The organism is Bacillus sp. PAMC28748, from assembly GCF_014250415.1.
Classification (GTDB): Bacteria; Bacillota; Bacilli; order Bacillales; family Bacillaceae; genus Bacillus; species Bacillus licheniformis.
This window is the reverse complement of sequence record NZ_CP060192.1, coordinates 2,282,358-2,736,733: the sequence shown is the minus strand read 5'-3', so window position 1 is coordinate 2,736,733 and position 454,376 is coordinate 2,282,358. Positions and strand designations below refer to the sequence as shown.

At 46.4% G+C, this 454,376-nt stretch carries 486 protein-coding genes, 1 tRNA gene, 13 pseudogenes, 6 riboswitches and 2 other annotated features (2 of these 508 cut by a window edge); of the genes and pseudogenes, 151 read left to right on the top strand and 349 right to left on the bottom strand.

Annotated elements, in window-relative coordinates:
• From H7F26_RS14105 to htpX, 3 genes are all read right to left on the bottom strand, one after another.
• Positions 1-284, bottom strand: partial view of a penicillin-binding transpeptidase domain-containing protein gene (locus tag H7F26_RS14105; protein ID WP_003181052.1) — the 5' portion only. The gene continues 1,717 nt to the left of window position 1, outside the view; only the first 284 of its 2,001 coding nucleotides appear in the window; the start codon lies at positions 282-284; its stop codon lies beyond the left edge, outside the window.
• 112 nt (positions 285-396) lie between these two features.
• Positions 397-1,746 (bottom strand): TrkH family potassium uptake protein, encoded by a 1,350-nt coding sequence (locus H7F26_RS14100; RefSeq protein WP_003181050.1) that lies wholly within the window; start codon positions 1,744-1,746, stop codon positions 397-399.
• Between the two features lie 146 nt (positions 1,747-1,892).
• Entirely contained in the window at positions 1,893-2,786 is an 894-nt protein-coding gene (gene htpX / locus H7F26_RS14095; protein WP_003181048.1) for a protease HtpX, read from the bottom strand.
• A gap of 141 nt (positions 2,787-2,927) precedes the next feature.
• On the opposite strand from htpX, the gene H7F26_RS14090 reads away from it, so the two are divergent.
• Together H7F26_RS14090 and H7F26_RS14085 are read left to right on the top strand one after the other, a co-directional pair.
• A complete protein-coding gene (locus tag H7F26_RS14090) occupies positions 2,928-3,647 on the top strand; it encodes a DUF1836 domain-containing protein (protein ID WP_017474386.1) in 720 nt (239 codons plus the stop codon).
• 130 nt (positions 3,648-3,777) lie between these two features.
• Complete coding sequence (locus tag H7F26_RS14085; protein WP_003181044.1) at positions 3,778-3,975, top strand: alpha/beta-type small acid-soluble spore protein; 198 nt, start codon at positions 3,778-3,780, stop codon at positions 3,973-3,975.
• Positions 3,976-3,987: 12 nt separating this feature from the next.
• Here the strand turns inward: H7F26_RS14085 and H7F26_RS14080 are convergent, their stop codons facing one another.
• The 4 genes and pseudogenes from H7F26_RS14080 to H7F26_RS14065 all read right to left on the bottom strand — a co-directional run bounded on the left by H7F26_RS14080 (position 3,988) and on the right by H7F26_RS14065 (position 7,804).
• Entirely contained in the window at positions 3,988-5,079 is a 1,092-nt protein-coding gene (locus H7F26_RS14080; RefSeq protein ID WP_003181042.1) for an anti-sigma factor domain-containing protein, read from the bottom strand.
• Positions 5,076-5,831, bottom strand: coding sequence for an RNA polymerase sigma factor SigI (sigI, locus tag H7F26_RS14075; RefSeq protein ID WP_009328616.1), 756 nt, complete (start codon positions 5,829-5,831; stop codon positions 5,076-5,078). Before sigI ends, H7F26_RS14080 begins: the two co-directional genes overlap by 4 nt.
• Before the next feature lie 292 nt (positions 5,832-6,123).
• Positions 6,124-7,127, bottom strand: a pseudogene (locus H7F26_RS14070) (TerC family protein).
• A gap of 35 nt (positions 7,128-7,162) precedes the next feature.
• A complete protein-coding gene (locus tag H7F26_RS14065; RefSeq protein ID WP_003181037.1) occupies positions 7,163-7,804 on the bottom strand; it encodes a DedA family protein in 642 nt (213 codons plus the stop codon).
• Between the two features lie 289 nt (positions 7,805-8,093).
• On the opposite strand from H7F26_RS14065, the gene H7F26_RS14060 reads away from it, so the two are divergent.
• The 3 genes from H7F26_RS14060 to H7F26_RS14050 all read left to right on the top strand — a co-directional run bounded on the left by H7F26_RS14060 (position 8,094) and on the right by H7F26_RS14050 (position 12,626).
• Positions 8,094-9,746, top strand: a complete 1,653-nt coding sequence (locus tag H7F26_RS14060; RefSeq protein ID WP_003181035.1) for a diguanylate cyclase domain-containing protein — start codon at positions 8,094-8,096, stop codon at positions 9,744-9,746.
• A gap of 153 nt (positions 9,747-9,899) precedes the next feature.
• Positions 9,900-10,772: a non-homologous end joining protein Ku gene (locus H7F26_RS14055; RefSeq protein WP_003181033.1), complete on the top strand. Its 873-nt coding sequence runs from the start codon at positions 9,900-9,902 to the stop codon at positions 10,770-10,772.
• A 3-nt stretch (positions 10,773-10,775) separates the two neighbouring features.
• Positions 10,776-12,626, top strand: coding sequence for a DNA ligase D (locus H7F26_RS14050; RefSeq protein ID WP_003181029.1), 1,851 nt, complete (start codon positions 10,776-10,778; stop codon positions 12,624-12,626).
• Positions 12,627-12,631: 5 nt separating this feature from the next.
• Here H7F26_RS14050 and H7F26_RS14045 read toward each other — a convergent pair whose 3' ends face one another.
• From H7F26_RS14045 to H7F26_RS14035, 3 genes are all read right to left on the bottom strand, one after another.
• Positions 12,632-13,093, bottom strand: a complete 462-nt coding sequence (locus tag H7F26_RS14045; RefSeq protein ID WP_003181027.1) for a MarR family winged helix-turn-helix transcriptional regulator — start codon at positions 13,091-13,093, stop codon at positions 12,632-12,634.
• Between the two features lie 173 nt (positions 13,094-13,266).
• Positions 13,267-13,446 (bottom strand): hypothetical protein, encoded by a 180-nt coding sequence (locus H7F26_RS14040; protein ID WP_003181025.1) that lies wholly within the window; start codon positions 13,444-13,446, stop codon positions 13,267-13,269.
• Between the two features lie 106 nt (positions 13,447-13,552).
• The gene (locus H7F26_RS14035; protein ID WP_003181024.1) at positions 13,553-13,708 is read right to left on the bottom strand and encodes a hypothetical protein; all 156 of its coding nucleotides are present in this window, start codon (positions 13,706-13,708) and stop codon (positions 13,553-13,555) included.
• 192 nt (positions 13,709-13,900) lie between these two features.
• On the opposite strand from H7F26_RS14035, the gene H7F26_RS14030 reads away from it, so the two are divergent.
• Entirely contained in the window at positions 13,901-14,233 is a 333-nt protein-coding gene (locus H7F26_RS14030) for a MerR family transcriptional regulator (protein WP_003181020.1), read from the top strand.
• Positions 14,234-14,660: 427 nt separating this feature from the next.
• Here the strand turns inward: H7F26_RS14030 and H7F26_RS14025 are convergent, their stop codons facing one another.
• Entirely contained in the window at positions 14,661-15,629 is a 969-nt protein-coding gene (locus H7F26_RS14025) for an NYN domain-containing protein (protein WP_016885807.1), read from the bottom strand.
• A gap of 88 nt (positions 15,630-15,717) precedes the next feature.
• Positions 15,718-15,963: a helix-turn-helix domain-containing protein gene (locus H7F26_RS14020; protein WP_016885808.1), complete on the bottom strand. Its 246-nt coding sequence runs from the start codon at positions 15,961-15,963 to the stop codon at positions 15,718-15,720.
• A gap of 557 nt (positions 15,964-16,520) precedes the next feature.
• Here H7F26_RS14020 and H7F26_RS14015 point away from each other — a divergent pair.
• Both H7F26_RS14015 and H7F26_RS14010 read left to right on the top strand, forming a co-directional pair.
• Positions 16,521-18,035 carry a T7SS effector LXG polymorphic toxin gene (locus H7F26_RS14015; protein WP_016885810.1) on the top strand — a complete coding sequence of 505 codons (1,515 nt, stop codon included), beginning with the start codon at positions 16,521-16,523 and terminating at the stop codon, positions 18,033-18,035.
• A gap of 25 nt (positions 18,036-18,060) precedes the next feature.
• Positions 18,061-18,396 (top strand): hypothetical protein, encoded by a 336-nt coding sequence (locus H7F26_RS14010; protein WP_009328623.1) that lies wholly within the window; start codon positions 18,061-18,063, stop codon positions 18,394-18,396.
• Positions 18,397-18,429: 33 nt separating this feature from the next.
• Here H7F26_RS14010 and H7F26_RS14005 read toward each other — a convergent pair whose 3' ends face one another.
• The 62 genes from H7F26_RS14005 to H7F26_RS13695 all read right to left on the bottom strand — a co-directional run bounded on the left by H7F26_RS14005 (position 18,430) and on the right by H7F26_RS13695 (position 55,151).
• The gene (locus H7F26_RS14005; RefSeq protein WP_029327025.1) at positions 18,430-19,314 is read right to left on the bottom strand and encodes an N-acetylmuramoyl-L-alanine amidase; all 885 of its coding nucleotides are present in this window, start codon (positions 19,312-19,314) and stop codon (positions 18,430-18,432) included.
• A 57-nt stretch (positions 19,315-19,371) separates the two neighbouring features.
• Positions 19,372-19,635, bottom strand: a complete 264-nt coding sequence (locus H7F26_RS14000; RefSeq protein ID WP_009328625.1) for a phage holin — start codon at positions 19,633-19,635, stop codon at positions 19,372-19,374.
• A 15-nt stretch (positions 19,636-19,650) separates the two neighbouring features.
• Positions 19,651-19,920: a hemolysin XhlA family protein gene (locus H7F26_RS13995; RefSeq protein WP_009328626.1), complete on the bottom strand. Its 270-nt coding sequence runs from the start codon at positions 19,918-19,920 to the stop codon at positions 19,651-19,653.
• 62 nt (positions 19,921-19,982) lie between these two features.
• Positions 19,983-20,279, bottom strand: a complete 297-nt coding sequence (locus H7F26_RS13990) for a hypothetical protein (RefSeq protein WP_016885811.1) — start codon at positions 20,277-20,279, stop codon at positions 19,983-19,985.
• A gap of 13 nt (positions 20,280-20,292) precedes the next feature.
• Positions 20,293-20,463 (bottom strand): hypothetical protein, encoded by a 171-nt coding sequence (locus H7F26_RS13985; protein WP_016885812.1) that lies wholly within the window; start codon positions 20,461-20,463, stop codon positions 20,293-20,295.
• Between the two features lie 14 nt (positions 20,464-20,477).
• A complete protein-coding gene (locus H7F26_RS13980) occupies positions 20,478-20,627 on the bottom strand; it encodes a hypothetical protein (protein WP_016885813.1) in 150 nt (49 codons plus the stop codon).
• The gene (locus H7F26_RS13975) at positions 20,614-21,009 is read right to left on the bottom strand and encodes a hypothetical protein (protein WP_016885814.1); all 396 of its coding nucleotides are present in this window, start codon (positions 21,007-21,009) and stop codon (positions 20,614-20,616) included. The genes H7F26_RS13980 and H7F26_RS13975 overlap by 14 nt, the downstream gene beginning before the upstream one ends.
• A gap of 17 nt (positions 21,010-21,026) precedes the next feature.
• Entirely contained in the window at positions 21,027-24,353 is a 3,327-nt protein-coding gene (locus H7F26_RS13970; protein WP_016885815.1) for a phage tail protein, read from the bottom strand.
• Positions 24,354-24,365: 12 nt separating this feature from the next.
• Complete coding sequence (locus tag H7F26_RS13965; protein ID WP_011197881.1) at positions 24,366-25,169, bottom strand: distal tail protein Dit; 804 nt, start codon at positions 25,167-25,169, stop codon at positions 24,366-24,368.
• Positions 25,166-28,228, bottom strand: a complete 3,063-nt coding sequence (locus tag H7F26_RS13960; protein ID WP_185855188.1) for a phage tail protein — start codon at positions 28,226-28,228, stop codon at positions 25,166-25,168. The genes H7F26_RS13965 and H7F26_RS13960 overlap by 4 nt, the downstream gene beginning before the upstream one ends.
• A 4-nt stretch (positions 28,229-28,232) precedes the next feature.
• Positions 28,233-28,574: a hypothetical protein gene (locus H7F26_RS13955; protein ID WP_011201631.1), complete on the bottom strand. Its 342-nt coding sequence runs from the start codon at positions 28,572-28,574 to the stop codon at positions 28,233-28,235.
• A 17-nt stretch (positions 28,575-28,591) separates the two neighbouring features.
• Entirely contained in the window at positions 28,592-29,089 is a 498-nt protein-coding gene (locus H7F26_RS13950; RefSeq protein ID WP_011197878.1) for a tail assembly chaperone, read from the bottom strand.
• 68 nt (positions 29,090-29,157) lie between these two features.
• A complete protein-coding gene (locus tag H7F26_RS13945; RefSeq protein ID WP_016885816.1) occupies positions 29,158-29,496 on the bottom strand; it encodes a fibronectin type III domain-containing protein in 339 nt (112 codons plus the stop codon).
• Complete coding sequence (locus H7F26_RS13940; RefSeq protein WP_011197876.1) at positions 29,420-29,965, bottom strand: phage major tail protein, TP901-1 family; 546 nt, start codon at positions 29,963-29,965, stop codon at positions 29,420-29,422. The genes H7F26_RS13945 and H7F26_RS13940 overlap by 77 nt, the downstream gene beginning before the upstream one ends.
• A gap of 12 nt (positions 29,966-29,977) precedes the next feature.
• Positions 29,978-30,391 carry a DUF3168 domain-containing protein gene (locus H7F26_RS13935; RefSeq protein WP_009328634.1) on the bottom strand — a complete coding sequence of 138 codons (414 nt, stop codon included), beginning with the start codon at positions 30,389-30,391 and terminating at the stop codon, positions 29,978-29,980.
• Entirely contained in the window at positions 30,388-30,792 is a 405-nt protein-coding gene (locus tag H7F26_RS13930; protein ID WP_016885817.1) for an HK97-gp10 family putative phage morphogenesis protein, read from the bottom strand. Before H7F26_RS13930 ends, H7F26_RS13935 begins: the two co-directional genes overlap by 4 nt.
• A complete protein-coding gene (locus H7F26_RS13925) occupies positions 30,792-31,133 on the bottom strand; it encodes a phage head closure protein (RefSeq protein ID WP_016885818.1) in 342 nt (113 codons plus the stop codon). Before H7F26_RS13925 ends, H7F26_RS13930 begins: the two co-directional genes overlap by 1 nt.
• Positions 31,133-31,441 carry a phage head-tail connector protein gene (locus H7F26_RS13920; RefSeq protein ID WP_025807718.1) on the bottom strand — a complete coding sequence of 103 codons (309 nt, stop codon included), beginning with the start codon at positions 31,439-31,441 and terminating at the stop codon, positions 31,133-31,135. The genes H7F26_RS13925 and H7F26_RS13920 overlap by 1 nt, the downstream gene beginning before the upstream one ends.
• A gap of 62 nt (positions 31,442-31,503) precedes the next feature.
• Positions 31,504-31,671 (bottom strand): hypothetical protein, encoded by a 168-nt coding sequence (locus tag H7F26_RS13915; RefSeq protein WP_016885820.1) that lies wholly within the window; start codon positions 31,669-31,671, stop codon positions 31,504-31,506.
• 11 nt (positions 31,672-31,682) lie between these two features.
• Complete coding sequence (locus tag H7F26_RS13910) at positions 31,683-31,946, bottom strand: fibronectin type III domain-containing protein (RefSeq protein WP_073411487.1); 264 nt, start codon at positions 31,944-31,946, stop codon at positions 31,683-31,685.
• Positions 31,936-32,904, bottom strand: a complete 969-nt coding sequence (locus H7F26_RS13905) for a hypothetical protein (RefSeq protein WP_054287409.1) — start codon at positions 32,902-32,904, stop codon at positions 31,936-31,938. Before H7F26_RS13905 ends, H7F26_RS13910 begins: the two co-directional genes overlap by 11 nt.
• 15 nt (positions 32,905-32,919) lie before the next feature.
• Positions 32,920-33,576 (bottom strand): phage scaffolding protein, encoded by a 657-nt coding sequence (locus H7F26_RS13900; protein ID WP_016885823.1) that lies wholly within the window; start codon positions 33,574-33,576, stop codon positions 32,920-32,922.
• 453 nt (positions 33,577-34,029) lie between these two features.
• Entirely contained in the window at positions 34,030-34,353 is a 324-nt protein-coding gene (locus H7F26_RS13895) for a hypothetical protein (protein ID WP_016885825.1), read from the bottom strand.
• Between the two features lies 1 nt (position 34,354).
• Positions 34,355-35,269 (bottom strand): phage minor head protein, encoded by a 915-nt coding sequence (locus H7F26_RS13890; protein WP_016885826.1) that lies wholly within the window; start codon positions 35,267-35,269, stop codon positions 34,355-34,357.
• Positions 35,256-36,734: a phage portal protein gene (locus H7F26_RS13885; RefSeq protein ID WP_016885827.1), complete on the bottom strand. Its 1,479-nt coding sequence runs from the start codon at positions 36,732-36,734 to the stop codon at positions 35,256-35,258. The genes H7F26_RS13890 and H7F26_RS13885 overlap by 14 nt, the downstream gene beginning before the upstream one ends.
• Positions 36,735-36,758: 24 nt before the next feature.
• Positions 36,759-38,024, bottom strand: coding sequence for a PBSX family phage terminase large subunit (locus H7F26_RS13880; RefSeq protein WP_044790075.1), 1,266 nt, complete (start codon positions 38,022-38,024; stop codon positions 36,759-36,761).
• Complete coding sequence (locus H7F26_RS13875; RefSeq protein WP_016885829.1) at positions 38,011-38,829, bottom strand: terminase small subunit; 819 nt, start codon at positions 38,827-38,829, stop codon at positions 38,011-38,013. Before H7F26_RS13875 ends, H7F26_RS13880 begins: the two co-directional genes overlap by 14 nt.
• 557 nt (positions 38,830-39,386) lie before the next feature.
• Positions 39,387-39,929: a DUF6944 family repetitive protein gene (locus H7F26_RS13870; protein ID WP_029327027.1), complete on the bottom strand. Its 543-nt coding sequence runs from the start codon at positions 39,927-39,929 to the stop codon at positions 39,387-39,389.
• Positions 39,930-40,244: 315 nt separating this feature from the next.
• On the bottom strand, positions 40,245-40,469 hold the full coding sequence (locus H7F26_RS13865; protein WP_016885832.1) for a CotD family spore coat protein: 225 nt from the start codon (positions 40,467-40,469) through the stop codon (positions 40,245-40,247).
• Between the two features lie 1,076 nt (positions 40,470-41,545).
• Positions 41,546-41,992, bottom strand: coding sequence for a hypothetical protein (locus tag H7F26_RS13855; protein WP_016885833.1), 447 nt, complete (start codon positions 41,990-41,992; stop codon positions 41,546-41,548).
• Positions 41,985-42,518, bottom strand: a complete 534-nt coding sequence (locus H7F26_RS13850; RefSeq protein WP_016885834.1) for an HNH endonuclease — start codon at positions 42,516-42,518, stop codon at positions 41,985-41,987. Before H7F26_RS13850 ends, H7F26_RS13855 begins: the two co-directional genes overlap by 8 nt.
• A 218-nt stretch (positions 42,519-42,736) precedes the next feature.
• Positions 42,737-43,153, bottom strand: coding sequence for a hypothetical protein (locus H7F26_RS13845; protein WP_016885836.1), 417 nt, complete (start codon positions 43,151-43,153; stop codon positions 42,737-42,739).
• Positions 43,154-43,188: 35 nt separating this feature from the next.
• Positions 43,189-43,626: a hypothetical protein gene (locus H7F26_RS13840; RefSeq protein ID WP_011197860.1), complete on the bottom strand. Its 438-nt coding sequence runs from the start codon at positions 43,624-43,626 to the stop codon at positions 43,189-43,191.
• A gap of 32 nt (positions 43,627-43,658) precedes the next feature.
• Positions 43,659-43,976: a hypothetical protein gene (locus H7F26_RS13835; protein ID WP_016885837.1), complete on the bottom strand. Its 318-nt coding sequence runs from the start codon at positions 43,974-43,976 to the stop codon at positions 43,659-43,661.
• A 329-nt stretch (positions 43,977-44,305) separates the two neighbouring features.
• A complete protein-coding gene (locus tag H7F26_RS13830; RefSeq protein WP_021837344.1) occupies positions 44,306-44,824 on the bottom strand; it encodes a MerR family transcriptional regulator in 519 nt (172 codons plus the stop codon).
• 2 nt (positions 44,825-44,826) lie between these two features.
• Positions 44,827-45,192 carry a hypothetical protein gene (locus H7F26_RS13825; protein WP_016885840.1) on the bottom strand — a complete coding sequence of 122 codons (366 nt, stop codon included), beginning with the start codon at positions 45,190-45,192 and terminating at the stop codon, positions 44,827-44,829.
• On the bottom strand, positions 45,189-45,350 hold the full coding sequence (locus H7F26_RS13820; protein WP_016885841.1) for a hypothetical protein: 162 nt from the start codon (positions 45,348-45,350) through the stop codon (positions 45,189-45,191). Before H7F26_RS13820 ends, H7F26_RS13825 begins: the two co-directional genes overlap by 4 nt.
• A complete protein-coding gene (locus H7F26_RS13815; RefSeq protein ID WP_016885842.1) occupies positions 45,337-45,513 on the bottom strand; it encodes a hypothetical protein in 177 nt (58 codons plus the stop codon). The genes H7F26_RS13820 and H7F26_RS13815 overlap by 14 nt, the downstream gene beginning before the upstream one ends.
• A 12-nt stretch (positions 45,514-45,525) precedes the next feature.
• The gene (gene ssb, locus H7F26_RS13810) at positions 45,526-45,987 is read right to left on the bottom strand and encodes a single-stranded DNA-binding protein (RefSeq protein ID WP_016885843.1); all 462 of its coding nucleotides are present in this window, start codon (positions 45,985-45,987) and stop codon (positions 45,526-45,528) included.
• On the bottom strand, positions 45,977-46,192 hold the full coding sequence (locus tag H7F26_RS13805; RefSeq protein WP_016885845.1) for a hypothetical protein: 216 nt from the start codon (positions 46,190-46,192) through the stop codon (positions 45,977-45,979). Before H7F26_RS13805 ends, ssb begins: the two co-directional genes overlap by 11 nt.
• Positions 46,193-46,249: 57 nt before the next feature.
• Positions 46,250-46,402: a hypothetical protein gene (locus tag H7F26_RS13800; RefSeq protein ID WP_016885846.1), complete on the bottom strand. Its 153-nt coding sequence runs from the start codon at positions 46,400-46,402 to the stop codon at positions 46,250-46,252.
• 56 nt (positions 46,403-46,458) lie between these two features.
• Positions 46,459-46,947, bottom strand: coding sequence for a Holliday junction resolvase RecU (locus tag H7F26_RS13795; protein ID WP_016885847.1), 489 nt, complete (start codon positions 46,945-46,947; stop codon positions 46,459-46,461).
• Positions 46,944-47,159 carry a hypothetical protein gene (locus tag H7F26_RS13790; RefSeq protein ID WP_016885848.1) on the bottom strand — a complete coding sequence of 72 codons (216 nt, stop codon included), beginning with the start codon at positions 47,157-47,159 and terminating at the stop codon, positions 46,944-46,946. Before H7F26_RS13790 ends, H7F26_RS13795 begins: the two co-directional genes overlap by 4 nt.
• Positions 47,156-47,641 (bottom strand): YopX family protein, encoded by a 486-nt coding sequence (locus H7F26_RS13785; protein ID WP_016885849.1) that lies wholly within the window; start codon positions 47,639-47,641, stop codon positions 47,156-47,158. Before H7F26_RS13785 ends, H7F26_RS13790 begins: the two co-directional genes overlap by 4 nt.
• Before the next feature lie 174 nt (positions 47,642-47,815).
• Positions 47,816-48,028: a hypothetical protein gene (locus H7F26_RS13780; protein ID WP_016885851.1), complete on the bottom strand. Its 213-nt coding sequence runs from the start codon at positions 48,026-48,028 to the stop codon at positions 47,816-47,818.
• Positions 48,025-48,315 carry an IDEAL domain-containing protein gene (locus tag H7F26_RS13775; protein WP_080576846.1) on the bottom strand — a complete coding sequence of 97 codons (291 nt, stop codon included), beginning with the start codon at positions 48,313-48,315 and terminating at the stop codon, positions 48,025-48,027. Before H7F26_RS13775 ends, H7F26_RS13780 begins: the two co-directional genes overlap by 4 nt.
• Positions 48,308-48,526 carry a hypothetical protein gene (locus H7F26_RS13770; RefSeq protein WP_016885853.1) on the bottom strand — a complete coding sequence of 73 codons (219 nt, stop codon included), beginning with the start codon at positions 48,524-48,526 and terminating at the stop codon, positions 48,308-48,310. The genes H7F26_RS13775 and H7F26_RS13770 overlap by 8 nt, the downstream gene beginning before the upstream one ends.
• Positions 48,526-48,690, bottom strand: coding sequence for a hypothetical protein (locus tag H7F26_RS13765; RefSeq protein ID WP_162840066.1), 165 nt, complete (start codon positions 48,688-48,690; stop codon positions 48,526-48,528). The genes H7F26_RS13770 and H7F26_RS13765 overlap by 1 nt, the downstream gene beginning before the upstream one ends.
• Positions 48,691-48,704: 14 nt before the next feature.
• A complete protein-coding gene (locus H7F26_RS13760) occupies positions 48,705-48,908 on the bottom strand; it encodes an XtrA/YqaO family protein (RefSeq protein ID WP_009328666.1) in 204 nt (67 codons plus the stop codon).
• 83 nt (positions 48,909-48,991) lie between these two features.
• Positions 48,992-49,816 (bottom strand): ATP-binding protein, encoded by an 825-nt coding sequence (locus tag H7F26_RS13755; RefSeq protein WP_054287410.1) that lies wholly within the window; start codon positions 49,814-49,816, stop codon positions 48,992-48,994.
• Complete coding sequence (locus H7F26_RS13750; RefSeq protein WP_016885856.1) at positions 49,707-50,543, bottom strand: hypothetical protein; 837 nt, start codon at positions 50,541-50,543, stop codon at positions 49,707-49,709. The genes H7F26_RS13755 and H7F26_RS13750 overlap by 110 nt, the downstream gene beginning before the upstream one ends.
• A gap of 42 nt (positions 50,544-50,585) precedes the next feature.
• The gene (locus H7F26_RS13745) at positions 50,586-50,798 is read right to left on the bottom strand and encodes a DUF7667 family protein (protein WP_254116647.1); all 213 of its coding nucleotides are present in this window, start codon (positions 50,796-50,798) and stop codon (positions 50,586-50,588) included.
• A 52-nt stretch (positions 50,799-50,850) separates the two neighbouring features.
• Positions 50,851-50,991: a hypothetical protein gene (locus H7F26_RS13740; protein WP_016885858.1), complete on the bottom strand. Its 141-nt coding sequence runs from the start codon at positions 50,989-50,991 to the stop codon at positions 50,851-50,853.
• Between the two features lie 15 nt (positions 50,992-51,006).
• Entirely contained in the window at positions 51,007-51,144 is a 138-nt protein-coding gene (locus tag H7F26_RS13735; RefSeq protein ID WP_016885859.1) for a hypothetical protein, read from the bottom strand.
• 24 nt (positions 51,145-51,168) lie between these two features.
• Positions 51,169-51,804 (bottom strand): ERF family protein, encoded by a 636-nt coding sequence (locus H7F26_RS13730; RefSeq protein WP_200906552.1) that lies wholly within the window; start codon positions 51,802-51,804, stop codon positions 51,169-51,171.
• Positions 51,801-52,385 (bottom strand): host-nuclease inhibitor Gam family protein, encoded by a 585-nt coding sequence (locus H7F26_RS13725; RefSeq protein WP_021837333.1) that lies wholly within the window; start codon positions 52,383-52,385, stop codon positions 51,801-51,803. Before H7F26_RS13725 ends, H7F26_RS13730 begins: the two co-directional genes overlap by 4 nt.
• A 232-nt stretch (positions 52,386-52,617) precedes the next feature.
• Positions 52,618-52,806: a hypothetical protein gene (locus H7F26_RS13720; RefSeq protein WP_016885863.1), complete on the bottom strand. Its 189-nt coding sequence runs from the start codon at positions 52,804-52,806 to the stop codon at positions 52,618-52,620.
• Between the two features lie 121 nt (positions 52,807-52,927).
• Positions 52,928-53,206 (bottom strand): YqaH family protein, encoded by a 279-nt coding sequence (locus H7F26_RS13715; protein ID WP_016885865.1) that lies wholly within the window; start codon positions 53,204-53,206, stop codon positions 52,928-52,930.
• A complete protein-coding gene (locus H7F26_RS13710; protein WP_016885866.1) occupies positions 53,203-53,721 on the bottom strand; it encodes a transcriptional regulator in 519 nt (172 codons plus the stop codon). Before H7F26_RS13710 ends, H7F26_RS13715 begins: the two co-directional genes overlap by 4 nt.
• A gap of 74 nt (positions 53,722-53,795) precedes the next feature.
• Positions 53,796-54,569 (bottom strand): phage antirepressor, encoded by a 774-nt coding sequence (locus H7F26_RS13705; protein ID WP_016885868.1) that lies wholly within the window; start codon positions 54,567-54,569, stop codon positions 53,796-53,798.
• A complete protein-coding gene (locus tag H7F26_RS13700) occupies positions 54,570-54,896 on the bottom strand; it encodes a hypothetical protein (protein WP_011197842.1) in 327 nt (108 codons plus the stop codon). It lies immediately after the preceding gene.
• A gap of 12 nt (positions 54,897-54,908) precedes the next feature.
• Positions 54,909-55,151: a helix-turn-helix domain-containing protein gene (locus H7F26_RS13695; protein ID WP_016885869.1), complete on the bottom strand. Its 243-nt coding sequence runs from the start codon at positions 55,149-55,151 to the stop codon at positions 54,909-54,911.
• A gap of 163 nt (positions 55,152-55,314) precedes the next feature.
• Here H7F26_RS13695 and H7F26_RS13690 point away from each other — a divergent pair, with 163 nt between their 5' ends.
• The 5 genes from H7F26_RS13690 (at position 55,315) to H7F26_RS13670 (ending at position 58,495) form a co-directional block, all read left to right on the top strand.
• Positions 55,315-55,680 (top strand): helix-turn-helix domain-containing protein, encoded by a 366-nt coding sequence (locus H7F26_RS13690; RefSeq protein WP_025805711.1) that lies wholly within the window; start codon positions 55,315-55,317, stop codon positions 55,678-55,680.
• Positions 55,681-55,736: 56 nt separating this feature from the next.
• On the top strand, positions 55,737-56,003 hold the full coding sequence (locus H7F26_RS13685; protein WP_016885871.1) for a hypothetical protein: 267 nt from the start codon (positions 55,737-55,739) through the stop codon (positions 56,001-56,003).
• Positions 56,004-56,097: 94 nt separating this feature from the next.
• Positions 56,098-56,733, top strand: a complete 636-nt coding sequence (locus H7F26_RS13680; protein WP_016885872.1) for a DUF4352 domain-containing protein — start codon at positions 56,098-56,100, stop codon at positions 56,731-56,733.
• A gap of 112 nt (positions 56,734-56,845) precedes the next feature.
• Positions 56,846-57,325 (top strand): ImmA/IrrE family metallo-endopeptidase, encoded by a 480-nt coding sequence (locus H7F26_RS13675; protein ID WP_016885873.1) that lies wholly within the window; start codon positions 56,846-56,848, stop codon positions 57,323-57,325.
• A 30-nt stretch (positions 57,326-57,355) separates the two neighbouring features.
• On the top strand, positions 57,356-58,495 hold the full coding sequence (locus H7F26_RS13670; RefSeq protein WP_016885874.1) for a site-specific integrase: 1,140 nt from the start codon (positions 57,356-57,358) through the stop codon (positions 58,493-58,495).
• A 170-nt stretch (positions 58,496-58,665) separates the two neighbouring features.
• On the opposite strand, the gene H7F26_RS13665 is transcribed toward H7F26_RS13670, so the two are convergent.
• The 3 genes from H7F26_RS13665 to H7F26_RS13655 form a co-directional block, all read right to left on the bottom strand.
• Positions 58,666-59,073 (bottom strand): hypothetical protein, encoded by a 408-nt coding sequence (locus tag H7F26_RS13665; protein WP_003181017.1) that lies wholly within the window; start codon positions 59,071-59,073, stop codon positions 58,666-58,668.
• A gap of 92 nt (positions 59,074-59,165) precedes the next feature.
• Positions 59,166-60,521, bottom strand: coding sequence for a magnesium transporter (mgtE, locus tag H7F26_RS13660; RefSeq protein ID WP_003181016.1), 1,356 nt, complete (start codon positions 60,519-60,521; stop codon positions 59,166-59,168).
• 247 nt (positions 60,522-60,768) lie between these two features.
• Positions 60,769-60,933, bottom strand: a riboswitch (M-box (ykoK) riboswitch).
• Between the two features lie 140 nt (positions 60,934-61,073).
• Entirely contained in the window at positions 61,074-61,229 is a 156-nt protein-coding gene (locus H7F26_RS13655) for a transcriptional regulator SplA domain-containing protein (protein WP_003181012.1), read from the bottom strand.
• A gap of 292 nt (positions 61,230-61,521) precedes the next feature.
• On the opposite strand from H7F26_RS13655, the gene H7F26_RS13650 reads away from it, so the two are divergent.
• The 4 genes from H7F26_RS13650 (at position 61,522) to H7F26_RS13635 (ending at position 66,466) form a co-directional block, all read left to right on the top strand.
• Positions 61,522-62,475, top strand: a complete 954-nt coding sequence (locus H7F26_RS13650; protein WP_003181011.1) for a S8 family peptidase — start codon at positions 61,522-61,524, stop codon at positions 62,473-62,475.
• Positions 62,476-62,608: 133 nt separating this feature from the next.
• Positions 62,609-62,796, top strand: a riboswitch (cobalamin riboswitch).
• Positions 62,797-62,945: 149 nt separating this feature from the next.
• Positions 62,946-65,234 carry a 5-methyltetrahydropteroyltriglutamate--homocysteine S-methyltransferase gene (metE, locus tag H7F26_RS13645; protein ID WP_016886665.1) on the top strand — a complete coding sequence of 763 codons (2,289 nt, stop codon included), beginning with the start codon at positions 62,946-62,948 and terminating at the stop codon, positions 65,232-65,234.
• Between the two features lie 207 nt (positions 65,235-65,441).
• Positions 65,442-65,756, top strand: coding sequence for a WXG100 family type VII secretion target (locus tag H7F26_RS13640; protein WP_003181007.1), 315 nt, complete (start codon positions 65,442-65,444; stop codon positions 65,754-65,756).
• The gene (locus H7F26_RS13635) at positions 65,753-66,466 is read left to right on the top strand and encodes a hypothetical protein (RefSeq protein ID WP_003181005.1); all 714 of its coding nucleotides are present in this window, start codon (positions 65,753-65,755) and stop codon (positions 66,464-66,466) included. Before H7F26_RS13640 ends, H7F26_RS13635 begins: the two co-directional genes overlap by 4 nt.
• Positions 66,467-66,508: 42 nt before the next feature.
• Here the strand turns inward: H7F26_RS13635 and H7F26_RS13630 are convergent, their stop codons facing one another.
• Positions 66,509-67,141 carry a histidine phosphatase family protein gene (locus tag H7F26_RS13630; protein WP_003181002.1) on the bottom strand — a complete coding sequence of 211 codons (633 nt, stop codon included), beginning with the start codon at positions 67,139-67,141 and terminating at the stop codon, positions 66,509-66,511.
• Between the two features lie 146 nt (positions 67,142-67,287).
• Between H7F26_RS13630 and H7F26_RS13625 the strand changes: the two genes are divergently transcribed.
• Positions 67,288-67,758, top strand: coding sequence for a guanine deaminase (locus H7F26_RS13625; RefSeq protein WP_003181000.1), 471 nt, complete (start codon positions 67,288-67,290; stop codon positions 67,756-67,758).
• A 29-nt stretch (positions 67,759-67,787) separates the two neighbouring features.
• On the opposite strand, the gene H7F26_RS13620 is transcribed toward H7F26_RS13625, so the two are convergent.
• Both H7F26_RS13620 and H7F26_RS13615 read right to left on the bottom strand, forming a co-directional pair.
• Positions 67,788-68,453, bottom strand: coding sequence for a hypothetical protein (locus tag H7F26_RS13620; protein ID WP_003180997.1), 666 nt, complete (start codon positions 68,451-68,453; stop codon positions 67,788-67,790).
• A gap of 71 nt (positions 68,454-68,524) precedes the next feature.
• Positions 68,525-68,938 carry an organic hydroperoxide resistance protein OhrB gene (locus H7F26_RS13615; RefSeq protein ID WP_003180995.1) on the bottom strand — a complete coding sequence of 138 codons (414 nt, stop codon included), beginning with the start codon at positions 68,936-68,938 and terminating at the stop codon, positions 68,525-68,527.
• A gap of 159 nt (positions 68,939-69,097) precedes the next feature.
• On the opposite strand from H7F26_RS13615, the gene H7F26_RS13610 reads away from it, so the two are divergent.
• Positions 69,098-69,550 (top strand): MarR family winged helix-turn-helix transcriptional regulator, encoded by a 453-nt coding sequence (locus H7F26_RS13610; protein ID WP_003180993.1) that lies wholly within the window; start codon positions 69,098-69,100, stop codon positions 69,548-69,550.
• 41 nt (positions 69,551-69,591) lie between these two features.
• On the opposite strand, the gene H7F26_RS13605 is transcribed toward H7F26_RS13610, so the two are convergent.
• From H7F26_RS13605 to H7F26_RS13545, 13 genes and pseudogenes are all read right to left on the bottom strand, one after another.
• Positions 69,592-70,014, bottom strand: coding sequence for an organic hydroperoxide resistance protein (locus H7F26_RS13605; RefSeq protein WP_003180992.1), 423 nt, complete (start codon positions 70,012-70,014; stop codon positions 69,592-69,594).
• A 110-nt stretch (positions 70,015-70,124) separates the two neighbouring features.
• A complete protein-coding gene (locus H7F26_RS13600; protein ID WP_003180990.1) occupies positions 70,125-71,372 on the bottom strand; it encodes a glutamate-5-semialdehyde dehydrogenase in 1,248 nt (415 codons plus the stop codon).
• A gap of 12 nt (positions 71,373-71,384) precedes the next feature.
• Complete coding sequence (gene proB, locus H7F26_RS13595) at positions 71,385-72,482, bottom strand: glutamate 5-kinase (RefSeq protein WP_003180987.1); 1,098 nt, start codon at positions 72,480-72,482, stop codon at positions 71,385-71,387.
• 62 nt (positions 72,483-72,544) lie between these two features.
• Positions 72,545-72,765: a binding site (T-box leader), on the bottom strand.
• Between the two features lie 55 nt (positions 72,766-72,820).
• Positions 72,821-73,723: a formyltetrahydrofolate deformylase gene (purU, locus tag H7F26_RS13590; RefSeq protein ID WP_003180984.1), complete on the bottom strand. Its 903-nt coding sequence runs from the start codon at positions 73,721-73,723 to the stop codon at positions 72,821-72,823.
• A 104-nt stretch (positions 73,724-73,827) separates the two neighbouring features.
• Complete coding sequence (locus H7F26_RS13585) at positions 73,828-74,142, bottom strand: DMT family transporter (RefSeq protein WP_003180981.1); 315 nt, start codon at positions 74,140-74,142, stop codon at positions 73,828-73,830.
• A complete protein-coding gene (locus H7F26_RS13580; protein ID WP_003180979.1) occupies positions 74,142-74,471 on the bottom strand; it encodes a DMT family transporter in 330 nt (109 codons plus the stop codon). Before H7F26_RS13580 ends, H7F26_RS13585 begins: the two co-directional genes overlap by 1 nt.
• Before the next feature lie 60 nt (positions 74,472-74,531).
• Positions 74,532-74,634: riboswitch (guanidine-I (ykkC/yxkD leader) on the bottom strand.
• Between the two features lie 46 nt (positions 74,635-74,680).
• Positions 74,681-75,202, bottom strand: coding sequence for a DinB family protein (locus tag H7F26_RS13575; RefSeq protein WP_003180977.1), 522 nt, complete (start codon positions 75,200-75,202; stop codon positions 74,681-74,683).
• 4 nt (positions 75,203-75,206) lie between these two features.
• On the bottom strand, positions 75,207-75,707 hold the full coding sequence (locus tag H7F26_RS13570; RefSeq protein ID WP_009328688.1) for a small multi-drug export protein: 501 nt from the start codon (positions 75,705-75,707) through the stop codon (positions 75,207-75,209).
• A gap of 92 nt (positions 75,708-75,799) precedes the next feature.
• A complete protein-coding gene (locus H7F26_RS13565; protein ID WP_009328689.1) occupies positions 75,800-76,549 on the bottom strand; it encodes a DUF1129 domain-containing protein in 750 nt (249 codons plus the stop codon).
• A 4-nt stretch (positions 76,550-76,553) separates the two neighbouring features.
• Positions 76,554-76,886: a PadR family transcriptional regulator gene (locus H7F26_RS13560; RefSeq protein WP_003180971.1), complete on the bottom strand. Its 333-nt coding sequence runs from the start codon at positions 76,884-76,886 to the stop codon at positions 76,554-76,556.
• Positions 76,887-77,005: 119 nt separating this feature from the next.
• Complete coding sequence (locus H7F26_RS13555; RefSeq protein ID WP_009328690.1) at positions 77,006-78,313, bottom strand: pectate lyase family protein; 1,308 nt, start codon at positions 78,311-78,313, stop codon at positions 77,006-77,008.
• Between the two features lie 209 nt (positions 78,314-78,522).
• A pseudogene (locus tag H7F26_RS13550) lies at positions 78,523-79,257 on the bottom strand (DUF421 domain-containing protein).
• A 119-nt stretch (positions 79,258-79,376) separates the two neighbouring features.
• Positions 79,377-79,895, bottom strand: a complete 519-nt coding sequence (locus H7F26_RS13545) for an acyl-CoA thioesterase (protein WP_011197830.1) — start codon at positions 79,893-79,895, stop codon at positions 79,377-79,379.
• Positions 79,896-80,085: 190 nt separating this feature from the next.
• On the opposite strand from H7F26_RS13545, the gene H7F26_RS13540 reads away from it, so the two are divergent.
• Positions 80,086-80,973, top strand: a complete 888-nt coding sequence (locus H7F26_RS13540; RefSeq protein ID WP_009328693.1) for a dimethylarginine dimethylaminohydrolase family protein — start codon at positions 80,086-80,088, stop codon at positions 80,971-80,973.
• 93 nt (positions 80,974-81,066) lie between these two features.
• Here the strand turns inward: H7F26_RS13540 and H7F26_RS13535 are convergent, their stop codons facing one another.
• From H7F26_RS13535 to proG, 10 genes are all read right to left on the bottom strand, one after another.
• Positions 81,067-82,080 carry an ABC transporter ATP-binding protein gene (locus H7F26_RS13535; RefSeq protein WP_009328694.1) on the bottom strand — a complete coding sequence of 338 codons (1,014 nt, stop codon included), beginning with the start codon at positions 82,078-82,080 and terminating at the stop codon, positions 81,067-81,069.
• Positions 82,081-82,099: 19 nt separating this feature from the next.
• Positions 82,100-82,987 (bottom strand): C40 family peptidase, encoded by an 888-nt coding sequence (locus H7F26_RS13530; protein ID WP_009328695.1) that lies wholly within the window; start codon positions 82,985-82,987, stop codon positions 82,100-82,102.
• Complete coding sequence (locus H7F26_RS13525; protein ID WP_009328696.1) at positions 82,984-84,081, bottom strand: mandelate racemase/muconate lactonizing enzyme family protein; 1,098 nt, start codon at positions 84,079-84,081, stop codon at positions 82,984-82,986. Before H7F26_RS13525 ends, H7F26_RS13530 begins: the two co-directional genes overlap by 4 nt.
• A 17-nt stretch (positions 84,082-84,098) precedes the next feature.
• The gene (locus H7F26_RS13520; RefSeq protein ID WP_009328697.1) at positions 84,099-85,031 is read right to left on the bottom strand and encodes a S66 peptidase family protein; all 933 of its coding nucleotides are present in this window, start codon (positions 85,029-85,031) and stop codon (positions 84,099-84,101) included.
• 73 nt (positions 85,032-85,104) lie between these two features.
• Positions 85,105-86,730 carry a peptide ABC transporter substrate-binding protein gene (locus H7F26_RS13515; protein WP_185855187.1) on the bottom strand — a complete coding sequence of 542 codons (1,626 nt, stop codon included), beginning with the start codon at positions 86,728-86,730 and terminating at the stop codon, positions 85,105-85,107.
• 33 nt (positions 86,731-86,763) lie between these two features.
• Positions 86,764-87,762 carry an ABC transporter ATP-binding protein gene (locus H7F26_RS13510; RefSeq protein WP_075223547.1) on the bottom strand — a complete coding sequence of 333 codons (999 nt, stop codon included), beginning with the start codon at positions 87,760-87,762 and terminating at the stop codon, positions 86,764-86,766.
• A 7-nt stretch (positions 87,763-87,769) separates the two neighbouring features.
• Entirely contained in the window at positions 87,770-88,729 is a 960-nt protein-coding gene (locus H7F26_RS13505) for an ABC transporter permease (RefSeq protein WP_009328700.1), read from the bottom strand.
• Positions 88,730-88,733: 4 nt separating this feature from the next.
• Positions 88,734-89,660 (bottom strand): ABC transporter permease, encoded by a 927-nt coding sequence (locus H7F26_RS13500; RefSeq protein ID WP_009328701.1) that lies wholly within the window; start codon positions 89,658-89,660, stop codon positions 88,734-88,736.
• A 15-nt stretch (positions 89,661-89,675) separates the two neighbouring features.
• Positions 89,676-90,500 (bottom strand): M55 family metallopeptidase, encoded by an 825-nt coding sequence (locus tag H7F26_RS13495; protein ID WP_009328702.1) that lies wholly within the window; start codon positions 90,498-90,500, stop codon positions 89,676-89,678.
• A gap of 215 nt (positions 90,501-90,715) precedes the next feature.
• Complete coding sequence (gene proG / locus H7F26_RS13490; RefSeq protein WP_011197828.1) at positions 90,716-91,528, bottom strand: pyrroline-5-carboxylate reductase ProG; 813 nt, start codon at positions 91,526-91,528, stop codon at positions 90,716-90,718.
• A gap of 158 nt (positions 91,529-91,686) precedes the next feature.
• Between proG and H7F26_RS13485 the strand changes: the two genes are divergently transcribed.
• On the top strand, positions 91,687-92,985 hold the full coding sequence (locus H7F26_RS13485; RefSeq protein WP_011197827.1) for a S1C family serine protease: 1,299 nt from the start codon (positions 91,687-91,689) through the stop codon (positions 92,983-92,985).
• Positions 92,986-93,158: 173 nt separating this feature from the next.
• Here H7F26_RS13485 and H7F26_RS13480 read toward each other — a convergent pair whose 3' ends face one another.
• The gene (locus H7F26_RS13480; RefSeq protein WP_003180937.1) at positions 93,159-93,521 is read right to left on the bottom strand and encodes a hypothetical protein; all 363 of its coding nucleotides are present in this window, start codon (positions 93,519-93,521) and stop codon (positions 93,159-93,161) included.
• Positions 93,522-93,913: 392 nt separating this feature from the next.
• Positions 93,914-94,867: a ring-cleaving dioxygenase gene (locus tag H7F26_RS13475; protein ID WP_011197826.1), complete on the bottom strand. Its 954-nt coding sequence runs from the start codon at positions 94,865-94,867 to the stop codon at positions 93,914-93,916.
• 319 nt (positions 94,868-95,186) lie between these two features.
• Here H7F26_RS13475 and H7F26_RS13470 point away from each other — a divergent pair, with 319 nt between their 5' ends.
• Positions 95,187-96,515, top strand: a complete 1,329-nt coding sequence (locus H7F26_RS13470; RefSeq protein ID WP_009328706.1) for an APC family permease — start codon at positions 95,187-95,189, stop codon at positions 96,513-96,515.
• A 37-nt stretch (positions 96,516-96,552) separates the two neighbouring features.
• On the opposite strand, the gene H7F26_RS13465 is transcribed toward H7F26_RS13470, so the two are convergent.
• From H7F26_RS13465 to ggt, 23 genes and pseudogenes are all read right to left on the bottom strand, one after another.
• Positions 96,553-97,437: a carbohydrate ABC transporter permease gene (locus H7F26_RS13465; RefSeq protein ID WP_003180929.1), complete on the bottom strand. Its 885-nt coding sequence runs from the start codon at positions 97,435-97,437 to the stop codon at positions 96,553-96,555.
• Between the two features lie 18 nt (positions 97,438-97,455).
• The gene (locus H7F26_RS13460) at positions 97,456-98,409 is read right to left on the bottom strand and encodes an ABC transporter permease (protein ID WP_003180927.1); all 954 of its coding nucleotides are present in this window, start codon (positions 98,407-98,409) and stop codon (positions 97,456-97,458) included.
• Positions 98,410-98,450: 41 nt separating this feature from the next.
• The gene (locus H7F26_RS13455; RefSeq protein WP_003180925.1) at positions 98,451-99,974 is read right to left on the bottom strand and encodes an extracellular solute-binding protein; all 1,524 of its coding nucleotides are present in this window, start codon (positions 99,972-99,974) and stop codon (positions 98,451-98,453) included.
• 85 nt (positions 99,975-100,059) lie between these two features.
• A complete protein-coding gene (locus H7F26_RS13450) occupies positions 100,060-102,651 on the bottom strand; it encodes an exo-rhamnogalacturonan lyase family protein (RefSeq protein WP_003180923.1) in 2,592 nt (863 codons plus the stop codon).
• A 174-nt stretch (positions 102,652-102,825) separates the two neighbouring features.
• Positions 102,826-104,823 carry a beta-galactosidase gene (locus H7F26_RS13445; RefSeq protein WP_003180921.1) on the bottom strand — a complete coding sequence of 666 codons (1,998 nt, stop codon included), beginning with the start codon at positions 104,821-104,823 and terminating at the stop codon, positions 102,826-102,828.
• Positions 104,820-105,464, bottom strand: coding sequence for a rhamnogalacturonan acetylesterase (locus tag H7F26_RS13440; protein ID WP_011197824.1), 645 nt, complete (start codon positions 105,462-105,464; stop codon positions 104,820-104,822). Before H7F26_RS13440 ends, H7F26_RS13445 begins: the two co-directional genes overlap by 4 nt.
• Positions 105,465-105,480: 16 nt before the next feature.
• A complete protein-coding gene (gene mgrA, locus H7F26_RS13435) occupies positions 105,481-106,473 on the bottom strand; it encodes an L-glyceraldehyde 3-phosphate reductase (protein ID WP_003180918.1) in 993 nt (330 codons plus the stop codon).
• 144 nt (positions 106,474-106,617) lie between these two features.
• On the bottom strand, positions 106,618-108,504 hold the full coding sequence (locus H7F26_RS13430; protein ID WP_003180917.1) for a rhamnogalacturonan lyase: 1,887 nt from the start codon (positions 108,502-108,504) through the stop codon (positions 106,618-106,620).
• 68 nt (positions 108,505-108,572) lie between these two features.
• Positions 108,573-109,691 (bottom strand): rhamnogalacturonan acetylesterase, encoded by a 1,119-nt coding sequence (locus H7F26_RS13425; protein WP_003180915.1) that lies wholly within the window; start codon positions 109,689-109,691, stop codon positions 108,573-108,575.
• Positions 109,692-109,731: 40 nt separating this feature from the next.
• Complete coding sequence (locus H7F26_RS13420; protein WP_003180913.1) at positions 109,732-110,202, bottom strand: hypothetical protein; 471 nt, start codon at positions 110,200-110,202, stop codon at positions 109,732-109,734.
• A 20-nt stretch (positions 110,203-110,222) separates the two neighbouring features.
• A pseudogene (locus tag H7F26_RS13415) lies at positions 110,223-111,965 on the bottom strand (rhamnogalacturonan lyase).
• A gap of 308 nt (positions 111,966-112,273) precedes the next feature.
• Positions 112,274-112,885, bottom strand: coding sequence for a YesL family protein (locus H7F26_RS13410; RefSeq protein WP_003180908.1), 612 nt, complete (start codon positions 112,883-112,885; stop codon positions 112,274-112,276).
• A gap of 14 nt (positions 112,886-112,899) precedes the next feature.
• Entirely contained in the window at positions 112,900-113,592 is a 693-nt protein-coding gene (locus tag H7F26_RS13405) for a YesU family protein (RefSeq protein ID WP_003180906.1), read from the bottom strand.
• A complete protein-coding gene (locus H7F26_RS13400; RefSeq protein ID WP_003180904.1) occupies positions 113,579-114,295 on the bottom strand; it encodes a rhamnogalacturonan acetylesterase in 717 nt (238 codons plus the stop codon). Before H7F26_RS13400 ends, H7F26_RS13405 begins: the two co-directional genes overlap by 14 nt.
• Before the next feature lie 13 nt (positions 114,296-114,308).
• A complete protein-coding gene (locus H7F26_RS22270; protein ID WP_223307109.1) occupies positions 114,309-114,587 on the bottom strand; it encodes a helix-turn-helix transcriptional regulator in 279 nt (92 codons plus the stop codon).
• A 2,051-nt stretch (positions 114,588-116,638) separates the two neighbouring features.
• Entirely contained in the window at positions 116,639-117,673 is a 1,035-nt protein-coding gene (locus tag H7F26_RS13390; RefSeq protein WP_021837308.1) for a glycoside hydrolase family 88/105 protein, read from the bottom strand.
• A gap of 17 nt (positions 117,674-117,690) precedes the next feature.
• Complete coding sequence (locus tag H7F26_RS13385) at positions 117,691-118,500, bottom strand: carbohydrate ABC transporter permease (RefSeq protein WP_369878920.1); 810 nt, start codon at positions 118,498-118,500, stop codon at positions 117,691-117,693.
• Positions 118,501-118,587: 87 nt separating this feature from the next.
• Complete coding sequence (locus H7F26_RS13380; RefSeq protein ID WP_171003031.1) at positions 118,588-119,505, bottom strand: carbohydrate ABC transporter permease; 918 nt, start codon at positions 119,503-119,505, stop codon at positions 118,588-118,590.
• Between the two features lie 34 nt (positions 119,506-119,539).
• Positions 119,540-120,835, bottom strand: coding sequence for an ABC transporter substrate-binding protein (locus H7F26_RS13375; RefSeq protein WP_025808357.1), 1,296 nt, complete (start codon positions 120,833-120,835; stop codon positions 119,540-119,542).
• Between the two features lie 146 nt (positions 120,836-120,981).
• Positions 120,982-122,148 (bottom strand): response regulator, encoded by a 1,167-nt coding sequence (locus H7F26_RS13370; protein WP_025808355.1) that lies wholly within the window; start codon positions 122,146-122,148, stop codon positions 120,982-120,984.
• A 2-nt stretch (positions 122,149-122,150) separates the two neighbouring features.
• Entirely contained in the window at positions 122,151-123,887 is a 1,737-nt protein-coding gene (locus tag H7F26_RS13365) for a sensor histidine kinase (RefSeq protein ID WP_061565953.1), read from the bottom strand.
• A 13-nt stretch (positions 123,888-123,900) separates the two neighbouring features.
• The gene (locus H7F26_RS13360) at positions 123,901-124,545 is read right to left on the bottom strand and encodes a YesL family protein (protein WP_009328721.1); all 645 of its coding nucleotides are present in this window, start codon (positions 124,543-124,545) and stop codon (positions 123,901-123,903) included.
• Positions 124,546-124,673: 128 nt separating this feature from the next.
• Complete coding sequence (ggt, locus tag H7F26_RS13355; protein ID WP_003180886.1) at positions 124,674-126,431, bottom strand: gamma-glutamyltransferase; 1,758 nt, start codon at positions 126,429-126,431, stop codon at positions 124,674-124,676.
• A gap of 331 nt (positions 126,432-126,762) precedes the next feature.
• On the opposite strand from ggt, the gene H7F26_RS13350 reads away from it, so the two are divergent.
• From H7F26_RS13350 to H7F26_RS22005, 5 genes are all read left to right on the top strand, one after another.
• Complete coding sequence (locus H7F26_RS13350; protein ID WP_003180884.1) at positions 126,763-127,380, top strand: DUF47 domain-containing protein; 618 nt, start codon at positions 126,763-126,765, stop codon at positions 127,378-127,380.
• 12 nt (positions 127,381-127,392) lie between these two features.
• Complete coding sequence (locus H7F26_RS13345) at positions 127,393-128,391, top strand: inorganic phosphate transporter (RefSeq protein ID WP_009328723.1); 999 nt, start codon at positions 127,393-127,395, stop codon at positions 128,389-128,391.
• Positions 128,392-128,501: 110 nt separating this feature from the next.
• Positions 128,502-129,248: a type II toxin-antitoxin system SpoIISA family toxin gene (locus H7F26_RS13340; RefSeq protein WP_003180879.1), complete on the top strand. Its 747-nt coding sequence runs from the start codon at positions 128,502-128,504 to the stop codon at positions 129,246-129,248.
• Entirely contained in the window at positions 129,248-129,421 is a 174-nt protein-coding gene (locus H7F26_RS13335) for a type II toxin-antitoxin system SpoIISB family antitoxin (protein WP_003180877.1), read from the top strand. Before H7F26_RS13340 ends, H7F26_RS13335 begins: the two co-directional genes overlap by 1 nt.
• Positions 129,422-129,516: 95 nt before the next feature.
• Positions 129,517-129,648 (top strand): hypothetical protein, encoded by a 132-nt coding sequence (locus H7F26_RS22005; RefSeq protein ID WP_003180875.1) that lies wholly within the window; start codon positions 129,517-129,519, stop codon positions 129,646-129,648.
• A 62-nt stretch (positions 129,649-129,710) separates the two neighbouring features.
• On the opposite strand, the gene H7F26_RS13330 is transcribed toward H7F26_RS22005, so the two are convergent.
• From H7F26_RS13330 to H7F26_RS13130, 42 genes and pseudogenes are all read right to left on the bottom strand, one after another.
• Positions 129,711-130,982: an MFS transporter gene (locus tag H7F26_RS13330; RefSeq protein WP_011197811.1), complete on the bottom strand. Its 1,272-nt coding sequence runs from the start codon at positions 130,980-130,982 to the stop codon at positions 129,711-129,713.
• A 52-nt stretch (positions 130,983-131,034) separates the two neighbouring features.
• The gene (locus H7F26_RS13325) at positions 131,035-132,048 is read right to left on the bottom strand and encodes a zinc-binding alcohol dehydrogenase family protein (RefSeq protein ID WP_003180872.1); all 1,014 of its coding nucleotides are present in this window, start codon (positions 132,046-132,048) and stop codon (positions 131,035-131,037) included.
• Between the two features lie 26 nt (positions 132,049-132,074).
• Positions 132,075-132,923, bottom strand: coding sequence for an SDR family oxidoreductase (locus tag H7F26_RS13320; protein WP_009328728.1), 849 nt, complete (start codon positions 132,921-132,923; stop codon positions 132,075-132,077).
• Entirely contained in the window at positions 132,899-133,996 is a 1,098-nt protein-coding gene (gene uxuA, locus H7F26_RS13315) for a mannonate dehydratase (RefSeq protein WP_003180867.1), read from the bottom strand. The genes H7F26_RS13320 and uxuA overlap by 25 nt, the downstream gene beginning before the upstream one ends.
• Positions 133,997-134,016: 20 nt before the next feature.
• Positions 134,017-135,033, bottom strand: coding sequence for a zinc-binding alcohol dehydrogenase family protein (locus tag H7F26_RS13310; protein WP_003180865.1), 1,017 nt, complete (start codon positions 135,031-135,033; stop codon positions 134,017-134,019).
• A gap of 22 nt (positions 135,034-135,055) precedes the next feature.
• Positions 135,056-135,733 (bottom strand): GntR family transcriptional regulator, encoded by a 678-nt coding sequence (locus tag H7F26_RS13305; protein WP_003180863.1) that lies wholly within the window; start codon positions 135,731-135,733, stop codon positions 135,056-135,058.
• A 101-nt stretch (positions 135,734-135,834) separates the two neighbouring features.
• Positions 135,835-136,050 (bottom strand): annotated as a pseudogene (locus H7F26_RS22265) (peptidoglycan-binding protein); the annotation flags it as partial.
• A 135-nt stretch (positions 136,051-136,185) separates the two neighbouring features.
• Positions 136,186-136,815: pseudogene (locus tag H7F26_RS22260) on the bottom strand (N-acetylmuramoyl-L-alanine amidase family protein); the annotation flags it as partial.
• 134 nt (positions 136,816-136,949) lie between these two features.
• Positions 136,950-137,213 (bottom strand): phage holin, encoded by a 264-nt coding sequence (locus tag H7F26_RS13295; RefSeq protein ID WP_003180859.1) that lies wholly within the window; start codon positions 137,211-137,213, stop codon positions 136,950-136,952.
• A 14-nt stretch (positions 137,214-137,227) separates the two neighbouring features.
• Positions 137,228-137,497 (bottom strand): hemolysin XhlA family protein, encoded by a 270-nt coding sequence (locus H7F26_RS13290; protein ID WP_003180856.1) that lies wholly within the window; start codon positions 137,495-137,497, stop codon positions 137,228-137,230.
• Between the two features lie 102 nt (positions 137,498-137,599).
• Positions 137,600-138,631, bottom strand: coding sequence for a hypothetical protein (locus tag H7F26_RS13285; RefSeq protein ID WP_003180853.1), 1,032 nt, complete (start codon positions 138,629-138,631; stop codon positions 137,600-137,602).
• A 37-nt stretch (positions 138,632-138,668) separates the two neighbouring features.
• Positions 138,669-139,874 (bottom strand): pyocin knob domain-containing protein, encoded by a 1,206-nt coding sequence (locus H7F26_RS13280; protein WP_061565951.1) that lies wholly within the window; start codon positions 139,872-139,874, stop codon positions 138,669-138,671.
• A 15-nt stretch (positions 139,875-139,889) separates the two neighbouring features.
• Entirely contained in the window at positions 139,890-140,276 is a 387-nt protein-coding gene (locus H7F26_RS13275; RefSeq protein WP_003180850.1) for a phage tail-collar fiber domain-containing protein, read from the bottom strand.
• A 13-nt stretch (positions 140,277-140,289) separates the two neighbouring features.
• Positions 140,290-141,210, bottom strand: coding sequence for a YmfQ family protein (locus H7F26_RS22255; protein WP_009328731.1), 921 nt, complete (start codon positions 141,208-141,210; stop codon positions 140,290-140,292).
• Positions 141,197-142,240 (bottom strand): baseplate J/gp47 family protein, encoded by a 1,044-nt coding sequence (locus tag H7F26_RS13265; RefSeq protein ID WP_009328732.1) that lies wholly within the window; start codon positions 142,238-142,240, stop codon positions 141,197-141,199. Before H7F26_RS13265 ends, H7F26_RS22255 begins: the two co-directional genes overlap by 14 nt.
• Positions 142,233-142,658: a DUF2634 domain-containing protein gene (locus tag H7F26_RS13260; RefSeq protein ID WP_003180844.1), complete on the bottom strand. Its 426-nt coding sequence runs from the start codon at positions 142,656-142,658 to the stop codon at positions 142,233-142,235. The genes H7F26_RS13265 and H7F26_RS13260 overlap by 8 nt, the downstream gene beginning before the upstream one ends.
• Positions 142,659-142,676: 18 nt before the next feature.
• A complete protein-coding gene (locus H7F26_RS13255; protein WP_003180843.1) occupies positions 142,677-142,985 on the bottom strand; it encodes a DUF2577 domain-containing protein in 309 nt (102 codons plus the stop codon).
• Positions 142,982-143,962: an XkdQ/YqbQ family protein gene (locus tag H7F26_RS13250; RefSeq protein WP_009328734.1), complete on the bottom strand. Its 981-nt coding sequence runs from the start codon at positions 143,960-143,962 to the stop codon at positions 142,982-142,984. The genes H7F26_RS13255 and H7F26_RS13250 overlap by 4 nt, the downstream gene beginning before the upstream one ends.
• Positions 143,963-144,018: 56 nt before the next feature.
• Entirely contained in the window at positions 144,019-144,675 is a 657-nt protein-coding gene (locus H7F26_RS13245; RefSeq protein ID WP_003180838.1) for a LysM peptidoglycan-binding domain-containing protein, read from the bottom strand.
• Complete coding sequence (locus H7F26_RS13240) at positions 144,668-148,450, bottom strand: transglycosylase SLT domain-containing protein (RefSeq protein ID WP_061565950.1); 3,783 nt, start codon at positions 148,448-148,450, stop codon at positions 144,668-144,670. The genes H7F26_RS13245 and H7F26_RS13240 overlap by 8 nt, the downstream gene beginning before the upstream one ends.
• Positions 148,451-148,453: 3 nt before the next feature.
• On the bottom strand, positions 148,454-148,591 hold the full coding sequence (locus H7F26_RS13235; RefSeq protein WP_003180833.1) for a hypothetical protein: 138 nt from the start codon (positions 148,589-148,591) through the stop codon (positions 148,454-148,456).
• 41 nt (positions 148,592-148,632) lie between these two features.
• Positions 148,633-149,082 carry a phage tail assembly chaperone gene (locus H7F26_RS13230; protein WP_003180832.1) on the bottom strand — a complete coding sequence of 150 codons (450 nt, stop codon included), beginning with the start codon at positions 149,080-149,082 and terminating at the stop codon, positions 148,633-148,635.
• Positions 149,083-149,264: 182 nt separating this feature from the next.
• Positions 149,265-149,708 (bottom strand): phage tail tube protein, encoded by a 444-nt coding sequence (locus tag H7F26_RS13225; protein ID WP_003180830.1) that lies wholly within the window; start codon positions 149,706-149,708, stop codon positions 149,265-149,267.
• 1 nt (position 149,709) lies between these two features.
• The gene (locus tag H7F26_RS13220; RefSeq protein WP_011197804.1) at positions 149,710-151,056 is read right to left on the bottom strand and encodes a phage tail sheath family protein; all 1,347 of its coding nucleotides are present in this window, start codon (positions 151,054-151,056) and stop codon (positions 149,710-149,712) included.
• Positions 151,056-151,280: a YqzN/YkzM domain-containing protein gene (locus H7F26_RS13215; RefSeq protein ID WP_003180826.1), complete on the bottom strand. Its 225-nt coding sequence runs from the start codon at positions 151,278-151,280 to the stop codon at positions 151,056-151,058. Before H7F26_RS13215 ends, H7F26_RS13220 begins: the two co-directional genes overlap by 1 nt.
• Complete coding sequence (locus tag H7F26_RS13210) at positions 151,281-151,721, bottom strand: hypothetical protein (RefSeq protein ID WP_017474400.1); 441 nt, start codon at positions 151,719-151,721, stop codon at positions 151,281-151,283.
• Between the two features lie 12 nt (positions 151,722-151,733).
• On the bottom strand, positions 151,734-152,222 hold the full coding sequence (locus H7F26_RS13205; RefSeq protein WP_003180822.1) for an HK97 gp10 family phage protein: 489 nt from the start codon (positions 152,220-152,222) through the stop codon (positions 151,734-151,736).
• Positions 152,219-152,575 (bottom strand): YqbH/XkdH family protein, encoded by a 357-nt coding sequence (locus H7F26_RS13200; RefSeq protein ID WP_009328738.1) that lies wholly within the window; start codon positions 152,573-152,575, stop codon positions 152,219-152,221. Before H7F26_RS13200 ends, H7F26_RS13205 begins: the two co-directional genes overlap by 4 nt.
• A complete protein-coding gene (locus tag H7F26_RS13195; RefSeq protein ID WP_003180816.1) occupies positions 152,572-152,946 on the bottom strand; it encodes a protein YqbG in 375 nt (124 codons plus the stop codon). The genes H7F26_RS13200 and H7F26_RS13195 overlap by 4 nt, the downstream gene beginning before the upstream one ends.
• Before the next feature lie 93 nt (positions 152,947-153,039).
• The gene (locus H7F26_RS13190; protein ID WP_009328739.1) at positions 153,040-153,975 is read right to left on the bottom strand and encodes a phage major capsid protein; all 936 of its coding nucleotides are present in this window, start codon (positions 153,973-153,975) and stop codon (positions 153,040-153,042) included.
• 17 nt (positions 153,976-153,992) lie between these two features.
• Positions 153,993-154,841: an XkdF-like putative serine protease domain-containing protein gene (locus tag H7F26_RS13185; RefSeq protein ID WP_009328740.1), complete on the bottom strand. Its 849-nt coding sequence runs from the start codon at positions 154,839-154,841 to the stop codon at positions 153,993-153,995.
• Between the two features lie 7 nt (positions 154,842-154,848).
• Positions 154,849-156,363 carry a phage portal protein gene (locus H7F26_RS13180; protein ID WP_003180808.1) on the bottom strand — a complete coding sequence of 505 codons (1,515 nt, stop codon included), beginning with the start codon at positions 156,361-156,363 and terminating at the stop codon, positions 154,849-154,851.
• A 3-nt stretch (positions 156,364-156,366) separates the two neighbouring features.
• Entirely contained in the window at positions 156,367-157,665 is a 1,299-nt protein-coding gene (locus tag H7F26_RS13175) for a PBSX family phage terminase large subunit (protein WP_009328741.1), read from the bottom strand.
• Complete coding sequence (locus H7F26_RS13170; RefSeq protein ID WP_003180804.1) at positions 157,662-158,462, bottom strand: terminase small subunit; 801 nt, start codon at positions 158,460-158,462, stop codon at positions 157,662-157,664. Before H7F26_RS13170 ends, H7F26_RS13175 begins: the two co-directional genes overlap by 4 nt.
• A 142-nt stretch (positions 158,463-158,604) precedes the next feature.
• Complete coding sequence (locus H7F26_RS13165) at positions 158,605-159,108, bottom strand: sigma-70 family RNA polymerase sigma factor (RefSeq protein WP_003180803.1); 504 nt, start codon at positions 159,106-159,108, stop codon at positions 158,605-158,607.
• A gap of 120 nt (positions 159,109-159,228) precedes the next feature.
• A complete protein-coding gene (locus tag H7F26_RS13160; RefSeq protein ID WP_003180800.1) occupies positions 159,229-159,432 on the bottom strand; it encodes an XtrA/YqaO family protein in 204 nt (67 codons plus the stop codon).
• Positions 159,429-159,770, bottom strand: coding sequence for a hypothetical protein (locus H7F26_RS13155; protein WP_003180798.1), 342 nt, complete (start codon positions 159,768-159,770; stop codon positions 159,429-159,431). Before H7F26_RS13155 ends, H7F26_RS13160 begins: the two co-directional genes overlap by 4 nt.
• Before the next feature lie 100 nt (positions 159,771-159,870).
• Positions 159,871-160,041 (bottom strand): hypothetical protein, encoded by a 171-nt coding sequence (locus H7F26_RS13150; protein ID WP_003180796.1) that lies wholly within the window; start codon positions 160,039-160,041, stop codon positions 159,871-159,873.
• Positions 160,041-160,841, bottom strand: a complete 801-nt coding sequence (locus H7F26_RS13145; RefSeq protein ID WP_011197802.1) for an ATP-binding protein — start codon at positions 160,839-160,841, stop codon at positions 160,041-160,043. Before H7F26_RS13145 ends, H7F26_RS13150 begins: the two co-directional genes overlap by 1 nt.
• Positions 160,741-161,571, bottom strand: a complete 831-nt coding sequence (locus tag H7F26_RS13140; protein WP_003180792.1) for a helix-turn-helix domain-containing protein — start codon at positions 161,569-161,571, stop codon at positions 160,741-160,743. The genes H7F26_RS13145 and H7F26_RS13140 overlap by 101 nt, the downstream gene beginning before the upstream one ends.
• On the bottom strand, positions 161,572-161,868 hold the full coding sequence (locus tag H7F26_RS13135; protein WP_003180790.1) for a hypothetical protein: 297 nt from the start codon (positions 161,866-161,868) through the stop codon (positions 161,572-161,574). It lies immediately after the preceding gene.
• Positions 161,858-162,118, bottom strand: a complete 261-nt coding sequence (locus H7F26_RS13130; RefSeq protein ID WP_003180788.1) for a helix-turn-helix transcriptional regulator — start codon at positions 162,116-162,118, stop codon at positions 161,858-161,860. The genes H7F26_RS13135 and H7F26_RS13130 overlap by 11 nt, the downstream gene beginning before the upstream one ends.
• A gap of 172 nt (positions 162,119-162,290) precedes the next feature.
• On the opposite strand from H7F26_RS13130, the gene xre reads away from it, so the two are divergent.
• Together xre and H7F26_RS13120 are read left to right on the top strand one after the other, a co-directional pair.
• The gene (gene xre / locus H7F26_RS13125; RefSeq protein ID WP_003180787.1) at positions 162,291-162,644 is read left to right on the top strand and encodes an HTH-type transcriptional regulator Xre; all 354 of its coding nucleotides are present in this window, start codon (positions 162,291-162,293) and stop codon (positions 162,642-162,644) included.
• 230 nt (positions 162,645-162,874) lie between these two features.
• Positions 162,875-163,489, top strand: a complete 615-nt coding sequence (locus H7F26_RS13120) for an ImmA/IrrE family metallo-endopeptidase (RefSeq protein WP_009328748.1) — start codon at positions 162,875-162,877, stop codon at positions 163,487-163,489.
• Positions 163,490-163,502: 13 nt separating this feature from the next.
• Here H7F26_RS13120 and H7F26_RS13115 read toward each other — a convergent pair whose 3' ends face one another.
• Positions 163,503-164,150: a poly-gamma-glutamate hydrolase family protein gene (locus tag H7F26_RS13115; RefSeq protein WP_003180784.1), complete on the bottom strand. Its 648-nt coding sequence runs from the start codon at positions 164,148-164,150 to the stop codon at positions 163,503-163,505.
• A gap of 220 nt (positions 164,151-164,370) precedes the next feature.
• Between H7F26_RS13115 and H7F26_RS13110 the strand changes: the two genes are divergently transcribed.
• From H7F26_RS13110 to H7F26_RS13085, 6 genes are all read left to right on the top strand, one after another.
• The gene (locus H7F26_RS13110; RefSeq protein ID WP_009328750.1) at positions 164,371-166,419 is read left to right on the top strand and encodes a T7SS effector LXG polymorphic toxin; all 2,049 of its coding nucleotides are present in this window, start codon (positions 164,371-164,373) and stop codon (positions 166,417-166,419) included.
• Between the two features lie 3 nt (positions 166,420-166,422).
• Positions 166,423-166,905 (top strand): immunity protein YezG family protein, encoded by a 483-nt coding sequence (locus tag H7F26_RS13105; protein ID WP_003180781.1) that lies wholly within the window; start codon positions 166,423-166,425, stop codon positions 166,903-166,905.
• Positions 166,906-167,279: 374 nt separating this feature from the next.
• Positions 167,280-167,693 (top strand): regulatory YrvL family protein, encoded by a 414-nt coding sequence (locus H7F26_RS13100; RefSeq protein WP_003180779.1) that lies wholly within the window; start codon positions 167,280-167,282, stop codon positions 167,691-167,693.
• 28 nt (positions 167,694-167,721) lie between these two features.
• Positions 167,722-168,057 (top strand): hypothetical protein, encoded by a 336-nt coding sequence (locus H7F26_RS13095; RefSeq protein ID WP_003180778.1) that lies wholly within the window; start codon positions 167,722-167,724, stop codon positions 168,055-168,057.
• 12 nt (positions 168,058-168,069) lie between these two features.
• Positions 168,070-168,648: a TetR/AcrR family transcriptional regulator gene (locus H7F26_RS13090; protein ID WP_185855186.1), complete on the top strand. Its 579-nt coding sequence runs from the start codon at positions 168,070-168,072 to the stop codon at positions 168,646-168,648.
• 15 nt (positions 168,649-168,663) lie between these two features.
• Positions 168,664-170,088 (top strand): DHA2 family efflux MFS transporter permease subunit, encoded by a 1,425-nt coding sequence (locus tag H7F26_RS13085; RefSeq protein ID WP_011197798.1) that lies wholly within the window; start codon positions 168,664-168,666, stop codon positions 170,086-170,088.
• A gap of 55 nt (positions 170,089-170,143) precedes the next feature.
• Here the strand turns inward: H7F26_RS13085 and H7F26_RS13080 are convergent, their stop codons facing one another.
• A complete protein-coding gene (locus H7F26_RS13080) occupies positions 170,144-170,878 on the bottom strand; it encodes a LysM peptidoglycan-binding and 3D domain-containing protein (RefSeq protein WP_003180772.1) in 735 nt (244 codons plus the stop codon).
• A gap of 452 nt (positions 170,879-171,330) precedes the next feature.
• On the opposite strand from H7F26_RS13080, the gene H7F26_RS13075 reads away from it, so the two are divergent.
• Positions 171,331-171,879: an IseA DL-endopeptidase inhibitor family protein gene (locus H7F26_RS13075; RefSeq protein WP_009328757.1), complete on the top strand. Its 549-nt coding sequence runs from the start codon at positions 171,331-171,333 to the stop codon at positions 171,877-171,879.
• Between the two features lie 43 nt (positions 171,880-171,922).
• Here H7F26_RS13075 and H7F26_RS13070 read toward each other — a convergent pair whose 3' ends face one another.
• Both H7F26_RS13070 and H7F26_RS13065 read right to left on the bottom strand, forming a co-directional pair.
• On the bottom strand, positions 171,923-172,300 hold the full coding sequence (locus H7F26_RS13070) for a VOC family protein (protein ID WP_003180768.1): 378 nt from the start codon (positions 172,298-172,300) through the stop codon (positions 171,923-171,925).
• Positions 172,301-172,347: 47 nt separating this feature from the next.
• A complete protein-coding gene (locus H7F26_RS13065; RefSeq protein ID WP_003180767.1) occupies positions 172,348-173,220 on the bottom strand; it encodes a DMT family transporter in 873 nt (290 codons plus the stop codon).
• A gap of 91 nt (positions 173,221-173,311) precedes the next feature.
• On the opposite strand from H7F26_RS13065, the gene H7F26_RS13060 reads away from it, so the two are divergent.
• Entirely contained in the window at positions 173,312-174,199 is an 888-nt protein-coding gene (locus H7F26_RS13060; RefSeq protein ID WP_003180765.1) for a LysR family transcriptional regulator, read from the top strand.
• Between the two features lie 111 nt (positions 174,200-174,310).
• Positions 174,311-175,473 (top strand): IS3 family transposase gene (locus H7F26_RS13055; protein ID WP_085959889.1). Its coding sequence is split into 2 segments (ribosomal slippage): positions 174,311-174,587 and positions 174,587-175,473, totalling 1,164 coding nucleotides; the frame shifts between segments, so codons are not numbered across the junction.
• Between the two features lie 72 nt (positions 175,474-175,545).
• On the opposite strand, the gene cysI is transcribed toward H7F26_RS13055, so the two are convergent.
• Together cysI and H7F26_RS13045 are read right to left on the bottom strand one after the other, a co-directional pair.
• Entirely contained in the window at positions 175,546-177,264 is a 1,719-nt protein-coding gene (gene cysI, locus H7F26_RS13050) for an assimilatory sulfite reductase (NADPH) hemoprotein subunit (protein ID WP_003180762.1), read from the bottom strand.
• A gap of 27 nt (positions 177,265-177,291) precedes the next feature.
• A complete protein-coding gene (locus tag H7F26_RS13045; protein ID WP_011197796.1) occupies positions 177,292-179,121 on the bottom strand; it encodes an assimilatory sulfite reductase (NADPH) flavoprotein subunit in 1,830 nt (609 codons plus the stop codon).
• A gap of 320 nt (positions 179,122-179,441) precedes the next feature.
• Between H7F26_RS13045 and H7F26_RS13040 the strand changes: the two genes are divergently transcribed.
• Entirely contained in the window at positions 179,442-180,332 is an 891-nt protein-coding gene (locus tag H7F26_RS13040) for a LysR family transcriptional regulator (RefSeq protein ID WP_017474212.1), read from the top strand.
• 135 nt (positions 180,333-180,467) lie between these two features.
• On the top strand, positions 180,468-180,827 hold the full coding sequence (locus tag H7F26_RS13035; protein ID WP_225852966.1) for a hypothetical protein: 360 nt from the start codon (positions 180,468-180,470) through the stop codon (positions 180,825-180,827).
• A gap of 86 nt (positions 180,828-180,913) precedes the next feature.
• Here the strand turns inward: H7F26_RS13035 and H7F26_RS13030 are convergent, their stop codons facing one another.
• Positions 180,914-181,492: a maltose acetyltransferase domain-containing protein gene (locus H7F26_RS13030; RefSeq protein WP_017474214.1), complete on the bottom strand. Its 579-nt coding sequence runs from the start codon at positions 181,490-181,492 to the stop codon at positions 180,914-180,916.
• Between the two features lie 33 nt (positions 181,493-181,525).
• A complete protein-coding gene (locus H7F26_RS13025; RefSeq protein ID WP_061565996.1) occupies positions 181,526-181,705 on the bottom strand; it encodes a hypothetical protein in 180 nt (59 codons plus the stop codon).
• Positions 181,706-181,878: 173 nt separating this feature from the next.
• Here H7F26_RS13025 and H7F26_RS13020 point away from each other — a divergent pair.
• The 3 genes from H7F26_RS13020 to H7F26_RS13015 all read left to right on the top strand — a co-directional run bounded on the left by H7F26_RS13020 (position 181,879) and on the right by H7F26_RS13015 (position 183,815).
• A tRNA-Val gene (locus H7F26_RS13020) sits at positions 181,879-181,951 on the top strand.
• Between the two features lie 192 nt (positions 181,952-182,143).
• Positions 182,144-182,227 carry a putative holin-like toxin gene (locus H7F26_RS22160; RefSeq protein WP_016885898.1) on the top strand — a complete coding sequence of 28 codons (84 nt, stop codon included), beginning with the start codon at positions 182,144-182,146 and terminating at the stop codon, positions 182,225-182,227.
• 601 nt (positions 182,228-182,828) lie between these two features.
• The gene (locus H7F26_RS13015; RefSeq protein WP_009328769.1) at positions 182,829-183,815 is read left to right on the top strand and encodes an arabinan endo-1,5-alpha-L-arabinosidase AbnA; all 987 of its coding nucleotides are present in this window, start codon (positions 182,829-182,831) and stop codon (positions 183,813-183,815) included.
• Positions 183,816-184,119: 304 nt separating this feature from the next.
• Here the strand turns inward: H7F26_RS13015 and H7F26_RS13010 are convergent, their stop codons facing one another.
• The 3 genes from H7F26_RS13010 to H7F26_RS13000 form a co-directional block, all read right to left on the bottom strand.
• Positions 184,120-185,493, bottom strand: coding sequence for a serine hydrolase (locus tag H7F26_RS13010; protein WP_017474216.1), 1,374 nt, complete (start codon positions 185,491-185,493; stop codon positions 184,120-184,122).
• 175 nt (positions 185,494-185,668) lie between these two features.
• Entirely contained in the window at positions 185,669-185,953 is a 285-nt protein-coding gene (locus tag H7F26_RS13005; RefSeq protein WP_009328774.1) for a hypothetical protein, read from the bottom strand.
• Complete coding sequence (locus H7F26_RS13000; RefSeq protein ID WP_011197790.1) at positions 185,943-186,512, bottom strand: MarR family winged helix-turn-helix transcriptional regulator; 570 nt, start codon at positions 186,510-186,512, stop codon at positions 185,943-185,945. The genes H7F26_RS13005 and H7F26_RS13000 overlap by 11 nt, the downstream gene beginning before the upstream one ends.
• Before the next feature lie 173 nt (positions 186,513-186,685).
• Between H7F26_RS13000 and H7F26_RS12995 the strand changes: the two genes are divergently transcribed.
• Positions 186,686-187,876 carry a DUF819 family protein gene (locus H7F26_RS12995; protein ID WP_011197789.1) on the top strand — a complete coding sequence of 397 codons (1,191 nt, stop codon included), beginning with the start codon at positions 186,686-186,688 and terminating at the stop codon, positions 187,874-187,876.
• A gap of 45 nt (positions 187,877-187,921) precedes the next feature.
• Here the strand turns inward: H7F26_RS12995 and metC are convergent, their stop codons facing one another.
• Positions 187,922-189,097, bottom strand: coding sequence for a cystathionine beta-lyase (metC, locus tag H7F26_RS12990; RefSeq protein WP_009328782.1), 1,176 nt, complete (start codon positions 189,095-189,097; stop codon positions 187,922-187,924).
• Positions 189,087-190,211, bottom strand: coding sequence for a methionine biosynthesis PLP-dependent protein (locus H7F26_RS12985; RefSeq protein WP_009328785.1), 1,125 nt, complete (start codon positions 190,209-190,211; stop codon positions 189,087-189,089). The genes metC and H7F26_RS12985 overlap by 11 nt, the downstream gene beginning before the upstream one ends.
• Positions 190,212-190,275: 64 nt before the next feature.
• Positions 190,276-190,392, bottom strand: a riboswitch (SAM riboswitch).
• A gap of 127 nt (positions 190,393-190,519) precedes the next feature.
• Here H7F26_RS12985 and H7F26_RS12980 point away from each other — a divergent pair.
• The 9 genes from H7F26_RS12980 (at position 190,520) to H7F26_RS12940 (ending at position 197,417) form a co-directional block, all read left to right on the top strand.
• Positions 190,520-191,467 (top strand): helix-turn-helix transcriptional regulator, encoded by a 948-nt coding sequence (locus H7F26_RS12980; RefSeq protein WP_009328787.1) that lies wholly within the window; start codon positions 190,520-190,522, stop codon positions 191,465-191,467.
• Positions 191,468-191,547: 80 nt separating this feature from the next.
• Entirely contained in the window at positions 191,548-192,036 is a 489-nt protein-coding gene (locus H7F26_RS12975; protein ID WP_011197787.1) for a DinB family protein, read from the top strand.
• Between the two features lie 516 nt (positions 192,037-192,552).
• Positions 192,553-193,275 carry an esterase family protein gene (locus tag H7F26_RS12970; RefSeq protein ID WP_009328793.1) on the top strand — a complete coding sequence of 241 codons (723 nt, stop codon included), beginning with the start codon at positions 192,553-192,555 and terminating at the stop codon, positions 193,273-193,275.
• A 64-nt stretch (positions 193,276-193,339) separates the two neighbouring features.
• Positions 193,340-193,849: a YjcG family protein gene (locus tag H7F26_RS12965; RefSeq protein WP_009328796.1), complete on the top strand. Its 510-nt coding sequence runs from the start codon at positions 193,340-193,342 to the stop codon at positions 193,847-193,849.
• Positions 193,850-193,858: 9 nt separating this feature from the next.
• Entirely contained in the window at positions 193,859-194,278 is a 420-nt protein-coding gene (locus H7F26_RS12960) for a GNAT family N-acetyltransferase (RefSeq protein ID WP_009328797.1), read from the top strand.
• 164 nt (positions 194,279-194,442) lie between these two features.
• Positions 194,443-194,838, top strand: a complete 396-nt coding sequence (locus H7F26_RS12955; protein ID WP_011197785.1) for a GtrA family protein — start codon at positions 194,443-194,445, stop codon at positions 194,836-194,838.
• A gap of 16 nt (positions 194,839-194,854) precedes the next feature.
• On the top strand, positions 194,855-195,751 hold the full coding sequence (gene galU / locus H7F26_RS12950) for a UTP--glucose-1-phosphate uridylyltransferase GalU (protein ID WP_161620988.1): 897 nt from the start codon (positions 194,855-194,857) through the stop codon (positions 195,749-195,751).
• Positions 195,748-196,734 carry a UDP-glucose 4-epimerase GalE gene (gene galE, locus H7F26_RS12945; RefSeq protein ID WP_011197784.1) on the top strand — a complete coding sequence of 329 codons (987 nt, stop codon included), beginning with the start codon at positions 195,748-195,750 and terminating at the stop codon, positions 196,732-196,734. Before galU ends, galE begins: the two co-directional genes overlap by 4 nt.
• Positions 196,735-196,829: 95 nt before the next feature.
• Complete coding sequence (locus tag H7F26_RS12940; protein WP_009328801.1) at positions 196,830-197,417, top strand: undecaprenyl phosphate transporter UptA; 588 nt, start codon at positions 196,830-196,832, stop codon at positions 197,415-197,417.
• A 39-nt stretch (positions 197,418-197,456) separates the two neighbouring features.
• Here H7F26_RS12940 and H7F26_RS12935 read toward each other — a convergent pair whose 3' ends face one another.
• Positions 197,457-197,714, bottom strand: coding sequence for a hypothetical protein (locus H7F26_RS12935; protein WP_016885900.1), 258 nt, complete (start codon positions 197,712-197,714; stop codon positions 197,457-197,459).
• Between the two features lie 121 nt (positions 197,715-197,835).
• On the opposite strand from H7F26_RS12935, the gene H7F26_RS12930 reads away from it, so the two are divergent.
• Complete coding sequence (locus H7F26_RS12930; protein ID WP_011197782.1) at positions 197,836-200,118, top strand: ATP-dependent helicase; 2,283 nt, start codon at positions 197,836-197,838, stop codon at positions 200,116-200,118.
• Between the two features lie 38 nt (positions 200,119-200,156).
• Here H7F26_RS12930 and H7F26_RS12925 read toward each other — a convergent pair whose 3' ends face one another.
• The 5 genes from H7F26_RS12925 to H7F26_RS12910 all read right to left on the bottom strand — a co-directional run bounded on the left by H7F26_RS12925 (position 200,157) and on the right by H7F26_RS12910 (position 201,607).
• A complete protein-coding gene (locus tag H7F26_RS12925) occupies positions 200,157-200,414 on the bottom strand; it encodes a sporulation-specific transcription regulator SpoVIF (protein WP_009328805.1) in 258 nt (85 codons plus the stop codon).
• A gap of 129 nt (positions 200,415-200,543) precedes the next feature.
• The gene (locus H7F26_RS12920; RefSeq protein WP_011197781.1) at positions 200,544-200,675 is read right to left on the bottom strand and encodes a YjcZ family sporulation protein; all 132 of its coding nucleotides are present in this window, start codon (positions 200,673-200,675) and stop codon (positions 200,544-200,546) included.
• 79 nt (positions 200,676-200,754) lie between these two features.
• Entirely contained in the window at positions 200,755-200,964 is a 210-nt protein-coding gene (locus tag H7F26_RS12915; RefSeq protein WP_009328806.1) for a hypothetical protein, read from the bottom strand.
• Positions 200,965-201,047: 83 nt separating this feature from the next.
• Positions 201,048-201,173 (bottom strand): hypothetical protein, encoded by a 126-nt coding sequence (locus H7F26_RS21995; RefSeq protein ID WP_254926386.1) that lies wholly within the window; start codon positions 201,171-201,173, stop codon positions 201,048-201,050.
• Positions 201,174-201,250: 77 nt separating this feature from the next.
• Positions 201,251-201,607 carry a DUF1360 domain-containing protein gene (locus H7F26_RS12910; RefSeq protein ID WP_011197779.1) on the bottom strand — a complete coding sequence of 119 codons (357 nt, stop codon included), beginning with the start codon at positions 201,605-201,607 and terminating at the stop codon, positions 201,251-201,253.
• 146 nt (positions 201,608-201,753) lie between these two features.
• Between H7F26_RS12910 and H7F26_RS12905 the strand changes: the two genes are divergently transcribed.
• The 5 genes from H7F26_RS12905 (at position 201,754) to H7F26_RS12885 (ending at position 204,390) form a co-directional block, all read left to right on the top strand.
• Positions 201,754-202,140, top strand: a complete 387-nt coding sequence (locus H7F26_RS12905) for a spore coat protein (RefSeq protein ID WP_009328807.1) — start codon at positions 201,754-201,756, stop codon at positions 202,138-202,140.
• A 48-nt stretch (positions 202,141-202,188) separates the two neighbouring features.
• Entirely contained in the window at positions 202,189-202,587 is a 399-nt protein-coding gene (locus H7F26_RS12900; protein ID WP_009328808.1) for a hypothetical protein, read from the top strand.
• A gap of 70 nt (positions 202,588-202,657) precedes the next feature.
• Positions 202,658-203,170, top strand: a complete 513-nt coding sequence (locus tag H7F26_RS12895; RefSeq protein WP_009328809.1) for a spore coat protein — start codon at positions 202,658-202,660, stop codon at positions 203,168-203,170.
• 131 nt (positions 203,171-203,301) lie between these two features.
• Entirely contained in the window at positions 203,302-203,790 is a 489-nt protein-coding gene (locus tag H7F26_RS12890) for a CotY/CotZ family spore coat protein (protein ID WP_011197778.1), read from the top strand.
• 150 nt (positions 203,791-203,940) lie between these two features.
• The gene (locus tag H7F26_RS12885) at positions 203,941-204,390 is read left to right on the top strand and encodes a CotY/CotZ family spore coat protein (protein ID WP_009328811.1); all 450 of its coding nucleotides are present in this window, start codon (positions 203,941-203,943) and stop codon (positions 204,388-204,390) included.
• A gap of 37 nt (positions 204,391-204,427) precedes the next feature.
• Here H7F26_RS12885 and H7F26_RS12880 read toward each other — a convergent pair whose 3' ends face one another.
• From H7F26_RS12880 to H7F26_RS12835, 10 genes are all read right to left on the bottom strand, one after another.
• Positions 204,428-204,907, bottom strand: a complete 480-nt coding sequence (locus H7F26_RS12880; protein ID WP_009328812.1) for a CotO family spore coat protein — start codon at positions 204,905-204,907, stop codon at positions 204,428-204,430.
• A gap of 103 nt (positions 204,908-205,010) precedes the next feature.
• Positions 205,011-205,787, bottom strand: coding sequence for an enoyl-ACP reductase FabI (gene fabI, locus H7F26_RS12875; RefSeq protein WP_003180687.1), 777 nt, complete (start codon positions 205,785-205,787; stop codon positions 205,011-205,013).
• A 156-nt stretch (positions 205,788-205,943) separates the two neighbouring features.
• A complete protein-coding gene (gene thiD, locus H7F26_RS12870; RefSeq protein ID WP_003180685.1) occupies positions 205,944-206,762 on the bottom strand; it encodes a bifunctional hydroxymethylpyrimidine kinase/phosphomethylpyrimidine kinase in 819 nt (272 codons plus the stop codon).
• Between the two features lie 24 nt (positions 206,763-206,786).
• Positions 206,787-207,797: a thiazole biosynthesis adenylyltransferase ThiF gene (locus H7F26_RS12865; RefSeq protein ID WP_003180683.1), complete on the bottom strand. Its 1,011-nt coding sequence runs from the start codon at positions 207,795-207,797 to the stop codon at positions 206,787-206,789.
• Positions 207,794-208,561, bottom strand: coding sequence for a thiazole synthase (locus H7F26_RS12860; protein ID WP_009328814.1), 768 nt, complete (start codon positions 208,559-208,561; stop codon positions 207,794-207,796). The genes H7F26_RS12865 and H7F26_RS12860 overlap by 4 nt, the downstream gene beginning before the upstream one ends.
• A gap of 6 nt (positions 208,562-208,567) precedes the next feature.
• Positions 208,568-208,771, bottom strand: coding sequence for a sulfur carrier protein ThiS (gene thiS / locus H7F26_RS12855; RefSeq protein ID WP_003180678.1), 204 nt, complete (start codon positions 208,769-208,771; stop codon positions 208,568-208,570).
• On the bottom strand, positions 208,768-209,877 hold the full coding sequence (gene thiO / locus H7F26_RS12850; RefSeq protein ID WP_003180677.1) for a glycine oxidase ThiO: 1,110 nt from the start codon (positions 209,875-209,877) through the stop codon (positions 208,768-208,770). Before thiO ends, thiS begins: the two co-directional genes overlap by 4 nt.
• Entirely contained in the window at positions 209,861-210,472 is a 612-nt protein-coding gene (gene tenI / locus H7F26_RS12845) for a thiazole tautomerase TenI (RefSeq protein WP_003180673.1), read from the bottom strand. The genes thiO and tenI overlap by 17 nt, the downstream gene beginning before the upstream one ends.
• Entirely contained in the window at positions 210,447-211,148 is a 702-nt protein-coding gene (gene tenA, locus H7F26_RS12840; protein WP_003180672.1) for a thiaminase II, read from the bottom strand. Before tenA ends, tenI begins: the two co-directional genes overlap by 26 nt.
• Before the next feature lie 83 nt (positions 211,149-211,231).
• Positions 211,232-211,340, bottom strand: a riboswitch (TPP riboswitch).
• Positions 211,341-211,399: 59 nt separating this feature from the next.
• Positions 211,400-213,244: a monovalent cation:proton antiporter family protein gene (locus tag H7F26_RS12835; protein WP_003180670.1), complete on the bottom strand. Its 1,845-nt coding sequence runs from the start codon at positions 213,242-213,244 to the stop codon at positions 211,400-211,402.
• A 272-nt stretch (positions 213,245-213,516) separates the two neighbouring features.
• Between H7F26_RS12835 and prpE the strand changes: the two genes are divergently transcribed.
• Positions 213,517-214,257 (top strand): bis(5'-nucleosyl)-tetraphosphatase PrpE, encoded by a 741-nt coding sequence (prpE, locus tag H7F26_RS12830; protein ID WP_003180667.1) that lies wholly within the window; start codon positions 213,517-213,519, stop codon positions 214,255-214,257.
• A 15-nt stretch (positions 214,258-214,272) separates the two neighbouring features.
• Here the strand turns inward: prpE and H7F26_RS12825 are convergent, their stop codons facing one another.
• Genes H7F26_RS12825 through H7F26_RS12810 form a run of 4 tightly spaced genes read right to left on the bottom strand, consistent with a single transcriptional unit; the run spans position 214,273 to position 217,025 of the window.
• Positions 214,273-215,148, bottom strand: a complete 876-nt coding sequence (locus tag H7F26_RS12825; protein WP_011197775.1) for an RluA family pseudouridine synthase — start codon at positions 215,146-215,148, stop codon at positions 214,273-214,275.
• Positions 215,149-215,174: 26 nt separating this feature from the next.
• Positions 215,175-215,975 carry an NAD kinase gene (locus H7F26_RS12820; protein ID WP_025805638.1) on the bottom strand — a complete coding sequence of 267 codons (801 nt, stop codon included), beginning with the start codon at positions 215,973-215,975 and terminating at the stop codon, positions 215,175-215,177.
• 17 nt (positions 215,976-215,992) lie between these two features.
• Positions 215,993-216,628 (bottom strand): GTP diphosphokinase, encoded by a 636-nt coding sequence (locus H7F26_RS12815; protein ID WP_009328818.1) that lies wholly within the window; start codon positions 216,626-216,628, stop codon positions 215,993-215,995.
• A gap of 31 nt (positions 216,629-216,659) precedes the next feature.
• Positions 216,660-217,025: a UPF0738 family protein gene (locus tag H7F26_RS12810; protein WP_009328819.1), complete on the bottom strand. Its 366-nt coding sequence runs from the start codon at positions 217,023-217,025 to the stop codon at positions 216,660-216,662.
• Positions 217,026-217,155: 130 nt separating this feature from the next.
• On the opposite strand from H7F26_RS12810, the gene H7F26_RS12805 reads away from it, so the two are divergent.
• The 5 genes from H7F26_RS12805 (at position 217,156) to H7F26_RS21990 (ending at position 220,552) form a co-directional block, all read left to right on the top strand.
• Positions 217,156-217,728, top strand: a complete 573-nt coding sequence (locus H7F26_RS12805; RefSeq protein WP_009328820.1) for a CYTH domain-containing protein — start codon at positions 217,156-217,158, stop codon at positions 217,726-217,728.
• A 12-nt stretch (positions 217,729-217,740) separates the two neighbouring features.
• On the top strand, positions 217,741-218,394 hold the full coding sequence (locus H7F26_RS12800; protein ID WP_009328821.1) for a lytic transglycosylase domain-containing protein: 654 nt from the start codon (positions 217,741-217,743) through the stop codon (positions 218,392-218,394).
• A gap of 281 nt (positions 218,395-218,675) precedes the next feature.
• A complete protein-coding gene (locus H7F26_RS12795; protein ID WP_003180652.1) occupies positions 218,676-219,074 on the top strand; it encodes a globin domain-containing protein in 399 nt (132 codons plus the stop codon).
• Entirely contained in the window at positions 219,071-219,973 is a 903-nt protein-coding gene (gene spxH / locus H7F26_RS12790; RefSeq protein ID WP_009328822.1) for a protease adaptor protein SpxH, read from the top strand. Before H7F26_RS12795 ends, spxH begins: the two co-directional genes overlap by 4 nt.
• Positions 219,974-220,384: 411 nt before the next feature.
• On the top strand, positions 220,385-220,552 hold the full coding sequence (locus H7F26_RS21990) for a hypothetical protein (RefSeq protein WP_009328823.1): 168 nt from the start codon (positions 220,385-220,387) through the stop codon (positions 220,550-220,552).
• A gap of 56 nt (positions 220,553-220,608) precedes the next feature.
• Here H7F26_RS21990 and pepF read toward each other — a convergent pair whose 3' ends face one another.
• Positions 220,609-222,438, bottom strand: coding sequence for an oligoendopeptidase F (pepF, locus tag H7F26_RS12785; RefSeq protein WP_282334326.1), 1,830 nt, complete (start codon positions 222,436-222,438; stop codon positions 220,609-220,611).
• A 212-nt stretch (positions 222,439-222,650) separates the two neighbouring features.
• Positions 222,651-223,799, bottom strand: a complete 1,149-nt coding sequence (locus H7F26_RS12780; RefSeq protein ID WP_017474218.1) for a competence protein CoiA family protein — start codon at positions 223,797-223,799, stop codon at positions 222,651-222,653.
• A gap of 117 nt (positions 223,800-223,916) precedes the next feature.
• Between H7F26_RS12780 and H7F26_RS12775 the strand changes: the two genes are divergently transcribed.
• Both H7F26_RS12775 and H7F26_RS12770 read left to right on the top strand, forming a co-directional pair.
• Positions 223,917-225,512 carry an ATP-binding protein gene (locus H7F26_RS12775; protein ID WP_017474219.1) on the top strand — a complete coding sequence of 532 codons (1,596 nt, stop codon included), beginning with the start codon at positions 223,917-223,919 and terminating at the stop codon, positions 225,510-225,512.
• Between the two features lie 22 nt (positions 225,513-225,534).
• Positions 225,535-226,251, top strand: a complete 717-nt coding sequence (locus tag H7F26_RS12770) for a response regulator (RefSeq protein WP_009328827.1) — start codon at positions 225,535-225,537, stop codon at positions 226,249-226,251.
• Between the two features lie 19 nt (positions 226,252-226,270).
• Here H7F26_RS12770 and H7F26_RS12765 read toward each other — a convergent pair whose 3' ends face one another.
• From H7F26_RS12765 to H7F26_RS12745, 5 genes and pseudogenes are all read right to left on the bottom strand, one after another.
• A complete protein-coding gene (locus H7F26_RS12765; protein WP_017474220.1) occupies positions 226,271-227,773 on the bottom strand; it encodes a tripartite tricarboxylate transporter permease in 1,503 nt (500 codons plus the stop codon).
• Between the two features lie 22 nt (positions 227,774-227,795).
• Positions 227,796-228,251, bottom strand: coding sequence for a tripartite tricarboxylate transporter TctB family protein (locus H7F26_RS12760; protein WP_009328829.1), 456 nt, complete (start codon positions 228,249-228,251; stop codon positions 227,796-227,798).
• Between the two features lie 102 nt (positions 228,252-228,353).
• A complete protein-coding gene (locus H7F26_RS12755; RefSeq protein WP_011197770.1) occupies positions 228,354-229,370 on the bottom strand; it encodes a tripartite tricarboxylate transporter substrate binding protein in 1,017 nt (338 codons plus the stop codon).
• A gap of 158 nt (positions 229,371-229,528) precedes the next feature.
• Entirely contained in the window at positions 229,529-230,167 is a 639-nt protein-coding gene (gene mecA / locus H7F26_RS12750) for an adaptor protein MecA (protein ID WP_009328831.1), read from the bottom strand.
• Positions 230,149-230,277, bottom strand: a pseudogene (locus H7F26_RS12745) (hypothetical protein). The gene mecA and the pseudogene H7F26_RS12745 overlap by 19 nt, the downstream one beginning before the upstream one ends.
• 175 nt (positions 230,278-230,452) lie before the next feature.
• Here H7F26_RS12745 and H7F26_RS12740 point away from each other — a divergent pair.
• Positions 230,453-231,115: a TerC family protein gene (locus tag H7F26_RS12740; protein ID WP_009328832.1), complete on the top strand. Its 663-nt coding sequence runs from the start codon at positions 230,453-230,455 to the stop codon at positions 231,113-231,115.
• A 222-nt stretch (positions 231,116-231,337) separates the two neighbouring features.
• On the opposite strand, the gene spxA is transcribed toward H7F26_RS12740, so the two are convergent.
• The 7 genes and pseudogenes from spxA to H7F26_RS12705 all read right to left on the bottom strand — a co-directional run bounded on the left by spxA (position 231,338) and on the right by H7F26_RS12705 (position 238,305).
• A complete protein-coding gene (gene spxA / locus H7F26_RS12735; RefSeq protein WP_009328833.1) occupies positions 231,338-231,733 on the bottom strand; it encodes a transcriptional regulator SpxA in 396 nt (131 codons plus the stop codon).
• A gap of 177 nt (positions 231,734-231,910) precedes the next feature.
• Positions 231,911-232,489, bottom strand: coding sequence for a GNAT family N-acetyltransferase (locus tag H7F26_RS12730; protein ID WP_003180619.1), 579 nt, complete (start codon positions 232,487-232,489; stop codon positions 231,911-231,913).
• Positions 232,490-232,719: 230 nt separating this feature from the next.
• On the bottom strand, positions 232,720-233,643 hold the full coding sequence (locus tag H7F26_RS12725; RefSeq protein WP_011197769.1) for an ABC transporter ATP-binding protein: 924 nt from the start codon (positions 233,641-233,643) through the stop codon (positions 232,720-232,722).
• A gap of 1 nt (position 233,644) precedes the next feature.
• Entirely contained in the window at positions 233,645-234,712 is a 1,068-nt protein-coding gene (locus H7F26_RS12720; protein WP_003180615.1) for an ABC transporter ATP-binding protein, read from the bottom strand.
• 13 nt (positions 234,713-234,725) lie between these two features.
• Positions 234,726-235,643 carry an ABC transporter permease gene (locus H7F26_RS12715; RefSeq protein ID WP_003180613.1) on the bottom strand — a complete coding sequence of 306 codons (918 nt, stop codon included), beginning with the start codon at positions 235,641-235,643 and terminating at the stop codon, positions 234,726-234,728.
• Between the two features lie 4 nt (positions 235,644-235,647).
• The gene (locus H7F26_RS12710) at positions 235,648-236,583 is read right to left on the bottom strand and encodes an ABC transporter permease (protein ID WP_003180611.1); all 936 of its coding nucleotides are present in this window, start codon (positions 236,581-236,583) and stop codon (positions 235,648-235,650) included.
• A gap of 95 nt (positions 236,584-236,678) precedes the next feature.
• A pseudogene (locus tag H7F26_RS12705) lies at positions 236,679-238,305 on the bottom strand (peptide ABC transporter substrate-binding protein).
• Positions 238,306-238,766: 461 nt separating this feature from the next.
• Positions 238,767-238,988: a binding site (T-box leader), on the top strand.
• A gap of 54 nt (positions 238,989-239,042) precedes the next feature.
• Between H7F26_RS12705 and trpS the strand changes: the two are divergent.
• Positions 239,043-240,035 carry a tryptophan--tRNA ligase gene (gene trpS, locus H7F26_RS12700; RefSeq protein ID WP_185855185.1) on the top strand — a complete coding sequence of 331 codons (993 nt, stop codon included), beginning with the start codon at positions 239,043-239,045 and terminating at the stop codon, positions 240,033-240,035.
• 242 nt (positions 240,036-240,277) lie between these two features.
• Here trpS and H7F26_RS12695 read toward each other — a convergent pair whose 3' ends face one another.
• The 12 genes from H7F26_RS12695 to H7F26_RS12640 form a co-directional block, all read right to left on the bottom strand.
• The gene (locus H7F26_RS12695) at positions 240,278-241,030 is read right to left on the bottom strand and encodes a YjbA family protein (RefSeq protein WP_017474221.1); all 753 of its coding nucleotides are present in this window, start codon (positions 241,028-241,030) and stop codon (positions 240,278-240,280) included.
• Between the two features lie 212 nt (positions 241,031-241,242).
• On the bottom strand, positions 241,243-242,508 hold the full coding sequence (locus H7F26_RS12690; protein ID WP_009328836.1) for an MFS transporter: 1,266 nt from the start codon (positions 242,506-242,508) through the stop codon (positions 241,243-241,245).
• 32 nt (positions 242,509-242,540) lie between these two features.
• Positions 242,541-243,098 carry a flavoprotein gene (locus tag H7F26_RS12685; protein WP_009328837.1) on the bottom strand — a complete coding sequence of 186 codons (558 nt, stop codon included), beginning with the start codon at positions 243,096-243,098 and terminating at the stop codon, positions 242,541-242,543.
• Complete coding sequence (locus H7F26_RS12680) at positions 243,091-244,443, bottom strand: radical SAM/SPASM domain-containing protein (protein WP_009328838.1); 1,353 nt, start codon at positions 244,441-244,443, stop codon at positions 243,091-243,093. The genes H7F26_RS12685 and H7F26_RS12680 overlap by 8 nt, the downstream gene beginning before the upstream one ends.
• Positions 244,444-244,962: 519 nt before the next feature.
• On the bottom strand, positions 244,963-245,877 hold the full coding sequence (gene opp4C, locus H7F26_RS12675) for an oligopeptide ABC transporter permease (RefSeq protein ID WP_009328839.1): 915 nt from the start codon (positions 245,875-245,877) through the stop codon (positions 244,963-244,965).
• 18 nt (positions 245,878-245,895) lie between these two features.
• Complete coding sequence (locus H7F26_RS12670) at positions 245,896-246,846, bottom strand: ABC transporter permease (protein ID WP_009328840.1); 951 nt, start codon at positions 246,844-246,846, stop codon at positions 245,896-245,898.
• A gap of 75 nt (positions 246,847-246,921) precedes the next feature.
• Positions 246,922-248,553: a peptide-binding protein gene (locus H7F26_RS12665; protein ID WP_017474222.1), complete on the bottom strand. Its 1,632-nt coding sequence runs from the start codon at positions 248,551-248,553 to the stop codon at positions 246,922-246,924.
• A gap of 112 nt (positions 248,554-248,665) precedes the next feature.
• Positions 248,666-249,649 carry an ABC transporter ATP-binding protein gene (locus tag H7F26_RS12660; protein WP_026080794.1) on the bottom strand — a complete coding sequence of 328 codons (984 nt, stop codon included), beginning with the start codon at positions 249,647-249,649 and terminating at the stop codon, positions 248,666-248,668.
• A gap of 42 nt (positions 249,650-249,691) precedes the next feature.
• On the bottom strand, positions 249,692-250,666 hold the full coding sequence (locus tag H7F26_RS12655; RefSeq protein WP_009328843.1) for an ABC transporter ATP-binding protein: 975 nt from the start codon (positions 250,664-250,666) through the stop codon (positions 249,692-249,694).
• 191 nt (positions 250,667-250,857) lie between these two features.
• On the bottom strand, positions 250,858-251,646 hold the full coding sequence (locus H7F26_RS12650; protein WP_009328844.1) for a DUF2268 domain-containing putative Zn-dependent protease: 789 nt from the start codon (positions 251,644-251,646) through the stop codon (positions 250,858-250,860).
• An 87-nt stretch (positions 251,647-251,733) separates the two neighbouring features.
• Positions 251,734-252,972, bottom strand: a complete 1,239-nt coding sequence (fabF, locus tag H7F26_RS12645) for a beta-ketoacyl-ACP synthase II (RefSeq protein WP_009328845.1) — start codon at positions 252,970-252,972, stop codon at positions 251,734-251,736.
• Between the two features lie 21 nt (positions 252,973-252,993).
• Positions 252,994-253,932 (bottom strand): beta-ketoacyl-ACP synthase III, encoded by a 939-nt coding sequence (locus H7F26_RS12640; RefSeq protein ID WP_011197763.1) that lies wholly within the window; start codon positions 253,930-253,932, stop codon positions 252,994-252,996.
• Between the two features lie 169 nt (positions 253,933-254,101).
• Between H7F26_RS12640 and H7F26_RS12635 the strand changes: the two genes are divergently transcribed.
• On the top strand, positions 254,102-254,341 hold the full coding sequence (locus H7F26_RS12635) for a hypothetical protein (protein WP_009328847.1): 240 nt from the start codon (positions 254,102-254,104) through the stop codon (positions 254,339-254,341).
• A 51-nt stretch (positions 254,342-254,392) separates the two neighbouring features.
• Here H7F26_RS12635 and H7F26_RS12630 read toward each other — a convergent pair whose 3' ends face one another.
• From H7F26_RS12630 to H7F26_RS12615, 4 genes are all read right to left on the bottom strand, one after another.
• Positions 254,393-254,563, bottom strand: coding sequence for a ComZ family protein (locus H7F26_RS12630; RefSeq protein ID WP_031314537.1), 171 nt, complete (start codon positions 254,561-254,563; stop codon positions 254,393-254,395).
• Between the two features lie 25 nt (positions 254,564-254,588).
• A complete protein-coding gene (locus H7F26_RS12625; protein ID WP_009328848.1) occupies positions 254,589-255,542 on the bottom strand; it encodes a BMP family ABC transporter substrate-binding protein in 954 nt (317 codons plus the stop codon).
• 86 nt (positions 255,543-255,628) lie between these two features.
• Entirely contained in the window at positions 255,629-256,204 is a 576-nt protein-coding gene (locus H7F26_RS12620) for a hypothetical protein (RefSeq protein ID WP_016885912.1), read from the bottom strand.
• A gap of 86 nt (positions 256,205-256,290) precedes the next feature.
• Positions 256,291-257,025, bottom strand: coding sequence for a hypothetical protein (locus H7F26_RS12615; protein ID WP_009328850.1), 735 nt, complete (start codon positions 257,023-257,025; stop codon positions 256,291-256,293).
• A gap of 231 nt (positions 257,026-257,256) precedes the next feature.
• Between H7F26_RS12615 and H7F26_RS12610 the strand changes: the two genes are divergently transcribed.
• Positions 257,257-257,451: a YjzD family protein gene (locus tag H7F26_RS12610; protein WP_009328851.1), complete on the top strand. Its 195-nt coding sequence runs from the start codon at positions 257,257-257,259 to the stop codon at positions 257,449-257,451.
• Between the two features lie 70 nt (positions 257,452-257,521).
• Here H7F26_RS12610 and H7F26_RS12605 read toward each other — a convergent pair whose 3' ends face one another.
• Complete coding sequence (locus H7F26_RS12605) at positions 257,522-257,701, bottom strand: YjzC family protein (protein ID WP_003180573.1); 180 nt, start codon at positions 257,699-257,701, stop codon at positions 257,522-257,524.
• Between the two features lie 181 nt (positions 257,702-257,882).
• Between H7F26_RS12605 and H7F26_RS12600 the strand changes: the two genes are divergently transcribed.
• On the top strand, positions 257,883-258,695 hold the full coding sequence (locus tag H7F26_RS12600; protein ID WP_003180571.1) for an undecaprenyl-diphosphate phosphatase: 813 nt from the start codon (positions 257,883-257,885) through the stop codon (positions 258,693-258,695).
• A 33-nt stretch (positions 258,696-258,728) separates the two neighbouring features.
• Here H7F26_RS12600 and argF read toward each other — a convergent pair whose 3' ends face one another.
• The 9 genes from argF to H7F26_RS12555 all read right to left on the bottom strand — a co-directional run bounded on the left by argF (position 258,729) and on the right by H7F26_RS12555 (position 269,582).
• Positions 258,729-259,679: an ornithine carbamoyltransferase gene (gene argF / locus H7F26_RS12595; RefSeq protein WP_003180569.1), complete on the bottom strand. Its 951-nt coding sequence runs from the start codon at positions 259,677-259,679 to the stop codon at positions 258,729-258,731.
• Positions 259,667-262,756: a carbamoyl-phosphate synthase (glutamine-hydrolyzing) large subunit gene (locus tag H7F26_RS12590; RefSeq protein WP_003180566.1), complete on the bottom strand. Its 3,090-nt coding sequence runs from the start codon at positions 262,754-262,756 to the stop codon at positions 259,667-259,669. Before H7F26_RS12590 ends, argF begins: the two co-directional genes overlap by 13 nt.
• The gene (locus tag H7F26_RS12585; protein ID WP_003180564.1) at positions 262,749-263,813 is read right to left on the bottom strand and encodes a carbamoyl phosphate synthase small subunit; all 1,065 of its coding nucleotides are present in this window, start codon (positions 263,811-263,813) and stop codon (positions 262,749-262,751) included. Before H7F26_RS12585 ends, H7F26_RS12590 begins: the two co-directional genes overlap by 8 nt.
• A gap of 67 nt (positions 263,814-263,880) precedes the next feature.
• Positions 263,881-265,038 (bottom strand): acetylornithine transaminase, encoded by a 1,158-nt coding sequence (locus tag H7F26_RS12580; RefSeq protein WP_003180562.1) that lies wholly within the window; start codon positions 265,036-265,038, stop codon positions 263,881-263,883.
• Positions 265,035-265,811 carry an acetylglutamate kinase gene (gene argB / locus H7F26_RS12575; RefSeq protein WP_003180560.1) on the bottom strand — a complete coding sequence of 259 codons (777 nt, stop codon included), beginning with the start codon at positions 265,809-265,811 and terminating at the stop codon, positions 265,035-265,037. Before argB ends, H7F26_RS12580 begins: the two co-directional genes overlap by 4 nt.
• Before the next feature lie 14 nt (positions 265,812-265,825).
• Positions 265,826-267,046 (bottom strand): bifunctional ornithine acetyltransferase/N-acetylglutamate synthase, encoded by a 1,221-nt coding sequence (gene argJ, locus H7F26_RS12570; RefSeq protein ID WP_011197757.1) that lies wholly within the window; start codon positions 267,044-267,046, stop codon positions 265,826-265,828.
• Between the two features lie 19 nt (positions 267,047-267,065).
• A complete protein-coding gene (argC, locus tag H7F26_RS12565; protein ID WP_009328857.1) occupies positions 267,066-268,103 on the bottom strand; it encodes an N-acetyl-gamma-glutamyl-phosphate reductase in 1,038 nt (345 codons plus the stop codon).
• Positions 268,104-268,443: 340 nt separating this feature from the next.
• Positions 268,444-268,752 (bottom strand): metal-sulfur cluster assembly factor, encoded by a 309-nt coding sequence (locus H7F26_RS12560; protein ID WP_003180552.1) that lies wholly within the window; start codon positions 268,750-268,752, stop codon positions 268,444-268,446.
• A gap of 62 nt (positions 268,753-268,814) precedes the next feature.
• A complete protein-coding gene (locus tag H7F26_RS12555; RefSeq protein ID WP_017474225.1) occupies positions 268,815-269,582 on the bottom strand; it encodes a prolyl oligopeptidase family serine peptidase in 768 nt (255 codons plus the stop codon).
• A 122-nt stretch (positions 269,583-269,704) separates the two neighbouring features.
• Between H7F26_RS12555 and H7F26_RS12550 the strand changes: the two genes are divergently transcribed.
• From H7F26_RS12550 to guaC, 4 genes are all read left to right on the top strand, one after another.
• A complete protein-coding gene (locus H7F26_RS12550) occupies positions 269,705-270,517 on the top strand; it encodes a Cof-type HAD-IIB family hydrolase (protein WP_003180550.1) in 813 nt (270 codons plus the stop codon).
• 97 nt (positions 270,518-270,614) lie between these two features.
• Complete coding sequence (locus tag H7F26_RS12545; protein WP_003180548.1) at positions 270,615-270,755, top strand: hypothetical protein; 141 nt, start codon at positions 270,615-270,617, stop codon at positions 270,753-270,755.
• Complete coding sequence (locus tag H7F26_RS12540; protein WP_003180546.1) at positions 270,756-270,944, top strand: DUF3813 domain-containing protein; 189 nt, start codon at positions 270,756-270,758, stop codon at positions 270,942-270,944.
• Positions 270,945-271,121: 177 nt separating this feature from the next.
• Positions 271,122-272,102 (top strand): GMP reductase, encoded by a 981-nt coding sequence (gene guaC, locus H7F26_RS12535; RefSeq protein WP_003180544.1) that lies wholly within the window; start codon positions 271,122-271,124, stop codon positions 272,100-272,102.
• A 99-nt stretch (positions 272,103-272,201) separates the two neighbouring features.
• On the opposite strand, the gene H7F26_RS12530 is transcribed toward guaC, so the two are convergent.
• Both H7F26_RS12530 and H7F26_RS12525 read right to left on the bottom strand, forming a co-directional pair.
• Positions 272,202-272,654: a BsuPI-related putative proteinase inhibitor gene (locus tag H7F26_RS12530; RefSeq protein ID WP_003180542.1), complete on the bottom strand. Its 453-nt coding sequence runs from the start codon at positions 272,652-272,654 to the stop codon at positions 272,202-272,204.
• Positions 272,655-272,669: 15 nt separating this feature from the next.
• Positions 272,670-273,512, bottom strand: a complete 843-nt coding sequence (locus H7F26_RS12525) for a YitT family protein (RefSeq protein WP_003180539.1) — start codon at positions 273,510-273,512, stop codon at positions 272,670-272,672.
• Between the two features lie 163 nt (positions 273,513-273,675).
• Here H7F26_RS12525 and H7F26_RS12520 point away from each other — a divergent pair, with 163 nt between their 5' ends.
• The gene (locus H7F26_RS12520) at positions 273,676-274,536 is read left to right on the top strand and encodes a DegV family protein (protein WP_003180537.1); all 861 of its coding nucleotides are present in this window, start codon (positions 273,676-273,678) and stop codon (positions 274,534-274,536) included.
• 40 nt (positions 274,537-274,576) lie between these two features.
• On the opposite strand, the gene H7F26_RS12515 is transcribed toward H7F26_RS12520, so the two are convergent.
• A complete protein-coding gene (locus H7F26_RS12515) occupies positions 274,577-274,783 on the bottom strand; it encodes a spore germination protein (protein WP_003180535.1) in 207 nt (68 codons plus the stop codon).
• A gap of 154 nt (positions 274,784-274,937) precedes the next feature.
• On the opposite strand from H7F26_RS12515, the gene H7F26_RS12510 reads away from it, so the two are divergent.
• Entirely contained in the window at positions 274,938-275,060 is a 123-nt protein-coding gene (locus tag H7F26_RS12510; RefSeq protein WP_003180532.1) for a hypothetical protein, read from the top strand.
• A 38-nt stretch (positions 275,061-275,098) separates the two neighbouring features.
• Here H7F26_RS12510 and H7F26_RS12505 read toward each other — a convergent pair.
• Positions 275,099-275,967: pseudogene (locus H7F26_RS12505) on the bottom strand (S1 RNA-binding domain-containing protein).
• Between the two features lie 143 nt (positions 275,968-276,110).
• Here H7F26_RS12505 and H7F26_RS12500 point away from each other — a divergent pair.
• The 3 genes from H7F26_RS12500 to metH all read left to right on the top strand — a co-directional run bounded on the left by H7F26_RS12500 (position 276,111) and on the right by metH (position 282,110).
• Positions 276,111-276,602 (top strand): YajQ family cyclic di-GMP-binding protein, encoded by a 492-nt coding sequence (locus tag H7F26_RS12500; RefSeq protein WP_003180528.1) that lies wholly within the window; start codon positions 276,111-276,113, stop codon positions 276,600-276,602.
• Positions 276,603-276,679: 77 nt separating this feature from the next.
• A riboswitch (SAM riboswitch) is annotated at positions 276,680-276,791 on the top strand.
• 80 nt (positions 276,792-276,871) lie between these two features.
• Positions 276,872-278,701 (top strand): bifunctional homocysteine S-methyltransferase/methylenetetrahydrofolate reductase, encoded by a 1,830-nt coding sequence (locus H7F26_RS12495; protein WP_185855184.1) that lies wholly within the window; start codon positions 276,872-276,874, stop codon positions 278,699-278,701.
• Positions 278,694-282,110: a methionine synthase gene (gene metH, locus H7F26_RS12490; protein WP_016885916.1), complete on the top strand. Its 3,417-nt coding sequence runs from the start codon at positions 278,694-278,696 to the stop codon at positions 282,108-282,110. Before H7F26_RS12495 ends, metH begins: the two co-directional genes overlap by 8 nt.
• A 74-nt stretch (positions 282,111-282,184) precedes the next feature.
• On the opposite strand, the gene H7F26_RS12485 is transcribed toward metH, so the two are convergent.
• Positions 282,185-283,147 (bottom strand): helix-turn-helix transcriptional regulator, encoded by a 963-nt coding sequence (locus H7F26_RS12485; RefSeq protein ID WP_003180521.1) that lies wholly within the window; start codon positions 283,145-283,147, stop codon positions 282,185-282,187.
• A gap of 111 nt (positions 283,148-283,258) precedes the next feature.
• Between H7F26_RS12485 and H7F26_RS12480 the strand changes: the two genes are divergently transcribed.
• Entirely contained in the window at positions 283,259-284,092 is an 834-nt protein-coding gene (locus H7F26_RS12480) for a dehydrogenase/reductase SDR family member 1 (RefSeq protein ID WP_003180519.1), read from the top strand.
• Between the two features lie 164 nt (positions 284,093-284,256).
• Positions 284,257-284,697: a GNAT family N-acetyltransferase gene (locus H7F26_RS12475; protein WP_003180517.1), complete on the top strand. Its 441-nt coding sequence runs from the start codon at positions 284,257-284,259 to the stop codon at positions 284,695-284,697.
• A gap of 42 nt (positions 284,698-284,739) precedes the next feature.
• Here the strand turns inward: H7F26_RS12475 and H7F26_RS12470 are convergent, their stop codons facing one another.
• The 11 genes and pseudogenes from H7F26_RS12470 to H7F26_RS12420 form a co-directional block, all read right to left on the bottom strand.
• Complete coding sequence (locus H7F26_RS12470; protein ID WP_003180496.1) at positions 284,740-286,554, bottom strand: IucA/IucC family protein; 1,815 nt, start codon at positions 286,552-286,554, stop codon at positions 284,740-284,742.
• Positions 286,555-286,570: 16 nt separating this feature from the next.
• A complete protein-coding gene (locus tag H7F26_RS12465) occupies positions 286,571-287,914 on the bottom strand; it encodes a lysine N(6)-hydroxylase/L-ornithine N(5)-oxygenase family protein (protein ID WP_003180495.1) in 1,344 nt (447 codons plus the stop codon).
• Positions 287,889-288,443, bottom strand: a complete 555-nt coding sequence (locus tag H7F26_RS12460; RefSeq protein WP_003180492.1) for a GNAT family N-acetyltransferase — start codon at positions 288,441-288,443, stop codon at positions 287,889-287,891. The genes H7F26_RS12465 and H7F26_RS12460 overlap by 26 nt, the downstream gene beginning before the upstream one ends.
• The gene (locus tag H7F26_RS12455; RefSeq protein WP_003180490.1) at positions 288,440-290,206 is read right to left on the bottom strand and encodes an IucA/IucC family protein; all 1,767 of its coding nucleotides are present in this window, start codon (positions 290,204-290,206) and stop codon (positions 288,440-288,442) included. The genes H7F26_RS12460 and H7F26_RS12455 overlap by 4 nt, the downstream gene beginning before the upstream one ends.
• Positions 290,203-291,714, bottom strand: a complete 1,512-nt coding sequence (locus H7F26_RS12450) for a pyridoxal phosphate-dependent decarboxylase family protein (protein WP_003180488.1) — start codon at positions 291,712-291,714, stop codon at positions 290,203-290,205. Before H7F26_RS12450 ends, H7F26_RS12455 begins: the two co-directional genes overlap by 4 nt.
• Positions 291,698-293,044, bottom strand: a complete 1,347-nt coding sequence (locus H7F26_RS12445; protein WP_003180486.1) for an aspartate aminotransferase family protein — start codon at positions 293,042-293,044, stop codon at positions 291,698-291,700. The genes H7F26_RS12450 and H7F26_RS12445 overlap by 17 nt, the downstream gene beginning before the upstream one ends.
• 286 nt (positions 293,045-293,330) lie before the next feature.
• Positions 293,331-294,083 (bottom strand): annotated as a pseudogene (locus H7F26_RS12440) (PLP-dependent aminotransferase family protein); the annotation flags it as partial.
• Between the two features lie 124 nt (positions 294,084-294,207).
• Positions 294,208-295,236 (bottom strand): scyllo-inositol 2-dehydrogenase, encoded by a 1,029-nt coding sequence (locus tag H7F26_RS12435; protein WP_003180474.1) that lies wholly within the window; start codon positions 295,234-295,236, stop codon positions 294,208-294,210.
• Positions 295,237-295,403: 167 nt separating this feature from the next.
• The gene (locus H7F26_RS12430) at positions 295,404-296,447 is read right to left on the bottom strand and encodes a LacI family DNA-binding transcriptional regulator (protein ID WP_003180471.1); all 1,044 of its coding nucleotides are present in this window, start codon (positions 296,445-296,447) and stop codon (positions 295,404-295,406) included.
• A gap of 56 nt (positions 296,448-296,503) precedes the next feature.
• On the bottom strand, positions 296,504-297,061 hold the full coding sequence (locus H7F26_RS12425) for a GNAT family N-acetyltransferase (protein WP_003180469.1): 558 nt from the start codon (positions 297,059-297,061) through the stop codon (positions 296,504-296,506).
• A gap of 28 nt (positions 297,062-297,089) precedes the next feature.
• The gene (locus H7F26_RS12420; protein ID WP_003180467.1) at positions 297,090-297,953 is read right to left on the bottom strand and encodes an AraC family transcriptional regulator; all 864 of its coding nucleotides are present in this window, start codon (positions 297,951-297,953) and stop codon (positions 297,090-297,092) included.
• A 121-nt stretch (positions 297,954-298,074) separates the two neighbouring features.
• Here H7F26_RS12420 and H7F26_RS12415 point away from each other — a divergent pair, with 121 nt between their 5' ends.
• The 3 genes and pseudogenes from H7F26_RS12415 to H7F26_RS12405 form a co-directional block, all read left to right on the top strand.
• Positions 298,075-299,415, top strand: a complete 1,341-nt coding sequence (locus H7F26_RS12415; RefSeq protein ID WP_003180465.1) for an MATE family efflux transporter — start codon at positions 298,075-298,077, stop codon at positions 299,413-299,415.
• 202 nt (positions 299,416-299,617) lie between these two features.
• Positions 299,618-299,955, top strand: a pseudogene (locus H7F26_RS12410) (P-II family nitrogen regulator).
• Between the two features lie 57 nt (positions 299,956-300,012).
• Positions 300,013-300,696 (top strand): annotated as a pseudogene (locus H7F26_RS12405) (ammonium transporter); the annotation flags it as partial.
• A gap of 132 nt (positions 300,697-300,828) precedes the next feature.
• On the opposite strand, the gene asnB reads toward H7F26_RS12405, so the two are convergent.
• Positions 300,829-302,670, bottom strand: coding sequence for an asparagine synthase (glutamine-hydrolyzing) (gene asnB, locus H7F26_RS12400; protein ID WP_016886395.1), 1,842 nt, complete (start codon positions 302,668-302,670; stop codon positions 300,829-300,831).
• Between the two features lie 164 nt (positions 302,671-302,834).
• On the opposite strand from asnB, the gene H7F26_RS12395 reads away from it, so the two are divergent.
• Positions 302,835-303,401, top strand: coding sequence for a DUF2777 domain-containing protein (locus H7F26_RS12395; RefSeq protein WP_003180458.1), 567 nt, complete (start codon positions 302,835-302,837; stop codon positions 303,399-303,401).
• Between the two features lie 39 nt (positions 303,402-303,440).
• Here the strand turns inward: H7F26_RS12395 and H7F26_RS12390 are convergent, their stop codons facing one another.
• The 4 genes from H7F26_RS12390 to cotG all read right to left on the bottom strand — a co-directional run bounded on the left by H7F26_RS12390 (position 303,441) and on the right by cotG (position 306,782).
• Positions 303,441-303,797 carry a YisL family protein gene (locus H7F26_RS12390; RefSeq protein ID WP_011197750.1) on the bottom strand — a complete coding sequence of 119 codons (357 nt, stop codon included), beginning with the start codon at positions 303,795-303,797 and terminating at the stop codon, positions 303,441-303,443.
• Between the two features lie 134 nt (positions 303,798-303,931).
• Positions 303,932-304,984 carry a ribosome small subunit-dependent GTPase A gene (rsgA, locus tag H7F26_RS12385; protein ID WP_003180453.1) on the bottom strand — a complete coding sequence of 351 codons (1,053 nt, stop codon included), beginning with the start codon at positions 304,982-304,984 and terminating at the stop codon, positions 303,932-303,934.
• Between the two features lie 269 nt (positions 304,985-305,253).
• Complete coding sequence (locus H7F26_RS12380; protein WP_003180452.1) at positions 305,254-306,159, bottom strand: fumarylacetoacetate hydrolase family protein; 906 nt, start codon at positions 306,157-306,159, stop codon at positions 305,254-305,256.
• Between the two features lie 152 nt (positions 306,160-306,311).
• Positions 306,312-306,782, bottom strand: a complete 471-nt coding sequence (cotG, locus tag H7F26_RS12375) for a CotG/ExsB N-terminal domain-containing protein (RefSeq protein WP_003180451.1) — start codon at positions 306,780-306,782, stop codon at positions 306,312-306,314.
• Between the two features lie 165 nt (positions 306,783-306,947).
• Here cotG and H7F26_RS12370 point away from each other — a divergent pair, with 165 nt between their 5' ends.
• Both H7F26_RS12370 and H7F26_RS12365 read left to right on the top strand, forming a co-directional pair.
• Positions 306,948-308,021, top strand: coding sequence for a CotH kinase family protein (locus H7F26_RS12370; protein ID WP_016886397.1), 1,074 nt, complete (start codon positions 306,948-306,950; stop codon positions 308,019-308,021).
• A 166-nt stretch (positions 308,022-308,187) separates the two neighbouring features.
• Positions 308,188-308,367: an aspartyl-phosphate phosphatase Spo0E family protein gene (locus H7F26_RS12365; RefSeq protein WP_011197747.1), complete on the top strand. Its 180-nt coding sequence runs from the start codon at positions 308,188-308,190 to the stop codon at positions 308,365-308,367.
• 81 nt (positions 308,368-308,448) lie between these two features.
• Here H7F26_RS12365 and H7F26_RS12360 read toward each other — a convergent pair whose 3' ends face one another.
• Positions 308,449-308,742, bottom strand: coding sequence for a DUF3784 domain-containing protein (locus tag H7F26_RS12360; RefSeq protein ID WP_009328891.1), 294 nt, complete (start codon positions 308,740-308,742; stop codon positions 308,449-308,451).
• 181 nt (positions 308,743-308,923) lie between these two features.
• Between H7F26_RS12360 and H7F26_RS12355 the strand changes: the two genes are divergently transcribed.
• Genes H7F26_RS12355 through H7F26_RS12330 form a run of 6 tightly spaced genes read left to right on the top strand, consistent with a single transcriptional unit; the run spans position 308,924 to position 310,858 of the window.
• A complete protein-coding gene (locus H7F26_RS12355) occupies positions 308,924-309,145 on the top strand; it encodes a spore germination protein (protein WP_003180445.1) in 222 nt (73 codons plus the stop codon).
• 11 nt (positions 309,146-309,156) lie between these two features.
• Positions 309,157-309,399, top strand: a complete 243-nt coding sequence (locus tag H7F26_RS12350; RefSeq protein ID WP_003180443.1) for a spore germination protein GerPB — start codon at positions 309,157-309,159, stop codon at positions 309,397-309,399.
• A gap of 20 nt (positions 309,400-309,419) precedes the next feature.
• Positions 309,420-310,025, top strand: coding sequence for a spore germination protein GerPC (locus H7F26_RS12345; RefSeq protein ID WP_003180441.1), 606 nt, complete (start codon positions 309,420-309,422; stop codon positions 310,023-310,025).
• The gene (locus tag H7F26_RS12340; RefSeq protein ID WP_003180439.1) at positions 310,022-310,204 is read left to right on the top strand and encodes a hypothetical protein; all 183 of its coding nucleotides are present in this window, start codon (positions 310,022-310,024) and stop codon (positions 310,202-310,204) included. The genes H7F26_RS12345 and H7F26_RS12340 overlap by 4 nt, the downstream gene beginning before the upstream one ends.
• The gene (locus H7F26_RS12335) at positions 310,201-310,584 is read left to right on the top strand and encodes a spore germination protein GerPE (RefSeq protein ID WP_145722070.1); all 384 of its coding nucleotides are present in this window, start codon (positions 310,201-310,203) and stop codon (positions 310,582-310,584) included. The genes H7F26_RS12340 and H7F26_RS12335 overlap by 4 nt, the downstream gene beginning before the upstream one ends.
• Before the next feature lie 55 nt (positions 310,585-310,639).
• Positions 310,640-310,858: a spore germination protein gene (locus H7F26_RS12330; protein ID WP_016885923.1), complete on the top strand. Its 219-nt coding sequence runs from the start codon at positions 310,640-310,642 to the stop codon at positions 310,856-310,858.
• Between the two features lie 44 nt (positions 310,859-310,902).
• Here H7F26_RS12330 and sbcC read toward each other — a convergent pair whose 3' ends face one another.
• The 6 genes from sbcC to modA form a co-directional block, all read right to left on the bottom strand.
• A complete protein-coding gene (sbcC, locus tag H7F26_RS12325) occupies positions 310,903-314,295 on the bottom strand; it encodes an exonuclease subunit SbcC (RefSeq protein WP_003180433.1) in 3,393 nt (1,130 codons plus the stop codon).
• Positions 314,292-315,473: an exonuclease subunit SbcD gene (gene sbcD / locus H7F26_RS12320; RefSeq protein WP_003180431.1), complete on the bottom strand. Its 1,182-nt coding sequence runs from the start codon at positions 315,471-315,473 to the stop codon at positions 314,292-314,294. Before sbcD ends, sbcC begins: the two co-directional genes overlap by 4 nt.
• Before the next feature lie 65 nt (positions 315,474-315,538).
• A complete protein-coding gene (addA, locus tag H7F26_RS12315) occupies positions 315,539-319,231 on the bottom strand; it encodes a helicase-exonuclease AddAB subunit AddA (RefSeq protein ID WP_003180429.1) in 3,693 nt (1,230 codons plus the stop codon).
• On the bottom strand, positions 319,218-322,718 hold the full coding sequence (gene addB, locus H7F26_RS12310) for a helicase-exonuclease AddAB subunit AddB (protein WP_185855183.1): 3,501 nt from the start codon (positions 322,716-322,718) through the stop codon (positions 319,218-319,220). The genes addA and addB overlap by 14 nt, the downstream gene beginning before the upstream one ends.
• Before the next feature lie 109 nt (positions 322,719-322,827).
• Entirely contained in the window at positions 322,828-323,484 is a 657-nt protein-coding gene (gene modB / locus H7F26_RS12305) for a molybdate ABC transporter permease subunit (RefSeq protein WP_003180426.1), read from the bottom strand.
• An 8-nt stretch (positions 323,485-323,492) separates the two neighbouring features.
• Positions 323,493-324,287 carry a molybdate ABC transporter substrate-binding protein gene (modA, locus tag H7F26_RS12300; RefSeq protein ID WP_003180424.1) on the bottom strand — a complete coding sequence of 265 codons (795 nt, stop codon included), beginning with the start codon at positions 324,285-324,287 and terminating at the stop codon, positions 323,493-323,495.
• Positions 324,288-324,490: 203 nt separating this feature from the next.
• On the opposite strand from modA, the gene H7F26_RS12295 reads away from it, so the two are divergent.
• The 6 genes from H7F26_RS12295 to H7F26_RS12270 all read left to right on the top strand — a co-directional run bounded on the left by H7F26_RS12295 (position 324,491) and on the right by H7F26_RS12270 (position 330,843).
• Complete coding sequence (locus tag H7F26_RS12295) at positions 324,491-324,931, top strand: ferritin-like domain-containing protein (protein ID WP_009328902.1); 441 nt, start codon at positions 324,491-324,493, stop codon at positions 324,929-324,931.
• Between the two features lie 122 nt (positions 324,932-325,053).
• The gene (locus tag H7F26_RS12290; protein WP_044051832.1) at positions 325,054-325,695 is read left to right on the top strand and encodes a response regulator transcription factor; all 642 of its coding nucleotides are present in this window, start codon (positions 325,054-325,056) and stop codon (positions 325,693-325,695) included.
• Positions 325,692-327,059, top strand: a complete 1,368-nt coding sequence (locus tag H7F26_RS12285; protein ID WP_017474228.1) for a sensor histidine kinase — start codon at positions 325,692-325,694, stop codon at positions 327,057-327,059. The genes H7F26_RS12290 and H7F26_RS12285 overlap by 4 nt, the downstream gene beginning before the upstream one ends.
• An 82-nt stretch (positions 327,060-327,141) precedes the next feature.
• Positions 327,142-328,383 (top strand): cell wall-binding repeat 2 family protein, encoded by a 1,242-nt coding sequence (locus H7F26_RS12280; protein WP_017474229.1) that lies wholly within the window; start codon positions 327,142-327,144, stop codon positions 328,381-328,383.
• Between the two features lie 330 nt (positions 328,384-328,713).
• The gene (locus H7F26_RS12275; RefSeq protein ID WP_323054475.1) at positions 328,714-329,172 is read left to right on the top strand and encodes an MFS transporter; all 459 of its coding nucleotides are present in this window, start codon (positions 328,714-328,716) and stop codon (positions 329,170-329,172) included.
• 51 nt (positions 329,173-329,223) lie between these two features.
• The gene (locus tag H7F26_RS12270; RefSeq protein WP_003180415.1) at positions 329,224-330,843 is read left to right on the top strand and encodes an AMP-binding protein; all 1,620 of its coding nucleotides are present in this window, start codon (positions 329,224-329,226) and stop codon (positions 330,841-330,843) included.
• Between the two features lie 43 nt (positions 330,844-330,886).
• Here H7F26_RS12270 and H7F26_RS12265 read toward each other — a convergent pair whose 3' ends face one another.
• From H7F26_RS12265 to H7F26_RS12255, 3 genes are read right to left on the bottom strand one after another with little or no spacing between them, the layout of a single operon-like run.
• Positions 330,887-331,456, bottom strand: coding sequence for a manganese catalase family protein (locus H7F26_RS12265; protein WP_003180413.1), 570 nt, complete (start codon positions 331,454-331,456; stop codon positions 330,887-330,889).
• A gap of 21 nt (positions 331,457-331,477) precedes the next feature.
• Positions 331,478-331,741: a spore coat protein CotJB gene (locus H7F26_RS12260; protein ID WP_003180412.1), complete on the bottom strand. Its 264-nt coding sequence runs from the start codon at positions 331,739-331,741 to the stop codon at positions 331,478-331,480.
• 5 nt (positions 331,742-331,746) lie between these two features.
• The gene (locus tag H7F26_RS12255) at positions 331,747-331,980 is read right to left on the bottom strand and encodes a spore coat associated protein CotJA (RefSeq protein WP_003180410.1); all 234 of its coding nucleotides are present in this window, start codon (positions 331,978-331,980) and stop codon (positions 331,747-331,749) included.
• 210 nt (positions 331,981-332,190) lie between these two features.
• Between H7F26_RS12255 and H7F26_RS12250 the strand changes: the two genes are divergently transcribed.
• On the top strand, positions 332,191-333,345 hold the full coding sequence (locus tag H7F26_RS12250) for an AbrB family transcriptional regulator (RefSeq protein WP_061565999.1): 1,155 nt from the start codon (positions 332,191-332,193) through the stop codon (positions 333,343-333,345).
• A 24-nt stretch (positions 333,346-333,369) separates the two neighbouring features.
• Here the strand turns inward: H7F26_RS12250 and melA are convergent, their stop codons facing one another.
• The 6 genes from melA to H7F26_RS12220 all read right to left on the bottom strand — a co-directional run bounded on the left by melA (position 333,370) and on the right by H7F26_RS12220 (position 339,643).
• Complete coding sequence (melA, locus tag H7F26_RS12245) at positions 333,370-334,668, bottom strand: alpha-galactosidase MelA (RefSeq protein ID WP_003180406.1); 1,299 nt, start codon at positions 334,666-334,668, stop codon at positions 333,370-333,372.
• A 30-nt stretch (positions 334,669-334,698) separates the two neighbouring features.
• Entirely contained in the window at positions 334,699-335,529 is an 831-nt protein-coding gene (locus tag H7F26_RS12240) for a carbohydrate ABC transporter permease (RefSeq protein WP_003180403.1), read from the bottom strand.
• Positions 335,530-336,447, bottom strand: coding sequence for a carbohydrate ABC transporter permease (locus H7F26_RS12235; protein WP_025808274.1), 918 nt, complete (start codon positions 336,445-336,447; stop codon positions 335,530-335,532).
• Between the two features lie 42 nt (positions 336,448-336,489).
• Positions 336,490-337,743, bottom strand: a complete 1,254-nt coding sequence (locus tag H7F26_RS12230; RefSeq protein WP_009328911.1) for an ABC transporter substrate-binding protein — start codon at positions 337,741-337,743, stop codon at positions 336,490-336,492.
• Positions 337,744-337,856: 113 nt separating this feature from the next.
• A complete protein-coding gene (locus H7F26_RS12225) occupies positions 337,857-338,894 on the bottom strand; it encodes a LacI family DNA-binding transcriptional regulator (protein ID WP_061566000.1) in 1,038 nt (345 codons plus the stop codon).
• 257 nt (positions 338,895-339,151) lie between these two features.
• Positions 339,152-339,643, bottom strand: coding sequence for a hypothetical protein (locus H7F26_RS12220; RefSeq protein WP_021837268.1), 492 nt, complete (start codon positions 339,641-339,643; stop codon positions 339,152-339,154).
• Positions 339,644-339,748: 105 nt separating this feature from the next.
• Here H7F26_RS12220 and H7F26_RS12215 point away from each other — a divergent pair, with 105 nt between their 5' ends.
• Positions 339,749-340,276: a hypothetical protein gene (locus H7F26_RS12215; RefSeq protein ID WP_021837267.1), complete on the top strand. Its 528-nt coding sequence runs from the start codon at positions 339,749-339,751 to the stop codon at positions 340,274-340,276.
• Between the two features lie 854 nt (positions 340,277-341,130).
• Here H7F26_RS12215 and H7F26_RS12210 read toward each other — a convergent pair.
• From H7F26_RS12210 to H7F26_RS12145, 13 genes and pseudogenes are all read right to left on the bottom strand, one after another.
• Complete coding sequence (locus H7F26_RS12210) at positions 341,131-341,247, bottom strand: hypothetical protein (protein ID WP_003180390.1); 117 nt, start codon at positions 341,245-341,247, stop codon at positions 341,131-341,133.
• Positions 341,247-342,347, bottom strand: a complete 1,101-nt coding sequence (locus H7F26_RS12205; RefSeq protein WP_009328914.1) for a Rap family tetratricopeptide repeat protein — start codon at positions 342,345-342,347, stop codon at positions 341,247-341,249. Before H7F26_RS12205 ends, H7F26_RS12210 begins: the two co-directional genes overlap by 1 nt.
• Positions 342,348-342,998: 651 nt before the next feature.
• The gene (locus H7F26_RS12195) at positions 342,999-344,252 is read right to left on the bottom strand and encodes an MFS transporter (protein ID WP_003180385.1); all 1,254 of its coding nucleotides are present in this window, start codon (positions 344,250-344,252) and stop codon (positions 342,999-343,001) included.
• Positions 344,253-344,467: 215 nt separating this feature from the next.
• Positions 344,468-345,400, bottom strand: a pseudogene (gene arcC, locus H7F26_RS12190) (carbamate kinase).
• A 5-nt stretch (positions 345,401-345,405) separates the two neighbouring features.
• Entirely contained in the window at positions 345,406-346,176 is a 771-nt protein-coding gene (locus tag H7F26_RS12185; protein WP_009328917.1) for an oxamate carbamoyltransferase subunit AllH family protein, read from the bottom strand.
• Entirely contained in the window at positions 346,173-347,438 is a 1,266-nt protein-coding gene (locus H7F26_RS12180; protein ID WP_003180383.1) for a YlbE family protein, read from the bottom strand. The genes H7F26_RS12185 and H7F26_RS12180 overlap by 4 nt, the downstream gene beginning before the upstream one ends.
• A complete protein-coding gene (locus H7F26_RS12175) occupies positions 347,438-349,195 on the bottom strand; it encodes an acyl-CoA synthetase FdrA (RefSeq protein WP_016886427.1) in 1,758 nt (585 codons plus the stop codon). The genes H7F26_RS12180 and H7F26_RS12175 overlap by 1 nt, the downstream gene beginning before the upstream one ends.
• A 17-nt stretch (positions 349,196-349,212) precedes the next feature.
• Positions 349,213-350,262: an ureidoglycolate dehydrogenase gene (gene allD / locus H7F26_RS12170; RefSeq protein WP_003180376.1), complete on the bottom strand. Its 1,050-nt coding sequence runs from the start codon at positions 350,260-350,262 to the stop codon at positions 349,213-349,215.
• A 23-nt stretch (positions 350,263-350,285) separates the two neighbouring features.
• Entirely contained in the window at positions 350,286-351,314 is a 1,029-nt protein-coding gene (gene allD, locus H7F26_RS12165; protein WP_003180374.1) for an ureidoglycolate dehydrogenase, read from the bottom strand.
• A gap of 15 nt (positions 351,315-351,329) precedes the next feature.
• Complete coding sequence (gene allE / locus H7F26_RS12160) at positions 351,330-352,118, bottom strand: (S)-ureidoglycine aminohydrolase (RefSeq protein WP_003180370.1); 789 nt, start codon at positions 352,116-352,118, stop codon at positions 351,330-351,332.
• 23 nt (positions 352,119-352,141) lie between these two features.
• A complete protein-coding gene (gene allC / locus H7F26_RS12155; RefSeq protein ID WP_026080795.1) occupies positions 352,142-353,371 on the bottom strand; it encodes an allantoate deiminase in 1,230 nt (409 codons plus the stop codon).
• Positions 353,372-353,964: 593 nt separating this feature from the next.
• Positions 353,965-355,329 (bottom strand): allantoinase AllB, encoded by a 1,365-nt coding sequence (gene allB, locus H7F26_RS12150; protein WP_075218350.1) that lies wholly within the window; start codon positions 355,327-355,329, stop codon positions 353,965-353,967.
• Between the two features lie 440 nt (positions 355,330-355,769).
• A complete protein-coding gene (locus tag H7F26_RS12145) occupies positions 355,770-356,000 on the bottom strand; it encodes a hypothetical protein (RefSeq protein ID WP_026699477.1) in 231 nt (76 codons plus the stop codon).
• A gap of 157 nt (positions 356,001-356,157) precedes the next feature.
• Between H7F26_RS12145 and H7F26_RS12140 the strand changes: the two genes are divergently transcribed.
• The gene (locus H7F26_RS12140; RefSeq protein WP_185855182.1) at positions 356,158-357,771 is read left to right on the top strand and encodes a PucR family transcriptional regulator; all 1,614 of its coding nucleotides are present in this window, start codon (positions 356,158-356,160) and stop codon (positions 357,769-357,771) included.
• A 28-nt stretch (positions 357,772-357,799) separates the two neighbouring features.
• Here H7F26_RS12140 and H7F26_RS12135 read toward each other — a convergent pair whose 3' ends face one another.
• Complete coding sequence (locus tag H7F26_RS12135) at positions 357,800-359,041, bottom strand: MFS transporter (RefSeq protein WP_003180363.1); 1,242 nt, start codon at positions 359,039-359,041, stop codon at positions 357,800-357,802.
• 374 nt (positions 359,042-359,415) lie between these two features.
• Between H7F26_RS12135 and H7F26_RS12130 the strand changes: the two genes are divergently transcribed.
• The gene (locus H7F26_RS12130; RefSeq protein WP_003180361.1) at positions 359,416-361,191 is read left to right on the top strand and encodes a S8 family peptidase; all 1,776 of its coding nucleotides are present in this window, start codon (positions 359,416-359,418) and stop codon (positions 361,189-361,191) included.
• A gap of 154 nt (positions 361,192-361,345) precedes the next feature.
• Here H7F26_RS12130 and lepB read toward each other — a convergent pair whose 3' ends face one another.
• Both lepB and H7F26_RS12120 read right to left on the bottom strand, forming a co-directional pair.
• Positions 361,346-361,864, bottom strand: coding sequence for a signal peptidase I (gene lepB / locus H7F26_RS12125; protein WP_003180360.1), 519 nt, complete (start codon positions 361,862-361,864; stop codon positions 361,346-361,348).
• A gap of 12 nt (positions 361,865-361,876) precedes the next feature.
• Positions 361,877-362,488 (bottom strand): TVP38/TMEM64 family protein, encoded by a 612-nt coding sequence (locus H7F26_RS12120; protein ID WP_003180359.1) that lies wholly within the window; start codon positions 362,486-362,488, stop codon positions 361,877-361,879.
• 208 nt (positions 362,489-362,696) lie between these two features.
• Here H7F26_RS12120 and H7F26_RS12115 point away from each other — a divergent pair, with 208 nt between their 5' ends.
• The gene (locus H7F26_RS12115; RefSeq protein ID WP_003180357.1) at positions 362,697-363,062 is read left to right on the top strand and encodes a YhjD family protein; all 366 of its coding nucleotides are present in this window, start codon (positions 362,697-362,699) and stop codon (positions 363,060-363,062) included.
• Here the strand turns inward: H7F26_RS12115 and H7F26_RS12110 are convergent.
• On the bottom strand, positions 363,056-363,634 hold the full coding sequence (locus H7F26_RS12110) for a competence protein ComK (RefSeq protein ID WP_003180354.1): 579 nt from the start codon (positions 363,632-363,634) through the stop codon (positions 363,056-363,058). The two genes, H7F26_RS12115 and H7F26_RS12110, sit on opposite strands and share 7 nt — an antisense overlap.
• Before the next feature lie 272 nt (positions 363,635-363,906).
• On the opposite strand from H7F26_RS12110, the gene H7F26_RS12105 reads away from it, so the two are divergent.
• The gene (locus tag H7F26_RS12105) at positions 363,907-364,140 is read left to right on the top strand and encodes an IDEAL domain-containing protein (protein ID WP_003180353.1); all 234 of its coding nucleotides are present in this window, start codon (positions 363,907-363,909) and stop codon (positions 364,138-364,140) included.
• Positions 364,141-364,205: 65 nt separating this feature from the next.
• Here the strand turns inward: H7F26_RS12105 and H7F26_RS12100 are convergent, their stop codons facing one another.
• Positions 364,206-365,063 carry an SDR family oxidoreductase gene (locus H7F26_RS12100; protein WP_003180352.1) on the bottom strand — a complete coding sequence of 286 codons (858 nt, stop codon included), beginning with the start codon at positions 365,061-365,063 and terminating at the stop codon, positions 364,206-364,208.
• 119 nt (positions 365,064-365,182) lie between these two features.
• Between H7F26_RS12100 and H7F26_RS12095 the strand changes: the two genes are divergently transcribed.
• The 4 genes and pseudogenes from H7F26_RS12095 (at position 365,183) to H7F26_RS12085 (ending at position 368,989) form a co-directional block, all read left to right on the top strand.
• Complete coding sequence (locus tag H7F26_RS12095) at positions 365,183-366,733, top strand: FAD-dependent oxidoreductase (protein WP_044051823.1); 1,551 nt, start codon at positions 365,183-365,185, stop codon at positions 366,731-366,733.
• A 220-nt stretch (positions 366,734-366,953) separates the two neighbouring features.
• A pseudogene (locus tag H7F26_RS22250) lies at positions 366,954-367,325 on the top strand (protoglobin family protein); the annotation flags it as partial.
• A gap of 300 nt (positions 367,326-367,625) precedes the next feature.
• Positions 367,626-368,132, top strand: a complete 507-nt coding sequence (locus H7F26_RS22245) for a methyl-accepting chemotaxis protein (RefSeq protein ID WP_370539003.1) — start codon at positions 367,626-367,628, stop codon at positions 368,130-368,132.
• A 284-nt stretch (positions 368,133-368,416) separates the two neighbouring features.
• Positions 368,417-368,989 carry a histidine phosphatase family protein gene (locus H7F26_RS12085; protein WP_003180347.1) on the top strand — a complete coding sequence of 191 codons (573 nt, stop codon included), beginning with the start codon at positions 368,417-368,419 and terminating at the stop codon, positions 368,987-368,989.
• A 12-nt stretch (positions 368,990-369,001) separates the two neighbouring features.
• On the opposite strand, the gene H7F26_RS12080 is transcribed toward H7F26_RS12085, so the two are convergent.
• From H7F26_RS12080 to H7F26_RS12065, 4 genes are all read right to left on the bottom strand, one after another.
• Positions 369,002-370,030, bottom strand: coding sequence for a FecCD family ABC transporter permease (locus H7F26_RS12080; RefSeq protein WP_003180345.1), 1,029 nt, complete (start codon positions 370,028-370,030; stop codon positions 369,002-369,004).
• Entirely contained in the window at positions 370,030-371,028 is a 999-nt protein-coding gene (locus H7F26_RS12075; RefSeq protein ID WP_003180342.1) for a FecCD family ABC transporter permease, read from the bottom strand. Before H7F26_RS12075 ends, H7F26_RS12080 begins: the two co-directional genes overlap by 1 nt.
• 82 nt (positions 371,029-371,110) lie before the next feature.
• The gene (locus H7F26_RS12070) at positions 371,111-372,088 is read right to left on the bottom strand and encodes an ABC transporter substrate-binding protein (protein ID WP_003180341.1); all 978 of its coding nucleotides are present in this window, start codon (positions 372,086-372,088) and stop codon (positions 371,111-371,113) included.
• Between the two features lie 107 nt (positions 372,089-372,195).
• Positions 372,196-373,125 carry a DMT family transporter gene (locus H7F26_RS12065; protein WP_011197729.1) on the bottom strand — a complete coding sequence of 310 codons (930 nt, stop codon included), beginning with the start codon at positions 373,123-373,125 and terminating at the stop codon, positions 372,196-372,198.
• Between the two features lie 383 nt (positions 373,126-373,508).
• Between H7F26_RS12065 and H7F26_RS12060 the strand changes: the two genes are divergently transcribed.
• Positions 373,509-374,645: a S8 family peptidase gene (locus tag H7F26_RS12060; RefSeq protein WP_026080796.1), complete on the top strand. Its 1,137-nt coding sequence runs from the start codon at positions 373,509-373,511 to the stop codon at positions 374,643-374,645.
• 57 nt (positions 374,646-374,702) lie between these two features.
• On the opposite strand, the gene H7F26_RS12055 is transcribed toward H7F26_RS12060, so the two are convergent.
• The 4 genes from H7F26_RS12055 to H7F26_RS12040 all read right to left on the bottom strand — a co-directional run bounded on the left by H7F26_RS12055 (position 374,703) and on the right by H7F26_RS12040 (position 377,615).
• Positions 374,703-375,959 carry a M48 family metallopeptidase gene (locus tag H7F26_RS12055; RefSeq protein ID WP_017474236.1) on the bottom strand — a complete coding sequence of 419 codons (1,257 nt, stop codon included), beginning with the start codon at positions 375,957-375,959 and terminating at the stop codon, positions 374,703-374,705.
• A 71-nt stretch (positions 375,960-376,030) separates the two neighbouring features.
• Positions 376,031-376,342, bottom strand: a complete 312-nt coding sequence (locus H7F26_RS12050) for an AzlD domain-containing protein (RefSeq protein ID WP_003180315.1) — start codon at positions 376,340-376,342, stop codon at positions 376,031-376,033.
• A complete protein-coding gene (locus H7F26_RS12045; protein WP_011197726.1) occupies positions 376,335-377,051 on the bottom strand; it encodes an AzlC family ABC transporter permease in 717 nt (238 codons plus the stop codon). The genes H7F26_RS12050 and H7F26_RS12045 overlap by 8 nt, the downstream gene beginning before the upstream one ends.
• A gap of 12 nt (positions 377,052-377,063) precedes the next feature.
• Positions 377,064-377,615 carry a helix-turn-helix domain-containing protein gene (locus H7F26_RS12040; RefSeq protein ID WP_017474237.1) on the bottom strand — a complete coding sequence of 184 codons (552 nt, stop codon included), beginning with the start codon at positions 377,613-377,615 and terminating at the stop codon, positions 377,064-377,066.
• Positions 377,616-377,721: 106 nt separating this feature from the next.
• Here H7F26_RS12040 and H7F26_RS12035 point away from each other — a divergent pair, with 106 nt between their 5' ends.
• Entirely contained in the window at positions 377,722-378,189 is a 468-nt protein-coding gene (locus H7F26_RS12035; RefSeq protein ID WP_016886150.1) for a YhfM domain-containing protein, read from the top strand.
• On the opposite strand, the gene H7F26_RS12030 is transcribed toward H7F26_RS12035, so the two are convergent.
• The 3 genes from H7F26_RS12030 to H7F26_RS12020 all read right to left on the bottom strand — a co-directional run bounded on the left by H7F26_RS12030 (position 378,160) and on the right by H7F26_RS12020 (position 381,606).
• A complete protein-coding gene (locus tag H7F26_RS12030; protein WP_011197723.1) occupies positions 378,160-379,701 on the bottom strand; it encodes a fatty acid--CoA ligase family protein in 1,542 nt (513 codons plus the stop codon). The genes H7F26_RS12035 and H7F26_RS12030 overlap by 30 nt on opposite strands.
• A gap of 162 nt (positions 379,702-379,863) precedes the next feature.
• Positions 379,864-380,853, bottom strand: a complete 990-nt coding sequence (lplJ, locus tag H7F26_RS12025) for a lipoate--protein ligase (RefSeq protein WP_003180306.1) — start codon at positions 380,851-380,853, stop codon at positions 379,864-379,866.
• Between the two features lie 18 nt (positions 380,854-380,871).
• On the bottom strand, positions 380,872-381,606 hold the full coding sequence (locus H7F26_RS12020) for an MBL fold metallo-hydrolase (protein ID WP_003180305.1): 735 nt from the start codon (positions 381,604-381,606) through the stop codon (positions 380,872-380,874).
• 156 nt (positions 381,607-381,762) lie between these two features.
• On the opposite strand from H7F26_RS12020, the gene yhfH reads away from it, so the two are divergent.
• The 3 genes from yhfH to H7F26_RS12005 all read left to right on the top strand — a co-directional run bounded on the left by yhfH (position 381,763) and on the right by H7F26_RS12005 (position 383,849).
• Positions 381,763-381,897 carry a protein YhfH gene (gene yhfH / locus H7F26_RS12015; RefSeq protein ID WP_009328932.1) on the top strand — a complete coding sequence of 45 codons (135 nt, stop codon included), beginning with the start codon at positions 381,763-381,765 and terminating at the stop codon, positions 381,895-381,897.
• Between the two features lie 306 nt (positions 381,898-382,203).
• Complete coding sequence (locus tag H7F26_RS12010; protein ID WP_011197722.1) at positions 382,204-383,490, top strand: glutamate/proton symporter GltT; 1,287 nt, start codon at positions 382,204-382,206, stop codon at positions 383,488-383,490.
• Between the two features lie 161 nt (positions 383,491-383,651).
• Entirely contained in the window at positions 383,652-383,849 is a 198-nt protein-coding gene (locus tag H7F26_RS12005) for a hypothetical protein (RefSeq protein WP_009328934.1), read from the top strand.
• 78 nt (positions 383,850-383,927) lie between these two features.
• On the opposite strand, the gene H7F26_RS12000 is transcribed toward H7F26_RS12005, so the two are convergent.
• Positions 383,928-384,965, bottom strand: coding sequence for a M42 family metallopeptidase (locus tag H7F26_RS12000; RefSeq protein ID WP_009328935.1), 1,038 nt, complete (start codon positions 384,963-384,965; stop codon positions 383,928-383,930).
• A 106-nt stretch (positions 384,966-385,071) separates the two neighbouring features.
• Here H7F26_RS12000 and H7F26_RS11995 point away from each other — a divergent pair, with 106 nt between their 5' ends.
• Positions 385,072-386,067: a ketoacyl-ACP synthase III gene (locus H7F26_RS11995; protein ID WP_011197721.1), complete on the top strand. Its 996-nt coding sequence runs from the start codon at positions 385,072-385,074 to the stop codon at positions 386,065-386,067.
• Positions 386,068-386,122: 55 nt separating this feature from the next.
• Here the strand turns inward: H7F26_RS11995 and H7F26_RS11990 are convergent, their stop codons facing one another.
• From H7F26_RS11990 to H7F26_RS11965, 6 genes are all read right to left on the bottom strand, one after another.
• The gene (locus H7F26_RS11990; RefSeq protein WP_017474238.1) at positions 386,123-388,285 is read right to left on the bottom strand and encodes a YhgE/Pip domain-containing protein; all 2,163 of its coding nucleotides are present in this window, start codon (positions 388,283-388,285) and stop codon (positions 386,123-386,125) included.
• Positions 388,286-388,356: 71 nt separating this feature from the next.
• On the bottom strand, positions 388,357-388,929 hold the full coding sequence (locus H7F26_RS11985; protein ID WP_003180287.1) for a TetR/AcrR family transcriptional regulator: 573 nt from the start codon (positions 388,927-388,929) through the stop codon (positions 388,357-388,359).
• A gap of 196 nt (positions 388,930-389,125) precedes the next feature.
• Entirely contained in the window at positions 389,126-390,538 is a 1,413-nt protein-coding gene (gene hemY, locus H7F26_RS11980; protein ID WP_009328939.1) for a protoporphyrinogen oxidase, read from the bottom strand.
• A 15-nt stretch (positions 390,539-390,553) separates the two neighbouring features.
• Positions 390,554-391,492, bottom strand: a complete 939-nt coding sequence (gene hemH, locus H7F26_RS11975; protein WP_009328940.1) for a ferrochelatase — start codon at positions 391,490-391,492, stop codon at positions 390,554-390,556.
• 73 nt (positions 391,493-391,565) lie between these two features.
• On the bottom strand, positions 391,566-392,627 hold the full coding sequence (gene hemE, locus H7F26_RS11970) for a uroporphyrinogen decarboxylase (protein WP_011197719.1): 1,062 nt from the start codon (positions 392,625-392,627) through the stop codon (positions 391,566-391,568).
• 125 nt (positions 392,628-392,752) lie between these two features.
• The gene (locus H7F26_RS11965) at positions 392,753-394,891 is read right to left on the bottom strand and encodes a transglycosylase domain-containing protein (RefSeq protein ID WP_011197718.1); all 2,139 of its coding nucleotides are present in this window, start codon (positions 394,889-394,891) and stop codon (positions 392,753-392,755) included.
• A 132-nt stretch (positions 394,892-395,023) separates the two neighbouring features.
• Between H7F26_RS11965 and H7F26_RS11960 the strand changes: the two genes are divergently transcribed.
• From H7F26_RS11960 to H7F26_RS11950, 3 genes are all read left to right on the top strand, one after another.
• Positions 395,024-395,527, top strand: a complete 504-nt coding sequence (locus tag H7F26_RS11960; protein WP_011197717.1) for an antibiotic biosynthesis monooxygenase family protein — start codon at positions 395,024-395,026, stop codon at positions 395,525-395,527.
• A 108-nt stretch (positions 395,528-395,635) separates the two neighbouring features.
• Positions 395,636-397,009, top strand: coding sequence for a hypothetical protein (locus tag H7F26_RS11955; protein ID WP_011197716.1), 1,374 nt, complete (start codon positions 395,636-395,638; stop codon positions 397,007-397,009).
• Between the two features lie 141 nt (positions 397,010-397,150).
• Positions 397,151-398,323, top strand: coding sequence for a M20 family metallopeptidase (locus H7F26_RS11950; protein ID WP_162840067.1), 1,173 nt, complete (start codon positions 397,151-397,153; stop codon positions 398,321-398,323).
• A gap of 20 nt (positions 398,324-398,343) precedes the next feature.
• Here H7F26_RS11950 and H7F26_RS11945 read toward each other — a convergent pair whose 3' ends face one another.
• The 3 genes from H7F26_RS11945 to H7F26_RS11935 are packed head-to-tail and all read right to left on the bottom strand — an operon-like array spanning position 398,344 to position 401,063.
• Complete coding sequence (locus tag H7F26_RS11945; protein ID WP_011197714.1) at positions 398,344-399,054, bottom strand: EcsC family protein; 711 nt, start codon at positions 399,052-399,054, stop codon at positions 398,344-398,346.
• 52 nt (positions 399,055-399,106) lie between these two features.
• Positions 399,107-400,330, bottom strand: coding sequence for an ABC transporter permease (locus H7F26_RS11940; RefSeq protein WP_017474239.1), 1,224 nt, complete (start codon positions 400,328-400,330; stop codon positions 399,107-399,109).
• A complete protein-coding gene (locus H7F26_RS11935) occupies positions 400,323-401,063 on the bottom strand; it encodes an ABC transporter ATP-binding protein (RefSeq protein ID WP_020450802.1) in 741 nt (246 codons plus the stop codon). Before H7F26_RS11935 ends, H7F26_RS11940 begins: the two co-directional genes overlap by 8 nt.
• Before the next feature lie 524 nt (positions 401,064-401,587).
• Here H7F26_RS11935 and H7F26_RS11930 point away from each other — a divergent pair.
• From H7F26_RS11930 to H7F26_RS11920, 3 genes are all read left to right on the top strand, one after another.
• Positions 401,588-402,007, top strand: coding sequence for an HIT family protein (locus H7F26_RS11930; protein ID WP_003180263.1), 420 nt, complete (start codon positions 401,588-401,590; stop codon positions 402,005-402,007).
• A gap of 198 nt (positions 402,008-402,205) precedes the next feature.
• The gene (gene serC / locus H7F26_RS11925) at positions 402,206-403,279 is read left to right on the top strand and encodes a 3-phosphoserine/phosphohydroxythreonine transaminase (protein ID WP_003180262.1); all 1,074 of its coding nucleotides are present in this window, start codon (positions 402,206-402,208) and stop codon (positions 403,277-403,279) included.
• Between the two features lie 142 nt (positions 403,280-403,421).
• Positions 403,422-403,949 (top strand): tryptophan transporter, encoded by a 528-nt coding sequence (locus tag H7F26_RS11920; protein WP_003180260.1) that lies wholly within the window; start codon positions 403,422-403,424, stop codon positions 403,947-403,949.
• A 90-nt stretch (positions 403,950-404,039) separates the two neighbouring features.
• On the opposite strand, the gene H7F26_RS21980 is transcribed toward H7F26_RS11920, so the two are convergent.
• The gene (locus H7F26_RS21980; RefSeq protein ID WP_003180258.1) at positions 404,040-404,231 is read right to left on the bottom strand and encodes a membrane protein YhzF; all 192 of its coding nucleotides are present in this window, start codon (positions 404,229-404,231) and stop codon (positions 404,040-404,042) included.
• Between the two features lie 161 nt (positions 404,232-404,392).
• On the opposite strand from H7F26_RS21980, the gene H7F26_RS11915 reads away from it, so the two are divergent.
• Together H7F26_RS11915 and H7F26_RS11910 are read left to right on the top strand one after the other, a co-directional pair.
• A complete protein-coding gene (locus H7F26_RS11915) occupies positions 404,393-404,749 on the top strand; it encodes a YtxH domain-containing protein (protein WP_003180256.1) in 357 nt (118 codons plus the stop codon).
• A gap of 193 nt (positions 404,750-404,942) precedes the next feature.
• Positions 404,943-405,563 carry an HTH-type transcriptional regulator Hpr gene (locus H7F26_RS11910; RefSeq protein ID WP_003180254.1) on the top strand — a complete coding sequence of 207 codons (621 nt, stop codon included), beginning with the start codon at positions 404,943-404,945 and terminating at the stop codon, positions 405,561-405,563.
• Here H7F26_RS11910 and H7F26_RS11905 read toward each other — a convergent pair.
• The gene (locus tag H7F26_RS11905) at positions 405,560-405,907 is read right to left on the bottom strand and encodes a YhaI family protein (protein WP_003180252.1); all 348 of its coding nucleotides are present in this window, start codon (positions 405,905-405,907) and stop codon (positions 405,560-405,562) included. The two genes, H7F26_RS11910 and H7F26_RS11905, sit on opposite strands and share 4 nt — an antisense overlap.
• A gap of 213 nt (positions 405,908-406,120) precedes the next feature.
• On the opposite strand from H7F26_RS11905, the gene H7F26_RS11900 reads away from it, so the two are divergent.
• Together H7F26_RS11900 and H7F26_RS11895 are read left to right on the top strand one after the other, a co-directional pair.
• Positions 406,121-406,636 carry a DUF3267 domain-containing protein gene (locus H7F26_RS11900; RefSeq protein ID WP_003180250.1) on the top strand — a complete coding sequence of 172 codons (516 nt, stop codon included), beginning with the start codon at positions 406,121-406,123 and terminating at the stop codon, positions 406,634-406,636.
• A 78-nt stretch (positions 406,637-406,714) separates the two neighbouring features.
• Entirely contained in the window at positions 406,715-406,930 is a 216-nt protein-coding gene (locus tag H7F26_RS11895) for a hypothetical protein (RefSeq protein ID WP_003180249.1), read from the top strand.
• Between the two features lie 52 nt (positions 406,931-406,982).
• Here the strand turns inward: H7F26_RS11895 and H7F26_RS11890 are convergent, their stop codons facing one another.
• Positions 406,983-407,081, bottom strand: a complete 99-nt coding sequence (locus H7F26_RS11890) for a YjcZ family sporulation protein (protein WP_003180247.1) — start codon at positions 407,079-407,081, stop codon at positions 406,983-406,985.
• A 127-nt stretch (positions 407,082-407,208) separates the two neighbouring features.
• Entirely contained in the window at positions 407,209-407,295 is an 87-nt protein-coding gene (locus H7F26_RS11885) for a YjcZ family sporulation protein (protein WP_003180245.1), read from the bottom strand.
• A 163-nt stretch (positions 407,296-407,458) separates the two neighbouring features.
• Here H7F26_RS11885 and H7F26_RS11880 point away from each other — a divergent pair, with 163 nt between their 5' ends.
• Entirely contained in the window at positions 407,459-408,319 is an 861-nt protein-coding gene (locus H7F26_RS11880; RefSeq protein WP_003180243.1) for a peptidylprolyl isomerase, read from the top strand.
• A gap of 45 nt (positions 408,320-408,364) precedes the next feature.
• Here the strand turns inward: H7F26_RS11880 and H7F26_RS11875 are convergent, their stop codons facing one another.
• The 6 genes from H7F26_RS11875 to H7F26_RS11850 all read right to left on the bottom strand — a co-directional run bounded on the left by H7F26_RS11875 (position 408,365) and on the right by H7F26_RS11850 (position 416,144).
• The gene (locus H7F26_RS11875) at positions 408,365-408,598 is read right to left on the bottom strand and encodes a sporulation YhaL family protein (RefSeq protein WP_003180242.1); all 234 of its coding nucleotides are present in this window, start codon (positions 408,596-408,598) and stop codon (positions 408,365-408,367) included.
• Between the two features lie 68 nt (positions 408,599-408,666).
• Positions 408,667-409,611, bottom strand: coding sequence for a 3'-5' exoribonuclease YhaM (gene yhaM / locus H7F26_RS11870; RefSeq protein ID WP_016886154.1), 945 nt, complete (start codon positions 409,609-409,611; stop codon positions 408,667-408,669).
• Between the two features lie 49 nt (positions 409,612-409,660).
• The gene (locus H7F26_RS11865; protein ID WP_011197711.1) at positions 409,661-412,627 is read right to left on the bottom strand and encodes an ATP-binding protein; all 2,967 of its coding nucleotides are present in this window, start codon (positions 412,625-412,627) and stop codon (positions 409,661-409,663) included.
• A gap of 13 nt (positions 412,628-412,640) precedes the next feature.
• Positions 412,641-413,867, bottom strand: coding sequence for a metallophosphoesterase family protein (locus H7F26_RS11860; protein ID WP_009328954.1), 1,227 nt, complete (start codon positions 413,865-413,867; stop codon positions 412,641-412,643).
• A 119-nt stretch (positions 413,868-413,986) separates the two neighbouring features.
• Positions 413,987-415,255 (bottom strand): ABC transporter permease, encoded by a 1,269-nt coding sequence (locus tag H7F26_RS11855; RefSeq protein ID WP_003180232.1) that lies wholly within the window; start codon positions 415,253-415,255, stop codon positions 413,987-413,989.
• Positions 415,248-416,144, bottom strand: coding sequence for an ABC transporter ATP-binding protein (locus H7F26_RS11850; protein ID WP_003180230.1), 897 nt, complete (start codon positions 416,142-416,144; stop codon positions 415,248-415,250). Before H7F26_RS11850 ends, H7F26_RS11855 begins: the two co-directional genes overlap by 8 nt.
• 117 nt (positions 416,145-416,261) lie before the next feature.
• Between H7F26_RS11850 and H7F26_RS11845 the strand changes: the two genes are divergently transcribed.
• Positions 416,262-416,447: a YhzD family protein gene (locus H7F26_RS11845; RefSeq protein ID WP_003180228.1), complete on the top strand. Its 186-nt coding sequence runs from the start codon at positions 416,262-416,264 to the stop codon at positions 416,445-416,447.
• Positions 416,448-416,521: 74 nt separating this feature from the next.
• Here H7F26_RS11845 and H7F26_RS11840 read toward each other — a convergent pair whose 3' ends face one another.
• From H7F26_RS11840 to H7F26_RS11825, 4 genes are all read right to left on the bottom strand, one after another.
• Complete coding sequence (locus H7F26_RS11840) at positions 416,522-416,800, bottom strand: hypothetical protein (protein ID WP_003180226.1); 279 nt, start codon at positions 416,798-416,800, stop codon at positions 416,522-416,524.
• A 4-nt stretch (positions 416,801-416,804) separates the two neighbouring features.
• Positions 416,805-416,942, bottom strand: a complete 138-nt coding sequence (locus H7F26_RS11835; RefSeq protein WP_016886158.1) for a hypothetical protein — start codon at positions 416,940-416,942, stop codon at positions 416,805-416,807.
• The gene (locus H7F26_RS11830) at positions 416,932-418,050 is read right to left on the bottom strand and encodes a Rap family tetratricopeptide repeat protein (RefSeq protein WP_145722066.1); all 1,119 of its coding nucleotides are present in this window, start codon (positions 418,048-418,050) and stop codon (positions 416,932-416,934) included. The genes H7F26_RS11835 and H7F26_RS11830 overlap by 11 nt, the downstream gene beginning before the upstream one ends.
• 126 nt (positions 418,051-418,176) lie before the next feature.
• Positions 418,177-418,953: an enoyl-CoA hydratase gene (locus H7F26_RS11825; protein WP_011197707.1), complete on the bottom strand. Its 777-nt coding sequence runs from the start codon at positions 418,951-418,953 to the stop codon at positions 418,177-418,179.
• Positions 418,954-419,153: 200 nt separating this feature from the next.
• On the opposite strand from H7F26_RS11825, the gene H7F26_RS11820 reads away from it, so the two are divergent.
• The 3 genes from H7F26_RS11820 to H7F26_RS11810 all read left to right on the top strand — a co-directional run bounded on the left by H7F26_RS11820 (position 419,154) and on the right by H7F26_RS11810 (position 421,263).
• Positions 419,154-419,483 (top strand): hypothetical protein, encoded by a 330-nt coding sequence (locus tag H7F26_RS11820; RefSeq protein WP_016886161.1) that lies wholly within the window; start codon positions 419,154-419,156, stop codon positions 419,481-419,483.
• Between the two features lie 64 nt (positions 419,484-419,547).
• Positions 419,548-420,045, top strand: coding sequence for a cation:proton antiporter regulatory subunit (locus tag H7F26_RS11815; protein ID WP_003180220.1), 498 nt, complete (start codon positions 419,548-419,550; stop codon positions 420,043-420,045).
• A 6-nt stretch (positions 420,046-420,051) separates the two neighbouring features.
• Entirely contained in the window at positions 420,052-421,263 is a 1,212-nt protein-coding gene (locus H7F26_RS11810) for a cation:proton antiporter (RefSeq protein WP_003180218.1), read from the top strand.
• A gap of 81 nt (positions 421,264-421,344) precedes the next feature.
• Here the strand turns inward: H7F26_RS11810 and H7F26_RS11805 are convergent, their stop codons facing one another.
• From H7F26_RS11805 to H7F26_RS11790, 4 genes are all read right to left on the bottom strand, one after another.
• The gene (locus H7F26_RS11805; RefSeq protein ID WP_185855181.1) at positions 421,345-422,850 is read right to left on the bottom strand and encodes a coproporphyrinogen III oxidase; all 1,506 of its coding nucleotides are present in this window, start codon (positions 422,848-422,850) and stop codon (positions 421,345-421,347) included.
• Between the two features lie 143 nt (positions 422,851-422,993).
• The gene (locus H7F26_RS11800; protein WP_003180214.1) at positions 422,994-423,857 is read right to left on the bottom strand and encodes a Cof-type HAD-IIB family hydrolase; all 864 of its coding nucleotides are present in this window, start codon (positions 423,855-423,857) and stop codon (positions 422,994-422,996) included.
• Between the two features lie 446 nt (positions 423,858-424,303).
• The gene (locus tag H7F26_RS11795; RefSeq protein ID WP_003180211.1) at positions 424,304-424,657 is read right to left on the bottom strand and encodes a YlbF/YmcA family competence regulator; all 354 of its coding nucleotides are present in this window, start codon (positions 424,655-424,657) and stop codon (positions 424,304-424,306) included.
• Between the two features lie 122 nt (positions 424,658-424,779).
• Positions 424,780-425,910: a DUF445 domain-containing protein gene (locus tag H7F26_RS11790; protein ID WP_017474241.1), complete on the bottom strand. Its 1,131-nt coding sequence runs from the start codon at positions 425,908-425,910 to the stop codon at positions 424,780-424,782.
• Positions 425,911-426,239: 329 nt separating this feature from the next.
• Here H7F26_RS11790 and H7F26_RS11785 point away from each other — a divergent pair, with 329 nt between their 5' ends.
• From H7F26_RS11785 to H7F26_RS11765, 5 genes are all read left to right on the top strand, one after another.
• On the top strand, positions 426,240-427,325 hold the full coding sequence (locus tag H7F26_RS11785) for a YheC/YheD family endospore coat-associated protein (RefSeq protein ID WP_003180207.1): 1,086 nt from the start codon (positions 426,240-426,242) through the stop codon (positions 427,323-427,325).
• Positions 427,322-428,680, top strand: coding sequence for a YheC/YheD family endospore coat-associated protein (locus H7F26_RS11780; RefSeq protein WP_003180205.1), 1,359 nt, complete (start codon positions 427,322-427,324; stop codon positions 428,678-428,680). The genes H7F26_RS11785 and H7F26_RS11780 overlap by 4 nt, the downstream gene beginning before the upstream one ends.
• A gap of 143 nt (positions 428,681-428,823) precedes the next feature.
• Complete coding sequence (locus tag H7F26_RS11775) at positions 428,824-429,042, top strand: YheE family protein (RefSeq protein ID WP_170865385.1); 219 nt, start codon at positions 428,824-428,826, stop codon at positions 429,040-429,042.
• Between the two features lie 18 nt (positions 429,043-429,060).
• On the top strand, positions 429,061-429,942 hold the full coding sequence (locus tag H7F26_RS11770; protein WP_003180200.1) for a helix-turn-helix domain-containing protein: 882 nt from the start codon (positions 429,061-429,063) through the stop codon (positions 429,940-429,942).
• Positions 429,943-430,057: 115 nt separating this feature from the next.
• Positions 430,058-431,164 carry an ABC transporter ATP-binding protein gene (locus H7F26_RS11765; protein WP_003180198.1) on the top strand — a complete coding sequence of 369 codons (1,107 nt, stop codon included), beginning with the start codon at positions 430,058-430,060 and terminating at the stop codon, positions 431,162-431,164.
• Between the two features lie 45 nt (positions 431,165-431,209).
• Here the strand turns inward: H7F26_RS11765 and H7F26_RS11760 are convergent, their stop codons facing one another.
• Positions 431,210-431,434 carry a hypothetical protein gene (locus H7F26_RS11760; protein ID WP_003180197.1) on the bottom strand — a complete coding sequence of 75 codons (225 nt, stop codon included), beginning with the start codon at positions 431,432-431,434 and terminating at the stop codon, positions 431,210-431,212.
• 235 nt (positions 431,435-431,669) lie between these two features.
• On the opposite strand from H7F26_RS11760, the gene H7F26_RS11755 reads away from it, so the two are divergent.
• The 3 genes from H7F26_RS11755 (at position 431,670) to H7F26_RS11745 (ending at position 432,830) form a co-directional block, all read left to right on the top strand.
• Entirely contained in the window at positions 431,670-431,873 is a 204-nt protein-coding gene (locus tag H7F26_RS11755; RefSeq protein ID WP_003180196.1) for an alpha/beta-type small acid-soluble spore protein, read from the top strand.
• 169 nt (positions 431,874-432,042) lie between these two features.
• Positions 432,043-432,186, top strand: coding sequence for a hypothetical protein (locus H7F26_RS11750; protein WP_003180193.1), 144 nt, complete (start codon positions 432,043-432,045; stop codon positions 432,184-432,186).
• 20 nt (positions 432,187-432,206) lie between these two features.
• Positions 432,207-432,830, top strand: a complete 624-nt coding sequence (locus H7F26_RS11745; RefSeq protein WP_011201600.1) for an NAD(P)-dependent oxidoreductase — start codon at positions 432,207-432,209, stop codon at positions 432,828-432,830.
• 19 nt (positions 432,831-432,849) lie between these two features.
• On the opposite strand, the gene H7F26_RS11740 is transcribed toward H7F26_RS11745, so the two are convergent.
• Entirely contained in the window at positions 432,850-434,868 is a 2,019-nt protein-coding gene (locus H7F26_RS11740; protein ID WP_003180189.1) for a multidrug resistance ABC transporter ATP-binding protein/permease BmrD, read from the bottom strand.
• The gene (locus tag H7F26_RS11735) at positions 434,865-436,619 is read right to left on the bottom strand and encodes a multidrug ABC transporter ATP-binding protein BmrC (protein ID WP_003180187.1); all 1,755 of its coding nucleotides are present in this window, start codon (positions 436,617-436,619) and stop codon (positions 434,865-434,867) included. The genes H7F26_RS11740 and H7F26_RS11735 overlap by 4 nt, the downstream gene beginning before the upstream one ends.
• Positions 436,620-437,139: 520 nt before the next feature.
• On the opposite strand from H7F26_RS11735, the gene H7F26_RS11730 reads away from it, so the two are divergent.
• From H7F26_RS11730 to H7F26_RS11710, 5 genes are all read left to right on the top strand, one after another.
• Complete coding sequence (locus tag H7F26_RS11730) at positions 437,140-437,640, top strand: universal stress protein (protein WP_011197701.1); 501 nt, start codon at positions 437,140-437,142, stop codon at positions 437,638-437,640.
• A gap of 729 nt (positions 437,641-438,369) precedes the next feature.
• On the top strand, positions 438,370-438,723 hold the full coding sequence (locus H7F26_RS22240) for a heterocycloanthracin/sonorensin family bacteriocin (protein ID WP_080576847.1): 354 nt from the start codon (positions 438,370-438,372) through the stop codon (positions 438,721-438,723).
• Positions 438,724-438,847: 124 nt separating this feature from the next.
• A complete protein-coding gene (locus H7F26_RS11720; protein ID WP_003180179.1) occupies positions 438,848-440,701 on the top strand; it encodes a putative thiazole-containing bacteriocin maturation protein in 1,854 nt (617 codons plus the stop codon).
• Positions 440,701-442,635 carry a TOMM precursor leader peptide-binding protein gene (locus tag H7F26_RS11715; RefSeq protein WP_003180177.1) on the top strand — a complete coding sequence of 645 codons (1,935 nt, stop codon included), beginning with the start codon at positions 440,701-440,703 and terminating at the stop codon, positions 442,633-442,635. Before H7F26_RS11720 ends, H7F26_RS11715 begins: the two co-directional genes overlap by 1 nt.
• A gap of 73 nt (positions 442,636-442,708) precedes the next feature.
• Entirely contained in the window at positions 442,709-443,185 is a 477-nt protein-coding gene (locus H7F26_RS11710) for a YdhH/YoaO family protein (protein WP_003180175.1), read from the top strand.
• A 15-nt stretch (positions 443,186-443,200) separates the two neighbouring features.
• Here H7F26_RS11710 and H7F26_RS11705 read toward each other — a convergent pair whose 3' ends face one another.
• Positions 443,201-444,181: an aldose 1-epimerase gene (locus tag H7F26_RS11705; RefSeq protein ID WP_003180172.1), complete on the bottom strand. Its 981-nt coding sequence runs from the start codon at positions 444,179-444,181 to the stop codon at positions 443,201-443,203.
• Positions 444,182-444,416: 235 nt separating this feature from the next.
• On the opposite strand from H7F26_RS11705, the gene nhaC reads away from it, so the two are divergent.
• Positions 444,417-445,775, top strand: coding sequence for a Na+/H+ antiporter NhaC (gene nhaC, locus H7F26_RS11700; RefSeq protein WP_003180170.1), 1,359 nt, complete (start codon positions 444,417-444,419; stop codon positions 445,773-445,775).
• A gap of 38 nt (positions 445,776-445,813) precedes the next feature.
• On the opposite strand, the gene dat is transcribed toward nhaC, so the two are convergent.
• Complete coding sequence (gene dat, locus H7F26_RS11695; RefSeq protein ID WP_003180168.1) at positions 445,814-446,665, bottom strand: D-amino-acid transaminase; 852 nt, start codon at positions 446,663-446,665, stop codon at positions 445,814-445,816.
• Positions 446,666-446,962: 297 nt separating this feature from the next.
• Here dat and H7F26_RS11690 point away from each other — a divergent pair, with 297 nt between their 5' ends.
• Together H7F26_RS11690 and H7F26_RS11685 are read left to right on the top strand one after the other, a co-directional pair.
• Positions 446,963-447,874, top strand: a complete 912-nt coding sequence (locus tag H7F26_RS11690; RefSeq protein WP_003180166.1) for a polysaccharide deacetylase family protein — start codon at positions 446,963-446,965, stop codon at positions 447,872-447,874.
• A 134-nt stretch (positions 447,875-448,008) separates the two neighbouring features.
• The gene (locus H7F26_RS11685; RefSeq protein WP_185855180.1) at positions 448,009-448,503 is read left to right on the top strand and encodes a GNAT family N-acetyltransferase; all 495 of its coding nucleotides are present in this window, start codon (positions 448,009-448,011) and stop codon (positions 448,501-448,503) included.
• Between the two features lie 42 nt (positions 448,504-448,545).
• Here the strand turns inward: H7F26_RS11685 and H7F26_RS11680 are convergent, their stop codons facing one another.
• The 3 genes from H7F26_RS11680 to H7F26_RS11670 form a co-directional block, all read right to left on the bottom strand.
• Complete coding sequence (locus H7F26_RS11680) at positions 448,546-449,265, bottom strand: NAD-dependent protein deacylase (protein WP_228767675.1); 720 nt, start codon at positions 449,263-449,265, stop codon at positions 448,546-448,548.
• Positions 449,266-449,323: 58 nt separating this feature from the next.
• The gene (locus tag H7F26_RS11675) at positions 449,324-450,400 is read right to left on the bottom strand and encodes a mechanosensitive ion channel family protein (protein WP_003180161.1); all 1,077 of its coding nucleotides are present in this window, start codon (positions 450,398-450,400) and stop codon (positions 449,324-449,326) included.
• Between the two features lie 182 nt (positions 450,401-450,582).
• On the bottom strand, positions 450,583-450,690 hold the full coding sequence (locus H7F26_RS11670; protein WP_003180159.1) for a YhdX family protein: 108 nt from the start codon (positions 450,688-450,690) through the stop codon (positions 450,583-450,585).
• 191 nt (positions 450,691-450,881) lie between these two features.
• Between H7F26_RS11670 and H7F26_RS11665 the strand changes: the two genes are divergently transcribed.
• From H7F26_RS11665 to crcB, 3 genes are read left to right on the top strand one after another with little or no spacing between them, the layout of a single operon-like run.
• Complete coding sequence (locus H7F26_RS11665; protein ID WP_011197699.1) at positions 450,882-451,586, top strand: glycerophosphodiester phosphodiesterase; 705 nt, start codon at positions 450,882-450,884, stop codon at positions 451,584-451,586.
• 15 nt (positions 451,587-451,601) lie between these two features.
• Positions 451,602-452,000 carry a fluoride efflux transporter FluC gene (locus H7F26_RS11660; RefSeq protein WP_003180155.1) on the top strand — a complete coding sequence of 133 codons (399 nt, stop codon included), beginning with the start codon at positions 451,602-451,604 and terminating at the stop codon, positions 451,998-452,000.
• Positions 451,997-452,353: a fluoride efflux transporter CrcB gene (gene crcB / locus H7F26_RS11655; RefSeq protein WP_003180153.1), complete on the top strand. Its 357-nt coding sequence runs from the start codon at positions 451,997-451,999 to the stop codon at positions 452,351-452,353. The genes H7F26_RS11660 and crcB overlap by 4 nt, the downstream gene beginning before the upstream one ends.
• 169 nt (positions 452,354-452,522) lie before the next feature.
• Here the strand turns inward: crcB and H7F26_RS11650 are convergent, their stop codons facing one another.
• The 4 genes from H7F26_RS11650 to H7F26_RS11635 all read right to left on the bottom strand — a co-directional run.
• Positions 452,523-453,200, bottom strand: a complete 678-nt coding sequence (locus H7F26_RS11650; protein WP_003180151.1) for an N-acetylmuramoyl-L-alanine amidase family protein — start codon at positions 453,198-453,200, stop codon at positions 452,523-452,525.
• Positions 453,163-453,450, bottom strand: coding sequence for a hypothetical protein (locus tag H7F26_RS11645; RefSeq protein ID WP_185855179.1), 288 nt, complete (start codon positions 453,448-453,450; stop codon positions 453,163-453,165). Before H7F26_RS11645 ends, H7F26_RS11650 begins: the two co-directional genes overlap by 38 nt.
• Before the next feature lie 208 nt (positions 453,451-453,658).
• Positions 453,659-454,060 carry a hypothetical protein gene (locus H7F26_RS11640; RefSeq protein WP_003180147.1) on the bottom strand — a complete coding sequence of 134 codons (402 nt, stop codon included), beginning with the start codon at positions 454,058-454,060 and terminating at the stop codon, positions 453,659-453,661.
• A 97-nt stretch (positions 454,061-454,157) separates the two neighbouring features.
• Positions 454,158-454,376, bottom strand: the final stretch of a protein-coding gene (locus H7F26_RS11635) for a hemolysin family protein (RefSeq protein ID WP_003180145.1). 1,155 nt of this gene lie beyond the right edge of the window; 219 of the gene's 1,374 nt are visible here — the last part of the coding sequence; its start codon lies off the right edge, out of view — the gene reads right to left on this strand; its stop codon occupies positions 454,158-454,160.

The following is a 454,376-nucleotide window of genomic DNA, read 5'->3' as shown; positions in this document are numbered from 1 at the left end:
TTCTCTTTATTTTTTTCATCTTCATCGTTGTCGACGGTTGAAACCTTCAAATCGGAAACTCCAATCTGTTCATAAATAGATTGATTACGCTTGATGAAATCGTCTTTTGAAATCGATTTTTGCGCTTCAGCCGACAGCTGTTCATACATTTCTTCAAATTTTTGCTCGTTCCATTTGTCTACATATTGGTCCATGCTTTCTTTTGCTGTCGGCTCGTTAGAACAGGCTCCGGCGAGCAATAGAAATCCGGCGGCTATAAACAAATGGATGACTCTCTTTTTCATCGTTGTTTCCCCCTTTTTTTCAAGTCCGCCATTTAAGCATTATATCATACAAATAAATACAGCGACCGACTTTATGATCATAAAAAAAGACAGTTTGACTAAACTGTCTTTCTTATCCGATAATGATCCTTTCCTTCGGGTAATGGTAATTCGCTTCGATTTCTTTTCTGCCGAATAAATAAAGCAGCGTGACAATGCCGATTCGGCCAATGAACATCAGAAGGATGATGACGCTTTTGCCAATCGTGCTCAAATCTGGGGTGATGCCCATCGACAAGCCCGTCGTACCGAAGGCCGAACACACTTCAAACAGCAGTTCAAGCAAAGAATGCTTTTCTGTCACTGTCAAAATGAGTGTCGAGACGAAAACAAGAATAACCGCCATCAGCGTTACAATCAATGATTTCATCAAGTCCGCTTGGTGCAGTTCCCTTTTGAAAACCTTCACCGATTTATTTCCCCTCGCGAAGTGGAACAGGGCCAACAGGTTTAAGGCAAAGGTCGTTGTCCGGATGCCCCCTCCGACAGAGCTTGGCGAAGCGCCGATAAACATAAGCATACACATAAACAAAATGGTCGTATGCGTGAATTGGCTGATATCGATCGTCGCGAGTCCGCCGCTCCTGGTCGTCGTCGACTGAAACAGAGAAAAGAAAAATACCTCGTGCCACGATTTCCCTGAAAAAGCAAAGCGCGCTTCCATGGCAAATATGCCGATCGCACCTCCAATTACTAAAAGGAAAAAAGTTACTGATGTCAATTTAGTAAACAGGCTGAAAGAGAATTTACGCTCTTTGCTGAGCAGAAAATCCTTTACCTCGATGAGGACCGGAAAACCGATCGCTCCAAGAATGATCAGCATCATCACGATAAACTGAACGAAATAATCATGCTGAAACGGAATCAGCGAGTTGCCTGTAATGTCGAAACCTCCGTTGGTCGTTGCACTGATGCTTGTAAAAAATCCGTGCATAAAGGCTTCTCCAGGTGTCTCAAAGTACTTTAAGAAATAAGTGCCGAGAATCAGCCCGCCAAACAGCTCGATCAGCAGGATTAAGCCGAGCACGTGCTTCATCAGCTTGACGAGGCCCGATAGGTTGGATTGATTTTGATCGGTCATAATCAGACGGCGCTCTTTCAAACCGATCCGCTTGCCGAAAATCAGCCAGACGAATGTACCCAAAGCCATCACGCCGATCCCGCCAAATTGCAGAACAAACGCCAAAATCCAAATTCCGGCCGTGCTGAATGTATCGGCTGTATCAACAACCGTCAAACCGGTTACACTCACTGCGCTCACCGCGGTAAAAAGGGCGTCGATAAAAGACCATTCAACATTATTTTTGTGTGCAACGGGCAGACTCAATAAAACAACCGAAACTGTCACCGCTAAAAAATAATAGAGCGCGATCAGCTGTACAGGAGACAGCACGCGCAGTAGTTTTCTCAATAAAACCTTCATAATCGTTCCTTCTTTTCAATATTCAAAAGTTGCTTCTTGTGTATAACGTGTTCCATTTTAAAGGAAACATGCTATTATGTACAGCCGCTTTTCGATTTTTAAATTTAAAAAGCAAACCCCCTTGAAAAAGGGGGTTTGCATCTTTATTATTTTGCTTCCAGACGGCGGATTCTGTCGCTTAAATCAGGGTGTGTTGAGAAAAGCGATGTATGCTTTTTCCCGTTGATTTTTAAAGTTGCAACAGATGCCTGTTCTTCTTTGACTCTTGAAGTGTACTGCTCAAGCGAGCGGAGCGCGTGAATCATCTTATCCTTGCCTGCAAGGTCTGCTCCTCCTCTATCCGCATGATATTCGCGGTGGCGGGAGTACGCAAACACGACAAGGCTTCCGAGAATAGAGAACACAATTTGGAATACGATGACCGCGATAAAGTGAACGATCGGCGCCAGCTCTTCACGGACAACGCGTGAAACAGCCCATGCCGCAATCCTTGCGAAGAAAACAACGAACGTATTGACGATTCCTTGAAGGAGCGTCATCGTCACCATATCGCCGTTTGCAATATGCGCCACTTCGTGGGCAAGTACGCCTTCCACTGCGTCGTCATCCATTTCCTGAAGAAGGCCCGTCGATACAGCGACAAGCGAGCGGTTTTTAGACGGCCCGGTCGCAAAGGCATTCACTTCGCGTGAATTGTAGATGCCGACTTCAGGCATCTTTGTCAGTCCGGCAGCGCGGGACAGCTTATATACCCGGTCAACGAGCTGCTGTTCTTCATAGCTGAGCGTTTGCTTATCAGGATTCAGCACCTGAACGCCCATCGCCATTTTCGCCATCCATCTTGACATCAAGAGCGACATAAAGGAGCCGACAAAACCGACAACTGCACTAAATACGAGAAGCGCAACAATATCGATGCCGCCGTTAGCCGTGAAATACGTGCCTACCCCTGTCAGCGAACCGATAATCGAAAGCACGATACCGATCGTCGTAATGACTAAGATGTTCGATAAAAGAAAGAGAAAGATTCTTTTTCCCATGATTACCTCCATGTTATAATAAGATCAAATGAACTCGTATAATAAAATTATACGGCATAGAATTGAAAATGCAAGTGATAAGACGTAAGATAATGTTTATATTGTTTGCTATTTCATTTTAATACATAATGAGGTGGAATGATGAAACCTTTTAAACTGACTCGCCTGGAAATGGCCAAACTGATGTACGCTTTAAAAGGGCAGCTGGATGTCAGTCCGCTAGCGATTCTTTTGAGATCGGCCGATTTGGCGCCCGATGAGCCGGAAGACAATTTGGACATCCCCGAATTCATTGCCCGGTACGAACGGAAAAAACAAAAAACGGAACAGGGACTTTCCACAAATGAAATTGTTGAACTTGGAAATTTGTGCGAACTGACATCCTTAAAATCGACAGCCATCCAAAACTGGATCAAACGCGATATAAAAGATTTGATGGGGCATCCGGAACTCGGCAAAAAATATTCCATCGACCAAGCCGTCATCCTTCTCATTGTACGAGACTTAAAATCGGTTTATGACTTCGAAACGATCCGTCCGATCTTAACAACGATTTTTAATACGATTACAGACCGCTCCGATGATGTAGTGAGTCCGCTGCGCTTTTATGAAGGGTATGCGCGGGTCCTTGATCATGTGTACCAGATCAAAGACTATACGCTCAATAAATCGGCGCTTGAAAAAATCGTCATTGAGCAGACTGGACAGCTCCGCGATTTTTTTAAAGATCTGGCCGATCCCGAATGGAACAAAGCGAGAGACATCACCGCAGTCACTGTGCTGTCCGTCATCGCTTCGCACATTCAGGCGACCGCACATTCCATGATTGACAGCGTCTTCTTAAAATATGAAATGAAATAATCGCCGACCGGCGCGCCTGGCTTGCCAATTGCCAGGCGTTTTTTTGCCCTTCAACAATTGCCAGCATAAAAAGCCTCAGTCCAAATCAAACTAAACAAGCAGTACCAATTGAAAAAGGAGTTGAGAATGCATGGCAAGAACGAATAAGCTCCTCGTTCCCGGGGCAGAGCAGGTTTTAGACCAGTTCAAATACGAAATCGCCCAAGAGTTCGGCGTCCAGCTCGGCTCGGACTCGGTCGCTCGCTCAAACGGATCTGTAGGCGGGGAAATGACAAAACGACTTGTACAGCAGGCACAAGCTCAATTGAATGGGCATAATGACAAATAAATACCCTATGGATTATTCGCCGGGCCCGCTCGGCGGATATTCTTGTTTATTCGTTTGGTCAGAAGGCTTTTTCTCCTTTTGGTAAGGAGGTGATTTAGAGCTCTCTTGATTTGAACCGGAACCGCTTTTTGGCGTTCCTTCCTCCGTCTGCTGACCGTCTTTGTCATTATGGTTATGTTCCTGAGGGTTTTTGGTATTAGGGGAATTTGACTCCTTTTCTTTTTCCATTTCTTGATCAGGTTGAGACTGATCTTCATCTGAAGGTTTTTCGCCGTCCGGATGATCTTCCGTATCTGCTTCTTTATCATCCGTATGCTGTTCCGGCTGATCTTCTTCTTTCACAGCTTTCTCCTTTTCTCCTGTGTTTTCTTCCTGATTTTGATCATCTTTTTTATTTTCATTGTCATCATCTTTGTTTTTGTCTTCTAATTCATCTTTGTGGGAACGGATATAACGGCCTGTTGAGATGCCTTCTTTTTGGGCTTTTGCACGCGTATCAAGGTCTGATTCCACCGCTTCCATCTTATAATTCTGCTGCTCGTATTTTTTCGCTACATCATCGATTTCGCTTTTTACCGTCGCCTTATACGTGTCATCTTCATTGTTTTCGTATACTGTGGCGATAAGCACTTCTTTTGATTCGGTGACATAACCGCTCTTATCGCTGTCTTCGACAATTTCACTGATCACTTCTTTAAAGTCAGACTTTTCCCAATTTTTTATACTATCCATTAAGGCCTTCCCATCCTCGTTCAGCGGCACCAAATCGATAACTTCACAGTTTTTGTTGAGCGTCAATTCAAAGCTTGGGTTGATATCGATCGTCATGTAGGCGTATGCTTTATTGTTTAAAACATCAGGGATGATCATGAAAGCGAGCAGCATGATCGCGGCGATTGAAAAAACGCCGGCTTTCAGCGGACGGAGCGAAAGCAGATCAAAAAAGCCCGCACGCCTTCTCGACATTCTCGTCTCCGCGGGAAAAGCAATTTCCTGACCGATTTCATAATCTTCCTCTGTGCTCTTTGCTTTTAAAAATTGTCCGTCAGGGGTTAGCAATGTGACGAATTTTTTATTTTTTTCTACAATAATTCCTCTTCTCATGAATTGAGCACCCCTTTTAGATAATCTTTAAGGTAAACATAATCGCCCGTTATAATGATCGCCATAGCGATGATATATTTGCGGTTTCTCTCTACGGTTTTTCTGCTGACAGCCACAAGCTTTTCAAGCTGTTTGACGGGAAGCTGCTTCTTTTCAAACAAGATCTTTTTTAATTCTTCATGTTCGACAAGCGTATATGCCACTTTGATGGCGTTTTGCCTTGCATCCGTATGTTTCGGGGAATGCTCCAGCAAATCGGAAAAAGACAGGCCAAAACTTTTAAGCCTTTCTTTAAAATGGAGAATCTCCTCCCGCCTTTGCTCCTGTTCGAGCATGCGGTTGAATTCATGAATGGAAAGCTCCGCTTCAATCATGCTTTGGGAGGATTCCTGTTCTTCTCCTTCTTGCATGTCCATATTGATGTTCTGGGCATTTCTCGCTTCTTTTCTGATATAATCAATGACTTTGCGCTTAATGATCAGCTCTGCAAATGCAAGCAGAGAATTTCCTTTATCTGAAGAATATTTTTCAATGGCTTCATTGAATGCAATCAAGCCGATGCTGAATTCATCATCTTTTTCATCTATATATCGTTTGCACACGGATGAAACCGTTTTAGCCACAAAAGGCTTATATTGATCGATAAGCTCGTTTTGCAACTGCTGATTTCCTTTTTGTATGCTTATTACAGACTCTTCTAATGATTGTTTCCTTTTTCCTGTCTTAAACAAAAGGCTAAGCACTGGTTTCACCTCAGTTCCTCCCTATACTACTCATTAATGATAGCTAATTTGATAGGGATTCGCAAAGGAGAAAACGCGGTATTCATTTCTAATTTTTCAATTGTGACAGTCATTTGTTTGATCTCCTAGAACAATTCGTGATCTGTTTGACGATTAAGGGGGTTTTCCCGCCGTTTTTGTAACATGGCTGTTAATAAAATGAAATCTTATTTCGATTGATCTAGGGCCATCTTCCCCGGCTCTTCCTCGTGCGGGCAAAAAAAGACCGCCGGTGAAAGACCGGCAGTCTGGGAAAAGCTGTTTACTCCTCAGCAGCTTTATTCTCGTGTTTGTTCGGATTTGTCATAAACCATCCCCCGAGCGCAATGGCGATCAGCACCGCCCAGAAGATGAACTTCCAAGTACCTGAATGAATAAAATGTTCAGAGACGATATTGATTTGCGGGTGTGCGAGCGTATAGAGCGTCAGTTTCACACCAACCCAGCCGACAATCAGAAAAGCAGCCGTTTCCAGGCTCGGACGTTTCTTTAACAAGTTCACAAATTGACTTGCAGCAAAGCGCATAATAATCAATCCGATGATCCCGCCGGCTAAAATTACCATGAACTGTCCGCCGTCAAGCCCGCCGATTTGCGGCAGGTTTGTCGCCGGAAGTGTGACAGCCAGCGCAACCGCAGCTAAAATCGAGTCGACGGCAAAAGCGATGTCTGCCAGTTCAACTTTGATAACCGTCGGCCAAAAACCGCTTTGCTTCGTCTCCTTCACTTTTTCGTCCTTTTTGAAAACGTGGGTTTTCAAAATATGATGGACGGAAATGTAAAGCAGATAAACGGCGCCGATCGCCTGCAACTGCCAGACATTGACAAGGAAAGAGATCGCAAACAAAGCGCCGAACCTCATCACAAACGCGCCGGCCAACCCGTAGAAGAGCGCTTTTTTTCTGTCTTTTTCAGGCAAGTGTTTAACCATGACCGCCATGACGAGGGCATTGTCCGCGGCCAAAATGCCTTCCAGCCCGACTAGGATGAGAAGAACCCAACCATATTCAAGTAATAATGCTGCATCCATTTTGTAATTCCTCCTAAGTGATTGTCTCTTTCTCTTATTCCCGCTAATGCGGCAGGGTATTTTCAGAAAACAAAAAAGACCTCTGCCAACATTAGGCAAAGGTCTTGCTAGACATGGTTATCATTATTTAAAACATGCCAACAAAGCCGATGGATGAAGATCCATGAACTGACGACTTTGTTTCCGGTTAAACATCCGGACGCTACTCCCCTTTGGGATAAAAGAAAATATTGAATTATAAGATAATATTAACCTCATATGCGCACGGCTGTCAATCCTTATTTTTATTTATAAAGGCTGAAACGCTTTGCGATTTGATTTTGTTCCGCCTGCCCTTCAACCAAAGGTAAAGAACGAACAAAACGATGAACCCGATGCCGACCGGAAGAAGGTATCCGTCCAATAGGCTGCCGACCTTGCTCCAGTTTTCGCCGAGGTAAAAGCCTAAATAGACATAGACGAACGTAATCGGCGTGATCGCGAGGAATGTATAAATACAAAATACCCACACATTCATTTTCGCGAGTCCGCACGGAATGGAAATCAGCGTTCTGATTCCAGGTATAAAACGGCCGCTGAATGCGACAAACCCGCCGTGCTTTTCAAAAAACCTGTCCGATTTTTCAAGCGCTTCAGGCTTGATAAAGAAGTATTTGCCGTAGCGTTCCAAAAACGGCCGCCCCCCGTACCTCCCGAGCCAGTAAAGCGTCAGAGGGCCTGCGACACCTCCCAGTGAACCTGCTGCAACGACCCCGAACATCGACATATCTCCTTGATACACCCAGTATCCGGCAAGCGGCAGAACGATCTCAGCCGGCACGAATTCGATGCACAGCGCCAGGAAAATGCCTAAATACGAGAGGCTTTTAAATGCCTCAGCCATTGATAAAATAAACTCTTCGATATCGACCACAACCTTTGACGATTGATAATTTCAAGTTCTAAAGAACGTACAAAAATGATTTTAACACAATTCGAGAAAATTGAAGAGCAAAATGGGAAGTCCTCCTTAAAAAGAACAGGAGGATATCATTTTTTATTGGCGAATTTCATTATATATAGTATAATTCACGAATTATACCGGAATTAGCGCTATTGCCGCTTTTTTATGTCAACGGTTAAGAGTACGGCAGTCTAGCCTTTCACAATACAGTATAGTTATTTAGACTTTTCATCATAAGTACAAAAAGGCGGAGAAAAAAGTGACAGAAGTTCTTGGTGAATATAATGGATGGCTCGTCCTATTATCCTATTTCACTGCAGTTTTGGCAGCTTATACAGCCCTTGATTTATCTGAACGGGTCGTACATACAAAAGGCAGGAAAAATATCGGATGGCTTTTGGCCGGTTCCCTCACGATGGGGCTTGGCATCTGGTCTATGCACTTTATCGGGATGGTGTCATTTCAGACAGCAGAAGAAATGAAATACGATTTGAAATTCGTCTTGTTGTCGATTGTTGCCGCTTTCGCAGGCTCGCTCATCTCATTTTATGTGGTGAATGAAAAAAAACCGACGAATGGAAGACTGGCGGCCGGGTCCCTTGCAATGGGATGCGCAATTGCCTCCATGCATTTTATCGGGATGGAAGCAATGGAAAATATGACAATCGTCTATCATCCCGTTCTTTATGCCGCCTCTTTTGCAATCGCCATTTTTGCCTCCTTCGCTGCCTTAAAACTGTCAGTTGTATTCGCCAAAAAAACCGGTTCTTTTCGGATATTGTTCATTAAAATCGGAAGCGCGCTTTTAATGGGCGGAGCGATTTCCGGCATGCACTATACAGGAATGTCAGCAGCTACGCTTTTCATGGCTGACAGCGTTGACACAGGCTATGAAGGAATCGATACCGTTGAACTGGGCATTATGATCGTGCTTGTCAGCCTGATGCTTCAATGCTTCTTGATTTTCGGCGCCTTCAATGACAAACGCCTGCTGCTTCATATCGAAAAAGTCAAAGATAACGAGGAGCGGTTCCAGTCCTTGATCAACCACAACATTGATCCGATCTATGTTTTTTCGCTTGAAGGCAAGCTGCTTTCCGCCAATTCATCGGGATACAGCCTTCTTGAAAAAATGGGAATTGAACCCGAGCGCCTGTCTTCCGTTTTTCGGCAGGAGGATCATGACAGGCTGCTCGGCTGGTTCCTTCAAGTCCAAAATGAAAAACAGGCCATCAACCGCGATACGGCAATCGCGATAGCTGAAAAGCGCTTTGATTTAAATGTGACGCTGATACCGGTGTATGTCAGAAAGCAGCTTGACAGCATTTATGTCATATGCAAAGATATGACAAACCAGCGTGAAGCAGAACGCAAAATCCATAGAATGGCCCACTATGACGCGTTGACGGATTTGCCAAACAGAAGGTATGCAGTCGACCGTCTGGCAAATGTTCTAAAGCGGCAGGAGACAGGGACGGCCGTGTTGTTTTTGGATTTAAACCGTTTCAAAGTGTTTAATGACGCCCTAGGCCACGACGTCGGGGACCTGCTGCTGGTGGCTGCTGCACAGCGTTTGGCGCACTGTGTGCCCAATGAAGGCTTTATCGCCCGGCTGGGCGGCGATGAATTTATCATTGTCGCTCCTTTACAAGGGATCGATCAGCTGACCAGGCAATTGATCAGTCAGTTTGAAACGCCTTTTCGCATTAAAGAGCATCGCCTCAAAACATCCGTCAGCATCGGAATCGCCGTTTCTCCGGACGATGGAACAGACGGCGATGAGCTGATGAGAAAAGCCGACATGGCTATGTACGCCGCAAAGTACAAGAGCGTAAGCAGATATCGGTACTTCTCGTCTTCCCTCGCCAGAAAGAACAGACCGTCTTTCCAGAAGGAAATCGAGCTGAACTAAGGCTTCCTTCAAGAAGAACGGCTCCAAACTTGTACCGCCGCAAGCATCCGGGCTTCAGCCCGGATGCTTTTTTCCTCTGTCATCCATAAGTTGCTATTCATGAAACAATCTGCAGAGAGGCATCAATAAAAGAAAAGGAGTTGAACCGAACCGATGCATACGATGTGGAAAGGCTCTATCAGCTTTGGCCTTGTCAATATCCCCATTAAACTGTTTGCAGCGACAGAGGATAAGGATATTAAATTAAGGTCGCTTCATAAAGAATGCCGCGCCCCGATTCAGTATGAAAAAAAGTGCACAAACTGCCATCAGGAAATCGCGCCCGACGACATCGTCAAGGGCTACGAATATGTTAAAGGCAAATACGTCGTCTTATCGGACGATGAGCTGAAGCAGCTCAAAGAAGAGCAGGAAGACAAGGCCGTCGAAATTGTTGATTTTGTGCAGCTAAAGGAAATCGATCCCATCTATTTCAACCGTTCATATTTCGTCGGACCGGGAGATAACGGTGTAAAAGCGTACTCACTTTTGCGCGAAGCGCTCAGAAAAACAGAAAAGATCGGGATCGCCCATATGACCATCCGCTCAAAAAAACAGCTCGCCATTCTTCGCGTCTACGAAAACTGCATTTTAATGGAGTCCATCCACTACCCTGATGAGGTCCGAAACGCAGCCCACGTACCCGGTGTTCCGGAAGAAACCGCAGTCAACGAAAAAGAGCTGCAAACCGCGATTTCATTAATAGACGAGCTGACAACGACATTTGCGCCTGAACAATATGAAGATACGTACAGAATCGCGCTGATGGATAAAATCAAAGAGAAAATCGACCATAATGAAGGTGTCACGCCAAATGCCGGGGCCGCCGCTCCGCGCGAGGATGTAATCGATCTCGTGAGCGCTCTCCAAGCCAGCATCGAACGGACAAAAGGGCCTGACCGGGAAGCGGCGAAAGCGCCTGCAGCAAAAGGAACAGCTGAGAAAAAGAAAAAAACGTCGCGCAAAAAAGCTTCAGAGGCAAAATAAAAAATGGGAATTACGATGCAGCCTGTATTGACTACATCAGCTCCCTCAGGCGGCAATTGGCGGTATGAAGTCAAATATGACGGGTATCGGGGTCTTTTAAAGATTGCTGCGACCGGCGAAGTTTCGCTCATCAGCAGAAACTCACAGCCGCTCGAAAACACATTTCCGGAAATTTCGGAATTTGCAAAAAGCATGATCGAAACTCTCAAAGAACACTTGCCGATCACGATTGACGGGGAAATTGTGTCGTTGACAAACCGTTTTCGTTCCCGATTTGAATATGTCCAAAAAAGGGGTTTGAGCAAAAAGGCCGAGTTGATTGCACAAGCAGCCGCAAAGAAACCGTGCCAGTACTTGGCTTTTGATTTACTGGTTTTTAACGGAGAAAGTTTAACCTCGCTCCCCTATACCGAACGAAAACGCATGCTTTTCGACCTGATGAAAGAGCTCGGCCTGCCGATGGCTCCCGATCCGATGGCTCACGCTCGAATTCAATACATCCCTGACACTTCTGATTTCCACGACCTTTGGAAGGCTGTTAAAAGGTTTGACGGCGAGGGAATTGTCGCGAAGAAAAAAGACAGCCGCTGGGCTGAAAATAAAAAAACGGCCGAATGGCTCAAACTCAAAAACTACAAAAAAGCTGCTGTATTTATGACAGGCTACAACATGGCAAACCGTTATTTGACAATCGCCGTCTATGACCGCGGTCAAATCAAGGAAGTCGGTTCGGTTTCCCACGGACTCGGAGAACAGGAAAGAAACGCCATTCTTTCGATCGTCAAGCAATACGGAACCGAAACAAAACCCGGTGAATATACCATTGATCCGTCGATTTGCATGACGGTCCATTACTTAACGATTCATTACGGGACATTGCGCGAGGTGTCGTTTGTTTCATTTGAATTTGACATGGCATGGGAAAATTGCACTTACAACCGCCTGCTGCTTCATTCAAGAAACGTCCATCCCGATTTGCAGCTGACAAGCCTTGATAAAGTCATCTTTCCTAAAAGCGATAAAACAAAAGCGGATTACATCGGATACCTTAATGAAATCGGCGATTTTCTGCTTCCGTTTCTCGACAATCGGGCGCTTACCGTTATCCGTTATCCGCACGGTTCCGGCGGAGAGTCTTTTTTTCAAAAAAACAAGCCCGACTACGCACCCGAATTTATCACGTCCATTCGGGATGACGAGCACGAGCATATCATCTGCAGCGATTATTCGGTTCTGCTGTGGCTTGCCAATCAGCTTGCGTTGGAGTTCCATATCCCTTTTCAAACGGTGGATACGGCCCATCCGACCGAAATCGTTTTCGATCTTGATCCGCCTTCAAAGTCGGAGTTTCCGCTGGCCGTCAGAGCCGCGAAAGAGCTGCACCGTTTATTTGATCAGCTCGGCCTCTTATCTTTTCCAAAGCTGTCGGGAAATAAAGGGATACAAATCTATATTCCGATTTCAAAAAACGCCTTTACTTATGAAGAAACCCGCCTTTTCACAAGCTTTGCGGCTTCTTATTGCGTCTCGCTTTTTCCCGATCTGTTCACAACCGAACGCCTGATCAAAAACAGGGGCGGAAAGCTCTATATTGACTATGTGCAGCATGCCCCGGGAAAAACGATCATCTGCCCGTATTCCACAAGAGGCAATGAGCTTGGCACAGTGGCCGCACCGCTGTTTTGGGATGAAGTCCATTCAGACTTGTCACCCTTAAATTTTACGATGGAGGCTGTCGTCAAACGCACAAAGGAACTCGGATGCCCTTTCGAAAGCTTCTTCAGACAGCCCCAGGACAAACAGATCAAAGCTATTCTCGATCACTTAAAAGAAAACAACCGTTCGGAAAACTGACTTTTTCAGCGAAACAATAGGTGCTGGCTGTGGATTCCGGCTTTTTTCAGAAGGACCATCAGCTGCTCCTGTTCCTCCTTTGTCAAGCCTGAAAAAGCCCTCGCAATTCTCAGGGAGTGGATCGGATAAATCTCATCGAGATATGCCTTTCCCTTCTCCGTCAAATTCGCATAGACAGACCGTTTATCTTTCGGGTCCTGCTCTCGTTTGATGAAACCGTTTTTTTCCAGTTTGTCGATCACATAGGTTACGTTCCCGCTTACAAGGAGCAGCCTCGAGCCGATTTGCTGCAGCTTTTGGGCTCCCCTCGTATACAAAAGCTCCAATACAGCAAATTCTGTAGGATTAAAGCCGTGTTCCTTGCTGTCCCGAATACTATGTTCTGAAACGCTTTTAAAAGCCCTGGCAAAAACCTTGTACAGCGACATAGCACGGTGAACTTCTTCCTCATTAAACGAAAGTCTCATATCATCTACCTCTTATACTATTTTCTTAAAATGAACCCGGGAAATGAAAACCCTTACAAATGTAGAAAAAGAAAGGGTCATGCTTTTCCCATATTCTATATGTATATATTTTCGTTATCCGAAAGAAAACTCCTGCTTATTTTTTTTTAGATATTAAAAAGAAGCCCGTTTTTTCAAAATGGCCGATTTTGAACACGGGCTTTATTTTTCCGGAAAAAATAAAAATATTCATTTCTGAGCTCCGTAATCGTCATCCTCTGCAAAACTTCCCGATTATGCTCACCGAGTGAGATCAGTTTTTTCAAGTAATGGTTTCTTTCCTTTTCCAAAGCGTTTTTTAACAATCTGCTCATGATCTTCTCCTTTCATTTTCGCGTATTGTATACTATAAGAATAGACCTTATTTATTAACCAAGCTTTAAGGCCGTGTAAAGTTCGCTTTTACTCCCCTTCCGGAATTTAAGAGGACTTTTGATAAAAGCCGTTCTGCACCGCCCTCAGCAGCGGAAACGCATCCTTGCCGGCAAGGTTCATCAATGTCTCGAGCAATTCGTCTCTCTTATTGTCTAAGGCAACGATTTCTTTGGCGAGTAAGACTGCTTTGTGTTCCTTCATCCAACGATTCCCCCCTCAAAAGTCTGTACCTACAGCATACAAAACACTTTTACCCCTTGCATGGTTCCTGTAAACTTTTCTTCCGTGATTTTTTAAAAATTTTTTCAACAATGTTAGATTTTCTGACAGATGTCAGGTTTTTTCGCGCGTTTTCTTATATAATACAAAAAAAGTCATCTTAGGGGTGGGAAAATGACAGTCGAAGATCTTTCTTATAAAGATAAAAAAGTGATTTCAATTGGCATTGTCAGCGAGCTGACGGGTCTGTCGGTCAGGCAGATCCGCTATTACGAAGAACGCAAGCTGATCTATCCGCAGCGCTCTACAAGAGGCACGCGCAAATATTCCTTTGCTGACGTCGAACGGCTGATGGAAATCGCAAACAAGCGGGAAGACGGTGTTCAGACCGCAGAAATCCTCAAAGATATGCGCAAAAAAGAACAAAGGCTAAAAAACGACCAGCAGCTCAGAAAGAAAATGCTCGAAGGCCAGCTTAACGCTCATTTTAAATACAAAAACCGTTAAAAAAACGAATCATTCCCTCCGTTTCATACCCTTTAAATCACCCGGAATTCGTCATAATCTCAACCAGATTTATTTCTTGGTTTATCCGGTGATAAAATCTCAGGCAATCAGAAAAGATACTACAAAGAAGGTCAAAAAGTGGTCAAAAATCAATTTAAGAGGTCATTCAACTTCGCCCGCGTCTTCGGCCTATAAATGCATGTCGTGGATTCAAAAGGAGACACCAATCTCATTAAATTTGAGGATGTGGTCGGTGTGGAAATAAAATAGTTCTTTCTGAACGAAAGGAAAATAAAAAATAAGAAAGCAGGGTATACTCCCTGCTTTCTTTAGCGAATAATATAGCGAATAGCAATAATAGCGTATGTGTTTCTAATGTGTATTCATAATACATCCAATGTATATTGCATGTCAAGCGAAAAAATGTTCATTTTGAAATTTCTTGTTGCTCTGCTTCTTCGAGTATTTTAAATAATCCTGATTCAGAACATAAAATTTGATTTTTGGATGTACCCTTATGCTTGCCTTTTGTTAACTCCTTTGTATCTTCAATGATTAGGCCTTGTTTCTTAAGATCCTCTAATAAATCACTGATAATCTCAGCAGGAGTAGCTAATTTGGCAACCAAGTGTGTTTTTAACCAACCTATACCCAAAAAGCGATCTCCTTTTTCGCCATTAGCTTCGTGCCATTTTTTTATCTCTTCAAGAATTTGAATTGAAAGGTTTTTTCGGTCATATGTTTTCTCTTCCACCCCAAGCAATTCAACTAAATCTTGAGCGTAATGAACATATTGTTTCATTTCAACATATTTCGGAGCTGTCTTTGATAAATAAAAAAGTTCAACTCTTTTCCCCTTGTACATTAGCCTGCTCATAACAGGTATCATATCGCTATCAGCAGTGACAAAAACATAACAGCTTATTGAAGGATCTTTGTAAGTATTTTCAATAGCATCAATACAAAGCTCTATGTCAGAAGAATTCTTACGGTAATCCCCTTCTTTACCATTTGAATAAACATGCCTAATCTGTACACGTTTCTTTTGTAACCTCGTTAAGCTACTTCTTATTTTTTGAAAATCTGCATACACTCTGAAGGCTCTGACATTATCTTGACCGTATCTTTCCCAAAGTCTTGAAAATAAATTCTTCTCTTCTGATTCATGATCAGGGTCGTGATTAAAATTATTCATTAATGACCAATAAACATTATCGTAGTCAACAAAAATTGCAACATTATCAAGCTCGTTTTTAATATTCATAGATCGAATAGTTTGCTGCGTTGATTCACTTACAACGCTCATTATCATTTCCATTACTGCCCTGCTTTTTTCTTCTGGTGTAGGTGTTGTTTTTGCAACCCCTGATCTTCTTTTAGGTTTTGACTCATCCAATTAGATAACCCCTTTCATTAGAACACATACATAAAAAACTTACCATATTTTCAACAATAAACATATATTTTTCTATATGGTCATTTTGTTATTCATCATAAGGCCGGTATTTTTTCCGGCCAGCTTCAAGATCTTGCTTCAGCTGCAAAACATCAGTACGTAAAAGCAGGTTTACTTGTCCAATTTTTTTTACTGGTTTAATCCGTCCATCACTAATCAGCTTACTCATCCGCTGCTTATTCACGTTTAAAATTTCCTGAGCCTCCGGGGCGCCGAGGACTTCATTTTTTATAAAGCCCTCAACATCTTGGCGGCTTTTTAAATGATATTCCATGTTTACCTTCTCCTTATGTCCTTAATGATGTTAAAGACAGTTACCGTGAGAACAAGAGCCATTATGACCGTTGTGAAGGTGCTTGTCCATAATTCGCGCAGCCCGATAGCAGCCACGCTTAATAAAATCATGGAAAAAATGAATGTTTGTCTTCTCTTCATATTATATGCTAGACTGGTTATAATTATATTAGGGAGCGAGCGACCACTCGCCTCCCCACTTGCTCAGTCCTTCTTGTTATTCTTCTTTGCATCATGTGATTGTTGGGCAATCCATGCGATAGATGCAACATAGAAGATAATTTGAAGGACTTTTATCATGTTGTCCAGCATTTCTTCACCTCCTTATGCTTTTATTATACCCTATGTATAGACTTAGGTCTACAGTTTTGGTGAAAAAATGTCTTCCTTTTCTCAAAAAACACCCGATTAAATAGGTATAATAACCTAAAACAAATGATTCATTTTCATGGATAAACAGGATTTATTCACCAATCCCTTTCCGTAAAGTGGTAAACTCTATACTGATTGTAACCAAAAGTATTAAAGGAGAATGCCATGAAGACTCTGGATGTTCAGGCGTTGCACAATGCAATTGATCAAACGCTCGAACAATTAAAACAACAATCAGACGAATTCTCTAAAGTCAAAAAGGCCGTTGAGGGCATCACATCCCTTGATGATGCTTTAAAAGGAAAAGGCGGCGACGCGATCCGCGCCTTTTACGAGGAATGTCACACCCCTTTTCTACAGTTCTATGATACTTTTATAGAGGAATACAGTTCCACGCTGAAGAAAATGAAAAGCGCGTTGAATTCCCTGGAACCAAACCATAACGGATTTATTTCACAGTCCTTTCTCGAACACGAACTTGAGAATGGCTTAAATGCGGCTGATCGAACAACGAAACATTTGGTTTCTAAAACCAACGCCACGATCGCAAAAGTCAGTCATATCGTTGATTTACCGGATTTGAATGACAGCGGTTTTCATGAACAAAATCAGAAAGCGTTAAAGGAAATCAGCACGACTCTTGAAAAGCTGCATGCGTTTGACCGTGAGCAAACCAACGCCCTCAAAACGGCTGAAAACGATCTTGAGACGATGCAAAAATACATCGCGCGGCTCGAAAAGATGTATACCGGGCCCAAAATTGAAATCACCAGTTATCAAAAAGGCGCGATTTTAAAGCCGGATGAGATGGATACCTTGAATGGAAATCAAGAAACAGCCATGGGTGCCATGCTGAAAAAAGTCGGAGACAAAGAAGATGCTGACGTAAACACTCTCGCCTATCCAGATCGTTTTAAAAAATTGGCGACACAAAAGGTTTCCAAAAAAGAGTACACTCAAGAGGAATTGAATGAACTGAAAAAAGATTATAGGGTATTTAACGATACGCTTTACCGGGCATACATAGATGGTGATACAATCGTCAAGATAGAACCCGCCTACACCCTTCCAGAGAATGTGGAAAAAAGCGACTTTGCTAAATATTTCGATACGGCGATGGAATTTACAGGTGTGTATGATGCAGTAAGAGCAGCGTTTGGATACGACCTTGCGACAGGCGAAATCGTTAAAGATAATGGTGATCGTTTGATGGCCGGATTGAGTGTCACCCCTTTCGGAAAGGCATTTAAGTACGGAAAGCGCGGCTTCAAGTTATTTAAAGGTGAAGAAGCTGGAAAGAAAGTTGCGAAGGTAGATAAAACACCTTCCTACGGCAAACAATCCGTACCAAAAGGTCCGTACCGTGAAGTAAATGGTTTCCCTGCAAAAGTTAAACCAGGAGCTCAAGAAAAACATATTCCAGGAACACCAAATTATAATCAAGAAGTTGCCAACGGGAAAAACAAAAGTATCTTTAACGGAGATAACAAAAAAGCACAAGAATTGCTTGATAAGTTTGCTGGAAAGGGTAAAAAATTAGGAAAGAATAAAGAAAGGGTAGACTTTGGCCAGGTGATAGGAAAATACTATGATATGGATACTGGTAAGTATGTAGAGACTACTAATGGAATGATACATTATGGAAAAGACGGGGCTCACATAGTACCAGCGAGACCATAAAAACCATTAAGAGAAGAGGATATACATGGGATACGATTCTTTAATTAGAACATTAATAAAGTATGAAAAAAGTGATATGATACTAGAATGGAAAAGTGGTTTAAGAATTATCGGTAAACTAGATACGGTTTTTGAAACAAACAATATGTTAGATGAAGATGATATCAATTTTACAGAATATATTGCAGCTGCTTTTCAAGTGGATGATATTTTGTCCCATCCTGAAGAAAACAAAGGCAGTGTATATGATTGGTTAAGGCAAGGGGAAAGCTCCTTGGTTGAGATCTCTCTTTATGATGATCCACCAAATAAAATTTTAGTAGATGGTCAGACAGTATGGGAATTGGACAGTAATGAATAACAGTTAGCCCTCTTTTTATAGAGGGCCTTTTGTTTACTTCAATAAAGCTTCAATTTTCGCCTTTGTCTTCGGCCCGTAAATGCCGTCGGCAGACAGCCCGTGCATCAGCTGGAACCGTTTGACCGCGTTCGCCGTCTTCGGCCCGTAATAGCCATCTATGCCGTTATTCTTCGCCTCTTTGTCTGGATAGAAATAGAGGGCAGCTAAAGCCTCCTGAATCTGCCGGACGGCCGTTCCTTTCATCATCGGGCTTTTGTATTTGTAAATCCCGGTCGGCAGCGTGTACTTTTTGACTGCAGGCTTTTTCGCGCTTTCCTTTTTCGGCGCTTTCTTTTTTGGAGCCGTTGTTGCTGGTTGCTTGCTTGAGCCTCCGGAAAGACCGAGATATTTCGCAATTCCGCGCGCATGGGCTTCGCCGACTGCCTTTAGAAAGCCGGAATCCTTGAGGCGTTCCGCGTCCTCTTTGCGGTCGATAAACAGGTTTTCTGTAAGGACTGCAGGCATACGGGTTTCACGGACTACCGCAAGGTTAGCCTGTTTTAAACCTCTGTCCGCGATCTGGCCGTATGCTTTCATAGTTGTAAGGATTTCATTATGGAGAGCCTTCTGTAATTCGAGAGTCTTACCAGCAGTCCCGGGATAACGGAACGTTTCGAATCCGGTGCCGCCGCCGGCGTTGGCATGAACAGAAACGAACAGATCGGCGCCCCATTGGTTAGCCATGCTTGCCCGCTTCGACAATTCATAAAAGACATCAGTCGAACGCGTCAGCTTCACCTGTACATTCTTGTAATTTGCTTCTAAATAAGATTTTGCGTATTTCACGATTTTCAGGACAACATCTTTTTCTTTCAGGCCGTAGCCGCTTGCGCCCGGGTCTGTGCCGCCGTGTCCTGCATCCAACCATACTTTTTTCATTCTTGATCAATCCTTTCCTATATTAATGCGAAAGAAAAAGGCCACCAGACGGCAGCCTCATTTTGTTAATCCTTTTTGTTTTAGAACTTCTTTTTGCTGCTTTCCTTTGTCAGTGACATAGTTGTTTTTATACCAGGCGACCAACGTTGTAACGATTGTAAAAATCGTGGAGCCGGCCAAATACAAAGCGTCTGCGAGCGTGTTGATCTGATCTTCACTGATCGGAAGAACTGGCTTCCCGAATACGATCAAAGTTTGGTTTACCAACGCAATAAAAAGAAGCACCGTCCGGACGACTGTGCCTTTGTCTAAGTTTTTCATATTGTATTTTCCTCCTTATTTTTGAATGAAATTAATAAAAAGCGCCGCAATCCCGGAGATCACCAGTGTACACACCGCTGTGATGATCGCGCCTGTTATGCTGCGCTTGATCCAAGTTGTGTTTTCCTCAATCTTGTTGAGCTTATCATTGATCGACATAATCTGTTGGTCATGCCGATCAGACGCCCTTTCCAACGTGATGACTCGCTGTTCAAGCGTTTTATGATCGGCTTTCAGCTCGGTAATCTCATGCTTGAAGACGTCCAATTCGTTTGTTTGCGCCATGCCCCTTAATCCTCCCGTTCTCACATCATTTTCACCTCTTTGAGGCAAAATAAAAAAGCCGCTTATTTCGCCGCTTCTGCTCCTTTTTCGTGATATTCTTTATTTGCTTCGACTTGATTCATTTCTATCACTTCATCTTCCGCCTGCAAATTGCCGATCCGCTCTTCTTGCAGCTCTTTTTTGAGCTTTTCATTTTCCTGCTCTAGGTTCTGCCTGATCTGTCTTTCTCTGTGGAGAAAGGCTTTACAATCAGCTAGTTCGCCATGCGCTTTGTCCAAAGCCTCTCTGAATGATGATGATTTCAAAGCCGTTAGTTCATACTGTTCTTGTAATTGCTCATATGTGAGTTTGTTTGTCATTTTATTTTCCTCCTTATACTTCGTCCGGGAATGCGTCGCCGCGTGGATTCTCCATGATTTCCGCGCGCTCTTCTTCGGTTATCATTCCGTTTTCGACATGGATGTACAGCTCTTTTGTTGTCACACTTCCGTTTAACCAGCAGTAATAAAAATGCCCGTAGTAGCGACTTTTACCTTCGAACATATCGACCGCCTCCATCACGATTGTGTCCTTTCGAGTTTTATAATCAAGTCATTGGCAAGACGCTGAGTGTACACCAACTGTTCCTGCAACATTTCTTCTTTGGTTTTTGGCCGCCCTGTCGTTTTGACTTCTTCATTTTTTACGTTCGGCTCAAGTTGGATCATTGCTATTCCCTTCTTTCTCTGGTGGTTTCACAAGTGGGACTATAAAGCCTTTCTTTTCTCCGGATGGGCTGACCTCGATTCCCATGAAAGTGTGGAGAAGTTTGTAAGTCCCGGAGTATGCTGGTAGAAAAACACCATCGATATATGTTTTATCAAGATGGTATTTCATGCTTCCGGTGTCCGCGTCTTTCACGATGAACAACTCATACAAGACCGGGAATTCATCGTCTTTATCTAAACTGATAGAAACGGCGTCAAAATGATGTTTTGTGTCTCCGTCGATCAGGTCAAATTCGCTTATAATGATCCCTGTGTCGGTTTCGGTGATTTCGACTCCGTCCATATATTTGTGATAGGAATAATCTTTATAATCGATAGCCATTTTAAAACCTCACTTTTTTACGGTACTTCGTAAAATATACAGACTAGCACGCGCATGGTTCTATCACCGACAGCCGATGTCGTTCCGGTACCCCGAACAAACACTTTGAATCCAGTGCTAGACATGGCCTCGACGCCTGCCGTACAAGCATTTGAGTAACCCCCGTATGGTTGAGCGAATACAGCAAAAATATTCTCCGCTTTATTGGCGTTTTCATCTTGAAAAAAGTATTGCGTGGAACCGTAGGCGGCAGAACCCGAACCTAACGAAACATCCACAAAATCTAGCAGTATCATTCCGTTACACTGTAAACCGCCATATATATCTGTAAGTTGCTTTTTGATATTTATACCTAAAGCGTGATAATTCGCTAGATTGTTTGATGACGTATCTCCTCCCCATAAAAAAGTTTTAGCAGGCAAATGAACTTCTCTTCCCAACGATACTCTAGTATCACTGTGAAGCCGCATTACATCTGGTGTTTCAAACCACATATATCCGCTTTTATTTTTCGCGTAAAAATTGCCACCGGTATTAAGTCTAAAAACAGAATTAGGCATATCCCAGATTGTTTCTTGATTAACACCGATTATACCGTGCTTCAAACTCATTGTTTTTTGATCATTTGTATATACGTCAATCGCAGAAAAAGTATCGTATCCACTTTCATCATTTGTATTCTGAGCATACATTTGCATTTTAGACACGTCGGCATCCGGAAACTCTGGCCCGCCATCAAGCGTGATTTTTCCATATTCGATTATTGTCCGATTTAATGCTCTATCTATATCAGGATTATCATAATTTTGTTTACCAGTTTCCTGAACGATTTTTCCGGCTCTTATGTCCAAACTTTCATATGAAAGATATTTCGTGCCCGAACTCGATCTATCAAAATTACGCTTTTGAAAAATTGTATTCGCTTCGATATACGATTCATATTGAGAAGATGAAGAAATTGGTTCTAGCCGACCCCCTCTAATCAATGAACCTTCAATCGTAATCCCCTTGATCGTCCCGGCGTTGATCTTGTCGGCTGAAAGGTTGGCGATTTTCGCGTTTGTGATGGCCCCGTCTTCGATCTGAGCCGTTCCAATGATAGCCGTTCCCAGCTTTGCTCGTGTAATGGCTCCGTTTGCGATGGCCGCCGTCGTAATGGCCGCCTCTTGGATGTGGGCCGATTGGATGGCCGCTTTCGCAATTAAGGCCGATGAAATTGCTTGTTCAGTCAGCATCACGTCGTATGGACTGAAGGCGAATTCTTTTCTTACATCGCCTTTTCGAATTTGAATTTTTCTATAGGTGACGGAAGGGTTTTCGTCTCCGACTTTATTACCTCCTAACCACAGCCGGGCTGTTTCGGTTGTGATCGGTGACTGAAAAACATAGTCAACCCTTACAAATTCATCGGAAGGGAAAGAGCTAATGTCGTTAAAATCGGGTGCATCCAATTGATATTGTCCACTGTCATCTTTTAAATAAATAAAATTGATATTAAGAGTGTTATTCCTTTTAACCTCGAATGATAATGTATATTTTTCACCCTTAGTCAGCCTCAGGGTTGATCTATAGAAAGCACTAAAACCAAATCCGGCCCGCGTATCATCCGCTTTTCTAGTGACAGTTACTTCGTTGAATTCCCCTTCTTTCACGCTCCATGATGCACCGTTGACGTTACCTAATTCACCCGGACGCAATACTGAACCCGGCAAAATGTTGGATTCATCGAATTTCTGTGAAAGTTTTTCGGCCGTGACTGATAGATTGGCAAGTTTTTCGGCCGTAACCGCCCCGAAAACGATGTCATCAGTCAAAATCCTTCTGGTAACGCCTGTGAACTCTTGCGTAAATGGGCTTGGCGTGCCGTGTGTATTGATCGTTCGCATTCGATAATACCAAACTTGATCAACGCCCGGCGTATGCTCGTATCCGCTTAATTTACCGCTGAAAATCAAATTTTCATCCAAAGGCGTAAATCCTTTATTCGGCGATGCGAAAATCTGATATGCCGCTATATATGAACTTGGATTATAGTCCCATGTGATCGAAACCCCTTGGAATAAGGATTCGACTTTAATATTTGACGGAACAGGCGGCACTTTATCAGGAAAGCTCCCGTCGCCGATTATCGGGTCGCCGCCGTTGTCCCATTTGCCGCGATTCGTGTCAATTGTCGTTTCAAGCTCTTTGATCCGCTTTTCGGTTGAATACAGGTCTAAAAATTGCCCCATTTCTACCTGTGCCGTATTCACGGGATCAGATAGATCGTATTCTATTGCAATGACTCTAGTTTGAACCTCGATAGGGTGTCGAAAATTGTCGTCAATTGCGATCATTGTATCGCCAAGATCAACCGCCTCATGCTCATAACCCGAAATGTATTCAAGCAGTTCCAGCTTTAGAGAATAATTGACTTGCACCATTTCATGATTGATAAGCGCTTCATATGTTTTTCTAAGCAATTCGGCCGGGTCTTCGATGCTGTCGTCTTGCCATTTCTGGAACCGGTGCCGCTTCGTCTGACCGTCATACATTATTCGGCCGAACTTCTCCAAAAGGTCAGGATCGCCGACCCATTCTTGCCCTTTTGGTTTGTCTACCGGGTCGCCGTTCGCTTTGACCCATTCGACATCCGAGAAATCAATATAACGGGTGTTGCCGCCGCCTTCGGTTTCAAGGCTTGCGCCGTAACCGTACAGGGCTGTTACCGGGTAACTCAGTACCGTTCTGGTGATTTCCTGAATGTCTTTATCGATTTCCGCACGCTTCCCGGTATCTTGGCCGCGTCGGGGCAGAATATGGATCACTCGATCAACGATATTGTCATTTTCATCGAAAACAACTTCGTCATAATACTCGCCGCCCCATATCTGCAATATCTGGTTGATGGCTTCCATGACACTGATGCGATAAAAATTCGTTGAATGCAAGCCAAGATCGACCGGAACATTCGCGCGCCACCTTGTACCCTCAAGAATACGGTCAAGAACGTACTGGGCTGTTCTATTTTGCGGCCTGATGTCGGTCACAAACTCATCGTATAGCTCTGACAGTGCCGGCTCACAATAGGCCCTAATGCGGGCATTCGCGCCGTCGTCGGCGTCTTCCAGCTCTTTTATAACGAAATTGCGTTTTCTTCCTCTCCTGTCCTCGAAAACGACCTGATTCTCCGGTTTTATATGAACGCTATCCTCGTGATCTGCGTCCGCGACAAAAGAAAAAGAAGAACCGACATTCAGTTCTTCTCGAAATGGCGCATCATAGAAACGACATGCTTCTTTTGCTTCGCTTGATATGATTGTTTGTTTTTTGTCCTTGTCGTCCAAAATCCACATATCGGCCATAAACGCACCCCCTTACATATACGCCTTGTTAAATGAAATACTGCTTTTGTGTGTTGTGTTCACGGTGATTTCTCCGACCGGGATATTAAACCATCTTGAGAGCATAAGCAGCGCATTCATGTTTACTTTGCCGTTGATGATCACTTTTCTCTTTTCAAAATCAATTACAAGGGTGTCCCCTTTAATGAAGTTGAAATTTACTTTTATCCGCTTTTCGATTGTTTCGTCTTCTTTCAACAACTGAATTTCATAGGTAGATGCGTCCGACTCGAAAACGCATGTAATAGTCGGTGTAACCGCCCTTTTCCCATCGTTTTTTACCACTGTAGGGCTATTTGTTTCAGTTGTGACAACCGTTTCAGCCGCTTCCTTTTCGGGGTTCGGGCATACAAATGTCAGTGTCACTTTATAGACGCCGTTTTGCCCTTCACTCTCTTGCGCTGTACTGAATACGGCGTAATATGTTCGGTCTGGCTCATCTGAAAAGATCAACGCTTCTTCCTTGTCTGTCGCAAGGATATAATTTATTTCTTCTAATATCTTTCGTAATTCCGCATCGTTGGCCGCTATAAATAAGGTGTCAATCTCGATAGTGCGTTCCGTGTATCTTACGCCCTTTAATTTAGCGCCATCGACACCCGGCAAGGAAACTAAATTCAGTTCCCTGCCAACAATGCCGCGCCCCCTGTCGTTGATCACGAAAAAGTGATCCGTCAGGGTGTAACCGTTGAATTTGATCCAATAGTCTACTTCTTGAATCGTTTGGCCGAATGCGTCATCTATTGCCGTTGTCAGTATCTTTTTGTAATCGATCATCGGTTTATGGTCGTCCTCCTTCCGTCTTCACGGCTCTGGAACTCTTTCACGTATTTGTACGTGCCCCGACCGACTTCTCGGCCGTCCATTTCAATAATGATCGGACGGTCTGAAATTTCGAAATCACTGACCTCTGCCTCGATCTGACCGCGGACATCGTTTAATGTGCCACTGCTGAGGGCTGTGTCATAGGCGAATGTCGTTTGATCTGGCGTAAACATGGTGAGCTGCGCCAGTTTCTGAGTAGCTTTTTCTACAAGGCCGCCCGCTTTATCGATACCAACAGCCACACCAGCCGGAATCATTTTTCCGACATGATCGCGCATCCATCGTGATGGCGAGTGAATGTTGAGTAATCCGGTGATTTTCTTCTTAACCCCGTCCGCGATGTCGCCGACTTTCCGCCAGACGGCATTTGCCATACTTCCGATACCGTTAATCAATCCTTGAATGATGTTCTTTCCGATCTGTTTCAGATCGATCCCCTTCAAGAATTTAACGGCGTTATTCCAAAGGTTTTGGATCGTGGTTTTGACATTCTTCATGACGGTTGTAACAACATTCTTCATGTTGTTGAAGTTATTCCTGACGCTCGACCAGATGTTTTTTGCCGCATTTATGACGACTGACTTCGCCGCATTCCAGACGGTTGTCAGGACGGTTTTGACTGCATTAAAAATGGTTGTCGTTACAGTCTTGAACGTGTTCCAAGTGGTTTTGACTGCGTTCCACAGCCCTTTGGCGAGATTCACCACGGTATTTTTTATACCGTTCCAGATTGAGCTAAGGACGCTTTTGATCCCGTTAAAGATTGTTGTCGTTACAGTCTTGGCTGTATTCCAATAATTTTTAACAGCGTTGACTAAACCTTTAACGAGTGATGACACAACCGTTTTGATCCCGTTCCAGATTTGCTTTGCCCCGTTGCTGATGTTTGTCCAGATTTGCTTTAAATGGTTTGCGAATCCTTTAAAATCGCCTTGCACAAGGTCGATGACAAGCAGAACCGGGCCGAGGATCGCATTTTTTAAGACTTGCCATGCGCCTTTTGCGATGCTAGTAATTCCGTTCCAGATGCCGGAAAGAGTTTGGGACAAAATCGAAAAATGATTTTTCACACCGTCCACAATGCTCGTGACGACGCCGATCAGCGTTGTTTTGATCGTATTCCACACGGACGATACCGTGCTAGATACCGTGTTCCAGATGTTTGACAACGTTGTGACTATGACGTTAAAAATCGGGCCGAAAACCGCGACAATTCCGTCCCAAATTGGCTTTACTAAATTCATGAATCCAGTCCATGCTGCTTGTGCTGTCGTGGTGATTCCTGACCATAATCTTGAGAAGAACGACGTCAGGCTGCCCCATGCTGTTGACGCAAGTTCGACTATTCCAGACCAAAGGCCGGAAAAGAACTCAGATATTGAATTCCACGCCGCTATCGCGTTTGTTTTGATTCCTTCCCACAAATTCACAAAGAACTCGGATATCGGTTTCCAGTTCGTGATGATCAGATAAGCCGCTGCCGCAATGGCTGCCACAACCATTAAAATAGGATTGGTCAAAAATGCTTTTCCGACCATCCCAATGACTGAGCCAATCCACTTTATCGCCGTCCCTAATTTTTTCACCGTGCTTATTGCATCTTTCCATTTAAAAGCTGCTGAAAAAGCGACAGTTAAAGGCGTTAACGCTCTGAACAGGCCGCCGAATGTAATGAGATAACCGATCATTTGACCGATAATAGGGTTTGTTTCCATCATCGAATTAGTGAATTTCAAGAACCCTGTGACCATTTGCAGGATTTGCGAACCCAACGGAGCCATGCCGACACCTAAGTTAACAATCAAGTCCCTTAGTTGCCCGATCAGTGACAGCACTGTCGGTGTGTTTTGTCGCACGTAATTGATAAATTCTTGGAAGCCTTTCGATTCGCTCAGGCTGTTTCCCCATTCTTTAAAGCGCGCTGTAAGATTTACAAGACCGGTCAGCATGTCCGCACTCATCGGCGCGAACGCTGTAAACATTCCGATTAATCCCGATCCGATGTTTTTAAGGATCGTCAGCAGCTTAGGGCCGTTTTGCTGAACGTATTGGATAAACGACTTAAATTTATCTGAGCCTGAGAGACTTGCCGTCCATTTCGCGAATGCTTCGGACGATTTCAACATACTTTGTGACATTTGTTGCCCCAATGGTCCAAAAGCAACCAGCAAATTCAAAAAGCCGCGCAAGTAGTTCCCCATCGTTTTTACTGTCGTGGCGAATTGCGGGCCTGCGTTTTTATTCATATAATCGAAAAACTTCTGTACATCGGGAGCATTCAAAGACTTTTGGAAGCTCTCGGATAGTTCAAGGCCAGCCGCCGCGACAGATTTAAACATCGGCCGCAGTGTGTTAAGAACGGATTTGAAGCTATTCAAAGAGTTTGTGAATGTCTTCAAGATCGGTTTTTGCGTTTCTTGAGCTATCTCGCGCCAGTTTGCTTTGAAGTCCTCCAAGGTGTCGAGCGCCTTCCGTTCTTCTGCGCCAAGACTTTCCTGAATCGCCTTGATCTTCTCCATGATCTTGGCACGCTCTTTCAGGTCTGTTGTTTCGTCCAGCTTTTGCTGGAGCTTCGCCAGGTCGGAAGACGCTTTGAAAACCCCGCTAATATTGGAAATGGCTAAAGCTCCAAACGCTCCGGCACCTGCCGCCGCTGTCCCGAATGAACTCGCTAGCCCCATAAGGCCGCCGGAAGCCACGCCGATGACCGGCCCTAATGACCCCAAAGCCGCCGTTAATGACGCTATCGCCGGCACAAGAGCCGGGAATATCGACATTTTCATGCCGCTAAAGGCGTTTCCAAACACAGTCTGAAAGTCGTTTATCACCCTGCTAAGCCGCGCCATCCTGTTTTCGAAAACGCCCAGCCGCCGCTCGGCCTCTTTAAAATTTTCTTTAACAGTTACGCTGATTCTATTCGGGATGCTTCGGGCTAACGCCTTAACTTCGCCCATTTTGCGCTTAAATTTGCCTATTTCCGCATCGACAATCGCTGTGAGGCGTTCGATCATAGCCTTAACCCCCTTTCTTATTGAAATCCGGAAGGGTGATCGTTTTAAGGGCATCTGTCGCGCGTTTTAGGGCATTAGGGTTAACGCCAAGGCTCCGCGCATTGCGCCAGCCGTCTTCCTCGTTGGCCACCATCTTCCGGGCTTTGTCAGCGTCAAACATCTTTTTAGGGGTCACACGCCCTTTTTTATTCAAAGCGTATCGATGGAATAGGGCGTTCTTCGTCAACAATTCCATTTCATCGATCTGCCGATATTGCGCGCCTTTTAAAAAGAGCTTATACTCGTGTGGTGTCCACGAAAGTATAAGCTCCGGATCATGTATATTAAGATAACGAGCAGCATTCAAAATAACTGCGTCATAGTTTACTTGTTCATCTCTTTCCTTAGTTTTTCGAGTTCCGCCATCATTTCCTTGGCGTCCTCGCGCTCCTGCTTCCGTTTCAGGAATTCCGCTTCCGTCTCCCCGACTCTCTGTTTGATCTCCTTCTTGAGAACGTCGAAGTCTTGCCAGATTCTCTTTACTTGAACTGCGAAAAAACCGGATTGATCCACCGCCTGAAACGCTTCTTTGTAAAGTCTTTCGGCACCTTTTGCGCCTTCATCCTCAATAACTTTCGCGAGCGCTTCTTCGATTTTTTCAACAGATGGCTTTTTATCTTTCAAGTGAGAAAGTGCACAATCCCAGAACCGGATTAAGTAAAGTGAACTGCGTTGCTCAAGTAGGCCGAGATATACATTTCGTAAGCCGCCTTGTTTGTTTCCGCTCTCGTCTTTTTCGTTATATTTTTCTTCCGCTGTCCTTTCGAATTTGAAATCACAGCGTGCTTCATATTGTTTTCCTTCGATTTCTAATGTTGGCATGTCATATTCCTCCTATAAAAAAGGGCACCCGGAAGGATGCCCTGTATCTTTATTTTGAATCGTTTTTTTTATGAGCCACTTGTTTCTGGCTCTGTACGTGTTTCTATCTGACTCATAGGCGATTCTCCCACCTCGTTAACGGCCGTCACATTCACTGTGAGCTTAGTATCCGGCGTAATGTCTGTGAGCGTGCATTTTGGTTCTGTCACTTCTTTGTAGAATACTTTTTCCGATCCCCTGTATACCTTGTATGAAGTCGCCCCATCTACAGCCTTCCAATCCACGGTCACGCTATTAGTTGTAGCTGTATACTGTAGATTTTGGGGCGCCTCAGGGAGTAGAAGTGGGCTGCTTTCTTTTCTCGAATCCGCCTGTAGTCTCGCCCGGTTTTTCGAATAGAATTTCATTAGCTGATTGGATAAAGTCGTCTGGCAATTCAATTTCTCCCGGCACTGTACGAACAAGAACCGGCAATGATGTACTTGCTTCGACGAATCCGTCTGTCGGCTCACTAAACTCAATGTTTTCGATAATCGTCCAGCCGAAACGGCAATCATATTTTCCGTTGTCGTTCTTTTGGCTGGTGTCTACACGCCAAACTTTCAACTCGGATTCATTATCATAAGTCCATTCTAAGGCTTCTTGTCCGCCATCTTTTCGTTGTGCGTATAAAGAAAGTTCGAATGTCTCACTTTTCGCCCCGTATCCAACGATACGGCCTAGTTTTGTTTGCTCGTCAACCGTTTCTTGTTCCCTTGTCCATGTTCCTTCTGTCTGGTTCCCTACGATTAACGCATCTGATCCAAGTGGCGCATTTGCAGCTTGTACAATATAAATGATACTTTTACCGGTAGTCGGTTTACCTGATACCGCCATTTGATAGCCCCCTTAATTATTGATATAAATTCGGATTCTCAAAATTCCGTGTTGTGTGATCCCGTCAATATCCGTGATCACTTGTGATTGCAAAAAACTGAGTTGAAGGGGTTTGAACCCCTCCACCTCTAAAGGTTCTTTTGTCAGGGCCTGCATGACGAGAGAAAGGATTTCCTTTGCCTCGCGCCTGCCGTCCTCTGCCCGGCTCCACGCATGTATAACAGTTGTGATGTTTTCGCCAAATGTCACTTTGGTTTCGAATGGCGTTGACGTGTCTTCCCCGATGGACACATACGGGAAAGGTGTGTCTTTATTCGGATTGTCAAAAACGCCCTTTATCACTTCATTAAGCGCCGCATCCGTCGATAACCTGTTGTATATCGCTTTTTGAAGGTTCCAGGAAGCTAGTTTATTTTGAATGATCATCGTCGGTTCATCTTCCTTTCGAAATAACGGGCGCCCGCTTCCACAGCAGGGAAAAAGAACGGTTGCGCGCGCATTCCGCGGGTGAACACATATCGCCCTAATTTCTCATCAAAATACACCCAAGGTGTTTTACGGCCGTTACCGTTTTCGGCGTATATGCCCGTGCCAAATTCGACATAAATCGCATATGAAGCCCCGACGGTGATTTTAGCCTTGAAACCACCATGAGAGTAATTAACCTCTATCGAATTTTTAAGGTTTCCGTCGTCTACTGGCGCCGTAGCCACTGCTTGGCCGGCAATAATTTCCGCCGTTTCAACAATGATTCGCTTCACTCGATCATGCACCCGGTCACTGAACGAATTAACAGCCCTCGTCATCTGCCTTGTAATCCTGTTCATCAGCGAATGTTCTCCCCTGAACGGCATTTAAAGCACAAGATTTCACCTTGGCCGCCTTGATCGATAGGCGGGGACTGAATGACCAAAACCCTGTCATTTCGGTCTTTCCAAATGATCCGCATGTCGTTTTCAACGTCTTCCCGGTAGGGAAAATAGACGTTGTATTCGACGGGGTTCTCAAGCTGTTGAGCTTGGTAATATTCTTTTCCGGTCAGCGAATCGACAAATGCCTCGCAGTCGGTAATCGCGTCCACCCAGTCTTTTTTAAAGCCGCCCCCGCCATTGGGTATCTGTTCAAACTTTTGGAATGTGATTATGTGCGGGTATAATTTGTAGCGCATTAATGCCACCTCAATTTTTTGTAGGGGGACAAATACGCCCAAATCGTTTCCGGAAGCTCCGTGATGAACGAAAAAGACGCATCCCCTAATGATCGAGAACTTAAATCAACCGGATTCATGTTAAATTCAACTGCTTTCGCAACGAATAATTGCACACCGTATGGCAAAACTTCTTTATCATCCTTCGTAAAGCTGTCATTACATTTGTCCTTTGCAAACTCCACATAAAACGGAACTGCTTCTTCTAAGTACTCGTCATGTTCGTCTGTTTTGATTTGCAACAGCCGTTTGACCGTTTCAATATCCATCTGTTTCACTCCATAAAGAAAGAGCAGGAGGATTCCCCTGCCCTTTTTTATTTGATACCGGATCATTGTTTTTCTTTTTTGGTTTTAGATGTTCTTTTCTTCGTGCTCGTCTTAGCCTTTTGGGTATCTTTTTTTGTTGCCTGTTCCGCTTCTTTTTGCGCATGAGCCGCTTTTTTAGCTTCTCTCAGGCGCTTTTCCTGTTCTAATAAATAAAATGTTGTCGCTCCCATTAAATCACCCCTTACGCCGATGGCTTAGTTTGAGTCACAATTTCGCTCATAGGAGACTCGCCGGACTCATTAACAGCCGTTACGTTAATTGTGAGTTTAGTATCCGGATTCATACCGGTTGTTACATACTTAGGTTGCGTCACGTTTTCAGCGAATTTCTTGTCTGCTCCTCTGTAAACGTTGTATGAAGTCGCCCCATCTACGGGATCCCATTCAACTGCGATAGAATCAGTTGTACTGTCGTACCGGAGATTCTGGGGCGCATTAGGGAGCAGGCGTTACGACTGGAAGTGAATCGTCAACAATGATCGATTTACCCATGTAAGTACCGAAACCGACATCAGCCCGGTTGTTCGGGATGAATTCGATCAAGTTTTGCTTCTGCAGGTTCGTATGCGTCAGTGAGTGCATAGCGATAGAAGTGAAAACATCTTTCGCATCGCCTAACAATTGCTGTGCGTCAAGGATGGCTGCGCCTGTTAGGCCGTTTCCGCCCTCTTCATTTGTGATGATTTTCACGATACGGACCTTTTTCTTGTCGTATACACGATCATAGTTCGCGCCGTCCGCCATTTCTGCAAGTGTTGGCATATCTTTGGCAACTGCCGCTTCAGTCCATTTAAAACCACGTGGATGCATAATGAACTTTTTGCGATTGATTAAGATATCTTCACCTTTAAGTGAATTTCGATCGGTTTCAGTCGGGGTTTTCGGCATTCCGCCGGCATATCCGATGGCACCGGAACCAAAAATATAAGTCGTGTATTTTTTGCCGCTTCCGCTCGACAGGTCAAGGACCAAATCAGCATTGTCGTTCTCGACATTGTCAGCGAAAACGCCGTCAAGCATACGGAAAATCATTTTTTGATACTGTCTTTCCCAATAATTATTTACACGTTGAGCAATCGCACGCACCGGGTCAGACCCGGCAAGCTCTGCCGCTAAATCTTCAGAACTCCACGCTTTCCCATATTCAAAAACGCGCGCAACGTCTTTGCCGGATGTGATTTTTTCCGGTGTTAAAGCAAAATCAGATTGGATCGCTTCCGGATCGCCTTCAAGGTCGTTCCAGAAAGGCATATTAATTGTGTCGCCACCGTTTGGAACAACAATTCCCGGAACTGGCTGAAGAATACCGCTTCGATAGATAGCTGTCTTTTCAACTGTGTTATTCATTGTGTATCGGTTAAATACTTCAGGAATAATAACATCCTGCACTCTTGTCACTGCCATTTATTTTCCTCTCCTTTATAGTCCGAAATTTGCAGGGTTGTCGCCTGCTTGGATAATTAATTTTCTTGCTTTATCGGGTTCATTTCGGATCAAACGGCCTTGTTCCGTCATATTGAAATGATCCTGAGAAAACGGATTGTTATTGCTCGGGAATCCGTTTCCTGTGTTAACATGTGGGTTTGGGCCTCCTTGGAGATCGAAGGGGTTTTCATCCCCGAAAAGATACTTATCGCTCTCCTGGATGGCTTTTAATTGCTCATCTAAGCCTAGAAGTTTATCCCCGTCCAATTTGACATTTTCAAGGTCCAGAAGCGCTTTGACAGCCTTTGGATTTCGCGCTTTTGCATCACGCAAAGCCCTCTCGATAGCAAAATCCTTCTGCTGTTGCTGGATTTTAGCCTCATAATCGGCCACTGTCTTTTCGTTCGCGTCCTGAATCTCCTTGATTTTGTTGTGTAATTCTTCGTTGTCCTTTGCACGCTTCCTCAAGTCTTCAAGCTGTTCGTCACGCTGGTTCAGCTGGTTTTTGAGCTCTTTTTTGTCGTTGTTCAGTTCGTCGAATTTCTCTTTCGGAATCCAATTACCGTCACTGACAACTGCGATTTTCTGCTCACCCGCCTTTTCCATGACTTGCGTATATAAATCTTCACCCAACAATTCCTTTAAACTCACTTTCTCACACTCTCCTTTAATGTTTTTTTGCGTGTCCACCTCACGCGCAGGATTTTCGTTTGTTTTGACTCTAAACCTTTAAAACGAGCAAATAAGCCTTTTAACGTCATGCTCAGGACAAAATAAAAAGCCGCTACATGGCGACTGTTACTTTTCGTACTTGACTGATACCGGATTGATTCTTAAACCCTTATATAACTCTTTATTAAGCATTTCCTTGTATTTATCGCTTTCCGTGTAGAGAATAGGCTCACAAACAGACATTGAATTGCTTTCGGCGCTCAAATTTGAATTGCGTATCATTATTTTGACCTCATATCCCGCCGCATCGATTTTGTGAATGACTTGGCACACGCTTCCGCTATTTCCTTTCCATCAAGGGAAACCGTCACAGGCTTTTCAGACAGCACTTCCCGGATTAACTAGTTGATTCCGTTGTCATCAACCATTCTATTACCCCTCTTCCGAATGGTCTTCGTCTGTCGTATCTTCTGTCGTTTCTTCAGGTGATGCCGCCGCTACCTTGTCAGCTTCGATCTTCGCTTCGAGAGCCGCTAAAAAATCGGCGTCGATGTCAATTTCGTCAACGGCAAACGTGATCGTTGCTGTGTTCAGCTCTCCGACTCTCATAGATAGCTTTAATTCAGTCATATGCGTCGGCTCATGTCCGTCTATCCAAATATGATAATCGGAACATTTTAGCCCGGCACTTGATAGGGGACTCTCTTCTTTCCTTTTCTGCGCTTCTTCTGTCAATTTAATCTCTAATTTAGCCATATTACCCCGCCTTTTTAAGTTGTTCTTTCCATTCTTCGTATGTCGTGTATGGAATCACGACGTTTTTGCCGGCGATTCTGGATCGTCTGACTTCCGGCTTCTGGCCATTGACAATGAAAATGATCGAACAACGGCAATTTATATCATCCTTAGCATTGTGCATGTGGCCGGGAGCCTTCCCGACGCCGCCGTATATCGATTTGAAAACGCCGTCCCGCTCAACAACCTTCCCGTCGAGCTTCCGGTGCCCGATGCGTGTCCGGGTATCCAGCGTGCTGACCCACATTTTCTTTAAATCGGCCTTTTTTGAGGCTTTCTCGGCGCTTTCAAGGCGACCAGATACCTGAACCCTATGCGCTTCAGTTCGGGCGATTCTCCGGGCTTTAGCGCGCCCAAAATCGAGAGCTTTCGCTATTCTGGATGCCATTTTCGCATAGTCTTCGCCAGCGAGAAGCCCTTGTGTAATTTCGATCGTTATTCTCGATATAACCTGATTCCGGGTCGTCTCCATGAGGACCGGCAACCGTAATTCAGGGATAGGATTTTCAATGGCAGCCGCGATAACGGCAGCCGTCGGGATCGTGAACCCCATTTTGACTTGTGCCTCAAACTCATACACGTACGCGGACCGCAAATAATTCTCCACATACTGCTTTTCTAACAGTAAATCGATCTCTTTTAGGATGAAACGGAAGTCCTTGTCGATCTTTTCGGCGATAAAGTCCAGTTCTTTCCGTAGCCGGTTATACTTGTTCAGATCGGTGTAAGTCAGCTCGCCGCCTGAAGAGTATTTCTGATACATGACCGCGATTTGCCGGTTGATGTCCTTCAGCCGCCTTACGAAAAGTTGATCGATTCTTTTTTCCGCTTGGCTGATCATGTTATCGAGATACAGGTCAATGTCATTCTGGTTCATCTTCTTCGCCGCCTTCCTCATCTTCGGCCGCTAATGAAGAAAGATTCTTGCCGTACTCCGTTTCCTCTGTTTCGATCCGCTCAAGTTCCGCCTCCACATCATCAACAAATGGATGATATGCAAGACGCGTCTCTCGGCTTAAATCCGGGCTTTGATTGATCATCTGTACTTTTTCAAGCTGGTTCGTGATCTTGGACCTATTGAACGTCATTTGAATCTCCTTGTAATCGAACTCACCTAGCTTCTTGATTCGTAAAAACTCGGTGAAGAACCAGAAAAATTCTTGTAGCGCTTTCCGAAATTTCCGTTCTGTTGCGTTGGCCTTTAGATCAAGCAATGCGTACAAGTTTTCCAGAGCTACGCCAGAAGGTGCATTCCCGAATTTATCCGGGCTGTTGTTCACCCCTTGGCCGAATCTGAAAATGTTGTCTTCCAGACGGTCAAGATGTTTGTCAGCGCTGTCGATCGGAACATCTGAGGAAAGGGTATCAACGCCGCTACCTTCACCGTCTACCTTGACAGCCCTGTAATACCGCAGATTATCAACAAATTCAGACAAGTCTTCACCGTTGTACCCTCTCAAAATATAGATTAGTTCTTGAATTTCATCGAAACTGTTCGCGTTGTCTGATACAATTCGATCGTAATTGTCGATCAAGTCTTTATAGAATGTCAGATCGCTTACGCTTTCAGTGTTGTTTCTGAACGGGATTAGGGGAACCCGGCCCCATCCATAGCCCTCTTTGGTGTTTTCTTCTTTATTGACCGTGTAAAAATAGCTTACAGGGTTCTCCTCGCCGTAACTGTAATCAGGGATAAGGCTTCCGTTTTCTTCAACGTAGTAGTACACCTTTTCTGTCATATACAGCTCGACCTTTTTTTGTTTGTTCCCCTCAAAATCTTCAATTTCGTAATATCTGATTGCGTACAGGAGACGCCGGCTTTTGGTGTTGTCGTACACCGCGATAATTTCTTCAGCCGGGAAAATCACGTAATCAAATTCGCCTTCCTCATTTATGAACGGGTGAAGCCATTCAATCCCCTTGTTGCTCGCGTTTTTGACAAGCTCATTCATGGTGTCGTCAAATTCTTCATCCGCAAGCTCATTTACATATTTCAAAAGGGTTTTATTCTTCGAACCGAAGGTTATCGGCTTCCCGACCAAATATTGTGTTTTTTGATCGACCAAGAGCTTGTGCCAGCCATGCGGTATTTTGTTGTTCGGCTTGACACCTTCACTATCGATTATCTTTTTTCCGTCTCTCCAATAATACTGCTGACGATTTGTAATATCACTTTCGTTCAGATAATACCGGACGCCCTCTAACATAAGGCTCGGGTCATGCTTCGAAATTAATTGCATGATTATTTCTGTGTTCGGGTCTTTATTTTCGCCCGGCGCGTTCTTCTCAATTAAATCGATTAATTCTTCCGTGTGCGTCGGTGAGTTTGGATAAATATCCACGTGCCGCCCTCCTTACTTTTGAATCTATTTAAGTATCGAAATACCCGATTTTGTCATATCCCTTTCGAAAGCATAGCGTGTTGCATCAATAGTATGGTCGTCTTTTTCTTCGAGTCTAGGTAATGGATTGCCGTCTTTATCAGTTTTATAGTCAGCGTTCTCGAACTCTCGCGCTATATTCGGCGTTCTCTCTGGATCGATCACGATAGCGTCCAGATCGTCAAGCCATTCCTCGCCGTATTGTCGTGAGTCTGGACCCTTCTTGGCGCCCCTGATACGCCTTATACCGTGTTCTGATTTGAGTTCATCTATAGATTTCGGCTCTGCGCTGTCGGTAATGATTTCATGCCGATCATACCCTTTATCTTTGATCCACTTGGCAAGCATCCGGTTAGACAACTTGTGCGCGTATAGCTCATCAAGCGCGTAAATCGTTTTCTTTTTCTTGTCATAGTGCCAACGAACAAAGGCCAACGGGTCCGGTCCATACCCAAAGTCGTTCCCTTGTCGGATGTTGTCGAATGATTTGACCTCTTGATCTGTAATTTTTCTAAATTGAAGGTTATTGAATGGAACTACCCCCGATCCTATCGCCTCGCCAAGGTATTCCCATTTGTACTTTAAAAGGTTCCTCTCCTTGACGGTTTCAGCCTCTTCCTTGAAGGCTTTTGAAATGTATGGATTTTCGAGATATGTTGAATGATGAATATATGTGTTCTTTGGTACGAATGCAGATTCATATTTTTTGTTCACCCATGATTGCTTTCTTTTCGGTGGGTTGTATGAGTAGTAAAAGGCATAAAAAAGACCGTCCGGAAGTTCAGCCCTCAGAACGGAATTTTCGATCATAGATACTTCTTCTTCGAGTTTAAATTCGGCCAGCTCTTCAATCCATAGGAAGGCAACCGGGTATTTTGCTATCTTGAGTGATTTGATCTTGGCTGGATCATCCGCACCCCTGAAAATGATACTATTTCCTCGTGGGATGTAAGTAAGTTTCAGAGGGGATTTGTTAACGCGCCAATACGAACCCACGCCCAGCAGATCGATAGCCTCTTTGAGCTGTTCAAATACGGATTCCCCTAACGTGTTCCCTACTTTCCGGACCACAAGTGTACTGACCGGGTATTGCATCATGTCCTTTATCAGCCGTATACCAATATGCGTCGACTTTGAAGAGCCGCGCCCGCCTTTCAGGACATACCGAAGGTATTTATGACTGTTGGCTGCCGCCCAAAACGAACGAAACTTAGGCGTTATGATGTCCGATATACGTTTAACCTTCGTCAATATGATCACTTCCTATATCGTCGACGATTGTCACAGCGTCTTCGTGTGCATCTTTCTCGACTTCGGCTTTCGTTTTCTTGATGCGCGCTTTCGTCAGTTCGGTTTCAGCTTTCAATTTCTCGAGCTGTAGCTTTTTGCGGTCGTTTTCTGAAAGTAGATCAGTATATTTTGCCAAGAACTCAAGGGCTTTCATCTTATCGGCCAGTTTAACGGAAACGCCGTCTTTACCGTTTTTCACTTCTGTAATAATTGTGCCGTCTACTTCTGCCGACTCTTTGAAATCAACATAATTGACTTCTTTCGTAATAGGGTTTCCTTCCTCGTCTTCCGTCGGTATTTCCCTTTTCCCGAACGTTGCAAAGTCCGTTATATCAGCGAATGCAATATCGATGTACTTTTGCAAGACTGCTTGAGCATCCAAGAAAACACCCTGCTGTTGCTCCGCCTTCAATCTTTCAATTTCTTTTTTTACGTAAGGCTTCGCAAGGGTTTTATGGCCTTCCGTCTTCGCTGATAGATAGCTGCAACCATAAGCCTTCTGATATGCCTTTGTCGCATTGAAATACTTAATATAATAAAGACAGAACATCTTCTGCTTTTCAGTTAAATCGTCAGATTCGATAATAGGCTGAGGGGTTGCAACCTCTTTAACTCTGGTTGCATCCTTTTTTGTCGAGACACGCACCCAACCTTCCCGGCTCTTCCTGCTCTTCAAAGTGCCGATTTTTACATTATGCTTTTCGGCCAGTGCCTTCAATGTCAGGTCAGTTGTTTCGTATTCCTTTTTGATTTTCTCCCAATCCATTTACATGACACCGCCTCCCTTACTTGTTTTTCACGCACCGCCCAAACGGACAGACGTATTTATTCCCGGCCCATGTCCCCCACACGCATCCGTGACACTTGTGAGTTTTGCGGGCCGATTCTCTCGCTTTCTCGTGTTCTTCTTCTCGTTTGTCGTGTAAGTATTGTCGTAGAAGCATAGTTTTTTCTCCTTTATTTGCTCTGAGCTGCGCCCGTACTGGCAGGAACTTGCCCGCCCTCTTCCGGACGCATATCAAAAAGCGACCTGCGTCATGCAAGCCGCTGCCAAATAAATGCGGGTTATCCCGTTGGGAATTCCCGCTGGCTCCTTCTGCACATGGCAGATGAGCTAATGCGACCCTTGACCCTTTCACTTATCCGCTTGCGTCACCCTGAGAACACAACGCCACCACATCTTATTACTTTTCTTTTGGTAAAATATAAATTCCTAATTCTTTCACCCAAACCATTTCATCTTTTCGGCTTTTCATTTTCTCACTTCCTACTTTTTTGGCTTTGTACTACCGCATAAAAACACGCCCTCCAACGGAAGGCGTTTCACTCATCACTTATTTCCACAAGAAAAGATATAACACTGCCAGTTGCTTGTATCCAACTACCAAGAGTACCAACACCCTTAAAAGGGATAAGGTTAGGACGTAATGTCTCAATTCCTCCTATTGCTTGCAATGAGTTTCCGATACCTTGTAGAATTCCTCCCAGATTACTTTCTAAGACACTAATATTCTCGTTGCCAGTATAGTCAAGCCCAACAAAGCTCCCCAACGCTTGTAGCCAATTTCCTGAAATCACTACCCTCTCCTCGATATCGGAATTCTTTCTTTTGTAAATTAATAAACCAACTAAAACAGTTGAGTTACCAATCGCTTGTATTTGTTCTCCTACAGCTCCCATAAAATTCGATCCTTGCCCCTCCGCAGATAAACTACTACCCACAGCCTGCAAGGTATTACCTATAATTTCAAATTGATATCTTTGTTCTTCATCTAGTGGAAACTGAGGCGTGCCTCCAACAGCGGCTTGTATTGTACCTATCATAGAAATAAATGTGCCTAATATTTTTTTGGATTTATTGTCCATAAAAACATTCCATTTTTTTGTATTCAGTATATGTCCGATCTTCAACGATGTTCTTAATTCGGATAACTCTACTCCCTATTTTTCCTTATGCTACGCCAACTTCACACCAAAAACACGCCACTTTTACGACATAATTGTGAGCTTCGCGTTCGTGAGTCCATTCTTTTACTGTCCTCAATTTGATCAGAGTCCAGCTTGTTCTAATAGGAATTTGTTGAACTCACCAGACTGTATCTCAACAAACATATAAAGCACCCTTTACTTGGGTGCTCAATATGAAGGTACACTGTAAACCATACGACATTGTTGATCCTACTAGTTACAACAAGGCTTACCGCAATGAATCTGAGACTGTGTAACAGAATTGCAGTTAGAATACGAATGCGGATATTGATGTACATGCTGATAATGCTGATGATGAACATTAGTCGTATGCTGCGGATGAATATGCGGCACAATTGTTTTTGAAAAAGTATGAGTTTGACAACAGTTCGTCGGATGCACAATTGGCGGCATCACATTTGTTTTGCAGTGAAACAAGATGACCTCCCCTTTCAATATATAGTTAATTCATTATTAAGCTATGCTATAAAGTGTTTACATGTACTATTACAACAACCTAATTTTGTCCTAATTCATTCTGGAATAGTCCTAAAGTATACAAAAGAGGATCCTAAAGATCAATTCTAGGATCCTCTATAAAAAAAGGAGAGAAGTTATATTATAATTATGTGTTCAATTCATTATTGACAACTTGTTTATTCCTACATCAACAAAATTCCGCAAATGTTCTCATTAACATCAAGAAGCATCCCTGGCGCCCCCTCATCAAAGATGCTTCTTTAAAATGGGATGAAAAGAGAGAATTTCAATAAAGTTTATGCAGGTAGTATCGAAAAAGAAATTTGTCCATCGAGTTTTTATGTATCAATTTCATCCGGAAGTGTGTGTGACTCATCCCTATTACGTGTAAACCTCATAATCAAAACAGAGAACATAAAAAAGCACCCAAATGAAGGGTGCAAAAAAGGGGTAATTCTCGATGTATTTTATTTTATGCAGTAAATCATAAAAAATAAACTTGTCTACTCACTTAATACCAAATTACTCGATCTAAACCAAAACAAAGTGCCAACATTATGCCATAATAGTGTCAAAATCGTTTTCCTGTCACCCTCTGATAATGTTTATGACGGACTGATGTCAGCGTCTTCATTAGGAGAGTACCACGATAAGTTCATTAAGAATCAATTTAAATTGCGTAAGAATACGAAGTGAATAGGTGTCAATTTGTTGGCATCTTCGTATATGCGGGCAAGGATTTGCACCTTGCATGATCGGCATTTCACCACAACGGGCAGCAGCTTACCTGACTTCCCCTTTAACGGTTCCCATGGGTTTTAAAACCTCGCCGAGTCGTATCCGATCTTATGCCTAAGCGTCTACCTATTCCGCCACCGCATAAAAAAGAGCGACCCCACGCATTCGCAGTGCCGCCAATCTGTACATAGTTAAGGTGTAAGGTTCGTTTAAAGAAACGATAAACAAAGAAACATAGTGGGGATGTTCCTTGACTCTATTTTAACCCACAGAAAATAAAGGATTCAAAAAAATTTCTATATTTTCGTTTGTGCCATTCGTGTCATTTCTTCTTTGAATTGCGCCTCATAAATTTGGTCAACAATTTCATTTTTACGCCGGTTGACCTGGGCGAACGATATATTCATTTCATGGCCGATTTCTCTAAGTGTTAAACCATCTAGAAGCCTATTGAAAATATAGGCATTCTTTTCATCCGTGATCACATCTTGATGCTTTAAGATGAATTGGAGATTTTTTTTCATCTTTTCGACTTTTTTATTGTGTTTTTCTATCCTCAAAACTTCCAAATAAACCGGGTCGGATGTATTGCCCTTGGCAGACGGCAACGTGGCTTCAATACCATATTTCGCAGTTAATGATTGGCTACCGTTTACCATCTCTTGACGTTTCATAATGATCAATTGCATCATCCAGCAATAATTTTTAATTAAGTAATGTATCTCGGATTTTGATTTAATCATTATTTTCACCCTTCCTCAGCATACTTTTCAAAACATGATAGGATTTGTTGTCTTTATGAGTTTCAGCGTGGCAAGAAGCGCAAAGCAGTATTAGATTCTCTAAATCTGTCCTTCCGCCTTTCGCATATTCTTTTATATGGTGCATATGCAAATCATCTTTTGATTTACAAACCACACATCTATTCTTACATTTCTTCTTAACTTGTTCTTTTAGATGCTTATTTATTGCTCTGCTGTCATTGAAGTCATTTCTCTTCCCGTCTAATATTTCTCTAAACTGATAGACGTGGTGCATGGTGCAATTTAAATGCAACATATACATCCCTGCCATCGGAGGCGGAACGGGAATGCTATCGTCTTTTTCAATGCCCGCAACATCAAATTTATTACCGGTGACTTTGATCATTTCTTTGATTGATTTTTTCCTAAGAAGTCTCATTCCCATTAATTCAGGCCCATAAATTTCATGCTTCCACCAAGGCATTGCCGTATTGTAAATCGGATCGGAACTATTTTTCTTTCCCATCTCATGTTTCCCCCTTACTGTTTTCTGTACAAATAAAAAACGGACACCAAACAAACAGCGTAAATGCTGTAAGTTCAGTGTCCGCAGGCTTTCCGTCTTGGACGATTATTTTGTTTTCGTTATACCTATATGATACCATAAAACCAAGTTTAAATGTTTCCTGACGGCCGCCGCATGGCGGTTTTTTGTCCTTCATTCTCCTTCCCGGCTACGGCCTCTCATACTTTCCCTTCAAGTAGTTTCAAAATGTCATCGATGTCCTTTTCCTCGATGTAGGTTTTTTTCGCCCTTCGGCATATGAATTTGATTTTTTGCATGGCTGTTACACATTCATGTAAAGCGCGTAAATTCCCGGCGCTCCTCGTCACGGTCAGCCCCTTTTCAGCCTGTTCGATAAGAAAATTCATATCAGCTACTTCTATATCGTAATAGGGCAACGTTTCACCTTCAGACAAAGCCATATCGACGCAATTTGAGTAAGACTCTTTTATTTTTTCCAAACGTTTTTTCTCGTCCGATTTCTCGCCATTAAGTCCGCCCTTCAATTCCATTTCAAATGTAAACTGTTCTTTATTCATCTGCCCGCGTTTCTCCTTCCCGGCTTGGCCGATTAACGTCAATTCGATAAATTGCATTTTACATTTTCCCTTTCAAGAGGGCTGCAGCCCCCTTACTTGATATAAAACGTCTTGGATTCAAACGTCCCGACATAGTTGTTTTTCTTCGCGTCTGTGTAGCAATCGATCTGAATGACATATGATCCTTTCCCGGTGCGCTTGCGAATCTCGTTGACACTGAAAGACTTTAACGGTGTTGAGTGCTTAAAGTATCCCCGCTGCACAAGGTTTGTATCAGTTAAGCCGCCGCCCGAACGTTTTTTATAGACGCCAGCCGTGTAGTAAAGCGTTCCAGAACCCTTCTTTTCCGCCCGCCAGTCAACTGTTTTTGCTCCTGAATAGTAATTCGTGTCGTCGGTGAAAATCCTCGCTGTATGGCCGAATGCTTCCTTTTGCCACGGCGACCAAACAGCCGCCGCAGATTGTGAGAATAAAAGCGTTCCAGAAATCAAGAGTGACAGTGTAACAATGGTTTTGAATAGTTTTTTCATGAGTTATTCCCCTTCCCGGCTCGCGCCGATGTTTATTTCTCTGCATCATGCTCCGCCACGTGCAAGAATATTGCTGATACCATTGGCAAAGAGACTAATAGCATTACAAGCAGTTGTTTGAAGTTTTCAAGATACATATATCCATACAGGACGACGGCGAAAGCACTGATCAGAACCAAGATCAAGCTGTAAAACCAGTTTCTGATCTCCGTCGCAAACACTAATCCAAGGGTGAACACGATAATTGCCGCAGATTCTCCGAGTGTCGGCCGGTATACCCACTGATACCCGATCATAAATACCCCGCCAAGAGCGATTAAACAGCCCTTGATCACGTTTAAACCCTTCACCCTACCTTTCCCCCTTAAATCATGATGAAAGCGACGAGAGAACCGATTATTGATGTTATGCAGATAGCTGTCATGTTATCCCGTAGATTTTTGTTTTCCCTCTCTCCGACCGCTCCCAAAAACGATAAGATAATTATGAGCAGTAGTATGATTTTGAATGCTATGATCATGCCTTCTCCCTCTCTAATTCATCAAATTTCTTCTCTAATTCATCGAATTTTTGTATAGCCGCCTCAAGGTATACCGCTAAATCAATAACCTCTTCCTGAGCGTGCTGCAACCATCCCCGCAAGCTGTACAAATCCGTTTTGACCTCGGTTCCGTATTTCTCAAGCCCCTTTTCTTGCTGTTTTTCTATTTTCTCGAATACGCTTTTTATTATCGGGTTTCTCATCATGCAGCCCTTCCTCTCTTATGATTCTGCCAACCATGGCACTGGACATCTTCACGCTTATTTTCTCGGTGATTTCTTTGATCAAAAGCCCCTGATCCAAATACTTTTTGATTTCGGCCAGCAATTCCGGCGTGCGCTCGATTTTCTTTGTCATTGGCGGGATGCCGAGACTTCTCTTGTATCTCAAGTAGATAGAAAACGTTTTGTATCCGAAATAGTCAGCGATTTCCGGTTCTGTCAGCCCTTCTTTTCGCTTCTCTTCCCATTCCTCACGAGTGAACTTCTTTCCGTGGCGTATTTTTTCGTTTCTGACGCCGTGCTTTTTCTTCCATTGTTTCAAATGCCAGGGCGCGACATCTAATTCGTCCCATGCAATTTCCTCGTCTGTCATTCTTTTGTCTTTCAACTCAAAATACTGCTCCGGCGTGAATCCGATTTCGTCAAGAATGCACATTGTTAATCACCCTCACCCCATTCTTCTGTCTTTTCCATAAGCCAAAGCATTAAGAGGTAGGCTCCTTTTATATCCTTCTTCTCTATTTCAGCCCGAATCATTTCAATAGCGTCACTATAAAATTTCATTTTGTGCTGCAAAACTGCATTTTTCCCCTTGATTTGTTCGTTTTCCACCCACAGCTGCTTAATTTCCTTTTCGCGATGGTCTAGCTGTGCGTTTTCCACCAGTAATCTAATAATTTCTTCTGACAATTCGCTTATAACGATGTCGTGATTTGTTTCATACTCACCATCCAGCCAACACGATCCCTCATCATTTCTGTAAAATTCTCTTTCGTTAGACAAACTGATTTCATACTCTTTCATGCCTGCTGCTCCTTCTTTCCGCCGTCCCAATCCCAATACTTCAAATGCTCATCACTCGGCACGATGGGATGTTTTTTGATGTACGCCTGCCGCTGCTCCTCCGTCATCTTCCAAGTGATTACCTCTCCATGCTTGCTTGAGTTTCTATTTGAAGTCATATCCGTTTCCCCTTTCAGTTTTGTATAGGACGCCGTGCCATCTGCTGAACGGCACTTCCCTTTTTACATCCTGCTTGTTTATGCCTTCCTCAAACACCTGAATGACCTGCAACTCTTCCTGGTCGTAATTCGTGGCCGACCACTGAACAACGCGCCTTGTCATGCCGCAGCCTCCTTAGAAGGGGAGATCTTCATCTGAAATATCAATCGGCTTACCCTCATTGGCAAACGGATCATCAGGAAAGCTATTCCCCTGCTGCCCGCTGCTCTGATTCCGTCCTGCGCTGCCCTGCTGCCTGCTATCAGCCTGACCGCTGCCCTTCGGATCGAGAAACTGCACAGATTCGACGTTTACCTCTGTCACAAACACCCGGCGCCCGCTGTTATCTTCGTAACTGCGTGTTTGTAGACGTCCGTCCACACCTGCCATTGATCCCTTTTTCAGATGATTCGCAATATTTTCAGCCGTATTTCTCCAAGCGACACAGTTTATAAAGTCCGCCTCGCGTTCTCCCTGCTGGTTCGTGAAAGTCCGATTGACTGCTAATGTAAAGCCGGCAACCGGCTGCCCTGATTGTGTATGTCTCAATTCCGGGTCTTTTGTTAAACGCCCGACAAGTACCGTTCTATTCAGCATCTTTTGCATTCTCCTTTTCTATGATTTCTTCCACCGCATCCATAATGCGCCGCACCACTCTCGATCTGTTGGAATCTCCGGTTAAAAGTATTTCGATTTCTAATTTTCCGCCTTCGCTTTCAGTTGTTCTTCTTTTATCCAAATACATCAAATCATTCTTTAAATAACCATTCCACCACATATGGGTGTGCAATTTAACAGTCATTTCCCTATCCCCTTTCGCCTATTTACGACAGGAATCGACATTTTCAGCCGAAATTTTTTACCCGCGCTTCTCAAGCGCAGCCCTTACCTTTTTCAAATCGTATTCTTCTCCGTCGATCTCGACATGCTCCAAATCTTCGTTTAAAAAGCCGTAGCGACGCTTTAAGTCTTCGAGGGTATCTAAACCCCTCCAAAGGGTGTCATGCCCCACAGTGCGCCCGTATTGGTTCTTATAACGGATGATCAGGCGTTTGATATGATCGCCCCCTATTTGAAGCAGTGTTCCAAGTAATCTACCGGGACGCCGCGCCTTGTCCTGATCGGATCACAGTTGAATCTAATTTCCTCGTATGGAATTGACTTTCTGCCGCCGTTCTTGGCTGCGTTCCAGTATTCCAAGAAAAACGGGATGCTCACAAAATAGAATTCTCTTAATCTCGCGAACTCGATCAACAGGAAGGCAATGCCGCCTTGTTTCAGGAAATGGTCGAGATATTGCACTTGATGATCATGAACGTTTTTCAGATCGAATCTTTTCGTTTCTTTGGTGCTTTTCGCGTCGAACGCGATGCCACGGCCTTGCGAAATCCCGTAATAGTCCACCGTGCTTTTTCTCTCGTAGATGATCCGGCCTTTTATGTTTTTGGATGGCGTCGGGACTTCATCGACTAAAGCCCAGCCCTTTTGTTTGTATACTGCGTTTGTGCTGTTGATCAGCATTTGCAAAGCCTTTCCGCGATTGGCGTAATTGATCATTCGGCCGCCTCCTCCGAAAATACTTTCTTATCGATCGCGCCCAATTCATAAAGAAATTCCTCTGTATATTGAATAAGTGAATCGACCGTATCTGCTGAATATCCGTCATTTTCCGCATCAATTTCATGCAAGTCTTTCATAGTGTCAATTACATGTTGAAGTAATGCCGCTTGAATCTTTGTTAGTGTGTGTCCTCTGAATTTTTCCATCATTCCGCCGCCCCCAATAGCTCAGGATTTCGATATACGTCGCCGATGATTTCGATTTCGCCAAGTCGCATCCAAAGGTACCTATCCATCCCTTTTTGATTGCCGATGTATTTCATTTTGTGGATACCGTTTTCCCATTCGATCACATAACGATCAACCACTTTTTTACCGGTCATAGGATTTATATAGGATTCCTCAGCGATGTCTTTTTCGTAAATCTCCCGGTCTGTTTTGTCCTTCAATCCGGTGTATTCTGTGACCGGCGCCTCTTCATCGGTGAAAACTCTCCAATCAGGCAAGAGGATCACACTGCCGTATTGGCTGACATACTCCGTCCGACTTGTGAAATATTCAACCCCCAAACCCTTTTTATGTTCTTCTGACGCTACGAATCTATAATCGCTATTACCTTTCGGATAAGAATTTTCAGAGTAAATCATTTTGTTAACTTGTTTCACAAATGCCCGATATTTTCGTTTTCTCATTCCCCTTACCTCCCGTCATCTTTTAACCATTGTTCGATCTGTTTTTCCCTGTATCCGGCCAGCATAATGATTGACAGCAGTGCCCTCATATCAACTTCCACCATTCGAACACTTTTTTCTGCTCCTTCTTTTTCCGCCCGATCAGCCGTAAGATGAGTCGTTTGATCTTTTGCATTATTTGACTACCTCCTGTCCCGCTTGATTTACTTCGCGATGAATTTCAGATAACGCGTGAAACACCGAATTTTTAACCCGTTCCATTTGTTCAAAAGCTTCATGCGGCGTCATTCCTTCGTCTTCAACTAACCGAGTCACCCCTATCACGATCATCATTGTCCCGGCGCTCCGTCCTATTTCCTCTTGGCTCAATATCATCGGTTTTCTCATCCCTCTACCTCCTGGATGCGTCTTAATTCGCTTGTAAGCTCTTCAAACCATTTCCTATCCTTTACGTCTAGGGCGATGTCTATCAGCGCTCTCAGATCATCCTGAGTGTATTTCGGGGCCGTTCTCGCAGGAATCTTCTTTAAAGTGTAAAAACTCTTCAAATACGTTTGACCGTTTTTCGTTTGAACTGCCGCCTGTCGACTGTGATTGTTAATTCGAATGATGCACCCTGTTATTTCTTGGTACTCGAAATTAATGCATAAGCTAAAGCTAACCCAATCACCCACATTTAGCCTTGTCACCGTAAATACTCCCCTTTCGCTCTTTGAGTATCCCGCGTTCGCATAGATCGACAATCAACAAGAATACTTCCAAAGCCGGGCGTTCAAGTGCCGCCGCTGTTTCTTCGATGGGGACGCCCGCGCGCCAGTCCTCTTTAACTCGCTTCATTTCGTCTTCCGTCCAACCAAACTCGCATTTAGTCAGCATGATGTACATTACGCACTCTTCTCCTGCTGCCACTTTTGAATGATCGCATTAAGCTGACTGATGGTATCTATTAAGTCCTGTTTCTCAATCTTGCAATTCGGGCAGGCATGGAATGCGACCATGCTGGAATTTTTTACCCTGACAACCTTCTGACCGTTGCACAAACTGCACATTGTGTTTCCTCCTTCTAATCAAGTTTGTGGCCTATTTCATAATCAACGCGTTTACACTTGCCGTTTATCGTCTGAATAATTGTTTTTCCATGTTCCGGGGCGTCCGTTTCGTATGCCGTCCCGTTGTTCCCGTCCACCACAATGACGCGGATTTTGCCTTTCTCCATCGTTCCAGTAAAGCTAAGATCATCATTGATAGTTATTGTTTTCGGCTTCACTCAAACCGCCCCCAGTGTGCTATAATTGAATTACCCACAGTTCAGAAAGCATCGAGGCTCCGGCTTTGGTGCTTTTTTTGTTGTCATTGATTCTTTCGTAATCCTGCCAACCTGTGATTTAATTGCATCCTGTCACCTTCGATGATCACGATATAGTCCTCACACATTTCAAAAATCCGGGTTCCGAGCGCCTCGTCTATTTGTACAAGCTGCTCGATATTCCATTCGCTCGATATCATGATTGGTTTGTGATTCAGATAGCGATAATTAATGACTGAGTACGTTTGTTCAACCTGCCAATCTGTTGCCCTTGGCTTTCCGTTCAACGGCTTGAATAGATCGTCTATGAAAAGGACATCGACCTCTTTCATGCGCCGCAACTTCTCTTCCAGCTTTTCGAAATCGTCTTTCAGATCATTGAAACCTTCGACATAGGGGAAATATTGAACAGGTATGTTCTTCGATTTAATCAACTTGTTTGATATGGCTGTGAGAAGATGCGTTTTCCCCGATCCCGGTTGTCCCAAGAGCGCAATACTGTTTCTCCGGTTGTCCCTGATGTTGTCAAAGTCCTTATAGTAATCAACCGCGCACTCGTAAGCCTCAACGATCAGATCGTGTTTCCCTTCTGTAACAAAATTCTTGAATTGCAATTTCTCAAACTCGGCAGTTATGTCGCTTGAGTTCATCAGCTTCCTGATTCGACGCCATTCGACACATTTGCACCTCACCCATACCTCGACGCCGTCCCTTTTTTCCAGATAGCCCAATTCATCTTTACAAGTAGGGCAATCATAATCAGCCTTTTTTTCTGAGGCGTCCGATTCTGTTCCCGAAGATTGGGCTGACCTTTCCCGAAGCTTCTTCAATATTTCCGCCAAAGCTTTGTCCGTATTGTTGGCTGCCATTTCTCCATTCCTTTCTTTCTTCTTCATTCTTCTGAACTGCTAATCTGTCATATTGTTTTCGCAACTTGTCGGGACTGAGAATGTTCTGATACCAGAAATGATGATTAGTAGACCACACGATCATGTCCTGAATCTCTTTTCCTTCCCTGCCGTCCCTCTCCATCATCAACCTGAAAGTATTAGCCCATTTATCAAGGTTTGGTTTTTTCAAGTTCGGGCTGTGTGCCTGTATACACTTCCAAAGCAGGGCGGCCAGTTTCATATGGCTTTCATCAAAAACCAAACGTTTATTATTATTCTTTTCATTCTTATCATTCTTTACATTCTTGTTTGTGTTCACTTGCTGTTCATTTGCTGTTCGTTTGCTGTTCACTTGCTGTTCACTTTGTTGGTACTCAGACCAGTTAGTTATTGATATGACGCTGAATTTGTTGCCTGATTTGATGTTCAACATTTGCCACTTTTCGAAGTTTTTCATGTACCGCCAGACGGTAGAAGGTGAAACTTTTTCAGACGGTTTTACACCCTCGTTAAACTCGGAGGCCAGTTCATGACGGCCCGTTACAAATTCGCCCGGCAGCAGTTTAACCATCTGATTACCTACCAATTGATCATGCTCTTTATGAGTTGCTTTGATTAAGCAAAGCGCCCACAGTTTGAACATATCCGAATTTGCAAAGATAGGATTTTCTTTGATTTTCCTGTGAAGCTTAATCCAACCGCTCAAAGCCCCGGCCTCCTTTTTTCTAAAGATCAATAGTGTTCTTCATCAATGGAAATCCGCATATAATTCCTCGATCTGGTTGCATATCTCGTGTTGCCAATCAACATCATTTGTCTCGGATGCAAGCAACGACAGGTTCTTTAAGGCGGCCACCTTACGACACTTGTTCAAGTTTGCATCCAGACAGATTTTTAGTTCGCTCATTTCCTCCTCAGTCAACGCCCTTTGGTTGCTCTGAATGTTCCATAACTCTGCCAATCTTTGATGTACTCCCCACACGGAACGCTTCTCCTTTCCGGCAAATTGCCGTTTACTTTATTTCCTCAATGAAAATGTGTTCCCAATCGTCGTCACTCTCGTCATAGTTAAATTTGATAAAGGCGTGACAATCCATACTCTCGTAAGCTTCGAAAATCGTTTCATCCGTACGCTTGTCGAATACTCTGAACATCCCGTCTATCTCCTTTCAAAGTGAAATGATGATAAAGCCCATGAACACATACCAACCGAACAGGAGAGCCGCCAGCACGACGGCCGTGATATTCTCGGCTCTTTCCTGCTGTTTCCGCGACATCCGCGCCCATTTGCGGGCGATTTTGTTCATCGTGATGCGCCGCCTTTCTTGATGTTAAGCTGATTGTTTTTCCGCTTTAGCAATCCATTGTTTAAGCTTTCGAATCTTTTGATCAGCCACGCTTTTCGGAACCTTGTCAAAGTCTGCAATTTCAAGACCTGTTAAAACCAGCTTCACACTTCCCTCTCCACGTAAATCAACATAGCTTTGTGCCAGCGATTGAATTTCATCCTTTTGCTCCTGTGTGATCATTTCAGGCGGCTTCGAGGACTCAACCTTCTGTTGAAATGCGTCCGGATCGTCTTGGTCTGTCGGCACATTGAATTGTTTCAGCAAGAAATACTTTTCTGCATAAGTCAGCGCCTTGCCGACACCTTTTTCCCCGCCGATGTCGATACCCTGAGCATAAAAAGTGGTTTTTATTGTTTCATCCGGCTTCTCTACATTTACCCAGGTGTACTCGATGTCCAGTTCGGTAAAATATGTGATCCTGTTTCCGTTCTTCTCCGCTGTTACTTTTTTATCAACGATTGCCGGAATCAGCAGTAACCCAAGTTCGTCTATTTTCTCCCTTATTGCTCCAACTACCTGACTCGAACCGGTGTAATTATATTGATGACCTTGATTCGATTTCTTTAAATAAGGAACAGCCTTCCTGACTTCGACCAACTTTTGATAAATGTTCATCATTCGTTCACCTCGACCGTGAATTTATCTTCCCTGTCAACCACCGTTACGCCGGGGATTAACTCGCCGTCTGCATCTATTAATTTGTCGCCGAACACCTTGGCTTTATTTTTAATAGCCGCCCAATCAACGTCTTTTTTAACCCTGACAAATCCCTTAGATTCTGCGTATTCCAACAAATCATTTTCGTTTCGTTGGTATTCCGGCTGTTGCTTAACAAGCTTGATCGTTCCGTAAGGCAGCTTGATTGTTTTCTTTGGCTTTTTGCCGTTCTCTTGCATCTTTCTGACTTCCTCGCGAATGTATCTTTCAAGACGGTGTTTGTAGAAGTTTTCGCGCTCGACATATTCCTTTTTCTCATCTTCGCGCCAAAGTTTGACTTTCTCCATTTGCATCACGAGACGGTCCATTTGCTTGTCGGCCACCGCATCTATTTCAGCCTGCTTTCTTTTGAAGTAAGCAACACGCCGCTGCGCCTCTGCTGCTGTTTCCAGATCGTGAACCTCGAATATTTCAGGCCCTTCATCTTCCTGCGGCATTGCATCCATTAAATCTTTTTTGATTTCTTCGATTTCAGCCATCATTCAGCACCTTCCTTATTGTTTTTTAGGTGGAAGACTGATATAATTTGTATTTGGAAAGTTTATCTACGCCTTTCCACCAGCCAATTAATTCAACACTTGGTATTTGATCTTGTTGAACCTTTTTTAAAGGTTCTTTTTTTATGCCTCTTCGTCTTCGTTTTCTTCCTCTTCTTCATACCGCAAATAATCCTTTGGATAGCCGTATCGGTTGATTTCCGTGATCATTGGGTGTTCAATGTTCATTTCCATCCGCTCCTTTGCGTGCCTTTAAGTGTTTGTATAGACTTAAAATCACCTTTTCTTCCGAAGAAACCTCTTCATACAGCAGTCGAATCGCTCCTTTAATCTCCTGTTCTGAGTAATTCATGTTTTTGGCATTTCGTAAAAAGTTAGATGCCAATTCATATTTTTTGTGATTCATTTTTGATGTCTCCTTTTGACGTATTGATCCCACGACAGATGCAATTCAGGATAGTTTCGGATTCTCGCGCACCATTCCCTAACCTCGGACGCTGTTGCCGGCCTGTGAAGGTAATGGAGCATCAATGAATCCTCCTTGTCGGCGGTTTAACACACTCAACGTCTATCCCTCTTTTAAAAAACTCTGATGCGATTTCATTCAGTTGTACTACCTTTTCAGGATGCTCCATCTTCTTTAAATCATTGCTGTGTTGGGCTATTGATTCCGCGATTTCTTTGCACCCAACAAAATCCCCATTTTCGAGTGCTGGTATCAATAAATCAAAAACCATATATTGCATTGATCCATAAAGCCTTTGCGCCTTCTCCCTGTCAGACTTCAAAAAATGATTTAAGTTCATTCGAGCCACCCTTTCGCCTTCCATGTAATAGTTGCTTTTTTGTAGCACTCTTTGAGAGAAATGTTGTATTCCTTCGCCAATAAAGCCGCTAAGTTTTTTGCCCATGCCTCCACGTCCAGAAGTTCCTTTATGACCCCTTTTATGCGCTCCCTTTCTTCCAGAGAGATAAGCTTCGGATTCTTTACAAAACTCACCTCGTTAAGCGTCTGGACGGCTTCCTTCGCCTGTGTGACCATGATTTCTTCAAAAGCCAGACGATGACGTTCGACAGAATCCCCGGTGAAGACGGGCGGTGAACAACCATCGCTGAAACTGTTCAGAATCCCCATTGCATAAAACGGTTGATCGAATTTCCTCAGCGACGTTTCCGCCACATCCCACGGCATTTTCCTTGTTCCATTTTTCATTTTGCTAACCATCGACTCGGAAACGTTTAGATCAAGGGCGAGCTGCCCGTTTGTCATGTTCTCCGTTTCAAGTAGATGTGTCAGTGATTTAGACACTATTTCCGGCATTCTTGAACTCTCCTTTGTCCTATGTTCTCTATTTTTCTGTACATATTCTGGATGTATGATTGATATAGAATGAATTAAGCAGATTGCGACTTGATGAATTTATTGACGAAATAAATCTGCCCTTTGCCCGTTACCTTTGGCGTACGTGTGGTTCTGATCGACCCGTCGCCGTTTACAATGGTGCTTTTCTTGATTTCGAACAGCCCCATGTCCATGCTGCGTTGAGTCGGAAGGTTGAACGATTCACCTTTCTTTCGAATCAGATAGCCGTTCTCGCGCAGCCATTTGAATAGTTTGTTTTGGCCGATCTCGACGCCGTTCTGCTTGAGGATTTTCGCTAACTCGCCCACCAGAACGGATGATTCTGACGCTTCGACCGCATCGGCGAAAAGGGCTTTAGGCTTCATGGTTTCGATCTGCTTGCTTTGCTCTTTCATGGTGTGCAAGGTGACTTTGAAAAGCTGTTTCGTTTGTTCGTCAGCCTGCGGCAGATACGTTTGAATGAATAGATCGTCATTCGCTACATAGCCGCCTGTTTTTCTGATAGTCGGGATGACTTCGTGAGTGATCCAGCGTTTGAACTGTTTGGCCTCTGGTTTGTTGCTCGTTAGGATAAGCGAATACAAGCCAGCTTCATTGACAACGGTTGTTTTTTGATTACGGCCTAATGAATCGGTGAGGTAAACTTTACTTACCTCGTCTTCGTCAAGCCGGGACACCGCTACTTTGTGATTTGAATGATTTAGTACATTGCAGACATCCTTTGCGACAAACCAAGGTTCGTTATCCTTAACGACTGTTCGAACCTGCTGATCTTGATAATTGAATACTTTTTGCAGTTGATCCATTCAACTCACACCTTTCTGAAAATAGTTTGTGTTTTCTTCAACCCAAGTTGAATTTTGTTTGATCCATTCAAAAACAAGATCGCGCGGGTATCTAGCTTGAATAGTTTTCAGTTTTGGGAAAGACTCGATTCCGGTTAGTCTTGTCACCGCTGCCGATTTGATTTGGAAAATCTCTTGCAAATGAGTGTTTTTTAATATTGGAGGATACGTGTATTTTTTTGCGCCGTCCTCCACGCCTTGCTGATAAGCTTTTTCGCAAAGCGCTTTAACAATTTCGAAAACCGTTTCGTTCGGCAAGTTATCAAGTGAGATACCGAGATTAGCCAAAGTGTTCGCCTCCTATGCTGTATGGGATTTTTTATCGTAATAATTCTTCGATTCGTATATTTTGTTTTCAAAAAAATTTTGAATTGGTTCGTCTAAAACTTCCGCAATGTCTTTCAGTAACTCAACATGAATTTTCCTGCGGCCTAATTCATATCCGTTATAAGTGGCTGTATGAATTCCTAGACTTTTTGCAACAAATTTTTGTGTTATGCCTTTTGATTGTCTGATTGCTCTTAATTTTTCATTCACTCTCACGATCATCACCTCCATTATACGTTTCGAAGAATTCTTTAATTACATGATAATTCTTCGATTCGTATATGTCAACATGAAATTATACTTTTTGTTAATTTTTTTTACTCAAAATGAAGAGTAATGTACAATTTGAAGAAAGCAATAACTTAATGGAGGAATTATTATGGCTCTCGGAGCAAGGATAAGAGCTTTAAGGGAGAAGGAAAACCTAACTCAAAAAGCTTTAGCTGCAAAATTGAATATCCCTCACCAAAATCTTTCTAATTATGAACGTGGTTTCAGACAACCTGATTATGAAACCTTAATTAAGATAGCGGATTTTTTCGAAGTTACAACTGACTATTTACTTCGTGGTGTCGATCCGAAGGCACAAGATAAAATCTTTGAAGATGAGGCAAAGAAAATTTTGAATGATCCCAAAACCTTCCTCGCTGCCCGCGATGGAGAAATAACACAGGAGATTTTAGATGCTGCCCTCGAAATCATTACGGAGCAATTAAAAGAAGGACAGAAAAAGAAATCAGAATAAACAATAGTATTGTAAGACCGGTCACATACTTATAATAAAATGGGGGTGTTTTTTAGATGGAAAACAAAGAATTTGAATTGATTTTGAAAGAGATTCAGGCCATTAGTAACCGTCTAACCGATCTCGAAAAAAATGTTGCGACTAAAGATGACATCAAAGCATTAAGTGAGAAAATCGATTCTCAGCATGTCGAAAACATTAATGCGGATAATCTCCTTCTTGATGAAATCAGCTCCCTTAAAGAAGGCGTCATCTTTGTTAACCGCAAAGTGGCCGATGCAGAATTCGAGATTCATACATTAAAAGCCCGCAAACAACAGTGAGACTATTGTCAAAACTGGTAAAATCCCGTTGAAATATTATGTATTTTAGCCTATTATAAAAGACGTACATATATATGAACTGGGGGAACTGAACGTGGGAAAAGAAAAAACAAAAAAGCCAATTTATAAGAAATGGTGGTTTTGGTTAATCATCGTTATCATCATCGGGGCAGCAGCATCAAATGGTGGAAATTCAGAGCAAGCTTCATCAACAAATAAAGAAAAATCCACCGAGAGTAAAACGACTGAAACAAAACAAGATACGAAGAAAGAAGAAAAAAAGGAAGAACCGAAAAAAGAGGAAACAAACCCTAAAATCGGTGACGATGTTAAAGTCGGTGATATGAATTATAAAATCACTGGGAAGAAAACAGCAGATCAGGTGGGACCGTCTGCATTGCCTCAAAAAGCTAGCGATAAATACCTTGTTATTGATGTCACATTGAAAAATAACGGCAATGAAAAAGTAACAGTAGACGCTTCTTTCTTCAAGCTTAAACGTGGAGAAAAAACCTATGAAGCTGATTCTGCTGCAAGCATGTCAGCGAACCAAAGCGAGGACGGCAATATTGACAATAGCTTTTTCCTTCAAAACTTGAATCCTGATTCTAAAATCAGTGGAAAAGTAGTATTTGATGTAGCTCCGGAAGTTGCTAACGCAAAAGACCTACAATTACAAGTGCAGACTGGTGCATGGGGAACGGAAACCGGAATCATCGATTTAAAATAATTGATAGCCTCTAAATGAGGCTTTTCTTTCACACGAAAAACAGAACGTATGTTCTTTATTTTTCAAAAAAGTATTATCTCAATTTGATAAATGGGCTTAGGAGGCGTTCTTCTTGGTGTATACAAACAGTCATTTGGAGGATTGGATTGAAAACTTGTACAGAAGCATCAACATTATCATACCTGAGCAAATTGATTTCGAGCGCATAGCAGAGTTGTTAGGCATAAGGGTTTATTTCAAGCCTACCCCTAGCTGCACTTTCAAATATAATGACGTGTACACGATTGTATTAGATAGCCGGAAAACCCGCTGCGAGCAGTGGGATGACTTTGCTCACGAACTATGCCATCTTTACAGACATGAAGGAGATAAAAAAACAATGCCAAAGTTTTGGTCAGATTATCAGGAAGGACAAGCAAATTACTTCTCATATCACTTTTGCATCCCTACTTTCATGCTTCACGGAATGAAAATTCCGCATAATCGTTTTTTCGACGTTCACCTCATTGCCAAGATGTTTAAAGTCACTGAACCATTTGCGAAAGTACGCCTTAACATGTACTTTAACAAAATTCATCTTATCGTTAGTTAAAAGAAACTTTAAATAAGATTGGGGGATAATATGGCTTCATTTCAGCAGTACAAAACCAAAACGGGCTATAAATGGCTTTTTAAAATGGGAGTTGGTATCGATCCCAAAACCGGCAATAGGAAAACAACAACACGCCGAGGCTTTAAAACTAAAAAAGAAGCTGTCGCAGCCGCCGCGGAATTCCAGAAGGAAATTGATAATAATGCTCTTATCCGAAATGACATCACTTTTGAGGATGTCTTTAAAGAATGGTGGGATGTTCATTCCAAAACGATAAAGCGCAGCACCAGATATAGAAAGCTATCGAAATTCAAAAAGCATATCCTGCCGCACTTCGGGAAATTAAAAATAAAAGACATCACAAGAGCATACTGTCAAAAGGTGATAAATCGGATAGCTCAGGAAATTGATTCTGTTCAAAATGTAAAAATTCAAGCTAACCTTGTATTTAAATATGCTCTAAGGATGGAATACATCACAAAAAATCCAATGGAATTCGTTGTGATCCCCAAAAAAGAAGAGAATTTTTTATCGCAGGAAGAAGAGAAACGGAACTTTTGGGAAAAGGCCGAAATCAAAACCTTTCTCGAAAAAGCGCATTCTCAACTCGCCCCACAAGATTATGTCATGTTTTATGTTCTTATTTTCACCGGTATGCGAAAAGGGGAACTTCTTGCCTTGGAATGGAAGGACGTTGATTTAAAAGAGAAAACAATAAACATCAAACAAACAATGTTTTTTGAAAACGGAGAAGAAGTCATCCAAACAACGAAAAAATATCATTCCAAGCGAATTATCACAATTGATGATCAAACAGCCCAAATACTTAAAAAATGGCGCACACAACAAAAAGAAATGCTCTTGTCTAATGGAATCACCTCAGAAGCTAAATACGTCCTTATACGGGACGATATGCGCCCTCTAAGGCTTGCATATCCAAACGACCTTTTAAACCGTATGATCGCTAAAAATAAGCTTCACAGAATCACGATTCACGGTTTTAGACATTCTCACGCATCAATCCTTTTTGAAGCAGGCGCATCCATAAAAGAAGTACAAGCCCGTTTAGGTCACAAAGAAATTCAAACGACTATGAACATCTATACACATGTCACGAAAACCGCAAAAGAAAAAACGGCCGAAACATTTAAAAAGTACATGGAATTATGAGAAATTCATTTAAACGTGGTCAAAATGTGGTCAAAAATCAATTTTAAACAAAAAACAAGCCCTCATCCGGTCGCTCGGAAGAGGGCTTGAACGTTGGTATATTAACGTTTTGAGAACTGAGGTGCACGACATGCGCCTTTAAGTCCGTATTTTTCCCTCCGGATGATTCGTCACCTGTTTTCCTGCTTTTTCGCTTCCTTTATGTATCCAATGAAATCAATCATAACGCCTTTATCGGGATCATTGCGTATCCGAAACGCAATCGTTCCGGGCTGACCGGTATTTTCCATCTTGTAAGCGGCATGAAACACATGGATGCTCGCTTCAGAAATTTGAAAATCATCAGCATGAAGCCCGGAAATTCCCCATTTCTGCTTGTCTTTCAAGATTGTTTCCGGAGAAGGGTTTGCGCCCTCCACGTACAAGCGCTTCATCTTTGATAAATCATCGTCCAATATCGCCTCAAGCATATCCTCAACTGCGACGAGCCGCCTGTCTTTTCCTTCATCTTCATTCTGACAGCCGGCAACAATCAATGCAACGGCTAAACAAATCAGCACAGCTGCAATCCTTCTCATACCAATCCCCCCCCTGATCTCTGCCTAAAATATAAAGGCTTTTACGAATTCTGGCAAGCAAAAAACCCTCCGGATAAGGAGGGCTTTTCTGCTTACAGCGAATGAATGAATGCAGTTGCAATACCGAAGTAGATCAACAGCGACAAAATGTCATTTAATGTTGTAATCAGCGGACCCGATGCAATCGCAGGGTCGACATTGCACTTGTGAAGGATGATCGGGACGATCGTTCCCGCCATCGTTCCGATGATCAGAGTGGCAAAAAGCGAAGTCCCTACCACAAATCCGAGCAGCAGATTCCCCTGCCATACTATCGCGATTCCCGTAATCACGATCGCACACACGACGCCAATAATAATCCCGGCTCTAAGCTCCCGGAAAATCAAGCGGAAAATCGTTTTTTTATTGAGCTCTTCTTTTGACAGCCCTCTGATGACGACAGCGAGGGACTGTGTTCCAGTGTTACCCGTCATTCCCGCGATCATCGGCATAAAAAAGGCCAATGCGACAACCTGCTGCAGCGTGTCTTCAAAATAGCTCATAATGCTGCCAGAGATCAAACCGATGAACAAAAGCAAGATCAGCCACGGCAGACGGCGGTATGCGGCGACATACGATTTTGTATCAAACGTGATCGCCTTACCTGATGCTGCGAATTTTTCATAGTCTTCATTCGCTTCCTGGATGACGATGTCGATAATGTCATCAACCGTTACGATCCCGACAAGCTCATGATTTTTTTCTACAACGGGAATCGCCAGAAAGTCGTACCGCTCGATGAGCCTTGCGACTTCTTCCTGATCTTGAAGAGCGTCCGCCGATATGACCCTTGTAAACATTAATTCCTGAACCTTCTCATCGGGTTCTGCCAAAATGAGATCACGGTATGAGATAACCCCGACAAGCTGTTTTTGTTCGTTGATGACGTATAAATAGTTGATGGACTCCGCGATTTCCGCAAAGCTTTTCAGCTTGACGACCGCTTCTTTTACCGTGTAATGCTGCGGAATCCAGACATAGCGGTTTGTCATAATTCTTCCCGCTGTTTCAGGCGGGTAGTTCATCAAAACGCGGACCGCTTCGGATTCTTCCGCTTCCATGCTGGATAGAAGCTGGTCTTTCAGCTCAGGGTCCATTTCCTCGAAGAGCGCGGCAAGGTCGTCGTTGTCCATTTTATTCATCACATGGATCGCCTTTTCTTTGCCGACCTTGTTCAGAACGACTAGCTGCTCTTCTCTGTCAAGTTCGCCCATGAGATCGGTGATGTCTTCTACCGTTAAAAAAGACAGATACCGGCCGCGGTGCTTTTCGGGCATTTCCTTAAACAGAATCGCCATATCATAAGGCTGCAGTTCTTCTAAAACGCTTTGGAACTCTTTTCGTTTTCCGTCTCTCAGCAAAATAATAATGCGTAAAATCAGTTCATCATATGTCATGTTTTTTACCATGGCAATCTGTCCCTCCCTTTTCAGGAGATCCTTATATCACCATAGCAAAAGGGGTGAAGTATAAGGATCTCCTCATCAATCAATGTGTGATGCTGCAAAATATTTCTCGTATGTTTAAACCGCCTCGAATGGGGAGAATCCATACTACCACCTCCTTGATTAATACGGAAAGTTCATTTTCCTCAAAAAATAAAAAAACACCTATTCATCGAAATGAAGGTGTTAAAAGCCATACAAAATAAAACCCTAACGCCTTCCATCGTAGAGCTTTAGCACTGTATGGCATAGGCAGCATGCCAGCTGCATTAAAAATCACCTTAGATCGATGATTTCTGTTGACCCATTGGCGTCTTTGGACATTTTTGGGCAGCAGCGTATCTCCATACAGGAGCCTCACCTAACGAAGAGCTGTATTTACCGGACACAATGAGATTACAGAAAAAAAGGGTAACTGTCAATAAGAAAAGCAACTTTCATGCTCTCTATTATGTGTTGATTCCCGTTTTCGTCAAAATTAAACCAGCTCTTTCGCCCAGGTGCCGAGCTCCGTTCTTATTTTTCGCTTTCCTGCTCAAGGTCGTCCTTTGACAGCAGGTGATAGTTTTCGTGCAGTAAAAGCGCGTATTCTCCTTCATATTTTGGATGCGGCACAAACTCCGCCTGCTCAATTGATAATTCGTCTCTTTTTTCGTCTTCTTGTTCTTTCACCCTGTATCCACTCCTTTTTTTAATAGGATATCCTTTTGCCGGGATAATATGTTGAAGCGAAATCTCATATATCTAGTGACTCTCTCGCCCTTCCACCGATTTCACAGGTCTTTTCGCTTACAATTCCAGCATTGTTCGCAATTATTCGACTTATATCCTCTATTATCTATATTTTTTAACTTTTCATAAAATTCATACAAATGAACCTTTTTTTAACAAAGTGAATGTTTTACAATAGAATCACGCACCTTGTAACCCATCTAAAGCAGCATATAACAGGGAGGGCTTTGAAATGCAAATGCGATTAATTCCTTATGTCACTGACACAAAGCTGATGGACGTGAATGAACTGCCGGAAGGAATCGATGCGATTAAGGCACCGGAGCTGTGGTCACAAGGTTTTAAAGGAAAAGATATCACTGTCGCAGTGCTTGATACAGGCTGTGACGCAACCCATCCAGATTTGGCGGACCGAATCATCGGAGGCAGAAACTTCACTGATGATGACAACGGAAAAGAAGATCAGTTTCATGATTATAATGGACATGGCACCCATGTGGCGGGTACGATTGCCGCAAACGATCAAAACGGAGGCATTTCCGGCGTAGCACCCGAAGCGAACCTATTAATCGTCAAGGTGCTCGGCGGTGAAGACGGCAGCGGAGATTATGAATGGATCATCAACGGGATCAACTACGCCGTTGAGCAAAAAGCCGACATTATTTCAATGTCGCTCGGCGGTCCTGCCGACGTTCCGGAGTTGAAGGAAGCGGTGACAAACGCCGTAAAGAGCGGAGTGCTCGTCGTCTGCGCCGCAGGAAACGAAGGCGACGGCAATGACCGTACAGAGGAGTACTCATACCCTGCTGCATACAACGAAGTCATCGCCGTCGGATCCGTGTCATTGACGCGTGAGTCTTCCGAATTTTCAAATGCGAACAAAGAAATTGACCTTGTTGCACCTGGAGAAGAAATCCTCTCTACATTGCCCGACCATCAATACGGAAAGCTGACGGGAACATCGATGGCTACACCGCACGTCAGCGGAGCGCTCGCTCTCATCAAGTCAGCTGAAGAAGAGGCGTTTAAACGGAAACTGACAGAACCCGAACTGTATGCTCAGTTAATCCGCCGCACGCTCCCTCTTGATTACTCAAAAGCGCTGATCGGCAACGGATTCTTATATTTGTCAGCGCCGGAGGTACTGGCGGAAAAAGCCGGCGAAGCAAAACTTCTTTCCCTTTAACAGCCTAAAGAAGGCTGCCGACAATGTCGGCGGCCTTTTTCATGGCCATGTATAAAGCTGAATCTTTTTAATTGCAAGAATTCAAAAATTATTTTGACTAAAAGATCGCGGCGGTATATAATCTACTAAACAATTTCATCGCCGGGAACATGGTAATCTAACGAGGTTAGATTTTAAAAGGGAAGTTTGGTGAAAATCCAACGCGGTCCCGCCACTGTGAATGAGGAGGTTATTTCATAAAACCCACTGTTTCTATATGGGAAGGGGGAAATAACCGTCGATTCATGAGCCAGGAGACCTGCCTGTTCTGACGCACCATAAACCTACGGTCGATAGGAGGTGTTCGAGTTGACGTAACAATCGCTACGTTTATTTCTCGTTCGCAACATGCTGTTTTCAGGCATTCACCTTCTCATTGTCCGAAGTGTGAGTGTCTTTTTTTATTGAACACTAAAAGGAGGAGACCAGACATGACTAATGTAAAAACGAGCAGCTTGGGCTTTCCAAGAATCGGCTTGAACAGAGAATGGAAAAAATCGCTTGAGGCTTATTGGAAAGGAAACACGGACCGCGAGACCTTTTTGAAAGAAATGGATGAACAATTTTTAGCAGCGCTCCAGACTCAGCTTGATCAGCAAATCGATATCATACCGGTTTCCGACTTTACAATGTACGACCATGTTCTTGACACGGCGGTGATGTTCAACTGGATTCCAGATCGATTCAAGGATATAAACGATCCGTTAGATACTTATTTCGCAATGGCGAGAGGCACGAAAGATGCTGTATCGAGTGAAATGACAAAATGGTTTAATACAAACTACCATTATATTGTGCCTGAATATGAAAAAGGTGCACAATACCGCGTGACGAGAAACAAACCGCTTCAAGATTACAAAAGAGCAAAAGCAGCATTGGGAACAGAAACGAAGCCCGTCCTACTCGGCCTTTACACTTTCGTAGCCCTTGCAAAAGGCTATGAACAACAGGATATCAAAGATATTTATAATCAAATGACACCTCTTTATATCCAGGTTTTGAAAGAGCTTGAGCAGGAAGGCGTCAAATGGGTGCAAATCGACGAGCCTGCTCTTGTGACGGCTTCACCTGAAGAAGCGGCTGCTGTCAAAGAAATCTATCAGACGATTACAGAGGAAGTCTCTGAACTGAACATCCTTCTGCAAACCTACTTTGACTCGGTTGATGCTTATGAAGAGCTGATATCGTTTCCTGTCGCAGGAATTGGTCTTGATTTTGTTCATGATAAAGGGAAAAACTTCGAACACCTGAAAGCGCACGGTTTTCCTAAAGACAAAGTCCTTGCCGCCGGCATTTTAGACGGACGCAACATTTGGAAAGCCAATCTCGAAGAGCGCCTCGACCTGACGCTTGAACTGATCCAGAGAGCGGGTGTTGACGAAGTCTGGATTCAGCCTTCAAACAGCCTGCTTCATGTCCCTGTCGCAAAACACCCGGGCGAACATCTTGCCGACGATCTCTTGAACGGTTTATCTTTCGCAAAAGAGAAACTTCTGGAGCTTACACTGCTGAAGAACGGACTTGTTTCCGGAAAAGCGGCCATCCAAGCGGAAATCGATGAAGCGCACGGACACCTTCAAGATCTCAAACAGTACGGTGCAGCGACAAATTCAGCCTTTGCCGAAGAAAGAGGCAAGCTGACCGAGGAAGACTTTAAACGCCCGACAGCTTTTGAAGAAAGGCTGCGGATTCAAAATGACTCTCTCGGACTTCCCCTATTGCCGACAACAACGATCGGCAGCTTCCCGCAGACGGCGGATGTGCGGAGCGCGCGGCAAAAATGGCGGAAAAAAGAATGGTCCGACGAGCAGTATGAAGCATTTATTCAGGAAGAAACAAAGAAATGGATTGATATTCAGGAAGATCTCGGACTTGACGTTCTCGTTCACGGAGAATTCGAACGTACAGACATGGTTGAGTATTTCGGCGAAAAGCTCGGAGGATTCGCCTTTACTAAATACGCCTGGGTTCAGTCATACGGTTCCCGCTGCGTCCGGCCGCCGGTCATCTACGGAGATGTCGAGTTTAAAGAGCCGATGACAGTAAAAGAAACGGTTTACGCCCAATCCTTGACCTCGAAGAAAGTCAAGGGCATGCTGACAGGGCCTGTTACCATTTTAAACTGGTCCTTTGCCCGCTATGACCTGCCGAGAAAAGAGATCGCCTTCCAAATCGCCTGCGCCCTCCGCAAAGAGGTTGAAGCGCTTGAAAAAGCAGGAATTCAAATCATTCAGGTCGATGAACCTGCCTTGAGAGAAGGCCTGCCGCTTAAAGAACGGGATTGGGACGAGTATCTCAAATGGGCTGCCGAAGCGTTCAGACTGTCCACTTCATCTGTGGAAGATACGACGCAAATCCATACGCATATGTGCTACAGCAACTTTGAAGAAATCGTAGACGCGATCGAAGATCTTGACGCAGACGTCATTACGATCGAGCACAGCAGAAGCCACGGCGGATTTCTTGATTATCTGGAACAGCACCCTTACCTGAAAGGGCTTGGTCTTGGCGTATATGATATTCACAGCCCTCGCGTCCCTTCCAGCGATGAAATGCTCACGATCATAGAAGACGCGCTGAAAGTCTGCCCGGCTGATCGCTTCTGGGTAAACCCTGACTGCGGTTTAAAAACGAGACAGCCAGAGGAAACGATCGCAGCGCTTAAGAATATGGTTGAAGCAGCCAAACAAGCAAGAGGCAAACTGGCTCAGACTGTTTAATTTCACAAAAAATCCACTACAAACGCCGCCTGTTCACACGGGCGGCTCTTTTCATGGCTCCAGCCCTTTTTAGGCCAAAAGAACCGTTATACAAGGTATGTCCGCCCAAAAAACATTAAGACTTTTGATTCATTCGTACGATTTCCTTCCGTATCCTTTTCTTTTAACATATTTGTAGTAGATGATGGAAGGGAAGGAAAATATGTAGTGATTGACGATGGAATAGCGTTAGAACGAAAAATCAAGCGAAAAATATATCAGGAAGACATTCACTCTCTTCAGCTATACGTAAAAGATGTGAATGCCGCCATTGATGAGCTGAGGCAGGAAAGTTCTTCTATTTTAAAAGCACACCAAACGTATATCAACGGATGGCGCGGACAGGCGCGCGAAATGTATGACGCGCTTTTGGACGATCTCGACCGGGCGGAATCGCGCGTGTATGACAAGCTGAGGACCATTAAAGAGCAGGCGGACGAAGAAATTGAACGGCTTCAGCTGAAAGCCGAGGAGCTGATATGACGATCCGGCTGAACATCAATGATCTGCACGCCCTCGCCCGCCAATTTCGCTATTCCCACCAGCGAATCAGCGATTTAATACGCCTTTTGAACCGTCATTTTCATGTTCTTTTCTCCAGCGTGAAAACAGCAAGAACATGCGGCATCGATCAGGCGCAATCCGAAATGGAACATGAACTCAAAGGATTTTTACACACGCTCGATGATTTGCAGCATCTCCTGCACTTTACAGAAATCCGCATGAAAAAGACCGATCAGATGCTTGCGGAGAAGCTCTTTCACAGCGGCGGGCATTTGGCCGGCTACCTGCCGATCATGTCTTCTTTGGCTGCAGCCAAATGTTCCCCTGGCAGCTATAAACTGACCGCACCGCCGCTGTCTGAACCGCTCGCTCTCATGAAGCAGATCAAACAAAACGGTCTGTCAGGACTCATTACAAAAAAACGAGCCGCAGCATATATTCAGTTTGATGAAGAGGGACAGCAGCAGCTGTGGTCGGCGCGCCGCATGATCAGCCGCACAATCGCCGACAACCTTTGCATTCTGGCATATCAGCAAATCGCAAAAGGCCCGCTTTCTCTTACAGTCTTACTTTTCGGAAAAAAAGCGGAAGCAGATGCGGCAGATGTCAAAACCGTTTGTCTTTCAAAAAACAAAACGATTACCGCCGACACGCTTCACAGCTTCAGTGCCAAAATATATTCCGGCTAGGAGCCTCGGAGCCTGATTCCAACATCAGGCTTTTTGGCATGCCTACCAGGTGGCATTCTTTGCTTCTACTCTATGTTCACCGTCTCCTTCTCTTTCAATCGCGGCGCTTCCATCCTCGGAAACCGTTACAACCGCAAGAGCTGTGTCATGAACATAGCTTGAGTTCCATAGTTCACCGACCGGCCTCTTTTTTATAAGATTCAAGAGCATCAATATAAACACGGAATGGCTGACAATGAGGACATTGCCTTCCCGATGGCGGCGGAGAATGAATTGATACGCCTGACTGACCCGCCTTTCAAAATCGTAAAAGCTCTCGCTTTCATCGGGCATATATGTTTCAGGCGTATTAAAATACGCTTCCAGCAAGTCAGGATCACTTTGTTTGATCTCATCATACGTTTTCCCTTCCCAGCGGCCTATCGAGATTTCTTTTAATCTGTCGTCTGTTATAAAGGGAATGCTGCGGTTCTGCAGCATAGCCCGCGCAGAATCAACGGCCCGGCCGCTTGGACTGGAATATGCGGCTTGGAATTGAACATCTTTCAGCCGTTCGCCGAGGGCATTTGCGTTTGCCAGTCCCAAAGCCGTTAAATTGGAGTCTTCCCAGCCTTGCATTCTTTTTTCAATATTCCATTCCGTCTGACCGTGTCTTGCAATATACAATGTAAGCAAAACATCATCCCCCGTTCATTATTCTAGCATTCATTGTATGCGATGTGCGGTTTGAAATCAAATATGCTGAATATTCTGACATGTGTTTATTTTGCCGGGTCCATCAGCTATAATAAGAAGGCAAGACAACCAAGGAGGATACAGAAATGAATCATGAAGCATTTTTGCAGCGCGCCATCGACCTTGCGGTGGAGAGCGTGAAAAGCGGCACAGGCGGACCTTTTGGCGCTGTGATAGTCAAAGACGGCCAAATTATCGCCGAGGGAAAAAACAATGTCACAACAAGCAATGATCCAACCGCGCACGCGGAAGTAACGGCTATTCGGCTCGCCTGTGAAGCACTTGGCGATTATCAGCTGAACGACTGCATTCTTTATACAAGCTGTGAACCGTGCCCCATGTGCCTGGGAGCCATCTACTGGGCGAGACCGAAGGAAGTTTACTTCGCCGCTCAGCATTCGGATGCCGCATCGGCCGGTTTTGACGACTCTTTTATTTATGAAGAAATCACCAAAACGAAAAGCGAACGGAAAATTCCTTTTTATAAAATGGACCTTCAAGCAAAGCTTGAACCTTTTCTCACATGGGAAAAGACCGATCAAAAAGTGGAATATTAAAAAAAGCTTCCTTCATCAGGAAGCTTTTTTTATTTTGAAGCAGACGGCTCATACCATTCAAGCTTTTGATCTTCCGATTCCAAATCAAGGCTTTCTGCTTTTCCATCCTTTTCAATTTCAAGCCTGACAATTTTCCCTTTCAGTTTTTCAGGTGCTTCGGCGACATCCCTCTCAAAATCGGCTGTTTTCTGATAAGTTTTTTCCCCTGCTTTTGTTTTGATTGTAATGTTTTGCTCCGACTCGCTGACAAACGTGGCGATGATTTTTCGGCTGCCGTCTTTCTCCTCCTCATATACGCCATTTTGGTCGGCTTTTGACTGCGGCATAAGCTCGGCTTCTTCCGCTTCTTGCGTTTTTCCATCCACCTCTACCTTCACAAGCTTCCCGATTAAGTCATCATGGTCTTCTTCGCTGTGAAAGCGGCTGCTTTTCGGAACAATCAGTTCCTTATCCTTTATTTCGAGCGTGATTTGGTCATCTTCAGCATGAACATACTTGCCTATCAAATCAAAATCTTCTTCAGACCGGATATTTTTGTCAAGGGAATATGTTTTCAAATCAGGTGCTTTCTGCTTGGCCGTATCAGCCGGGGATTGATTGCCGTTGTTCTTCTCCGCCGCTCCGGTTCCGCATCCTGCAAGGACAATAGCGAGAGAAAGCACGGAGAACACAAGCGCTTTTTTAAGATATGCCATATGCTGCTCCTTTCTAAAAAAGAAAGCAAACAAGCTTTGTTTGCTTTCTCGTTTTCATCTTTCCCGTTTATTTATTTTACTTCAAGATTGACGTCGATATTTCCTCTCGTCGCTTTTGAATAAGGGCAAAAGTCATGAGCGGCTTCGACCAGCTCTTTCGCTTTTTCTTTTTCTACCCCGCCTGCTGTGACGATCAGCTTGACGCCGATTTTAAAACCGCCGTCACTCTCATCCTTCAGCAAGCTCACATGGCCTTCGACCTCAGAATCGATGTCAATGCCTTTTTGTTTTGCGACATGTTCCAATGCGCCGCCGAAGCACGCCGCGTATCCCGCCGCAAAGAGCTGTTCAGGATTTGTCCCTGATTCGCCTTCTTTTTTTTCATTTGGCATGACAATGTTATGGTCCAAAACCCCGTCATCTGATTTGACATGTCCGGATCTTCCGCCTTTTGCCGTGACTTTTGCTGTAAACAATGCAGTCATCCTGATTCCTCCTTACGTTTTTTCCTCTACTCTTTATATTTCACAAAATGAGTTTTTTAAACATCCGTTTTTGTTTTTTCGGGTTTTCAGCCGATCAATGGGAAAAGAACGCAAAATCTTATACAATAAAAAGGAACATAAAAAAGAGTTGGTGAAACGATGGCAAACGAATTTGAACATATGAGGCTTGACAGACAGCTTTGCTTTCTCCTTTATGCAAGCTCGCGTGAAATGACGAAGCTTTACAAGCCTCTGCTTGATGAACTCAATATTACGTATCCGCAGTACCTCGCGCTCCTTTTATTATGGGAACACGGGGAATTAAGCGTCAAAACAATGGGCAAGCTCCTTTATCTCGATTCCGGCACACTGACGCCGATGCTGAAGAGAATGGAGCAGCACGGGCTTTTAACAAGAGAGCGGTCACCTGAAGATGAACGGTCTGTAATTGTCAGACTGACAGCAGGCGGCCAGGCACTCCAAGAAAAAGCAAGCAGCATTCCGCAGCACATGATCGCCCAGACCGATCTGTCGGCTGGCGAACTGAAAAACTTGAAGCAAACGCTTGAATCCCTTCTTGCTTCATTGACGAAAAAAACAGATGTGCTGTAAAGACAGCAAAAAGGCGCCTTCATATCGAAGGCGCCTCTTTTTTAAGAAATCACTTCAAGGTTGACATCAACATTTCCGGAAATTGCTTTTGAATACGGGCAAACGGTATGAGCTTGATGGACGAGTTTTTCGAGCTCCCTCTGTTCAACGCCGGTTCCTTTTACTTGCAGTGTGACACTGAGCTTATAGCCTCCATCTGCTTCATCTTTCAGAAGGCTGACGTTCGCCGTCACCTCTGTCTCCATTCGAAGACGCGCCTTTTGGGCGGTCAATTGCAATGCGCTGTCAAAGCATGCCGCGTATCCGGCGGCAAACAGCTGCTCCGGGTTGGTGGCATTTTCGTTTTCCTTGGCTTTTGGCGTTCCCGGCATGGCCAGCTCCAGCTCAAGGACGCGGTCAGATGAGGTGACTTGTCCGTCTCTGCCACCATTGGCAGTGGCTTGCGAGGTAAATAGCGGTTTCATGATTTATCGTCTCCTTTAATTTATATTGTGAACAATTTAATTTTATAAAATTAAAAGTGATAACACAACAAAAAACATCCTGTCTTCATTCGAGACAGGATGCCACACTTTCATATCCGGATTTGTCCGTTTCCTTTAATGATATATTTAGAAGAAGTCAGCGCTTTAAGGCCCATCGGCCCCCGTGCGTGAAGCTTTTGCGTGCTGATGCCGATTTCGGCGCCGTAGCCGAATTCAAAGCCGTCTGTAAAACGTGTTGAAGCATTGTGGTAAACAGCTGCAGCGTCAACAGACGTTAAGAAATACCGGGCGTTTTCCTGATTTTCAGTCAGAATCGCTTCCGAATGACGTGTGCCGTACTGTCTGATGTGCCGGATGGCTTCATCGATTCCGGCAACGGTTTTGATGCTGACAACCGGCGCAAGAAACTCGGTTCCCCAGTCGGTCTCGCGAGCTGGAACCGCAGAAGGCAGCATCGTGCATACGGCTTCGTCTCCCCTGATTTCAACGCCCGCTTCTTCAAGCTTTTGAAGAAGCGCTTTCGTATGCTCTTCCGCCCAGCCTTTATGGATGAGCACCGTTTCAATCGCATTGCAGACAGAAGGGCGCTGCGTTTTGGCATTGATTACAACCTGCTCAGCCATGTCTGGCTGAGCCGATTCATCAATGAATATGTGGCAGTTCCCCGCGCCTGTTTCAAGCACAGGCACTGTGGATTCCCGCACCACCATATCGATGAGGTTTTTCCCTCCTCTCGGGATGAGCACATCCAAGCCGTCGTTTAAAGTGAACAGCTGTTTTGCCGTTTCTTTGCTTGTATCTTCAATGAGCTGAACGGCATCCTCTGGAAGCGCCGAGCGTTCGAGCGCTTCCCTGATCACGCGGACGAGCGCTTTATTGCTGTTGATGGCTGACGAACTGCCCCGCAGGATGACGGCATTTCCCGTTTTCAAACAAAGGGTTGCGGCGTCGACCGTTACATTCGGACGAGCCTCATAGATCATTCCGACGACTCCGAGCGGGACCCTGACATTTTCAATGAAAAGCCCGTTGTCTTTGCGGATCGTTTCAAGCGTTTCCCCCACAGGGTCTTCAAGCTTTGTGAGCAGCATGACGGCGTCTGCTATATCATTCAGCCTCTCCGGCGTTAAGGCAAGGCGGTCAAGCAGCGCAGGCGAAAAGCCTTTTTCTTTGCCGCGGACGATATCTTTCTCGTTTTCTGCCAATATCTCATCCTGCTTAAAGCGGATGGCCTCGGCGATAAAGGAAAGCGCCTCATTTTTCCTTTCAGTCGGCTGATGAACCAGTTCTTCCTTTGCGACTTTGGCCTTTTTTGCTTTTTCAATCACTTCGCTCATTCTTTCATCCCCTTATTCTTTAATGCTTACCCAATCATTTCGATGGATGACTTCTATCCCTTCTTCATGATGGAACTCATCGCTTCGCTTCCCTTTTACCTCTTCAAGCTCTGCGGCGGAGTACAGCGTTTGGCCTTTCCCGGCCAAGCCGTTCGGTCCGTAAACTTCGACAACCGCCCCTTTCGGAAAATCTCCGGATATCGCTGTTACGCCGGCCGGCAGCAGGCTCCCGCCGTTTTCGGTAATCGCCAGCTCAGCCCCTTCATCAACGGTAATCTTCCCTGAAACAGGTGAATGAAAGGCGATCCACTGCCTATGATTGTTGACGGAAGACAGGTCGGATTGGCCGATATAGGTGCCGTCCCCGTTTCCTTTTAAAATCTGGATCAGCTTATCATCTCCCTCTCCGGCGCCTATGAAAACATTGACGCCGAGTGAAAGAGCGGTTTTTGCCGCCAAAAGCTTCGACTTCATCCCGCCCGTCCCGACTTTTGATCCGGCGGAAGCGGCGCAGCCCAAAAGTTCGTCCGTAATTTCGGGAATGTAATCAAAACGGCGGGCATCGGGATGTTCAGCCGGATTCGAGTCATAGAGGCCGTTAATATCCGTTAAAATGATGAGTTTGTCGGCATGAATCAGTCCGCTTACAAGGGCGGAAAGCATGTCGTTGTCCCCAAACGTCAATTCTTCAACAGATACCGAATCATTTTCATTAATAATCGGGACAAGCCCCCGTTCAATCAGTTCCATAACGGTCGCATATGCATTTCGATAGCGCTCCCGTTTGGCAAAATCGTTTCTCGTCAATAAGATCTGCGCAGGCTTGATATCGTGGTCTGCAAAATGCTCGATGTATGTTTGCATTAACAAGCTCTGGCCGACGGCCGCTGCAGCCTGTTTTCCCTTTAGCGTCACAGGCCTTGCGGGATAGCCGAGCTGTAAAAATCCCGCAGCGACAGCCCCCGACGAAATGAAGATGACTTCATGGCCTTCTTTTTTCAGAGCAGCTATCGCCCGAACATGGTCATTGATCTTCTCCTCATCGATGCTGCCCTTCGAGTTGGTTAATGAACTGCTTCCGATTTTAATGACAATCCGTTGTTTTTTCACGTTTTTTCCCTCCGAGATGATCTGGCAGAAGGCCAATAAAAAAAGCCCTTTTCGTCCAAGTAAAAAAGGACGAAAAGAGCTTTCCGCGGTACCACCTTCATTGAATGCGCGAGAAAATAAAGCGCACTCCTCTTTCCCCTTTAACGCCAGGGTATGCGCCCAGGTTTTCCCCCTGGGACTCCGAGGCAGGTTCGGCAGGTTTCATGTGGTGAAATGTTTCAGCATGCCATTTCACTCTCTTTCACAGAAAGAACTGCTTACTGGCCCTCTTCAACGCTCGTGATTTTTTATTATTATGCCTAGGAAAAACGCCTCTGTCAAGAGGCAGATCAAACAATTTAATTAAAGACGATCGTCTTGTTTCCATGCACGATAATCCGGTCTTCCAAGTGCCATTTGACCGCTCTTGCCAAAACGCTTCTCTCAATCGTTCGGCCGATGTTTTTCAATGCTTCCACATTGTCTCTGTGGTCGACCCGTTCGATATCCTGTTCGATGATCGGCCCTTCATCCAATTCGTTTGTCACATAATGCGATGTTGCTCCGATCAGTTTAACGCCTCTTTCATATGCCCGTTTATACGGATTCGCCCCGATAAAAGCCGGCAGGAAGGAGTGGTGAATATTTATGATTTTGTTCGGATGAGCCGAGACAAAATCAGGCGTTAAAATCTGCATATATCGGGCGAGAACGATGACATCCGCACGATACTCTTCAAGCCATTTCAGCTGCTGTTTTTCCACTTCCTGACGAATGTCTTTGTTCGCTTTCATGTAAAGGAACGGAATATTCAGGGATTCAACAGTTTCTCTTGCATCTTCATGATTGCTGATAACCGCTGCAATCTCCGCCATCAAATTGCCGCTCTGCCATTCCCATAGCAGTTCATGCAGGCAGTGAAGCTCTTTTGAAACGAAGATAGCGACGCGTTTCAGTTCGCTCGCCAAATTCATGCTCCACGTCATTTGGAAGGACTCCGCCACAGAGGCGAATGCCGCTTTCATCTGTTCGATCTTTTCGCGGATGCCTTGAACTTCAAACTCAATCCGCAGAAAGAACCGGCCTCCTTCAGGGTCTGTCGTATACTGGTTCGATTCAATAATATTCGCACCGTTCTCAAATAAAAATGAAGAAACGGCGGCGACGATTCCAGGCTGATCCGGACAGCTGACCAGAAGGCGGGCCTTATCGTTATTGATTTCCTGATATTGCGATAACTGCTGTTTCATATATGCGTTCATTTTCGTAAAAACCCTCTTTGCTTGTAATTCGTAAACTATCTTTTCATTATACTGGAGTTTATTGAAAAATCAATTTACGAACGCCTATTTGCATCAACCCGACTCTAGCTAATAAGTTTCAGCCCGACGGCAGATCCCAAAATGAGCGCGATGAAAAAGATGCGTTTTCCGTCTTTCGGCTCTCCGTAAAACAGGATGCCGACAAGCGCACCTCCGACCGTGCCGATCCCTGTCCACACTGCGTACGCGGTTCCCATCGGCAGCGTCTCCATCGCAAGGGAAAGCAAGAAAAAAGAAGCGGCAAACCCGATGATCAACAAAAAGATCCATCTCACCCGCTTGTCTTTATGAAACTGGTTCATCATCGTCACGCCAAGCATTTCCAGTATACCGGCGGCGATGAGGCAGATCCATTCCATTATGACGCCTCCCCTTTCTCTTCATTTGTTACAAGCTTCAAACCGATCACGCCGCATAGCAAAACACCGATCAGAGCAAGCTTGGCGATATTTGCCGGCTCATTGAACAAGGCGATTTCGCAGACGACCGTTCCCGCCGTCCCGAGACCGGTAAATACGGCATACACGGTTCCGACCGGCAGCTTCTCCCCCGCTTTCACCAGTATATAGAAGCTCATCACGACGGCGGCCGCCGTGCAGATCCATTCAAGTGCCGAATCGGCGTGTTTCAGCCCCATGACCCAGCCAATTTCAAACAAGGCTGCAAGTATGACACTGCCCCATCTCATCACAATCCCTCCAATTTCATTTTCAGCAAAAGAAAAAACCCGGGCTATCGATGGAAACGATACTCCCGGGCTTTTATCCCTCCGTGTGCATATGAACAAATCATATGTGTTTTCTCTCGGACCAGGCCACATACGAATGTGCGGAACCCTAGAAAACTTTAACGTTATGAAGTTTGCTAATTAGCATCATACCAAATCATACGAAAAAATCAACTGTTTTGCATGCGGAACTCTTTTAAGCAAGCCTGAATATGCGCCTGGTGATAGCGGTTATGATCAGACATATGCCAGATCCCCCAGCGGATCGTCGAAAACCCTCCCTCATACGGAACCTTCTTCAGCAAGTCTTTTTCCGAAAAGCCTTTAGCGGTGTGTTTCAACATCTCCAGCACCTCTTCATGCCACTCGATTAACACGGTCAAAGGGACGCCTGTCACCTCCGGCAAACGTCCGTTTTCATCCGTCATCGGTCCGTATTTCTCTTCCAGCTCTCTTGGAATTTCGCTTTCCTTCAGCCTGTAAACCCAGCGGACATCGACATTGATTAAATGATAGATCAGCTGGGCGATGCTGTTTTTGTCGCCATGCTCACCCTTATATTCCAGCTCTTCCCGGCTGATGCCGGAGACGATTGATTTCAGCCGTTCGATGTTTTCATTGACCGCCGAAAAAAGCAGCCCGACTGTCGGCGCCATCTCTTCATCTGGAGATAAATCTTTCAAAAACGGCATATCTTCACTCCTCCTGTTTAAAGATATTTTTCAGCAGCCCTTCATTTTCAGGAGCGAGGAAACTGAAACCATAGTAGGCAGCGACAGCCGACGCCGTTGTCCATACTGCGAGACTCCCCGTCATCCACAGCGCCGTTTGTCTGCGCTTGGCCCCAAAGCCCATGCACATAAACGCGGTTAAGTGGGAGCCGATAAAGAAAGGCCCGACGAAAGAAAGGCCCGGAATGCCGTAGGTCAGCCATATTTTTTTCGCCCTGCTTTTCCTTTTTGAGAACTTATCCGTCTCCGCTCTCCGCTCCCCGCGTCTTCTTTCTAGCCATACCTTCACTTTGTCAATTAAAAAAATAAGCAGCAGTACGGTTAATAGATTTCCGAATAGCGCGATAATAGCGGACGGAACAGGTTTAAGCCCGGCAATGATCGCTAGCGGCACGACACCGATCACTTCAAACCACGGAATCGCAGCCAAAATAAAGACGAGTACATAGCCCCACATCATATCCATATATCGGCCACCTTTCATGCTCTGATCATAAACGTTGTGATCGCCAAAAGGCAAGAGTCTTCACCTTAAAAAATATAATGCTCTTCTGTATTTCATTCATATTGAGCCGTATTTCTGGCACGCTTTGTTTCAATAAACATGACGAGAAGCAGCCCGATATAGGGAATATAAGTTTCTGCCATCATGGCTCCTGCTGAATCCCAGTTCATATACTGAAACAAAAAATGCGTTCCGGCTAAAAGCAGCGGCAATATGGACAAGGCTCCGGCTTTCAACCTGAAAGACAAACATACGATCACAAGAAACGACAGGGCCATAATCAGCCAGCGGCTTCCCCCATCAAACGAAAAAACCGGTGTCCCGAATTGCCGGTCAATAAAAATAATGGCCAAAATCGGAAAAAACGTCAAAGCGGCGTACACCATCGTATACATGAAGGCCGTATTCTTCCCTTTAAATGCTGTAATCCGGCCCAAAAGCGGCAACATAGCCGCTGCCAGCAAAATATAAAGCGGATAGCCTGCCAGCGTATAGACAGAATAATCGAGGCTGTCGTTCACGGCGTCGCTGAATATAAAATAGGATATTGCGCCGATTAAAATGGCAAAGAACAACTTGGCGATCTCCCCTGGCCTTGATGAAAGCTCTTTTGACAGCGCTTGAACATATGACTTGGGAGAATCCCCAAAAATTTGCCGGACGGTTTTTCCGTCCTTTTCTCCTTCCCAGGCATGAACGGTTAGCTCATTCATGATTCCTTCGATTTCTTTGTCGCTTTTTCCTGAAGACATTAAGTAGATTCTCATCTCGTCCAATACGTTTTGCATGTCCTTTGATAGCACAGTTTCACTTCTCCTTCAGTTTTTTTTCGAGCAGTGCATTGACGTTCCCGGATAATGCTTTCCAACGGTCGATGAACGATTGAAGCTCCGCTTCTCCAAGGGGTGTAAGTCTGTAATATTTTCTCTTCGGGCCGCTCGCCGACCGTTTTAGTTCGGTCTCCACCCATTTTTCCTTTTGCATGCGGAGGAGAATCGGATAGATGCTTCCTTCGCTGATATCCGAAAAACCGTATCCCGCAAGCACCTTTGTCATTTCATAGCCGTATATCTCCCCTTCTGATATAACGGCAAGCAGACATCCTTCTAAAATCCCTTTCAGCATTTGCGTTGAACTCATAAGCCACCTCTTTTATGTATCTTGCAATACAAGATACACGAATGATAACATACACTATTTTGCATTGCAATATACCTGAACAAAAAAGCGGACATCATCTGCATGTCCGCTTTGCTTGATTACTTCAGTTTTCCTGCGCCTGCGTGCGCTTCAACGATTGCCGGCACATCTTCTGCGTCGTCGATTTTTTCAAACAGCGTCGGCTTCCAGCCGGCCGATTTTTTAATAGACGCATTGTTTGCTTTGTTGTATGTGCTGACAACATCAATTTTTGCGACGCTTTTTTGGTTGTTTACGATCGTATCTTTTTCATATAAAGCGTCACCTTTAAAGACCTTCATCAGTTTTTGAGGCTTCGTTCCTTCCGGCAGGTCAAAGTAGTTGTCCTCAGCATAAATTTTTGAAGAATAGCCTACGCCCCATGAATAATTGTAGCTGTCTTTCGTGCTTTTAAAATAGTTGTTGTAAATGTGCACTTTTCCGTAGCGGACGCGCGGTGCCCGCTCTTTTATATTTTCGTAGAGATTGTGGTGGAATGTCACCCTTAAATGCCCGTTGTCTGCTTTGTAGCTGTCGCTTGATCCGATAATCGTGTTTTTAGAATGTCCTGAAAATATGCTGTATGACACCGTAATGAAATCCGACTGCTTTTTGATATCAAGCAGTCCGTCGTGATGCTGGAATTCGCGCCCGAAATGCGTTTCAGTCAGCTCATCAGGCTGATCTCCGTCATTGAATGAGCAGTGGTCGATCCAAATATTTTTGGACATTTCGATCAGCAGGTTGTCATATTCTGAATTCCAGTTACCGCTGCTCCCATCCGTCGGATCCCAGCCAGGGAAGAAATCGTACGCGTTTTCGAATTCGATATTGCGGATAATGACGTTTTCCGCGTTTTTGACATAAAGGCCTCCGCCGACGATTTTCGCATCATCTCCGAGCCCGATAATCGTTGTGTTCGAACCGACTCTGATCAAGACCCGTTCCTTTTGATTATCTTTCGAGCGGAGCCTTGCCTCTTCAAGCTTTCCTGTCGGCTCCTTTTTCCCCCATTTCTTCGGATCATAAGCTTTGAGATACGCTTCGATCGAATATTCGGGGTCTTTATAATCTTCATAGCCTAAAGGATTGTTGTCATCATCAACACTAAGATTGATTGTTCCCTTCACATAGATGATCTTCGGCGTATCATTTTCGCTGTTCTTTTTATTGTCTCCCCCTAATGCCTCAACAAGCTGCTTGCGGTTTTTGACCGTATATACCTGATCAGAAGAAGCGTCAGCGCCTCCGGTCGTTCCTTTTCCATAAGCGCCCCAGCCGTCTTTTGAGCCGAGGACGTCGCGTCCGTAGTCTGCCGCTTCGATTGGCGCAGATGTCCCGAGCAGCAGCAGGGCGCCTAAAATTATTACACTAAAAAACCTTTTCATCAATTGCACCTACCATCAAAATTTTTTCACAAAAACTAATATATGCTATAAAAATACAGAAAACAACATATTTTCCTCCTATTTTTTGTGACACCATTTTCAAATTTTATGACAAATGCCCTGTTCATTTTTATCAACGAATAAAAAAACAGACTCTTAATATTTTTCTGAAATAGCAGGAAATAAAAAAATCGCCTATTCGGCGAAAATTAATGGTCTTGCCCCGGTTTATAGAGATACGGGTCATGGGTTAACGGGCTGCCGGGATCTTCCGTATCAATTATAATTTCATTTTTTTCGTTCAAGGTGCCGAGCGTAATGGTTGGCAGCATCGCTTGCTCAATCCCTTTATCCTCTAATTTTTGAAACAGCCATTCTTTCGTTTTTTTCAAGTATTTTAAATTGTGTTCGATAATTTCGCCGTCTAAAATGAGCGGAATCGGCACGAAATTCCGCTTCGTCTCCAAGTTGAGGTCCCGCGGCTGTACAGGCCTTGCTTCCGATTTGGGAATCACGCTGATCTGGCCCGATTCTTCAATCAGGGCGAGGTCGATATCTTTTGGGTCGGCATAGCCTTTTTCGCGCTATTTGCCGAGCAGTTCATTGACAGTCAGCCGCTCTCTTTTTAATCCTCCTTTATCAATATTGCCGTTTCGGATCAGCACGGTCGGACTGACGACAAGAAACCATCGCCATTTATTGTGTAATGACAGCTTTTCAATCAACAAATAGAAGATCAGAAAGGTAAGCGCGTAATAAATGGACATTGAAATTTTAGAAGTAAGAATCGGTTCGCTGATGATCGTTCCAATCGCAAATGTCAGCAAAAGGTCGAAGTTCGTCATTTGCGAAACGGCTTTCTTCCCTGCGATTCGGAAAAGAATATAAGCTATAGAGAACACTAAAGCAGGCTTGGCTAAAAAAGTCCATACAAATTCAAGCATTTCACCCAAAACTTCTTTCCGTTTTTTGTAATTTATTTTGAACAAATATTGGGTAGTGTATTCATTGCACAGCAAAACCCCGGCAAACTGATGCTTGAGCCGGGGTTTTGTTCGTATGTTTACCAAGGTTTGTCAACAGCCAGCGCCTGGGCCAGCGCTTTGCTGTGTTTGCGATGGTTTTTCCGTTCTTCGGCGCGCTGCCGGGCGGTCTCGTGCAGCATGATTTCTTCTTCAGACTGCGGTACAACTTGGGGAACGGCCTGAGGATTGCCGTCCTGATCAAGCGCCACAAAGGTTAAAAAGGATGTCGCCGCAAGCTTTCGTTCGCCTGTCAGCAAATGCTCTTTAATGACTTTGACGAATACCTCCATTGACGTTCTGCCGACCCATGTCACATAAGATTCAAGGCAGACTGAATCCTCCTGGCGGATCGGTTCGAGAAAATCGACGGAATCCATTGAAGCTGTCACGGTTTCACACCTCGAGTGTCTCGCTGCCGAAATCGAAGCGATATCGTCGATATAGCTCATCAGCTTGCCGCCGAACAAGGTGTTGTGATTGTTCGTATCAAGCGGAAATACCCTGCTTGTTTTGACAACTTTTGATTCTTTGCAGTATCTCTTTTCAGGTCCATTCATCATCCATTACTCCTTTGATGTCTACTAAGATGCGTTTGTAAAGTGGATTTTTTCTATATTAAACACTATTAGAATTCATTTGTCTAAACTTTTTTATCCGGCTGACTGTCAGATTTTCTGGCTAAAAGGTTTATTTCCCGCTGCGGGTAGGGAATAATGAAATGACTAAAGAGAGGACGGGGGAATCAAAATGGACTCAGCATTATCGAAAAAAAACCGCGGGGCGGGCTGTACAAGCGAATACGACGTCTTAAAAAAAGTGGTGTTATGCAGACCGGAGTATATGGAGATTGCAGAAGTGATCAATGAAACACAGAAGTATTTTCAAAAGGATAATATCGATAAAACGCTGGCCGTCCGCCAGCATAATACATTGATAAAAGAATTGGAGAGCCGGGGTATTGAAGTCGTGATTCTGCCTGCTTTAAGCCAATTTCCGGAACAGGTTTTCACGCGCGATATCGGGTTTACGATCGGAGGCACTGTGTTTTCCGCGCAGCTTTCAGCCGACATCCGCCAGGGCGAAGAAAATGTCCTGCAGGAATGGCTGGCAAAAGAACAAATCTCCTGGACCGCATTTAATGAAGGCTATCAAATCGAAGGCGGCGACATCCTCGTCGACCAAAATACCATATATGCCGGCATCAGCCACAGAACGACGTTCTCGGCCGTCCAAGAGCTGAAGCGCAGGCTTCCCTCTTATGAAGTCATACCGGTTCCGTTTGAAGAAACGTTCCTTCATCTGGATTGCGTCTTCAACATTCTTTCGCCGACAGAAGCGCTTGTCTATCCAAAAGCCTTAGGAGAAAGAGAATACGACGTCTTGAAAAAGCGCTATGAGATGATCGAAATTACGGATGATGAACAGTTCCAACTCGGTACAAACGTTCTGTCCATCGGCAATAAAACCGTGATCAGCCTGCCTGTTAACCGCCACGTGAATCAGGAGCTCAGAAAAAGGGGCTATACGGTCATCGAAATCGACTTATCCGAGATCATAAAATCAGGCGGATCATTCAGATGCTGTACTCTGCCGATTGAGCGTACTTCCACTGAATGTTACAAAGGCGGCGCCTGATCCTTATTCCATTTCGAATCGGCGACTTAACAAATGTGGAAAAGCTGCCGGCACGCTGAGGAGCCCTGTAAATAGGGCTCCTTTTTTCTATAATCACCTCGCCTGCAGCGTCACCTTCAAGCCGGCCTCCTCTTTCCTTGCGTCTCCGTCATACAGATGGCAGGCGACAAAATGACCGTCGTCGGCTTCTTTTAACATCGGCTTTTTGGCGGCGCAAATGTCCATCGCGGCAGGACACCTCGTTCTGAAAACGCAGCCGCTCGGCGGATCGATCGGACTTGGCAGCTCGCCTTTCAGTATGATTCGTCTCCGCTTGTCTTCCACATCCGGATCGGGAATCGGGATAGCTGATAAAAGCGCCTGGGTGTAAGGATGCAGAGGTTCTTGATAAAGCCGGCCGCTGTCGGTGATCTCGACCATGTGCCCGAGATACATGACGCCGATCCGGTCGCTGATGTGCTTCACCATGGAAAGATCGTGGGCGATAAATAAAAACGTGAGCCCTTTTTCCTTTTGCAGCTTTTTTAAAAGGTTGACGACCTGCGCTTGCACGGAGACGTCAAGTGCCGATATCGGCTCATCGGCGACGATGAATTCAGGTTCAAGCGCAAGCGCTCTGGCGATGCCGATTCTTTGCCTCTGTCCGCCGCTGAATTCATGAGGATAGCGATTGGCAAAGCTTTTGTGCAGACCGACTGCTTCCAGAAGCTCGTCCGCCTTTTCAAGACGCGCCTTTTTCCCTCCGTAGAGGCCGTGGATTTCCATAGGTTCTGTCATAATCTCCCTGACGGTTAACCTCGGATTTAATGAAGCATACGGGTCTTGAAAAATCATTTGAATTTTGCGGTTGTACTGGAATGATTCATCATCGCTCAAATGGTGGATGTTTTTCCCCCGATATGTAACCTCGCCTTCTGTCGGCTGATAAAGACGCATCAGCACTCTTCCGGATGTCGACTTGCCGCAGCCCGATTCTCCGACGAGCCCGAACGTCTCTCCTTCTTTAATATCAAATGAAATGCCGTCGACCGCTTTGACCGTTTTGCCCCTTCCGGCGTCAAAGTGCATTTTCAGACGGCTGACTTTCAATAAAGCGCCGGTTTGCATGCCAATCCCCCCGTTTTATTTAAAAATAGCGCCTGATGGCACACAGCTCTTTTTCATAAATTGTACCTTTAAGAGATATGACCTCGATCGATTTGCCCGTTTTTGGAGAGTGAAGCATCTCTCCGTTTCCGCAGTAAATGCCGACGTGGTGAACCCGTCCTCTGCCTTCTTCATATGCGAAAAACAGTAAATCGCCCCGCTTCGGGCTGCTGAAGGATACCTCTTTTCCGCCTTTCGCCTGGTCGCCGGCATCGCGCGGCGCGGAGCGGCCGTTCGCCTTCAGCATATTGAAGACAAATCCTGAGCAGTCGTAGCCAAACCCGCTCATCCCTCCCCAAAGATAGGGCAGGTTCAAAAACGCCTGACCGGTTTGAACGATATCGTCTCCGCTGCCTTTTACAGGTGTTTCGAGATCCGCATCTTCTTTTTTCAGCCATTTGCGGCCAAGCGGTGTATCGACCTCAAACCAGACGCCGCCGGAAGACAAGACGGGCAGCTTGGTGAGAAAGCTCAGCTCAATAACTTTCGTTTTCTTGTCATCATATAAGAAAGCCGTCGGTTTTTGAATAACGGCGCTTGTCTCAGACTTCGCCGGGCTTTTTTCGACCAGGCAGTCCTTTGGAATCCAGCCCGGGTAGCCGCGTTTGTCTTTTGCAGACGGCTGTCCCGGAATGATGACGAACGCCCAGTCTCCCCGCTCCTTTATAAGTTGGACATCTTCGCCGAAAAGCACTTGCGTTTGAACAAGGTTTGCCGTACATAGCTCAAGGCGCTCCTCGTAGGACAATTCGTCAAGCCAGCTTCTCACATGTACAGGGTTTGACAGCATCATCCGGTCAATTGTGCGCGGCGCTTCCGGACTGGTCCAGACATTGGCGACTGAGACGGCTGTCGTATAAAGGCTCATTTGTCCTCTCCCCCCTCATGGCAGACTTTCGTGATTCCGAGTCCGGGAGCATCCGGTATCGTGATCGTTCCTGCATGATAGCGGATGCCGCCTTCAACGATATCCTCCTTCAGCATGAGCGGCGCATCAAAATCGAATTTTGTCACATTTTTCTGGCTTGCTGCGAAGTGGACGGCCGCTGTGATGCCGAGCCTTGTCTCGATCATGCTTCCGGCCATGCATTCCACTCCGCACGCTTCTGCCATGGCGTTGATTTTCAGCGCCTGGCGGATGCCGCCTGCCTTCATCAGTTTAATATTGATGAGATCGGCGCTTCTCGTTTTCAGCACGTGAAAAGCATCCCTTGGGGTAAACACGCTTTCGTCCGCCATAATCGGCGTATCGACGGCATCTGTCACCTGTTTCAAGCCTTCGAGATCGAGCCGGTGGACCGGCTGTTCGACAAGCTCGATCGAAAGCCCCTCATCCTCCATTTTCCGAATGGCTTTGACCGCCTGTTTCGCCGTCCAGCCTTGATTGGCGTCCACGCGGATTCGGACAGCGGGACCCGCTTGTTTGCGGATTTCCCTGATCCGTTCGAGGTCTGTTGCCATGTCGTTTTTTCCAACCTTAATTTTGAGCGTGCGAAACCCTTCCTGTACATAGCGGGCCGCGTCTTTCCCCATTTCTTCCGGGTCATTGACGCTGACGGTAAAATCCGTCTCGATCTCCCGTCTGTATCCGCCCAGCAATTGATACAGGGGAAGACCGCAAAGCTGCGCCAAGCAATCGTAGACGGCTGTTTCTACAGCGGCCTTTGCGCTTGTATTTCCAACAATCAGCTTGTCGATATCATGAAATATCGCCTCAGCCATTCGCAAGTTGCACCCGGTGAGGGCGGGTGCGAGAATCGTGTTGACTGCCCCCTCAATACTGTCAAGCGTCTCACCGGTAATAACAGCAGTCGGAGGCGCTTCTCCCCAGCCTGTCATCCCGTTTTCAGCCGTTACTTTGACAATGACGGCTTCTGCGGTGCGGACGGTTCGAAGCGCTGTTTTAAAAGGTTTTTTCAGCGGAACGGCGATGCGGTTTGTCGTAATCTCGGCAATCTTCATGGCGGCCTCCTTTCCCATTAAGAAATTCCCGGTTCGATGGTGAGCCGTTTTTTGCCGGCGTCAAGGACGGCTTTCACTCCTACCGGTACGGCGATATTCGGTGAACAATGGCCGATTTTAAAGCCGGACAGCGCCGGTTTTCCTTCAGAGGCGATATAATCTTGGAAAACCTCTTTTAATGTGAGCGACTTATCGCGTTTTTTCGGGATGCAGTTATGAAAATCGCACAGCAGGATGCCGGCGGCGTCCGATAATTTCCCGGCCATTTTTAATTGATTCAGCATCCGGTCGATTCGATAAGGCTCTTCATCGACATCCTCGATAAACAAAAGCTTTCCTTTCGTATCAATTTCATAAGGCGTACCGAGCGTCGTCACCAGAAGAGCGAGGTTTCCGCCGACGAGCTCCCCTTCCGCCGCGCCGTGTACGAGCGTTTCCAAAGGCGACAGTTCCTCTGTATAAGAGAGCGTCATTTTTTGAAACAGCTGCTGAAAGGAGCGGCGGGTAAGCGGATGCACGTCATCTTTGCCGATGTCAGAACTGAGCATCGGTCCGTGAAATGTAATAAGTCCGGTATTTTGCCTGATCGCTGTATGTAAAAAAGTGATATCTGAATAGCCCCAAAAAATTTTCGGGCGGCTTTTGATGAGCCGGTAGTCAATTTTCCCGGCAATCCGTGCCGTTCCGTAACCTCCGCAGGCACAGATGACAGCCTTAACCGAACGGTCTTCAAACATGTCGTGCAGATCCCCCAGACGCTCTTCATCGCTCCCCGCCAAATAGCCGTGTCTTTCGGCGGCTGAGCGTCCCACTTTGACTTCAAGTCCAAGCTCTTTTAAAAACCGGACGGCCCGGTCAAGCTTTTCAGGAACGGGCGGACTGGCCGGCGCAATCACACCAACCGTATCTCCCTTCATTAATCTTTGAGGCGCAATATTCAACAGAGACATCCCCCTTTATGAAAAGTCCGTCCGCTCCTGTGCGGCAGTATGCACAAAGAAAATAGCAGACGGACAATTTTGGTCATGACGTTTTTTCGGCCCATTTCAGTTCAATGTAGCCGACAGGATGACGGACGATGCCTTTCACATTCTCCTTTTCCAAATGGACTTGATTATAGAAGTGGATCGGTATGATCGGCATCCCTTCAAACAGCAGTTCTTCAGCCTGATGCAGCAGCTCAGTGCGCTTTTCTTCATCAGCTTCATTTTTCGCCGCCTTGATCAGCTCGTCATACTCTGAATTGCCCCAGCCGGTTCTGTTCATTGCGTTACCCGTTTGAAAGCTTTCCAGGAAGTTGATAGGATCCGCATAATCAGCCAGAAAAGAGCTTTGGGAAAACTGGAACTTGAGCGCCTTCTGTTCTTCAAGGAATGTGTTCCATTCCATATTGGCGAGCTTCACATCGACGCCGAGCGTACTTTTCAGTTTTTGCTGAACCGCTTCCGCCATTTTTTTATGCTCCGGTTTTGTGCTGTATGTCAAGGTAACGGCGGGCAGCTTTTCGTAGTTTTCCTCCTTCATGCCTTTATCGAGCAGCTGTTTCGCTTCATCGGCGTTATATTTGAGCAAATCGCCGCCTTCCTCGCGAAAATCCTTGCCGTTCGGCCCTTTGATTCCCGGAGACACAAATCCGCGTGCCGGTTTTTCACCGTTTTTCGTGACGTAATCGACGATTTCCTGCTGATCGACGGCCATCGCAAACGCTTTTCTGATTTTTTCATTCTGGAACGGCTCTTTATTGACATTGAACCTGTAAAAATAAAGACCCGCCTGATCAAACACCTTCACCTCATCAGAGCCCATCAGCTTCTCGCTCATTTCAGCCGGGACATAAGCCGTATCAAGTTCATTCGACTCGAACATTTGGTAGTCGGTATTTCGGTCATCGACCATCGCCCATGTCACTTTATCAAGCTTCACAGTATCCCGGTCCCAATACGTATCGCTCTTTACCATCGTAAAGCTTTCATCGTGCTTCCATTCTGCCAGCTTAAACGGACCGTTGCCGACGAATGTGGCTGCTTCTTCATGCCATTTCGGATTGTCTTCGGCGATTTTCTGAGGAACCGGGAAAAAGGCCGGATTGGCTACAATGCTTAAAAACGACTGCTGCCGACTTTCAAGCGTCACCTTAAGCGTCTTTTCATCCACCGCTTTGACTTTGACATCATCTTTTGAACCTTTTCCGCTGTTAAAGGCCTCACCGCCTTCGATAAAGTAGCCTAAAAACGCGGCAGAGGAGCCCGTTTTCGGATCGAGCAGACGCTTCCACGCATATTCAAAATCCCCGGCGGTTAAAGGGTCTCCGTTTGACCATTTGGCATCATCACGGATTGTAAAAGTATATGTCTTCCCGTCGTCGGAAATGTTCCACTTTTCGGCGGACGCCGCTTCGGGCTCATGGTCTGCGCCAAGTCTTGTCAAACCTTCCATCAGATTGTTCAGCGCCTGCCATGAGACATTATTAAAGCCGATCGGCGGATCAAAAGATGTCGGTTCATTTTCGTTGTTCAGCCTCAGTACCTGTTCTCCAGCCGTTTCTTTCGCTTTCTTCTTCGTTTCCTGCCCCGCCTGTTCATTTGCCGTACATCCGAACAGCAGGATGACCGCAAATGCGGAAGCCAACACGCTCGTCAGCCTTTTCATCAAATCCCCCCATTTGAAAAATCGATTTTATGATTATGTTGTCAGCAGAGCCCTTTTTGCCCTTTCATCCTGAAGCCAGCAGCACACTCGATGACCCACCGAGACTTCTGTAACGGCAGGATGGATTTTGCCGCACACTTCCATTGCGCGGGAACAGCGCGCCGTAAACGGACATCCTTCAGGCGGAGAAAACAAATCCGGCGGTGTTCCGTCAATCGGAACGAGGTCTGCATCTTCAAGGTCAAGCCTCGGAACGGAGTGCAGCAAGCCTTTTGTATACGGGTGCTGCGGACGGTAAAAAATATCCCTCCTCGCTCCCGTTTCAGCTATTTTCCCTGCGTACATCACGGCGATTCTGTCTGCCGTCTGTGCGACTACGCCCAAATCATGGGTGATTAAAATGATGGATACCCCGGTTTTCCGCTGAATGTCTTTAAAAAGCTCAAGAATTTGCGCCTGAATGGTGACATCAAGCGCGGTCGTCGGTTCATCCGCAATCAAAATCTCCGGTTCGCAGATGAGCGCCATGGCGATTACGATCCGCTGCCTCATCCCTCCGCTGAATTGGTGCGGATACTGCCTCAAACGCTCTTTCGGATTCGGGATCCCGACGAGCTCAAGCATCGAAATGACTGCTTTTCGAGCGTCTGTTTTAGACACGGGCCGATGTTCCAACAGCGCTTCTGCCAGCTGGTCTCCGACGGTCAAGGTCGGATTCAGGGCCGTCATCGGATCCTGGAAGATCATTGAGATTTCGGCTCCTCTGATCTTTCTCATCTCTTTTTCGGACAGGTAGCGCAAGTCTTTTCCCTTAAAGCGGATCGCACCGTCTGTGACCGTTGCCGAAAACTTCGGCAAAAGCCGCATGATGCTTTGCGATGTCACGCTTTTTCCGCATCCCGACTCGCCGACAATCGCAAACGTCTCCCCCTCATATAACTCAAAGCTCACGCCGCGGACGGCTTTGACCGTTCCGCCGTATGTCGTAAATGAAACATGCAAATTCTCGACTTCCAATACTTTTTTCCGCAAAAATACATTACCTCCTCAGCTTCGGATCTAACGCATCCTGCAGTCCGTCTCCAACAACATTAAAGGCGAACATAGTTAATGAAATAAAGAAAGCGGGAAAAAACAGCCGCCACCAGTGTCCCGACAAGATCACCGGAAGGCCGTCGTTCGCCATGACACCCCAGCTCGCAAACGGGGCTTGAATGCCCAAACCGAGGAAACTGAGAAATGCCTCGGCAAAAATGGCCGACGGCACCGTCAAGGTCATCTGGACGATGATCGCTCCCATCATGTTAGGAAGCAGATTCCGCCTGATGATCCTTACCGTTTTCGCTCCGAAGGTTTTGGATGCGAGAACATGCTCATCATGCTTCACCTTCAAAACCTGCCCCCTGACGATCCGCGCCATGCCGACCCAGCCGGTGACAGTCAGCGCGACGAGGATCGTCCCGAGTCCAGGCCCCATCATGACCATGAGAAGAATGACGACCAATAAATAAGGCAGTCCGTGCAGCACTTCGATGACCCGCATCATGGCGTGGTCTGTTTTGCCGCCTTTATAGCCGGCGATGCCGCCGTAGATGACGCCGATTGCAAAATCGATCAAAGCCGCCATAACACCGACAAACAGAGAAATCCTCGCTCCGTACCACGTTCTTGTAAACACATCGCGTCCGAGCTCATCAGTTCCGAACCAATGCTCCGTCGACGGAGGCAGGTTTTGCTCGGATAGCGTCTGCTGGGTGACGCTGTGCGGAGAAAGAACCGGTCCGAGAGCAGCCATGAAGAACAGGAAGATTAACACGCCCAATCCCGCCATCGCCAGCTTGTTTTTCCTTAAAATCCGCCAGGCGTTCTGCCAATATGACAGACTCGGCCTTGCGACGGATTCACGCTCATCCTGCTTCTGTTTCAGCGGGGCAAACCATTCAACAGGGATATCACTGCCTGAAGACGCTTCTTTTTCTGTGCGGACTGGAAGGCTCATAAGCTCACCCTTTCTTATGCAGTTTAATACGCGGATCCAGTATTCCGTAGGCCATGTCAACGAGAAACAACATGATGATGAGGATGATGCTGTAAAAAACGGTGGTGCCCATAATCACGGGGTAATCGCGGGAGTTGATGCTTTCAACAAAATATTTTCCCATGCCCGGAATCGCAAAGATTTTTTCGATGACGAAGCTCCCCGTTAAAATCGCAGCGGTAAGCGTCCCGAGAATCGTTACAACAGGCATAAGGGCGTTTTTCAGGGCGTGCTTCATGACAATTTTAAAAGGGGAAAGCCCTTTAGCCCGGGCTGTTCGGATATAATCCTGCGTCAGCACTTCGATCATGCTGGATCGTGTCAGCCTTGCGATAATCGCCAGCGGCCCCATCGCCAAAGCCGCAGTCGGAAGCACCATATGAAGCGGGCTCGTCCATGTCGACGGAGGGAATATGTTCCAATTAACGGCAAATTGCTGTATCAGCAAGGTTGCCATAATAAAGTTGGGAACCGAAATGCCGAGTACGGCAATGGTCATCGCTATATAGTCGATGATGCCGTTTTGCCGCAGCGCAGCAAAGATTCCGAGTGCGATTCCGGAAATGACCGCCACAATAAGCGCCGTCATCCCCAGCTCAAACGAAACGGGAAATCCTCTTGACAGCAAGTCGTTCACGCTTTGCGAAGGCTGCTTGATCGACGGCCCGAAATCAAAGGTAACGATCGACTTTACATAGTACAAATATTGAACAAAGAGAGGCTCATCCAGCTGATAGTAAGCCTCAAGGTTGCGCTGAACCGCTTCGTTCGTATTTCTTTCTTCATTGAAGGGAGAGCCCGGAATCACTTTCATCATCACAAAGGTCAATGTCGTGATCACCAAAATGGTTGCCAGCATCCACAGCAGCCGCTTCATGATGTAACCCGCCATTTTCATCCCACCTTCCTAGGAGAATGTCGTTCTCATCGCAAGCTCGGTCATGACAAGCATCGCTTGATAGGCTTCAAGAATGTCTTTCGCTTGATAGCGGACAGTCGTCGTTTGCGGTTCGATTTCAGCACCCGGCATCAGACTGGCCCACTCGGCTTGGCCGTAATTGGCAAATTCTATCCGCAGCACCGGCCTGTCCGGAGGTGTGAGCGGCTTGACTTGACCGCGGTTTTGAATCGCATATGCCATCCGTTCTCTTAATAGCCGCCCCGCTTTCTCCGGCGTCAGACATTTGACCGCCGAACGGGAGACCGTTTCTTTGACGGCTGCTGTCGTTACGTTCGGAATCAGCTCCTCCGCCTCAGCTGCCGCCTCGCTGTCACCGGCAGCCATGATGACCGGGACGCCGTAATAACCGGCAACATAGGCGTTGAACCCCAGCTCGCCGACCGCCTGATCGTTGATGTAAAAATGTCTGACGCCGAAAATCATGCTGTGCGACATCACGCCTCTCATCGACGCTCTCGCATGGTAGCCGACGAACACGGCTCCGTCGTATGTATCATCAAGCCCCTGAACCATCGAAAACGGCTTGACATCTCCCGAAATAAGCCGCGCTTCAGGATGGAGCCTCTCAATTAACAGGTTGTTCATTTTAGAGTGGCTGTCATTAACAATCACCTCTCTGCATCCATTTTTGAACGCTTCGTCAATCACATGATTGGCCTCGTCCGTCATGATCTTCCGGCCTCTCTCATAGTTCGGCTTGCTTGAATCGACGAACGTATCATCCGGAAGCCCGGAAATCCCCTCCATATCAACAGACATATACAGCTTCACAAAAAACCACCCCTTAAAAACGTCTCAAATTTTTTATTATTTTGGGAATATTCTAACAAATTATATTAGAATTTTAATAGAAATGCAATAACAATTGGTAATTTTAGAAATTTAATATAAAATTGGAATTTTGATGAATGTTGTCGAATGCAAATAAAAAAGCTGCCTGGTCAGGCAGCTTGCGGATATCCGGATATGTCGATGAATGCCGCGGCTCACTGCCGGCGGACAGCGTCTTTGATGACTTCATATTTCTTCATCGTTCTGGCAAACAGCTCGTCAAAGACTTCCGGCATGGCATCTTGAATGACTTCCGCACCTTCTGCGGTTATGCCGCCTTTTGTCGCCACCCGATCAAGCGTTTGAGCAAACGTCATGTCTTTTTCCATTAACAGCTTGCCTGTTCCCAGCAATGAATGAATCAGAAATTGAAACGCTTCTTCTTTCGTGAGGCTGCTGTTTCTGACAGCGGCTTGAGCAAATTCTTCAAAAATCGAAGCGATGAACCCCGGTGAAGAGCTTGTTAAATTGCTCGCAGCGTCAATATCTCTCTCATTGATCTGTTTGACTGTGCTGAAGGCGGAAAGATATTCTTCCAGCCGGCTTTTGTCCGCCTCAGCGACCCGCTCGCCGTGGACAACAAGCGAAACGCCGATCCCGGCTTCAGATGTGAGTGTCGGAATGTATCTCGTCACCTGTCCGCTTGTCCAGTCGTGAAGCCGGTCAAGCTCGACCCCCGCGGCAATCGAAACGATGTGGACATCCTCCTGAAGAAACGGCTGTATTTTTTCAAGCGTTTCTTTTACCGCCATCGGCGGTACACAGATGAAGATCAGGCCGCACTGTTTGGCGAGCTCATCAGCTGATTGACAGGCGACATTCGGATAAAGCTTTTTCAGCTCCTCTGTTTTCCCGTCATTCCTTGAGCTGACGACCACCATGTCATCCCTGATTTTCCCCTGATCTAGCAGTTTCACCGCAATCATCTGCGCCATGCTTCCGTATCCGATAAATCCAATCTTGTTCAACGTTTAGAACACCTCTGACATGTCATATTATAAATAGCACCCTATATATTCTATCCTTTTTCTTTGACAATTTCCCACAATGTTTTCATGTTTATCCCACAGTCTTTGTTTATGATTAAGGCATCAAAGGATATGATAACAATAGGAGCGTGAAAATGATGGAATATAATAGAGAAGATCAGCTTGAAACAAAAAACGAACTCATCGTCTCCGATCAAAAGCCCGACCAGGCGATAAAAAAAGCAGAACAGCAAAAGCGGAGACTCTCGTGGATGACGCCGATTCTCAGCGGCATCATCGGAGGAAGCCTCGTTCTCGGCGTCACGACATACCAGCATAGCAAAGACGAAACGGCCAATACATCCGTCCAGACGCAAACAAACGAGACGTCGAACTCATCGGCTTCTTCCACTAAAGCGAATACCGAAAAATTGTCCAGCACCAATTCGTCCGACATTTCTACAATGGTTGAAAATGTATCTCCCGCCATCGTCGGTATTTCAAACTATCAAAAACAAACAGAGAGCGGTATGTTCGGTTTTGAAAGCAACAGCAGCAGCTCAAGCGAACAAGAAACAGGCACAGGCTCAGGTGTCATCTATAAAAAAGCAAACGGCAAAGCATACATTATTACAAATAACCACGTTGTCGAAGGCGCGTCTAAACTGACGGTTTCCCTGTCCAACGGCAAAGAAGTGGAAGGTAAATTGCTGGGCAGCGATTCGTTGACAGACCTTGCCGTTGTTGAAATTTCCGCTGATCACGTGGAAAAAGTCGCCTCTTTCGGCGATTCGTCAAGCTTGAAAGCAGGCGAATCGGTGATCGCTATTGGAAACCCGCTCGGCAAAGATCTGTCCCGCACGGTGACACAAGGCATCATCAGCGGTGTTGATCGGACCGTTTCCGTAGATACATCCGCAGGCCAAACCGAGATGAACGTCATTCAAACCGACGCGGCCATCAACCCCGGCAACAGCGGAGGCGCCCTTTTGAATACAAAGGGTGAAGTGATCGGCATCAACAGCATGAAAATCAGTGAAAGCGGAGTAGAAGGCATCGGATTTGCGATTCCAAGCAATGATGTCAAACCGATTGCAGAAGAGCTGATGTCTAAAGGAAAAATTGAGCGCCCGTTCATCGGAATCGGCATGATGGATCTTGAGCAGGTGCCGGAAAACTATCAAACAGGCACCCTCGGATTAAGCGGCAGCCAGTTAAACAAAGGCGTCTACATCCGCCAGGTCGCTTCAGGCTCCCCAGCTGAAAAAGCGGGCCTTAAAGAGAACGATGTCATCGTCAGCTTTAACGGAAAAGAAACCGATACAGGAAGCGCGCTGCGCAACCTTCTTTACAACGATGCAAAAATCGGGGATACGGTAAAGGTTACCCTCATTCGAAACGGCAAAACCATGACAAAACAAATCACCCTTGACCAGAAAGAATCCGCATCATCTTAACAGCATGCCCCCCTTTACGGGGCCGCCGGCTGTGCCGGATGCCTTTTATATAAAGACTCTGTTAGATTTGGATGTTGTTAAATACGCAAAAATAAAGGGAAGCCGTAGTAAAAACGGTTTCCTTCAATCTTGTTATGTAACTCACACGATTCTGAAACAATTTAAGAACCGTCTTATATAAGACGGTTCTCCAAAGATTCGATTGCCAGTTTTAGTGCAGTCAGGCGACGCTCATTTAATGTTTTTTGAGGACTGCCTTCTTTTGCTTTTGCTATTTGTTTTTCAATAGATGGAATGATACCTTTTAAAACTTTTTTAGTAGTCAATATGATTTCTTCGTTATAGCCGAAATCTTCTCCATACCAAGTACCTTTTAGGCTTTCTAAACCAATTTTCACTGCGTTTAGTCTCTTTTTGACAAGAGTTGTGTTTGAACCTTTTTCTGTCGTGCTTTTATAAGCATTTGTTAGTTTATTAAAAGTTGATTCCAAAGATTTAATGGACAAATCTTGGATTTCTTGGCTGACAGTATTCATATACAAACCTCACTTTTCATTTTTAATAACCCAACATTTTATAAATTTCTATTCAGCGCTTTCTAACAATCCTACTGAATGGTTGAATTAGGACTGCACATTCATTTTTGCGAGTCGCAAACTGTCATATGTCTCTGTTATAATCGAACACCAACAATGGAAGAAGGTTCAGCATAGCGTTTAACCCATTGGTACACTTGTTCTTTTTCAGCTCGTGGTAATTTGCCGATATACTTTAACAAGTTGCAAACGCTTCGCTCACCTTGATAGCCTCTCATCGAATGTTTGTTCTCATCTGATTATACCAATATTATGGAAAGTTATCAAATATCAACATTTACGTTTAACAGAGCCTATATAAAAAACGAGGTCCTTTTCGGGACCTCGTTTTTTTATCGGATCGGTTTCAGCCGCGCTTCAATCTCTTTCCGCCGATGCTCGAGATACGGCGGAAGGGCAAGGCTTTGGCCGAGCTCATCAATTGATTCATCAACGGCAAAGCCAGGACCGTCAGTCGACAGTTCAAAAAGTATGCCGTTCGGTTCTCTGAAATACAGCGCCTTAAAATAATAGCGTTCCACAATCCCTGAATTCGAAAAGCCGTTCTCACTGATTATCTCATGCCACTGCTTAAGTTCTTCTTCATCTTTGACGCGGAAAGCGACATGATGGACGCTTCCTCTTCCGGGACGCTCTCTTCTGCCGTCATCTGACTGTTTCACATGCACCTCCGTGCCTGCTCCTCCTTCACCCGATTCAAATATGTGAAGCGTTTGGCCGGATTCGTCAGCCTGTTCCTCACCGATTTTATGAAAGCCGAGAATATCGGTCAGCACCGCCGCCGTCGGACCGGCGTCCCTGACAGTCAGTTCGACCGGGCCGAGCCCCCTGATTGCAGCATCCTCAGGAATGACGCCGTTTTTCACAGGCACTCCATGGTCTTTTCCCTTTTCATCAGCTACAAACATCATGTTCTGTCCTTCATGATCTAAAAAGCGGAGAATGCTCCGCCCCGCACGCGTCTCGATGCCGCAAATCTCTGTGCCGAGCTCATGAAGCCGCTTCTCCCAAAATTCGAGTGCTTGTTCACCGGGAACCCGAAGTGATACGGCCGAAATACAGTTCGTCCCTTCCCGTCTCCGGGCAAGCATCGGAATCTCGAAAAATGTCAAATCCGAACCCGGAGACGCGACTTCATCCCCGTAAAACAAGTGGTACATGGTCGGATCGTCCTGATTGACCGATTTCTTTATCAGTTTCATGCCAAGCCCTTTGACATAGAAATCCAGGTTATGCTGGGCGTTTGCTGTTAAAGCAGATACGTGGTGAATGCCATTTACGTTCATTCTATCATCTCCCAATTAAATATCTCGAATTCGAGATTTATTCTTTCTCCAAAATAGGCGATTTGATTTGAAAAGTCAACCAAACCGTCTTCCCGGTCGGGCCTCCCTCCCTCTCCTATAAAAACTAACAATATATCAAAAATCATATATTAAAGTTCGGTTATTGATGGTTATCCCGGGGTTTACGACCTTGAAATGTTTAACATATACAAGAAATACGAAAATCAGAAAATTTATTTAATTTTTCTTTTTTAAAAAAGGTATTACAATATAAAAATAGTTTTCTATGAAAGAGATCACATCAATGGGAGGCATAGCAATGAATGCAGAAGCAAACGGACTAAAAAAAGAGATAGGCTTGTTATTTGCGCTATCTCTTGTGATTGGAACGATCATCGGTTCCGGCGTGTTTATGAAGCCCGGCAGCGTGCTTTCCTATTCCGGAAACGCACAAATCGCTCTTTTCGCCTGGCTTCTCGGCGGAATCTTGACGCTTGCCGGCGGGCTGACCATCGCTGAACTGGGCGCACAGATTCCGAAAACAGGCGGTCTTTACACATATCTTGAAGAAATTTACGGCGAGTTCTGGGGCTTCTTATGCGGCTGGGTGCAGATCATCATCTACGGACCGGCCATCATCGGCGCACTTGGATTATATTTCGGCTCGCTTGTGGCCAACTTGTTTTCCTGGGATAAATCCTGGACTGCACTCATCGGCATCATCACCGTCGCCTTTTTATGCATCGTCAACATCGTCGGAACAAAATACGGCGGAGCGGTTCAGACGATCACAACGATCGGAAAGCTGATTCCCATTGTATGTATCATTGTGTTCGGTCTATGGCAGGGCGATGAATATATTTTCAGTTCGGTCACGGAGAGCATCGCCAGCCAAAACTTCGGGGCGGCGGTATTGGCGACGCTATTCGCGTATGACGGCTGGATCCTTCTTGCAGCACTCGGCGGAGAAATGAAGAATCCGGAAAAAGTGCTTCCGAAAGCGATGACAGGCGGCATACTGATCGTCACTGCCTGCTATCTGTTCATTAACTTGGCGCTGCTTCACATTCTTCCTGCCGATCAGATTGTCAAGCTCGGCGAAAATGCGACAAGCACAGCCGCGACCATGCTGTTCGGGCCGCTCGGCGGCAAGCTGATATCCATCGGAATTATCGTCAGCATCTTCGGCTGCTTAAACGGAAAGGTTCTGTCTTTTCCGCGCGTGATCTTTGCAATGGCTGAGAAAAAACAGCTGCCTTTCTCCCGCTGGATCTCGCATGTTCATCCGGCATTCCATACGCCTTGGATCGCAGTCATCGTCCAGATGATTATCGCTGTCATTTTAATGATCATCAGCAATCCTGAAAAGCTGTCAGAGGTTTCGATTTTTATGATTTACATCTTCTATGTCATGGCGTTTTTCGCGGTATTTATTTTGCGGAGACGGAAGAACGGCCAAGGAAGATCTTACAGCGTGCCGCTCTATCCTTACCTGCCTGTAGCGGCGATTCTCGGGTCATTGTTTGTCCTTGTCAGCACGCTCATCACAGACTTCTACAGCTGCCTGTGGTCGATCTTGATCGGTCTCGTCGGTCTCCCGGTTTATTTTTGGATGAAAAAAAGAAATAAAAACGGCTCAGCTGCCTGAGCCGAAGCCGCCGGCACATGAGCCCGGCGGTTTTTTTTTATCCCTTCACAGACCCGATCAGAATGCCTTTGGCAAAATGCTTCTGCAAAAACGGGTACACGGCTAAAATCGGAAGCGTCGCAATGACGATGACGGCCAGTTTGATCGATTGTTCAGGCGGCACCGTTTCCATCATATCATTCGTCGTCCCCGTCAGATCCGAAAGAATCGTCACTTGGCGCAGCACCATTTGCAGCGGCCATTTCGCACTGTCATTGATGTACAGCAAAGCATGGAAAAAGTCGTTCCAAATGCCGACCGCATAAAACAGCGCAAAAGTCGCAATAATCGGCTTAGACAGCGGCAGTGCGATCCTTAAGAACACGCCGATTTCTGAACAGCCGTCAATCTTGGCCGACTCCTCAAGCTCTTTCGGAAGCTGCTGAAAAAAGTTTTTAATAATAATGAGATTGAACGGGTTGATCGCCATCGGCAAAATCAGCGCCCAATAGGAATCGAGCAGTCCCAGTGATTTGACGACGATATACGTCGGAATCATTCCTCCGCTGAAAAGCATCGCAAAAATGACGAGATTCAAAAGCAGATTCCTTCCCTTGATGTGCCGTTTTGCAAGAGGATAGGCCATCGTAAATGTAAAAAAGAGCTGGACGATCGTTCCCACGACCGTTATAAGCACAGACACCCCCATGCTCCTGATAAATGTCGGCGTTGAAAAAATATAGCGGTACGCGTCAAGCGAGAACGTCTCGGGAAAGATAAAGAAGCTCCTTTCCGCCAGCTCGGCCTCCGTCGCAAATGACCCCGCGATAATATACAGAAAAGGCAAGACGGTTATCAGTCCGCAGCAGCCGAGAAAGATCACATTAAACCAATCGAACACCCGGCCCGCTTTTGTGTTATGGATCGTTTCCGCACCGGACATCCCTTTCACCTCCATTCATTAAAACAGACCGTCCTGGTCAAACTTTTTCGCGATATAGTTGGCGCAGAATATCAGGATGATCCCGACAACCGATTTGAAAAGACCGACTGCCGTACTGTAGCTGTATGCGCCCTGCGTGATTCCGACAACATAGACATATGTGTCGAAGATTTCAGCTACGCTCCGGTTTAAGGAATTGGTCATTAAAAAAATCTGTTCGAAGCCGATGTTCAAAAAGCTGCCGATTCTTAAGATGAGAAGCACGACGATCGTGCTTCTGATGGCCGGAAGGGTAATGTGCCACATTCTCCTCAACCTTCCTGCACCGTCCATCACTGCCGCTTCATACTGCTCTTGGTCAACCGAAGCGAGCGCCGCCAGAAACAGGATCGTTCCCCAGCCCGTCTCCTTCCATATGCTTTGCAGCACAATCATCGGCCTGAACCATTCGGGATCTGAGAGAAACGCAATCTCTCGGCCCGTTATGCTTTGCAGCACTTTATTCATCACGCCCGTATCAACCGTGAAAAAGACAAACGTTATGCTGACGACGATCGTCCATGAGACGAAATGCGGAACATATATAAACGTCTGAATGCACCGTTTATAGATGGCGTGCCGCAGTTCATTCAGTAAAAGAGCGACAATGAGCGGGGCCGGAAATGCAAAGATCAAATCGAGAGCGGCCAGCATAAGCGTGTTTCGGAGCAGACGGAAGAAGTCAGGATTCATAAAGAAATCTTTAAAATACTCGAATCCGACCCATTCGCTCTGCCAAAATCCGAGATAAGGCGAATAATCCTTGAAGGCGATTAATACGCCCCACATCGGCCAATATTTAAATATGAGAAAATATAAAACACCGGGAACAAGCAGAAGATAAAGCCATTTATCCCGTTTTACGGCCTCTAGCCCAGTCGGTTTCTTTTCTGTCTTAACAGCGGGCTTCCCTGTTTTTGCGGTGATTTCCATGTGCCGCATCCCCCCTTTCGTGTGCTGTTTAAAGACCTGAGCTATTTAGTCTCCTTGTAGCGTTTGTTCAGTTCTTTCATCAAATCTTCGCCCCCGCTTTTATACCAAAGCTCAACGGCGTCTTGAAAGCCTTTTTCATCGATGTCGCCGATGATAAACTGTGTTTTGGCATCGAGGATGATGTTGTCAAGCTGTGCCCCTTTTTGGGTGTATACATCTGAAACGAGCGATTCTGCCGGGTTGAATACGGCGATTTTCTCCCCTTCTTTGCGAATCTGTTCACGGTGTTTAAACAGCTTTGATTCTTGCTTTTCCACATAGTATCTTTGTTCCGGAATGCCCATGCTGAACTGCGCAAGACCCTCGTGCTCGTAAAGCAGTTTTTTGTTGTTTTTTTCAAGGGACGTGTACGCACCGTTTTCAAGCTTATAGTTGCGCCCTTTTACGCCGTTATTGGCAATGATCTGTGCCTCTTCATCGTTCATTTTGTCCAAGAAGCCGAGCACTTCTTTTAGTTCTTTTTCCGTTTTGACGCTCGCTTTCGGGATGGCAATCATTCCGGCGTATCCTGATGTCGGGAATGTATACGTTCCTTTCGGGCCTTTGACCGTTCCGATGACATCGATCACATCCTTGTTTCCGGGATCGGCTTCCTCCATTGCGCTTTGTATCTGCGATGCCCGCGAACCGGTATCGACGATCACACCAGCTTTCCCTTTGACGACCGGATCGTTCCACTTCGCTGAATCCATTACGGCGAAGTCTTTATTGATCAGCCCCTCATCATACAGCTTTTTGAAAAAACGCAGCGCTTCCATATATTCTTCTGTTGTGAAGTCCGGAATGAGTTCCCCTTTTTCGTCTACTCCGTAGCGGTTTGGAGCACCGAACCATGTCTGCATAATATCCCATGGGCTCCCGTTGCCTAGCCCCATCCATTTCGGGACTACCATGCCGTACGTATCGTCCTTTCCGTTTCCGTCGGGGTCTTTTTCTTTAAACGCTTTCAGTACGTCGTAAAATTCGTCGATTGTTTTCGGCATCTCCAGGCCGACATTTTCGAGCCAGTCCGTTCTGATGATAATCGAAGCGCGGATGAGGTCCCTCGCCCTGTAAATGCCGTAAATCTCGCCGTTAATGGAACTGTTCTTCATCACTTTCTCATCGGCCTTTCCAAGGTTCGGGTAGTCTTTTAAATAAGGTGAAAGCTCCCAGAACGCGCCTGATTTGACAGACTTGATAAAACCCGGCGACTTGTCCGTGACGACAATGGCTTGCGGCAAATCCCCCGAGGCCATGACGATGTTGAATTTATCATTATAGGAAGAGTTCGGAACCCATGTCACTTTAATTTGTTTTTTCGTGTATTTTTCGAGCGCTTTTAAAGACGGACTGTTTTCTCCCGGACTTTCCGGCGAGAGGAGCGGAGCCATAATATGAATGGCATCCTTCTCTTTTCCTTTCCCGTCTTGATTCGACGTCTCATTTGCACTGCACCCGATAAGGAGCAAAAAGACAGCGGGTGCAGCGAGCCACTTGTTTCCCTTCAGCTTCAGTCTTGCCATTTTACAATTCCCCCTTTTGATCGTTTCATTGTTCCACTCGAATTTAAAACGCTTACATTTTTCCGGCAACCTTCATTTTTTGCCCTCACACGCGAGCGGGATGATCTTTCATTGCTTTGATGATCTTTTCTTGCATGTCCTGATCAGGCGGCATATCCTTGAGCAGCTCCAGCACGGCTATTGTGTTGAGGCACCATTGTGAGACGCAGTTTGTCGTGACCCAAGGGATTTCCGTGATCGTGTTCCACGCATGGACTTGTTTTGGAGCGATCGGCAGCGGTGTATGGCTTTGTTTTTCGTCCAGCAACAGCCGCCATGCTTTTTCGGCAAGCTTCCGGTCTTGGTGAAGCCTCGCAGCATAAGCGGCCATGGCAGCGGAGAACATCGGCCAGTGAAATAAATCATCGTGAAGCTTCCCGCCGCTCCTCTTGCGCTTTTCTTCATCAGCCAGCAAATAAAATTCGCCGAATTCGCCGAGCATCTCCTTCCATTCGTTATCCTCCAGCAGTTCTGCAAGCTCCATCCATGTTTGCGGGGCGCCAAAGGCGATGACCATATGATAGCCGCCATGATTCCCGTCACCCATATGAAGCAGATCTGAAGCTTTAGGATCGTATCCGAAAGTCGGCCCGGACAGCAGACGAAGAGGCAGCGCTTTGAGCCGGCCGATTCCCCGGTTGATTTTATCAAGGTACGCTTCATCACCGGTCCGCTCCCATTCCGTCAGCCAATTGGAACAGAACGCCGCCCAGTCGGGGCCAACTCTCGCGTGGGCAGGGAACTCTTTTTCCGGATAATAGGCTCTCATCGGATCAAGCATCTCAAGCGCTCGATCGGCATCTTTCACCTCGGTTAACACTTCCCCCGTTCTCTCATCCGCCGTCAAAAAATAATAAGGCTTGTGGAGGCCGGCCATGCTGATTCTCGCTTCCTTGCAGCCGCAGCCCCAATGGAGGACATTGTGCCTTGAACCGAGGCCTTTATAATCCCCGAAATGGTAGCAGTCGATTTCGCTAGTGTGACGAGTCATCGCTTCTGCCATTCTGAAGATGTCTTCCCTCCCGGATCTAAAAAAAGACTGCCAAAGCCAGAGGTTCGGTACGAGTTCCGTGTTTTGCCATGCATAGCCGCCCAGGTCATACCGCCATACATGCCGGACGGCATCGTACGTATGCATCACATCACCGTAATGCCAATAGCCGTACCAGCCCCGCTGTTCGACTTCGTTCATGTAAAACTTGAGAGCCTCGTCCAGCTGATCTTCAAGCACAGCTGAGAGCGGGCGCCGTTTATCTTTCAGGCTCCAAACACCCAAAGCGCGGGTGTCATAATAATAGTCAGGCTCACAAATAAGCAATGGGGGATTTTGCCATTCGTCCGCCGCTCTGTTCAGCTCTTCATTACTCGGCGGATTTGAAAAACAGGCGAGGTTGACTTCGCTCGTATTGGCAATGCCGACAGCCGTCGACCTCATTTCGGCAAACCCTTCATATGCGCTTTCAACGTGAGTGCCTTTTGAATAATGGCGGAAGTCCATCGCTTCAGCTTCAGGGGGCCAGAACCATGCCGTCAATTTTGTTTCGCCGCCGGCAAGACCTTGCGCTTCAAGCGATGATGGATATTTTTCAAAGAAGTTTCTGAGGCCGAGCGCGATGCCGCCATTTTCCCCGCCTGCATACATCAGCCCTTTCGCTCTCCCCCCATGAATCGCGTCCACCCAGGCGCAGTCTTTGCCGGTTCGCTTTTTTAAGCGCCAGTGAACAGGGGAATCTTGAATGAGCTTGAAATCGTTCCAGACGGCGTTTTTCTCCGCATCACGCACGACTTCCGACTCTTCCGGGACAGGCTGTCCGGCTATCTGTCGTTCATAGAACCCGTTTGTTTCATTAAATCTTCTCGTCACAAGCAGCTGAGAAGCCTCTCCGTAAATTCCTCCGTCGGCTGCATAGCGAATATGCCTGTTTCTTGGCGCTCCGCTCAAAACCGCGCTCATCTCTAAACCGAGTCCTTTGATCCATTCCGTTTCTGCGTTACAGTCGATGAAGATCGTGTGCACGATCCGGATGGACGGGACACCGGCATAGAAAGAAAGCCTGACGGTAAAAGGGAGCCAAACATCGATGCCTCCGCCGCGGTGGACGCCTTCAATCTTGATGACTGTCTTGACCGGACCGTTTTGTTCGATTGCCGCACGTTTGACCAAGCTCTCAAACCGTTCAATATAATACATGCTTTGTGTATCTGAACCGCTTCTTTTTTCTTTTAAAGCGATGAGCCGTCCTTCTTTCGCCATCATTTCCCCGGAAATGGAAATCGAACGGATCAGTGCCGGCCCCGACTTTCCGAGCTTGCAGACTATCGCGCCCGTATTCACCGTGATTTCGTCTTTCTGCTCGCTGACACGGACGATGGTTTTCGGCGCGCCGGGCTTTCCTTTTTGCAATGTAAATCGGCGTCCGCTTTCTTCTGGGAATACTGCGGCATGGCCCGTCCATTTAATCGAGCCGTCAGGCCAATATGCAAGCGGCCATGTTTGCAAATACGGGGCGTTTTCCGAAGCGATGACGGCCGTCTCCCCTTTTTGCAGCACTCCTTTTGCCCAAGGCACTCCCCAAGTCACCCCGCCGAACGAAGCAGGCGCTCTATTCAGCCATTTTAGTTCAGCCTGTGCTTTCACAAGCGTTCCTCCTTTCTGTTCAACCGATTGGTCAGTGAATATTTTCCTGTTTAGCCTATTGACCGTCAATATTCCTTTTTTGCTTATGATAGCGGGATGCCAACTCCTTTTTGCAGGAATCATCGTTTTTTGCAAAACAAACCAAAAAAGCCGCGGGCAAGAGCCTGCGGCGATTCATTTATTCTCTGATAACAAAATCACGCGGTAGTCGTGCGGGCCGAGTGTTACGCGTCCGGTTACGGGCCTGCCGGATAAAAGATCGGTTCCGTTGCCGTCAAGTGTCACTGCGCCTCCTTTGCCGTCCATATTGATCACGACCCAGACAAGACCGTCTGCTCCTTTCCGGGGCGCGACGACTGTTCCGGGAGTGACATCGGTTTTCTGCTCAACGCCCGCTTCTTCGGCATAATGGCTGATCAGCTTTTTCATCATGATGTCCCCCGCTTCGCCTGCCGGCATCGACCCGAGCATGACGATTTTGCCTTTTCCGCATTTGTGTTCCGTGATGAACGCTTTGCCTGACGCCGGGCCTTTCTCAATCATCCCGACAGCCTTGGTGCCGCCGGCTTCAAAAACAGCGCTCCACAAGCTCAGCGGCGCCTTTGCGCCAAACGCCGTTCCGCTTGAGTTCCGCTCATCCATCGGGAATGTAAACAGCGTTTTAACACCAGAACATTTTTCTAAAGGCCCCAATCCGCAATCAGTGTGAATCGTATGGTGCTCTGTTCTTCCGCCCGTCAGCGGACCCGCAATCCAAATGCCGCCGCTTTGTGCAAATGCTTCGGCTTTTTTGATAAAAGCAGGGGGAAGATAATGAATAAACGGCGTAAACAGCAGTTTGTAGCCGTCCAGCGGGCTCCCTTCAAGAATGACATCCCTGTGAATGCCCATCTTTAATAATCGGTCATAAAACTCGGTGATCAGCGTTCTGTAATGAAGACCCCGATGAGGCTCCGTTTTCAAAAACACCTTCGCACGGTCCGAATAGACGACAGCTGTTTCAGCCTGCAAAGGAGCCGTAGCCAGCATGATGTGTTCAACCTCTCTTCTTGCCCGCTCGGCTTCGAGCACATTTTCATATCCCACATCAGGCTCCCCCCATGCGCTGAGCACTGATCCGTGCGGCTGTTCAGACCCGGCTCTCTGCTGGCGCCACAGCCAATAGCAGAACGCGGCTCCGCCAAGAGCATAAGAAGAAACCGCTTCAGCTTTCAAATAGCCGTTTTGATGAGGCACCGCATAGCTTTCAAGCGAAGCGCTGTAGGAAGGGCTCGTCTCCATAATCCAAAACGGCCGTCCTTTTTTGATGTTTCTCCATAAATCACAATTAAACAAAAAGGCTTGACTGTTTTCCTGGCTGGCGTACGTATCAAACGAGGCAAAATCAAGGCTCTTGAAAAGGTCTTCATGATCAACGCCGAACATGACGCTGCTATTATGGGTGATCGGGGCATCGGAGTATGCTCTGATCACCTCAGCCTGTTCACGCGCAAATTCAGAAATCTTGTCCATCGAAAACAGCTGATACATTGTCCTTAAAGAAGAATTATGCAAAAACGGGGTCGGTCCGGGCTGCGGGACTTGCTCGAAGCACTGATACGTTTCGCTCCATACGCCCGTACCCCATGCCTCATTCAGACGGTCAATCGTCTGATAGCGGTCTTCCAGCCATTTGTGCCATAATGTGCGGCACGTTTCACATATGCATTCTGCGACATGGCATTTGAATTCATTGTCAAGCTGCCATCCGATCAATCCCGGCAGTTCTCCGATCTCTTTGGCGATATGTTTGATGATCAGCCGGGCCCGCTCTCTGAAATAGGGATGGTTTGTGCAGGCATGCTGCCTCGAACCGTGTCCCATCGTCTCCCCTTTTTCATTCACATGCATTCTTTCCGGGTGCCCGTGGGTCAGCCAGATCGGCGGCGTCGCAGTCGGCGTGCACATGACCGTTTCAATTTTGTTGTCGCGGAGCTTTCGGATGACGTCTGCAAAAAATCCGACATCGATCCTTCCTTTTTCAGGCTCCATCCTTGACCAGGCAAACTCCCCGATTCTGACAACATTGATCCCGATTCGCTCCATCATCCTGATATCTTCATCCAGCACATCCTCATCCCACAATTCGGGATAAAAGCAAGCGCCATGGTACAGCTTTCCGTTCATCTTCATACCGTCTCTTTGACAAACGGCAGCCCAAGCTCTCGAATGCCCTCCGAGACGAGCTTCGCCATTTCCCGGGCCCCTTTTTTCGTAAAATGTGTATAGTCGTTGACATTTTCCGAGATCATAAAATATTTAAATACTTCGCTGTATCCTTTTTCCGCAAAATGCTGAAGGCTTTTGTCCATTAAATCGATCAAGCGGACGTTTTCTTCGCTTGCGACCTGCTTCATCGCAATGCAGTAGTCCGGGAAATCGTTTAAAAAGACGCCGTCTTTGTAATGGAGCCTTGCGACAGGTGTGATGAGAAGCGGCGATGCCCCTTTTTGACGCGCGCCGTCAACGTACATTTTCAAGTATTGTTTATACGTCGTATACGGCTCTGTATAGCGTTCTGGTTTGTCTTTCGACGCATCATTGTGCCCCATCTGAACGAACAGCCAATCATCCTGTTTGATCACATCCAAAATAGATGCAAGTCTTCCTTCTTCAACGAACGTTTTTGAACTCCGGCCCCCGATTGCCCGGTTGATCACCTGTACATTTCCGGATAAATAAGACTGGAGAAATTCGCCCCAGCCTCCCTGAGGCGAATCAGCCTTATAATGCTGCACGGTCGAATCGCCGGCCAAATAGATGCTGATTGTCATCACGACCACTCCTTATTTATGAAAGAATTTTATCAATTGTGTCGAGTTCTTCAGCTGAGAATCGAGCGGACTTAAGCGCCGCGGCATTTTCTTCGATCTGTTCGGTTTTGCTCGCGCCGATCAGCACCGAGGTGACGCGCGGGTCTTTTAATAGCCAGGCTATCGCCATTTGCGGAAGAGACTGGCCGCGTTCGGCAGCCACTTGATTCAACTTGCGGACCTTGCCGAGCACGTCTTCTGTGATGCCCTCGGCCTGCAAAAACGGACTGTTCGCATCAGCGGCTCTTGACCCGGCGGGAATCCCTGTCAAATATTTCGTTGTTAAAAGCCCTTGGGCAAGAGGTGTAAACGCGATCGCCCCGGCTCCTTTTTTCTGCAGCACTTGCAGCAGGCCTTTTTCCGGTTCTCTGTGGAACATTGAATATTTGGGCTGATGGATGAGGAGCGGAATCCCGTATTCTTGCAAAATATCAGCCGCCTTTTCGGTCTGTTCAGCACTGTAGTTCGACAAACCGACATATAAAGCTTTTCCTTGCCTGACGATGTGGGCGAGCGCTCCCATCGTCTCTTCCAGCGGTGTATGGGGGTCAGGGCGGTGTGAATAAAATATATCGACATAATCGATGCCCATTCGTTTTAAACTTTGATCAAGGCTCGCCACGAGATACTTTTTTGATCCCCAATCGCCGTATGGTCCGGGCCACATCGTATAGCCGGCTTTCGTGCTGATGACCATTTCATCGCGGTAGCCGGCAAAATCGGTTTTCAGCGCTTTTCCGAATGTTTCTTCGGCAGAACCGGGCGGCGGACCGTAATTATTCGCCAAGTCAAAGTGGGTGATACCCAGGTCAAATGCTTTTCTTAACAGCGCTTTGGCATTTTGCAAGGAAGCCGCTTCTCCGAAATTGTGCCAAAGCCCTAAAGACAAAGCAGGCAGTTTTAATCCTGAATGCCCGCAGAGGTTGTATTTCATATTTTCATAGCGTACATCACTCGCCTGATACCCCATATGGATCCCCCTTTTCATTTTGTAATGAAAATGCTTACCAATCATTTTATGGAACAGGCTGTAAGATTACAATCATACTTTTTTGTAAGTTGAATATTTCTGCCGGTGCCCCGGGCCCAGCGCATGCTGAACCGCCGTTCTCTTTCATTCTTCATTTCTCTTACAAGGAACGGTATAAATATTCGGCCGGGGCGGCTTGTCCATTCCGGTTCCCACATAAAACCCGGGATGAGGCGGCTGATTGTAAGCGACATTTTGCCAGGCTACCCCCAGGCGGTAGACGGGATCGTGCATGAACGTATAGAAACGGTGTTCAGTCGGCTCGGTCGTTGTGTAAATTCGCAGAGCATCGCTTCGGACTGTGCGGAACACGACATCTTCGCGCCAATCGCCGAACAAATTGGCCTGAAGCACTGGCGTCCCTTTCGTCCAATTGTTAGACAGCGTTCCGTCAGCGGTGAGCAGATTGACCAGCCTGCCGCTGTGATAGTCCCATTTATCAATTTTGGGGATGCCTGCGGGTTCTTTCCAATCGTGGTCAAGCAGCTCGCGGAGAAGATCGCCGTCCCACCAAATCGCAAAATTGGCCGAAGCCGGAGCGGCATCGCTGAGCTTTTCTCCCTTACTCGTATAGAGGCCGTACGATTTTCCTTCATTGCCCGGTGGATCGATCGCCCAGACAAGCGCTCCTTTATAGCGGGGATCGATATGCGCGGCTATTCCCCGCCCAACATCTGTATCGGCCGGCACTCCCCAGAGAATTTCCCCTGTACCCGCATCGCGAAATGAGAGGCCGTACGGAAGGCGCGGATCTTCATGCACCTGAAAGACTTCCAGCCCCGGCCGGTCCGGGTCAAGATCGCTCACGTGCATGGCATCACCGTGTCCAAGCCCTGTCGTATAAAGCCCTGTTCCGTCATGATCAACGGCCATCGCGCCGTAGATGATCTCATCTTTCCCGTCACCGTCGACATCAGCGACGCTCAGACTATGGTTTCCCTGCCCGGCATAGCCTTCATTTCCGGGCTTGTCGCTGTCAAACGTCCACAGCTTGGTCAGCTTGCCGTCTCGGAAGTTGTAAGCGACTAGCACCGTTCTTGTGTAATAGCCGCGGGCCATGACAAGGCTCGGCCTTTCGCCGTCCAAATAGGCGATGCCTGCCAAAAACCGATCCATGCGGTTGCCGTATCCATCTCCCCAGTCCTCAAGCCTTCCGCGCGGCGGATCGTAATCCACGGTTGCCAATTCCCTTCCCGTTTCCCCGTGAAAAATCGACAAATATTCAGGGCCGGCCAGAATTCGCCCATCTTCATTTCTGTAATCGGCAGCCTGATCGCCGATCACCCGGCCGGTTCCGTCAACTGTTCCGTCAGCCGTCTTCATAGCAATTTCCGCTTTCCCGTCGCCGTCAAGATCATAGACCATCAATTGGGTATAATGGGCGCCCGCGCGGATGTTCTTCCCGAGATGAACCCTCCACATGAATGTCCCGTCAAGCTTATAGGCATCGATGATGACTTCTCCGGTATAGCCGTTGTGCGCGTTATCTTTCGAATTTGACGGGTCCCATTTGAGCACAATTTCGTATTCTCCATCGCCGTCGAGATCTCCGATGCTCGCGTCATTTGCACTGTACGTATACGGTGCGCCGTCAGGAGTTGTCCCGCCGTCAGGCTTGTTTAACGGAACTTCCAAGTAAGGCTTCTGCCAGACAGCTGTTTTGGGCGACGTCTCGACTTCCTTATCTCCGAGAACCTTGGACACATAATAAAGCGATTTTCCGTTTCCGTGTTTATCAAGAAAGTTGGTCGATGATGAAATGGGTGTTGAATTGATTCTTTGTCCGTTGCGGTATAGATTAAAAGCGGTTTCTTCCGGATCGGTTCCTAAGAGCCGCCAGCTGAGAAAAACCCCCTTTTTTGTTTTTACCGCCACAAGGCCGCGGTTTAAGTGTTCCATTTGCTTCGGTTTTGCCGCCGTTTTCACCGGACGAACGCGATCAGCTGCTGCATGTCTGTCCTTTTCTCCCATAGTCCTCTCTCCCCCTTTGCGGTTTGGAATGGCGAACGGGAGAGCCGGAGACCGGATCTCCCGACACCTTATTTCTTGAGCGAGTGTTTCAGCGGATATATATTCAAATCGGAGATTTCTCCTGTGACGAGCCTTGCCAATTGGTTGGCGCCGAACTCGTGAAAATGCACCCTGTCCTGGATGCCTTCCGGATAATTCGGGCTTTCTCCCGGTTCCAGAAACATAAATACGTTTTTAGTCGCTTCAACGCCGATCTCGTTGTAATATTCAATGCTTTTTTTGTTTAAATCGATCACCGGAACGTTCATTTCCCGTCCCAGCTGTCTCATTGCGTTCGGATATTCTCCGATGCTGTTGTAGAAAACGCCCTTTTCATCATAGGTACGTTTGCTTTGAGAAGTGACGAGCACATGACGTCCTCCTTTTTCGCGGGCTTTGTTAATATATGTTCTCAAGTATTCCTGAAATGTCGTATACGGATCTGTATGGCGGGCAGGATCTTGCCCTGCGTCATTGATGCCGAACTGAATCAACAAATAGTCGCCCCGTTTCATCCGGTTCAAAATCGTAGCCAGCGACCGTTCATCCACAAAACTTTTCGCGCTTCTCGCGCGTTTCGCCTGGTTGTCGATGACGATTTCATCCGAGAAATAGCCGCCTAAAAATTGCCCCCAGCCTGCCATCGGCGCATAGCCGGGCTCATAATCGGAGACCGTGGAATCGCCCGCCAGAAAGACCGTCGTGTTGTCATCCGTCACATGATAAGCCGTCTTCGTAATGACCAACGCATTAAGGCGCGGCATTGTTCTCGCCGTTAAGGCTTGGATCGAAAGACGGCCGCCGGAAATATGAATCGGAAACGTTTTTTCGTTGTATCCGCCCGCTTCCGCTCCAAACGAATACAGCTGGAGCATGCCGTTTGCCCGTACGTCCATGTTCGTCTTTGCCCGCGCATCTCCGGTTATGATTTGGACTTGATATTGACCGTCAGGCAAATCGACAGTAAACGCCGTCCCATCCGGAATGCAGAAGTCTGAACGAAGCGGGTCGGCCGTACCTCGGTCCGTGCAGGACACCTTTGCCGCGTCGTCAAATCCGTAGCCTTTTAGAGGGGTATAGGCCGAAGCAGCGCCTACCGGAATAAAACCCGAAGCAAGAGGCCCGTCACCGAAATCGAACTGATACACCTCGAAATTTCGATGGCATACACCTTTGGCTGAGGCCCCTTCACTCCAGATCGAGGCGCCCGTCTTCCACCGAAACGGTGAACGCTTTTTCGGCTGAGCTTCCCTTTGCTCCGGCCGGGATCGTCCCCATTTTTTCTCCTTCGGCATAAAGCTTCAATTCACCGCTGGATGATGCAAAAACGGTCACGCGGTATTTGCCGGGGGAGAGATCTGCCAGAAAAGCCGTCCGGTTCACGATACAATAGTCTTTTTTGAGCGCTTCTTTTTTTTGCGTCTTTTTGCACACAGCGCTTCCTGCCTGAGAAAATCCGTAGCCAGCACCATTTTGATACACGGAGGACTCGTTCACTTTCACATAATCCTTCTCAGCGGGACCTTTTCCAAAATCGAACAGAAAAAGATCCTGACTGTGATGCGCGGCAGCGGCTTTCGGCTGCGCAGGTCCCCCCATTCCCATGATGAAAAAGAAAAGGAGGGGGATGACCCATAAGCAGCGAACATATCGCTTCATTATGCAGCTCCCCTTTATCATCAGCGTGTATAAATGTTCGGCTTCTCCGGTGTCTGCATGCCTTCGCCTAAATAAAAGCCGGTGTGCGGAGGCTGGTTGTAGCCGACATTCTGCCAGGCGATACCGAGGCGATAGACTGCATCATGCATCAGCGTATACATGCGGTGCTCCGTCACGTCTGTCGTCGTGTAGATGCGCAGTTCGCTGCTGTCCTCCGCTCGCCAGACCACTTCTTCGCGCCAGTCTCCGAGAATGTCCGCCTGCAGGGACGGCGTCGCTTTTGTTCCGTTATTTGCCGAAGCTCCGGACGCTGTCAGCAAGTTGACGGTTCGCGAATTTTGATAATCCCATTTATCAATTCTGTTGCTGTCCAGAAGCTATCTTTGGAGATCGCCGTCCCACCAGATGCCGAAGTTCGTTGATGAAGGCAATGTGTTTCCGATTTTTACGCCTTTTGCCGTATAAAGACTGCCGTTCGCCCATACTTCCGCTCCTTCGTAGCGCGGATCGATATCAGCGGCCATTCCGCGTCCGACATCTTTACCTGCGTGAACTCCCCAGATGATCTTTCCTGTTTTCGCATCGCGGAAGGACAAGCCATAAGGAGAATTGCTGTTTTCATGGACTTGGAAGACTTCCAGTCCAGGCCTTGACGGGTCCAGGTTCCCTGTATGCATGGCATCCCCATGTCCCCAGCCGGTTGAGTAGAGGCCTTTTCCGTCATGATCGACAGCCATCGCTCCGTATATGATCTCGTCCTTTCCATCTCCGTCAACGTCGGCGACGCTCAAACTGTGGTTGCCTTGACCGGCATAGGCGCCATTTCCGGGAGCATCCGAATCGAACGTCCACAGCTTGGTCAGCTTTCCGCCTCTGAAGTTGTAAGCGACTAGCACTGTTCTCGTGTAATAACCGCGTGCCATGACAAAACTCGGCCGCTCCCCGTCAAGGTATGCGACACCGGCCAGAAAGCGGTCAACCCTGTTGCCGTAGCTGTCTCCCCAATCGGCTACATTTCCCCGGGCAGGTTCGTAGTTGACCGTTGTAAGCTCAGCGCCTGTATCGCCTTTAAAAACCGTCAAATACTCAGGCCCTGACAAAATTCGGCCTTGGGCATTGCGGTAATCGGCGTTTGCATTGCCGATCACCTTCCCTTTGCCGTCCTTCGTCCCGTCTGCCGTCTTCATGGCGATTTCCGCTTTTCCATCGCCGTCAAAGTCATAGACGAGAAACTGCGTATAATGGGCGCCGGCGCGAATATTTTTGCCAAGGTTGATTCTCCACATCATGGTGCCGTCAAGCTTGTATGCGTCAATCAGCACATCTCCCGTGTATCCGTCCTGTGAATTATCCTTTGAATTGGAAGGATCCCACTTGAGAATGATTTCATATTGGCCGTCTCCATCAAGGTCGCCTACGCTCGCATCATTGGCGCTGTATGTGTATGACACCCCATCAGGCGTTTTTCCTCCGGCCGGTTTTTGCAGCGGAACAGATTTATATTGTTTATTCCATACGCCGACGGATTCAGAAGGAGCCTGCTCCCTGCCGTTCAAAACGGCGCGCACCTGGTAAACGGCGTTCAAATCCCCGCCTGCATCCTGATAGTTTGTGCTCGATGTAATCGGAGAACCGTTCAGCTTCTTTCCGTTTCGATACACATTAAATGAAACAGAAGACGGCTCGGTTCCCAGAAGCCGCCAGCTGACAAAGACACCGTTCCCCGTTTTAACAGCGACAAGCCCCCTGTTAAGCGATTCCATTTGCCTTGCCTGCGCAGCCGTCCGCCCGTCTGCCTCAGCTTGCTCCGAGAAGCCGGTCACTAGCGTGATTAATAAAAGAGATGACGCGGCCAACAGGTTCTTCCACCTTTTCTTTCCTTTTTTCATCATCTTCTCCCTTCACCATTTTTGTAAGCGCTTACTCAAAAGGGATTCTATTACGGCTTCCATTTTTATTCAATTGCACTTTTTTGCCGAAGGGAAAAGATGTGTTCAAGTCCGGTCTTAAGCGGTTCAGCCTTTCCAATTGATATTTTTTTGCCCGATTTTCTCATTTTTGCACAGTTCAGCTAGCCTTCCAGACGCAAAAAACAGCGATGTGCGATAAACATCGATACAAGAGCAAACAAACTGACACCATAAAATGGGATCAGACCCGGAACCGTCAACAGCACATACACGACCAAGCAACCAGCAGCAGCCATTCCGGCCGTCGTCAAAGGGCGAACGAGACCGATCAGCGCAGCCTGTGAAAAATAGCGGACAAACGGCAGCTGAACATGAACGTAAAGCGGAAAAATATAAATGAAAACCACGAGATAGATGAGCCCGGCCACCAGTGTGGCATAGCTGATCATGATCGAAAATAAATCCGCACGGACGCGGAAAAATTGATAGTTTACGAATAAAATTGTTCCGGCGGTAATGAGGATGAGCCCAAGTCCGTTTGCTTTGAAAAACTCTTTTTTATACGTTTGATAAAACGTTTTGAACAGCGGTGCGTCCGTCCGGCCGAGCAGCCACTTGCGCACGACCGTGAACATCGCAGCCGTGCTCGGCGCCCAGCCGAAAACAATGCCTCCTCCCAGCGTGAATAAAACCCAGATCCCGTTCAGCCAGGCGATTTTCATGATCGCTTCACACGCGCCGTACATCATCGCCATTACGCCTTTATCCCGCATGTCCGCTCCTCCTTTCAGCCGCGCAGCAGCCTGCGCACTTCAAAGTTGGCGTAGGCTGCTTCCAGCGGAGCCATTTGTCTGAAGCCGATCTTTCCTGCGCCGTAAACAGGGCCGAAACGCCTGCCGTCATCCGTCCATTCCAAAATGGGCAGCTCGTTGATTGAAAAACGAACGTATGCCCCGTCCTTTATGAGCTTCATCCGGTAGGGAGGCAAAGCGTCTGCAGCGGGCGGAAGCGGATCGGCTCCTTCACAGACGAGGTGAAAGCCGCGGCTTTTCCTGAGGTTGCATGTTCGGAATGCTCTTTCATCAGCATGCTTATGTCTGAAATACGACAGGTGCAATGTGTTGATGTCCCCGGAATGATATTGCGGATATTTCCCCGTCCTCTCCGCCAGCCGCCCGTCAAATAAATCTTCGCCATTCATGCCGGCGGCGGCAAAAAATATCATGCATAAGCCAGGCTCCCGCACAGGGTAGAAATCCCACTTCACAACAATTCCATCAGGGAATGTCTCAGGGCACCAGTAAACAAAATGAGCATCGTCCCCATATTGCTCAGCGTCAAGTTCGTTCTCCATATGCAGGCGGCCGTTCTGAAAACGAACGATTCCTTTCCCTTCCATCACCCAGCCGCGGAGATCTTCAGGAGAAGATAAAGGGTTTTGATAAATCAGGCTTCCTTCTCTTCCATTACACTCCGGCACGGAAATCGCTCCTTTCACAAAGCAGATAAGCCGATAGAGGCAGACCAAGCTCTCTGATTCCTTCTGTCACCAGCCTGGCGACTTGACGGGCCCCTGCTTCGGAAAAATGGGTATTGTCTTCGATTCCATTTGGATAATGAGGGTGCTCATGAGGCTGAAAGTGGACAAACAGCCGTTTTGAACCTTCGATTCCGAGAGATTCATAGAGCGCTTTTGTTTTGGACCATAAATCGATCAGCGGAACGTCGAAGCTGTCAGCGAGCGCCTTCATCGCTTTCGGAAAATCCCCGAGTGTGTCGGCGGGCTTTCCGTTTTGATCAAAACGTCTGCGCTCTGCGGAAGTGATCAAAACCGGTGTCGCTTGTTTTTCGCGAACCGCTTCCACATAGCGGACAAGATGCTCCTGATAGGTTGTATAAGGGTCTGTTCCGTACGGTTTTTGATCGTTGTGGCCGAACTGGATCAACACATAATCACCAGGCGCAAGCCGCTCCGTAATGTCATCGAGCCGGCCTTCATCAATGAAGCTGTTCGAACTGGCCCCGCCTTTTGCCATATTCACGACCGCAGCCTCATCTGAGAAAAACAGCGGAAGCATCTGCCCCCAGCCGGCCATCGGCGCTTCATGCGGGGGACAGTCTGCGACGGTCGAGTCCCCGGCCAAATATACTGTCACTTTCGGTTTTTTGTCTGTTCGTTTCATAGCACTCTCCCTTTCACGAAGATTCCTGATGAATCTGCCTGTAGCGGCTCGGCGGAATGCCGACCTGCTTCTTGAAAATCCGGTTGAAATAGCTGTGTCTGTAGCCGACCTCTTCAGAAACGTCATGGATTTTTTTATTCGTCTCAAGAAGCAGCTCTTTCGCTTTTTCGATTCTGAGCCGGGTAACATAGTCGATAAAATTGATGCCGGTTACTTGTTTGAAAGCTTTGCTCAGGGTATACGAATTCGTCCCGGCCCGATCAGCGCAGCTTTCAAGCGAGATATCGTTCATATAATCCTGATGAATCATCTCAAGCACCTGTTCGACAAGCCGTTTTTGCTGTCTGTTTTTCCTTCCTTCCATCTCTTTAAGATAAGGGCTTATGCAACGCTCCATCATCCAGCCGACAGCCCTTTCCGGCTCCCTCAGCTCCGAAAGCTCCTGAAGCAGGTTTTTTCGGCTGAACAATTCATAGGGGTGAAGGCCGGAATGAAAGATCTCTTCTTGGATCTTTGCGAACAGCTGCATCATGCCCGGCTGGATGCGGATTTCCGTTTTTCCTTTTTCGGACAGCTCCCGGATAAACAGCCTGATCCTTCTTTCGACTTCATCCCTTTCTTCAAGCCGCAACGCCCTGACTACCTCTTTTTCAAGAGCGAACGGATAGTATGATTCAGCGGGAGGCATGTCTTCCCGCCGGCTTAAATCGATCACCTGGCTGGCGTTTTCGAACTGTCTGTAATGCCTGCCTTCTTTCACCTCTTCATAAATGCCGGGAATGTCTTTTAACTTGTCAGCGGTTTTTGATACCGTCACTGTGACGTGCAGTTTGGATATGCTGTAGATCACATCTGTCAGCTCACGCACAAATTGGGCGATTTCTTCCTTGAAGGCTGTATTCCGGCCGCTCGCCAGCAGCACCGCAAGCGATAGCGAACGGACATCTGTCATATAAATATGGTTGAATGTCCTTCCAGCCAGTTCGCGCGTAATGTTTCCCAACAGAAAGCCCGCCAGACTTTCATCCTTTTTTGTAAAAGATCCGTTTCCTTCGTAGAGTCCCGTCAGCTGGACATCGATGATGGTAAACACATTGTCTTTTGCTTCCCAGCCCCACCTTTTCAGACGATCTCTCAAATTCCTCTCTGATTCATCTGCAAAGTATCCGCTCAGAAGGCGCTGAAAAAAAACGTTTGCAGCATGGGGCAGTTCCTTTTTCAGTCTGCCGCTTTCCTCAGATAGGTCTTCCCAGCGCTTCTCGAGCCAATGAAATTCATCCGGAAAATAGGCCGCCTTTCCCTCTCCGGAGCAGAGCTTGATCAGCCTTGCGACAGGTGAATAAATTTTGTGTGACGCATACCATGCCAGAATGAAGGCAAGAACGATCCCGGCGATGCTGACCGACGCGATGAGCTTCGATAAAAACAGCACCGGAGCCGTAATGGCCGACATCGGTGAAGCCGAAACATAGGTCCATTCCTGGTTCAATCTGTCCATTCGTCCGTATGAAACGGAATACGCACCTCCGCTCCAATCCATAACAAAGGAGCCCTGTGGATTTTTTTGTTTCTCAAGCCTTTCTTTTAAGGCGCTTTCAAAGTTGGTTTTGCCGCGATTGCTCCAAGAAACAGGCTTCTGATTATGATGAAAAAGGAGCGCTGTTCCCTTTGAATACGGCGAAAGGCTCTCAAGCAACCGGCCCAATTCTCTTTCGTCAAGCGTCAAAATCAGCGCGCCGAACGGTTCTGAGATGCCTCCCGGAATTTTATGGACAAGGGCCATTCCGGATGAAGCGCCGCTCATGTCTTTCCAATAGACGTTTTGACCGCCTTCAAGCAGCGAATGATAAGCCTTCAAGATTTTCCGGTCGGTCAGTCCGCTGTATTCTGGATTTAAGAGAATCGGCTCCTTCCCTTGAATGAACAGTTCAACCTTGTGAATGAGCGGATTTTGATCCTGAAGCAAAAACAGCGATTTTGAGAGCTTGTACGTCGTTTGAAAATCCGTTTGCAGATCGGCATCGGCCAGACCGTTCATCAGGCGCGGATCATATGCAAGCTGGGAGAGCATGATCTCAAGCCCTTCCAGCTTGTCATCGATTTGGCTGATTTGGCGTTTCACCTGGTTCTCGTGCAGATGTTGGAGCTCTTTTTCAATTTTCGCAGCCGAAAACAAATAGACTCCTGCACCCGTCAATAAGCCGGGAATACACGCAATCAGCAGGATCATCACAAAGCTTTTTTTAAAAAACCTCCCTTTACGCCGTGAAACATATCTTTGATGCAGCTTTTTCATCCCTTTTCCCCCCACTGCAATGAAAAGAATGTTTCTTTTTTCAATTTCTATTGGAACGCGCGCGACTTGGAGCGGACGACATCTGCCAAAAAGGTCAGGGCAAGCCCCTGTCCCCAGCCTTGAATCCGTTTATACGGAACGTCTTTGTAACCCTGCGCATCCCGCATCACTGCTGTACCCGCAGAAACGCGCTCCACCCTTCCGTCAGGCGCGACCGCATCCGTAATGGCTGAGAGCGCCTTCTGAACGGATTTGTGGTATAGCGAGCCTCTTGACAGCAAACCGGATGCAATCCCGGCAGAGCCTGACACTTCAAGGTATGAATCCGGGTCCGTCAGTACGGTGTGCCATAAACCTGAGGGATGCTGAAGCCTGACAAGCGCGCTCAGCAAGTCCCGGAGCGAACCGTCAATGATCATATAAGACGGATGCGTAACATCGATTAAAGGGAGCGCTTTTGCCATCGTTAAAGCTGCCCATCCGTTTCCCCTTCCCCAAAATATGCCTGACAGGTTGTTTTTGGCCACATGGTCCCATGCGTGATAATAAAGATTGGTCTCCATATCCTGCAAAAATTCTTCATGGCCGTGATACTGGCGCAGCCCGTCTTCAAAATATTCCTCGCTGCCGACAAGCTTTCCGATTCGGAGAAGGAACAAGCCCGCCATCATCATCGTATCGACCCATGCCTGTTCAGGGAATACATGTTTCTCTGAGTTGACGGTGTGCTGCAAAACCCCGTCTGCGAACCGAGGCGCTTCGTGGAGCACATAGTCCGCCATTTGCCGGGCGGCGTCCAGATAACGGTCATCTCCTGTCGCCTGGTAGAGCGATATGAGGGTATGGCCGATGGATACTCCGTTGATCGACAGCTTAGGCAATCCGTCTTCAAGCTTTTCATCCGTCCAGTTTTTCAAAAGCTCGAGGTATTCTTCATTTTCGGTTGCTTCATACGCCTCAGCCACGCCGTAAAACGCGACGCCGCCCGGCCAATCCCATTCGAAATCCATCTCAAATGTCCGCTTAACGATTCTGTCGATCACTTGATTGAGTTTTTCTTCATCAAAAACAAGCTTTGTCATGCACTCTTCTCTCCTTTTTATTTTAATCCGCTCATGCTGATTCCTTGGACGATCGATTTTTGAAAAACGAAAAACACGAGGATCACCGGGACGAGTGAGACGACTGACATCGCAAACATCGCCCCCCAGTTAGACGCCGTTTCCGTATCTAAAAACAGCTTTAATGCCAGAGAAACCGGGTAAAGCTCCGGCTTGTTCAAGTAAAGAAGCGGATTGATCAGTTCCTCCCACTTCCAGTAAAACGAGAAGATGGCGGACGTCGCGAGCGCCGGTGCGATCAATGGCAAAATAATTCTGAAAAAGATGCCGAGACGGCTGCAGCCGTCAATCTTTGCCGCTTCATCGAGTTCTACCGGGATCGTCCTGATGAACTGAATCATCAGAAAGATAAAAAACGCGTGCCCGAAAAATTGGGGAACAACGATCGGCTTGAATGAATTCAGCCAATCCAGCTTTGCAAAAATGATGTACTGCGGAATCATCAGCACCTCGTGCGGCAGCATCATCGTCACCATCATGCAGCTAAACCAAAACGCCTTCCCTTTAAACGGAATCCGCGCGAATCCGTAAGCGATGAACGCCGAGGACAAGACCGCGCCGGCCGTCGAAAGGCCGACAATGATAAGCGAATTTTTAATGAATGTGATGAACGGCTGTCCGGCGATCCCTTTCCAGCCCTCCGTATAATTGGACAGGATCAAGGGGTCCGGAATGAGCGAGTGGGATGTGGCGAATATGCTCGCACTTTCTTTAAACGAGCTTGCGATCAGCCAGATAACGGGATACAAAAGGATGATCGCAAGACCGGCCGTCGTGATATGAAACACGAGTTGCCCGGCTCTTTTCTTTCTATTTCCCGCAGGAAGCGGGGCAGGCGCGGCCCGCCCCGAAATATCTTTTACCGGCTCCACCAGCTACCCCTCCTTCGATTCGTAATGCACCCATAAGGATGAAGTTTTGAACAATATGAATGTGACAAGGCCGATCAGGATCAGCATCACCCATGCCATAGCCGAAGCGTAGCCCATTTGGAAAAAGTTGAACGCCCGCTGGAACAAATAGAGGGAATACAGAAGCGTCCCGTCAAGCGGACCGCCTTCCCCTTTTGAAATAATGTAGGCCGGCGTAAAGGTCATGAAGGCTGAAATGGTCTGCATCACCAAATTAAAAAAGATGATCGGGCTGAGAAGCGGGAGCGTAATGAGAAAAAACCGCTGAAACCTGTTTGCACCATCAACGCTTGCCGCTTCCTGATACATCGGCGGAATATTTTTCAATCCGGCAAGAAAGATCAGCATGGAAGAGCCGAACTGCCACACAGACAAAAGAATCAAGGTCCACAATGCGCTTGTCGGGTCCTGATACCAAAAAATCTTCTTGTCAAAACCAAGGAAGAACAAAAGCCCATTGATGACACCGTCATTGCCAAATACATTGCGCCACATAATCGCAACCGCCACGCTGCCGCCGATGATGGACGGGAGATAAAAGAGCGTCCGGTAAATGCCCACACCCTTTTCGGCTCTGTTCAAAATCACCGCGATGAAAAGCGCAAACGCGAGGCGCAGCGGCACACCGGCGAGCACGTAATAAAACGTAACTTTCAGCGAACCCCAGTATTTTTCATCATCGGTCAGCATCGCCTTATAGTTGTCAAAGCCGACCCATTTGGGCGGGGTGAACAGATCGTAGCTTGTAAAAGACAGAAACAGCGAGGCTCCCATCGGAATGACGGTAAAGCACAAAAATCCGATAATAAACGGGGAAATAAAGGCATAACCCGCCAAATTGTCAATTCTTTTTTTTCGCTTCACGTTCACTTCCTCCTGGATTTGATGAGCGGCCTTCCTCCACTTGCCCCGCTTATCATTGTTGATTTCTTTTCAGTATGGCGTCCGCTTCTTTTCTGAACTTCGCGGCTCCTTCTTCAGGCGTGATCTTTTTAAACAAAATTTGGTCTGACGTGTCTTTTAGCAGCTTGATGACTTCGGCGCTGCCGATTGGCTCAGGCGGTTCCGCTTCTCCCGCGTACGCTGTAGCCCTTTCGACATATTCGAAAATCTTTTTCTCCTCTTCGCTCAGTTCTGACTTCACTGTTTCCGCTATTTTGGAGGAGACCGGTACGCCTCTTTCTCCTTTGATCAGGGCATTGGCTTTTTCATTGTTAATAAAGAAGTCGATAAATGCAGCCGCTTCTTTTTTCTGTTCGGAGCTTTTCGGAATTGAAAACAGCATGCTCGGCCTTAAAAACAGCGCCTTTTCCTTCGCCTGTTCAGGAGGCAGCTTTAATGACAGGGGCGCATCGGTAAGCTGCGCGAACGCCGCAAACTGATTTGAATAATTCCATGTTGCAGCGGTTCGGCCTTTGACGATAAAATCGTCTTCCATCCCCTTCACCTGCGCGCTTTCATCAGGCGTCGGCGAAGCTTTTTCATCGACGAGCTTCACCTGCCGCTTGAAGTAATCGACAAACAGCTTGTCGTCTGAATAAGCAAGGCCTGTGCCGTCCTCTTTATAGAAGCGCTCGCCCTTTGTCCTGAGGTAGTACGGGAAAAAGACATCGGGCGGATGCATGCCGTTTGAACCGTATTGTCCCGTCTTCTCTTCGACCTCTAGCGCCAGGTTTTCAAAATCGGTCCACGTCCAGCTGCCATCGTCAATCTCGACGCCCGCTTCTTTTAGCAAGTCGTCATTGGTAATCACCGACAGTACATTCACACCGAGCGGGAAGCCGTATAGCTGATCACCGATTTTTCCGCCTTTGATCGTCTTTTCATCAATCGATTCGGTGTTGATCGCCCCGTCTTTGACATACGGAGTCAGATCTTCAAGCTGGCCTTTCTTGCCGTATTGGGATAAATACGCCATATCCATTTGAATCACATCGGGCAGCTGCCCTGCCGCGGACATCGGGGCAAGCTTTTTCCAATAATCGTCCCAATTCGCAAACTCCGCTTCGATTTTGACATGCGGATGTTCCTTTTCATATAGCTCAATGATTTTTGATGTATAATCATGCCGAGGCTGTCCGCCCCACCATGCGACCCTTAAGGTAACCTTCTTTTTGCCGTCCGCACCGGCCGCCTCTTCAGTGTTTGAACTGCATCCGAACAGGCCGAGCGTCAGCAAAATGCACAAAGAGACAAACACAAATCTTCTCATCAACATTCCCCCTCCCCAATTTGTAAGTGCTTACATTTCATTTTAAATTCAGCTTTCTGTCCCAGAAACTCAAAAAACAGAGAAGAATGTTAAAAAAACAGAGATTCCGTCAATGCGCAAAAAACCGCCGGATAAACCCGGCGGCATTAAAACGTGTTGTCTTCTTTTTTTCGAAATTCTGACGGGGTGAGTCCCGTGTATTTTTTAAAGACAAGGCTGAAGTATTTTGGATTGTGGCCAAACCCCAGTTCCTCTGCCAGCGTGCCGATGGCCGTGTTTTTAGACTTCTTCATCTTCGCGATCGCTTTTTCGATGCGCACCTTTGCGACATAGCTTGAAAACTTCTCACCGGTTTCCTGTTTAAACAGCTTGCCGAGATAATCCGGATTCATATACAGCATGTTGCGGGCTGCCCACTTTAGCGAAAGCTTCGGATTTGAGGCCTCCTTTTCGATGAGATCAAGCATCCTTCCGATTAAAACCGATGTCTCCCCTTCATCTTGGACGATCTTTCTATATGCCTTTTCGTACATCGCGGAGGCTTCGCTGATATTGCCGCTTTCGCTGAGTGATGCTTCTGGTTCAAATCGGAGCAGGCGGCGTGAAAGCTCTTGGACGCTTTTCATTTTTTCCTCAAGCACGGCAGGAGCCAATGTTCCGTCTACTGCACAGACAAGCAATTGCTGAACCCGGGCCGAGGCGATGACAGCACCGTTCAGCACCTCATCCGCAATGGATTCAACGCCTTGTGCATATTCTTTATCCTCCCCGTCCCGGACGGAAAACAGGATCAGCCTGATGGCCTTTTGCTCTGAAAAAAGGCGCAGGCACGCTTCATCCTCGATGCCGCCTCCGGTGATCAGCTCTTTTAACATCTGCTTCATAAGATGCGGCTTCATCATCTCCAGATCGGTTTTCACTTTTTGCGCCGATTCCTCTTTTTTCAGCTCGCCGATCACGCTTTGAAGCGAATCTGTAATATGGCTCTCATTGCAGGGTTTGAGCAAATAATGCCTGACTCCGTATGACATCGCTTTTTTAGCATATTCAAACTGGCCGAAGCCCGTCAGCAAAATAAACCGGATTGACGGGTGGTCGCGGGACACTTTTTCGATCAGTTCGAGTCCTCCCATCCCAGGCATTTTAATATCGCTGATCACAATGTCCGGCCGCTTTTCCATAATCAGGCGGTAAGCATCAATCCCGTTCTGTGCGGCCCCGATCAAAGAAGTCCCGAACGAATTCCACTCGATCATGCTGGAGATGCCGTCAAGAATAATCCGTTCATCGTCCGCCAACAGCACTTTATACATCATCACACCCCGCTTTGAAATGGTATTTTAATCATCATCTCGGTTCCCTTATTCTTTTCGCTTGAAATCGTCAAGCCATACCCTTTGCCAAACATCAGCTGAATGCGCTCGTCGATATTTAGCAGCCCGATTCCTCTCCCTCTTGTCCGGACAAGCTCCTTTCTCGCCTTTTCCAAAAAGTCTTCATCCATGCCGGGGCCGTTGTCGGCAACCTTTAAATAGACAAACTCTCCTTTTTTATATGCTTTGATTTGAATATGGCAAGGTTCAATGAAGGGCTCAAGGCAATATGTAATCGCGTTTTCAGCCAAAGGCTGGAGAACAAGCTTAGGTACGCGGCATTTTTTCACAGACGGCTCAATGTCGAGCTCAAAAACGAGCCTCTCCTCAAAGCGAAACCGCTGAATCGTAAAATAGTGGCGCACGATTTCAGCTTCTTCCTCGATCGTCAGCACGTCGGTTTTCACATTGATGGCATTTCTGAGCAAAAACCCTAGAGATTCCGTCATCTTTGAAATTTGCGGCTGCCGGTTCGTTTTTGCAAGCCAGTTGATCGACTCGAGCGTGTTGTATAAAAAGTGGGGGTTGATTTGCGCTTGAAGCGCTTTGAATTCCGTCTCTTTCAGCATCAGCTGCTTCTTGTAGTTCTCGGCAATCAGTTCATTGATCCGTTCAACCATTGTAAAGAAGTTGCGGTTTAAGACGCTGACTTCATCCTGCCGGTCTAAAGGAGCGCGAGTGAGCGGCGCCAGTTTAAAATCGCCGTTTTGGACATTTTTCATGGCCGCCACCAGCTTCTCAATCGGGCTCGTAATGCCCCTGGCCATTTTTCTTCCAAAGAGAACCGCAATCAGAAAAAAAAGGATAAAAAGGGAAATCAGGATCGTCTTCATTGCAGAAATTTTCGAAAACATAGCGTCAAAGGGGATCAGGCTCCAATATGTCCAATTCTTATACGCTGATTTGACATATGAAACGAAAAACCGCTGGCCGTTTTCCTCCACAATGTCATATCCGTTTTCAGCATGAGAAGACAATCGGAGGCCATCGGTTTGGCTGAAAGGCATTTCAGAAAAAAACAGCTCCCGCCCGTCCGACATCGCAATCTTGCCCGCGCCTTCCCCCCAGTCTTTCGGAAGATCGCCGATCACCCGTTTTAAATCGGCGACAATCACCACTGTTCCCAGGTGGTCAAGGTTTAAACGCTCATAGGAGCGGATTTCCCGGACGGATAACAGCTCGCCGGTTTCACCCGGCATGGGCTCCCACATGTTGCTGCCTTTTTGGCGCGACGCTTTTTCGATCAGTGCATTCTTTTGCTCCCGCAATGCTTCGGTTAAATTCGCCCCTGCGGAGTACTCGGTGCCGGAAGCATCAAACAAATGAATCGATTTAATGTACCGCTTAGAGCCGGTATATTCGGCCAGCTTATCCCAAATTTTGCTTTTTATCCGGTAGCGTCCGTATTTGTTCTGGCCGCGGCCGGCTTTCAGGAGGTTCGCTTGGATGTCTGCGTCAGTGGTGATTTGATATGACACATCCTCAATCTTTTTCAATTCATCTTCAATGCTTTTTGATGATAGCATCAGCACCTGTGACGACTTCCTGTAAATCTGCTGGTCATATACCCGGAACGCGTATTGAATGCCGCTCAAGATCAGGATGAGCGAAACGGCCATGATCAGTGAAATCAAAATAAACAATTGATCTTTAATTTTTAAATGCTGATACCGGTTCACCGAACGAACACCTTCATTTCAAGCGTGGGGCGGCAGCCTGCTTGTCTGTCCGGCGCCCGTCGATTGCACGGAATGCCTGAAACGAAAGCTTCGTCAAAATGAAGCTTAAAGCGCTGCCGCTGAAAAACAGAAGAAATGTGACATGAAATAAAGCGAGCAGAATCATGCCAAACGCGCTGATCAGCATGAAAAACGAGGTGAGCGGACGGGAAAAGCCGATGATGAAGCTGTATTTCAGCACTGCAATCCGTTTTAAATCGTAGTGGACATCAATTGGAAAAGCGTATAAGAGGATGATGGCATAAATGATAAACAAACTGATGAACAGGCTTAAAAACACTGGCTGATCGTGAAAATAGACGGCCGCAATCTGAAAATCAACAAACAGCAATAAGCCGACCAGACCCAATATCAAACCGAGAACGCTTGATTTGGCCCATTTCTTTTTAAACGCCCGAAAAAACGTCTGAAACACCGGGACATCCGTTTTTCCCAGCGTCCACTGTCTAGTCACAGCGAACATCGCGGCGGTCGCCGGCGCTAAACCGAAGATGACCGCTCCCGCCAGCGTAAAGCCGATCCACAGCAGATTCAAATAGGCAAGCCGCATCACCCACTCGCAAAAGCGGTAAAATCCATTTGCCAACGTGTGAATCATGGTACCCCTCCTTTATAAATTGGTAAACGCTTTCAAAAAATATATTTCTATTCTTTCGAAAAAAATCCTCTTTTCCCCGCTGACGGAAGAAGGCTTGATCTAAATACTTTAGACCAAGCCTTGCTCCGCTATTTAGCCGATGTCTTAATGTTGACCCCAACCGCCGTTCCGTTTCTGCTTGAATCGGCAACCCCCATAAACGTTTTGTTCTCCCGGTCAATGAAAATGCTTTGGACATTGCCGATATCAACCGGATTCGAGCCGAATTTGTGGCCGAAGTCATTGAGCTTCCGTCTGACATCCTCCGGCATTCCGGATTCATAGCGGTACGAAGTCAGGCTGTTCGTATAGATCCTCGGCTCTTCAATCGCATCCTGAAGGCTCATGCCGTACTCAAAATAATTCAAGATCGTCTGGAAAACGGAAGCAATGATCGTCGTTCCGCCAGGGGAACCGACAGTCAGCACCGGTTTTTCATCTTTGAATACGATCGTCGGCGTCATGCTTGAAAGCGGCCTTTTATTCGGCTGCACTTCGTTGGCGCCGCCTGGAACCGCATCAAAATCGGTCAGTTCATTGTTCAAAAACAGTCCGTACCCGGGCACTAAAATCCCCGTTCCAAAAAGCTGTTCAATCGTTGTCGTATAAGAGACAACATTGCCCCACTGATCCGTGACGGTAAAATGCGTCGTCTCCCCGATCGTTTTATCTTCAGGCTGAGGCACGATCTCATAATTCGGCTCGCCTTCCTCATATTTCCACGGATCGCCCTCTTTCACATCGCGGTTCATCGAATCAAGGCTGATCAGCTTTTGCCGCTCCTTAATATAATCGGGATCGAGCAGCCCTCTGAGCGGAACATCGACAAATTCCGGATCGCCCGCATATGCAGCCCTGTCCGCATAGGAGAGATGCATCGTTTCCGCGAGCAGATGATATTTTTCAAACGACTTTGGATCGTATTGCGATAAATGAAAATCATCAATCAATTTCAGCATCTGCAGCATGAACACTCCGCCTGAGCTTGGAGGAGGCATGCTTGCAATATCATAGCCGTGGTACTCGCCCCAGATGGGCTTATCTGTTGTGACCTCGTAGCGGGACAGGTCATCAGGTGTCATTGAACCCCCGAAATCCTGCACGACATCTGCAATCGCCCGGCCGATTTCCCCATCATAAAAGGCTTTTGACCCTTCTTTCCGTATCAATTTAAACGTTTTGGCCAAATCCTTTTGTACAAGGATATCGCCTTCTTTCAAAGGTTCACCGTCCGGAAGGAAAATATCCTTTGCGGCCGTTTTGCTCAGCTTGTCCTGATGATCCTTTATCGCGTCAGCCAAAACCGAGTCGATTGGGAACCCTTCCTCTGCAAGCTTTATAGAAGGCGAAATCAAGTCTTCCATTTTCTTTGTTCCCCACTTCTTATGCGCTGCTTCAAGCCCTTTCAGCGTTCCCGGCACACCGACCGCATTTCCGTGTCTCGACCTTTCTGAAAACGGAATCACCTTTCCGTCTCCATCCAAAAACATGTCAGGCTTGGCTCCCTCCGGAGCACGCTCCCTGCTGTTGATGATCGACGTTTCCTTCGTCTCGCCGTCGTAGACCATCATGAAACCGCCGCCGCCGATTCCAGACATCATCGGCTCTGTTACATTCAGTGCGTACTGGATCGCAATAGCTGCATCAATGGCATTCCCGCCCTTTTTCAAAACTTCGGCTCCGATTTTTGATGCAAGCGGATGGGCCGTAGCCACCATACCGTCTTTCCCGACGGCGACTTTATCACCATCTCCCCCGCTCATGACTCCTTCTGCTTTCGACACCGGACTGAAAAAGCAACCAACCGCCAAGCAAAACGCAACAACTAAGAAAGCTAACCGTCTCATCAGATCACCTTCCTTTCCAGTTTATTACTACTATAACAGGAAAGCGGACTGAAAATAAGAAAAACTCCCAATTTTCTATTTTTTTGAACCTAAACTCCCAAATTTCTCGAAACGATCCTGAGATCCGTTCTTTTGGAACGATGATATCAAAGGAAAAATCGCCTATTGTCATCTTAAAATCCCGGATGCCAGCTGGTGCTTGCGCCTATCTAAAAGGTATGACGATTTGAAAATTAATTGTTTTTTTCGACTGCACCTGTTTTTTTTCGACAAAAAGTTATATAATATTTTGATGTGTGCATTGTCTCATTTAAACAATGGAGGGTTACAAATGTTGAAAAGAAAAAAAGACAAGTTTTCCGTGCTTTTGACGGAAATTGCAAAAAATTTAGATGAAACAGCTGAGTATTTTGTTAACTATAAAGTGACGAATCAGACAACCCTTAAAGAATTCGCGGATACCTTAAAAGAGTATGAGACAAAAGGAGATAACTATGTACATACGATGATTAAGGAGCTGAACAAAGCATTTATCACGCCGATTGAACGCGAAGACATCCTTCAGCTTACAAACAGCCTCGATGATGTACTCGACGGCATCGAGCACTTTTCAGCCATGATGGAAATATTCTCGATCACATCTTCAGATGAGCATATTGACAAATTCAGCGGCTATATCAGAGAATGCGCAAAAGAAATTCTGGTGACGATCGAATTGCTGGCGGAAAATCGCCTGAAAGAAATTCAGCCGCACGCCATTAAAATTAAAGAATACGAACATAACTGCGATAACCTGCACCGCAAATCGCTGAAAAATCTTTTCGGTAAAGAGACAGATCCGATTAAAGTGATCCAGTACAGAGAAATCTATGAGACGCTTGAAGAAATCGCAGATTCATGCCAAAGTGTAGCAAACAATTTAGAAACCATCATAATGAAAAATGCGTAACGAGGGATTATAATGGATCTTTTATTTGTATTAACCATATTGATTGTCATCTTTGCTTTGGCATTTGACTTTATCAACGGCTTTCATGATACGGCAAATGCGATCGCCACCTCGGTATCGACAAAAGCGTTAAAACCAAGGCATGCCATTATTATGGCCGCTGTCATGAACTTCGCCGGCGCCATGACGTTCACAGGCGTAGCCAAAACAATTACAAGCGACATCGCCGACCCTTTCAAGCTTGAAAACGGATCGGTCGTGATCCTTGCCGCTCTTATCGCCGGCATTACATGGAACCTAGTGACCTGGTATTTCGGGATTCCCAGCAGCTCATCCCATGCGATCATCGGAGCGATTGCCGGAGCTGTCATCGCATCGGAAGGATTTGCCGCGATTAAATACCACGGATTTATTAAAATTATTGAAGCACTTATATTATCGCCCATTTTGGCGTTTGTTTTAGGATATTTGATCTACAGCATCGTCAAAGTCATTTTTAAGAACAGCAATCTGGCAAAAACGAATAAGCGGTTTCGGCGCGTTCAAATCGCGACAGCTGCCATTCAGTCCTATACGCACGGCACGAACGATGCACAGAAAGCGATGGGTATCATTACGATGGCTTTAATCGCGGGTAACTTGCACAGTACAACCGACATCCCGTTCTGGGTACAGTTTGCATGCGCCATGGCCATGGGACTCGGAACATCTGTCGGCGGCTGGAAAATCATCAAAACCGTCGGCGGAAAAATCATGAAGATCCGTCCCGTCAATGGTGTCTCTGCAGATTTGACGGGAGCCCTCATCATCTTTGGCGCGACGATCGTCCATTTGCCTGTCAGCACGACACACGTCATTTCTTCATCCATTTTAGGCGTGGGCGCTTCCCACCGGGTGAAAGGCGTAAACTGGGGCACCGCAAAGCGGATGCTGATCACTTGGGTCATTACCCTTCCCATTTCGGCAACCATCGGTGCATTTGCCTATTTCATACTTGATTTATTCTTTTAATCAGCACACTCCCGTCCGAATCTAGGACGGGAGTTTTCATGTTTAAAAGAAAGCCGGCATAACAATAGAAATAGGAACTGCACTATTTCTCGGGAAGAGGGAAACAAGTTATGCTGCTATTTTATCAATTCCTTGTTTGGCTTATTGTTTTGGCGCTGGCTCTGTACGTAGCTGCCGTGTGGCGTTTTGAAAAACAGCTCGCCGAAAAAACGGTCGCCATCAGAAAAACGTGGTACCTTCTTTATGTCATCGGCGCCGTGATATATTGGACGCACGATCCGCAGTCAATTTTCACAAACCCGCTTCATTACCTGATCGTTGCCGTTTTTTTCACGTTGACAGACGCTTTTATTTTCTTAAATGCCTACTTTAAAAAGCTCGGCAGCTCTGAACTCGCGACAGATACAAGAATGCTTCTCGAAGAAAACAACGACCTCCTCCACACGTATCAAAACAGGCTGAAAACGTTTCAATACCTATTGAAAAACGAACCGATCCACATCTATTATGGAAATATAGAAGCGTATGCAGAAGGCATCGAAAAGCTCATCAAACGGTTTGCCGAAAAAATGAATATATCCGCTGCACTTTGCGAATATAATTCAGAAGAAAGCAAAGATCATTTGCTTGAGCATATGGAAAACCGGTTCGATGTTCAAGAAAAGCTTGACCGCAAAGACGTTTATTATGAAGAAAACGGAAAAATGGTCCTCATTCCTTTTTCCATCCACGATTTTGACTATGTCATGAAGTTAACCTCAGAAGACCTTGTCACAGAATTTGATTATCTCCTGTTTACTTCTTTAACAAGCATCTATGATCTTCTGCTACCAAACGAAGAGGAAGGTGACGACTGATGGAGCCTGCTTTTCAGCAAGACCAGGAAAGCGTAAAAAAGCGCCTCGCCTTTAAAATGTTTAAAAGGCAATCCAAAACCAATATCGCGAAATACGAAGTCAGCCCCCATACCGAACGGATTTTCCGGCAAAACGAACGGCTGATCGGCGAGTATAAAAGAAAAAAAGCTTAACGAGGACGGGAAAAAAATTCTCCCGTCCTTATTCCGTTTTCCCGTTTCTTACATACAATAAACCAATCAACTAAACCGCTGAATTAGGTGATGCTGTGAAAAAACTGAAAAAACAAGTCAAACACGTCGATTTCGCAAAATTCGGCCTGTCAGACTATACCTCTCTTCTCAGAAGAAGAAGCGAAAAAATCATTAAAACGCTGAACAGAAGAAAAAACAAACCGTGAAGCTTGGACTTTCACCCTCCTTCTCTGCTGAGAAGGGGGTTATTTTCATGTCTACAGGAGCATCATAAAGGATGCCCCTGTCCGCCTTCTCCTACAGATTGAGGCAGCCTTTCAGAACGTATCGGTTTCACAAACAAAGCGACGCAAATAGAACCTGCCACCGCCAGCCCTCCCGCAAGCAAAAAGGCGCTTGTGAAAGCTCCGGTGTACTCGACGATGTACCCTGTAACCGTCGGACCGATAATGCCGGATGTATTGGCAAGAAAATGCATGAATCCGCTCACGCCCCCGACCCTGTCCGGATGAACGATATCCTGTATAATCGCCCAGTATGTGATGCCGGTCAAATACAAAAAGAAAACCGATAATGCGACAAGTGCAACAGCTCCAAACGCGGTAGTGACAAGCCCGGCAAATCCAATGCATACCGCTGCAGCCAAAAGGCAGCACACAAGCACGGCTTTTCTGGAAAACATCTGTTTGCCCGTCAGCTTGAACAGATAATCTGAAATAAATCCCCCAAGCGCAAGACCGAGAAATCCGACAACCCACGGTATAATCGTTGCAACGCTCATATCGTGAATGCTCAGCCCCCGGGCTGTCGTTAAATAGCTCGGAAACCATGTTAAGAAAAAGAACAAAATATAGTTGTAGGAAAAGAACGCGAACGCCGTAAACAGCACGGTCGGCTGCTTCAAATAAAAAGACAGCGGGATGCCGGTATCCTTTTTCGGACGCGCTTCCTTTTCAGGAGACAAACTGCCGGAATCAGCCGGCTTATCTTTCATGAATTTCATCCAGAAGCAAGTCCAAACAAGCCCGATGATCATGATCAACACAAAGGAAGCCTTCCACCCCCAATGGATCGCGATCAATCCGACGATCGGACCTGAAACGGCTCCGCCGAGCGGCGTTCCGCACATTGTCATGCCGAGCGCTCTTGCCCTTTCTTTTTGCGGAAACCAATTGTTGACCGACTTGCTCGTTGCCGCTGACAGCGGACCTTCCCCCATGCCGAAAATGACGCGGATGATAAACAGTGAAACGAAATTATATGTCAGTGCAATAGCGCCGCTGAAAACCGACCATACGACCATTGCAGCCGACAGCGTATGTTTCGCTCCGTATTTGTCTGATGCCCAGCCGCCGATAAAATTAAAGACGGCATATCCGATGAAAAAACTGCTGAACAGCATGCCCATCTGCGCCGGACGTATGTTCAAATCTTCCTGAATAAAAGGAGCGGCGACAGACAATGCCGAACGATCCAAATAATTAATCACTCCCGCCAAAAAAAGCATCACGATGACAAACCCGCGGCCGTTTGAAAACATGGCCAACCCCCCTCTTTCCGAAATTTAGAAAACGCTTTCATTTCGTGCGATCTTACAGATGGATCAACACTTTCACAGGATTGGTTTCCGGAGCAAGCGCTGATTGAAATCCGTCAACAACATCGTGAAACGCCATCTGTCCGTTCACAAACCGGTTCGCATCCGCTCCGCCATCCATGATGGCTTTCATCACCGTCTCAAAATCTCTTCTTAATGCGTTGCGGCTGGATAAAATCGTCAGCTCCCGCATGTGGATTTCAGGATCGGGCATAGCCAGATGGTCGTTGACAAGTCCGACATAGATCAGCCGTCCCCCGTGTGCGGCGTACTGATAAGCGCTGTTCATCGATGCAGGGTGCCCTGTCGCATCAAAGACAGCCGTCGGAAAGTCGCCGTTCGTCAACCGTTTGATCTCATCAGCCGCATGTTCTCCCCCTAATACGACTTCATCGGCTTCAGCCCATCTGCGGCTAAATGTGAGGCGCTCTTTTCTGACATCCATCGCGATGACTTTTGCACCCTTCAATTTTGCGAATTTCATCACGCTGAGCCCGATGGGCCCCGCTCCAACAACAAGCACCGTTTCCCCTTTTTTGATATTTGCCCTTTCTGCAGCGTGGGCGCCGATGCTTAAACATTCAACAACAGCAGCTTCGCTGAGCGTCAATCCTTCTGTTTTTAGCAGGTCGTCTGCCGGGACGTTTATGTATTCCCGCATTCCCCCGTCTGTATGGACACCGAGGACGTTCAGATTGACGCAGCAGTTGGGGCGTCCGTTCCGGCAGGCGATGCATGCCCCGCATTCCAAATAAGGAATAATTGACACTTGATCGCCCGGCTTGAGCGTTCCGCCGGAATTATCGATGCTGACAATTTCACCGGACAGTTCGTGTCCGAGCACTCTTGGATAAGAGAAAAATGGCTGTCTTCCGCAATAAGCGTGAAAATCCGTCCCGCATATTCCGATCCGTTTGATGCGGACCAATGCTTCCCCATCCTTTAGTTCCGGCATTTTCACATCCGTCATTTTAAAACGATAAGGCTTTTCACACACAATCTGCTTCATGTACCGGCCTCCCCTTTATCGTGTTTTTAGACACCGGCATAAGCCGTAAATCCGCCATCTACCGGCACTGTTATGCCGGTAACAAATCCGGACATCTTCTCATCCGCCAGCCAAAGCAGCGTCCCCAGCAAATCTTCCGGTTTGCCGAAACGCCTCATCGGGGTGTGAGAGATGATCTTCTTTGCTCTATCTGTAAATTCGCCGTTTTGATCAAGAAGAAGCCTTTCATTTTGATTGGTTAGGAAAAATCCCGGGGCAATGGCGTTGACCCTGATTCCCGTTTCGGCCAGATAGACGGCCAGCCATTTCGTAAAATTGTCGATGCCCGCTTTCGCCGCGCTGTATGCAGGCACTTTCGTCATCGGGGTTTGAGCGCTCATTGAAGAAATATTGATCACGGACGCCCCTTTTTGATTCAGCATCATTTTTGCAAATTGCTGTGTTGGAATGAAAGAACCGAGGAAGTTTAAATTGAGAACAGAACCGACATCATCGCAGTTCAGATCAAATAACGTCTTGATGTTGTCCTGGAAGATGTGCTCGGAGTTGAATGTTTCATCTGATGTCGTGCCATTGGGGTGATTGCCGCCGGCTCCGTTCACCAATAGATCACAGCCGCCGAATCGGTCGGCCACAACGCGTTTCGCCTGTTCAACGCTCCGTTGGCTGATGACATCACACTCAACTGCAATCGCTGCGCCGCCGGCTTTTCGGACAGCTTCGGCCACGAGTTCCCCTTTTTCAACGGTTCGATTAAGAATGGCAACATTCATACCCTGCCGGCCGAGCTCTCTCGCCATCGCACCGCAAAGCACCCCGCTGCCGCCTGTGATGACCGCAGTTTTCCCCGCTAAATTTTCATGGATTTCAAGCATTTTGAAGCCTCCTGTTTTTCTCTATTGAGCGAATCCCATATGCCCCATAAATACATGATACCGAGCGCCCTGTCATACAGACCGTAGCCGGGCCTGCACTTTTCATCCCAAATGTGGCGGCCGTGATCCGGACGCACATAGCCTGAAAAACCTGTTTCATGATAGGCTTTGACAATCCCGCAAATGTCAACTGTGCCATCTTTTGTTCTGTGCGATGTTTCGATAAAATCGCCGTTTTCGTAGACTTTGACGTTTCGGATATGGGCAAATGGAATCCGGTCGGCATACGCATGGATCATGGCGGAAATATCATTTTCGGGGTTGGCGCCCAATGAACCGCTGCACAGTGTCACGCCATTCGCCGGATGATCGACAAGCTGTAGCAGCCGCCCGATGCTTTCTCCTGAAGTCATGATGCGCGGGAGTCCGAAAACCGGCCACGGCGGATCATCGGGATGGATCGCCATTTTGATTCCGCAGCGTGCGGCGGTTGGAATGATGCGTTCAAGAAAATAGTGAAGATGGCTCCACAGATCCTCCTCCGTCACATTTTGATAGGCTTCAAACAGCCTTGTCAGATGCTCAAGCCGCTCCGGTTCCCAGCCGGGCATCGTGAATTCGGGATGCTTGGCGATTTGATCGACAAGCGCAAAAGGGTCGATTGTGTGCACCTTTGCGTGCTCATAGAACAAAGCGGTGGAACCGTCTGGAGCCTTTTTGTACAAATCGGTCCGCAGCCAGTCAAATACAGGCATAAAATTATAGCAGATCACTTTTACGCCGGCTTTGGCCAAATTTTCAATCGTTCGCTTGTATTTTTCAATATACAGATCTCTCGTCGGCAGCCCAAGCTTTATATCCTCATGGATGTTAACGCTTTCAACAACTTCAATGTGAAAACCGTGCTGTTCACACTGCCGCTTCACTTCTAAAATTTCTTCCAATGGCCACTCTTCACCCGGCGGCTGATGATGAAGCGCCCAAACGATTCCCTCCACACCGGGAATCTGCCTGATCTGCTCAAGGGTGACGGAGTCGTTTCCTTCTCCATACCATCTGAAAACCATTTTCATCACACTTCCTCCTCACCGATTCAATAAGATAAAATGATCTTTGTGACCTGATGGGGACAGTTTTTCGCTTTTTTCAACGCCTCTTCTATTTCCATAAAAGGCATGATCTCAGTGACAAAAGCCCGGGCTATTTCAGGGTTTTCATTCAAAAATTGAATGACGCCGGGAAATTGATTGACGCTGTGTTTTGTTCCATAAATTTCAATATCTTTCTTTGTGAGAAGAAGACCCGGAATCGTCACATTCCTCCCCGTTAAGCCGACAATGACAATGCGCCCGGCGGCGGCCGCCAAACGAACGGATTGCTCAATCGTCGCGGGAATCCCGGCCGCTTCGAACACAATCCCCGCTCCTTCTCCGCCTGTCAGCTTCAGAATCATTTGCTCTGCATCCTCTTCACCAGGCTGAATAACGGCATCCGCCCCGAATGCCTCGGCAAGCTCAAGCCTTTCCCTTACAGGATCGACAGCGATCACACGAACGTCGAAGCGCTTTTTTACCTGCGCCAAAATCGTTAACCCGATCGGACCCATTCCCAATATGACAATCGTTTCGCCTGTTTGAATATCTGCCCGCCGAACCGCCTGCGCTCCGATTGAAAACGGCTCGCACAAAGCAGCGGTTGCAAAATCCATTTGCTCAGGAATCGGATGGACATGCGTTTCTGGAACAATGATAAAATCAGCGAACCCTCCTCTGCGAACCGACCCGATCATATCGATGTTCATACAGGCGTTTGTCCTCCCTTTCCGACAAGGGTAGCAGCCTCCGCACGGGATCGCCGGTTCAATTACGACCCGTTCGCCTGCGGATCGCCCCCTCACGCCGGCCCCCGTTTTTTCAATGATGCCTGCAAGCTCATGTCCAAAGATCTGAGGGTACTGTGCATATGGATTTGAGCCGTCGTAAAAATGCACATCACTTCCGCAAATCCCGGCAGCCTTTATCTTGACAAGGACTTCACCGCTGGCCGGTTCGGGACGCGGTATGTCGTGAAATTCAATCGAATAAGGCTTCGTCATCACCGCAGCTTTCACATCACCACTCCTTTTAAAGCGCTTACTTTTTGAAATAACCGGGAAACTCATCAATGAGCATCTGTTTATCGACGATGACTAGCTGCAAATGCTCTTCGGCGATTTCCTTGGCTTTTGCCTTCTGTTTTGTTCGAATCGCTTCTGTTAATGCCGCGTGCTGCTGATGGATGGTGTTCCAGTTAAAATCGGCGGCAAGCCTTAAAAAGCGGATTCTTTGGAAGGGAACGTTCATCTGCTGAATCGCAGCCCAGACATTCGCTTTTCCGCAGCCTTCAAAAATCGTCTGATGAAACGCTTCATCTAATTCAAACAAACTTTCATAATTTTTCTGTGCGATCGATAATTCCTGCATCTTCACATTCTGCTCCAGCTTAAACATAGCTTCCTGCGGGAAGTCCTCACACGCCAGTTCAGCTACAGCCTTTTCCAGTTTTTCCCGCATAAACCTCGCTTCCTCCACCAGGTCAAGATCGATCAGCGACACGCGGGTTCCTTTCTGCGGATAGACTTCGAGAAGCCCTTCCTTCGACAGCTGCAAAAAAGCCTCTCTGACCGGAGTGCGGCTGACTTCATACCGTTCTGAAATCTCTTTTTCCGATATCTGCTCACCCGGAACAAGCCGAAACTTCATGATTTCTTCCTTCAGCACCTGATAGATTTGATCTCTGACAGAACGCGGGTTTAATTGTTTCATTTTCATGACTCTCACCCCCTCTCCGCCATACTACCATACAAGTATGGCTGTGGGATAGTTATTTTTTGAAAATTTTTAAAAAATATAAAGGAACTTTAAAAGTTCCTTTATTTCAAAAGGGACAACATTTTCGCTTTTGTCTTCGGTCCGTATATCCCGTCCGCTCCCAAACCGTACATCAGCTGAAAACGTTTCACCGCATTTGCCGTCTTCATTCCGTAATATCCGTCGATCCCGTTGTTTTTGGCCCCTTTATCAGGGTAGTAATAAAGAGCGGCAAGGGCTGTCTGGATTTGTGTGACGGCCGTTCCCTTCATCAGCGGGTTTTTCACCTTATAAATGCCGTCGGGAAGGGTCCACGTCTTGCTCTTGCCGGCTGCTGACGCTTCAGCGGCCGAGAGGGCTTTTTCAGTTGACGGACCGTAAATGCCGTCGGCTTTAATTCCCGCTTTCTTTTGCAAAGAAACAACCGCATGCACCGTCTCGTCTCCATAGCTTCCGTCCGCGCCGTATTTAGGCAGCGAAAAACCGGCCGCGACCAAGCGTGTTTGCAGCTTTTTCACATGAGAGCCTGACATTCCTTTTTTGAGGATAATGCCCGACGATGAACTTGTCTGGCTGGTGGAGGCAGCCGATACGGAAACGGTTTTCCTCCCCAAAAGGGAATCTACTCTTTTACGGAAAGCTGACAATTGGCCGGCATCTCTCACCCACGGGGTTGGACAGCCTTTGTTAGTGACATCGTAATGGCGGACAATCCGATCTGCGGACAAACCGTATGTCTTGCACAAATCCGCTACAAGCTCTGCCGCATTGCGAATCGTCTCTTCATGGATGGTACCGTCTTTTTCCACGCACATTTCGACCCCGAGAGCCGTGGTATTGGCATTCGGCTTCAGAAAGCTGACATAGCAGCGGTTTTGATCATGCGCATGATATGCGACTTCATGATCGGGAATAATATGCTGCGCCTCATGGCGGTCGACAAAATAGTGAGCCGACGCATAACGCTTGTCGGCAATGCAGGTGCCATTGAAATAATTGCGCTCATTCAAAGCCGAAGCCCCGGGCGTCGCCGTCCAATGCATGACGATGCCTTTGACTGCCGCAAGCTTCAGCCCGGGACGGGTGTATTGATTGACTTTTACAAAGTTATTGATTACTTTGACCAAACTTCATCATTCCTTTTCAAATTCAATTCTGGAAAGTCTGAAAGGAAGCTTTATTTCGTTAAACCTTTTTTCTGTAAAACTTCTTTTTGCATTTTCCCTTTGCTCGTCACATAGTTGTTCTTATACCAGGCAACGAGCGATGCAGCGATCGTAAAAGCCGCAGATCCGGCCGAATACAGGGCATCCGCCAATGTATGAATCTGATCTTCAGCGACCGGCAAAACCGGCTTTCCAAACATGATCAACGTCTGATTGACCAGCGCAATAAAAAGAAGCACCGTCCTGACGACCGTGCCTTTGTCGATATGTTTCATGATGATGTCCTCCCTTATTTCTGCAATAAATTATAAAAAACAGCGATCGCGCCGCCGATGATGCCGGTGCTGACCGCTGTAATTATCGCGCCTGTGATGCTGCGCTTAATCCAGGTTGTATTCTCTTCGATTTTGTTCAGCTTTTCGTTAATCGAGATGATTTGCTGATCGTGGCGGTCTGATGTTCTTTCGAGTGTACTGACGCGCTGTTCGAGTGATTTTTGATCAGCTTTCATCTCTGTAATTTCCTTTTGAAAAACTTCTAATTCAGACGTTTGTTGCATATCTATGTTCCCCCTAATTCATCTACACGGGCAAAAATAAAAACCGTTCTCTATAGACCAGTTCAATAAGTATATATCAGGATATTATCCATTTGTGACCAATCACCTAGCTTTAAAACTAAACCCTAAAGCTATATATTCGTTTGGATAGACCTTATTTGAACAATTTTCAATGATCACTTCTCCATCCGTGTTAACAAATAGCCTGTGATATTGCGGTACTCCCTGCATTCCCACTTGGGACGCCACACCCGTCCATTGAAAATTTCTTCCTGGCCTGTAGCCTTCAGGGAGAGTAAATGCTGGTATACCAAACCCGATACTTCCCCCGGAAATTGCACCTTCAACATATACTGTTCCGGTAATATCTTTGGCGTAGCGGACAGCATATTTCTTTTTATCATCCTCACTTCCAGCAGGATAATTTCCCCAGCCATTTTGAAACGTTGGAGTTAGCCAGGTTAGATCGGTTAACTTTAACTCAAGATTATTAGTATAGTTTTTCGCATCATTTAACATTTTATCTGCCTTCAATTGGGCGTTGACAGTAGATTCAATGGGAAACCATTTAATTCCGGTATGAGCTGCATTGTAATAAAACCACCATGCATTGCCTAGTGTATCAATAGCATACCCTATACCTATCCCTTTTTGGCCAACCAACTGCATTCCGCGGAGACTTCCATTTGACGGTGAATCTTCCACTGCATTCGTTCCATAAAAAGTTCCAGTTCCCACATCTTTTAAAGCTTCATAAAAGGTACCCGAAGTAAGATTATATTTATGGATACCTGTATCAGATGTTATTTTAAAAAGTTGGGCATTATTCCATTTATCACGTTCTTGGCTTATAATATGACGCAGATTATCATTTAGATGTGAATCAAATTCTATTTTTGACGCCTGCTTAATATTGTCTACTTGATCCAAACCAAGTTGTTCTTTTGTCACTCTATGAGGGTTATCTTTTCTTGAAGCATGTTCATCTGTGTATATTTTAGCCTTTTGATCGACCTCTTCAGCACGCTTAACAAGCAATTCATCATTTTCATTCAGTTGATCTATAACAATATTAAAAAGGTCGGCATGGGCGCGATCTGTTGTTTCAAAGCGTCTTGTTTTTTTAATGTCCACTGTAATATGCCTCCTTGATCTATTTAGGACTGCATAACTATGCAGTCCTAAATTTAAAACCAAATGTAATAAACTCAGTTGGATTTACAGTATTCGAACAGGATTGAATGCATACCCTTCCGTCAGTATCGATCAGTGTCCGGTGATATTGCGGTGTTGACCCTGTACCTACACTTGATGCGACCCCGACAAAGTGCATCATTTGAATCGGGCGGAACCCCTCAGGCAGCGTAAACGCAGGAATATCAAAGCCAATCGTCCCGCCCGTTATTGATCCGATAATTTCGACTTCTCCAAGCATATTTTTACAAAACCGGACTTTGTGCGACCCATACTGTTTCCATCCATTTGTCAACGTTGGAGTCTGCCAAGCAACGTTTAAATCGGCGTTTGTGACTACTCTTTTCCATTCTCGAAACTGTCCATCTGTGTGAACTGTTCCATGCCATAAAGTATTATCATAGCTCCGCCACGCATGGATGGTCTTTCTTCCAGCGCCAGTTTCAATTACATCGTAATTAAACCAGGAGCTGTCGTTTTCTACAGGGTTGTTTTGAACAACATGGCCCATAGCATAATAAAAACCTGTCGGCAGCGTTAATAAATCCGTTCCATCCGGCAGTTTTGTGCGCGTTCCATTATTATCAGTAATTTTATATAACTGTGCATTGTTCCATTTTTCCCGTTCATCTTCATTCACATGGAGATTCGTATTTTGTTCATGAGCATCAACCTTGGCCTGTGCTCCACTGGTCGTTTCCTGGGTCTGCCATGGCGTCCACGTTGTTGAATCGGATTTTCTGAATCTAAAATACGACTGTGTCCCTTTGTACGATTCATAAGCTGCCTGAACCAAGGTATTGCCGAAACTCATGACAAGCAAAAATATCCGATTTGATGAAGGTGGCGAGTTGATTCCTTCATTATAGATGAGATACATGCCGGTGTCTGTCAAAGTGTTAAAATCTGTTGTTTCTGAACTGCCTCTGTAAAAGACTTTTCCGTTATTTTCGGTTATTTTATATAACTGCCCCGCGCTCCATTTTTCCCTCTCTTTGTCGGTGATGTGAATCGAATGGTCGTTAGCATGGGCATCAGTATACGTTTTAGCCCTTTCTTCAGCTTCCTCAGCCCGCTTTGCAATCCGTTCATCGTTTACATTCAGCTGATCTATCGCTTCGTTGAACAAGTCGGCATGGGCGCGGTCTGTTGTTTCAAAGCGTCTCGGTTTTTGGATGTCCACCTTGTTTCAGCTCCTTTAATAAATGTCGTCGATTTCAAAGACGAACTCGATGTCGCCGTCTTTCTGCTTGTCTGTCATCGTTCTGACCGCTGTGAATTTTCCGGCTTCATCGACAAGGGCGAGCTCGTTGATCGTTTCCCCTGCGAGTTCGCTTTCTCCCAATGTACATGTATAGCGGACTTTCGCCGGCTCCATAAAGGCAAAGCCGTCGATATCCTTTTGCAGAAGTTCGTTTTTCAGGGCCTGTTCGTTGCCCTGCAGAGGAACGGGTTCGCCTTTATCGTTTGTACCTCCGTTTCCGAAAGCCATTTTTGTGATTTTGGTGAGCTTGCCGCCCTCAGCCCGTGCTTTTGCCATTTGCTGTCTCGCATAAAGCGTTGTCACTGTTAATTGTTGTGCCATTTTGATTTCTCCTTTACAATGCGATTTTTTGCGCCGCTGCTGCCAGCTGCTTTGTACCGTCGAGCAAAAATGCGCCGTTTAGCGTCCACCACTTCTCTCTCATTTCAAGCGCGCCTGCTTGCTTAAATTCATGTTCGCATTTGCAGCTGATTTTGAAGGATTGGACCTTTTTGTTTTGATTGGTAATGCCGGTTTTCATGCCAGCTTTTGTTTGCTGTTTCCGCCGGTTTTCAGCGGCCGTCTTTATCGTAAAGCTGGAGGCGGACCGAATGTATTGCCGCTTCTTGTGGCGCAGTGTGAGCTGCTGTTTAAACCTGCGGGGCAGTCCGTCGATTTCTCGAAAACCGTTCAAGTAGAATGCATCATCAAGCAGATACTGTCCGTCCAAATAGACCGGTATCGTACCGAAAAAGCCGTTTTTGCTTCTTAAAACGAGCCTGTCATGAACGCTTTTCGGCGGCCGACATTCATAATGAAACCCGCCCCGGAATGTATAAGCCAAATGGGCGGGCTTCATATGATTGACGGTTTGAATGATTGAAGGTATAAACTGCAGATCCTCTCCGTTTACACTCAGCAAAAAATGATACCGTCCGGCCGTCAGTCTGACGGATGCGGACGGCTGTTTTAAAAAAGCATTAACCGCGCGCTCGATCGAGCGGCTTGTAATCGGCGGAATATTGGACATCTTGGTTAACAGACGGGCCCTTCGAATATCGACGCCGTCCGAAGCCTCGCGTCTGACATTCAAAATCTTTTCCCACCTGTCCAGCCCCCATGTGGCCGTCGTGACGAAAAGCTGGTCCGTCATATCGAAAATCTCTTGATTTTGCCTCTCAAATTCAGGCGCTTCAGCCGTTATAATTTCTTGAATTTCCCGGATTTCCATCAAGTATGGCGGCAGGTGAAAAGCCATTTCATCAATCTTGCTCAATGATGGTCACCTGCCCCAGCTTTGGAATTTCCGTTTCTGTCAACTGCAGATTTTTCGCTTCCCCGTTGATGAAGACTTCCGAATAGTCGCTGACAGAGGACGATTGATAGATCATGTTGTTGATCTGCGAGAGACGGATGACGCTTTCTTTAAAAGCCATTTCTTTAAATAATTCAGTGATTTTTTCTGCAATTTCCTGTTTGGCCTCACCGATCGTCCGGCCTGATTCAGGTATGATTTTTGCAGATATGCTCACGTCTTTCCATACCGCGCTTTCAACCGCGGTATAAGCTCCGATCGGCGCCATACCTTCCCCTTTGCCCGGATCGGGATCGATATACTGCTTGACTCTTTCGATTAATGCGTCTGTGGCTGGCTCCATTTTCGCGTTTGTAATGACAACCTTTACGGTTCCCTCGCCATTCCACAGCGGAAAGACCTTCGCTTTGCCTACGCCGTCCACTTCTTCGGCCCATTGTTTGTAATGCAGCTGATTCGCGCTGACCGCTTCCCTACGGACGCGGATTAAATACCTTTCATACAGGGATTCATCCGTCTCCTCGTCGCGGCCGGGAATTTCAAGGCTTCCCATAACCGCTTTTTCAAGCCCGGGAATGGTATCGAGCGGAAGCAAAGGCCGCCCCGAAAAATTGGCGTTTCCTTTTGTCCCGGCTGTTTCACATTCCAGCTTGCCGTCTTCGAGCATGGTAAAATATAAATCTTCCAGAAAGAAACGGGTTCCGGGGGGAACCGATACTCCATCCGTAAATGCCGCAGACCATATGGCTTTTGACGCCCGATAGCGCTCAAGACCGGCCTCAGCCGCCCTTCTGTCCAAATATTCGCCTTCAGCCGTATCCGCATAAACCAAATTCAGCACTTGATCAAGCCAAATATAAGAAAGCGCCAGCTCGGCGGCTGCCGGGGCAAGCGCATTCCAAATGACGCTGTTTTCACGTTTGTCAATCTCATCTGAAACCCGCTCAAGCATGCGTTCCATGATCTCTTCAAATGTCTGGTCTTCAAACATCTTCCCCAATCACCTCCTCGATTTCCAATGTCCCTTCATCGGTTTCAACCGAAAAGGACACGTGGAAGGCATCGCCTTGACGCTCAATCTCGAAGTCGGTCACCGCCGAAATTCGGTCATCGTATATGAGGGCTTCCTCGATCAATCTCGGTATCTCCATTTCTTTATAAGCATCGGTCGTTTCATGATCTGAAAGAACCTCCTGCAGTTCATTTCCGATATTATGGCTGTAAACGGCGTATGCGTAGCGCTCGGTTCTCAGCGCCATACAAACCATTTGTTCCACGGCTTCCAGCCCCGAAATCATATCACCCGTCATCCTGCCTGTTTCAAAATCAATTTTGTACGTTTTTGAAGTCTCAATCACATCGCTGTCATCCTCGATATCTTCAAAAGATACTTCCGGCGAAAGAGCCATCCGAGCCACCTCCTACTCCTACACTCTGTCTATTACAAAAAAAGACTGCCCTCCAGGCATAGCCGCAATCATCACGTGGTCGCCGGCATGCAATTGATTGTAAAAGCGAATCGTTTTGTCTTCTCCGTCAATTCGGATCTGTTCCGTATGCTCTGTCAAATGCCTGGCCACCACCAATAAGTCGGAGGGGATCACCAATTTATCATGATTGCGGAGCTTCAGCTTGAGCGGAGACGCGGACACGACTTCAGCCGGCATGACATCGACAGGCGATTCAGCGTTTACGGCTCCAAGAGCCAGCTCTTTTATCGCATCGCTTAATTTCATGAAGACGCTCCTTCAGGTATGGTGTTTTTAGCGACGACATCAATCGTCATCACATGTTTTGTTCCTGTAAAATCGTGTTTATCCTTATCAACCCAATAGGTTTCTTTAATGCCCGCTTCCGGAATCGATATATAAACCGGCAGTCCGCTTTGAACTTCCGGTATGCCGATTGCCTGTATGCTTTTCAGCTCTTTTTTGACGCCTTTCTTTTCAGCCTGTATCTTCTTCGCCCGGTCGCGGAGCTGCGCCTCGTTAATATCATCCGAAACCGTTTCTGTGTACTGGAGAACGCCGAATCTTTTCATACCGGCTTCATCGCTTGCGGATGCGGTATAGGTTTTGTTATCTTTCTGCTTTCTCAGTTTCACCCGGGTTGCCGTTTCATCGATTGACGTGCTGTAAGCGTAATCCGTAATGTTCACACCCGTTTCCAAAACCCAGATATCCTCCGGTTCGGGCCACGCTCGTAAACACAGCTTTCCTTTTTCGGCATACAGCTGATAGTTTTTTCCGGTTTGCTTTTTTGTCTCCCGCAGCGCTTTTAAAATAATGTCATACAGGCTCGTATTGTCTTTAAAGACGAGCGATTTAATCGTATGTCCGGTGTTTGCAATCGAACCTTTGGGAATTTGAAAGTCGTTCGCAATTCGTTTGACAATGTCAGCGGCCGTTTTGTTCGAGAATACATAGACATCCTGGTTTTTCACCAAGTACTGAAGCATGTCGTACGCTTTAAACGTAAGCGTATATTCTTTCGGCACCCTGCTGAACACAATTCCGCGAAACAGTTCTTTTCCTTTCCATTTAAATAAAACGGTATCGCCTTCCTGCACGCTGTAATATTTGTGGCTTCCCTGCTTGATCACAATCGACGCTTCGATCGAACGAGGCGCCTGGTACCTTTCTCCTTCCAATGTGACGCTTTCGGTGACAAGTTCATACCATTCGCTTTCTTTTATGACAAATAATTCGATCATCGCTATCCCCTGCTTTTGATTTACCAGAAAAACGCCGGTTCATCCGGCGCTTCGTTTTATGGTATTTTCAGCTTTTGCCCCGGAAAAATCCAATGTCCCGGCTGTTTGATGTTTCGCTTGCTTCGTTTGATCATCGCCTGCTTGTTCGCATTCCAAATTTTCCGCCATTCCTGGCTGTTTCCGTAAAAACGGCCTGCGATGTGCCAGAGCGTATCGCCTTTTTTGACGGTGTACATTTTTGGAGCCGGTTTGGACGGCCGTTTTTTCTTCGTTTTCTTTTTTTGTTTAATCTTCCGGGGTGATGCTGTTTGGTACTCTTTCAATGTGAGATCAAAATCCCGGTCGCCGATATCCTTTTCACCCTCGCGATGCGAAAAGTTTTCAATGCTGCATGTGAAATTGATCTTCGTTCCCGTCACGAGAAATTGAACCGGTTTTTTTGCTTTCATCCATTTCTCGATTTTAAGAATCGCGTTCTCCGGCGAAAGAAACCCTTTGTATTCCGAGAGCGGAGAATACTTTTTCGGAAAATGAGACGAAAATGAAATCGTCTTCGCTCCCGGTTCATTGATAAACGTCACCTCGCCGAACTTTGACACCTTTACAGATTCGTTCGCAAGATTATTGCTGACGTCAAGCTGCTCTGGAAGCACAGGGAGGCGCAGCTTTTCCTTTCCTTGCGTCAGCCAAAATTCGTACACGGATTTAGTCATAAGCTACGCTTCCTTTCGTCCCAATATGAATATCCCGTTCAAGCTCATCGACAAGAGCGCGCTTGATTTTCGCAATCAATGTTTCCTGGTCGCGCTCACTGTGGTAATGATTGTCCCCGGTAATATAGATGTTGACTTCTTTGGCGCCATTTTCAGCAGGCTGCCGGGATCGGGTCCCGCCCGTGGTGGCTGCAGCCGCCTGAGCACTTGATATGGAACCGGACCCTTCAGCGGGGTCTTGCACTTCCATCCCGAGCGCGCCTGCAGCCCGCTGAAGCAGATATCTGCCGCGGATGCCGCGTTCTTCGGGAATGATCCATTCGCGTTTGCCGCCTTCACCCACGCGGGCGATCTGCTCGCTCGTAATCAGGCCGCCGTTGGCATAGCCTTTATAAGCTCCGCCTCTTGCCATGCTTTTAATCCCCGGAGTGTTAAATGGCGACCCGTATCGCGATTTGATGTAGTTGATGGCCGCTACCGCGTTGTGAACAGGATTGAAAATATCATTCATTCCTTTTCCTTTGTAAGCATTAAACGTTTGGCCGATCGTCTGCATCAAGCCTCTGCTCGGGTCCCCCCGCTTGGCGTTAATGTCCCAGCCGTTATAGGCGCGCGGATTTCCGCCGGATTCCTTTTGAGCAATAACAGAAAGCGGCTGAAGCCACGACACCGGCGAACCGGTAGCCATGATCGCCTGCATCAGCCACGACTTTACATTTCCGCCGACGGCTCCGATTCCGGAAAACGCAGCTGCCAGTGAGCCTGCTTGTTTTTCCGCAAAACTTTTGACATCGACAGAGCTTAAACCTTTGACAATCCCGACCGACGCGAAACGCCCGAGACTCATCATAACCCGGGACGGAGAATGAATATCTAGTTCTTCGCGGAACGCTTTTTCAACTTTTTTCGCCAAGTTTTTTGCAGCTTGAGAAACTTCGCTGCCTTTTCCATTCATGCCGCTGATAAAGTGTCCGACCATTCCTGACCCCCAGCCTGCAGCCGACTGTTTCGAATCAAGGAACGGCTTGTTGATATTTTTATCAACATACTGCGACGTCCCGGTCGGTGTTGCATTTTGCCCGGTTGCAAAGTTTTTGACTGTATTTGCACCCCAGGAAGAGGACGTTTTCACCGTTGTTTGATAAGGCGCATTTACTTTTGCTTGAAGAAAACCGCCGGTTCCGGTCGCGGAAGCATTTTGCCCGGAAGCGAACCCGGCAACCGTCTGTTTTCCGTAGTTAGACAATTCTGCCGGCAGGCTGCTAAACGGCTTGCTGATGTTTTTTTGCTTCCATTGATCAAGGGAAGGAGCGTTTGAGCCGATCCCCTTGTCAAAACCGCCGGTGAATTCCCGGCCGAAAGCCTGCGCCTCTGCTGCTATACTCCCGACACCGACAGCAGGCGACACAGAAGCCGAATACGGAGCGGTGCTTGAAACCGGAGAAGAAGCTCCCCCGTCTCCCGCCGCGGCCCCCATGTCGTCAACAACGCGCATGCCGAGCTTGGTAGCGGCCTGGGCAAGCAGCATCTTCCCGCGTCCCCGGTTGTTTTCCGTAGGGATGACGAATTCATTTCCGGCTTCACCGATCCAGGAGATGGTCGGTTTTGTGATGTAGCCGCCTGTGGCATAGCCTTCAAATCCATGATCCTTATGGGCTCTTTCCCGACCTTTCTGAAAATATTCAACTTTTTCTCCGACCCAGCTTTTCGCGCCTTCGAAAATACTCTTGCCCCTTTCCAAAGCGCTATTCCATTGGTTAGACCACCAGTCTCCATTGAAAACAGTGTCTTTAATGGTTCCTGTAATGGATTCCCAAACAGAGACGGCTCCGTCCCACGCATTCTGCGCCCATGTCACTGCGTTGTCCCATTGTTCACCCCACCAGTCTCCATTAAAAACGGTGTCTTTAATGGTTCCTGTAATGGATTCCCAAACAGAGACGGCTCCGTCCCACGTATTCTGCGCCCATGTTACTGCATTGTTCCATTTTTCGCTCCACCAGTCTCCATTAAAAACGGTGTCTTTAATGGTTCCTGTAATGGATTCCCAAACAGAGACAGCTCCGTCCCACGTATTCTGCGCCCATGTTACTGCATTGTTCCATTTTTCGCTCCACCAGTCTCCGTTAAAAATCGTCTCGCTGATCGTTCCTGCAATGGTTCCCCAAACATTACTTAACGGCCCTAAAAATGCAGCTTCCAAAGTACCATAAAGATAGCCGGCTTGTTCAGCCCACCAGTTTCCGTTTAAAAACGTATTTGTGGCTGTTTCTTTAAGAGATCCCCATTTTTCTCCCCACCAGTCTCCATTTAAAAATGTATTTGTAGCGGTTTGACTAAGGGAATCCCACTGTTCGCTCCACCAGTCTCCATTAAACAGCGTGTTCATGAGATCTTCCTTCAATTGGGAAGTGTCAAACATTTTACCGAGGGAACCGCCTGCCTTTTCACCGCCCATCCCGCCTGCAAAGCCGCCCACTACTCCTCCAATCATTGCACCCGGAGGTCCTCCAACCAATCCTCCGATCGCCATTCCGGCAGCTTCTCCACCAAAAGTTCCTAACATACGGCCGCCTACAGAACCAATTTTTTCGCCTGCGTTATCTTTGTTGATGCCGATTAGATCTGTAAGCGGCAAAAGTTTGCCTAGCGGACTTAGATTTTTACCTAGCGGCTTTAATTTTTCAATCATTGGTTTTAAGGGCTCTAATAATTTTGCAAGTTTACCGGGCTCTTTGTTGGGCCTTAAACTTTTTAAATAGAAGAGTATCTTTGCGGCTGGAAGAATTCCCCTTGATAAGCTTTTTAGATTCCAGCCTTTATGCTCTTCACTTGAACCTGAAACAGAGACATTTTGACTATTTCCGGCTGAATTCGGAGGCTCTTTCTGCGGATATAAACAGCAGCAGCATTGTCCATGGCCTGGTCCGCTTGATTTTGACTGAGAACCTTTTGTTGACTGAGGCCCTAAGATTTTATCAATGATTTTGTCAAAAATATCATTGTTCAATTTTTCCATCAGTCTATCTTTAAATCGATCTACAAATGCTTTGCCAATTTCCTTCCCAGTATCCTTTATCCAAGGCCATCCTGACTTTTTCCACCATTCGCCTAACAAGTCTTTTCCTTGTTCAAAGAAAGATCCCTTTTTATCGTGTTTGACTTCTGATGTTTCTCCTGAAACTTTTTTGTTTTTGATTTTGTTGGTCGCCTTGTCGTTTAAATCAATTGTGACAATGTACGTTTTCTCTAGTTTTTTTAGGAGCGAGGCAATTCTGCTTGCTGTTTTCGTTACTTTATCAAGTACATATAACTGAACTGAATAACCTTTTTTCAAATTGTTTTTAAGATAGCCGATTATTTTTTTAACAGTTAATGTTACACGGTCTTCAGCAGAGATTGATAAGGAATATTCACGCTTAGAGAGCATCCTTTTAATTTTAGTTAACTTTTGCGAGACATTGTCTGCTAAAGTTAACTTAACGGTTGTTTCTGGCGGAATTCTTTTTAATCTTCTTTGTATTTCTATTAGTTGAGCGGATGCCTGGTCATTTATATTCACTCCAATATTTACGGAGTGAATGAACTTTCTCATCAGGTAATTGTTCAGTTTTTTAAGCCGAAAAAAAGCTTGATCTTCCGTTTTAATGTTAATTTTGATTTGCCGGTTCAATCGTTCTGCTCTCTTTTCTAAAATCGCAAAACCCTTCTGAATCCTCCGCAGCTTCTTAGACACCCGGTCTTCAAGTTCAAAACGTGCCGTCAGTTTTGCCATGGATTATGTACCTCCTTTCCGCGCTTCTTTTTCCAAGAGTTGAAGTTTGTAGCTGATGAGTCCGTATAATAATGCCTTAAACGGTTTTGGGGCTTCGTACAGCTCCCGGAGCTGGGATGGAGAATAGTGAAGTTCGTGCATCGCGAAATAGAGATACACCGCTTCTTTATTCCCATCCTTAATTAGTTTTTTGCTTCTTCTTCCAGATCTTCAAGATCGTCTTCAAAGCCGTTGATTTCAATCGCTTTGTTGAGCCAGTTCGCATATTCCCCACCGACGGAGAGAACGCGTTTGGCCACTTCGACCGGGTCGGCCGTTTTATAGGCTTCTCTTAATTCCTTTGAACGGAAGTCAGGGTAGATCGTCGATTCAATGGCGATTCTGGCGTAAAAGCGCTGGGTGTCTAGATCCTTGACACGGCCTCTGCCTTTAATGTTTTTATAAGTCGTATTTTCTTTTTCAAGCTCGTCAATGCGCTCGGTTGTAATCGGCTTAAACACAAACGGAATGACATTGCCCTTTTTATCGACGAACCGCTTTGAGATCGGCACTTTGATTTCTTCGGCTTCAACGGTTTGTCCCGGCATAAAAAAGGATAAATCATATACCTTTTCTTCTTGTTTTTCGCTCATGTCTGCTTGCTCCTTTAACATTCAATTTTGGATTTGCAATGAAAAAGCACCCTCGGCTTGGCGAGAGTGCTTTGCTTCCTATTTCCTGACTACTGAATCGGTTCCTTCCGTAAAAAAGAAGAAATAGACCGGCTGTTGCGGTCTATTTTTGAAAAGCGGGCTCGTTGTATACGGCTCCTATTTTAAAACGTATCTTTCAGTTTTTCAGGAACGTCGAAATCTTCAAATGTGAACGGCACTTCTTCTTCGAGCGCCTCTGAGTCGACGTCAAGACCGGCGATTTTGGCCGAGTCAAAATTCACGTCATACAGCGTGACCCGCTCCGTTCCGCGGCCTGATGACTGGTCGTCAAGGACGGCCTGGAGCGTGAAATACGGATCATCGCCTTTTTTCACATAGTTCATCATTAACGTGACAAATTGAGACGTGACTTTATAAAATGTCGCCGTTCCCGTGCCGTTTGCCCCTGTTGTCTTGTGGCCGGTCATGCGGCGGCCCATAATATTGACTTCAGCTTTATTCTTTTCGACATTGGCCTCAAATGTTTTGATGTGAGCCATCTCTTGTCCGTCGAGAAAAAGACGGCCTTCTTTTCCGGAAATCGTGTTTTGCGCTTTTAATGCCATACTATTTTACCTCCACATTAAAGTAGAATTTTTCTGCTGCATCAACCGGCTGAACGGCTAAATCGATTAAAAACCCGTCGCGGTCTTCATTCAGTGTAATGGCAATATCGCTTTCAGAATCAAAGCCGGTAATGCCGCCGGCTTCCTGAAGCGCCGTCATATACTGAATGATCAGCGTTTTGACGTATTGCAAACCATCGTCTGATGCAGGGATGTCGCTGCCGCTTGCTTTTCGTGCTTTGATTAAAGCCTTTAACTCGCGGGTCAGGTCATTGTTGACTCCGTCGAGAACGCGGATGATTTTGTTTTTCGAGAATTTTTTGTTCTTGTCGGCAGTGAAACTCGTTAAAGAGTTGATGTCTTTTTCAACGCTGACCGATTGATCGCGTGCATCAAATGTAAATAAAAACTCGCCTTTTTTCAGACGTTCGATGACCTGGTCTTCATCCAGACGGTTCAGGACATCAACAGCACCTTCGTATTCGACAAATGTCAGCGACTGGTTAAAAGTCGCGCCTGCGCTCGCTCCGGCAACCCATGCCGTCGCTTTTTCAGGAGTGATTTCAGTGCCGTCTTCCAGCACGACGCCTCCCGTTACATTAATAATGCCTTCATAGTCTCCGGCATAATCGGCGACAACGCCTTGGACTTTCTGGCCCTGCTTGTCGCGAAGGCGTTTGATGAAAGCGGCAAAAGTGGCTTTCAGCTGTTCATTGTCTGCGACCGGGAGTGCGATCGTATTGAAGTATTCCGTTTCGGCAGCATCTAAAAACGCGGTGTAATCGGCAACGCTTGCCGTTCCGTTCTCCCCGCCTGACAGCTTTGTGCCCGCTGTCAGTTCAAGCGCGCCTTCCCCTTGAAACGCGACGTACGCATTTGCGGTAAGCTCTTCTGCCGTTTTGACGGTTTGTCGGTCAGCTTCATCTGTTCCGACAAAGGTGGTGACATCAAACTTTTTAGAATCGAGCACATTTTCGGAAATGCGGATCGAAATGTCGTTCCCTTTCTCGCCTCCGTATTTTGCCGTTACGCTCAGCGTTTCGCCGATTTGGGCTTTCGCCGGCGCTCCTGTGTTCAGACGGTACAGCAAAACGGTCTGTGCGTTTTTCTTCGCTTCCCGGAAAAGCAGAAGAGACGGATCATCGATGTTCAACCCTACTTTTTTATTTAAGTCTTCAATGCTGGAAATCGATACGAATGTTTTCGGCTCCCCCCAGCTCATGACGACAGGGAGGGCAACTGTACCGCGATCCCCGATGGAAACGCGTTCCTCTGCTGTCGTTTTAAAATTAAAATAAATGCCGGCACGATCTTTTTCTTTGCCTGGTGTAAATGTTCCGCCGTTCATTAATTCATGACCTCCTTGGCTAAAAATGTTTGAATAAGCTGACTTGCCTCAGGTTTTGAAATCTGCTCTTCTTTCACATGAAAAAGAGCACCATCGAGAACTTCCGGCTTAATGCCGAAAAGCTCTTTCGCGTGCTCCCTCAGGTCTTCGATGTAGAACAGCGCTTCACGTTCCTCTTGAGGCGCCTTTTTTGCTTCGGTGTTTGTTTTTTTGCTGACTGCCAATTATTTCACCCCGTTTGTAAAATCAACTGTTTCCAGAGAAAGTTCGCTTTCCCGTTTGTACCAGTAGCGGCTGTTCCATTGAATAATAATGGACGCGGTGCCGGAATCCCCTATTCTCGTCTCGATCCGGCTGATCCTCAAGCTGTCCCCTGTGCCTTTACCCGATCGGTCAATGAGCGGTATGATGTGCCTCGCTTCCCTTACGGCGTCTGCAATGCGCTCGGCATGATCATGGGCCTGCTGCGAATCGTGGTGAAACAGTTTCACATTCAGGGTGAAGACTTTTTTAAATGTTGAAACCGTATCATTCTCATCAAAAACAGAAGGGGGAGGAAAATACAGCGACGGTATTTGAAAGTGGTCGGGTATTTCCTTTTCATAACAGACGACAGGAAAGACTTGATAAAAGAAATTCATGACAGATCCCGTTTCGTCGTTCAAAGCTTCACCTCCTTAAAGGGAATTCAGCCATTTTTGCAGCCTTTCATTCAGGCGTTTTTCAAATAAACGCTCAAATATGTAAAGCGCATGCTCCCAATAGCCTGTTCCCTTTACCCATTGCCGTTTTAAGGCCATGCCGGACGATGAACCGGGATCATATTGAAACCGGCCGCCGTGCCATTGTCCCGGAACCCACCTGACTTCGTCTTTTCCGCCTGTCCAATGGCCGTCATTTACAAATGAGGCGTACTCTAACTCCGTCCCGACTTCAAGCGTGAGTCCGCCTTTTTCGATTTCCCACCTGTTCCCTTCGGCTCCCCGCTTGAAAGAGCGCAAAAGGCTGCCGGTATCAATCGATCCGGCGCGCACGATTTCGTCACAGACCAGGTCCAAAAAATCGGTTCCCGCCTGTTCAAGCCACTTGGCAGCTTCATTTCGAAAGCCGCTCTGCCCTGCTTTTTCCAGCGTCTGCGACAGCTGTTTCAATCCTTTGATTTTCATAGTTTTTCATCCCTGACCGCTAACACTTCGAGGTGATGGCCTTTGATGTTGCGCGGCTGCTGCAGCGTGTAGGCGACACCGTTCCAGACCGCCTTATCGTGAAGGCGCACATCTGCCTCCGCCGGAAAATGGGCCAAATATGAATGATAAATAACCTGTTCGGGATCTTGCTGGACGATCGACTGGTTTTTTTCCGTAAAATAGCAGGGAACGTTTTGAAGATCAGGTGTTTCCCCGTATGTGCGAATCGGCTGCAGGTCTCGCGCAGGAATGCCGTACCTTGCTTCCTCAGCCTGGTCTTCCTTTAAATGATAGATATCGCAGCGGTCGCTTAATAACCTTTTGTAGCTCATAGCGGGCGCACCTTGAATCGAACAGATTCATAATCAAGAATAAATTCTTCGAGCAGTTTATAGACGTCGGGCTTCACTAGGCCTCCGCTTCTTGAAAGCGTATAGGAGTAGTCTCCCAATTTCTCAGATTTGTAGCCTTTCAAAAGCGATTCATCACCGTTTTTCAATGCAAAGTACTGTGCCAGCTGCAGCAAAGCGAGCCTTGCCTTTTCCGGCAGCGGATCATATTTTTCATCTGTAAAACGGTGCCCCGTTATCTGCTCGGCTTCCGCTTCAGCTTCAAGGATATCCTGACGCAGCAATTCCTGCGGCCGGTTTTTCACGGCTTCAATAACGGAATATTGGATGATATCGTCGGGCGTGATCAGCATGTTCATCACATCCTTCCAGAGCTTTTAGCTGTTGTCCGGGCTCGGTTTCCGCCGGTCGGCTGTTCTTCCTTTGGAACGGTTCGAACTCAGCATTTACTCTTTTACATTGATGATTTTTGCAACCGCGTCTTCTTCCTCGAATTTGCTGTCCAGTTTTGCCGTCAGGACAATGATGAATTTGCGCGCGCGAATGTCTTTATCGACTTCAATTCTGATATTGCGCGAGAAACCGAGAATGATATTTTTCGGGTGCGTCAAAATAATGTCTGATGCTTCGGCGGCCGCATCTCCTTCTCCGTATGCATACGGCTGAATATTTGAGACCCCTTTAACAGGCACGCCAAAAGCGGTAGAAAGTCCGCCCTGTACCGCCGCATCCCCGAGAGTCGTTTGACGTTCTGCGACGCGGTCTTTCCATTCAATCTCCTGGCCGAGCGATGTGAAGAATCTGAATTCCTGAGGAACGCGCATATATTTTGCCGGAACAGCTTTCAGCCCCTGTTTGAAAAGCTGCCGGCTGATTTGCTCCCCGCCCGCATCGACGATATGGGAGACGGACTGCTTCCGGATCCCGTCGAGCTGGGCAAGGTATGGATCTGAGGATGCGACATCACCATTGACGATCAGTTCTTCAATATCAACGGCAGCCCGCTCCGCCAGCATTTGCATCAGCGTCTGTTGAAGGCCGTCTTTTTCAATGTTATTTTCGAGCGTGTCATAAGTGATGTTGACTTCGGCAATGACTTCTTTCGCGTTCAGTTCGACCGTGCTGGTCACCGGTGCGGTTAATTGATCTTTCGCCAATGCCTTACCTTCATCAGCCGCTCGTAAAATCCGCTGGCCAAAGCCGATCTTTTCAAATTTTTGCGAGTCGTTTTCCATTTGAATCACGCGCGATTCGCTGAAAATTGTCGGCGTGTTTTGCACCATGCGAATAAATGCAGAAGCCTGCGCCGGATTCATTAATCCTCCGCTTTTCAAAGTCGCAAGCGACATCTCGGCTTTACGAATAATCTCTTGATTTCTCATTGTCTTCCTCCTCCAAATTAAAGCAATCCGCTCCAAATCGATTTTTTAACTTCTTCTTCCCCGTCTTTTTCGGCTGCTGCCTGCTTTGAGGCGCCTCTCATCTTTTCGAGTGCTTCAATGCGTGCAATAAGAGGGGCGAGCATGTCCTCGACGATTTCCTTCACATGTGCGTCTTGGTCTGTCTGTTGCTCTTTTTCATCTGCCGCTTTATCCCCTTCCAAATCGTCAAGACGTTTGAGAAGCGGAGCCAAGACGGCTTCAATCGTTCCTTGAACTTCTGATCGTTTCATCTTTTTTTCTTCCTCTCCCGTTTTTTGTTTGTCGCCGGCAAAAAACTGCTTAAACAGCTGAAAGAAACTGCCGGGCTCATCGGTTTCAGAGTCGGCTTGGGGCGCGTGCTCGACCGTTTCGGCAGTGCCCGCCATGCTGTAGCCGGTGATGCTTCCTTTTTTAATCTGTTCCCAGATCTCATCGCCGGCTTTTGTCACCAGCACCCAAGAGCCTTTCACAATCGTTTCGCCGTTTACTTCAAAATCAGCCGGCGCTACGTAGGACTCCACGACTTCTCCGACGCCTCCCTGGAAATTGTGATCCTTGTCGATCTTCCGGGCATTTTTCAGAAAACCGTGGGCGGCTTTTTGGATTTCTTCAGCCGTCATAAAGTCGCCGTGGGCATCCTGAATGTCCGGCTCGTAGACAACGCCGTAGACGAGCTTCTTTTCATCCTCGGCTTTTGCAATCAGCTTGACTTCCTTTTGAAATGTCGGCGGTTCACTCGACTTCGTCATGAAGAATTTCTTTTTGTTCGCCGCTTTGTCGACATAACTGACGAAATTGATTTTGGCATTTTTAAGCTCTCTCGGCACGAAATGTTCACCTCCTTTCAGTGATCTGTTTCAATGTCTCGACGGCTTCCTGCAGTTCAGGCAGCAATGCTCCTGCTTCCGCTTCCGCACGCTTTGAGCTTTCCTGGTAAACGAGCGGCCTGCTGAATTCTTCCTCCGGCCATTCATCTAGCGTCTTGCCGAGCACTCTGCCGGCCAGGTCGCGCAAATCATTTGCAGATACTGCTCCTGCCTGAATAAAAGGACCGAGCACTTTTGCGATCTCAAGCGGATCGCGAAAGTCCGGTCCTTTCAGCTGGAGCCTCGCGTGGAAAATGTTTAAATCGCGGAGAAACAGCGTATTCAGCTTGCCGATCAATATTTTCCGCTCCGGTTCAAAAACCTGTTCTTCGGTGATTTTGCGGGCGGTATCGGCTGTCGCCCTGTTATATTCATGGGCATCACCGGTGTAGAGCGGCGGGAGCCTGAAGGAAGAGCGGATTTTATTCCGGGTTTTCTCGTCATATTCAAGAAACAGCGCATCTTCCTGCAAAATTTCGGCGAGGGATTTGATGTCCACCTTCACCGGCGTAATGTCCTGGCTGCCGTGAATGTCTTTTTCCTGTGCGATTCCCTCCGCTTCGATCAGCAAAAATTTGTGGGCATTTTCAACGCCTTCCAAGTCGTTCATATATTCCTGCAGCTCTCTGTAGGAAGCCTCTGAGAGCATGCCGTTTTCAACCGTAATGACGGCAGGTACGTGCCGGCCTTGTCTGAAGTACATATAATTCAGCTCTTCCGCTTTCCGCGCCCCGTACAGGTTGACAATATTTCCGATCCAGCGCGGAACGCCGTAGACGCCGCTGCCGATTTTAAAATGGATCGCTTCATTCGCGCTTCGTTCAGGGGGAGTCTGCCTGTCAAACTCTCCGGTGGTCATATCCATGACGCGCGGATCGCCGTACTCTTTAAAGTACACTTTCCTGCCGTCAATCATCTGAACGTATTTGCGGAACCTTTTCTCCCTCTTGATGTTTTTTAGCGATCCGTTTTCCATGTAGGCGAATTCAACTTCGATCGGTTCTGTCAATCCGCATACCCGCATATTTTTGACATCGAGATATTCAATTCCGGCCGGCTGCCCCGCACCGTTTCTGAGCACCTCCAAAAACCCGTTCCCGGTTTTTTCGCGGTCCTCTATCATATGGCTTAAAATTGTTTCAGCCGATTCGTCAAAATGAAGGTGGCGGCAAAAATCTTCAAGCCTTGTCCAATCGGACTCAGCAGCTTTTTTCCGATCGGGCGTCACATCCGCCCCGTTGAAATCAAAAGCGTATTCTACATCGAGCCCGAACCCCGCAATATTCGTTTTATAGGCGTCAATGCATTGCTGAAGAATTGAAGAATATTCGGCAATGGCTTTCAATTCTTTCAAATTGTACGGCGGAGCGATAATATCATCGCCGTAGATCTCCGAAAATTGATCTTCATATATTTGTTTTGTTACAGGCCCGTGAAAACGGGATTTCATGACTTTCGCTCTTACCGTTTGCTGAGTGGACATACGCTATCTCCCCCTTTTCCTGTTCGGCCGTTTTCTCACTTCCGGCTCAGCCTTCAAATCGGTTACTTCATAATCATCAAGCGCGTACCATAGCGCGGAAAGCGTGTGCGGATCAATTGTAAACTGATCCTCCTTCAGATTGCCGTCTTGATCCGTCGCATAGGTCAGCGGCTGCAATTCGTAGATCGTATTGGCACATCGGTCAGAACAGAATATTTTTTTAAACCGCTTGATTTTTTTCGTATATTGCAGGCGCGAGCCTTGGAACTTGCGTGCTGCTGTCATGTTAAAACCATTCTGCCTGAAAAACTGAATGCTTTTCGGCTCAGCGGGATCAGCTTTAATCAGCTCCTTCGCAACCGCGAATTCGTGAAGTTCTTCGGCCGTCTTATCATCTGTCATTTTATTTTTGTAGTACTCCCAATAGATATATAGATATTTTTTGTCGGGATCGACGGCCGCCCGGACGACGGCATTGTATGATTCCTCAAATCCGAAATCCATTCCGGTTCTCTTCAGCGGGTTGGAAATGGCGGAGATCTGCCTCATGACCTCCTCATGCTCCATCACTTCAAATTGCGGCAGAACCCTGGTGCCGTTTACCCCAAACCGCCCTTTTCTGGCAATCCGGTACAGGTCGGGATCATATGCTTTCATATCATCAAGCTGTTTGAGGTAGCTTTTCGGCAAAAACAGGTTGTCATCAGCTGTGGAATGGTGGTAATACGTATCACCGACGACAGCGACCCGCTTTTTATACAAGACCTCATCATCCAAAATGAACCGCTTGTTCCGCTCATCCTTGAAAAAGTGTCTGTACGTCCAGTTTGACTGGCTGACGGGGTTTGTCGTCAACATCATATACAGCCTGTGATAAGGATGCCTCAGCCGGCCGATCAGTTCCTTGAAGCCTTCATACTTCACCTCTGAACATTCTTCAATCCAAATCAGCGAGATGTTGTTGACAGATTTCAATTTCGCCGGGTTGTCCATTCCTTTAAAAATAATTCGGCTGCCGTTTGCAAACCTGATATGCATCGGAGAAGAAACCGCCTGAGCCGCCTTTTGGACACCCAGCTCATCGATAATGGATGCGAATAAAGAAAACGTCGAATCCCTGTGTGTTTCAAACACTTCCCTTACGACAAGAGCGGTCCGCTTTTCCTGAAGCAGTTTTAATACGACTTTTAAAGCGGTATGATAGCTTTTCGACGAACCGTATCCGCCGACAAGAAATTGAAAGGTCTGATCCCAGTTAAACAAATAATCTTCAAAATGCGGATTGACTTCTTTTATGATCAAGCCTGATCACCTTTTCGGGCGATGACCACTTCAACGGGACCCGTTTCCGCATCTTTGTCGGCTTTTTGTCTGGCGAGCTTCAGCTTCTCATTTTCAATTTTCCGCTTAAATGAATCAGGGAAAAGGTCAAAATACTGTGAGAGCTTATCGAGCGCCTTCATTTTATCGGCCAGCTTGATCGCGATCCCTTCTTTCCCGAGTTTCGCTTCCGTGATGACTGTGCCATCGACGAGGTCGGAATGTTTCACATCCACAAAGCTGACCTCTTTCATAACCGGATTGTTTTCTTCATCAAACAGCGGTCCGGACTTTCCGACAGCCTGTACCTCTTTTTTGCCGAAAGTCACATAATCGGTCATATCGGCAAACGCGATTTTTACATAGACTTGGAGAACATCCATCGCCTCGACGAATATCTCCCCTACCATTTCTTTTTTGATTCGCCTGATTTCATCGGCCACCTTTTCATTTTTCAAAAGCCGGCAGCCTGTCACATGGGCGCTGGCCGGGGAATAGCCCGCTTTTACCGCCGCTTGGGTGGCATTGAAGCTTTTCACATAATAGATGCAAAACAGCCGCTGCCGTTCATTCAGCCCTTCATTGTGAATGTCTGCTTTTCCACGGTTCGCGTCATCTCCGGCTAAAGCCTCTTGCCAGCGGTCGCGGGTTTTCCAAACGCTGATTTTTTTATTTGAAACGCCGAGTTCTCTTGCGATTGCGAGATTCGTAATGTTTCCCCCGTATTTTTGATAGAGACGAAAAGCTTCATCCCTTTTTGGATCCCTTTTCCTTGGCATTGTTCATTTTCACCGCCTCTCATTCTCGGAAACAGTAATATTTAATCGATATATGAATCTTCCATATGAACAGTATGCTTTGTTATATTTTTTCTCTTTTCACTTATAGGTGGCAAACGTATGACAAAAGACAGATATATCGTTATGCCATACAATCGAGAGGCTTTTCGATCTGTTTCGCGATTTTCAGCTGCGCCCGTTTCACATTGGTTTGAACAGTAGACTTTTTGATGCCGAGCATGGCGGCAATCCGCTCATAGGAAAACTGTTCGACCTTATGTAAAATGAAGATTTCTTTTTCGCGTGCCGTAAGGGCAGACAGCGCTGATTCAATCCGGGCTTTATCGTATGCTGACACTTCCTGAGCCGGTTCAAATGCACTCTGTTCTGAAAACGTGTCGATGATCCGCGGATCTTTCAGGAGCATCCGCTTATAAGAGTCGCGCCTGTCAATCGCCCGTCTGATTCCAGGTTCTCTTCCGTTTTCAAGCCAGTCGATCACATATTCCAAATCGGTCATCATGTTTCTGATCAGTTTTTTATCATTCAGCTGTTCAGCCGTCAGCCCTTGTTCATCTTGATAGGGCTTATACAATTTTTTCGTGTTTTTCAGCGCTCTTTTATATTCGAAAAGCAAATCTTCCATTTTAATGTACCTCCGTTTTTTTGAAATAAAAAAGGACACCAATCAGCCGCACAGTTAAGATGTGCATCCTGATCAGCGTCCGCAGGCTTTCCGTCTTGGACAAATATTCAAGTTGTAGAGCTATAGCTTATAGCCGATTTCAAATTCGATCCTTGCGAGATCTCCCTTTCTCGTTTCAATGACGGTTTTGCCGTGCTCAGGCGCCTCGGCCTGCCATGCCGTGCCGTTCATTCCGTCAAGGACGATCACCGTCACCTTTCCTTTTTTGATGCGGCTTGCAACCGTCGTATCGTTGATATCTGTTAACTTTGCCGGATGGTTCATCTTGTTTCCTCCTCTTCAAATTCTGCTTTTGCGACGACTTTTTCTAAAATATTCTTCAATTGATTCTCAACTGAATCGCTGTGAACGGGCCGTTTTCGCTTCAAATAGGCAAGCGTGAGCTTCACTGCGGTCAACAGTTCGGGAGCTGCAGCGATTAAGCGGGCATTTTTTTCCTTGGAATATGCGCTGTAGTCGGCGACTTTGGCAATCACCCTTCCGTTGGAATAAGGAAACCGTTTCTTTTCGGCTTTGCTGTATGCTGAATAAATGTATACGTCGGTATTTGTTCTGACGACGCGCCATGGTGATGGGCTGTACGCCTCACTTTCGTTTTTCACGTATGTCTTTCCTCACTTTCCGTCTTCTTCGTGCCATCGTTTAATTTGTGCGTCTCTTTTTGCCGCTGTCCAGATGATGAGAATCATAGCTTTTAAACTTTTAAGCACCTTGTGTCACCCTTGTTTTCATTTTTGCAATCAGCGCTTCCAGATGTTTGATCACATCCGTCAAACCGCCGCTTTCAGTGCAGCAGTTCGGGCAAGCGCGGAAAATCGTTCCGACCCTTGCGTCCTGATGGATTGATTTTCTCCCATTACATAGCCGGCACATCAAACCATCCCCTCCAGTCTATGATTGATGCCGAAAGAGCTCCCGTTCAGGACGACGAGAAAGTCCCCGCACATTTCGACCAGCCTCGTTCCGAGCGCTTCGTCTATGCTGACAATTTCTTCAACGCTTAGCTCGCTGGACAGCATGATCGGCTTATGGTTCAAATACCTGTAATTGACGACGGCATATGTCTGTTCGATCTGCCATTCCGTTGCCCGCGGCCTGCCTGCCACCGGCTTAAACAGGTCATCAAGAAACAGCACCTCGACTTGCTTCATCCGGTTCAGCTTATTCTCAAGCAACGAAAAGTCCTGTTTTAAATCATTGAATCCTTCGACAAACGGAAAATACAGGACGGGTACAAAAAGCTTCCTCATCAGCTCATTGGCGGCAGCCGTCAGCAAATGAGTCTTCCCTGAACCGGGTCGTCCCAAGAGCGCGATGCTGTTTCTGCGGCTTTCCTGAATGTCCCGGTAAGCTTGTACATATTCAACGGCGCATTCATACGCCTCTTTTACAGATTGATGCTTTCCTTCCGTCTTGAATTGAGCAAAGTTTAAGTTTTTAAATTGTTCGGTGATTTCGCTCGTCTTCAACAGCTTTTGCGCTTTGCGCCATTCGCGGCAGACGCATGATACCCATACTTCCATCGTTCCGCGCCGTTCGATAAATCCGAGTTCATCTTTGCACTTCGGACAGTCATACCGTTTTGCGGCGGATTCTTCCGGTTTGCCCCCCTGTGATTGACGGCTCCTGTTTCTCAGTTCGTCCATGACCTCTTCGATTGTTCTTTTGGGCATTGTTCTCCCTCCTGACAGTTGTTTTCGTTTTCGCTTCCGCTTCAGCCAGCCGGCCGATGATATATTTTTCACAGTAGCTGAAGACCTTGATCGTTTCATGACGGCTTCGGCGCCGCGCCTCATACTCCTCAAAACATTGTTCAAGCCATTTGATTGTTTGCGGAAGAGACACTCCGCGGGCGACAATCCGGGCGATGGCCTGATAGTCTTTTGACGAGGGATGGACGGGCTTTCCTTCCTGCATCGACCTGAGGGCGGCAAATCGTTCTGCTATTGTTTTTATGGAACTCATATTATGTTTTGTGTTGATTTGTGTGATATCTTTATTGGATTGGACAAGCTTGTCCGCACTGCCAGTCTCTTCTGTCCGATCAGGCAGTTCTGTTCGGACATGGCTGGCGTAGGCAAATTTTTTTGAATGTCTGACTGACAAAATCATTCCGTAAGGCGCTCTTGTGACTGCAATGTAGCCGTTTCGTTCGAGAAGAGCGAGCCATCTTCTGATCGTTTTTTCGTTGACGCCGAATTGAAGAGCCAGTTCGGCTGCTTTCAGCGGCTTGTTGCCGAGCACGATGCCCCATGTCTCCCCATCGCGTTCGATTTCCTTTGTTGTTGAACTGATGCACCATAAAAAAAGCCAAATGGCATTGCCTATTTTCTCGTAGTGAACAGGTGTTAAAAGCCCTGAGTAAACCGAAAAGGGATAGCTTTGATCCGGCGGGCGGGACATTCATCTTCCCCCTTCCTTCTGCCTTTTGCGGTTCAGCCTGAGATACCGTTCGTATTGGCCTTTATGATCAAATTGGAATACAGGCTTTCCGTCTTTCGTAAAAGCGATGAATCCCCCGGCTTCTCCGAGCCGCCATTGATCAAACCGGTCTGAGCTGTAGGAAATCACAATTTTACCCATGCTTCCTCCTTTTGGATATCCGGCAAGTCCGCCGTGGCTTCTCATTTGCTCTCTGTCGGCTTCCTTTGGATAGCCGTGTGTTCGGATGCGTGTGACCATCGGATGTTCAAGATTCATGACATCGCCTTCTTTCATGCAGGTTTTCTTTGATACAATATGTATCTATAAAGGCCTGAAAAAGATCGGGAAACAGCAAACGATCAGGCACTGAATAAAGCGTTTCGAATTTCAGCATCGTTTCTCTGCCGGGATTGCGTGTTCCCCTTTCAATTTTGCGAACATAAACCTCGGAGAGTCCAAGTCTTTCCGACACTTGCTTCTGGGTCCATCCCCTCTTAGAGCGCTCTTCGATCAATCGTTTTCGCACATGTTCTCACTCCCTGTTTTTGATACAATACGTATCTGATAATTTGATTATATATGATACACTTCTTATCATCAACACTTTTTTGATACTTTTTTTATCATCTGTTTATTTCGATACATTTTGTATCTATAATAGAGATAATCATGCCGAATTGAGGAAGAGAGGTCATTCTATGTTAGGCGGCAGACTGAAGAGCCTGAGAGGAAAAAGGACACAGGAAGAAGTGGCAAAGCAGATCGGTGTATCGCGGGCACGCTACTCCCATTATGAAAACGGAAGAAGCGAGCCGGACTATGAAACATTAAAAAAACTCGCTGATTACTATAAAGTGACGATAGACTATCTGCTGACAGGCACGGAAAAGAAAAAAAACATCGAAGACGAAATCGCAGATCCGGATCTGCAAATTGCCTACCGCGACATGCAGGAATTTTCCCCCGAAAGCAGACAGCAGGCCATCGAGTTCATTCAATACTTAAAAGAAAAAGAGAAGAAACGAAAGCCCGGAGATAAACAAAACGGATAAATAAGGAATTTTTATTAAACATTACCTGGTGAGCGCCGATTTAATAGATAAGACAATAAAAAAGGGAAAGATTTGCTAAAGTGGCTGCTCATCGTATATGATAGATCTGCATGAAATCATGACAGCCCCTTTGACGGGCTTTTCTTTCCCGCTAAAAACAGAACATTCGTTCGAAAGGGTGTCTCGTATTGAAGTTTTATTTATCTCACCTAGAAGAATACGTCAAAAATATGTACCAAAAGTTCGGTTTTTTTGAACCTCACCAGATTGATATGAATCGCATAGCCGCTCATTTTAATATTTGGATTCACTATGAAAATGTCAACAGCATGATGATTAAGCATGACGGCATGTACAGCATTATTCTCAACAGCAGCCTTTCAAAGGAAAAGCAGTGGGAGGACTTTGCCCATGAGCTGTGCCACGTATTAAAGCACGCCGGAAACCAGCTTTACATGAATCAGATGTTCAGGGAGCTGCAGGAGTTCCAGGCCAATCAATTTATGTACCATTTTTGCGTCCCTACTTTTATGCTTTTAAAAATGGATTTTCCTCAGCTGCGATGCCAAGCCGCTAAAATGATCGCCGACCTCTTTAAAGTCACGGAGTCGTTCGCTGTCAAACGGATCGAGCTCTTTGAAAAACGGCAGGCCGGAATCCAGTTTCATGAGGCGTGGATGGCAAGCCTTTCCCAAGAGAGCGAATCGGCGAATGCACCACGCTTTGAAGAAGTAGACGAACTTGCACGCTACCGGCGGGAAACCCGCCGCCCGTACGCAGCGGCAAACGGCCTCGGCAAAATGGTCGCTGCGGAAAGCCGGCCGGCTTATATGCTGAGAAAATAAAAAAACAGCCGGCTCAGCTGCCGGCTGCACTCGGCCCATATGCGATGCATGCTCCTTCCTTCAAAGCTTTGACATAGCGGGAAAACACCTCATTTTGAGACGTTCGCCTGCCCTTTAATGTGAATTGCTCAAACATCGCCTTCCGCTGGGCTGTGCTGATTTCAAATTGCACGCTTAAACCGGTTTGGCAGCGATTGTTGATGCTTGCAGGGTTTGTACCTGAAAGATAGCCCCTTTCAGCCGCCAGCTCCGCAGAAAATCCGTGCCTCTCCAATGTCTCCTTAAACATCAAGGCGCGCCTTCGATCTGTCCCTCCGATGAGCGTATGTCGATGAGCAGGCTCCTCATACCCGTGAAAAGCCAGTATGTACCGGTGTCCTGCAGCCATTCGCAAGGCAAGCGGGCAGTCAAAATGAGCGCTTGTCACATGAAGGCTCTTATTGCCGCGCCTTTTCAATCCTTCCAATAAATAAACCGAAGCGCCCTCTGCAAAAGCCTTGACAATTTCACTGATGCCCGGCTCGATCCCGCCCCCGTGGGGAGCCATCACAAGCAGAGCGCTCCCTGCATCCCGAGCAGCCACCGAATAATCGGTCCCTTCTATTTCGTTTTCTGCCATCTCTGTAAAGCTGCCGTATTGGTCAGTTAAAGCCCGCTTCATCTTTCGATTTTTGCACCTGCCTGTCCTGTTTTTATGTAGTGTACCGGGAGTCGCAGCGGTTGTAAATATGTTGCCTTCAGGATAATGAAATCTCTAGTAGGTATATAAACCTAAATCGAAAGGTTCATTTTATTGGGTATACAGGATGTATTCACCAATACCCTTCCGTAAAGTGGTAAACTCTAAAATGATTGCAACTTTAGTATTAGAGGAGAATGCCATGAAGACTCTGGACGTTCAGGCGCTGCACAAAGCGATTGATCAAACGGTGGAACAATTAAAGCAACAATCGGAAGAAATCGTCAACATTAAAAAAAGCGTGGAAGGTATCACGTCGCTCAACGATGCCTTAAAAGGAAAAGGCGGCGACGCAATACGGAATTTTTATAAAGAGTGTCACACCCCATTCCTTCAATTTTTTGAAACTTTTATCGAGGAATATCAATCAGCATTGAAGAAAATCAAAAGTGCATTGAATTCCCTGGAGCCACAACACAATGGATATATTTCGCAAGCCTTCCTCGATAATGAGCTGGAACAAGGAGTGAAAGATGCCGATCGCACCACGAAGCGTTTGGTTTCTAAAACGAATGCTACAATCGCTAAAGTCAGCCATATAGTCGATTTGCCGGAATTAGATGACAGTAATTTTCACGAGAATTACTCGAAAGCTTTAAAAGAAATCAATCAGACAATTGAAAAATTACATACATTCGACAGGGAGCAGACGAACACCATCAAAGCCGCTGAAAACGACTTAGAAACAATGCAAAGATACATCGCTAGGCTTGAAAAAATGTACACAGGCCCTAAAATTGAAATCACCGGCTATCAGAAAGGTTCTATTTTAAAACAGGATAAAATGGATACCTTGAGTGGAAACCAGGAAACAGCGATGGGCGTTATGTTGGCTAAGCTCGATAAGAGATCAAAACTCGAAAAGGAAGTTAGTGAAGCTAACAAACAGGTTAATAAAATCTCTCACCTAAAGGAAAAGCTCGAAAATGTCATTGATCCTGATGAATTTGTTGAGATTGCACAAGAGATTGGAATTGAAAATCTGACAGAAAAGCAGCAAAATTACTATTTTTACACTATAAATCGAAAACGAAAACAAAGTGGTATCATGGGGCGTATTAAGCAGGGCATTGAAGAAGGAATAGAAGATGTGGCCGTCGATACAGTGACAGGAATACGAGATACCATAACCAATCCAAAAGAAACGCTAGAGGGCATTGCCTACACAGTCACCCACCCTGTAGAAACATTTGAAATCATAAAGAAAGATATCGAGGACTCCTTCGTGAGGGACGTCATCAATGGTGATGCAGAAAGCAGGGCGAGATGGTTTACATACGCTACCGGAATGGTTGCGTCATCCATTGTCGGAACGAAAGGTGCAGACAAAGTTAGCAAGTTGGCTAAGGCGGGCAAGATGGGAAAAGCCGCATCTAAGATAAAGGATGTCTCTAAAAAGACAGCTAGCAAGGGCATAGAGAGTGCGAAAAAGGCAGGTAAGAAAGCAGCTGATAAAGTTGTCAGGGATTTTAAAGATATTAAAAATCTCACTCCGAAAGTCCAAATCGCTTCTCCTCAACTAGCTTTAGCCAATGCTGGTAAAGTTCCGTTCAATACGATAGATGGATCTCGATTGAAAGATAAATTAATTCAACAAACCAAAAAGATTTCTGATCAAGCAAAACAAGCAAGAAATCGAATGGTCAGCATCATTGCGGGTGTTTCTTCCAAAACAAAAACAGACATTAAAGTAGACTCAAAAACCATCCATAAAGTGAAATATGGTGACCATTTCACAAGAGTCAAAAGAAGAAAGGTGTTAAAACCGAACATTGAGTATACAACGCCTGTAGGCTATACTTATAAAACTGATCATAAAGGACGTATTACAAATGTCAGCGGCAAACTAAATTTGGGAGCAGCAAAGAGAAACAAATACGCTCAAAGAATTGCCGGCCGTGAAGATCGATTAAAAACCGATGAGGGCGGTCATCTCATTGCAAGTATATTCGAAGGGTCTGGAAAGCTTGACAACCTTGTGCCGATGGATGGTAACTTAAATAAAGGAGAATGGAAAAAGCTTGAGAACATGTGGGCCAAACACCTCGAAAAAGGAAGAACAGTTGAGGTTAAAATACAGCCAGTATACAAAGGGAATTCCCAAAGACCGGCAAGCTTTGAGATAGAATATAAAATCGGAAAACGGGAATGGGAAGTTGTGAAATTTGATAATAAGCCTGGAGGTAAGTAGCCAATGGATGAAAATCAATTAAACACGATATATCAAGAAATTGCGGAGACAGTAGTTGAGACTATTCCAGAGGAATGGTCAAAGATTTTGATTTATGGAGAAATTCTTGAAGATGTGCAAAAAGGATTCTTTTATTATTATCCTGAAGGAAATGATTCACCGGTATATTGTCATAATATCCCTGAATTTTTTAGGATTGAAAAAGAAGCCTATCGAAATCTTTGGAGACAATTAATCAATAACTTAGAAAAGCTATGGTACGAATTTAAGAATAGTGATCAAGAGACTTGGACGAGTCTCTCTATGATCATTCACAGTGATGGTGAATTTAATATCGACTACGACTATGAGGATTTATCAGATGCTGATGATTATGAAAGAAGAATTGTATGGGAACACAAATATTTAGGACTCTGGCCAGAAGATGAAGATGATAAGGAATTTTTAGAGCAATACCTTGAATCTAATCAAGATGAAAATGAATAGACAATACAAATGAGATTCAAAAAAGCAATTGAACCAAAATCGAAAATCACCTAAGGCACGAAAATGATTCTTCGGGTAAACACGTCGGTTTAAGAACAAGCAAATACGAAATATGCTTAACAAAGTAAGGTTGCCGGTTGGCAGCCTTTTTTATTTGGGATCCTATCCTCTTGATTGCAGCCCTTATGAAAACGCTCCAAATATGATATATGGTGATTAATTAGGTCTCGAAAAACACCTTAGGAATTTTTCAGAACGCTCTCTTCACTCCCCCATCCACACAAACTTTAACCCCAAAATCTCATTTATAACTCACAACCGGATATTTTTCTGATATCATGAATATACACTGCATGATTAGGAATGAATGATTAATGATTAAAAAAACTCTCGGTACCATGTTCGCAGTGACTATGATCTTTCTTTTGATCCTCACTGTGTTTACGCTCTTTTTCGGGTCTTATTATTTCGGCGTCGCCGGTTTTTTTGCGATTTTCGGCGTTACATACGAATCGCCCTGGTCGCTCTTCTGGTATATCCTTTTATCTTTTGGCCTCGGCGCGCTGTTTGAAATCCCGGAAAAAATTCTGAGCTTTATGATTGGGCATAAAGCTGCGACCTTTATGATCGAATGTTTTTTTACTTGGCTTGCCATCCATCTCGCTGATGAATTGATGGACAGCATCACCATCCCGCTGGATGTCGAAATCATCGCCTGTCTGTTTTTATTCGTCATTCATCTGGCATTTGAAGACAACAAAGAAAGAAACCGGACATACGAGGATTGAGAAACTTTCCTGCGAAGGGAGAATAACTGTGACGTTTATCATTTTAATGGCCGGATTGTTTCTTTTGATTCAACTCAAAAGACCGTTCCGCAGAAAAATGTTCGGCTATGTTTTTTTAGCCGTTTATTTAACGGCGCTCGCACTCTATACCATCAATTCCGCTTTTGTTCACTTCATATCTGACAGCCTTTTGTCGATATTGGCAGCGATTGCTGTGGCGCCTGCTGCTTGCCGGCTTTCTGAAGCCTTCAGCGGATTCCCGCTGAACCGAATATGGACAAATCGTCCTTATTTTAAAACAGGCCTTCAAAAAAGGTCTTTTTTTTCGTTAAAATTATATAGACCGATCAGTATAAAATCATAAGGGAATGATAGAATGGCAGAAAAAATGAGCAGCCGCGACAAAATTTTGCGGACGGCTTCACGATTGTTCCGCAAACAAGGCTACCATGCCACAGGCTTAAGCCAAATCACAGCCGAAAGCGGAGCGCCGCGGGGATCGCTTTATTATTATTTCCCCGGCGGCAAAGAGGAACTGGCGCAAGAGGCGATTCAATTAACCGGAGAAAGAATCAAAGCGTATATATCGTCAGCGATCAGCGGTGAAGCTGATCCTGTCAAGGCGTTTCAATCTTATATCCAGATGATGGCTGACGGAATCGAGGAATACATCATCGAAGAAAACGACGATATTCCGATCATATCCGTCGCCGCAGAAACGTGGTCGTTCAGTGAAAGGCTCCGCCAAACGTGTGAACAGGTTTATCAAGACTGGCAGCTTGTCTATCAGGAAAAACTGCTCCAGTCAGGCTATGCGCCGGAAACGGCCGAGACGCTGAGCGTCGCGATACAAGCGATGATTGAGGGTGCGTATGTGCTCTCAGTGACGAAAAAAAACGGCCGGCCTCTCAGTGCAGCCGCCGAACAAATTCCTTTTTTGCTAAAACGTTCATAAAGGGTGGGAATACAAATGGAACAAGCTAGAAAAGGCTCCTTCATGATTATCGCAATCTTAATCGTCGGAAATTTTCTCGCTCTGATTAATGAGACGGTCATGAATGTGGCTTTGCCGAAAATCATCGACGATTTTGGCATTTCAGCGAACACAGCCCAGTGGCTGTCAACCGGATATATGCTCATGATCGGCATCGCCGTGCCGATTACCGCGTTTTTAATGCAGCGCTTTACGACAAGGCAGCTGTTTCTGTCTGCGATGACGCTTTTTACAGCGGGAACCTTGCTGGCCGGAATTGCTCCGGTCTTCCCGCTCGTTCTCGCCGGACGGATCATCCAGGGTTCAGGTACAGGCCTGATATTGCCGCTTGTGATGAATGTGATACTGACTTTGATTCCGCCGCAAAAACGCGGAACGATGACCGGGATCCTTACGCTCGTTATCTTATTTGCTCCGGCGATCGGTCCGGTCATCTCAGGCTATATTGTCGAACATTATTCATGGCGCGTTGTTTTCTTCATGATGCTGCCAGTATCGGTCTTCATGATTTTTTATGCGGCGTTCCGCTTGAAAAATGTAACCGAACTGACGTATCCGAAAATTGACATATTATCAATTCTTTTATCGACCGTCGGATTTGGCGGGATCGTTTTCGGCTTCAGCAACGCCGGGGAAGCAGCGGGCTGGAGCAGTCCGAAAGTCATCATCGGACTGGCGGCCGGTGTCATCGGATTAATATTGTTCGTCATGCGCCAGCTCAGATTGGAAGTGCCGATGCTTGATATGAGGCCGTTTCGTTCAAAGATATTTTCAATCTCGGTTATCCTGATGTGGATCGTGATGATGCTGCAGTTTTCGATGATGCTGATTTTGCCGCTTTACTTCCAAATGGCGCTTGAGCTGTCACCGCTTTATACAGGCATTCTCATGCTGCCGGGCGGCCTCGTCCTCGCGATGACATCCCTTGTTGCAGGGCGCCTGTTTGATAAGCTTGGCTTTAAACCGCTGTTGATCACCGGATTGATCATTGTGATTGCCGTCCTTTCGCTGTTTACGAATATTTCAAGCGATACGCCGATGGCGGTCGGAATGATGCTCTACGCCGGCTTTACACTCGGCGTCGGGTTGACAATGGCTCCGATTATGACGCTCGGTTTGAATCAGGTGCCCAAACCGCTTTACCCGCATGGTTCGGCGATAATGAATACAGTTAATCAAGTTTCAGGGGCAATCGGTCCGGCATTGTATACGACGATCCTGACAACCGTTTCGAATCGCTTTATCGCGCACTCTTCCGGAGGCAGCCGTCAGGAGCTGCACATGCAAGGCATGACAGAAGGCGTTCATATGGTTTATTTCGTAGCCATCGCCTTTGCAGCCGCCGCTCTTGCGATTTCGGTTTTTGTAAAAAGCAGACGCGCGGAACAGCATGCAGCATAAACATCGTTCGACAAAAAAATGCAGGAGGCAATTAACGCCTCCTGCATTTTTTATATCAGTTTAAAATTTTAACCTTTACGGTTTTGACGCCCCAATTGAAAGCGTCTTTTTTATCTGGAATAAATACGTCTATTTTATGGCCTTTAATGGCGCCGCCGGTGTCTTCAGCCGTCGCTTCGCCATAGCCTTCCACATATACTTTCGTGCCGAGCGGAATCACGCTTGGATCAACCGCGATGACTTTCGCATTGCGGTTCGCATTCAGGTCGACTCCCGTTTTTGTGATGCCTGAAATGCCCCCGTCATTTGCCGTATACGCAGTTGCGGTCACTGTGATTTCCTTTTGTACGTTGACAGGCTGATCATTTTGTTTTGGAGCGGACTCTTGTTTCACAGGCGCTGCTGCAGCTGCCGCTTCTCCGTTTATTGCAATCGTTTGCCCTGCAATAATCAAGTCTGACTTCAGGTTGTTCCGTTTTTGAAGATCGCTTACAGTCACACCGAACTCTTTTGCGATTTTTGAGAGCGTGTCCCCTGGCTGAACGGTGTACTGCTTTTCTTCAGATTTTTCTTCTTGAGAAGAAATGTTCAGCTTTTGACCTGGAAAAATCAGATCTGATGAAAGCTGATTCCATTTTTTTAAGTCCTTGAGGTTCATTCCGTAGTTTTGAGAAATCCCCCAGAGCGTGTCTCCTTTTTGAACTTCGATTTCTTTTGCTGAGGCAGTCGCTCCGAATGCAGTCGCCGACATAGCCGCGGCTGCAGCCAAGGACATGATTGTCTTCTTCATAAGTTAAATCCTCCCTTGTTAGCCCTTTTGAAACTAACAGGGAAAATCGTAACACAGCAAAATGTCACCGCTATGACAGATTGATGCGAATTTCGTTACAGTTTTTTTACTGATAAAGTTTGATTTTATATAAAATTCTGATTTTTAACAATATAATTCATTGATGTTTCAGTGATCCTCTTTCCTGCTCCCGGCGAGGTCCCAGATAGAATTCTTTTTCAATATAAAATACTTTTTCAACATGAGGCTTCTATGTTTATGAGGAGAGAAATCCGGGAAACGAATCAATGGACATAAAATATTTTCCTGGACAAACCATAACCCCGGCTGCTTTTATGTCGTCATATATAAGAAAACAGCGGAGGAAAATTTTTCTCGCAAACCTCTTGTAATCTATCTGTAATTATTGTAACATTTGTAATATAAGAGATATATTTAAGGAGAGAGGACCATTGAAAAAGTTAATCGTTTGTTTATTAGCTGTTTTACTGATCTTGCCTGCCGGAGCGTCCCTCGCAGCGAAAAATCAAACATCAGGGAATTTAACAAATAAGCAAGTCATGCAATTAACCTTGCAGGCACGGGAGCACTTTTGGAATACGATGAGCGGCCACAATCCAAAAGCGAAAAACTCAACTTGCCCATCCAAAACATTTGAATACCGCGGTCTTCCATATACGTATATGTGCAGTGAATTCAGCACAAAAGCAAAATTAACAGACTACTTGACGCCGGTTTTCACAAAAGACGCCATTAAAAAAGGCTTGGAAAAATACAACATCATTTCTTATAAAGGAAAAATGGCCGTGCCTGTCGGCGATGGGGACAACCTCTTAGGATGGGACAAGGCAAAAATCAAACTGATCTCTCAAAAAAACAATACCCGCACTTATGAATTTTCCGTACCGGCATTGGATGGATCGGTGACTGCGAAAAGAAAGATCACGTTTGTGAAAGAAAACAACAAATGGAAAATCAATCAGCTCGATGCTGCCATCTAAACGAAAAAGCTAATGTCTAAAAACGGACATTAGCTTTTTTCCGTCAAACGGTCAGTTCAACGATGTTGCCGTCAGGATCCAGAATGACGCTTTCATAATACCCGTCTCCCGTGACGCGCGGCTTTCCGGCAACCTGGTATCCTTCCTTTTCAAAGCGGCTCGTCATCTCGTCAACCTCTTGCCGCGACCCTAAGGAAAACGCCATATGTGCATAGCCGGAAGCGTTCTCCTCTCCTTTTGCAAGGTCGGGGCGTCTCATCAGCTCAAGCCGTGTTCCCGATTCAAACTGGATGAAATATGATTCGAAATGCTTTTTCGGATTGACATATTTTTCATTCGTCTTTCCGTGAAAAAAACGGGTATAGAAATCTTTCATTTCCTCTAAATTGTTCGTCCATATGGCGATGTGTTCGATTTTCATAAATCTCCCTCCCATTTCATATTACCATATAGATCCTCTGCCTTTTTTTACACTTTTTTAAATTGATAAGTATTCATAAAAATGCCGATGCAGATCATGAATGCGCCGATCAGGATGCTGAATGTGACCGGTTCATGCAGCTGCAGCCAGCCGAACAAAAGGCCTAATACGGGAACAAACATTAAAGCCATCGATGCTTTCGACGCTTCGATTTGATTCAGTATCCAAAACCAAATGACGAACGTCAAAGCCGTAGAGAATAAACCGTTAAACAATAGAGACAAGATTGCTTCATTTGACCAGTGAATCGGCCGGGACGGTTCCAGTATAAAAGAGAAAATCAATAACATCACCGCTCCTGTGAGAAGCTGCCATGCATTCATATGAATCATATCTGTATTTTTGAATTTCAGTTTGCTGTAAACATTGGCGACGCCCCAGCTGAGCGCTGCGATTAAAACGCAAAGCTCTCCAAATATGACGTTTTGATCAACATGCAGAATCCCGCCCCCTAATATAAACAAAAGACCGATCAGACCAGAAAATAAACCGAGCATTTTATACACATTGATTTTCTCGTTTAATTTAAAATGACTGATGACAGTAACAAAAATAGGCATGGTGTACACCAAAACAGACGTTTTTCCCGAATCGACAAACTGCATGCCGTAAGTTAACACCCCCATATAACCTAAACCCATCAATAAACTCATCACCAGATAATGCTTGATATTCTCCTTTCCTATTGAACGTTTCCTTCCTTTGATCAAGAGAATCACAAACAAAGGAACAGCTCCAATGAACAGCCGCAGGGCCGAAAATAAAACAGGGGGAATGTCAGTGATTGCGATTTTCATCGTCACCCAGGTATACCCCCAAATCAGCGTTACAGAGATGATCCCCAAAAGTACTTTAAACATAATCCGTCACCTTTCTTCTTTGTTTCATGTTCAGCATATGCTATATTGAGATATAACTGAAATACATTTTTATCATCGGGGGTATAACTATTTGGTTATAAACATGAACAGTCTTCACATCTTTGTGAAAGTCGCAGAGACTTTGAATATGACAGAAGCAGCCAACGAACTGTATATTTCACAGCCGGCCGTGAGCAAAGCCGTAAAAAGCTTGGAAACGTCGCTCGGGGTCAAATTATTGATTCGGGATAAACAAAACAAGATAAAACTTACGGACGCGGGAAAGGAAATCGTCGTACTGGCGAGACAGATGATCGTGATTGAAAACAAAATATACCAAGTGGCCGATCAAGAAAATCATCTGCTCAGAGGGAAAGTCAAGGTTGGCTCCTTCCCCGCCGTCTCAGCAAATATTTTGCCGCAGGCTATCGCCTCCTTCAGATCAAAGTATCCGCTCGTACAAATCGAACTGCTTGAGGGAACCTCCGACCAAATTAAGCAATGGGTCGAAACTCGCATGGTTGATTTAGGAATCGTCGCCTCTCCCTTTGACGGATTCGAAAGCCAAGTATTGTTTCAAGACCGGATGACGGCCGTGATTCCTGAGCAATATCACCACTTAAAAGACGCACCGTTCATTGATCTGAAAAAATATCAAAATGAATTGATTTTTTGTAAAGGCGGGCACGAAATCGCGGTATCTCAAATCTTTCAAAAACACCGCCTCGAGTTAAAAGAAAACCTGACTGTGCAAAACGCGGAAACATTGGTCAATATGGTTCATAACAATTTGGGAATCGGCTTGATATCAAGCTTCTCGCTTTCCTCCGTGTCCCATCGGTTGATCAAAAAAGACATCTCTCCTCAAATTATCCGCGAAGTCGGCATGATAACACCCTCATTTGAAGAAGCAACACCTGCGGCTGCAGAGTTTATGAAAATGATCATAGAGTCGGAAACTGTCCGGGCATTTTCGTAAAAAAGAAAAACGCCTCAGCACCAATCTGGAGAGACCCAAATAAATGAGACAAGGAAAAAACACCCCCTGAATCGTATTAATACAATATGATTCTTAGGAGGGTGTTTTTCTATGGGCACAAGAGTACATTACGCAGAAGAAGTAAAATGGGAAGTAATTAAAATGAAACAAGCTGGAATGACAAACAAAGAAATAATGGAACAACTGGGGATAAAAAATAAGACTCAAATTAAAACATGGATGCGATGGTACAAAACAGGCCAAACCTATCGATTTTCGCAACAAGTTGGAAAACAATATTCCTACGGTAAAGAATCGGAGGAAATGAGTGAGCTAGAAGAATTAAAACTAAAGAATAAACAGCTAGAGGCTCAATTGGCAATTATAAAAAAGTACCAGGAGATCGAAAGGAGTTGGAGCCACGAGTCATTGTCCAAGTTGTAGAAGAACTCTCAGCCACTTTTAAAATAATTGATATTCTTGGAGTATTAGGCATACCTAAGTCAACATATTACCGTTGGAAAAAGAAGTATAAAAAAGTTGAGCTAACTTCATTAGAAGAGCTAGTAATCAAGCTGTGTAAGAAAAACTTCTATCACTATGGTCATCGTAAAATTAAATCCATCTTAAACAGAAAGTATGGGATAAATGTAAACCGCAAAACTGTACAAAAAATTATGCAAAAGTTTGAGATTCAGTGTCAAGTTAAGAAGAAGCGACAAAAGTACATTTGTGGTGAGAGTAATATTATTGTGCCGAACACTCTCAATCGTAATTTTAAAGCAAGCCGATTAAATGAAAAATGGGTAACCGACATTACCTACTTACCTTATGGCTCGACTATGTTATATTTATCAACGATTATGGACTTATATAACAACGAAATAGTGGCTTACAAAATAGGTACGAGCCAAGATATTAACCTAGTATTAGACACATTGAGGGAAGCTGTAGAATTACGTAAACCAGTAGGGTTACTTCTTCATAGCGACCAGGGATCTGTCTATACTTCACATGCATATCAGAATTTGGCCAAAGAAAAAGGCATTACCACAAGCATGTCTCGAAAAGGAAACTGCCATGATAATGCCGTCATTGAATCCTTTCACTCCTCGCTAAAGTCGGAAGGATTTAACGCTCAAAGTAGAGCATCTATATCCAATTCTAAAGTAGTACAAATTGTAAATCAATACATGTATCGATATAATCATGTACGAATTCAGGCAAAATTAAACTACCTGTCCCCACTGGAATACAGGGGACAGGCAGCATAGGTGTTTTTTCTAAGTCTCATTTTAACGGGTCAGTTCAAATCAATGGGCTGAGGCGTTTTTTTAAAATGCTCATCAGTCATGAAAATTCGTTCCGTCCGTCGTTTCTTTAACAATTCCGGCGCGGATGACGAAATCTCCGAAACGTTCTCCTTCATTGCGTTCTTTCGCATAGCGCGGAAGAATATTGCGAAGTTCTTTTAAAATTTCTTCTTCGCCGATGTTTTCCCGGTACATTTTGCTCAGACGGCTGCCGTCAAAAGCGGCGCCGAGATACATATTGTACTTGCCCGGGGCTTTTCCGATGAAGCCGATTTCGCCGAGCGCATGGCGGGCGCAGCCGTTCGGGCACCCTGTCATGCGGATGGTAATTTCTTCATTCTTCAAGCCGTTTTCTTCAACAATTTCATCAATTTTGTCAATCAGCTTCGGCAAATACCGTTCCGCTTCGGCCATCGCCAACCCGCACGTCGGCAGTGCGACGCATGCGATCGAGCTGCGGCGGAGCGCTGTATAATGCTTGCCGTCAGTCAAGCCAAACTGTTCGATCAGCTCGCTGATCTTTTTCTTTTTTTGGCTTGTGACATTGGCAATGATCAAGTTTTGGTTGGCTGTGAGGCGGATATCGCCGGTATGAACTTTGGCGATTTCCCTTAAGCCGGTCATCAGCTTGTAATCATCATAATCAGTGACACGGCCGCCCTCAACAAACATTGTAAAGTGCCATCTTCCTTTTACGCCCTTTACCCAGCCGTAGCGGTCGCCGTTATGCTCGAAATGATAAGGCTTTGCTTCAGCGAGGCTCCAGCCGAGACGGTTTTCCAGCTCGTTTTTGACCGTTTCCAAGCCGAGGCGGTCAACCGTATACTTGAAGCGGGCATTTTTGCGGACCGAACGGTTTCCGTAGTCCCGCTGGATCGTAATCGTTTTTTCAGCGACATCGTATAGCTGTTCAGGCTTGCAGAAGCCAATAACTTTGGCAAGCTGCGGATACGTTGCTTTGTCCCCGTGGGTCATGCCCATGCCGCCGCCGATCGCGACGTTGAAGCCGATGAGCTTGTCATCCTCCACAATCGCGATAAAACCAAGATCCTGAGAAAATACATCGATATCATTTGACGGCGGAACGGCGATGCCGATTTTGAATTTCCGCGGCAGATACAGCGGTCCGTACATCGGTTCGACTTCATCCGCATCAGGCGTGCCGGCCACTTTTTCCTCATCAAGCCAGATTTCATGATACGCACGTGTGCGCGGCAGCAGGTCATCACTCAGTTTTTTCGACCATTCATACACTTCTCGATGGATTTCTGACTGATACGGATTGGAAGTGCACATGACGTTCCGGTTAACATCGCCGCATGCTGCAATGGTATCTAGCATGGCTGAATGGATCGACTGAATCGTTTTTTTCATGTTCCATTTTAAAATGCCGTGCATTTGGAATGTTTCCCGAGTTGTCAGCTTCAATGTTCCGTTTCCGTATTTCCGGGCAAGCTCATCCATGACAAGCCACTGCTCAGGCGTCGCCACACCGCCCGGCATCCGGACGCGCAGCATGAACTGATACGCAGGCTCAAGCTTCTGCTTTTGCCGCTCATTGCGGAGATCGCGGTCATCCTGCAAATAGCTGCCGTGGTGCTTCATCAGACGGTTGTCGTCATCTGAAATCCCGGCTGAAAGCGGCTCGAGCATCGATTCCTTCAGGGTGCCGCGCAAATAATCGCTTTCTTTCTTAATACGTTCTACATCGCTCGGCGGGCCTTCAGGCGCTTTTAATATTTCGTTCCCCATGTTGAAAAAGTCCCCTTTCAATCAAAATCAGTATACATCGCGCTGATAACGTTTTTGCTTTTTCATTTCTGCGAGGTAGGCTTCAGCTTCCTCACGGCTTTTGCCGCCTTCTTTTTCGATAATTTCAAGCAATGCGTTTTGAACATCTTTGGCCATGTTGTTCTTGTCGCCGCAAACGTAGAAAGCCGCTCCCTCTTCAAGCCACTCAAACAATTCTTTGCTGTGCTCCAGCATGCGATGCTGTACATATACTTTTTCTTCCGTATCCCGCGAGAACGCGACATCCATTTTTGTCAGCACGCCTTCACTCAGCCACTTTTGCCATTCTGTCTGATATAAGAAATCAGTGACAAAATGCTGATCGCCGAAGAACATCCACGATTTCCCCGATGCTCCGGTTTCTTCGCGCTCCTGCATAAATGACCTAAACGGCGCAACGCCTGTGCCGGGACCGACCATGATAATCGGAGTCTCCGGATTCTCCGGCAGCTTAAAGTTTTTATTCGGCTGAATGAAAACAGGCAGGGTGTCGCCAGGCTGCAGACGTTCGGCACATAATACCGAGCAGACCCCTTTTCGGTCTCTGCCGTGCGCATTGTAGCGGACAGCACCGATCGTCAAATGCACTTCATCCGGATTTGCAGCGAAGCTCGATGCGATCGAATAAAGCCGAGGCGGGATTTTTCGAAGAATCGATACAAATTCCTGCGGAGCTGCTGCGATCGGACCGAAATCTCGCACAAAATCAATCAGGTCGCGGCCAGCGATATACGCTTTTAATTGATCCGCATTTTCCGGAGCGGCAAGCTCGCGCAGCTTTTCATTTTCAATGATTTCTGCCGCCTGCTGAATGAATTTCTTTGTCAGCACCGTAATTTCATAGTAAGAAGTCAACGCTTCTTTCAAAGAAAGGTTTTCCCCTTGATCAACAGCAACGGCAGCATTCGGATCCCATTTCAGCTCTTTCAGCAGCATATCGACGAGTTCAGGGTCATTTTCCGGAAAGATGCCGAGCGCGTCGCCAGGTTCATAAGTCAAACCTGAGCCTTCAAGCGATAATTCAAGATGGCGCGTTTCTTTATTTGATCCGCGGCCGTTTAAATTCAAATTTTCCAGCACTTCCGCTCTGAACGGATTTTTTCTCGAATATACTGTTACTCCTCCCGCGGCTTGCGGAGCTGCCGTTTGAGCAGGTGCGGCGCTTGCGCCCTGTTCCTGTCCTTCGTTTAAGCTTGAGATGACACCGTCAAGCCATGCTGCAGCCGGCTCATCATAATCGAGATCGCAGTCGACGCGCGGATGGAGCCTTGTGCCTCCAAGCTCACCAAGCCGCTGGTCGAACTCTTTTCCGGTCTGGCAGAAAAATTCATACGACGTGTCGCCAAGAGCCAGCACAGAATAACGGAGATCATCGAGCTTCGGAGCCCGTCTTCCATGGAGAAACTCATGGAATGACAGCGCGTTGTCCGGCGGATCCCCTTCACCGTGCGTGCTGACGACGATGAGAAGGTTTTTTAGTTTCTTCAATTGGTTCGGCTTAAAATCGCTCATTGAAGAGACGGTGACTTGAAATCCCCGTTCTGTAAGCGTCTTAGCCGCGTTTTCGGCAAGTCCCTGTGCATTTCCTGTCTGCGATCCGAATAAAATGGTCACTTCTTTGGAAACAGGCTGAGCCGGGCTTGCAGCAGGAGCTTCCGCCGGCAATGTTTCAAGAGCCGCCGCGGCATCGGCGGTTTGCACAGCTGCCAGATAACCGCTCAGCCAGGCTTTTTGTGATGCCGTCAAAGTTGGCAGAAGACGGTTGAGGAGCTCTGCCTGCTCCTGATTAAAAGGACTGTTCATTACCTGAAGTTGCAACGATATCCACCTCACTAAGGAATAAAAAAATCATGACTTGTTTTGAAACGGAAAAGGATAATACTCATCATATATCCACTATTCCTATAAATCAAATCGGTTTTATTGACGCAAAGCATCTGTCGATCACGGCTTTTGCTGCTAAGAAACATTGTAAGCGCTCACTCATCACGTCCCCTTTGCCGCGCGGCGTCATCCTGCTTCAAACCAAATATTCCTAAAAAAAGATTCTAATTAAAAGTTTACTGGAATACTCAACATTAGTAAAATATATATTAATTATCACAGCTATTAAGATTTTTAATAAAGGAGAGATTCGTGTGCATTATGATGCGCTGAAGACATTCGTTACCCTTGCAGAAGTCAAAAATTTCACGAAAACGGCCGAGCTTCTTCTCATGTCGCAGCCGAGCGTAAGCATGCACATTAAAAATCTTGAAAAAGAGTTCCAGACGAAATTATTTGAACGCTCTCCGAAATATTTGAAAATCACGCCGACCGGTGAAATTTTATACGACCGCGCCAAACAAATGATCACCATCTATGAACAAACGAGGCAAGACATTCTCGATCACCACAACTCGATCAAAGGCGAGCTGAAAATCGGCGCAAGCTTCACAATCGGCGAATACATTTTGCCATCGCTCTTGTTCGACCTTCAAAAAGAATATCCTGAGCTCGAACTCAAGGCCGTCATTGGAAACACGGAAGAAATCGTGCAGTCCGTCCGCCTGTACAAAGTGGACATCGGCTTGATCGAAGGACAGACAAATGAAAAAGAGCTTTCTGTACACGCCTTTATGCAGGACGAATTGTTTATCGCAGCTTCAAGCGATCACCCGCTTGCCTCCAAACAAGACGTGACAATGGCCGATCTGCAAAATCAAACGTGGGTAACGCGCGAAGTTGGCTCAGGCACACGCGAATACTTAAACCATGTCATCCGTTCAAACGGTTTAAAAGTGAAGTCGTTTCTGACGATCAGCAGCAACCAGGGAATCAAAGAAACGCTCATGACGGGCATCGGACTGTCTCTCCTGTCTGAAAGCGTCATTGAAAGAGACGTACAGCACGGAAACCTTTCCGTGCTCCGGCTGAAAAATCAAACCTTTAACAGGACGCTTTCATATATATACTCACCCGTCATGCAGGACAAAAAAAACGTGAAAACCTTTATTAACGCTTTGAACAAAAAAACAGCTTCGGGATGATGATCCGTTCTTCCTGCCGCTTCACGAATTGTTTGTTTTCGTTTGTCCAATGTGTGAATCATCATTGGAACCGATTGACTAGCGGTCGGTAATCCCATATCCTGGAATCATCACATAGGAAAAGAGATGATGGTTATGAAGTGGTTAGGTAAAAGTTTAGTTGCTTCATCATTACTGGCGGGTATGCTTGCTGTTTCAGGAAGTCCCATGCATGTACAAGCCCAGGAACTCTCTAAAACTGAAAATCTCTCTTCTCACGCATCTGCACAAGGAATCATCGCCCCTCAGGCGATCGTCATCAACAGGCCGATGAAAGTCGGACAGGAAGATCAATACGTCGGCATTTCGAACGTTTCCTACAGCGGCAGCGCCATTACCGTCAGAATCACTTCGGACCGCGTGTACGTAAAAGCCGTCAGCCCAGGCAAAGCGACATTTTCTTATCTCAATTCATTGGGACAGCTGGTCATCAACAATATTACGGTCACCCGATAGCACCTTATCCGCGGGAGGAAACTGCTTCCGCGGATGTTTGATCAGCTCTGACTTTCACCGTGACTATTCCAAAATAAAAACACCAATCACATAGAATTGGTGTTTTTGCCGTCAACGTATTTAAGTATTTTCGCCGGATTTCCGCCGACGATGGCATTGTCCGGGACATCTTTTGTCACGACGGCTCCGGAAGCTATCACTGCATTGTCGCCGACCTTGACGCCGGGGTTGATGACTGCACTGCCGCCAATCCAGACGTTCCGTCCGATGATGACAGGTATCCCGTACTCCGCACCGCTTATCCTTTCGGACGGATCGAGCGGATGGGTCGCCGTATAAATATGAACGCCCGGTCCGAGCATACAATGATCGCCTATCCGGATTTCGCATACATCGAGGAAAACACAGTCAAAATTGGCGAAGAAATTTTCCCCGACATGTATATTAAAGCCGTAATCACAGCGAAACGACGGTTCGATGTGGAGCGTTTCCCCTGTTGAACCAAACAGCTCTTTGATCAGCTTGGTCCTTTTATTGTCGTCGATTTCGTTCGAATGGTTGAATTCATTCGTCATTTTGCGCGCCTTGAGTCTGTCATGGCACAGCACCGGATCAGAAGCATGATAAAGCTCTCCGTCCAGCATTTTTTGCTTTTCTGTCTTCATTGGTTTGATCTCCTTGACTGGATTTTATATTCGCTACATTAATTGCAGCACTAGATTAAACACTTTTGCAATAAAGTAGACATTGATGAGCAGCAAAAGCAAAATCACAGCGCTCCGCTTCTCATGTCTGATTTCATAAACGAATTTCCAAATGAAAAAAATGGCTAAAACGACAATTAAAATACTATCAATGCTTTTAAATATCAGATCCATTCAATCTCCGCTCCCGTTCGATGTCTATATAAGCCAATTTTTTCATAACGTGCGAGAGCCTGCAAGACTCTTTCCCAGTTCTCAAAAAAAATCAAAAAAACTGTTGACGAATCCACCTAATCTGCATATAATAGAACTTGTCAGCAAAACAAATACCCAGTGTTACATATCATGATTCCGTAGCTCAGCTGGGAGAGCGCTACCTTGACAGGGTAGAGGTCGCTGGTTCGAGCCCAGTCGGAATCATACCAAATCGAAACGGCAGGATTTCCAATGGAATTCCTGCCGTTTTTGTGTTTCGTTTTATTTAATTCTCCTCTATCCCGCCTCAACATCAAAAAACAGCCTCAGTGTTTGAAAGAGGTATGGTAAAATATTCTTTGTACAAAGTTTCGGCTCACTCAAGGGAAGCTGGCTCATCCCCTATGAAAGGGGGTGATGCTTATGACGACATTCGAAACAATCTCGTTAATGATTGCTTTTGGCATGTTAATTGCCGTGTTGTCGAAGAAAGAAAAATAGACTTCCCTTGAGCCCTGGTAAAGTTCATAGGGAAAGTCTATTTTAAAATGACTGAGCCAAGCCCTTGTTGGGCCGCTTTGTACACTCGACTCGACTGTTGGCGCAGTCGGGTCTTTTTTATTTTATGCATTTCTTATAGAAAAAATACACCTGAACGTTTAATAAACCGTACGTAGATGACGCGCCTGCGTCTTTTGTGATGCATTATTTTGACAGTCTATCTTCAAATTCATATTATCAATTTCAACCCACTAAATCAACTAAAAGTGTCATTCACCTTCCGGGGCTAATGAAAATATTCGAGGGGAGACCGTGCTTCTTCTTCCAACGCTTTTTATTTTCTCCACGAACATCTCAAAGTTTTTGATAATTCACCTAACCTAAAATGTTCCAATATAAGCCAAAATAATTACATCATCCCTTTTACATTCAGACGATGAAATGACTTTTAGGTGATTGTTTTTTTAATATGGATATTTTCTGGTTTTTTCGTTTTATTTTAGGACTAGAAAACAAGTCCTTTGGCTGATTGAGAGACAGCCAATCCCTGCTAAAATAAAGTTCGTCTTGTTGGGAAATATTTCACAAAAGGGAGGGCCGAATGTTAAAGACATCGAAATTTGAAAGGAGAACAACTGTGGCTAAGACTATCATTTCTGGTTTTATTTTATTTTTTCTGCTTATTTTCTCGGCGGCTGAACCAACATCAGCGGCTTTTTGGGATACAAAAGGAGACAACATTATTCATGATCCTTCCATGATTAAAGAAGGAAATACGTGGTATACATTCGGCACGGGTATCGGCAATGGAATCCGCGTCATCAAATCGACAGACGGAAAAACATGGAGCGCAGCGCCAAGCATATTTGCAACTCCATTATCATGGTGGAAAAAGTACGTGCCGAACCATGAAGAAAACCAATGGGCGCCTGATATCAGCTATTATAATGGACGCTACTGGCTTTATTATGCGGTATCAGCGTTCGGCTCGAAAAATTCAGTGATCGGACTGGCTTCAACAGACCGACTCTCTACCGGAAAATGGCGCGATGACGGGCTTGTCATCCGGACAACGCCTGCGAACGATTATAATGCGATCGACCCTGAGTTAGTCATTGATAAAGAAGGAAATCCGTGGCTGTCCTTCGGATCATTTTGGGGCGGCATCAAGCTGACAAAGCTTGATAAAAACACGATGAAACCTACAGGAAAGCTTTATTCCATCGCATCAAGGCCGAACAATGGAGGAGCGGTTGAAGCGCCGTCTATCACATATAAAAACGGCTACTATTATTTATTCGTTTCGTTCGATAAATGCTGCCAAGGTGTGAACAGCACGTATAAAATCGCTTACGGCCGCTCGACAAAAATCACGGGGCCTTACTATGACAAAAGCGGCAAGAAAATGACGGAAGGCGGAGGCACAATCCTCGACTCCGGAAACGACCAGTGGAAGGGCCCGGGCGGCGCGGATATAGTGAACGGCAACATCATCGTCAGACATGGGTATGATGCGCTTGACAACGGGGCGCCTAAGCTGCTGATCAATGATTTAAACTGGGATTCTAAAGGTTGGCCGAAGTATTAGTTATTAAACCGAGCAGATGTTTTCTGCTTGGTTTTTTCTGTTGCTTTAGCAGTTCCATATAAACGCTTTATCCCAAAATGATCATGCCACTATATTCATCACCCAGGGCTCTTTCAACAGGTTAAATTTGTTCAGCCTCATTAACCTCCTTATAGATGGAGCACCTTTACCATGAATATCCGATTGATGCTCATCAGGAAATTCAGCCGGGCAGATATCCCCGAATTGCATAGTCAACCTTCAAACGATAAATTTCCTTCTGACAGACAACAGACACAGGCCGCCAAACGCTCAATCAAAACGGTCATACCTTGCTGTTTGCTTCCACTATCCGCACCGCTTCTTCCTCTGCGCCATTTTGATAAATAATCAACCGGGTTGCGACACCATCCTCCAAAATAAATTCCACTTCAACAGACAATGACCTGAGAAAAAAGCGCGTTTCCGAGGCTGGAAATAATTCAAAACGGATCTGTCCGGTGATTTGCATATAAATCCGGCCCTTATCAACTGTCACATCAGCGGCGGTGCCATCCTGAAGTGAATAACTTCCGACATATCTTTTGTAAATGGCCGGATCGATCTCTTTTTTCTTTTTATCGGCAGGGCGATCAGGGATTTTGTAGGCCTTGTCAAACAGGATATTTTCAACGGCTTCAAAGATGGCCTGTTCATATTCATCATCCTGTTCCACATTGCTCAAATAAATGAAGGTTTTTCGTTGATCGATATATCGGATCATTACGGTTGAATAGCCTGGCCAGCCGCCGCTGTGACCGACAATTCTCCCTGTTTCAGGACTATCCCGAAGCACCCATCCACACCCGTAATCTATAGACTCTCCGTTTTTCAGAGACGCGGGAGAAAAAGCAAGCTCTTTTGAGACTTGATTGATCAAACAATCTGTATATAAGGCTTGATCAAACAAATATAAGTCATGAATGGTTGAGTTTACGGTTCCGTCCCCCTGAATCCCGTCAAGATAGCAGACATATTTTGTTTCTTCAAGGTCATCAGGCAGAACGTACTGTGCTGTATGCACGTCATACACATATCCATACGCATAGTTCTCAATGGTTTCAGGCTGCAGCCTTCTGTTATAAACCCTTGAGTTCCGCATTTTCACCGGTTCAAAGATGTTTTTTTTCATATATTCTGCAAAACTCAGACCTGATGCCTTTTCAATGATAACCGCAAGCAGCACATATCCCGTATTGCTGTAAAGCCAACCTTCACCCGGGGCAAAATAGCGTTGCGGATGATGATTCATCAGCATATCAACGATATCTTGATTAACAGCAATCTTGTTATGATCCCAATGTTGTAGAAACCACTCCATATAATCGGGCAGACCCGACGTATGTGTCAATAAATCGCGAATCGTTACGCCCTGGTAGGGAAACCCGGTTATCCACCGTTCTACGGGATCCTCGATTTTCAATTCCCCTTGCTGGGCTAATTGAAGGATGCCCAAAGCAGTGAACGGCTTGGATAGCGATGCTAATTCAAATAAGGAATGTTCCTGCAATAAACGCTTATCTGCCAAGTTTTCATATCCGAAGGCGCCTTGATAAAGAATGTCTCCGTCTTCAGCGACTAGCACTGCCGCGTTGATCTGACCTTTTTCTTTTAACACACTAAACAGGTTAACAAGTTGTTCTCTTTTGTTCTGTTTCACTTTTCCACCTCCCTTTCTTTATACGCATATGGAAATATGAGGTTTCAACTAAAAAAAGACAAGACTGGCTTCTTGTCTTTGAAATCACTATTCTACAATTCAATAAGTTTCTGAACATCCTTGTCGCAAGTCATTGATTGATCTACGATACGATCCATTAGACGCACAATGAATGTCAAATTGACTTTTGATTACGGCGAAAAAATGTTGCAAACAGCAATAAAACGTTGCTTAAAAGACTTGCGGCCCCTAACCAGACGAGCCATTCTGCGTTTGTCCCCCAGGAACATCCAATAATGATCAGAGCAATGCAGCTTGAGAAAAAGGGGCCTGTCCTGTCTAATTTTGTGCCGCGGCGAATGGTTTCCTTTGTCTGGCGGAATTTATCTTTTGCATGATAGAACTTCTTCTTTGCCTTGATTTTAAAAGTTGTTGCTTTTACATAAAGATCACTTTTCATCGTTTTCTCCTCCATAGCGGCGTTTCTCAAATTCTCCGAGAATCCTTTCTGTATCTAACGAATTCCCCACGCCAAGCTGAATGTTTGCATTCTCCTCAAAACCGTCATGTTCCTCACCGTCAAAACGGTAAAGCTTTTGCAACAGCCGCCAAAATGTCGCAACCTCTTCGGATGTAAATTGCTGAAACAAGTCGGCCAGGAAATAGACGGACCTTTCGGAACACTCCACCAGCGCTTTCTTTCCTTCAGCGGTCATTTCAATATTAATGGAGCGTTTGTCTTTTTGGCTTGGCACTGATTTGACATAGCCTTTTTTGACCAGACCAGTCATCAGCTTGTTGGCGGTCTGTTTGGTTGTGCCAAGCTTTTTGGAGATATTCGTAAGCGTGGCAGTTTCAGGCGGCAAATGCGCGATAGCGATGAGCGCCATGTGTTGCCTGGCAGTTAATATTTCCATATATTCGTCACCGCGGGTTTGCACCTTATTGACAACCGAAAACAATGTCGCATAGCTTTGCTGCATCAAATGTAATTCGTTGATTAAGCCGTTGATATCCATTTGTTCTCTCCTTTGAATATAGTCAACATGCTGACAAATGTACAATACCCTCTTTCTGCAATTTTGTCAACATGGTGACTTTTTTTATGATCATTGATCAATTAGGCATTCCGTTTTACACTATTTAATTATCAGATAATTCAAAACACTAACCGGAAACAGGGGGTTTTTTTATGAATTCTTCATTGATTTCACCGGATGACGTGTGGGTGCTTTGGGGATTTATCGCGGTGTGGGCTGCTGTGAGTATTTATTTAGAGCAGCGGTTTCGCTGGGCTGCCGCTGTATCGGGGGCCGTATTGGCACTGGGCGGATCGATGCTGTTTACTAATGCAGGGATTCTTCCGGCCGAGTCGCCCTTCTATGATGCGGTGTGGTCCTATGTTGTTCCGCTTGCGATTCCTTTGCTGCTTTTTCAAATCAATGTGCGGAAGATCCTGAAAGAAAGCGGCAGACTTTTGATGATGTTTTGCATCAGCGCGCTGGGCACTGCGGCCGGAAGCGTCATTGCTTTTTTTCTGTTTAAGGATCAGATTCCGCACCTTGATAAAATCGGCGGCATGATCAGCGCCTCTTATATCGGGGGAGGCGTGAATTTTGCAGCGATGGCCGCCAAGTTCTCAACTCCCGGTGAGTATGTATCATCGACGGTGGTTGCGGATAATTTTATGATGGCTTTTCTTTTTTTCATTTTAATGGGGATACCGGCGCTAACATGGTTTCAAAAACGCTTCGGCGTTCAGGAAGTGGCGGGCGGCCGCGAAAATCAGGCGGAAGCCTATTGGAAGAGAAAAGACATCTCCTTGCAGGACATCGCTTTAAACATCGGAACCGCCTTTGCGATCGTTGCTGTGTCTGTAAAAGCAGCGGCTTTTTTCAAGGAACGTTTTTCTTCTGACGGCGGATTTCAGTTTCTTGCCTTTATTCTGGGCGACCAGTTCCTGCTGCTGACGACGCTGACAATTTTGCTAACGGTAGTGTTTCCCCGCTATTTTGAACGGCTGCGCGGCTCACAGGAGATCGGGACTTATTTGATTTACTTATTCTTTGTCGTGATTGGCATTCCGGCGGATTTGCGGATCATCCTCATGAACGCCCCGCTCCTCCTGGCATTTGTCTTTGTGATTGCCATGTCCAACCTGCTCGTATCGCTCTTCTGCGGAAAGCTGTTTCGTTTTCGGCTCGATGAAATTCTCTTGGCTTGCAACGCATCTGTCGGCGGACCGACGACAGCGGCGGCGATGGCGATTGCCAAAGGCTGGCGGGGCCTCGTTGCTCCCGTAATGCTGGTCGGGACGTTCGGATATCTGATCGGCAATTATGTCGGCACCTTCTTGGGCACATGGTTTTCCACCCTGTTATAAATGGCAAAAAAAGGCGCGGATTCCTTGACGAATCCGCGCCTTCTTTTATGAACGGGCAAGCGCTCCGGATACGGCTTCCAACGCTTGGGCAAAGTCCGCCTGTAAATCATCGGCATTTTCGACCCCGACGCTCAAGCGCAGAAGTCCGTCGGTAATGCCCCGTTTTGTGCGCTCCTCCTTCGGCATGGCGGCGTGCGACATTTTTGCCGGATAAGAAAGGATCGACTCCACAGCTCCAAGACTGACGGCGAAGACAGGGAGAGAGACATTTTCCACAACCTGTTTGACTGCTTCCGCATCCTCAAGTTCAAAAGAAAGGACCGCACCTGCGCCGTTCGCCTGGTGTTTGTGGATCGATGCACCCGGATGCGAAGACAGCCCTGGATAATACACTTGTTTGACGGCCGGATGTTTTTCGAAAAATTCGGCGAGCTGCTGAGCCGTCCTGCTTGCTTTTTCAAGCCGCACTTGGAGCGTCTTCAGCCCTCTCAGCACAAGCCAGCAGTCTTGGACGCCGAGAACAGCGCCGAACGAATTTTGCAGCTTATAGAGTTCTTCGCCGAGCTTTTTGTCTTTCACGACGGCAAGGCCTGATAATACGTCGCTGTGTCCGCTTAAAAACTTCGTCGCGCTGTGAAGCACAATATCGACGCCGAGCTCAAGCGGTCGCTGCAACGCCGGGGTCATGAACGTGTTGTCAAGGAACGTCAGACAGCCGTGCGCCTTGGCAAGCTTGACGACCCCTCTAATATCCGTAATGCCGAGCGTCGGATTTGACGGTGTTTCAAGATAGATGACTTTTGTGTTTTCCTTTATGTTTAAAGCAATTTCATTTAAATCCGTCATATCGACGAAAGTATGTTCAATCCCAAAGCGGCTCAGCACTTCCGTAATCATCCGGTAAGTGCCGCCGTACACATCTTTTGTGACGAGCACGTGATCGCCCTTTGACAAAAGCAGAAAGGCGGTGGAAATCGCAGCCATGCCGGATGAAAAAGCAAATCCTCTCGTCCCTCCCTCAAGCTCGGCTATCGTGTCTTCAAGCGCCTTCCTTGTCGGTGTGCCTGACCGGCTGTAGTCATATTCGCCGAATTTGTCAAAAGAATCTTGATGAAAGGTTGATGCGTGCTGGATCGGCACGCTGACGGCTCCGGTTGCTCCGTCCGTTTTATTTTGGTTATGAACAAGCTTTGTTTCAAGCGTCCAGTTTTCATGACTCATGCGGAACCGCCTCCCCTTTCACTTTTTCCAGCGCAGCTTTGAGATCCTGCTTCAAATCGGAGACGTGCTCGATTCCGACTGAAAAGCGCAGAAGCCTGTTGCAGACGCCGTTTGCAATTCGGATGTCTTCCGGGATATCCATGTGGGTCTGTGTCGCCGGGTAGGTGATGAAGCTTTCGACTCCGCCGAGGCTTTCGGCGAAACAGATCGTCTTGAGATTTTTTAGAAACGGATTGACCCATTCTTCTTTTTGAACGCGGAATGACAGCATGCCGCCTTTTCCCGGATAAAGAACATCGGCAATTTCCTCCTGCTCTTCCAAAAAGGCCGCGAGCTCCCGCGCGTTTTCCTGATGCTGTCTCATCCTAAGAGCGAGCGTCTTCAACCCTCTCATTAAGAGCCACGAATCGAACGGCGATAAAACCGCGCCGATGGCATTTTGGTGCTGGAACATTTCCTCAGACAGCTCTTCGCCTTTTGCGACGACAAGCCCCGCCAAAAGATCGTTATGACCGCCCAAATACTTCGTCGCGCTGTGAATGACAAGATCAGCGCCTAGCTCAATCGGCCTTTGCAGAACCGGTGTATAAAACGTATTGTCGACAATGAGCAGCAAGTCGTTCTCTTTGGCGATTTGCGCAATTTTTTGAATGTCTGCTTCCTGCATGAGCGGATTTGTCGGCGTTTCTACAAACAGTGCCTTCGTATTGTCCGTGATTTTCGACTTGATACAGTCTTCGTCTGAAAAATCATCGTATAAAAAGCGCAGTCCGTATTTCTTCCATTCGTTTTCAAAAAGGCGGTATGTTCCCCCGTATAAATCGGATGAAACGATGAGCTCATCCCCGCTTTGAAACAGAGCCATGATCGTCTGAATGGCAGCCATACCAGAACTGAACGCAAAGCCGCGCGTTCCCCCTTCTAGTTTCGCGATTGCATCTTCTACAAGCTGTCTTGTCGGATTTTTTGTGCGAATGTAATCAAATCCTGTGGATTCCCCGATTCCTTTGTGCCTGTACGCAGAAGAGAAATAAACGGGAGGATTGACGGTTCCGGTTATTTCGTCACTGCGGTTGCCGATTTGCGCCAGCGTTGTTTGTACATGTTCAGTCATATGACACCATCCTTTAAAAAGTAAAAACCCCTTCTTCATAAGAAGAAGGGGGATTATTCGCTTCTTCTTATCTTCCAAGCATCCGCTTGCTGGATTTAGCACCTTGGTGCACTGACGTCGTCAGTGCAGACCGGTTGCTGAGGTTTCAAAGGGCCAGTCCCTCCACCTCTCGTGATAAGAATCTCTTCAATATTCTGATTGTTCTTTACTTTAACCTAATTCAAGACATTTTTCAAGGGTCATTTTTAAATCTTTCTTTATATTGAACATGGTATGATGAAACCAAATGACGGAACCGGAGGAATCAGATGCCCAAAACAGAGCGTTTAATCGAATTGATGATGACCATTCATACAAAACGAAAATTTACGGCCGGGGAGCTCGCGGTGGAATTCGGAGTTTCCTACCGCACGGTTCTCCGCGATCTGGACGAGCTCAGCGCACTCGGCGTTCCGATCTATTCTGAAACAGGCGCGAACGGAGGCTATTATTTGCTGAATGAGCCGGTGCTTCCGCCGCTCTTTTTCACACAATCGGAGGCGGCGGCTATGTTTTTCGCGTATCAATCTTTGCAGTTTTTCGGATCGCTCCCCTTTGATGCGGAAACGCGGATGGTTTTAAAAAAGTTCTACCGCCACCTTCCCCCGGAAACACAGGAGCGGATTGATGCGATGAAAGACAGAATCGTGTTCTGGAATCCGCATCGCCCAAAAGCCGCCGAACATTTAGAGACGCTTCTTGACGCAGCCGTCACTCAATCCGTTTTGACGGTCGTTTATGACGGAACTGACGAGTGCACGGAGAGATCCATCCAGCCTATCGGCTTATACAGCTGGAACGGCTTCTGGTACTGTCCGGCCTATTGCTTTAAAAGGCAGGCGTTCAGACTGTTCCGCGCCGACCGCATCCTCCGTGCGGAAAAAGCGGACAGCGGGCAGGCCCGCCAGCTTCCCTATCCATCAGTTCTCAGCTGGATCAAACATTCGGAGAGCGAGTGCCCTGAACCGGTGCGGCTGCAAGCGGAACTGACACGTAGAGGAGCCAGGCGGGCTGCGGCTGATGTGGATTTATTCAAGATCCTCACCATGCGGGATGACGGAACGGGGGCGATCGATGCCAGTATCCCCAGGTCTGAACTTGAGTATTTCGGAGAACTTTTGTGGAATCTCGGCGCTGAGGTAACTGTAACAGAACCCGCGGAAATCAAGCTTCATCTGAAACGGAAGGCTGCTGACATTTTAGCGAGGTACGGCTGACTTTTTTTAAGAATCATGACAAGACCTGTCAGGATTAGGTGATACTTTTAGAATAAAAGCAAATGGAAAGGATGAAGCAAATGAATCAAGTTCAAGCGCTGCGCGGCGATTTGTTCCACGAATTGGAGACGGGCATCCGCTCCACGTGTCATCTTCTGAAAAAAGTGAAGGAATCTGACTGGTCTTACCGGCCCGCCGACCGCATGCGAAGCCTGAAAGAACTGGCAAGCCATCTGACGGCCATCCCAGAAGCCGACTTGGCCATCATGCAGGAAAAGGAAGAGGACGTCATCGCCCGGATTGAAAAGAAATATGGTGCTTTGCAGTCGGCTGACCAAATGGCTGCAGCTATGCAGAAAGGATTCGACGCTTTTCAAACGTATATGACTTCCCTCTCCGACGAGGATTTTTTGACAAAAAAAACAAAGCCGTTTTACCTCGATGAAGGGATGACCCAAAGCCGCTGGCTGACGGAAACGCTCACCCACATCTTCCATCACAGGGCCCAGCTGTTTAATTATTTAAAACAGCTCGGCTATGACGTCAACATGTTCGACCTGTATCTATAAAAGGGGGCATCTGATAAAAAAAAGAAACGCGGCATATGTGATCTGTCCTTCCTTGCACATCGCTCGCTTCGTCTTTGAAAAGCGCCGCATACATCAAAGCGCCCGCCCGGTTTCAAACGGTACCTTTCATCGGACCGAAAATGGTGCAGTGCGCCGTTGACTTAGGCTGTCATTCCTTCAGGCGACATCAAGCATGAATTTGATCATCCGCCTCGTAAAATTGAAAGGCTGCTGGGAAGACCTTGTGCCGAAGATGCGCTGCGATGCATCGTCCATTATAACCAACAATCCCGAAAGCGGCAAAAGCCGGCGGGATTTCACAGCGGAAAGAAAAAGGTACCGTGAGCGATACGGATACCCTCCGATAGACCGACAATGCCTTGGTACGAAAAAAAACGATCATAAAAAATCACGGCTGCCGAACAGTTCGGCAGCCCTTTTCGCTTCTTTCACAAGAGAATTTCGTGTTACAATGAATGGAAACGTTCACAAACATTATTTCTGGAGGAATTCACCTTGGCTATGAAAACAGGAGTCATTCAGGAGAAAAAGCTTTTTTCGGAAGAGCTCGGCGAGGAAATGGAGCTTCTCGTCTATTTGCCGTCCTCCTTCTCGCCGCTTTACAAATATCATGTGATCATCGCACAGGATGGACATGACTATTTCCGGCTCGGGCGCATCAGCAGACAGGTTGAAGAACTGTTGGCGAACGGTGAAATCGAAAGAAGCATCATCATCGGCATTCCGTACAAAAACGTACAGGAAAGAAGGCTTACATACCATCCGGAAGGGTCAAAATTCGAAGCGTATAAACGTTTTTTGGCAAATGAACTCGTCCCTTTCACCGACAGAGAGTATCCGACATATCAAGTCGGATCAGGCAGGACGCTGATAGGGGATTCGCTCGGAGGAACGGTTTCTCTCATGACGGCGCTTGACTACCCGAATATGTTCGGGAACGTCATTATGCAGTCACCTTATGTAGACCGCCATGTTCTCGATAAAGTGAAACAGTCCGATTCCCTGCAGCTTATTTCAATTTGCCACCAAATCGGCGAGAAGGAAACCGCCGTCAAAACGACCGATGATCAAATTTTGGATTTCACAGGTCCAAATGAGCAATTAAAAGAGTTGCTTGAATCAAAGCAGACAAACTACGATTTCAAAGCTTTTGACGGGGATCACAAATGGACGTACTGGCAGCCGCTCATCACCCCCGCTTTAAAAAAAATGCTGTAGCTCTCTGTATATCGGCCCATCTTTGATATACTAAACCATATCAATTGTTTAAGGAGGGAACAAAATGAAATACGGTATTGTGCTATTTCCATCAAAAAAACTTCAGGACATTGCAAATTCCTACCGAAAACGCTATGACCCGAATTACGCTTTAATTCCGCCCCACCTTACATTAAGAACGCCTTTTGAAGTGTCTGAAGACGAGATCTCAGGCGTCGTCCGACACTTGAGAGAGCTTTCAAAAGAGCTGAAACCGGTCACGCTGAAGATTACAAAATTCAGTTCCTTTGCCCCCGTCAATAATGTCATTTACATGAAAGCCGAACCGACAGAGGAATTGATGCAGCTTCATGAAAAAATGTACAGCGGCGTTTTGGAAGACAAACCCGAATACGCGTTTGTTCCCCATGTCACAGTCGCACAAAAGCTGTCAGATGATGAGCATTCCGACGTCCTCGGCACGCTGAAAATGAGAGACGCGTCACACGAAGAAGTCATCGACCGCTTTCACCTGCTTTACCAATTGGACAACGGATCATGGACCGTCTATGAAACTTTTATTTTAGGAGCGTGAAGAAAGCCAGTGGAAGCCGTCATTGTGAAGAATCAACAACAGCTTGAAGACGCCTTCTTTGTTAGAAAGGAAGTCTTTATCAAGGAGCAGCACGTATCACCGGAAGAAGAAATGGATCATCTTGATCAGGAATCTTCACATCTCGTCATCTATGACGAAAAAGAGCCGATCGGCGCTGGCCGGCTCCGGCTTGTCGACGGCTACGGCAAACTTGAACGAATCTGTGTGCTGAAAAGCCACCGCTCCCTCGGCGTCGGCAACCTGATCATTCAGGCGCTTGAAGAGGAAGCCGCCAAGCAAGGCGCGTCTCAATTTATGCTGAACGCGCAGACACAGGCTGTTCCCTTTTACGAAAAACACGGCTATAAAGTCGTGTCTGAAGAATTTTCAGATGCGAATATTCCCCATGTCAAAATGGTCAAAAAGTAACCGTTCCGCTTTTTAAGCGGAACGGTTTTTCTTTTCCTCAGAAAACATTTCATAGTTTGTTCATCTTTTGTTTATCGTTTATTCAACATTGTCTATTAAAGTTGTTTCTAAGCTTTTACAAAGCCCTACACAAAATAGACGGGAGGTAACAGCCGAATGCCGTTATGAACAAAAAAAACATCCCCACACTCGTTCGTTTCGGGACAGTCGGAGCCGGGAACACACTCGTTGATTTCGTCGTGTTTTTCCTCCTTACGTCGCTCCACGTCCCCTACCTGGCCGCACAGTTGTTTTCCTATTCGGCAGGCGTGGCAAACAGCTATATCTGGAATCGGACATGGACGTTTCAAGTAAAAGAAAAAGCGCATGGCGCGGAAATCGTCCGGTTTATCATGATCAATCTTGCAGCAGCGGGCGCTACATTTGTCCTTCTGTACATTTTTCAAAAAGCCGGCCTGTCCCTTTTTATCAGCAAGATGTCCGCAACAGTCGCAGGAATGGCCATCAACTTTACCGGAAACAAGCTTTGGGTGTTTCAAGAACCCGGCACAGATTCATAAAAAAGACCAGGAGTGAATAACCATGAAAGTAAAAAAAGCAGTCATCCCAGCAGCCGGATTAGGTACGAGATTTTTGCCGGCAACAAAAGCGCAGCCGAAAGAAATGCTGCCGATTGTCGATAAACCGGCCATACAATATATCGTGGAAGAAGCTGTCCAATCAGGCATTGAAGACATCCTTATCATTACAGGAAGAAATAAGCGTTCGATTGAAGACCATTTTGACCGCTCTGTGGAACTTGAGCAAAACCTGCTGGCCAAAGGAAAAAACGATGTGTTAAAAGAGATACGCGAGATCGCCGATATGGCGAATATTCATTATATCCGGCAAAAGGAGCCCATCGGCCTCGGACATGCAGTGTTATCGGCCAAGCATTTCATCGGTGATGAGCCGTTTGCCGTCCTCCTCGGCGACGATATCATGGTGTCAGAAACACCGGCGCTTAGGCAGCTGCTCGAAGTATATGAAGAATATCAGACCGAAGTGATCGGCGTTCAGCCCGTCGATCCAGCGGACGTGAGCAAATACGGCATCATTCAGACATCCGCGCAAAAGAACAAAGTGTATCAAATCGACGATCTTGTAGAAAAGCCGACCGTCAAAGATGCGCCTTCAAATATCGCGGTCATGGGCCGCTATGTGCTGAGGCCTTCGATTTTCCCTGTGCTCGAACAAACGAAGCGCGGCGCGGGAAATGAAATTCAGCTGACTGACGCACTAAGGGAAATCTGCCGGGAACAAAGCATGTATGCGCGCAAATTGAAAGGAAGCCGCTTTGATATCGGCGACAAGCTGGGCAGCTTTAAAGCGAGTACGGAAATCGCCCTCATGCGGGACGAGATGCGGCCAAAACTGCTCGCCTACCTGGAGAGCGTCTTAAAAAAAGAAGCGCAGAAAGGAGCATGGCAATGACATCCGTACTCGTAACAGGAGGAGCCGGATACATCGGCAGCCACACCGTACTCGAATTGACAAAGCAAAACCGCTCCGTCGTCGTGCTTGACAATTTATCTACCGGACACAGGGAAGCCGTCAGCGGGGTCAGCTTTTACGAAGGCGATATCGCTGATGCGGCACTTGTCAAAGCCATCATCAAACATCATGATGTCGATGCTGTCATCCATTTCGCCGCCAAAAGCCTTGTGTCCGAATCGATCGAAAAGCCTGAGATATACTTTAGGGAAAACACGCTAAAGTCTTGTGCATTTTTCGAAACGGCCATCAAGGAAGGCGTCAATAACATCGTCTTTTCGTCAACCGCCGCCGTATACGGCATCCCGGAGAAAGCCCCGATTAAAGAGGCTGCTCCCCTCTCCCCTGTCAATCCTTACGGGGAATCGAAGCTGATGATCGAAAAATATCTGCACTGGGTCGGAAAAACGCACGGTGTCAAATGGGCCGCCCTCCGCTACTTCAACGCCGCCGGCGCCGCTTTAAACGGAGCGATCGGCGAGGACCACGATCCCGAAAGCCACCTCATTCCCCTCGTCCTGCAGACGGCTTTGGGACAGCGAAAGCAGCTGTCCATTTTCGGAGAAGATTATTCGACGCCAGACGGAACCTGCATCAGGGATTATATTCACGTCCTCGATCTGGCTTCCGCCCACCTGGCTGCCCTTGATGGATTATATGAAGACAGACTGAAGCAAAATGTTTATAATGTAGGGACAGGGGCCGGACATTCCGTAAAAGAAATCATTGAAACCGCGGAAAACATGACAGAGCGAAGCATTGCAGCAAAAACGGACGAGCGCAGAGCGGGAGATCCGCCAGTGCTGGTGGCGGACAGCCGGACACTGGTGGAAGATACCGGATGGAAGCCGCAATACAGCGATTTGCAAACCATCATTCAAAGCGCATGGCAATGGCACAAAGCGCATCCGGACGGTTTTTGAGATTCGCTTATTTCCCCCGCGGGCGCCAGGGAAGCGTCCCGGCGGCTGCTCCAACGTTCGGCTGATGAAATCAAAAGCAGGGAGAAAAAACGAAAATGGGAAGCATAGTGAATGATATTTTAATGTGGCTGACCGATCTTGGCTATTTCGGCATTGCGATCGGTTTAATGATCGAAATCATCCCGAGTGAAATCGTACTCGCCTACGGCGGATACATGGTCTCAAACGGCTCGATTACGATAACAGGCGCCGTGATTGCCGGCGTCATCGGGGGAACGATTGCTCAATTGTTTTTATACTGGATCGGCTACTACGGCGGACGGCCGTTTTTATACAAATACGGAAAATACTTATTGATCCAAAAGCATCACATTCAAACAGCCGAAAAATGGTTTGAGAAATACGGCGGAGGCGTCGTCTTTTCTGCCCGCTTCATTCCCGTGGTCAGACACGCCATCTCCATTCCGGCCGGCATTGCGAAAATGCCGATTTTAAAATTCACGGGTCTGACCGTGCTGGCCATCATACCGTGGTCGATACTGTTCGTCTATCTCGGCGTACAGCTCGGCAGCCGGTGGGACCATGTTGAAAATGTAGCAAGAACGTACACGACTCCGATCATGCTCGGGGCGGCGGCTATGATCATTCTGTATTTCGGACTCAAAAAACTGCGCAGAAAATAACGAAAACCCCGGTATAAAAGCCGGGGTTTGTTTCATCTCTCAAACGGATTCATTGACGAAGCGCCCGCTTTCCGTCTTTTTCGCAACACGGCGGTTGAGCGCTTTTTTCCGCTTTTTTTCCTCGACCCGCCTAAAAGCCGCAGTCTGATTTTCCTCTCTTTTTTCGACTTCGCGGTAGGCGCGCTCGCTTGGGATATTGGCGGTTTTTTGTATATAAGCGTAGTTCGATTTTTGGCTGATGCTTCGATTGGCATACTGTATATATTGATCATTGCGGACAGGCGGCAAATATCCCATTCGATCTCCTCCTCATCAGCTTTAATTCCCAAAAATCTACTGTTTTAAACGGTTTTCATTTGATATGATAGACGTTGTCTCATGACACCAGACGACTACCCATTAATTGGAGGACCTCTTTTTGAAATGCGCCCGATTCAATAACCGAGACATTCATATACATACATATTCGAGAGAACACCTGCAATTCCTCTTTGATGAAGCAAGAAAAGACAGGATCACGTGTAAATATTGCGGCTTGCCGCTCAGACTGAAATTGTCGATTCATGAAGAGCCGCATTTTTTCCACCGGGAAAACGGGGATTTTTCTCAATGTGAAGCGGCTTGCTTAAATGAGAAGACAGAGCAGAAGACCAAACAGAACGATTATACTGAAAGCGGCGTTTTCCGCCTCCCGAAAGGCAAAGCGATCGGAGAGGAAAAGAAGGCGGACACGGACTTCTGGACGCCGCCTCGCGAAGCTTCCATCCATTCTCCTTTCTCTCCAGCGGCAGAAACGGCTCCGGAACCGGTCTTTCCGAATGTGCCGCTGAATGAGAAACAGCTTGCCGCCGTGACGGCCCCCGAAGAACCCCTTCTCGTTCTGGCCGGCGCGGGAAGCGGAAAAACGCGGGTATTAACCGCGCGAGCGGCTTATATGATATCCCGGCTCGATATCCCGCCTTCTGCCATATTGCTCGTCACATTCACGACAAAAGCTGTGAAAGAAATGAAAGAGCGGATGGCCTCGCTATACGGTTTGCCGATGCAGACTGTGAACCGCCTCGTGACAGGCACCTTCCACAGCTTTTTTTACAAAATTCTTTATCATCATGATCCGGCCAAATGGAATGGCGAGCACCTGCTGAAATGGGAATGGCAAAAAGAACAGTACATCAAAATGGCCCTTGCCGAAGAAGGGCTTGATGAAAAAGACTTTCCGGTTGACCAGGCGATCCAGCAGATCGGCTACTGGAAGAACGCTTATCTTCCGGGTGAACAGATTCCGCTTGAAGACGAATGGGAAAAGCGGGTTCACCGGCTGTACCGTCATTATGAAGAACAAAAAGCAGCGCGGCGCCAATTCGATTTCGACGATATGGCATCTGCGTGCTGGCAGCTGTTTCAAGAACAGCCGGACATTTTAAAGCGATATCAGACGCGCTTTCACGCGATTTTGATTGACGAATTTCAGGACATTAACCCTGTTCAATACGCCATCATCAAGCTCTTGGCAAGCCCCGAAAACAACCTGACCTGTGTCGGGGATGATGATCAGTCAATCTACGCGTTCAGAGGGAGCAGTCCTTCTTTTATACTCGATTTTGAAAAAGATTATCCGAAGGCGAAAACGGTCCGCCTCACGACGAATTACAGATCGAGCCATCCGATTGTGGCAAGCGCCGATATGGTCGTAAGGAAAAACAAAAAGCGTTTTCCGAAAACATTAAGCGCCGCGAGAGACGACCGCCAAAAACCGCTCTTATTTTATCCTTATGATGAAGAGGAAGAAGCGATTATGATCGTCTCTGATATCCAAGAAAAAATTGAAATGGGCGCAAAGCCTGATGACTTCGCCATCCTATACCGGACAAACAGCAGCGGCCGCGCCATTTTTGAACGTCTGCACCAGTCAGCCATTCCGTACACGGCTGAACAAGGCGTCCGGTCGTTTTACAGCAGGAGGATCGTCCGGCAGATGCTGGCCTATCTCTACTTAAGCCAAAATCAAGATGACGCGGAAGCCGTAAAGCAGATTTTACCCGCCCTCTTTCTCAAGCAGTCCGCTTTAAACACGCTTAAAGCGCTCTCGATTACAGAAGATTGCACAATGGTTCAGGCGCTTGAAAAATTGACTGACATTAAACCGTTTCAGCTTGATAAAATAAAAAAAATCGTTCCTTTTTTCCCAGGCTTAAAAACGATGAAGCCGGTTGAAGCCATCTCTTTCGCAGAAGAAAAGATGGGCTTTTCCGATTACCTGAAAAAGCGCGGAAACGAAGGGAACAAGCTCGAAAAAGGGTCTGACGATCTGCGGGATCTCAAAACTGCGGCAAAAAAATTCAAAACGATCCCCGAATTTCTTGAGCATGTCGATCATATGAGAGCCGCGGAAAAGCAAAAAGCTGACGGATACGGTGTTCAGCTTTTGACAATTCATCGTGCGAAAGGGCTTGAATTTAAAACGGTCTATATACTGGGAGTGCAGGACGGCTCGATTCCGCATGACTTTGCCCTGGAGACAGCGAGAAAAGGCGATGAAACCGCTCTTGAAGAAGAGCGGAGGCTGCTGTATGTCGCCATGACCCGGGCCGAGGACCGCCTGTATATCAGCGTCCCTTCCTTCAGAAGGGGAAGAACGGCATACCGCTCAAGGTTTTTACAGCCTATTTTACGCCCGAATCCACAAGTTCAGCTGCAATAAAAGACACCGTGCCCTCCTTTTATCGGAAGGCGCGGTGTTTATTTTTTGCTGTTCATCATTTTCGCGATCGTGTTGAAATCCATTTTTTCTTTGCCGCTTACAATGGATTCAACAATCTTATCTTCCATTTCCTTCGGAACCCGTTTATTCGCCAATTTAGCGACGCGCTTAATCACGCTGCGGACCGTATTTTCATCCTTGAAGTTGGCATTTTGCAGCGAATTTGCGAGCTGCATGACGTCATTCATGCTGACGCCCGTTTTCTTTTCGATGTTTTTGAAAAATTGATTGTCCATACCTATGCCTCCTTTTTGGGAGTGATACGCTATCTTATGCATGTTTGAAAAGCCTTGTGCTTTTCCCGCTCAAAAAGAAGAGAGCCCGGCACATATGCTGCCGCCGCCCTCTTCGCTTCAACTCAAAAACTAATATTTAAAAGAAGCGCCGACAATAATTAAAAGAATAAACAAGACAACGATCAATACAAACGTTGAACCATAGCCGCCGCCATAGCCGCCGCTGTAGCCACCGCCGTAGCCTCCGCAACAAAAGCCCATCTAAAGCACCTCCTTTTCTCCCTACACGATATGACAGTTGATAGGATTGGCTTGGATTGATGCATAGGGCTTCTGTGGATTATTTAAAAATGCCTGGCAGACTCCCGTCCTCTCCCAGCCATTTTTCGGCATTCTCCGCAAACGCTTCGATCTGCCTGCCGAACTGTTCGGCCGAGCGGTCAAATGTCTCCAGTTCCTTCTGCTGTTCAAAGAGCACCTTGTCATGGCCGGCTTGAGTTTGATCATGTTTGCGGTATATCGATTCAACCAGCTGTTCAAATAAATTCATCGCTTCCCCTCCTTATGATGGTGTATGCACCAGAAGAAAAATTGGCAACAAAAAAACCGGATGCATTCCGGCTTTTTTTGATATTAATAGGTTCTCTTTTTTTTGCCGCATCCGCAGCCTTTTTTCTTCACTTTTTTTGAGAAAGTGGACTGATGATTGCTGGAAGCGTTCGTTAATCGGCCTTGCTGCCTTCTTTTCACTTGTCTCATTGCATTCCTTCCTTTCTCATGCTTATACGCCATTATATGAGTCTTCTTTTCATAAGTTGCTAATGACAAATCCCCATTCAATCGAGCCATTTGGAAACGATCGTTTCCAATACTCCAGCCAGGCCGGCGATCGAAAGCAGAAGAATTAGCCATTCAGCAATGACCGGAACAAATGCGTAAAAAACAAGCAAAAACGCGGTACACCACACGCCCGTGCACCAATAGCAGCTCAGCAACTCGCCGACCCACGCTCTCACGCCTTTTCCTTTCATGACAAGATACGTTTCGGTCTCTCCCGTTTTTTCGTTTTTTTCTTCAACCTCTTCATGAAACAGGCTTCTAAACGGCGCCATGATCGTGTCGAACACAATCAGCCTCGTCAGCCGAAATACCGCGATAGAAAATAAAAAAAATAAAAACCAGCTTTGTATCACAGGGCTCCCCCTTCCTGTTTCCAAATATATGCCGGAACCGCCTTCCCTAAAACAGCAAATTTGGGTGCTGAAATGTATGTTTTTCTCATTCCGCTATGGTACCGGTCTGCATTTAATAAAGTGTGGATAAGAAAGGAGTGAAAGTTATGTCGTTTCATGAAAAAGCCGAAGCGCTGTACGCAGAAACATTTGACGAATTACACCGGGAATATGACCAGCTCATTGAAGTAATTGATTCAGAACATGTCACGGTAAACACGGCAAACATAACAGCAGCTCTCTCTTTACAAGCCATCGTGATCTCTTTGACGATTTTATCGGCTCAGCTTGCGATCGAAGACGAGGATACAGCAGACATTGTCTCAGAACACCTTTTAGCCGTACACAGGCTGCAAAGCAGGAGAAGAGTCATCATCAAAGTCATCGGCAGCCGCAATGTCACCATTACGCTTTCCTCGCTGGAGATCCTGCTTTCCGTCCAAGTTTTAACCGAAGTGCTGATCGCGCTTATCACAGAGCTTGACATACTTTAAGCCTTCCTTTCTTTCTAATATTTTTAAAGAAATTGAGGTGAGAAACAATTGGCAGATTTTGAAAAACTTCAAGAGAACGTAGATCCGATAATGAAATCAGTTGTTAAAAATATCTTGAAAAATCGGGGAGTAACCAGCGATAAAGTTCGGACGCTCTCAGAAGAAGAAAAAGAAAATATTTTCAATATGCTGGAAGATCTAAAAAAACAAACCGATGCTTTGGTTCAAAAACAGAAAGAAAAAGCAGCCGCACCGAATGAAAAAGGGACAAAGAGAGAAAAGAACGCTGATGCGTCATCAGAAAATGGCGAGAGACCAAGAAGAAGAAGAAACAGAACAAATAGACTGAGAGAAAAACTTCGACAACGGAGGGAGCAAGAAAACACAGCAACAGCGGAAAATTCAACCGAGTCAGATACTTCAGCAGAAAAAAATGGGGATTTGTAGTAGGGTATCTGTCTTATACAAGTTAAGGAGTTACAACATTTAATAATAGTAAATGGAAGGAGGAAAAGAAATGGAAACAAGACCATATTCATGGATTGCGCTTGACCCGGAATGCGAACATCCAGGCAACGATTATCACCCTAGTTATCCTAAGAAAAAATTATGTGACGACTATACTTGCAACTGTGGTAGGAAAGGGCAAAATGGCTTTATCGATTCTGACCTAGATCAACTTCATCTTAACAAACAGCTCTCAGATGAAACGATCATCATTAAAGACTCTTGTGATGTTCAAGTCTCAACTGAAGACACACAAACGTTGGCATCAGTCATGACAGCTGCACAAACACTAGCTGTTACTATTATTCTCGCCATTATCGATGATCCTGATCTAGCCGAACTTGTCACAACTGATCTGTTGCAGGTAACTGCCAATAAACAAACGAACAGACAAAAATTGGTGATCGATAATTCCAGAAATGTACATGTCACAACCGAAGATACAGACACAGCTATCATCGTAAGCACATTTGTTCAAACTGTTGTAATCACCATCACCGCCCTTATCGTCGGCCTTCTATAATTCAAAAAGCAGAGCCAACCAGCTCTGCTTTTCTTCATTTTTATAGACGATTACCCACACCAACAAGGGCACGGGTACATATGTTGTTAAAGACTAAAGTCAAATATCCCTATAAAAAGGAGCTGAAATCCATGAGCTGCGGAAAACACCATGGCCGGCATGAAAATTGTGTATGCGATGCAGTAGAACAGATTATAAAAGAACAGGATGCCGTTGAGGAAACAACAGCGTGCTCGACAAGCTGCTTTGGCAACCTGCTGAGTCCGACGGTTTCCGGTAAAGACACGATTCCGTTCCTTTTGTACGACAAAAAAGGCGGACTGTTTTCAACATTTGGAAATGTCGGCGGATTTTCAGATGATATGCAGTGCTTCGAATCGATTTTCTTCCGGGCAGAAAGTCTCAAAGATTGCTGTGCAACGCTTTCAATCCTGAGGCCTGTGGACATAAACGGCGACACATTAAGCGTCTGCCATCCTTGTGACCCTGACTTTTTCGGGCTTGAAAAGACGGACTTTTGCATCGAGGTTGACTTGACTTGTTTCTGTGCGATTCAATGTCTGTCACCTGACCTAGTTGATCGCGCAGCAGACAAAAAACACAATCACCACCACGGTTAAAAGGTGTCAGGCTGCATCAAGCCGGCCGATATGATCGGCTTGATGCCAGTCTTTTCACGAAAGCTGCCGGCTTTCGGCAGCTCCTTTTACCAATAGAAAGGCCAGGCCGAAAAACGAAATTTTAAATCCTGAACTAGGAGGGATCATAACATGACGAAATGTTCAGCCGAAAATTGCGTGTGCGAAGCCGTTGAAAACATTCACGATCTGCAAAACGCCATTGAGGAAGAAGGCTGCCCGACAAGCTGCTTCAGCAACCTGCTTTCCCCTTCGAGACACTTAGGCGACACCATTCCGTTTATTTTATACACTTCTAAGTCTAAGCCGTTCGTAGCGTTTGGAAATGTCGGAGAACTTCAGGCAGGTCCTTGCTTCAGCACCGTGTTTTTCAGAGTTGAAAACATTGATGACTGCTGCGCTACATTGAGACTGTTGATTGCCTTTGATGATAATCGCCGCGTTCTCGATTTCACAGAAGATAAAGACAAAATTTGCGATGTGTTCCGCTTGGAAAAAACAAGTTTCTGCATTGAAGTCGATCTGGAATGCTTCTGTGCGATCGAATGCTTAAATCCAAAACTGATCAATCGTTCAAATTAAAAAGTCCCTGAATCGGGACTTTTTTTATCTTGTGTATTTAAAAGCCGAGCGGGTGCAAGGAGGTAATGCTCTCGATCGGCAGTTCCGCCGGAGCCCCTTTGCTCGACGTTCTGACAAAGACGGAATCGCCCTTCTTTCCGACGATCGTTCCCCTGTATGTCTTCCCGTCTGCTTCAATGAGACAAAGGGTTTTCGGCATATTGCCGGGAAGGCTTGCCAAAAAGTCGATTTTCTCGGCAATCGTCATCTTGCTGAGCGGCTTTTTAATCGGTTTGACTCCTTTTTCGGATCGATTCGCCTCATCGTTAAACACCGCTTCAGCTCCGTCTTTTTCGTCGGGCCGGACGGCTTCATCCTGCTGTTCCTTCCGCCGCGCTTTTTGTTCGGAAGCTTCGGGCTTTGCTTTCTTCTTTCTTTTAATCAGAATATCCTGCATGTTCGCCTCTGCCTTATCATAGTCCGGCTGCACAATATACATGAGCGGCTTTTGCTCCGCATCGTGTTTTCTGCTAGACATCTTGATCCCTCCGATCTGTTCATGGTATATCTATATGCAAAAAAGGAGAAATCAGAAGAAAAGAAAAAGCAATCCTTTAGCGGATTGCTTTTTTAGCGCTATTTTATCGCGCGATGATATGGTAGCCTGAATCAACATGCAGGTTTTCGCCGGTCATGCCGCGGGAAAGGTCGCTGAACAGGAAAGCAGCCGTGTCGCCGACTTCTTCCGGAGTCGTTGTGCGGCGAAGCGGCGCGCGCTCTTCGATTTCTTTTAAAATCGAGTTGAAGTCGCTGATTCCTTTTGCGGACAATGTCCGGATCGGCCCTGCGGAAATGCTGTTGACGCGGATTCCGTCTTTTCCGAGATCGCTCGCCAAGTATTTGACGCTGGCATCAAGCGATGCTTTCGCAACACCCATGACATTGTAGTTGGATACAACGCGCTCGCCGCCAAGGTATGTCAGCGTGACGATGCTTCCGCCTTCAGTCATGATGCCGCGCGCCGCTTTAGCGACCGCTGTCAGAGAGTAGGAGCTGATATTGTGTGCGAGCAGAAAACCGTCGCGGGTAGTATTTAAGTATTCGCCAGCCAAGTCTTCTTTGTTGGCGAAAGCGATGCAGTGTGCAATGCCGTGGATGACCCCGACTTCTTTTTTGATGTCGGCGAAGCATGCTTCAATTTCCTGGTCATTAGTGACATCACAAGGAAGTACGATTGAATCGTTTCGCTCCAAAGAATCAGCCAGCTCCTTGACCGATTTTTCAAGCCGCTCGCCCGCATACGTAAAAATCAGCCTTGCGCCTGCATTGTGAAGCGAGCGGGCGATTCCCCATGCGATGCTTCGTTTATTTGCTACACCCATGACGACGATATTCCGGCCTTCTAGTGATAAATTCATATGTATGAAATCCTCCTAATGATTAACATTTTATTAGTACCTGATCATAATATATAGTATCACAATTAATAGCAGGCTGACAATTTCAGAATATAAAAAGCGGCAGAGGCCGTTTTTGATGCTCTGCCGCGATATTGATTCTTTCTTATTGCGGGACTACAGTTCCAACCCTGCGTTGGATAACTTTTGATATGCAAAATGGTTGGTCGGTCCGTGGCCGGCTCCAAAATCAAGGCTGTGTACAACCGCTTCGTGGACGAAAGCCTCAGCGATGCGGAAAGCTCCTTGAATCCCGTTTCCTTTCGCTGATTGCGCCGTAAGAGCCGCGGCAAATGTACAGCCTGTTCCATGGGTATTTTTCGTCTTAATATAGGAATTGGTTTTTTCTGTGAACGTCTCTCCGTCGAAGAGGAGATCGGTTACTTTGCCATCCTCAGGCTGATGACCTCCCTTGATGATAATGTTGCGGACGCCCATTTCATGCAAGTCACGAGCTGCTTTTTTGCGGTCTTCCATTGTTTGAATGCTTCTCCCTGTCAGCACTTCGGCTTCGGGAATGTTTGGCGTTACCGCATAAGCAAGCGGAAGAAGGCGCCGTTTCAATGTTTCAACAGCTTCCTCATTCAATAGTGAAGCGCCGCCTTTGGCGATCATGACAGGATCGACGATCACACGTTTAAGCTCATATGCTGCAATTTTTTCAGCAGTGACCTCAATCATCTCCGCGCTCCACAGCATCCCTGTTTTCACGGCGTCAGGTTTTAAATCTTCTGCCACTGCATCAATCTGTGCGCCGAGCGCTTCCGGAGAAAGCGGGTAGACGCCGTGAACCCCTGTTGTATTTTGCGCAGTGACTGCTGTCAAAACTGTCATGCCGAAGACGCCAAGCTCCTGAAATGTTTTAATGTCGGCTTGAATGCCGGCTCCGCCTCCTGAATCCGATCCGGCGATTGTTAATGCTTTATATATGCTCATGATGTTTGCACTCCCTTCGGCCTTTTAGCCAATCCACCTGTGATATATCGTTTTCGCGCGATTGATGTCATTCGTTCCGTGAATTAAAGCACGTCCATCCCGAAAAATCACGAACTTAAAATCCTCCGCACGGCAGGAAACTAAATAAGGATTTCCCGTCACATTTAAACCGGCTTTTTTTAATTTGGCAGCAAGCGATTCCAGTTCCAGCGGCTGTTCCGCGGCCGGCCTGATCTGAACCGTTTGTCTGCCGCAAAGAACGGCTGCTTTTGTTTCGTTTTCAGCTGAAAGAAACGGAAACTCGCCTTTTCCGCACGTCGGACATGTCTCATGTTTAAGCGTGTCAGCCCGGACTTCAGACCGCTCATTTGTCCAAATATCAAATGAGCGGAGCATCCCTGACGGTTCATGCCCGGTCAGCAGCTTCAGGGCATCTGTTACCTGGTATGCGGCAACCTGCTGGACGACCGGACCGATCACCCCTGCTGTGTCGCACGTCATGGTATTCGCAGGCAAATGCCCCAAAAGACAATGAAGACACGGCGTTTTTCCCGGAATTACGCTATATGTGATGCCATAGCTTGCGACACACGCGCCGTACAGGAAAGGGATGCCTAATTTGACCGCCGCGTCGTTCATGATCAGCCGTGTTTCAAAATTATCCGTCGCATCGACGATCAGGGACGCTTCCTCCGCAAGCTCGAGCGCTTTTTCCGCAGTAACATCCGCTACGATTCCGGTTACTTGAACAGAGCTGTTGATCAGGCGCAGCCTTTTTTCAGCGGCGGCGGCCTTTGGCATATGATCAATCACATCCTGTTCCGTATAGAGCTGCTGGCGCTGGAGATTGCTCCATTCCACATAATCTCTGTCGGCTATCGTCAGCGAACCGACCCCGGCCCTCACCAGCATTTCTGCGCTGGCCGCGCCCAAAGCCCCAGCACCGATCACGAGGACGCGGGCGCGGCTTAATTTTTCCTGGCCGTCCGGTCCGATCGGGTGAAAGAGCTCCTGTCTTGAATACCTGCCGGTCAAATCGTCAACTTCCCTTCTTCAGGGCTGCTGGCGATGCCGTAGTTCTTTTCCGGAATTCGTCCGGCAAGATATCCGAGCCTGCCCGCTTCAACGGCAAGCTTCATAGCCTTCGCCATTTGGACCGGATCTTTCGCCCCGCTCACTGCCGTGTTCAAAAGTACCCCGTCAGCACCGAGTTCCATTGCGTATGCCGCATCTTTCGGAGAACCGATTCCGGCATCCACGATAACGGGAACCTTAGCCTGTTCAATGATGAACGACAGGTTGAGCGGATTGATGATTCCTTGTCCCGAACCGATCGGAGAGGCACCGGGCATAATGGCGTGCACGCCGAGCTCTTCAAGTTTTCTCGCGAGGACGACATCATCCGATGTATACGGCAGTACAATGAAGCCTTCTTCAAGCAAGGTTTCTGACGCCTTCAGCGTTTCTACCGGGTCCGGCAGAAGCGAACGGTCACAGCCGATCACTTCGACTTTGATCATGTCGCAAAGACCGCTTGCTTTGGCAAGCTTGGCGATCCGGACGGCTTCCTCAGCCGTTTTTGCTCCTGCCGTATTCGGCAAAAGCGTATAACGGCTTAAATCGAGCTGCTCCAAAAAATTAGGCTGAGATTCTTCAAAAATATTCATCCGTCTGACGGCAAACGTCAGGATCTCCGATTCAGATGCGCTGACGGCCTCTTTTTGAATCTCAAATGACGGATACTTCCCTGTACCGAGCAATAATCTTGATGAAAATTGACGATCTGCGATTTTTAACATAACGGTTTATCCCCCTCCGACAAAATGAACGATTTCGATGACATCGTGTTCTTCCAGTTTGACTGATTGATATTGGTCTTTTCCGATAATCTGCCTGTTTTTTTCAACAACGACAACACGATTTTCCAGATTGTAGGACTCGAGCAAATCGTAAATCGTGCCGCCGTCGTCTCTCCACTCTATTTTCCGGCCGTTGAGCTGAATGTTCACCTGTGCACAGCCTCCTTTCGCTCCGCTTTAAACGCCTCGATCCACTCTGTTTTGACCGGATTGCCGAGGATCATGTCTGCCATCATCTCACCGGTTGCAGGTGCCAGGAGGATGCCGTTTCTGAAATGTCCGGCAGCAAACAAAATCCGGTCATTTTCAGGATGTCTTCCGATATACGGATTGCCATCCCCTGTTTCGGGACGCAACCCGGCCCAGCATTGGTCGATTTTCATGGATTCAATCCCAGGGAGCATCGACTTGGCTTTTCGGATCAACTCCTCGATTCCGCCAAGTTCCGGCTGCTCATTCCAGTCCCCGGGCTTCATCGTCGCGCCGACGACAAGCCTTCCGCTATGGCGCGGAACGATGTAGCAATGATCATGGTAAAGCGTTCTCGTCAAAGAGATGCCGTCATTCCATACGGACAGGCACTCCCCTTTGACGGGGTAAAACCTTTTGTCTAAGCCGATTTGTTTAAACAAAGCTCCGCTCCACACGCCGCTTGCAATGACAGCGTGCTCCGCCTCCGCTGTGCCGGAAGCGGACGTGACGCGGACGGCCCCCGCTTCGGATTCTATCGATAAAACGGGCGTATACTCGAAGACATCTGCACCGAGCATCCGGGCTCCCCTGGCAAATGCCCTGCACACTGCAGCCGGTTCGACATGGACGTCGTCCCTGATAAAATTGGCGCCGAGAATTCCTTTTCCGGCATTCGGTTCTAATTTATATACTTCATCAGCTTCAAGCCATTCCACAGAATCCAGTGCACCCATTTGCATCAGGTGTTCGCGGTCGCTTTCTGAAAATGCCAGCTTTAATATCCCTCCGTCATGCCTTCTGATATCAATGCCGCTTATGTCTTTCAATTCCCCCGTCAGGCGCTTATAGGCTTTTTGACTGGCTCTGGCAAATTCGAAAAAGGTACCGGGTTTATCGCATTCCGCATGGGCGCCGAGCATGCCCGCAGCCGCGCTCGTCGCTTTTTTGCCGACTTCCCCGCTTTCAAACACGGCCGTTTTTTTCCCCGCTTTCGCAAGATGATAAGCGATGGAAGTCCCGATGATGCCTCCGCCGATCACGATCGTATCATAGCGCTTTCTCATATGAATCTCCCTTCGCGAGACTGGCAAGCCGCGCGGCCGCCTCATTCGGTCTGTCATGGGAAAAGATCCCCGACATCACGGCGATGCCGTCTGCCATTTTGACTTCCGCCAGACGTTGTTCGGTAATCCCTCCGATCGCAATGACCGGAATGCGGACAGCCGCCTTCACTTCTGCCAAGCTCAGAGCTCCTCTTCCTTTCCGGCCCTTTTTACAGTCCGTTTCAAAAATGTGGCCGAACAGCACGTAATCTGCACCTTCAGTTTCAGCCTGCACCGCTTCTTCAGGTGAATGTACGGACTTTCCGATTTTCAAATGCGGAAAACGGCTTCTTACACTTTTGACGGAAAAGCCGTGTGAAGGCAGCTGAACCCGGTGAATATGATGAAACAAAGCAATATCCACCCTGTCGTTGATGATGAGCTTTCGCTTATCAACGCCTTCTTCGGCCAGGCGATCGATCAAACTTGATATTTCGCTTACTTTTTTTGACCTTTCCCTGATGTGGATAAAGTCAACGGCATCGTGAATCGAGATGATTTTTGCTGAAAGCTCTTCCACGGAGTGCTTGTCATCGGTGATCGCGTGCAGATGCAAGCTGATCCACCCCGCTTTTTGACCAGCTTTCTTTTTGATAGGCCATATCCCAGAACCGGTATTCGTAGAAGCTGGAGATGACGAAATTCTCCTTCATCTTCGCGCGCGTTTTCTCATCGGCGTTTTCAGCCAGCTCATCGAAGCGGTTGATCTGTTCCGTTACAGATTTTTTAAACCAGTCTCCTCCGTATGTCGCGATCCATTCCTGATAAATCGCGTTGTCAGGCCTGCACGTTTTCAGCGTTTCGCCGACGTCATAATAGAGCCAATAGCAAGGAAGCAAAGCAGCGAGTATTTCCGCAAAACTGCCGCTGACGACAGAACGGTACAAATGCGATGTGTACGCATACGCTGTCGGCGACGGCTGAAACGACTCCAGCTCTTCCTTTGTGATGCCCAATAGATCGGTGAATTTCCTGTGGAGCGACATCTCGGCTTCATATGTCCCTTTCGCGTGTTCGGCCATCCGGCTTGTCGTATATAGATCGTGAGCATATGCCGCTCCAAAGGATTGGACTTTGGCAAAGTGGGTCAAATAGTAGGAATCCTGCATGACATAGTATTTAAATCGGTCAACCGGAAGTGTGCCGTCTCCAATTCCTTGAATAAACGGATGGACAAAACTCCCTTCCCACCAAGTTGCAGCGCTGTTTCGGCATTCTTCTGAAAACTTCATTTCAAGGCTCCTCCTTCGATTCTGAACATAAAAAAACCACTTTCCCGCAAGGAAAGTGGTTTGGAATTTGCATATATACATACTCAAATACCGTGCCACTTCCCTACGCAGGTTTGAACCTGTTCAGGTTATGAGGGTCTAAAAGTCAAACTTTTATCTCAGCCCTTATCAAGGACTCCCCTAGTGGAAAACATTTCTTGTTCATTCAGTTTATACTTTAATCTTATCACGAATTGCAAAATGGTCAAGCATCAGTCTCCAAGCGTTTTTTTCAATTCCGCAATATATTCGCGCGAACCGGTGGCGATCAGCCTGTCACCCATTTGCAGCCTTGTATCCCCATGGGGCACGATGCTGTCAACCCCGCGGAAAATCCGGACGAAGATGACATCTCCCGTAAACGGAAACTCCCTTAACAGGACGCCGTCAAATCGCTCATTGCTCATATTGATCTGATACAGCGACGCATCCTGGTTCGTCAAAAGTTTCATAACGCCAGGCGCCTCGATAAGCGCGCGCAGCAGCGTTTTCGTGGAAAGCAGAATGGAGAATGTATCAATTCCGTTTTCTTTCAGCCTCGATTCGGCGTCTGGGGAATCTGCGCTGGCGATAATTCTCGCGACTTTCTGCTCCTTCGCATAAAGGGCGATCCCTGTATTGCGCTCTTCGCTGCCTGTCGCCACGACGAGTATATCCGTTTGGAAAACGCCGAATGATTGAAGCGTTTCGTATTCATAATCTGGCAAAACTTCAACGTCAAACACCGGATCCGCCAGCTTTTCTTCCTTCTTTTCCTGCCGGACATGCAGGATTCTGACGTGATAATCTTCTGGAGAAAGTTCAAGCGTGACCGGCAGCGTCATTTGATTCGCGCCGATAAAGGTGATCGTCTTTTTCTCTTTTTCGCTTTCCGTTTTCGGCATTAATTTTTTAAAGCCGGTCGGTGTGATGATGCATGTAATGACAGCCACCAAAATCAGCGCGCCGGACATCTGCGCGTCAATGATGCCGATGCGCTCGCCGATCGTTGTCGCCGCGATCACCAGAGAAAGCGTGGAAGTCAGGAGAAAACCGGAAGCCAGCACGGTTTTCATGTCATACCACTTTTTCAAAAACAGCACCGGAACGACTTTGCTGATTAACAGAGCCACAAACAGAAGCGGGATCATCACTAAAATTTTCGGATTGCCAAACAGCGACCAAATGTCCAATTTGACGCCTGTCATGACAAAGAAGATCGGGATGAGGAACCCGTAGCCGAATGAATCAAGCTGCTGAACGAGCTCTTTGTTCGGCGAAAGCAGCGAAACAAGCACCCCGGCTAAAAACGCGCCGAGAATGTTTTCTGCACCGAGCGACTCGGAAAGCGCCACGAGTACGATGATCAGCGTAAATATCGCCCTTGTGCCGATCTGGATCGTGCCTTTTGACAGCACTTCGACAAAAGGCCGCTTTTTAAATACCCTGCCGAAAATGTATAAAACAACGCCGGCGGCAAATAAAATCATCAGCAGCCACATATTGCTGTTTTCGTCTCCGTAGATTGAGGCGAACACCGCAAGCAGTATCATCGTGACAAGATCGGCAATCACGGCGACAAGCAAAATAATCTGGCCGATATTCGTCTTCATGAGCCGCTCTTCCTTCAGCGTCGGAACGACAACCCCAAGCGAAATTGTTGAAATGATCAGCGTCATTAAAAAGGCGTTGTCAATAAATCCTGCCATGACAAAGCTGTAGGAGAGGCCGAGCGATAGTATAAAGACGGCAATAAAGATGACGGAAGCCGTTTTAAACGTATTCGGCGCTTCCTTTCCGCTCGGAAGCAGCTGCTTTTTCTTACCTTTTTCAAATACGGAAAAATCGATTTCAAGCCCGCTTAAAAACATTAAAAAGATAAATCCGAGCATCGATAAAGTTTCGAGCCAAGTATCGTGCTGGGCAACCAGATCGAACCCGCTTTTTCCGATAATAAGACCCATGATGATTTCAGCGACAACCACCGGTATGCTTAACCTGAAACGGTGCAGCAGGATGGGTGTTAAAAATGCGATAATCAGTACGACAACTAAAGATGAGACAGATGTGTGCTCCATAAACTGGTACCTCCTCTAAAACCGGTTTCCGGGTATGATTAGCGTTCCCTTTTTTAAAAATAAAAGGGGCATATTTTTGACATTTTCATGTGGGAAAAGAACCGTCGAAACTCTTTTCCCACAGGTGTAAAAATTGATTTTAACAATGCTCGCTCAGAAAAAAAAGTAATATGCCTGATTTTCTCCGGAGAAAGTTGCAGAAGCTTGATTTATACGGCTTGGGGCAATGTATATACATATGAAAAACAAACGGACTGGAGGCGAAAAAACGCATGAAATACGATGTTATCGGTGATATTCACGGGTGCTATGACGAAATGATTGCGCTGATTGAAAAACTCGGCTACTCGCTGACATCAGGAGTTCCCGTTCATCCGGAGAACAGAACACTTGTCTTTCTCGGGGATTTAACTGACAGAGGGCCAAAATCGCTGGAGGTCGTTGAATTTGTAGGACGGGCCGTTGAAGATGGAGCTGTGCGATATGTGCCCGGCAATCATTGCAACAAGCTGTACCGTTTTTTCAAGGGAAATCCGGTGAAGCTGCAGCACGGGCTGGAAACGACGGCGGCCGAATACAGAAACCTTCCGAAACAAAAACAGAAGGATATCAGAGACCTTTTCATGCGCCTTTACGAAAAGGCTCCGCTTTACGAGATCCTGCATAACGGCGAACTTGTCGTTGCACATGCCGGCATCAAAGCGGAAGACATCGGCAAAAAGCCTGTCGGAAAAGTAAAACAGTTTGTGCTCTACGGAGATATTACAGGGGAAACGCTGCCAGACGGACGGCCAGTGAGACGGGACTGGGCCGCTCATTACAGAGGCGAGCCGTGGGTTGTATACGGCCATACTCCCGTCAAAAACCCGAGGATGATTCATCATACAATTAATATCGATACCGGTTGTGTATTCGGCAACAGGCTGACCGCTTTCAGATTCCCGGAACTGACAACCGAATCTGTTCCCTCCTCTTTGCCTTATGATGAGTCTAGATTCCGCATGGAGCCATAAAAATAGAGAGCCTATTCAGCTCTCTATCAACTGTCTCATATCATTCGGCACCGGCGCTTGGAACGTCAGCTCTTCCATTGTGAACGGATGAAAAAATGTCAGCCTCTCACTGTGGAGCGCCTGCCGATTGATGAAGCCGCGGGTTCCCCCGTACAGCGTATCACCGCACAAGGGATATCCGATATGACTCATATGGACGCGGATCTGATGGGTTCGCCCGGTTTCCAGACGGATAGAGACATCCGTCATGCCGCTGAAACGCCTGTTCACCCAAAAATGCGTCACTGCTTTTTGCCCGTCCGGGATTACCGCCCGCTCGATGATGCTCGATGATTTTCTCCCGATCGGCGCATCGATCGTTCCCTGCTCTTCCGCGATCAAACCGTGGACGACCGCTCGATATTGCCGTTTGACGGCTCCCTTTTTTTGCAGCCCCGATAAAAGCGAGTGGGCGAAGCGGTGCTTGGCAACAAGCATGACACCCGATGTATCGCGGTCAAGCCTGCTCACCAGGTGAACGGTCGCGTGTACGCCCGTCCGCTGGTAATAATGAATCAGACCGTTCGCCAGACTGCCTGATGGATGCTCACGCGAGGGAATCGACGAAATGCATGGCTGTTTATTTAAGACGAGGACATGGTCATCTTCGAACAAAATATGAAGCGGCACTTCTTCCGGTTGCAAAGATTCGCTCATTTTTTCCGGAGGAAACTGAATGACGAGCTCGTCCCCTTTTTGAAGAACGTATCTGACCGTTACATGCCCGCCGTTTACCAAAAGATCGCCGCCTCCGAATTTGATGTCCGTCAGCATCCTTTTTGAAATGCCCAGCCGCTGGACGTATTCTTTCAAAAGAACCCCGCTGTCCTCTTCTGTTATGATCTGTTTCATCAAAAAATCGCTCACAGCAAACCTTCCTATTCTCCTTTTCCGATAAAGGAATCCTGGACCCTTTTCCAAAACGGAAACGGCCGAAAGCGGGCAAACCTGATATTTTCGTTTGCGACGCGGCATTGAATCGACTTGACGTCTTTATGCAGCAATGTCAAGTGGTCAATCGCGACTTGAAACGTCACATCATTTATCGGTTTAATTAAACAAGTGTGATGCTCAGGCAGAATGAGCGGCGATCCGACCGTCCGAAACACCCGGTTGTTGATCGACGCCATTTCAGCCAGCTGGATCGCCCTGATGGACGGATGAATAATCGCACCGCCAAGCGCCTTGTTATATGCCGTACTTCCGGAAGGAGTCGACAGACAAAGGCCGTCGCCGCGGAACGTTTCAAAAAGTTCCCCTTTAATCTCGACATCCGTCACAAGCGTTCCTTCAATGCTCTTGATCGTACATTCGTTCAGCGCCAAATATCTCGCTTCATCGCTGCCGTCATTATAGCGGACGATGACTTCCAAAACCGGATATTCAACAATTTGATACGGCGTTTTCGCAATCGCGATCACGAGCTTTTCAATCTCACTCGGGACCCAGTCGGCATAAAAGCCGAGATGCCCGGTATGAACCCCGACAAAAGCCGTTTTGTCGAGGCGGCCGCTGTATTTGTGAAATGCGTATAAGAGCGTTCCGTCACCGCCGACGGAAATGACGATATCCGGCTCTTCTTCATCGCATTCGAGACCGAAGTCGAGCAGATACGTCTGAATTTTGCTTTTCAATGAATCAGAAACCGCATTTCCTTTGGACGATACCGCAAACTTCATCATTCCATCTCACTCCCCTAACCGTCATCCTCATCCTTTTTCTTGCGTGAAAACGCCGCCTGAGCCTCCTGAATCTCGCCCCTGATCTCAGACATTTCCATATCGAGCCTTGATGCTGCTTCCGAAGCTCTCTGAAGCCTTAATTTTACTTTTTCCGGAATGTTGCCGCTGTATTTATAATTTAAAGAATGCTCAATCGTCGCCCAAAAATTCATCGCCAGCGTCCGGATTTGAATTTCAACCAAAATCTGTTTTTCCCCGTTGATTGTCTGCAAAGGATACAGCACGACGAGATGGTAGGAGCGGTAGCCGCTCTCTTTATGTTCCGCGATATAGTCGCGCTTATCCACCACCGTGAAGTCCTTTCTCGCCAAAAGCATATCGACGACAATGCGAATATCCTCAAAAAATTGGCACATGATTCTGAGCCCGGCTATATCTTGCATGCTTTCAATGTTGTGCAGAGGAATGTTTTTTCGCTTGGCCTTCTCAAGAATACTCGGCACAGGCTTCACCCGCCCCGTCACGAATTCAATCGGCGAATGCTCTTCCTCGTATTCGTAAAGGGTCCGGATCCCTTTCAGCTTCACTTTCAGCTCTTCAACAGCCTGCCGGTACGGCGCTAAAAACTGCTCCCATTGTTTTTCATCCATAAACCTTCCCCCAATTTCATCGCCTTTTTTTCTAGAGGAATATCCGTTTCACTCTCTCTTCCATTTCTTCGCCATAATTTGCATTATCTTTAATATTCTCTATTAAATATCCGAGCTCATCATGGAACCCGTTAAGCTCCAGCTCCGTGTTTCCGATATGTAAAAACACAGGAAGACCGGCGTCAAGGGCCGCTTTAAGATCGGACCAGATGCCTTCGTTTAAAATGACGTATTCAAAGGATTCGTCCTGTTCAAGTATGTATACAAATGCAAAATGATCGGAGTCTGTCAGCATGCGTCCGGCCGGCTTCCGCTCCGCTCCGTCATTGATTTCGCTGGTCAACACCAGCCGGTCGTTTCGCAGATTGGCTTCTGTAATCTCAATTCTGTTCTGCATAATGCTCTCCTTTACAATAAAAGTACAGATTCATTTTATCATATCAGCTTCAATATTGATAAACGTTCCTTCTCAAGAGATAATAAGGAAAATGCAATTTTACGAGCTGAGAGGATGAAAAAATTAAAGAATGAGCCAGGAACTTGAAATCGAATTTAAAAATATGCTGACAAAAAAAGAATTTGAGAAAATCAAATCATATTATCAATTTTCCTCCGAGCAATTTGTTATACAAAAAAACCATTATTACGATACGCCTTCCTTCTCTTTAAAAGAAAAAGGAGCTGCCCTAAGAATTCGCGAAAAGCAGCAGCGATTTGTCCTGACATTAAAAGAACCGGCGCCTGTCGGACTGATGGAAACCCACCAGGAGCTGACCCGGAAGCCTGAAATCGAAACGTTCATGATTCCGCATGGGCCGGTATACGATCGTCTGAAGCGTCTCGGCATTGAAGCGGACGAGCTCATCCTTTTCGGAACGCTTGCGACAAGCCGTGCAGAAAAAAAATTGCCGCAGGGCTTAATTGTTTTGGATCACAGCCGATACTTAATGGTAGAAGACTTTGAAATCGAATTCGAAGTGACGGATTATGAACGCGGAAAACGGGATTTCTCTGAACTGCTGAAATCGTTCGGCATCCCTGAGCGTGAAACCAAAAACAAAATCGTCCGATTTTATGAGCAAAAACTTAAAGATCAATAAGGTGGGAAAACAATGAACATCAACCATTTGGCCGCTCTCTTGGAACTTCAGGCGATACGGTCGTTTTATCCGGCTTCAGACAGCGGTTCCGAAGATGCGGGTTTTGATTTCAGCTCGATTTTAAACCAATATTTAAGCAATGTCGGCGGCTTGGAGTCTTCACAGCCCGCGGTTGCTCCGACTGTGTCGACAGCGTCTCAGCTTCAGGCCCCGCTGGCAGCTGAAAAGCCTGAGGCAATTGCGGCCGTCCCATCTGCCGCAGCGAAACCCGTCTCTTTCGGCGGCCAAAATCAGAACATTGACCAGATCATCAAAAACGCCGCAGAAAAATACGGGGTCGATGAGAAACTGATTCATGCCGTCGTCAAGCAGGAATCACGCTATCAAGAGAAAGCGGTCAGCCCGGCCGGCGCCATGGGCCTGATGCAGCTCATGCCGTCCACGGCGAAGGCGCTCGGCGTGAATAACGCTTTTGACCCCGTTCAAAATATAGAAGGCGGAACAAAATACTTAAAGCAGATGCTCGATAAATACAGCGGAAATGTGAAGCTCGCATTAGCGGCATACAATGCCGGACCGGGAAATGTCCAAAAGTACGGAGGCATTCCCCCTTTTAAAGAAACGCAAAATTATGTAAAAAAAATCACCTCAAATTACTACGCTTAAGCCGGAAAGGACGCTTTCCGGCTTTTTTTCCTGCATTTACCTCCTCTTTCATCCTCCCGGTATTAAAAATACACATTTAAGAAGCGAATATGATATGATATTTGAAACAAAACAGCGATTTTCGCCCGCAGGCAGAAGTCGGTTTGTTTGTAGAAATGGAACGAGGTTGCTAAAATAAGTATATACAATCGTGAAATAATAAATGATGCACAAGATAAATATTTTTTTGCAATAGGAATCGGTATATTTTCCTATTAGCCATATTAAAAGGAGTAGTCAACATGGGACAATCGTTTAACGCACCTTATGAAGCGATTGGAGAAGAGCTTCTATCGCAACTTGTTGATACTTTTTATGAACGTGTAAAGCGGCATCCGCTGCTCTACCCGATTTTTCCGGACGACTTAACGGAAACGGCAAGAAAGCAGAAGCAATTTTTAACGCAATATTTAGGCGGTCCGCCGCTTTATACAGAAGAACACGGACACCCGATGCTGAGGGCGCGGCACCTGCCGTTTCCGATCACACCGGAACGGGCGGACGCATGGCTTTCGTGTATGAAAGAGGCAATGGATCATGTCGGTTTAAAGGGCGAAATCAGGGAATTTCTTTTTGAAAGGCTGACATTGACAGCCAGACATATGGTAAATCAGCCGAAAATGGAGGATGGTTCACATTGACACTCAATCAGCGTGACCAATTTTTCTCCCATTGCCACGGACATCCGCAAAAACCGATGGAAATTTATATGTTTGTCGACCCTTTATCTCCCGAATGCTGGGCATTGGAGCCGGCGATCAAAAAGTTGAAAATCCGCTACGGCCGCTTTTTCACACTAAGGATCATCGCCGCATGCAGCATTACAGCGCTGAACGTTCAGAAACGCAAAAAGCGCCGGCTCGCAGAGGCATGGGAAAAGATCGCATGCAGGTCGGGCATGTCTTGCGACGGAACGCTCCTGCACGACAAAGCACTCTCTGCACCTTACCTTGCCTCGCTCGCTTTGAAAGCAGCGGAACTGCAAGGCAGAAAAGCAGGGCTGCAGTTTTTGAGATGCATGCAGGAAAGCTTGTTTCTCAATCAGCAGGATATCACTGAAGAACAGGTGCTTTTAGCGATTGCAGAGCACACGCAGCTCGATTTGGAGGAATTCAAAAGGGATCTTCATTCGCAGAGCGCCGTGAAAGCCCTGCAATGCGATTTAAAAATCGCTGCCGAAATGGAAGTGGCATCTGTTCCGACTCTTACGTTTTTCAACAGCCTCCGCGAAGGAGAAGGCTTAAAGGTAACCGGAAATTATTCATATGAAATTTACGAAGAAGTATTGTTTGAAATGCTTGGCGATGAGCCGAAGCCTTCACAAACACCTCCGCTCGAACTTTTTATCGAATACTTTCAATTTGTAGCCGACAAAGAGATTGCCGTCGTTTACGACTGGACGCTTGAACAGGTGGAACGGGAAATGAAAAAGCTCGCGTTCGCCCGCAAAGTCGAAAGAGTGGAAGCGAAACACGGCATGTTCTGGCGCTATATAAATGAACATCACGATGCCGGTCCGCTCTATCAATGCGAAAAATAGCACGGGTTTCTCCCGTGTTTTTTATCGCACAAAAAACGAACACACGTTCCTCTTTAAAGCAGTAAGAAACCGCGCCGGGATAAGCGCGGTTTCTATTATGTCTTAACGACAACAAAGGGGATGGGAGAAATTTTTCACGGTCAAACAAAGGGGTAAATGTTTGTTTGTGATCAATTTCACATCTTTATAATATCAAATCATGTCGAGTTTTGACAACTGATTTCATTAGTTTTCACATTTTTGTCACAAAAACATAAATAATAGATGTCCATCATATGATCAAAGTAACAAAGAAAACGAGCCCGACGCACGCTGCCAAACCCCGAATTATGCGGACTGGCGCCCGGTTTTGCCGGTCTTATTGCGCTTCGTCGCCCCCTTAATATTTTATCAGTCCTTAGGAGGGTTTTTATGCTTCAGATCATTTTGGGACTTGCATCAATTTTATTTTTTTTCGTCTTGAATATTTTAGGTTTGATGAATATGCTACCCCTTTATATTACGTCTCCCCTATTATTTATATCAATCCTTTTTACGATCAGCCGCCTCAACCACCGCAAAACGTTTAAAGGTTTTTGACATCATCGCGAACAAGGCTGCCGGTAGACCGGCAGCCTCTTTCATGCATACGCCTTTTATGAATGATTGACTTTTTGCAGGAGTTCTTCCATTTCATTCAGCTGCTCTTCAAACTTTTTGCACGCAGCTTCGATCGGCTCTGAAGACGTCATATCGACGCCGGCTTTTTTCAGCACTTCAATCGGATAATCCGAGCTTCCAGCTTTCAAGAACTCAATATAGCGGTCAACAGCCGATTTGCCTTCTTTTAAAATCTGCTGGCTGAGCGCCTGAGCTGCACTGAAGCCTGTCGCATACTGATATACATAATAATTGTAATAGAAATGCGGAATTCTTGACCACTCAAGACCGATTTCCTTATCAATCTCAATATTGTCTCCGAAATATTTCTTATTCAAATCATAGTATATGCTCGTTAACAGCTCAGGTGTCAGCGGTTCCCCTTCCTGGGCTTTGACATGGATCTCATGTTCAAATTCGGCAAACATCGTCTGTCTGAAAACCGTTCCTTTAAAGCCTTCGAGCATATGATTCAAAATATAGAGCCGCTGTTTTTCATCTTCGATTGTATTCAGCAGGTATTCTCCCAACAGCGCTTCATTCGTCGTAGAAGCAACTTCGGCTACGAAAATGCTGTAGTTACCGTACGGGTAAGGCTGATATTTTCTCGTATAGTAGCTGTGCACGGAATGGCCGAATTCATGGACGAGCGTAAACAGATTGTTGACGTTGTCCTGCCAGTTCATCAAAATATACGGATTGGTTCCGTAAGTTCCTGAAGAATAGGCGCCGCTTCGTTTTCCTTTGTTTTCATACACATCGACCCAGCGGTTGTTCAATCCTTCTTTCAGGATGGATGAATATTCTTCCCCCAAAGGCGCCAGACCCTTCAGCATATAGTCCTTTGCCTGCTCGTAAGTGACTTTCATTCCAGAATCCTTGACCAGAGGGGTATACAGGTCATACATGTGCACTTCATCAAGCTCAAGCACTTTTTTTCTAATCTCAACATAGCGGTGAAGAAGCGGGAGATGCTTGTTGATCGTGCTGACAAGATTGTCGTAGACTTCTTCAGGAATGCTGTTGCGCGACAAGGCAGCTTCCCGCGCCGATTTATAATGTTTAACCTTCGCATAAAAGTTGTCTTTTTTCACAGCTCCGCTGAGCGTGGAAGCTAGCGTGTTTTTAAAGCGGCCGTATGTTTCATAAACGGCCTTGAATGCCGCGCGGCGGACATCGCGGTTCTCGCTTTCCAAAAAGGTGATATAATTGCCGTGTGTGAGCTGCACCTTTTCTCCGTTTTCATCGGTGATCTCCGGAAATTCCATATCGGCGTTATTCAGCATGCCGAATGTATTGGAAGGAGATGAAAGAACATCAGACGCTTCGGCCAAAATCCCTTCCTCTTCCTCGCTAAGCACATGAGGGCGCTCTTTATTGATTTCTTCGAGAGCGTGTGAGTAAAGCTTTAATTCCTCTTTTTCCAACAGGAACTGCTGAAGCTTTTCTTCCTGAATCGATAATATTTCCGGCACCATGTAGGCCGTGGCGCTCGCAGCCTGAGTATAGAGGTTCGCCGCTTTATCATTGAGACCTTGGTAAAAAGAATTTCCCGTATCCTGATCATAGCGCATATGAGCGTAAGTATACAGCTTCCCGAGACGCTCCATCACCTTATCCTGATAAGTCAGCGCTTCATATAAATCATCGGCGGAATGGCCGAGCTTGCCCTTGAATTCGGAAAGCTTGGGCAGCAGTTCTTTAACGGCTTGAAATTCCTCGTTCCAAGCGTCATCTGACGGGAAGATATCCTCCAGTCTCCACGTGTCTTCTTGCTTCACCTCTTCTCTTGAAGGCAGTTTCTTCGATTTTTTTTCTTCAGCCACTGTCAATCCCCTCGCTTTCTTTACTCCAAGTCCATTGTTATCCAATAAACTTGTATTGTGTTTATCTTCTGTTTTTTCACCGTCTTTTGTCAAATCATATGCGAAAAAAAAGACACAAAATCCCGCCGTTAAAAAATAAAATACATATCTTTTGATCTGAAACAGTCCGGACACCACCTTCCTTTCTTTAGATTGAACGAAAGGCTTGATAATCATTCGGAAAAATAATGTTCATCCCTTTTTAACAGCGCCTCTAACCGCGGCTCCGGAACAAAAGAACCCGCGGAATAATAAAATTCCTCTTTCCTCACCAAAAATCCTTTTTTATGCAAAAAACAAATGTATTCACCGACGGCATCCGCAGCCGTTTGCCGCCCGCTCCATCTCAGCTTCAGCCTTTTGCCCTTGATGAGCCAGTCCATATAGTGAAGCGCAGACTGCAGGCGAAATGTATCATGCTTCGTTATAAATAAAAAAAGGTACCCTTGCCATACATAAACCGGGTGGGCAAAAATATAGCCTGACAGCACCGGGAGAAAGGCTTCTGAGGGAAAAAACGGGAGCGGAAGCTGATGATTTTCATAAAAGAGGGCGGCAATCTGCTTCGTTTCTTTTGATAAAAAACGCACGGCCGACATCCGAAAGCTGAGGATGTTCTTTTTCCAGCCTTTGAGCTGGAGAGGCGAACGGCTTTCTCGTTCTGTTACATTACGCCAGCTTGCTTCAGCAAGAGGAAGAAAGCGCAAGGATGCGGATGTTTTGTTTGTTTGAAAGGGAATGAGGTGTTCGAGGATGATGAAAGCCTTTTGTTCGGGGCAAAAAAACAGGAGCTTTGGGGGCTTGTCGCTTTTCTGAATGAACTGCCAGTGAAACCGCGAAAGCTGAAATAAATCCCCCGTCAAGCGTTTTATCCGGTTTCCGCCGAGAATCCATACGGGCTCGATTCCCAGTCTGAGAAAGCCTTCGGTCCTTTTGCGATACGCTGCGGCATTGAGATTCGCACATTGAAATTCAACCGCAACCTGGCGGGTTCCGTGTTCCAGCAGCAAATCGGGCCTTTGTCTGATCTCTTGCAAATACGGTTCAAGCACCGGGCGGAGTCCTTGTCTGCCAAGCCATTCGTACAACAGCCGCTTTCCTTTCAGGTGATAGGGGCTCTCCGGTTCATGGGGCACCGGACATGCTGCATCCGGCTTATGAGCGAAATGCGGAAGCTTGACGGAACCGATTTTCAGGTCGAGTTCACACCGGCACACCGGGCAGTAAAATGCATGTCTTTTTCTCAATCGCTTGAGATCTTCGGCTTTGTATCCGTCGGCAAGGCAGATGGTCCCGCCTTGATCGATCATTGCACTGAACATATTATCTCTCCTTCCTGTTTGATCTAGTATTCAACATTGGCGGGAGCTTTCCTTTATTTGAAAACGCTTCAAATCCAGGCCGATTTTATATAAAGTAGTATTATAGAACTCGAAATTTTGAGAAAAGGAGTTTTTGACATCAAACGGAAGCTGACCACCAAGCTCACATTGCTGATTCTTACCCTGCTTTTGCTCTTGCTTTCTGTCATGAGCGGCCTCTATTTAATTATTTTAGAAAATTCTTTAAAAACACAAATCCAGGCCAGAGCGCTCGATATGGCGAAAACGCTCGCCCACATGCCTTCCGTTCAGAAAGCGTTTGAAACGGACGATCCGTCTCGAACCCTTCAGCCAATTGCAGAAAATGCGAGAAAACAGTCCGGTGCGCAATACATCGTGATCGGCTCGGCGGATGCGATTCGCTATGCTCATCCGGACCCTGGAAAAATCGGCAAACCAATGGTCGGCGGAGACAATCGGCGCGCCCTTGAAAAAGGTGAAGCATACGTTTCGGAAGCCGTCGGCACGCTTGGCCCGGCCATCAGGGGCAAAGCGCCGATCCATAATGAAAACGGCGAAATCGTCGGCATCATCTCAGTCGGTTTTTTAATAGAAAATATTCAGGACATCGTCTATCAATATCAGTCAAAATTCATATTTTTATTGGGATTTGTCGTGCTGATGGGGATTTTGGGAGCCGTCTATATTTCCCGCAATGTCAAAAAGTCCATTTTCGGCCTTGAGCCTTATGAAATTAATCAATTATATACTGAAAAGCAGGCGATTACAGAATCTGTGCACGAGGCCTTGATCGCCATCAATAAACATGAAGAAATCACGCTTTTGAATAGAAAAGCGTGTGAGCTGCTTCGTGTCGAAAGCGAAGATCAGTGGCTCGGCAAACCGATTTCCGAGCTTCTTCCGGATACGCTGCTCCCCGAAGTGCTGAAAACGAAAACGGCGCAAAAAGATCAGGAATTAACGATCGGAAACGAAGAATTAATCGTCAACAGAGTGCCGATTTTCGAAAACGAAAAAATCCGCGGCGCCGTTGCGAGCTTCAGGAGAAAGACGGATATTGACGAACTCTCCAAAAAGCTGGCGCAAACTTCGCATTACGCGGAAGGTCTGAGAGCCCAGACCCACGAATATTCAAACAAGCTGAATACAATCGCGGGACTGATTCAGCTGGAAAGCTATCCTGAAGCACTCGAGTTGATCCAAAAAGAGAATAAAAGCCATCAGGATATGCTGCAATTTCTCATCCATTCGATTCCAGATCCGCTTCTTTCCGGGTTGCTGCTGGGTAAGGTCAACCGTGCCAAAGAGCTGCACATCAACCTGGAAATTGATGAAAGCTCAAAATTGAACGCTTTGCCGGACGAAATGGATAAGGGAAAATTCATTACGATTTTAGGAAATTTGATTGAGAATGCCTTTGACGCCGTTTCCCACAAAAAAGACCGCAGCATCCTTGTCTTTTTGTCAGACGGTGCAGATCACATATTAATTGAAGTCGAAGACTCGGGAGACGGGATTCCCGAGGGGGAACAGGAGCGGATCTTTCAAAAGTTTTATTCGACAAAAACGGCAAACCACCGCGGCCTCGGCCTCTTTTTAGTTAAAGAAGCCGTCAATGCGTTAAACGGGCAAATTAAAGCGGACAAAAGCGACCTTGGCGGAGCATTGTTTACTGTCGTGATACCAAAATAGAGAAACGCTGGGGGACTGACCTATGAAAGCATTACAAGTATTTATCGTAGAGGATGACATCAGAAACGCTGACATCCACCAAAAACTGATCAGCAAAATTGATGGATTTTCTGTCATTGGAATCGCGGAAAATTTTCAAGATGCAAAAGATTTGCTTCCGGACGTGAAGCCCGACCTTGTCCTGCTCGACATTTTTCTGCCGGACGGCTCCGGCATGGAGCTTCTCTGGCTGATCAGACAAACGCTCAGGCATACAGACGTCATGATGATTACGGCGGCTAAGGAAGTCGAATATGTTGAACAGGCGATTCGCGCGGGAGCCGTCGATTATTTGATCAAGCCGATTATGTTTTCCAGGCTGAAAGAAACGCTGTTAAACTATCGGTCTTACCGGCTCAAAGTAAATGAAATGTCTTCAATCGACCAGACAGACGTTGACAGCCTGATGGCAAAAAGGCGGAGCATCACGAAAGAACAAATTGCTAAAGCCGATTATCCGAAAGGAATCGACGGACTGACGCTGAAAAAAGTAGCCGGCGTTTTAAACAAAAGCGAAAACAGCGATGGCATCACCGCCGAAAGCCTCGGGCGCACCATCGGTGTCAGCCGGACGACCGCAAGGCGCTATTTAGAATTTTTAGCTGCCGAAAAGCATGTAAAAACAGAACTTTACTATGGAACCGTCGGGCGGCCCGAACGGCGCTACAAGCCCGTAAAAAATGAAAGTCCGGAAACGTAGCGTTCCGGACATCGACAGCTTAGCCTTCCAAATCGATCGACTTTTTATTTCTGTTCTTCATTGCCCGGGAAATCGGCGGCACGATGAGAGACAATAGAGCCGTAATCAATAAACCGATTGTGACGGGACTTTCAAAAAACACGGACAGGCTTCCTGATGACAGTGTCATCGCTTGTCTGAACGACTCTTCCATCAAACTTCCGAGAATAAAAGCCAAAATAAACGGAGCCGCTGGAAAAGACAGCACTCTCATAAAATATCCGAGAATTCCGAAGAACACGAGAATATAAAGGTGTACGACATTAAATGTCACAGCGTAGACGCCGATCAGGCAGAAAACAAATATGAGCGAAATCAAAAGCTGCTTCGGAATCAGAAGAATTTTTGACAAGAAAGGAATTAACGGCAAATTTAAAATCAGCAGAAATAAATTGCCGATATACATGCTTGCGATCACGCCCCAGAACACGTCGGGATGATCCGTAAGCATGAGCGGCCCCGGCTGAACGCCGACGACCAAAAGTGCGCCGAGCAGGACGGCCGTTGTCCCTGATCCGGGAATCCCGAGTGTCAGGAGAGGTACGAATGCGCCGCTCGTTGCCGCATTGTTCGAAGTCTCAGGAGCTGCGACTCCTTTAATATTTCCCTTGCCAAACGTTTCGGGATGTTTTGAGATTCTTTTCTCCGTAATATAAGAAATAAATGATGCAATCGTCGCTCCTGCACCAGGCAGGATGCCGAGCAGAAATCCGATGACCGAATGCCTTGCGATCGGTCCCGAAATCTCTTTCATTTCGCTTTTCGTCACCTTCAGGCTGCCGACCTGAGACGCTCCCTCTGTCATCGGCTTGTTCCGCGTCTTGATTAAAAACGCAACTTCAGCAAGTGCAAACAAACCGAGCGCCACGATCAGAAAATCGATTCCTTCCAGAAGGCTTGCCGCACCGAATGTAAACCGTTCGGTCCCCGTCTGCGGATCAATCCCGATGGTAGCCGTCATAAAGCCCAATGTCGCAGAGTTCAGCGCTTTGACCGTCGATCCTTCGGAAAGGCTCGAAATTGCCACCAAGCCGAGCATCATCAATGCAAAATATTCTGTCGGCCCAAATGTCACCGCAATGTTTGCCATTGTCGGCGCGACGAGCATCAGCGCAACTACGGTGATCGTTCCGCCTGCAAAGGAGCAAATTGCAGCGATGGCAAGGGCTTTCCCCGCTTTCCCCTGCTTTGCCATCGGATAGCCGTCAAACGATGTCGCGACAGTGCCTGCCACTCCGGGGGCATTTAACAGAATCGATGATGTTGAACCGCCAAAGACCGCTCCGTAATAGACACCCGCCATCAAAATTAACGCGGAGGCCGGATCCATTCCATAGCTTAATGGGATCATAATGGCAATCGCGGTGATCGGCCCGAGCCCGGGCAGCATCCCAATAATCGTCCCGATCAGCACTCCGATAAAAGCGAACATGATATTCTGCGGAGTCAGCGCCACCTGAAACCCGTATAAAATACCTAACATTCACTTCCCTCCTTATGTTCGATTAAAAAGGCATAACCCCCTGCGGAAGCATGATGTTGAGTACATAATTGAATGAAAAATAAATTGTGCTGCTGAAAACCAGGGAAACGATCGCAGCAGTTTTCCAGTTCCGATATCCCAACACCGCGGGCAAAACGAGCAGCAGCATCACAGTAGATAGCAAAAATCCGATGAATTCTAAAACGGAAATGTAGATCAACAGAGAAACAACACAAAGCATCATGACCTTAACGTCTTTTTTCTGCAGCTGAAACAGCTTTTTCACCGTTGTATCCTTTTGATCTTTTTCAAAAAACAGAAATATGCCTAATATGAGAAGCAATATGCCTAAACTTTTCGGCAGCACATCCGCATCGATCACCGCGTACGGATAGCTGTCTAAATTAAAGCTGAGCGCCAGGTAAATGGCTGCTACAGCCAAAATGATGACAGAAACGGCCCGGTTTGTGATTCTCATGGTTTACACCAGCCTTTCTCGATTTCAGCATGCCGGTCGCGGGCTGTGCCGGGCGGGGCTTTTAGGCTCTGCGTACCGGCAACCCCGCGCGCGGAGACCGTTTTATTTGTCGCCCAATCCAATCTCATCAAGGAGCGCTTTCATTTCTTTATATTGAGTGTCAAGATAGTCCTTAAATTCTTGATGGCCCATAAAGTTATCCGTCCATCCATAGCTGTCCCGAATCGATTTCCAGCTGTCTTTTTCCATCATCTCTTTGATTTTTTCCTCATAATACTTTACGGCGGACTTACTCATTCCCGGAGGTCCCATAAATCCTCTCCAAACCGTAAATTCATCATCGATTCCCTGCTCTTTTAAAGTCGGGAAATCCTTGACGGTATCTCCTTTCATGCGTTCGGGAGCGGTGATGGCCAGCACTCTGACTTTTCCGGCTCGCGCTTGTTCGGCCGCTTCACCGACACCCGTCGAGTAGACGTCGGCTTTTTTGCCGAGCAGCATGCTCATCCCTGCGCCGTCTTGAGCCGTAATATATTTCAGCTTTTTCGCATCAACGCCCGCCTTTTGAACAGCGCTGACAAACTGCATGTGGTCCATGCTTCCAGGAGAAGACGTCCCTACAATAGAAGCTGCTTTCGGATCTTTTTTAAGCGCATCCACAAGGTCTGTCATCGACTGATAAGGCGAATCTTTATGAACGACAAACGCTCCGTAATCGGCAATCACGCTTGCAATCGGCGTAAAATCATTGTGGCCGTACTGGGATTGTCCGTTTAAAGGCACGAACAAAATCGGCGGTGATGTAACAAACAACGTATGATTATCGCCTTTTTTGCGGTGGACATACGACCATCCGGACGCTCCACCGCCGCCCGGTTTGTTGACGACAGCCATCTTTTCAATCAATTTTTCTTCACCCATGATTTTCGAGATCGTTCTGGCCGTTGTATCCCATCCCCCGCCGGCTCCGGCAGGCGCGACGACCTCGATTGCTTTCGAAGGCTTAAAGTCTTTTTCATTCGCGGCTTTATTTGAAGCCGTGTTTCCGCCGCATCCTCCCAAAATCAGCGCAAACACAAGTAAAATCGTAAAGCCGTAACATCTGCCCCTCTTTGTCATGTTGTGCTCCCCCTTTATTGTAATCGCTTTCATTATAGCTTCCTCGTCTTTTCCTGCACAGTTTAACTGCATAATATTCTTTTTGTTCATAAAGTTCACAAAAAAACCTTCCCCGTAACGGAGAAGGTTAAAGCCGGCTTCAAAGGAAACCGGCTTTTTTATGCAAAGTGCTTTTTTATTGTATGAAGAGCATGATCCGCTGCAATCAGTTTTCCATACTCTTTCAGCATATGAATCGTCATCTTTGATTCTGAAGCATATTCCAGCAGAATGCTCAGCTGGTTTTCCACCTCTTCATCAGGCAGTTCATTGAAATCCACGAATAAATAATAGCGGTTTTCATGAGAGTACAATGTCGTTTGGCAACCGCTGACAGACATTTTTGACAGTGAGATTAAATCCTCAAAATCGTCAAATTTTAAAACAAACTGCAGTTTCTGCTCTTCTGCCTGCTCTTCTTTTTGAAAGTCGTCAAGCAAAGCATCAAGGCTTTCTTCTGCTACATGCTGTTTTTTATCTTCAGGAATCGGCAGTTCCAGCTTTTGTCCGTCTTTGGACAACTGAGCTCTTGTCACAATGATTTCCAATCCCTTGTCAAGGGCCTGCACTTGAATCCAAAGGGGGCCTTCAACGGCAAACTCTTCTTCTTCGTGCACTTCGTCCATCATTTCCCAAAAAAGCTCTTCACTGCGTTCTCGATTGTACCAAATTTCTTCTCTGTCAAACCCGCGGTCTTCGATATCACCGTAGGAAATATAAAACTTAACCGTGTGTTCGTTTATTCTTTCGATTTCCATTTGCCAACCTTCCCTTCTTTGTAAGATGTTGAAGGGATAACTAAGCTCCCAATTAATTGTACTTTACTACACTTTACCCATTACGTCCACTTCTTAACCTTATCCCTGATCAATCTTTATTTTCTATTTTATGATAAAAAAGGCGGAAAAGAAATAAAAACGCCTCCAAGGTCAAGCTAACATATTTTCCGGCCCGCTTCATATATTAGTTGTACAAGCAGCAGCTATTAATGCGGGGGCCTTTTTAGCAAGTCCCGATGCAAAGGCAAAGCGAGGTGCCAGTGGATGGAACACGATATACTGATGTCGTTCCTTGTGATCATCGGAATCGATCTCATACTTGGCGGCGACAACGCTGTTGTGATTGCAATGGCAAGCCGTCATTTGCCTCCCCGGCAAAGGCAAAAAGCGATCATCATCGGCACATTGATCGCCATCATGATGAGAATCGCGCTAACCATGGCAGCAGTATACCTGCTCGCGGTTCCTTATCTGCAATTTATCGGAGGAATCTTCCTTTTGTACTTAGGATATCAGCTTCTGATTGAGAAAAAAGATGCCCAGCATGTCAAAGGCGGGACATCTTTATTTAAGGCGATCCGCATCATCGTGATTGCCGACTTGTTCATGTCCCTTGATAATGTGATTGCGGTCGCCGGAGCCTCACACGGACGCCTGATGCTTGTCGTTGTCGGCCTGATGGTCTCCGTTCCGGTCATCATTTGGGGCAGCAGGCTGATTCAAGCGGCTCTTGCCAAATTTCCGCTCTTAATATACGCAGGAAGCGGACTGCTGGCTTATACTGGCGGCGAAATGATCGTCAGGGAGCAGGAGTTGTCTTCCTTTATGGCGCAGCACAGCACCCTCGAAATGCTGCTGCCCGTCCTTACGGTTATTTTTGTGATTTTAGCCAGTATTTATTATGAACAGACGAGTGAAAAGCATTAAAAAAAGAAGGCTGAAAAATTCAGCCTTCTCAGCGTGCCGACAAACCCTCGCATTCGTTGTCAGGGCCTGCGCGTCGGTGCTCACGAATTCCAACATTCGCTGCGCTCCGATGCTCGGCCTTCCTAGACTGCAAAGGTTTTCGGATCACGCTGAATCAAAAGTTGACAAAATCTAAACGATTTTGTCTACAACTAAAAGAAGGCTGAAAAATTCAGCCTTCTTTTAGTTTGCAAGACGCTGCGCTTCACGAAGCTGGAATGTGCGCACTTTGCGCGGCAGGAAGCGGCGGATTTCGTCTTCGTTGTATCCAACCTGCAGGCGCTTTTCGTCAATGATGATCGGACGGCGCAAAAGGCCCGGATGTTCATTGATGAGCTGGTACAGCTCTTGAAGCGGCATTGTTTCAAGGTTGACGTTCAGCTTTTGGAACACTTTGGAACGAGTTGAAATAATTTCGTCTGTTCCGTCCTCCGTCATTCGTAAAATCTCTTTTATTTCATCAATTGATAAAGGCTCTGAAAAAATATTTCTTTCCGTAAACGGAATATCATGTTCTTCTAGCCATGCGCGCGCCTTTCTGCAAGACGTGCAGCTTGGGGATGTATATAATGTAACCATATTGCTTCACTCCTTAAAAAGTAGAATGAAATTAGCGTATTCTTAAATTGAAATAACTCTAAAAAAGTAATCTTTATTGAGTATTATACTATAAAAAAGTAAGTGTGAACAGTCTGTAACAGAAATTTTTTGACAATCCAGTGACTTTTGCTTTTTTATGCCAGGTCTTATTCTCATTTAGCTTAATTCATCGAAAATGTTCTTCTGTTTATGATCGTCAACAATCGTAAGGACGTCATCCACATCTTCATAAGATTCTCCATACCATTTTTCATCTTTGTATGTATGGATTTTTTCGTACGTTTCTTTCATCGCGTCAAACACTTCTTTCTCTGTGTTTGATTTTGGAGACCAATACAGAATCTCCATTTTGTTCACTTTGCCGGTTGCGAGTGACCGGCGGCGGTAACCAATCGACTCAGCGTGTTTAAAGTTTTCCTTTTGATAAAATTTAAGACGTTTCGCCGTATCGGCATCATCTTCATCCACGGGCTCAACTTCGAGTAGGATCGGTTTGTTTTTCTTTTTCAGCTTCTCAATCAGCTTGGATCCAAGTCCCTGTCCTCGTGCGTCTTTAGAAACGAATAAATAGTCGATGAAAATAAAAGAGTCGAATTCGGCGTACATCAACACATGATGACGGCCTTCTTCTTTATGGTAAATATCGTTTTGTTCCTTTAACAATGCTTCCATATGCTCTTTTGATTTCATTTCTTCAATAGGGAAATACTCGCTAAGCTTCTCATACCAGTTCATTGATTTGCTCCTTATGGATGTTCTAATTTCACACTTTAGATATACCCGCTTTCTTTTTAGTTTAAACAAAATCTTTTTTAGAAAGGAGCTTCATTGAAGCTGAGCATGTTACCTACATATACTAAGACGGTTGTCTTACGCTAAGGTTTCAAATTTTTTCTCAAAAAAATTGCCGGCTGTGGTTCTGCATCAAAAAAGACAGCCTTGTGACGGCTGTCTTCCTGCTTCGTTTATTTGGATTGATAGGCTTTAAATTCTTCCTCTGTACACATGACGAAATGGCCGGGCTTTACTTCGCGGAGCTCCATCTGTTCGTCGCCTTTCAGCTGATGGACGGACGGATCATACGTCTTCCGCACGCGCGTGCGCTCATAATCCGGATCAGGCAGAGGAATGGCGGAAAGCAATGATTGTGTATACGGATGAAGCGGATTTTCATACAATTCATCTGCCGGCGCCAATTCAACAAGCTTCCCGAAATACATGACGCCGATCCTGTCGCTGATATATTTGACCATCGACAGATCGTGAGCGATGAAAAGGTATGTCAGTCCTCTTTCCTTTTGCAAATCCTTCATTAAATTGACGACTTGCGCCTGAATGGACACGTCCAGTGCAGAGATCGGTTCATCGGCAATGATGAATTCCGGTTCGACCGCCAGCGCCCTTGCGATTCCAATCCGCTGGCGCTGTCCGCCGGAAAACTCGTGCGGATAGCGGTTCGCGTGTTCTTTATTTAAGCCGACGAGATTGAGGAGTTCATGAACGCGCTCAAGCCGTTCTTTTTTCGTTTTGGCCAAACCGTGGATGTCAATACCTTCTGCGATGATGTCGGCAACCGTCATCCGCGGATTCAAGGATGCATACGGGTCCTGAAAAATCATCTGCATCTTCCGGTTGAATTCGAGAAGGTCCTTGGCAGACTTTTTGTCGTGGACATTCTTTCCCTTAAACAAGACTTCTCCGGAAGTCGCTTGATACAAACGAATGATCGAACGGCCGGTCGTCGACTTTCCGCAGCCGGACTCTCCGACAAGACCGAGCGTTTCCCCTTTGTAAATGTCAAAAGAGATTCCGTCAACAGCTTTTACAATCCCTTTCGGCGTTGAAAAGTGCTGTTTTAAATTCTTGATTTCGAGCAGTTTTTCTGCCATGTCATTCACCTTCTTTCACTTGAACCGGTTTTTCATACTGATTTTTAAACTCCTTCATCTTGCTTTTGACAGCCGCCGGAGGCTCGACTTTTGGAGCATCCGGATGCAAAAGCCATGACTTCACATAATGTGTATCAGATATTTTAAACATCGGCGGCTCCTGTTCAAAATCGATTTTCATTGCGTACGGGCTTCTTAACGCAAAGGCATCGCCCTTCGGCGGATTGGTCAAATCCGGCGGAGAGCCCGGTATCGCCATTAATTCCTCATCACCGTCATTGTCAAGGCTCGGCATTGAAGCCAGCAGCCCCCATGTATACGGATGCTTCGGATTGTAGAAAATCTCGTCGACCGTACCGATCTCCACAATCTGTCCCGCGTACATGACGGCGACTCTGTCGGCGACGTTCGCGACAACGCCGAGATCGTGCGTAATAAAAATGATGGATGTCTCGATCTTTTTCTGCAGGTCTTTCATCAGCTCTAAAATCTGCGCCTGAATCGTCACATCAAGAGCCGTTGTCGGTTCGTCCGCAATTAAAAGCTTTGGATTGGCCGCAAGCGCCATTGCGATGACGACGCGCTGCCGCATCCCGCCGCTGAATTCGTGCGGATACTGGTTGACGCGGCGTTCAGGCATCGGAATTCCGACAAGGCTGAGAAGCTCTACCGCCCGCTTATTGGCCTCTTCTTTTGAGATTTTTTCATGCTTAAACAGCACTTCTGTGATTTGGCGGCCGACTTTCATTGTAGGGTTCAAAGAAGTCATCGGATCCTGAAAGATCATGCCGATCTCTTTTCCCCTGATCGACTGCATCTCTTTTTCCGTTTTCGGAACCAGGTCTTGTCCGTCAAATAAGATTTGTCCGTTTTTAAAATAGCCCGGCGGCATCGGAATCAGTTTCATAATTGCCTGTGAAGTGACGCTTTTACCTGATCCGGATTCACCGACGATCGCAAGCGTCTCTCCTTTGTCAACATGAAAGTTGACGCCGCGGATCGCCTGTACTTCTCCGGCGTATGTTTTAAAAGAAATGGCTAAATCTTTCACTTCAAGTAAGTGTTTCATCTTTCTCACTCCTTTATTTACGCAGCTTCGGATCTAAAGCGTCGCGCAGTCCGTCGCCGATAACGTTGAATGCAAACATGGTCAGACAGATAAAAGTAGCCGGGAAGAACAGGCGCCAAGGGTAGTATTCCAATCCCTGAACACCGTCTGTTGCCATCGTTCCCCAGCTTGCAAGCGGCTGCGGAACCCCGAGGCCGAGGTAGCTTAAAAACGCCTCATAGAAAATAGCCGTAGGAACGGTTAATGTCATGGTGACCAAGATCGGGCTCATGATGTTGGGCAGCAGGTGCTTTCTGATAATGCGCGAGTTTTTCGCTCCCAATGTTCTTGAGGCGAGTACGAACTCCTGATTTTTAAGCTGGAGTACTTGGCCCCGGACGATTCTCGCCATGTTGATCCAGCCCGTAATAACCATCGCCACGATCATCGTGATCAGGCCTTTTCCCATAACAACGAGCAGCAGGATGGTCATTAATAAAGAAGGAATCGCCCATAAAATATCTGCTATTCTCATCATAATTTCATCCGTACGTCCGCCTCTGATGCCGGAAATCGCACCCCATATCACACCGATCAAAACGTCGATCAGCGCAGCAGCGAGTCCGATTGTCAGCGAGATGCGGGCGCCGACCCATGTACGGACGAATACGTCCCTTCCAAGGTCATCTGTTCCAAACCAGTGCTCACCGCTTGGCGGCTGGTTCGCATTCGTTAAATCTGTTTCTTCATATTGAAAGCTTGAGAACACCGGCGCGAAGATAGCCATCAGAGCGATCAGGATCAGAACCACCAGTCCAAACAGCGCCAGCTTGTTTTCTTTAAATCTCAAGAATACGTCTGTCCAAAAAGAAAGGTTTTTCTTTGAGATCTTTTCGGCTTCGCTATGGTCAACAGCTGCAGGTTCAAACATGTCTTTTGGTATTTGCTGCATCCTCTTACTCCCCTTTCTTAGCGCCAAACAATTTAATGCGCGGATCAATTAAGCCGTATAAAAGATCGACAATCAAGACGCAAAGCAGCAAGATTGCCCCGAAGAAGACGGTAACGCCCATGATCACCGTATAGTCTCGGTTCGTAATGCTTGTGACAAAGTGCATGCCGAGTCCTGGTATACCGAAGACTTTTTCGACGACAAACGTTCCTGTCAAAATGGACGCCGCCATTGGGCCCATATATGTAACAACCGGCATGATGGCATTTCGTATCGCATGCTTAAACGTAACGGCTGATGTGCTCAAACCTTTTGCACGCGCCGTGCGGATATAGTCGCTGCTCAACACTTCAAGCATGCTGGAGCGCGTCAAACGGGCGATAAACGCCATCGGCATCGAGGCAACAGCGATTGCAGGAAGCACAGTATGTCCCCATGACTCCCATTGCGCGACAGGAAACATGCCCAGCTTCATTGCCAGCACGTATTGGAGAAGCGCGGCCATGATGAAGTTCGGCACAGAGATCCCGACAACCGCAATGATCATCGCTGTGTAGTCCTGCCACTTGTTTCGCTTCAGCGCGGCGATCACGCCGAACAATACGCCGAAAGCGAGCGCAAGGCAAATCGCTTCCAATCCGAGTGTAAAAGAAATCGGGAACCCTGAGCTGATCAAGTCGTTCACAGTTTGTCCCTTATATTTAAATGACGGCCCGAAATCCCACTTTGCTACCGATACTAAATAATCGAGATATTGTTTAAAAAGAGGCTGGTCTAAACCATAGTAGGAATTGAGACTGGCTTCAATTGCAGGGGGAAGTTTCCTCTCGCCTGAAAAGGGTCCGCCCGGTATCGCTCTCATCAGGAAGAAGGTAGCTGTTACGATAACCCAGAGAGAAATTAACATATAAACAAGACGACGGCCTAAATATTTAATCAATTTTACACACCTCCGAATATTCAGTCTATTAACTTCTTTTCATAAATAAAAGTATATGGGGGGAAAGTCTAAGCCCCATATACTTTCATGCAATTTTATTCAAAATGCGCGGTTTTGAAATAGATCTCACCTGTACCGGTCAGAACAAAGTCTTTTAAGCTTTCATCATGAAGATACGGCATTGTGTAGAAGTAGATCGGTGCGACCGGCAGCTCATCCATGATGATGCTTTCCGCTTCTTTCATCAGCTCGATGCGTTTCGCTGAATCAGTTTCTCTTGATGCTTTATTCAGCAGCTCTTTATACTTCGCGTTTTCCCAGTTCGTATCATTGTTTCCGCCTTCTTTGTCGCGGTATGTTTCAAGGAAGTTCATCCCGTCGTTAAAGTCGGCGGTCCAGCCTAAACGGCCGATTTGATAGTTTCCGGCATGGAGCTTATCGATGTAAACGTTCCATTCTTCATTGCCTAATTCCACATCTACGCCCAGTTCCTTGTTCCACATTTCCTGAACGGCTTGAGCGATTTTTTGGTGCGCTTCATCCGTGTTGTAGGAAAGCGTGATTTTCGGAAGGTCTGACGCTTTTTTCAAACCGAGCTCTTTCAAGCCTTTTTCCAAGTGTTCTTTCGCCTTATCGACATCATGGTCTTTGAAATAGCCTTTGTTGGATTCAAAGCCGTGGACCGCCGGCGGCACTAATCCCATCGCAGGCAGCTGTTCCGCTTGTGTGATGTTTTTGACGATCGCTTCGCGGTTGATCGCGTATGTCAGTGCTTTACGAATGTTGACATTGTTAAGCGGAGCCGCTTCAGTGTTGAATTTGTACAGGTAAACCGATGCGAACGGATCAATTTGCAGGCCTTCTTTTTTCAGGCTTGGAATCGCGTCCGTTGAAATCTGATCAAGCGGCTGCCCTACAAAGTCAAGCTCGCCTTTTTTGTACATGTTCAGACCCGTGTTCGGATCGTTGACCATCGCCATATTGATTTTCTTCAGCTTAACAGCGTCTTTATCCCAGTACTGGTCGTTTTTCTCCAGCACGATGTTACCGCCGTGCTTCCATTTCGCCATTTTGAAAGGTCCGTTAGATACGTAGTTCTCGTCTGCGTTTGTGTACCATTTCGGATTCTTCTCTGCTACCTTTTTATTGACTGGCATATATGTGTAGAATGCCGTCAGTTCAGTAAAATACGGTGTCGGTTTTTCAAGCTCGACTTTTAAAGTCTTATCATTTAACAGCTTTAACGCCGACATCTTCAATTTTCCCTTTGCCGGTGTTCGCCGCTTCTCCGCCTTTTAAGTAGTAAAGCTGATACGCATATTGCGACTCGTTTTTAGGGTCGAGCGCCCATTTCCATGCGTATTCAAAATCCTCTGCTGTTACAGGATCTCCATTTGACCATTTCGCGTCGCGGAGCGTGAATGTGTATGTTTTCTGGTCGTCGCTGACTTCGATTTTTTCGGCTGCCGCTTCAACCGGCTTTCCGTCTTTGCCGATGGTCGTCAATCCTTCAAAAGTCTGACGAAGCACGTTTGCAGACACCGAATCGTTTGCGAGTCCCGGATGTAGTGAAAACGGTTCTGTTTTAATGTTGACATTTAATGTGTCTTTCCCTTTGCTGTCTTTTTTACCGCCGTCACCGGAGCTTGAGCCGAAGCCGCAGGCGCTGAGGACGAGTGTGAAAATGAGCATTAAACTGATAAATGACAAACGCTTTTTCAAAGAGAAACCCCCCCAATTTCTTGTTTTTTTAGTTCCTTACTCCTGAACATTCAGATTTATCATAAAAAAGTAATAGGCCCACTTGCCATACTTTTTCCTCTGTTTCGTCTTTTCTGAATATTTGTTATGTAAGAAACCTGTAACACCGAGGTGAACAAATTCATTATAATTAATAGAATAATTTATTGCAATATTAATTTTCAATTATTTTTTTATTCAAACTATTTATGATTGTCAGGTTTTCTACCAAATGTACAAATACACTTCTCTGTTTTAAAGCGTAACCACATTAAAAGGAAAGTTAATGTTTTACATGTTAAAACGTTTTACACGTATAACATTCGCCATTCTTTATATCGAACCGAACGATGCCGCGCCAACTTTATTCAGCCCGGTATTCGTTTTCTTTTCCCCGGGGTTGTCGACTTTCATTTAAAATTTATATATAATAAAATTATGAATAACATGCGATGAAGAAGAAGAGTACACATTTCTCCCCATTTAAAGAGAGTCCGCGGTGCTGGGAGCGGATAATGGCGAATGTGGAATGGGCTTCTGAGCAGCTGACCGAACACGGATAAGTAGGCTCAGCCGGAGAAGACTCCGTTACAAACGTCTAGAGCGATTTCATTTTGACCATAATGAAATAATCAGGGTGGCACCACGGTTCATTCGTCCCTTTTCTTTTGAGGGAAGAGTGGGCCTTTTTATTTTGAAATGAAAAGAGAGGGATTCACATGAAAAAAACGATTTTTTCCGGTATCCAGCCGAGCGGCTCTGTCACCCTCGGCAACTATATCGGAGCGATGAAGCAGTTTGTCGACTTGCAGGATGACTACAACTGTTACTTCTGCATCGTCGATCAGCACGCGATCACAGTCCCGCAGGACCGGCTCGCGCTGAGAAAGAACATCCGGAACCTTGCCGCGCTGTATTTGGCGGTCGGCCTCGATCCGAAAAAAGCGACGCTGTTTATCCAATCGGAAGTGCCTGCACACGCCCAGGCGGGATGGATGCTTCAGTGCGTCGCCTACATCGGCGAGCTTGAGCGCATGACGCAGTACAAGGATAAATCAGCCGGAAAAGAAGCCGTCGTCTCCGGGCTTTTGACATATCCTCCATTAATGGCGGCGGACATCCTGCTTTATGGAACAGACGTCGTCCCTGTCGGCGAAGATCAGAAGCAGCATCTTGAATTAACCCGGAACTTGGCGGAGCGTTTTAATAAGAAATACAATGACATCTTCACGGTTCCGGAGGTTAAAATACCGAAAGTCGGCGCCCGCATTATGTCGCTTGCCGATCCGCTCAAAAAAATGAGCAAATCAGATCCGAACCAAAAATCGTTCATCACCCTGCTCGATGATCCAAAGCAGCTCGAGAAAAAAATCAAAAGCGCTGTCACGGACTCCGACGGAATCGTCAAATATGATAAAGAAAACAAACCCGGTGTATCCAACCTTCTGACGATCTATTCGATTCTCGGACAAGTCTCAATCGAAGAGCTTGAGGCGAAATACGAAGGCAAAGGCTACGGCGAATTTAAATCAGACCTTGCCGAAGTCGTCATCGGCGCGCTGAAGCCGATTCAAGACCGCTACCACGAATTGATCGAATCTGAAGAGCTGGACCGGATTTTGGACGAAGGCGCAGAACGCGCAAATCAAACCGCAAACAAGATGCTGAAAAAAATGGAAAATGCAATGGGGCTCGGCCGAAAAAGACGCTGATTCAAAAAACACCTTTCGATTGTTCGAATCGGAAGGTGTTTTTCATTGAGAACAGCCGCCGCTCCGAATACAATTGCCTTCAGACCACGATATTTCTATAATAAATAATTCAAGACACATGTCTTCAGTCCTTCGTTGACCGCTTTGTCAGAAAGACAGCTCACATTTTTTATTTTTTAATATAGAATTTCCGCTTTTCCAAATAAAAAGACCGCCTCACTCTCGGCAGTCTTTATTTTAATTTAGTTGACTTTAGACTCATTCTCAATTTCCCAAAGCTTTTCAAAAAACGGCTGTCCTTTAATCAAATTTTCACAAAAGTCCCTGTGCTTGTCTGACCATCCGTCGATCGTCTCATTGAAAAGCATGTCCCAAATTTCTTCAAATGTCATGCGCTTGATCTGTTCATACATATACGGGTTCCATTCGGTGTACCAATAGGCGATCTCGGCCCGGTTTTGGAGCCCTTTGAGCTGATCGAGCGCCATGAACAGCAGCTGTTTGAGCTGGCGTTCTTTTCTCGTTAATCCTCTGACATGCTCCGGTGATAAGGATAAAATGTGGTATTCCTTGGAAGATTGCAGCTTCTCTGGTGCAAAATCGTAAGTTTCCTCTTCAACGTCCTTCACCATTTCATAAACGAGCTGCTCCTGTCTCGGGATGAGGCGGCTTTTTCTTACCGGTATTGTATAACCGGCCGTATCGACCGCAAGAATACCGATGCCGTCCGTTACGACGAAACAATGATCAAGCTGTGTCCGCTCATGATTTTTGCGAATATATGCTTTTTGATGAACATCGTTCAATAATTCGGCCGGAAGCTCTGACAAATCATTTTCTATGTAGTGAAACAAAACAGACGACACCCTTAACAAAGGCACCTGGTCAAGCAATTCAACACTGTCTTCCTTCCGCCATTCATGAAAGTGGCAGACGTTGTAGCCATTTTCTTCTCCCTCAAACCAATTCACCCACACATCATGAAGAAATAACATTTCTAACCCCTCACTTTTAATAAAAACTGTTGTCCACAGTATAGGCAAGGGGGAAGGAATTTATTCCAACCGGCTGAGATTATGGCAATTGCGATCAAAAAAAGCCAAGGGCGGCACCCCTCAGCTTTTTATTTAATATTCTTCGGATCAAGCGCATCGCGGAGTCCAGACAATGGGCAAAATCATGATGACTGAATGAAGCAATTCACACATTATTTATTCAACACGTTTGTAAAAAAGCTGTATTCTTTAGCGTTTATTTTTTCTGATGAAGGAATTGATCTTAAAGAAGACTGAAACACCCAATAAACAGATACAAACAGCATGGCAATTCCTCCTATAAAGAAAACCTTATCGCTGCCGATCAATGACGCGGTAAACCCTCCCAGCAAAGATCCAAAAGGAGCTGCTATGCTTGTCAAACTTGCGATAAAAGAAAAAACTCTCCCTATAAACTCTTCCGGCAGTATGCTTTGCAAAATGGACATGAAAATGACGTTTGTCACGCCGATGGATATTTGAGACAAACCAAATAAAATAATCGATATGTATGAAGAGGTGGCGATCGCCGAAATACTCCATAAAACCCCTGAAATGAAAAATCCGTATATCGTAAGTGATCCTATCGAGAATCGGCCAAACACTGTTGCGAATATTGAACCTAACAGTAAACCGCATGACATGGAAGCCAAATAATATCCATAGTATTCTTCTCCTCCTCTAATCGAAGAGAAGCTTGGCAAAATCACAATCGTCGCACTAAGCATGAAATTGGAAATCATCGAGCCCAAGAGGATTTTTGGAATGAGGGAATGACGAATGAGTGTAAATCCCTCTTTTATATCCGTTGTATAATTGTGTATGACTTTTTTGAAGTGGAATCGGGGCTTATGTTCTATCTCATTTTTTTGTTCTAATTTTACGCACTTAAAAAACAGCGCCGCTAACAAAAAAGTGAAAGAGTCAACTAAGTATATGCTTATAGCTCCTGCCGAAGCAATCACAATACCTGCAATACCAGTAAATATAATATCTGTACCCTGATATGAAAATGACATAATTGAGTTTGCTTTAACCAGATCTTGACTTTTGATGATTTTAGGCAGTGCGGCAGATTGCGCAGGATAAGTAAATTGCTCAATGAATACGATAAGAGGCATAATCATCATGATGATCCAAATGTTCAAATATCCACTGAAATAAAAAAACGGAATAATCAACACCAGAATAGCTTGAATGAGTTGACTCCAAACCAAAACTTTATTTAATCTGACTTTATCAACAATCGGACCTGTTAAAAATTGCAAAACAGTTGGGAACATCGTCAAAAAACCAGCTAATCCGGAATAAAATGTACTTTTTGATAAATCAAACACAAGCCACATTGCCGCAACTGTATACATACTGTCCCCAATATTGGTTACCAAACGCCCCAATATCAAGAATAAAAAGTTTTTATTTTTCAATACGCTTAACATCGTTAATACCTCTATTCATTTAACAGGACTGTTTAGCTTTTTGATAAAACGGTTCCTTTTTCACTTAGCAATTTCAAAAGTTCATCAGGATCTGGAAGCCCCGCTTCAGTTTGAACAATTTCCCCACTTGATGCTTTTATTCCCAAGCTGGTAGTATTAACAAAAATATGCCCGAACTCTTTTATAATTTTTACATTTTTTTGTACAGCAGGATTATTCCACATTTCATTGTTCATGTTTGGAGCAATATATATAGCCTCTGAATAATTAAGTACACTTAAACTTAAAAGGTCATTGGCAGCTCCGTTAGCTATTTTTGAAAGCGTAGCCGCAGAAGTAGGAAGTATAAGGAAACGATCTATTTCGTTTACTAGTTCTACGTGTAAGATTTTAGAAGAACAATCAGAAAAAACATTCTCATAAACTCCTTGAACAAAAGGCCTTATAGCTCGCGGAGATAGGAATCGTTGAGCATTTTCTGTCAAAATAACATCTATGTCATATTCGTCGCGTAAAGTATAGATAAATTGAGGAAGGTTGATTGCACCAATTGTACCTGTAACCCCTAACAACATCTTTTTTTTACCCATAAATGGAGTCCTCCTCTACAAGGTTTAGATATCTCTTAAGGTTTTGTTTTATTGGCGGACATGGAGTTTTTTCCGCTTCAATCCGTTCTAAAGGGCAAGCATTTCCTTGACAGGCAGGTCTAAAATAGCATTTAGTGCAATTCGGATCTTCATTAGCTCCTCCGGAAAGCCAAAGTGAGAGCCTTTCTTCATATAATTCCATTTCTCCATTCTCTTTAATATCGCCAACGTGATTTAACGGGTTATTAAATGCAACTGTACATTTGTATACCATCCCATCTGATCCAATAACATAAGAATTTGGATTTGATGCATAACATTCTGAACCCCCAGGCTCCATAAATCCTTTATAAAAATTAAAATTAAATCCTTGTTCTTGTGCATATTCATAATAGGGAAATAAATCTTTGGTATTACATAAATGAATATTACTAGATTGTTCTCCTTTTAAATTGAGAACAGGGATAAAATGCATTAAAAATCTAGGATCATCTTTAAACAAATCTCTCATTAAATCTATATAATCATACATCACTTCAGAAACATCTTTACTGATATTTGATCTTAGAAGTATAGAATATTCATAACTTGTGTTTTTTAAATTGACCAAATTTTCAATAATTTTATTAAATGTTGGACCCCCGTCTTTTTTTATTCTTTGTCTATCATGAGTTTGACTATTACCATCCAAAGTAATTTGAAAATTACTAACATTAAGTTCTATTAACTTCTTAAATTTTTCCTCATCTAAATTATATCCATTTGTTGTTATATCTGCAAAATAATCTACCTTATTTTTATTACACAACACTTTAATTTCTTCAGACAGTTCTTGGATTACATTAAAAGATTCTAAGGGCTCTCCTCCAAACCAAGATATATTTAAATTTTTGTAGCTCACCAATTCTTTTTCAAGAAAATTCAAAATCCCCTTTTTTACATGAGTTTTCATTTCCTTTTTTAAAAAATCCTCGTAGCAGTAAATGCATCGAAAATTACAGTCTTCATTTGGCAACAGGATTAAATGCAATGTTCGATTTTCTGATAATAACTTAAATTTTTGAGCAGTTGCTTTTTTATACTCATCTGTGTCATATCTTACAATAAATCCTTTGTTATATAAAAGATCAATCCACTTATCACCTTTTTCAAATTTTATTTCTCTTCTATGCAATATATTTAGTACTTTTTCTTTTGTTCCATTTGAAAATTTGATAATTTCCCCAGTATAAGAATTATAAAGCTTAATTTCTTCATTGTTTTTTTTGAGTATAATATTAAATCTTGATGGCTTTAACTTAATCTTTTCCAACACATGAATTTGGTTTTTGTTTCTATTAAACAAAAGTATTCCCCCTTATAGCTTTTAAAAAATTGCTAGAGTCAACTTTATATTCTATCTCTGATGTATTTGTCTAAAAGGGTGTTAAAGGAAGTGAGCAAAGTTTTTTGTTTAAGTGTGCAATTAAATTCTTTTTAGAAAAAAATTAAATTGAGGATGTTGTGTACATTGAACTTGATCAATATACCTAGAGGTCTGGGGTGAAATTATTCAGAAGTAATTTAAGAAAATTGTTCAGAGTGAGATACCAAAGACTTATGACTTATGATGATTATTCATCTTTGGTACCTCATTCATTAAAGGCTAAATACATCTACTAACAGAGAACATTAATTCTATGTCCACTATTTCGGTTACCTAGATTTTCTTTTTTATTTTTCATTTTTATTCACCTCCTTAAAGAACATAGATAAATTTTTTTTGTATTACACTTTAAATATACCACCCTAAAATTCCAATAGTCAACTTTTTTTCAAATTTTTTCAAGTTAATATCTAGTTTTCTCTTCCTAATTTTCTATATTCATTTAATATTCTTCGGATCAAGCGCATCGCGGAGTCCGTCGCCTAAGAAGTTAAAGCACAACACAGTGAGCAGGATCATCAGGCCCGGGAACAGCGGGTACCACCACGCCTGGATCATGATCGTAAAGTTCTGTGCGTCCTGAAGCATATTGCCCCAGCTTGCCATCGGCGGCTGAACCCCGAATCCAAGATAGCTTAATGCCGATTCCGCAAGGATCACTGTACCGACGGAAAGCGTCGCGGCAACGATAATCGGCCCCATCGCATTAGGAAGAATATGAGAAAAAATGATTTTGTAATTTCTTGTGCCGATCGTTTTCGCCGCCAAGACGAATTCCCTCGACCTCAAGGACAAAAACTCGCTCCGGACTAGGCGCGCTGTCGTCGTCCATCTCGTCAAGGCGAATATTAAAATCAGCTTATCTATGCCCGGCTGAAAGATGGTGACCAGCGTGATCAACAGAAAGATGTCGGGTATGGATAAAATAATATCAACGATTCTCATCAAAATGGCATCAATGATTCCGCCGAAATAGCCGGCGATCGCTCCGACAACGGTTCCGATGGTGATCGAACCGAGGACGGATGCGAAACCGACGAGCAGCGAGATTTGTGCGCCGTACAGCAGGCGGCTGAAAATATCCCGGCCGAATTTATCCGTTCCCATCAAATGCTCCATGCTCGGCGCTTTTAATTTGTTCATCAGATTTTGCTGTTCCGGCGGGTATGGAGCAATCAGCGGTGCAAACAAGGCCGACAGTACAATGATAAGCAAGAGAATTCCGCCGATGACAGCGAGCTTGTTTTTGAAAAACTTCTCGAAAAAGATTTTTGTCATCGTTTCCGGTTTTTGCGAAATGTTTTCTTGAAGCCCGATCTCCGCTGAAGGCACTTGTGGATTTGGCTGTGTCATGATTAACTCCCCTCTTTCTTAATACTCAATCCGCGGATCGATGATCGCATACAGGATGTCCGCTATTAGATTGCCGATGACAACCAGTACAGCGGATATGACAGTCATCGCCATAATCACTGGATAGTCTCTTTGAAACGCTGAATCAATAAACAGCTTCCCGAGTCCAGGCCAGCTGAAGATCTGTTCGGTCACCACCGCGCCGCCGATAAAGGATGGAATCATCAGTCCGAAAATCGTTACAACCGGGAGCAGTCCGTTCCGCAGTCCATGCTTGTACACGACCCGATTTTCTTTAAAGCCTTTTGCTCTCGCCGTCCGGATAAAATCCTGGCGCAACACATCCAGCATGCTTGACCTTGTATATCTCGTAAGCCCGGCCATATCCGCGGTGGCGAGCACAAAAGCAGGCAAAATTAAGTGATGAATCCGATCCCATAAACTAAAGCCCGAATTCAGCGTCATGACGCCCCCGGTCGGAAACCAGCCTAAATTAACGGATAACACCATAATTAAAATTAAACCGAACCAAAAGTTCGGAACGGCAAGTCCGATAAAAGACGTAAACGTAATGCCGTAATCAAGCTTTGAATAGGGCCGCCTTGCCGAGAGCACGCCGAGCGGTATCGAAATCAAAAGCGCCAAAATCGTTGATACGAGCATTAATAAAAGCGTATTGGGAAGCCTGGCCAGAATCAAATCGATAACAGGCGTTCCTTTCCTGACGATCGATGTGCCGAAGTCCCCTTGCACCATATTGCCGAGCCATTTCAAATATTGAATATGTTCAGGTTCATTCAGTCCGTATTTTTCGATGAACTTTTCGCGGTCAGCCTGTTTGATTGACGGATCGACCATCAGTGACACCGGATCACCGGGAGCCGCTTTCATGATTGCGAAAGAAAGAATGGTAATCCCAAACAGGATCGGAATCGACATCAGCGTTCTCCGAATAATGTATGTAACCATCTTCTATTCCCCTTTTATCATGGATTTTAAAGAGCAGGGAGAGGACACCCCCTCTCCCTTTTAGAGAATATTAGATTATTTTTTCAGCCACCATTTGTTCACTTCATAGAAATCGTTTTTCGGATGGAATTCGAAGCCTTGCAGGTTTTTAGGGATCGCCCGGTGGTAGTTGTAATAGAACAGGAATGTATACGGCTGATCTTCGGCGATCATTTTGTAGATTTTCTCGTAAGCTTTCGAATATTCTTTTCGGTCCTTCAGTTTCTTCGCGTTGACGAGAAGCTTATCGACTTCTTCATTTTTGTACCATATGTTATTTAAGCCCACCTTCGATTGGCTGGAATGGAAGATGTCATATTGATCAGGGAAGGTCGCCAAGCTCCAGCCGAGCAGGAGTGCGTCGTAATCCCAGTTCGGCGCGCTCGTTTGTTCAATTAAAGCGCTGAACTCGACGATTTGCGGCTTCGCTTCGATTCCGATTTCTTTCAGCTGCTGCTGAATGACAACCGCGGCATCTTCGCGCACTTTATTTCCCTGGTTCGTTTTAATGTTAAAGGAGAACTTTTTGCCGTCCTTGTCTAAAATGCCGTCACCGTCTGTATCTTCCCAACCAGCTTCTTTGAGCATTTTCTTCGCTTTTTCCGGGTCGTATTCAAAGACCGGAATATCGGCGTCTTTCGGATAGTTCCATGATACAGGGCTTTCCGGAATATTCGCGACTTCCCCATCGCCGTCCAGCACATTTTGAACGATCGATTCGCGGTCAATCGCATGCGTTAAGGCCTGGCGGACTTTTTTATCTTTAAACAGCTCATTTTTTTCGTTCCAGCCGATGTATGAATAGTTCAAGCCAAGATCAGACTCAAGCTTGACGTGATCGAATTTTTCGACCGTCTTCACATCCGTTCCCGGAACGACGAAATAATTAATGTCTCCAGCCTGAAGCTGGGCGATCGCCGCATTGGCATCCGGAATCACTTTGTATGTCAGCGTGTCAAGATATGGCCCTTCACCGTAGTAATCCTCAAATGCTTCAACTTTAACGTACTGTCCCTGTTTCCACTCTACGAATTTAAACGGTCCCGTTCCGATCGGTTTTTTCCTGTTAAATTCGTGTTCGCCAAGGTCTTTAATCGGCACGTCCCCTAAAATATGCTCAGGAAGGATTCCGTAGCTTAAAGAGACCGGCAAAAATGAAGGATCCGGATGCTTGAGCTTGAATTCAACCTCGTAGTCTCCCTTTTTCGTCACTTTATCAATCATTTCAAAATTGGAGCCGCGCTCACCGGCATAGTCTTTGTTCAAAGGAATGTTATACGTAAACACGACGTCATCGGCCGTAAACTCCTCGCCGTCGTGCCATTTTACGCCTTTTTTCAAAGTCACGTTATACGTCATGCCGTCTTCCGACTGATCTATTTTTTCAGCAAGCTTCATCGTCGGATTTAAATCGGTGTCAGAGCCGACAAGGCCGTCAAAAATAAACCCTTCAATATCAGAGCTTGACGCATCGGTTGAATATAAAGCGTTGAACATTGTAGGCTCCCCTGTAGAACCGATGACCAAGTCACCGCCCTTTTGCGGCTTCCCGTCAGATTTGCCTTCCTTTTCGTCCCCTCCGACTTCGCCGCTGTTGCACGCCGTTAGAAAGATCGATAAGATCAGCAGCAAGCTTAAAATAGAAAATCCTGTTTTGCGTTTGCTCATTTTATGAATTCCCCCTTATTAAACTGTTGTCCTTCTTTCTGCCCGATTGACCCCCGTTTTTTAAAGAAGACATTCCCCCTCTCAAGGATTTAATATGTGACGGCCTTCCCCTTTATTCGTAAAGGTGGCACGCTACGAAATGGTTTGTTTTCGCTTCCTTGAAAGCGGGTTCGGCTTCCGCGCAAATCGCTTTTGCGGCTGGACACCTCGTATGAAATACACAGCCTTTCGGAGGGTTGGCCGGGCTCGGCAGCTCGCCTTTTAAAACGATCCGTTCCCGCTTTGTCCCGCCTTTCTTCCTGGTGACGAGAACGGCGGACAGAAGCGCCTGCGTGTATGGATGAAGCGGGTTGTCATACAGCTCATGCTTGTCTGTCAGCTCCATCATTTTGCCGAGATACATCACGCCGACCCTGTCGCTGATATGGCGGACGACGCTCAAATCATGGGAAATGAACAAATATGTCAGATTGAATTCTTCCTGAAGCTCTTCCATCAGGTTGATCACTTGAGCCTGGATCGACACGTCCAATGCGGATACCGGTTCATCGGCGATAATAAGCTCCGGATTTAAGGCCAGCGCCCGCGCGATTCCGATCCGCTGGCGCTGCCCCCCGGAAAATTCGTGGGGATAGCGGTTCGCAAACGACGGGTGCAGCCCGACCTTGGCTAAAAGCTCTTCGGCTTTTTCGTTGCGCTCTTTGAAATTGTACATATGATGCGTGTTGAAGGGTTCTTTGATGATGGAACGCAGCGTTTTTCTCGGGTTCAGTGAGGCAAACGGATCTTGGAAAACCATCTGGATGTTTTTGCGGACGCTTTTTCTCAAAGCTTCTTCCGACAAACTTGAAATGTCGCGGCCTTTGTAAAAAATCTGCCCTGCCGTCGGTTTATAAAGGCGGATCATCGTCCGTCCGGCGGTCGACTTTCCGCAGCCCGATTCACCGACAATGCCGAGCGTTTCGCCGCGTTTAAGCGAAAAGCTGATGCCGTCCACCGCTTTGACATCGCCGATTTTTTTCTGAAAAATCCCTGAGCGGATCGGAAAGTACTTTTTGACGTCTTTCAGCTCCAGAAGGGATTCTTGCGGGTTCATTTCCTGTCCGGGCTGTAATTGTTCAGCTGATGAAGTCATCCCTTATTCTCCCTCCTCATATAAAAAACATCTGACAGACCGGCCGTCCGGACGCGTTTTCAAGTCTGGCTGCGCCCCCCAGCATTTGTCGACCGCGCTCGGACACCTTGGAGCGAACCGGCAGCCGGCAGGAAGGTTGTCAGGCGTCGGCACATTTCCTTTAATGGCTGTTAATTTTTCAATGGAGCCTTCAATGACAGGGATGGAGTTTAACAGTCCTTTTGTATAGGGATGCAGGGGTTCGTCGAATAGCTCGTCTACTGTGGCATTTTCAACAACTTGTCCGCAATACATGACGATCACGCGGTCCGCAATTTCGGACACAACGCCGAGATCGTGGGTAATGAGAAGTATGGAGGTATCGAATTTGTCGCATAGGTCTTTCATCAGTTCCAGCACTTGGGCTTGAATGGTGACGTCAAGCGCTGTCGTCGGTTCATCCGCGATCAGCAGCTTCGGATTGCAGCTTAAGGCAATGGCGATCATGACCCTCTGCCTCATGCCGCCCGACAGGCGGTGCGGATACTCTTTCATCAGCTCGCCGGCTCTTGAAAATCCGACAAGCTTTAATAATTCTACCGCTTTTTTGGCGGCTTCTTTTTTCGATAGCTTTTTATGATAGATCAGCACTTCTGTGATTTGTTCGCCGATCGTCAAAACCGGATTGAGCGAGGTCATCGGTTCCTGAAAAATCATGGAGATTTCATTTCCGCGGATCTTGCATAAATCTTGTTCTTTGTATGTAACGAGATCCTGTCCTTCGAGCTTGATAGAGCCGCTCATGATCTTTCCGCCCGAGCCCTCGACCAGTCCCATGATTGACAAAGAGGTAATGCTTTTACCGGATCCCGATTCACCGACCAGCGCAACGGTTTCCCCTTTTTTAATTGAAAAATCGACGCCGTCCACTGCAGGTATCGGCTGTTTTTTCCTAAAAAAATAAGTTTTTAAATCATTGACTTCCAGCAATGCGCTCATCCAGATTCCCCTTCCATAGACCAGAAGTTAAATATCACAAAAAACTAATATATTACTTTTTTAGAATTTTCTTAATATGACTGAATTATCTTAAAATTTTATAGTTGTATATTATTACATAATCATTACAAAAGCAAGGAGTTTTTTGATTTTTTGTAATAATATTAATTTAATCCCATAATTTTAGTATTTTAAAGCGATAGCTTTATAAAGTCTTCTGACGGAAAGGCTAAAACATCGGCAACCTTCAATTTTCGAGCCGATAAATATTTTTTCACAATACTGTAACCGACAGCATATCCGAGCATGTCAGGGTAATGTCCTTTTCCAAATAAAATATTGGAGAATAGCCGGCCATCGTGTCGGCGCAGGTCGAAATGAGGCTTTACGAACCGGTCCTGGAAATGACGAAGCTGCTTTTCGGAGTAATATGACGTCCATGCGGCTGTTTCGGCTTCTCCCAGCCGTTCGAAAACGGCATATTCTGCAAGGCCTTCGAGAATGATTGTATCAAGCAGCGTCATCTTTTTTTCTTCTTTCGGCATATTTTCTAACCGGCAAACGTGATTATATTCGTGTGTCATGATCGCAGAAATTGAAGACCGGGGAAGATCGGCCGATAAAAACAAAAATAATTTGTCGCTGAACGCGAGGCCTGATTTCGAGCCGAATTCGACGCGGATTTTGCGGTTTCTTTCATCGACCGGCAGGATGAAAATCGGAACATCCGGCCCGTTCCATCTTTTGCAGAGCAGCTGTTCTTCCCGTCTGACATGCTGAAATACGCCGTTTTCCTTAAGCTGCTTCATCGTACGTTCGCCGTCCGTCCACGAACGGAACAAGCCGTGGATCTGCAGGTGGCTGACAATCGCCGCCGCATCCGCTTTTGAAGCGCCTTTAAAATACGGCAGGAGAAAGCTTGGCAATTCCCGCACGGATGAAGCCTGTTCAAGCCATTCATACGTGCTTGCTATACTCATTTTAGATCACACTCCTTTTTCATCTGTATGGTATGCACGCTAAAAAAAACGGCCACCATTTAAAATGGCAGCCGTTTATATTGCGGGTTATTCATATTTTTTGAAGATCAGCGTTGCGTTGTGTCCGCCGAAACCAAGCGAGTTGCTGAGCACAACATTCACGTCCTGGCGGCGGGCTTGATCCGGTACATAGTCCAGATCGCAATCTTCATCAGGCGTTTCGATATTGATTGTCGGAGGAATGATGCCTTCCTTAATGGCAAGGACGGAGAAAATCGCTTCGATGCCTCCGGCAGCCCCGAGCAAGTGCCCTGTCATCGATTTTGTCGAGCTGACGGCAAGCTTGTAGGCATGCTCTCCGAACACTTCTTTAATGGCGATCGTTTCAAATTTATCATTGTACGGCGTGCTTGTTCCATGAGCATTGATATAATCAATGTCCACAGGGGACAGACCCGCATCTTTGATCGCTTCTTTCATGGCTCTGACGCCGCCTTCTCCATTTGGCGCAGGTGCCGTAATATGATAGGCGTCTCCCGTTGATCCGTAGCCGACCACTTCCGCGTAGATTGTCGCTCCGCGGTTTAAGGCGTGCTCAAGCTCCTCAAGAACGACGATTCCAGCTCCTTCTCCCATGACGAAGCCGTCGCGGTTTTTGTCAAACGGACGGCTTGCCGTTTTCGGATCCGGATTAGTGGATAGCGCTTTATTGGCTGAAAAGCCGGCAAATGACATTCTTGTAAGCGGGGCTTCCGTTCCTCCGGAGATCATGACATCGGCATCGCCGCGCTGAATGACCTTGAAAGCGTCGCCGATTGAGTTTGTACCCGTCGCGCAAGCCGTCACCGTACAAGAGTTGACCCCTTTTGCACCGAGAGAGATCGAAATCTGGCCGGTCGCCATATCAGGAATCATCATCGGTACAAAGAACGGGCTGACGCGCCGCGGTCCTTTTGTTAAAAATGTTTCGAACTGCTGTTCAAGCGTTTCAAGGCCGCCGATTCCGGAACCGACCCAGACGCCGATCCGGTCTGCGTTGCTTTCGTTAATGTCGAGGCCCGCGTCTTCCACGGCCATTTTCGCCGACACAACGGCATATTGTGTGAAGCGGTCCATTTTTCTCGCTTCTTTTTTATCCATATAATCTTCTATCTTAAAATCTTTCAGTTCTGCGGCTACTTTAGCAGGATACTCGTCCGCGTTCACCCTTGTTATCGGGCCGACTCCGGAAACCCCGTTGATCGCGTTGTTCCAGCTTGTTTTGACGTCATTACCAAGAGGTGATAAAGCTCCTAATCCGGTAATGACTACTCTTTTACTATTCATAAGTTGCACCTCACCTTTCTTTTAGCGGCCCCAGCGCATGGCGATGGCTCCCCATGTCAAACCTCCGCCGAAGCCGACCATCACAATGACGTCACCGTCTTTTATTTTACCAGCTTCAAGCTCTTCCACAAGAGAAATCGGAATAGAAGCAGCTGATGTGTTTCCGTATTTATGAACCGTTTTCGACATTTTTTCGACCGGAAGCTCCAAACGTTCGCGCGCCGCTTCCATGATCCGGATGTTGGCTTGGTGCGGCACCAAAAAGTCGACATCCTCTTTGGATAATCCCGCTTTTTCAATAACATTTACACTGGATTCACCCATTTGGCGGACGGCAAACTTGAACACTTCTCTGCCATTCATGATTGTATGATCTTTTTCATCCAAGTACAAGTGTTTTCCGCCTCTGCCGTCTGCACCTAGTTCAAAGGACAGAATCCCTTTATCGTCGCTGACAGGGCCGACAACCGCGGCGCCCGCACCGTCTCCGAACAGAACGGCGGTATTGCGGTCATCCCAGTCCGTAATGCCTGAAAGCTTTTCAACTCCGATGACAAGCACATGCTTATATGTGCCGGCTTCGATAAACTGTTTTCCAGTGACTAAGCCGTACATAAAACCGGCGCACGCTGCGCTGATATCCATTGCACAGGCATTGAATGCACCGAGCTTTTCTTGAATCATGCAGGACACTGTCGGGAATGCCTGATCAGGAGTAACGGTGGCGACGAGAATCATATCAAGATCTTCCGGCTCGATGTTTGCATCTTCCATCGCTCTTCTTGCGGCGGCCACAGCCATATCGGACGTTTTCTCATCTTCGGCTGCGATTCTTCTTTCTTCTATGCCTGTTCTTGTACGAATCCACTCGTCAGAAGTTTCAACCATTTTTTCCAAGTCGAAATTGGTCAGCACCTTTTCAGGGATGTACCGGCCGATTCCAATAATTCCAGCTTTCATAGGAAAGACTCCTTTATTCATGATTTTTTCCAACTAATGTTATGAGTAATTATTAGTATCTGGTACTAATCCTACCCTATTTTTTTTTAGTTGGCAATATATTCGTCTAATCTAGCAGACCAAAACCTTCATATAGTAGTGATATATATGAAAAAGGAGGGAATGAAGAGTGGCGAACGACGATTTTTTCACAAAAATGATGTTTGGCTCAAATGCACCCGCCAGGCATGAAGAAGAGCCGGATACGGAATCTGAAACCGTCGAAGACGCTGAAGTTTCCCAGGAAGCCGATTACATGCATGTGTTGCATCAGGTTGGAGAAATCATGGATTCAATCGATGAACTGAAGCCTGTGTTTAAAGAAATCGGCTCAATGGTCAGCGCTTTGAAAAATAAGATGTCCATATAAAAAAGCCACTTCTATTAAAAAGTGGCTTTTCAACCGTTTGCGGGCATTTCGTCAGGCGTCAGAACCGGCGTCCGCTTTACCGAGCTCGTAAGCTTCCGCCATCACTTTTGTAAACAGGTTCATGAACGGCTCAAGCATTTCCGGCGAAAGTTCGATTCCCGCTTTCTCCATCTCTTCTTTCGCTTCCGGAACGTATTTCATGGCAATTTGCAAAAATTCCATCGATTTTTCGTGCACTTTGATCACCTCAATGTTCGTTTGGCAGTTTGTTTGTTTTTTTGTATTCGTCAATCAGCCGTTTCATCTCTTCTTGAAATGACGGATCGACAACAGGGCTGAATTTCCCCATCTCGATGACGCCTTCTTGAATGTCAAAGGACCGCTTGCCGCCTTTAAGCGTTCCTTTATTAAACTCGTCGGCGGTGAGTTCATAAGCGTCGTCTACATGCTGTATAGTGCTTGTCAAAACGACATTCTCACCCAATTCCGACTGGTCGCTTACATAGCCGATCGCGTACAGCCCGTCTTTTTTGATTTGTTCAATGACAGGGACATTATACCCGTCTCCGGCCGGATACACAACATCCGCGCCTGCCTTCTTCATTTTTTCATACAGTTTGACGGCATTTTCGCTGTCGTCCCACTGGCCGACGTATTCTGTCATTACCTCAATGTCCGGATCGAGGTATTTTGCCCCTTCGGCAAACCCTTCCACTTCAGGCTGCCATTTATACGTTGCGAGCACGCCGATTTTCTTTGTTTTTGACTGATGGGCCGCCGTCATTCCGCCGAAAAACCCCATCGCTTCTCCCTCAAGCGATATGCTTATCACATTTTGGTGTTCGGCTTTAGAGTTCATTAAAACAAAATGAATATCGGGATAATCTTTGCATATCTCATTAAAGGCTTTTTCGTATTCGCTTCCGTGCCCATAGATCAGATTGACGCCTTTTTTGTGAAAATCTTCTACAGCCATTTTAATAGCCGCGTCATTATCGATTCCTTCTTTATAATAGACATCGACATTGTAGACGGATTGTATTCTTAATAATCCTTTATATCCTTTGGTTCCCCATACTTGATCACTTATCGTATCAGGGACAAGCAAACCGACTTTTTCAATTTTCCCTTTCAGCGGCGATTGTCCGCAGCCGCTTAGCGCCAGGAGAATGAAAAAAATCGCGACAAGCCTGTACACCATGCCATGTTCAACTCCCTTTCAAAAAAACCAGCAAATCAAATCTATCTTTATTGTATCCTTTCAAGTGTAAATTAGGAAGATCTTTCTTATTTTTTGTCGAAAAATGTAGACATTTGTCTAATCCATTCTTCAATGATCTCATCGGCTTTTTCGTATGGCGTCTTCTGTACAAACCGCAATGCTGAAAAGTCTTTTTGGACAGCACAGGCAGCAGCTTGTGTGGCCGCGTCGTTTACAAAAATCGCCCCGTCTCTGTTTTGTTTATCGTCTGCCTTGATGTCCCACGGGCCGAACAGTTCCGGAAGCACGACGAGTTCAACGCCCTTTTCCTCGATGCCGGCCCGCAAATCCTCTTCGAATTGGTCTTGATAGACAAACAGAATAACAGGCTTGTTTTCAATGCCGGCAGCAAGCGCCTCTTCCGGCACGGAGCCTGTGTATTGGATGAAGACTTGTTCGTATGGGGCTTCAAGCTCTTTTTCAATGAGGCGGAAATGCCGGTTTCTGCCCAGCCACATCAGCCGTTCTTCAAGGTACATCAGCTTTTTTTCGTCGCTTGTCTGCTCCAGTTTGACATCTATGTTTACACCCTCTTCAAGAAGATGTTCACAAAATGAAAGGCCGAAAAACTCATCTGCTCCATATACAAGTGCCGGCTTCATTCGATGGACCACCTTTCGTTTCAGCTTTTTTAGCCAAGCAAAAAACAGCCCTTTTTAGCTTTTGCGGGCTGCTATTATTCTATTCTCTATAAGACTTTTTCATGCGTTTTGAAAAAGTTCGCGATTGCTGAATGAATGCGCTGAGGATGTTCAGACAGGTGCAAGGTAAGCCCCACGCTGTGACGGCCTTTAAGCTGGCGCTCCTCAAACGTTTTGGCATGGATCATATACGGATACGGCGAACCGTTCAGCCTTTGCCATATATGAACGGGCACGAGATTGTGATAAGGGGAGATGCCTTTGAACGGATAATCGGCAGCCTCCCGCTCCGAAATTCCGTAGCTTTCGGCAATTTCCTTAATAAATTGTTTGTAGAAAAACTTGTTTTCTTTTTCTCTTTTATGATGAGCCTGAAGATCGAGGCAAGGATTAACCATCGCTGCAGAACGTATTTGGTTCGGGATCGAGCGAAGGAGTTCATCTGCAATGAGCGCGCCTGTGCCTTCCGCCAATAGATGAATTTTTTCATTTAAGATTTCCTGTTTGAACACGTAATGAATCAGCTGTTTGGCGTATGCAACCGCTTTTTCGGAGCCCCAGTGCCTGCCGAACAAATTGCTGTTTACCAGGGTGTAGCCTTTGTTTCTCAGGCTCGTAAGAAGCTGACTTCTTCCGTAATGCTGAAGCCAGAAGCTCGTATCTTCCCCGACGAAATGTGTTCGGTCGCCGAAAATGAACACCAGAAAACCGTTCGGCCTATACGGAAGATGAACCACATTCCATTCTGTATCCACTTGAAAAAAACGGTCGGTTATTTTCATCACTTGCCTGCCTCCTTCCTGCCGTAATCTGCTCATTATTTTATGTCGTACACGCATCAAACGAATAAGGAAAAGTCCCAGTCTTCATGATGAAAAATGAACTTTTATCAAATGCCCTTTTTGATATTTCTGAAATCGGAGTTGAAAGCCCTGTCTTGTTCACTAAAATGTCTTTTCCAGCAGGCTATGTATATGGTATGATAAGTTTTAGAATTGAATGAGAAGGACGAGGTGGGAAACGTGCGATTTGTGGTCGCTTTTTTCTGGACATTTCTTTTGACGCAGATGGCCTGCTACATTGTCGGCGCCATGAACGGTGCTGGGTATGACCTTCAAACCAGTGTCATTATGGGCTTTATCATCACCGCAGCCGTTATTGTTCTTGGAGAAATTATGCCTGTTAAACAGGATGCAAGTCAACATTAAAACCCCGGCTTCTAAAAGTGGGGTTTTTTGCTTTAGACAGACAGCCGGCAGAAAACCGACGGCTGTTTTTTTAAGGCTTTCTTTTATATGTCCAGAGCCGGTTATGATTGGAGGTTTCAGGGAAGAACTCGCCGGCGCTCAATTTGATTTGCTGAGGGTTCTGAACCATGCTTCCCGTTTCGCCGATTTCCACATACACTCCATTATTGGGCGCTTTTTGGCCCGGCCGGAATTGACGCTGCTGTCCCATTTGCTTCACTCCCTTTTACCATTAGATTGCCCCAATTTCTCAAAAAACATGTCGATTTTATCTTTACATCTGTTTGCTTTGTGTAGTTTAATGAGAAAAGCGTTCTGAAAATTGAAACGAACCGCCTGTACATTCCGTCTGTTAAAAGGGCATCACAACTTGTGGGAAACGGAGGAGTATCATGGATTTTTTAGTGTTGATCAAGTATATCCTTTTAGGGTTGCTTCAGGGATTCACAGAGCCGATCCCTGTTTCGTCAAGCGGCCATTTGGTGCTGGCACAGCACTTTTTGGGCTTGAATATTGAAGGCTTCAGTTTTGAGCTTTTGATGAATGCCGGTTCTTTAATTGCCGTACTGCTCGTTTATAAAAACGATATTTTCAGGCTGGCGGTAAACGGGCTGTCTTATGTCACAACAAAAAATGAAAAAGGAAAAGCGGACTTCAGGTTTATCATCTATCTGATCATCGCCACGATTCCTGCCGGTGTCATCGGCGTTTTATTTGATGATGAGATTTCGGCTTTCTTTAAAGACGGCGTCCGGATCACCGCGGTTACTTTGCTTATTACGGGTCTGGCATTGTTTCTTATTCGAAATTTGCGCGGCCGGAAAAGCGACGGCGAAATCAGGCTGAGAGACGCCGTGATCATCGGCTTTTCGCAAATGGTTGCACTTGTTCCCGGCATCAGCCGTTCGGGAGCGACGATCGTTCCTGCGATGGCGCTCGGCCTCAAATCTGAAACCGCGCTCAGGTTTTCATTTTTGCTTTACATACCGGTCAGCCTTGGCGGAACGATTTTAAGCATTACCGATATTTTTCATGATCCGCGTTTAGGAGAGCTTTTTCTTCCTTATTTATTCGCGTTCATCGCATCTGTTATAGCTACATACTTCTCATTGCGCTGGTTCATGAATATTATGGCGAAAGGAAACTTGGTTTATTTCTCGATTTACTGCTTTGTCATCGGCATCGCCGTTTTGATATTCGCCTAAAAACAGCTGATCAATGGATCAGCTGTTTTTCATTTAAGATAACAGTGCTTTTAATAAAGCTTTTTGGACGTGCAGGCGGTTTTCAGCCTGCTGAAATACCGCTGAATTCGGACCGTCAATGATCTCTGCGGTGGCCTCTTCCTCCCGGTGGGCAGGAAGGCAGTGCAGAAAGATGTAATCAGGCTTGGCATGGGAGACAAGCGTTCCGTTGACTTGGTAAGGAGCAAAAATCTTCATCCGTTCTTCGGCTTCCTCCTCCTGTCCCATGCTTGTAAAAACATCAGAATAGATGACATCCGCTTGTTGAACGGCTGACACGGGATCATTTGTGATCGTGACGGCCGCACCGGATTCTTCGGCGAATGTCTCGGCCAGTTTCACCACGTCCTGATTCGGCTCATACCCTTTGGGTGAAGCCACCGTAATGTCGCATCCCACTTTCGCGCAGCCGATTAACAGCGAATGCGCGACATTGTTTCCGTCGCCAACATAAACGGCTTTCAGCCCTTTTAATGTTCCTTTCATCTCTTGAATCGTTAATAGGTCACTAAGCGCTTGACACGGATGAAAAAGATCGGTCAATCCGTTGATCACGGGAATCTCGGCGTGCTTGGCAAGCTCTTCGACTTTTTCGTGTTCGAATGTGCGGATCATAATCGCGTCCACATATCGCGAAAGCACTTTCGCGGTATCTGCGATCGTTTCCCCTCTGCCCAGCTGCATGTCTTTACTGCTTAAAAACAGGGCGTTTCCGCCGAGCTGCGCCATTCCGGCTTCAAACGATACGCGCGTTCTCGTCGACGATTTTTCAAAGATCATCGCCAATGTTTTTCCTTTAAAGATGTCTTGAATTTTATTTCGCTTCATTGCCGCTGCCTCTTTCAGCAAATAGACGATCTCCTCTTTTGAAAAGTCTTTCAGGCTTAAGAAATCCTTGCCTGACAGATTGATCTCCCGGGTCGCCCCGATGTTTACAGTAGACATGTCTCCACTTCCTTTTTATATAAATCTTTAAGCGACACGGCTTTAGTCGTTCCATGCCCGCTCGTCAAAAATGCCCGCACCGTCTCTTCTTCCGTCATCACCGCCACGCCGTGAGTGACGGCTTCTATCCTCTGCTTTCTCGCCTCTTTTGACTCGGCTAAATGGATGTGCAGCGCTTTGTCCTTCCGTTTGATCCAGCCCGGAAAATCGTCCGACTGTACGGTGAAGCCCGCCTGTTCTGCGAGAGAACGGAGCTCGCCGGCTCCTTCCATGTAAATGCAGCCTTTCGTTTGCCAGATTCCTGCAAAGATTTTCTTCAGGGCGCTTTCCGGATTGAAGCCGACATACATGCCTTCACCGGTCGATTTCATTTCCGGCCCAAGCTTCAAATCGACATCTTGAATGGCGTGCGATGAAAAGACCGGAAACTTCACGGCAACACCGCGTGAATTTTTGGCGGCGGGCTTCAGTTCTTTGAGTGACGAACCGGCTAACAGTTTCGCCGCAAGCGGGATCATCGGAACTCCCATCACCTTGCTGACAACCGGAACCGTCCGGCTCGCCCTCGGATTGACTTCAAGGATGAGCAGCTCATCCGAATCCGCTATAAATTGAATGTTCATAATGCCTTTAAATCCGAGCTTGCGGACGATTTTTGCGGCAGCATCCCGAGCGGCGCTTTTCATCTCCGGAGTAACCGAAGGCCCCGGCAAAATCGCGTAGCTGTCACCTGAATGGACGCCTGCTTTTTCAATATGCTCGATATAAGTCGGGATATAAAGATCGCCGCCATCGCTGACAAGGTCGATTTCAAACTCTTTTCCTGATACGTATTGATCGATCAGAATCGGGTAAGGCATTTGCGATGCCCCGCCCAGCAGCTCTCTGAGCTCCGCTTCTGAGTGAACGATCATCATGCCCATTCCGCCGATCACGTATGACGGCCTGATCAACACAGGATAGCCGATTTCGTTCGCTTTTTTCACCGCTTCCGCTTTTGATGAAGCCGTTTCTCCTTTGGCATGGGAGATGCCGAGCTCGTCAAGCAGCTGATAAAATTGATCGCGGTCTTCAAGTATGTCAAGGGTTTCCGATGATGTCCCAAGCAGGGTGATGCCCGCTTTTTCAATCGCTTGCGCTACATTGATGGCGGATTGGCCGCCGAATTGCACAATCGCAAAGTCGATGTCTTCCGCTTCAGCGACATTGAGAATATGCTCGGGTGTAATCGGTTCAAAGTACAGGCGGTCCGCCATTTCATAATCCGTGCTGACGGTTTCCGGATTGTTGTTCAGCATGATCGTTTCAAATCCGAGGCTTTTCAGCGTCATGACGCCGTGCACGGCGCTGTAGTCAAACTCGACCCCCTGGCCGATCCGAATCGGGCCGGAACCGATGATCAAGGCCCGCTTTTTCGTTTTTTGAGAGATGTCTCCGTCGCTTTTCCCGAAGTACGTTGAGTAAAAATAGTTTGTCTTCGCATCAAATTCAGCCGCGCATGTATCGACGATTTTAAAGGATGCGGCAATGCCCATTTTCTTGCGGAGCGCGCGCACTTCTTCTTCTGTCTTTCCGGTGAGGGAAGCGATCGTAAAGTCGGTAAATCCCTTTTCTTTCACCTTTTTCAAAAGGCTGACGGACAACGAGTCTCCCTGCTCCATCAGCGTGTTTTCCAGCTGAATGATGTTAGAAAACACATGAAGGAAATAATCATCGATTTTCGTTTTCTCGTGTATTTCGCTGATGGAAGTCCCCCTGCTCAGCAGTTCCATAACCGCAAAGAAACGGCGGTCATCAGGGGTCTCAAGCAGCTTCCACAGCACTTCAGAAGATACGCCGCCAAGTTCGGGCAAATGTGTTCCTGATGTTTTCAGCTCAAGGGAGGCGACCGCTTTTTGCAGGGCCGCTTCAAGATTGCGGTCAATCGCCATGACTTCCCCTGTCGCTTTCATTTTCGTGCCGAGCTTGCGGTCGGCTTGTTTGAATTTGTCGAACGGCCAGCGCGGAAATTTGACGACGACATAGTCAAGCGCAGGCTCGAAGCTTGCATAGGTCGAATCTGTGAGCGGATTTTTCAGCTCGGCAAGCGTGTAGCCGACAGCCAGTTTTGCCGCCATTTTTGCGATCGGATAGCCGGTTGCTTTTGAGGCGAGGGCTGATGAACGGCTTACTCTCGGATTGACCTCGATGACATAATAGTTTTTGCTCTCCGGGTCCAAGGCGAATTGAATGTTGCAGCCGCCGACGACATCGAGCGCGGAAATGATTTTTAAGCTGGCAGAACGCAGCATTTGATAATCCGCATCCGTTAATGTCTGCGACGGGGCGACAACGATCGAATCTCCCGTATGGACGCCGACAGGATCGATGTTTTCCATATTGCAGACGGTGATGCATGTATTGTTACTGTCCCGCATGACTTCGTATTCGATTTCTTTAAAACCGGCAATGCTTTTTTCGACAAGGCATTGATGGATCGGACTTGCGAGGAGGGCGCTTTCGATTAAAGGCAGAAGCTCCTCTTTTGTCGCCGCGATGCCGCCTCCTTTTCCGCCCAGTGTATAGGCCGGCCGCACGATAATCGGAAAACCGATTGAGAGCGCAAAACGAAGCGCATCATCCTGATTGTCAACGATTTCTGAATCCGGCACAGGTTCATTCAGCTCTTTCATCAAGGCGCGGAACTTTTCTCTGTCTTCACCCTTTTCGATCGTATCGACAGATGTTCCAAGCAGCTTCACCCCGTACGCTTTCAGAATGCCGGCCTTTTCAAGCTCGACAGCCAAATTCAGCGCTGTCTGTCCGCCCAGATTGGCGAGCAGTCCATCCGGTTTTTCGCGCTTGATGATTTGTGTGAGGCTTTCCACTGTCAACGGCTCAAAATAGATTTCATCTGCAAAAGATTCATCGGTCATGATTGTCGCCGGGTTGCTGTTGACGAGAATCACCCGGTAGCCTTCGCTTTTCAGCGCCATGCAGCCTTGGGTTCCTGAGTAGTCGAATTCAGCGGCCTGCCCGATGATAATCGGCCCCGATCCGATAACGAGAATGCTTTTGATGGTTTGGTCTTTAGGCATGGGCGATCTCTCTCCTTGCTTCGTTCAATTTCTGCAAATATTCTCCGAATATCCATTCGCTTTCAGCCGGTCCCGGATGGGCTTCCGGATGAAACTGAACGGATAGGACAGGCAGTGTTTTATGCATCAGCCCTTCTACTGAACCGTCGTTGACATGATGAAACCTGACGGAAAATTCATTTTCGCTGATGGTGTCCCGATCGACGACATAGCTGTGATTTTGGCTTGTCATGAACACGCGTCCGGTCTCTTTGTCCATGACCGGATGATTGGCTCCCCTGTGGCCGAACGGAAGCTTATACGTGTCGCTTCCGAATGCGAGCGCGATCAGCTGGTGCCCGAGGCAGATGCCGAGCGTCGGATAGGAAGAAATGATACCCCGGAGTGCATCCATATATGGAAGGATCGCTTTCGGATCGCCCGGCCCGTTTGAAAGGACGATTCCGTCCGGATTCAGCTTCGCAATGCCGTCCATCTCTTGATAGGGAACGACCGTCACTTTGCAGCCCCGGTTTGCTAGCGATGAAGCGATCGACTTTTTATAGCCGAAATCGATCAGCGCAATATGCGTATTGCCTTCCCCAAAAGCGCCGTTTTCGTTTTGTCCGGAAACCTGTGCCGCATAGTTTTCCAGCTGGCGCGGAGCCGGGATGTCGTCCTTTTGTTTCGTCAGCCTCGCATTCAGCGTCCCTTTTGCCCTGATATGCTGAACAACCGCTCTTGTGTCCACGTGCGACAAAAGCGGAACATCCCACTTCGCCAAGTATTCCCGAAGGCTTTCTGTCGCCTGATGGTGGGAAAATCTGTCGCACGCTTCATAGACGACGACCCCTCTCACCTGAGGCTGTTTGCTTTCAGCATCGCTTCCATTAATTCCATAGTTGCCAATCAGCGGATACGTAAAGACAATAATCTGGCCTTTATATGAAGGATCTGTCAAAACCTCCTGATAACCGGTCATGCCCGTAAAAAAGACGACTTCACCGGTGCAGCCGTCAAGACCGTCCAGTTCTCCGCTGAAGGATGTACCATCTTCAAGAACTAAATATCCTTCCATCTTATGCCCACCTTTGATGAATAAATAGTGATATTCATGAATTTTTATACTTTCATTTCAAAAAAAATTACTGCTTTACAGCAGAATGATTTGCCATGACATCTTTCAGCTTCTCCACGGCCGCTTTGATTTCGCTTTTCGCAACCGTCAACGGCGGCAGAAGCCTGATGACGTTCGGACCCGCAGGAAGAACGAGCAGGCCTTCTTTTTGAAGCGCTTCGATCAGCGGCTGCACGGGTTCTTTGCACTCGATTCCGGCGATCAGCCCTTTCCCGCGGATATCTTTCACAAGCGGAAATTGGAGCTTATCTTTCAGCTGTTGATGCAAAAATGCTCCTTTGGCGCTCACTTCTTCAAGAAAGCTTCTGTCAAAAATGGTCTCCAACGTGGCATTTGCCGCAGCCATCGCAAGCATGTTCCCTCCGAATGTCGTGCCGTGGGAGCCCGGCGAAAACGCTTCTGAGAGCTCTTTTTTGCCGATGACCGCTCCGACCGGAAAACCGCTGCCCAGCCCTTTCGCAACGGTGACGATATCGGGTGACAGCCCTTCGTGTTCATATCCGAATGCTTTACCGGTGCGGCCGATTCCGGTTTGAACTTCATCAATGATAAGGAGAGCCTGCTTATCTCGGCAAAAGTCTTGAACGCTCTGCAGAAATTCTCTGCTCGCCGGGATGACGCCGCCTTCGCCTTGAATCGGCTCCAGCATGACCGCCGCGATATCTTTTTCGTCCTGCAATTCGGCAAATGCTTTCGGCTCGTTGTAAGGGAGGTAATGGAATCCTTCAAGCATCGGTCCGAATCCGTGCTTGATCTTTTCCTGTCCGGTTGCAGCCATTCCCGCATACGTGCGCCCGTGGAACGATTGCTGAAAGGTTACGATTTTTGTTTTTTTCGTATGTTTTCGCGCAAGCTTCACCGCCCCTTCATTCGCTTCCGCCCCGCTGTTGCAAAAGAAGACGAGATCGCCTGCACTGTTTTTGGCAAGGAGCTGTGCAACCTTTTCTTGAAGCTCATTTTGAAACAAATTGGAAACATGCCAGACATCGTCAAGCTGTTTTTTGAGAGCAGCCGTTACTGAATCGGGGCAATGCCCGAGATTGCAGACCGCGATTCCCTGGACGAAATCGAGATAGGCGTTCCCCTTCTCATCCTGGACGATCGTGCCTTTCGCTTTTTTAATATTGATATTCCAGCGGCTGTACGTTTGAAATAAGTGACTCACGATACGGCCTCCTTTTGTTTGATGATTTTCGTGCCGATGAAATCGTCTTTCGTCAGGAAAGATCCTTTCCCGCTTACGATCATTACTTCTTCCACTTCATCTGTAAGAGCCTCTTTTGCGGAATGCACTTTTGGTATCATGCCTCCCGAGATCACGCCTTCAGCAATCAGGCTTTCGATGTCTTCGGGCGTCAGCTCTTTCAGCATTTCTTCGTTTTTCATAATTCCTTTGACATCTGTCACAAACATCAATTTGTCAGCGCGCAAGGCTGCCGCAACAGCCGACGCCGCCAAATCGGCGTTCACATTCAAGGTCTCACAGCCATCCGTCATCGAGAGGGGTGCGATAACCGGAATAAATCCTTTTTCCATGAGCGCTTCGGCCATTTGGCCGTTTACTTTTTTAATGCGCCCGACTTGACCGTATTCCTTTTCATTTAAATAGTCTGCAAGGAGCAGTCCCCCGTCTTTTCCCGATACGCCGACAGCCGGAAGCCCGTGCTTTGTCAGCTCAGCAACGAAAAATTTGTTGATCGAACCGGACAGGACCATTTCAGCGACTTCAAGAACCGCTTTTGTCGTCTTGCGCTGTCCGTTGACGAATTCGGTTCGAATATTGAGCTTCTTCAGCATCTTTGTAATATCGGGTCCGCCCCCGTGCACGAGCGCGATTTTCCAGCCGCTTTCAGTCAGATCTTTCAGGTTTTGAAAAAATTCGTCCGAGAGTTCGCGGATGACGCTTCCGCCGCATTTAAAAACGATTGTTTTACCCATTGTGATCCCCTTTTTTACGTACGATAGCTCGCATTGATTTTGACGTATTCATAAGTTAAATCGCAGCCCCAAGCCGTACCCTTTCCTTCACCTTCCTGCATGAAAACCTCGATTTTCACTTCGCTGTTTTCTAAATATGTTTTGGCCAGCTCTTCCGAAAACGGCTGGGGTTCGTTGTTTTTAAATAGGCATTGGCCGCCCAGGCGGATTTCCACCTTCTCCGGTGTCACAGCAGCCATGCTGTCCCCGATTGCGACAACGATTCTGCCCCAGTTCGCATCCGTTCCGTAAACCGCGGTTTTTACAAGGTTTGAGCCGACGATTTTTTTGGCGATGATTTGCGCTTCAAGATTGCTTTTCGCGCCGTTCACTTCAACCTCGATCAGCTTTGTCGCCCCTTCCCCGTCTCTTGCGATTTGTTTGGCGAGGTCTGTGCAGACAAGCTGCAGGCCTTTTTTGAAAACCGGCCAATCTTCGTGTTCTTCATGGAGGCGCTCATTTCCGGCGCATCCGTTCGCCATGACGAGCACCATATCGTTCGTCGATGTATCGCCGTCGACCGTTATCTGGTTGAACGAAACGTCCGTGATTTCCCTTAAAGCCCTTTGCAGCGCGCTTTCTTCGATGCATGCATCTGTTGTGACAAAGCCGAGCATCGTCGCCATATTCGGGTGGATCATTCCCGACCCCTTGGCCGCTCCGCCGATCGTCACTTTTTGGCCGCCGATCATCAGTTCATAGCACGTTTGTTTGATCACGGTGTCCGTCGTTAAGATCGCTTCTTCGAAATCGCCTTCGGCAGGCTCTGTCTCGGCGAGAAGGCTGATGCCTTTTGTGATGTTTTCCATATTGAGGTATTCGCCGATGACGCCGGTTGAGGACACGGCCACCAGATCCGGCTCGATCCCGAGCATATCAGCGCTTTGACGGCGCATTTCATAAGCATCTTTTAAGCCCTGCTCTCCCGTGCATGCGTTGGCATTGGCGCTGTTGACGATGACGGCTTGGAGATGCGCGCTTTTTTTGAGGCTTTCCTGCGTCACCTTGATCGGCGCAGCCTGAAAGTGGCTTTGGGTATAAACGGCGGCGCTCACCGCCGGTCTTGAGCTGATGATGATCCCAAGATCCTTTTTTGAATAGCGGAGGCCGCAGTGGACCCCTTTTGCAAGATAGCCCTTAGGCGAAGCGACGCTTCCGTCTGTTTTTTTTATGCTGTCTTGACTCACCTGAATCATAAGTTTGTTCTCTCCCGTCTTATGGATAAATTGGCGTAAATTCAAGCCCGGCGGTTTCGCTCAAGCCGTTCATAATGTTGAAGTTTTGAACCGCTTGACCCGCGGCTCCCTTCATCAAGTTATCGATCACTGACACGATTGTCACTCTGTTCGTCCGTTCATCGACGGTAACGCCGATATCGCAAAAATTGCTGCCGTACACCTCTTTTGTGGCAGGGAACGAACCCGTTTCTCTCACTCTGACAAAGTATGAATCTTTATAAAATTTAGAAAAAATAAGCTGCAGCTGTTCGGCATCCATGCTGTCTTTCAGCTCTGTGTAGATGGTCGCCATAATGCCTCTTGTCATTGGAACTAAATGCGTGCTGAATGTGATCGGTTTAAATGCGGAGTTCCACTGTTTGACAGTCTGCTCGATTTCAGGCGTGTGCTGGTGTTCGTTTACCTTGTATATTTTAAAATTGTCATTGACCTCTGAAAAATGAGTGCCCATCGACGGCTTTCTGCCTGCCCCCGATACCCCTGTTTTTGCATCGATGATGACAAAAGATTCGTTGATGCTGCCGCTTTTGACGAGCGGCGCCAAGCCGAGAAGAACCGCTGTCGGAAAACATCCTGGATTGGCTATATACTGCGCCGTTTTAATGTCTTCCCGATTCAGCTCAGACAGTCCGTATACCGCTTTTTGAAGCACGTGTTCAGGCGCGGCTTCCCTTTTATACCACTTTTCATAGACGCTTGGGTTCTGTATCCTGAGATCGCCGGACAGATCAATGATGGGTATGTCATATGCATCAAACTGTGGCGTCAGCCGGCTGGATATCCCCGGAGGCGCTGCCATAAATAAAAAATCGATTTCATTCGCAATCCTCTTAACCTCGATCGGTTGCAGGTGTTGATCTGTCAGTTTCACAAGGTGCGGGTATGCGGCGTCATAGCGGGCTCCCTCATCACTCGATGAATACAATATGCATTCATCTGCATAAGGGTGAGTCCTCATAATCCTCATGATTTCTGCCCCTCCATAGCCAGTAGCACCTATAATACCTATTTTCAAAACGAGTTCACCTTCTTGGTCTTTGTGAAATTATTTAACATTATAACATGAATAAAAATTAATTCAATTGTATATTTAATATTTTTTCAATCACCTTTCATATTGGTCTTTCCTCCCGCCGGCGGTCCTTTTCTTCGGCTCGGTCGTGCTCCGTTCTTACCTTCCCGGGTTCCCCGCTTTTCAAACCGGAGAATGTGCCGGCAGCAGTTATTGCAATAAAAAAAGAACGCTTGTAAAAGCGTTCTTTTTCATTAATAACGGGAGAGGCCATCTGCCGGGATCATTCCCTTTATATGGGAGAGAAAGAGCCTGTCAACGGTTGAACAGGCTCTGGAAACGTTTATTGTATACCAAGTGCGATTTTCGCATATCGCGACATTTTGTCCCTTGTCCAAGGCGGATTCCAGACGATATGAACGTCAACTTCCTTGACTTCCGGAATATCTGCGAGCGCTTTTTTGACTTCATCTACGATGATCGGCGCCAGCGGACAGCCCATTGAAGTCAAAGTCATGGTCACGTCTGTTTTGCCGTTCTCATCCATATCTACGTCGTATACAAGGCCGAGATTGACGATATCGACGCCCAATTCAGGGTCAACGACCTGTTCAAGGGCGCCCATGATGTTTTCTTTTAATGCTTCATCCACTCTTCCTCACTCCTTTTTTCATCAGTATAACGCACTTCGTTCATTTTCTAAAACGATAGTGCTTACAAGTGCGCGTCAAACCATTCGACTGTTTTCAAAAGGCCTTCCCTCGATACTTTATGTCCGGCCCGCTCATCTTCGATAAAATGCAGCAAATCAGGCCGAGCTTCATACAGTGGAATAATCGATTCATAGAAGCGGCGCGTTAAAGCAAATGGAACGGTGCCGTCCTGTTTGCCGTGCCAAAATAAAAGCGGCCTCATGTTCAATTTGTCCGGCTGCAGACTCAAGTCAAAACGCTTCAGTTCTTCGCGCTGCTGATCGATTTGTTCTTCTGTGATAGGAAGTTCAATTTTCTTTTCACGCATAAATGCGAGCTGCTGATCAAAAAATTCTACATAGGCGGGACTGCCCATTAAACTGACGGTAGTTGTAATCCATTCGTATTGAGTCAAAGCGCCGAGCGTGACAATGCCGCCCATCGATGTTCCGGCGGCGCCGATGCGGCCCTTTTCAATCATGTTTTCCCGTTCAAAGTGGTTTTTCAGCACTTCCAGCTCTTTGATTTCATTCGTGACGATCTCCCAAAATCTCGGGGCGAGCTCTTCCTGGGTGAGCTGTTCATTCCTTTCCCCGTGATAGAGAGCCTCGGGCAGAATCACGCGCATTCCTTTTTCGGCAAGCAGGTATGCGAAGTGAAGGTTATGCTCTTTTGCGCTTGTAAAACCATGTATGAAGAAAACAAGAGGAAGAGCTTTCTCTTTTTTCTCCTCTTTTACAATATGCAAAAGAGGAATGTTTGAAATATGCTGCTTTTCGATTATGATCACGACTGTTTCTTCCTCCTTTTAGGATGTCCATCATCATAAGTTTAACATGTAGACAATAAAGAAGGTAAAAAGATACACTATAGGTAAGTCAGAACTTTCAAATTCACATTAAAGGAGCATTTATGGAGACAAAACCATATTTAATTGCATTGGACTTAGACGGTACATTATTAAAAGACGACAAGACCATCTCGGAAAGCTCCAGCGAAGTCATCCGCAAGCTGCGGGAAGATGGACATTACGTGTGCATTTCTACGGGAAGACCGTTCAGAGCAAGCTCCATGTATTATGATCAGCTCCAGCTCGATACGCCGATCGTCAATTTCAACGGCGCGTTTGTCCATCACCCTAAAGATGAAAGCTGGGGACGCTTCCATACATCTCTTGATCTCGAGGTGGTCAAACAGATCATTGAAGTCAGCGAAACGTACAACGTACATAATATCCTTGCTGAAATTGTCGATGATGTTTATTTTCATTATCATGACGAAAAGCTGATTGATGTCTTTACGATGGGCAGCCCGAATATTACAGTCGGAGATTTAAGAACAAACCTCGGCCAGGATGTGACAAGCGTATTGATTCACGCAAAAGAAGAGGATGTTCCGGCGATCCGCTCCTATCTGTCAGACGTACACGCGGAGATGGTCGACCATAGAAGATGGGCGGCCCCGTGGCATGTAATCGAACTGATTAAAAGCGGCATCAATAAAGCGGTCGGCTTAGAGAAAATCACGGACTACTACGGAATCCCGCCTGAGCGGGTCATTGCCTTCGGCGATGAAGACAACGACCTTGAAATGCTTGAGTTCGCAGGCTGCGGAGTAGCGATGGGCAACGGCATCGAAGGGGTAAAAAGCGTTGCAAACAAGGTCACGAAATCGAATGAGGAAGACGGAATCGCAGTCTTTTTAAAGGATTACTTCGCTTTATAATTTTATAATTTGCCATTCATAAACGGCTTTTCAAAACGGCCATACTATGAGAAGACGGCCGCACCGGACCGTCACTTGTGTTAAGGGGGAATTCAAGATGGGTAAACGCAGCAAATCAAAACGGTTTATTCAGCAAGGCAAAGACTCGCTTAAACAGCATGCCGCCAGGTTCCCTTACCGCTCCACATTAGAAGAGGCTGAACAGAAGAGCGGCCCGACGGAATGCGGAGGGCTGTAAATGAGAAACGAACTGTTTCAAATGGCCAAAGCAGCCGTACATGAAGCTGAAGCTTCGGCGGATTCAGGCGAAAAGGCGAAAGCCGTTGCAAGAGCTAAAAACGCCCTTTCCTCGGCGTATGCCAATTCAACTGATGCCGAACGGCGACAGCTTCACAATCTTCAGGAGCAGCTAGATCAACTATCATAATACCGCACCGGCTTTTGACAGCCGGAGAGGAGTCTGTGCCATCGGCACGGCTCCTTTTTTATTTTTCCGCTCTCAAAGCATAAAAATTTGACATCGGGAACAAAAGGAAGTACATTATAAAAGGCGAACATTTTAAATAACTTATTAATAAATATTCGTTTTTTGGGGGTTTTTATATTGGAAAATGTATTTGATTACGAAGATATTCAACTAATTCCTGCAAAGTGCATCGTCAAGAGCCGTTCTGAATGTGATACATCCGTGCAGTTTGGCGGAAGGACATTTAAACTGCCTGTCGTGCCGGCCAATATGCAGACCATTATAGATGAAAAGCTGGCTGTTTCATTAGCGGAAAACGGTTACTTTTATGTGATGCACCGCTTTGAGCCGGAAACACGGATCGATTTTATTAAAGACATGAAGGCACGCGGTTTGTTTTCTTCAATCAGCGTCGGAGTCAAAGATGAAGAATACGCGTTTATCGAAGAGCTGACGAGAGAGAATCTCACACCCGAGTACATCACGATCGATATCGCCCACGGTCACTCAAACGCCGTCATCAATATGATTCAGCACATTAAAAAACATCTTCCGGACAGCTTTGTGATCGCAGGAAATGTCGGAACGCCTGAAGCTGTTAGAGAGCTTGAAAACGCCGGAGCCGACGCTACAAAAGTCGGCATCGGTCCCGGAAAAGTCTGCATTACAAAAATCAAAACCGGTTTTGGAACGGGCGGATGGCAGCTGGCTGCGCTGCGCTGGTGCGCAAAAGCGGCAAGCAAGCCGATCATTGCTGACGGCGGCATCCGCACCCACGGAGACATCGCCAAATCGGTCAGATTCGGGGCGACAATGGTCATGATCGGTTCGCTGTTTGCCGGACACGAAGAATCGCCTGGAGCAACGATCGAAAAAGACGGCAAGCTCTACAAAGAATATTTTGGTTCAGCTTCTGAGTATCAAAAAGGCGAAAAGAAAAATGTCGAAGGCAAAAAAATGTACGTGGAGCATAAAGGCGCGATCATGGATACGCTGACAGAAATGGAACAGGATCTGCAGTCGTCCATTTCTTATGCGGGAGGAAACAAGCTCGATGCGATCCGCAACGTAGACTATGTCATCGTTAAAAATTCTATTTTCAATGGGGATCAATATTAACGGTCACATCCTGTGACCGTGGCGGTGTTCATTCAGCCGCCGATCCTTCCTGACAGAATACAAAAGAGGCATCCTTTCCCGGGATGCCTTTTTTGATGGTTATTTCACTTCAAACGTTTTGCCGGCCCTCAAAGTTGCAAACTGTTCCGATCTCCCCAAAAATGTCACGTTTACTTCGTATGTGCCGGGTTCAGGCACCTCTTTCCATACATCAGTAAAATCGTAGGACTCTTTCGGATTGAGCGTCATCGTCTGGAAAGCCTGTGTAAACATTTTTCCTTTCGAGTAGCGGTATCTTTCATTCCCTTCTTTGTCGCTGACGATCAGCTCAAATTTCTGTCCGCTGCTGAATTCAAACTCTGCCGCATCATCCGTATGGTTTACAACCGACATCCGAAATTCGATTTCTCCCTGCTTCTGGACGGGTTCAACCGTCAATGTCACACTCCCGTTATCCACTTCCCCTGATACCTCCTTATCGGGGACTTGATCCCCGTTTTGCCCGCATCCACTGACAAACAGCAGCATCACAATCATGGAAATCAGCCGCATTCATTCACCCTTTCATTAATCTTTGCGGAAAAACCCTAAAACCTGTGTTGTCTGTACGACGTTTGTGAAAGCTTTTGGATCAACTTCATTAATGATTTTTTCCAAGTCGTACAATTCATACCTTGTGATGACAATGATCATCATTTCTTTCTGTTCATTCGTAAAGGCGCCTTTCGCCGGAACGGTTGTAATTCCGCGGACCATCCTCCCGTAAATGGCTTCTTTGATCTCCTCCGCTTTCTTTGTGACAATCATAACGGTGAGCTTGGCGTGGCGGGTGTGGATGGCATCAATCACCCTGGTTGTCACATATAGTGTAACGAGCGTATATAATGCTTTCTCCCATCCGTTCAATAATCCTGCTGTTAAAATAATCGCACCGTTTAAAATAAAGAAATAGGTGCCGACCGGTTTGTCTTTCCACTTTGCCAGGATCATCGCAATAATATCCAAACCGCCCGTTGAAGCCCCGTATTTAAGGGTCAGGCCGATCCCGACCGCGGCGATCACCCCGCCGAACACGGCATTCAGCAAAATGTCGTTTGACAGGCTCGCCTCAGGGAGCATCCCCAAAAAGACCGTCGTCAAGGCCACGCTCAAAATGCTGTAGACCGTAAATGAGCGCCCGACCTTGAGCCACCCTAGAATCCCGACGGGAATGTTTAAAATAAACAATAGCGTCCCCGTTGAAAAATAAATCGGGCTGTACTGGTCAAGCGCGCTCGATAAAAGCTGCGCCACCCCCGTAAAGCCGCTGGCGTAAACATCGGCGGGAATCAGAAACAGATTCAATCCGATGGCATTTAACAAGGCGCCGATGATGACAATGAACAATTTTTTTGCTTCCGCTATGACCATATTTAGTTCCTCCGCTACTTTCGTATATATTTGGTTTACCCTTAAAACAATATTTTGAAAACGTCAATGTAAAAATATATGATATAGTTGACCTAAAAAACGAAGTATGCCGAAGGACAGCTTAGTGTCCTTTTCAACCATTTTTTAGAAAGAAGGGGTTCAAATGAACGTTCACCTTTTAGCAGACAGCGCGGCAGATTTGCCGAAATCTTTTTATGATGAACATCGCATCTCATTTATTCCGTTAAGGGTGCTGCTTGATGAAAAAGAATACGATGATCTTCTGACGATTCAGCCTCTGGACGTTTATGAAGCGATGCGCGAAGGCAAAGCGCCGAAAACGTCCCAGCCGTCTCTGATGCTGTTCAAGAACGCATTCAGCGAGCTGGCCAACGAAAATAAACCCGCTCTCTATATCGCCTTTTCCTCAGAGCTGTCCGGAACATACCAGACGGCTGTGATGGCGGCAAACGAAGTCAAGGAGGAGTTCCCTGATTTCGACCTGCGGATCATCGACTCAAAATGCGCTTCATTAGGCTATGGGCTTGCTGTCAAGCACGCCCTCAAACTCGCAACTAACGGCAATACAATACAAGAAATCGAGTCGTCTGTAAAGGACTTTTGCGAACATCTTGAACATATTTTTACCGTTGATGACTTGACTTATTTGGCAAGAGGCGGAAGAATCAGCAAAGCATCGGCATTTGTCGGCGGGCTGTTGAATATTAAACCGCTTTTGCATGTTGAAGACGGCAAGCTTGTCCCCCTTGAAAAAATCCGGGGCAAAAAGAAGCTGCTCAGACGGATGATCGAATTAATGAAGGAAAGAAGCGTCGATTTGAGCGGACAGACGGTCGGCATCAGCCACGGAGATGACGAAGGGACGGCCGAAGAAGTCAAACGGATGATCGAAGCCGAATTCCAGCCGGAGGAGATCGTCGTCAACATGATCGGTTCAGCGGTCGGCGCCCACGCCGGACCCGGAACATTGGCGGTCTTTTTTCCGGGGAAAGACAAAAGATAAGATAAAACAGAGGCCTGCTTTATAAAAGCAGGCCTCAGCGTCAGCTGTCTTCGGTGACTGTCCCTTCCTCAACGGCCGGCGCAAGCGCTCCATCAAGAAGGCCGGCAGCAGCTGTCGCGACATCCGGGCCTCCAGATCCCTCGACCACTTTTTCCATTGTGATCGGACAAATTTTGTACGCACCGCCGAAGTTGACGACCCCTCCTGCCGAAACGCGATGAATGTAAACTGAGCAGCAATGTTTCATACCAAGTCTCCTTTTTTGGGTCTTATGATATGTGTATGCTGACGGAACAAGGTGGCATAAACTCCCCGGCAAAAAACATCGCAATTGGGAGAGTACATAGTTTCGCCGGCAGTGAGCAAGCTAAGAGCGACATTTTGACGGGAGGTGCTTCCTCATGAAAGATGATGATAAAAAGCCGGTTGACAATAACGCCGTCAACCAGCAGAAAAACCGGCTCGCCGAAAAGAACAGACAAGCCGGTAAACACCAGGAATCAAAGAAGCCTCATCACCTGTAAGAAACCGGCGGCGTCCCGATCGGAACGCCGCCTCAAGATTATTTTTTCTCGTACGTCCAACCCTCTTCCTGATAGATTTTATCCTGTTTCATCAGATGGCCGAGCGCCCTTTTAAATGCTGCTTTGCTCATGTTGAAGCGCTCTCTGATATCCTCTGGATCGCTTTTATCCCAGAATGGCATCGCGCCGTTTCTCGATCTCATATAAGTCAGGATTTGTTCCGCATCAACCGACAAGGCATCCTGCTTTCTCGGCAGAAGCGACAGATTTACAGAACCGTCTTCTTTTACTTTGATCACCCTTGCAGTCAGCTTTTCGCCGAGCCTCGGCTCTTCCTTTCGCTCAGAAGAATGGATGAAGCCTCTGATGCCGGCTTCGGAAATCATAAAAGAGCCTGATGCGATCAAGCGGTAGATCGTCCCGGTGAGCTCTTTATTCATCAGGCCGGGTGAAGCTTCAGTAAACAGTTCGCTGATCTTGTCCTCCGGCGCCGGCTTGGCAAACATCCTTCCGTGCCCCGTAATTTTCAGCATACAGTACAGCCTGTCTCCTTTTTGCGGCCATACTGATTCATACGGCGGGAGATGCTCTGTCGCAACGAGGGCGTCCTTCGAGAGCCCGACATCGACGAAAACGCCCATGCCGCTGACGGCATCAACGACTTCCACCCAGCCGTATTGTTCAGCGCTGATGATCGGCTTTCTCATCGTAGCCGCAAGGCGATCTTCGTGATCGACATATAAAAAAACATCGACCTCTTCTCTCCCGTCAATATCCTCGGTGATCTCGCTCTGATGCAGAAGGACCGCCGTTTCGCCGTCCGTCAAAAAGTAACCGTAATCTGCTTTATGATCTATTTTCAATGTTAGCTGCTGTCCAGGTTTCATACTGCTTCTTCCTTTCTTATCCGCCTGTTTTTCTTTTTCTTATTATTCCTCCAATGTTCAAATTATTGCCAGATCGCGGCCAGGCAAAACCGCTCGATATTGGAAGTTTCACCTTATTCTACTATAATTGACTCATAAGTAAAATGGATGGAGGTTTTTTCACATGGCGAAAGAAAGCTCATTTGATATCGTCTCAAAGGTTGAACTGCCTGAAGTTCAAAACGCAATCCAGACCGCTCTCAAGGAAATCGGCACACGCTATGATTTCAAAGGGTCAAAAAGCAGCATCACACTCGAAGGAGACGAACTCGTTCTCGTATCAGACGACGAATTTAAAATGAACCAGTTGAAAGACGTACTTGTCGGCAAACTGATCAAGCGGAACGTCCCGACGAAAAACATCGAATACTCAAAGCTTGAGAACGCTTCAGGCGGCACGGTCAGACAGCGCGGAAAATTAGTTCAAGGCATCGACAAAGAAAACGCAAAAAAAATCAATAACCTTATAAAAAAATCGGGTCTGAAAGTTAAATCGCAAGTGCAGGACGATCAAGTCCGCGTAACCGGAAAAAATAAAGACGACCTTCAGCAAATCATCGCGATGGTGAGGGAAGCCGACCTGCCGATTGATGTTCAATTTATAAATTTTCGATAAATTCTTAATTTACTGTTGATTATTCCCCCGATTTTCGGTAAATTGAGTAAAAGTAATCAATAGAAACTAAATAGCTGTTCTTATCAAGAGAGGCAGAGGGACTGGCCCGATGAAGCCTCAGCAACCGGTGAATGAATATTCATGACCAAGGTGCTAAATCCAGCAAGCAGCCTGCTTGGAAGATAAGAAGACGGACAAATGTCGCTGAAAAGTCTTCTGCTTCCCAGAAGACTTTTTTGTTTTATTAAGAATGATTAAGGGGGAAAACGATGGGTTTTTTGGAGGATATAAAAAACAAAACGTTAATCGCTGACGGCGCAATGGGCACGCTTCTGTATTCCTATGGGATCGACAGGTGTTTTGAGGAACTGAACATCTCCAAGCCCGAAGAAATAAGACGCGTCCACGAAGCGTATGTACAGGCCGGCGCCGACATTATTCAAACGAACACGTACGGCGCAAACTTCATCAAGCTGTCCAGATACGGACTCGAAGACGAAACAAAACAAATCAACGAAAAAGCCGTCCGCCTCGCCCGCGCCGCCGCCGGCTCCGCTTATGTTCTCGGTACGCTCGGCGGAATCCGGACGTTCAACAAAAACTCGTATTCTCTCGAGGACATTAAAAGAAGCTTCCGCGAACAGCTCTACCTTCTGTTAAATGAGCAGCCGGACGGACTTCTGCTCGAAACCTATTACGATTTAGAAGAAGCGCGCGAAGTTTTAAAGATTGCCAGAAAGGAAACGGAGCTGCCGATCATTTTGAATGTCTCGATGCACGAAGAGGGCGTTCTTCAGGACGGCACCCCGCTTGCGGACGGTCTGAAGCAGCTGGCATCACTCGGCGCAGATGTCGTCGGCATCAACTGCCGTCTCGGCCCTTATCATATGATCAGAGCGCTTGAAGAAGTCCCGCTTTTAGAAGATGCCTATCTTTCCGTCTATCCGAACAGCAGCCTCCCGTCCCTTGTCGAAGGCAGGCTTGTTTATGAGACGGATGATGAATATTTCAGGGAAAGCGCGGAGGAATTCCGCAATCAAGGCGCACGGATCATCGGCGGCTGCTGCGGAACGACGCCGAACCACATCAGAGCGATGGCTGAGGCCGTCAAAGGACTTCCTCCAGTCACCGAAAAACGAGTGAAAATCAGAAAGAAAGCGGCGCTTGCCGTTCAAAACGAAAGGACAGAGCCTGCTCTTGACGATCTGGCAAAGCAGAAACGGTCCATTATCGTCGAGCTCGATCCTCCAAAACAATTAAACTTTGAGAAATTTTTGCACGCCGCAGAGGAGCTAAAATCAGCCGGAATCGATGCACTGACATTGGCGGACAACTCCCTTGCCACACCGAGGATCAGCAATGTCGCCTGCGGGGCGCTCTTAAAACAGCGCCTCGATATGAGGTCGCTGATTCATATCACATGCAGAGACCGCAACCTGATCGGCCTGCAGTCCCATTTAATGGGACTCGATACGCTGGGGCTGTCAGACGTGCTGGCGATTACCGGCGATCCGTCGAAAATCGGCGACTTTCCGGGAGCGACTTCCGTCTATGACCTGACATCGTTCGATTTGATCAGCCTGATCAAGCAGTTTAACGAAGGCTTGTCCTATTCGGGTAAACCGCTCGGCAAGAAAACGAATTTCTCAGTGGCGGCCGCCTTCAATCCGAATGTCAGACACATTGACAAAGCGGTGAAACGGCTTGAGAAAAAAATCGCCTGCGGCGCAGACTATTTCATTTCCCAGCCTGTCTATTCCGAGGAGCAGCTCATTAAAATCCACGAGGAAACGCGGCATCTTGAAACACCGATCTATATCGGCGTCATGCCGCTCACCAGCAGCCGCAACGCGGAATTCATCCACAACGAAATCCCCGGCATCAAGCTGCCTGATTCAATCCGCGAAAAGATGGCGCTGGCAGGAAACGACAAACAAAAACAGGCCGAGGAAGGGCTCGCGATCGCTCGCTCTCTGCTTGATGCGGCGTGCGACCTGTTCAACGGCATTTATCTGATCACACCGTTTTTGCGGTCCGATCTAACCGCCGAGCTGACGGCATATATCCATCAGAAAGAAAAGGAGAAGACAAATGTCTAACATCAATGACCAGCTGAAGAAAAAAATCCTCGTCCTTGACGGTGCGATGGGAACGATGATCCAAGACGCCGGTTTGTCCGCCGCAGACTTCGGAGGCGAGGCATATGAAGGGTGCAATGAATTTCTAAGCATTACGGCGCCCCATGTCATTCAGGGCATCCACGAAGCCTATCTCGAGGCTAAAGCCGATATCATCGAGACCAATACGTTCGGAGCCACCCGGCTCGTTCTGGACGAGTACGACCTCGGGCATCGAGCCTATGAAGTCAACCTCGCTTCAGTCAAACTCGCCAAAGCGGCCGCCGAAAAGTTTTCAACTCCTAAATGGCCTAGATTTGTCGCCGGTGCGATGGGTCCGACGACAAAAACCCTTTCCGTCACCGGCGGCACCACCTTTGACGAACTGATCGATAACTACGAGGAACAGGCAAGAGCGCTGATCACGGGGGGAGCCGACCTCTTGCTCCTCGAAACGAGCCAGGATATGCTGAACGTTAAAGCCGGCTTTATCGGCATTAGACAAGCCTTCGAAAAAACCGGCAAAACCCTTCCGCTCATGGTGTCAGGCACAATCGAACCGATGGGCACGACGCTTGCCGGCCAGGATATCGAATCGTTCTATATCTCCCTCGAGCATATGAAACCGGTCAGCGTCGGTTTAAATTGCGCGACAGGCCCGGAATTTATGACAGATCACATCAGGACCCTTTCTTCCCTAGCGAGGACGGCCGTCAGCTGCTATCCGAATGCCGGCCTCCCCGATGAGGAGGGGCAATACCATGAATCACCGCAATCGCTGGCGAAAAAAATCAAGGCGTTTGCTGAAGAAGGCTGGCTGAACATTGTCGGCGGCTGCTGCGGAACGACGCCCGCCCATATTGAAGCGCTGGCCGATGAAGTAGCCCTTCTGCCTCCGCGGACGGTTCCTTCGGGAGCAAAGCCGCACACCGTCTCAGGAATCGACGGATTAATTTACGAAGAAACAATGCGTCCCCTTTTTGTCGGTGAGCGGACCAATGTCATCGGCTCAAGAAAATTCAAGCGGCTCATCGCCGAGCATAAATTTGAGGAAGCATCCGAAATCGCGAGAGCCCAAGTGAAAAACGGCGCCCATGTCATCGACATCTGTCTCGCAGACCCGGACCGCGATGAAGCGGAAGATATGGAAGGCTTTTTAAAAGAAGCGATGAAAAAAGTAAAAGCCCCGTTTGTCATCGACTCGACGGACAAAACGGTAATTGAAAAGGCGCTGAAATACTCGCAGGGAAAAGCGATCATCAATTCGATCAATCTTGAAGACGGCGAAGAACGGTTCGCTGACATCCTTCCGCTCGTCAAACAGTTCGGAGGCGCACTCGTCGTCGGCACGATCGATGAAGAGGGGATGGCAGTCACCGCGGCAAAAAAGCTGGCCGTCGCCGTCCGGTCGCATCAGCTGCTCACCGAAAAATACGGAATACCGGCCAGCGATATCATATTCGATCCGCTCGTCTTCCCGGTCGGAACGGGCGATGAACAATACATCGGCTCAGCTAAAGAAACGATCGAAGGGATCCGCCTCATCAAAGAGCAGCTCCCTGAATGCTTAACGATTCTCGGCGTCAGCAACGTCTCATTCGGTCTTCCGCCCGTCGGCCGGGAAATCTTAAATGCTGTATTCTTGTACCACGCAACACAGGCTGGGCTCGATTACGCGATCGTCAATACAGAAAAGCTTGAGCGGTTTGCTTCCATTCCTAAAGAAGAAGTCGAGATGGCTGAAAAACTTCTGTTTCATACCGACGATAAAACGCTCGCATCCTTCACTGACTTCTATCGTGGAAAGAAAAAAGCGGACAAACAGCCGAAAACGTCCCTTTCCCTCGAAGAGCGCCTGGCCGAATACGTAATCGAAGGTACAAAAGAAGGCTTGATTCCCGATCTCGAACAAGCGTTGAAAAAATTCGCCACCCCGCTCGACGTGATCAACGGTCCGCTCATGGACGGCATGGCAGAGGTCGGACGGCTGTTTAACAACAATGAGCTGATCGTCGCTGAAGTTCTGCAGTCGGCAGAGGTTATGAAAGCTGCCGTTTCCTTTCTCGAACAATATATGGAAAAGAAAGACGACAGCGGCAAAGGAAAGATCATTTTGGCAACCGTTAAAGGCGATGTCCATGATATCGGCAAAAACTTAGTCGACATCATTTTAAGCAACAACGGCTACAAGGTAGTCGATCTTGGGATTAAAGTGACACCGCAGGAGTTAATTGAGGCGATCCGCAAAGAGAACCCCGACATCATCGGTCTGTCCGGCCTGCTCGTCAAATCGGCGCAGCAGATGGTCGTTACGGCGAAGGATCTCGATAAAGCGGATATTTCCATCCCGATCATGGTCGGCGGAGCCGCGCTTTCAAGAAAATTCACGAACATGAAAATTTCGCCTGAATATAAAGGGCCGGTTTTATACGCGAAGGACGCCATGGACGGCCTATCGCTCGCCAATCAGCTGCGGACGGACCCGTCGCAGTTTCTCGAGAAAAAAGAAGCCGCTGCACCCGCCGCCGTCGCGGAAAAAAAGCAGACGAAAGCCGTAATTGAAATGCTTGAAAAACGGGCGCACGTTCCGAAGGCGCCGGTCTTTCAGCCTGAAGACTTGAAACGGCACTATTTGAAAAACATCGACCTTTCCTATATTGTGCCGTATGTCAATGAACAAATGCTGCTCGGCCATCATCTCGGCTTGAAAGGGAAAGTCAAAAAACTACTGGCTGAACAGCATCCAAAAGCACTGGAGCTGAAAGAACTGATCGACGAGCTGCTGAGAGACGGAAAAGAACACGGCTGGTTCGATCCTGCGGTCGTCTACCAATTTTTCCCTGCGTACAGCGACGGGGATTCGCTTCATATTTTAGATCCAGTGAACAAAGACAGCATCCTTGAAACGTTTGTTTTTCCAAGGCAGGAAAAGCTTCCGTACCGCTGTATTTCCGATTACGTCCGACCGAAGGGAGAGCTTGATTATGTCTCGTTCTTTGCCGTAACGGCGGGCAGGCATGTAAGAGCTGCCGCCAACCGCTTTAAGGAGGAAGGCGACTACTTGAAAAGCCATGCGGTACAAGCGCTTGCTCTTGAGCTGGCCGAAGGGCTCGCCGAACGGACGCACCAGGTTATCCGCGACCGCTGGGGCTTCCCTGATGCACCCGACTTCACGATGGAACAGCGTTTTCAGGCGAAATACCAAGGGCAGCGCTATTCCTTCGGATACCCGGCCTGTCCGAATCTTGAAGATCAGGAAAAGCTTTTCAGGCTCATCCAGCCCGAAGGCATCGGCGTTCACTTAACAGACGGCTTCATGATGGAGCCCGAAGCTTCCGTATCAGCGATCGTTGTCTCCCACCCGGAAGCCAGATATTTCAATGTTCATTAAACGAAGACCCTGCCTGCCGTTTGCGGCCGGCAGGGTTTATCATGTATGTCTTTAACATAAAGTCATTGCCGCTTTCAGGTTTTATAATGCGCAACTATGGATTCAGCCATTTTAAGTATCTTTCCGTGCAGTTCTTTAGGTTCAATGATCCTCATGTGCTCTGCGAATCCGAGTATATACCTTTTTGCTTCTTCTTCCGTATCAAAGGATAGCGTAACGGGGATCCAGCCCTCCTGATCGATCTCATTTGTTTCGATGATCCGCACAAAATGATTGGTAAACGACAGCCTCGGCAAGATGGCCTGCGCCGCCTTCACCCGCACTTCATACGTCGGCAGCCTTTCAATAAATTCCTTTGTTGAAGACCGCCACACGTGAGCAATATCAAAATTTTCGGGCCTATCAAACGTTTCGCGGACAAAAACGGCAGATTTAATCCGTGAAGCCCTGTAATTCCGAATCTCCCCATTTTCTTTAGATGCAATCAGATACCAGTTCGCCCCTTTAGCCACCAGCCCAAGCGGTGCAACAACACGATCAGCCGTTTGTCCATCTGCCCGCTGATAGACAATTTTTAATTTTTGATCTTTCCATATGGCATCTTTCAGCACTTCAAAGGATTCTGCTTTTTCTTTCTTATGGCGCCATGAACAGGTATCAATATATATGCGGTTCCATACATCCTTTGCGTTTTGGCGATATTCCGAAGGCAGCGAGGCAATCAGTTTATTTCGGGCTTCTTCGGATATGCGGGTTAATCCGAGATCGTCAAGCAATTGTTCAGAAAGCGGAACAAATAGTGCGCGTATTTCAGATTCTTTTAAGCCGGTTAGAGTGGTTTGGTAATCATCAAGCAATGACCAGCCTCCGTTTATGCCGCGTTCGGCCACAACGGGAATCCCCGCTCCGCTTAAAGCTTCCATATCCCTGTAAATCGTGCGCTCGGAGACTTCCAGCCTTTCCGCTAATTCTTTCGCCGTCATTTGCCCTTGTGCCTGAAGCATTAAAAGAATAGATATCAGTCGATCCCCTCTCATATGACCACCTTTCTTATCAATGAATGAACTTATTTAATAAAATATGACAATGGTTGTCAAGATTGAGCTTTTATAATGAACATATCTTTTTAAATGAAAGGAATGGGATGAATGAAGCCGCTGAAAGGAAAAATCGCCCTCGTAACAGGCGGAAGCAGAGGCGCGGGCCGCGCCATCGCTGCAGAACTTGGAAAAGCCGGTGCAACCGTGTATATTACAGGCCGCAGCATCAGAGGGGCTTCCACGAATCAATGGCCCGGTACAATTGATGACACCGTGTCACAAATTGAAGCTTCCGGCGGAAAGGCTATTGCTGTAAGATGTGATCATACGAACGATGCAGAAACAGAGGCTGTCATCGCTAAAATTCGCGAAGAGCAAGGAAAACTGGATATTTTGATCAACAATGTGTGGGGGGCGCACGATCTGGGTGTCGAGGCAAAGCCTTTTTGGGAATTGTCATTGAAAAATTGGGATACGATGTTCGCCGCCGGGGTGCGTGCCCAGCTGGCGACAAACCACTTCGCCGTGCCGCTCCTTCGCGAAAATAAACAAGCTCTTATCATTCACACGACCTTCTGGGATGAGAACAAGTACACCGGACAGTTTTATTACGATTTGGCCAAGAACGCAATCGTCCGCATGGCGTACGGTCTTTCATTGGAATTAAAACGGGACAACATTGCCGTTATTGCCGTTTCGCCGGGATTTATGAGAACCGAACTTGTGCTGAAATACCATGAATCAGATGAGGCGCATTGGCGGGAGTCGGAAGATTTAAGGAGAACCGAAACGCCTTATTATGTCGGACGCGGAATCACAGCATTGGCTAAGGATCCGGATGTGATGGAGAAAAGCGGACGTGCGTTAAGAGTTGGTGATTTAGCCAAAGAATATCAGTTTACCGATGTGGATGGACGATATATTCCGCCATTTACGATATAGGGATTAGGGACCGCCTCCCGGGGGAAATGATTCTTTAAACAGATCAGGGGGTGATGATCATCCTGCTTTGATTGTTTCCACAAGCGTTATATATAATGGAATAACATCACAGCATGCTGAAAATCGATCGCTCTCATCTGATCTGCAACTGAAGGAGGAATCATATGATTGAAGTCAAACCAATAAACGCGGAAGATACGTATGAGATCAGGCACCGCATTCTCCGGCCGAATCAGCCGCTTGAAGCATGTATGTATGAAACCGATTTGCTCGGGGGTGCGTTTCACCTCGGTGGATATTACCGGGGCAAGCTGATCAGCATCGCTTCCTTTCATAAAGCCGAACATTCAGAGCTTGAAGGCGAAGAACAGTATCAGCTGAGAGGGATGGCGACGCTTGAAGGATACCGTGAGCAAAAAGCGGGAAGCACGCTCATCCGCCATGCCGAAGAGCTTCTTCGGAAAAAGGGGGCAGACCTTTTATGGTGCAATGCCAGGACATCTGTGAGCGGCTACTATGAAAAGCTCGGCTTCAGCGAACAGGGCGAAGTCTACGACATACCGCCGATCGGACCTCATATTTTGATGTATAAGAAATTGACGTAAAAAAACCCCGCCGGAAGCGGGGCATTCTCGGCCGCATTAGCATTACAGCTTTGCGGCCTCTTTTTTAAATTTCGCAAGCGCATTTGTCACTTTTCCGAATTCGGAGGCGTGCGGGCGGTCATCGCCGTCCTTGTAGCCGTAGTCGACCATCCGGTTTCTGTTGAGGCAGAGCTTCGTCAATTCCGGCTTGAATAAGTCGAACAATTCGAAGCGCTCACGCAGTTCAGGGAATTTTTGCTGATAATCAAGAATCGCATCAGCCAGAGCTTTCCACAGACGCTTTTCAGGAAGCAGACCGTCATTTTCTAAAATGTTGGCTACATAGCGCAAATGGCAAATGAAAAGCCCGGTAAAGATAAACTGCACAAGCCCTTCCGGCGGCTCGCTTCTGAGAACGGCTTTTAAATCCCCTGTCAAACCGCTCAGTTCAGGAAGCGGCTGGTCGCTGATATTGACGTCATCAACAAAATCTTTAATCGCCAGCCTGTGCGGCTGATGATCTTTTAAGACGAGAATCGTATTTTGTCCGTGCGGTGAAAATACGGTTCCGTAGCGGTACATGAAATGCAGAAGCGGCGGCATCACGGTGTCAAACAGCTTTCCGATCCACTCCTCCGCTGACAGCCCCGACTTTTCGATCAGGCGCCTGATAAACGGCACGCCGCCTTGATCAATGTATGTTAAAGAAGCGAGCGTAACAGGCCGTTCTCCTTCTTCCAAATACGTATAAATGCTTTCTCTGAAAATAGCGCCGAGCATTTCCAAATATTGATACGGGGCTTTTTCAAGAGAGTGATAGTATTGGTGGTCAACGTTCAGACTGGCATTTTCGCCTGGCAGGATCACCCGGCATTCGTCTTTTAGAAATGCGTCGTTTTCGGCGATCCCTTTGATATGCTCAGTGATTTTCGGCGCGATAACCGTACGTTCCGACGGCAGGCCTCTGTATACAAGCGTATTTAAAATGCTCATCGGCAGTTTAATATGATGCTTGTGTTTGTTTGTGATGTTTGTAAAGGTCCTAATCGATTGCTGCGGCAGGTACTCGTCTCCGCCTTCCCCTAAAGGAATGATCGCTTTTGAAGCAATTTCTTCAGGAAACTGCTGAATGATCGTATTTGTCCACTGCCATTCGTGGACGGGCATATAATAATAGTCTTCACTGGCTGCGCCCTGCTTTTCTATGACTTTAGCGAATTGCCTTAAAGTCAGCTCATCAAGCTCTTTATGAATCAGCGTCTCATAATCGAGCCCTTCAACCGAGTGAAATGACGCGGTATCTTTGTGTACAGCGATCCACAGCAGCCGTTTGGCTCTCTGATTTTCCGGGGCAAACCGGAGGTAGTCATCATAGCCAAAACCGATTCTTCCTTTGTTGTAGACGATCCACGGATGGCCGGTCATCTCGCCTTCAATTACGGCATAATCGGCTTCGGTCAGCTCGTCAGCCGTAAGCGCATCCTTTGCCAAAAGGTGGGCATCAGCCAGCATCGTATGGTTGAACTCCTTGATCAAATGACCCGCTGTCTCCGGACTCATCGGGATATGCGGCTGAATATCCAGGAGAAATTCAATCGCGCTCACATGTTTTGTCCATTGTCCGCCCTTGAAGACTTCAATCGTCTCCGGCACCGCGTCAAAACTGTCAAACATGCGTGGTTTGGCGGCAAACCGGTACACCTTATCCTCGGCCGTTCTCAGCTCATAGCGGTTGATGCCGTCTTCAGTTTCAATGAAATCGGGCTTAATGATATCCTCATACATATATTCAGAAAGCATCTTCGCCAGCAATCGCCGATTGACTTCTCTCCACCTGTCAGGATCGAGGACCCTCTTTAATTCATCTTGAAACAACATGAAAATGCCTCCTTTATTAGCCGTTTGGTACAGCTGTTTTTTCCGCGATTCCTGTTCCGAATGTCTGAAAAACCGTTTTATGGCTGACGGTGTATACTTCTCTCCCGGCCAGCTGATTGATGATCACCGAGTTCCGGTAAGCGCCGAGTCCCAGGTCAGGTGCACCGACACCGTGCGTGTGCAGCTCTCCGTTTTGAATAAAAATATGGTTTTTTGATTTTGCAGCTGTCACTAGTCTGTAGTCGCGTGTAATCACGTAGCGGCCGCTCGCGTCCTTTTCAATCAAACTGTCAACAGGCGCCAGACATTCCGGCAGCCTCTCTTTATAGCCCGTCGCCAGAACGACCACATCTGCCTGCCGCTCAAACCGGTCTTCATTCACCCGGTTTGTGCAGTATAGAACCAGCGTTTCCCCACGCTGTTCGATCTGCTCGACTTCTGTCATGGACTGAAGATCAAAAGCCGCTTTCCGCCCCCCGCAGGTCCGCTCATACAGAATATGATAAATATCGCTGATCGTCTTCGCGCTGATTCCTTTATAAAGAAGATCCTGCTGCGTTAGCAATTCATCTTTTTTCCACTGCGGAAGCTGATAGAAAAAATCGATATAGTCAGGCGAAAAATATTCGAGTCCGAGGTTCGAATATTCCATTGGGAAGAAGCCTTTTGAGCGGGTGAGCCAGCTGACATGCTCCGCTTCATCTTCACCGACCAGGTCATAAAACACTTCGGCTGCGCTTTGCCCGGAGCCGACGACGGCCACCCTTTTCCCTTTAAATCCGCCGGGCTTTCTCTTTAAATACTCGGCTGAATGGAACACCGAGCCCCCCAAAGCGTCTGAGAGCGCATCGGGAACGTGCGGGCCCGTCCCAATGCCAAGCGCAATATGCCTCGTGTAATAAACCGCTTCCCCTCCGTTCTCCCGATTCGCGACCCGCACCTTAAAAAGCGCCTCCGGGTTCGATTCAACGAGTGATATGCTTTCGACATTCATCCCGAAGCGGCACGGGTCGAGCTGTTCTGCCACCCAGCGGCAGTAGTGGTTGTATTCCTGTCTCGGAATATGAAAGTCTTCCAGAAAATAAAAAGAATAAAGACGGTTATGCTGCTGAAGATAGTTTAAAAAGCTGTATTTGCTTGTCACATCGGCCATGCTCACCAAGTCGGCCAAAAACGGCACCTGCAGTGTCGTTCCTTCAATCAGCATGCCGGGATGCCAGTTAAAGCTTTCGTTTCGTTCAAAAAACAGCGCATTGATCTCAGGCACGGAGTCAGCCAATGCGGCAAGGCCGAGATTAAACGGCCCGATGCCGACGCCGATGACATCGTATACATCATTGGGTCTCTTTGTAGAGTTCATCTTTTTTCTCCTTTTCAAAAAAACGTTCTCGTTCGCAAAACATCAATAATCCGGTTTTATCAGGGAGATTCACAGGTTTAATAGGGCGAAACCCGCATTTTTCAAAAACATGAATCATTTTTTTGTTGCGGATATCCGGCTCTGCGATCACCTTTTTTGTTTCAGGCACGGCAAATTGCATGTTGACCATCGCTTTTAATAGCGGAAGGGCAAGACCTTTACCCAAATGCGCTTTTTCACCGATCAACAGGTGGATGCCCTGGTCAAAAGGTTCATTGTCATAGTGGTGTTCAATGATGTCTCCCTTGACCCAGTACGACTCCCAGTAGCTCATCGGCACACCGTCGATAAAGCCGATGTACAGCGTTTGGTGAGGGTCTGTGATGGCCTTGTGAAAATGGGCTTCAAATTTTGCAAACGGCATGTTTAAATGCCAAAACGGAATGACATGCTCCTCCTGCATCCAGCGGTAGACGAGCGATATGTCTCTTTCATAGTCCGCTTTTTGAAATGTGATCCGTTCATTCATTGGACAGCCGCCGCCTCCTTTAAAAGCGGATTGTTGACAGACGTATAGCGAGACTGGGTTTCAAGCGAGCCTGTCAGCTCATCCATGTCGTAAAATCTCGTCAGCAGATTGGCCTTGCACGGAAGCTCCGCAAAACGAAGGAGGCTGTCCGTCAGCTCTGTGATACCGTAAATTTGCTCCGCTTTTTCAAGCCGCTCTCTGATCATGGACAGGAGCGTTTCTTCCCCGATCAGCCCTTCGCAGCCAAACCCGTTTACAAGCCCAAACAAATGGTTGAAGAAGAAATAATAGCGCAGTCTCTCTACAGCCACGCTGTCCGAGCAGATCGTCTCGCTCCTTTCGCTCAAGCCTTCGATCAGCTTGGAAAGAATCCCGGCTTTTGATTCGCTGTAATAATAGCCTTGGTTGTCCCTGTAGTAAAATGTCTCCGGATAGCCGTTTTTTAAGCGGATGACGGCGTTTTGCTGGTGCGCTTCAATCGCCAGCCCGTATGTTTCAAACAGCCATAAAACTGGCTCAAGCGAAATCGATAAGTATTTGTCAAACCAATCGATGCTCACTTCTTCCGTCGTCCGCCCTTCTTCTAAAGCCAGCCCGCGGATGACAGAGCACAGCCGCGACTCTTTCCCGTAGGCGTGATCTTGGCAAAGCCCGGCGATCAGACATGCCGAACGGTCGTCTTCATAAAACGGATTCTCCCTGATCACGACTTCAAAGCCGGACTCCCCGTTCTCTCCTCGAATGGAAATGTAAGCAGGATCTGTGATGACGCGAAAGCCCGGAAACTCCTGTTTCAACCTTTGGCCGAGCTCTGTCTGAAGCAGCCGGGCCATTTCAACACCTCTGTCCAATTCTTTCTGCTTGTTCACACGCAGCGAATTCGTGATTTTGATCGGTACCGAAAATTTGTACATATAGCGCGAGTGCTTGCTGTAGACCGTGCGGACGGAGGATGTCGCCGTATACTTCCGGCCTTTTGCGCCGAGATATGTAAGGAGACCTTGAGCGATCAATTTTTGCACATACGGCTCCTCCAACAAGGCTCTCGCCTGGAGCGGATGTGCGGGAAGAAGCGCAAAATCCGGATCGGCCGTTTGCTCATCCAGCCACGCATTGTCAATCATCGGGTCGTTTCTCAATTCCTCTTGAATGACTAGCGGCGCTTTTGTTCCTGTACTTGAGTCGTGCAGAACGAGGGAGGCGTGTGCCTTAAAGTAATGAAGCTGAAACTCCCCTTTAAGTTCAGGCGAATAGATGCTTTCCTCTTCAGGCTTCATCCCCTGCCTGCTTTTTGGCGTCGGATGCATCAGATGGCCGAGCAAGAGCGACTGCTCCGCTTCGATAAACGTAAAATCAGCACGGCTAAGCTCACTTTGATCATCGGCTCGTTCCTCAACATAACGGCTGATATTTCGGCAGCTCAAAATGACTCTGAGCATGAATTCATCCTCGGCACCCCCGCGGCTTTGCTGAAGAAGCAATTCCTTTGAAGCGAGGGAGACGAGCGTCACATAGTCGAGTGGAAGCGGCTTTCCGTTTTGGGCTGTTTGATAATAAAGCGGAAATGAGAAAAGGTGCCTTCCCGTCTTCGACCAGTACTTGATCGGAACGATCAGCTCGATCTGCTGGCGCTCTAGCGGGACAATCAGCGTTTTTTGAGAGCCGTCCGCGATCTCACGGGTTTCGATGCCGGTTTCACGCAAATAGCAATTTAAAAAGCTTTGAATCGTGGCGTTTTCTGCTATTTCTTTAAATGAACTCATCCTGTTACCCTCCTGCTATTCGTATAAAGACTTGCAAGCTCTTGAATCCTCCCGAGAATGTCATCAAGATCCGAAAGCGTCGTCCGCGGATTCAGCAGCGTGAATTTTAAATATGTTTTCCCAGCTGCTGCCGTCTTTGCGATCACCGCCTGTCCCGTTCTGAACAATTCTCTGTGGATACATTTATTCAAACGGTCGTTCTCCGCGTCGTCTTCTGAGGCGAGGCAGCGGAAGACGACAGCGTTCAGTTCAGGGTGCGGATTCAGCAGTTCGAACCGATCGCTTGCTGAGATTTTTTCCGCTGCCGCTTCAGCCAATGCGAATGTCCAGTCGATCATCTCGGCGAATGTATCTTCTCCAAGCACACGCAGCGAGACAAACAGCTTTAAGGCGTCAAAGCGCCGCGTCGTCTGAATCGATTTATTGACGAGATGAACGATTCCCTCCGCTTCATCCTCCTCAGGATTTAAATAATCGGCATGATAATCAATCAAGCGGAAATGTCTTCTGTCTTTTACAAGAAAAGCGCCGCAGCTGACCGGCTGATAAAACTGCTTGTGGAAGTCGACGCTGATTGAATCGGCCCTGTCGATCCCAGCCAATTTATAGCGGCGGGTCCTGCTCAAAATCAACGCTCCGCCATATGCGGCATCAACGTGGAACCAAAGCCCGCCAGCATGCGCGGCATCCGCAAGCTCGGAAAGCGGATCGATGCTTCCGAAGTCCGTCGTTCCGCATGTTGCGACAATCGCAAATGGATGTAAGCCCGATTCCTTCAGCATAGCGGTTTTTTGCTTTAAATCGTAAAGGCTCATCCGCTTTTCAGCATCGGTATCGACAAGCACGACGGCGCGCTCTCCGAGGCCGAGCTGGGAAGCCGACTTTTTCACGGTAAAATGAGCATCCTTTGAACAGAGGATCCGCAGCCTGTTCGCTTCCGGCGGCAGTCCGTCCTTCTGTACATTCCAGTTCCACTGCTTTTCGCAGAAGGCATCGCGGGCCAAAAGAAGCCCCATGTAATTAGACTGTGTCCCTCCGCTCGTAAATGTTCCGTCAGCATCTTTTCCGTATTCAAACTTTCGGCAAAGCCACTGCACCATTTCTTCCTCGATCAATGAAGCCGCTCCGCTTTGATCAAACGAATCCATCGACTGATTCAGCACGCTGATCAGCATCTCTGCAGCAAGCGCCGGGATCAGCGGCGGACAGTGCAGGTGTGCGGCGCATTTTGGATCTTCAACATGAATCCGGTGCGGCAAATAGGCTTCTTTCAGATGCTCAAGAACATCCGCAAGCGATTCTCCCGCTTCCTGAAACGAAAACAAGCTTTTGATTTCGAGATCCAATTCTTTCGGCATCTTCCCGCTGTAGGGCTTCGATTTATTCTTCCAATCGGCCCAAAGCGTCTCTACAGCGGTCTCTACCGCGTCACGGTATGCTTTGATCCCCTGTTCCCCGTTGTGCATAAACAGGGAATCAAAGTTTTTTTGTTTACTTGACTGCTTCATAGACGGCCTCTCTGAAGATCGTGATGATATCGTCGATTTGCGCCTCTGTTACGATAAGCGGCGGCAAGAAGCGGATCACGCTTCCGTGGCGGCCTCCCGTTTCAACGATCAGTCCTTTTTCAAAGCATTTTCTTTGAATCGTGCTTGCAAGCTCCGCATCAGCCGGATAGCTGCCGTTTGCGTTTTGCTTTTTATGCGGTGCGACAATTTCGGCGCCGATCATCAGCCCTCGTCCCCGGACATCGCCGATTTCGGGAACGTGCTCCTGAATGTCTTGCAATTCCCGCATGAGCTTCGCTCCGACCTTTTCTACATGTGATAGCACATCGTGCTCTTTTATATATTTTAAAGTTGCACTTCCGGCCGCCATCGCCATCTGATTCCCTCTGAATGTGCCGATGTGCGCCCCGGGTCCCCACTGATCAAGGTCTTGATCATAGATGACGACAGACAGAGGAAGGCTTCCGCCGATCGCTTTTGAAAGGACGATGACATCCGGTATAATGCCGGCGTGCTCGAACGCAAACATTTTGCCGGTTCTGCCGATGCCGGTCTGCACCTCGTCAATGATCAGAGGGATTCCGCGTTCTTTTGTAATCCTTCTCATTTCTCTTATCCATTCAGCCCGGGCCGGAACTGAGCCTCCTTCTCCTTGTACGGCTTCAAAGATCATCCCTGCAGGCTGTAAAACTCCGCTTTCCGGATCATCCAGCATATTTTCGATATATGCGCTCGACAGCTTGTGGCTCGCCTCTCCTCCTTTTCCAAACGGGCAGCGGTATTCATACGGATATGGCAGGAAATGCACATCAGGCATGAGACCCTGGACGTTTTCCTTAGGAGATAAATTCCCGCTCAGCGCCATCGTTCCGTGAGTTGCTCCATGGTAGGCGCCGTGAAACGATAGGATGGTTCTTTTCCCAGTCGCCGTTTTGACAAGCTTGAGAGCGGCTTCGATCGCATCGCCGCCGGTCGGACCGCAAAACTGTATCTTCGCCCGTTTGGCAAACGCCTCAGGAAGGCTTGCAAATACTTCGTTGACAAACTCCTCTTTGATTTCCGAAGTAATATCAAGGGTGTGCAGCGGGCGTTTTTCCTCAATCATTTTTTGAATCGCTTCAATCACAACTGGATGATTATGACCAAGCGCAAGCGTCCCCGCTCCTGCCAGACAGTCATAATATTGCTTTCCATCCGCATCAGTCACCAAGACGCCTTCCGCTGTCTGCATGGCGAGCGGAAATCTTCTCGGATATGAACGCGCATTAGATTCTCTTCTATTTTGCTGCTCCAAAAACACTTGATTTTTAGAACTCGTTTGTACAGGCATAGAAAGCATCCCTCCAATTGATAAAGATTATCATTTTCAATTACAAAAAAAGTGTATATTTTGTGACACCGGCATGTCAATAAGATTCAGAAAAATAGGACGTTTCTCATAACGAGGCAACTTGAATATTTCCACTTCTGCACATTCATCTGCTAATATGAATCAATAGTTCCTTGAATGATATATTAATGGAATTTTATGGACTGTTTTTAAATAACCTGAGGCCTGAAATAAAAAGCGGAGCGGCTGCTGAACGTCGCTTTTTCAGCAGCCGGTACAGCGGGGTTCACATGAGCTTACCGGCGAGTTCTGCGATTGTTTGAATGCCGTAGCGAAGCTCTGTCAAAGAGGCGTACGAATAGGACAATCTGATGCTGTATTTGGCTTCCTTATCGTAGAGGGTGCCGGGATTGATGAGGATGTTTTTCTGTAATGCTTGTTCGAACAAAGCGCTGAGCGAGAGCGGTTTTAGGAATGTGACCCAAATGTAAAATCCGCCTGAGGGCTTTTCCCAGCGGGCGATTCCTCTGCAATAGGTCTCAAGACACCGGAGCGCTTCATCCCGCCTTTGTCTCAGTTCGACTTTAATCCGGCTGAGATTTTCATCATAGAGCCCGCTTGAAAGCCACTTTGCAGCCGCCCATTGCGACAATGAACTTGATCCGTAGTCAGTCTGCATTTTAATATCGGCCAGCCTCTCGATGACGGGCTCCGGACCTGCGACCCAGCCGATGCGGAGGCCGGGACTGACGGTTTTCGATAATGTGCCGACATAAAGAATGCTGCCTTCTCTGTCCATGGCCTTCAGCGGCGACGACGGCGGGCCGTCAAGCTGCAAATCGCCATATGCGTCATCTTCAATAACCGGGAGCGACAGCTGCTTGCTGATTTGAATCAGCTCGCGCTTCCGGTCTTCGGACATCAGTTTGCCCGTCGGATTGTGAAATGACGGAATCGTGTACAACAAATCGGCGCCATGCCGTTTTTTTACCGCCGGAATGACGGACGGGTCTAATCCTCCGGCATCCATGGGAAGCCCGCAAAATTGAAAACGCATGGAGAAAGGCGGCACCGGGCGGGGAACGCTTCCTTACGCCCTCCTTCCTGTTGTTCCTTTGTGACCGCAGGATCATCTCAACAGCCCGCTCAGGGTGGCCCCCGTTTCATACCGTAAGCTTTTTCGTCTGATACTGAATCTTGACGGGCCTGCCTGTTGACCAGGATTGTGTGGCCGCAAGCGCGATTTCAAGATTGACCGCCGCATCCACTTCAGTCACAAGCGGTTTCGTTTTGATGCGAACACAATCAGCAAAATGCTGCAGCTCCAAACAGTACGCTTCATGGAACCTCGCCTGGAAATCGGGAATGATATTATAGCTGCTCCCCTTTCCGGTCCGCACTGTAACCGCCGGGTTCCGCAGCATCCCGATGAAGATGCTGCCGTCCGTTCCGATGATTTCGGCGCGGATATCGTGGCCGTAAGACGAATTGCGGCTTGCTTCCGCATCACCCGCCGCTCCCGAATCAAACTCCATATAGGTGAGCGCCTGATCGACGTCATGGCATCCCGGCATGAATGCGTGCTTCAAAACCCTTCCGTGGCCGGAAACCGCAGTGATTTCAGCCCCCATTAAATAACGAGCGATGTCATAGTCATGAATCGAACAATCGACGAAAATACCGCCGCTTTTTTTGATGAATTCGGCCGGAGGAGAGCCAAAATCGCGCGTAAACCCTTTATAATAGATCGGTTTGCCGATCTCTCCGGCATCGATCCTTCTTTTGGCATCCGCATAAGCAGGATCAAACCGCCTCATAAACCCCACCTGGCAAATCACGCCCATTTCTTTGACCTTGGAAATGACTTCTATTGACTCTTCAAGATTTAATGTCAGCGGCTTCTCCACAAAAATCTGTTTGCCGAATTCGGCTGCCTGTTTGATCATTTCGGCATGAGTGGATGTCGGTGTAACGATGACAACGGCATCAATTTCCGGATCGCGGAGGCACTCAAACGGGTCTTCAAACCACTTTTCAACACCCAGTTCAGCTGCAACCTCCCTCGCACTTCCCTCTGCCGGATCGGCTACAGCGGCGAGCAGGACTCCGGGCACCTCGGTTTTGAGGTTTTTCGCATGGTAATAGCCGAGCCTTCCAAGCCCCAATACGGCGCATCTCACAACTTCTGTCATTTTCTTCTCCTCCTTTGCGTTTCATGAAAGCGCTTTATTAATTAGAGAAAGCGCTTGCTCATTTCAATTCTGATTTTACCCTGTATTTATTTTATCCGCAATTGTTTTTTAGGAATTAATTTGGTCAAGCGCTTGCTCTTTAGAAACGAAAAAAGAGCGTTTTTCTATCAAAACCCGCTCTTTTCGGCATGTGCTTCTTTTTTAAATGGAGGGGCCGTCGACTGTCTGACGACAAGTTCAGGCGTGAGAATGATTTTGCTTTTCGAGCTTTTCTTGCCGCTGATTTCTTCGGCAAGCAGCTCGGCCGCGCGGCGGCCCATTTCTTCAATCGGCTGAGACACTGTCGTAAGCGGCGGATCGGTCATTTCGGCTAAAAACGTATTATCAAAGCCGATGACCGATAAATCCGTTGGAACATGGAGCCCCCATTCCCTTGCAGTCTGAATGACTCCGCACGCGAGCACATCATTCATGGCAAAAACGGCGGTCGGAATATTGCTTTTGAAAATCTGAGCGGCCGCTTTTTTGCCGCATTCCAGGGAAAAACCGGATCCGGCGATGAGCGTTTCATCCGCTTTGATGCCTGCTTCATCCATCGCTTTTTTGAAGCCTTTCAGCCTGTCTTTTTCTCCGGTTGTCGATCCGTCGCCGGCGATGCAGGCGATTGTCTTATGACCGAGCGAAATTAAATGCCGCGTCGCTAAATATCCGCCCATAAAATCATCGATGACCACGACATCCATCGGAACAAGGGCGCGATCCTGGGAAATCATCACGAGCGGTATGCCCTCTTTGGCAATATCCTCGAGCGCATCCATCGTCTCCTGATTTTCGATGCCTGTCGCAAAAATGATGCCGTCGACGCTTTTTTGCTTGAGGACCGAGAAATACGTTGTCTCCTTTTTCGGATCGCGGTCGGTACTGCACATCATAATGCTGAAGCCGAGCTCGCCCGCCCGCTCTTCAACGCTTTTGGCAAGCTCGCCGAAAAACGGGTTTGCAATATCGGGCGTCAACAGGCCGATAATGTTCGTGCGCTTTCCGGTAAGCGCAGAAGCGTGAACATTCGGCTGGTAATCGAGCTCTTTCATGACGGCATGCACTCTTTGCCTTGTCGACCTGCTGATCCTCCCGGTATTGTTGATCACCCGGGAAACCGTGGAAATCGAAACGCCGGCCGCTTCCGCTACATCATAAATGGTTTTTTTCATATTGGTCCCCTCTAGTCCGCTGATGAAAGATTTCTAATATTATATTATAGAGCGTGTCAGCTTCCGCGGCAAATCAGCTCCCACTCCTCCCGCAGGATTCCGTATCTGATTGAATCGTAATAGACTCCGTCATAATATCTGACTTTGCGAATCCGGCCTTCCATCTTAAATCCGGCTTTTTCGGCGCACCTCATCATCCGCCTGTTGCCTGACCACGTCGTCATTCCGATTCTCGGCACATCGACGTTTTCAAACAGGAAGCCGATCCATAATTCTACGGCTTCCGTACCGTATCCCCCGTTCCAAAACCGCGGATCATAGATGCCGATCCCGCATTCCAGCCAGCGTGTCGGCCGGGATTCCCAATAGTAAGAAACGGTTCCTTTCAGCTCTCCGCCGATCTCTATCGCCAAATAGCGCGGCGGTTTTTCTTTTAAAGCCGGCACTAAAGAATCGACAAAGTATTGAAACGGTTCGGGCTGAAGCGGAAAATAAGGGGCATCCCATTTTTTCCATTCAGGGTTTTTAGTTCCGTAAATCATTCTCCATAATCCGGGCAGGTCATCCATTGTGATCGTACGCAATTTCACTTTTTCACCATTGATGGATGCCAAACTTATCTCCTCCTATGCTTTGAAAATATCACTCAATATTTCGCTTCATCATCTTTCTGTATTCAACGGGCGAAATCCCTTCTATTTGTTTAAACAGCTTTGAGAAATAGGTCGGATCATCGATTCCGACTTGTTCGGCAATCGATGACATTTTGTCGTTTGTAGAAGAGAGGAGCCGCTTCGCTTCAAAAACTTTCGCCTTATTGGCATATTGGCCCGGTGTGATGCCAAACACCTTTTGCATGCAGCGGGTAATGTAGTCCTGGTGATAATGAAGGGCAGCCGAGAGCTGCTCCATGCTGAGCTTCTCCTTATAATGGCGGTCGATGTAATGCTGTGCTTCGGATGCTACACGCTCACTCGCCGAAGGAATATGGAACGCCTCCTTCTGCAAGTGAATCAGCAGCTCTTCGAACAAGAGCTGCCTGCGAAGCGGCAGGTCGGAATTTTGGGCGGAATCGTCAATCAAACGCCTAAACTGCTGTTCGATAAACGCTTTTTGGTCGATCTTTCCCTTTCTCGGAATCTTTAAATGATACAATGTCGGCGTTTCAAATGTCCCCTTCCTCAGCTTGAGTTCAGTCCAGTTCTCACCTCCCTGCTGCGCGAAGCCATAGGACGGCTCCTGAAAGTGCAGCCAAAAATAGCGGGTATCGTCTTGACAGCCGCGGTGGCCATAATGCTCGAGCCCCGGAATAAGGATGATGTATTCCCCTTCCCGGATCTGATGGGGCTCGCCGTCCTCAGTCAAAAATAGTTCCCCCTGTATCACATATAAGAGATCAAACACGGAATATTCACGCCTCACATGCTTTTCCCCTCTTTTGAACAGCCCTTCTCCGCCGGTAATCAACACAGGGAGCGGCGGAATTGTAAAGATGATATGTTCCATGTTCTCTCCCCTTTTTCATCAAGTCGGATTTCTCCAAGAAGTATCGGTTTCGTCTCTTCTTATTATAAGAAAATGGCGTTACACTATAAAACGGAATTTTAAAAGAAAGGGGTCAAACGCCATGAAAAAAACAGCACCTCAAAACCTCTCTTTATTCGCATTGACTTGGCCTATCTTTATCGAGGTTTCATTATATATGTTAATGGGCAACGCAGATACCCTGATGCTCAGCCAATATTCCGACGACAGCGTGGCAGCCGTCGGCGTCAGCAACCAAATGCTGAACTTGATCATTGTGATGTTCGGTTTTATCGCAACAGGAACAACCGTCATTATTTCTCAATTTTTAGGGGCGCGGCAAAAAGCCGAAGCAATGGAAGTCGGCTATGTTTCCATCAGCGCCAATTTTATCATCAGTCTATTCATCAGTGCGGCGATTTATATATTTGCCAAACCGCTTTTATTGATGATGGGCCTTTCCGCCAACCTGCTTGCTGAAGCCGGCATCTTTCTCCAGATCGTCGGCGGACTGTCCTTTGTCCAAGCGCTCATTATGACGTTCAGCGCCATTTTGAAAAGCTACGGGTATACAAAGGACACAATGGTTGTAACCATCGGCATGAATATCCTGAACATCGCCGGCAACTATCTTGTCATATTCGGACCGTTCGGCTTTCCGGTTTTAGGCGTGGCCGGCGTGGCAATGTCCACTTCAATCGCGCGCATCATCGGCCTTTTGGCGATCGCTCTGCTCGTCAAAAAGCGCGTCGGCATGCCGCTGTTGTCCAAACGGCTGTTTGTCTTAAAGAAAAGTCACCTGAAAAAACTGCTGAAAATCGGGATTCCTTCAGCAGGGGAGCAGCTGTCATATAACGCGTCACAGATGATTGTCACCTATTTTATCACGCTGATGGGCGCGCAGGCGCTGACAACAAAAGTCTATACCCAAAATTTGATGATGTTTATCATGCTTTTCGGCACAGCGATCAGCCAGGGAACGCAAATCTTAATCGGACGCCATATCGGCGCGAAGCAATTTGATGAAGCATACAGCCGCTGCCTGAAAAGCCTGTGGTGGGCTCTGGCCATTACAACATTTACTTCCGTTCTCTTCGCTGTGTTTTCAAAACAGCTGATCGGCATTTTCAGCAGCAATCCCGATATTATCGCAACGGCCAGTATACTGATCCTTTTGACGATTATCTTGGAGCCCGGCCGCTCGTTTAACGTGGTCATCATTAATTCTCTCAGAGCTGCGGGAGACGCGAAATATCCGGTTTATATGGCGATTGTCTCGATGTGGGGAATCGGACTTCCGATCGCTTACATTTTCGGCATTCAGCTCGGATTCGGCCTGGCGGGAATTTGGTTTTCCTTCATCGCCGACGAATGGGTCAGGGGAATTTTAATGTACAGAAGATGGAGATCTAAAATGTGGCTTCAAAAAGGATTTGCAGCATAACCTGCTTTCAGTTGAAAGCAGGTTTTTTCATGTTATAAAACTTAACGAGACTGCCATTCTATGAACACAGACCTCTCAAAGAATAGGTCTAATAGATTAATTTTTTTGAAAATTCGTATTGATTTTCAATTTACTTTTACGTATGATAAGAAACATAACAACAAACGTAATATAACCTTACACCAAAAGGAGGATTTGCATTGTGAAAAAAATCGAAACGATTATACGCCCCGAACAGTTCCCCCGCCTCCGCAAAAAGCTTGAAGAGGTTGGCATAAACGGATTAACCGTCTCAGAGGTTGCCGGCTGCGGCCAGCAGCGGGGGAAGCAGGCTCTGTTTCGCGGCACCTCCTACGAAATCAAGCTGCTGCCTAAAGTGAAAGTCGAAATGGTGATTGAATCGGAGAGCGTTGATGAAATTATCAAATCGAAAGCACATGTTCGACAAATACGGTCGGCGACGGAAAAATCTTTGTCCTTCCAATTGAAAACGCGATCCGAATCCGGACAGGGGAATCAGGAAAGGAAGCGATTGTCTAAAACGACCGATTCCCTCCTGCTCTCTTTTAGTCGATACTTTAAGAAAGGGTGATTCTTATGAAAACCAAGGTATCTGCCGTCCTGTTCCTCAGTTTTTTCCTCGCAGCATCAGCTCTGGCCGCCGAACCGACGGTGCAATCGGTCAATGACTCGGTCAACATGACATGGGTAGCCATCGGCACTCTGCTCGTCTTTTTTATGCACGCCGGTTTTGCGATGGTTGAATCAGGCTTTACAAGAGCTAAAAACACGTTAAACATTTTAATGAAAAACTTCCTGACGATCTCTATCGGCTCCATCCTTTATTTCTTCGCCGGATACGCGTTCATGTTCGGGGACAGCGCCGGCGGGTTCATCGGCACAAGCGGTTTTGCTCTAGCGGGTGATCAGGATGTCGGATTTTTCGTCTTTCAGGCCGTGTTTGCCGCTACGTGCGCCACCATTATTTCCGGCGCTGTCGCTGAACGGATGAAGCTTGGCAGCTACATGATCTTGACGCTGTTTATGACCGGTCTCATCTATCCGGTTGTCGGCCATTGGACTTGGGGGGAAGGCTGGCTGTACGACCTCGGATTTGTCGATTTTGCCGGATCTTCAATCGTTCACTTGACAGGCGCTGCGGGCGCAGTTGCGGCTGTCATGTTTCTCGGGCCGCGGATCGGAAAATATACAAACGGCAAGGTCAACGCCATTCCAGGGCACAGCATTCCGCTGGGCGCTCTCGGCGTCTTTATCCTGTGGACTCTCATGCATCCGGCTCTCAGGCCGGCTTGCTGATCATAGAAATCGGCGGTGTTCAAAATAAACGCCGCCGTTTCTTTATAGCTTAGCTGCCAAAACGCAGAACACCCGGCATATGCCGGGTGTTTTATGTTATTCCTCGATATCAATTCGATAACTTTCAAACCAAGTATGGATTTGGGCAAGGTGGGCGATCAGCTGCGGTCCCTTCATCAATTGTCCGTACCACGGAACTTGAAATGATGCACCTTCCGTCTCAATCAGCCGCTCCAGTTTTTTCTTTTCTAAGAAAGCATAGAGCGCCGAGTCTTTTTGCTCCAGCAATGACTCCAGCCAGCGTATCACGGCTTTCGTATAGGCCGGGTGGTGCGTTTTCGGATATGGGCTTTTTTTGCGGTACAGCACTTCATCAGGCAAAATGCCTTCCAGCGCCTTGCGGAAGATGCCTTTTTCACGGCTGCCATGCATTTTGACATCCCATGGAATATTCCAGACATACTCGACAAGCCTGTGATCTGCAAACGGAACCCTGACCTCGAGGCTCGCACCCATGCTCATTCTGTCTTTTCGATCCAAGAGCGTTGTCATAAACCAGAGCATATTTAAGTAAAACAGCTCTCTCCTTCGTTTCTCCGCACCCGTTTCTCCTTCCAGCAGCGGTGTTTCTTTAACTGTTTCCTCATATTTTGCCTTCACATATTCGCTGAGGTTCAGCTTTTTCTGCCAGCCGTCCTGCAGAAGTGCGATCCGTTCTTCCATTGATCTCATCCATGGGAAACCTTTCACATCTTCTGCCGAATGGAACCAAGGATAGCCGCCGAAAATTTCGTCCGCGCATTCCCCTGAAAGGCTCACGACAAAGTCTTTTTTAATCTCGCGGCAGAACCATAGCAGGGAAGAATCGACATCAGCCATCCCCGGCAAATCCCGAACCAGTACGGCTTCTTCCAAATAGGCAGCCAGCTCCTCCTGGGATATCACGCAATTGTGATGAACCGTTCCGAATGCATCGGACATTTTTTTAATCCACGGGCCGTCGGCGTTTGGCTGAAATGAGCTTGACGTAAAATATTGCTCATTGTCTTCATAATCGATCGAAAACGTATGAAGGGGCGCCTTCCCTTCTCTCTCGAAATGCTTGGCGGCCGTTGCGGTAATGGCGCTCGAATCGACCCCTCCAGATAAAAACGTACATACCGGCACATCAGACACAAGCTGCCTTGTAACGGCGTCCTGAAACAGCGACCGCACATTTTCCACCGTTTCGTCAAAGCTGTCCGTATGCTTCTCGCTTTTCACATTCCAGTAGCGCCAAACCGTTAAACCGTCTTTTGAGAAAATCATCGCATGCCCCGGGCGGATCTCCTTTACTCCTTTAAAAACACCGCTCCCCGGCGATCGTGACGGGCCGAGGCCGAAAATTTCTGCCAGCCCTGAACGGTCTACCTTTGCTTTCACTTCAGGATGAGCGAGGATGGCTTTGATTTCAGATCCGAACAAAAATGATGAGCCCTGTTCGGTGTAAAAGAACGGTTTAACACCAAGCCGGTCGCGTGCCGCAAAAAGAAGATCCCGCTTTTCATCCCATACCGCAAATGCAAAAATTCCGTTCAGCCTGTCGATGCATTCCTCTTTCCATTCCATGTATGAATGAAGCAAAACCTCTGTATCTGAGTGGCTCTTGAATTGATGCCCCCGCCGCCTAAGCTCTTTTCGCAAATCCTCCGTATTATAGAGCTCGCCATTATAGCAAATCGTATAATCATATCCTTGATGTGTGCGGGTCATCGGCTGTCTGCCGCCTTCCAGATCCACAACTGCCAAGCGTTTATGTCCGAATAAAACATGGCGCTTTCCCCAAATATTCGTATCATCAGGTCCTCTTTTCGAAAGCGTATCAGTCATCTTCTCCATGATTGACTGCTCTCGGACAAGCGGCTTCTTAAAATCGACCCACCCCGTTATTCCACACATTGTCGATCAGCTCCAATTCTAATGTACTTCCTCTGCTTTAGGCTTCACTTCCTTTGTCACTTTACCTATTTTATGCACCTTAAAATAATAGTTGAATTGTCCAACAGAGTCTTGTATGAGACAAGCCCGTTTTGGAAAAAACGAAATAAGAAAGGAGACCGCCCATGGACACCGAACGCCAGAAACGACTTTATGCCGAAAAGCGCAAATGGATTTACGGCAAAATTTTAATGGAAGACGGGATCTGCCTGATTGAAAATGAAGAAGGAGATTTGCTTTTGGTTGAAAGCCTGAACAGCCCCGGAGTTTTCATCAGCATAGACGGAGAATGGCAAAAAGCCGAACTGTTTGATCAATTCGCCGTAACGGAAAAACCGGAGACCGTGAAGCTGACAGGAGGAGAACCGATCCGTTATCTGAAAACGGTAAAACAGGCATTTCTCGAATTTTTGAACGATCTGGAAGACGGACAGTTCTATTCTTTTTTGGATCAGCTGAACAGCCTCGGCTTTTCCGTCTTTGACTGCGTCTTCGCCTATAACGGCCTGAGCTTTTGGCCCGAGAAAAAGGATGTCAAGGGCGTTTCGTTTTATCAGTTTTCTCATGATATGAAACAATGCGCCCTGCAGCATCATTACGAAAGAAAAGAGGAGTGGAAGGACAGATTTGAATGGACCGCTTCAGATGGGGAACGAATCGTTATGATTTCAACATTCAAGCCGCCGACATAAAAAAGACACCAGTCCTCATAAAGAACCGATGTCATTTAATTAAAACACTTTAAAGCCCAGCGGAAGCCGGAGTCCAAGCACAACCGTCAAGAGCAGAACGACAATAAAGCCGATCCAGATCCCAGTGGCCGCTTTTCCGTTTTTCCTGCGGATTAATAGCATTTCCATGAATCCGATGGTGATGAGGCCGAGCAAGGCCTTCGCTATGTATTCTCCGTTCCATGCCGTGAACTTTAAAAAGAGCTGCGCCCCGGTAATGATAACGATAATATAGAATAAGCGGAGAATCATATGTGTAATTTTTGCGCCTTTGCTGTTTCCAGATGAGTAAAGTCCGTAAGCAACGAACACTAAAATGAGCGCGATCACCCAAGACGTGATATGCATATGCGTCATATTCATTTTTCCCCCTATCAAATCAGGTATCGTTCTTATCTTATCATGAACCGGTCCATTAAACAAAACAATGTGAACGCTGTCATTTCCGCAGCAAAAAAGACGCTGAGATCATTCATCAGCGCCTTTTTCATTTATTTGCGTTTGTTCTTTTTCATGCTTTTCGTTATCTGTTTCCACCGCTTTTTTTCCTGCTGCGCCGCCCGTTTATCCGTTTTTCTTTCGAGGTATTCGAGCTCTTTTTTTAATTTCAGGTAGCTTTGGAACCGGCCGGCATCGAGTCTGCCGTCAGCCAGCGCCTCCTGCACGGAGCAGCCGGGTTCTGTTTGATGCATGCAGTCTGAAAATCGGCAGTTTTTTGCAAGCTGGTCAATATCGCTGAAGCTCTGTCTGAATCCTTCTTCCGATTCCCAAAGCTCTAAGGCCCGCATCCCCGGCGTATCGATTAAAAGCCCGCCTTCAGGCAGCATAAACATCTCCCTGTGCGTCGTCGTATGCCGCCCTTTGTCATCATCTTCACGAACGGATTGGACGGCTTGCCTGTCTTCCTTCAGAAAAAAGTTGATGATCGTTGATTTTCCGACGCCTGACGACCCTAAAAGGGCGACGGTTTCCCCTTGTTTCACATACGCTTTCAGCTCATCCATCCCACTGCCTTCATGAGCGCTGATGACGTGAATCGGCACCCCGAATGCCACGGACTCCGCCTGGCGCACCTTTTCTTCAATCCGGTCAGCAATGTCCGCTTTGCTTAAGACGATGACGGGATTGGCTCCGCTTTCCCATGCCAGCAGCAAGTAGCGTTCGATTCTTCTCACATTAAAATCCAGACCGAGCGCATTGACGAGAAAGATCGTATTGACGTTTGCTGCGGTGATCTGTTCCTCCGCCGGCTCACCCGCCGCTTTGCGCGAAAATTTGCTGAATCGGGGAACGACCTCCGTGATGATTCCCTTCTTTTCGCCGCCGCGTGGGCGCATATACACCCAATCGCCGACAGCGGGGTAGTCTCCGCGGCTTTCCACTTCAAACCGCAGCCTGCCGGAGATTTCGGCAAGCCACTGACCTTCTTCCGTCCATACCCGGTACAACCTTTTATGCTCAAGGGCGATCCTTCCCAAAACCAGACCTTCCTCATCCTTTAAAGCTTCCATGATATATTTGATGCCTAATGCTGATAAATTCAATTCGGTTTCCTCCTAAAGATCTGATGATTGATTAAAAAAAGAGCCGCAAATACACGGCTCTTTCAACATATAAACACTCCATGAGCCGGTTCACAGCCCATGGAAATATCACCAGATCCATTTGAAGAATACCAGTCGAAATATTACATGGGCTGTGCAATGATCGTTTGTTGGGCAAAAAAGACAATATCCATTCTCATCACACATCCCTCATTTCTAAAAAATTTGACAGCTTCATTATATGCTAAAGCCATCCTTTTGACAATCCTTTATTTAACTGGATTGGAAAGCGTTCCGATCGGTTCGATCGTAATGTCGACCTGATCGCCTTTTCGGAGGAACTTCGGCGGATTAAAGCCTTTGCCGACTCCTGACGGCGTACCGGTTGCGATAATATCCCCCGCTTCAAGCGTCATTCCTTTGGACAGCGTTTCGATCATTTCCGCAATCGGAAAAATCATGTCCTTTGTGCTCCCCGACTGGCGGAGTTCGCCGTTCACTCTCGTCTCCACCTTCAGGTCACCGGGGTCTTCAATCATTGATTTATGTACAAGAAACGGCCCCATCGGGCAGGTCGCATCAAGGCTTTTGCCGATAAAAAACTGCTTGTGCCTCTTTTGCAGATCGCGCGCCGTCACATCGTTAATGATCGTATAGCCGAACACATAGTCGAGCGCTTCAGCTTTCGGGATGTTTTTTCCCGTTTTGCCGATGACAACCGCGAGCTCGCCTTCATAATCGAGCGCCTCTGTCACGCCTTCGTGGGCATCAATCCCTTCCATGTGGCCGATGACCGAAGTCGGCGCTTTTGTAAACACCATGATATGTTCGGGAATATCTGCTTCACTTCCCATTTCAATCGCATGATCCCGATAATTTTTTCCGATGCAGATCACATTTTTCCGCGGTTCGGGAATCGGTGCAAGCAAATCGACGTCTGACAGCGGATAAATATACGAACCGCTCTCTTCGCTGTTTTTCTTCTTTGACCATTCCACTAGCTGTTCGACATGGCGGACAAACTTCTCTCCCTCGCTTACGCATTCGATAAGCGTTTCAGGTATCGTTTCAAGCTCAAACAGCTTTTTTTCCGCCTTTTGCAAATCCATTATCTTCTCATCCATGACAAGCCCTACAAATGTACGGCTGTGCAGCTTTGCTGTCGCAAACTTCATAAATATTCCCCCGCAGTATGATTTAAAGCTATTCTACATATTCTCTAAAAAAACGAAAATTCCTTTCCTCTTTCAGAAAACCGCTTCTAAAGTCCCGGGCGTTCCTTCCCGGAAAAGAAAATGGCGGCTCACCATGCAGCAAGCCGCTTTTCTTATTTTTTCCGGTAGATGACCTCGGTCAGATTTCCGTCAGACCATTTTGTAATGGTTTCATAGCCGCCTCTTTTATGATGGTGAGTCTTCTTGCAGCGATGATGGTCGGGGCGTTTGCGGCCGCATTTGTCGCGTTTTTTGCAGTCGTGATGTTTTTTGCTTTTGTCAGGCTTCTTACAGTCGTCTGGTTTCTTGCTTTTGTCAGGCTTTTTGCAGTCATCGGGTTTCTTGCTTTTGTCGGGCTTTTTGCTTTTATCCGGCTTTTCATAGTCGTCATGCTTCTTGCTTTTATGATGTTTTTTGCTTCTGTCCGGCTTTATTCCCCACCAAAGATCCCAAATGTTATGCGGACGCCGCTCTTTTCCCGAGCCGGCGTATTCTTCGGGTTCCCGGTCTAAATAATGGTCTCTGCCTTCGCTCTTCAGCTGGTCTACTGCCTTTTTAATGTCATGATCATGGACACCACTCATCTTGTAACCTCCTGTTCTTCCTTTTTTATGTCCTGATTTATCATACGCGCCGTAAAGACAAGTGTACTGAGGCAAATGACTGTTTTTGTTCAAACTTAGGCGGTCTGCTTCCGGGACAGGTTTTTTTCACATATGATATGTCAGCTGAAAAAGGAGGAAATGATGATGAGTGCCACTGCCTTGCCGGCCTTTAGGCTGCACATTCATCCGAAGCATCTGCTTGAGTTGAAAAAAGACGTCTGGAGTGATGAAGCCGTTCCCGGCATGCTCTTGACCGGTTCAGCAAAGACGCCTGTCGCAGTGTCATACAGAGGGGCCCACACCCGCAAACTGACGAAAAAATCCTATTTCATTCAATATCCGGACAATAAAGAAAAGGCTGCGTTTCATTTGAACGCGGAATATCATGATCCGTCTTTCATCAGAAACAGGCTTTCCTTTCATTTTTTTGAACAAATCGGCGTCCTTGCGCCAGCAGCATCACACGTTTTCCTTTATATCAATGAAAAAAAAGAAGGCATCTATTTAAAAATCGAATCTGTTGACGATCATTTCTTAAAGAGGAGAAATTTAGAAAGGGGGGCCATTTATTATGCCGTTGATGACGATGCTAATTTTTCTCTGCTGAGTTCCTTCAATAAAAAGGCTAAGCAAAATCTCATGCAGGGATACGAAAGAAAAACGGGTTCAAGCCGCCACGATGACTACCTCCAGGAGTTTATCTACTTTATCAATACCGCCAAAGACGACATATTTGAAAAAGAAATCAAACGCTATCTCGATGTCAAACAATATTTGCTGTGGCTCATCGGCGCCGTCTACACCCAAAATTTCGACGGCTTTGTCCATAATTACGCGCTTTATTTAAACGGTCGCACAAAAACGTTTCAAATCATTCCATGGGATTATGACGCGACATGGGGACGGAATATTCACGGGGAAGAAATGGAGCACAACCGGATTCCGGCGAAAGGCTATAATACGCTGTCTGCAAGGCTGCTCGACATCCCGGCTTTTCAATCCCAATACTTTAATTTAATGAAAAATGTCTTGCACCGCCAATTTACAATCAGCCGGCTTTCGCGGTATGCGGTAAACTGGCACGAGACAATCGCGCCTTTTCTTGAACATGATCCTTATACAACCGTCACATACAGCCGGCTCGAAGATGAGCAAAAACAAATTTTTCATTTCATCGATCAGAGGAAGCGGTTCCTGCTTTTCGAGCTTTCCCGATAATAGACTGTCGCTGTCCTCCGAAAAAAATGTCACATTTTTTGTCATATTGGCGAAAAAAATCCCTTTTACACAAAATAAGGTATACTAGCAATATCAAGGACATCAATGCGCTGAATACCTGAAATTACCGACTCAAAATACAAATCGAAAGTTGGAGACTGCCATGATGAACAATAAAATTGAAGCAAAAAGACTGGCCTTATTTGAAGCTGCCGAAAAGTTCGGCATCAACTCCAAAGAGGCCATTCGATGCAGTCAGGAATTGGACAACTTGCTGAATCAAAGAATGCAAAAGGATGATAACTGCGTGCATGCGGAAGAAAGAAAAGGCCGCCACACGTCATGACCTCCGACTGCAAGCTGCGCCTGATGCCGGCCTCCTTCCTCCTCCATTTCATCATCCGTTGATTTCGGGTCGCAGCTTGGGCTATTCGGCCATTGTTTTTTGAACATAAATCATCGTGCAAATACCGTAGGCAAGAATGGCTGAAGGTGTAAAAGACTCTTGATACGGGATGTAAACAACCCCATTTAAAAATAACAAAAATCCGCTGTTCAAAAAGAAATACCCAGCGATTTTCGCCAGCTTATCCTGATCCCTTACCCTTTCCCGGCGAAACCCCCGCAATATCCAGGTTTGCTTTTTTATTCCGACTGCATATGCGGCCGCAAAGAACAGCAGGGCTGCAGCGATTGATATCGGATTCAATTGAAAATACATACGTCTCTCCCCTTATCGCACGTTTTCCTTCTTCATACGTTTTCTCATCTTATTAGTTTCACCAGTATGTGATCTGCACTCACGGAAGAACCTCATTTTTAATCACAAAAGCGCCTAATCAACATAGGATATGGTGTATAGCCCATAAAAAAATGTTTGATCAATTAAAGGGTGTGCCATCATGCCAGCTATTGTCGGAGCTTTTAAAGTAAATGCCGTCGGTACGAGCGGCGTTGTTCATGTCGGAGACTGCATCACGATTTCTCCTTATGCAGAAGTTAAAACATTTGCGGGTGCCGGCAGCTTCAATACCGGAGACGGACTCAGAGTATACAACCAGAACAGCATCACCAACACATATGACAACGATGTAATCGATCAGCCGGTCGCAGGCAACCTGTAGGGAGTGAAGGCATGAACTTTTATATCAATCAAACAATACAAATCAATTATTTAAGAGTTGAAGGAATCAGCAACTCTTCCGTATTGCAGATTGGAAGCGCCGGTTCAATCAAAACACTTGCCAACCTGTACAATACCGGAAGCTACACAGAACCCGCACCTCCGGTAACCGGCGAAGTCTTTGACGACGCTTTTGGAGATGGGACTCAACCGACTCTCGTTCCTCTTCACGCTCCTTCTGTTACAGTACCATAGATATACGGGGGTGTAATCTCATGAAACAAAGCAATCCACAGAACTGGTATGTGTATTTGCAGCAGCAGGCTGCGCAAATCCAGAGGCTCGAAAGTCAGATTGCCGTATTGCATTCGGAGTTGAACCAGCTGAAAGAAAATCCCGGCACCCGGATCGACCGGATCGAATACAAATTTGATCAACTAAAAATTGAACGCTTGGACGGAACGCTAAATATCGGACTCAATCCTGCGGACCCGGATAATGTCGAAAACTTTGAAATCAGCCAACAGCCGCCGGGTATCGGAATGCTTCAGCAGGAGCTTGACAGCCAGCTGATGCAGCAAACGAGACAGCTTGTCGATGCCTATTTAAACGAAGAGACCCCTCGTTTGCTGGAACAGCTGGAAGACCGGTATGACAGTAAACTGGACGATACAAACCGCCACCATATCATCGAAGACATCAGAAAGCAAATCGACAGCCGCATCCGCTATTACGTCAAACATGTGCAGCCTGACGAAAACATCCAGTCCCGCGAGCATGCAGAACGGCTGGCCGATTATGTGAAGCGTGATATCGCGCGGGCAATCGAACACTTTCTCAAATCGATTCCTGACGAAATGAAAGGAAATGAAAACGAATGAATTTTACCGTTGTGAACCGCTGTTTCGATGTAGGCAATATTAATATTACCGCAGTTTCAAGCTCATCTGTTTTTTTAATCGGAGATACAGAATGCATTTCCCTGTCATCAATTTTTGATACACCGCCTGAATCTCTCATTGTCGGGCCGTTTGTCCCGCTGGCGCCGGAATCAAGATGATCAGAACGTCAAAAGTAAAGTTTATGAAAGTTCATTCAGTAGGGATCACCAGCACGCTGCAAATCGGGGATGTCGAAGAGATTATTCCTAAAGTGAAAATTCTCGCTGTTCAGCGCTACCTTTCACTTTTTTTCGGAAATGAAGGCTCATTTAATCAGGAAGATTTCCCTCTCTTTCAGCAGCCGATACCACATTTATTACCGGAAACCGGCTTCTCATCAGCTTTTTTCCATGAGGTTCCCGTCATTCGAGTCAGAGCTGTAAAAATTGCCGGGGTATCTTCTTCTTCAGTTTTTCAGGTTGGTTCGACGCGCCGCATGATTTCCGAGGCGAGAGTCAAACATATCAGAAAGCTTCCTCCTGCAAGGAACTCACAATAACCGCCCGGCCGACATATACTGGTTCAGAGACTTCTATAAAGGATGTCGATCAATCATGCCAGCCATTGTCGGACCCATTAAAATCAATGAAATCTCAGGAGGAGTAGTGAATTTCGGCGATTCTTTTTATCTATCTCCAAAAAGCTCTTCAAAGTCTGCACTCGGTTCTGGTGCTGGTAATACTGGAGATTTCCTTATCGTCAACAATGGTATAAACGCGACAAATTATATAGACCCGGATGTAAGCGACCAGAATGTTGTCGGAAATGCATAAAGCAGCCTCTTCCACTAGAAGAAGGCTGCTTTTTGGTTACCAGGTTAAATCATTTCAAGCGATACAGCTGTGCCTTTGCCGCTCGGTTCAGCCGGATGGACAATCAGCTTCTTCGGCAGCCTGGCCCGAAGTTCCTGAACGTGGCTGATCACACCGACCGACAGATTGTCAGACTGAAGCTTCTCCAATGCGGTCACGACCGTATCCAGCAAATCCTGATCAAGCGTGCCAAACCCTTCGTCCAAAAAGAAGAATTGGAGCGGATACTCTCCGCGAAGCTGGATCTGTGCCGAAAGTGCAAGCGCAAGCGCCAGTGAAGTCAGAAACGTCTCCCCACCTGACAGACTCGTAACAGGGCGCTTGACTCCGCCGTTGGCATCGTCCCTCATCACAAAACCGCCTTCTGAGTCGACTTCAATCGCATACCTCTGTCTTGTCAGTTCGCCGAGTCTTGCAGATGCGTCTCTTGTGACGCTTTCAAGCTGCTCTTCTGCCAAGTATTCAACAAAGCTGTTTCCTTTAAAGACGGCTTGGAGTTTATCAAGACGGTCGATGTATGTCTGCCATTCAGCCAATGATGCTTCAAGTTCCTTAAACCTTTTATGGTTCTCGCGGATGACGGCGAGAGCTTTGCCGGCCGCGCCCCTTTCTTCCAAGGCTTTGCTGAATGCCTCCTCAGCTTTGTCCTTCGTGACGGCGGCTTTTTCCCAACTCTCCTCAGAAACCGATCTCCCATCAAGCTTTTCCGTAATCCGCTTGATATTGGACTCGCACTGTTTTGTCTGATCCCAATGCATTTGAATGTCTTCTTTCAGCCGGGCAAGATCATCGCGGTCTAAAATGCTCGCTTTCACTTCAGAGGCCTTTTCAAACGGTGTACCTCCGGATTTTTCCTGCCAGATGTCCGCCGCTTTCGCAAGCCTTGCTTCCGCTTCACGCAAAGCGAGCTCACACCCTTTTGTCTGTCCTCTTAAACGGCTGACTTCGGATTCGGTCTCTTTGAGCCGTCCGTAAAGCGTCTGTTCCTGCTCATGCAGCTTGGCCAATTGCGTTTTCACGTCTTGAAGCTTTTTGTCGATTGCAGCTGTATCGGGATAGCCCATCAGCTCTTTTTGATAATCGTTTATTTCTTTATTAAGGCTTTCGACAGCATAGCGGAGGTCGAGCTTTTCTTTATCAAGCGCAAACAAGCGCTCGGTGAGCTTCTCTTTTTGCTGTTCATGTTTTGTGAGAAAGCCGACGCTCGTTTCGATACGCTTTTCGAATTCCTCTGCGGCCAGATCTTTTTCTTCAATCGTTTTTTGCCATTTTTCAGCCTGTTCATAAGAGAGGCCGTCGAATTGTTCGCCGAAGCTTTTTCGGCGTTCATTTAACTGGTCATTTAATTCGCCGACGCGGTTTTGAAGCCTGTTACGCTCCTTTTCTTCATGGCTGAGTCGCTCGCTGATTTGGTCGCGTTTCTTGCAGAGCTCTTTATATGTGTGAAGGAGCTTGGACATCCTGCTTTTTGTCTCTGCGAGATCCTGTCTGATTCCTTTCCATTCAAAGCTGATGCGGTTGTACCGTTCGGGAATGGTGCCTTCTTCTATCGATGCAGCGGTTTCAGGCAGTTCATGTTTGCTCTTGACTAAAAACGGGCATTCGCTCACCAGGTGGTCGGATTGCTGTTCGAGTGCCACTTTGGCCGAGAGAAACTCCTGAGCCAGCGCACCGGCTTCAGCGATGATGGCTTCCGTTTTCTCCAGTTCGGAATCCGCCTCTTTAAAGGACAGGCTTTCTATGCCGACGCGGGCGGGCATTTCATGATGTACAGATCCGCAGACCGGACAAGGCTCTCCGTCTTTGAGCTGCTTTGCCAGTTCGATTGCCAGCTGATCACGGTTTGCCTGTTCCCGTTTTGCCGCAATCTCTTCTTTTTTTTGAGATGCCACACGGATGGTCTCAGAGAGCGATCTGTCTGTTTCGCAAACGAGCGCGTACGCTCGTTCGACAGCGGCAAACAATGCCTCGATGCGTTCGGTTTCAGCTTTTACCTTTTGATCCACCGCTTGCTGTTCTTGCTGGAGCTCTTTAATCAGCGTCTCCTGCTGACCAAGCCGTTCCTTTTCTAAAGCGGCATCGTTGTTAAGCTGTTGAATGTGAAAAGCAAGCTGATTGGCATTTCGGCAGTTTTTACGCTCTTCGCTAGATACCTGGACAGATTTCAGCTCCGCTTTCAGCTGATTCTGCTTGGCTGTCCCGCGTTCAAGCAGACTTTTCACCTTGGCCAGCTCGTCTGCCGCATGCTTGATTTCCTCTTCTTTCAAACGCTGTTCGCGCTGCTTCTTCTCGGCCTCGGCCTGTGCGGCTAGCCGCTTGTTTTCAATTTCCTTCAAAGCGGTGAGCTGTTCTTCTTGCTTGAGAAGCTCCGGTTCCTTTTCATTTTTAAGACGCCTGAAATCCTCGTACTCGCGTTCTGTTTTTTTATGAAGCTCTTCATATTGTTCTAATTGTTCCCGCGCTTGTTTTTCTTCCCGGTGTGCGCGTTCGGCATCTTCCCGCGCTGCCAGCAAGGCGTCTGCATAAGGCTTGAGCGTATTTGCCGTTTCGGCGAGGTGCAGGCGGCTTTCTTTTTCCCGAATCTGTTCCTGTTTCTTTAAAAGCTCCGCCTCTTTTTTCAGATAGCTTTCTTTTTCCTGCTGCAGGTTCCAAATCTCCTGATACTCCGCAAAGCGCTGCGCTTCTGCGTCTCGTTCGCGCTTCTTGCTTTGCAAAAGGCTTTCAGCTTCTTCGAGATGCTGTTCCGCCTGTTTCAGCGCCTCTTCCCCCGCATCGCCCAATCCAGCCTGCTCGGCAAGCATCTCATTTTTTCTGGCCTGCGCTGTTTGTGCCTGTTTCTTCAGTTTTTTGACGAGCCTGTCCCCGTATTGTTCGAGGTTGAACAGGCGCTGAAGCATCTGCCGCCGCTCCGCTCCTTTTAAGGAAAGAAATTCGGCGAATTTACCTTGCGGCAGGACGACTGCCCTTGTAAAATCGTCGATCGTCAAGCCCAGCAGCTCTTCGATTTTCCGGTTTACTTCATTCGCTTTATCGGCCAGAACGATTTGTTCCTCTTTCATTTCAATGAAGCGGCAGATCGATGTTTTGACCTTGACGGCATCTGTCCGCTTAAAGACCCGTTCCACTTTATAAGCCGTCTCATGGCCTGTCTGCAGCTTAAACGTAAACGATACGGCAAGCTCATCTTCGGCATGATTCAAAATACCGTGCGTATTATTGGCGGCCCGCTCCACCTTCCCGTACAAAGCGAGAGTCATCGCGTCAAGAATCGACGACTTGCCGCTTCCGGTCGGCCCGAAGATACCGAATACACCGGCATCGCACAGGCGCTCAAAATCGATCACCTGCTCCTGCCTGAAACTGTGCAGCCCCTTAATAGACAGAGAAATCGGCTTCATGTTTCATCACCCTCTTCCTGTTCCGATCCTGCGGCGAGCTCCAGAAACAGTTTGACGGTTTCCTCATCGGGAACCGCTCCACCGGTTTGTCTTTCATAAAACGCTATAAACCGTTCTTCAATCGGAACGTTTCTGGACCGGATCTTCTCTTCATCCGAGGCGGCTTCCTCAAAAACCGGACGAATATGGATGATGCCTTGATGCGCTTTTCTCAAACGGTGAATTTCTTCAATCGACAGCTGGTCTGTCAGATGGATTTCAAGGTCGATCCACGCGTTTTTGTCCCGCTCTTCCTCCAGCCAGCTGTATACTTGGGACATCCCTTTTTCCGCCTTCCATTTAACGAGCGGTTTTCCACTCGTCAAATGGACCTCTTCCCATGATGCCGTTTGACCGGGTGCGGCTTCGACAATGGAGACCGATTTTGCGTATCCCGCTTCAGAAAAGCTGTAGGCAAGCGGTGAACCTGAATATCTGGCAAGCGTGCGGGCCCGTTTGATCGTCTGCGGGCGATGAAGATGCCCGAGCGCCACATAGGCGGCGTTTTCCGGCAGGCTTTCCGCAGCCACCGTATATGCGCCTCCGACTTCGATCGGCCGCTCAGAATCCGTCTGGCTGCCGCCCGCCACATAAATATGGCTTGCCGCAATCTGCACCGCATCCTTTCTCGCCTTGCCGCACATACGCTGAAAGGTCTGCTTGATTTTCTCATCATACTGGTCGCGCAGCAGTTTTTCGTCAAATGTTTCCGACAGCACTTCATTCAGTCTGGACTCGGAAGGATAGGCGAGCGCTGCGACTGACAGGATCTCCCCACTAGAAGCGACTTCTATTTCAACTGGCTCAGTCTTCGGGTACCCGATCAAGTGGATGCCATGGTCTGTCGTTAACGGAGAGGCCGCGGAAAGGCGGTCCGGATTATCATGGTTGCCGGCAATCACGACGACCGGACGGTTTCCTTTGTCAGACAAGGCGGAGAGGCTTTCATAAAAAAGCTGTTCAGCCAGTGCAGGCGGATTCACTGTGTCAAATGCGTCTCCGGCCATGATAACGGCGTCGATCTTTTCATCTTTTACGATCCTTGTGAGCTCTTCAAGAAAGTCCGCCTGTTCTTTCAGGCGGCTTCTCCCTTCAAGCGTTTTTCCTAAATGCCAGTCCGCTGTATGTAAAATTCGCATGTGTGCCTCACCTCTCTTTTCATTAAAGCTCCCCCCGAAATCGTCAGGGGGACGCCGGTTTCATATTAAAATAAGAGCACATGTCCTCCGTCAAAAAAGTACAGTGCACGCCCTTTGAGCGGCATTTTAATCATCGTTTCAACGGCTCGTGCATAAAGCTGAATTTGTGTTTCGTAACGCTTCCTTAAAATCGGTTCGGCCCCTTCGAATCCGTTTCGGTACTTTCCGTGTATCCGGTCGGTTTTGTAATCAAGAAGGTAAAAACCGTCCTCCGTCTCGAATAAACAATCGATAATTCCCTGTATCAATACAGGTTCGTCGGCTGACTCAAGATCAGGATAAACCTCTTTGGCGGACAGCGTCATGTTAAAGGGAACTTCCCGTTCGACGCGGCGGGCGCCGAGAAGCTTTTGTCCGATTTCCGTATCAAAGAATGCGAGAATATCGTCTTCCTCAATCGCTGCCCGCTGGTCTTCTGTTAATAGCTCTTTCTCAACAAGCCTGTCTAGGAGGCGGCTGAGCTCATTCATTTCAAGCGCACGGGTCAGCGGAATATGCTGCATGACGGTGTGCATCGCCGTTCCCCGTTCGGAAGCGGTCAGGCCTTTAACCATCATAAAGGACGGCCGTTTAAACAGGAGAGCATCCTTGGTTGGGCGAATCAGCGAGCGGTCGCCGTACTCATCCTCATACTCCTTCTGCCTTTTCATTTCTGAGACAGACTGTTTTGTTCGGACTTTGGCGGCGTCTTTGTATGGATATGACCATGTCAGCCTTTCTCTGACTTGTTGCTCATACTCAAACGAACCATCGATCGGAAGCCCCATTTGAATTTGGGAGAGCCGGCCGTGTCTTTCTTCACCGGCCTGATCAATATCTTCTGCTTGAAGATCCGCGGCCGACAGCCAGCTGACCTGAAAGCGCGCCGGATGTTCACGGATCTCATCAATCACCAGCGGCGCGCCGGATTCATCCATATCTCTGTGTCTCATCAAAGCAGGTCCGATGAAATCCAGGTAAGATTTCGCCTGAAACCGTTCATAATCCGGAAGCAGCCACTCAGACCCCGCCGCTTGTGTCCGCCAGTCGGCAAGCAGCTTTTCTTTATCCTTCGCCGTCCCGACCAGGTACAGCTTTTCCTTGGCCCGGGTAAGGGCGACATACAAGACGCGCAGCTCCTCTGATAAAAGCTCGCGGCGGAGTTTTTTCTTCATCGCGATAAGCGGCAGCGTCGGATAGCTGATCCGCCACTTCGGATGGATAAACTTCGTTCCAAAACCGAGCTCTTTATCCAGCAGATAAGATTTGTTCAAGTCCATCATATTAAAATTCCGTCCGAGACCGGCGGTAAATACGACAGGAAATTCAAGCCCTTTGCTTGAGTGGATCGTCATCAGCCGAACAACGTCTTCCTGTTCGCTTAGAGCCCTTGCCGTTCCGAGGTCATCGCCCCGCTCCTGCATCCGCTCAATAAATCTTAAAAAGCGGAACAAGCCGCGGAATGATGTCGCTTCATAGGATCTCGCCCTGTCGTAAAGCGCGCGCAAATTGGCCTGCCGCTGTTTTCCGCCCGGCATTCCGCCGACATAATCCAAATACTTCGTATCCCGGTAGATTTCCCAGATCAGCTCTGCTACAGAGTGGTTTTTCGCATAAGCTCTCCACTTCTTGAGCAGACCGTCAAAGCGGCGAAGCTTTTCGCTGAGCCTCTCATCGCCGTCTGCTGCAGCAAGGTACGCTTTCATGGCTTCGTAAAACGGCGCTTTTTTATCTTTGATTCTGATCAAGGAAAGCTCATTCTCATCAAGACCCACAACAGGCGATCTGAGAACGGACGCAAGCGGGATGTCCTGATAGGCATTATCGATGATTTTTAATAAAGACAGTGTGACCGATACTTCTGTCGCCTCAAAATAACCAGTTGAGAGGTTCGCGTATACGGGTATTCCCTGCTGTTTAAACTCGTCCATAATTTGAGGCGCCCAAGGCATCGACCGCAAAAGCACCACGATATCACGGTACTGGATGTTTCGCGACGCTTTCGCTTTGGCATCATATACTTGAAATTTTTCTGTAATCAGCCTGCGGATTTGCCCGGCCATCGCTCTTGCTTCAAGCTGGACCGCCTCAAGCTCTTCAGCCTCTTCACCCGGCGCGCCGCTCGGGGTTTCGATGAGCAGAAGCTCCGTTTTTGTCGCTTCGTTCGGCGGATAAGAGGCGCCGAGCTTCAATTCGGCTTGTTCGTCATACTCGACTTCCCCGACTTTTTCTCCCATGAGCTGTTTGAATAAAAAGTTCGTGCTGTCCAAAATATCTGAACGGCTTCTGAAGTTTTTATTTAAATCGATTTTCTGGCCGGAACCCGAGCCATCGTCTGTAAAGCGTTTATATTTCGAGAGGAACAAAAGCGGCTCAGCCAGGCGGAACCGGTAAATCGACTGCTTGACATCGCCCACCATAAACAGGTTCCCCTCATGCTCCTCTTTGGCGACGAGCTTTAAAATCGCTTCCTGGACCAGGTTCGTATCCTGGTATTCATCAACAAGCACTTCGTGGAACTGATGGCGGTAAAACTTCGCCGCTTCGCTCGGCACGGCCTCGCCCGCCGGATTTTTCACGGATAAAATCGCAAGGCAGTCGTGTTCAAGGTCTGAAAAATCGACGATCGCCTTTTCCTTTTTCGCTTCCGCAAACCGCCTGCCATACTCCAGCACGAGCTGGACAAGCGTCTGAATGACAGGCTTCATTTCCCTCAGGCTCTCAAGGTGCTGCTCCGGAGTTCGCGAAAAATAATCGCTTTTCAGCTTTTCAAGCTGCTTTTTCGCACTGTTGCGGAGGTCTGCCGCCTCATCAACCAATCTGGGATCGTACTCATCACCTTTGCATGGCTTCAATCGTTGAAACGAAACGGTCGGTACAAGCTCATGCAGGGCCGAAAAATCATCCTGCTGCTGAATCAGCCTGTCGATCTGCGCTAAATCATCGAGAAAATTTTCGGCGCGCGGAGCAGGCCCCCCGGGCTGCTTCGTCAAATCAAGCGCGCGCGTCAGCTTTTGCCGCATACCTTCCAGAACGAGTGCGATGTCTTCTTTAATGTAAGAATAAAACGGCAGAGCCTCAACCTTCGTATCCGAAGCCGCGTCATACAGTTCAGCCAATGAGTGAAGCCAGCCCTCCGGATCGGGATGCGAACGGGAAAATTCGTAGACCCGCTTGACAAGATGCTGCAGGTCGAGGTCATGACGGTCTGTCGTATATCTGTCTACAAGTTCAAAAAAGGCAGGATTGCCTTTTTTGTATTCTTCTTCAAACAGTTCATCCAGCACCTCATCGCCGAGCAGCTCGCCTTCCGTCTGATCGGCGATCCGGAAAGCCGGATCGACATCGATCAAATAGTAATATTTGCGGATGACTTGAAGACAGAATGAATGCAATGTTGATATGCTCGCTTTGTTTAATAAAGCAAGCTGTCGGCGCAAATGAAGCGATCCCGGATTTTCGGCAAGCTCTTTTTCGAGCGCTTCGCCGATCCTGTGCTTCATTTCAGCCGCAGATGCATTTGTAAAGGTGACGACAAGCAGCCTGTCGACATCTACGGGATGTTCCTGATCCGTTATTTTCCGAATGATCCGCTCAACCAGCACGGCCGTTTTTCCGGAGCCGGCCGCTGCCGCAACTAAAATGTCCCGGCCGGATGAGACAATCGCCTTCCATTGGTCATCAGTCCAATTGCTGCCCTTCGGTTTAGAAATCTCCATCTGTCTCATCCTCCTTTTTCAGCCGCTCCAAAATCACGTTGTCTTTTTCGGGTTTTAATATCCGGTATTCGTTTTCCTCAAGCGATTCGTCAAACTGGCAGAATGACCGGTACGAACAATATGTGCACGGTGTCCGGTCTTTTAGCTTGTAAGGCTCGATCGACACTTTACCGTCTGTGATCTCCTCGCCGGCCTTCTGAAATGTCCGGCGGATATGGCGCCTTAATACATGAAAATCCTCTTCTGCAATAACGTCAGAATCCGAACGGAGCGAGCCGTCTTTTTTCAAGCCTGCGCTGATCATGTTCGACCTGCCTTGTTCCAGCGTGGTATCCATCAGCTTGACCGCTTCCTGGTCTCCCAAGAGCAGCCCTTTCATCTTGAACTTTTTGAAAATCTCTTTTTCTATTTCATCAAGGCCGAGCGGCACCGAAGCCTGGATCATCGGATCGTGCACATGAAAATAAAGCACGCCTGCAGGGGATGCCTTCATGCCGAGCCAATCGGTTGAATGTGTGATCGACAAATCGAGATATGTCAGCATTTGCAGGGCGAGGCCGTAATACACCTCGGCCAAATCGAGGCCTTTATCGCTTGATTTATAGTCGACAATCCTAAGCAGCAGCCCTTTTGAGCTCTCCGCTTTATCCACTCTGTCGATCCGGCCGACAAGCTCCATTGTGCAGCCGTTCTTCAAGGTAAAACGCATTGGAGGAAGCGGACCTTTCCCCCCGAATCCGAGCTCGATGCCGACGGGGGCAAACCCGCTTGCTTTTGCATGCTCGCTTAAAATGCCCGATACCCTGGCAATGATTTTTTGCAGCTTCTGCTTCACGTAATGATGACGGTTCGAACTGAGCAAAATCTCTTTTTGCAGCTTTGGCGCGAGCCGTTCAACTGCATCGCTTGACAAAGTCTCGCATTGGGCTTTCGTTAAGTCGCGCCAATCCAGTTTAAGCTCGTGAAGCCGATCTGAAATCAGCTTCAGCGCCGAGTGGAACATCTGACCGATATCCGGAGCTTCAAGCTTGAAAAATTGACGTTCCTTCAGCTTTAAACCGTGCGAAGCAAAATGGGAAAACGGACAGGCTTTGAACGTCTCCATCCGCGACACGCTTCCCTGAATGTGCTCCCCATATAAATCGCGGCTCACATGCCGGTTCAAGTTTTCGACCTTGTTTCTGAAAAACAGGCTGGACAGGATATTTTGAGAAAAGATGCGGTCAGGCTCATTCATTAAAAAGTTGTATGTACTCCACCATACATCGCTGATCGCATACTGCCTCGTCCAAATGCCGAGCTGCCCTGCCAAATGGCTCAAGGCGGCGCCTTTATTCACGAGAAATTCAAGCTGGGCTTCGTCGTCCAGCTGCTCGGGTTCATGAATCAGCATCTTCTCTTCGCCGTCCGGGAACAGCTCATTCAGCCGTTTCACTACTGTTGAAGGAAGCAGCGTCTTCCCTTCCGAATCTGCGATCGGATAGGAGACATAGAGCTTTTCAGACGGGCTGGAAAGCGTCATGTAGATCAGAAAATTCTCATCCAAGAGCTGCTCTCGACCCGTCGCAGCCAGCTGTGCGCCGTTTCGTTTCAGCCACTCCCGGTCATCGTCTGAAAGCACGCCGTCGTCCGCAGGCCTCGCCGGAAGTATACCGTCGTTTACACCGATGAGAAATGTGCATTTCGTGCCGTACATCCTTGAAAGGTCCATATTGCCGATAAACACTTGATCAAGAGCGGGCGGAATCAGCGCGAATTTCAAAGACTCCAAGCCGGTTTCAATCATTTGCTGAAATAAAGCAAACGATATCCGCTCTGTGCCCATCATTTCAACAAACTCGTCCAACAGTTGAATAACGGCATCCCATACTTGCTCATGCTGGCGCGACTCTGCAATCCTACCGCTTTCTTCGGCCAGCCGCCTTTCCTGTTCAAGCTTCATCGGAACATCGGCTTCTTCAAGATAAAGGTAAACGGCTTCGGCCATTTCCCTGACGGTTTCAGCTTTTTTCAAGCGCTTCTGCAGCCTGTGGATCGGTGGAACGATCCAGCCCTTTAGTTCATTGAGCATATTTTCCGTTTCAATCTCTTTGTCTGTCTTGGCAAAATCCTCATCCAGTGAAGCGTACCTTCTGTAAACAAACGGATCTTTGCTTGTCCATCTGTCTCCTTTAATGCCATACGCAATACAGTAGTTTTCAAGCTGGTCAATCTGTTCGCGCAGCCGTTCCTTCGGCTGTCCTTCCGGGAATAAAAGTTCCGTTTTGACACAGCGGAACACCGCTTCATACCGCCAGTTTCCTTTAATGATATCAAGCGTCGAACGGATCAGCTCAATGAGCGGATGATTTTGCATCGATTCCTTGCCGTCTATGAAAAAAGGAAGTTCGCAGTCTTTAAAAACTTCTTTTATCGTATCTTTATAATCTTCAACATTGCGGGCGATGACAGCAATATCCCTAAGCCGGAACCGGCCCTGGCGGATTAAAGAATGAATCTCGCGCGCAATTCCTTCAATCTCGGTTCTTCTGTTCGACGCCTGCATGATGCGGAGCGATTCCGTCTGTCCGGGATACGGTTTTGCAGGACGTTCATCAAAATAGCGTTCAAGATGCTGAAGCTCCGGATGATGCCGGTGCCGTTTCGTTTCTTCCAGCCGCACTTCAGACGGATCAAGGCCGAGTTCCTTCGCCTTTTGGTAAAGGTCATAGTACGCCTTCCCGGTCATCCTGAACAGATGGAGATCATTCGGGCTGTTTGCCGTAAACGGCTTATCCGCCGTCAGCGAAAACGTGATCTCTTCGGCATGTACCATCAGCTGTTCCAGCACGTTCATCTCCTGTGGCGTAAATTGGTGAAATCCGTCCACGTAAACGGCAGCGTTTCTAATCTCATCCGCATACGGAATCTGCTCGGCCAAAAGCGTCAAATAATCCTCAGATTGAACATATTGATTCTCCAGATTTTCCTCAAGCTTGCTGTATAAAATATATAAGTCGTGCAATTTATCGGAAAGGATCCGTTCATCTTCGTATTCCGATTTGCCCGTCCCCTCTATCATGTCCCGGATGCTTTCAGGCTGCAGACAATGCCGTTTAAATTCGGTCAGCATCCGTTCCACCTGCTCCGTAAATCCGCTTTTATCGCTTGCGTTTTGATAGACTTTAAACTCGCCCTTATGCTCTTCAATCAGTCTCCGCAGCAGCATCTGAATGCCCGTCCCCGTCAAAAACGGCCGATTCATGCCTCCGGTATGCTGGAGCACTCGCCAGGCAAGCCTTGAAAAACTGTACACTTGGGCGCGGATAGTTCCGCCCAAATCGGGTGTTTTGCTAAGCTCGTATTCCATTAAAAACGTCATTTGATCCGGGACTAGAAAAATGATCGGTTTTCCGAGCGGTTCATCGCGAAGTTTTTCTCTGATTTCATTCAGGATAAAGGTCGTTTTCCCACTCCCGGATCTGCCTGATAAAAATACTGCTCCCACTAAGCTCGTCTCCTTTCTGTTTCTTACTCTTTATTCTATCGAAACATCTGCAAAATAACCATTCTCCAAAACTGGGAAAAAACCGTATGAGCACTTGCACCCCATACGGCTATTTTTGCTTGAACTGCACAAAAAACAGCATCAAAAACGAGATGATCGCGATAGAGGCGACCCACATCCATGCCAGCGTCATATTTCCCGAATCGATCGCCAAGTATATCGCCGTAGGCACCGTCTGCGTCACCCCCGGGATGATACCCGCAAACATCAGCGTTGCGCCAAACTCGCCAAGCGCCCTCGCAAAGCTGAGCACAATCCCCGTCATGATTCCATTTGATGCGAGGGGAACGGTGACAAAGAGGAACACCCTCCACTCGCTTGCTCCATCAACCCTCGCGGCATCCTCGATATCGCGGTCGACAGCCGAAAATCCTGATTTTGCTGACTGATACATTAACGGGAACGCGACAACCGCAGCGGCGATCACGGCTGCCCACCAGGTAAAAATAACCGGTGCTTGAAATACGTTTTCTATCAAGCGTCCGATCACGCTCTGCCTTCCGAAGATCACGATTAAAAAGAATCCGACAACGGTCGGCGGCAGAACGAGCGGCAGCATCATTACCGTCTCGATAACAGACTTGCCTTTAAAGTTTCTGTTCGCCAGGAGCCTCGCTGCAGCAGTTCCAAGCAAAACTGCGATGATGCCCGCTGCGACTGATACTTGAATTGAAATTTCAATCGGGGAAAAGAATTCCTCAAGCATAACGGCGGTCAGCCCTTCTTAAATCCGTACTTTTCCATTGCCTTAACGGCTTGGTCGCTTTGCAGGAATTGATAAAATTCCTCAGACTGTTCCCTGTGCTTTGTATTTTTTACAATTCCGAGCGGGTAGACAATCGGTGTATGCAGATCGCTTTTCGCCGTCTCGACAGTCTCGACCTGATCTGATGAAAGGGCGTCCGTCCGGTAAACGATTCCGGCATCCGCGTTGCCTGTTTCGATATAAGAAAGGACCTGCCTTACATCTTTGCAGTAGACGATTTTAGATTGCACTTTAGACCATACGTCAAGGTTCGTCAACGTTTCTTTTGCGTATTTTCCGGCTGGCACTGATTCGGGTTTGCCGACCGCAAGTTTTTCGATTTTGCCCTCCGCCAAATCTTTGAAGCTGTTGACATGCTGATTTTTCCCTTTCGGAACGATCAGCACCAGACTGTTTTCGACCAGCTTGACAGTGTCTTTTTTGTCAATTAACCCCTGATTAACTACTCTATTAAATTTGTCCTCGGCGGCAGAAAAAAACAAGTCGGCCGGAGCGCCCTGTTCGATCTGCTGCTGCAATGCACCCGATGAACCAAAATTAAACTTTATGGAGACATTCGGATGATCTTTCTCATATACGGAGGAAAGTTCCGCTAATACATCTTTGAGACTCGCAGCCGCGGAAACCGTAATTTGAACTTTTTCAGACTTCCCCTTGGCTGATCCCCCTTTTTCCGCCTGGCAGCCGGCGAACAAAACAACCGACACCAATAAAGCCACGGCCGTCAATATTACCTTTTTCAATAGTCTCACTCCATTTTGATATGTATGTCACCATTCGGCACTAACAACCATTTTACGTCAAACTTCATTTTTTTAAAATAGATTGCGCTCTCCCCACACCATTTTGCCACATGTCCGAGATGCGCCCTTCCAGTAGGCACATGCAAGCTTCGACTTACATATAATGACAGGACGGCAAAATATAAGATATTGAGGTGAAAAACATGTGGTATGTTCAGCCGTATCATCCCGCCTATCCCGCCAGGCAAAACAACAGGCTGATCAAAGATCTAGAAAAAGCGGTAAACGGAGAGCACAGTGCGGTCGTCTGCTACCAAAAAATCGCACAAAAGGCCCCGGATGCTGAGGCAAAACAGCAAATTTTAGAAATCAGACAGGACGAAATCCGCCACTTTAATGCGTTCCTGGCATTTTATACGTCTCTTGCCGGCCGAAAGCCTGACATTTCCATTACGGAGCCTTGTCCGGAACAGTATTGGAACGCGCTGGAGTCCGCATTAAAAGACGAGCAGGAAACGGTTGATTTTTATTTGGACATCGCAGACTATGTCAAAGACCGGGCGATACGGGATGCGTTCAAGCGGGCGGCAGCTGACGAACAAAACCATGCAGTCTGGTTTTTATACTTCTTGTCAAAGAGGTGATTCAGTTCGTTCCGCCTTGATCAATATACCCTTATAGGGTATATTTTTAAAATAGCGGACTTATATTTTGACTAAAGAGGTGCTAGACATTGAACGTGCTGCTTGTCGATGATGAAAACCGGATGCTCGATCTGCTGGAGCTTTATTTAGAGCATTATTCGTGCACAAAAGCCGCCACCGGAAAAGAAGCCCTGGACTTAATAAAAATGCGCAATTTCGATCTTGTCATCCTCGATATCATGATGCCTGAAATGGACGGATGGACGGTTTGCAAAGAGATCCGAAGATTGACAAGCATTCCGGTTATCATGCTGACGGCAAAAAACGGGCAGGATGATATTGTACGAGGCCTGAACTGCGGTGCAGACGATTATTTAACAAAGCCGTTCAGCGAAAAAGTGCTGCTTGCCAAAATAGAAGCCGTCCTGCGCAGAACCCGCCGATTTCATGAAATCAGGTTCCGCGGTTTAATCTGGAATAAACAGCATCATACCCTGCATGTCAATCACCGTGAAATCAGCATTACGCCAAGTGAATTCGATCTGCTTGGAACACTCTTAGACCATATGGATCAAGTGCTTTCGAGAGACCAATTGATTGAGAACATCTGGGGATTCAACTCTGATATCGAGCCCCGCACCATCGATTCGCACATGAGAAATTTGCGGCACCGATTGAAAAAAGCGGGCTTTCCGGTTGAAGACCATCTCCGGACCGTCTACGGCGTCGGCTACAAATGGACAAGCAAAGGAACCGGAGCATGAAAAAGATTTCATTTAAGCTCGCAGGTTCATTTTTCGTTTTAATCCTTTTCATCGAAGCCGTCCTTTTTGCCGCGCTGTATACAACGATTGTCAACACGAGAATAAACGAAGAAATAAGCGCGCTTCAACTAAGAGGCAACAGCCACAGAGACGTCCTCGAAAAGCATTTTGACAAAAGGACGATAGACCACGTCACCCTGATGGAGACTGAAGCCCGGACAAACGTGATCATCACGGACCAAAACAGACGCGTATTGGCGCAGTCTGCCCCGGGAGACATGACGGAACACCTTCATTTCGAAGAACAGAACATCCCGAGGAACGGGACCGCTTTATCTTCCCATTGGAATACATCAAAGTACATTTGTACGATCAGTCCGATCATGAACGGACGGGAAACGGCCGGCTACGTCTTCATGTATTTGGAGACCTCCTCGATAAAAGCCTTGGTGGCAAGCATTACGAAGCGGTTTTTCCTCAGCTTCGGCTTAACCGGCGTCTTAACGGTCGCAGCTATTCTTTGGTACAGCCGTGTTTTAGCGAAGCCGATTATTAAACTGAAGGAGGCAACCGAAAGCATCAAAAACGGTCAGGCTTCGATTCCGCTTGATATCAAAAGGAATGATGAACTCGGAGAGCTCGCCGCATCAATCGAAAGCCTTTCCTCAAATCTCAGCAGGCTTCAAAAAGAGCGAAACGATTTTCTGTCAAGCGTCGCCCATGAGCTGCGGACTCCGATCACATATATAAAAGGCTACACAGATGTCGCGATGAGAGATAAGCTCGAACCGCAAGCCAGAAATCAGTACTTGTCGATCATCAAAGAGGAAGCGGACAATTTAAACACCCTTGTTGACGATTTATTTTTGCTGACAAAACTGAAACAGCCCGGATTTCAAATCAATAAGAAACAAGTTCACCTTTACACATTCGTGAAAAAAGAAATTCAGAAAGCGGCGGTCGCTTTTTCGGAAAAGCGAATCAGCGTTTCGTTCGACATCCCGACGGATCTTTATGTCACAGTCGACGAGGTCCGCTTTTCACAAGTGATCTCAAATTTGCTGAACAACGCCCGCCAATACTCCGATCCTGAATCAACAGCGGCCGTCACCGCATCAAAATTGGAGGACCAGGTCAAGATTACGGTAGCGGATGAAGGCTGCGGCATTCCGGAAGAAGAACGGGATTATATATTTGAGCGCTTTTACCGGATCGATAAATCGAGGTCCAGACAAACCGGCGGTACCGGGCTGGGTCTGGCCATCGTGAAAGAAATCGTCGAGCTTCATGGCGGTCAGATTGCAGCGAAAAACAGAACCCCGAAAGGAAGCGAATTTATCATCACGCTGCCTTCCGATGTGTAACAATGTCGAGATGTCTGCACCAGTTTTGCACATTTCCCGGGTATACTACTCAGTAATCTGAACCAAAAAGGGGGAAAACACAATGAAATTGAGATTCGGTTTACTTTTTGTCATGCTTGTTTTCGCGCTTCCGCTTGCGGCATGCCAAAATTCCGGCTCGGGAAACACTGGCGGACATGAGGAGCATCATACAAAGGATCATTCGGAGATGAAAGAAAAAGACGCTGATTCTCTTCCGAGTGATTTCAATAAGCGGGCCGAAGAGGGGCTCCTGGTGAAAAACACAAAGAACTCGACAAGGCTTGACGCGAATACACCAGAAGACATGAGCATCAAAACCTCTCAAACGATATGGCCGGCCACTCATAAACAAAACAGGCCGGGCGCAGTGATTCTAGTTTCGGGCGGATCATGGCAGACAGCTCTTGCATCAGCAGATTTGATCCATCATCCAAATAACGGGCCTGTTTTAATCGCGGAAAAAGGGAAAATCTCCGGGCAAATTCAGAATGAAATCAAACGCTTGAACCCGACGGGCACTTCAGACGGGACGCAAATCATGGCTGTCGGAGAATTTGATTCAAAAGCGCTTCAAGCTTTGAACACTTTTAAAATAAAAGAGCTCAAAGGGAAGAACGCGGCTGATCTGGCAAAAGAGATTGACAAAGAATACGCGGAGGCAGCCGGTGAATATCCGAAAAGCGTCATCATCGGATCATCCGAGGATGATGCAGAACTTTATTCGCTCCCGGCTGTAAACTGGATCGCCCACATGCCTGAGCCGATCCTGTACGTGAACAAAAAAGGCATTCCCGAAGAGACGGCTGAAGCATTAAAGAAAAGGGACGCCAAAGCAAACATCTATATTCTCGGCCCTAAAAAAGCGGTTTCGGAAAAAACGGAGAATGCATTAAAGGAATACGGAACAGTCAAAAGAATTTCCGGAGACACTCCTGTCGCAAATTCGATTGCATTTGCGAAATTCAGGGATAAGAACACCGGCTTTGGCTGGGGCATCACAGATCCGGGACACGGACTGTCCTTTGCATCAACCGCTGCGCCCGAGCTTGCGCTTGCCGGAGCGCCATTTTCCCATTTGGGAAAACACGCTCCCCTGCTTTTACTCAAAAATGGACAGGCAGACAGCACACTATACAGCTATCTGTCCGAGATCGAGCCTTCATTTCATGACAGGCCGCAGGACGGCCCATACAACCATGCATTCATTCTCGGGTCAGAAAATGAGATTTCATTTCGGACGCAAGGCGTTCTTGATGGCATATTGGAAATTAAGTCTGCGGATGGAGGACATTCCGGTCATTAAGAGACACAATGGAGGGGCTCTTAAAGTAGAGCCTCTTTTTTGTACCAGACGCCGTAAAAAGAATCCACCCTTCTTCATTCAGCACAATGCCTTGAATAGCTACCCCCGCTTTGACGCGTATATTGTTTTGATAGAGCGGAACTGGCAGTCAAAAAAGCAATAGGAGCTTTTCGAGAGGGAAAATCTTCTTTCCGCAAAAAAGGTATTACTTCAACACCGTCCTGTTCTGCCCTTGAATTCTTGTCGGTTCCCGTCAGCCTGTTCTATGCTCAGCTGGAGTCCAACTACCGCCTTTATCTCGAAACTCTTTTTGACGATTTCCTATTCACCTTGACTGTTTATACAGTGTGCCGCGCCCTTCTTAGCATTACGATGCAAATTCCGCTCGTCAAATGGACGGAAGGACTGAACATCAAAACGATCGTTTCCATATCATACGTATGCTACGCTGTGGCAGCGATTGGTTTCGCTTTTTCTTCATCGATCTTTTGGCTGCTTTCGACTGCGGTTTTATTTACGGCGGCAGAAAGCATGCTTCTGAATCACATGCAAACCTTTGTCTCGCGCCTTGCTCCCAATCATATACGGGGCGGATATTTTGCATTTTTCGGCCCGCATTGGGATATTTCCCGGACAATTGGACCTTTTTTAGGCGGGATGATCTTCATCAAGTTCGGCGGGGCAGCGCTTTTTCTTGCCATTGCAGGGATCATGGCTCTCGGGGGGATTGCACAATATCGAGCAGTGTCCCGGTTAAAAAAACTAGTCCTTTATAGTACCTGGTACTAGAACAAAGTGCTATAATAGAAACAGTTTTTATTCGGGAGGCAAGGAGGCATTATGATTACATTAAAAAAACAAACGATCGGCGGGCTTTTAAAATCAACCGCCGGCCGGTTTCCGAATCATGAAGCGGTTGTATATTCTGAGCTCGATTTAAGATACTCGTATCAGGAGCTTGTTGAAGAAACTTCTAAAATTGCAAAAGGGCTGCTCGCGCTCGGCATTCAAAAAGGGGAGCATGTCGCCATCTGGGCATCCAATATTCCGGAATGGATTCTGCTCCAGTTTGCTACGGCAAGAATCGGCGCTGTGCTCGTCACCGTCAATACGAGCTATCAGGCGAGAGAACTCGAGTACTTATTGGAACATTCCGATTCCACCACCCTCTTTCTGATGGACGGCTACAAAGGAACATCCTATATCAATATGATCGATGAGATCATGAAAAATCCTGAAAAGCTGCCGAAGCTGAAAAATCTCGTCTACCTTGGCAAGAACGAGACCCCTGAACATATGACGGCTTTTGCCGAGATCGCTAAAATGGGCGAAACGGTCTCTGATGCCGACCTTTTTGAACGAGAGCAGTCACTCACACACGATGATGTGATTAATATGCAGTATACGTCGGGAACGACCGGCTTTCCAAAAGGTGTTATGCTGACTCACTACAATATCGTCAACAATGCGGCGATCGTTGCCGACAGAATGGGGCTGACGAGCGAAGACAGGCTGTGCATCCCGGTTCCTCTTTTTCATTGCTTCGGCTGTGTGTTAAGCACGCTTGCCTGCGTCGCGTCAGGCGCGGCCATGCTGCCAATCATCGAATTCAAGCCGGACATCGTCCTGCAAACGGTCGAAAAAGAAAGATGTACAGGGCTGCAGGGTGTACCGACAATGTTTATCGCCGAGCTCACCCACCCCGATTTCGCAAACTATGACCTCTCTTCTCTGCGGACCGGGATCATGGCAGGCTCCCCGTGCCCTAGAGAAGTCATGAAAAAAGTGATGAAGCAAATGAATATGACGGATATCACAATCGCATACGGACAGACGGAGTCTTCACCCGTGATTACGCAGACAACCGTCACCGACACGATCGAACGCCGCGTCGAGACCGTCGGAAAAGTGCATCCGCATGTAGAAATGAAAATCGTCGATCCTGACACCGGGGAAACGCTCGGCCCGGATGAGCAGGGCGAACTGTGCACAAGAGGATACCTCGTCATGAAAGGCTACTATAAAATGGATGAAGCCACAAAAAAGGCCATCGATGAAGACGGCTGGCTCCATACCGGAGATTTGGCAGAAATGGACCGGGACGGATACGTGAGGATTACCGGGCGCTTAAAAGATATGATCGTCCGCGGCGGGGAAAACATTTACCCGCGTGAAATAGAGGAATTCCTTTATGAACATGAGGATATTGTCGATGTACAGGTTGTCGGCGTTCCGGATGAAAAGTACGGGGAAAAAACGGCTGCCTTTATTAAATGCAGGCCGGGCAAAAAGCTGACGCTCGAAGACGTCAGAGATTTTTGCAAAGGACAGCTTTCGTATTATAAAATTCCGGAGTACGTATTTCTGATCGACGAATACCCGCTGACCGCATCCGGAAAAGTTCAAAAATATGTGCTGCGCGACCGCGCAGCAGAACTGCTTGCGAGCCCGGTGCAGTAAATAAAAAGCCGAAAATACGGTCGTATTTTCGGCTTTTTGCTGTTTAAAACACTTTTTTACGGTCGCGCTCTTCCTTCAAAATTTCGACAGCTTCGCGGAAGCGCTGTGAATGAACGATTTCCCTTTCCCGTAAAAACGCCAGCCCGTCATTTAAATCCGGATCATCCGACATGTCAATCAGCCATTGATACGTAGCCCTCGCTTTTTCTTCAGCCGCTATATCTTCATATAAATCGGCAATCGGATCGCCTTTTGCCTGGATGTATGTAGCGGTGAACGGAACGCCGGCAGCGTTATGATAAAACAGGGCTTTGTCATGGTCTGCGTAATGATCGCCGAGCCCGGCTTCCTTCATCTGCTCGGGCGTCGCGTCTTTTGTTAATTTATATACCATCGTGGCAATCATTTCAAGGTGAGCAAACTCTTCCGTACCGATGTCCGTCAGCAGTCCGACGACTTTATCGGGTATGCTGTAGCGCTGGTTCAAATAGCGAAGCGCCGCAGCCAATTCGCCGTCCGCTCCGCCGTATTGCTCAATCAAAAATTTGGCAAGTCTCGGATTGCATTCTCTCACCCTAACAGGATACTGCAGTTTTTTCTCATAAAGCCACATGAACCTGACTCCCTTCCTCTATTAAACTTGCCATGGCCAAGGACTTCTTTTCCAGCTCCAATAGGATTCCGTCTGATCCGGGCTTCCTTGAATCAAAGGGCCGTATTTTGATTCAAACTTCGCTTTCAGTTTTCTGGAAAATCCGGCATACTGGTTGTATTGTTTGATGGCATCGGTATCATCGGGATGTGTGTCAAGGTATAGCATCAGCTCAACGATGACAAAATCAACAGCCTGAATTTCATGAAGCCTTTTATAATAGTCTTGCGGTAAAGAGTTCGTCACCCTCCTTACCTCCCATCTTCATACGGATTTTCATAATGATCGTAAAATACGGGCCAAAGCGTCCCTTTTTGCAGCGCCTCCATCGGGGAAAACTGCGGAAGGCCGCGGGGCTGAAAACCTAGATATAGATTTGGAGGGGTTCTGTAGTATCTTTTGCCGATCGGCGGACACGGATCAAAGGCGCTGTGAAACGGGCAATACGATTTGACTTTGGTGAATGATTCCTTGGGATGTTTCATATCGGTTCACCTCTATTTATGATCAATCTAATTTAATGTATTCATATATTCGATCTGTTATGTTCAAAAATAAACGATTAGTTTTTCTTATTAATCTTTTAAATAAATTCGTATTTTACCAATCACTAAAATTATTATATAGTAATATATAGAAATACTTTACTTAGTGAACAAAATGATTCCGCAGTAAACAGGAAGAAGGTTTTTCATTTGAGGGAAAAAAGAGATTTCCTTCGGGATATATTATTGATATTGATCAGCAATTTTGGGGGATTTCTTCTCTCATTGACCGGCATGACAATCGGCTGGATGGTCGGAACAATGACCGCCGCCGCTTGTCTGTCGCTGTTTCGCCCGTCACCGTTGAAAGCGGCGGTCAGACAAAACGGCATCCACCATGGATGGCTTCAGTTCGGCCAAATGCTATTGGGAATTGAGCTTGGCCAAAAAATCAACATGTCTGTGATTTCGATCTTTAAGGAAAATTGGCTGATTGTCGGCGTCATGCTTCTCCTTTCCGTCGTGTTCGCCATGCTGTCGGGCTTTGTCTTGTGGAGATTCAGCAAGACAGATATGCTGACGAGCTTTGTGGGAACGGCTCCCGGCGGGCTTTCCGCGATGCCGGGCATCGCTCAGGAAGTCGGAGCGAACACGGCAATCGTCAGTCTCGTGCAGATGATACGTGTTCTTCTCGTCGTCATGACCATTCCCTTTTTCGTTTTTTTCATAAATGCGAAGCATCCCGACGCCCATGCTGCCGGCAGCCAAGTGATGGCCGCGGGAACATCGGCATTTGAAGCGCCTCATATCGCATGGACTGCGTTGATCGTGCTGGGCGGATTCGGGGTATGCAAAGCTATGAAAGCACTGCGGTTTCCTGCGCCATGGCTGCTCGGAAGCATGACCGGCGCGGCCGTTCTGCAAATCGCGGGCGCCTCAATGACCGGACTCAGCACAACCGCCTGGTGGCCCCACGGCTTTTCAGTGCTGTCGCAAATTTGTCTCGGCGCAACGATCGGTTCAAAGATCAGCAAAGATATGTTTATCGGCGTCAGAAAAACGCTGATCGTCGCACTTGCCAGCTCCGTCGGACTGATCATTGCAATGATTTTAAGCGCCGCCGTCACCGCCAAAGCGGCAGGCATTTCGCTGACAACGGCCATATTGGCGTTTGCTCCGGGAGGAATCGCAGAAATGGCGACAACGTCTGTCACGCTTCACGCCGACTCTACGTTCGTCGTCGCTGTCCAAGTGTTGAGGGTGGTGCTCGTGATCGCAATGCTTCCTCCATTCTTCCGATTGCTTCATCAAAAATCGGAAAAATATACACACCCTCGCGTGAAAAAAGCCAGAGTTGAAGGCTGATCCCTTCGCTCAGGCTTTATTTTTTTATTCAAATTCCGGCAGCCAGTCGCCGTGTGCTTCGATCAATTCATCGCACATGCTTACGATATCATCCATCGATAATTCCGCAGCCGTATGCGGATCAAGCAATGCAGCATGGTAAATGTGCTCTTTTCTTTTTGTTGTTGCCGCTTCAATCGTTAACAGCTGTGTATTGATATTGGTGCGATTTAAAGCAGCCAGCTGTTCTGGCAGCTCGCCCGCGTAGCACGGAGTGATCCGGTTCCGCTCAGCGACGCACGTCACTTCGACGACGGCTTTTTCCGGAAGATTTGTAATCAATCCTTTATTCAAGACATTACCGCCGAATGTAAACGGCTGGCCGGTTTCCATCGCTTCTATGATTCTTGAGCCGTATTCGTTTGACCGCTCGTGGGTTAAATGCCGATTGCCGACGATTTCGCCGCGCATCTTTTCCCAATTTTGAATCTGCTTCTCGCACCTTCTCAAATATTCGTCAATCGGGATATTCAGTTCTTCAATCAGTTCGGGATAACGGCTTTTAATAAAATAAGGGTGGTACTCCGCGTTATGTTCGGACGATTCGGTCACATAGTAGCCGAATTTATCCATCAGTTCAAACCTGACCATGTCACCATGTTTCGTTTTCTGTTTTTCTTTTGCCCGCTTTTTAATTTCTGGATACAAGTCTCTTCCGTCTTGCTTGACTTCAAGAAGCCAGGCCATATGATTGATGCCGGCGATTTTTTCTTCGATTCGTTCATGCTTCATGCCGAGGGATTTGAAAAGATCTTTTGTGCATACTTGAACGCTGTGGCAGAGACCGACCGTTTTCACGTCCGTGTAGCGGAGAAGCGCACCGGTTAAAGAAGCCATCGGGTTTGTGTAATTTAAGAGCCAGGCGTCGGGCGCCGCGCTTTCGATGTCTTTTGCCATATCCAATAAAACGGGAATCGTCCGCAGCGCCCTGAATATCCCGCCGATTCCGACCGTATCGGCAATCGTCTGCTTGAGGCCGTATTTTTTCGGAATCTCAAAATCGATGACTGTGCCCGGTTTATAGCCGCCGACCTGAATGGCATTGATCACGTATTTCGCTCCCGCCAAAGCTTCCTTTCTGTCGTCATAGGCGCGGATCGATACCGTGTCATTATAGCGGTTTTTTAAATGCTCAAGCATATCTTTAGATTCTTTGAGGCGCTTCGGATCGATATCATACAAAGCAAATTCAAATCCGTTGACCGCCGGAACCATCAGACAGTCCCCCAGCACATTTTTCGCAAAAATTGTGCTTCCAGCTCCGATAAAAGCAATTTTAGTCATTCATATCTTCCTTTCCCCGTGAAATTTTCGCTAGCCTTTTAGCGCTCCTGCTGATAATCCTTTTATAAAGTACTTTTGCAGGAATAAAAATAGAATCGTCATCGGCAGCATCGCCATCAGCGAAGCCGCGGCCACCAAGTGCAGGTTGTTCGCATTTTGCCCAAAGAAGCCGGCAATCGCTACAGTCAAAGTCTGCACACTTTTGTCTTGAAGGAAAAAGATCGAAAACTGATAGTCGTTCCAGATGAATACGCAGGCAATAATGCAAATCGTCGCAGTCACCGGCTTTAATAAAGGAAAGACGATTCTGAAGAAAATCCCCGCCGTGCTCGCCCCGTCGATTCTCGCAGCCTCTTCAAGCTCTTTCGGAATCGTCGACCGGATAAATCCGGCATACAAAAAAATCGTCAAGGGCATATAAGCCGCCGTATTATTCAATATCGCGATTTCAAGCGTATTCAGCATGCCAAGCTCCACCACCATTTTGTATAAAGGAACCATGGATGTCAGCGGCGGAATGATCATAATGCCGATAAACAGGAAGTAAACGGCTTGATTGAGCTTTGTTCTGCGCCTGGCGAGCGGATATGCCGCCAGAGAGCCGATCACAATGAGCAGAGCCGCCGAAGCAAAAGTGATCACAGCAGTATTGAAAAACGAGCCGGCCAGACCTGCTTTATCCCATGCTTCTGCAAAATTACCGAGGCTGATTTCGTCCGGGAACTTCCATTTTGAACTGAAATCTCCCTTTGCTTTCAGCGCCGTCGTCAGCAAAATATAAAACGGAATCAGGTGAAAAACGGTAATCCATGCAGCCAGCAAAGTCCACAGCGCCCGTTTCTTTTTCTCTTGGCGATTCATCTAGGCTTCGACCTCCTTGCGCTTAAAATAGATGAGAGCCGTAAAGCTGATTAGCAGTATCAACACCGCCATGAAAACCCCCTGAGCGGCTGCATAGCCGGCATCCTGCCTCTTAAAATACAGATCGTACATAAAAGTCGACATCGATTGCGAAGCATTTCCCGGACCGCCGCCTGTCAGCGCTAAAATGACATCAAACAGCTTCAGTCCGCCGATGATATTGATTACCATGTTGATCGTGACAGAAGGCATCAACAGCGGCAGCGTAATCTTCCAAAATTGCTGAAAACCGCTTGCTCCGTCGATTTGCGCCGCTTCATAAAAATCTTTCGGAACGCTTCCGAGACCTGCTAAATAAATGACCATCGCTATACCGACAAACTGATAGGAATTGACAAATACGATGATCCACGGATTGATTTCCGGGCTGCTCAAGGCGTTGACAGGACCTGCTCCAAATAGTTTCAGCAAATCGTTCAAGGCGCCTCCTTCATAGGAGAAGAAGAAGTACCAGATATACCCCATGATCAGCGGGCTGATGATGACGGGCAAATAGACAACCGTTCTTGTCAGCGCTTTCATTTTGATGCTTTTAAACAGCAGGAGGGCATAGAGAAGACCGATGACATTCTGGAAAACCGTACTGCCCAATCCGTACAGGAGGGTGTTTTTGACGACAAGCCATGTCGCCGGGTCGGCCAGCATCCGTTTATATTGGGCAAAGCCGATCCAGTCATACGACTGTGAGAAACCGTTCCAGTTCGTGAACGTGATTTTAATGCCGCTCGCAAACGGATAAATCATAAAGACGGATACAAGCGCCAAGGCGGGAAGATACATCCACCAGAGCGATCCATTTTTCCTCACATATCTCCTTTTCACAATAGTCAGACTTTTTTCTTTAGCTAATTCGCTCATCATTTCACCCTTCTTTTTTTATCATGATGATAACGATCCTTTCTATTGTTCTTGTAATCTGCTGTATTCCTGTTTCATTTTTTCCGATACCTGCTTCGGCGTTAACGTACCGGCCAATAGTTCCTGTCCCGTCGTTCCCATGACGTCCCACATTCCGCTCGGGAGATAGACGCGGTCAAAGTACGGTTCGATTTTGATTTCTTCATATTGATCATAAAACTTAGAATAGTAGTTTTCAGCTTCTGTGTTGGTTAATGCCTGAGGAAATGAGGTGGCTTCGGCGATCTTTTTCACGTATTTGGGCTGTGCGGCGAATTCGATAAACCGCTTTGCTTCTTCGAGGTGTTCTGAGTCTTTCCAGACAGCAACGGTATGGCGCTCTCCTCCAATCCAGCTCGGTTTGTCGCCTTCATAAACGGCAGGCGTCGGCATCACGCCTAACTGGATATCTGGATTGACTTCCCTCGTATCAGGGCCGATCGACGTGACTGAGAGGGTAAAACCGATTTTTTCCTGCGCCATCAATTCGACCAATTGCGACGGTTTTGCCGTCAGGATATCTTTATTGATCAATTGCTTTTCCTGCATCTCTTTAAAGGTTTCTGCGAGAAGTGTGTAGTCGGACCAGTCGAATGTGCCGTTTTCCAAAGCTTTTTTTTCATTGCGGCGATCATCTGTGATGAGCAGCGGGGTGGCAAGCTGATCATAAAACTGAGCTAAAGCGCCTTTATCTGAACCGGCAAACCAAAAAGGAATGACGCTCCCGTTGCTTTTTTCTTTGATCGTTTCCAGCGCATGCATCAGTTCGTCCAACGTCTGCGGAGGCTTGAGACCGTATTTCTTCAAGAGACCGGCATTGTAGACGATCCCGTCTTTTGCCTGATTGAAAGGGTAGGCATATACTTTGCCTTTTTCATCCTTCAAAATCGGATCGAGGTTTGGATCGAGATGCTTCACCCAATCCATGTCTTTTAAATCAGCAGTGTATTCCCCGTAGCGGATCTTCGCCCAGCCGTGCGTATCGAACAAATCAGGCATGTCATTTGCCGCCATTTTGACGCGCAGCATATTTTCATAGTCCGGGCCGGGAAAGCTGATATCGATCTTGATGCCTTCATTTTCTTTTTCAAAATCATCTGCGATGCTTCTGAGCGTGTTTTTTTCACTGTCGTTTGTCATTGTCGAAAACATTGTGAGCGTGACATCTCCGCTCTTTCCGGCATTCTTTCCGGAGCAGCCCGCAAGTATTGCAGACAAAATGATCAGGAGAACAAAAGAGAAAATGATTTTTTTCATCAATTTCACTCCAATTATGATATTTTAATGGTGAATAAAAAGCGCTTTCATTATTTACTGGAATTTAGTAAATCCATTTGCGTCACCTCCTTGGAAAGCGCCTTATTCTACCATTAGCTCCGTTTGCTGAATCCGCAGCTTTCCCGAATAATCAGCTCTGAAGGTACGGTCACTTTCAGCGGCAGTTCCCTTCCTTTCAGTCTGTCGAGCAGCAGCTTCACACCCGTCCGGCCCATCTCTTCTGTATGAACCTTTATGGTTGTCAATGGCGGATTAGCAAATTCGGACGCTTCAATGCCGTTGAAGCTGACGATTGCAACATCTTCGGGAACCTTGAGTCCCGATTCTCGAAGCGCCCGGAGCGCGCCGATGGCCATTGAATCGCTGGCGATAAAAAAAGCTTCGGGAACGTTTTTCTCTAAAAGCGCTTTTTTCATCAGTTCATAGCCTTGCTGCATCGAATACTCGCCGATATAAATGTGCTTTGCGTTATCCGAACCGGCCATCTCCAGAAACGCAGTCAGACGTTTGTCTTCGATTTCAATGGCGCTTGTCTCCTGATCGCTGATTCGAAAGTGCTCTTTTTCTCTTCCGCCGATATAACCGATCCTTGTATAGCCGAGCGATTTCAAATGGTTCAGCGCCCTCCCCGTAGCCTTCTCAAAATCTACGACAACCGAGTCGCGCAGCTTTTCATTGTCTGTATGGTTGATGTACACGACGTTGTTGAGCGCGCCCATGCACTGCTGCAAACCGGCAAAGTTGATCCTTCCGATGACGATTAAGCCGTCGACATCGCCTACAGGCTGATTCGAGCGGATGCTGCTCAGCTGAATAAATTTCGTAATAAACGCTCCTCTTTCAAAACACTCACTTTCAATTCCCTGCCTGATGGAATAAAAGTACGGATCGTTCAGCTCTTCTTCCTGTGATTGGCAGACAACAATGCCGATGCGCGGGCTTTCCCCGCTTCCTGAGGCATATACCTCGCGGCGCCTGCGCGTGCTTTTATAGCCGAGCCGGGCTGCTATATCCAAAATCCGCTGCCTTGTTTCAGGCGCTACTGATAATGACTGGTCATGGTTCAGAACCCTTGAAACCGTTGTGCTTGATACTTTAGCCTGAAGCGCAATCTCTTTAATCGTCGCCATTTTCATCCCGTCCTGTCTTTGGAATCCGTATTCACTAAACTTTACTAAAAAAATCATAACAAACAAGGTAAAAGTTTTCAATATTAAAAAAAATAAGTTTTTTCAATCGCGATCTTTTTGGACTTCTCTAGATCCGGCTGCTGTTCCTGAAGTGCTTATAAATCGGATTAAGAGTCTATTCAATTTATGGTTTCAATATTAAGACACGGAACTTTTGGCGATTGAAATTTTAAAAGAGCAGACAGCTGCCTGCTCTTTTAGTTGTTCTTTTTCTGTATGTTTTTCATAGTTGCCTTATATAACCGCCGTGAAACGATATATGCTACATTTATTAGCAAATACAAAATAAACAAAAATAAAGATACTAAGAATACACCATTATTCCGTATAACAATCTCCTGAGAATGCATTGAATAAATCAATACATATAGATAAAAAACACAAAACATCAACAAAGCTTCAATAACAAAATTGAGAAACCCCCGTTTTTTCAATAAAATCTGAGAAAACACTACGTCTACAATCCCTACGACTACAGTGAGAACAAAAAACTTGAATAAAACGATCACAGAATCAAAAGTACCTTTTGTATTGATTGACACATCTGGTGCCAAAGCGACCAATTTAAAGACTCCGAAGAATATCAGAAAAGGGGAAGAAATAAGAAATAAACACATAAGAAGAACAACCAATATTGCAAAAATATGATCCCCAATAGAGTAGTTTTTTTCTTTGGTTTTTTCACCCATTTATACCTATTCCTCTCTTTTTGTGGTATTATATTACTTGTTAAGAATATCAAATAATTGGGGGAATTTGAAATGTAATCAAAGAAAAAAAGATTTTCTCAAGGTGTGATAACACTTACGGCCACAACCCTTATCATTTCAGGATTTAGTGGGTTCGCATCATCTGTCTCAGCCGCTGAACAAGAACAGTCAACCACATCAATTACCGAAACGACGGATGTCACATTGCCAGCTTCTCTTCAAGAATATATGGAAACACATCAAGAGCCTACTACTCTAGAAGATTCCAAAGCATTCATCCAATTTGCATCACAAACTCCAGAATTTCAAACTTACAATCAGTTAAATCAGGATGGACAAGTACATACTGCAGGCCTTATTGGTGGATCTCTAAAAGCCATAAAAGCATTTGGATGGGTTTGCAGAGTTGGGGGAAAAACTCTTAAATGGGCGATTAGACCACTCTCTCCTTCTAAAGCGAGACTCGTCGACAAATATGCACGTAAAATTGCATATGCCACAGAAAGATTAAATAGTGCTTCAAAAGGCGCTCTTGTAAAAGCCTTAGTGAAAGCCGGAGTTCCTAAAAAAACAGCAGATTCCCTTGCGGAAATCATCTTATGGCTCGTATAAAAGTAGAGCAGGCCGCTGGTCTGCTCTTTACTTTGATTATGTAATTTTGATAATAGGATATCAAAAGAAATGACCTCAAACATAGTTTCATCATTTCTTTTGTTTCTTCCATATCTAATCCCAATAAAAAAAGGAATAACTCAATAACAATCCGTGAAAACTTTAATGATTTTTAAAGTGGCTTACATTTTTGTGTTCCCACTTTCTTTTATAATCAATCATTAAGAGGGGCATTTGAATACTTCCGTTGCTCTTTAAATATCCAACAAATGCACCTATCACACTAAAGAAATTGAAAATAACAAATACTTCATGCTGGGAGTATAGTTCGGTAAAATTCAAAAGCAATTAACATCAACGTTTTGTTTCCCACTTTCTTTATTATATAAGTAAATAATACCATTAAATGGACAAATTTAGAATGGGATTTTCACTCAAAAGCAAAACCCTCAAGAAAGAGATCTTGATTTTGAATAAAAGAGTGATTTTACATAAATATCTTGTTCTTCCTTCTGGAAGTCAAAAAAGTCTTAATGTTTAATTATTGTGGAAACATCCTCGTGTTATGCAACATATTTGCTGACAAGTTTCAATTATGATTTTTTTAATAGGTGATGCCTGAGGCGTTGAAGAGATGGGGAATGATCTTACTGACAAGAATAGCTGAAAGGACATCGGAGTAAAAGTAGTCAGCACAGGTTTCGTACCTTTGTTTAGGTTGACCACCCTAAATAGTGGTGAAGAAGTGTTCATTGTCTAACCGCGTTTCTTATGCCTTAATTTACTTTACCTTCCCAAAAAAATCCGCCCTGATGCTCAGGAGCGGATGTTCATATTTGTTCCGAGTATTCGATTTAACCGACCATCTTTTCAGCAACCTGCATGTCGCCGGATGCCCAGTGAGTTTCTGCCGCAAACCATCCCGAACATACGACGGCAGCAATCGCAGCAACAATGAACAGTTTTTTCATCACATTCCCTCCACTTTTTTCATTTTTTCTTCCGCTTTAATCGCTTCCAAAAAGAAATGTGCGGCTTCTTTATAAAGTGACTTTGATCTGTAAACATTGGCCGTTAAGAGCGAAAGTTCTCTGGCGCTGTCGTATTGCTTTGTTTGAAACAGGATTTCAATGTTGTCTTTGCAGTCTTTAACCGCCTGTTCACCATCTCCTGCATAAGCCGCATATAAAATATCGATTTTGGCGTCAAATATTTTATTCGCCGCGGATTTCGACCTTTCCTTCCCTTCTTTGTAAAAGGCTGCAGCGCGTTTATGGTCTCCGACTTTAAACAGCTCTTTGATCATTAAAAACACAGCATTGAAATAATAATCTGATGCAGCATATGCTTGATCATCCAAAACGATTTCTAAAAACTGAATGCTTTTTTCCGAATTGTCCATCGCCGCATAAAGCAAGGCAAAATTATGAAGGAGCTGCATTTCTTTAAAACAGTCGCCGGCTTTTCTTACCGTATGGATGGCTTCTGTTAAATATTCTTCCGCCTCTGTATATTTCCCCATCTCTGTATAATTTCCGGCCATCGTAATATAAGTGGAAACAAGGTTCATATCATGGTCGCCATGCCCCTTGAAAATTTCCATCGCCTGCCGGGTATGGTTTAAAGAGACGATATTCTGGCCCAAGTAATAGTAGAGCTTTCCGACTTTATCGTGAAATTGCGCCACCTCAATTTCATCATGTACATGAGCAAGCTTCTTCTCGGCAATTTTATAGAAGCTGATCGCCTGCTCATAATTCTTTTTATACACTTCATAAGCTCCTGAAAACAGGTAGTAGTAATAGGATGTCATATGTGATGCAGCACTGCCGCCGTTCGTTAACTCCTCTTGCTGTTCTATCTTTTTTCCCCGCGTATCATACAGCATGATTTTATGCCGCAGTTCCAGCAGAGAATAGTAGATTAAAACCTCTTGGTCTTCCTCCATCTCTGCCAGCATCGGTTTGACTTCTTCAAATATTCGGATCGACTGTTCAGCATCATTTCTTCTGATGGCGCGGTACCATGTATTAAGGATGTTGGCGACTTCTTCCGCGGCGATCTTGTTCATATGGAGCTCCTTTCTTCCGATATTCAATTTTTTTGTATTTTATTCATTATTCATATCATACTATATTTTCCTCCCTGTATAAATTAATAGTAATAGTTCATTTTACACAGTTTCCTGAATCCCCCACTTTTCCCACTCTTTTATTAGGTCAAATGACTCTTCAATAGCTGTGAAACCGTGACTGATAAGACAGCAAAAAGCACCCTTGCTGAAAGGGTGCTTTTATACACTACTTCTTCAAATATGAATACGAACTTGTATAGGAATAAGTGAGAGCTCCTGTTAATGGATTGATAATGTTTCTACATCGCATATGAAGAACGCGGATCGAAATCAACCATCGGTGTATAACAGGATGTCTGCCCCGGGAGCACTTTTCCTTTTCCTCCAGCCGGGCTGCAGCTCAGTTCTTTTCCGTCTGTGTTTCTTTTCCCAGACTGAGGGCACTGCTTTGTCCAGCGTCATTTTAGTCCATGCTGTTTTGAAAGAAGCCGCTAAATTTTAACATCTCAATTCCGAATGGTTTACTATATGCATCTTATCAGTCTGGCTGTCGCCTTTGTTGTGCCGCTTGAAGCGCAATTGCAGTGAATGAGTCTCTTCATACTTAATCTGACTGAGCATTTACTAGAAGTCATAAGCTTTTGCTAACTAATGATGTTTAGCTGCTTTATCAACAGATGGCAAATTACTTTCGTCTATTAAATATGTTGCAATCAACGCGATTACTAACAGAGCTGCTGCAAAATAAAATCCTATATTCATACTTCCTGTAGTGTCTGTCAGCCAGCCAGTAATATATGGAGCTAAAATGGAACCTAACATTCCAACAAAGTTGTAGAATCCAAATGCTGTACTTAATGATTGCTTTGGTGCATTATTTGCTACAACAGCAATTAAAACGGGGTTAACGCTAATTTTCCCTACAATTCCATACACAATTAGTGTCATATACAGAATTGGTAAGCTATCAAAGTAAACAATTGCAGCTGTTGATAAAATACCAAATGGCAACATCATGAGCAATACTGGTTTGCGCCGGCCTAACTTATCTGACAGCCAACTAAAAAATAATGAACCTGGAATTGCTGCCCATGGAACAAGTGATGCAACAAAGGCAATATTTCCTCCGGTTAAACCGCGTGCTGTTTCTAAATAGTATGGCAACCAAGTAATAATCATAAAGAATCCGTAAATAGAGCAGAAAATAATAATATATGCCAAAATTAAGTTTCTATTAAATAAAGATGAAAACTTAAACGGTTCAGCGCTCCTTTTAACCTCTTTATCAGTTTTTGGTTTGTCTTTAATTACAATTGCCATTGCGATGCCGATAAGTACAACCGGCACTGCGATGGCAAAAAATGGGGTTCCCCATCCGAATCCCCATTCTCCAACAACATAACTGGAGATATAATAGCCAATTGAAGTACCAAAAGCCATCCCTGCATTAATCACAGCACTGCCTAATGTTAGACGGTTCTTCGGGATAATTTCGGATGATATTCCATATTGCGGCCCATAATATACCCCCTGAGCCATACCAACCATAAGCCATGCAGAGATAAACAGAAAGAATGTGGGCATCATCCCTGTAACTGCTGCAAGCGAGCCAAATAGAATAACACCTGGAACCAACACTCGTTTTTTCCCAATTTTATCTCCTAATATTCCTGCAGGAACATTCATACCAGCATAACCGATGAAAAATATACTCATAATTAAGCCAAGTTGTGCCTTGCTTAATGAAAACGCTGATTCAATATCCCCCATAATGGGGTTTAATATTGTTCGCGTTGCATAAAGAGCCACCCAACCGAAGAAAAATACGATAACAACTTTTACCCAATAGGGAACCAGTGGTTGTTTTCCTTTACCTTCAACTGATCCCGCCTCTTTTGTCATCAAACTTCCTCCTTCAACTTTTTCCACTAATCCTTTGACTTTCGATCCTAGACTTCATAGATTGTTTCTTTTCGAAATCTGTCTGCGCAGCATAAAGAATCCCATTATAAAGATTGTTCAGAAATTTTTGATCAGAATGACAGATCAAATGTCGTCATATCTGAAAAGGTGGGAATTTTAGTTTTTATCCACCTTATGAACATACACGGATCGTCTTATTTTGTTATGCGCGTCCCCGCTTTTCCGTCTAGTGCAGCTGCCGCTTGGTTCAATGAACAAATAATTGCCTCTTTACCTAACTTTGCAAATTCTATAGCCGCTTGCATCTTTGGCAGCATACTGCCAGCAGGAAATTGACCTTCTGCCACATATTGTTCTGCTTCTTCTACTGTAATTCGGCTTAGTTTTTGCTCATTTTATTTGCCAAAATTGATAAACACATTTGGTACGTCTGTCAACATCATGAAAACATCAGCATTTAATTGTTGTGCCAGCTTTAATCCTGAACGATCTTTGTCTATTACTGCTTCAAGACCATGTAATAGACCGCTGTCGTCACGATATACAGGTATACCGCCGCCGCCCGAGGAGATAACAATCGTTTCATCAATTAAACGTCGAATCTCTTCTATCCCATGGATCACTTTCGGTTCTGGGGAAGGCACAACTCGTCTATAGCCACGCCCTGCATCTTCTGACATAGCAAACCCTTTTTTCTCCAATTTCTTCGCTTCTTCCTCTGAATAAAATACTCCTATTGGTTTCGTTGGTTTTTCAAATGCTTTATCATACTTGTCCACTTCAACCATTGTTAGAAATGTAGCTACATTCGCGGTAATGCCCCGTTTTTTAATATGGTTTTTTAAAGCTTTTTCGAGCATATAACCAATGAATCCCTGTGATTCTGCGTTACAAGCATAGATCGGCAGCGGTTCAACGACATTTTTGGTAGCTTCATTTTGAGCAATAATATTCCCAACTTGCGGACCATTGCCGTGTGTAATCACAATTTTATGTCCTGCTTCTTTAATTTCAATCATATGACGTGTTGCAGAGATTACATTTTTGAATTGATTAGCATAAGTTGCTTCTTGTTTTGGCTGTAAAATTGCATTACCTCCTAGTGCGATTACTACACTTTTCCCCATTTCTTTCACTCCTTTGTTAAAGCCATATAAATTCCATATAAAGTATCCATCCCAGAAGAAGAACCTACTTTTATAAGACTTTTTATACTTTTCAAAGATGAATCATGTTGTAATTTTGTAATTTTTGAACTAAACAAGCCTTCTATAGCACAAGTTAAAAAGCGCGTGCTGACAAGGGTTGTTAAGGGTTCTCTGATTAGACTTCCCAATGTTTCAAGGTGTTTTTCGGCGATAAAAGAGTTGATGAAGTGTCCATACAATATACCGACCAGTATATCGTCACCCGTCGGCGTTAAACCTTGGCCCCGACCGATAAAGTAACGAAGCTCTTCCTCCAAATTTTCAGTTGGATCGTGTAATTTATTTATCAAGTCCGACACGCGAGCTGATTCAAAATCAGTAGATTCATACGATTTAAATGAAATTTGTTTCACGTTTTCTTTTAATTTATTTATATTTGCATGTTTAAAATCTGTATATAACGGAAGTATTTCCGCATTAAAATTGAGTTCAAAACAATTGTGGGAAAGATGGCTATTGCGAACGTGAAATGTATCTCCCACTTCAAGATCTGCTTTTAATGTTTGCTTCGTTTGTGAGTCAAGCAAGATTCCAAATGGGAAGGTCCCATTTTCATTTGTGCCGATAAATATCAATTCATCATTCCGATCAACAATATTTAAACCTTTTTCAAAAATGCTGTGTACAGTAAACGTTTTTCCCTCAATTAATAGCTGAAGTGCGATTGAACCAACCGCACTTGCCTGTAAAATCATCCTTGAAAACCTAGTTTTTCAGCATATGCTGTGATTGCTTTCTCAAAACATTCGATTGGAGGATGAACTGTACCAGCACCAATTTGCCCATATCCAGCAATTTTATGTGCAATACCTGTGTTGATTACCGGTGTTATGCCTGTTTCAACAACTTTACGTGCATCAATACCTAAACACGCACCTTTGAAGTCCCACGTCGGAATAACAAAGTTCGGATTTTCTCCAACACAGATTTCAGCCATTTGATTGCTTGTTTCAAGCGCATCATTAAATCCGCCTGTTCCAACAAAACGCGTTACTGCAGGGGCAGCAATCATTGCTACGCCGCCAACACCGATTGTTTCTGTAATCGCTGAATCACCGATATCTGTGTTTGCATCTTCCGCTGAGTAGCCGGTAAAATATAACCCTTGTGGTGTATTAACAGGTGCTGTAAACCACTCATCTCCCATACCAGCAATACGAATGCCAAAGTTTTCACCGTTTCGGCACATTGCAGTAACGACTGTACCATGTTTGATTGTACGCGCTGCATCCATTATTGCTTTTCCAGTCGCCATGGCAATGTTTAAGAAAAATTGGTCTGTATCAGCTAAAAATTGGATAACTTCTGCACTTTGTTCGTTTTCAACATCATCTAATGCCACAATTACTGGAGCAACTTCTTTTAAAAACACCAATGATGCTGCAATATTGCGCTGGTGAAATTCATCCCCCATTGCAATAGCTTTAGCCATCAAAACATTAACGTTTATGCCTCCATCAATTTTTCTTAAGGCCTTACTTAACACTGGACCCAACACATCTTTCATCCAGTGCAGGCGATTGATTACCTGCTCATGATAAGCACCGAAGCGTAATATTGCACCGATGCCTTCGTTCATTTGACAGTACGCCTCATTGCCGCTCTCTTTGTTCATAACAACAAGAACCGGCATATTAGGTGATGTAATGCCTCCCATTGGTCCAACTGCATTCACATGATGACATGGAATAAATGTAATCTTATTGTTTTCAAGCAGACCACGCGCTCCCTCTTCATCTTCTGCCCATCCTTCAAAAAGAATCGCTCCAACACAAGAGCCTTGCATAGGATCTGTCATATTTTCATATTTAATTGGAGGCCCAGCATGTAATAACACATAATCTTCTAATTCAGGAATCACAGACTTGGCAGGTACAACATCGGTCAAGAATGGTTCAGCTGCTATGATCTTCCGGATAACAGCTTCGTTCGCTTCATTTATTGTTTTGTACCCCATTAGATTGTCTCTCCTTCATAGTAGTTTAGATATTGAAGCACTTTCATTAGCTTTTCATCACCGCCAGCAATTGGCCGCCAGTTAAATTGAACACACTCTGATCCGCTCTTCTGAACAGCTGCTGTAAAACTTTTCAGCCCAATATTGATGACACTTGGTTTCGTATTGATTAAGGACATAATTTTTTCGTCTACTGTCAAGTCTTCTTGGGTATATTCAAATTTTTGTATGTCAAGGACTGGCTGTTCCACTTTTCCTCCTGCCAGTTTAATCGCTGTACGAACCATTTGATCGTTTGTCTCACAAATCATTGCACCACTTTCTTTTAAGGTTTCAATTTGCTTTTCGTAACCTTGAGGATCTTTATCTGTACCTACAACTGTTACAAGCACTGCAAGTTCACGGCCATCCTGATGTGCATTGGCTAAAATACGTTTAATGGCTGGTGCTAATTCATTTGTCATATCATCATGACTGCCATAGCCAATGACGTTATCAATCATGATGACTGCTGTTTCAGGATCGTTTCCAGATGTTTCAAGCATTTCGATGCGTTTTTCAGGATCAATCATCGGGTGTGGCTTCCCCTGGGTATAAATATCATCGCCTAAGTCAATAATTTCATGATGTTTTGTTTTTAGAATATAGGCACCTTTCTTCTCTTCAGGTACTTCTTCTTTGAATGCCTCTTTCACTAACACAGCTGCTTCAGATGCCAAGGTGCCGCCCGAGTAATAACCTTTAATACCAACTTGTGAATCTTTTAACGACACGTTTACATTTTCAGCCACTGTCGGTTTAAAATTCGGTTTGTCGCCATTGGATAATTGAACAGATACAACCGCTGCTTCTTCAAGTGTATACGCATGATAAATATTTTCTTCCTGATAAGTTGGTTTATCTCCTAAAAATAACGTAACAACCAGTTTTTCAATATTTCTTAACACATTTAATACTTTTTGCTGCACTTCCTTTGCAGGCGGTTTAGAAATTACTGTAATCACTTTTACTTGTGGATCTTGATTTAATGCTTTGATACTATCTAAAACCGTGGTAGCACCAACCTCTGTTGATAAATCCCGACCACCTGTACCAATTGCGTTTGTTACACCTTTACCAAGACGGTCAATGATGCATGTCACTTCCTGAATCCCTGTACCTGATGCACCCACAACGCCAATATCTCCTTCATTCACGATATTTGTAAATGCCAGTGGCACGCCGTGAATAATTCCAGTACCGCAGTCTGGTCCCATGACTAATAATCCTTTTTCATGCGCCTTTTGTTTCAACTTAACCTCATCTTCTTTAGATACATTGTCGCTGAATAGAAATACATGTAACCCTTCATTCAATGCATTTTCCGCTTCCATTGCTGCATACTGACCAGGAATGGAGATCAATGCCAGATTAGGGTTGTTCGCAAGCTCCATTGCACGCTTCCAGTTATGTGCTTCTTGGTCTTTAGCTCTGTCTTGTGAAGCAGAGTCTCCTTTTAAAGCTGCTTCTACTTCTTCTTTCACTTCCGATACCTTTTCTTCTTGGTTTGTATCTATAACGATGACGATATCATTTGGGTTTGCTTTTTCCAATTCATCTGTGCCCAAACCCGAAGATTTAAAAATGTCTTTGTTAGCTGGTGTTCCCATCATGATAGAAACTTTGTTTATACCATCTATTGCAGATAACTTGTTTGATAAAAGCATTAACACGATAGAATCTTGATAGGTGTTTTCTTTTATAATTGTGTATAACATAATGATCCTCCATTTTGTTATTCTGCAAATCTATTCTTTCCATGATAACGATTGTAATGAACATCGCCTGAAACGAGGTAGTTATAAATATCGTCTACAATTTCAATTCCTTCTTTATCATATTTTGCACTTCTTAATTTACCGCGCTCACCCGGATAATAAATTTCCCCATAGCCTTCTGCTGCCGGTTGTGCTTTTAATTCATCAAGCATCGTCGAAATCTGTTGTTTAAAAGCAGTTAAATCTGTGAAGTATGCAGGGTTGATCACAATATGAATTTGCCCTAAATCTCGGCCTTTTGTCAGGTCTTGATACATGGAAGATACATGTACGCCATGAGGTACTCCAAGAAGGCTGCCTGATAAGACATCCACCATCATCATCAATCCATAACCTTTTGGACCGGCAATTGGCACAAGTGCATGGACATCTCTTGCATTCGTTGTTGGTGCACCGGCTGCATCTACTGCCCATGTTTCCGGGATCGATTCATTTTTACTTCTTGCATCCAATACTTTTCCCCATGCCTGAACAGTTGTCGCCATATCAAATGTGATCATGCGTTCATCAGCCGATGGTGCGCTAAAAGCAATTGGATTGGTGCCAAAGTATGGTTCTGTTCCTCCAAACGGTACGACCATTGGATCTGATTGGCACATGCTTAAAGCAACCATGTCCTGTTCTGCTGCCATTTCAACAAAGTAACCCAATGCACCACTATGCGAAATATTCTTCATGCCTACAACAGCAACACCTGAATTTTTTGCCATTTCGATTGCTTTTTCCATCGCTTGTTTTGCTGCTTGGTGACCTGGGCCATTATCTCCGCTAAAGACGGCGGATGCAGGTCCTGTTTGTTCAAATGTGTAGTTTGGGTTTGCTGTAATACCGCCTTTTGCGATTCGTTCGGCATAGTATTCCACACGTACTGCACCATGGGAATGGATCCCTCTATGATCGGCGAATGTCAATACATCTGAAACATCGTGTGCGGCTCCTTCGTTTAATCCAGCTTTGATCAGCTTCTGTTTGATTAAATGAAACAGCTCCTGCTTAGATACGCGCATCTGCTTCCCCCTTCATTACATGATTAGTAAATTTTGTCTGACTCTAAATAATCTAAAATTTCCTTTGTAACTGGGATACCTGTTTTTTTATACTGTTTCATCACATCTATTTGAATTTCACCGGGATAATACACTTTGTTAAATCCTTCAGCAGGTGGGTTGTCATGTAATTCTTCAACCATTTGAGATATTTTTTCCAGGAATTGCTCCTTCCCACCAAAGTATTCAGGATTGATTACGAGATGAAGCTGCCCTAATCGACGGTACTCCGATAAATCTTTATACATAGAAGTGACATGCTTGCCAAATGGCAAGCCGAGCAAACTCCCCGATAAAATATCAACCATCATCGCTAACCCGTATCCTTTAGGCCCAGCCATTGGTAATAATGCATTTACCTTAAACGGGTCTGTTGTTGGCGCTCCATTTTTATCCACTGCCCATGAGTCTGGGATAGATTTGTTTTTACTTCTTGCATCTAAGATTTTCCCCCAGGCTTGTACCGTTGTTGCCATATCAAAAAGGATTGGACTACCGTCTTTTCTAGGCGCACTAAAAGCAATTGGGTTGGTGCCAAAGTATGGTTCGGTGCCGCCAAATGGCACGACCATGGGATCAGATTGACATACTGTTAATGCCGCCATACCTTCTAATGCTGCTTGATGTGCATAATAACCAATAGCACCGCTGTGTCCCATTTCTTTAACACCGACAACACCGATCCCTGATGTTTTTGCTAATTCGATTGCCTTTTTCATTGCTTGATAACTCACATAATGCCCTAATGCATTATCTCCGTGATAAATCCCCGATGCAGGGCCCGTTTTTTCGAAGCTTAAGTTTGGTTTCAGGTTATATCCACCTTTTAATGCACGTTCGGAATAGTATTGCATTCTTACTGCACCATGTGAGTGAACACCTCGTTCATCTGCAAAAATGAGTAAATCAGCTGTTTTATCCGCTTGTTCTTCAGGTAAACCTGCTTTCACTAATTTATCTTTCATTAGCTGCCGGAGACGATTACGTTCTACATACACTAATGGTTCACTCATTAAAATTGCCCCTCTTTATAGATTAATATCTCTATTCGCATCCTTAGAATAAATATACGAGAATGGTTCATCCAAACCAATTGCATAGGTTGCTTGCGGCGTATAAGCTCCCATAAAAATATAGTCACCTTTGTCAACTGGCATCCACTCGTTGTCCAAGTTGTAAACACCTCGTCCACTTAATATATAGGCACCGTGTTCTTGAACGTGCGTTTCAATGTAACCATGCGAAGCACCTGGCTCGAATGAAAGAATATGAATGTTCATGTCATATGCGATTTCTTTTGGCAGTAAATCTTGAATTAATACTTCTTTCATACCTTCATAGGCTTCTTGTTTAATGTTATTCACATTACCTGCAACGATTTCTGGTGTATGTCCTTCAAGCGGCTGATAGCGCTTTTTGTATAAAAACAAACGGCTGTCCTCACCATTATTATTATTTTCAAATGTCAATTGTAAGTGTGGAGGCACATATAAGAATCCGCCTTTTGCTAATTCGTATTTTTCACCATCCGCAAAAGCGTTGATTTTACCATATTCAACGTACACAAATGATTGGATACCATCACCGGCAAAACCTGTTTTGTTTCCGCCCTTGTTTTTAACTGTTACCAAATAATCTACAAACCTTGCACCTAAACGCGGGGATCCTAAAATCGTTACATCACAATCTTCAAAGCCAGGTACAACATTATTAACCAAGCCATCAGGTGTGATTACCGCATAATTATCCTTTTTTATTACTGAACGTGTTTCTAATAAACCTTCTCTGTATCCTTGATTATGATTTAAGTAACTCATGAGTATCTGGCTCCTTTTCATTATTATTCCTTATAAGCTAGTTCAAACAATACATCTTTCAATACTTCAATCCCCTTCACAAGGTCTTCTATCTTCGTTTCTTCATTGGTATTGTGGCTAATTCCGCCAATAGAAGGTACAAACAGCATTGCTGTTGGGACAAAATCCGCAAAAATTTGCGCATCATGACCTGCACCAGATGGCATCAATTTATAGCTGTCCCCCACATTGGCCTTAGCTGCTTGTTCAATTATTTTAATGATTTCTTTATCCATCAATGACGGTGCTTCATCCATCCATAAATTAATGTCATAAGTCATGTTGTTTGTTTCTGCAACCGCTTTAACTTTATCTTCAATTTCTTTCGCAAAATTATTTAATAGTTGTTGATCAATATGACGACAGTCTATCGAAAAAGTAATTTCTCCAGGGACGACATTTACCGTGTTTGGAACAGGAGTGACATGTCCAAACGTTAATACAAGAGGCTCCCCAATTTCTCTAGCTCGTTTCGTTAAGTCTGTTACAATTTCACTATATGCAACAACTGTATCCCTTCGTAATGACATCGGTGTCGTGCCAGCGTGATTTGCTTCACCTTTCAAGTTAATTGTGTAACGTTTTTGGCCAACAATCCCAGTTACAACACCTATCGCTTTATTTTCCGCCTCTAATACTTTCCCTTGTTCGATATGTACTTCAACAAATGCTTTAATATCGTCACGAACATGATCTGTTTTACGGTAATCAAAACCCGATTCGTGCATTGCATCTTCAAATTTAATTCCATCAGCATCTTCTATTGTTTCAACATCCGATTTTTTGGCTAAGTTAAAGAAGTTTTTACTTCCCCAAAATGTATATGGGAATCGGCTTCCTTCTTCTTCTGCGAGAGATAGTACTTCTATTGTTCGTAATGGTTGACCATGTTTTTCTTTTAAATATTTCACAGCAACCAATGCAGATAAGATACCGAATTGTCCATCCAGATGACCGCCTTCTACAACTGTATCGATATGTGATCCTGTTAAAATAGTTTCTTCAGGATACTTACTTCCAACAAGGCGACCAGATAAGTTTCCAACATCATCAAAGCTTACTTCTAAACCTTCTTCCTTGAATGTCGCTTCCAGTTCGCGAACTGCAGCAATCCATTCAGGAGAGTATAACAGACGCGTAATACCCCCTTGTTCTAAACCGCCAAAACTTGTGAATTTCTTATCCAACGTTTCAAAGGTTGATCGAATATCTATTTTTTTCTCCTCCTTTCTCTATTTACTTTCATCATAGAACCCTGTTTACGACCATTCATTGACATAACCAACAATAATAGAAAAGCATTTTATGCACTTTTAACAAAGACACCTTTTAATCAATTTAGGTATCTAAATAATGGGCTAATGCCAGAGATAAAAAGAAACTGTTGGCTTTCGATTACATAAAAACTCAAAAAATAACAAATTAAATTTGCATCGAATTTCTCCTAAAGAAAATCACAGATCGCTCGCTTCAAAAGAGCGAAACTTCTCTTTTACCAATCAAATAAATAAGGTGCAAATAAAAAAATGACCCTATAAATCAATAAAAAACATTGATTTATAGGGTCATTTATCTGTTTCATTACATCATAAATGATATGCCAAGAGTCAGGATACATATTGATTAACAACTGCTGCTGTAATAGCAAAAGATTGTGATGAAGTCAACTTTGCCATGCTCACTTCAGCTATATTAGCTGCCATAAGAAATGCTGATGACACACTGAATTTGCGAGTGTAAGACAATCTCAGGTCGCCTTCACATCTTCCTATACCTCAAATTCCTGACGGGCTAGCTATTCCGTCACTCAAGGAATAAATTTTCCTACTTTTTCATTTGAAATCCCTTTTTCTTTATCATAGATTTCGACACCACGAAGGATTGTTTTCACTACCTGAGCACCAATTTTGCGGCCAATATACGGACTAATTTTGTGTCGATATGCTAGGTCCTCAGCTTTTAATTCATAAGGTGCATCTTTCTTAATAAATACAAAATCCGCATCTTTCCCTACTGCAATACTGCCTTTTGATGATAGATTAAAACGTTTCGCAGGGTTTGTAGCAATAATGTCTGCAAATTTGGATAATGACATATTACGTTTTTGCACACCCTCATCAAATAATACGTCAACATTATTTTGTACACCTGCGATACCCCCCCAAGCTTCAAATGCATTATCCGTAGCTTTTAAGTCTGGGGTACATGGTGAATGGTCTGATGTTACGAATGAAATATCTCCGTTTAATACCCGATTCCACATGCCTTCTAAGCGTGATTGTTCACGGATTGGCGGAGAACATTTTACAACTGGTCCGATATGATCCAGTTCTTCTTTATAGAAATATAAATAGTGTGTACATGTTTCGCATGTAATATCGACCCCTTCCTGTTGTGCTTTGACAATTTCATCTACGCCCTCTTCACAAGCTATATGAACGATGTGTACACGACATCCCGTTTCTTTCGCAAATAGAATTATTTTTCTAATCGGTTCTACTTCAGTAAATACGGGTCGAGAATCTACATAAGCACGTAATGAGGTTTCACCATTTTTAGATGCTATTTCCCCTAACTTGTCCGTAATTGCAGCATTTTCAGCGTGTACAGATAATATTTTGCCTGTCTTCGCAATTTGTTTCATACCTTCGTAGAGGGAATAGTCGTCCACATTCATGAAATCTCCTTCTATAGAACGGTCACCACATGTTGCTAAAAAACATTTATATGCAACAACACCATTGTTATCTAACTCTTGAATACCCCCATCCAAGTTAAATGGTACTAAACCGCCGTAACTCGCAACGTCTACAGATAATTTTCCTTTTCCAGCTTTAAATTTTTCTTGAATAGATTCCTCATCTACCGTTGCTGGCACTTGATTTAATGGCATTTCGATGATCGTTGTGACACCGCCTTTTGCAGAGGCACGTGTTCCTGTGTCATAGCCTTCCCATTCATCACGATAGCCGCCGCCCGGCTCTGTGATATGAACATGTGCATCAACCATACCCGGAGATACAATCGATCCTTTTGCATCGATAATTTTTGCACTTGTACCCAAATCCTGACCGATTGCTGCGATTTTGCCATCTTTAATCCCTACTTCGACTTCTTGTTCACCATTTTCCAGAATGACTAATCCATTTTTGATAATTGAATCAAAATTCATTAAAATCATCCTCCTCTTTTTTAAGCTGCAAGAATAATATTACTTGCTGCATTGATAGAGATTTCTGTAAATAGAAGTACACCTGTAGCAAGGAAACCGCAAATATATATCCTATTGATTAACAACATTCAGTATATTCCGTCCTTGTTGACCCAATAGAGCATCCAATTAAAATGGTTACAGTTGAAAACGCAAATAAAACGTGAGCAGCAACAATACCGGAAACTTGTCCAATAATTTATGTTTTTGCTGATTTTATTTGTGTGGAGCCGGAACCACTCAATAAAGCTTGTGAACCAGCAAATGTCTGCAATCAAACCGAGGAGATCCAATCCGCAGCACCACGTAATACACCTTGCAGTTAGCACCTATATCACCATAGGTATATCTTAAATGCATATGTTTTGAACCCTTGTATCCGTTTACGGCGAGTCTTAAGACTATCTAAGAAGGAACTTATAATAAGGGATACCATTAATTTTAGCGGTAATGATCCCAGTTTTAAAAAGACCACCAACGGCTATATCATTCTGAATATTACGCCCTGCTCCCACTGCAACGTTAAATGAGGATGAATTTCTTTGTTCAAGTGATCTTGGGCATGATATCTTTATAATAACCACACTTTTCAAAAAACGAAGAATCATGATGAATATCTTGATTTTGTTCAAGCATAATGATTCTCCTTTAATATTTTTAACTAAAGGATTATACGTATAATAACCTTCAAAAACAGTGTACTATCAGATTGAAAAGTTATCCTTGTAATATCTTACATATTTCATTTTTATTTTATCTTTTTCTAACAAAGATAAGGAGGCAGCCTTTATGACAACATTAAAAGAAATATTATCTGTACTGCAATTTTCAGATTTAACATTGCTGAATGAGCAGGGCGATTTGGAACGAGTGGTAGAAATGGTTGATATTACAGAAACGCCTGATATTAAAAATTTTACAACGCCGCACTCACTTATCGTCACAACAGGAATGAGCTATCAGGATGATCAATCCGGACTAATCAATCTTATTAGAGAGTTAAATGATATACAAGTTGCTGGTCTAGGTATCAAGCTATCCCGATTTTTAAAAAAATTAGATGATGAGGTTATTGCATTTGCAAATAAATTAAAATTCCCAATTATTGAAATTCCGGAAAGTTGGAATTTGGGATCCATTACTCATCATATATCTTCATTTATCTTGGATGAAGAAACAGAAAAATTACACTTCGCATTAGATATCCAACAAGAGTTAAATGCTATGCTAATGCAAGGGTTTAGCCTGAACATGATGATTGAACGTTTAAGTAGACTCATAAAGGTTCCTGTAATGCTGCTAAATTCTTTTCATCAAGTTGAATCATCGAGTCATCACTTTCATCAAAACTCAGAACATGTTCAAAAAAACCTTAATTATTTCAGAAGATATTTAAATTCAGAGCAAACCGAACCAAATCATAATGGTGTTTTCCAGGAAGAATATGCTGTATTTAAGGTTCCTGCATTTAAATATTTTCCGTATTATCTTATGATTTCAAATGTTAATTTGCTCAACTATCCGATTAGTTTATTAACAATAGAACAGGCAGTGAACACACTTAGTCTCGCTATTTATAAAAATAGTAAAATCAAGGAAGCAGAGCAGCAGGACGTGAACCATTTTTTCACAACACTTATGTCCGAACATCCTGACAACCTTGTTTCACTAGCACAACACACTGATCTTTTAAAAAAATATCACATTCAACCTTCTACATTCTATCAAGTGATTATTTGCGGGATTGACAAAGAAAAGAATGTAGAAAATAGCGCCTACTTAAATGAGCGATATCAGATGACTTTTGAGTGGCTGACGCATAAGTTTACTGGAATTGACCCTTCCATTAGCATATATATGTCTCAGGGAGAACGCAGATTTACGATACTTCTGCAAAGAAGACATCATTATTATTTGGAATACTGCAGATATATCCAAAAAGAGTATCAGCTATTTTTTAATAGCTCCCTTTCATTTGGCATTGGTAATGAGGTTTCCGAGCTTTCACAATTGCCACTGTCTTTTTTCGAAGCGAATGAGGCTTATGATAATAAATATGAACAAGGCGAAATGGAATTTATAGAGCCCTACAAATCCAAAAGCGTAGAAGAATTATTACAACTCATTCCAACGAATAAATTAAAGCCATTTATCATTTATACACTCGGTCCTTTAGCCTATCCTCAGACAACGAAGGAAAAAGAACTAAGATTCACATTAAGTGTCTATATGGCAAACCAATGTGATCTTACAAAAACCTCAGAAGATATTTTTATTCACCGTAATACTGTGAAATATCGTATTAAAAAATGCGAAGAAATATTAGGTCAATCTGTAGAGTCTCCTGATACATCACTGAGCATTCGTTTGGCGTTATTTGATTCAGAGAAAATATCGTTGTGAATACAAAGGAGCACCACTGGAAGTTCTCTTAGTTAGCTGCTGTTTTATTCTGTCTTAACATAACCACAAGGAAAAATAGCAACGCTGCTGCTGCAAGAAGAATGGTTGCAATATAGAATGCTAATACTCGCGAGCCGGTTACATCACCAATATAACCAGTAAGTGTTGGTGCAATAACAGATGAACTCATTCCAAAGAAGTTAAAGAGAGTTAATGCTCTGGCAACTCTGTCTCCTGATACGGAATCAGATACATAGGTTATTAAAACTGGATCAATCGCAAGTTTACCTAATAAGCCATATAAAATTAACGCAATATACAGTACTGCAGGATTTGGTGCAAACACTGTCAAACTAATTGTTACTGCTGCTGCAATTAATAAAAATAAAATTAAACGCAGACGCAAATGTGCATTTTTGTCTATATATTTAGTAAATATCAAAGCACCAGGCACTGCAGTGACCGCAACTAGTGCAGCTACATATCCTACTGAACCTTGAGCAAATCCTTTTTCTGCTACAAGAAAGGACGGCAACCAAGTTACAATCATATAATAGCCATAGCATGTTGCAAAATATACAAAATATACAACTAATTGTCTTGGAGAAAATAAGCTTTCATTTTGAATATCTGTGCTTTGTACAGTGTCTTTCTTCTCTTCAGCCACTTCCTTATCTGATGTTTTATCTTGTTTAATAAACAGCACAAACACAAATGTTACAGCTACGATAACGATAGCTGTTATAAAAAGCATATAATTCCATTGAATTTCAAAACCGCCTACTAAAACCGATGATCCGATTAGTCCAATTACCATCCCTAATGCTGAACCGCTATTTATAATCGCATTGGAAAAGCTTTTTTTATCTTTTGGCGTATGTTTAGCTGATAAGGAAAAGGCTGCACCGTAATATGAACCAGTCGAAATACCAGCCAATAACGAACCAATGTATACTTGCATGATAGTTGAACTTGTGCCAATCACAAATGTAGCCAGCGCAAAAACGATAAATGCAGGAATTAACACCTTTTTTTGTCCAAATTTATCGACAAGTGCTCCTGATGGAATTTGCATACCCGTATATGCAAAGAAATAAATAGAAGCAACCAACCCTATTTGCGTGTCACTAATATTCCCTAATGATTCTTGAATCTGCGGATATATTGGCGTAAGTATTGTACGATAAATCCAAATAGCGACCCACCCTAAACACAATGCAATAATTATCTTTTTGTAATAATTGGGGTCATGTTTAATTGTTTTTTCCACGGTATGAGAACGCTCCCTTCTTTTAATCTATTTTTTATTTAATTAAATTGTAGGTTGTAAGCCAGTCAATAACATTGTTCACTTTCAACAAAAACAAAAGTAACATTATACATTTTAGACAAAAGGCGTCGCTTAAAAATGATTCATCGATAGAAGCTGGCCTTATGACTCTTTTTTAAAACTAACTTGGAGTACTCAATTTAACTTCCCGAATAAACAGGAAGCTTCACAAATGTTGATATAACAGTGTTTTTAACGTTTTAAAAACTAAAGGTGCATGACAAGCGACCTTAAGATAAGCTTTCTTTCTCTTTGAAAATTCAAAAATCCTCCGATATATATAGCGAACGCCGCTAAAAAAGGAGGAGAGCCGGATGAAAAAGTTATGGAAAATCGCGGTTTCGGCTGCAATGTTCGTCGGTTTTTTCGCAAATTCACCCCGCATTCAAGCGGAAAGCAATAAGCAGGAAAACGAGGTCATTGTTGTATATAAAAATACCAGCGGAAAAGAAACCGTCATCGAACAGGCAGACACGGTAGAACACGTTTACCGGCACATTCCCGCAGCCGCTGTCACTGCGGACGACAAAACAGTGCGCGAACTTGAACACGATCCCGACGTCCTGTATGTCGAAGACAACCTCCCGGTAGCTGCTGCCGACAGCACCGCTCTAAAAGCTTTCTCCAGCAGCACAGCGCAAAACGCCTCCGCGTTTTCACAGTGGAACATCAAGCTGATTCAAGCCGCACTGGCTTGGAATAAAGGTTTGACCGGAAAACAGGTGAAGATCGCGGTTATTGACAGCGGGATTTCCCCCCATGAGGAGCTGTCGATCGCCGGCGGTGCATCGATGGTCGGCTATACCGCTTCATACCGTGACGATAATGGCCACGGAACCCATGTTGCCGGAATCATCGGAGCGAAGCATAACGGACGGGGGATCGACGGCATCGCGCCCGGCGCGCAGCTGTATGCCGTAAAAGCGCTGGACCGGAATGGTGCGGGGGATCTGAAAGGTATCTTACAAGGCATCGATTGGTCGATCCAGCACGGAATCGATATCATCAATATGAGCCTCGTCGTTTCAGGCGACAGTCAAGTTCTCCACGATGCAGTAGATAAAGCATACAAACGGGGAATCATTTTAGTCGGAGCGAGCGGAAATGCCGGAAACGGAAAATCCGTTTATTACCCGGCCGCCTACAGCAGCGTCATTGCCGTCTCGGCAACCAATGAAAAAAATCAGATCGCCTCATTTTCCAACACCGGCAGCGCCGTCGAGTTTTCCGCTCCCGGCACATCGATTATCAGTACATCTTCCGATCGCGGCTATGCAATCGGAAGCGGCACTTCACAGGCAACGCCGCACGTCACCGGCATGTTTGCACTTTTGAAACAGCTGTACCCAACCGCTTCAAATGCTGAGCTGCGCAAGAAAATGCAGTTTTATACAAGCGATTTGGGCGCTCCCGGCCGTGATCATTTGTTCGGCTACGGATTAATCCGCTTCAAAGAGGTCACACAGCCATTGGAAAAAGCGCAAAAAGCCGTCGGACAAGCGGAAAAGACAAAGAAAAAAGCGGACATTCAAACCGCACAAAAAGCGATCGAACCGCTCCCTGCAGACGCAGATAAAACCGCTTTGAAAAAGAGACTCAATACTGTTAAAGAGCAGCTTAAAAAAACAGCCGAAAGCAAAGTGAAACTCGCTGAGAAGCAAAAAAAGAAAACCAATGCCGACTCCGCCCAAAAAGCGGTCAACGAACTCGACAGCGGCACTTTCAAAACGAATTTGCAAAAACGGATCAACGCGGTCCGTTCAAGCCTCTTGAAGACCGCAAAGCAGGCCGTTGCCAAAGCTGAAAAAGCGGCAACAGACTCAAACCTCGGCAAAGCGCAAAAAGCGATCAATGAGCTTCCCGCCGGAAAAGACAAATCAAATCTGCAAAAAAGGCTGAACACCGCGAAAAAGCAAGCAGCTGCAGCCTATAATAAAAAAGTTTCTGCAGCAAAGGCCAAAGTCAAAACGGCCGAACAAAAGAGAACGAAAAAAACAAAATCAGCAGCGCAATCAGCAGTAGGCAAGCTGAAAGCATCCGCCGAAAAAACGAAGCTGCAAAAACGGATCAATGCCATTAAGCTGAAGTAGTACGGAAAAAAGCCCGGAATCATCCGGGCCTTTTAATTTTCATATTTAGCAAATGCGTCATTATTGATGCTGTTGTACTAATTGACATTTCGGGCTCGTCATTTGCGTAATCGTATTCCTTGGTCGGCCGCTTACTCTCCCCCGTACTCTCCAATCACTTCTTATCAATTCTTTCCGTCACAATCCCGACGATGTCCCGTTCTGAAACAAAGCCGAAATGGCGGCTGTCAAAGCTGTGGATCCGGTTGTCCCCGAGGACGAAGTACTCGTTTTCAGGCACCTTCTCCTCTCCGGTCACTTCCTGCAGTGTAAAATCCCCTGTCAAGTCCCCTCCGGCGGTGACGGCCTTTAAGTCGTCCAGATAAGGCTCTTTGATCTTTTCTTCGTTGATATACAGCTGATCATCTTCATACCTGAGGGTTTCGCCCGGAAGCCCGATCACCCTTTTAATGAATATATCTTTGTCAGGTCCTTTAAACAGCACGATGTCAAATCGGCTGATCGTTTTAAAGCGGTGGGCGAACCTGTTGATCAAAAGCTCGTTGCCCTCCTGAAAGGTCGGATTCATGCTGACGCCTTCTACTTTATATTCAATGAAAACGGCATTTTTGACCTGAATCCCGACGACGATGACAAGCAGTACCCCGGCTATGACCAAAAAACGCTTTTTCAATTCTGTGTCCCCCTAGTCTTTCTCTCTCTGGCTGAATCTCACGTTCAGACGATGTTCAACCCGTTTTCCGGCGTACCATAAGATCAGCATGACGATGATCACGGCGGCTGTCCGCAAAGGCTGGGTAAAAAGCGCCTTCAGATCATGGCCGACAAAGCTCACCATAAAAATCATCACGAACTTGCCGCAAAGCACCGCCAATGAAAAAGGCAGCAGGCTGACTCGCGAAAGTCCTGCCACAACATTTACCGCCGCCGAAGGCGTGAATGGAAAGCAAAGCAGGAGAAACAGCGGACCGAAGCCCCGTTTTTCCACCCAGATCATCAGTTTTTTTACGGATGGATGCCTGCGGATAAAACCGAGTGCTTTTTGCTGGCCGAAATGGCGGATAAAAAGAAAAACCGCTATAGAACCTAAAGATGCCCCGACCCACGTCAACAAAAACCCCTGCCATAAACCGAACGAATTTACATTGGCAACAACAAACACGAGCAGGGGCAAAAACGGGAGCAGCGCTTCAATAAACGGCAGCAGTACGGCTACAAAAGGACCAAAAGCCCTGTAGCTCTGAAAAAACTCTGTTAAATTCTCTTCTGTAAAATAGCTGAATAATTGCTCCAACATTGATTCTCCTCAGGGCGGTTGTCTACTTCTATTCTACACTTTAAATCAAAAACTTTAAATCATCCGTCTCGGTTGTTTTCTGTATTAGTCTGAAACAACCTGATCATTTTAGTCATTTTTTCCCGTTCTTGATTAAAAGGCCGTATTTCGTGTAAAATAAAAACAGAACAAATGTTCCTGAACAAAAAAAGAAATGAGGAGAAAAGCCATGACAAGAATTCCCGCCGAAGCCAGGGATATGATTGAAAAGGCGATTTACCTCCCGATGACCGTCAGCATATTAAACCGGGACATGAAAATCATCCAGCAGGGGCCGTTTAAGCTGAAAGACCCCTATCTGCATCTGATCGAACAGGCGTTAAAGCTTGCCCAGCGCGACCTGTACGACGTAAAAAATGAACTGCGCCGCCGGAAAATCAAGGTGCATGAAGTGTCGCGGGACGAAGCCTTTACGATGTATTCCTTTATATATGAGGGTTACGAAGAAGAGCATAACTACTTTAATCCCCGCATCCGCAACCAGGTATCCGCGCTTCTTGAGCACTATTTATTCAAAGCCGCTCCAGATCAATAGCGCTTTTTCAGCTCCCTGAGGATGAATTCGTATATCAGCTGATTCCGGTCTTCTTTCGGATAGAGCATAAATTCCTGTTTCTTCTGCATGGGGTTTCCTTCAATCCTGTCGATAAATTTTGTTCTCAGCCATGCCGTTCGGTAAACCTGGTTTTCGAAAGATGAGATGGATACGGGCAGCTCCAGCGTTTCCCCGTTGACAAACGTGACAAACGTGTTGTCATACTTTGCCGCGCAAAACTCGTGAACATGCGCATGGGAAAGCCACCCGCACTGAGGACGAGTTGAGGAAAATGTGGGGAAAAGAAAAATGTTGTTTGAGTGATCCACCATGATCGGCGGTTTATGGGAAACTTTAATGACTTCATATGTGCCCGCTTTTCTTCCCGCATAGCTCGATCCGAAATAGCGGCAGCTTCTTTCGATAATTTGAAACGGCTTCATATTGACGCGGAAAGTCCTGTCGGTCTCAAGTATTTTTGAGGCGGGTTTCTCCCCCTCTCCCAGAGGCAGGACAGCCATTGTCGAACTGTTTACTTCATACGTATCCTTTGTCATATCCTCTGTGCTCATTTTGATCCTCCTAATCGTTAGTAAATTTATACTATTAATCTAACATTATCCTTTACAAAACGACAGGATTTTTTCCAATTAATTTGAAAATATGTTTTTAAAATGCCATTTTTATGTTTTGTTCGATTAAATCCGTGTTTCTTTGTCCAAATATACAAACTTTTATTCTCATAAACACGCATCTCCGAATAATTTTCTAAAAATTATAAATACTTATTGATTTTTTATTGTGTAATCCATATACTATAAAAAAGGCATCAGGGGGAATCTTTATGAAAGAGAAAAAGTCGTACGCTGAGCTCATGAAGTCCCGCAATACCCAAAAGGTGAAAGAACTTGATGTAACCATCACGGATATCTACATTCAAATGGTCCTTGATGAATCGCTTTTTAAACGGCGTTTGCACACGCTGAGCAAGAAGATTAATGAAGCATTAGACAAAGGAGATAAGCAATCTTTCCTTGAGCTTTCAAGAGAATATACAGCGCTGAAAAAGCACGCATAACGGCCAATCCCAAGGGATTGGCTTTCTTATGCGAAAAAAGCCGGCTTTTTAAATAGTCCGGCCTTTTATCCGTTAATAATCGTTCCGCCGTTGACATGGAGCACCTGGCCCGTCATGTAGGAAGAATCGTCGCTGGCTAGAAACAGATAGCTCGGCGCCACTTCAGCAGGCTGTCCCGGCCGTTCCATCGGCGTTGTTGAACCGAATATTTCGACCTCTCTCTCAGTAAACGTCGACGGTATAAGCGGCGTCCAAATCGGCCCCGGTGCCACACCGTTCACACGAATGCCCTGATCGACAAGCGACAAAGCGAGCGAACGCGTAAATGATGTAATCGCTCCTTTCGTCGAAGAATAATCGATCAGCCTTTCATTGCCGGCATAAGCCGTAATCGAGGTCGTATTGATGATTGAGCTGCCTTTTTTCAAATGCGGCAGCACAGCTTTTGTCAAATAAAACATGGAAAAAATATTCGTCTGAAACGTTCGGATCAGCTGATGGCTCGTGATTTTTTCGATTCCCTTTTGCGGATGCTGTTCAGCCGCATTATTGACGAGAATATCGATCGTTGGGAATGCTTCCTTTGCCCGGCGCACCACATCGTTGCAAAAAGCCTCGTCCCCGATGTCCCCTGCAATCAGCTTGCATCCGACGCCTTCTTTTTCCACATACCCCTTTGTTTCTTCTGCATCGCGGTGTTCATTTAAGTAAACGATGACAACGTTCGCGCCTTCCTTCGCAAACAAAACGGACACGGCACGGCCGATTCCGCTGTCTCCTCCCGTAATAATCGCGGTTTTCCCAGCCAGTTTTCGCTCTCGTTTCGGCCGGTCGAAAACGGGCCGGGGATCCATCAAATACTCCAATCCGGGACGCTGTGTTTGGTGCTGGGGAGGCAGTACTTTCTTCGGCTGCTTGCTCAAAACCATTCCTCCTTCACATCGATTCAACCTTACTATTTTATGAAAACGCCCCTTTTTTATGACAAGCCGATTCAGATGCATGAATATTTCTCAATTGGGAAAATTTAAGAACAAAACGGATGCATGATGGAGGGAACTTTGTGAGCAATCAAGAACAAAAACTGCCGGACTCGCCTGAATCGTATTGGAGAAACAGTACAGACCTTCCTTCGTTCGAGGAACTGTCTGAAGATGTCAAAACAGATGTCGCCATCATCGGCGGCGGCATGACCGGACTGACGACGGCTTATTTGCTGACGAAAAAAGGCTACAGCGTCGTCTTGATCGAATCCGGACGGATACTCGACGGAACAACCGGCTATACGACAGCCAAAATCACCGCGCAGCACGATCTGATCTATGACGAACTGATCGGGCATATCGGAATGCCGAATGCGAGGCTGTATTATGAAGCAAATCTCAAGGCGCTGTCCTTTATCAAAAACCTCGTGCTTGAGCAAAAGATACCGTGCGATTTTGAAGAACAGGACGCGTGCATTTACACAACTGAAGAACAATCGGTCCAAAAACTCAGAAAGGAATATGAAGCATACCAAAAGCTCGGGATTGACAGGGAATTCATCAAAGATCTCCCCGTCCCAATTGATGTAAAAGCAGGACTCGTCATGAAAAACCAGGCCCAGTTTCATCCGCTGCACTATTTGAAATACCTTGCAGAGGCCGTCCGGGAAGCCGGCGGAAAAATATACGAAAACACGGCGTCTAAGGAAATCAAAGAAGGCGACCGGCCAAAAGTGCTGACAAGAAGCGGACATCAAATCTTCAGCGATTATGTCACGTGCTGCACGCACTTTCCATTTCATGATAAAAAAGGATTCTATTTTGCAAGGCTTGAGCCGAGCCGGTCATACGTGCTCGCCGTCAAGCCGAAAACGCCGTATCCAGGCGGCATGTACTTAAGTATAGACCAGCCTTCACGCTCGCTTCGCTCGGTGACGATCGACGGAGAAAAAATGGTTCTTGTCGGCGGTGAAAGCCACAAAACCGGCCAGGGAGAAGATACAATCAAGCATTATCAGGCGCTTGAATCATTTGCGGAAGGCGTGCTCGGCATCGAATCGATCCCTTACCGCTGGTCAGCGCAAGATTTAATCACGCTTGACAAAATTCCGTATATCGGGCCGATCTATCCGAAAGAAAAGCGCATTCTCGTCGCCACCGGATATCGGAAATGGGGCATGACAACGAGCACCCTCGCCGCGCAGCTGATGACAGATCATATCGCGGGTGAAGACAATCCTTATCAAGCCGTCTTTCAGCCGGCCCGTTTCCACCCGGATCCAAGCATCAAAAAAGCGATTTCCTACAACGCGGATGTTGCAAAACACTTTGCCGAAGGAAAACTCGAGCAGCCGATCAGGAAGCCGGAAGACCTTGTCAACGGAGAAGGCGCGGTCGTGTCGCATGCCGGGAAACGGGCGGGCGCTTATCGCGATGAAAAAGGCGAGCTTCATCTGGTTGACACAACATGCACCCATATGGGCTGTGAAGTCGAGTGGAATGATGGAGAAAAGACATGGGACTGTCCGTGCCACGGCTCAAGGTTTTCGATCGACGGCGATGTCATTGAGGGCCCTGCCGTAGAACCTCTTAAAGATCCAGAAAGCTGAGATGTACAAGTTAAAAAGTAATGAAAAATTGCCGATAAAAAGATAAATGCTGGAAATTTCAAAAAAACGGCAGTTTTATCATTAATGATTACAGGGGGATACGATCGTGTTATTCAAAAAGGATAGAAAGACAGAACGATCATTTTTTGCTGGGGAAAGCCCTGACCAAACAAAAAGAATCAGGCTCAATCAGCACGCAGAATTTAAAAAACAGCTGGCAATGGTCGATTTGACGGATGAGGATCTTTGGGTGCTGAGCAGGCTGAAGCCCTTAGTCACTGAACATATTGAAACCATCGTCACCCGATTTTATCAAAATCTTGAGCATGAAAGCTCTCTCATGGAGATCATCCATGACAACAGCTCGGTCGACCGTCTCAAAAAGACATTGACGATCCACATCCAGGAAATGTTTTCAGGCGTCATCGACGAAGCCTTTTTAGAAAAAAGAATCCGGATCGCCCACGTTCATCTTCGCATCGGACTGTTGCCAAAGTGGTATCTGGGGGCATTTCAAGATCTCCTTCTTTCAATGCTGAAGATCTTTGAAAACGCCTTATCCGATGAGGAATACAGGCGGTCTGTCAAAGCCGTCACCAAAATTCTCAACATCGAACAGCAGATCGTCCTGGAGGCCTTTGAAGACGAACACGCGAGGCTCCGCAGACTTGATGAAGAAAGCAAAAATGAACTTCACAGGCAAATTAAAGATACTTCCGGTTCTTTGGCCGCTATATTTGCCGAAACGACGGGCGCCGTACAGGAATTGGTCGACAAATCTTCCGAGATCGCCGAAACGTCAAGAGCCGGAACGAAGACAGCCGTTTCTGTCGAACAAAAATCGATCGGCGGAAAAAAGGAGCTTGAGGAACAGGAACAGCAGCTGAATCAAATGGGAAGCAGCATGACGCAAATCGAGCAGGAAATTAAAAAGCTGGAAGAAATCGCGCTGCAGATCGAAAAGATATTCGGCATCGTAACAGGCATTGCCGAACAGACGAATTTGCTTTCGCTCAACGCCTCGATCGAATCGGCAAGGGCAGGAGAGCACGGCAAAGGTTTCGCAGTTGTCGCAAACGAAGTCAGAAAGCTGTCCGATGATACGAAAAAAACCGTCTCCACCGTATCAGAGCTCGTCAATAACACAAACGCTCAAATCTCGATCGTCACGAAGCATATTACAGATGTAAATCAGCTTGTGAACGAAAGCAAAGACAAGATGTCGGAGATCAATCGCCTATTCGATGATATCGTCTCCAATATGAAAACGAGCAAAGAGCAAAGCGGCCGAATCGAAGGCGACCTGCAGTCGTTTTTAAGCGGCCTTCAAGATGTCAATGCCGCCGTATCACAAGTCGCAGTTTCAGTCGATTCTCTCGTAGAGCTGACAAAAAAATGAGGCGTTACCGTACACAGGTCAATCATGACCTGTGTATTTTTTCACATCCATACTTTGAGAAGTCTGCCGTGCAAGCAAAGATATATATTCACAGCCATCACGGCAACGCTCGACAACGATTGCAGACGTGATCGAAAAAACAGCAGAATCGGCACAGCCTGTTTGAAAAAATCATGTAAATGTTGTTCGGTGCCAGTCATATTTCGTGGTTCCGTTTTTTAAATTTAGTATAATGGCCATATCACCGAAAATGCGCACCCCAAGTTCGAAAGGAGACTTTTAGCATGACTGCGATTTGTTTGATCCGGCACGGCGAGACGGACTGGAATGCTTTAGGAAAACTGCAGGGAAGAACAGATATCCCTTTAAATGAAACCGGTAAAAAACAAGCAAAAGAAACCGGGGCGTTTTTGAAAGGGTCCGACTGGGACGTCATCATTACAAGCCCTTTAAGAAGAGCGAAAGAAACCGCTGAAATCATCAATCAATACCTCGGACTTGAAATCATCGAAATGGAGGATTTCATCGAGAGGAATTACGGAGATGCAGAAGGAATGCCATTCGAAGAAAGAATGAGGCTCTATCCTGATAAAGAATATCCGAATCAGGAATCAAAAGAAGCGCTTGCCGAACGGCTGATGGCCGGCGTTCAAAAGGTCAGTGAGCGGTATCCGGACAAAAAAGTGCTGATCGTCGCACACGGAGCCGCGATACACGCGCTTCTGTCAAAAATCTCAAACGGCGACATCAACCTGGAAAACACGAAGCTCGTCAATGCCTGCCTAAGCAACATCAAATTTCATGAAAATAAATGGCATGTGAAGGATTACAACCTTTCACACCATTTGTCAGATTAAAAAAAGACGGCATCAAGCATGCCGTCTTTTTTTATGTTCTTCGCGGCGCAGCAAATAGATAAAATACGGCCCGCCGATAACGGCTGCGATCAATCCGGCCGGTATTTCAAGCGGCGGAACAAGACCTCTTCCGGCGGCATCGGCTATCAAAAGGACGATGCCGCCGACGAGAGCTGCAACGGGAATCAAGATCTTCGTTTCAGCCCCTGCGAGCTTTCTTGCGATATGAGGCGCCATCAGCCCGATAAAACCGATCGTTCCCACAGCGGTCACAGCAGCAGCTGTCAGCAAAACCGCACCGGCAAGCAGCAGAAACCTTGTTCTTTCAAGCCGGATGCCGAGGCCGACGGCAATCCCGTCCCCTGATTTGATGATATCGAGCGGTTTTGCCGCAAGCCATATCGGAGGAATCACCAGACAGCACCATATGAAAAGAGGCAATACATCCTGCCAGCCTCTTCCCCACAGACTTCCGTTCAGCCAAATTAATGCGCTGTTGACATTCGGGCTCCCCCTTGAGATTAACAGCTGAATGCCCGAATGGCAGAAAGCATTGACCGCTATCCCGACAAGAGCCAGCCGCACAGGAGAGATCCCATTTCGATAAGCCAATAAATAGACGAGGATCGCAGCTAAAACGCTTCCTGAAAAGGCGGCGCCTGTCAGCAGAAGCGGACTTTGCTGTGAAAACAAGACCGTAACGATCACAGCGCCCAATCCCGCTCCTCCTGTAATCCCAAGCGTGTCAGGGGCGGCCAGCGGATTTTTCATCAGAAATTGAGCGACTACACCCGCGATCGAAAGCGCCCCTCCGGCAAGCACAGCGAGGAGGATTCGCGGCATTCGAAATTCCATCACCAAAAAGCGGACTCCCGCATCGCCTTGTCCTGCCAGCGATTTCAATACGTCCCACAGTCCGATGTTTTCATCGCCGATCGCCAAATTGAGTACAATGAGCACAAACAAACAGGCGAATAGCGCACAGAGAACAACCGCCGATTGTCCGCGCCGCCTTTTCGTCTTTCTTGCCGGATTGTTCATTATGCCGCCCCCTTTTTCCGTCTTCTCGCCAAATAGATAAAAAACGGCGTCCCAATCATTGCCGTGACAACTCCGACAGGCGTTTGGTACGGAAAATAGACAAAGCGGGACAAAATATCGGCAAACAGCAAAAGAACGGCTCCAAGCAATGCCGAATACGGAATCACCGCCCGGTAGTCAGCACCGATGAGATACCGGATCATATGAGGAACCATCAAACCGATGAAACCAATCGGACCGGCGGCGGAAACGGACACTCCCGCCAATGCGACAACAGTGAAGGCGATTAGCAATCTGCTGAGCCATACTTTTTGTCCCAGCCCATGAGAAACTTCATCTCCGAGACTCATGACGGAAGCCGCCCTCCCTAAGGCCAAAGCCGTCAACAAACCCGCAATGCTCACCGGAACCAATAAATGAAGCTTATCCCATGAGCTCCCCGCTAAAGAACCGGAAAGCCAAAACAATAGCGTTTCCGTCGACTCTTCATGAAAGATAAGCAGCATTTGCGTCATCGAAGCAAGAATCGCCTGAATGACAACGCCAATCAAGGCAAAGCTGATATCCCTGTCATGTTCGCTGAATACTGAGGCAACCGCGTACACGATCAGCGCGGCCGCTGCACCGCCGGCAAATGCGGCTCCCATCGCTGTCTGGGGAGCTGCAAGCGCAGGAAACATCACCGTCAAACATACGACAGCAAGCGAGGCCCCTGCATTGATTCCGAAGATGCTCGGAGATGCGAGCGCATTTCTTGTCACCGCCTGCATCAGCGCGCCCGCAGCCCCTAGATTCGCGCCGATTAATGCGGCGGTCAATGCGCGCGGAATTCGGATGGACTGAATAATCGCGTGCAATTTTGAACCGTCGTACGCAAAAACAGCCGCCCAAATATCGGACAGTGCAATCATTGACGAACCGATTGAAACAGAAAGCGCAAAACTCGCAAGCAAAAGAAAAACAAAAATGAGCGGTGCAAAACGTTTCATATATATCAAAACAGGTCACTCCTTTAGAAAAAACAAGCGCATGCTTTTTTACAAAAGCATGCGTCATCCCGTCCAACAAGCCGGCAGGCTCCTAAGATTTCTTTTGATCCTCAGACAGAAGATGCTGATCGATTTCATCCATCAGCTCATCTGCTCCGTCAATGCTGCGTCGGAGCGACCAGGCGAATCTGTCGGCTTCATAAACCTTGCCGTTTTTGACTGCGCTGAGCTTTTTCCAAAGAGGATCTTTTTCGATCGGTCTTTTCCCGTCTTCATCGACTTTATCTTTTTCTCCCGTCATCAGGACAATAACGTCGGGATCTTTCTCAAGCAGCTGTTCGAGCGTCATTTTAATATTGACGGATTCACCGTTTTCGGCATCGCCTTTGCCGCTGTCTCCGACACCGTATGTATAGCCGATTTTCGTCAGAAGCTGAGACGTGAAAAAGTTTTCATCGCGCACGGTGATTTCTTCATTTGTGTTCCCGAGCAGAAGAATGCTCTGTTTCCGGCTGCCGAATTTCTGTTTCAATTCATCCAGCTTTTGTTTATGTTCAGCCAATTTTTTCTCCATTGCGCTTTCTTTGCCGACGGCTTTCGCAATCGTAAGAGATGCATCAAGCGTGTCCTGATAATCGGCATTCAAGTTTTTGAGCGCGATTGTCGGCGCAATTTTCGACAGCTTATCATAGACGCCGCTGTGCCTGCTCGAATCGGCAATAATTAAATCGGGCTTTAAAGAAGCAATTTTTTCAAAGCTTGGCTGGGCGCGCGAACCGACTGAAGTATACCCTTTGATTTTTCCCCTGACCTTCTCGTTAATAAACTTAGGTTTGCCGTCGTCCGCAATTCCGACAGGCTTAATACCCGCATCAAGGAGCGCATCAATAAATCCCAATTCAAGAACCACAACTTTTTTCGGTTTATTCCGCACTTTCGTTTCTCCAAGATCATGCTTAACTGTCACGGAATCCTGACCGGAAGTTTTCGTGCTCTCGCTTCCTCCAGAGCAGGCCGTCATCACTGATATCATCAATAAAAATAAAATAGCAAAATATTTGTGCTTCATATATATCTCCTTTTTTGTAGTAGACGAGCTTATTATAGCAACTCCCTCCATCAATGACAATGATAATCATTATCATTTTAAAAAAGAAAGGAGCCTCCCTCTCCTTTCTACACCCTTTCATTGACAGAATCTGCTGCTTTTCTTTCTCTGCTGAGGGAAAGGATGATGACCGTAATGATCACCATCACCGTACCGGCTCCTTGAAAGGCATTGAAGGGCACACCCAGCCAGAGCGCCGACGACAGAACGGCCGCAAGCGGTTCGGCGCAGCTCAGACAGCTCGTTTCTTTTGCGGAAAGATAAGAGAGACTGCCAATGTATAGTGCAAACGCCAAAGCTGTGCCGCACAATACAACAAACAGAATGGCTGCCGCCTCTCCTGCCCCAATGTGCGAAAGGTTAAACCGAAACGGCGGAAACAAAAAAGAAAAACCGGCCCCTCCGACGAGCATTCCCCATCCCGTAACCGTCAAGGCACCGAACGATTGAATTAAACCTCCTGCAAAAACCGTATAGAAAGCAAGCGCACCACCGGACAAAACGCCCCAAACGGCGGCCTCGGCCGGAATATACAAACTGTCCGGTCTTCCGCCTGTCAAAAGAAGAAACACGCCGGAAAGCGCCAATAAAGTAAGCACGGCATCTTTCCACTTAGGCGGAAGTTCTTTTTTAACATATAGGTAAAACAATACGAAAAAAGGCGCCAAATATTGAAGAATTGCAGCAGCAGCGGCATTTCCCTTTTCGATTGAGGCAAAAAATGTATATTGGACGGCCAGCATTCCAAAAATGGAAAATACCAAAATCGAACAAATATCTGTTTTTTTCTTCCATATCTGACACACATGTTGAAATCCGTTTTTCATTGAAACATATAGCAAGAGAATGACGCCTGACGCCAGAAGCCTGACGGAGACAAGCGAGCCGGCATCAGCCGCTCCCCTTTCAAATACAAACTGTGCAGCGCTCCCCGATAATCCCCACAACGAAGCCCCTGCCAGCACCATCAATACGCCTTTCACATGAGCTGATTTCATATCTTACACCCGTTTCTGTATGCGATATATTGCATATTTTAATAGATGATCGACTAGGCCGCAACCTCCTTCGGCAAAAAATTATCTCATAAAATAAATGAATAGTATTTTCATAAAATGAATCAGACGAAGCAATCTCCTGTCATTCACGGACCCCGGGACCTCTTTCCCTGCCAGGTTGAAGCGGTCTATTCATACTTTCGAACCGAATATTTTTCTAAAACAGTTATTAATAACCAATAAATTTAAATTGGCCGTTCAAAAAAATGGGTCTACCATATAATTCATTTTTTTTCTATAATAAATTAACAGAATAATTAGAATAGAGTATATTATTCTTCTATTTCAATTATTCTGAATAAAACGGAGGAGAGTGAGTAATGATGAGGAAAAAGAGTTTTTGGCTTGGGATGCTGACGGCCTTAATGCTCGTGTTCACGATGGCCTTCAGCGATTCCGCGTCTGCTGCTCAGCCGGCGAAAAATGTTGAAAAGGATTATATTGTCGGATTTAAGTCGGGAGTGAAAACCGCATCCGTCAAAAAGGACATCATCAAAGAGAGCGGCGGAAAAGTGGACAAGCAGTTTAGAATCATCAACGCGGCAAAAGCGAAGCTAGACAAAGAAGCGCTTGAGGAAGTCAAAAATGATCCGGATGTCGCTTATGTGGAAGAGGATCACGTAGCTCATGCTTTGGCGCAAACCGTTCCTTACGGCATTCCTCTCATTAAAGCGGACAAAGTGCAGGCTCAAGGCTACAAGGGAGCGAACGTAAAAGTCGCCGTCCTGGATACAGGAATCCAAGCTTCTCATCCGGACTTGAACGTAGTCGGCGGAGCAAGCTTCGTAGCTGGCGAAGCTTATAACACCGACGGCAACGGACACGGCACGCATGTTGCCGGTACAGTAGCTGCGCTTGACAATACAACGGGTGTATTAGGCGTTGCGCCGAACGTATCCTTGTACGCGGTTAAAGTGCTGAATTCAAGCGGAAGCGGATCTTACAGCGGCATTGTAAGCGGAATCGAGTGGGCGACGACAAACGGCATGGATGTTATCAACATGAGCCTTGGAGGACCATCAGGCTCAACAGCGATGAAACAGGCGGTTGACAATGCATATGCAAGAGGGGTTGTCGTTGTGGCGGCTGCTGGGAACAGCGGATCTTCAGGAAACACGAATACAATCGGCTATCCTGCGAAATACGACTCTGTCATCGCAGTTGGCGCGGTAGACTCTAACAGCAACAGAGCTTCATTTTCCAGCGTCGGAGCAGAGCTTGAAGTCATGGCTCCTGGCGCAGGCGTGTACAGCACTTACCCAACCAGCACTTATGCAACATTGAACGGAACGTCAATGGCTTCTCCTCATGTAGCGGGAGCAGCAGCTTTGATCTTGTCAAAACATCCGAACCTTTCAGCTTCACAAGTCCGCAACCGTCTCTCCAGTACGGCGACTTATTTGGGAAGCTCCTTCTACTATGGAAAAGGTCTGATCAATGTCGAAGCTGCCGCTCAATAACATATTCTAACAAATGGCATATAGAAAAAGCTAGTGTTTTTAGCACTAGCTTTTTCTTCATTCAGTTGAAGACTGTTCAATATTTTGAATCCGTTCCATTATGGTCGGATGGCCGTATTTAAAAATCTTGACGAGAAACGGCGGGTTCGCCTCGCTCAACCCGGCTTTTGAGAGCTCTTGAAAAGTCGCAACCGCTGCATCGCTGTTGTTCGTCAGTTCAATCGCATACTGGTCAGCGGCTTTTTCCTGATGCCTCGAAACTGCGTTTGTAAATGGAGAAGACGCGAAAGAGATGACCCCCATCAGCATCAGGAGAAGCGGGAGTGCGGCAAGATCGGATTTTCCTGCAATATGAAGGCTTTTTCCATAGCGGCCGATGATCCGCTTGTACAGCTTGTCGATCACATAAAAGACGGCAAGGGATAAAAGCAGGTACCCGCCGAGTCCTATGTAAACATGCTTCATCACATAGTGCCCCATTTCGTGCGCCATAATGAATAAAATTTCCGGCTCATCCAGCTTGTTCAGCGTGGTATCCCAGAGCACAATCCTTTTATTGGCGCCGATCCCTGTCACATAAGCATTTAACGCATTCGTTTTTTCAGACATGTTCACTTCATAGACGTGATTCGCAGGAATATCTGCCTGATCGGCCAGCTTCAGAATGCTTTGTTCGAGATCTTTATTTTTCAGCGGATAAAAGTCATTGTATAAAGGATCGATGACAACCGGCTGAAGGAAAAATAAAAACAGCGTAACCGGAACCGTCAGGCACCAGGCATAAAACCACCAGCGTTTTTCATGCTTTTTGATCAAAAAGTAAAAGACGATCACCGCCGCAGCCGTTATCGGAAAGCTGATCCAGAAGTCGATCACCTGGTCTTTGATCCAGCTCGCGGTTGTCTGTGTTGATATGCCGTAGTCAAGCGAATATTGATAGCTGATCCAGTCAAGCGGCAAAGAAACGATCGTGACGATCAGAAACAAAGCAAAAACATATGCCGTTATTTGAATCGTTCTCCGCTTTGACGTCTGCTCCGCCCAATTCTTCATTTTCTTCGATAAACCGGCAATCAACAATATTAAAAATAAGAACCACTCAAACGGAATCCGGATAAAAAACAGAAAGTCCTTTATTTTCGAGTACTCTTCCGTCAGCATGAGTTCCCTTTCGTTCATAAATGTCGCCGGGTCTGCGCTTGTCCCTTTCAGCGCCTCGGGAACGGAGGGTTCACCGGCCATAAAGAGATACCAATAGAAAAAAAGGCCGTACAGCACATACAGGAGAACGGCTCCCGCGATCCATTTCCGCATGGCGAATCACTTCCTCTCACATAGCAGTTACTTCTATTGTAAGCTTTTCCTGTGAAAGTTAGAACCAAGCCTTACAATGAGAGCAAGAGGCCGGCCCCTGCGAGCGTCAAAATCGTCCCCATCACGACGACTATGACGCTTGCTCCAAAATAGGAAAATAAAAATGCGATAAGAGCGCCGGCAAGTCCATAGAGCATACCGCTTTGCACCGAAAAAATTCCAGGAAAAATGAGAGCTCCTAAAACGGCGTACGGCACATTTTTCAGCACGCGCTCCAAAAATCCGGGAAGCTTCAGGCTTTCAAAAGCAATGAGGGGCAACATCCGCGGCACATATGTAACGGCAGCCATGCCGATAATCATCCAGATGATCGGACTAAACATAGTTTCTCTTCCCCTCTGTTCTAAATTGGTACAGCCATTCGATCAGGATGGCGGATAAAAGCGTAGCGCAGACGATCGACCATCCTGCCGACAACATTCCGTTCATTTGGAAAACCGTATTGAATAGCGCGGCAGCTCCCGCCAGCAGCAGGACTTTGCGCTGTTTTTTCAAAGGCGGCACCAACAATCCGATAAACATGGCATAAAGGGCGATGCTCATGCTTTCCTGAAGAACAGCCGGCATGGCGGCTCCTGCAAAATGCCCGGCCGCACTCCAAAAAACCCAGCTTACATAGCCGATCGAGCCGAGGCCGATCATGTACCCGGTCGTCAGCTTTTCCTTTCTTAAAGCAGCGACGGCAAACGATTCATCTGTCACCGCGAAAAATGAGTAAAACGCTTTTTTCCAAGGCGAATCTTTTTCTACCAATTGATTCAAAGTCGCTGAAAATAAAAAATGTCTGATGTTCACAATGAACGTCGTCATGACGATTTCGATGATTCCTGTCTGAACGGCAAGCATGCTCAGAGACATATACTGGGACGCTCCTCCGAAAACAAGGGCGCTCATCAAAAACGTTTCAAAAAGCGACAGCCCCGTTGTTTTTGCCAAAAGCCCGAATGTCAAGGCGACCGGGATGTAGCCGACGGCAAGGGAAACCCCTGAACGAAGCCCGTCTAGAAAGTTGAGTGAATCCTGCTTTTCCATCTTGACACCTCTTTACGGATAATAAATGAGTGTATAGCATGATGCCGTTTGTTCCGTGTTGTTTTTGTACGTATGCACGGTGTTTGCGGTGAAATGCATCGCATCGCCTTCGTTCAGGCTGCAGGTGTAATCACACGCCGTCACCGCGATCGCTCCTCTAGAGACGAGCACGTACTCTTCAATCCCTCCGTGGTGAGGCTCTGATTCGTGCACACAGCCGGGCGCAAGTTCAATATAAAAGATTTCAAACTTCTTTTTCTGGTCGAACGGAAAATGCGGAAATGCCGCGTATTTTTCTTCTCCGGCCATAACAGGCGTTTTCTCGTGCTTTCTGACGACCGTCGGCTCCCCGGCAGGCCTTTCTGCCAAAGAAGTAAATGATACTTGCAGCCCGTTTGCGATCTTCCACAAGGTTGTGATTGTCGGACTTGAAGAGCCTTTTTCAATTTGCGCGAGCATGCCTTTGCTGACGCCGGTCATCGATGACAATTGATCAAGGCTGTAATTGCGGATTTTTCGCAGCCTCTTAATGTTTTCTGCCACTTGTTTTTCAATCGAATTCATCTTCCGCCCCCTTATAATAAATTAAACATTCGTATAATTTATTGAACATTATAGCATAATTTCTCAGGATGAAAAGGCTTTAAAGGGAGAAAATAGATAGCCTGGGGTGATCATTCTGAAAAAAATAATGGGGATCGCACTTTTTTTCGGCATTTTATCCATCACTGTCTTTTATGTATTCCACTTGATGGCGGAGCCTTTCGACTCAAGAAATGCAGAAGAAATCATCTTGAAGCAGGCGGGAGACAGTGAAAAAACGGTCAGCATCAAAGACAGGCACAACATAGCCGTCCTGCTTGATACATTTAATAAAGGGAAAAGAATGAAGAAAAAGACAGCGCATCACCTGCCTTCTCCGGCGTATCACGGATACATCAGCATGACCGGCACACATCGCGTTCACTTCACCGTCTGGCTGAAGAAAGATGAAGCCGTCATCCTGAAAGAAGAGGAAGGCACATATTTCGTTCTCCAACAAAGGGAAAAAGACGCCCTCCTAGGAGAATTGCAAAAAAGGGACGCGGCAGGCGTCCCTTTTAGCGGGTCAAGATTTGTTTGTCAGAATGTCTTTTAAAGCGCGCCTTAAAATTTTGCCGGTCGAGTTTTTCGGAATTTCATCCATGAAAACGATCGCCGACGGGCGCTTGTATTTGGCAAGATGCTTTTTGCAGTGCGACAAGACATCCTCCTCTGTCAGCGTTTTATCCTTCGGAACGACATAGCAATGAACGGCTTCTCCCGTATTCGGATCGGGCACTCCGATCACCACCGCTTCTGCGATTTTTGGATGGAGGTAGAGCACCTCTTCGATTTCCCTCGGATAGACATTATAGCCGCCGACGATAATCATATCTTTTTTTCTGTCGACGATATAAAAATAACCGTCTTCATCCCGTTTTGCCAAATCACCTGTATACAGCCATCCGTCTTTTATCGTATGGGCCGTCTCATCCGGCATTTTGTAGTACCCTTTCATGACATTAGGCCCTTTAACGATCAGCTCGCCGACTTGGCCGGCAGGCAGCTCTTCCCCGAGTTCATTGACGACTTTGTTTTTCACATTGAGAATGTTCGTGCCGATCGATCCTGGCTTGCGGCCGGTGCTGAACGGGTTAAAGCATGTAACAGGAGAAGCCTCCGACAAGCCGTAGCCTTCTAAAACGAGGACGCCGAACCTTTCTTCAAAGCTTTTCAGGAGAGCGACAGGCATGGCCGCTCCGCCTGAGATGCAAAGCCTGATGGACCGAAAGCCTGTTTCATCCGCTCCTTCATACTGGTACAGGTAATTGTACATTGTCGGAACGCCTGAGAAGATCGTCGCCTGATGCTTTTTAATCAGCTTGAAAACCTCGGCGGGACTGAATTTCGGCACGATCAAAATCGCTGCGCCGTTCATGAGCGGTGCATTCATGCAGACCGTTAAACAAAAAACGTGGAACATCGGCAGGGCGGCGACGACAAGGTCAGATTCATTCATTGTCAGATAGCGGGCTGTATCATTTGCATTCGAAAATAGATTTTGATGTGTGAGCATCGCCCCTTTTGGTCTTCCCGTGGTGCCTGACGTATAGAGGATGGCGGCCGTATCTTCGTCATCGATTTCAGGAAACGGCCGGACAGGAGGTTTCATAATGCTTGTAAACGATTTCAATTTCATCTTAACCTCTGTGTTTTCCGGTTCCTGAAGCGGCTCTCCAGTTTCGCAAAGCACGACGCAGCCGACTTTCGGAAGGGATTCATGCACCTTTTCGTAAAGCGGAAGCAGCTGTCCCAGAGCCACGATCACTTTTGCATCGCCATTTGTCAGCATATAGCCGATCTCAGTCGGCGTATAGGCCGGATTGATCGGTATGACGACAGCCCCGGCCTTCAGCGCGCCGTAAAACGCAATCACAAAATGCGGTGTATTGCCGAGTAGCAAAGCGACATGATCTCCCTTTTCCACCCCGATTTCGCGCAGCCCTTCGGCAAAGCAATCAATTTTCTGCTGCAATCCCCCGTATGTTTCCGTTTGCTCTCCAAAAATATAAGCGGTTCTGTCAGGCTTTGATTGAGCTGTTTCCCCTAATTTTGAAACTAAATTCATTCTCCCACCCCTTTAAAAAATGAATGAATGACCATTCATTTTGTGATAATCAAAATCTATTCCCATTATAGTAAATGAACAGAAAACACTCAAGGGCTGCCGGGAAATATCTTCCATTCCTCTCATGTTAAAAAAGGGGCCGCGGAAACCGCAGCCTCTCTATTAGTAGACAAGATCCAAAAATTCTTCTTTTTGAATATTGCCGAAGTAATGCTTAATGTCCACGCCTTGAAGAGCTTCTTCAATCGCTTTTCTTTCATACTGCACGCCTGTCAGCTTCTCTTCGATGTCGCTGACATCTCCGACTCCGAAAAAGTCACCGAATATTTTGCACTCGCGGATCACGCCTTTTTGCACTTCGAGGCGGATGTCGACCGATCCAGCTTGAAATCGTTTAGAATGCTGCAGATTGAATTTCGGAGACTTCCCATAGTTCCAATCCCAGTTTTGATAGCGTTCCTTTGAAATTTGATTAATGATTTTCCAGTCTTTTTCAGTCAGCTTATACTCCGGTATTTCCCCTTCGGTATCAAAAATATAGCGGAGAAGCATGCTTCGGAATTCCACTGTCGTCATCTTCTGATCGAGAAACTCGCTAATATTGGCCACACGGCTCCTGATCGATTTAATGCCTTTTGATTCGATTTTATCTTTTTTCACTTTTAAAGCCGATACGACATGTTCAATCTCAGAATCGAACAACAGCGTGCCGTGGCTGAACATTCTTCCTTTCGTTGAAAACTGGGCGTTTCCCGAGATTTTCCGGCCGTTTGCCATCAAATCGTTTCGGCCGCTCAGCTCCGCATCGACGCCAAGCCGTTTTAAAGCGGCCACAACGGGCTCAGTAAACTTCTTGAAGTTGTGGAAGCTGTTGCCGTCGTCCTTCGTAATAAAACTGAAGTTCAAGTTCCCGAGATCATGGTAGACAGCTCCGCCGCCTGACAGCCTGCGGACGACAATGATCCCGTTTTCATCTACATATTTTGTGTTGATTTCCTCGATCGTATTTTGATTTTTGCCGATGATGATCGACGGCTGGTTGATATAAAACAGCAGATACGTCTCTTCAGGATCGAGATGCTTTAAGCAGTACTCCTCAATCGCCAAGTTGATCCTCGGATCTGTAATATTTTGATTATCGATAAACAGCATGTTTGTCAGTTCCTCCTTCTATTCTCCCCACACATAACCGGTGTGCGCCAGAACAACCGCACCTTTATAAACGGTTTGGGCCTCTTCTATCAGTTTTTGGTGTTCCCCGAAATGCGGGAGGTGTGTCAAGAGAAGCTGCCCGGCACCCGCTTCCGCAGCGATCCGCCCCGCTTCAAGACTGTTCATATGACCGGCGCTCCTCCCATCCTGATCCGCATAAAAGTTGCACTCTGAGATCAAGAGATCGGCTCCTTCGCTGAACGGAATAAAGGCTTCCTGAAAGCTCGAGTCGGCCGTATAAACGACAGAATGAACACCGTCCGTCACCCTCATGGCAAAGCAGTCAACAGGGTGAACCGTTTTTAAAAACGTGAACGTAAACGGTCCGATAGCCAAAGGCTGTGTCGGATCATACGCCAATCCAGCGGTATGCGTTTTATATGTAAGCTTTGAAAACTGCTCTTCATCAAAAGGATGTCCATATATCGGAAGGGCATCCGCTCCCTTGCCGAGGAATGAGCCGACCAGTTTGGCAAATTGCAAAGGGCCGACATCCGCAATATGGTCATGATGATAATGGGATAATATAACGGCATCTAGCTCCTCAACGGGCAGAAACAGCTGAAGTTTGGATAAAACGGCACTGCCGCAGTCGATTAAAACGGAATAGTCCCCGGATTGAAAGAGATAGCCTGAAGTCGCTTCATTTGCAGCCGGAAATCCTCCGCAGCAGCCGATGACTGTCACCTTCATGTATACACACCTCTTTTTCGTGTCTATCGTCCCCCTATTCAATATACCCATTTTTCTTAAAAATTGCATGTTTTATATTTTGTCATAAAACAGACATTGATTTTCCGGTCTCTGTTATAATACAATGATTGCAACAAACGAATTGGGGGAATCAACATGCTCGCTAAAATCACCGAGTTCTTCAGAAATTTGCCTTCCAAAAAATGTTCAGTGTGCGGCCACGATATTGATGAGCAGCACGAATGCTACGGAAACACCTGCTCTAAATGCTTAAAAGTAAAAGATATATAGACTTCACTAGAAAGGCCCCGGCGGATTCCCCGGGGCTTTTTTTTGTCATAAAGTTAGTTATAAAGAGAGAGATTCTTGTCAAAATTCATTATTTTAATAACATTTTACTATTTCACTTAGGAAAATATACACCGATGATTGTCCCGATTTGAATTTAAGCTGGGATAATCATCTCATATTCGAATTTTCAATATATTCAGACGTTATTTTTTTAATGGACGAGCTGCTTTTTCTTTCGCTATACTTAATTTACGATCTCAGTTTAATATTCTAGTATAAAATTAAGTATGCGTTGGGAGGGCATCTATGAAAAGACTTAAATTCGGATTAGCCACACAAATTTTCCTCGGGCTGATTTTAGGTGTTGCAGCAGGAGCGATTTGGTTCGGAAATCCTGCGGTTGCAACGTATCTGCAGCCCGTCGGCGATTTGTTCTTAAGATTAATCAAAATGATTGTGATTCCTATTGTCGTTTCAAGCTTGATTGTCGGGGTTGCGGGGGCCGGCAGCGGCAAAAAGGTCGGCAGGCTCGGCTTTCGGACGATCCTTTACTTTGAAATCATTACGACTTTTGCGATTGTGCTCGGACTTCTCCTCGGAAACATCATTCAGCCTGGGCACGGCGTAAACTTTTCTGGTGCTGAAAAACAGGATATCAGCCAATATGTAGAAACAGAAAAAGAAGCAAGCACCAAATCTGTCGCAGACACGTTCCTGCACATTGTGCCGACAAACTTTTTCCAGTCGCTCGCTGAAGGCGATCTGCTTGCGATCATTTGCTTCACTGTTCTGTTCGCACTCGGGGTGTCTGCCATAGGCGAAAAAGGCAAGCCTGTGCTCTCCTTTTTCGAGGCAACGTCTCAAGCCATGTTCCACGTCGTCAACATCGTTATGAAATTCGCGCCGTTCGGCGTTTTTGCTTTAATTGGCGTGACGGTTTCAAAATTTGGTTTTTCTTCGCTTTTATCATTGGGAAAGCTCGTTTTACTTGTCTACCTGGCTCTTGCTTTCTTCTTGATCGTTATCTTTGGGATCGTCGGCAAGCTTTGCGGTATCAATATATTTAAATTTTTGGCTTTTTTGAAAGATGAGCTTCTTCTTGCGTACAGTACATCAAGCTCTGAAACCGTGCTTCCGCGCGTCATGGAAAAGATGGAGAAAATCGGCTGTCCGAAAGGCATCGTGTCGTTTGTCATTCCGATCGGCTATACATTTAACCTTGACGGCTCTGTCCTGTATCAAGCGATCGCGGCGCTGTTTCTGGCGCAGGTCTACGGCATCGATCTATCCATTGGACAGCAGCTCACGTTAATCCTTGTTCTGATGGTCACTTCTAAAGGTATGGCTGCCGTTCCCGGCACATCTTTCGTCGTTCTTCTTGCGACTTTGGGCACGATCGGCGTTCCTGCTGAAGGGCTGGCCTTCATTGCCGGAGTCGACCGGATTATGGACATGGCGAGAACGGTCGTCAACTTGACCGGAAACGCTCTCGCCGCTGTGGTCATGTCAAAATGGGAAGGTGAATATGACGCCGTTAAAGGGCAGAACGTCTTAAATCAACGGGAGCCGGCAGATATAGAAGTATCCGGCTGACCCCCTTTTCTATCAAAAAACGTATGTTTTCCATCCCGGGAAGACATACGTTTTTTTAAAAAAATATACGAATTTCTCAAGCAACCTGTCCAAACAACTTCCTTTTGTTTACATACGATGTACTGTAGTTAAATTAGAAAAGAAAATTGGAGGGAAGTTTAATGTATTTTTACCATGACCATTGCAAGAAAGATTATGACTATGATTACCACAAGAAAGACCATGACTGCAAGAAATACTACTACTACTATTATTACTACTATTATCCATGCTTTAAGAAGTATGATTATGACTATGACTACAAGAAGTTTGACCACTTTGATCACTGCAAAAAGAAAAAACACTATGATTACTGGTAAGTAAACGCCATCCTTTACGGATGGATGACTTCCACTCTTTTTTTACTCCCAAGGGACCGGGGTCCTTTGGGAGCTTTTTTATGCCATGTCAGACTGAACATAGTGATACAGCAGCTTTGCCGTCTGCTCCAAGGACGATTGATGCGTCCTTTCAAACGCATGGGATGCGTCAATTCCCGGGCCGATCAGCCCGTGGACGATATCATGGCCCGCTTTGACGGCCGCTGAAGCATCTGAACCGTAGTATGGGTAAATATCAAGCTTATAATCGATTCCATGTGCTTCACAAAGGGCTGTCAGGCGCTTTCGAAGCCCGTAGTGATATGGGCCGCTGGCATCCTTTACACAAATGGATACCGTATATTCATCTGTTGACTGTCCATCGCCGATCGCTCCCATATCAACAGCCAAATATTCCACCGTTTCAGGCGGGATGTTGGAGTTGCCGCCATAACCGATTTCTTCATTGTTGGAAATTAAAAAGTGCGTCGTATAAGGCAGTGTCATCCCTTCTGTGTTGATGGTTCTGATCAGCTCGATGAGGAGGGCGACGCTTGCTTTATCGTCGAGATGACGCGATTTGATAAACCCGCTCGGCGTGATTTCAACGCGCGGATCGAAGGAGATAAAATCGCCGACATTGATGCCGAGCGCCCGGGTTTCTTCTTCACTATTGACCGGTTCGTCAATGCGGACCTCCATATTTTTCTGGTTCCGCTCGGCTTTTCCGGCGTCTTTGTATACATGCACTGATGTCTGATGCATTAAGATGGTGCCGGTGTAAGTTTTCCCAGATGCTGTTTCAATGTTGCAATACTCGCCTTCAATCGAGTTGTAATTGAAGCCCCCGATTAAATCAATTTTCAGCCTTCCGTTCGGTTTAATCTCTTTCACCATAGCTCCGAGGGTATCGACATGAGCGGTCAGCATCCTGTGCCGGGATTTGTCAGAGCCCGGTATCGTCGCGATCAGGCCGCCTTTACGGTTATGCCTTGTTTCAACTCCTTCTTTCTCTAAAAGGCGGTTGATATAGTCTATAATGTCATACGTATTTCCGGTAGGGCTCGGGATGGAGACGAGCTCCTTGATGAGCTCCATCGTTTTCTGTCCTGACATGGTTCATTCCTCCCAACTTGTAATGGTTATAGTATACCTCATATCAACATTTTAGTACCAGATACTAATACTAGGTGATATAATAAGAAAAAGGAGAGTGAATTTCATGAAAACTTTATCAAAAGCGCGAATTTCCGCCATCGGCACCTATGTTCCCGAAAAGCGCATGACAAACAAAGAGTTTGAAAAGATCGTTGATACTTCTGATGAATGGATCATTCAGCGGACAGGAATGAAAGAAAGGCGAATCGCCGGGAGTCACGAATTCACATCAGATCTTTGCATAAAGGCGGTTGAAGATCTAAAAAACAGATACAGCGGCACGCTTGACGATATTGACATGATCATCGTCTCTACCACAACGGCGGATTACGCTTTTCCAAGCACGGCATGCCAGGTTCAGGAACACTTCGGATGGAACGAAGTGGGCGCGGTCGATGTAAATGCGACCTGCGCAGGATTAGCGTACGGATTGCATATGGCCAACGGCCTCATCACTTCCGGACTGCATAGAAAAATTCTTGTGATCAGCGGGGAAACCTTATCAAAAACAACCGACTATACAGACCGCACGTCTTGCATTTTGTTCGGAGACGGCGCAGGCGCCCTGCTTGTCGAACGGGACGACAAAGACCCAAGCTTTATTACTTTTGCCCAGGACACGAAAGGTGACGGAGCCCGCCATTTATACAGAACCGGCTTGCGAAGCGACCTTAAAGGAGAGCCGCTTTCAGGTGAAGGGAAAATGGTTCAAAACGGCCGCGAAGTGTATAAGTGGGCGGTCAGGTCCGTTCCTGAAGGCGTCAAAAAACTGCTTGCCCAAGCTGAAATGGAGCTGAAAGATATCGATTGGTTCGTCCCGCACAGCGCGAATCTGCGAATGATCGAATCGATTTGCGAAAAAACCGAAATTCCAGCCGAAAAAGCGCTGACGAGCGTCGAATGGTTTGGCAACACCTCATCCGCATCAATCGTTCTCGCCCTTGATGAAGCCGTCAAAAACGGAAAGCTGAAAAAAGGCGACACCTTGATTCTGTTCGGTTTTGGCGGGGGTCTTACATATACGGGCCTGATTGTAAAATGGGGCGCGCCAGCTTCCTAATATCAAAAAAAACATCTTTTCTTGCCCTTGCCGGGCTTGAAAAGATGTTTTTCTTTTATGCATGCTGCTCTTCAATTTTTCCTTTTTTCAGCAGCACTTTAAAATAAATCAGCGTCAGAGCCATCATGACGATCGCAACACCGCCGAGCACGGCAGCCTGTTCCCACATATACGCGTAGTCTCCGCTTGAAATCACCGCTCTGTATCCGGCAATGCTGTAGGTCATCGGCAGTGCAGAATGGATGACCTGGAAGAACTTAGGGACAAGTGCAAGAGGAAATGTTCCTCCGCTTCCTCCAAGCTGAAGCACGAGCAGAATGACGGCAATGAATCGTCCCGGATTTCCCATTGTCGCAGCCAAAAACTGAATGATCGCAAGACATGTAATGCTCATGATTATACTGAACAGATAGAATCTCCAGACGCTTTGCACTTCAAGCCCGATGCCCCAGAGAATGATCGTGCATGCAATCGCCGCTTGAAGAATTCCCACTGCAAAAAGCACGCTGAATTTGCTCATAAACCAGCCAAAGGCTGATTCGGGCCGGACAGCCGGCTCTTTCACATCGAAGACAACGGTAATCATCAATGCGCCGACGAATAAGCCGAGCGACAAGATATACGGGGTTAATCCTGTTCCGTAGTTGGAAACCGGATCGATTTTATCGCCTTTCACATCAACGGGGTCTGAGAACATATTGTAGTTTTCGTCTCCCGCTTGAATATCGCCGGTTTGATCGGCAGCGTCAGACAGCTTATCAAACAGCTCCCCGCTTCCGTCAGACAGCTTGCCAAGACCTTCATCAAGGGATTTAGCCCCTTCTGCAAGTTTGGAAGAACCGTCTTTCAGTTTATCGGCCGCGCTTTGCAGATCGCCGAACTTTCCGACTAACGTCTGGCTGCCTTCGGCGATTTTGGATGATCCGCTTTTCGCTTCTGCGAATTTTTCGTTGTAAGCACCCAAACCGTTTGTCAGCGCATCAAGCCCTTGCTGAATCTTCTGCGATCCTTTATAAAGTTTATTCACATCCGAAGGGACTCGCTTCAATTCCTCAAGCTTCTGTTTCAGCCCGGATAAATCGGGAAGTTCGCTGACATCGGGAATTTGCGCTTTCAACTTGTCAAACTCAGGGAGTTTCACCGTTCCCATTTTTTCATCGACTTGTTTCATAAGCGCGGCTTTCTGTTCTTGTGTCAGCATGTTGCTGGATTCAATAATTTGTTTGACTTCGCTGTGCTGGTTTTTCAATGCCGCTTCAAGCTCATCAATATTTTTCGAAATCTGGCTGATTTCTTTTTTCGCTTTTTCGGCATTTGAAAGCGCCGTTTCGAGCTGCTGAATTTTTTCATTTGAAATCGCTTCTTCGAGTTTGCTTATCTTCTGCGCTTTTTCATTCATCTGCTCCAATCCCGCCACAATCTGAGGCATGCCTTGTTGGAGCTGTTGAGCACCGCTGTGCAGCTGGCCGCTTTTTTCCAAAAATTGCGCAAGCCCTGAATCAAGTTCATGAATTTTGTCGTTCAGCGTATTGAATGCCGCGCCGAACTTCTCCATTCCGTCTTTGTTGAACTGAATTTGGCTTTTCGCAAGCTTTTCAAGGTTCTTTTTCAGCTTTTCGCTTCCTTCTTTCGCATCTTTCAGTCCTTTATCCAGTTTTCCGGCACCTTCGCTGGCTTCACCGAGACCTTTTGCGATTTTGCCGAAATTGTCAAAGATGACTTCGGCATATTGCTGCGTGATTTCAGAACCTACTGAATGCTGAAGCTGTTCAATCGCTTTATCGCTGATCTGGGCGCCGACATAGTTTCGTCCTGCGTTTGTATGATAAATCAGATTCAGCTTTTTCGGATGTTTATCCATCACCGTGCTGGCATCCTTCGAAAAGTTTTCAGGAATTTCTACAACCATGTAGTATTCCTCATTTTGCAAGCCTCTCAGCGCTTTTTCCTTCGTCGTAAAATGCCAGTCGAATTTATCGTTTTTTTTCAGTTCTTTGACAAGGTCGTCGCCGATGTGAAGGTCTTTTCCTTCATATGTCGTTCCCTTGTCGGAATTCACAACCGCTACGGGGAGCTGATCGACGTTTCCGTATGGGTCCCAGTACGCCGCCAAAAATATGCTGCTGTAAATCAGCGGTATAAAGAGAACACCGATCACGGATATCAGTAGTTTTTTATTGGTTATCAGTTCTCTCCACTGGTTTTTGAAAACATTCATGTTGATACGCCTCCTAGTTAGTAGCCGCTCTCTATGCGGATAAGCACCCCTTTAAACAAAGAAAGGACAATCTAACGAGATAATCCTTTTAAAATATACATTTTCAGCATCTCTGCCAACTCTTCATCTTTCAGCGGTTCATGGTTTTTTTCCCAGTCAAAGATGAGCGCGATGTAAAGCTTGAAGATGACAAACGCGTTCAGCTCGGGGTCACACGGTCTAATATCGTCATTTTTAATCGCTTCTTTAATCTTTCTCTTAATATAGCTGATGACCATGCGTTCCAGCTTTTCAATCACTTCGCGGGCCGCCGGTGTGCCGAGCTCCGCACCTTCCTGAAAGATCTTAATGGTCAGCTGGTGCTTCTTTCTGTACTCCAATATCGCCATCATCGCGCGATGGGCATTTTCGTGAAAAGGCAGATCAGGATCAATCGCTTGATCAGCCGTTTGCTTCATCTCAATCAGAAGCGAAGAAAAAATGTCGTCGAACAGTTCCTCTTTATTCTTGAAAAAAGTATAAATCGTACCTTTGCCGACATTGGCAAGCTTCGCCACCAGATCCATCGTCGTCGCTTTGTAGCCGAATTGTGTAAACGATTTTGTCGCCGCTTCTAAAATCAGTGCTTTTCGATCTTTGCTCACGGTTTCTCACCCCGAAATTGACTATTTGAACATTTTGGTCAGTAAGTACAAAAAGTAATGTAACACATATAAATGTAAAATGCAAAGATTAAATGTTATCTTTTCCATAAACAAACTTTAAAATGATGAAAGCTGTAAAAAGAGTGAAAATAAAAAAAGCCGCCGAATGGTTTCGGTCAGCTTTTTTTGCTCTTCTTTATTCGAAAAGGTGCGAGAGTACATCGGCGACGGCCTGCTTGCCTTGGTCGATGCAATCAGGGATGCCGACCCCTTCAAATGAGGCCCCCGTAATGAAAACACCCGGATAGGACGCTTCCAAGCCTTCCCTGATTTCTTTAATTCTTTTCTTATGGCCGACATGGTATTGCGGCATCGCTTCATGCCATCTTGTGATGCAGGTCATTTCCGGTTCGCCGTCGATCTTCATAATCCGTTTTAAATCGTCGAGGACGATTTTCACCATTTCGTTATCTGACTGTTCGACAACGGACTCATCGCCGGCTTTCCCTACATAAGCCCTTAGCAGGACTTTTCCTTCAGGCGTTGTGCTCGGCCATTTTTTGTTTGTCCAGGTACACGCCGTAATGGAAAAATCGCTGTTTCTTGAAATGACAAAGCCCGTGCCTTGATGCTCCATTTGGACGGCTTCTTCCGGAAATCCGAGCGCCACATTGGCGACAGATGTTGACACCATATCCTCTAAACCCTTCAGCCAATCCTCTTTTTGAAACATCGCGGCAGCTGCTTTATGAGGAGCGGTGACCACGGCCGAATCGGCGTGAAGCACCTTGCCGTTGTCAAGCTTCATGCTGTAAGCCGAGCCCGCACGCTCAATGCTGACGACCTTTGTGCCTTTATAAACCTTTGTGATGCCGAGCTGCTTTTCCAATTCTTCAACTATCGTCTGCAGGCCGGTTTTCACCGTCTGGAACTGGCCTTTCTTTTTGTTTGCAGGCTTTCCGGCGCTCTGGGCGCCGCGCGATTTTTTCATCCCGATGATCAAGCTTCTGTACTTCTGCTCTGTCTGATAGAACTGCGGGAAAGTCGACATCAGACTGAGACGGTCGATGTCCCCGGCATAAATGCCTGACAAAAGCGGTTCGATCAGGTTCTCCACCACTTCACCGCCGACGCGCCTTCTGAAAAATTCTCCGAGCGATTGGTCTTCCTGCGGCTTGCTTGCTGGAAGCACCAAATCCATTCCGGCTCTCAACTTCCCCGGCAAGGAAAACAAGCCGGTTGTCAGAAAAGGACCGATTTTTGTCGGCACCCCCATCACGGCTCCTTCCGGAATCGGATAGAGCGTTTCGCTGACAAGCACATAAGACTGGCCAGTCGCATTGTTCACAAGCAAATGCTCCAGTCCGAGATCCTTCACGAGCTGAGGTGCGCTTTGTTTCCGTTCCAAAAATGAATCCGGACCCCGTTCAATCACATAGCCGTCTTTGTGTACCGTCTGCATCTTTCCGCCCAGTCTCGGGCTTGCTTCAACAAGCGTGACTTCGGCCGGGAGATCATTCTTTTTGATTTCCTTCTCCAAGTAGAAGGCGGCGGCCAACCCGGTAATACCGCCGCCGATGATGACAATCTGCCTGCGTTCTCCACTCATTTACAATCGCCTTCTTTACTGTTCTTTCTCCAATTGTTTTAATACAACATCCGCTAAAGCATCGATAAACTCATGTTTAGCGTTAGGCATTTCAGGTCTGTAATAGCTTGCTCCGATATCGTCCGTGACGACTTTGCACTCATAGTCATTGTCATAAAGGACTTCCAAATGGTCGGCTACAAAGCCGACGGGAGCATAAACAAAAGCGCTGTACCCTTTTTGCTCTGACAAGTCGCGCGTCAAATCCTGAACATCCGGTCCCAGCCACGGATCAGGGGTGTTTCCTTCGCTTTGCCAGCCGACGGCGTAATCTTTTACTCCCGCCGCTTCGGCAATCAGCTTCGCTGATTCTTTAAGCTGTTCAGGATACGGATCACCCATTTCGACGATTTTTTCGGGAAGGCTGTGCGCCGATACAATCAAGACGGCGTTTTCCCTCTCTTCCGAAGGCATTTCGTCATAGATTTTTCTCACCTGATCCGCCCAATAAGCGATAAATTTCGGCTCATCATACCAGCTGTTGATCGATGTGATCGACAATTCGCCGAGCTTTTCAGCCTCGTCTTTCGCCCGCTTGTTGTACGACTGTACGCTAAAGGTGGAGAAATGGGGCGCGAGCACGATGCTGACGGCTTCTGTAATCCCGTCTTTATGCATCTCCCGAACGGCATCCTCAATGAAAGGTTCGATATGTTTGAGACCGATATATGCCTTGAACACCACATCATCCTGAAGCTCGTTTAAGCGTTTTTCCAGCTGCTTCGTCTGCTCCTGCGTGATCTTTGCAAGCGGAGAAATTCCTCCGATCGCCTTATAGCGGTCTTTTAAGTCCTGAAGCATGTCAGGCTCAGGCTTTCTGCCTCTTCTGATATGTGTATAATAACGTTCAATGTCTTCCTCTTTGTACGGCGTCCCATATGCCATGACAAGAAGCCCCATTTTCTTTTTACCCAACGTGAACACCTCTTTAAAGATCATGATCTATACGTATTTTGACAGTTTATATTGAAAAGACCAACTGAAATGCTCATGTGATCAGGCTCGATTTTTTTGAGGCGGAATACTCATGAACAAATGCCGTCAATTTTTTCAGTGTGTCGGGACTCACTTCTGGAAAGATCCCGTGTCCGAGGTTGAAAATAAACCGGTCCGTCTGCATGCCCTGATCGAGAATGGCTTTCGTCCTTTCTTCGATGACTTCCCACGGGGCAAGCAGGATCGAAGGATCCAAATTTCCCTGGAGCGTTTTTGTCAGCCCTTTATCCCTGGCTTCCTGTACGCTCATCCGCCAATCCAGCCCGACGACGTCGAGGTCAAGATCGTGCCATTCAGTCGCGAGGTGGCTTGCGCCGACCCCGAACATAATCAGCGGCACGTCTTCTTTTTTCAACTCTTTGAAAAGAACGTCCATCGTCGGTTTGATGTAGCGGCAGTAATCACCGGCGTTCAGCGCGCCGACCCAGGAATCGAACACCTGGATGGCTTTGGCGCCGGCGCGGATTTGAGCTTTAACGTATACAGCCGCCATCTTCCCGAGCTTTTTCATCAAAAGATCCCATGCAGCAGGCTGGCTGTACATAAACGCTTTTGTTTTATTGTAGTTTTTGGACGGGCCGCCTTCGATCATATAGCTGGCCAATGTAAAGGGCGCCCCTGTAAAACCGATCAGCGGAACGTTCAGCTGTTCTTCCGTCAACAGCCTGATCGTCTCCAGCACATATGGAATATGCTCTTGCGGATCGAGTTCGCCGAGTTTTTCAACATCTGCGAGAGATGTAATCGGCTGATCGATGACAGGGCCGATCCCGTTTTTAATTTCGACGTCAACGCCAATACCTGGAAGCGGTGTCATTATGTCTTTATAAAGTATCGCCGCATCGACATCGTACTGTTCGACGGGCAGCCTTGTCACATAAGCGCACAATTCGGGCTGATGCGTAATTTCAAACAGACCGTACTTTTCCTTGAGCGCTCTGTACTCAGGCTGTGATCTTCCGGCCTGCCTCATGTACCATACCGGTACATGGGCGGCCTTTTCTCCTCGGCATGCTTTTAAGAATGTGTCATTAAAAGCCTTGTCGTTTTTCATCATGATATCCACCTTTCAAGCTGCAACCATACGTTCGCAAAATTACTCCTTCCAATATACCGTTTTTTTATTGAACGGTATACTCATGAGACTTATTGTTCAAGAAATTGATGAATTTCGGGTATCTAATGACCCGAAGGAAACACTTTCGGTTCAACATAATCAGTCCCTTTTCCCTCTGTTTTCGTCTGCGGATTGTATGGAACAATTTTGTAGGAAGCATCGGAAAAGATGTTTGCATAAGGGATTGAAAAGCTTCCTTTTCCCTTAACCGTATCAATCAGCGTTTCTTTTCCGTTTTTCCTTTCATATATTCGGTATTCAACCCTTTTATCCTCTTGTTCATGCCATTTTAATGACACCGTAATCAGCCCCATCGGCGTAAAGGAATAGTCTGCTTTAACGCTTTCCAGGTCTTCGAGGCGTATCGGCCTGTCCAGATCTTTTACCCCTTCAGGCGCCTTAAACCGTTCAGGCTTATGGTTGGTGCGTTTTAAAATGTCTTTAAACAGCCTTGTCGGATAAGCGCTGCCGCCTTTTAAATAATGGGACTCATCCGTTTTATCGTATCCCATCCAGACAGCTCCCGTCACTTCGGGCGTATACCCCGCAAACCAGGCGTCTTTAGTTCCGCCCTCTTTTCCGGTATACGTGGTCGAACCCGTTTTTCCTGCAATCTCCCCGGAAAAATCACCGGCCTTTCCCGTTCCGCTTTTCACGACCTCCTCCAGCATCCGCGTCATGTTCCACGCTGTTTGTTTGCTGAAAACCTTTTCCGATTTTTCCTCGTGGCGGAACATGACATCCCCGTTTTCATCGGTGATTTTTTTAATAAAAAACGGCTCGGTGTATTGTCCTGAATTTGCGAATGTCCGGTATGCCCCGGCAAGCTCGAGCGGCGACACCCCTTTTTCCAGACCGCCTAGCCCCAATGCCAGCCCTTCATCCGGCACGTTCATGCCCATACGGCTGAGATAAGGCTTCACCGTTTCGATTCCGATCTCATTTAACGTCCATACAGCAGGCGCGTTTTTGCTGTATGTCAGCGCATCCACCATCGAGACCTTGCCCGCGTATTGGCCGTCATAGTTTTTAGGCGAGTAGCCGCCGTATGACAGCTGTTTATCCTCGAGCATCGAATACGGCTTGAACAGCTTTTCTTCAAGAGCGGGGCCGTATACGGCAAGCGGTTTAAACGTCGAACCCGGCTGGCGCTGGGCGGTGGCCCTGTTATAGCCTTTTGGAGCATATTCCCGTCCCCCGAGAGCGGCTACTACGCCGCCTGTCCTGTTATCGATAAAAACGGCGCTCCCTTCAGCTTTGTTGTCTGTGCCGGGAAAATAGCCGTCCTGCTTCATCAGCGTGTAGGCCGCTTTTTGAATCGAAACATCGAGCGGAACACTGATCGTGTATCCGCCTTGGAGAAGCTGTTCGCTCGATATCGAATATTTGTCTTCCGCTTCTTTCATGACAAGATCAATATAGCTGTCAAGCCACGGATTTTTTGATTTTTCTTTCACATGGAGCCCCAATGTGCTGCCTTGGGCCCTGACGGTTTCCTTTGAGCTGATATATCCCTGCTCGTTCATCATGCCGAGAATGACATTGCGCCGCTCCCGGCTTTTTTCCGGATTGAGAATGGGCGAATACGTTGAAGGCGCTTTAGGAATGGAAGCCAGCACCGCTCCCTCACTGACCGTCAAGTCTTTCACATCTTTGTTAAAAAAGTAGTTTGCCGCCGCCTGGATTCCATAGACGCCGTGCCCGAAATATAGCTGGTTCAAATACATTTCCAAAAGCTTGTCTTTGCTGTAATCCCGCTCCAAATTGATAGCGATAATGACTTCTTTCGTTTTTCTTAAAAACGTTTTGTCATTTGTCAAAAAAGTGTTTTTTGCGAGCTGCTGGGTGATCGTGCTTCCCCCTTCCACTTTTCCTCCTGCTAATATATCTTTATAGACCGCACGGCTAACCGATTTAAAATCGATGCCGTGGTGCTCATAAAAGCGCTTGTCTTCAACCGCGATAAAGGCATTTTTTACATTGTCCGGCACCTCGGCAATTGAAACAGGCCTTCTGTTTTCGGTATAGAGGCTTGCGACTTCTTCTCCATTATGGTCGACGATTTTAGAAGAAGCATGGAAAATCAGTTTCTTTTCATCAATCACATAATCCCCCAGGAACAAAATCGTAATATATCCGATTAACGATAAAAGGAATATCGCCGCTGTAATGATGATTGGAATGAAAAATCTCTTTCTCATATGGTCACCTCATTCCTTTCTATAGCTAGTATGGGAATTTTTTCTTCAAATTATGTTGCAGCATTTATAGCGGGTAATGGATAGAATTTTAAATCGTCCTTTTGTTATACTATCAAAAAAGGGGTGATAAAATTGAATTTTTACATTACATACGGAACTGTCGATTTTTTAAAAAAGCTCGCCAAACAGCACGGTCTTGAAAACATGTTATTTATGAAAAGCCACGATTCCGCCATTCTCTTTCACGAAACCGACGGAGAAAGCGTCTTTCATTCTCCTCACCGCTACGAAATCATCGATCAGTCGGGATCTTTGGAACATTCCGGATTCACCGTCCTCAACAACATCCCTGTCACACCGGAAGGAAGGCCGCTTTTCGAAGCCCGTTTTAAAAACAGAGCCGGAAAAATCGAAAATCAGCCCGGCTTTAAAGCCCTCAGGGTGCTGAGGCCGAAAGACAGCGATACGTATATCGTATTGACACTGTGGGACAGAGAACAGTCATTTCAAGACTGGAAAAACTCCAAGTCGTTCAGCGAAGCCCACCAAAAGAAGGAATCTTCCGCAGGAATCAACCAAGGCGGAACGATTTTTTCCCGCCCATCCTATATTTCTTCGTATCATTCTGTCGAATAACTGCCTTTTAGGCAGTTTTTTTATTTCCGAGGAAATGAGCCCTTCCTTCACACTCTGACAGCCCAGGAATACGCTGTATGAGGTTATGTTTAAAGGGGGGATCGGAAAATGGAAATTGAATTAACGTCCGTTCACTTTTTATATTTGGGCTTTATTGCAGCTATTCTCGCATTTATGCTACTTCGTCTTGATACCACCTTTATATCGCTTGTCGGGATTTTTTTCATCTCATTAGCCGCGACCCATTCAGTCATGGCGTCTGTGATGGGCATGTTTAACAGCTTAATCTACGCCGCCGGGGAACTTCTTCCGACTATTTTCATCATCTGCTTTACCGTTTCGATGAGTGAGCTGCTGGTAAAGACCGGCGTCAATGAAGCAATGGTCACTCCGATCGCCAAATGGATGAAAGGCCCTGTCTTGGCCTACTGGATCACCGGAGCTTTAATGTTTATCATTTCTTCATTTTTTTGGCCCTCCCCGGCTGTCGCATTGGTCGGCGCCGTCCTCCTGCCCGCCGCGCTGAAAGCCGGCCTCTCCCCGATGGCGGTAGCGTGCGCCATGAATTTATTCGGCCACGGTTTCGCTTTATCAGGCGATTACATCATCCAGGCAGCGCCTAAATTGACCGGAGATGCAGCCGGGCTGCCCGTTGCGGAAGTGATGTCTGCAAGCGTTCCGCTCGTCTTGATCATGGGCTTTTCGACAACGGGGGCAGCCTTTTTGATGCTCCGGAAAGAGAAAGGCAATAGAGCAGCGGCCAGTAAGCAGCTGCAAAGCGAGCCTGAGTGGCTTCTTCCCCAGACCTCCAGAAAATGGCTCGCGCTGTTGATTCCGGTCATTTTTTTAGGAGATATCGCCGCGATGCTGATATTGGAACTGCAGGGGGACGAAGCGACGGCGCTTGTCGGAGGAACGGCAGTCTTCGTCATGATTCTCATTCATTTTATCGTCCACAAACACCGGCGTCTTGAGAAAATCACCGGCTATTTCATTAGCGGATTTCAGTTTGGCTTTAAAGTGTTTGCCCCCGTCATTCCAATCGCCGCCTTTTTTTACTTGGGCGATGCGGGTTTTGAAAAAGTACTGACAGCAGAGATTCCCGGTTTTTCTAATAGGATCGTGCAGGACCTCGGCTCGGCCTTTGCCCACAGCGTTCCGCTCTCTCCGGAAATCGCCGCTGTTGCGCTCACTGTCACAGGAGCGGTGACCGGTCTTGACGGATCCGGATTTTCGGGGATTTCTCTCGCAGGATCAGCCGCTTCGATGTTTGCTGCGGCGGTTGACAGCAATCCAGCCGTTCTGACTGCGCTCGGCCAAATCTCAGCCATTTGGGTCGGCGGCGGTACGCTTGTGCCATGGGCGCTCATTCCAGTTGCAGCGATTTGCAAAGTTGACCCGTTCGATCTTGCCAGAAAAAACTTTATTCCTGTAGCTGCCGGATTAACCGTCACAACGATTGCCGCCATTTTTCTTCTATAAATACGGGACAGCAAGGTTGAACAGCGGCTCCAATTGTCATAAAATTATAAAAACTTACCATTCCTAAAAGGAGGAATTTTTTTGAGCGCATCCGGATTTGTCCGACAAATCAATAACCAGCTTGATGCCCACTACGATGAAATGGTCAAATTGAGGCGCCATTTTCATCAGCACCCGGAGCTTTCTTTTCAAGAAAAGAAAACAGCCGCATTTATCGCCTCTTACTATGAAGCGCTCGGTATTCCTATCCGCACCAACGTAGGCGGAGGCGGAGTTCTCGCCTACATCGAAGGCGGATCTCCCGGCCCCGTCATTGCGCTTCGAGCCGATTTTGACGCGCTGCCCATTCATGATGAAAAAGACGCGCCTTACCGATCGACTGTGCCGGGAGTCATGCATGCCTGCGGACACGACGGGCACACGGCAACCCTGCTTGTCCTCGCTAAAGTTTTGAATGAGCACGCGGACCGTTTAAAAGGAAAGATCGTCTTCATTCATCAGCATGCCGAGGAGTATTCGCCGGGCGGAGCCAGGCCGATGATTGAAGACGGCTGCCTTGACGGGGTTGACGTGATTTTCGGGACCCATTTGTGGGCTACAGAGCCGACGGGAACAGTTCAATACCGGACAGGACCGATCATGGCCGCTGCAGACCGTTTTACGATTACGATTAAAGGCAAAGGGGGGCATGGCGCACAGCCTCATAAAACAAAAGACGCCGTGCTGATCGGATCGCAGATCGTCACTTCCCTCCAGCAGATTGTCAGCCGCAGGCTTGATCCGACTCAGCCGGCTGTCATTTCGACAGGTTCATTTGTTGCCGACAACTCCTTTAATGTAATCGCTGATAAAGCCGTTTTAATCGGAACGGCGCGTTCCTTCAATGAAGAAATCCGCACCTTGATTGAAAACGAAATTGAACAGGTTGCAAAAGGTATATGCGGCATGCATGGCGCTGACTGCGACTATTCCTTCGAAAGGGGCTATCCGCCTGTCTGCAACCACCCGGAAGAAACGTCTTTTCTCGCAAAAATCGCCAAACAGACGGAAGGCGTTGAAAAAGTTGAAGAAAGCGGCATGCAAATGGGCGGGGAAGATTTCGCTTACTACTTGCAGCACGTCAAAGGGACATTTTTCTTCACAGGCGCCCGTCCTGAAGATCCGGAGGCGGTGTTTCCCCATCACCATCCGAAGTTTGATATCGATGAAAAAGCGATGCTGATCGCAGCCAAAGTGCTGGCAAATGCCGCGGTCTCCTATCAGGAGAAAGAGCAGGCGGTCCGCGAAACGCCTGCAATGGAACAACCGAAATAGCATAAAAAACAGCCGGATCATCAATATCCGGCTGTCTCATGAATCAATCTCAGATGGAAAACGTGCCTCGCTGTTTCCCCAAGGTGCCCAAGCAGCTTATAGTTAGCCGTTCCGCCTACGACCGCGCCGAAGCCGGGCACAAGCTGAAGCAGCTTTACAAGATCGAGATAGTCCCGGTACTCCTGCTGAAAAGCCTGCCAATCGATTTCGCGCTTTTCGGTATCCCAATGTTCGATCATGCGGAAAATTTCTTTTCGGTGCGCTTCTCCGGAAAAGGCGAGCTGAAAAATATACAGAAGAAACATCCGTTCTTCTTTCTCCTTAATATCGTATCCGTAAATCGACGCCAATTCAAACAGGCATTTCATTTTAATGCCGAGCAAGAGCGGAAAGTCCGCCAGTCCGAGAAAAATCCCGCCCGCGCCTGTTCCGATCCCTTCAACAGCAGCCGCCTTTTGATATTGAGCGATTGTCTTCTGAGCCAGCTCATCTTTTTCCCTTAGCGAAAGCGTGCCTGTTTTCTTGTCAAAAGTCGTTAAATTTGAGCCGAGCAAAGTAGCCTCGACCATCTTTTTAATGCTTTCTGTTATCGCCTTGTGAACTTTGGCGGGAATGCGGGCGTTAATTTTCGACTGTACCCCTTTCGACATCCGCTCAGCCATCGACGGCTTTCTGAGAAACTTCATTTTCCAGCGGGTCGCTTCCTCCAAATATAGCTGGTTTTCATTCATGCGCCACTCACCTCTTCTTTCATCATACTTGCGGAAAAAGAAAAGGATTCATCTATCTCTTGGCACTTTTCTTCAATCTGCTGCTGAAATAAGGCTTCAAAATCACAAATATAAGCAGCGCGGATCCGGCCAGTCCGGCGAGCATCCCGGTCCACTGCATCATGGCTCCGGCAGCGGCAGACAAAACAAGCGCCTGGACGCTCAGAACGATGTGAAGCAGGCCGAAAAAGCTCTTCCGTTTTTCTTCTGCTTTGACGGGATAAAGCTCCTGCAGTGGCAGGTGTGAAAAATGATCAAACAGCGGCGTCAGCTGAATTCCTGTAATGAATACGGTGAAGACGATGAGCGCGGCCGATACCCACTCATATGCCGAAAAATAAGCGATGATGATGCCAAAAATCACGGTCAGCCTGACGACGATGCCGAAATAGTCGTTTGATCTGATAAATGCCCTTCCGTACATATATGTAAATGTCCGGCTCTGTTCATACGGAATAAACCGGAGCATCCAATCGAGATATGCTCTTCTTTTCGCCTGTTTTCTAAGGTGGGGAACGTCCGTGAATAAGTTCGCAATTCTGTAGAACCGCTGCTTTCTTCTGATTTCGTCTTCAATATGCAGTTCCCATTTAAACGATTTTTTCTTATCGATCACCTTAAAATACACATACAGTGCGGCCATGATCAGGTAGACAGCTGCTGCAAATCCGTATGAAGACGCTAAAGCGAAATAGATCGCGATCGTGTTGAGAAGCAGTCTGACAATCCAGTCGGTGACCCTCATGTTTTTTTCGCCGAAAAACGTCATCCGCCATTGCATAGCCGTGTTCCATCCTTTTAAGACGAGCAGTTGAATCAGCAAGACGAGGTACGCGGAAAACCCCTTGCCGCTTGCTTCAAAATACAGCGGCGCCAAAGCGAGGGCCGCGGCGGCCAGCGGAAAAAGCTGCGTCAACAAACTGAATCGGAAAGCCTGCTGAAAATACGGCTCCATCTTTGCTTCGAGCGGCAGCAAAAAGACGAGATCCGCTTCTTTAATTAGCGTTCGGACGTATGAGCCTGTCAAAATGAACGAAAAGATGACGGCCATCACCCAATAGGCGGGAAAACCTTCGGGCATCTCTTTCAGCCATTTGCTGTACCAGCTCGCAGCTCCTGCAAGGAAAAAAATCATGACGATGACAAGGTGGTCATTCAGCATGTATTTCAAATATGATCTTGTTTCTTTGACATACTCCTCAATTCTTGTCTTCCAAATCCCCAGAATGCTATTCATAGCTCTCTTCCTTCGTCAGTTCAAGATACAGGTCGTCGAGGCTCGCTTCTTCCATCGAAAACTGCTCTCTGAGCTCATCAAGCGTTCCTTTCGCCCGCACTTCGCCGTTATGGAGAATAATGAAGGAGTCGCAATACCGCTCTGCCGTTGCCAAAATATGCGTCGACATCAAAACGGCCGCGCCGTTTTTCTTCGCTTCGTTCATCCGCTCGAGAAGGGCATTGATCGCCAGCGGATCAAGACCGAGAAACGGTTCGTCTATAATGTACAGGTCGGGTTCGACAAGGAAAGCGCACATGATCATAACCTTCTGCTTCATACCTTTTGAAAAATGGGCAGGGAACCATTTCAGGCGCTTCTCCATTCTGAATTCTTTCAAAAGCGGCGGAAGCCTTTTCTCGAACGTTTCCTTCGAAAGGCCGTACGCCATCGCCGTCAGCTCCAAATGCTCCTTCAATGTCAGCTCTTCATATAAAATCGGCGTTTCCGGAATAAACGTAAATTGGGAACGATAGCTTTCCGGATCGTCCATGAACGTTTTGCCGTTCAATTCAACCGATCCTTTGTGCGGTTCCATTAAGCCGATGATATGCCGGATCGTCGTGCTTTTCCCCGCTCCGTTCAAACCGATCAGCCCGACGATCTGCTCCCGTTCAATCGCAAATGAAACATCGCGCAGCACCGGGTTTCTTGTATACCCTCCAGTTAACTCATTAACAGTCAGTAGTGACATACGTTCGTTCCTTTCCTGCATTTTTCTTAATAGTACCAAAAACAAGAATGTATTTGAAACGTTTTCCCTCCCGCTTTTCGGCCTTAAAATAAAACGAATAATCGAATGCGCATCAGGACATTCTAATTCTTGAAGAAGGGAAAGCTTATCAACTCTGGCGAATGAGGTGTTTGTCAAAGACAAAATCGGCAAGAGTTCCTGAGTATGAAACATGTCAAGCTTAGAAATTTCTTTCATCCACTGAATTGAGAAAGCACCTGCTTTATTTGACATCTCCGTCATATAAAAAAGGTGTGACGATCAAATGAGGTGTTTGTCGCAGGAAATGTATAGGCGTTACAAGCTTTCATTTTGACGAAAATGGGGTGCTTGCAAAAGGCAGTTAACGTTTCTTCATTAAAGCGTACCTTCTTCAGGCAGGGTGAACGTTGGAGCCGTTCATCCTGTTTTTCGTGTTTTCGCGCAAATTGTGGTAATATGTTGCTTATACATAACCTTTCCCTGATGGAAAAAGGAGGAAAAGTATGAGCGACTGTATTTTCTGCAAAATCATAAAAGGAGAAATCCCTTGTGCAAAGGTATTTGAAAATGAACATGTACTGGCTTTTCTCGACATCAGCCAAGTCACAAAAGGGCATACGCTTGTGATTCCAAAAGTTCATAAAACCAATATTTACGAAATGACACCTGATGTTTCAAGGGAATTTTTTGAAGCGGTTCCGAAAATCGCCCAAGCTATCAAAGACGAATACGAGCCGATCGGCTTAAACCTTCTGAATAACAATGGCGAAAAAGCGGGGCAGTCCGTCTTCCACTATCACATGCACATTATTCCCCGCTACGGCAAAGGAGACGGATTCGGAGCCGTCTGGAAAACCCATGCGGATGACTATTCACCGGAAGACTTGCAGAACATTGCAGCTTCCATCAACAAACACCTGTAATCGAGACGTTGTCCAAGGGCGTCGGCAGCTGCCGGCGCCCTTTTTTCGTTCAAAAAAACTCCACATTTATCAGATCGCCCGGCACGGCTAAATAGCCATTGCTCTATATTTCACACAATTCAAATTTTTTATGTATAACCGGAACCTTTTATGATAGGATTGTTTTATATTTTTATACACGAACAGGGAGCGATTGTGATGATACGTACAACGAACTTTAACGCAGGACCAGCAGCACTGCCTTTAGAAGTGCTTCAGAAGGCAAAAGACGAATTTCTTGATTTCAATGGTGCGGGGATGTCCGTGATGGAGCTGTCCCATCGCAGCAAAGAGTATGACGCCGTTCATCAAAAAGCGAAAGCTCTGTTAAAAGAACTGATGGACATACCTGATGATTATGAAGTCATGTTTCTGCAAGGCGGAGCAAGCCTTCAGTTTTCAATGATTCCGATGAACTTTCTCTCCAAAGACAAAACGGCCCACTTCATTATGACAGGCGCTTGGTCTGAAAAAGCGCTGGCCGAAGCAAAGCTCTTCGGAAACACATCGATCATCGCGTCCAGCAAAGAAGATACGTACAGCTATATTCCTGAAGTACCGGAGATTCCGGCAGACGGGGCCTACCTTCACCTGACTTCCAACAATACGATCTTTGGAACGCAGTGGCAAAAGTTCCCCGACGCTCCGATTCCGGTTGTCGCGGACATGTCCAGCGATATTTTAAGCAGAAAAATCGATGTTTCCCAATTTGACATCATCTATGCCGGCGCTCAGAAAAACCTCGGACCGTCAGGGGTGACCGTTGTCATCATGAAAAAAGACTGGCTCGGCAAGGAAAATGAGCAAGTTGCCAAAATTCTGAAGTACTCAACACATGCCAAAGCGGATTCGCTCTACAATACCCCTCCGACATTTGCGATTTATATGCTGTCTCTCGTGCTGGAGTGGCTCAAGGAAAAAGGAGGCCTCGATGCCATTGAGAAACGCAACCGCGAAAAGGCCGGAATTTTATACAATGCGATCGACGAAAGCGGCGGATTCTACCGCGGCCATGCGAGAGAAGACAGCCGCTCAAACATGAACGTCACCTTTACGCTCAAAAATGATGAGCTGACAGCATCATTCATCGCAAAGGCAAAGGAAGAAAAAATGTCAGGGCTTGGCGGACACCGTTCGGTCGGTGGCTGCCGCGCTTCGATTTACAATGCCGTATCAGTTGAAGACTGCGAAAAGCTGGCTGCCTTTATGAAGAAATTCCGCGAAGAAAACTGATGTTTATCCTGATGATGGAAGATGGCGAAAAAGGCTTCCCCATTCCTTCGAAAGTTTGATATACTACTAGAAAGCTTTCGCAATAAATGACGAGCATATTATTGGAAAGCGTAAAAAGAGCCTAGATGAGGAGAGAATAGACATGAAAACAAAAGAATTAGTGGCTATGGCCCTGTTTGTCGCCATTGGAGCGGCGCTGCACGCTGTGATTCCGCCTTTTTTCTACGGAATGAAGCCGGATATGATGCTGATCATGATGTTTATGGGAATCCTTTTGTTCCCTAGACTGCAAAATGTTCTCGTCATCGGAGCCGTGACAGGCGTCATTTCCGCGTTGACGACGGCTTTTCCCGGGGGACAGCTGCCCAACATCATCGACAAACCGCTAACAGCCTTGATGTTCTTCGGCGTATTTCTGCTTGTGAAAAAGCTGAACAGCAAAACGCTTGCTGCCGCCGGATTAACTGCTGCAGGAACCGTTCTTTCCGGAACGATTTTCCTCACGGCTGCACTGTTCATTGTCGGCCTGCCTGGAAATCAGGGATTCATCACCCTGTTCTCTGTTGTCGTTTTACCAGCTGCCGTGATCAACACGATCGCCATGGCGGTCATCTTTCCGATCGTGCAGTCGATCATGAAGCGTTCAAGGCTGATTGAACAAGTCAAATAAAACAAGAACCTCTTCTAGAAAAGGAATATCTTTTTTGGAAGAGGTTTTTTTCGTTTTGATGGTCAAAAAAAGGGGAATCCGCCCGATATTTTATATAAGAAGCTGAATAAAAAAAAGGAGCAGGAGCGCCAACCCTGCGCTTCCCGTGCAAAAAAGCGCTTTTTGTTTAAGAATGCGTTTCGGCGGATAAGATGCAGAATATCCGAGAAGCCTTAAATAATAAAAGGAGCCGGCGGTAAACACAGCGCTTATAATTGTCAAAACAATGATTATGACAGACAACCCTCTCCCTCCTTTTTAAAAAAGTATGCTAAAATAAAGCAAGCTATGCAGAAGTTTCTAAGAAGAGGAACGGTTTGCCCGGCTCGGACGCCAATATCTAATCATGAGAAGGCCGGCGCCTGCCAAGCCTGATCTTTAAAAATATAACCGGGGTGATTTACATGTCAAAAGGCCGATCTTTAGCAGCTGGACTGATTGTAGGCGGTGTTATCGGCGGTGTTGCAGCATTGCTGACCGCGCCGACTTCAGGAAAAAACTTGAGAGGACAGCTTAAAGCCAACTGCGGTAAATGGGAAGACACCGTCAAAAGGCTGAAAAACGACGGAATCGCATTAAAAGAGCAATTCGTCAAAACCGCCATAGAAGGCGCGGAAATCATTAAAGACGTCGGCAGCGAACTGCAAACGTCCATCCAGGAATGGCGCGAGGAAATCAAACCTCATCAGCAGGACTTAAAAAAGGAAATCGCTGAGATCGAAGAAAAGATAAAACAGCTGGAGAAAACCTTACAAAACTAATATACTCAGCGAAAAAAATAAACCTTAAAAAAGGGGTGTGAATGGAAAATTTTCACGCTCCTTTTTTAGGTAAAATCCTGATTTCACACCGTAAAACTGGATTTTTTAAAAAATTCGTAAATTTACATCTTTATTAATCTTTATTTTATTGGCATAATAGAAATTATAAGATAAAGAGAAGCAGGTGAAGTGAATGAATCGAGCGGAAGAGCCCTATACGGTGAAAGAAGCCCTTTTATTCAGTCAAAGAATGGCACAGCTTAGCAAGGCGCTTTGGAAGTCGATAGAAAAGGATTGGCAGCAGTGGATTAAACCTTATGATCTGAACATTAACGAGCACCATATTTTGTGGATCGCCTACCAGCTGAACGGAGCATCCATTTCAGAAATCGCCAAGTTCGGCGTCATGCACGTATCCACAGCGTTTAATTTTTCAAAAAAGCTTGAGGAAAGAGGTTACCTGGAGTTTTCCAAAAAATTGAATGACAAACGCAACACTTACATTCAGCTGACTCCGAAAGGTGAAGAAGTTTTCCTTAAAATCCTCGAGTCTTACGATCCGACCCGGAACGCCGTCTTAAAAGGCGCTCAGCCCCTTCATCAGCTGTACGGGAAGTTTCCAGAAATCGTCGAGATGATGTCGATCATCCGCCATATTTACGGCGATGATTTCATGGAAATTTTCGAAAAATCGTTTTCAAACATCGAAAATGAATTTACGAGCGAAGAGGGCAAAATGAAGAAAAAACAAGAAGCAAAAGAAGCCGGGGAATCGATAGAGGTGGACAAACCGCTTGAGCCTCTTAAAAACTAAGCCAGATCGTACTGCCTGATAATGCTGATGAATTCGCTCATCAGCGGTTTGTAAAGACCTTGTCTGTGAAGGGCGAAAATCGTTTCGTGCACTTCAAGTTTTTCATTTAACTGTCCGGCAAAAAGCGTGAGGAGATGATCGAACATCACAAATCCTTGCGCTTTTTGTGCTTCAAGCTCCTTTGAGAGCTCTTCGCACAGCTTTTCCGTTTCCTTTGCTTCTTCCTCTGATAAGCCCTTTTCGATCAATATTTTATAGTACGGATACTCTTCCATATCCGCATTGTTCAATAACAGTTTGATGTAATATTCCAGCCGCTCGAGGCGTTGCTCCATTGAGTTCATATTTGTCTCTTCTCTCCCTTTCTCTTATTTTAGCCGATATTCCCTTCTGATGAAAGTTCAACACTGGAGATTTCTGATCCTTTTACACCCTTCTAAATTCTTTGGAAAATGACGAAATTTTTTTCGAAAAAGGGATTGATTTTTCTCATCCAGAGGAGTAAATTATTCTGAGGATTTCATATAACAGTTTGTTGAAACGGAAGGATGTCATTTATGAGTTGCTGGAAAACCATCAATCTCGTTAAAGATTATGGAGGCATGCGCATCGTGCTCACTGCCGTCAGTTTAATGATTTTATTTTTTATTCCCGAATATTTAGCGATGCAGCTTATTCATCCGCAAACTGTTCAGAGAGGCGATCATGCCCTTTTGTTTGCAGGACTTTTGGTTGCAGCTATAATCGCCCATAAAATTCTTCATATCTTGCCGATGATCAGCAAGAAAAAGTTAGAAAAAAAGATTTATTGGTTGAAAATGAGAACATGGAGAGAAATTCCGAAAAACATGATGCTTGTCTCTCTTCTCTGCCCTTTTTTGGTCATCACGCCTGTTTTGTTTTACGCGGGGGCGGCGATGCCGAGCTTTGCTCACTATTTCTGCATCATCTCAAGCATTCATTTCGGCTATTGTCTGCCTGATTTTCTGTTTGCCTGGAAACTGATCAAAGCGCCTAAAAACTGCTTTGTCGATCAGGAAGCCGACGATTTTGATATTTTAATACAAAAATAATCCAGCTGCTAGGCAGTTGGAAATTCCTTTTTTTCAGTCTATTTTCTATCTTTTTTAATAAATATTTGGTAATGTAGTATGGAGCAGAAACAGAGAGGGGGATCTCCTATCATCCTTTTTTATTTCATCTTGTTTGCGGTTTTTACTGTCTTCAACATAAACAAGCTTACAAACTCTTTATGCCTTGTCAGAGAGATTCCTGAAGAGCGGCAGGATAAGGTATTTAGAATGATTAATGTGCTGATCTTAATTTTATTGATCTCATCATTCATTGAGATTTCCTTTACGGTGTAAAGAAAAAGGATAGCTGCCGATCGTATTGATCCGGCAGCTATCCTTTTGTTTATTAGCATATCCAAGAAGCACCAATAATAATTAATAAGATGAACAGCACCACAAGCAGCGCAAAGCCGCCAGCGAAACCTCCTGCATAACCGTCGCCCATATTGACACCTCCTCTGCCCCAGTCGTTACATTAGTGTATGCACGAATGTCATGAAACGATTAGGCTATCGTCCAAAAGAAAAGAACCGCCTGAAAAAATGACGGTTCTTTTCTCATTTTCTAAGGTTTTAGTACAGATAAGCTGCACCAACGATGATTAATAAAATGAACAACACGACCAATAAAGCAAAACCGCTTGAGTATCCTCCGCTCATGTTATTGACCTCCTTTTCTTGATCAATATATTTGTATGAGCGGAAAGAAAATTTGACTAGACGGATGCCCCTCTGTTGAAAATCTTTTTACAGCATGTCAGAATATGATATGATACAATTCAAAGGAAAGTTTAAACTGTTATGATTAGGAGTGTTTGCATTTATGAAGAAGATTGCAATTGCGGCGATTACAGCGACAAGCGTGCTGGCTCTCAGCGCATGCAGCGGGGGAGATTCTGAGGTTGTTGCGGAAACAAAAGCTGGAAATATTACAAAAGAAGACCTTTATCAAACATTAAAAGACAATGCCGGAGCGGACGCACTGAACATGCTTGTTCAGCAAAAAGTACTCGATGATAAATACGATGTCTCCGACAAAGAAATCGACAAAAAGCTGAACGAGTACAAAAAATCAATGGGTGACCAGCTCAACCAGCTCATTGACCAAAAAGGCGAAGACTTCGTCAAAGAACAGATCAAATACGAACTTCTGATGCAAAAAGCCGCAAAGGATAACATAAAAGTAACCGATGATGACGTAAAAGAATATTATGACGGCCTGAAAGGCAAAATCCACTTAAGCCACATTCTTGTGAAAGAAAAGAAAACGGCTGAAGAAGTTGAGAAAAAGCTGAAAAAAGGCGAAAAATTCGAAGACCTTGCAAAAGAGTATTCAACTGACGGTACAGCCGAAAAAGGCGGCGACCTCGGCTGGGTCGGCAAAGACGATAACATGGACAAGGATTTCGTCAAAGCGGCATTTGCTTTGAAAACCGGCGAAATCAGCGGACCTGTGAAATCCCAATTCGGCTATCACATCATTAAAAAAGACGAAGAACGCGGCAAATATGAAGACATGAAAAAAGAGCTTAAAAAAGAAGTCCAAGAACAAAAGCAAAATGATCAAACTGAACTGCAATCCGTCATTGACAAACTTGTCAAAGATGCTGATTTAAAAGTAAAAGACAAAGAGTTGAAAAAACAAGTCGACCAGCGTCAAGCTCAGACAAGCAGCAGCAGCTGACGCCAAAAAAGCTGTCCTCCCCTCGTTGGGGTCGGACAGCTTTTTTTATGCGATGGAATGGCTGTCAGCCGATTTTTCATGCTGTTCTTGATCTTCATCCAGTGTACGCTTCATGCGCTTTGCTTTTTCTTTTTCCATCCGTTCGATATAAATGCGGCCTTCTTTTTCGATAAAAGCCTGGTCAATCTTTTCCTCTTCCTTTGCCGTCGTCATCAGCTTATAGGCGCTGAAAATAATGCCGACGATGCAAAGGTACACCCACCACGGAAACAGCAGCACGGCTTTTCCCCCTTTTTTGAATAAACTGTATACCAGACATTATGCAAAAGGGAGACAAGTTATGACGCTTATTTGTGAAAAACGGGCTTATAAAAGGAACGGTTATCCAATGCGAAGACCCGTTCGGTATATTCTCCCGGCTTAACCCGTTCGAGCGCTCTGTCCATCATATTGATCTTCGCGTCAATGTTGTCGATATAGTGAAGAATTTCCGCTTCCTTGACCATCGGCGGCTTCGGACTGCCCCATTCGGGTTTGCCGTGATGGCTTAAAATCAAATGCTGAAGAATCAGCACTTCTTCTGAATCAATTTGAAGCTCTTCGGCGGCTTTTGCAATTTCTGTCACCATAATCGATATGTGCCCCAGCAGGTTCCCTTCGACAGTATATGTCGTGGACACCGGGCCGGATAGTTCTTTTACTTTTCCAAGGTCATGCAGAATGACGCCTGCGTATAAAAGGTCGCGATCGAGCGACGGATACAGGTCTGCGACCGATTTGGCCAGGTTCAGCATGGAAACAACATGGTACGCGAGACCTGACACGAACTCGTGGTGATTTTTCGTCGCAGCCGGATAATCAATGAATTCCTTGCCGTATTTTTTGACAAGATGCCTTGTGATTCGCTGTATATTCGGGTTTTTCATTTCAAAAATATATTGAGTGACCGCATCCATCATTTCGTTTTTGGGAATCGGTGCAGTTTCAAGAAAGTCATCGATTTTGACGTTTTCGTTCTCGCCTGCAGGTCTGATGTTTCTCAGCTTCAGCTGGTTCCGCCCGCGGTAATGATGAATGTCGCCGACCACTTTCACGATCGTCTGCGGGCCGTAGGTCACTTCGTCCTGCTGCTTGGCGTCCCACAGCTTTGCTTCTATATCTCCGGACTGATCCTGCAGCATCAGCGTTAAAAACGGTTTCCCGTTGCTTGCGATTCCTTTCGTTGACGATTTAATGAGCAAGTACAAATCCACCTGCTCGCCAACTTCGTGCAGCATGATACCTTTTGCCATGATAAAGCTCCCTCCGTTTTCCTACATAAAATCATTATAGCACACACTTTTATTTGTTAGTCATCTCCTTTCCTTCCACCTTTTTCATTCCGGAAGGCAGCAGAATCACATCTTCATCGCGGAAAGCTTCTCTTACATGTTCATGACACGTAAAATACAAGATTTGCTGATCTTCGCCTGAAAGCTTTTTTAAAATGTTCAGCACTTGTTTAAATCTCTCTTGGTCGAAGTGGACAAAGCTGTCATCCAGCTGGAACGGCAATTTGACATTCTTTTGATGGGAGAGGGCCAGAGCGAATCGGATCGCTAAATAGAGCTGTTCACAAGTCGCCTGAGACAGTTCGTGTGCGCAAAAAAGAGCTCCGTCTTTCCGCATGACCATCATGGAATCATCTGTTTCAGAAAAATAAATTTTTTCGTATTGTCCGGCAGTCAATGGGTTCAGTAATGTTTCAGCCGTCTGTAACAGCTTCGGAAGCCGAACCTTCTTATGTTCATCTATCTTGTTTTGGACCGCCTGCCGGATCAGCTTGACGGCTGCCCACTTTTTGGCCAATTCGGCGACCCGCTCTTTTTGCATCCCGGTCTGATAGGCAAGCTCCGATACCGCTCCTGATTCCTCAAGTCTGGCGAGCTCTGCATGGAAATTAGCCGCCGTCTGCCTTTCTTCTGTCAGCTGCTTTTCTATGCGCGCTCTTTTTTCCTGAGTCTCGGCCAGCTTTCCTTTCAGTTCTGCCAGAGAGTGGCCTGAGGCGAGCATAACGGCCTTCTCGTCCTGTCTGCCGAGCTCTCTTTTGAGCTGCCCGAGCCTAGCCGTTAGTTCTTTTCTGGCTTGATCGCGCTTCGCCAGTCCGACGAACATCTCACGGCCGTCCGCCCCTGCTTTTTGAAAGAGTTCGGCAATTTGAGATTGGAAGTATTCCACCTCTTTCGCCAGCTCTTTGATTTGTTCGGCCGCATGCTTTAAAGACACGTCTGCTTCCTGTTTTTGACGAAGTTTCTCTTTTTGGGACTCAAGCTCGCTTTTCAGCTGAAACACCTGCTCTTGGACGCTTCCGCCCGCAAGGCTGAGGGATGTGACAAGCTTTCTCAATCCCGCTTCAAAGGATGCTTTTTTAGCATGAAGGCGGCTCAGTTCCTTCTCGATATCCCGCTTTTTCAAAATTTCCTCTCTGAGTTCCTTAATCAAAGCGTACGCATCAGCTAAAAATGACGGGTCAATTGAAAGATTCAGCTCTTTTAAATAGCGCTCGGTCTTCTCCTGATACGGACGGATATCCTTTTCCCACTCTTCGAATTTTTGAATCGCTCTTTCATATTCCGCTTCTTTCTGTCTGAGCTCAGCTTGTTTGGCGATAAGGAGCTGCCGGGTTTGGTCGTCCTTCCACAGCTCCTCCCTTAAAGCGCTGTCGCTTACTCCGCCTTTTGAACCGCTGTGGTCAATATCATCCAGCTGTTTTTGAATAAAAGCCGCCGCCGCGGAAGGCTCAGGCTTTTTTAAAATAAAAGCGGCAAATATCAGCAAAATCGGCGCGAGCAAAGCGCCCGGGAACCACTCCTTGAAAAAGAGCGCCGCAAAAGCTGCCGCAAAAGCAGCGCAAAGCGCTCCCGCAAAAGCGGTCCTTCTTCTTTTCATCCGAACTTTTTGTTCTTGCTTCAGATAGGACAGCTGAAGGATCAGCTCTTCCCGCCTTCCGGCATGACCGCCGGCGGACGCAAGGCGGCCAAGGGTTTCTTCCTTTTGTTTTCGGACATCATCGGGCATCACTTCATTGCTGAGAGCGGCATGGGCCTGTTCCGCTTCCTCCAGATCAGCCCTCGCCTGCTCAAACCGCTCGTCGAGCGACCGCTTCAGTTCGCGCAGCTCTATGTATGCCTGAACGGTTTCCTGCAGTTTCCACTCGTATTCATACGTGGTGTCCGCATTGAGGATATCGTATTCCTCGATTTGCAGGCGGTCAAGCCCCGCTTGAACCCGTCCGTTTATCTGGTGAAGCTGTTCAGTCAAAGACGCGATTTTTTCGGTATACGACTGGTAAAACGGATACGCCGTTAAAAGCTCTTCCGCTTCGGCTTCGTGCTCGAGGAAGTCTTCAGCCGGTGCAAAAGCGGCGGCGCGCTGTTCCAAACCGCGCTTTTTTTCTTCCAGCGCCTTCAGCTGAGCCGCTTTTGGATGCAGGTGGGATTCGAGCTTTTCGAGCTCGAAAAGTCCGCCTTCGGGGAAACGGCTTTCTTCTGAGCCGCCGAGGGATGCGAGCTGCTCTTTTAGCTGGCGCATTTCCGCGGCCGCCGGCAGAATCTCAATGGCCTGCTCGATTTGTAAGACGAGATGCTCAAGATCTTTGAGCAGTTGTCCGCTTTCCTTTATCGACGCCTCAGCGCCTTTTTTTTCGTTTAAGAGACGGTAATAGCCGCCTTCCCGCGCTTTCGCCTTTTTCAAATCTTCAGAAAGCCTTTTTAACCGATCAAGCTCCTGGTTCAGCTCCGGCTTCCTTCCGTTCGGTTTAAACAGCTCTTCCTGCTTTTTCACGAGGCCGGCATCCAGCTTGGAAATCGCATCAGAGCCGAACAGACTTGAAAACAGCAGAAAACGGCCGATTTTGTCGCGGTTGAATTTATGGATTTCCTGAAGGCCGAACACGTCAAATGAGTAGATCGCTTTATACAGCTGCCTGTCGATGCCTGACAGCAGCTCATTTAAAAAACCTTCCGGCTTCGTGCTGCCGTCTTCCAAGTAAACGGTGACCCGCTCGGGCTTTCCGGCCGTCCGTTCGATTCGGATTTGGCCGAAATCAGGGTGTCCGACCTCAAGCATCCCCCCGTAAATGACGCCCGTTTTCGGCTCGTACCGTTTCGTCTTCGGAAAACCGAACAGCACGCTTTCAATAAACGACATGAGCGTCGTTTTCCCGGCTTCATTGAGTCCGTAGATCAAATGCAGATTTGAAGGAGACAGGCGGAATGTCTGATTGGCGAATTTACCGTATCCGTATATATGTATCGCATGTATATTCACCCTGCATCCCCCCTTATCTTTTCAATGTCTTCAGTTCATGAAGCAGCAGTTTTTCAGCCTGCGTGCGAATGTCCCGGAAGTCTTCCTCATTAAACAGCTCTCCGTGTCTTCTAAAGACCGGATGCCGCTCCAAATCGTCAAGAATCAGGCTGAAATCTTGAAACTCATGGATTTCTTGCAAAAGCTCCTGGAAAAAAGCGTCCCGTTCGATTCCCGACAAGGCGGCATCGGTTTGATCTTCGATCGCGGTAAGCCAGATGAACGCGTCTTCCTCCCGTTCTTCTTCATGGAAGATGTCAAGGATCTCGTCCGCGATGCCGGCCTGTCCTTCCGCCAAATAAGAGGGTGTTTCTCCTGTCCATACCATCTTGACGCATGCGGGCTTGCCTCTTTTTCTGAAAGATTGAAAGGCATCGTGCATGAGGCTGATCAGCTCTGTCATCTGCTTTGTCCCGGAGATATCGATGCTGGCCGTTTCCCACAGGACATCCGATACGGCTTTAAATTCGAAGGACAGTTCTCCGCCGCAAACATTGACGAGATAGCAGCCTTTCTCCCCCGTTTCCTTCATATGGCGGGATTGTGTGTTTCCCGGATAAATCACCGCCGGATCGGCGGCTGAAATGACCTGTCTTTTATGTATATGTCCAAGCGCCCAATAATCCATCTGTCCGTTTTTTAAATCTTGAAGGGAGAAAGGACAGTACGGGTCATGGCCGCTCTCCCCGGAAAGCGTTCCATGAATCATGCCGATATGCAAGGGCGCGTCGGTCGTTTTTTTGATTTCAGCGGCCTTATTGGCATAAACTGAGCGCTCGGGATAGCTGTAGCCGTAGATGCTTGCGGCGAGCCGGCCGTCTTTGTAAAAAGATTTTTCTTCAATGTCTTCCGCTGAAAAGATGTGGACGTTGTCCGGCCATTCAATCGGCGTCCAATCGCCGCCCAGATGATCGTGATTGCCAAAAATCACATAGACTTGGATGTTGTTCTCTTTAAGCTTTAAAAATTGTTTTCTCAAAAACATCTGTGCTTTTAAACTGCGGTTTGCTTCGTCGAACAGGTCCCCGGCAAGCAAAATGAAGTCGGCCTGTTCATCAATGGCAAGCTTAAACACATTTTCAGCGCTTTTAAATGTGCTGTTTTTGATCCGCTGATAAATCTCCTCGGGAAGCTGGCTGATGCCGTGAAACGGACTGTCCAGATGCAGATCTGCCGCATGAATGAAAGTGATGTTTGTCAATCTTCTGCTCCTTTTCATAAAACATTCTGCTCCCATTCTACCACGGGTTGAAAGCGAATGCACGTTCTACTATTTGCATGAAAAAAGCAGCTTATCTTTCAAGCTGCTTTTCTTTTTCATTATCGATCTTTTGACAGACGAAGCGCCTGTTTGATATTTTTCAATCCGCCGCCGCTTGTGTACATGAGCACGCCGCCTTTATACACCCTCGCCCCGATGACGGCGAGAATCACAATCGTGAGAGCGGTGATGCCGATGCCGAGAGCCGCTTCCCAAAACGGAATATCAAGCACGCCGACTCTGAGGAACATGATCATCGGCGCAAAAAACGGAATGAATGAAGTGATGGTAATAAACGTCGAATCCGGAGCATTCAGTCCGAACATGGCAATCATGAATCCGGCAACGACCAACAGGATCATCGGCGAAATCATCTGCTGAACATCTTCAATCCGGCTGACGACGCTTCCGAGAAATGCCGCAAGAGTTGCGTATAAGAAGTAGCCGAGCATCAAGAAAATGACCGCGTACACAAGCGTTGCAGTAGGTACGCCGGAAACATCAAAAAATCCTTTAACCAGCTCAGCCGCATCCCCTCCGCTTTCCTGGCTGGACTGAAGCGACAGATAGCCGGCAAGAAGGAGCGCGGCAAGCTGTGTCAGGCCTAATAGGGCAACGCCGAACAGTTTGGCGAACATTTGCTGGACAGGCGGCACACTGGAAATTAAAATTTCCATTACGCGGGAAGACTTCTCCGTCGCTACTTCTGTCGCAATCATTGAAGCGTACATCAAAACGGAAAAATAGATGACAAACAGCACAACATACACAAGCCCTGTCGCCTTTTGAAGCTCTTCCTCGGTTTTCGCGCCTTCTTTCAAGGCAACACTGTTGACTTTTACCGGTGTAAACAGTTCACTCAGCTTTTCCTGAGGTACGTTCAATTCAGCCGTTCCAACGGCGATCTTTGCTTGCGAGAGCGCCTGTTCAATCGTGGAGACAGCTGTGGAATCAGCGATATCGAGCGCTTTATACGTTCCTTTCAGCACCCCTTTTTTATCTCTCTCCAGGATTAAAATGCCCTCGAGCTTTTCGTCTCTGACGTCTTTTTCAAGCTCTTTTTCCGGCTTATCCGCTTTTTGGACCTCCAGCGCTTCATCAGTATCGAGTGCTTTCACCTGCTGGGCAAACGTGTCGTACAGCTGATTTGAGCGATCAATGACAGCGATCTTGTCACCCTCTCCGCCGTCGTCAAACATGGAAATAATCGATCCCAAATTTGTGACGAGCACGACAAGCGCAAGCGTGATGGCCGTTGAAATGATGAACGACTTCGTTTTCAGCTTGCTGATATATGTATGAAAAAGAACAATCCAAAACTTATTCATAACGGGCACCTACCTTTTCGACGAAAATATCATGCAAAGAAGGCTCTTCAAGTTCAAACTTTCTGATAAACCCGCGTCCTTGCAGCATTGTAAACAGCTCTTGAGAGACTTCTTCATTCTCGACCTGCAGGCGGACTCCTTCGGAATGATCACGCCATTTGACGATGCCGTCCGCCTCTTTCAAGAAGCTCAAGTCGCCGTCCGCGTGAATCGTGACATTTTTTCTGCCGAAAGAACGTTTGATTTCTTTTAATTTCCCTTGAACGACAGGCGTCCCGCGCTGCAAAATGCAGACGTGTTCGCACAGCTCTTCGACATGCTCCATTCTGTGGCTTGAAAATACAATCGAGGTGCCGTCGTCTTTCAAAGAAATGACCGCGTCTTTTAAAAGCTCGACATTCACCGGATCGAGCCCGCTGAACGGCTCGTCGAGAATCAAAAGCTCCGGCTTGTGCAGCACGGCCGTGATAAACTGGATTTTTTGCTGGTTCCCTTTGGACAGCTCCTCAACCTTTTTGTCGGCGTATTCTGTAATATGGAAGCGTTCGAGCCACTTCTCCATTTCCTTGAGCGCATTTTGTTTGGTCATGCCTTTCAGGCGTCCGAGGTACACGAGCTGATCTTTCACCTTCAGCTTCGGGTACAGTCCGCGCTCTTCGGGCAAATAGCCGATGCTGTTTGTGACACCGTAGTTAATCGGCTGTCCTTTCCATGTGACAGTACCCTCTGTCGCATTCAAAAGGCCGAGTATCATTCGGAATGTCGTCGTTTTCCCTGCTCCGTTGGCGCCGAGCAGACCGAACATTTGCTTGTCTGGAATCTCCAGCGTCAGATCGTTTACGGCTGTAAATGAACCGAACCTTTTCGTAACGTGATCGATTTTGAGCATTATAACTCCTCCTTCCAATTTACAATCATACGTTAGTCATACCATTTTAAAAAGGATTTTTTTGATTTTTATATAATTTTAAACAAATAGATCATATTTTGAGAAAGGGGCAGAGAAATGGAAAATTATTATGTAACCGTTTTCGACACTAGTGGAGAAACGCTTTTGAATGAGCGATTTGAAGCGGCCGATGATGAAGAAGCGAAAGAGAAAGGAAGAGGAATGCTGAAGGAAAAGCAATTTTTGGAGCATACACACCGGGTAGTACATTCGTCCGGTAAAATCATTGTTTTCCGCAGCTGACTAAAATACGGGTAAGGCGGCGCTTCGGGGGAAAAGTTTCACGCTGCCGCCGCCTGCCCTTTATCCGCCAAACACTAGCGGACCATCAAAACAACGAGCAGTCCCATGTTGATGAAGCCGAGTAAAAACGATGCGCAAGCGACGCCTTTATTTTTTTTCAGATAATAAAGACCATTGACCGTCAGCACACAGATGATGACAGCATCAAACATTCGAAACAAGAGATCCTGCAAGCGGTAGACCGGAGCGAAAAAACAAATCACAGAGACGATCAGGATGAAAAGGCAAGAAACTGTAATATACATCGCCCATTCTTTCGCTGCGTCAGCCCGCTCATTCTCAGATGAAATCATGCCCTTAAACTCGAGCCTCCTTGTCAGTCGTGATCATTTTGTCCGCATACAAGGAAGGGGCTTTCCCCGCATCTGCCAAAAAGCTTGAAGACGTTAACACAACAGCCAGCGACACCGCGACGAACAACAGTTTAGCTTTCATACAACGCATCTCCCCTTTTGATTTTTCGACTTGCCTGAGCGCACTTTTCATAGTAAAAAATGGAATCTTTCAGCCGCTCAATTTGATTATAATACTGGGCTGCATCTAAAGCCAGCTCTTCAACAGCAGCATATAAATGATTTGACTCCAAATAATCAAATCCGTTTTCCACGGCTTTCTGATCCCCTCCGTCTAAATACAGCCCGCACAGAATGTTAAGCTTTGCCGCGTGTTCTTCATCCCCGAGCGATGCCGCGCTTCGGATGCCTTTTTCATAACAGGCGGCAGCTCCGGCATGGTTCCCCTGCTTGAGACGGACGTACATCAAGTTGTACAGCACTTTGGGAATATATGATGAACTTTCCTGTTCAAAAATGGAAAGGGCGCTCTCCATATGATCTGAGGCTTCCCGGTACGATTCTTGGTGGAAATAGCAATTTCCCAAATTAAAATGAGCGGCTGCCGTCAAATGGCTGTTTTTGATTTTCCTGGCGTCTTCAAGCGCATTGGCCAGGCTTTTCAGCGCGGGTCCGTATGTCATCGATTCAACCCAATTACCGGCAATGATAAAATCGCAGAAAATCTTTTTTTCTTTTAGCGTTTCATACCGGTAAAAAATGTCGGAAGCTAGCGTCGCATAGTTGATCGACAGGTATCTCTGGTTGATATAATAGTAGATTTCCGCAAGCTTATAATAAAATTCCGCTTTTTCAACCTCGTCTTCCAGTGCGCTGACTTTTTGTTCAGCCGTTTTATAGCAGCCGATTGCTTTGACGAACCGCTTTTGTTTGAACTCATACATCCCTTTAAAAAACCAGTAATAATAGTTTAATAAACCCGTCATTTGGTCTTCTTTTTCTTCTAAGTCGCGGAGGTTTTTTTCAATATTTTCAGTCTCTTTCGGTTTCAAATAGCTGAGCATCAGTTTATGCCTGAATTCAAGCAGCGAATAGTAGAGCAGGACGTCCTGATTTTCTTCCATGTCTTGAAAATCATTTAAAATTTCCGCTTTCAATGATTCACTGGCGGCGATCTGATTTTTCCGAATGGCGTTGTACCAATCATTCAGCTTTCTAGCAACGTATTCAGATGGAATCTTCTGTTTCAATTTCGCCGCCTCCCAAGACTTCGTACAGATCTGTATCTTATGAATCATTTTATGGAAACTTAAATTTTTTTACAATTGTTTCTGCACATCATTTCCCAAGGTCAATTTCCTGCCGGACCGCTCTTGTTATACTTGCTGACGGTTAAATTGCGGCTGGCGCTTTTCTAAAAATGCGCGGATCCCTTCCTGATGGTCGCTTGTCAGCCTCATTTTCATCTGGGCCGTTTTCTCGAGTTCAAGCGTTTTCTGCAGCCTGCCTCCATTCAACGCCTGATAGATCTTTTTTGTCTCAATCATCGCTGCCAGCGGAGCGTGCAGAAGCTTTTCAAGATAGATGCGCGCAAAACGGCCGGAGTCCCCGCTGAATACGGCGTCTGCGATCCGAAGCTCGTGCGCTTCGGCCCCCGTCAATTTTTTCCCGCTCCAAATCAATTCTTTGGCCGCAGTTTCACCGATTCTCCGCTCTAAAAAGAAGTGTCCGCCTCCGTCGGGAACAAGCCCGATGCCGATAAAATTCATCGCCAGCTTCGCCTCTTTTTCGACCAGTACATGGTCGCAGCTGAGCGCGAGGCTCAATCCCAGACCCGCAGCCGCACCGTGGACAGCCGCTGTCGTCATCTTCGGCATGCTGTAAAGCTTCACCGCAATTTCAGAAATTGTGTCAATGACGCGGGCGGAGCTGTCTTGATCTCCGGAAGACAGCATCATCTTAATGTCTCCGCCTGCCGAAAATCCTTTGCCGCTGCCTCTCACAAGGAGAAGCAGCGATTCGCTTTCCTCTGCAACACGCAAAGCTTCATTCAGTTCTTCAAGCATTTTTTCATTCAAGGCATTGTACGCCTCAGAGCGATTCAGTACAATTTCAAAAATCCCGTCTTCGTCTTTCCATTTGATATATTCCATCTTGCACCTCCGTGAATACGATTTTGTAAGATATTAGCTTAATTAATTCCACCTTTTATTTTCAATACCTTTTTTCATGTGAAAATCAGCTGAATGATTTTCCATTTCAAGATCAATTGATACTGAAATAAGCCTTTTTAGTTGAATGATTTTCTTTGTTTATATATAGTTATTTATAGAAAGCATGTGAGGAAAGGGGGATGGGCGTAATTAAATCATTTTTGACGTTGATGCTTAGTTTATGCATGTTAACAGTACCATTCGCCGATCAGGAGCAAAACCCTGTTTTTGATCCCGAAGCGGAATACCATATGTCTCTAAACACCTCAAAGTTTGAGACACATGCAGTGAACCCCTCCCCTTTTACAAAAAGCTTTCTTAATCATCCAGGAAGAGCCGCAAATATTTCTGTCTTTGACGCACGTTTCTACACTCATTTCATTCCTCGATTCGAGGTTCAATCAAATGAATTAATTCTAAAAAAAACTTGCGCTATTCCTGTGAAATACCAATCTAATTACCTCTCCTGATTTTCCCTTTTTCACCTGCATAACTTTTCAGCCGAATGGGGAAATTTATTTTGGAGGGATATGATTGAATATTAAAGAAAGTGATCTGCCGGGTATCGGCAAAAAATTTGAAATAGAAATGAGAAACCATGAAAAAATGACGATTGTCGTTCATGACGACGGAAGAAGAGAAATCTATCGGTTTGACGACGAAGATCCCGATGAAATCGTGACCAACATCTCGCTTGATGACAGCGAAGCAAGGCAGATCGCCGCCATCCTCGGCGGAATGGTCTATAAGCCGCAGGCGCTTGAATCGATTGAAATGGCGTTTAACGACCTGATCATCGAGTGGTTCAAAATCGAAAAAGGAGCAAATGCCGTCGGCAAAACTCTCGGTGAAATCGACGTCAGGCAAAACTACGGCGTCACTGTCATCGCGATCATTAAAAAGAATCAGGAAAAATTCTTGAATCCCGGGGCAGATTCCGTTCTTGATGAAAATGATACACTCGTCCTGTCCGGTGAAAGAAAAAACCTCAAGGAAATGAAGCAGGCTTTTCTTTCCCGAAAGGAAGGGTGATGCTCTTTGGATCATCTAGTATTTGAAGTCGGCACCGCACTCTTGCTTGTCGCGATTGCTGCCTTAATTGCGAATCGGATTAAATTCTCGATCATTCCCTTTTTAATTGTTCTCGGGATGATCGTAGGCCCGCACGCTCCGACGATCGGTATCATCAACTTGAAGTTTATCGAGAGCTCGGAGATCATCGCCTTTTTCGGCAGAATGGGCGTCTTGTTTTTACTCTTTTATCTCGGACTGGAATTTTCGATCGGAAAGCTTATTAAATCAGGACGGTCCATCGCCGTCGGAGGAAGCATTTATATTCTGATCAACTTCAGTTTAGGCCTCATGTTCGGGTTCATCGCGGGCTTCGAGTTTCTCGAAGTACTGATCATCGCCGGGGTTATTACGATTTCTTCGAGTGCGATTGTCGCCAAAGTACTTGTCGACCTAAAGAGGACAGCGAATCCGGAAACCGAACTGATTCTCGGAATCATTATGTTCGAAGATATTTTTCTCGCCGTTTATTTATCCGTCGTCTCGGGGCTCGTCCTTGGTGACTCAACTTCAGTCGGATCGGCGCTGCTTTCGATTTTGATCGCTTTTGGCTACATGATATTGTTCTTTATCGTTGCCAGGAAGCTGCCAAAACTGTTAAATCGGCTGTTTAATATCCGTTCAAACGAAGTCTTTATTATCGTGATTTTTGCGCTGCTGTTCTTTGTCGCCGGCTTTTCGGAAACGATTCACGTTGCCGAAGCAATCGGCGCCCTGCTTCTCGGACTCGTGTTTTCCGAGACAGAACATGCAAGCCGGATCGAGCATTTGGTTGTACCGTTTCGCGATTTCTTCGGTGCAATGTTTTTCTTCAGCTTCGGATTGAGCATCGACCCGTTTACACTGGGAGATGCGGTATGGCTTTCAATCGGCGCCGTCATCCTCACCTTGGCCGGGAACTTTATCGCCGGCATGATCGCAGGCAGAAGGGCCGGACTTTCTCATAAAGCTTCATCCAATATCGGCTTAACGATTGTCTCACGCGGCGAGTTTTCGATCATTGTCGCCAACCTCGGAATCGCCGGCGGACTTTCGGCCACATTAAAGCCGTTTGCCGCTTTGTACGTACTGATCCTGGCAATTTTGGGGCCGCTTTTGACAAAAGAATCAAAACGGATTTTTCATATACTGAACAAAATATTTAAGTGGAAAAAATCCGAAACAAAACAAAGAGGATGACAGAAAAGGAGACTTCGCCAGGATATTGGCGAAGTCTCCTTTCGTTTTGCCCAGGGACTGTCCCGTTTTAAACCGAACCTTTTAACTGCCTTTAGCATTCTTGTCAAAAAGCCCGGACAGGTAGCGAAGCTTTTCTTCTGTATAGTGTTCAAATCTGTCATTGTACGTTTTCGGGTCTTTCGGGTTGGAGAAATGTGTGATCTTTCCCGTTCCCGGATCGACGAATTTGCTCGCAGCTCCGCAGCCGATCCCGATAATCGTCTGTTTTTCCTCCATGATCATGATGTTATAGATGCTTTCCTGGCCGGGAAGTGAATATCCTATATTCTCCAGGTTGCCGAGAATGTTTTTCTGCCTGTACAAATAGTAGGGATGGTAGCCGTGCTGTTTCGTCCACGAGACAGCGTCATCCATCATCGCGACAATCTCCTCGCGGCCAGCCACCTTATACTTATGTTTGTTTTTCGTCATTTCAGCCGCGCGCTTAAATGACAGCGTATGGACGGTCAATGATTCAGGCATTAATTTTTCGGTTTCGGAAAGAGAGTTTCTGAACTCTTTTACCCCTTCGCCCGGAAGGCCGATGATCAAATCCATATTGATGTTAGACATGCCGGCATTTCGCGACAGATGGTACTTTTCGATCGTTTCTTCCACGGTATGGTGGCGTCCGATCGCTTTCAGCGTTTCATTTTCGTAAGACTGCGGGTTAATGCTGATGCGGTCGATGTTCCATTTTTTTAAGACCGCGAGCTTTTCTTCTGTAATCGTATCGGGCCGCCCGGCCTCAACCGTAACCTCGCGGATGTTTTTCACATCGGGAAATGAACGGTACATTTCTTCATACAATAGATCCATTTCTTCAGCGGTAATGCTTGTGGGCGTTCCGCCGCCGAAATACACGGTCGTTATTCTGACATCGTTCTCCTTGAGCCATTCGCCGATTTTTTGCATCTCATAGTGAAGCCCCCACAAAAATGAGCCGACCCGTCCGGCTTGTCCTCTGATCGCATACGCCGGAAACGTACAGTAGGCGCACTTCGTCGGGCAGAACGGGATGCCGATGTAAATGCTGACCTCTTGACTCAGCTCATACAAATCGGGTACCGCTTTCAGCTGACGGTCAATGATGTTTTGCATCAGTTCGATCTTTTCGTCGTGAACTAAATAATCCCGCTTCAGCTCGGCATGCGCCTCTTCCTTTGGCATGCCGCTCTCCAGCTTTTTATGAAGCAGCTTTGTCGGACGAACACCGGTGAGAATCCCCCATTTCTGAATGATTCCGGTATGCTCCTGAAGCATGCTCAAAAAAACGTAGGAAACGGTATTCTTCACCTGCTTAAACGCTTCCTTTTCCGTCAGTTTGGGGTCAATGTTTTTCGTATATTCTGCTCTAATGTCCGTATCTTTTATCATACCCGAAGCCTTGACGCCGTTCTCTTCCCGGTCGTAGCCGAGAACGATCGCAAGGTCTGCCGGCGCTTCTTCGCCAAAAACGACTTCGCTTTCTTCAAAGAATAAGTTGGCTATATGCTCAAGCGGTCTCTGGAACCTTTCATCTTGGAGCCCTTCTATATAAATGCGCAATGTCATCACCTTTTTCGTTTCAAAACTTTCTTTAGTGTACAAAAATAAATGGCCAAAATCAATCCGGGAAACAAACATTCCTACAGGGCAGGGATGAATGAATAATCCCCGCATTCAAGTTGAAAGCGGGGATTCTATAAGAATCAGACTTTTTTAATATGGAATTTTTTAAGAAACCCTTTGCTTTGCTGCATTCTGAAGTATTCTTTAATCATATAAGCGACGCCCTGTTCATCATTGGAGCGCGTCACCCAATCCGCTTTTTGCTTGACCTCCTGAGGGGCATTGCCCATTGCGACTCCGAGCCCGGCAAGCTCGATCATCGGAAGGTCGTCGATTTCATGGCCGATCGCAACGACATCTTCCATTTTTAGACCGAGGTCGGCGGCGAGCATCGTCAAACCCGCTTCTTTCGAAACCCCTTTATGGACAATCAGCATTTTTTCCCCCGCTCCAATGATGTCGACGAGAGGAAATGCATTTGTGATCGTCTGCCTGATTTCTTCGGACTGTCCTGTTGAGCAATAAACCTCGATCACCGGTGCGCTGACCGGTTCATCCATCAGCATGTCGCTCAGCGAATCGACAAACTGGACGGGATAAAAAATCGGGTCAGACGGGTGAATCATCGTTTTCCCCAGCAGGTTTGAATTCGTTTTTTTCCGGTTTCCAATCGAATATTTTTCATGGAGGATTCTGATATTGCAATCATAGCTTTCCAGTATTTGAACAAGGTTAAATGTCTGTTCTTCAGAAATCCTTTTTTCTAATAAAGGATCGTCGATTTTTTCCGCTATGATGGCTCCGCTGTGCGTAATCAGCTTCGTATCCAGCTTTAAAGATTTGGCAATTTTTTGAGCGGAGCGAAAATGTCTGTTCGTCACAAGCGTAACATATACACCTTTCTTCTTTGCATATTCGATCGCTTCCTTCGTTGCGGGATGAAGCCGTCCGTTTGTCCGAAGCAGCGTTCCGTCTATATTCAGCGCAAGCATTTGTTTTGACACCAGGAGGTCCCCCTTCTTTGATGACTGAATCTGTTATAGAGGATATGTCCCGGTCCCTTTTTTTAGAACAGCCCTCTTGATGCACATACTAAAAAAAGCCTGTTTTCACAGACTTTTTACTTCGCATCTTGTGGATACGATCATGATTCTCCCTCATATTCAAAACAGTGAATTCAACGCCCCTTTCGTTCAATTCACCGTATATTGACAACCCCTTTATTTGACCAGCAGACGGTGCTTTCAATCTGTCAAATTCCTCTGTACCCCTTATCATTTTGCCGCCAGTCCGTTTTTCATGATCGTATCCCGGCAAAAATGAAAGCACTTACATTTAGTATTATCGCAACTATTTCACAAATTGACAAGTCTTTTTTAAATCTTTATGAACATTATTTGTTCACTTAGTGAAAAAATCCCCTCTTGTCAAGACAAGAGGGGATTTTTTATCAGCTCTCCGGATTTCCGTAAAGCTCTTCCAAAGGCTTCATAATGATTTTGTTTAAATCAGCAATCAGCATGCTCATCCGCTGTTCTGCTTCCATCAGCTGCGAGATTTTCTCATGCTGCTGGACGAGCGCCACGGATTTTTGCGCTTGTTCGACCTCTTCCTGGGTGATGTCTTCGCCGTTCATCTGTTTTTGCTGAAGGTTCAATTGAATATCGCGAAAGTTATCAAACATCTTTTTAGCAGATGGGTCGCCATTCACCTCATCATAAAGATTTTTCAATCGGGAATATTCTTCGCTTTGACGCAATGCTTGTTCCAAGTCATAAGCCGAGTCATGTAAATTGACCGTCATATTGATCCGCTCCTTTCCTGCCCGTATTCTTCTTATGGAATCGGCACCACTCCACTATAACAAACTATGGAGTGTTTTTCACAGTTATACGATAATTCCGTATGAACAGGCCGTCTTCAGCCTCAGATCAAAATCACAAAGATGGCTTGCACCGCTCCGATGATTCCGCCAAGCAGGCCGCCTAAATACGTGATCATCTTAAACTCCCGCTTGGAAATGGACAGCACCATTTCTTCAAGACGTTCAACGGGGAAGTTGTCCACCTGTTCCTTGACGATTTGCTCGAGTTCCAGCTGTTTGAGCGCTTGATCAAGGCGGCGGCCCGCTTCTTCCAGAAGGCGGTCGGCCATCTGCGGAAGGCGCAAAGCGATATCCTGCTCAAAACTGGAAATAGAGGAGCCTATCGTCTTTTCGAAAAACGGCTGAAGCGAGAATCGTTTCAAAAGCTTTTCCTTCAAATCGAAAATGAGAGGTTTGAGGTTCCATTTGTCATCTGCTTCCTTGAACGTATATTCTTTCAGCTTGTCCCATTCGTTTTCAAGCAGATCCTGTAAAAGCCCCGCGGTCTCGCCGTTCTTTAAAAACTTCACAATCTCCGGCTGAACCCGGTCAACCAGACTGCTGTTGCCTAAAAACATCTGCACCATGCTGCCGAGCATGCCCCGTTCTTTCAAAAAATCGTCAATCATATGTCCGAGGCGTTCCTTGCCTTCATCGCTTTCAAAGTAGCTGACAGCCCGGCTTAAAATATAGCTGGACACCATCGGAATTTTTTCTTTCAGCTTTTCTTGAGCCTCAAGAGGGAAAGGCTTTTTCAGCGGTTCATTCTCATACGCCTCTAAAAATGCGGACAGCTTCTCATCCGCCAATCTGGATACCGCTCGATCCGCTTTTTGGGCGGGGTTTGAAATCCCGATGCTTTCCAATGCTTCTTCAACGGTGGCCGTTGATTGCGAGAGGCGGGCCAAAAGCCTCTCTCCAACCTGCACCGCCTGGCTTTTGACCGCATCGGATGCAAGCCTTTTTTTGAGCCCTTCTGTAGTCAGCAGATGGCCTGTGACCATCTGTCCCATCTGTCTCGCCAATTCATCGCGCCTTTTCGGAATTAATCCGGGCGTAAAAGGTACCCGCTTTCCAAATATGTAGATCGCTTTATAGGGGCGAAAAAGCATTTTAATCGCAAAATGATTCGTTACAGCGCCGATAAGTGCACCGACTGCAATCATAACGGCAAAAATTCCAAATACATACATGTTCTTTTCAACTGCCTTCCTTTTTACCTTACATCATAGCTGTACAGCGTGTGTCTTGACGATGATCCTCACCGTCTTGCCTAACGTTATTATAGTAGCTGAATAAAAGACGGGCAAATAACGGAATGGAGCAAGCCGCTTCAAAATACAATGGGTCAGATGGCAATTGTATAAAGGGCGCTCTAAAATTTTTAATCATTTCCAATTTACAAAAGCCTATTTCTGCAATCTCAAGCGTATCATGAAACAGAAGTCTATATATTAAAGTTTGCCCGAAGTTTGACAGTCTCAGCCTGTTAAGCCTTGTTTTTCATGAAGGAGGTATAATCATGATCACGCTTGGATTTATGTCGCTGTCGCACGGACATGAAAAAGCCTATGCCGAAGAACTGGCCAAAGTGGCTTCGGACTACGGAATCCGATTTATCCGGTTCACCCCCCTGGATATTTCCCCCGGTTCCCTGCTTGTGAAAGGGCTCTCCTTTCACCCGAAGTCAGGACAGTGGAATGAAATTGAAAGAGAAATCCCGGAATTGATCTATGACCGCTGCTTTTACGGCAGAGATCAGCAATCGAAAAAAGCAAAACCGATTGTCGAATGGCTCAAAAAGTATCCTAAAACGACATTTTTAGGACTTGGACTTCCTGACAAATGGACGGTTTACAAAGCATTGAAAGCCGATCCCGTCATCAAGTCCTACCTTCCTGCAACAACGATTGCAGAAAATGCCCAGGATATCCTGCGCAAGCTTGCAAAAGAAAAATCATGCATCTTGAAGCCTGCATCCGGATCAGGAGGCCGCGGCATCATTCATCTTGAGCTTACGGGAAAAACGGTAAAGGCAGCCTACCAAACCGGAAAACACAAACAGCTGAAATCATTTTCGAAACAGGCCTCATTTGAAACGTGGTGCCAAAAAGTTCTTCAGCACCGCTATCTGCTGCAATCGTTCCTCGATATTCAAGACAAGGACGGTTTTCCTTGTGATATCAGATTGCTGCTACAGAAAAACGGCTATGGCGAATGGGAAACAGCCGGTAAAACGGTAAGGCGGAGCTATCAGCATGGACTGCTTGCAAACCTGGCCGGTGGCTCTGAGGCGGTGAGCTTTGACAGCTGGCTTTTATCCGTGCCGAAAAAGCGCCAGGCCGTCCTTCTCGATGATTTAGAGACAATGGCGCAGGCCGTTCCCCTGGCGCTTGAATCAAATCACGGGCCATTATTCGAGCTCGGCCTTGATATCTGCCTGACAAAAGACGGAAAAGTCTGGCTGCTGGATGTCAACTCAAAGCCCGGAAAACACGCTTTTATCAAGCACTCTCCTGAAAAAAGGGAGCTTTTGTATAAAGGTCCTTTGGAGTACTGCTCATTCTTAACGGCTTCAGCCGGCGCGAAAGGGGCTGAGAAAAGATGACCGGTCAACCGCTGACGGTCGGCATCCACCAGACGAGTGAAAACACGATGCTCCTGCCCGCTTCTTTCAAACAGGACGGTCTGTTATTCGCCGCTTTCGGTACGAGTGTTGAACGGTGCCATGTCTCATTTGACAGCCATTTGAAGCGCACCGTTTTATTATCCGAAAATCTGTACAAAAACCTGCGGATTCCGTACCGCGGCAAAGCCTCCCTGCTTTTTCGCGACAATACCGTCTATATCGGGCCTTTAATCGGGATTTTCACCGCCGGTTTCACAAAATCGCAGCTGGATCCTGTCAGAGGAAGGTCTTTATTTTTTTCGAAGCTTTTGACGATGGATCTCCCGGCAGGAGGCTACAGCTATCTGTTCGGGGCGCACCAGATTAATTGGGAAGAAGGCACGGTGCAGGCTCTCATTTTCAGGGAAAACGGCTGGGAGGAGGCCATAGTCCCGCTGCCTAATGTTGTATACGACAGACTGCCGAACCGCAAAGCCGAAGAATCCTCCGCCTTGCGGGAAACAAAAAAACGGCTTATGGATGAATACCGCATTCCGTGGTTCAATCCGGGCTTCTTTAATAAATGGGAGATCTATGAATGTCTGCAGCAAGACGAGAGGACAGCGGAATTGCTTCCATTTTCGGCATTGGAGCCCGATGCCGATAAAATCGAAGACATGATCGACCAATACGGCTTCATTTATGTAAAGCCCGCCGGCGGCAGTTTCGGCAAAGGCATATTCCAGCTTTCAAAACGGGAAGAAAACGGTATTCTTGCCAGACATGCCGAAGGCGTCACATCTTTTTCGTCCGCTGCTGAATGTTTAAAAGAATGGCAGATGCTTCACAAACATACTTCTTATCTTGCCCAGCAAGGCATCGAACGGATCGAAGTGGATCATCACCCGGCAGATTTCAGGGTTCATACAAACAAAAACGGAAAAGGTCAATGGACCGTCACAGCCATCGCGGCCAAAATCGCTGGAAAGGACGGAATTACAACCCATATGTCGAGCGGCGGCGCCGTGAAAACACTTGCAGAGATTTATGATGATCCTCAGGAAAGGCTTCACACTCTGCAAAAGCTGACAAAAGCGGCGGTCCTTCTCAGCCGGGTCCTTGACGAAAAGCTTGACGGTTTCATCGGAGAAATCGGCTTTGACCTGGGATTGGACCGTTCGGGAAAGGTGTGGCTGTTTGAAGCCAACTCCCGGCCCGGCCGAGGAATCTTCTCCCATCCCCGTCTGGCATCTGTCAGCCGCTTAACGAAGAAAAGAAGCTTTGAATATGCTTCTTATTTAACCGAACAGTCAATCCTTAATCCGGAGGACATGTGGCATGACCTCAAGCCGTGAAGAATCTGCTTCTTCACGGTATTTTTTTGAAAATCTCCATTTGAAAAGAATCTATGATCTTTTCTGTGAATGAGATACAATGATAACAAATCAACGTTTAGTCTGCTCGCTGGATTTTGCCCACCTGAAATCAATGAAGGAGCGTGGCGTTAATGATTTCTCACTTTCAATGGAAGCCGCTGTTTAAAAAAGAAAGGCTTCCCGGCTGGAAAATATCGTTTTATCATAAAGGGATTCATTATGAAGGAATTTATCATAAATCGGGGGAAATCGAGTGGGGCAGCACCTATCCCCCGCATGATGACGAGCCTTCCCTGAAAAGCGAAATTCATGAATTAATGCTCTTCCATATTTACGAGTAAAGAAAAGGACGTTGACGTATGCTGGAGAAATTAAAGACGCTTTACGGTGAACGGATGGTTGGATCTAAGGCTGTTTCAAAGCACGATGCATTATGGTTTCAAACCGACGAAGGCGAAACTTTCGGCGTTTTGAAAAGCGCGGTCACCGACCGGGAAAAAGAGCTGCTCTATTGCCTATTCCGGCCTTTTTCAGAACCGCATCGTCCGCAGCAGCTGACAAAGCGGGAGAAAGAATGGCACGAATATTTCTTTTGCGATGCCCCCCTCCAAAACCCGGGAAACATTCAGCTGATTCAAGGCCATTTTTTTAAAATGGAGCATGCCCCTGAAGAAAGACAGGCGATTAAAGAAGCGGTCAGCGGCTTTTTTAAAGACCCGCTTGTTGTATGGTACGACCGGCATGAAGCCGTTATCGTCCACGAAAATCCTTCACCGTTTCTCGCAAAAAAAGAGCTGTCCGAGCTTGCGGATGCACTGACAAGCGATTTCATGGCAACTCCTGTGTTTTTCAGCGGCCAGCTTCATCCAGTCAACGGATCGCTTCAAGGCAAAATCCGCTTTGAAAAACAAATGTTTCATTACATGCTGGAAGCGGGTGACATCGGAAACGTCGCCACGTTTTGCCAGTGCCTCCCGTCTTTTTTGACGGCAAAACCGGAGCGGGTTCATGCTTCTTCATTTTCGGACGCCGTAAGAGAAGCGCTGTCTGATCCCGAGACATCCCTGACCATCAAAACGTATATGAGATGCAACCTGAATGCCTCTCTTACAGCCAAACGTTTGTTTATCCACCGAAACAGCCTGCAGTACAGAATTGATAAATTTATCGAACGGACTGCAATTGACATCAGACAGTTTGAAGAAGCAGCCGCTGTTTATTTGATGATGCATCTCCTTTAGCGGCTTCAGCAATATGCACGAAAAGAAATTGTGCACCATGTCCATTTACACCGCCCTGCCGTTTTTTATAAACTTAAATCAGTTAAAGCGCTTACATAAAAGAGGGGGAGAAAAAATGGCGGAACTCGTGCTCGATCGGATATACAAAGTGTATGACAACAAAGTTACGGCTGTGGATAATTTTAATCTTCATATCGAGGATAAGGAATTTATCGTCTTTGTCGGACCGTCAGGCTGCGGCAAGTCGACAACGCTCAGAATGATCGCAGGCCTTGAGGAAATTACGGATGGCGAATTCACAATCGACGGCAAACGGATGAATGATGTCGCTCCTAAAGACCGCGACATTGCGATGGTATTCCAAAACTATGCCCTGTATCCGCACATGAACGTCTATGACAATATGGCTTTCGGCTTGAAGCTGCGGAAGTTTCCGAAGGATGAAATCAAACGGCGTGTCCATGAAGCGGCCAAAATTCTGGGCCTTGAACAATATTTGGATAGAAAGCCAAAAGCGCTTTCCGGCGGACAGCGCCAGCGCGTCGCCTTAGGCCGGGCAATTGTTCGGGATGCAAAGGTGTTCTTGATGGATGAGCCGCTATCAAACCTTGATGCCAAATTGCGCGTACAAATGCGCGCGGAAATCACAAAGCTTCATCAGCGTCTGCAGACGACGACCATCTATGTCACCCACGACCAGACGGAAGCGATGACGATGGCTACGCGGCTCGTCGTCATGAAAGACGGAATCATCCAGCAGGTCGGGGCGCCGAAGGAAGTCTACGAAAATCCGGAAAACGTGTTTGTCGGCGGCTTTATCGGGTCTCCTGCAATGAACTTCTTTACCGGCACTCTGAAAGAAGACATGTTTACATTCGACGGCGTTTCGGTTCGCGTGCCGGAAGGAAAAATGAAAGTTCTGCGCGGCCAGGGTTATGTCGGCAAGGAAATCATCATGGGAATCAGGCCTGAAGATATCCATGATGAACCTGTTTTCATTGAAGCGTCAAAAGACTCGAAAGTCGATGCGAAAATTGAGGTAGCCGAGCTGATGGGCGCGGAAACGATGCTTTATTCGCAGGCCGGCACTCAGCCGTTTATCGCCAGAGTCGATTCAAGGACCGACGTTCAGGCCGGCGATACGATTCCACTGGCGCTTGACATGAATAAAGCTCACTTTTTTGATAAAGAAACGGAGCTCCGCATCCGCTCTGAAGGATAACACAGTTTCAAACATGACCGAAGCATGCTGCGGCTCTCTATGCAGCTATGCTTCGGTCGTTTCAATTTCAACGGTTTCTTCATAAGTGCAGTCTTGGCACGTATATAAATGAACGCACGCGGTTTGCGTTTGTTTAAATGAATCGAACTCCATGTACGGACTGTAAGGACCGAAAAAATCGGTTGCTCTCCCGGCGTCCGCCATTTCCCCGCCGCACTTCGGACAATGCCTCGTCTGGACGAGAATCCCGTTGCACACTGGACACATCATCTTCTTCATCCTCCTGGCTTTTTTCCTTAGCTTGCCCCAATCATAACCTTTTCGTCTTTCAACATTTACCAGATTGAAACGCGCATTTATTTTATTGAATCCACCATAATACGTAGTACAAACCAACATTGGGCTTTAGCCGAGAAGGCAGCGGTTTTCTATCGGTGGAAGCCGTCAGCTGGTGCAACTCCAGTCAGCCCAACCATACCATTTTTATAAAGGAGTTTGATGACAAATGGCTAATCAAAATTCTTCAAATCAACTGCTTGTCCCAGGAGCAGCGCAAGCGATCGAACAAATGAAATTCGAAATCGCTTCTGAGTTCGGCGTAAACCTTGGCGCTGACACGACTTCCCGTGCAAACGGTTCTGTCGGCGGAGAAATTACAAAACGTTTAGTTTCCCAAGCTCAAGCATCTATGGGCGGTCAACAATTTTAAACAACTTCATATTCATGGATAACAGAAGGTGCATATACTGCACCTTCTTTAGCTTTTCGGCAAACCTTCTCATTCATTACCATCACGGGGGCCTCCCCTCTGGCATATCTTGTGAAAGCCCGCACCCGCTTCTCCTTTTTTCATATGCTGGTATAAAGGAGGGGTCGGCATGCAGCTGATGTTGAGCATCAATTGGGAATTGATTCAATTTGTCGGGATTTCTCTATTGAATGAGTATGTCTCAAATGTCCGTCCTTATCATGGAACCTTTTGTTTACGCGGGGCTTTTTCTTCCGGACGATCTGACGTATGATAGATCCGATGGGAGTGATCATGTTGAAGATTGCGCTTTTTGGAGGTACAGGCCGTGTCGGACAGGCCTTTCTCAATTTTGTTGAAGAGGATGGGCACCATTCCGTTAACGCACTTGTCCGGAGGACGGAAGGCGCCCGCATTCCGGATTTATGCCAAGCACATATAGGAAACGCCAGGAACCGGCATGACGTCGAGTCTTTAATAAAAGATTGCGATATCGTTGTCAGCTGTTTAAACACAGATGGAGACGATACATTGACCGTCTCCATCGAACACATCATAAACGCCATGAACGTACATCGGATCAAACGGCTGATTACCATCGGAACCGCCGGCATTTTAAACGCAAGGCAGAACCCGGCCCTTTACCGCTTTGAAACAAACGAATCAAAACGGCGCTCTACGCGCGCAGCTCAAGAACATGCCCGTGTGTACGAACGGCTCCGCGAATCTGATCTGGATTGGACGATCGTCTGCCCGACGTATCTCCCCGATGGGCCGGCATTGAAGACATACCGTTTTGAACAGGATGTTCTGCCGCCCGGCGGAAGAGAAATATCCACCGGCGACACCGCCCATTTTCTTTTTACACAGCTAGAGTCTGACCAGTTTGTCAAGGCGAGGGTGGGGCTCGCTTATTAAGGCCGGGTGAAGATCCGGCTTACCCTATCAGGGTTCCTTTCCCCTTTTGCAGTTCATACATTTGATAGTATTGGCCTTTTTGCTTCATCAGCTCTTCATGATTTCCCCTTTCGATAATCCGGCCTTTTTCAAGCACCAGAATCTGGTCGGCGTTTTTGATCGTTGACAGCCTGTGGGCGATGATAAAGGTTGTGCGCCCTTGTTTGACGACGTCAAGCGCTTTTTGAATGACCGCTTCTGTTTCGGTATCGATATGGGCCGTCGCCTCGTCTAAAATAAGAATAGCCGGATCGTATGCCAGCGCACGGGCAAACGAGATCAGCTGCCTTTCTCCTGAAGAAAGGGTGCTTCCTTTTTCGATGACCGGCTCGTCAAGGCCTTTCGGCAGACGGGCGAGCACCTCAAGAGCCCCGACCTGTTTCAAGGCGTCTTCTATTTGCTCTCTAGTAATATCAGCATTGTCAAGGCTGACATTTGAAGCAATCGTGCCGGAAAATAAGTAAGGATCCTGGAGAACGATGCCCATATGCTTTCTGATTTCCTGCCTTGACATATCATATATGCTTCTGCCGTCGATTTTGACATCGCCCTTTTCAATATCGTAAAAGCGGAAAAGAACATTCATGATTGAGCTTTTGCCTGAGCCCGTATGACCGACCAATGCAACGGTCTCCCCTTGCTTCGCTTCAAATGAGATGTTTTTCAGCACATCTTCACCGTCATGATAGCGAAATGATACATCCTCAAACACGACTCGCCCCCGCGCTCTTTCGCTGCTCGGCTCTTTGACATCGACGCCCGGCTCATCCAGCAGGCGGAAAACCCGCTCCGATGATACGCGCGCCAATTCAAGCTTGGCAAACTGGTTGACGATGCCCGTAATCGGCTGAAATAAACGATTCAAGTAATCGACGAATGCATAGAGTACGCCGATTGAAATCATTCCTTCCGCGTTCAGGGCAGCTCCCCCGAAATACCATATTAGAGCGGTGAACATCACATTTCTCAGAATGTTGACCAAGTTGTGGGACATAAGCGAGTTTAATTTCAGCATTTTATTTTGGTAATGAAAGTGGCTGTCATTCAGCTGTTCAAATTCTTCTTTTGTGTCCTGTCCGCGCCGGAATGCCTGAATAATCGTCATGCCTTGAATCGATTCATTCATTTTGGCGTTGATCTCGCTGATGATTGACCTAAGTTTATGATTGTAGCCTGAAGCGAATTTTCGATAAACAGCAGCCCAAATGACAATCAGGGGCACAATCAACAGACAGACGCCGGCCAGCCTGACATCAAGGAAAAACAGTGCGGCGAATATTCCGGCCATATAAATGATATTTGTAACAAACGTCGAAAGAACGGTCACATACAGATCGCGGATCGCTTCGGTATCATTCGTTACCCTTGCAACGATTTTTCCTGCCGGCAAATTATCAAAATAGCGGATAGGAAGCCTTTGAATGTTGGCGAATACATCCTGTCTCATCTTTTGAATGATGCGGTTTGCGCTCATCTGCAAGAGGTAGAATTGGCCGTAATGGAAAAAGATCGAGAAAATGAGAAGGCCGAAATAAATAGAAACGAGCGAGATCAGCCCTCCTATTTCAGGCTCGTAAAAAGCATACACTTCAGACAAAGACAGGCGATCGGCCTTGTAGGTTTCCGTCCGGTCTCCGCTCGTCATTCTCAGCTCTCCCCCGGAAACCGTCCGCTCCCCGTCAAAGGAAACCGGTTTCCCCACAAAGTAGTAGTTCATACCGACTTGAAAGATGTGAACTTCCTGCAGCTTTTCAGCTGAAGGGTCTGTCCTGTCTTCCCTGATATATTCCTTTCCTTTGTAGGAAACAGTATATTTCGAGTTCTCTGTCGTTTCATACCACGTTTTTTCAATTCCGAGAATATGATCGTCGATCATCTTTTTGGCGATCATCGGCCCAGTCAGCTCGGCTGTGACGGCGATCGTCAGCATGACGAGCGCCCAGATGAGAATTTTTTTATAAAGAAGCGCATATTGGAAAAGCCTTTTTCCTGTTGTCATGCTACAGTGCCCCCTTCTTCTCCCGAAGGAAGCTGCTGTGCTTCATATTGTTCAAAATACCAGCCTTTCCGGCCGATCAGTTCTTGATGCGTCCCTCTCTCAACGATCCTTCCATCCTCCATGACGAGAATGAAATCGGCGTGTTCGACAGCCGACATCCGGTGTGATGTAATAAACGTCGTTTTGCCTTTCCGTCTGCTGCGGATGTTTTCAATAATCGCCGCTTCCGTTTTCGCGTCGACAGCGGACAGCGAATCATCCAAAATTAAAATATGGGGCTCCGCAATCATCGCTCTCGCAATTGAAATCCGCTGTTTCTGCCCCCCGGATAAAGCGACTCCCTTCTCTCCGACCATTGTCTCCAAGCCGTCTGAAAGCATCTCAATATCCTTTTTCAGATGTGCTGCAGAGATGACGGCGTGCAAATCGCGTTCTTCAGCGAGGTGTCCGCCGAACAAAATATTGTCTTTCACTGATTTTGAAAACAGCACGTGGTCCTGTGGCACATACCCGATCCAGCTGCGAAGCTGATCAAGCGGCAGACGTTCAATGGGCACGCCCGAAATGGTGATCGTTCCTTTTCCTTGCGGATACTGCCTCAGCAGCTGCTTGACTAATGTCGTTTTGCCGCTCCCCGTCTTTCCGACGATTCCGACCGTCTGTCCTTCTAATACGGTAAATGAAATATCGGCCAGGTTTTCCGACGCAGAGCTCGGATACGTAAAAGTGACCCCGTCAAACACAATATCGCCCGGCTCCGCTGCTTCGGGTTCAGCGGGCTCTCTCACATCAGGCTCATATGCCAATGTTTCATTTACCCTGTCAAGCGAAGCATTTCCCCTCTGCATGACATTGATCAGCTCTCCGATCGCAAACATCGGCCAGATCAGCATGCCGAGGTACACGTTGAAAGAGACGAGTTCACCCAATGTCAGCTGGCTGCGGAAAACAAGATAGGCGCCGTAGCCAAGACCGATTAAATAGCTGATCCCGACCAAAAGCTTCACCGTCGGTTCAAACAGCGAATCGATCAAAGCGACTTTCATATTTTTCTTGTACACATCAGCCGTCATGCTGTTGAACCGGCTGACATCATTTTTCTCCTGTACATAGGCCCGGATCACCCTTACCCCTGACACGGACTCGAGCACTTGATCATTTAAAGCGCCAAACGCATCCTGCGCTTCCGTGAAACGCTCATGAATTTTTTTCCCGTAGATGCTGATGGCGGCGGCCATCAGCGGAAGCGGAATGATCGAAGCAAGCGTCAGTTTCCAGCTGATCAAAAAACCCATCGTTAAAAGGATCGTCAGCATATACATCGTCGAATCGACCAGTGTCAAAATGCCGAAGCCCGCCGTCATGGAAATTGCTTTTAAATCATTTGTCGCCCTCGCCATCAAATCCCCTGTGCGGTTCTTCTCGTAAAAAGACGGCGTCATTTTCAGCAAATGGCCCATCAGCTTGGATCTGAGAATTTTTTCGACCAGGTTCGCTCCCCCAAACAGCTGATACATCCAATAATAGGACAGGGTATAAACAACTGCGCCAAGCGCAAGAAATAAACCGATATAGCCGAGCATGCCGGCCTTGGAAAAAGTGCCCGCCTGCATATCGTCAATCGCGTTGCCAAGCAGCTTCGGCGGAAACATTTCCAATACGTTTACAATAATCAATAGGACGACCGCTATCGTGTAGCGCCGCCATGAGGCTTTAAAAAACCAGCCCAGCTTCCATAAAACAGAAAACATCGATATCCTCTCCTTTTTTAGCCGCCTTCAAGTTTTTCCTTACAATCTTTGATTTCGTTTTTTCTGATACTCGGCATAAAAAATTCCTCCTTATGTGCGGTTGATTTATTGGAAAAACATGCTGCTCCGCATCGGAAACAGGATGTTTTTTCTCCGAAAAAAAAGGCACACTGTGTACCAGCATGCCTTTTTTAATATAAAAAGGCGCATGTACGCTTGTTCACGCGACATGCGCCTTCCTTCTGAAAATTGTTAGAGTGAAACGGATTCCTGAGCATAAGGAAGGTATGGAAATGTCACGTTTAGGTGCTTTTGTTGTTGAACTGATGCATTGATATTTCTAATCATGACGATACCCTCCAATCTTATTAATATTTTCCATCTTATAGTACGGCCCTTTAATTGTCAATTTGTTTTTTTGGCGAATGGCAGGCTTTTGATTCATATTCTTATATTTCGTTAGATTTGTTGGGAAAACGGGTAATATGACAGTAAATCCATTCTGAAAGGAATGATCAATTTGTTTAAAGCTGACCGGATCATAGTCGCGTTTGACGGAAAAGAGGAAAGCAAAAAAGCGCTGAGAAAAGCGATCGACCTGTCGAAAAGGCTCGGCTCACAATTGACCGTCGCCCATGTCCATGAACCGAGGCAAGTGAGAACAGAGGCTGCGGCCGAAAGACCAGCTGCCGGAGCGCCATACCTTTACAGCGGCTTCCCGGCCGCACCCCGGATCCCCCGCGATTCAGACTTGGCCGGTGAACCCATGATCTACGAGGACAGCGCGGAAGAAGCGATTGCGGCAGCGAAAATCATATTGAGCGAAAACCAGTACGACGCGGAAATCGAGGTGCTGGAAGGAGACACGGCCAACGCAGTTCTGCAGCATGCGGAAAACATCGGCGCTGACCTCGTCATCACAGGTACGCGCGACCAGAACCGCCTGAAAAAGCTCCTGTTCGGCAGCGTCAGCGACAAGATATCGACAAAATCGGAGATCCCCGTGCTGATTGTGAAATAACGATTTAAAAGAGGCCGGTCTGTTGTCCGGCCTTTCATCATGTTATGATCCTCTTGAATTTCTAATAAAGGAGACAATCCCCCAAACAATTAATAGTAAGACTCCTAATACAATAACCGCATTTATTATTGAAAAATTGGCCAAGGCAATCTCTCCTTCTCTATCAAATTATTAGAAAGCATACTTGTTGAAAGAGTTTTTGTAGCAACTGATACATAAGCATTCGCATCAGCATAAAACTGCAAGAGCACTGTGTCCTTAGAAGATGCTTCACTGCTATATACAACGCCAATTGATTTTTTCCTGCTAATCCGTAAGCCGAATAGCTACCTTTACCCTCTATGCTTTCTTTACTTTAGATGTTTGTTTCCAGAAGTTATTTTTGCATTAATTTACGACTTTCCCTTGAGAATTCGACTTTCACTACATTGAAATTCATTACCAATCGAATCCGTTTTTTTAGAGTCAAATTTTTATTAATACCTTATTTTCATAGATTGCATTCTTTGATGCTACATCTCTACTTAGCCTAGGATTTCATCCTCTCCCAGCCTCCAACGATCTTTATATCAATAAACTGCCGCAAGTATGGCCGCAAAATAAAAACCTCCCTCCAACAAAATCCAATAACAGGAAAAATAGGCGTTCAAATTAGTAACAACCACCTAACAGACCTCATAATTTGATCTTGTGAGTACCCGGGGTATTTGACTTAATCTGACTTTGCTTATGTTTCATTCTTCTTTTACTGTGTTTTGGTCAAAAATTTTAACGATGAAGGGGGATATTAAAATGCAACCATTCCATGATGAACTGCAGTCGTTGGAGATGGATCACTTCCAGGCAGACGATATGACGCATTGGGATCCGGACCGCCATCACGCCAATGTTAAACACTGCGCAAGCTGCTGGAGCTGCGGAAGCTGTGCCAGCTGTTGGAGCTGCGCGGGACACAGCTGTTGGAGCTGCATGGGACACAGCTGTTGGAGCTGTGCGGGACACAGCTGTTGGAGCTGTGCGGGACACAGCTGCTGGAGCTGTGCGGGACATTGCTGCTGGAGCTGCTGGCACGGAGGCATGTAGTTTTTTTATAAAAAAGAAGACTTCCCCTGCCTCTTTTGCCGCAGGGGTCTTCTATTGCATAAAGGACAAACAAAATTACATATAATGGTATGTCTTGTTTTTAAAACATTAAAGGAGGAGGAGCATGATACACCTGACTGCTTCCGCTCGCCTGAAAGTAAACCGGGATACATGGTTTCTTCCTGATCCGAACGGCGGCGCGTATTTTAGAAATAATTCCGGGTCGTTTCGCATAAAAGGATCTTCGATTGCTCAATGGTTCGAAAAACTTCTGCCAATGTTCAACGGGGAACATTCGCTTGAAGATTTGACAAAAGGACTGCAAGCTCCGTACCGAAAGAGAGTATATGAAATCGGAGAAACGCTTTATAAAAACGGATTCGTTCGCGACGTCAGCCGCGATCACCCGCACAAACTGGAAAGCTCAGTGCTTAAAACGTATGAAGCCCAAATCGAATTTATTGAAAGCTTTGCCGATTCCGGCGCTTACCGCTTTCAGCTGTCGCGCCAAACCAAAATATTGGCTGCAGGGACTGGCTCCTTTCTCACGAAATTGGTCCGGTCGCTGATCGATTCCGGTTTTTCAAGAATCCGTGCGATCGTGACGGATGCATCCGGGCATGCTTTAGACGAACTGGCAGAAATATCAGAGCAAACAGAAAGCGGACTGGAGATTGGCTTCGCCGAAACGCAACATTGGCGGGAAGCGGTGCGATCTGCCGATTGGGTTTTGTATGTCTCTGACCGCGGCTTCACAGATGATCTCCACGATCTTCAAACGTTTTGCCTTGAAGAGAACAAAGGATTCATACCCGGCATCTGTCTGAAACAAGTCGGACTGGCAGGCCCTGTCTTCCAACAACACGGAGACAGCCGCTTCGAGGCTGCCTGGAGGCGCCTCCATCGGTCTGCGCTCCATGAAGAACGAACGCTTGGAACCTTTCCTTTGGCAGGAAAAGACATGCTGGCAAATGTTATTGTGTTCGAATTGATGAAAGCAGCTGCGGAGCTTGAGCCATTATCTAAGAAGAATCAAGTGTACCTGCTTGATTTGGCAACGCTCGAAGGCGGCTGGCATGCGTTTCTTCCCCATCCGGACTTCAGTTGCGGCAAGGATTCGGCTGAACTCATCTGCGACCTTGAAGCGAAACTTTCGGAACACCCCGGAAAAGAAACAGAAAGCCGGCTATTCCAATGTTTCACCGAACTGACCTCACCCGTAACGGGCATTTTTCATCTGTGGGAAGAAAAACATTTGCCGCAGCTTCCATTAGCACAATGCTTTGTTCAGACAGCAGATCCGCTCTCTTCCGGACCTGCGGAGCTTTTGCCTGAGACGGTTTCGGTCGGTTTGACCCATCAAGAGGCGCGGCGGGAAGCCGGGCTGACGGGGATTGAAATGTATGCATCAAGGTTGACCCGTTCTTATCCGAATAACGGAGATTTCGCGATCGCCACCGGAGAAACGCTGGCTGAAGGCGTATTAAGGGGATTGGAGAAATGCCTGGAACACCGGTTGTGCGAACGGATAAAAAGCGGAAAAGAAATGATTTCCCTCGTTCAGCTGGACGGAATCGAAGACCGGCATTCTGCATTTTATTTAAAAGCGCTGACAGTCTTGTACGGCCAACCGGAAATCGGTTTAGGGAAAAACATAGAAGGCTTCCCTGTCGCATGGGCGGGAATTCGCGGGCGCTGGTACAGAAGTTCTGGACTCAACATCACATCCGCTCTCAGAAAAGTGCTCGAACGGGCACTGACAGACAAAGATCCTTTGAAAGGTGCGGATGTTCTGCTGGAGCCTGGTGAACTGAAGCTTGCTATCCCCGTTTCAGCTGCTTTGCAAAAAACACTGCTTTCCGCCTTGAAAAACAACCGGGGCTTGCAGCTGTATGTCTATGAGCTGCCTGTTGAACCATTTTTAAAAGAAAAACTAGCAGGAATCTATTGCGTGCAGTTGCGAAAGGAGGAACCTTGATGAAGCGCTGTATTTTGGTCGTTGGCGAAGGATTGATGGCTGAAGGCGCATCACAACAATTATCTGCTGAATATAACGTTATCCGCAGGTCTGATTTTGAGAACAGAATACCGGCGGAGACTTCGTTCGTTCTTGTGCTGCACGACGCTTGGCGGCCTTTGTTATATCGCGAGGCCGAAAAAGTGCTAAGGGCGGCAGGGATTCCCTGGCTTCGCGGGTTTGCATCTTTTGGGGAAGGGGTAATCGGGCCGCTCGTTTATCCGTCAGAGTCAGGATGTTCAAAATGCGCCGATATGAGGTGGTATGTCTCCGGCCCCGACAGCATGGAGACGCTTGAACTGGAACAAAAAAGCAATGACATAAACCGCGATCCGTGGGCTTCAAAGACCGGCTGCCGCCAGATGGTCAGCCTGATCTGCACAGAAGTCGACACCATCATGAACGGCGGGCGCGGCCGATTGGAAAAAAAGCTGTACATCGTCAATTTGAAAACGCTAGAAAGTTCGCTGCACGCTTTCATACCGGAACCGACATGCCCTATATGCGGAAATCTGCCCGAAGACGGACCGGAATCCGCGCGGATATCGCTCCGGCCCAGCCTGAAAACGAACCCGGACAGCTTTCGCGTGCGGAACACGGACGACTTAAAACAAACGCTCTCCAAAGACTATTTGGACCAGAGAACGGGGATATTCAACGCCAAAATTTATGACGCGATTCTGCCGTTTGCCGATATGATCGTCAATATCCCTTTATGGATGGGAAATGAAGGGGTAGGTGGGCGGAGCCATTCGTATGAAGACAGCGAATTAACCGCCATTTTAGAAGGTTTGGAACGCTATTCCGGGATTGAACCGCGCGGCAAACGGACGGTCGTACATGACACCTATGAAAATGTAAAAGATCGTGCGCTCGACCCGGCAAAAGTCGGGCTTCATCAAGCCGAACAATACACGCATCCCGATTTTCCTTTTCAGCCGTTTCATCCGGCCCGCCCGCTCCGCTGGGTATGGGGCTATTCATTTCTGCAGAAACGGCCGATTCTCGTTCCTGAATCGCTCGCGTATTACAGCCTGGGGCGGGAAGACAGCTTTGTCTATGAAACATCGAACGGCTGTGCACTCGGAGGGAGTTTGGAGGAAGCGATTTTCCACGGCATATTAGAAGCGGCTGAGCGCGATTCATTTTTGCTTGCCTGGTATGCTAGGCTTCCACTTCGGCAGCTGGATCTCGACTCTTCAGGAGATCCGGAATTGCGCCTCATGACAGAGAGGGTGCGAAGTGTGGCGGGATATGATCTGCATGTCTTTAATTCAACGATGGAATACGGCATTCCAAGCATTTGGGCGATCGCCAAAAACAGAAAACGGGAAGGATTGAATCTGATTTGTTCCGCAGGCGCCCACCCCGATCCCGTAAAAGCGGTGAAAAGCGCCCTTCATGAGCTGGCAGGCATGATGTTGAAGCACGACCGCAAATTTGAATCTGAAAGGAGCAAATATCACCAGATGCTCCGCAGTCCTGCTTTAGTGCGGGAAATGGAGGATCACAGCTTAATGTACGGACTGCCCGAAGCGGAAGAGCGGCTCAGTTTTTTGCTGAATCAAAGCCGGCCTCTGCAAACATTCGACGATGCCTTTAAAAAAAGAAAGAAACACCTTGATTTAACCGAAGACCTCTGCGACCTGCTTGAAGCTTTCCGGAGTCTCAACCTTGAAGTGATCGTCGTTGATCAGACTTCCCCTGTTATCAAACGGAATGGACTTTATTGTGTGAAAGTTCTCATCCCGGGCCTGATTCCGATGACATTCGGACAGCGCTTCATCCGCCTGGAAGGGCTTGAGAGAATTTTCACCGTGCCGAAGAAGCTCGGCTTTGCGGAAGAGCCGTTAAGACCAGAACAGCTGAACCTGCACCCGCACCCGTTCCCTTAAAATTTAAGAGAATATATTTTTTCCGATTGTTCTGCTTTATGATTAAAGCAGAACTTTTTAGGCGGTGGTTAATATGAAACAGGAATACAAGCGGCCGGTGCTTTTCATCGCCTCCCTTTTCATGGCCTTTTGCGCCGTTTATTTCGGCGGGAGGCTGATCGGTTTTTATATGGCGGAATACCCAAAATGGAACGGGCAAAGCGCCGACGGAAATTGGGAGGCCGTGATCAAAAAGATAGATGGCCGCGCGCTGTTCGGCGGAGAGCTCTACTGGACAGGCGACCGCGGCAAGCTGGACGATACATATTTGGAAAAATTGGTCGTAAAGTTTGGTGATGAAATCGTTTTGAACGCCCAAATCGAAACGCCGGTGAAAGATTACGCGGGAGGCAAATTCCCCGGCGGAGGGTCAAAAGAACAATCCGTTTCTTTTTTGGAAGGGCTTGAAGAAGCTGAAATCGCCGGCCGCGAGGTGACGGTTCAATTGGATTGGAGAGAGGGCAAACAAGCGTCCCATACAGGATTTACGCTTGATAAAAGCTCATGGTAAAAGGCGGAATATCGATTATATTCCGCCTACCTCAATTTTGCTTCGCATCGTCAGCTCTTCCTGCGGCCCCAAATCCCGAAATCCGGTCACACTCTTCGGAAGGTTCACGTTCGGTGCATTCGTCATCCAAGTGTATGGCTCAATACAAAGCAGATCATCCTGATCAGATGTACCGTTAAACACAACCCAGTGCTTAAAATGGCCGTCGCATTGATAGCGTACGCGAATGCCGGCGAGGCTGTCCGCAATGACGGCGGTGCTGTTTCCTTCTTGGTCTTGCTCAGCCGCCAATATATCATCAAGCCTTTCACCCGCTGCCATTTTTCCCGCTTTGAACTCCTCTGTCACCCGATACTCGCCAGTCGGCAGCATGCGGTCTGTCAGCGTCCAATGCTTTGAGGCAGGAAGAGTAAACAGGCACTTTTCTTTATCCCCTGATTCGTTTAAAGGATAGCGGAAAGATGTGTGATACCCCAATCCGATCGGCATCGGATCTTGACCGCGGTTGACAGCCGACGCATCAATTTTCAGATGCTGTCCTTCTAATGTGTAGGTGATGGTGATGGAAAAAGAGTGAGGGAAGATCGATTTGATGCCCGGATGATCATCAGAGTCCAGCATCGTCTGCACGATGATCCGCTCTTCTGTTGCCTCCATTTTTTTTACCGTCCACTTTTTATCGTAAAGAAATCCGTGCAGGTGGTTTTCGAGCGGCTTTTCATTGATCGGCAGCTCGTATGTTCTTCCCGCATATGTAAATCTCCCGTGATCGATCCGGTTGGGAGGAAAAAGAACAGGGATTCCGAATAAAAACGGATTCGCGTCATATTCTTCCTTTGTTTCAGGCGTTTTCAACAAATTCAAACCGCCCGCCTTCCACCTCAATGAAATCAAATTGCTTCCCCACCCGGGCACAAGTACTGCCTCTAAATCATCATTTTCAAACCGTATCGCTTCCTCATGTAAAAACCGGCTTTTCTGAACAGTGCAAGACATCGCATTTCCCCCTATTTTGGCTTAAGGATATTGAAACGTGTATCAAATACATGCCTTTCTCCAATCTATTATATCTTAAAAAAGTCAGCGCTTTCAAAATAGAATGGGCGAACCTTTGAAAAATGTTTGAAATATTTTAATTTAAGTATATGATCTATTTTTCTGTTATAATACGTTTACGCACAAAAGCATAAAAGTATTAAAGAAAGAGATTTCTTCTAATGAGGTGTATGATTTGTCAAACGAAAAACGACTATCGTTTTCCATATCGGCTCTATTGTTTATGGCCATATTGTTTATTATTTTCACCTGCTTATTCATATTTAAAGCAGAACCGCACATACCGCTTTTGATTTGCGTCGGTTTTTTGGCCGCTGTCGGCGCGGTGAAAGGGCATTCTTGGAAAGATCTTGAGAGCGGCATTGTCTCAGGCATCCGAAATGGCGTTCAGCCGATCATCATCCTTTGCCTAATCGGCATCTTAATCGGAGTCTGGGAGTACAGCGGCGCGATTCCGACGGTAACGGTTTACGCGTTGAATCTGATTGAACCGCAGCACCTGCTGCTCACCGCACTTTTCAGCTGTCTTGTGATCAGTTCATTGGTCGGCTCCAGCTTTACGACGGTCAGCACGATCGGCGTCGCCCTCATCGGTGTGGCCGCGGCGGCAGGCGTTCCACTGACATGGGCGGCGGGAGCCGTGATTTGCGGCGCCTGCTTCGGCGACAAAATGTCTCCAATGTCAGACACGACCAACTTTGCCGCAGGAGTCGGGGAGCTTCCGATTTTCAAGCATATCAGACATATGGCGGGAACGACGATCCCCGCTCTTTTGATCACGATTTTGCTTTTCTTTTTCATGGGCCGTTCTTTAACGGCGGCACCGGCTTCAACCGAAAACATTCAAGCGATCATAAACGGAATAGAAGGCATGGTCAACATCAGCGTCTTCACGCTTCTGTCGCCTCTGCTTGTGATTGTACTTGCTGTCAGACGGACGCCCGTCATTCCGTCGCTTGCAGCAGGGATCGTTTCCGCCGGAATTTTTGCCGCGCTGATTCAGCCTGACGCCGGCATTTCATCGTTTTTGTCAGCGATGCAGAATGGCCCGGTTTTCTCAGCCGATACTGAAGCCGTTGAAAAGATTTTAAATCGCGGCGGCCTTCAATCGATGATGGGCTCTGTTTCTCTCATCATCATCGCATTCGCGCTCGGCGGTCTCATGGAAAAGATCGGCATGATTACAAGCCTGCTTGAAGGCGTAATCAAGGGCATTCATACGAAAGGCCGGCTTGTGTTCTCAACCGTTTCATCAAGCATCGGCATGAACCTGGCGACAGGAGAACAGTATTTATCGATCTTGATTCCCGGTCAGTCCTTTAAAAAGCTGTATGACAAGCTTGGAATCGACCGGAAGCATTTGTCGAGATCACTTGAAGACGGAGGGACATTAATTAATCCGATGATCCCATGGGGAGTCAGCGGCGCGTTCATGTCCACAGCGCTCGGCGTTCCCGTCATTGAATATTTGCCGTTTGTGTTTTTCCTTTATTTATCGCCGCTCTTTTCGATTTTGTTCGGTTTCCGCAAATAAAAAAACGCCGTTTCCCCAGGAGACGGCGTTTTTCTTTGTTAAACCGTTTTGGCTGTTTCCGACAAAATGCTGTTTTGCAAAGCGGTCTGCACATTTTTTGTGAGCGGTCCGGGCGCTCCGGAGCCGATTGTTTGCCCGTCAATCGAGGTGACCGGAATGACTTCGGCTGTCGTTGACGTGATGAATACTTCATCCGCATTCAGCAATTCATCCTTTGTCACCGCTTTTTCTACATAATTCAAGCCGTTCTCTTCACACAGCTGAAGAACTTTCATCCGCGTGATGCCGTTTAAGATGAGCGTTGTCGCAGGATGGGTGTAGATAGCGTTTTGTTTGACGACATAAACATTTGAAGACGTCCCTTCCGTCACCAAACCGTCGCGAATTAAGATCGCTTCGAATGAAGAAGCTTCATGCGCTTTTTGCTTGATCATGACGTTGTACAACAGATTTAAGCTTTTAATGTCGCACCTCAGCCAGCGCATGTCGTCCGCAGTAATAGCCGAAACGCCGTTTTGCTGTTCTTTTTCAGGCTTCTGAATAGGAAATGTATAAGCCGTCACCTGAGGCGTAAGCCCTGCTCCGTATTGATGCTTCCTCGGAGCTTTTCCCCTTGTCACTTGAAGATACAGCCCGCCTTCCCGCATCTGATTGATGTCGACGAGCTCTTTCAGCTGGCTTTTCAGCTCGGCTTCTGAAAAAGACAGGTCGATTCCGATTTCGGCTGCGCTTTTATATAAGCGGGCAATGTGTTCATCAAGCGTGAACAAAATTCCATTGTAAATGCGGATGACTTCATAGACGCCGTCTCCAAATTGGTAGCCTCTGTCCTCAATATCAACCGCACACTCGCTCCGTTCAATCAGCCGGCCGTTAAAAAGAACTTTCATTTCTCCATCCCCTTATTTTTGTTGACTTCTGAATTTTCTCCATTCCATTCTAACACGACCCTGCCGATCAAAATAGTGCAATATTTCCAAAAACTTTTTTCCGCCTTCAGGATCAAAAAAGCAGCATTCCTTATCGTTCAACATTTTCTCTTAAAATTTGATATATTTTTCCCTTCATCCTGTATTCATCTTCTTTCCAATCCTGTATACTTAGACATTGTGATCCATTATTTTATGAGACTAGCATTCTATCTCATAATGGAATCGGAACGAGAAAAATGATACGGAGAGAGTGACATGCGCCAAGTATCAAAAAAAACTGCCCCATCTGTAGCTTATCTGTTGACGAAAGCAGCGTGCTTTTTCGTGTTGTGTCTGATTCTCCTGTACGTGTGGGACCTTTCACAGTCCTCTGCCGCTACTGAGAAAAGAGAGCTTACGGTGTCGGAAAACAGCCAAATGAGGCATGAAGGAGACAGCGTTCCGCTCAAAAAAGCAACGCAAGGCGAACTTCTCGATCACTTGAGCACAAAACAGCAGATCGAAAAGCGCAAGCAGGAAAAAGAGAAGCAAAAAGCTGCTGCGGAAAAAAAGAAAGAAAAATCGAAGGAAAAAACGGTTTATTTGACGTTTGACGATGGGCCTTCAGCCGTAAGCCAAAGGCTGCTGCAAATTTTATCCGAACATGATGCTAAAGCGACATTCTTCATGCTCGAACCGAACATGAAGCTTCACAAAGAAGCCGTTCTCAATATGAAGCAGCAGGGCCATGCACTTGGACTTCACGGGGTGACCCATGACCAAAAGCAATTTTATAAAGGCGCCAATTCTCCTAATCTGGAAATGAAGCAGGCTCAAAAAACGCTGAAGTCTATCACCGGGGTTGAAACCCATTTGATCAGAACGCCGTACGGAAGCAAACCGTCGCTGACCGAAGCGCAGAAAAAAGTGCTGAAAAAGAACGGATTTATTTATTGGGACTGGAATATTGACAGCCTGGACTGGAAATACAGAAGCCAAAAATTCGTTCCGGAAGTCATGAACCAGCTGAATATCCTGGAAAAGCGGCAGACAAAACAGCCGATCGTGATCCTGATGCACGATATTCCTTCAACGGTTCAATCATTGCCGTTATTGCTGACAAATTTAAAAAACATGGGGTATTCATTTGCAACACTTGATGAATCCATGACACCCGTTCATGAATAACATCCATTGTCTGATCCCCTGATGAAGGGGATTTTTTTATTTCCTCCCTCGAGTGTGATTATCTGACACACTTGTTGCCAAAAAAACAGTTTTCTGATTATGATGCAGTTATCTTTATACCATGGGGTGGGTAAATGAAAATCGAAGAGTTGCATTCAACCGCGGAATATGCCAATCAATTGGCCGAGCTTCTCATCCGCGTCGTCGATGACGGGGCATCAGTCGGCTTTCTGCCTCCGCTCGAAAAGCGGCTGGCGGAGGCTTACTGGAAAACAGCCGTCGCACCGGATTCGGTTTTATGGATTGCCAAACAAAATGGCCGGATCGCAGGAAGTGTTCAATTGCACTTATGCACAAAACAAAACGGCCGCCACAGAGCGGAAATCTGCAAGTTAATGACAGATCCCGCCTTCAGGCGGCAGGGCGTCGCCAAATCGTTAATGCAAAAAGCGATCGACAGGGCGAAACAGGAAGGCAGATCTCTTTTCGTGCTGGATACAAGGGAAAAAGACCCCTCCAACCTCCTTTACGCTTCGCTCGGCTTTGCCGAAGCCGGACGCATTCCTGAATACGCGGAATCTGCAGACGGCCGGCTCGATGCATCCGTTTTTTATTATAAAAAACTGTGATGAAGATCAAAAAAGACGCTCCGGTCTGGAGCGTCTTCCTTTTTAATGATTGAGTTTCCGAACAAACTCGGCGATTTTTTGATTGATGACAATGTCGAATAAATGATCGTAAGGCGTTTCATCGAGATTGATCATGGCTTTCTTCAAACCGGGGATCAGGTGCGCTTCTTCAGGAACAAACCTGACAGGCGCCACTTCGAGTGAAGTGCCGATCACCAGAAGCAGGTCGGATTCGTTGAGGACTTCAAAAAGCGTGTCGAAATGCTGAACGGCGTCGCCGAACAGCACGACATCCGTTTTTAATATAAATCCGCATGCTCTCCCCTTGCCATTGACGCGATTGCACCTTGGCACTTCTTCTTGAAGAATGTGGTCAAGACCGTAGCGCGCCCCGCATTTTGGGCATGCGGCTGTTTGAATCGAACCGTGCAGTTCATATACATGGCGGCTTCCCGCCTTAAGATGCAGCCCGTCGATATTCTGCGTGAACACCCTGACATCCTTACCGCTTTTCTCGAGTTCGGCTAAATAAAGGTGCCCGTCATTCGGCCGATAAGTTCCCGTCATTTTCATTTGAAAAAGCTCTTTAAACTTCGGCCAAAACAATTTTGGATATCGTTCGTAATAATCACGGCTCATCGCTTCCATTCTCGACAGATCTTCCGTCCATATGCCGCCGGCTGAACGAAAATCAGGAATGCCTGATTCCGTGCTCATACCGGCGCCTGTCAAAACGGTAATGCGCTCGGCATTTTCGATCATATCCGCAAATCTCAGGGCTTCTTCCTCCATTTGGCTTGTCTCCCTTCAAAAACTGTTTCTAAGCATTTCCTTGCTGATCTTTCATTTTCTTCAACTCAAAGAGGCTGTGCCCCGGAGAAACAAAATCAACCTGCTCCTCTTTCATAATGTCAAGAATGCGGTAGTTCACATCCTGTCTGACGTCCAAGTTTTCGGCCCAGACCGTCGTATTTGTATAGTAGTTGAAGAAGATGCTTAAATGCGTATCCTTCAGGACATCGAAATTGACCATAATGACATCCGGGTTGACCCCTTCGTGCGATTCGAGCATTTCTTTAAAACGCTCCACACACCGCTCGACTTTCTCCCGCGGGGTTGACGGATCGATTTCGAGCGTAAAGGTGACCTGACGCTTTCGCATTTTCGTCCAGTTCATGATCGCTTCGTTGGCCAGCACAGAGTTGGGAACGGTAACGAGAGCCTCTCCGGCCGTGCGGACTTTCGTGCTTCTGAACGATATATCTTCAACAGTTCCTGTGACAATTTTCGTTTCAATCCAATCGCCGATTGTAAAAGGCTTCTCCATAATAATGACAACTCCGCCGAAAAAGTTTCCGACTGTGTCTTTTGCCGCAAGGGCAAAAGCGAATCCGCCGAGCCCGAGTCCGGCAACAAATCCGTTGACATCATAATTGAACTCTCCGGCGATGACGCTGATTCCAAGCGCTACAATGATAAATCGGAGAATCTTGGACAAAAACGGCGCAAGAATATCATCCATATCAAGCTCAAGCCGCTTATTGATTTTATCGAATAAAACAGACGAAGCCGCCGTTAAGTTATACAGGCCGCTTACAATGACCAAAATCACGGACACTCTGTACAGTTTATGAACGATCCCCATATGCCCCTCAAAAAACGGGGAATAAATAATCGCCAGATAAATACCGAGTATCGCAAAAAACCACCTGGCCGGCTTTTCAAACGCCAGCACCACCTGATTGAAAAAGTCCGTTTTCGTCTTATTCGTCAATTTCAGTATCAGGTTGAATAAGTACTTCGTAAATATTTTTCTAAACGCGAAAAATAAAAGAAGGATACCGATGCTGATCCCGATATCGGCAGCGAAATCCATTGTCATATACTTTTCGAACATTGCTTTCTCTCCCTTATTTCACTCATCAAGCTTTAATTATACTAAAACGAGAAAAAAATTTCTCATTTTATTGTGCACCAAAAATAACCGTCGACACACATAAAAGGCTGCCGAACACTTCGGCAGCCTGATGATCATCATATTTTATTGTTCCAGAGACAACGTGATTCGGGCCAACACCGCTATTTCTTCTTCTGAGACTGTGTTTGATCAAGGAGAGTCGCTTTAAACATTTCAGCATCGGTTTCGATCTTAATCCGTTCTTCCACTTTAATTCTCCCTTTACCCATCATCTCGCCTCCTTTTGTCCATTATAAAATATCAGAATTTTTAGTAAATGATACTTTTGTACCATTTTGCCGAAATTTGTCGCACATCTCTTCCCCCTGCCTTTTGTCCGCTTTAGTCAAAGGATTTACTTGCATCGCCAAAATCGGGTATCCTTGTGATGGAAAGATTTTATCAAGAGGAGCTGACATGTTTGCATATTATCGCACATCGCGGAGCCTCGGCTTACGCCCCAGAAAATACGTTTGCCGCTTTTGAAAAAGCGGTGGAGCTCGGGGCTGATTTTATCGAACTCGACATACAGATTACAAAGGATGGAAAACTTGCCGTCATCCACGATGACAAGGTTGACAGAACGACGAACGGTACCGGTTTCGTTCGCGAGTATACGATGAATGAGCTCGAACAGCTGGATGCAGGAAGCTGGTTCGGCCCTGAATATCAAGGCGAAAAAATCCCTTCACTTGAAGCTGTTCTGAGGAAGTATCACAATAAGACGGGCCTTCTCATCGAAATCAAGTCGTCCAAAACCCAGCCCGGAATCGAAAAAGCGGCCGGACAACTGATCAGCCGGTATGGCCGTTCAATGAACACAATTGTCCAGTCGTTTGACGCCGGCGCCATGAGGGCGTTTCATCACATGTATCCTTCGATTCAGACTGCCGTTTTGATCAGGCCGAGATTTGGATTGCTGCCGCGCGGCCGGCTGCGGCAAATCGCTTCGTTTGCCCAATACGTCAGCCTGAAAGCTACGATGATCAGCCCTTTTCTGATCAAATCGATTCACAGCTGTGATTTGAAGGCGCTGGCTTGGACGGTCAACGGGCAGAAAACGGGAAGCCGCCTCAAAAGCTGGAAAATCGATGGGATCATTACCGACTACCCGGATTATTTTTGAGAAAGAAGGAAGAGTATGAAATCATATGTTGCCGTTTTTATCGGGGGAGCCATCGGATCGCTGCTGCGCTACGCAGTCAATCTGCTCGGCGGCACCGCCGTTTTTCCTTGGCCGACTTTTATTGAAAACACGTCCGGAAGCCTTCTGCTCGGCCTTTTGACAGGCTTTTTTGCGGCTCGGGCAAAAAAGCCGCTCGTCCAATTATGCTTAGGGACGGGGTTTTGCGGCGGGTATACGACAATGTCCGCTTTTTCTAAAGAAACCGTACTTCTGCTGCAATCGGCCGCTCACATCGGAGTTCTGTACTTGATGGCATCGCTTGCCTGCGGGGTATGCTTCGCATTTTTGGGGATCGTGATCGGCAAAAAGGTCAGCGGAGCTGCGGGGAAAGAAAAGGAGCGGTATCAATCATGATGGCAGCTGCTTTTATGATCGCGGGAGGAATCGGGTCCGTTTTGAGATTTTGGCTGGGCAATGTGCTCATGGCGATGATTCCGCGCCCCCGCATTCCGGTCAGCGTGATGGTGATCAATATTCTCGGCTCATTCGCTCTCGGCATATTCATAAGCCTCGGCATTGACAATCAAACGGTCTCTATCGTGGTCGGAACTGGATTTTTCGGAGGCTTCACAACATTTTCGACGTTCAGCGTTGAAGCTGTTCAGCTTTTGGCTGCAAAGCGGGTAAAGGCTTCAGCGGTTTACATCCTGCTTACAATGGCAGGCTCAATCGGCGGATTCTGGGCCGGCAGCATGCTGATTCCGTGAAAATGATGGTGTTATGATGAACCAATTATTCTGGTTTATTGATTTGTATAGCAGCTCAAATTCTGATGGGAGCGTTCAGAAAGGAACATTACGCCCAAATGAAAAAAGATGCGGACTCATTAAATGTCAAGAATCCATTTTGAATGATTCAAAATGGATTCTTCCCTTTCTACCCTTTTTCAATAGCCGCTTTTTGAAAGCTGTCCCAATTCGCAGAAATAACTTTCAAAACGTCGTCTTTTTCTTGGTAAGCCCCGATTTGCCCCCCGTCCATCGTCACTTTATACAAGGGGAATTCGCGCTGCGTCAGGCCGAGGCAGAGCGCGATGCCATTTGCATGTCCCCGCGCAGTCTGTTCGATCCAGGCGGCGCTTTTCATTTTTGCCGAATCTTCGGGGTGATCGATAAAGCCGTTCTCCGTTAAAACGGCGTGCATCGCTGTTTCCCGAAGAACATGAAAGTTCGCCTTTTTCATTCCCCTGTCCCTGAGTCCGTTCTGCTTGATTACTTCGCCGTGAATGATCCGTTGATAAAGAGCGGTAACTGATTCATCGGACAGGCCGCTGTAGATGTAATCCTCATACCCGTACGCCGTGCCGTCAAAAGCGTTTGTATGAATGGAGACAAACAAATCGGCCCCCCACGAATTCGCATCGTCTGTGCGCTCCTGAAGCGTAACCGTTTTGTCTGTCGTTCTGCTCAGCCTCGTCTCTGCGCCTGCATACTCTTTTAATAAAATGTCATTGATTTTGAGAGCAATGGCAAGCGTCACGTCCTTTTCCAGCAAACCGTTTCCCGATGCTCCCGGATCACTTCCGCCGTGTCCCGGATCCAAATAAATCTTCATGTTCAATTTCCTCCTTTGATAATGGTTTCAAGACGATTTTTGAACCGGAGTAAAATCCAACTGATGACAATCCAAGCCAAGTTCCGATCATCATATCTTCCTTCCAGTCCCCTGCGGTAAACAAGAGAGAAATCGAGATGCCGAAGACAATTGCACAGATGGGGAGAAATCGTTTCTGAATGCCGACAAGCTTTACCGTATGCACCAATCCCGTAATCAGCGGAACGAGCGCAATTTCAGAAAAATCCATGTTCTTCCTCTCCTTTCCTGAAGCGTTTGTCTCAAAAAATGACCGGCATTTGTTTCATTACATGTGTCAAACCTCCCCGCTGTTTAAAGCTTGTCTTTATCATAAAAGAAAAGCTGCCCTCTCCCGTGTCATCATCGCGTCAAGAACCTGAAAAAAAACTGAAGCGGCCAGAAAAGAAGGGCTTGTTTGAGACAAGCCCTCGCATCCGTTAAATATTCGTGATCGCCGCCAAGCTGACAAGCAGCTTGTCCAGCAGCGATTTCTTCATTAAAAACAGCGTTTTTTCGCTGTAGCCGATTTCCATCGCGCATTTTCCCATGCTCCAATTATGAATATACCGGCATTCCACCAACTTCCGCTCGAGCTCATCCAATTCTGAGACAGCCGTTTCCATCGAATCAAGCAAAAATTGATAGAGCCTTTTTTCCGCGTCGATCTGATATTCAGCGTTTCTTTCTTTGACGGTGAGCCCGTTCTTTTGCTCCTTCTCCATCCTCCTTTCTAAATTGAGCACGGCGGCTTTGTAATTTTTCCAATTCCGCAAATGAAATTCGATCCGCTTAATATACGTTTTCCTCTCTTCCTCCGAAATGATTTCGTACCACAGCAAATCAATCACCTCTCAAACAGAACGTTTGTTCCCATTATATACGAACAAAAGTTCCTGTTCAAATGACTTTTTTCTTAAAATCAAAAATCACCTTGAGCTATTTTTCGCTCAAGGTGACTTCGTTAACGACGACCGGATTTGCCGGTGCCAGCTCTACATGTTCTGTTGTTTGTTCCCGCTTAACTTCGACGTGCTTAATCAGACGCCCTTCCATTTCGAGAACCGTTATCGTGTAAGAGCCGATATGCACCGCCTGGCCTTCCGCGATATCTATGTTTTCTTTCAGCACAAGTCCGCCGACTGTTTCGACTTCCTC

Coding starts and splice junctions, on each gene's coding strand:
- H7F26_RS14100 (WP_003181050.1), bottom strand. CDS start 1,746: ATGAAGGTTTTATTGAGAAAACTACTGCGCGTGCTGTCTCCTGTACAG.
- htpX (WP_003181048.1), bottom strand. CDS start 2,786: ATGGGAAAAAGAATCTTTCTCTTTCTTTTATCGAACATCTTAGTCATT.
- H7F26_RS14090 (WP_017474386.1), top strand. CDS start 2,928: ATGAAACCTTTTAAACTGACTCGCCTGGAAATGGCCAAACTGATGTAC.
- H7F26_RS14085 (WP_003181044.1), top strand. CDS start 3,778: ATGGCAAGAACGAATAAGCTCCTCGTTCCCGGGGCAGAGCAGGTTTTA.
- H7F26_RS14080 (WP_003181042.1), bottom strand. CDS start 5,079: ATGAGAAGAGGAATTATTGTAGAAAAAAATAAAAAATTCGTCACATTG.
- H7F26_RS14055 (WP_003181033.1), top strand. CDS start 9,900: ATGCATACGATGTGGAAAGGCTCTATCAGCTTTGGCCTTGTCAATATC.
- H7F26_RS14050 (WP_003181029.1), top strand. CDS start 10,776: ATGGGAATTACGATGCAGCCTGTATTGACTACATCAGCTCCCTCAGGC.
- H7F26_RS14045 (WP_003181027.1), bottom strand. CDS start 13,093: ATGAGACTTTCGTTTAATGAGGAAGAAGTTCACCGTGCTATGTCGCTG.
- H7F26_RS14040 (WP_003181025.1), bottom strand. CDS start 13,446: ATGAGCAGATTGTTAAAAAACGCTTTGGAAAAGGAAAGAAACCATTAC.
- H7F26_RS14035 (WP_003181024.1), bottom strand. CDS start 13,708: ATGAAGGAACACAAAGCAGTCTTACTCGCCAAAGAAATCGTTGCCTTA.
- H7F26_RS14030 (WP_003181020.1), top strand. CDS start 13,901: ATGACAGTCGAAGATCTTTCTTATAAAGATAAAAAAGTGATTTCAATT.
- H7F26_RS14020 (WP_016885808.1), bottom strand. CDS start 15,963: ATGGAATATCATTTAAAAAGCCGCCAAGATGTTGAGGGCTTTATAAAA.
- H7F26_RS14015 (WP_016885810.1), top strand. CDS start 16,521: ATGAAGACTCTGGATGTTCAGGCGTTGCACAATGCAATTGATCAAACG.
- H7F26_RS14010 (WP_009328623.1), top strand. CDS start 18,061: ATGGGATACGATTCTTTAATTAGAACATTAATAAAGTATGAAAAAAGT.
- H7F26_RS14005 (WP_029327025.1), bottom strand. CDS start 19,314: ATGAAAAAAGTATGGTTGGATGCAGGACACGGCGGCACAGACCCGGGC.
- H7F26_RS14000 (WP_009328625.1), bottom strand. CDS start 19,635: ATGAAAAACTTAGACAAAGGCACAGTCGTCCGGACGGTGCTTCTTTTT.
- H7F26_RS13995 (WP_009328626.1), bottom strand. CDS start 19,920: ATGGCGCAAACAAACGAATTGGACGTCTTCAAGCATGAGATTACCGAG.
- H7F26_RS13990 (WP_016885811.1), bottom strand. CDS start 20,279: ATGACAAACAAACTCACATATGAGCAATTACAAGAACAGTATGAACTA.
- H7F26_RS13985 (WP_016885812.1), bottom strand. CDS start 20,463: ATGTTCGAAGGTAAAAGTCGCTACTACGGGCATTTTTATTACTGCTGG.
- H7F26_RS13980 (WP_016885813.1), bottom strand. CDS start 20,627: ATGATCCAACTTGAGCCGAACGTAAAAAATGAAGAAGTCAAAACGACA.
- H7F26_RS13975 (WP_016885814.1), bottom strand. CDS start 21,009: ATGGCTATCGATTATAAAGATTATTCCTATCACAAATATATGGACGGA.
- H7F26_RS13970 (WP_016885815.1), bottom strand. CDS start 24,353: ATGGCCGATATGTGGATTTTGGACGACAAGGACAAAAAACAAACAATC.
- H7F26_RS13965 (WP_011197881.1), bottom strand. CDS start 25,169: ATGATCGATTACAAAAAGATACTGACAACGGCAATAGATGACGCATTC.
- H7F26_RS13960 (WP_185855188.1), bottom strand. CDS start 28,228: ATGATCGAACGCCTCACAGCGATTGTCGATGCGGAAATAGGCAAATTT.
- H7F26_RS13950 (WP_011197878.1), bottom strand. CDS start 29,089: ATGCCAACATTAGAAATCGAAGGAAAACAATATGAAGCACGCTGTGAT.
- H7F26_RS13945 (WP_016885816.1), bottom strand. CDS start 29,496: ATGAAATTCTATTCGAAAAACCGGGCGAGACTACAGGCGGATTCGAGA.
- H7F26_RS13940 (WP_011197876.1), bottom strand. CDS start 29,965: ATGGCGGTATCAGGTAAACCGACTACCGGTAAAAGTATCATTTATATT.
- H7F26_RS13935 (WP_009328634.1), bottom strand. CDS start 30,391: ATGATCATTCAAAATAAACTAGCTTCCTGGAACCTTCAAAAAGCGATA.
- H7F26_RS13930 (WP_016885817.1), bottom strand. CDS start 30,792: ATGAACAGGATTACAAGGCAGATGACGAGGGCTGTTAATTCGTTCAGT.
- H7F26_RS13925 (WP_016885818.1), bottom strand. CDS start 31,133: ATGCGCTACAAATTATACCCGCACATAATCACATTCCAAAAGTTTGAA.
- H7F26_RS13920 (WP_025807718.1), bottom strand. CDS start 31,441: ATGGATATTGAAACGGTCAAACGGCTGTTGCAAATCAAAACAGACGAA.
- H7F26_RS13915 (WP_016885820.1), bottom strand. CDS start 31,671: ATGGGAGCGACAACATTTTATTTATTAGAACAGGAAAAGCGCCTGAGA.
- H7F26_RS13905 (WP_054287409.1), bottom strand. CDS start 32,904: ATGGCAGTGACAAGAGTGCAGGATGTTATTATTCCTGAAGTATTTAAC.
- H7F26_RS13895 (WP_016885825.1), bottom strand. CDS start 34,353: ATGGCTAAATTAGAGATTAAATTGACAGAAGAAGCGCAGAAAAGGAAA.
- H7F26_RS13890 (WP_016885826.1), bottom strand. CDS start 35,269: ATGAACCAGAATGACATTGACCTGTATCTCGATAACATGATCAGCCAA.
- H7F26_RS13875 (WP_016885829.1), bottom strand. CDS start 38,829: ATGGATTGGGAGAAAATCAAAAAGGAATACGAAACAACTGACCTGACA.
- H7F26_RS13870 (WP_029327027.1), bottom strand. CDS start 39,929: ATGGACAATAAATCCAAAAAAATATTAGGCACATTTATTTCTATGATA.
- H7F26_RS13855 (WP_016885833.1), bottom strand. CDS start 41,992: ATGATTAAATCAAAATCCGAGATACATTACTTAATTAAAAATTATTGC.
- H7F26_RS13850 (WP_016885834.1), bottom strand. CDS start 42,518: ATGGGAAAGAAAAATAGTTCCGATCCGATTTACAATACGGCAATGCCT.
- H7F26_RS13845 (WP_016885836.1), bottom strand. CDS start 43,153: ATGCAATTTATCGAATTGACGTTAATCGGCCAAGCCGGGAAGGAGAAA.
- H7F26_RS13840 (WP_011197860.1), bottom strand. CDS start 43,626: ATGAAAAAACTATTCAAAACCATTGTTACACTGTCACTCTTGATTTCT.
- H7F26_RS13830 (WP_021837344.1), bottom strand. CDS start 44,824: ATGTGCATTCTTGACGAAATCGGATTCACGCCGGAGCAGTATTTTGAG.
- H7F26_RS13825 (WP_016885840.1), bottom strand. CDS start 45,192: ATGAAAGAGTATGAAATCAGTTTGTCTAACGAAAGAGAATTTTACAGA.
- H7F26_RS13820 (WP_016885841.1), bottom strand. CDS start 45,350: ATGACTTCAAATAGAAACTCAAGCAAGCATGGAGAGGTAATCACTTGG.
- H7F26_RS13815 (WP_016885842.1), bottom strand. CDS start 45,513: ATGACAAGGCGCGTTGTTCAGTGGTCGGCCACGAATTACGACCAGGAA.
- ssb (WP_016885843.1), bottom strand. CDS start 45,987: ATGCTGAATAGAACGGTACTTGTCGGGCGTTTAACAAAAGACCCGGAA.
- H7F26_RS13805 (WP_016885845.1), bottom strand. CDS start 46,192: ATGACTGTTAAATTGCACACCCATATGTGGTGGAATGGTTATTTAAAG.
- H7F26_RS13795 (WP_016885847.1), bottom strand. CDS start 46,947: ATGATCAATTACGCCAATCGCGGAAAGGCTTTGCAAATGCTGATCAAC.
- H7F26_RS13790 (WP_016885848.1), bottom strand. CDS start 47,159: ATGATGGAAAAATTCAGAGGACACACACTAACAAAGATTCAAGCGGCA.
- H7F26_RS13785 (WP_016885849.1), bottom strand. CDS start 47,641: ATGAGAAAACGAAAATATCGGGCATTTGTGAAACAAGTTAACAAAATG.
- H7F26_RS13780 (WP_016885851.1), bottom strand. CDS start 48,028: ATGAGAAAACCGATGATATTGAGCCAAGAGGAAATAGGACGGAGCGCC.
- H7F26_RS13770 (WP_016885853.1), bottom strand. CDS start 48,526: ATGTACATCATGCTGACTAAATGCGAGTTTGGTTGGACGGAAGACGAA.
- H7F26_RS13765 (WP_162840066.1), bottom strand. CDS start 48,690: ATGTGCAGTTTGTGCAACGGTCAGAAGGTTGTCAGGGTAAAAAATTCC.
- H7F26_RS13755 (WP_054287410.1), bottom strand. CDS start 49,816: ATGGCAGCCAACAATACGGACAAAGCTTTGGCGGAAATATTGAAGAAG.
- H7F26_RS13740 (WP_016885858.1), bottom strand. CDS start 50,991: ATGTTCAGAGTATTCGACAAGCGTACGGATGAAACGATTTTCGAAGCT.
- H7F26_RS13735 (WP_016885859.1), bottom strand. CDS start 51,144: ATGAACAAAATCGCCCGCAAATGGGCGCGGATGTCGCGGAAACAGCAG.
- H7F26_RS13730 (WP_200906552.1), bottom strand. CDS start 51,804: ATGATGAACATTTATCAAAAGTTGGTCGAAGTCAGGAAGGCTGTTCCT.
- H7F26_RS13725 (WP_021837333.1), bottom strand. CDS start 52,385: ATGATGGCTGAAATCGAAGAAATCAAAAAAGATTTAATGGATGCAATG.
- H7F26_RS13720 (WP_016885863.1), bottom strand. CDS start 52,806: ATGAATCACAAAAAATATGAATTGGCATCTAACTTTTTACGAAATGCC.
- H7F26_RS13715 (WP_016885865.1), bottom strand. CDS start 53,206: ATGAACTTAAATCATTTTTTGAAGTCTGACAGGGAGAAGGCGCAAAGG.
- H7F26_RS13710 (WP_016885866.1), bottom strand. CDS start 53,721: ATGCCGGAAATAGTGTCTAAATCACTGACACATCTACTTGAAACGGAG.
- H7F26_RS13705 (WP_016885868.1), bottom strand. CDS start 54,569: ATGGATCAACTGCAAAAAGTATTCAATTATCAAGATCAGCAGGTTCGA.
- H7F26_RS13690 (WP_025805711.1), top strand. CDS start 55,315: ATGGCTCTCGGAGCAAGGATAAGAGCTTTAAGGGAGAAGGAAAACCTA.
- H7F26_RS13685 (WP_016885871.1), top strand. CDS start 55,737: ATGGAAAACAAAGAATTTGAATTGATTTTGAAAGAGATTCAGGCCATT.
- H7F26_RS13670 (WP_016885874.1), top strand. CDS start 57,356: ATGGCTTCATTTCAGCAGTACAAAACCAAAACGGGCTATAAATGGCTT.
- H7F26_RS13665 (WP_003181017.1), bottom strand. CDS start 59,073: ATGAGAAGGATTGCAGCTGTGCTGATTTGTTTAGCCGTTGCATTGATT.
- mgtE (WP_003181016.1), bottom strand. CDS start 60,521: ATGGTAAAAAACATGACATATGATGAACTGATTTTACGCATTATTATT.
- H7F26_RS13650 (WP_003181011.1), top strand. CDS start 61,522: ATGCAAATGCGATTAATTCCTTATGTCACTGACACAAAGCTGATGGAC.
- metE (WP_016886665.1), top strand. CDS start 62,946: ATGACTAATGTAAAAACGAGCAGCTTGGGCTTTCCAAGAATCGGCTTG.
- H7F26_RS13635 (WP_003181005.1), top strand. CDS start 65,753: ATGACGATCCGGCTGAACATCAATGATCTGCACGCCCTCGCCCGCCAA.
- H7F26_RS13625 (WP_003181000.1), top strand. CDS start 67,288: ATGAATCATGAAGCATTTTTGCAGCGCGCCATCGACCTTGCGGTGGAG.
- H7F26_RS13620 (WP_003180997.1), bottom strand. CDS start 68,453: ATGGCATATCTTAAAAAAGCGCTTGTGTTCTCCGTGCTTTCTCTCGCT.
- H7F26_RS13615 (WP_003180995.1), bottom strand. CDS start 68,938: ATGACTGCATTGTTTACAGCAAAAGTCACGGCAAAAGGCGGAAGATCC.
- H7F26_RS13610 (WP_003180993.1), top strand. CDS start 69,098: ATGGCAAACGAATTTGAACATATGAGGCTTGACAGACAGCTTTGCTTT.
- H7F26_RS13605 (WP_003180992.1), bottom strand. CDS start 70,014: ATGAAACCGCTATTTACCTCGCAAGCCACTGCCAATGGTGGCAGAGAC.
- H7F26_RS13600 (WP_003180990.1), bottom strand. CDS start 71,372: ATGAGCGAAGTGATTGAAAAAGCAAAAAAGGCCAAAGTCGCAAAGGAA.
- purU (WP_003180984.1), bottom strand. CDS start 73,723: ATGAACGCATATATGAAACAGCAGTTATCGCAATATCAGGAAATCAAT.
- H7F26_RS13585 (WP_003180981.1), bottom strand. CDS start 74,142: ATGGAATGGATCTGCCTCATCGCCGCCGGTATACTGGAAATGCTTGGC.
- H7F26_RS13580 (WP_003180979.1), bottom strand. CDS start 74,471: ATGAGATGGGGCAGTGTCATACTTGCAGCCTTGTTTGAAATTGGCTGG.
- H7F26_RS13575 (WP_003180977.1), bottom strand. CDS start 75,202: ATGCCGTTTTTGAAAGATTTATCTCCAGATGAAGAGATGGCGCCGACA.
- H7F26_RS13570 (WP_009328688.1), bottom strand. CDS start 75,707: ATGGATATGATGTGGGGCTATGTACTCGTCTTTATTTTGGCTGCGATT.
- H7F26_RS13560 (WP_003180971.1), bottom strand. CDS start 76,886: ATGAGTTCAACGCAAATGCTGAAAGGGATTTTAGAAGGATGTCTGCTT.
- H7F26_RS13555 (WP_009328690.1), bottom strand. CDS start 78,313: ATGAAAAGGTTTTTTAGTGTAATAATTTTAGGCGCCCTGCTGCTGCTC.
- H7F26_RS13545 (WP_011197830.1), bottom strand. CDS start 79,895: ATGAATGGACCTGAAAAGAGATACTGCAAAGAATCAAAAGTTGTCAAA.
- H7F26_RS13540 (WP_009328693.1), top strand. CDS start 80,086: ATGGACTCAGCATTATCGAAAAAAAACCGCGGGGCGGGCTGTACAAGC.
- H7F26_RS13535 (WP_009328694.1), bottom strand. CDS start 82,080: ATGCAAACCGGCGCTTTATTGAAAGTCAGCCGTCTGAAAATGCACTTT.
- H7F26_RS13530 (WP_009328695.1), bottom strand. CDS start 82,987: ATGAGCCTTTATACGACAGCCGTCTCAGTCGCCAATGTCTGGACCAGT.
- H7F26_RS13525 (WP_009328696.1), bottom strand. CDS start 84,081: ATGAAGATTGCCGAGATTACGACAAACCGCATCGCCGTTCCGCTGAAA.
- H7F26_RS13520 (WP_009328697.1), bottom strand. CDS start 85,031: ATGTCTCTGTTGAATATTGCGCCTCAAAGATTAATGAAGGGAGATACG.
- H7F26_RS13515 (WP_185855187.1), bottom strand. CDS start 86,730: ATGAAAAGGCTGACGAGCGTGTTGGCTTCCGCATTTGCGGTCATCCTG.
- H7F26_RS13505 (WP_009328700.1), bottom strand. CDS start 88,729: ATGAGCCTTCCAGTCCGCACAGAAAAAGAAGCGTCTTCAGGCAGTGAT.
- H7F26_RS13500 (WP_009328701.1), bottom strand. CDS start 89,660: ATGGCGGGTTACATCATGAAGCGGCTGCTGTGGATGCTGGCAACCATT.
- H7F26_RS13485 (WP_011197827.1), top strand. CDS start 91,687: ATGGAATATAATAGAGAAGATCAGCTTGAAACAAAAAACGAACTCATC.
- H7F26_RS13480 (WP_003180937.1), bottom strand. CDS start 93,521: ATGAATACTGTCAGCCAAGAAATCCAAGATTTGTCCATTAAATCTTTG.
- H7F26_RS13475 (WP_011197826.1), bottom strand. CDS start 94,867: ATGAACGTAAATGGCATTCACCACGTATCTGCTTTAACAGCAAACGCC.
- H7F26_RS13470 (WP_009328706.1), top strand. CDS start 95,187: ATGAATGCAGAAGCAAACGGACTAAAAAAAGAGATAGGCTTGTTATTT.
- H7F26_RS13465 (WP_003180929.1), bottom strand. CDS start 97,437: ATGTCCGGTGCGGAAACGATCCATAACACAAAAGCGGGCCGGGTGTTC.
- H7F26_RS13460 (WP_003180927.1), bottom strand. CDS start 98,409: ATGGAAATCACCGCAAAAACAGGGAAGCCCGCTGTTAAGACAGAAAAG.
- H7F26_RS13455 (WP_003180925.1), bottom strand. CDS start 99,974: ATGGCAAGACTGAAGCTGAAGGGAAACAAGTGGCTCGCTGCACCCGCT.
- H7F26_RS13445 (WP_003180921.1), bottom strand. CDS start 104,823: ATGAAGATGAACGGAAAGCTGTACCATGGCGCTTGCTTTTATCCCGAA.
- H7F26_RS13440 (WP_011197824.1), bottom strand. CDS start 105,464: ATGACAATCAGCATCTATTTGGCCGGCGATTCGACCGTGCAGCATTAT.
- mgrA (WP_003180918.1), bottom strand. CDS start 106,473: ATGGGGTATCAGGCGAGTGATGTACGCTATGAAAATATGAAATACAAC.
- H7F26_RS13430 (WP_003180917.1), bottom strand. CDS start 108,504: ATGGGAGAAAAGGACAGACATGCAGCAGCTGATCGCGTTCGTCCGGTG.
- H7F26_RS13420 (WP_003180913.1), bottom strand. CDS start 110,202: ATGAAGCGATATGTTCGCTGCTTATGGGTCATCCCCCTCCTTTTCTTT.
- H7F26_RS13410 (WP_003180908.1), bottom strand. CDS start 112,885: ATGCGGGATAAAGGCGTAATGGCGATGATGTACGGCGCGTGTGAAGCG.
- H7F26_RS13400 (WP_003180904.1), bottom strand. CDS start 114,295: ATGAAACGAACAGACAAAAAACCGAAAGTGACAGTATATTTGGCCGGG.
- H7F26_RS22270 (WP_223307109.1), bottom strand. CDS start 114,587: ATGAACGATATCTCGCTTGAAAGCTGCGCTGATCGGGCCGGGACGAAT.
- H7F26_RS13390 (WP_021837308.1), bottom strand. CDS start 117,673: ATGACAAAGCTTGTTTTTGATGAAGAAAAACTCAATCAAGTGATCGAC.
- H7F26_RS13375 (WP_025808357.1), bottom strand. CDS start 120,835: ATGAGAAGATTTGTGTTTGTCTCTTTGTGCATTTTGCTGACGCTCGGC.
- H7F26_RS13370 (WP_025808355.1), bottom strand. CDS start 122,148: ATGTATAAAGTGCTGTTGGCGGACGATGAACGGATTATTCTTGACGGC.
- H7F26_RS13360 (WP_009328721.1), bottom strand. CDS start 124,545: ATGATTCACACGTTGGCAAATGGATTTTACCGCTTTTGCGAGTGGGTG.
- ggt (WP_003180886.1), bottom strand. CDS start 126,431: ATGAGACGGTTAGCTTTCTTAGTTGTTGCGTTTTGCTTGGCGGTTGGT.
- H7F26_RS13350 (WP_003180884.1), top strand. CDS start 126,763: ATGTTGAAAAGAAAAAAAGACAAGTTTTCCGTGCTTTTGACGGAAATT.
- H7F26_RS13345 (WP_009328723.1), top strand. CDS start 127,393: ATGGATCTTTTATTTGTATTAACCATATTGATTGTCATCTTTGCTTTG.
- H7F26_RS13340 (WP_003180879.1), top strand. CDS start 128,502: ATGCTGCTATTTTATCAATTCCTTGTTTGGCTTATTGTTTTGGCGCTG.
- H7F26_RS13335 (WP_003180877.1), top strand. CDS start 129,248: ATGGAGCCTGCTTTTCAGCAAGACCAGGAAAGCGTAAAAAAGCGCCTC.
- H7F26_RS13330 (WP_011197811.1), bottom strand. CDS start 130,982: ATGTTTTCAAACGGCCGCGGGTTTGTCATCGTGATGCTTTTTTTGGCG.
- H7F26_RS13325 (WP_003180872.1), bottom strand. CDS start 132,048: ATGAAGCAGATTGTGTGTGAAAAGCCTTATCGTTTTAAAATGACGGAT.
- H7F26_RS13320 (WP_009328728.1), bottom strand. CDS start 132,923: ATGCTTGAAATCCATGAAAATTTAGCGGGGAAAACTGCGGTCATCACA.
- uxuA (WP_003180867.1), bottom strand. CDS start 133,996: ATGAAAATGGTTTTCAGATGGTATGGAGAAGGAAACGACTCCGTCACC.
- H7F26_RS13305 (WP_003180863.1), bottom strand. CDS start 135,733: ATGAAAATGAAACAATTAAACCCGCGTTCTGTCAGAGATCAAATCTAT.
- H7F26_RS13295 (WP_003180859.1), bottom strand. CDS start 137,213: ATGAAACATATCGACAAAGGCACGGTCGTCAGGACGGTGCTTCTTTTT.
- H7F26_RS13290 (WP_003180856.1), bottom strand. CDS start 137,497: ATGCAACAAACGTCTGAATTAGAAGTTTTTCAAAAGGAAATTACAGAG.
- H7F26_RS13275 (WP_003180850.1), bottom strand. CDS start 140,276: ATGGCACAACAATTAACAGTGACAACGCTTTATGCGAGACAGCAAATG.
- H7F26_RS13265 (WP_009328732.1), bottom strand. CDS start 142,240: ATGTTTGAAGACCAGACATTTGAAGAGATCATGGAACGCATGCTTGAG.
- H7F26_RS13260 (WP_003180844.1), bottom strand. CDS start 142,658: ATGGCTCTTTCGCCGGAAGTATCTTTTGAAGATATCGAGGATGACAGC.
- H7F26_RS13255 (WP_003180843.1), bottom strand. CDS start 142,985: ATGAAATTAAGCGATGCGATAAAAGAGCTGGCTCTTGGAGCCGTAAAC.
- H7F26_RS13250 (WP_009328734.1), bottom strand. CDS start 143,962: ATGATCGAATTATTTGTCATAAAAGAAAGCGAATGGTATGAACTTGTC.
- H7F26_RS13245 (WP_003180838.1), bottom strand. CDS start 144,675: ATGACTAAATCCGTGTACGAATTTTGGCTGACGCAAGGAAAGGAAAAG.
- H7F26_RS13240 (WP_061565950.1), bottom strand. CDS start 148,450: ATGGCAAAACTGACGGCACGTTTTGAACTTGAAGACCGGGTGTCTAAG.
- H7F26_RS13235 (WP_003180833.1), bottom strand. CDS start 148,591: ATGCACGAACTTCACTATTCTCCATCCCAGCTCCGGGAGCTGTACGAA.
- H7F26_RS13230 (WP_003180832.1), bottom strand. CDS start 149,082: ATGAGCGAAAAACAAGAAGAAAAGGTATATGATTTATCCTTTTTTATG.
- H7F26_RS13225 (WP_003180830.1), bottom strand. CDS start 149,708: ATGGCATTAAAAGCGCAAAACACGATTTCCGGAAAAGAAGGCCGTCTT.
- H7F26_RS13220 (WP_011197804.1), bottom strand. CDS start 151,056: ATGAACGGCGGAACATTTACACCAGGCAAAGAAAAAGATCGTGCCGGC.
- H7F26_RS13205 (WP_003180822.1), bottom strand. CDS start 152,222: ATGAAAATCAAAGGATTGAAACAGCTGTCGCAGACGCTGGAAAAAGCA.
- H7F26_RS13200 (WP_009328738.1), bottom strand. CDS start 152,575: ATGAGCTACAAAAGGTTATTAAGCGACCGCTGCGATATCTATCATTTA.
- H7F26_RS13195 (WP_003180816.1), bottom strand. CDS start 152,946: ATGCTGATCACGCCCGACGATATCATCCAATATTCCGTTATTGAAGCC.
- H7F26_RS13190 (WP_009328739.1), bottom strand. CDS start 153,975: ATGAGAAATCAAGAGATTATTCGTAAAGCCGAGATGTCGCTTGCGACT.
- H7F26_RS13180 (WP_003180808.1), bottom strand. CDS start 156,363: ATGTCCACTCAGCAAACGGTAAGAGCGAAAGTCATGAAATCCCGTTTT.
- H7F26_RS13170 (WP_003180804.1), bottom strand. CDS start 158,462: ATGCCAAGGAAAAGGGATCCAAAAAGGGATGAAGCTTTTCGTCTCTAT.
- H7F26_RS13165 (WP_003180803.1), bottom strand. CDS start 159,108: ATGGAAGATTTGCTTTTCGAATATAAAAGAGCGCTGAAAAACACGAAA.
- H7F26_RS13160 (WP_003180800.1), bottom strand. CDS start 159,432: ATGAACCATCCGGCAAAGTTAACAGATATCAACGATACGACGGTTGCA.
- H7F26_RS13150 (WP_003180796.1), bottom strand. CDS start 160,041: ATGTGCCGGCTATGTAATGGGAGAAAATCAATCCATCAGGACGCAAGG.
- H7F26_RS13145 (WP_011197802.1), bottom strand. CDS start 160,841: ATGCCCAAAAGAACAATCGAAGAGGTCATGGACGAACTGAGAAACAGG.
- H7F26_RS13140 (WP_003180792.1), bottom strand. CDS start 161,571: ATGTCCCGCCCGCCGGATCAAAGCTATCCCTTTTCGGTTTACTCAGGG.
- H7F26_RS13135 (WP_003180790.1), bottom strand. CDS start 161,868: ATGAATCTTGAACATCCGATGGTCACACGCATCCGAACACACGGCTAT.
- xre (WP_003180787.1), top strand. CDS start 162,291: ATGTTAGGCGGCAGACTGAAGAGCCTGAGAGGAAAAAGGACACAGGAA.
- H7F26_RS13120 (WP_009328748.1), top strand. CDS start 162,875: ATGTACCAAAAGTTCGGTTTTTTTGAACCTCACCAGATTGATATGAAT.
- H7F26_RS13115 (WP_003180784.1), bottom strand. CDS start 164,150: ATGAAGCGGGCTTTAACTGACCAATACGGCAGCTTTACAGAGATGGCA.
- H7F26_RS13110 (WP_009328750.1), top strand. CDS start 164,371: ATGAAGACTCTGGACGTTCAGGCGCTGCACAAAGCGATTGATCAAACG.
- H7F26_RS13105 (WP_003180781.1), top strand. CDS start 166,423: ATGGATGAAAATCAATTAAACACGATATATCAAGAAATTGCGGAGACA.
- H7F26_RS13100 (WP_003180779.1), top strand. CDS start 167,280: ATGATTAAAAAAACTCTCGGTACCATGTTCGCAGTGACTATGATCTTT.
- H7F26_RS13090 (WP_185855186.1), top strand. CDS start 168,070: ATGGCAGAAAAAATGAGCAGCCGCGACAAAATTTTGCGGACGGCTTCA.
- H7F26_RS13085 (WP_011197798.1), top strand. CDS start 168,664: ATGGAACAAGCTAGAAAAGGCTCCTTCATGATTATCGCAATCTTAATC.
- H7F26_RS13080 (WP_003180772.1), bottom strand. CDS start 170,878: ATGAAGAAGACAATCATGTCCTTGGCTGCAGCCGCGGCTATGTCGGCG.
- H7F26_RS13070 (WP_003180768.1), bottom strand. CDS start 172,300: ATGAAAATCGAACACATCGCCATATGGACGAACAATTTAGAGGAAATG.
- H7F26_RS13065 (WP_003180767.1), bottom strand. CDS start 173,220: ATGTTTAAAGTACTTTTGGGGATCATCTCTGTAACGCTGATTTGGGGG.
- cysI (WP_003180762.1), bottom strand. CDS start 177,264: ATGGGGAACGAAATATTAAAAGCGCCTGAAGGCCCGCCGAGCGATGTA.
- H7F26_RS13035 (WP_225852966.1), top strand. CDS start 180,468: ATGAAGTGGTTAGGTAAAAGTTTAGTTGCTTCATCATTACTGGCGGGT.
- H7F26_RS13030 (WP_017474214.1), bottom strand. CDS start 181,492: ATGAAGACAGAAAAGCAAAAAATGCTGGACGGAGAGCTTTATCATGCT.
- H7F26_RS13025 (WP_061565996.1), bottom strand. CDS start 181,705: ATGGATCTGATATTTAAAAGCATTGATAGTATTTTAATTGTCGTTTTA.
- H7F26_RS22160 (WP_016885898.1), top strand. CDS start 182,144: ATGCTTATGACGACATTCGAAACAATCTCGTTAATGATTGCTTTTGGC.
- H7F26_RS13015 (WP_009328769.1), top strand. CDS start 182,829: ATGTTAAAGACATCGAAATTTGAAAGGAGAACAACTGTGGCTAAGACT.
- H7F26_RS13005 (WP_009328774.1), bottom strand. CDS start 185,953: ATGAAAAGTGATCTTTATGTAAAAGCAACAACTTTTAAAATCAAGGCA.
- H7F26_RS13000 (WP_011197790.1), bottom strand. CDS start 186,512: ATGGATATCAACGGCTTAATCAACGAATTACATTTGATGCAGCAAAGC.
- H7F26_RS12995 (WP_011197789.1), top strand. CDS start 186,686: ATGAATTCTTCATTGATTTCACCGGATGACGTGTGGGTGCTTTGGGGA.
- metC (WP_009328782.1), bottom strand. CDS start 189,097: ATGAGTCATGAAAACTGGACGCTTGAAACAAAGCTTGTTCATAACCAA.
- H7F26_RS12985 (WP_009328785.1), bottom strand. CDS start 190,211: ATGACTGAACATGTACAAACAACGCTGGCGCAAATCGGCAACCGCAGT.
- H7F26_RS12980 (WP_009328787.1), top strand. CDS start 190,520: ATGCCCAAAACAGAGCGTTTAATCGAATTGATGATGACCATTCATACA.
- H7F26_RS12975 (WP_011197787.1), top strand. CDS start 191,548: ATGAATCAAGTTCAAGCGCTGCGCGGCGATTTGTTCCACGAATTGGAG.
- H7F26_RS12965 (WP_009328796.1), top strand. CDS start 193,340: ATGAAATACGGTATTGTGCTATTTCCATCAAAAAAACTTCAGGACATT.
- H7F26_RS12955 (WP_011197785.1), top strand. CDS start 194,443: ATGAACAAAAAAAACATCCCCACACTCGTTCGTTTCGGGACAGTCGGA.
- galE (WP_011197784.1), top strand. CDS start 195,748: ATGACATCCGTACTCGTAACAGGAGGAGCCGGATACATCGGCAGCCAC.
- H7F26_RS12940 (WP_009328801.1), top strand. CDS start 196,830: ATGGGAAGCATAGTGAATGATATTTTAATGTGGCTGACCGATCTTGGC.
- H7F26_RS12935 (WP_016885900.1), bottom strand. CDS start 197,714: ATGGGATATTTGCCGCCTGTCCGCAATGATCAATATATACAGTATGCC.
- H7F26_RS12925 (WP_009328805.1), bottom strand. CDS start 200,414: ATGGACAATCAATTTTTCAAAAACATCGAAAAGAAAACGGGCGTCAGC.
- H7F26_RS12920 (WP_011197781.1), bottom strand. CDS start 200,675: ATGGGCTTTTGTTGCGGAGGCTACGGCGGTGGCTACAGCGGCGGCTAT.
- H7F26_RS12915 (WP_009328806.1), bottom strand. CDS start 200,964: ATGAATTTATTTGAACAGCTGGTTGAATCGATATACCGCAAACATGAT.
- H7F26_RS21995 (WP_254926386.1), bottom strand. CDS start 201,173: ATGAGACAAGTGAAAAGAAGGCAGCAAGGCCGATTAACGAACGCTTCC.
- H7F26_RS12905 (WP_009328807.1), top strand. CDS start 201,754: ATGTCGTTTCATGAAAAAGCCGAAGCGCTGTACGCAGAAACATTTGAC.
- H7F26_RS12895 (WP_009328809.1), top strand. CDS start 202,658: ATGGAAACAAGACCATATTCATGGATTGCGCTTGACCCGGAATGCGAA.
- H7F26_RS12890 (WP_011197778.1), top strand. CDS start 203,302: ATGAGCTGCGGAAAACACCATGGCCGGCATGAAAATTGTGTATGCGAT.
- H7F26_RS12885 (WP_009328811.1), top strand. CDS start 203,941: ATGACGAAATGTTCAGCCGAAAATTGCGTGTGCGAAGCCGTTGAAAAC.
- H7F26_RS12880 (WP_009328812.1), bottom strand. CDS start 204,907: ATGTCTAGCAGAAAACACGATGCGGAGCAAAAGCCGCTCATGTATATT.
- fabI (WP_003180687.1), bottom strand. CDS start 205,787: ATGAATTTATCACTAGAAGGCCGGAATATCGTCGTCATGGGTGTAGCA.
- thiD (WP_003180685.1), bottom strand. CDS start 206,762: ATGAGCATATATAAAGCATTAACAATCGCCGGATCGGATTCAGGAGGC.
- H7F26_RS12860 (WP_009328814.1), bottom strand. CDS start 208,561: ATGTTAAAAATCGCAGATCGTCAATTTTCATCAAGATTATTGCTCGGT.
- thiO (WP_003180677.1), bottom strand. CDS start 209,877: ATGAGAAAGCGCTATGATACGATCGTGATCGGCGGAGGCATCATCGGG.
- tenA (WP_003180672.1), bottom strand. CDS start 211,148: ATGAAGTTTTCAGAAGAATGCCGAAACAGCGCTGCAACTTGGTGGGAA.
- H7F26_RS12835 (WP_003180670.1), bottom strand. CDS start 213,244: ATGGAGCACACATCTGTCTCATCTTTAGTTGTCGTACTGATTATCGCA.
- prpE (WP_003180667.1), top strand. CDS start 213,517: ATGAAATACGATGTTATCGGTGATATTCACGGGTGCTATGACGAAATG.
- H7F26_RS12825 (WP_011197775.1), bottom strand. CDS start 215,148: ATGAAACAGATCATAACAGAAGAGGACAGCGGGGTTCTTTTGAAAGAA.
- H7F26_RS12820 (WP_025805638.1), bottom strand. CDS start 215,975: ATGAAGTTTGCGGTATCGTCCAAAGGAAATGCGGTTTCTGATTCATTG.
- H7F26_RS12815 (WP_009328818.1), bottom strand. CDS start 216,628: ATGGATGAAAAACAATGGGAGCAGTTTTTAGCGCCGTACCGGCAGGCT.
- H7F26_RS12810 (WP_009328819.1), bottom strand. CDS start 217,025: ATGCAGAACAGAATTGAGATTACAGAAGCCAATCTGCGAAACGACCGG.
- H7F26_RS12805 (WP_009328820.1), top strand. CDS start 217,156: ATGAGCCAGGAACTTGAAATCGAATTTAAAAATATGCTGACAAAAAAA.
- H7F26_RS12800 (WP_009328821.1), top strand. CDS start 217,741: ATGAACATCAACCATTTGGCCGCTCTCTTGGAACTTCAGGCGATACGG.
- H7F26_RS12795 (WP_003180652.1), top strand. CDS start 218,676: ATGGGACAATCGTTTAACGCACCTTATGAAGCGATTGGAGAAGAGCTT.
- H7F26_RS21990 (WP_009328823.1), top strand. CDS start 220,385: ATGCTTCAGATCATTTTGGGACTTGCATCAATTTTATTTTTTTTCGTC.
- H7F26_RS12780 (WP_017474218.1), bottom strand. CDS start 223,799: ATGTTCAGTGCAATGATCGATCAAGGCGGGACCATCTGCCTTGCCGAC.
- H7F26_RS12770 (WP_009328827.1), top strand. CDS start 225,535: ATGAAAGCATTACAAGTATTTATCGTAGAGGATGACATCAGAAACGCT.
- H7F26_RS12765 (WP_017474220.1), bottom strand. CDS start 227,773: ATGTTAGGTATTTTATACGGGTTTCAGGTGGCGCTGACTCCGCAGAAT.
- H7F26_RS12760 (WP_009328829.1), bottom strand. CDS start 228,251: ATGAGAATCACAAACCGGGCCGTTTCTGTCATCATTTTGGCTGTAGCA.
- H7F26_RS12755 (WP_011197770.1), bottom strand. CDS start 229,370: ATGACAAAGAGGGGCAGATGTTACGGCTTTACGATTTTACTTGTGTTT.
- mecA (WP_009328831.1), bottom strand. CDS start 230,167: ATGGAAATCGAAAGAATAAACGAACACACGGTTAAGTTTTATATTTCC.
- H7F26_RS12740 (WP_009328832.1), top strand. CDS start 230,453: ATGGAACACGATATACTGATGTCGTTCCTTGTGATCATCGGAATCGAT.
- spxA (WP_009328833.1), bottom strand. CDS start 231,733: ATGGTTACATTATATACATCCCCAAGCTGCACGTCTTGCAGAAAGGCG.
- H7F26_RS12730 (WP_003180619.1), bottom strand. CDS start 232,489: ATGAACTGGTATGAGAAGCTTAGCGAGTATTTCCCTATTGAAGAAATG.
- H7F26_RS12725 (WP_011197769.1), bottom strand. CDS start 233,643: ATGGCAGAAAAACTGCTCGAAATCAAGAATTTAAAACAGCACTTTTCA.
- H7F26_RS12720 (WP_003180615.1), bottom strand. CDS start 234,712: ATGAAACACTTACTTGAAGTGAAAGATTTAGCCATTTCTTTTAAAACA.
- H7F26_RS12715 (WP_003180613.1), bottom strand. CDS start 235,643: ATGCAGCAAATACCAAAAGACATGTTTGAACCTGCAGCTGTTGACCAT.
- trpS (WP_185855185.1), top strand. CDS start 239,043: ATGAAAAAAACGATTTTTTCCGGTATCCAGCCGAGCGGCTCTGTCACC.
- H7F26_RS12695 (WP_017474221.1), bottom strand. CDS start 241,030: ATGTTATTTCTTCATGATGTGTGGGTGAATTGGTTTGAGGGAGAAGAA.
- H7F26_RS12690 (WP_009328836.1), bottom strand. CDS start 242,508: ATGTTAAGCGTATTGAAAAATAAAAACTTTTTATTCTTGATATTGGGG.
- H7F26_RS12685 (WP_009328837.1), bottom strand. CDS start 243,098: ATGGGTAAAAAAAAGATGTTGTTAGGGGTTACAGGTACAATTGGTGCA.
- opp4C (WP_009328839.1), bottom strand. CDS start 245,877: ATGACACAGCCAAATCCACAAGTGCCTTCAGCGGAGATCGGGCTTCAA.
- H7F26_RS12670 (WP_009328840.1), bottom strand. CDS start 246,846: ATGGTTACATACATTATTCGGAGAACGCTGATGTCGATTCCGATCCTG.
- H7F26_RS12665 (WP_017474222.1), bottom strand. CDS start 248,553: ATGAGCAAACGCAAAACAGGATTTTCTATTTTAAGCTTGCTGCTGATC.
- H7F26_RS12660 (WP_026080794.1), bottom strand. CDS start 249,649: ATGAACCCGCAAGAATCCCTTCTGGAGCTGAAAGACGTCAAAAAGTAC.
- H7F26_RS12655 (WP_009328843.1), bottom strand. CDS start 250,666: ATGAGCGCATTGCTGGAAGTCAATGATTTAAAAACTTATTTTTTTAGG.
- H7F26_RS12650 (WP_009328844.1), bottom strand. CDS start 251,646: ATGAGTATAGCAAGCACGTATGAATGGCTTGAACAGGCTTCATCCGTG.
- fabF (WP_009328845.1), bottom strand. CDS start 252,972: ATGAATAGTAAAAGAGTAGTCATTACCGGATTAGGAGCTTTATCACCT.
- H7F26_RS12640 (WP_011197763.1), bottom strand. CDS start 253,932: ATGAAAGCTGGAATTATTGGAATCGGCCGGTACATCCCTGAAAAGGTG.
- H7F26_RS12630 (WP_031314537.1), bottom strand. CDS start 254,563: ATGGAATTTTTGCAAATTGCCATGAAATACGTTCCGGAAGCGAAAGAA.
- H7F26_RS12625 (WP_009328848.1), bottom strand. CDS start 255,542: ATGGTGTACAGGCTTGTCGCGATTTTTTTCATTCTCCTGGCGCTAAGC.
- H7F26_RS12620 (WP_016885912.1), bottom strand. CDS start 256,204: ATGAAGCCGGCACTTGTATATGGAGCAGATGAGTTTTTCGGCCTTTCA.
- H7F26_RS12615 (WP_009328850.1), bottom strand. CDS start 257,025: ATGAAAATAACCGACCGTTTTTTTCAAGTGGATACAGAATGGAATGTG.
- H7F26_RS12605 (WP_003180573.1), bottom strand. CDS start 257,701: ATGGGACAGCAGCGTCAATTCCGGCCGGGCCAAAAAGCGCCCAATAAT.
- H7F26_RS12600 (WP_003180571.1), top strand. CDS start 257,883: ATGGATTTTTTAGTGTTGATCAAGTATATCCTTTTAGGGTTGCTTCAG.
- argF (WP_003180569.1), bottom strand. CDS start 259,679: ATGTCTACTGTAAACATCGGGGCGACCCGGGAGATCAATCTGTCAGGC.
- H7F26_RS12590 (WP_003180566.1), bottom strand. CDS start 262,756: ATGCCTAAAGACCAAACCATCAAAAGCATTCTCGTTATCGGATCGGGG.
- H7F26_RS12585 (WP_003180564.1), bottom strand. CDS start 263,813: ATGGAAGGATATTTAGTTCTTGAAGATGGTACATCCTTCAGCGGAGAA.
- argB (WP_003180560.1), bottom strand. CDS start 265,811: ATGGGTAAAACAATCGTTTTTAAATGCGGCGGAAGCGTCATCCGCGAA.
- argJ (WP_011197757.1), bottom strand. CDS start 267,046: ATGATTCAGGTGAGTCAAGACAGCATAAAAAAAACAGACGGAAGCGTC.
- H7F26_RS12550 (WP_003180550.1), top strand. CDS start 269,705: ATGGAGACAAAACCATATTTAATTGCATTGGACTTAGACGGTACATTA.
- H7F26_RS12545 (WP_003180548.1), top strand. CDS start 270,615: ATGGGTAAACGCAGCAAATCAAAACGGTTTATTCAGCAAGGCAAAGAC.
- H7F26_RS12540 (WP_003180546.1), top strand. CDS start 270,756: ATGAGAAACGAACTGTTTCAAATGGCCAAAGCAGCCGTACATGAAGCT.
- H7F26_RS12530 (WP_003180542.1), bottom strand. CDS start 272,654: ATGCGGCTGATTTCCATGATTGTGATGCTGCTGTTTGTCAGTGGATGC.
- H7F26_RS12525 (WP_003180539.1), bottom strand. CDS start 273,512: ATGGTCATAGCGGAAGCAAAAAAATTGTTCATTGTCATCATCGGCGCC.
- H7F26_RS12520 (WP_003180537.1), top strand. CDS start 273,676: ATGAACGTTCACCTTTTAGCAGACAGCGCGGCAGATTTGCCGAAATCT.
- H7F26_RS12515 (WP_003180535.1), bottom strand. CDS start 274,783: ATGAAACATTGCTGCTCAGTTTACATTCATCGCGTTTCGGCAGGAGGG.
- H7F26_RS12510 (WP_003180532.1), top strand. CDS start 274,938: ATGAAAGATGATGATAAAAAGCCGGTTGACAATAACGCCGTCAACCAG.
- H7F26_RS12500 (WP_003180528.1), top strand. CDS start 276,111: ATGGCGAAAGAAAGCTCATTTGATATCGTCTCAAAGGTTGAACTGCCT.
- H7F26_RS12495 (WP_185855184.1), top strand. CDS start 276,872: ATGGGTTTTTTGGAGGATATAAAAAACAAAACGTTAATCGCTGACGGC.
- metH (WP_016885916.1), top strand. CDS start 278,694: ATGTCTAACATCAATGACCAGCTGAAGAAAAAAATCCTCGTCCTTGAC.
- H7F26_RS12485 (WP_003180521.1), bottom strand. CDS start 283,147: ATGAGAGGGGATCGACTGATATCTATTCTTTTAATGCTTCAGGCACAA.
- H7F26_RS12480 (WP_003180519.1), top strand. CDS start 283,259: ATGAAGCCGCTGAAAGGAAAAATCGCCCTCGTAACAGGCGGAAGCAGA.
- H7F26_RS12475 (WP_003180517.1), top strand. CDS start 284,257: ATGATTGAAGTCAAACCAATAAACGCGGAAGATACGTATGAGATCAGG.
- H7F26_RS12470 (WP_003180496.1), bottom strand. CDS start 286,554: ATGTTGTTTCAAGATGAATTAAAGAGGGTCCTCGATCCTGACAGGTGG.
- H7F26_RS12465 (WP_003180495.1), bottom strand. CDS start 287,914: ATGAACTCTACAAAGAGACCCAATGATGTATACGATGTCATCGGCGTC.
- H7F26_RS12460 (WP_003180492.1), bottom strand. CDS start 288,443: ATGAATGAACGGATCACATTTCAAAAAGCGGACTATGAAAGAGACATA.
- H7F26_RS12455 (WP_003180490.1), bottom strand. CDS start 290,206: ATGAGTTCATTTAAAGAAATAGCAGAAAACGCCACGATTCAAAGCTTT.
- H7F26_RS12450 (WP_003180488.1), bottom strand. CDS start 291,714: ATGAAGCAGTCAAGTAAACAAAAAAACTTTGATTCCCTGTTTATGCAC.
- H7F26_RS12445 (WP_003180486.1), bottom strand. CDS start 293,044: ATGCCTGTACAAACGAGTTCTAAAAATCAAGTGTTTTTGGAGCAGCAA.
- H7F26_RS12435 (WP_003180474.1), bottom strand. CDS start 295,236: ATGACAGAAGTTGTGAGATGCGCCGTATTGGGGCTTGGAAGGCTCGGC.
- H7F26_RS12430 (WP_003180471.1), bottom strand. CDS start 296,447: ATGAAAAAAACCATTTATGATGTAGCGGAAGCGGCCGGCGTTTCGATT.
- H7F26_RS12420 (WP_003180467.1), bottom strand. CDS start 297,953: ATGGAACATATCATCTTTACAATTCCGCCGCTCCCTGTGTTGATTACC.
- H7F26_RS12415 (WP_003180465.1), top strand. CDS start 298,075: ATGAAAAAAACAGCACCTCAAAACCTCTCTTTATTCGCATTGACTTGG.
- asnB (WP_016886395.1), bottom strand. CDS start 302,670: ATGTGTGGAATAACGGGGTGGGTCGATTTTAAGAAGCCGCTTGTCCGA.
- H7F26_RS12395 (WP_003180458.1), top strand. CDS start 302,835: ATGGACACCGAACGCCAGAAACGACTTTATGCCGAAAAGCGCAAATGG.
- H7F26_RS12390 (WP_011197750.1), bottom strand. CDS start 303,797: ATGACGCATATGCATATCACGTCTTGGGTGATCGCGCTCATTTTAGTG.
- H7F26_RS12380 (WP_003180452.1), bottom strand. CDS start 306,159: ATGAAGTTTGCGACAGCAAAGCTGCACAGCCGTACATTTGTAGGGCTT.
- cotG (WP_003180451.1), bottom strand. CDS start 306,782: ATGAGTGGTGTCCATGATCATGACATTAAAAAGGCAGTAGACCAGCTG.
- H7F26_RS12370 (WP_016886397.1), top strand. CDS start 306,948: ATGAGTGCCACTGCCTTGCCGGCCTTTAGGCTGCACATTCATCCGAAG.
- H7F26_RS12365 (WP_011197747.1), top strand. CDS start 308,188: ATGAACAATAAAATTGAAGCAAAAAGACTGGCCTTATTTGAAGCTGCC.
- H7F26_RS12360 (WP_009328891.1), bottom strand. CDS start 308,742: ATGTATTTTCAATTGAATCCGATATCAATCGCTGCAGCCCTGCTGTTC.
- H7F26_RS12355 (WP_003180445.1), top strand. CDS start 308,924: ATGCCAGCTATTGTCGGAGCTTTTAAAGTAAATGCCGTCGGTACGAGC.
- H7F26_RS12350 (WP_003180443.1), top strand. CDS start 309,157: ATGAACTTTTATATCAATCAAACAATACAAATCAATTATTTAAGAGTT.
- H7F26_RS12345 (WP_003180441.1), top strand. CDS start 309,420: ATGAAACAAAGCAATCCACAGAACTGGTATGTGTATTTGCAGCAGCAG.
- H7F26_RS12340 (WP_003180439.1), top strand. CDS start 310,022: ATGAATTTTACCGTTGTGAACCGCTGTTTCGATGTAGGCAATATTAAT.
- H7F26_RS12335 (WP_145722070.1), top strand. CDS start 310,201: ATGATCAGAACGTCAAAAGTAAAGTTTATGAAAGTTCATTCAGTAGGG.
- H7F26_RS12330 (WP_016885923.1), top strand. CDS start 310,640: ATGCCAGCCATTGTCGGACCCATTAAAATCAATGAAATCTCAGGAGGA.
- sbcC (WP_003180433.1), bottom strand. CDS start 314,295: ATGAAGCCGATTTCTCTGTCTATTAAGGGGCTGCACAGTTTCAGGCAG.
- sbcD (WP_003180431.1), bottom strand. CDS start 315,473: ATGCGAATTTTACATACAGCGGACTGGCATTTAGGAAAAACGCTTGAA.
- addA (WP_003180429.1), bottom strand. CDS start 319,231: ATGGAGATTTCTAAACCGAAGGGCAGCAATTGGACTGATGACCAATGG.
- modB (WP_003180426.1), bottom strand. CDS start 323,484: ATGCTTGAGGAATTCTTTTCCCCGATTGAAATTTCAATTCAAGTATCA.
- H7F26_RS12295 (WP_009328902.1), top strand. CDS start 324,491: ATGTGGTATGTTCAGCCGTATCATCCCGCCTATCCCGCCAGGCAAAAC.
- H7F26_RS12290 (WP_044051832.1), top strand. CDS start 325,054: ATGCTCGATCTGCTGGAGCTTTATTTAGAGCATTATTCGTGCACAAAA.
- H7F26_RS12285 (WP_017474228.1), top strand. CDS start 325,692: ATGAAAAAGATTTCATTTAAGCTCGCAGGTTCATTTTTCGTTTTAATC.
- H7F26_RS12280 (WP_017474229.1), top strand. CDS start 327,142: ATGAAATTGAGATTCGGTTTACTTTTTGTCATGCTTGTTTTCGCGCTT.
- H7F26_RS12270 (WP_003180415.1), top strand. CDS start 329,224: ATGATTACATTAAAAAAACAAACGATCGGCGGGCTTTTAAAATCAACC.
- H7F26_RS12265 (WP_003180413.1), bottom strand. CDS start 331,456: ATGTGGCTTTATGAGAAAAAACTGCAGTATCCTGTTAGGGTGAGAGAA.
- H7F26_RS12255 (WP_003180410.1), bottom strand. CDS start 331,980: ATGAAACATCCCAAGGAATCATTCACCAAAGTCAAATCGTATTGCCCG.
- melA (WP_003180406.1), bottom strand. CDS start 334,668: ATGACTAAAATTGCTTTTATCGGAGCTGGAAGCACAATTTTTGCGAAA.
- H7F26_RS12240 (WP_003180403.1), bottom strand. CDS start 335,529: ATGAATCGCCAAGAGAAAAAGAAACGGGCGCTGTGGACTTTGCTGGCT.
- H7F26_RS12235 (WP_025808274.1), bottom strand. CDS start 336,447: ATGAGCGAATTAGCTAAAGAAAAAAGTCTGACTATTGTGAAAAGGAGA.
- H7F26_RS12230 (WP_009328911.1), bottom strand. CDS start 337,743: ATGAAAAAAATCATTTTCTCTTTTGTTCTCCTGATCATTTTGTCTGCA.
- H7F26_RS12225 (WP_061566000.1), bottom strand. CDS start 338,894: ATGGCGACGATTAAAGAGATTGCGCTTCAGGCTAAAGTATCAAGCACA.
- H7F26_RS12220 (WP_021837268.1), bottom strand. CDS start 339,643: ATGGGTGAAAAAACCAAAGAAAAAAACTACTCTATTGGGGATCATATT.
- H7F26_RS12210 (WP_003180390.1), bottom strand. CDS start 341,247: ATGAAAAAACTGTTCATTGTTGCTGCGATTGCTGCCGTCGTATGTTCG.
- H7F26_RS12205 (WP_009328914.1), bottom strand. CDS start 342,347: ATGAACAAGATCGCCGCGGAAGAAGTCGCCAACATCCTTAATACATGG.
- H7F26_RS12195 (WP_003180385.1), bottom strand. CDS start 344,252: ATGACAAAAGAGGCGGGATCAGTTGAAGGTAAAGGAAAACAACCACTG.
- H7F26_RS12185 (WP_009328917.1), bottom strand. CDS start 346,176: ATGATTTTACAGGCAAGTGCGGTTGGTTCAATCGCACTTCAGCTATTA.
- H7F26_RS12180 (WP_003180383.1), bottom strand. CDS start 347,438: ATGGGGTACAAAACAATAAATGAAGCGAACGAAGCTGTTATCCGGAAG.
- H7F26_RS12175 (WP_016886427.1), bottom strand. CDS start 349,195: ATGTTATACACAATTATAAAAGAAAACACCTATCAAGATTCTATCGTG.
- allD (WP_003180376.1), bottom strand. CDS start 350,262: ATGCGCGTATCTAAGCAGGAGCTGTTTCATTTAATCAAACAGAAGCTG.
- allD (WP_003180374.1), bottom strand. CDS start 351,314: ATGAGTGAACCATTAGTGTATGTAGAACGTAATCGTCTCCGGCAGCTA.
- allE (WP_003180370.1), bottom strand. CDS start 352,118: ATGAGTTACTTAAATCATAATCAAGGATACAGAGAAGGTTTATTAGAA.
- allB (WP_075218350.1), bottom strand. CDS start 355,329: ATGAATTTTGATTCAATTATCAAAAATGGATTAGTCATTCTGGAAAAT.
- H7F26_RS12140 (WP_185855182.1), top strand. CDS start 356,158: ATGACAACATTAAAAGAAATATTATCTGTACTGCAATTTTCAGATTTA.
- H7F26_RS12130 (WP_003180361.1), top strand. CDS start 359,416: ATGAAAAAGTTATGGAAAATCGCGGTTTCGGCTGCAATGTTCGTCGGT.
- H7F26_RS12120 (WP_003180359.1), bottom strand. CDS start 362,488: ATGTTGGAGCAATTATTCAGCTATTTTACAGAAGAGAATTTAACAGAG.
- H7F26_RS12115 (WP_003180357.1), top strand. CDS start 362,697: ATGACAAGAATTCCCGCCGAAGCCAGGGATATGATTGAAAAGGCGATT.
- H7F26_RS12110 (WP_003180354.1), bottom strand. CDS start 363,634: ATGAGCACAGAGGATATGACAAAGGATACGTATGAAGTAAACAGTTCG.
- H7F26_RS12105 (WP_003180353.1), top strand. CDS start 363,907: ATGAAAGAGAAAAAGTCGTACGCTGAGCTCATGAAGTCCCGCAATACC.
- H7F26_RS12095 (WP_044051823.1), top strand. CDS start 365,183: ATGCATGATGGAGGGAACTTTGTGAGCAATCAAGAACAAAAACTGCCG.
- H7F26_RS22245 (WP_370539003.1), top strand. CDS start 367,626: ATGGGAAGCAGCATGACGCAAATCGAGCAGGAAATTAAAAAGCTGGAA.
- H7F26_RS12085 (WP_003180347.1), top strand. CDS start 368,417: ATGACTGCGATTTGTTTGATCCGGCACGGCGAGACGGACTGGAATGCT.
- H7F26_RS12080 (WP_003180345.1), bottom strand. CDS start 370,030: ATGAACAATCCGGCAAGAAAGACGAAAAGGCGGCGCGGACAATCGGCG.
- H7F26_RS12070 (WP_003180341.1), bottom strand. CDS start 372,088: ATGAAGCACAAATATTTTGCTATTTTATTTTTATTGATGATATCAGTG.
- H7F26_RS12065 (WP_011197729.1), bottom strand. CDS start 373,125: ATGAAATCAGCTCATGTGAAAGGCGTATTGATGGTGCTGGCAGGGGCT.
- H7F26_RS12060 (WP_026080796.1), top strand. CDS start 373,509: ATGAGGAAAAAGAGTTTTTGGCTTGGGATGCTGACGGCCTTAATGCTC.
- H7F26_RS12055 (WP_017474236.1), bottom strand. CDS start 375,959: ATGCGGAAATGGATCGCGGGAGCCGTTCTCCTGTATGTGCTGTACGGC.
- H7F26_RS12050 (WP_003180315.1), bottom strand. CDS start 376,342: ATGTTTAGTCCGATCATCTGGATGATTATCGGCATGGCTGCCGTTACA.
- H7F26_RS12045 (WP_011197726.1), bottom strand. CDS start 377,051: ATGGAAAAGCAGGATTCACTCAACTTTCTAGACGGGCTTCGTTCAGGG.
- H7F26_RS12040 (WP_017474237.1), bottom strand. CDS start 377,615: ATGAATTCGATTGAAAAACAAGTGGCAGAAAACATTAAGAGGCTGCGA.
- H7F26_RS12030 (WP_011197723.1), bottom strand. CDS start 379,701: ATGAATTTAGTTTCAAAATTAGGGGAAACAGCTCAATCAAAGCCTGAC.
- lplJ (WP_003180306.1), bottom strand. CDS start 380,853: ATGCTGTTTATCGATAATCAAAATATTACAGATCCGAGGATCAACTTG.
- H7F26_RS12020 (WP_003180305.1), bottom strand. CDS start 381,606: ATGAAGGTGACAGTCATCGGCTGCTGCGGAGGATTTCCGGCTGCAAAT.
- yhfH (WP_009328932.1), top strand. CDS start 381,763: ATGCTCGCTAAAATCACCGAGTTCTTCAGAAATTTGCCTTCCAAAAAA.
- H7F26_RS12010 (WP_011197722.1), top strand. CDS start 382,204: ATGAAAAGACTTAAATTCGGATTAGCCACACAAATTTTCCTCGGGCTG.
- H7F26_RS12005 (WP_009328934.1), top strand. CDS start 383,652: ATGTATTTTTACCATGACCATTGCAAGAAAGATTATGACTATGATTAC.
- H7F26_RS12000 (WP_009328935.1), bottom strand. CDS start 384,965: ATGTCAGGACAGAAAACGATGGAGCTCATCAAGGAGCTCGTCTCCATC.
- H7F26_RS11995 (WP_011197721.1), top strand. CDS start 385,072: ATGAAAACTTTATCAAAAGCGCGAATTTCCGCCATCGGCACCTATGTT.
- H7F26_RS11990 (WP_017474238.1), bottom strand. CDS start 388,285: ATGAATGTTTTCAAAAACCAGTGGAGAGAACTGATAACCAATAAAAAA.
- hemY (WP_009328939.1), bottom strand. CDS start 390,538: ATGAGTGGAGAACGCAGGCAGATTGTCATCATCGGCGGCGGTATTACC.
- hemE (WP_011197719.1), bottom strand. CDS start 392,627: ATGAAAAACGACAAGGCTTTTAATGACACATTCTTAAAAGCATGCCGA.
- H7F26_RS11965 (WP_011197718.1), bottom strand. CDS start 394,891: ATGAGAAAGAGATTTTTCATTCCAATCATCATTACAGCGGCGATATTC.
- H7F26_RS11955 (WP_011197716.1), top strand. CDS start 395,636: ATGGAAATTGAATTAACGTCCGTTCACTTTTTATATTTGGGCTTTATT.
- H7F26_RS11950 (WP_162840067.1), top strand. CDS start 397,151: ATGGTCAAATTGAGGCGCCATTTTCATCAGCACCCGGAGCTTTCTTTT.
- H7F26_RS11945 (WP_011197714.1), bottom strand. CDS start 399,054: ATGAATGAAAACCAGCTATATTTGGAGGAAGCGACCCGCTGGAAAATG.
- H7F26_RS11940 (WP_017474239.1), bottom strand. CDS start 400,330: ATGAATAGCATTCTGGGGATTTGGAAGACAAGAATTGAGGAGTATGTC.
- H7F26_RS11935 (WP_020450802.1), bottom strand. CDS start 401,063: ATGTCACTACTGACTGTTAATGAGTTAACTGGAGGGTATACAAGAAAC.
- H7F26_RS11930 (WP_003180263.1), top strand. CDS start 401,588: ATGAGCGACTGTATTTTCTGCAAAATCATAAAAGGAGAAATCCCTTGT.
- serC (WP_003180262.1), top strand. CDS start 402,206: ATGATACGTACAACGAACTTTAACGCAGGACCAGCAGCACTGCCTTTA.
- H7F26_RS11920 (WP_003180260.1), top strand. CDS start 403,422: ATGAAAACAAAAGAATTAGTGGCTATGGCCCTGTTTGTCGCCATTGGA.
- H7F26_RS11915 (WP_003180256.1), top strand. CDS start 404,393: ATGTCAAAAGGCCGATCTTTAGCAGCTGGACTGATTGTAGGCGGTGTT.
- H7F26_RS11910 (WP_003180254.1), top strand. CDS start 404,943: ATGAATCGAGCGGAAGAGCCCTATACGGTGAAAGAAGCCCTTTTATTC.
- H7F26_RS11905 (WP_003180252.1), bottom strand. CDS start 405,907: ATGAACTCAATGGAGCAACGCCTCGAGCGGCTGGAATATTACATCAAA.
- H7F26_RS11900 (WP_003180250.1), top strand. CDS start 406,121: ATGAGTTGCTGGAAAACCATCAATCTCGTTAAAGATTATGGAGGCATG.
- H7F26_RS11895 (WP_003180249.1), top strand. CDS start 406,715: ATGGAGCAGAAACAGAGAGGGGGATCTCCTATCATCCTTTTTTATTTC.
- H7F26_RS11890 (WP_003180247.1), bottom strand. CDS start 407,081: ATGGGCGACGGTTATGCAGGAGGTTTCGCTGGCGGCTTTGCGCTGCTT.
- H7F26_RS11885 (WP_003180245.1), bottom strand. CDS start 407,295: ATGAGCGGAGGATACTCAAGCGGTTTTGCTTTATTGGTCGTGTTGTTC.
- H7F26_RS11880 (WP_003180243.1), top strand. CDS start 407,459: ATGAAGAAGATTGCAATTGCGGCGATTACAGCGACAAGCGTGCTGGCT.
- yhaM (WP_016886154.1), bottom strand. CDS start 409,611: ATGGCAAAAGGTATCATGCTGCACGAAGTTGGCGAGCAGGTGGATTTG.
- H7F26_RS11855 (WP_003180232.1), bottom strand. CDS start 415,255: ATGAATAAGTTTTGGATTGTTCTTTTTCATACATATATCAGCAAGCTG.
- H7F26_RS11850 (WP_003180230.1), bottom strand. CDS start 416,144: ATGCTCAAAATCGATCACGTTACGAAAAGGTTCGGTTCATTTACAGCC.
- H7F26_RS11845 (WP_003180228.1), top strand. CDS start 416,262: ATGGAAAATTATTATGTAACCGTTTTCGACACTAGTGGAGAAACGCTT.
- H7F26_RS11840 (WP_003180226.1), bottom strand. CDS start 416,800: ATGATTTCATCTGAGAATGAGCGGGCTGACGCAGCGAAAGAATGGGCG.
- H7F26_RS11835 (WP_016886158.1), bottom strand. CDS start 416,942: ATGAAAGCTAAACTGTTGTTCGTCGCGGTGTCGCTGGCTGTTGTGTTA.
- H7F26_RS11825 (WP_011197707.1), bottom strand. CDS start 418,953: ATGGAATATATCAAATGGAAAGACGAAGACGGGATTTTTGAAATTGTA.
- H7F26_RS11820 (WP_016886161.1), top strand. CDS start 419,154: ATGGGCGTAATTAAATCATTTTTGACGTTGATGCTTAGTTTATGCATG.
- H7F26_RS11795 (WP_003180211.1), bottom strand. CDS start 424,657: ATGACGGTCAATTTACATGACTCGGCTTATGACTTGGAACAAGCATTG.
- H7F26_RS11790 (WP_017474241.1), bottom strand. CDS start 425,910: ATGTATGTATTTGGAATTTTTGCCGTTATGATTGCAGTCGGTGCACTT.
- H7F26_RS11785 (WP_003180207.1), top strand. CDS start 426,240: ATGATCACGCTTGGATTTATGTCGCTGTCGCACGGACATGAAAAAGCC.
- H7F26_RS11780 (WP_003180205.1), top strand. CDS start 427,322: ATGACCGGTCAACCGCTGACGGTCGGCATCCACCAGACGAGTGAAAAC.
- H7F26_RS11770 (WP_003180200.1), top strand. CDS start 429,061: ATGCTGGAGAAATTAAAGACGCTTTACGGTGAACGGATGGTTGGATCT.
- H7F26_RS11765 (WP_003180198.1), top strand. CDS start 430,058: ATGGCGGAACTCGTGCTCGATCGGATATACAAAGTGTATGACAACAAA.
- H7F26_RS11760 (WP_003180197.1), bottom strand. CDS start 431,434: ATGATGTGTCCAGTGTGCAACGGGATTCTCGTCCAGACGAGGCATTGT.
- H7F26_RS11755 (WP_003180196.1), top strand. CDS start 431,670: ATGGCTAATCAAAATTCTTCAAATCAACTGCTTGTCCCAGGAGCAGCG.
- H7F26_RS11750 (WP_003180193.1), top strand. CDS start 432,043: ATGCAGCTGATGTTGAGCATCAATTGGGAATTGATTCAATTTGTCGGG.
- H7F26_RS11745 (WP_011201600.1), top strand. CDS start 432,207: ATGTTGAAGATTGCGCTTTTTGGAGGTACAGGCCGTGTCGGACAGGCC.
- H7F26_RS11740 (WP_003180189.1), bottom strand. CDS start 434,868: ATGACAACAGGAAAAAGGCTTTTCCAATATGCGCTTCTTTATAAAAAA.
- H7F26_RS11735 (WP_003180187.1), bottom strand. CDS start 436,619: ATGTTTTCTGTTTTATGGAAGCTGGGCTGGTTTTTTAAAGCCTCATGG.
- H7F26_RS22240 (WP_080576847.1), top strand. CDS start 438,370: ATGTTTCATTCTTCTTTTACTGTGTTTTGGTCAAAAATTTTAACGATG.
- H7F26_RS11720 (WP_003180179.1), top strand. CDS start 438,848: ATGATACACCTGACTGCTTCCGCTCGCCTGAAAGTAAACCGGGATACA.
- H7F26_RS11715 (WP_003180177.1), top strand. CDS start 440,701: ATGAAGCGCTGTATTTTGGTCGTTGGCGAAGGATTGATGGCTGAAGGC.
- H7F26_RS11710 (WP_003180175.1), top strand. CDS start 442,709: ATGAAACAGGAATACAAGCGGCCGGTGCTTTTCATCGCCTCCCTTTTC.
- H7F26_RS11705 (WP_003180172.1), bottom strand. CDS start 444,181: ATGTCTTGCACTGTTCAGAAAAGCCGGTTTTTACATGAGGAAGCGATA.
- dat (WP_003180168.1), bottom strand. CDS start 446,665: ATGAAAGTTCTTTTTAACGGCCGGCTGATTGAACGGAGCGAGTGTGCG.
- H7F26_RS11690 (WP_003180166.1), top strand. CDS start 446,963: ATGCGCCAAGTATCAAAAAAAACTGCCCCATCTGTAGCTTATCTGTTG.
- H7F26_RS11685 (WP_185855180.1), top strand. CDS start 448,009: ATGAAAATCGAAGAGTTGCATTCAACCGCGGAATATGCCAATCAATTG.
- H7F26_RS11680 (WP_228767675.1), bottom strand. CDS start 449,265: ATGATCGAAAATGCCGAGCGCATTACCGTTTTGACAGGCGCCGGTATG.
- H7F26_RS11675 (WP_003180161.1), bottom strand. CDS start 450,400: ATGTTCGAAAAGTATATGACAATGGATTTCGCTGCCGATATCGGGATC.
- H7F26_RS11670 (WP_003180159.1), bottom strand. CDS start 450,690: ATGGGTAAAGGGAGAATTAAAGTGGAAGAACGGATTAAGATCGAAACC.
- H7F26_RS11660 (WP_003180155.1), top strand. CDS start 451,602: ATGAAATCATATGTTGCCGTTTTTATCGGGGGAGCCATCGGATCGCTG.
- crcB (WP_003180153.1), top strand. CDS start 451,997: ATGATGGCAGCTGCTTTTATGATCGCGGGAGGAATCGGGTCCGTTTTG.
- H7F26_RS11650 (WP_003180151.1), bottom strand. CDS start 453,200: ATGAAGATTTATTTGGATCCGGGACACGGCGGAAGTGATCCGGGAGCA.
- H7F26_RS11645 (WP_185855179.1), bottom strand. CDS start 453,450: ATGGATTTTTCTGAAATTGCGCTCGTTCCGCTGATTACGGGATTGGTG.